The organism is Dickeya sp. MK7 (assembly GCF_000406305.1).
In the GTDB taxonomy this organism is placed as follows: Bacteria; Pseudomonadota; Gammaproteobacteria; order Enterobacterales; family Enterobacteriaceae; genus Dickeya; species Dickeya fangzhongdai.
In genome coordinates this window covers 2829142-3192935 of the sequence record NZ_CM001984.1, presented here as the reverse complement: position 1 = coordinate 3192935, position 363794 = coordinate 2829142, and the positions used below count along the sequence as shown (strand labels likewise).

Sequence of the window (363794 nt, the reverse complement as noted above, 5' to 3'; positions counted from 1 at the left end):
TTCTTCTCATGATGAGTTGAGGCGTAATTCCTGTCACTTCGGTACGTGCTTCACGCGGTGGTGAATTTATATCCATGAATCAATCGGAAGACGAACGGTAGCCCGTGCGAGAGAACAAAATAGTGATAGGTTACAATGTGTTCGCTGATTCCCCTGTCTGCAAAAAAAATAAGATGAACTATTTGACAGATGGCGTTAAGAAGAGAATAATCCGTCCCCGTTGGGTCGTTAGCTCAGTTGGTAGAGCAGTTGACTCTTAATCAATTGGTCATAGGTTCGAGCCCTATACGACCCACCAACACTTCCTTTCATTCGTGCTAATGTATTTATTCCCGCAGAAACATTTTTTCACTATTTAATTTCCAGCTTGATTACTCTGTAGGTCTATTCTGATTAAAGAATACTATTCCCAAATAGATCACAATTACTAAGTTTTTATCTTGTCATTTATCTGGTAATAACCGGATTTGTTGACGAAATATAAATCATAGTGTCAACATTCGCGCATTGTTGCGTTTATTTTTGCTTGTTTATTGTGCGGGGGAAACGGTTCATACCCATCGGACAATAGCGGATTACGCTGATGTCCGATGAGCTTTGATTAGCGGCGATAGACTGTTTTGATTTGCTTAATAGTGGTGCCGAATATTTCCGCCTGTGCAGGGTCTTCCAGTTGGGCAATGTATTTTTCCATGCTGACGATAACCTTGCCTGCATCAGCCTGACCAATGGATTTCAGCATCAACGTCATCAGCACTTTCAGGCAGCTAACTTCATGCGCCAACGTTTCGGGTGTGGAGGCTGTCGGAAAGTCGTTGTTGTTCATAGTGTCTCCTGTAACAAACGGAAGCCGGCGTGGTGGAGCCAGAGACTGGTTCTGTGCAGCACACACGCCGGCGACATAACAAAATTTGGCTTTATTATACCATAGGTGCCAATGCATCTGGTCAGGAAAATAACCACTCAGCCCCATTAAGTTGTATTCTTTTTATCTGTTTATGCCACATTCTGCCTATATTTTGTTAACGTGTTTTTGGCTTTTAAATGCGTTTGATTAGATACATTGCAACTTTTATATGGATATTTTGGGGCAGGTGTATTATTTGTAGTAAACAGTCGGTGCGGCAAAGTGACAAGAGCGTTACAATGATGGAAAAGAAAGCAATCGCGCACCTAATTGCCTGTACTTACAAAACTTGATAATCTATTGATTAAATTTAGAATTTGACATTTTTCAGACAGTGAAGCTGTCTGTTTCTCTAAAAAACCAGGTTGGAAATATGAATACTGTGATGGAAGTGAGTTCCGCGTCTGATGCACAGTCGCTATCATTCAGGAACTTAGAGAATATACCACATGGTAGAATAAAAAAATACATTTTTAATTAAAAAGTGTATTCATTTTTTCTAAACCACGTAGTACCACCTGCAACAAACTCGTCTGTAAGTGTTACTCTTTTTGGAGAATTGTTCTTTGATTAGCGTTTTTCTTGTTGATGACCATGAACTGGTGCGAGCAGGGATACGGCGCATTCTTGACGATATTAAAGGCCTCAAGGTTGTTGGTGAGGCGCAGTGCGGTGAAGATGCGGTCAGATGGTGCCGTAATAACAGTGCGGACGTTGTGCTGATGGATATGAACATGCCAGGAATCGGCGGTCTTGAGGCAACACGCAAAATTGTACGATTTTCCCCTGAAATTAAAGTTATAATGCTAACGATTTACACAGAGAACCCGTTACCTGCTAAAGTGATGCAGGCGGGGGCAGCGGGCTACCTTAGCAAGGGCGCCACGCCGGAAGAGGTGATATGCGCCATCCGCTCTGTGCATGCCGGCAAACGATATATTGCGTCGGATATCGCTCAGCAAATGGCGTTGAGCCAACTGGAGCCGCAGACAGAAACGCCGCTGGAGTGTCTGTCTGAACGCGAATTGCAGATTATGATGATGATCACCAAAGGGCAAAAAGTGACGGAGATCTCCGATCAACTCAACCTTAGCCCGAAAACGGTCAACAGCTATCGTTACCGAATGTTCAGTAAGCTGAACATTAACGGCGATGTGGAGCTGACGCATCTGGCGATTCGCCACGGTTTATTTAGTGCGGAGACATTGATTAGTAGTGACTGAACGTTTTGACGCCCAGGCTTTTCTGAAGACCGTAACCAGTCAGCCTGGGGTTTATCGTATGTACGATGCCAGCGACACGGTGATCTACGTCGGTAAAGCCAAAGATCTGAAAAAACGCCTTTCCAGTTATTTTCGTGCTCATGTCGCCAGCCGTAAAACAGAGGCTTTGGTGAAAAGTATCCGGCAGATCGATGTGACGATCACGCATACTGAAACCGAAGCCCTGTTGCTTGAGCACAACTACATCAAACGCTATCAGCCGCGTTACAATGTGCTGTTGCGTGACGATAAGTCCTACCCAATGATTTTCCTCAGCGGGGATACGCATCCCCGCCTGTCGGTTCATCGCGGCGCCAAGCACGCCAAGGGCGAATACTTCGGCCCGTTTCCCAATGGCAATGCCGTGCGCGAAACCCTGATGCTTTTGCAAAAGCTGTTCCCCATTCGTCAGTGTGAAAACAGCGTCTACCGCAACCGCTCGCGTCCTTGCCTGCAGTATCAGATCGGCCGTTGTCTGGGGCCGTGCGTGAGCGGTCTGGTCAGTGAGGAAGAGTATCAGCGCCAGGTCGAGTATGTGCGTCTCTTTCTGTCCGGCAAAGATCAGCAGGTGTTGACCCGCCTGATCGATCGCATGGAAACGGCAAGCAGGGAATTGCGATTTGAGGAAGCCGCGCGTATTCGCGATCAGATCCAGGCGGTGCGGCGGGTGACCGAAAAGCAGTTTGTCTCCGGCGACGGCGATGATCTTGACGTGATCGGCGTGGCGTTTGAAGCCGGTATGGCATGTGTGCACGTGCTCTTTATCCGTCAGGGAAAAGTGTTGGGCAGTCGCAGCTATTTCCCTAAAGTCCCAGGAGGGACAGAGCTGGCGGAAGTGGTGCAGACGTTTGTCGGCCAGTTCTATTTGCAGGGTAGTGTTTCCCGCACCTTACCGTCTGACATCCTGCTGGACTTCTCGCTGCCGGAACATCAGTTGCTGGCCGAGTCTCTGACCGAACAGGCCGGCCGCAAGATCCAGATTCAAACCCGGCCGCGTGGTGACCGCGCACGCTATCTTAAACTGGCGCGCACCAACGCCCATACGGCATTGACGACGAAGTTGTCGCAGCAATCGACGGTCCAACAGCGCCTGGCTGCGCTGGCGTCTGTTCTTGGGATCGAAAAAATCAACCGTATGGAATGTTTCGATATCAGCCATACCATGGGGGAACAGACCGTGGCTTCCTGTGTCGTGTTCAATGCGGATGGGCCGCTGCGTTCGGAGTATCGCCGCTACAATATCTCCGGTATCACGCCGGGCGATGACTATGCCGCCATGAATCAGGTGCTCCGGCGTCGGTATGGCAAGTCGATTGACGAAGGCAAGATTCCTGATGTTATCGTGATTGACGGCGGCAAAGGGCAACTGGCGCAGGCCAAGGACGTCTTTGCGTCATTACAGGTGCCCTGGGACAAATCACGCCCTTTACTGCTGGGGGTCGCGAAAGGCAGCGATCGCAAGGCCGGGCTGGAGACGCTGTTCTTCGAAGCGACAGGCGAGGGGGTAGCATTGCCTGCCGATTCGCCGGCGTTGCACGTAATTCAGCATATTCGTGACGATTCGCATAACCATGCCATCAGTGGTCACCGCAAACAGCGTGCTAAAGTAAAAAGTACCAGTTCGCTGGAGACCATCGAAGGGGTGGGACCGAAGCGGCGGCAGATGTTATTGAAATACATGGGCGGATTACAGCCGCTGATGAACGCCAGCGTGGAAGACATCGCCAACGTACCGGGAATTTCGCATGCGCTGGCAGAAAAAATCTTTCATGCATTGAAACACTAGAGGCAATGTAGCAACATAACCCTATTATCTTTCGGGCCAGACAGTTACCCAGACGCTATGCGATTTAATATACCAACGTGGCTTACCCTGTTTCGTGTTGTACTAATCCCATTCTTTGTGCTGGCGTTTTACCTGCCATTCAACTGGGCACCAATGGTATGTGCGGGCATCTTTGTCTTTGCGGCGGTGACAGACTGGTTTGACGGTTTTCTTGCCCGCCGGTGGAAACAAACCACGCGTTTTGGCGCCTTTCTGGACCCTGTGGCCGACAAGGTCATGGTGGCGGTTGCGCTGGTGCTGGTGGCTGAGCATTATCATTCCTGGTGGATTACGCTGCCCGCCGCCACGATGATTGCCCGTGAAATCATCATTTCTGCATTGCGCGAATGGATGGCGGAGCTGGGTAAACGCAGCAGCGTGGCGGTGTCCTGGATTGGTAAAATCAAAACCACGGCACAGATGGTCGCGCTGGTCGGTTTGCTGTGGCGGCCTGAACGCATGGTGGAGGCCGCTGGCGTGGCGGCGCTGTATGTGGCCGCGGTGCTAACGTTTTGGTCTATGTTTCAGTATTTGAGCGCTGCCTGGCGCGATTTGCTTGAACATTGATCGCCTCGCCTTAAAAAACAGCAAACGATTCAGGTGGGATGATAATTTTATTGACTCACTGCGTCAGGTAAGTAGAATGCACCGCATCGACAGCGACACAGTTTATTGAAAACGCTTGATAAACAAGATGTTCTGTAGAATGCGGGAATAGCTCAGTTGGTAGAGCACGACCTTGCCAAGGTCGGGGTCGCGAGTTCGAGTCTCGTTTCCCGCTCCAAATCGATTTAGCAGTAGCATCAAGGTAAGGCGCGTTGGCAGAGTGGCCATGCAGCGGATTGCAAATCCGTCCACCTCGGTTCGACTCCGGGACGCGCCTCCAAAATCTGAGCCCAGATGGTGGAATCGGTAGACACAAGGGATTTAAAATCCCTCGGCGTTCGCGCTGTGCGGGTTCAAGTCCCGCTCTGGGCACCATGTGCTAACGCCTTGTAAGATAAGAAAATAATTAAAAGAACATGACCGCCACGAGGCGGTTTTTTTATGCCTGTAATTTGGCAAGTGGCGGTATTGATTTTTCAGGCATAAAAAAGGCGGCCTCCGGTAAGCCGCTATTGCTAACTATGGTTGAATAATTAGCGTCTGCTCAGGTCGTTAGTGCTGCTGTGGTATCTTTCAGTGGATTGTCATGTCTTTGCACCGCTTGTTATTCAGCGCATAATCGCCGACGTTTTTGGCTATATACCCTGCTGCGTCGCCTTTAAAGCGGTGCTTATAGTCAAAACGGTTTTCCATGCGTTCGGTTCAGCGATTGAGCGGGGGAAAGGCATATAAACGCTGAGAATAACAACAGGCATTCACTGGTTACCTGTGATAATGCTTTATTCGGAATAGTCTTAGCGATATGCTGCGTTCATTGACAATAAAAAGGAGTCTTTATGCTTCAGAATTACTTTTATGATCAGCATGATGTCGCAAGAAGTGATGAAGAGAAAAGAGAAATAGTCATTTCAGCTATACTCGAAATCATCAAAGAAGGCGCCAGCGAAAGTGGAGTGCAAGCCGCTCTGGATGCGATCGGTAGTAGAATCACCGAGACTGCCGATATCATTCAGCGTGCGCTAGAGAATGATTAATTACTAAAACGATTGTGGCCGCCCCTCGGGCGGTTTTTTATTGCCGTCACGACAGGTCTATTTAATATGTAGCCACCGGGTCGAAACGTGAACAGCCCGCTACCGCCATCCCTGAAAACCAGACCTGATTTAGGCTGAAAGCTATGAGCGACTGGCTTGAATGGGAATACCTCAATTTCCTGGCTCGGTCGCCCTGACATCCCGGTCTGAAACTTCGTTTTCCAACTTTGCCTTCCTATGATTCATCTTGCCTCAAGGGCGGAGATCATTGCGTTGCCGCTACGGTATCCCTAGTGCCTGATTGATTCCCTGAAGCTACCGTAGCGCTGGGCGTTGCATCGCTTTTTGCCTGACAGGTAATAATGGTATCCACCTGGTCGGCGCAAGTCGCCAGCGCGGCTTCGGTTTCATCCAGCAGGCTGTTCAGCTCACCGTTGGTTTGTGGACTGGCTGCCGGGAACCGGCAGGGCGTCAGTCTGGGACAGCCATTCACGGTAAGCACGGCCACCTGCGAAGGTGGGGCGCTGACGCAGCCGGATAATATCAGCAGGCAGATCAGTGTCAGCCCAGCGTTTAAGCGCTTCGTTCTCATGTTGTAACCTCATCACCACTTTTTGCCGTTCAGAGAGCGCCGCCTGAGTCTCGGCGGCCATGTCGCGCAGTCGTGCCTGTTCACGGTTGTTGCGTTCAGCCTGTTCGGACAACGTTTTCAACTGGCCGGATTTTTCATCCAGCGCTGTCTGTTGTAACGACAGTGTCTGCGCTTGCTGGTCGGTTAACTGACGAGCGTTGTGCAGCCGCCAGGACTGCACGCCGACCCCTGCGCTAAGCGCAATCATGATGACTGCGATGATCATGGCGCTTTTCATGCCAGTTTCCCGCCCGCTTGCTGGTACACGGCGACCAGCCGTTCGGTGTTATGCTCGCGCTGACCGTAGCCTGCTCCCGGCAGTGAGGCCCAGATGTTGTTGCACCGGGTAATGGCGCTGGTAAGCCGGCCTTGCGTAATGTCGTCCAACGCACGCTGTTCCCGAATTAGTTGGATAGCCAGCGTATCCTGCGAATCGGGTCCGAAATCCGGCAACGCCAACTGGGTCTTGTAGGTTGGCCAGTAGCGGTAGAGCTGCTGATAGCGTCCGGCTGCCGTGGAGCGCTGCCCCTGCTTGTTGAAGATTTTTCCCGGACGACCATTGGCGAATGGATGATCCCGGTAGTCGGTGAAAATCTCTGGTTTGCCATCAATCCCGGTGACAATCACGTCGTAACCACGATTACAGGTGAGCGGATGCGTTGCGGTTCCTTCGGAAAAGGCCAGCATGTCCAAAAACGCAATAAGGTTAGGGTTATTGAGCATCGTTATTTTTCTCCGGTGTGCTTTTTTTGCCCAGTTGGCGAACGCGGCGTTGAATAAGCAGTTCGATAGTCTGGTAGCCAGCGATGCCCAGTGCGGCGCCGATACCATTGATAGCGACGGGCGACAGGTCAGGGAACTGTACCAGTGCGATGCCTGCCATCATTGAGACAAAACCTCCCAGCATTACGCGACCAATAAACAGCCGCAGTGTGATGGGCTCACTGCCCGCCAGCACTTTGCCGACGGCAATCAGCGTGCCGATGATAAATAGAGAGACGATGCTTTTATCTGTTTCATTCATGAGTGAGTCCAGTCGTTGGTTTTTCAGGCAGAGTAATAACTGCGGAGATAACAGGATGTTTTCACGCGTTGTCTCGCGTTATATGCCCGTCATTAAACCAGTTGACGTATGGCGGTGGCAGCGATGGGTGATGGCTCAGTTATCAGCAAACACGGGGATGCTGGATGCGGTAATGAGGGGATGAACAGTTGATGTTGTCAGTCATGGTGATAGTAAGGCATTCGTGCGGCAATATCTTTATCTGCTATTAAATATAATGGTTATTCTATTCACATATATAATGATGCTCTCATTTCTGAATTAATACACTAATAATGTGATTTTTATTTAGATAAGCGAGAAATGGCTTTTTTTGTATTTTGCTTGATGCTTTATCACGGTGTATGCGCCATGAATGGCATATGTATCTTTAACAACCGCATACCATTCAGTTGCGGTCGGTATTCATATACCGTAAACGTAGTATACTCACGCTACCTCAATATGCAGGATGCAATGTACTCAGAACAGCTTCTGTTCAAGGAAAACCGAAGGAATGGTACCCTTCCAACGTAATTTTTCACAGTGACAAGCTGATTCATTGGCTATCGATTTTAGATGTAGCGGATCGCAGCCTTTTCCCCGCCTGACGACATTTGCTGGAGTATGCATCTTGAGGCCGATGGATAGATGATTTTTACAACATCATGAGGCAAAGGATGAAATATTTAAATTGTTTTATCAGTACCGGGTTAGCAGCATTTTTTCTGGTAAATAGCACATCAGTTATGGCAGCGGATTGCAGTTCGGATCTCACCAGCGGAATTAGCACCAAGCGTATTTATTATGTTGCGCCGAATGGCAACAGCAGCAATAACGGCAACAGCTTTAATTCTCCGATGAGTTTTTCTGCCGCTATGGCGGCGGTTAACCCCGGCGAGTTGATTCTATTGAAACCGGGAACCTATACCATTCCTTATACTCAGGGTAAAGGGAATACGATTACATTCAATAAATCCGGGAAAGAGGGCGCGCCAATTTATGTGGCCGCCGCCAATTGCGGCCGGGCGGTATTTGACTTCTCATTCCCGGACAGTCAATGGGTACAGGCGTCTTACGGGTTTTATGTGACCGGCGACTACTGGTATTTCAAAGGGGTAGAGGTAACACGAGCCGGCTATCAGGGGGCTTATGTAATTGGTAGCCATAATACCTTTGAGAATACGGCATTCCATCATAACCGTAATACCGGACTTGAAATCAATAACGGCGGTTCATACAACACGGTAATTAATTCGGATGCCTACCGTAACTATGATCCCAAGAAGAACGGCAGTATGGCCGATGGATTTGGACCGAAACAAAAACAAGGTCCGGGTAACCGTTTTGTTGGTTGTCGCGCCTGGGAAAACTCGGATGATGGATTTGACTTGTTTGACAGTCCGCAGAAAGTGGTGATTGAAAACAGTTGGGCTTTCCGTAATGGCATCAATTACTGGAATGACAGCGCGTTCGCCGGCAATGGCAATGGGTTTAAACTGGGCGGAAATCAGGCGGTTGGCAATCATCGTATTACCCGCTCTGTCGCATTTGGCAATGTGAGCAAAGGCTTTGACCAGAACAATAACGCTGGTGGCGTTACGGTGATAAATAACACGTCATATAAAAACGGCATTAATTATGGTTTCGGGAGCAAAGTTCAGTCAGGGCAGAAACATTACTTCCGTAATAACGTGTCGCTGTCTGCTTCTGTAACGGTCAGTAATGCGGATGCGAAGTCCAACTCATGGGATACGGGGCCGGTGGCTTCCGCGTCCGATTTCGTCAGCCTGGACACTTCTCTTGCTACCGTATCTCGTGACAATGACGGCACCTTGCCGGAAACTTCATTATTCCGTTTGTCGGCTAGCTCAAAGCTGATTAATGCGGGGACGAAAGAGAGCGATATCAGCTATTCAGGCAGTGCACCGGATTTAGGCGCTTTTGAACGCAATTAAGTGACGGATGTTATATATCAGGGCTGCAATCGTGCAGCCCTGTTTTTGATGTGAAGCAAATTAATCAATCAGTTACAGCTACCAACCTGCGCCCAGGAGGCGTCGCTGCCCGGAACGGATGAGGTGTACCAGTTTGCGGTGTAAAGGTTGCCTTTATAGACGATCGATTGGCCCGCTTCATTATGGCTGGGCTGCCCGCCCGCCCAGTCTTTGCTGGCCCAGTTGGGGTAAACGTTGACATTGGCGCAATCGGCGGTGGCCGGTGTGTCGGTTGTGGCAGGTTCATCAACGGTGGGGCTGGTGGTGGTATCAGTTGACGGATCGGTCGTTGCGCTGGCGGCGTTACCCACTTTATATGGCCAGCTTTGAATGATCGATTTTACTTTTTTGCCAGACTCGGTCAGGTTTTTAGAGTCCGGATAATAAGTTGATGCTCCTTCGTTTTTATCATTCAACGCCCAGTTTGCGTTGCTGATATTGTTATCTCGCATAAACGTTACCCAGGCGTCGGTCTCCGTCTGGTTCACCCCGCCATTGCCGTCCGCATTAACTGCGCCCCACTCGGTGACGAAAAGTGCAATACCGTTATTTAACGCCTGGCGTGCTTTATTGCGTAATGATTCGCCATGGGTTCCGGCGTAGAAATGCAGCGTATAGGCGATATTCTTGCCGTTGATCGGATCGCGCGAGGCTTCATCAACGTTTTGCGACCAACTGGGCGTGCCGACAATAATCAGGTTATCCGGATCAATGGCGCGAATGGCGGAAATCACGGCTTCGGCATAAGGTTTAATGGTATTGCTCCATGATACCTGAAGCGGTTCGTTGTAGATTTCATAGATGACATTCGGCTTGTTGCCATATTTACGCGCCATTTCCTGGAAGAAGCGGATAGCTTCACTGCGATTGTTTTCTGCAGAATGCGAGTGCCAGTCAATAATGACATACATATCGTTGGCAATTGCGGCATCCACCACTTTTTCAACTTTGGCCTTGTTGCCAGCCGGGTCCTGAAGATAACCACCGCTTTCCTGAACGCCCATGGCGGCGCGAACAATACTGGATTTCCAGTCTTTTTTCAGCGAAGCAACGGTATCGGCCGTGTAGAATTTTTCGCCGCCCCAGCCATTATTACTCCAGAATAAGCTATTGCCGGCAAAACTCTTGGCTTTTTCACCTGCGTAGATTTTATTACCGTTGACGGATAGCGGCTCAACACTCGCCCAGGCATTACTGGAAAGGCAGGCAAGGCTTAATCCTAAACAGGCGCAAGACAGAAACAGCTTTTTACGTGGGGGGTGTTTTTTGCTATCGATAGCGGTATTTTTATCCAAATAAGAGAGAGGCATAAATGAATCTCCATTTCATATGACGATGAGTCAGTGGTAACTGTAAATAGAATATGTGGCTGGTTTTATTCTATTCAGTCGGCGTGTTCATCAATATTGCAATACCTGCATATGATGAAACTCTCTAGGTTATAGTGGATTTTCTACAGTAGATCCAGATGCCCGATTCATTCTCGGAATTTTCAATACGCTCTTTACCGATTATGTGGATTATCATAGCGAATGCGTAATCGTGTTATTTTCCTGATGATGCCCTGTGGTTTCCTAAAATATTCACTGGGAGGAATAAACTGACGATATAAGGCGATGAAAAAGAGTAATTGTGCTGTTTTATTAATGCTTGATGAGGAAGAGGGAAGACCGCAGCAGGGATAATAAGCTCCGCTGCTGCGGTGACTGGTGAATTACACACCCAGTTTTTTGTGATACTCGGCGCGGGTTTTTTTCAGTTCATCCGTAGCGGCTTTGGCTTCCTGCAGTTTGCCTGCATCAACCAGCGCGATAGCCGCGTCGATTTGCTTCAGCAGTTTTTCCAGACCTTCGTTAAACACTGCGCTATTCGGGCTTTTATTGAACTCCGGATCTGCTTTGGCCTTGGTCGCATGGGCTTTCAGATTCAGCAGATCTGCTTTCAGCGTGGCGGCGTCATTAGCGCTGGAAGCGCTTTTGTAGCTTTTCGCCATAGCGCCCATTTCGTCTTTGACGGCGGCCTGGCTGGTGAACGGCAAGGCTACAGTAGACGCCGCGATTGCCAGACCGATAGCCATAATTGTTTTTTTCATTGCTCACTCCTGTTAGTTAGCCAGATGGCGGGGTTTATACCCTTATTAGTTTTCGGCAGTATTCACGACCCAATATGTATGGTCAAATGGATTTTATATTGCAGGATAATGATAATTATTAAAAATAAAGAAAACCGTGACACTTTCTTAGTCAAATGATTAGCCGCTGTGATGATTTTCTTCTTATTGAAATATTGAGCGTCGTATTCCTAAATACGTTTTTGAGGATGCTGATTTTCTTACCTGTCTTGGTTAACCGTAGGTTTGTAGCGCCATAACCATTTACCGCTGACCATACGGTGATAAAACAGCGCGCCACGGACGATCCAGTCAAAAAACATCCCCATCCAAACGCCGATCACCCCAAATCCCAGCATAATGCCCAGAATATAACCGGCTATCACCCGGCACCCCCACATACCAGCCAGCGCGACCCACATAGTATAGCTGGCATCTTTGGCTCCCTTCAGGCCGGCGGGTAGTACCCAGGATGCGGCCCATATAGGCATGAACAACGCATTCAGCCAGATCAACTGTTTAACCACGGTAATCACATCGGGTTCGTTGGTATACATTGAGGCCATCAATCCGGCGGTAGGCACAGAGAGTAATGCCAGTGCGCACAAACCAACATTGGAAAGCCAGAAGATGTACTTCAGCTGCCGTTCCGGTTGCATGCGTTGTCCTTTACCCAGACGTGACCCGACAATGATGGTCGAGGTCGAACCCAGGGCGTTACCTGGCAGGTTGATCAGCGCGACGATTGAAAAGGCAATAAAGTTGCCTGCGATGACCTCGGTCCCCATGCCGGCGACAAAGCGTTGGGTGATCAACTTCCCCACATTAAACATGACCGATTCGATGCTGGCCGGAATACCGATGCTGAGCACCTCATAGAGAATCGTGGTGGTGAACGGCGCGAAGTAACTCTGAAACGGGATGCGCAGCGCGCCGTTGAAGCCTTTGGTCAGCGCGAGCACGACGCATAACGCGCCCAGATAGCGAGAGAGCGTGATCCCCAGTCCCGCGCCAATGAACCCCACGCCTTGCCATGAGGCCACGCCGTAAATCAATACGCCGCTGAGCAGAATATTCAGGATATTCATCCCGATATTGATGATCATCGGCAAGCGGGTGTTGCCGGCGCCGCGTAATGCGCCGCAACCGACCAGCGTGATAGCCAGCGCCGGGTAACCCCATACGGTAAGGCGCAGGAATGTCAGCGCCAGTGATTTCACGGCCGGCTCGGCATTATAGGCAATCAGGTCGATAATGACTTGACCGGCAAATTCCACCAGCACCACCAGCAGCAGGGAGATCAGCACCAATAATGAGATCGATTGCCGTGCGGCTTGCCGGGCCTGTTTACGATTACGCTGACCAAGACTGAACGCCACCACGACGGCAGTCCCCAACGCGACTGCGGTGAAAAACGCAATAATCAACATGTTGAAGCTGTCCGCCAGCCCTACGGCGGCCATGGCTTCTTTGCCCAGCCAGCTAACCAGGAAGGTGCTGAATATCCCCATCAGCACCACACACAGCCCTTCGATAAAAATGGGAACCGCTAATGGCGTAATTTCCCGCCAGAACAGGACTCGATTGGAATGACGTTTTTTGTACCAGGCGGTGTTTCTCAATGTACTCAACAGCTGTTTGGCTGTATTCAAAATCATGTTACCTATCTTCGTATCACAGGCGGAAGGAGGACAAATGCCGCGAGCCTTTTTCATCACGAACTGAGCGTGTTCCGCGTCTAAACCAGAGTGCAGTCGCCTGCAAGCGTAAACCGAGATCAGACAGGCTTGCGTTATACCGTGAACATAGCGGTTGAATTGCATGTTCATAAAACTATTCACCGTGGTGATTATAAAAGTATGTTGGGCAAGGTGGAGTCGGTGACATCAGAAAAACAGCAATTCAGATGAAACAATGTTTTAAAAGTATGCGGCGATATATTCATCTGTCAGTGTCGCGAATGCAGTGCTGATGTGCCGTGCATGCCGATGGACAAAAACTGAGAAATTCCCTATTCGTCCGGCTATTCACGCTATATATATTCCTTATGGTTTCCATTCATTACAAAGGTCGTACCATGTCTAAATCCTCTTTTTCAGCACTGGCGATGGTGCTGGCTACCTCTGTTTTTTCGGCTTCGGTTCCGGTATTGGCAGAACCCGAAGGAAAAGGGCCGGGTAATGGCGGATCCGATTATCAATGGCAACGCGATAACCCTCGCCAACAGGGAGGACACCCAGGGGCTGCCCGTTCATCGATGCCCGACGATGGCGGGCGATCGCCGGATCATAATCGCTTCTCATATAATGATGCGCGGCGTCTTGCCGTCGATCATGGCTTTACCGGTTATCGTAGCCTTCCTCCCGGCGTTGCGAAGAATCTGTCCAGAGGGAAACCGCTGCCGCCGGGGATTGCACGCCGTGCCGTGCCCCCTGAAATGCTGCGTGGGTTGCCGTCTTACCCGGGGTATGAGTGGCGGATTGTCGGTAAGGACCTGGTATTGATTGCGATCAGCACGGCGGTAGTGACCACCATTATCAACGGTGTGTTTGACTGATGGCCGCGTCTGGAGCGTGAAATAGAAATAAAGGAAAAGAGATGTTCAGTCATATCATCCTCGGCGCCCGGGATATCGACCTTATGGTCCGTTTCTATGCTGCTATTTTGGAGGAACTTGGTTTTGTCCCGGTTGAGGAAGAGCCTGGCGGCCCGGCAGGGCAAGGGTGGCATATCCCGGGGCGGCGTTGGCCGCAGTTTTATGTGCAGGTCCCGTTCAATGGTTTGCCGGCGACCTGGGGAAATGGCACGCAGGTCAGCTTCGCTGTCAGCTCGCCGCAGGCTGTACGTCACGTTTGGCAAACCGCGTTATCGCTGGGAGGCGCGGATGAAGGCGCGCCAGGACTTCGCCCGCACTATGCGCCTGACTATTACGGCGCATACTGTCGTGATCCGGAAGGCAACAAGCTGTGTTTTGTCTACACCTCTGAGTTTGACAATACCGTCGGCGGATTGGCATAAATGTTTGCGTATAAGCCGTACGGCAGGGCGGGACGAAAGAAAAAGAGGTGAATGATTGAACGTAAATGATGTAGTGACAGTAAAGACCGATGGCGAATTGCGCAGAGAAGGGGTCATTCTGGCGGTGGAACCGTTTCAGGAAGGAATCATGTACCTGATTGCACTGGAGGACTACCCCGAGGGGATCTGGTTCTTCAACGAACTTAACAGCCCAGAGGGAGTCTTTGTCGAACCGCGTCAACCTGCGGAGAAATAACAGGCCGATACGGTCACCCGCATCGGCCTGTACGCATCAGAAGGTTTCCCAGTTATCGTTGCCGGATTTAGCGCTGGAAGAAGAGCTCAGCGCCGCGGTTGACGTAGCCAATAGCGGTTTTGACGCCAGCGGGGCCGGGGCGTAACCCTTATCCTGACGATGGCCGGTAAGTTTGAAGGCGGATACCGCGCGGGTCAGCACCATCGCCTGTTCTTCGAGCGATGAGGCGGCGGCAGAAGCCTGCTGCACCAGCGCGGCGTTTTGTTGCGTGACGCTGTCCATCTCGGAAATCGCCTGCCCGACCTGAGTGATGCCGCGGCTTTGCTCATCCGAGGCAGAAGCGATTTCATTCATAATGTCGGTCACGCTGCTTACGGCCTGAACGATTTCGTGCATGGTTTGACCCGCCTTGTCTACCTGTTCTGAACCACTATGAACCAGAGATACGGATTCGGAGATCAGGCCTTCAATTTCCTTGGCGGCTTGAGCACTGCGCTGCGCCAGGCTGCGCACTTCTCCCGCCACCACCGCGAATCCCCGGCCTTGTTCGCCCGCGCGGGCCGCTTCTACCGCGGCGTTCAACGCCAGGATGTTGGTCTGGAAGGCGATACTGTTGATCACGTTGGTGATTTCAGAAATTTTCCGTGAGCTGCCGGAAATGCTGTTCATGGTGTTAACCACGTTTTCGACGATTTCACCCCCTTGTTTCGCCTTGCCGGAGGCATTAGAGGCTAGCTGGCTGGCATGGTGCGCGTTGTCGGAGTTCTGTTTTACGGTGGCGGTCAACTGTTCCATGCTGGCGGCGGTCTCTTCAATCGCCGCCGCCTGCTGCTCGGTGCGGGAAGAGAGGTCGCTATTACCGGCCGTAATTTCGGTGGTTCCCTGATAAATGGAGTCTGCGCTGTCGCGCACGGTGGAAACCGTATGCACCAGCGATGCCTGCATCTGCTGGATGTTCTGGCTCAGGATGCCGATTTCATTTTTGCCATAGGTTTCGTTAGGCTGGGTCAGGTCACCCTGAGCAATGCGTTGAATACGCTGTACCAGACGGTTCATCGGCTTGATCAGCGTACCGCGCAGGAACATGAAGGTCAGCAGGGTCATGGCGATGGCGATGGCGAAGCTGACGGCCATCAGCGTGTAACCCATCATGGCCTGATATTGCGCATTGCTATTAAGCGCTTTGGCTCGCTCGGTACGGAAGGCAATCGCCTTCAGTAATGGCTTATTGTAGGCTTCGTCCAGTACACGGACCTCTTCCGATTCGTGCGTCAGTATTTCTTCGAAATAACCATCTTTCGCCGCCTTAAGCATCGGCATGATGCCTTTTTCGACGTAATCGTTATAGGCCTTATTCAGTTCCGGTTCCAACGCCAGATCCGTGTCGGTTTTGACGGTACGGTTCTCATAAACTTTGAAGGCGTCCTTCGACGAAGCAATGCGTTGTTCCGCCTGCTTCAGGTTGTTATTGAATACTTCCGTGTCGCCAACGCGAACGGCGGCGCCAGCCTGGATAATGAGCAGGCGGGCGGTTCTGAGATGGTTGGAACTGTTTGACAGCCCGAGGCGGACGTCAATTTCCTGAGTAACGTAATCCAGGCTCTGATTGGCGCGCACCAAAAAGTAGCTGGCGGTGCCGATAGCCAGGGCGAATAACAGCATGATCCCGCCCAGAATGATGACAAATAACGGCACCAGTCCAAGATTACCCAATATGCCGGTTTTACCCTGTTGTTCAGACTTTGACATCATTTTCATATCCATTCGCTCATTTTCAGGAAAAATATATGTGCATCAACCGTACTACGCGCAGGTGTAGTTTGGGTGTTTTTTTGTTTCTGGAAACAGCTGTGTGGCGATCCGTACTCAAATACCAACATAATCTAACATCGGCATATAATGTGAAACATTCATGAATTTCAATGCGATGTCGATCACGAATCTGGCGGCAGAGGCATATCGGATCCTGTTATTTATATATTTCAATTATTAGGCAATTAATCGGCGTGACGGATGTCTAAAAACGGGAAGGCGCGTACCCGGAAACGGCATACGCGCATGACGCATTGGACTACGGTGTCCGGCTAATCAGGAACGGCGGTTTAATAACTTTGACGCAGAATTCGGTGGGCGGCGGCACGGTCAATATCCTGGTGTTCCCCCTGCGGCAACAAATGAAACTTTTCCAGGTTCGCCAGAATATCGTCAATTGCGGATTCGGGCAGGTTGTAGTCGCGCATTCGGGTTTTCACTCCCATGGTTTCAAAGAACGCCCGTGTTTTCTCGATAGCCAGTGAAATCAGGCTTTCCTCATCCGCAGCGGTAAGATTCCATACTCGCTGGGCGTACTGCACCAGCTTGTCATGCTTCGTACGACGCTGCACATCAAGCAGCGAAGGCAGAAGTACCGCCAGCGTTTGCGCATGGTCCAACCCGAAAAGCGATGTTAACTGGTGACCGATACGGTGCGTTGCCCAGTCCTGAGGCACGCCGGCGCCGATCAGTCCGTTCAGGGCCAACGTGGCGCTCCAGGTGAGCGTCGCGCGAACATCATAGTTTTCCGGTGCCTGTATGGCTTTGGGGCCTTCTTCTATTAATGTCAGCAATAACCCTTCGGCAAATCGATCCTGCACTTTGCCGTAGACCGGATAGGTCAGATACTGCTCCAGCACGTGTACGAATGCATCCACTACGCCATTCGCAACCTGACGCGATGGCAAAGTGTAGGATTTCCGCGGATCGAGAACAGCGAACTTGGGAAACAACAGCGGGTGACTATAGCCGGCTTTGGCGCCGGATTGCTTGTGGGATACCACAGCCGTTGCATTCATTTCCGAACCGGTCGCCGGCAATGTCATCACGCACCCGATCGGCAACGCAGACTGGATTGGCGCCCTGGCAAGCCAGGTATTCCAGATATCAGCCTGTGTGCTCGCGGCCGCGATAAATTTGGTTCCGTCGACCACCGAACCGCCACCTATCGCCAGCAAAAAATCAATCTTGTTCGCCTTTACGACGTCGACTGCGCGCATCAACGTCGCATATTGCGGGTTGGGTTCAATACCGCCGAATTCGAAGCAGGTATAATGGGTCAATAACTGTCGGATTTCATCCAGCGTGCCGTATTTTCTGGCGCTGTCTCCGCCATAAGTTATTAGTATGCGGGCATTTTCCGGAATGTATTTGACAATCTCAGCCAGTTTGCCTGGCCCAAACAGGATTCTCGTCGGGTTGAAATACTCAAAATCCAGCATGAAAATGGCTCCAGTGTTTCGTTATATGGACATAAAATACACTAATGAAATAGTAACTTTGGTGATAAAATTAGAAATATTAATGTAAATCAAAGTGGTTGTAGAATCGGGGTTTAATCTGATAAGCAGCTGTGTCAATTTTTTACTTTTAAAATCAATTAATTGATTTTGTCATACTGAACGAAACTCTATTGCGGGGAGTTTTTTTCTCCTGTTGTGATCATATTGTGTTCAGGAAAATTTCACAGCAGGGTAAAAATCAGTGAAATATTATGTTTTGCCTCTTTCATTTTTGTGATGCAGATCACATAATTATCAAAATGCTGATATGCCTGCGTTGTATGAGTCAGGCCGAAGGCGGTACAGTGGCGGAGGATTAGGATTAATCCTACGTTCTATGTTGGACGCAATACAGAGAAAGGATGAGCCTGGAGTTATGAAGAGATGGAGCCTCAGACGCATCAATGTTGATGCTGTATTTTTCGTCATATTAGAAGATTATAAAGTAGTAGAATTATCTGGCACCGATAGTTTTCATGCCACCTATGGAGAGTGATTGTTTAGCGGGTGAGCAGTCTATCACCTAACTTATGTTTGAAACATAGTCTGTCGGGATGGGAATATGGGTACCTCTGAATTGCTCAAGCACATTTATGACATCAATTTGTCTTATTTGTTACTGGCTCAGCGATTAATAAACGACGAAAAAGCATCAGCGATGTTCCGGTTGGGTATCAATGAAGAAATGGCTGAGGCATTGATGCAGCTGACTTTGCCGCAAATGGTAAAGCTCGCTGAAACCAATCAACTAATATGTCATTTCCGCTTCAGTGATCACAATACGATTAAGTTATTAACACAAGAATCCCGGGTTGATGATCTGCAACAGATCCATACCGGTATTTTATTGTCGAGTCATTTATTACAAGAGCTGTCTTCAAAAGAAGAAGGCTTGCCTAAGAAAAGGGCATAATGATGGCGGAGAAAAGTATTGTTCAGGAAGCTAAGGATATCCAGCTGGCGATGGAACTCATTTCACTGGGTGCGCGCCTGCAGATGCTGGAAAGCGAGACGCAATTAAGTCGCGGTCGCTTAATCAAGCTTTATAAAGAATTACGAGGCAGCCCTCCACCTAAAGGAATGTTGCCGTTTTCTACCGACTGGTTCATGACATGGGAACAGAATATCCATTCTTCCATGTTCTATAACGCCTATCTGTTTTTACTCAAAAATGGACAATGCACCGGTGTCGAGGCAGTAATCAAGGCTTATCGCCTTTACCTCGAACAATGTGCTCCTCAAAGCGATGTGCCTTTGCTGGCGTTGACCCGCGCCTGGACATTGGTTCGTTTTGTGGATAGCGGCATGCTGCAGCTGTCCTCATGTAATTGCTGCAAGGGGATGTTTATTACCCATGCACATCAGCCCAAGAATAGTTTTGTCTGCAGTTTATGCCAGCCACCCTCCAGAGCAGTAAAAAGACGTAAACTTTCGCCGAATGTTGCCGATATGATACCTCAACTGCTGGACGAACAGGTTAAACATGCAGTCTGAGCCTGATGGCGATTTTGTGGTTCTGTCATCGCGCGTTCATTGCCCGATGGCAGTATTCCCTCCAAATAAGTCGTTGGTAAGACTGCATTTATAACTCTCTCCGCCACCCTTTTACTATCTATAAGGAATTCTTGTGCTGGTTATATTGGGTTATCTTGTCACTATAGGCTCCATACTTGGCGGTTATCTTATCGTGGGTGGCGAGTTGGGGGCGTTGTATCAGCCTTCGGAACTGTTGATTATTGGTGGCGCGGCTGCTGGTGCGTTTATTGTTGGTAACAACGGCAAAGCGATAAAGGCGACGCTGAAAGCGCTTCCCACGCTGTTGAAAGGATCCCAATATACGAAAGCCGTATACATGGATCTGATGGCGGTATTGTTCCGGTTGATGGCCAAATCCCGCCAGCAGGGTATGCTTTCGTTGGAGTTTGATATCGACAACCCAAAAGAGAGTGAGATTTTCTCGAATTATCCCCGCATCCTTTCTGATAACTATATCGTAGAGTTCGTCACGGATTATCTGCGACTGATGGTCAGCGGCAACATGAATGCGTTTGAAATCGAAACGCTGATGGATGAAGAGATCGAAACTGTCGAACATGAAGTTGAAGTGCCGGCCACCAGTCTGAACCTGATGGGGGATGGTTTGCCGGCATTCGGTATCGTGGCGGCGGTCATGGGGGTTGTGCATTCATTGGCGTTTGTTGATCGTCCTGCAGCCGAGCTGGGGATGATGATCGCCCATGCGATGGTGGGTACGTTCCTGGGGATTTTGCTGGCATATGGCTTTGTGTCGCCGCTGGCGTCGCTGTTACGTCAGAAGAACTCAGAGAAGCTCAAGGTTCTTCAGTGCATCAAGGTGACACTGTTATCCAGCCTGAATGGTTATGCGCCGCAGATTGCTGTTGAGTTCGGTCGTAAAACTCTTTATTCAACAGTGCGTCCTTCATTTACCGAGATGGAAGAGCATATTCGTAATGTGAAGGCACCGGCACAGCAGGCATCGGAAAATGACGCATGAAACACCAGCATCCCATTATCCGCAAAAAACGTAAATCGGGGCATGCCGCTCATCATGGTGGTTCATGGAAGATTGCTTATGCCGACTTCATGACCGCTATGATGGCTCTCTTCCTGGTCATGTGGCTGATTGCCATTTCCTCACCTTCCCAGTTGGCTCAGATTGCCGAATATTTCCGCACGCCATTGAAAATTGCCATCACGTCCGGTCCGAAGATGAGTGATGCCTCCAACCCCATCCCGGGCGGCGGTTCAGATCCTACTCAGCAAGAAGGCGATGTGAAGCGGCAGATTGACACCATGGATGGCCGTCTTGAGGAAATCAAACTGAACAAACTGCGGGAGCGACTCGATCAGTTGATTGAGGCCGATCCCCGTCTTAAAGCGTTACGCCCGCACCTGTTGATTGAAATGGTGGATGAGGGGCTACGCATTCAAATTATTGACAGTAACAATCGCCCAATGTTTAAAACCGGCAGCGCCCAGGTTGAGCCTTACATGAGCGATATTTTGCGAGCCATCGCGCCGATTTTGAATGATATTCCCAATAAAATCAGTTTATCGGGCCATACTGATGATGCACAGTATGCAATGGGGGAGCGAGGCTACAGCAACTGGGAGTTGTCGGCCGATCGCGCTAATGCTTCCCGGCGCGAACTGATTGTTGGTGGACTGGCTGAGGGCAAGGTTTTACGCGTAGTTGGAATGGCCGACACGATGAATTTAAAGCAGGCGAAGGGAGGCAGCGATGCCATCAACCGGCGAATCAGTCTGGTTGTCCTGAACAAGCAGGCGCAGGAAAACATCGAACGTGAAAATGCTGAAAGCAGCGCAGTAAACATTGATAAAATAGAGAATTTACAGAACATGGGGATGGAAAAGGCCAAACCTGCTACCGCGCCTGCCGATAACGGTAACAGTACGGCTACACCACAACCCGAAACCAATGGGACGCCTGCATCTGGCTCAACTGTGGCTCCAGCCCAAGCACCGGCAACGACGGCGCCGGCATCGGGGGCGAATGGCGCGTCGACGACAGGACGTCGGCAGCCTACTACAGCTTTGCCAGCAGCACCTGATAGCCAGGCGACACCTTCTTCAACAAGCCGCGATTCACAGCAGAGGTGACCCACGTGAGCATGGACATGAGTGCTTTTTATCAAACATTCTTTGATGAAGCAGATGAATTGTTGGCGGACATGGAGCAACATTTATTGCAACTTGATCCGTTAGCGCCCGATACGGAACAGATGAATGCCATATTTCGCGCTGCTCACTCGATTAAAGGGGGCGCGGGAACGTTCGGTTTCACGGTATTGCAGGAAACCACACACATATTAGAAAACCTGTTGGATGGTGCCAGACGCGGTGAAATGCGATTGAGCACTGATATCATCAACCTGTTTTTGGAAACCAAAGATATCATGCAGGATCAGTTGGATGCTTACAAAACCTCGCAAGAGCCCAACGCCGAAAGCTTTGAGTATATCTGTCAGGCTCTGCGCCAGCTTGCTCTGGAGTCCAAAGATGATGGTGCTGCCGGAGCGGCCTCTGTCAAGGTAAATGCTGAACAACCGGTTTCCGCGTCCCCTACGCCGGCTTCCGCCGGTGGTCATTCGGGATTGCGTATTGCCCTTACCAACCTGAAAGAGTCAGATATTCCTCAGTTGCTTGAAGAATTGGGGAATCTGGGTACGGTAAAAGATACGGCGCAGACCAGCAACAGTGTTGAGTTAACGCTGGAAACGTCAGCCAGTGAAGATGACATCAGCGCTGTGCTGTGTTTTGTGCTGGAGCCGGACCAAATCAACTTCAAATCTGCCGCTCAGGCAGCGCCAGCCGACGCTGCTCCGCCTGTTGCTGCGGTGGTCGAGCCGACTGAGCCTGCGCCAGTTGCCCCCGTTCAGCCTGCTGCGCCAGTGGCGGCTGCACCGGCGGCCAAGCCTGCAGGCGGCAATGATGCAGCCAAAGGCAGACAAAAAGCCGGTGACACCAGTATCCGTGTAGCGGTGGAAAAAGTTGACCAGCTCATTAACCTGGTTGGTGAACTGGTGATTACTCAATCCATGCTGGCTCAGCGCTCCAGTGCGCTGGACCCGGTCGCTCATGGCGACCTGCTTAATAGCATGGGGCAGTTGGAAAGAAACGCGCGTGACCTGCAAGAGTCCGTGATGTCGATCCGTATGATGCCGATGGAATATGTATTCAGCCGTTTCCCGCGTCTGGTTCGCGACCTGGCCGCCAAGCTGGGCAAAGAAGTTGAACTGACCCAGTTGGGAAGTTCAACCGAGCTGGATAAGAGCCTGATCGAACGTATTATTGACCCGTTGACGCACCTTGTACGTAACAGTCTGGACCATGGTATCGAGTCACCGGAAAAACGTATTGAAGCGGGCAAATCGGCTGTCGGAAACCTGACGCTGTCTGCGGAACATCAGGGCGGCAATATCTGTATCGAAGTGATTGACGACGGTGCGGGTCTGAATCGTGAACGTATCCTGGCCAAAGCCCTGTCCCAGGGGATGGCGGTGAGCGATAGCATGACTGACGAAGAAGTCGGTATGCTGATTTTTGCTCCCGGTTTTTCTACTGCCGAAAAAGTGACCGATGTGTCGGGTCGTGGCGTGGGCATGGATGTGGTGAAACGAAATATCCAGGAGATGGGCGGGCATGTTGAAATTCATTTCGTGAAAGGTAAGGGAACCACCATCCGCATTCTTCTGCCGTTGACGCTGGCGATCCTGGATGGCATGTCGGTCAAGGTCAATAGTGATGTATTTATCCTGCCGCTTAACGCGGTTATGGAGTCTCTGCAGCCGCAGGCCGAGGATTTGTATCCTCTGGCTGGAGGAGAGCGTGTGCTGCAGGTCCGTGGCGAATATCTGCCACTGGTTGAGCTGTATCAGGTATTCGATGTCGCCGGAGCAAAAACGGATGCCACTCAGGGTATCGTTGTTATCCTGCAAAGTGCCGGCCGTCGTTATGCCTTGCTGGTTGACCAGTTGATTGGTCAGCATCAGGTTGTTGTGAAGAACCTGGAAAGCAATTATCGCAAGGTGCCAGGCGTTTCAGCCGCAACTATTTTGGGTGATGGTAGCGTAGCGCTGATTGTGGATGTTTCTGCGTTGCAGGCGCTTTATCGGGAAAAGCGTGTGGTTGAAACCGCAGCTTAACAGCAAATTACAGCTATAGATTAAAGGTGAGAAACATGACTGGACTTGCAAATGTCACAAAATTAGCAGGCGAGACAGTAGGTCAGGAATTTTTGATTTTCACGCTGGGTGACGAAGAGTACGGCGTGGACATTTTGAAGGTTCAAGAGATTCGCGGTTACGATCAGGTCACTCGTATTGCCAACACGCCGAGCTTTATTAAAGGTGTTACCAACCTTCGCGGCGTCATCGTGCCGATCGTCGATTTGCGCATCAAGTTCATGCAGCAGGAAGTCGACTATGATGACAATACGGTCGTCATTGTTTTGAATCTGGGACAGCGTGTAGTGGGCATCGTGGTTGATGGCGTGTCTGACGTGTTGTCACTGACTGCTGATCAAATTCGTCCGGCGCCGGAGTTCGCGGTGACCCTGTCGACGGAATACCTCACCGGACTGGGTTCTCTGGGCGAGCGTATGCTGATTCTGGTTGATATTGAGAAGCTACTCAGTAGCGAGGAAATGGCGCTGGTTGATAGCGTCATGAAGGTTTAATAAACCAGCCATATTGGGCCACTTCGGTGGCCCATGTCATTTGATACCCTCAATCTCTGGAATTCAAAAGTTATAGAGATGCACAAGCATCAATGATCGTTGTTATTAAGGCTTAATATGCTGAATCGTGTAAAAGTTGTTTCCGGGATCGTTATCGTTCTTGGACTATTCATTGCTCTTCAAATCATTTCTGGTGGGTTATTTTTTAATGCACTGAAGTCGGACAGAGATATCTTCACGACGACACGAATTATTAATCAGCAGAAATCAGAACTGGAATCTACCTGGTCTTATTTATTGCAGACTCGTAACACGTTGAACCGTGCAGGAACACGTTATGCCATGGACGCATCAGGCGGGGCATCTGGCGGCGTATCAGCCAAGGAGCTGATTGAACTAGCGAAAAAACAGCTGGTTATCGCCAACACTCACTTCGCCAACTATGAAAAGATCCCTTATACCAATCAGCAGGATCCGGCTGTAGCTCAAGTGGTGAAAGATAATTACACCACGTTGAACAGCGCGTTAAGCGAACTGATTGTTTTTATCTCTAACGGTAGGCTGAAGGAGTTTTTTGATCAGCCGACTCAAAGTTTTCAGGACAAGTTCGAGAAGGCCTATTATTCTTACAAAGAATCTTACGACAAAGTCTATGCTAATGCCGTAGAGGAAAATAATTCGGCTTATTCAACGGCATTATGGTTGCTGATATCGGTAGCGATACTGGTTGTCGTGATGGCGCTGCTTGTTTGGCTGGGTATCAATCGTTCACTTATTCAGCCATTGACCAATCTTATTGAACATATCCGGCATATGGCGAAAGGCGACCTGACTACCCGGATTGATTTCCATGGTACGAACGAAATGGGGATTCTGGCGGATAGCCTGCGCCATATGCAGACTGAGTTCTTTACGACGGTCAGTGCGGTTCGGCTGGGAGCAGAAGCCATTTATACCGGCGCATCGGAAATCAGCGCTGGCAATAGTGATCTGTCGTCACGAACCGAACAGCAGGCTGCGGCGCTGGAAGAAACTGCGGCCAGCATGGAGCAGTTGACATCCACCGTGAAACAGAACGCCGAGAATGCGCGTCAGGCAAGCCAACTGGCGTTGAGCGCCTCCGAAACAGCGCAGAAAGGCGGCAAGGTTGTCGATAACGTGGTGAAAACCATGCATAACATTGCTGGCAGTTCGCAGAAGATTGCTGATATCACCAGCGTGATCGACGGTATCGCTTTTCAGACCAATATCCTGGCGCTGAACGCTGCTGTTGAAGCGGCCAGAGCCGGAGAGCAGGGAAGAGGCTTTGCTGTTGTGGCAGGCGAGGTGCGTAACCTGGCCCAACGCAGCGCTCAAGCGGCAAAAGAGATTAAATCTCTGATTGAGGATTCGGTAAATCGGGTTGAAGAAGGTTCCGTACTGGTCGAAAGTGCCGGGGAAACCATGGGCGAGATCGTCGGTGCCGTCACGCGCGTTACTGACATCATGGGCGAAATTGCTTCTGCGTCTGAGGAGCAAAGCCGCGGTATCGATCAGGTTGGCCTGGCGGTGACCGAGATGGACCGCGTTACCCAACAGAACGCCTCGCTGGTGGAAGAATCTGCCTCTGCGGCGAATGCGCTTGAAGAGCAGGTTCGGGTACTGAATCAGGCAGTGGCCGTATTCCGTTTGTCGGATGCTACGGTGGCGGCCGGACGCCCCGCTGCGATTGCCTCACGGGCGCCGGTTTCCAAACCGGTTCTCCTGGCAACGCCGGCTTCCGCAGAGAAAGAGAAAAAGGCCAGAGCCAGTAAAACCACCGATAACTGGGAAACCTTTTAATCGCTGAATCGGATGGGCCAGGTTATCGGCCCATCCGATAAATAGACAAGCAATAATGAAAATTTATCCTGAGCAACAATAGCAATGCTGAGTATAGATTTTCATCTGATGATTTTTGCAGCTTTCTTTTTTCTCACTAATGAAAGTTGCATCACGGAACAAAAAAATGGCAGGGAGACGCTATATTGGATGATGTTTACTTAAGATATTTTTAAGGGATTCTGTGCCTTAATGTTACGCAGCCGGTATTGATACGGCTGTGGTTTTGAGACAAAGGTTGCAGTTTTAATTTTTGTTACCGTTATGACGCTTCTTTAGTTAAAGAAAGGTTTAATACGGCCGATTGATATAAGTAATGCCAACTGTATAGGCGTATTTTAACGGCATTCTGGGCGTGATTGTCAGTCAGATGCGGCTGCTCGCACTCAGAAGCGTATGGCGACGATAAGGGTTGCATTATTTTTCGGTGAGCAATCTTCACGATGAACAATGCCGAAAAGGCATCAATGTAAACCATCGCATGATTACCGCCATTAATCCGTCGGAGAAGGGCTGATAAAAGCATGCTTCCCGCTGGTATTCTGGGTGGTATCCGGTTCATCGCATAAGAAGATGCCGGAGATTAAAGCATGAGACCTGTAATAGCTATAATGGGAAGTCTGATTGGAAAACAATAAAATCATCTATCCATTTTCGGGCGGTCAGATATGAAAAATACACCATCGCCAAATCGTTCAGGTTCTACATCTATTTTGAGTCAGATGGTTGAACGGTTGCCGCTGTCTGATGTTCATTTCCGAAGAATCAGCCAGCTTATCTATCAGCGCGCCGGCATCGTGCTGGCCGATCATAAACGTGAGATGGTCTACAACCGTCTGGTCAGACGGCTGCGTTTACTGGGAATCAACGATTTTGGTCAGTACCTTGCTTTGCTGGAATCGGACCCGAACAGTGCCGAATGGCAGGCATTTATTAATGCGTTAACGACCAATCTGACGGCGTTTTTTCGTGAGGCGCACCATTTCCCCATTCTTGCCGAGCACGCCCGTAAACGGCCCGGAGGGTACAGCATCTGGTGTACCGCTGCGTCTACGGGAGAAGAGCCTTACTCATTGGCGATGACTCTGGCTGAAGTCTATGGCGACCGTGCCAGTAACTGTCAGATCATAGCCAGCGATATTGATACACAGGTTTTAGAGAAAGCGTCTGCCGGCATTTACCGGCAGGAAGATCTGCGTTCGCTTTCTCCACAGCAGATGCAGCGTTTCTTTTTGCGGGGAACCGGGCCGCACAGCGGGTTGGTCCGTGTTCGGCCGGACCTGGCGAACATGATACATTTTCAGCAAGTGAATTTGTTGGCTCCCGAGTGGTCTCTGCCAGCGCCTTTTGATGCGATCTTTTGTCGTAACGTAATGATTTATTTTGATAAAGAGACCCAGGATCGCATTTTGCGTCGTTTTGTTCCGCTGCTTAAACCGGGCGGATTATTGTTTGCCGGGCATTCAGAGAACTTCAGTCAGATCAGTCGGGAATTTTACCTGCGCGGGCAGACTGTTTATGGGCTGGCTAAGGAAAGATAATGAGCAAAATAAAAGTATTATGTGTTGATGATTCTGCGCTAATGCGTCAGATCATGACCGAAATCATTAATAGTCATCCCGATATGGAGGTGGTTGCCACTGCACCTGACCCTTTAGTGGCGCGTGATTTAATCAAGAAGTTCAATCCGCAGGTGTTGACGCTCGATGTGGAAATGCCGCGTATGGATGGCCTTGATTTTCTTGAAAAATTAATGCGACTTCGTCCAATGCCGGTGGTGATGGTGTCTTCGCTGACCGGTAAAGGTTCGGAAATTACTTTGCGGGCGCTTGAGCTCGGGGCGATCGATTTTGTTACCAAGCCTCAGTTGGGCATTCGCGAAGGGATGTTGGCATACAGTGAACTGATCGCGGAAAAAATCCGTATGGCTGCCAAGGCGCGTTTGCCCCAGCGCAACGCGGCGCCTGCGCCTACGGTGTTGATCCCCAGTACACCGTTGCTTAGTAGTGAAAAACTGATCGCAATTGGCGCCTCAACCGGCGGCACCGAGGCGATCAGGCATGTCTTACAGCCGTTGCCGCCGACCAGCCCGGCGTTGCTGATTACTCAGCATATGCCGCCGGGATTTACCAAGTCTTTCGCTGAGCGGTTAAATAAACTGTGTCAGATTACAGTGAAAGAGGCCGAAGACGGTGAACGTGTCCTGCCGGGGCATGCGTATATCGCGCCTGGTGCTCGCCATCTTGAGCTGGCGCGTAGCGGTGCGAACTATCAGGTAAAATTGCATGATGGCCCGCCGGTTAATCGTCATCGTCCTTCTGTTGACGTACTGTTCCACTCTGTTGCACAGTACGCCGGGCGAAATGCGGTAGGAGTAATCCTAACTGGCATGGGAAATGATGGGGCCGCGGGAATGCTGGAACTTCATAAAGCGGGGGCGTATACGATCGCGCAAAATGAAGCCAGCTGTGTGGTATTCGGTATGCCGCGAGAGGCTATTGCACTCGGTGGTGTCGATGAGGTGGTGGATTTGCACCAGGTGAGTCAGCGGATGCTGGCACAAGTTTCTGCCGGACAGGCATTACGTATATAGCAGCTCCGGGTGAGCAATAATATTAGGAGTAGGTATGGCTGATAAAGAACTCAGATTTTTAGTAGTGGATGATTTTTCGACGATGCGTCGTATTGTTCGAAATCTACTAAAAGAGCTGGGCTTCAACAATGTGGAAGAAGCGGAAGATGGCGCTGATGCTCTGAACAAGCTCCGTTCAGGCGGTTTCGATTTTGTCATTTCTGACTGGAACATGCCTAATATGGACGGACTTGAGCTGTTGCAGGCTATCCGTGCCGATGGCACGCTTTCCAAGCTTCCCGTTCTGATGGTAACCGCTGAGGCAAAGAAAGAGAATATTATTGCTGCAGCACAGGCTGGTGCCAGTGGTTATGTTGTTAAACCGTTTACTGCCGCTACGCTTGAAGAAAAACTGAGTAAGATTTTCGAAAAGCTTGGTATGTAAGGAGATGCCATGAATCCACATCCGATGCCCATTAACGATCATGCGTCTGCCACAGAGATTATTTCTCGTATCGGGCAACTGACACGCATGCTGCGTGATAGCCTGAAAGAGCTTGGTTTGGATCAGGCGATCACTGAAGCGGCGGAAGCGATTCCAGATGCTCGCGATCGTCTTGATTATGTAGTCCAGATGACCGCACAAGCGGCAGAGCGCGCATTGAGCTGTGTTGAAGCAGCCCAGCCTCGTCAGAATCAACTGGAAGAAGAATCCAAATCCCTGAAGGTTCGCTGGGATCAGTGGTTTGAGAATCCGATTGAATTGTCGGAGGCGCGTGAGTTGGTTACCGATACGCGCAATTACCTTGAATCCGTCCCAGACCATACTGCGTTTACCAATGCTCAGTTGCTGGAGATCATGATGGCTCAGGATTTCCAGGATTTAACCGGGCAAGTGATTAAGCGCATGATGGATGTTGTTCAGGAAATTGAAAAACAACTGTTGATGGTCTTGCTGGAAAACATTCCGGAAAAACCGTCTGAAACCCGTCGTGCGAATGAAGGCCTGCTTAATGGGCCTCAGGTTGATAAAACCGCTGCAGGTATTGTTTCTAACCAGGATCAGGTTGATGACCTGTTGGATAGCCTGGGTTTCTGATTTTTCCCCGACACCCATTGCATCCGTATGAGTGGGCATCGTGGCGTAAGGTATGTGGATGTTTACGATCGGGCGTGTCCCGATCGTAAATTCCTGCGCCCCGTCTTATGCAATAAAATAAATAGCCGCTTATTTTCTCCTTTTTTCTACCCATCATGATTTGCCGGATTTGTCATGCTAGCGGTGTATAACTTTATGTCAGCGGGCATTAACAGGAGCGGCTGTAGTGGCAGACGATAGCGATCTGGAGAAAACAGAAGCTCCCACCCCCCAACGAACGGAAAAAGCCCGAGAAGAAGGTCAGATTCCCCGATCGCGAGAATTGACGTCGGTGCTTATGTTGATCGCCGGCCTGGCGATTTTGTGGGGAAGCGGCTCCGGCATGGCAGCCAGACTGACTGATATGATGGCCAAAGGATTAATATTTGACCATAACTTCATCAGCGACGAGCGGTTAATTATTTCCCATGTCGGTTCGTTGATCGAGCAGGCGGTGATGGCGCTTGTCCCTATCTTATTCGGTCTGGTGCTGGTTGCCCTGGCAGCGCCGATATTGCTGGGGGGACTGATTTTTAGCACCAAGGCGATTAGCTTCGATTTTGGTAAAATGAATCCGCTATCTGGGTTGAAACGTATGTTTTCAACCCATGTACTGGCCGAATTATTTAAAGCCATCCTCAAAGCCGTCATTGTCGGCTGCATTACTTTCTGGTTTCTCAAGCACAACTGGAATAGCATGCTGCACCTTGTGTCTGAGCCATTGGGGATCGCGATAAAAGATGCGCTGAACATTGCCTTCCTGTGCTGCTTCTGGGTGATCCTGGGGCTCTTTCCCATGGTGGCTTTTGACGTGGGCTGGCAGATATGGAGCCATATTAAGCGGTTGCGTATGAGCAAGCAGGAAATCCGCGACGAATACAAAGAACACGAAGGGGATCCGCATATCAAGGGCCGCATTCGCCAGCAGCAGCGGGCGATGGCCCAGCGTCGAATGATGGCGGATGTACCGAAAGCGGATGTGATTGTTACCAACCCGACCCACTATGCCGTGGCACTGAAGTATGATGAGAAGAAAATGCATGCGCCCAAGGTATTGGCCAAAGGCACCAATCAGATAGCGCAGCGCATTCGCGAATTGGGAGCAGAGCATCGTATCCCGATTCTGGAAGCACCGCCGCTGGCACGCGCCCTTTACCGTCATACTGAGATTGGGCATCACATTCCCACCGGATTATACGCCGCAGTCGCTGAAGTGCTTTCCTGGGTCTACCAGCTCAAGCGCTGGAAACGTGAAGGCGGTTTGATACCGCGTAAACCTAAAAACTTACCTGTGCCGGATGCACTGGATTTTGCTAAAGAGAAAACAACCGATGGCTAATCTGGCCTCTTTGCTTCGCCTACCAGGCAATATGAAAGGTTCCCAATGGCAGATCCTGGCAGGACCTGTTCTGATATTGCTCATCTTGTCGATGATGGTTCTGCCGTTGCCACCGTTTGTTCTGGACTTGTTGTTTACGTTTAACATCGCACTGTCCATTATGGTGCTGCTGGTCGCCATGTTTACCCAGCGCACACTCGATTTTGCTGCCTTTCCTACCATTCTGCTGTTTTCCACGCTGTTGCGTCTGTCGCTCAACGTGGCATCGACTCGTGTCATTTTGATGGACGGGCATACCGGCGCCGGCGCCGCCGGGCGTGTGGTTGAAGCCTTCGGCCACTTCCTGGTGGGCGGTAATTTTGCCATCGGTATTGTGGTGTTCATTATCCTGGTGCTGATCAACTTTATGGTTATCACGAAGGGTGCCGGCCGTATCGCTGAAGTTGGCGCGCGCTTTACGTTGGACGGTATGCCAGGTAAGCAAATGGCGATTGACGCCGACCTGAATGCCGGTTTGATTGGTGAGGATGAGGCCAAGAAACGGCGTTCTGAAGTGACCCAGGAGGCGGATTTCTACGGGTCCATGGATGGTGCCAGTAAGTTCGTGCGGGGGGACGCCATCGCCGGGCTGATGATTATGGCCATCAACATCATCGGCGGGTTGCTGGTAGGGGTGGTTCAGCATGATATGGTGCTGGGACAGGCGGTTGAGAACTACACCCTGTTGACTATCGGTGATGGTCTGGTGGCGCAAATACCAGCTCTGGTGATTTCAACCGCGGCCGGTGTGATCGTGACTCGAGTCAGTACCGATCAGGATGTTGGTCAGCAGATGGTGACCCAGCTGTTCAATAACCCGCGTGTCATGGTCTTGAGCGCCGGGGTGTTGGGCTTGGTCGGTTTGGTCCCCGGCATGCCTAACTTCGTTTTCCTACTTTTCACCAGCGCGTTGTTAGGGCTGGCCTGGTGGATGCGGAAAGGGGAAAGCAAAGCGGAGTTTGCAGCGAATGAAGCCGCGGCTGCGGCGCCTGTTACACCGCAGGTGGTGGAGGCCAGTTGGTCTGATGTGCAACTGGAGGACCCGCTCGGTATGGAAGTCGGGTACCGCTTAATTCCGATGGTCGACTTTCAGCAAAATGGCGAGTTGCTCGGGCGTATTCGTAGTATCAGAAAGAAATTTGCTCAGGAAATGGGTTTTCTACCCCCGGTCGTGCACATTAGGGACAATCTGGATCTGCAGCCAGCCAGCTATCGTATTCTGATGAAAGGGGTCGAAATCGGCAGCGGTGAAGCCCATCCGGGACGCTGGATGGCGATCAATCCCGGCAATGCAGTAGGTACCTTGCCAGGTGATTTGACTAAAGATCCCGCTTTTGGCCTGCCGGCGATCTGGATTGAAAGTGCGCTGAAAGAGCAGGCGCAAACACAGGGATATACCGTAGTTGAGGCCAGTACGGTCGTGGCTACGCACCTGAACCATTTACTCAGCCTGCATGCCAGTGAGCTGTTCGGCCGTCAGGAAGCGCAGCAATTGATGGACCGCGTGTCTCAGGAAATGCCGAAGCTGACCGAAGACTTTATTCCGGGCGTAGTGACCTTAACGACGCTGCACAAGGTGCTGCAGAATCTGTTAAGTGAACAGGTTTCGATTCGGGACATGCGCACGGTTATTGAAACACTGGCCGAGCACGCGCCGGTGCAAACCGATCCCTATGAGCTGACTACCGCGGTGCGTATTGCGTTGGGGCGGGCTATCACGCAGCAGTGGTTCCCGGGCGATACGGAGCTGCAGGTTATTGGCTTGGACAGTGCGCTGGAGCGTTTGCTGTTACAGGCGCTTCAGGGCGGCGGTGGTCTGGAACCCGGATTGAGCGACAGACTGCTGGAACAGGCAAAACAGGCATTGCAGCGACAGGAAATGCTGGGAGCACCGCCGGTGTTGCTGGTTAACCACGCACTGCGCGGATTATTGTCACGTTTCCTGCGCCGCAGCCTGCCGCAAATTGCCGTATTGTCGAACCTCGAGATCAGCGATAGCCGGCAGATCAGAATGACGTCGATGATTGGTGAGTCTTCCTGATGAAGAACATGTTGATAGTCGGTCTTTTTAGTTTAGCGACAGGGGCGTTTTCATTTAGCGCCCACGCTCAACAAGGCGGGTGGAATACAAGCCTGACTGGGCCATCATTTCAATACAAGGGCATGCTGGCCTCTTCGCCTGCGTTGCTTCCTCCCCCTGGGTTGGGCGTAACGGCCGCCCAATCCGTGACGGTAATCTACTGGCGATATCAACTGAAATCGCCAGCGCCGATAGATCTTGCCGTCAAGCTCTGCGCCGCTAATCGTTGTATCAATCTGGATGGCGCCAGCGGGCAAACTCGCGGATTGCAGGGCGTACCCGCCAACAGCGAGTTCAGGATGTTGTTCTATGTGCCTGGAAGCGGGCGGATGGCTACGTCGGTGGATGTGGTATCTAATGAAATATCAGTGAACTATAAATAGTGCATTGAAATTATATGTGCTGATATTTCTACGACAAGATGCGCGAGTAAGCCGACTGGTTTAGTCCAAATCAGATACTGATTCGTCGGCCAGAAATAGAATTGCTTCGAGATTGACCGTCCGGTCCGTACAGAGACTGTGCGTGACGAGGTTTCAATACCGCCAGCGCTTTTTCGTTGTGATCGAGATGATAACCAAGCAGTAAGCCGTTATGCTGGTTTTTATCGCGCAAAGATTCACTTAACGCGGTGATCTGTTGCCAGGTTTGTTCCAGGGTCGCATGGCTAGAGTAAGGCGCTTTTACTCGCAACACTGATTCTCCCTGCAGGCGAATTTTATCCAAATGCTGGATAGTCGATAACAGAGAGCCCTTTTTATCGGTAATCACTTGCAGAGCTGGCCCATCAACATGGCCTGCACAAAGCAACAACTGCTCATCAGACAGCACAACTTCGAGTTCACGCATGTTGAACAGCAGTTGCTCCAGCAGCTTTACAAGTTTTTCCATAGGGTTAGTCGCCTGCGATTAAGTCCTGAGCATCTTTAATTAATGCATCAGCAATTTTACCGACGTTCATTTTTAATGAACCGTCACGAATAGCCTGCTTCAGGGTTTCTACGCGCTGCATATCGATGTCCTGCGACGACGGTTGCATCAGCTTGGACTGCGCATCGCTCAGTTTAACCTGAGTACCGGTCACACCGCTTTGCTGCCCGGTTTCTTCCTTCCGCTTCAATTTTGCTACGTCGCCGGTATCCCGGGGTTGAACCTGGCTTACCGGTTTGACTGACTGGGTCCGATCAATGCTCATGGTAGTGTGCTCGTGTCATGAAAAGTATAAATGATGATAATCAATGAGATAGCTAACACCATCTAAAACTGGCATTTATTTAACCAGTATATCATCAGCGACTATGTACATCATATCGGCAGCATTGAGCATTACTTTAGCAAATTATTGTGAGATCAGAATAATCCCATCGTCGGTTGCGATGCCTGATACGACCTGCCCTGAAGCCGTGCGTGCTCTGGCAGATTGGCCCGAAGCCGCATTGTTCATCGCCTTTCCTTCGCTGCGTACGTTAAAACCATCCCCCTGGGCCAGAATCTGCACGTTTTGCCCAGCGCGGATCACCCAGGGTTTTCTAATCATCACCTGGGTGATGGGCTGGCCTGGGGCGATATCCCGCAGCGCCACCGCGCCCTGGGCCTCTTCCGGGGTGAACAAGGCGCGGGGAGGGAGTTGATCGATCCTGCCGCGGATGGTTCGAATATCGCCGGACGTCAGTTCTGTTCCCCGGCTGACCGGAGCCGCAGCGACCACATAGTTTCCAGTAACCTGCACTTCGACCTGAACGAAACGCCGTTCTTGGCTACAGCGAACCGATACTGAAAGATTGCCCCACATTTTGGCATTCCCCGGCAGTGAAATCTGCGGATTTTCACAAACGGGCCATTGGGCTTCAGGCGTCTTTACCACCACATTAATCGTATTGGACGAGCCTTTAAAATTATCCGAAAAAAAGCGGGAAATTTGTGATGCAAGATCGGCAGCATTCACCAGTACCGGGGCAAACAAGATACCCAACATCGATAACTGTATGTATTTTCTGATATCCGGCATCAGTCTTACGCTCTCCAAAAACCGTTTAATTTCACGGTATCAGTGTAACGGTACTTGCTTACAGTTAAGGCAATAAATAGCGCTTCATTTTATGTCTATTCTTGCGATGATTTTTACAGGATGAGAATTATCCTACCAGCACTAAAGTTTAAATTGCGGAGGGAGCATGCTCGATAAATTGGATGCCGCGCTACGGTTTCAGCAAGAAGCATTGAATCTCCGTGCCCAGCGTCAGGAGATTTTGGCTGCCAATATAGCCAACGCGGATACTCCTGGTTATCAGGCGCGTGACATTGATTTTGCCAGCGAACTGAACAAAGTCATGGAGCAAGGGCGTGCCAGCGGCCAGTCAGTATCGCTGAGCCTGACGTCTGCACGACACATTCCCGCTCAGACAGTGCAACCGCCCGAACTTGATCTGCTCTACCGTGTCCCGACTCAGCCGGCTCTTGATGGCAACACGGTTGACATGGATCGCGAACGTACCAACTTCGCGGACAACAGTCTCAAGTATCAGAGCAGCCTGACGCTTATCGGCGGGCAGATTAAAGGGATGATGTCGGTACTTCAGTCCGGGTCATCATAACAGCATTGGCGACAGATATAAGGTTGATGTCTCATGTCGTTACTTAATATTTTCGATATTTCCGGCTCGGCGCTCTCTGCCCAGTCTCAACGCCTTAACGTTAGCGCCAGTAACCTGGCTAACGCCGACAGCGTTACGGGACCCGATGGTCAGCCCTATCGCGCCAAGCAGGTGGTTTTTGAGGTCGATGCTGCTCCGGGGCAGGCGACTGGCGGTGTGAAAGTCGCCAAAGTGGTCGAAGATCCTTCTCCGGAAAAACTGGTCTATCAGCCGGGAAATCCGCTGGCCGATGCCAAAGGCTATGTCCGCATGCCGAATGTGAATCCTGTCAATGAAATGGTTAACACCATTTCGGCGTCCCGAAGCTATCAGGCGAACGTGGAAGTATTGAATACCACAAAATCGATGATGCTGAAGACATTAACCATTGGTCAGTAATCTGGAGAATTCATGGCTACCACATCTTCTGTCAGTGACGTCCAAAGTACTACATCAACGACGTCGACATCGTCTGTCAGCGGAAGTACCAGTGCTGACTTACAGAATAGCTTCCTGACTCTGCTGGTTGCTCAGCTGAAAAATCAGGATCCGACCAACCCGATGGATAACAACCAGTTGGTCTCTCAGCTGGCTCAGTTAAACACGGTGAGCGGCATCGAGAAGCTGAACACCACACTGGGCTCCATTTCCACGCAAATCAACAGCAACCAGTCCATTCAGGCCGCCTCATTGATTGGTCACGGCGTGCTGGTGCCGGGCACCAAAGTGCTAGTCGGCAAGGAAACGACTACGCCGTTCGGCGTTGAGTTGGAAAATGCGGCGGAGAACGTGACCGTCAATATCACCGACAGTTCCGGCAAAGTGGTTCGCAGTATGGAACTGGGTTCATTGAGCGCCGGGGTTCATGCCTATTCCTGGGATGGCAAGGTCTCTGATGGTACGGCCGCACCAGATGGTGCTTATACAATTTCGGTTTCCGCTACCTCAAATGGTACTCAGCAGGTAGTAGAGGCTCTGAACTACGCGTACGTGAATGGCGTGGTCACCAATAGTAGTGGGGCATTACTGGACCTGGGCCTGAGCGGTCAGTCCACGCTGGATAATGTACGTCAGATTTTGTAGCAGTTACGGATATAACGCGCGTCACTTTTTTAGTGAATAACAGTTCATCAATATTCAGGAGAGCACTATGAGCTTTTCTCAGGCGGTCAGTGGCTTAAACGCTGCCTCTAACAATCTGGACGTGATTGGCAACAACATTGCCAACTCCGCTACCGTTGGTTTCAAAGCCAGTAATATCTCTTTTGCCGATATGTATGCCGGCTCCAACGTAGGTCTGGGGACCCGAGTTGCATCCGTACTGCAGGACTTTAGCAACGGTTCTATCACCGGTACGTCTCGTTCGCTGGATGTAGCCATTAACGGGAATGGTTTCTATCGTCTTCTTAACAGTAACGGCAGTGTGGTTTACAGCCGTAACGGTCAGTTCACCTTAGACAGCAGCCGTAATATCGTCAACGCGCAGGGGCTGCAGTTGACCGGTTATCCCGCCACCGGTACTCCGCCGACCATTCAGCAAGGTGCAGACCCGGTGGCGCTGAGCATACCGGAAACCACTATGTCGGCCAACGCGACGACCACGGCATCTATTATCGCCAACCTGAACTCATCGGATAGCACCAATACCTGGGACGCGACCGATCCGACCAATACCTCAAACTACAAGGGTTCCATCACTACCTACGATAGCTTGGGTAACGAGCATAACTTTGCGCTCTATTTTGTGAAAAGCGCCGCCAACAGCTGGAACGTGTACGCTCAGGATACCAGCATTACCGGCGCCGGTTTCCAGGGGCCGACCGCGTTGTCCTTTAATAACAGTGGTGCGCTGACGACGACGACGCCGGCGACGTTAACCATGGCGACGTTGAATGGTTCTGCCGCCAGTACCTTTACGCTTGCGTTTACCGGCACAGTACAGCAGAACAGCGGTTCCAATAGCACCAAGACGCCAACACAGAATGGTTATGCTCCGGGTGAATTGACCGGTTACAGCATCAGTAACGATGGTACGGTTGTCGGCTCTTATTCCAACTCGAAAACCCAGGTACTTGGGCAGATTGCGCTGGCTAACTTCGCTAACCCGGAAGGGTTGTCTCCCCAGGGGGATAACGTTTGGGCGGCAACCAGTAATTCTGGTCAGGCTGTTGTAGGTCTGGCAGGTTCCGGCAACCTGGGCAAACTGGTTGGTAAGGCGACGGAAAGTTCCAACGTCGATATGAGTAAGGAACTGGTTAACATGATCGTTGCCCAGCGTAACTATCAGTCGAATGCGCAGACCATCAAAACGCAGGATCAGATTCTCAATACACTGGTCAACCTGCGTTAATTATCATAACGGGGATATTGCATGGATCACGCTATCTATACAGCGATGGGCGCAGCAAGCCAGACGCTGGAGCAACAGGCCATTACGTCGAACAACATGGCCAACGCCTCGACGCCGGGCTTTCGCGCGCAGCTGGCTGCGATGCGTGCTGTGCCGATCCAGGGGGTGACCAACGAGACGCGCACACTGGTGATATCATCAACTCCTGGGGCGGATACCACCCCGGGTTCGATGGATTATACCGGGCGTTCGATGGATGTTGCCTTGTCGCAGGACGGCTGGCTGGCGGTGCGTGCTGCGGACGGCAGTGAAGCCTATACCCGCAACGGTAATATGGAAATCAACGCCAACGGGCAGTTGACCATTCAGGGCAACCTGGTGATGGGCGACGGCGGCCCGATTGACGTTCCGCCTCAGACTCAGCTTACTATCGGCCCTGACGGTACCATCAATGCGTTAAACCCTAGCGATGCCGCGAACACGGTTACCCAGATCGGGCGCCTGAAGCTGGCCAAGGCGACGGGAACCGAAGTGACCCGTGGCGACGACGGGCTTTTTCGTGTGTCCCCGGCCGCGCAGCAGCAGCGCGGTGCGGTATTACAGAATGACGCAACGGTCAGGGTAATGCCGGGGGTACTGGAAGGCAGTAACGTCAATACGGTTGAATCGATGGTGGAGATGATTTCCAACTCGCGCCGTTTTGAGATGCAGATGAAAGTGATCAGCAGCGTTGATGATAATACGCAACGTGCTAATCAGATACTTGCAATGAATTAAGTGCCCTTGCGCACAGGAGTGACTCGATGATCCGTTCTTTATGGATTGCCAAAACCGGTCTGAACGCCCAGCAAACCAATATGGATGTCATATCCAACAACCTGGCGAACGTCAGCACCAATGGTTTTAAGCGTCAGCGTGCCGTATTTGAGGACCTGATGTACCAGACAGTTCGTCAGCCAGGGGCGCAGTCTTCAGAACAGACCACACTGCCGTCAGGTCTGCAACTGGGGACTGGTGTGCGTCCGGTGGCAACCGAGCGCATTCATACGCAAGGCTCCTTTTCCGAAACCGGTAATGTGAAGGATATGGCGATCAAGGGCGCCGGTTTCTTCCAGGTGCTGATGCCGGATGGAACCACGGCGTATACCCGCGATGGCTCTTTCCAGCAGGACTCCAACGGTCAGCTGGTGACATCCAGCGGCTTTCAGGTCCAGCCGGCGATCACTATCCCGGCAAACTCCAGCAACCTGACGGTTGGCCGCGACGGGGTGGTCACCGTGACTCAGCAGGGGCAGACTGCGCCGGTGCAGATCGGACAGCTGAACCTGGCTATGTTCATCAACGAGGCGGGCCTGGAAAACCTCGGCGAAAACCTGTATGCGGAAACCGCCAGTTCCGGCGCGCCGACTCAGAGCACGCCTGGCCTGAACGGAGCGGGTCTGATTTATCAGAAATTCGTTGAAACATCGAACGTGAACGTCGCCGAAGAGTTGGTGTCGATGATCCAGACTCAACGCGCGTATGAAATCAACAGCAAGGCGATTTCTTCCACCGATCAGATGTTGCAGAAACTGACCCAGCTGTAATCTTTCCTGGGTAATGCTTGTTAAATAGGGTGGCGTTTTACTGATTTGCGGCTGGAATGCAGATGGGTAAAGTGGCCACCTTGATTCAATATGTGGATAGATTACTGAAAGTAAGGCGATATCCGTAGTGATGATGAATACGAAGTCGGTTGCAGCGTTGCAGCCATGTCGGCCCCGTCTGCTGGCATACGTGATGATGTTAACACTGTCCGGTTGCGCCTATATACCTCATGACAAGGTGGTGACCGGGCCAACGACAGCGCAGCCTGCACCGCCTTTACAGGCTATTCCCAACGGTTCTATTTTCCAGACCGGGCAGGCGATGAACTATGGCTATCAACCGATGTTTGAGGATCGTCGCCCAAGGAATGTAGGGGATACGCTTACCATTGTGCTGCAGGAAAACGTCAGCGCGAGCAAGAGTTCGTCGGCGAATGCCAGTCGTGATGCTTCCGGCTCGTTCGGTATGACCACGACGCCGCGTTTGCTGGAAGGCCCACTGGGCAATAACCGGGCCGCATTTAACGCTACCGGCAAAGATGACTTTACCGGGAAAGGCGGCGCCAACGCGAATAACACCTTTACCGGCACTATCACGGTTACCGTGGATCAGGTGCTGACGAATGGCAACCTGCACGTTGTGGGTGAAAAACAGATTGCAGTTAATCAGGGAACCGAATTTATTCGTTTCTCCGGGGTGGTAAACCCAAGAACTATCAGCGGCAGCAATACCGTACCGTCAACACAAGTGGCGGATGCGCGTATGGAATATGTGGGTAATGGCTACATTAATGAAACGCAGACCATGGGCTGGCTGCAACGGTTCTTCCTTAATGTTTCGCCGTTCTAAATTGATGAGGCATACAATGCGGATCACTTCAATCTTTACCGTTCTTCTTGCTTTGCTGATGGTGGTGGCTCCGCCTGCATCGGCCGAGCGTATCCGCGATCTGGTGAGTATTCAGGGCGTGCGTGATAATGCCCTGATTGGCTATGGTCTGGTGGTGGGGCTGGATGGCACCGGTGACCAAACCACGCAGACGCCGTTCACCACTCAAAGTCTGAACAACATGCTGTCTCAGTTGGGGATTACCGTTCCGGCTGGTACCAACATGCAGTTGAAAAACGTGGCTGCCGTTATGGTGACGGCAAAGTTGCCGGCGTTTGCCCGTTCGGGACAACCGGTGGATGTTGTCGTTTCTTCGATGGGTAACGCCAAGAGCCTGCGCGGCGGTACGCTGCTGATGACGCCGCTGAAAGGGGTGGATAATCAGATCTATGCTATCGCGCAGGGGAACGTATTGATCGGCGGCGCTGGCGCATCCGCGGGCGGCAGCAGCGTGCAGGTAAACCAACTGTCGGGCGGGCGTATCAGCGGCGGTGCAATCATCGAGCGTGAACTGCCCAATACTTTTGGCACCGGCAATACCATCATACTGCAGTTAAATCAGGATGATTTCACCATGGCACAGAGCATCAGCGATGCCATCAACCGTTTTGGTCGCGGTGGTTCGGCAGCTCCGCTGGACTCGCGTACTGTTCGGGTTGTGGTGCCTGCCGGCAACAGCGCTCAGGTGAGGTTCCTGGCCGACATGCAGAATATTGAGGTGAATGTCGGCACGCTGGACGCCAAGGTTATCATTAACTCTCGTACTGGCTCGGTGGTCATGAACCGCAATGTCCAACTGGAGAACTGCGCGGTCGCTCAGGGCAACCTGTCCGTTACCATCAACCAGCAAAATGTGGTAAGTCAGCCGAACACGCCGCTGGCAGGCGGGCAAACGGTCGTGACACCGCAAACGGAAATCTCCATGCGTCAGGAAGGCGGCGCGCTGCAACGAGTCAACTCCAGTGCGAATCTTAACAGTGTGGTCAGAGCATTGAACTCGCTTGGCGCCACGCCGATGGATCTGATGTCAATTCTTCAGGCGATGGAAAGTGCTGGTTGCCTGAGAGCGAAGCTGGAAATTATCTGATGAGCGATATGAAGGCGTTTAACAATCCTGCTTATGAGACACAGTCGCTTAACTCGCTGAAGCGGGATGTATCCAGTCATCCCCAGAGCCGGGAAGGGATTCGCGCTGTGGCTAAACAGTTGGAAGGCGTCTTCGTGCAGATGATGATGAAGAGTATGCGTGACGCGTTGCCGAAAGATGGCATTTTCAGCAGCGATCAAACCCGCATGCTCACATCAATGTATGACCAGCAACTGGCCCAGCAAATGTCGTCGGGCAAGGGGCTGGGATTGGCTTCCGTAATTGAAAAACAGATGATGGGCCAGGGCATTGCCGGGAATGAACCCGCATCGACGGCGCCTTTCAAACCCGATGGTCAATTAGCCCGGGCCATGCCTTCGTTTGTGCTGGAACAGATGGTGCGTAAGGCCGTCCCCAAACTACCGGAAAAATCGTCGGCGTTGCCGATGAGCAGCACCGACTTTATCTCCCGGTTGTCCACGCCAGCCATGCTGGTTAGCCAGCAAAGCGGTATCCCACATCATCTGATTATGGCGCAGGCTGCTCTGGAGTCCGGTTGGGGGCAGCGTGAGATTCCTACCGCCGATGGCCGTCGCAGTCACAACATTTTTGGTATTAAAGCCGGCAGTAGTTGGGATGGCCCGGTCACGGAAGTTACCACGACAGAATACGAGCAGGGCATCGCCAAAAAGGTCAAAGCCGCCTTCCGTGTGTACGGTTCTTATCTGGAAGCATTAAACGATTACGCCAAATTACTGACGCAGAATCCCCGTTATGCCGGTGTTTCTGCTGCGGCCACCGCAGAACAGGCTGCGGTGGCGCTGCAACAGGCAGGGTATGCGACTGACCCGGCTTATGCGAAGAAGCTGGTAAGCATGATTCAGCAGATGAAAAACTCGGGTGAAAAGGCGGTTCAGGCCTATACGCACGACCTGAGCGGGATTTTCTAATTTTCCTCAAGTTTTCAGCCCGTCTGCCGATAGCTATACAAGTTAATTTATAACGGCGATATCTTTTTGTGCCCGGTAATAGGTACTGCCCTGTCTGTGCATGAGTAAGAGTAAAAGGAACCCAGCATGTCCAATTTGATTAACACCGGAATGAGTGGTTTGAGTGCTGCCCAGGCGGCGTTGAGTACCGTCAGTAACAACATCAGTAACCAGGCTGTTACAGGGTATAGCCGTCAAAATGCACTGTTGGCACAGAACAACGGCACCAATCTTTCCGCCGGTTATATTGGCAACGGGGTCAGCGTTGTCAGCATCAATCGTGACTACAATGATTTCATTGCCAAACAGTTACGTGCGGCACAGACAACAAGCAGCGCGACCACGTCGTATTACAGCCAGATCTCCAAGATCGATAACCTGTTGTCGAGCAGTTCATCCAGCCTGTCCACCACAATTCAGGACTTCTTTAAGAACCTGCAGAACCTGACCAGCAATTCCAGCGATTCCTCAGTGCGTCAAACCGTGCTGGGCAAAGCCGGAGCCTTGGTCAATCAGTTCAAGATTACCGATCAGTACCTGCGTGATATGGACAGCAATATCAACGGCGAAATTTCCATCACCGTTACGCAAATTAATACTTATGCCAAACAGATTGCTGATATCAACGATCAGATTATTCGTCTGAAAGGCGCCAATAACGGCGCGTCGCCGAATGATCTGCTGGATCAGCGCGATAACCTGGTTAATGACCTGAACAAGCTGGTTGGCGTGGATGTGGCGGTCCAGGATGGCGACATTTACAACGTTGCATTGAAAAATGGCCTGACCCTGGTTCAGGGCAAAAGCTACAATACGCTGGTCGCTACGCCATCCAGCACTGACCCGGCTCGCACAACTGTTTCTTACAACGATGCGATCGCCGGCGTGAGTGAAGTAAAAGAAAGCACCATTACCGGTGGTTCTCTCGGCGGTTTGCTCAATTTCCGTACCAGTACGCTGGATAGCGCCCGCAATCAGTTGGGACAGATGGCGCTGGCGTTTGCCGATGCTTTCAACCAGCAACACAAAGCCGGGTACGACCTGAACAATGATCTGGGCGGGGATTTCTTTGGCGTTGGCTCATCCGTCACGTTAAAGAGCGCCAAAAATACGTCTGCTACCGAATTGACCTCGTCCTATCTGAGCGATACTTACTCAATGCAGTACAACGGAACGTCATGGAGCGTTACCCGCTCTGACGGTACGACAGCAGCCTCAACCCTGTCCGGCTCTGCATTGACCTTTGATGGTTTCACTATCGATATTTCCGGTTCGGCTGCATCAGGCGATACTTTCAGTTTCAAAGTATCACCGGGGCAATCATCCATTTCGCAAACTGCGCCGACCGGCTCAACGTCCGCCGCTTCGTTGACGCGTAACGACACCAACTACATTAAGGCAAGCGACTATAGCGTCAAATTCGTTGGTCCGGCAGCTAATGACTGGTCGATCACGCGTTTGTCGGATGGTGCCGACCTGTCTTCCTCTGCGACGTATACCGCAGCCAGCGGTTCGACGTCGGCCAGTCTGATTTTTGACGGGATGAAACTGGATATCTCCGGTACGCCGGCAGCGAAAGACCTGTTTACGGTCAAAGGTGTTCGCGATGTCGTCGTGGATATGTCGGTGAAAGTAACGGATTCGTCCAAGATTGCGGCGGCCGGTGTTTCGCTGACGTCAGCCGGTGGTGGCGTGAGTGATAACACCAACGCTAAAGCGTTACTGAATTTGCAGACCAGCAAGGTTGTAGAGAATAAATCCAGTATCAGTCAGGCGTATGCCAGTCTGGTCGGGGATATCGGCAACAAAACCAGTACCGCCAAGGTTACCGATACATCACAGAAAAATGTGGTGTCGCAGCTGACTACTGAGCAACAGTCTGTATCCGGCGTCAATCTGGATGAAGAGTATGGCGATCTGGTTCGTTTCCAGCAGTATTACATGGCGAATGCCAAGGTAATCCAGACTGCTTCGACGATCTTTGATGCCCTGTTGGCGATCCGTAGCTAAATTTGTGACGAGAAACAGTAAGGAATAAGTTATGCGACTGAGTACCAGTATTATTTTTCAGCAGAGCATGCAAGGCGTCACAGATGGATTGTCATCCTTCAGCAAAACGGGCCAGCAGCTTGCCAGCAACACTCGCGTGTTAACCCCTTCTGATGACCCGATAGCGGCGTCCAAGGCAGTTATGGTCAACCAGGCGCAGGCACAAAACGAGCAATATACGCTGGCGCGCACCTTTGCTGAAAATGGCATGAATAGCGAATTGTCTGTGCTGACCAACGTGGCGACCGCATTGACCTCGGCCAGCACGACGCTGTTAAGCGCGGACGGTACAAAGAATGATAACGATCGCCAGCTTATTGCAACCTCTCTGCGCGGCCTGAAATCTCAATTGCTCAATCTGGCAAACAGTACGGATGGTAATGGCAGCTATGTTTTCGGTGGCTACAAGACCGACTCTCAGCCGTTTACTACCAATGCGTCCGGCACCGTTAGCTATGTGGGTGGTAATCAGGCTATTTCCCAGCAAGTGGATGCGGACCGTATCATGTCTGTCGGGCATATTGGTTCCGACGTATTTAACAACGCGAGCGGTACCGCGGACATCTTCGGTGCGCTGGATAGCGCGATTAGCGCGCTGGAAACTCCGCTGGAAGGCGCCACTGATGCTGTGAAGAGTGCCAATACTGCATCAATGAGCGCAGCCAGTCAGAGCCTCAAGAACGCGCTGACTAACGTGTCTTCTGCGCAGGCAACGCTGGGTGTTCAACTGCAGGAGATCGACACGCTGGATAGCATTGGTACCGATCGTACTACGGCGAACAAACAGACATTGAGCGACCTGGTTGACATCGATATGGTTGCGACCATCTCCACATATATGATGCAACAACAGTCTCTGCAGGCTTCATATAAAGCCTTTAGCGATATGCAAAGTCTTTCGCTGTTCCAGCTTAATAAATAAAACGGAATAGCGACCCGTATTTGGATACGCTTAAACCGGGCGTATTCTTTTTGGCATGTCATCCTTAATAAGATGACATGCTTTTTTTTGCCGTGTATTTCGCAATGCGAATCAGGCCATTTTGGATAAGCCGCAGGTAAGGTGGAGGAAGATACCGAACGAATGGGCGGGTTACCCGGCAAAGCGGCTTAATAAGTCAGTCAATAAATCGTAGGTTTCGCCGAACAGTTTTTCTGCATAAGGCGAGAGCAGGAAGATCAGAAAACCCACGGTGATGATCCCGGCGAAGAGGGTGATGGGAAAGCCGATGGCAAAGATGGTTAGCTGTGGCGCGAGCCGGCTTAATAAGCCAAGCGCCATGTTGATAGTCAGCAGCAGTGTGATGAGGGGCAGGGCAAGCATCAGCCCGTTAGAAAATATCCTTCCGCCAGCCTCGGCCAGGGTCATAAATACGTTACCGCTGATCGGTTCGGCATTGATGGGGATGGTGTGAAAACTGTCAACCAGCAGCGATATCAACCATAGATGCCCATTCATGCTCAGAAAAAGCAGCAACGCCAGCAAGTTCATGAATCGTGCAACCACCGGCATATTTGGGCCGCCGCTGGGGTCAAAGAAGGTCGCAAACGAAAGCCCCATCTGCAGACCGATAATCTCACCGGCCAGACGGATAGCCGCAAACGCCAGTTGCATAGCAAAGCCCAGCATCGCGCCTATCAACACCTGTTGACATAGCATCCAGACACCGGCCGCGGAAAATATTGGAATCGAGGTATGGGGAATGCTCGGTGTAATGACAATAGTGATCAGCACTCCCAGACCGATCTTTACCCGACGAGTGATAGAGCGTTCGCTAAAGATCGGCGCGGTACTAATAAGCGCGAGGATCCTGACCAGTGGCCAGAAAAACTGGTTGAACCAACCGATCATGTCGATGCTGCTGAGGGTGACCATGTCTATCCAATCATGTTGGGAAATTGGCTGAACATTGTGCGCATATAATCAAGAATGACGCTGAGCATCCAGGGGCCGGCAACCACCAGCGTGAAAAATACCGTCAGCACTTTGGGAATGAATGACAGGGTCATTTCGTTGATTTGTGTGGCTGCCTGGAGCAGGCTGATAATCAAGCCGCTGACCAGTGCGGCGACAAGAGGAGGGCCTGCCAGCATCAGCGCTATTTTCATTGCTTCATAGCCTAAAGCCATGACGGATTCAGGAGTCATACAGGCATTCCTCTGATGTGGTGAACAGCAGTAACCGCATCGACTAAGTATAGAAACTCTGGGCCAGCGACCCCAGCAACAATTGCCACCCGTCAACCAGCACGAAGAGCATCAGCTTGAATGGTAACGAGATGGTGGCCGGGGGAACCATCATCATACCCAGCGCCATCAGTACACTGGCTACAACCAGGTCGATCAGCAGGAAAGGAATGAAAATCGTAAAACCGATCTGAAAGGCGGTTTTTAGCTCGCTGGTAACATAAGCCGGCACCAGTACCCGCATCGGAACCGCTTCCGGGCCTTGCAGTGAGGGAATCTGCGCCAGACGGGTAAATAAAGCCAAATCCGCTTCCCGGGTTTGCCGGAGCATGAATTCACGCAACGGCTGCGAGCCTTTTTCGATAGCCACTTCCATACTGATTTTATCTTCACTGAACGGACGATAGGCTTCGTCATAGATACGGTTCAGTACCGGAGACATCACAAAAAAAGTCAGAAACAGACTCAGTCCCAGCAACACCTGGTTGGGCGGCGCGGTTGGCGTTCCCAATGCGTTGCGCAGCAGGCTCAGGACGATGATGATACGGGTAAAACAGGTCATCATCAGCAATACCGCCGGAATAAAACTCAGCGATGTGATGAAAACCAACGTCTGAATCGGCAATGACCAGCTCTGCCCGCCGTTAGCCAGGGGCTGGCTGATAATACCGGGCAACTGCGCCAGTGCATGGGGGGCGATCATGAACAGAATGGAAGCCGCAGGATAACGTAGCAGGCGCAGCCATGCGGAGAAAGAAGTCGGACGCAGGGTGGTACTCATTCGGTTTTTTCCGGACGCGTGGTCGCTTTCTTGAGAAACTGGAGAAAATCGGCTGGCGCAATTTTTTCTGCCGATGCCGCTGCGTTGCCAACGGGACGCGCGGGCAGGGTATGTAAATGGGTGATCTGCTGGGCGGTTACCCCTAATACGAGCCAGGTATCGTCGACTTCAACAATCACGATACGTTCGCGTTGCCCGACTAGGCAAGACGACACCACTTTCATAACATTGCCGCTTTTGACCTGCGGCGCGATACCCAGTTTGCGTAACAGCCAGGCGACCAGCAAGATCAACAACAGCACACCGCACAAGGCGGTGCCGATTTGCGACAACAGCGCGCCGCCGGAAATAACGGATTCAGCAGCCGCGGGCGGCTGCTGAATGGTAGAGACAGTCTGTTGTGCGGTACCCGTCATTAACGGCCTAACCTGCGCATACGTTCTGACGGCGTAATAATATCGGTGATACGTACGCCATACTTGTCAGAGACGACCACGACTTCACCCTGAGCAATCAGATATCCGTTAATCATAATATCCAGCGGCTCACCGGCCAGGCCGTCCAGCGCTACCACGGAGCCCTGCGACAAACGCAGCAACTCTTTGATGGTCATTTTGGTGCGACCGAGCTCGACCGTCAGTTTGACCGGGATATCCAGAATCAGATCGATATCCTGCATTGAACCCTGCGTGTCCTGCACATCAAAGTTCTTAAAAATACCTTCGGTACTACCCGGCGCGCTTTTTTCTGCCGACTGCTGCTCGCTAAATGCATCAGCCCACAGATCGTCCACGGAATCCGTTTCTTCGGACGGTTTCTTGATGTCACTCATTGAGCGGTTCCTCGTCATTCAGAGAATTTAAAATGGGGTTAATCAAGTGTTCAACACGCAAGGCATATTGACCATCTAACGTACCGTATTGACAGGTCAGCACCGGCACGCCATCAACATGAGCCACCAGGCGTTCAGGTTTATCAATCGGCAAAATATCTCCGGGTTTGAGTTTCAAAACCTTTGACAGTCGAACCGGTATATCGACAAAGTTGGCGACCAGCTCCAGCTCCGAGTGCTGTACCTGCTTTGCCAGTGTTTCACGCCAATGCTGGTCTTCCTGCTGAGAGTTCTCCAGCGGCGGGTTAGCCAGCAATTCGCGTAAAGGCTCAATCATGGAGAACGGAATACAGATACTGAATTCACCGGTCAAGGTCCCGATTTCCAGATGGAAAGGGGTCGTCACCACGATATCGTTCGGCGATGTGGTGATGTTGGTGAATTTTACCTGCATTTCCGAACGCACATATTCCACATCTAACTTATAAATCGCATTCCAGGCATCACTGTAAGCTTCGAGCGCCAGTTTAAGCATCCGGCGCACAACACGCTGCTCGGTATGCGTAAATTCACGACCTTCAACCTTGGTGGGGAAACGACCGTCGCCGCCGAACAGGTTGTCCACGGCAATAAAGACCAGGCTGGGGGAGAACACAAACAGAGCCGTGCCGCGCAGCGGCTTCAGATGTATCAGGTTGAGGTTGGTCGGAACCGGCAGGTTACGCGCAAACTCATGATACGGCTGAATCTTGATAGCACCGACAGTAATATCCGGGCTACGACGAAGCAGGTTGAACAGCCCCATACGGAACTGACGTGCAAAACGTTCGTTGATGATCTCCAGCGCCTGCAGACGTTCACGAATGACGCGCCGTTGTGTATTGGGATCGTAGGGTTTGACATCCCCGTCTTTCTGCGAAGCAGCGTTGCTGGCATCAGCGCTACTATCGCCACTGTCACCGTTTAGCAGAGCGTCAATCTCTGCCTGTGAAAGAATGCTGTCACCCATAGTGATTACCGCAAAATGAAAGCAGTGAACAGGACATCGCTGACTACCTGGTTAGGTTGTCCAGGAACCAGCGGTGGGCTTAATACCTGCTTGATATCTTCAACCAGTTTTTGCTTGCCTTGTTCCGTTGCCAGAACAGACGAGCTCTGACGAGAAAACAGCATAATCAAACGACTGCGAATTTCCGGCAGATAATTGGTCAGGCGCGCACGGGTCGCTTCATCCGGCAGTCGCAGGGTGATCCCCACATACAGCACCCGATCCGGGTTGTTATCCGGAGATAACAGGTTAACGGTGAATGTATCCAAAGGCATGAACACCGGCGCTGGCGGCGGAGGCGGTTCGCTAGCTGCCGTTTCGGCTTTTTTCTGACTCAATAACCACCAGCCGGCACCCGCTGCGGCAGTGGCTGCCAGGGCGATAACAATCAAGAGTATCAGCCAGAGGGACCTCTTATTACCGCCTGACTGGGCTTTCTTATTAGACGTAGCCAATGATATATCCTGTTATTTATCAGTATCTAATGGCAAAGTCAGCCATTAGATAAATGCGTGATATCACGATTATCCCGCCTATTCACCGCTTCAATACAATGAATAAACAATAAAAAAAGCGTTAACTTCTTCATTAGGCAAAGATATCGACGCCATTAATACCTGTTGCCATTGACTGCAGCTGTGCCGGTACCGCCAGCGGTTCAACTTCGGCGGCGGTATGCTCGGATTGGCCGAATTGCTGCTGATAAGACGAGGCGTTGCCGCCGCCGTTACCATTGGCGTTGCTTGCCACTTGCTGCTGTGACTGCTGCCAACTGCTGGCATCCGACCCTACACTGCTCTGCCCCAGGTTGATACCGCTCTCGGCCATCGCGCTGCGCAGGTGGGGGAGGGCGGACTCCAGTGCGGAACGCACCTGGCTGTTACCGGAAACCAGGTGAATTTGCGCCTGATTATCTTCGATTTTCAGCATGATATGCAGTGAGCCCAACTCTTCCGGGTGAAGTTTCAGCTCAGCGGTCTGCTGCCCGTTACGGCTAAACATCACGACCTGCTGACCCAGCGCATCATTCCACTGCTGAGTACCCAGCGGCGCGTTGATCTGGCTGGTTACGTGCTGGGCTGCGGGTTGCGTTGGCGTGGCGTTGCTGGCGAACAGCGACGACAGCGTCTGCAATGACGAGTTGGCGCTGGCATCGGTCGGTGCCGATGCGGCTATCGGATTACTGGCGCTGTCTTCCTTACGGGATGTCAGCAGAGTGCTATCTTTGGACTGGTCAACTGCCTGCAATCCGGTATTTTTGGCCGCGGCAGAGGTGCTCACGGCAGTCAGGGATGATGCTGTCGAGCTATCCGTTGTTGCGGATGCTTTCAGTGCAAAATCGCCTTGTGACGATGAATCGCCGGTTTTTGCCGAACCCAGCAACGAACTCAACACGCTGTTGTCGGTCTTGCCGTTTTTCAACTCACTCAATCCATCGGATAAAGACGGGTTGGACGCCGTGCCTTCAGTTGCCGCTTTTGTCTGCGCCGTAGTTTGTACCGGAATCATGGCAAACAACGCTTGCATAGCCAGCGCATCGGTATCAGTCGCTTTCTCGTCCTTTGCACTGACTTTCTTCTGAGCCTTGGCCAGCAGCGATTCAAGGGAATTGCCTGATTGCAAGTCAGCCAGCGTCAACGTCCCTTTAGTCAAGGCGCCCAGAATGGCATTCAATTCGTCACTGTTTGCTTCAATGCCGCTTTTTGCCAGTGCGTCTTTGAAATCGGCGCTTTCCTGATCGCTGATAATGGTTTTTTTGGCGGACTGTGCCGTTGACAGTTTCTGCGAGAGCAACTGAACAAAATTTTCCGGTAGCTGGTCTTTGCCCAGCAGCGCAAGTAAGGAATTCCCCTGAGGCGCAGTTGTGCTTGCATCAGTCGTTGTGGTGATCGGCATTGCTGGCAAGTTCATAATTATGTTTTCCTCATTGATGCGCGTTGGGCGAATTCATCCATCCGCTTTTGTTCCAGGCGATTTTCGTGCGCCAGCATTTTAGTCTGTTCACGCTGTTGCAATGTACTAAATGCATTCAGTCGCTGCTGCTTTTCCTGCCAGGCTTTCATCGCCTGATTCAAACGAGAAGTCCAATTTAATAACTGATGCTGGTGCTGCTCAATCGCTTTTTCCAGAGTCAAAATAAATTGCTGATAATTTTGCCAGGAGGTATTGGCCATGCCTTCGGTCATTGAGTCATTAAGCCGCTGGCGATAATCATCATGGTAACCTAACAACGCATTAAGTTGCTGTTCAGCCTGCAAATAGGCTTTTTGTACCTGACCCAGATGCGTTGTCGCAGCATCGACCTCTTTTTGGGCCAAATCACGCAGCATGACGAAGGTAGATTGAGTTCTCATTCACCCTCCTACCGATTATACGGGAAAATGTTATCCAGTGCCTGACAGGCTTCCTCAAATGAGCTTCGCTCAAACATTCCCTGCTGCAAAAAATGTTGCATCTGCGGATAAAGCTGTATTGCCCGATCAAGCAGCGGGTCGCTACCGGCGGCATAAGCGCCGACATTAATCAGATCGCGGTTGCGCTGATAACTGGATAACGACTGCTTGAATTGCCTTACCGCAGAATAATGGTTTTCATCTATCAACGCCGTCATCGCACGGCTAATAGACGCTTCGATATCAATAGCCGGATAATGTCCGGACTCTGCCAATTGGCGGGACAGCACGATATGGCCGTCCAGAATGGCGCGAGCCGAGTCGGCGATCGGGTCCTGCTGGTCATCGCCTTCGGTCAGCACCGTATAAAACGCGGTGATTGAACCGCCGCCGGAAATACCGTTGCCCGCACGCTCTACCAGCGCAGGCAATTTGGCGAAAACCGAAGGCGGGTAACCTTTGGTTGCCGGCGGTTCGCCAATCGCCAGTGCGATTTCACGTTGAGCCATCGCATAACGCGTCAGCGAATCCATAATCAACAATACATGATGACCACGGTCGCGGAAATCTTCTGCGATGCGCGTAGCATAAGCTGCGCCCTGCATACGCAGCAGGGGAGAGACATCCGCCGGGGCGGCGATCACCACAGAGCGCGCAAGCCCTTCGGTGCCGAGAATGTTTTCAATGAAGTCTTTAACTTCGCGCCCACGTTCCCCGATCAGGCCGACTACGATCACATCGGCTTGAGTATAGCGCGCCATCATTCCGAGCAGCACACTTTTACCAACACCGGAACCGGCGAAAAGCCCCATACGCTGACCACGGCCCACCGTCAGCAATGCGTTGATGGCACGCACGCCGACATCCAGAACGTGTTCAATCGGCGTACGCTGGAGCGGGTTGAACGGCGCGGTCACCAGTGGCGCGGTGTAGCCGGTATCAGGCGCAGGAAAACCATCCAACGGTTTGGCGCTGCCATCCAGTACGCGGCCCAGCAATGCCGGACCCAGCGGTAGCTGCTTGCCCTGACTGCTGCCGGAAAGACCAACGCGTTCATAGACCCGGGCTCCCGGGATGATCCCTTCGACTTCTTCAAGCGGCATCAGAAATAGTTTCTGGCCGTTAAAACCGACGACTTCGCTTTCCACTTCGTCAACCTGATTGCCGTTCTGACGTTCAATCAGGCAGGTCGAACCCAGCGGCATGTGCAGGCCGGTCGCCTCAAGCACCAATCCCGTCGCACGCGTCAGCCGTCCATAACGGCGTATTGCAGGCGTATTGGCGATACGCTTTTCAAACGTATCAATAGAAGAGAGCCAACGGGAAAGACGCACAGTCATCAGAGTTCTCCCGGTGCTGCCAGTCGGCAAAGTTCATGCCAGCGGGTGGCAATGCTGGCGTCCAGATCCCCTTCTTCGGCGCTGACTTTGCAGCCTCCGGGATGCAATTGGTTATCTGCCAACAACCGCCAGCCGTGAAGGCTGAGGGTAGGGCCGAGGTGTTGTTCCACCCGATCCAGGTCCGATGGGTGCACACGCAATTGCGGCTTACCGCTGAACATGGGTTCCTGCTGGATCAACTGCTGTATTTGCCCCATTAGCGCAGTGCCGTCACAAACCGGCGACTGACCAATTACCTGCTTGGCGGCGGTTAAGGCCAACTGCATCAGGCGTGAGACAATGACGCTGTCCAGAGCGTCCAGCGTTTGCTGGAATTCATTGACCATCTGTTGCATCTGGGCAATAACCGGTTGCTGCTGCTGAGCCGCATCCTGTAAACCCTGCTGTGTGCCGGTCTGGAGTCCGTCCTGATAACCGGCGGCGTAACCCTGTTGCTTGCCTTCGGCAAACCCGTTTTCCCGCGCCTGCTGCAGCACCTGTTCGCGCAGGGTTGCCAGATCATCCTCCGACTGCTGAAAATCAGACATGCCGAAGACGTCGTTGTCTCCCGGTTGCGCCGACGGCGAAGCCGGAGAGGACGATGCCGACGTCCCCACATCCGCGACAGCGGGTGTGGGGGCGGAAAGGTCATCCAGTTTCCACGGCTGCCAGTCAAGATTGCTGGAAGAATTAGACAAACGCGTCATCACCACCACCGATAATCATTTCGCCGCTGTCTGCCAGTCGACGTACAATGAGCAAAATGGCTTTCTGTTCGTTTTCCACCTGGGACATACGTACCGGGCCACGAGTTGCCAGGTCGTCGCGCAGGATTTCCGCCGCACGCTGCGACATGTTACGCAGGAACTTCTCGCGCAGCGGCTGTTCGGCACCTTTCAGCGCGATCAGCAGAGACTCGGATTCCACTTCCTGCAGCAGACGCTGGATACTGCGGTCGTCCACTTCCACCAGGTTTTCGAACAGGAACATTTCGTCGATAATTTTCTGTGCCAACTCGCCATCGAATTCGCGTACGGCATCGATAACCGCTTCTTCGTGCTGCGTTTTCATCAGGTTGATGATCTCTGCCGCAGTACGAACACCACCCATCTTGCTGCGTTTGAGGTTTTGACCGTCCAGCAGCCCGTTAAGTACTTCGGTCAGTTCCGCCAGAGCGGACGGTTGCACCCCGCCGAAGGTGGCGATACGTAGCATAACGTCATTACGCATGCGCTCGTCGAAGTGAGCCAGAATATCCGCCGCCTGTGCGCGTTTGAGGTGCACCAGGATGGTGGCGATAATCTGCGGGTGCTCGTCGCGGATAAGGTCGGCGGCGCTTTGCGGCTCCATAAAGTTGAGCGTTTCCATACCGGTAGAGGTTTCCTTGCTTTCAAGGATATCTTCCAGCAGGCTGGAGGCACGCTCTTCACCCAATGCCTTGACCAGGACAGAACGAAGGTATTCGCCGGCATTCACACCTAACGCCGCATACTGCTCAGCCTCAATATCAAACTCGCGCAACACTTCCAGCAACTCAGACTGAGAGACCTGTTTCATGTTGGCCATCGCAGTACTGAGATGCTGCACCTCGCGGGTTGAGAGGTGCGTAAAAACTTCTGCCGCACGGTCTTCACCGATAGTCATCAATAAGACGGCGCTCTTTTCTGTACCTGTCAGACTCATAGTTCGTTACTCATCCAGTGGCGGATTACCAGCGCGACGACGCGAGGATCATTTTCGGCCAGTTCACGGATACGCTGACTGTGCATTTCTGCATGGGCCCGCTGCTCGGATTTCCGATGCAATTCTTCTTCCATCGTGCTGAGCGTGACGGTGACATCCGCATCCTGACCGCGCAACGAGGCGGCCGCTTCGGCTGCTTCCTGCAACTGCGCACGTCTCTGCAACTGCGGACGCACCAGTTTACGATACAGAATCCAGCCAACAATCAGTACCAGCAGCCAGCGGCCTACTTCGGTCAGCAGATCGAAGAACACCTGTTTCTGCCAGAAGGGCAGTTCGCCGCCAGTGGCGTCTGTAATGGTGAACGGTGTATTAACCACGTTCAGGGTATCACCGCGGTCACCGGAGAATCCCATGGATTCACGAACCAGCGCTTCGATTTTCTTCAGTTGTTCATCATTGAGCGCTGCCGGCTTGCCGTCCTCGCCCTGCGTGTAGTTAACCACGACAGCGACAGACAAACGCTGAATATTGCCGGTGTTTTGTTTGGTGTGCCGAATGGTGCGATCAACTTCATAGTTGATCGTCTGATCGTGGCGGCTGTTGTAGGTTTGATTGGCCGCGTTGCCGGCAGAAGATGTCTGGTTATTGGTTCCCGCCGCGTTAGCATTGGCGTTGTTGGCATTGTTCGCGTTATTAGCGTTATTTGCCGGCGGGGTAGAAATGGGCGCGGTCGGCGCCGGTGTCGGTGTATTCGATAATGCGCCAGGTACGCCGCCTACGTTAGGACCACCGCGCTGATCGCTCTGACTGGTTTGCTGAGAGCGCACCGCAGCCTGATTCGGCGTCTGGTTAGGTTGATACTGTTCATCAGTCTGTTCGCGGCTGGCGAAGTCGATCTGGGCGGTGACTTGCGCATGGACATTGCCTGCGCCGACCACAGGCGTCAGAATTGCTTCAATCCGGCGCTGGTAATTGCTTTCGACTTCATTGGCATACTTCAGTTGCGCGGCATTGAGGTCGCGCCCAGAACTGTCATTTTGCGTCAGCAGTTTACCGGTCTGGTCAACGACGGTGACCTTGTCGGCCGGCAGGCCTGCTACGCTGCTGGAAACCAGGTAGGTAATGGCGCTAATCTGGCTATCGTCAAGCGCCCGGCCCGGTTGCAGAGTAACGGTAACTGCGGCGGAAGGGGATTTCTGTTCGCGCACGAACAGCGACGGCTTGGGAATGGCCAGATGTACGCGTGCATTCTGGATCGGCCCCAGGGTTTCCATGGTTCTCGCCAGTTCGCCTTCCAGCGCGCGTTGATAGTTGATCTGCTCGCTGAACTGGCTGATGCCGAATTTTTCCTGGTCAAGCAGTTCAAAGCCAACAGCACCGCCTTTCGGTAACCCTTGCTGGGCGAGCTTCAGACGGGTTTCATAAACCTTGTCCGACGGGATCATGATGGCCGCGCCGCTTTCGGTGAAGCGGTAAGGGATATTCATTTTGCCCAGTTCGGAGACAACACTACCGCCATCACGTTCATTGAGGTTGGTGTACAGCACCCGATAATCGGGGCCGCGAGCCCACAATGACAGGGCGACAACAATCGCAATAGTTGCAGCGGAAGCAATCAGTAACGGGATTTTAGGGTTGGCACGCAAACGGTTGAGTATCTCGCCAAAGCTTTTCCCACCGGTTGCGGCGCCGGATGTTAAGGCGTTCATACTCTATCTCTGCCTGGTTGCTGAACGATATGGGTAACGTTGTAACGTAACAAAACAGAACTCCCTGATTGCGCAATCATAAAAACTCATCGCCTACATTTACCGGCATGCCATTATTTTCCGTTACGCAAAATTTGATGGGTCGATAAGCTGGCATTTTTAATGTCATTTATACGATTTACTACCTTATGGATATGGTAGCGTATTGAACCTGTAAAGAGATGTATGTGAAATAAACGGCGCTGATGGCGCAGTTCGTTTGCTACATATACATATGTTTATCATTTATTTGGTTTTTATATCATTCTCAATCTTTAGTTGAGGAAACAGGCATGTCTATTCAGGGTATCGACGCGGTATTGCAGCAGATGCAGATTACCGCAACCAAAGCGGCCGGTGGATCGGATTCCAACGTTGCGTCCCAGTCTGGTTTTGCCGGCGAGCTGAAAGCTGCGCTCGAAAAAATCAACGAAACACGGACGCAGGCACAGACGCAGGCTGAAGCATTTACGTTGGGCAAGCCGGGGGTCGCTCTGAATGACGTCATGGTTGACAACCAGAAGGCCTCTATTGCTTTGCAAATGGGGGTTCAGGTGCGCAATAAACTGGTCTCGGCTTACCAGGAAGTCATGAATATGACGATATAATCGGCAAGCAGAACGCTGCCCGGTTATATCTGCTTTTTATTGATTGTGATATCGGATGATTGTTGTATTCGGCAAACATCCCGAGACAAGGGGGAATGACCAACGGTTATTCCCCCTGATTTTTGCCTGATTTTTTTGAAGTAAAAAGAGCCCGTTCTGGGAAGTGTCAGGGCTCGTCTACAGGAACAGTGTTAATCAGGGCTGCGGTTTTCCCGGAAGTATATCGTTGGAGAACTCGGCATAAGTGTTGTTAATCGATTTTTGATTCTGTGACTGCTGGATGAGCACCGCCAGCTCCTGCATTCTGTTCTGCAGCAGCTCTTTCACCTGTGATTCCGTATCCAGTATGTCCTGAAGAAGCTGCCGGAACTGTAATTGCACAGTGCTGGGAATATTGGCAGGAACGGTAATCTGACTGATTCTCTCTATTGACTGGATATAAACTATTTCCTGTTCAACAACATCATCCCATAATCCATTAAGCGCCATGGCCTTGATATTTCGGATGAGTTTGAGTAACCCCTGATACTCAATTAGTAATGGAGAGAGGTTTTCCATTAGCGCGTTTCCGTCGTTGGTTGATAACCAGGTCCAATTTGTTTCCAGGCATCCGCAATATTACCGAGGAGAGCCTCCACTTCTATGATTGCCTGCAAATCGTTATTGATATTGGCATGCAATAACCGACGCACCATGTAATCGTAAAGATCGGAAAGGTTCTCTGCCAGCTCGCCACCTTTTTCCATATCCAGTCCGAGTTTCAACCCATTACTGATAATATCGATGGCTTTGGAAAGGGCATTCCCTTTTCCGACGATGTCATTCTGTTCAAGAAGAATTCTTGCCCGGACAAGCGCGCTCTTGGTACCGTCAAACAGCATAACAATCAGTTGATGCGGACTGGCGCTCATTACCGCGCTTTCCACACCCACTTGAGCATACGCCTGACTGACATTCTTTCTATACATGACCATGCGTTGGATAACCGATTAACAATAAATAAAAAGGTAATAATATTCGTGACTGTATGACGTGCGGTAAATCCCGTCACGTCATACATTCCTGGCTTAGTTAGCTCGAACTACTACTGGTTTTGTTAAACTGCTGCGTCAGGTAAGTACTGGTTGAATTTAGTTTGGCCAGCAAGGTATTGAGCTGAGCAAACTGGGTCTTATAACGCGCCATTGTAGAATCGATGCCATTCTGAATGCTTTCGATTTGCTTAGTTAATGAAGCCTGATTGGTCTTAATGCTGCTTTGGGCGGATTTTATCAGGCCATCGCTAGAGTCCAGCGTCTGAGTCAGGTACTTTCCTGCCTGAGTTGCAAATCCGGTGGTGGTGCCGTTGCCGACAAAGAACTGTGTCACGCTGCTGGAGCTGGTTTTCAGCGTACTTTCCAGCTTGGTGGTATCGACGGTTAGTTTACCGCTATTTGTCGGATCTTGAGTAATCCCCAAATCAGCCATAATGTGCAGAGAACCACTACTGCTTTGGAAGTTACTCAGCAAACCCTGCAACTGCCGCTGGACGGTGCGGATAGTTCCATCACCAACCAGCGCGCCATTGCTTGACGATTGGCTACCACTGGCCTTTTCGGTCGAGCTTGGCGCGGTGTAGTTGGTCTGCGCTTTAATGACATCCAGCACGTTATTATAAGCGCTGACCCATGTCTGAACCGCTTTCTCGGTATTGGTGATATCCGATGATACGGTCAGTGTTTCCGCTGTAGTGCTGGAAGACGTTGATTTAAGATTCAACGTTACGCCGCTGATAGCGCTACTCACGGTGTTGCTCTGACTGGTGACGGACATGCCGTTCAGCGTGAACGTCGCATCTTTAGCTGCGACCTGTTCAGTAAAACTGCCCAACGAGCTGGAAAGCGAACCGCTGACTGAAATGGTCATAGCGGATTGCGTACCGGTATCTTTTGCCGTCAGCATCAAATAATTACTGGTACCGTTATTAATGATACTGGCACTGACGCTGCCGCCGGCATTGTTGATAGCATCACGGATATCATTTAATGATGTTTTGTCATCGGTCAGTGTAATTTTCAGCGGCGTAGTCTGACTGGCCTGAGTAATCGTGATCGTGCTGCTGGTGCTGGAGGTTCCCCCTGATACCAGAGCGGTCGAGGCGCTGCTGAAACCACCAGAAATCTGTGACTGAGCCTGAGCAAGCTGGCTGACGGAAATGCTGTAGGAACCGGCAACCGCACTACTGTTAGTGGTTGCGCTGAATGAAGTGTTGGTGCTGGTCACTGCAGTTGAAGTGATCGTCTTCATGTTCTGCAGCGTCGTTGTGGCGCTCTGCAGGCTCTTCATCGCCGCTTCAACCGCGCTGTAGGCCGTTGCCTGCGCGCTTAACGAAGTTTGTTTGTTGGTGTACGGTGTCAGTTTTTGGCTTTCAGCGGATTGCAGCTTGGTCAGTAATCCGCTCAAGTCCAGTGATCCACCACTTGTTGTTGTAGCCAGGCTCAAACCTACCGATGAAATGTAGTCTGCGGTACTGCTAACCGTCGTAGCCATAGAGATACCCTTCCGTTTAAATTGTGAACTGACAGTCTTATCGGCACTGTATACGAAAAGTTTACAGACGTAATGTAAATTTCAGCGTAATCGTTATCCTCCGTGATTTCCATCGCGCCTGAACCGTCTGCGGGATTCTATCCCGGCACGATACGTATGATGCCGGGATCAACAGCTGTAATCGGGCGTTTTTCGGCTTGCCGAAGGCATTGAGTGTGTCGCCAGTATCCGTTTGGCTGGCGGGATGTTCAGCAGCTTATGGCAGCGTATCCACGCGTTGGATGCCCATGATCTAACCACATGACTGTGTTATCGACCGAGTATGTCGGCTCGCCTGCGATGAAACCTTTATCGCGTCTTGCCAGTAAGCCTGGGCAATGCGCCAGATACCTTATTTTATGAAGTATAGAGAGAGAATGAAGCGGGCGCTTTTCATTCGTCATCCGCCATCGCGCTGCCTATAGCCGACGCATGATGTCTGATAAGCACGGTGTCGAACGCCGCCTTTCCTGCCTCGCTACATTTTATAGCAGGCTGCTGAATATAGAATGACCGGTTCTCACATTTCCTGCAAGTTGCCGCCTTTCCTTATATTCTCCTTGCCGTAAGTGTCGGCCTGACTGGTTTTTTCCGGGGTATACGAAAAATTCAAAAAAAACTAAAGGTTGTTTTACCCCGGCCGATACAGTTAGTGACGGTGATGACACCGGGGGCAACAGCCCATCCCCATTAATAGAGATGAAAGGAATATAATTATGGCAGTCATTAATACTAACAGTATGTCGCTGTTGGCCCAGTCCAACCTGAACAAATCACAATCTTCCCTGCAGACTGCTATCGAACGTCTGTCCTCTGGCCTGGCTATCAACAGCGCCAAAGACAACGCAGCGGGTTCTGGTATCGTTAACGGCATGACCGCTCAGATTCGTGGTCTGACCCAGGCTTCCAAAAACGCCAACGACGGTGTGTCTCTGGTACAGACCGCTGAAGGTAACCTGAACACCATCAACGACAACCTGCAGCGTATCCGTGAGCTGGCCGTACAGGCAGCGAACGACACCAACGGTACTAACGACCGTACTGCTATCCAGACTGAAATCAACCGTCGTGTTGACGAAATCAACCGTGTTGCTGCCAGCGCGAACTTCAACGGCAAAGCGCTGCTGGACGGCACTGTTACTGCTACTGGCTTCAACATTCAGGTTGGTTCTGGCACCACTGCTAACGATGCCATCTCCGTGGGTAGCTCTGCACTGATCAACGCCACCTCTGGCGGCTTGGGTATCACAACTTCCAATACCGACGTATCTACAGCTGCAGGCGCTACTGCGCTGGTTGCTGCGATTGATACTGCTCTGCAGACCATCAACACCGCTAAGGCGAACATCGGTGCGACTCTGAACCGTTTCCAGTCTACCATTGACAACCTGAGCAACACCATCAACAACCTGAGCAGCGCACGTAGCCGTATTCAGGATGCTGACTACGCGACCGAAGTATCCAACATGAGTAAGGCACAGATTCTGCAGCAGGCTGGCACTTCTGTACTGGCTCAGGCTAACCAGGTACCGCAGACTGTTCTGAAACTGCTGCAGTAATCTCTGTTCACGCAGTGATGAATTCAGAAACCAACCCTTCGGGGTTGGTTTTTTTATTTTGTGACACAGCCGGGATAAATAAATTAATCAGAATAAAAATCGGCTTCTTAAGCGACGAAATAGGGAAGTTATAATTTGATGCTCAGGGGATTGGTGAAAAGGGTTTTCTTATATACTACAGACAATTTTATCTCCGCATAAAGTATTGAAGGAAATTCCTTGTGACCATGCCAGATACACAACCTTTAGCGAATAATGACGACCTGGGTGAAGATACTGGTAAAACTCCATTGAGTTCGATGGCCCCTCCCGTTCCTTACACCGCACCTTTCCATCTGCAAGCCACCGCACATCTGTATGGCATCGAATCGGCTGCGCCGGAAAATGCGCGCGTACTTGAGATAGGGTGTAAGGATGGCGGCAATTTGCTGCCTTTTGCGCTGGCGAATCCACAGTCGCAGTCTGTCGGGATCGATCTTGATGCGGAGCAAATTGAAAAAGGCAGTGCGCTGATAAAACAGCTGGAACTGGACAATATCGCGTTATTCGCCCTGGACCTCGAATCTCTGCTGGCTTGCGATCCTGGGAAATTCGATTACATCATTATCCACGGTCTGTTCAGTCTTATTGGTGGTGAGACGCGGGAAGCGCTGCTGCGTTTCTGCAGCGAGCACCTGACCGCGGAAGGTATCGTCTGCTATTGCTACAACACTTATCCAGGGTGGAAGACCGGCGAGATCCTGCGGGACGCCATTCAGCTTCACAGCAGTCTCGCCAATGATGAAAAGACGGCACAATCCAGCGCCCGCGCGATGCTGACCTACCTGTCTTTGGGAACGTCTCCGGATAACCCCCAGAATGCGGCGCTGAAAACCTTTATTGAACAAGCTGAAAAACAGTCCGATGTGGATTTTGCGCTGCATTATCTGCAGGGGCTGAACCAGCCTTGTTACTTCGTTGATTTCTATTCACAGATTACCCAAACCGGCTTTGCCTATGTCGGCGATGTTCGCGCCTACACAGAACTGGCGGGGCACTACGGCGAGCAGGTTTCGCGCTTGCACGAGACGATTTGCCCTGAAAATACCACCTATCTGCGCCAGCAATACCTCGACTTCGCCGTTAACCGTTCTCAGCGATTCAGCATATTGGTCCCGCAGGAAAGGTCCGGGGCGATTCTGCCTGAGCCTGATCTTGCAAAACTAATGGACTTCAATTGGGCAGGTAATTTTCAGCGTGTCAGAGCGGATGACGATAGGACGTTGAATGCCCACACGTCCGGTACCGGTGAAACCATCAGCACGGAAAACCCGGTGGTATTAAGTATTCTGGATGTATTGGGGGAGGCCTGGCCAGCCAGTTTGACCCTGGATCAATTGGTCTTTAATACCCAACTGCCGGAACAAGAGGCGGAGAATCATCGACAGAATGTACTGGACGCGTTAAAGAACTTGTTTGTGAAAGGGATCAGCGGTATCTACACGCGGATAGGAAATTGTACTTACCGAAACAGTCGGCATAAGACGCTGACCGGGTTGCCCGGTATTGCCACGACCGATTTGGCATTCAATTTCTGGCATGAGCCGGTGTCGCTTGATAGTAACGAACGGCAGTTCCTGCAACAGCTGTCATCATCGCCCCTGAATAAGGATAAGGCGTTTTACAGCCAGCTCTGGGCGCTGCGTAATAAAGGCGTGATATGGGGAACGCCACGCGCGTGGCGAGACTATTTGCAGGAAGCGATCGTGACGGCGGATGCCGGACAGGTTGCTGTTTATATTCAGTCGCTGGTGATGTACACCAGTGAAACCAATGCCGGCGGCTTTGTTGAACCGGAAAAATCATCGGCGCATAAAAAGAATAAACCGCAGGATAGAAAACCACTCAACCGGAAAGTGTACGAAGAGATTGATCGGCTAACCGCGCTGGGGCAGTTTGCCGAGGTCAGAAAAAAAGCGGAAGAGATTATCAGTACCTATCCCGATAACCTGTGGGTTTGGTATCCCTTCGTGAATACTTATGTCCGTACCAGTGATTTTGATGGTGCGCTGAGCATCATTACCAGAGCAATCGCCCTGATGCCTTTCAACTGGGATTTTTATGTTGATCTGGCGGTATGCTTCTGGAAAAAGAACGAACTGCATCAAGGCATGGCGCTGACCAGAAAAGTATTGCGTTGTGATAAGCAAAAAGGGCTGGCGTGGGATACGCTGGCCGTTTTGTTGAATATCACCCATAACCTGGATTCAGCGTTTAAATGCATGGAGAAGGCGCTGCAGATTGAACCAGAAAATCCGAATTTTATCAGTCATATGGGAATGGTTTGCCATAATCTGGGGCGAAAGGACGCTATTCAGTACCACCGTAAAACCATTGAGTTGATGCCCCAGGCGTTTCATCTGTACAGTAACCTGTTGCTGGGGTTGTCCCACGATGTCAACGTGACGCCACAGGCGCAGTTTCAAGAGCACCTGGTATTCGGTAAGCGCGTGGAAGAAGCGGCTGAGCGCTATCATTGCCAGTTTACCTATTCCCTTGATAAAGCAGCCCAGCGCCCACTGCGCATTGGTTTTATTTCCGGCGACTTTGGCAACCATCCGGTGACGAATTTTCTGGAGCCGATCTGGAATTCGCTTGATCGAAGCGCGTTCTCGCTTTATGCCTACTCAAGTTTTCAACGTAACGATGAGAAAGCCGAGAGCCTAAAACAGACCGCAGCCGGCTGGCATGATGTCGACAAGATGGGCGACCTGGAACTGGCGAAGCTCATTAATAAAGATGAAATCGACATCCTGATCGATCTATCTGGGCATACGGCTTATAACCGGTTGCCGGCGCTGGCGCTGAAACCCGCACCAATCCAGATGACCTGGATTGGTTACCCAGGAACAACGGGAATGCGTGCCATTGATTATATTTTGTTGGATGAGCATTTCCTTGTGGAGAGTGGTCTGGATGAGTATTTGATAGAAAAGCCTATTAGTATGCCATCGATAAAATTCTTTGAGCCTGATAAAGACAGCCCTGACGTTAATGAATTGCCCGCCTTGAACAATGGTTATCTGACTTTTGCCAGTTTCAATCGCCCACAGAAGATTTCTGACGAAAACCTCACATCGTGGGCAAAAATTCTGGTTGCATTGCCTACTTCCCGATTGATTATGGGATATATGACGGGGCAGGAAACGATAGATTATTTGCGCAATAAGCTGCTTGAGTTAGGTGTCAGGGATGAACAGTTAGCATTCCGCATGCGGACTGGCTTAAAAGAATATCTGAGAATGCATCATGAGGTGGATATTCTTTTAGATACTTATCCGTATACCGGTGGAACGACGATCGGTCATGCTTCCTGGATGGGGGTACCTGTCTTGACGCGTGAGGGAGATTCTATGGCATCAAGGCAAGGTGGTGTAATTATGCGAATTCTGGGACTGGATGAATTCATCGCGCGAGATGACGATGAATTGATAGAAAAAGCTCGGTACTGGAGTCACTCGCTGGATAAGCTGAGCGAAATCCGGGCCGGAATGCGTGGCATTATGACCACCAAAATTAGCTCTGTGGATTCACCATCCATATATTTTGAAAACGCAATGCGCCGGGCATGGCAAATATATTGTGCCGGCGATGCTCCTCAGGCATTCCGTATAAGTTCAGAGAGCAAGTAAAGATTCGAGAGATAACGATTGCTTTATATCGTATTGGATGGCATCTGGGTCTGTCATCTGATTGAGAAAAAGCGAAAATTGTATTTGAAAATACTGCGTAGCGACATAAGCGCAAGGACAGGTGAATGATGAGCAAGAACATCTACGTAACGAGCCCTTTACTGCCTCCGCTTGATGAATTTATGCCCTATCTGGAAAAGATATGGGATAACAAATATCTGACGAACGGCGGGCCTTTTCACCAGCAGCTTGAACAAGCGCTGGCTGAGTATCTGGGCGTCAAGCATCTGTCTTTATTCACCAACGGCACGCTGGCGCTGCTGACGGCGCTACAGGCGCTGCGCATCACCGGCGAAGTTATCACCACGCCTTATTCGTTTGTAGCGACGTCTCACTCGTTATTGTGGAATAACCTCAAGCCTGTCTTTGTCGATATCGATCCGGTTACCTGCAACCTGGATCCCAAAAAGATTGAAGAAGCGATTACGCCGCTCACGTCCGCCATTCTGCCTGTCCACTGTTATGGTATTCCCTGCGATGTTGATCGGATCCAGAACATTGCGGATGTTTATGGCCTGAAGGTGATTTATGACGCCGCACACTCTTTCGGCGTGAAAAAAGATGGCGACAGTATTCTGAATTATGGCGATCTCTCGATTCTAAGTTTCCACGCGACCAAGGTGTTCAACACCATTGAAGGCGGCGCCATTATTTGTCCCGACGTAAAAATGAAGAAACGGATCGATTATCTGAAAAACTTCGGCTTTGCGGATGAAACCACCGTGGTCGCCCCCGGCATTAACGGCAAAATGAACGAAGTGCAGGCGGCGTTTGGTTTGTTGCAACTGAATTATATCGATCAGGCGCTGGAAGACAGAAAACGCATTTATCGCTATTACCGCGACGGACTGGCGCAGATTAATAGCATCAGGACGTTGAGCGTGCCGGATTCAATTGACTGGAATTATGCCTATTTCCCGCTTTTTGTTAATGATTACTCGTTCGATGTGCGCGAGAAACTGTATGACGCCTTGAAAGAGCACGGCATCATGTCGCGCCGGTATTTCTACCCGTTGATCAGCAGCTTCCCGATGTACCGCGGTCTTGGCAGCGCGAGCGCCGAGAATTTGCCGGTGGCGACCGACATCGCCAACGCTGTGTTATGCCTGCCCATTTATCCAGGCCTGGAAACCGGCGATCAGGACCGCATCATTGAGATTATTGGGCGTACGTTGAGTGAAAACGTGCGTTAAGTGACAGGCTTGCTCTCGCCCCAGGGGGGAGTGCGCGTTCCCTGTCGCAGCGGGGAGCCTGAGAAAATATTGGTAACAGAGAATGGATATGTCGACTATAGATGCCTTAATGCTTGATGCGGGTTTTTCTGCGCTGCCGCTGCTGGAAGCGTGCCTGGAACAGGGCGTTGCGATTGGTGTGTGCAGCGGTAAACCCGGCGATCCTGGTCATATCCGGGCAACCCGGTCGATTGTCGAAGATTATTCGGACAAAGAGGCCATTCTCGGCATTGTCAGAAAAGAAAATATTAAGGCTATTTTGCCCGGCGTGACGGATGTTTCTTATGAAACCGGCGCCTGGGTCGCGGAATCGCTGGGCATGCCCGGTTTCGATTCGGTTGAGACAACGGCGATCCTGCTGAAAAAGGATGCGTTCCGTGCTTATGCGCAGCGTAAAGGACTGCCGATTCCTAAAGCGGTGCGTGACATTGAATCGGTGGGGCAACTGTCGTACCCGATTCTGGTCAAGCCAGTCGATGCTTATAGTGGCCGCGGCATTACTCAGGTTCAGCGCGAGCAGGATATTCTGCCGGCTTACCAGTCGGCCGCGTCGGCATCGGTAAGCGGTCAGGTGGTGATAGAAGAGTTCAGGCAAGGCTCGCTGCACAGCCATTCGGCGTTTATTCGTAACGGCGAGATTGTCTGTGAGTTCTTTGTTGATGAATATTGCACGGTCTACCCTTATCAGGTGAACAGCAGTTGTGTTGCTCATCAAATGAGTGAAACGCTGAAAAATGCCGTCAGTGACTGCATCAACAGCATTGTCGCCGACCTGAAGTTATGCGATGGCCTGCTGCATACGCAATTTATCGCCAATGGCGACGATTTTTGGCTGATTGAACTGACCCGGCGTTGCCCGGGCGATTTATATTGCCAGCTGATTCGTTATTCCACCGATATCCCCTATGCGGAATATTTTGTGGCGCCTTTTTTGTCACTGTCGTCGACATTCGCCAATAAGCGGCCGGCAGCCCGCCATTATGTCGCCAGACATACCGTATCGGTGTCTGAAAAAACGATCTTTAACGCGCTGCGTTATCACCAGTTGCCTGGTGAGTTACTGGAGAGTGTCGTGCTGAAAAAAAGCGGCGAAGTGCTAAATCCGGCGCCAGGCGATCGCGCTGCCGTTGTGTTTATGACCTTCGATGAAGAAGCCGCGTTGCTGAAAAGTACCGTGAACCTGAAAAATCACCTGGTGGTGAGCCACTCTTTTCTGGGGAAAGAGAAATGAAAAGCATGACAAACAACGGTGAGGCATTAAAAGTCGGGTTCATCGGCGGAGGCATTAATTCGGCAATCGGTGAAACGCACAAGATTGCTTCGCAGATGGATGGTCACTTCGAACTGGTATCAGGTTTTTTCAGCCGCCATGATGACATCAATCAGCAAACCGCCACCAGTTGGGGAATTCATGAAGACCGCGTGTACCGCGATTTGACCGGATTTTTGCAGGCGGAAGCCAGTAAACTGGATGCGGTTATCATTCTGACGCCGACGCCGACGCATAAAGATATTGTGATTGCCTGCATTGAGCATCAACTGCCGGTTATCTGTGAGAAGTCGCTGGCAACCAGCGTAGAGGAAGTGGCCGAGATTCAGCATGCGCTGGAACAAATGAACGGGACTCTGCTGGTCACTTTCAATTATTCCGGTTACCCGATGGTCAGAGAGCTGAAACAGCGGATCGCCGATGGCGAGCTGGGCCAAATCAGGCAGGTCATGGTTGAAATGCCTCAGGAAGGTTTTCTGCGCCATGTGAAGAGCGGGGCGGTGCCGCGCCCGCAGGACTGGCGTCAGCATGACGGCGTGATCCCTACCGTGTCGCTGGATTTGGGGGTGCATGCCCATCAGATGGTGGATTTCATCATCGGCGAGCAGGCGCAGGATGTGTATGCGGTGCACCATCGGTTCGGTGAGATCCCGGACGTGGTGGATACGGTTCACTGCATCTCTGGCTACACCAATCAGGTAGTGTGCAATTATTGGTACACCAAAGCGGCGCTGGGTTACCGCAACGGGCTGCGTATCCGGGTTTATGGCAGCAAAGGATCGGCTGAATGGTTGCAGATGGACCCTGAGCATTTGAAACTCAGTAATATCAACGGCGTCTCCTATGTGATCGACAGAACGCATCCGGATAACCTGATCGCATCTCAGCCACGGTACAACCGGTTTAAAGCCGGCCACCCCGCCGGATTTATTGAAGCGTTTGCCAATTACTACGAGGACATCGCTTCTTATCTGAAAGAAGGCGCGTGCGAGTATGTGTTTGGCGCCGATGTTGCGATGCGCGGTATTCGTTATCTCCAGGCCGCCGCCGCCAGCGCGTATTCTGGCGAGCGAGTAACACTACCGTAAGAACCACATATTACGTCCATATAGTGCTTTTTACGCCATATGGTTGATAGTCTCAGTACAGAAAAACCTTTTTAGAAGGCTATTTATGAAGAATTACATGCATATGAGATCCGCGCATCAATATTATCGCGATGTGTTTAGTCGAGAAATTATGCTTGGTGATGTTGGCGATCTTCCGAAAGATATGGTGATTGATTTAATTGGCAAAAGAAGCTGTAATTTTTATTTGTTGAACAAGAAGTTGGCTGATAGTCCAAGTAATTTGCCTGAAGCGCAGGATAAAGCACTTAGGTTAATGTTGCAGACCATTGCGTTGTCTAATCTGGCATTCGATGATAAATGGGGCGGACAACAAGTTCAGTTACCTCCCGATTATGTAGAGGGTATCGTCAATTCACTTATTGATGTTATCAATCTGGCTCCGAACCTGGAGTATTTGGTCGCATCGATACAAGTTTTATTCCGTGTGGGCGCGGTAGAGCATGCTATTACTTTGATAGAAAGTAACTTTTCGTTATTGGTTGATGTGCCTGTTGTCTTCAAGATTTTATTACTTACCTGTATTCTCGAAGAGAACTATGAGTACGCATTTCTTCTTGTTAAGAAGATGTCTGAAAATTCGTACTTAATCGGCGAAGATCCACTGGCATTGCTGATGATAGTTACGACCGTATTTAAAAATGGTGGTTATCCAAATAGTTATATTGATTTCACATCTCTCATTTCAGAAAAAATCCAATTACCTTATGAGAGTTATAAATGGCTACTACATAAAGACAACAAGAATGATAAGCCTACGGTTTTGGTTTCCTGTGATGTAAAATATTACCATCAGCATGCCATTTATTTGTTATATTCATTATATGAAACAAATAAAGATAGCTTGAATGTTCACATCCATGTTTATGATATCGATGATGAAACATTTAATGACATTAAGGAGAAAAAACGGCAATTCCCAGAGCTGAATATTTCTTGCTCAATGGAGGTCGTTGGGAATGTCCCTGGGGTAAATGTTCACTATGCATCGAGACGGTTTATTTTTGCCAGCTATTTGTTATCTATAAACGAAGGACCATTATTGATTCTGGATGCGGATTGTCTGGTGAGGAAGAACTGGAGCTTAATCGAGCATTCTATTGATTTATCAGGTGATATACTGATTACGAAAGATGATAACTCCCCATTCTGGGAGAAAGTATTCGCAGGCTTTGTCTATCTTAAAGGTGGGGAGCTGTCAACAGCGTTTATTGATAAAGCTGCACGCTTTATCTGGGATAATCTGAACAAAAATAACGTTGTTTGGTTTTTGGATCAGGTCGCGCTTTCTGCCGCGGTGGATGAGATACCCGCTATGCATGATATTTCAAGGATAGACTCGACCTCGGCATGTGACGTCAATCACAGAGAAAACTCATTCGCCTGGGTGGTGACGACTATCAAGGATGCGCAAAATCGCTATTCGGAATATAAAGATTATCTTGTTGAAAAATATGGCAATAAGCTTAATGGCTAAAATTGACTGAGCAGTAGGAATAAGGTGCCAGTGGGATGGTGCCTTATTCCTCAGCCATATTTTATTATGCTGATTATCCGATACGGCGGTTTATCAGCGTAAGCATCTGCAAACAGGCTGATTCTCTTCCGTCGTCATGACTATTATTGTATTAATAGTTTCTTGCATTATCAGTCAATAACTGTACATCACAAAAATGGCTGACTCTGACCGAGGGAAGGTACCCACCTTACGCTATAGCGGCTACAATATTCAGAAATGGGAATCCGGTTGCATATCTGAAAAAAGCCTTTTTTCTACACCTATTCTGCCGATTGCCATAGTATGCTAAACGCATAATGTTGCTGAGCACCTTAATTTTATAGGTATTTATCACTGTGAGCGAACTGTATACCGCTGAAGGCACAATGGATAAAAATTCATTATGGAAGCGCTATGTTCCCCTGGTGCGCCATGAAGCCTTACGCTTACAGGTTCGTCTTCCGGCAAGCGTCGAGCTCGATGATCTCCTGCAAGCGGGGGGCATTGGGCTGCTCAGTGCCGTAGAACGTTATGATTCGTTGCAGGGCACGGCATTCACCACCTATGCCGTGCAACGTATTCGTGGCGCGATGCTGGATGAGCTGCGCAGCCGGGACTGGGCGCCGCGCAGTGTCAGGCGTAACGCCCGGGAAGTCGCTCAGGCAATGCAACAGGCTGAACAGTCACTCGGCCGGGCTCCTACCGAACAGGAAGTAGCCCAAACCCTGAATATCTCGCTGGAGGAGTATCGCCAGATTCTTCTGGATACCAACAATAGCCAGTTGTTTTCTTACGATGAGTGGCGGGAAGAGCATGGGGATAGCGCTGAGGCGTTACTGGAAGGAAATGAAGAAGCCAATCCGTTAAATCAACTGATGGACGTGAATTTACGCCAGCGAGTGATGGACGCGATTGAGAGCCTACCAGAGCGAGAGAAAATGGTGTTGACCCTCTATTACCAGGAAGAACTTAACCTAAAGGAGATTGGGGCGGTTCTGGAAGTCGGGGAGTCGCGCGTTAGTCAGTTGCATAGCCAGGCGATAAAGCGTCTGCGTGCGAAATTAATGAGTGACGTTTAATTTTGGAGCGCGCAGATATGTAGTTGTACCCACACTACTGTCAGGAATGGACTCATGCCTCAAGCAACCAGGAAGAAGCAGCTTCTGAGCCGTTATTTGAAAGACTTCAAACACAGGCAAACACACTGCGCCAATTGTGCCAAGGAACTGGATCGTGTTTCGCTGGTATTTCGCGATCAGCTCATCAATAAAAAGTCGATAGCCATGATGGATCGGCTGATTGACAACACTATCTGGGAATCTGTGCAGGAAGAACTCATCCCCTTATGTCGTTTCTGCAGTGAAGTTTCCTGCAATACACACGCCAATTATTTCGATATCAAAGCGTTCACGCAGTATCTGATCGAACAGACTGAGGTGCGCCACAGCACGATGCGGGAATATGTCATCCGCTTGCGGCGTCTTGATGAATTGCTGCTGTCGAAGAATTACCCGCAGGAGAGCTTCTCCTCGGATGGCAATATTCAGCAGCGTATTTGCGATTATTTGCCTGATATCGAGCAGAATACATACCGCAGCGCTCTGCGGAAGTACGATCAATATCTGCACTGGCAGAAGCATTACTAACCTTCGCATTCCTCCGCTGGCCGGCGGAGGAAATCCAGCTCATAGTTTTATGTTATGGTGATGTGAAAATACTTGCCATACCGGGGCAAAATATAGCACTGTCATCTTAATGACATCTGTGGGCGGTAATTTCATCCTCAGATGTCAGGTGCCTGATACGGTCAATCATTATTCACCCGAATAGTTATTGTCACAGTGAGGAGCGCGAATGGTAGAGTCCTTCCCTGGACGGAATAGTCAGCAAATTCGCCCGTATTTACCGCTTCATCGATGCGGAGGATCTCCCTCCCGCTTCATTTTCTCACTGTCCCCTGGTTGTTGCGATATGGTCCCTGGAGTGATTCCCGCTCCATTCTTCAAAGCCGATGCCGAACGCGCCGTCATGCCACTAAAGGCGACAGCGCCAACTTCGCATCGGCTTTTTTCATTCCACCTGCGTTACGGCTTAATAAGGAAGCCAAACCTCATTTGTGAACAAAACACCGTCGGCCCTGGGTCGTACGGTCAGTGAAACAAACTGTAAGGTGCCACTATGGGAAGACAAAAAGCAGTGATCAAAGCGCGTCGTGAAGCCAAACGTGTTATCAGACGCGAATCGCGCAGTCATCGTCAGCGTGAAGAAGATTCGGTCACTTCTCTGGTTCAGTTGGGCGGAATTGAAGCTATCGGTATGGCGCGTGAAAGCCGCGACAACTCAGTGATTGAGGCCCGAACCCCAGCTCAGGAACACTACTTGTCTGCAATAGAAAATAAACAGTTAATCTTTGCCACCGGTGAGGCGGGTTGTGGCAAAACGTTTCTCAGTGCGGCCAAAGCGGCCGAAGCACTGCTTCATAAAGAGGTTGAACGTATTATTGTTACGCGGCCGGTATTGCAGGCGGAGGAAGATCTCGGCTTCCTGCCGGGCGACATCGCGGAGAAATTCGCGCCTTATTTTCGGCCGGTGTATGACGTGTTGCAACGTCGGCTCGGCTCTTCCTTCTTGCAGTACTGCCTGCGGCCGGAAATCGCCAAGGTGGAGATCTCGCCATTCGCCTATATGCGCGGACGGACGTTCGAAAACGCAGTGGTGATTCTGGACGAAGCGCAGAACGTTACCGTCAATCAGATGAAGATGTTCCTGACGCGTCTGGGCGAGAATGTCACGGTGATTGTCAATGGCGATATTACGCAATGTGACTTGCCTGCCGGCGTGAAATCGGGCCTGCGCGATGCGCTGGAGCGATTTACGGAAGATGGTATGGTGGGCATTGTCACCTTTGGCAAAGAGGACTGCGTTCGCTCCGAACTGTGCCAGCGTACGCTGGTGGCGTATTCCTGAGCAGTTTTTCCCAAATAGCAACAGGGCTGCTTTCGCAGCCCTGTTTTCAGAGAGAATGATGCTATTTTTGATTATTGACGTATAAGTGGGATAGCATCTCTTGTTTGATATTTTTGTGCGTCGATTAGTTTTTAGGGGTTAAAAGCAAAAAGCGCATCAGGCAAGGTCTCGCCTCAGATGTTAGCAATAAGCGGTTGTCATCAGTAAAATCGCGTAGGATATCCAGATGAACGGTGGGACGTTCGACACGATCCAATACATTGATATTGAAATATTGATCAAGAATATGTAGCAGCTCTCGATACTTACCGAGAAAACCGTCTATCCAGTTGTGAATTTCAATAATAATTGTTGCGCCTTGTATTTTTTCTATGAATGCCTCATTTAACACATCAAATTCAGCACCTTCAATATCAATCAGCATCAGAGCTTTATGGAAATCAACATGTTGAATCAGTGACAAGTTATTTGAATTGGCTTCTCCGAATATCTGCAGTTCTCCGACCGCACCATTCCTGCGCCAATTTTCTGCAATGACTTCTTGCCCATGTTTGTTCTGCTCAAAGCAGATAGCATGGCGTACTTTTTTGCTCAAAAGCATTCCACAGGCATAGTAGCCATCCGCTGCCCCAATATCGATAAATGTATCAAATTGGTTGGATTCGGTATGGCAGATAAAATCCAGGATTTCCTTCTCATAAAGGCCAAGCAGCATTGACCCTAAATCCGATTTTCCCCACCAGGTATCCTGGGTTAGTAATAAATTTTTAAAGGGGCCGAAAGCTACTTTTCCCTGGAGTCGTTGAAAAAGCTCCAGCGAGACGCGTTGACGCCGTTGATGCACATTTTCAGTGCGCCACATCAATTTATCTTCTTCCGTAGCATTTTTTTGTCTTTCCAGCATTGGCGCGAAATAAATCTCTTCATTTTCAATAAAATGCTGAATATTCACTGATTTATGCCTCTTAGGGTTAACATGATCTTTTGTAAAGTGCAGAACTTGGCCCCTATCATACTTGTCTCCGATAGTGACCCAGAATCCTTAAAACTGACGATACCGTCTTTACTCCGGGTATGCTATTAATATTTGAAACTATATATCAATCAGCTAGTTGGAATCATGAGCTGTATAAATATTGGCTCACACAGTACGCTGAATGGTTATTGCATAATAGCGCTGCGCTTGTCTTTGTCTTTTCGCCCCGATACTGATGTTCAGCGTCCTTATGTCTCATTTAGTCATACTATTGATTCATAATATGAGGCTGCTCGCCGTTACAAAAGATATCAACGTCAAGGATATAAGAGTCAGTACGCCCAGTCGCTCGGATACTTCGGCAACGGAATAGCCGCGCTCCGTGATTTGACGGACGGCCTCTTCCTTAAATTCAGGTGTAAATCGTGGTGTGCCCATATGCTCCTCCTATGCTCAAACTATAGGGCAGGTTCGTCTACCGGAGCGGGGTCAGTTCAAACTATAGGGCAGGTTCGTCTACCGGAGCGGGGGCAGTCCAGTATAAGGAATGTGTAAGACAAATGTGGAGCGTCGCACGCATTATGGCTTTGTTAGTGGTGTCATATATTGTTGAAGGTGTTGTGTGATAGCCGCTGTTGGCGATAGCACATAAATTAGAGAAGGTGACGCTTGTCGGTTATTGCTGAGTGACAGAGCTCGTATGATGAGCAGACCCAGAAAATTGGTGAATCATGTTTAACATGGCGGCACGAGCTCTGAAAATGGACGAGAATGGTGCGTTCGCGACCTCCGGTTGTTAATAGCATGGGTCTGTCAATGCACTAAGGGCTGCGAAAGCAGCCCTGTTGTTAGGTGCGAAACCGATCAGTGATGGCCGAGGCGTAATGGCTGTATGTCGTTCATGGCATACGAGTCGGTAAAATGGCCGTTCCCCTGCAGTTTGAAGGCCTCCACCGACTGGCGCAATTTGGTTGCCTGCTCGTTGAGTGAGTCCGCTGCGGATGAGGCTTGCTCCACCATGGCGGCATTCTGCTGTGTAACTGCCTCCATCTGGTTGATGGCGGTGTTAATCTGGGATATGCCGCGACTTTGTTCTTCCGACGCCAGCGACACTTCATTGACCAGGCTGGACACGTTCTGAATTACGCCTTTCACGTTATTGATGGAATCACGGACTTCGTCAGCCTGCACCGCACCATGCTGTACGGCGGCAATCGCACTGTCGATCAGCGTCTTGATCTCTTTGGCGGCGGATGAGGAACGCTGGGACAGCGTGCGGACCTCGCCGGCCACCACCGCGAAACCACGCCCATGTTCACCTGCCCGTGCGGCTTCCACAGCGGCATTCAGCGCCAGGATATTGGTCTGGAAGGCGATACCCTCAATGAGATTGGTGATATCGGCCACTTTTTCTGACCCATGGGCGATCTCTTCCATTGCGCGCATCATACGCTGCACCGCTTCATCGCCATGTTGGACCGCAACGCTCGCTTGCTGACCCAGCCGATTGGCCTGGGCGGTATTGTCGACATTACTTTCGATGGTGGATGAGATTTCATGCATGCTGGCGGCGGTCTGCGCCAGCGAAGAGGCCTGTTCTTCCGTTCTGGCGGAAAGGTCTTCGTTGGCGGCGGCGATTTCACCGGATGCCGTTGAAACGCTTTCACTGGCGGAACGCACGTTAGCCAGAACGGTGGCGAACCGCTGAATCAGGTTGTTAAAGGCGCTGGCGGTCTGGCCGATTTCATCGTTCTTTCTGGTGTCGGCCTGCAGGGTTAAATCCAGATTTTCACTAACGGTGAGCAGCGTCTGACGCAGGGCGTTCAGGCTGGCGCGCACATAGCTGATAATCACCGTGGACAAGGTGCCGGCGGCGAGCAGGGCAACCACAATCAACCCGACCAGCCCGAAGAACGCCTGTTTGAAACTGGTGGTATTTTGCTCCTGCAGTCCGCCGGCCAGACCGACGTTGTAGTTGTACTGATCCTGAAAGCCTTTTACCAGTTTCTCCTGAGCCAGCGTGACATAGCCCTGAGAGGCAAAGGCCTTCTCTGCGGCCTGAGTATCGGTTTGGGACTGCTGAAAAAGCTTATCTTTAGCGGCACGGAAGTCGCTCAGATATTGCAGATTATCATTAGCCATCTGCGCATCTTTGTTGTCAGAGACCAGATCCTTTTTATACGTGGCATTCAGTTTTTCAACGCTGCTCAGCGAGTCATCAAGCGCTCGTTTTAAGGTATTGCGCTGTTGCTCTTCCCGGGTAAGAAAAATAAGCGCCAGATCGCTACGTGCATCGTTTAATGCATTATTCGATTTCACCAAATTATCAAGGCTGGGTAATGTGTTAGTCATCACATATTCCAGACGATCTTTTGACTGGCTAAGTGAATGAAGACCGAAACCACCTACGCTAATCAGCGCCAGGGAAAATATACTGATTGCGATAGCTAATTTTTTCACAATGGTCATGTTGAAATGCTCCGCCAGAAATGAGGATGGAGGTAAAAAAGTATAATTATCTTACCGCGCTGAATTTATTTTATTTAGATTAAGTGAACATTAATGACAATAAAAAATCGATTTTTATTTAGGTTTCCATGGAAAATATAAGCTGGATGATTAATAGTTTGATTTGTTATTTGGTTCTTATATCAACGAGTTGTTTAATGTTGGGATAATATGATTGCAGTATTCTAAAGAGGGCAGTGTCAAAGAGAATGCATGGAACAGATTGTCATGTAAAGGAAAGTTAATATTTTTTGCTTTTAACAAATGGTTTTTCTTTTCGGTGAACATCTACCGTTGCGATGCTGTCTGGCAACGGGCCATCTTGTCGACTTCGGCATGGATTCTCGCCGAGCCCGATCGCGGGTAAAAACTCAGACATGGTTTGGGAAGGGAAGTCGGTTCGGTTGGGATAGACTTGCGCGCAGCGCTCGCCATACTGGTCGTCTACGGCGGTCCAAAACGGCGGGCCGTTTTGTCGAATCCTGTCGCGGGTTCTCATCCGTCCCATCAGCGGTTAAAAAACAAAAACCCCAGACGCAAGTCTGGGGTTTTTGTTTTTAATCTGGCGGTGAGGGAGGGATTCGAACCCTCGATACGTTTTCACGTATACACACTTTCCAGGCGTGCTCCTTCAGCCACTCGGACACCTCACCGGATTGTCGCCGTCAGGGGCAACGGGGCGCTACTATAGGGAGTCACCCTGTTATGGTCAAGCAGTATTTCAGGCTTTTGAAACGTCTGGCTAACTGTTGTTCGACCTGAACGGAAGCACGCCAAATAACCGATAAAAAAAGACCACCGCCGGGGCGGTGGTCAGAATAACGCTACCCGGCGGAATTAGTTCAGCAGGGATTTGATGTAGCTGGTCAGTTCAGCGTTGGTGCTGTTAGCGAAGAAATATTCCTGGAATTTCGGACCGGCAATAGCGCCTTTGACCAGATCCTGATCCAGACCTTTCAGAATGGTGATCAGGTCGCGGTAGGTCACCTCTTTAACGGCATCCAGGATTTTCTTGTTACGCTGCTGCGGAACTACGCGATCGCTCGGGTAGCCGCGGCCGCCTTCTTCTTTGAACAACTGAGTGAACAGGTTTTCCAGGTTCAGCTCGGCGCCCCAGCCAAAGCCTTTGGCGTAAGGCAGAGAAACCGCGTTACCGTTGTTGATCTGGGAGAACAGGTAAGCGTCAGACGGGTCAACAACCAGACCACAGATCACACCCGGGAAAGAGTTACAGGCCAGCATGGCGCCCTGACCAGTACCACAACCCGTGACCACGAAATCAGCGGCACCGGAGTTCAGCAGGATGGCAGCCAGGATACCGTTCTGGATGTAGGTCAGCTGTGCAGCATCTTCAACAGCATATTGACCGTAGTTGTATACGGTGTGACCCTGCGGTTCAACGGCTTTGGACAGGGCTGCGGCGATAATCGCGTTCTTTGCGGCCTGGCTGTTCTCGTTAATCAGTGCAATTTTCATGTTCGTTCCTTTATATGTGCGGACAACTACATTTTTTAAAACACTATTTCATTTCGATGGCCCAGTATACCTTGCTCGCCAGAAACCGCAAACCACCAGAAACCGGAATTGATCGCAAAAACGTGAGCTGATCGATCTCTCGCGGTTGTCGTCGTTCCTGCGATTTGTGGGGTGGATTTATTTTTGATTGATCGTTCAATTAAAAAAAGTTTCAATGAACCCTTGATAACCAGACAACAATTCGGCTGACGCAGCCGTAATACGTCCGCCACAGGAGGTGTTTATGCCCAAAGTCGGGATGCAACCGATCAGGCGACAGCAATTGATCGACGCCACATTGATGGCGATTGACGAAGTGGGACTGCATGAGGCGTCCATTGCGCAGATTGCCCGACGAGCGGGCGTTTCTAACGGCATCATCAGCCACTATTTTCAGGACAAAAATGGCCTGCTTGACGCCACCATGCGTTACCTGTTGCGTCTGTTGGGCACCGCCGTCAGAACGCGTCTGGCCGCGCTGACGTCAGACGACCCCAGGTTACGGTTACAGGCGATGGTGGCAGGGAATTTCGATGCGAGCCAAACCAGCGCCGCAGCGATGAAAACCTGGCTGGCCTTTTGGGCCAGCAGCATGCATTCCCCCAACCTTTACCGACTGCAACGCGTCAGCAGCCGCCGGCTTTATTCCAACCTGTGCGTCGAATTTCGTCGCTGTTTACCGCGTGAAGAGGCGCGCCGTGCGGCAAGAGGTTTGGCGGGGCTAATTGACGGATTGTGGCTGCGCAGCGCGCTGAACGACAAGGAGGGGAACCGGGAGGAGTCTCTGGCGGTTGCCTGCCACTTTATCGACTGTCTGCTGAGGACAGCGCCCTGCGCCACACCTGAACAGGAGAACTGATCATGTCACGTTATGGTTTACAGCCGCTGTTTATCCACGGCGAACGGGTCAACAGCGACGGTAACGACAGCTTTCCTGCCGTTAATCCGGCGACGGGCGAAGTCATCGCCCAGCTACAGGAAGCCACGGTCGGCGATATCGAACGGGCGGTCGCGTCTGCGCAGCATGGGCAACGCGTATGGGCTGCGATGACGGCGATACAACGGGCGCGGGTGTTGCAGCGCGCCGTGGCGATACTTCGCGAACGCAATGACGAGCTGGCATTGATGGAAACCCATGATACCGGCAAACCGTTGGCGGAAACCCGAACGGTGGACATCGCCACCGGGGCTGATGTGCTGGAGTATTACGCCGGGCTGGCGCCATCGCTGGAAGGGCAGCAGATCCCGCTGCGCGATCTGTCCTTTGTCTATACCCGGCGAGAGCCGTTGGGCGTGGCGGCGGCGATTGGCGCCTGGAATTACCCGATTCAGATTGCGCTCTGGAAATCCGCCCCTGCGCTGGCGGCGGGCAACGCCATGATCTTTAAACCCAGCGAACTGACCTCGCTGACAACCTTGCAATTGGCGGAGATCTATCATGAGGCGGGGCTGCCGGCGGGCGTATTCAATGTACTGACCGGTAGCGGCAAGCGCGTTGGTCAGGCGCTGACGCGTCATCCCGGCATCGCCAAAGTGTCTTTTACCGGCAGCGTGGCTAGCGGCAAAACGGTGATGGCGAATGCCGCTGAGTCCAGCCTTAAAGCGGTGACGATGGAACTGGGCGGCAAATCGCCGCTGATTATTTTTGATGACGCCGATTTGGATCGGGCCGCCGATATCGCCATGGCGGCCAACTTTTTCAGTAGCGGCCAGGTGTGTACCAATGGTACGCGGGTATTTATCCCGGCTGCGCTGAAGCGGGCTTTTGAGCACAAAATTCTTGAGCGCGTGGCTCGTATCCGCATGGGCGACCCGACCGACCTAACGGTGAATTTTGGTCCGCTGGTGAGCGTTGCCCACCGGGAGTCAGTGCTGCGTTACATCGAACTCGGCAAGACACAAGGCGCCAGATTGTTGACCGGAGGCGATGTGCCTGAAGGCGACGCATTCGCTCGCGGCGCCTGGGTGGCTCCCACGGTATTCACCGATTGCCGGGATGACATGACCATCGTGCGCGAAGAGATTTTCGGGCCGGTGATGAGCATCCTCACATACGGCGATGAAGAAGAGGTGATTCGGCGCGCCAACGCTACCGATTATGGATTGGCGGCTGGCGTGGTGACGCGCGATATCAGCCGGGCGCATCGGGTTATCCATCAGTTGCAGGCCGGAATCGGCTGGATCAACACCTGGGGCGAATCGCCGGCGCAGATGCCGGTCGGCGGTTACAAGCACTCGGGGATCGGACGTGAAAACGGCATCGTCACGTTGCAAAGCTACACCCAAACCAAATCCATTCAGGTCGAACTGGGAGATTTCAATCCGATTTTTTAATGCTGACGGAGGATGACATGGATTATGACTACATCATTATTGGCGCCGGCTCTGCCGGCAACGTGCTGGCCGCCCGGTTGACGGAAGACCCTGATGTCAGCGTTCTGCTGCTGGAGGCGGGCGGCCCCGATTACCGGCTGGATTTTCGAACTCAGATGCCGGCCGCACTGGCCTGGCCGTTACAGGGGAGGCGCTACAACTGGGCGTATGAAACCGATCCTGAGCCGTACATGGATAACCGGCGGATGGAGTGTGGGCGCGGTAAAGGATTGGGCGGATCGTCGCTGATCAACGGCATGTGCTACATCCGCGGCAACGCTATGGATTTTGAACACTGGGCGAGCTTGCCCGGCCTGGCAGACTGGCGCTATCGCGACTGCCTGCCGTATTTTCGCCTGGCGGAACGGCGCGACAGTGACGCTGATGCATATCACGGCGATCAGGGACCGGTGTGTGTGACGACACCCAAAGCTGGAAACAACGAGCTTTTTCATGCGATGGTCGCCGCAGGCGTGCAGGCGGGTTATCCGCGTACGGATGACCTGAACGGCTATCAGCAGGAAGGGTTTGGCCCCATGGATCGCACGGTAACCCCCGACGGACGCCGGGCCAGCACCGCCCGCGGTTATCTGGACATGGCGCGGGGGCGAGCGAATCTGACCATCGTGACCCATGCGCTGACCGATCGCCTCCTGTTCGACGGCAAGCGGGCGACCGGCGTCAGCTATCTGCGTGGCGACAACAATCAGCCGCAGCAGGTTTTCGCCCGGCGTGAAGTCCTGCTGTGCGCGGGAGCGATTGCATCGCCGCAGATATTGCAGCGCTCCGGCGTCGGCCCGGCGGATTTGTTGCGCAGTCTGGATATTCCGCTGGTGCAGCATTTGCCGGGCGTGGGGCAGAATCTGCAGGACCATCTGGAAATGTATCTGCAGTACCGCTGTAAACAGCCGGTTTCGCTTTATCCGGCGCTGAAGTGGATCAATCAGCCGAAGATTGGCGCCGAATGGTTGTTTTTCGGTACCGGTATCGGCGCCAGCAATCAGTTTGAAGCCGGTGGGTTTATTCGCAGCAGCGAAGCATTTGACTGGCCTAACCTGCAATTCCACTTTTTACCGGTGGCGATCAATTACAACGGCTCTCAGGCCGTGCGTGAACACGGTTTTCAGGCGCATGTCGGATCGATGCGTTCGCCAAGCCGCGGCCGTGTCCATGTGCGATCCGGCGATCCGCGTCAACACCCGAGTATTCTGTTCAACTATATGTCGACTGAACAGGACTGGCAGGAGTTTCGCGCGGCGATTCGCATTACCCGGGAAATCATATCGCAGCCGGCGTTGGATCGTTATCGGGGGGTAGAAATCAGTCCGGGGCCGCAGGCGCAGAGTGACAACGAGCTGGATGCGTTTATTCGCCGGCAGGCGGAAACCGCCTACCATCCTTGCGGTTCCTGCAAGATGGGGCAGGATGCGATGGCGGTGGTGGACGGTCAAGGGCAGGTGCACGGGCTTTCCGGATTGCGGGTGGTGGATGCGTCGATCATGCCGCAGATTATTACCGGTAACCTCAACGCCACCACGATCATGATGGCGGAGAAAATCGCCGATCGGATTCGCGGACGTACGCCGTTACCACCCAGCGAGGCGGATTTTTATGTCGCGAGCTCCGTGTCGGCTCATCCGGAATGAACCCTCAACAGCAATATACGCCATGCGGCACGTTGTCATATGGCGAGTAGCCGTGCAGGGAAATCGCAGATAAAAAACGACGGTAAGAGAGTGTGTTGAAGGGAAGGGATAACCTGTGTCGGCATTGCCCTTCATAGCAAAACGCGGCGTTAGCGCCGCGTTTTATCTGCTGTCAGAAGGTGCTGGTATCTTTGAACAGACCCACTTTCAGGTCGGTTGCGGTGTAGATGAGACGACCGTCGACCAGAACTTCACCATCTGCGATGCCCATGATCAGCTTACGGTTGATAACGCGTTTAAAGTGAATGCGATAAGTCACTTTTTTCGCCTCCGGCAGTACCTGACCGGTGAATTTCACTTCGCCCACGCCCAGTGCGCGGCCTTTTCCTTCGCCGCCCAGCCAGCCGAGATAGAAGCCTACCAACTGCCACATGGCATCCAGACCCAGGCAGCCTGGCATCACCGGATCGCCGATGAAGTGGCAACCGAAGAACCACAGATCCGGACGGATATCCAGTTCTGCTTCCACATAGCCTTTTCCATGCAGACCGCCTTCTTCGGTCATCGAGATGACACGATCCATCATCAGCATGTTGCCGGCCGGCAGTTGTGGTCCCTGCGGACCAAACAGTTCACCGCGTCCGCTGGCGAAAAGGTCTTCTTTGGAATAGGAATCGCGTTTGTCTACCATGTTTCTATAAGCCCTGTTTTTGTGGAGCACGCAGGTTAGCGTACAGATGTACGCTGAGCAAGTCTGTTGCTTCTGGACCAACCAGTTTCCTCAACGGAAAAACCACGGGAAGCGGCGGCGTTCCGGAGGCGCCAACTGCGCGATCCGCTCGCGGATCGCCGCCAGCAGACTGGGCTGCCGATCGTCATCATACGGCATCTGGGTCAACAGCATCAGCGCTTCGGCCACCGAATCCACGATGTAGATATGGAATTGCCCTTCACGCACGGCGTCGACCACTTCCGGCTGCAGACACAGATGACGCTGATTGGTCGCTGGAATAATTACGCCCTGTTTGCCGGTCAGACCACGACGCTGGCATACTTCGAAAAAGCCTTCGATTTTTTCGTTGACGCCGCCGATCGGTTGCACATGCCCAAACTGGTCGACAGAGCCGGTGACGGCCAACTGTTGATTGATGGGGAGCAGCGACAGGGCGCTGACCAGCGCGCTGAGCTCAGCCAGCGAGGCGCTGTCGCCATCGACTTCACTGTAGGACTGTTCAAACACGATCGATGCGGAAAACGGCAACTGCTGTTCCAGTTCCAGTTCGGAAATCAGGAATGCCTGCATAATCATCATGCCTTTGGCGTGCAGGTTGCCGCCCAGCTCAGCCTTGCGCTCGACGTCGGTCAGCTCGCCGTCGCCCGGGTGCACCACGCAGCTGATGCGGGTCGGTTCGCCAAACATCAGCGGATAACCGGGATACTCCAGCACTGATAACCCATTAACCTGACCGATCATGTCGCCTTCGGTTTCGATCAGGATCTGACCAAGCTCGATTTCGTCCTGCATACGTTCGGACAGGTAACCTTCACGCCAGCGGCGCGCGGTAACGGCATCAATAATAGCCTGCCCGGTGATGTCTTCCTGACGGGCATAGAGCGCGGCGTGTTTGAGCTGATGGAGCAGCCACTGCGGGCACAAGGGGACATTACCCTGATCGCCGCTATAGCGCACCGCCAGCGTAAACAGTTCCGGCCAGGCATCGGCGGCCAGCAGCGGCAACTGGTTTTCCAGGCATAACGCATTGATGTAGGAACACCAGTGCACCATGTCTTCGGGTTCGATCAACTGCAACTGTGATTCAAATTCGCCATAAATCGCCAGTTCGCCCAGCTCTGGTTCCATCTCATGGATATCGCCCAGGCTTTCACGATCGCCAAGCACGATCAGACGCAAATCGATCGGCATCGGCGGAATCTCTACCGGCAAGGGCCGCCGTTCGTCGGGAGACAGCCAGTGGTACTGACCGTCAATGATGATCTGCTTGAGCCGCAGCCACATCAGCGGCTGCGCCAGTAATGTTCGGGCGGACAGAATCAGCGTACCGCCGTTGACGCGATGGAGCAGGCCGGGCTGCAGGCTGATATCGTCTTTGTACACTCGCACACAGCCAAACAGCTGTTCCGGCTCGATCCACTCCTGATAGCCGCAGCGCAGGGTGGCCGCAAAATTGTCATCCGGATATTGGGCTGGCTGGATACTGATTTGACGACCGTCGATCTGATAACGGTTACCATGCAGCGTTTCCGATTGTCGGGCCGGTAGATGAGCGATGGCATTGGCAATCAGTGCCAGATAAGCGTTGTTCTCCTGCGCCTTCAATAGCATGAATCGGGAAGGCGAGCGGGGATGGCAGAAAATCGTCAGCGCATCGGCCAGGCGCGGCTGTACCGCTGAGAACTCGGCGGGGGCAAGTTGGGCTGCCTGGGAGAATAATGTCTGATATGGCGTATGATCGGGCAGCAGTTGCTGCCATTCGAGTCGGTTACTGGTCAAAGTATCTGCTGTAATCGTTTAAAGGAAAACCGTAATTATACAAGAATTCTTGGGGCTGCATATGCACTGAGTCCGGAGATGCGAACAAGAGAACATCCACAGGCGAATTTTTGGACGAAAAATAGTCAGCAAGGCATTGCCTGAAACGGGAATATCGGGCAACAATGGGGACAAGTTCAGGCACGTTACACGGTCACTAAAGAATAATGTATGAAATATCAACAACTAAAAAATCTTGAGTGCGGCTGGAAGTGGAAGTACCTGGTCAAAAAACATCGCGAAGGTGAGCCAGTCACGCGCTTTATCGAGCAAAGCGCGGCCGATGAAGCCGTAGATCGATTGCTGAAAATGGAAAGCCAGCCAGTACTGGTGCTGGAGTGGATTGCGCAGTGCATGAATCCGGCGCTGGAAAACCGCATGAAACAGACGATCCGCGCCCGGCGCAAACGGCACTTCAACGCCGAGCACCAGCATACCCGCAAGAAATCCATCGATCTTGAATATCTGGTCTGGCAGCGTCTGGCGGCGCTGGCGCAGCGCCGCGGCGTTACCCTATCGGAGACGATCGTGCAGTTGATCGAAGACGCGGAGCATAAAGAGAAATATGCCAGCCAGATGTCGCTGCTCAGGCAGGATCTGCAAGCGATGCTGAACCAGCCGCCGGAAAACGAATAGCCTGATTAATGTATGCCAGCGATAGAAAACGGTCTGACTGTTAAAACAGAACAGACATCAGCGCTGGCGAATCCTCATTTTCCGTACGACCCGCATTTTGAACCGGGCAGCAAATATCATGTCTGCTAATTCATTAAGTGATAATAATTAAAAAAATGAAAAAACGATCACCACTGGAAAACTTAATGGCCAGGTGACGCCGATTAATATTGAGGCCAGAAAGCGCATGGTCAGAGAATTATCTTTGCTCATAAAAAAAGTAAATAGCATCGAGACCGAAAGGCCCAGGAAATAGAGGGTTCTGATCATTTCCCACAGGTGATGGTGTGACACATTTACTTCCTTATGGTTACAGGGGCGCGTATTCTATGCTGTTAAAACTTTTCGATCAATCGATTAACCTGCCTGATGCCCGGATGCGCCCGCGGATGAACAACCCCCGCTACGCGGCCGCTGGCGGGGCGCTTTGGTTCGCCTCAACGCACCGGTGAGCCGTCATCTGTCGGCTGATGCGTCGGTAAAATGTTAACAACGTGGTATCGCGTTGTTGGCGCCATCGGTCAGTCGTGCATTCGTTGTAATAATATTACGCGCAGTCTCTATTTATTTTTGACGGACGTGTCAAAGAATACAGATCCGGAAGAATCCGAACCTCAATTGATAATTTTTTCAGCGGCTATTTATTTACAGGTGGAACGGATAGCTGAAAATGTTAAATCTATCCGGCGCAGACAGCCGATATGACAAAGATAAAACGCCGGATGAAAAATGTGAGATAAAACTGCGATCTATATCACATCAAAAGTATGCTTGTTTTATATTTTTTTGTGGTTTTCATGACATTTATATTAATTTTTTGTTTCAGTATGGACTTTATCAGGAGACTGGCATAGTTTGAGATTTTCTCCTGCCATAAAGGTAATGAAATGAGTGAGATATCAAGTCTGTCACTGAAAATCCCGTTGGATCTGAAAGAAAAGATCAAAGCGGCTGCGCTGGAAAACGAGGTCTCGATCAGTGCTGAGGTCAGTGCTCGTTTGCTGAAAAGTTTTGATATCGAAGACCATGCCCATGACGCTGATGAGGCAGAGATCGTTGATAGTCAGAATACGGAAGAGATCGTGGAGCAACCGCTGACGGCGAAGGAAATCAAAAAACTTCGTCAGCTGCTGAAAGGCAAAGGCACTTCCAGGAAGAAGTAATTCCGGCTTTCGCATGCTGTATCCATCGCAGGGATACAGCATTCATCCCACCTTCATGCTGTTCTTCCTCATTTCCCCATTTTTTCTTTTGGCTCGCGTATAGCGGACGTCAGGGGCGAACGCGCCTGTGGCAACGTGGATGATATCTGTACGTGACAAGGCGCGGGCGACGATTTCAGATAATCTGGCGGAACTCTTACGGCATTCTACTTACTTAACCTCAAAGGGACGGTAAATGGAGAGAACGTGGCAATTCCCGGTCGATAATCGTTAAAAACCGGGTAAGAATCATCGAGCGTAATAGCGAGGAATAACCATTAAGCAGGTAAGACGAAAGGTATCTGAATGAAATAAGATTCACTTTTCTGTTAGAACATTACTCTGAAAGCGTAAATATTCGGCTGGTTTTACCAAAATCTGTCGAGCATTTTTCTGTTCTATCGTAGACTGACGCCAATTTCAGAAGAAAAATTTTGGGTGTAATGATATTTCTTGTATGGAAAGTCACGTGAGTTATCGCGTGACGAGGTAGAAATTTCTGTAAGATTTTTTTTGTATTAACAACAACGCACTTATCATTCCTTTTATAATGTGAAACAATCCGCTATCAGCGTGGTCTTAGACAAGGTGATTGCGCTGATAATGGGGATGGCAGGATGCCGCATCCGATTATTGTTAATCAATAGCCGGAATAAATAACCGTGCCGCGGTTTAGGTTTTGGCCTGAACCGTGGCATGGTTACTTCACCTGCTGATTCATGGCGGGAATTGATGATCACGGAGGATAAAATGATTCCCAGGACTGGAATAACACGTTGGCGTGTTCATTGCGCCGACTGGATTGGTTCGACTTTCACCCATACCGGGTTCCATCATTCAGACTCTACTGCATGGCGTGCAGGTAAGAGCTCTGTGCTGTTACCTCACCCCGTTTCTCTGCTGTCCGGGCAGCGATGGCTTGCCGATGGTTCATCTTGCAATGGAATGACTTTCTTAAGGTATGGAGCCTGGTAAATATAAATTATTTGCCACTTGATTTTTAATTGGATTGTAACCGAAAGGATTTTATTAAAGGGGCTTGCAATGAATTTTTCTAATTTAAAAATAGGCTATAGACTGGCAATCGGATTTTCATTTCTTATCATCATGCTACTGATCGCAGGGGCGGTGGCATTAAGTAATCTGAGCGATTTTAACCGTAAGATGGATTATACCGTTTCCGAACTTTATCCGATGACGGCAAAAGGAAATAAACTGATCGATGAGCTGAATAATGCCCTATTGGGACAGCAACTCATATTGATGCTGGATTCTAATGAGGATATTAAACGCAAGAATGAAGAAACCAAGGGACATTCTGCGGAGATTACGGCCTTGCTGGCCGATTTAAGCAAAAATGTCAAAGATGCTCGCTCAGCCAGTCTGCTAAGTGATATTCAACAGATTCGTAGTGAATATAGCGTATCGGGAAATAAGCTGATGGATCTGGCCAGCCGCGGCAATAAGCAAGACGCGGTGGCAGAATTGATTAATGTTTCTCTGACGTTGCAACAAAAATATAAGGACAAGGTAGCCGAGTTCATTGACTATCAGGATGATCTGATGATGAACGCGCGGGAAGCGGTGCAAAAGAGCTATACCGATATTCGCATGGTCTTGTGGCTGGTTTTTATTATTAGCATCGTAGCCGGAGGGCTGATCGCCTGGTGGATCACCCGTAGTGTGACGCAGCCGCTGCAGGAGGCGTTAACGCTGGCGGAAAAGGTCGCGAAAGGCGATTTGACTACCGAAGCCTCTGCCTGTGCGCAGGATGAAACCGGCAAGTTGTTGCATGCGCTGTATGAAATGAATGACAGCCTGCGTAACATTGTCAGTCAGGTGCGTGATGGCGCGGAAACCATTTCTTCCGCCGCATCGCAGATTGCCGCCGGCAATCAGGATTTGTCCGCCCGTACCGAAGAACAGGCCAGTTCTCTGGAACAGACCGCTGCATCGATTGAACAACTGACCGCCACCATCAAAAATACGGCGGCAAATACGGAGCATGCGGCTTCGCTGGCGGGGCAGGCTTCCGAGATTGTTCGCCAGAGCGGCGAAATGATGGCGGATGTCACGCGGGAAATGCGCGAAATCCGAAGCGGATCCCAGCGCATGGCGGAAATCATCGGCGTGATTGACAGTATCGCCTTCCAGACCAATATTCTGGCGTTGAATGCCGCGGTGGAAGCCGCCCGCGCCGGTGAGCAGGGAAGGGGATTCGCCGTTGTGGCTAGCGAAGTCCGTGCGCTGGCGCAGCGCAGCGCTAATTCGGCCAAGGAAATCAAGGAACTGATTGATAACTCGGTGCAAAAGGTGCAGGACGGCATGTCGCTGGTGGAAAATACGGAACAGACGATGGGCGCAGTGATTGATAATGCGCACAACGCCGATGGCGTGATCACTGAAATCGCCAAAGCCAGTCTGGAGCAGAGCGAAGGCATCAACCAGATTAACCTAGCGATTGGGCAGATCGATACCACGACGCAGCAGAATGCGGCGCTGGTGGAAGAATCTGCAGCGGCGGCGCTTTCTCTGCAGGAACAGGCACAAACGCTGGCAAAAACCGTCAGTGTGTTCAAACTGAATAGCAACTGGTCCGACAAAGGAACGACGCGGCGGCAGCCGGGAGGAAAGGGGCTGGCGCTGGCCGGTTTGCCGGGCGCGAAAGACGCAACCGGATCTGATGCGCCGGAATGGGCGACCTTCTGATTCGTGATAATGTTGAATGAAAACCGCAGTCGATTATGACTGCGGTTTTTTTTACATCCGCCCGTGCTGACTGAACATGTGCGTTGGCCGATATAACATGCCGGCACGCGTCAGTCATACCGGCCTTCGGTGGTCAGTCGGAATGTTACGCCGTCTGACGTTGTCGCGACCAGCGCCAGATATCGACCAACAGGAACATGACCAGACTGATCCCCATCACCGGCAGGCTGACCGCCAGCGCACCCGCAATAACTAGCACCAGCAACCGAAGGCGGCCGTTCAGTTGCAGGAAGGCGGTCGTCAGTGTCTGCAGTGGGTTATAGGGGGAAGGATGCGCCGGCCGACGGCTCCACCACATCCGGTATCCCCAGACGATCAGAGAACAGAGCCCGAGGCCGAATGCCGACAGCAGCAGTTGATTGGCTAGTCCGAACAGTACCCCCATATGCGCGTCAATCCCCCAGCGTGTCAGTTTGGCTACTAGCGGATAGTCGGCAAAATTGACTTTGTCGATGACGCGGAACGTCATCGGGTCAATCGCTACGGCGTCAACCTGCGTGGGCCATGCCCGATCAATTTCGCTAACGGTCCACGCCCGCTGAGCCCTGGATGCCGGGCGAATCTCTATTTTCCCGGCATCAATTCCCGCGGCTCTGGCGGCAGCCAGTACGCTATCAAACGTTTGCGGCGTGGTCTGGGAGACTGCCGGATGCATTGGCATCGACATCATGTCGTGTTCGGCATGCGCCGAGGGAGGAGAGGGCGGCGCCGTATCAAGGCGGGTATTGACTGACGGCGTTTGCCAGCCCATGACCGCACGAAGCTGGGCGACGTTGTCGCCGGCCCAACGCGACCAGGTCAGGCCGGTCGCTGAAAAGAATAGCAACCCGACCAGCAGTAACAGGCCGGTAACCGCGTGATTGCTGCGTAATCGCTGGCGTTGCCGGGCCGGACTCAGGCGCCCTGCGGCGGGGCGGCGGTGCAGGCGAGGATGATTTTTGCGGGTCGAGATCCAGATATACAGGCCGCCCAGGGCGGCAATCCATAGCCAGGAGGCGGCCAGTTCGCTGTAGTTTCGGCCAATATCGCCCAGCAACAGACTACGGTGCAGATAATCCAGGCTGGTGCGAAACGGCAGAATGCCGCTGGTGCCGTATACCGTGAGCGCGCCGCGGATGTCGAGTGACACCGGATCTACAAATACCGCAAAACTTTCTGATGGACCGAGATCGGGCAGGGAAAACATCACCCGCGTCGTCTGCCCGGCTTCCGGCGCCGGGCGAACCGCGGTTAGCCGGGCGTGCTGGGCCTTATCGCCCAAAGCGTGGGTCGCCGCCGTAATTTGTTGCGACAGCAACGTAGGCGCTCCTGCGGCGTCAGTAAACAACTGGTGAGAATAGAGTTTTGATTCAATCTGCGGCGTCAGCACATACAGCGTGCCGGTCAGCGCCGCGATAAAGATGAACGGGCCGATGAATAACCCGATATAAAAATGCAACCGCATCAGCAATGCCTGCAACGCTGCGCGCTGTGAGCGGACCTGACTGTTGCGAGTCGCGTCGTACGTTAGCGGTGTATCAATGACCGCTCCCGCCTGAATGAAGGATGTCTCGGTTTTTGACTCGGACATAAAACCTCCGCATAGGGTAAGCCAGCAGTCGACAAAGATGAATGTCACTCCTGTCGACAGGCGTGGTTGTTCAGCGGCATCTGGTGATAAAAAACCATCAGCAAGAGTGACCGTAAGCGGTGTCAGACACGGCTTTAATGAACAAATGGTTTTGATGGTAATGGCTTATCCACGAGGAGGGGCGCGGGGTAGCGGTGAAAGGAAACGTGGGTTATGGAACAGGGAATAGACGGGGAGAAGCGCTTGCCAGCGAGGCGACCAGACGGCGACGACAGCTTGAAGCAGGCCTGATAATGCCAGCAGCGGCAGATAAGAAAGCAGCACGCAGTAACCGCAGGCGGCATGATCCATGCCCATGCCCATGCCCATGCCCATGCCCATGCCCATGCCCATGCCCATGCCCATGCCCATCTTATCCATATCTCCTTTGGGCGTCGCAGCAGAAACCATGGCATGGTGGCTGTGATGCTCCGGCATGGAGAGGCTGGCGGAAGGCGAATGGTGATGTGGGCGCGGCGATATCTGAACGTGATGACTGGCCCGCAATGACTGCGAGATGGGCGGGGCCAGAAAGATCATGACAAGGGCCAGTATCCCCAGCCAGGCTGGGGTTCGCCATTGTCTCAGTTCAAACAGAGACATGCGTTACATGTGACGATGAGAAAAAGGCAACATAGCCGACACTGTACCCGATCATGGAATAAGGGTTAAGAAAATGTTCTTTTTTGATCATCCCAGGTGAAAAAGTTGCGTTCCGCTTTCCATAAAACACCGGTTAATGGGCGTCAGACCCAGAAGTTTCTTGCTACTGCGGTCATGTGAGAGGAAAATTTACCCTCGTTTCTCAACGGACTAATCCTAGGCATTTTTAGGGCGATATCCGTTATGGTTTTTCATCCTGAAAAGGCGGTTTGTCATTTAGGCGTGTCGATGTTGTTTAAACGATGACCTATTATGATGAACCATTCTTTTCTCAAGTTGTCGGAAAGCTAACTTATCCATTAATATGGGTTTTAGTTGATTTAGGCACACATACAGGGGGAGATGTGCTGGTTAATAAATTTAGGGTTAAGCAGCGGGTTGCTAATCTTCGCTGGGTTTCAGCTGCGGTCATGCTGTCTCTGACATCATTGCACGCTTGGGCTTTTTCCATTGACGATGTTGCGCAGAAGGCGGAAAAGCTTGCTGAAAAGGGGTATGAAGCGCCAAAGAGTAATCTTCCGGCCCAGTTTCGCGACATGAAATTCGCCGATTATCAGCAGATTCGCTTCAACCAGGACAAATCCTACTGGAATTCGGACCAGACGCCTTTCAAACTGCAGTTCTACCATCAGGGTATGTATTTTGACATTCCGGTCAAAATCAATGAAGTGACTGCCACTGAAGTCAACGAAATCAAATATTCTACCGACTATTTCAATTTTGGTTCCGTCAACCATGATCCGGCGACGGTGAAAGATTTGGGCTTCGCAGGCTTCAAGGTCCTGTACCCGATCAACAAAGCGGATAAGCACGACGAAATCCTCAGTATGCTGGGTGCGAGCTATTTCCGCGTGGTGGGTAAAGGACAAGTGTATGGTCTGTCGGCCCGCGGCCTGGCTATCGACACGGCGTTGCCGTCCGGCGAGGAGTTCCCGCGTTTCCGCGAATTCTGGATTGAGCATCCGAAGCCGGAAGACAAACACCTGGTGATTTACGCGTTGCTGGATTCTCCGCGTTCCGTCGGCGCCTATCGCTTTGTGCTCTATCCGGGCAGCGACAGCATGATGGATGTGGAAGCCAAGGTTTATCTGCGCGACAAAGTGGGCAAACTGGGCGTAGCGCCGCTGACCAGCATGTTCCTGTTTGGGCCGAACCAGCCGTCTCCGACGCTGAACTATCGTCCGGCGCTGCATGACTCCAACGGCTTGTCTATCCATGCCGGCAACGGCGAGTGGATCTGGCGTCCGCTGAATAATCCGAAGCACCTGGCGGTAAGCACCTATACGATTGAGAATCCGAAAGGCTTCGGGTTGCTGCAGCGTGGTCGCGATTTCTCCGGTTATGAAGATCTGGACGATCGTTACGATTTGCGTCCCAGCGGCTGGATTGAAACCAAAGGCGACTGGGGTAAAGGCAAGGTGGAACTGGTAGAGATTCCGACCGCGGATGAAACCAACGATAACATCGTGGCTTTCTGGACGCCGGAAAACCTGCCTGAGAAAGGCAAACCGCTGGAAGTTAAATACCGCCTGCATTTCACCAAGGATGAAGAAGCGCTGCATTCGCCGGAACAGGCCTATGTGATGCAGACCATGCGTTCAACCGGCGATGTGAAACAGTCCAATCTGATTCGTCAGCCGGACGGCACCACTGCATTCCTGGTCGATTTCGCCGGCGGCAAAATGAAGGAGCTGGATCCGAATGCGCCGGTCGCGTCACAAGTCAGTATCGGTGACAACGGCGAAATTGTGGAAAACACTGTTCGCTATAATCCGGTAACCCATGGCTGGCGTCTGACACTGCGTATGAAAGTGAAAGACAACAAGCAGCCGACGGAAATGCGAGCGGCATTGGTCAATGGCGAAACTACATTGACTGAAACCTGGAGCTATCAGCTGCCTGCTAATGAATAAATCAACTTCTACTCTCGAGTATATCGAGAAATTGCCTCTGCCTGCCGAGCAGGCAGAGGCCCTGCGTGAGAGCTTGTCCTCGTCTCAGGATCTGTCTTCCCTGCATCATTCTTTGTCTGATGATTCTGTCGTCACTATGCAATCGCCGGATGATGTTCCGCTGGTTTCCGTACCGCGTCGTCTGGAACTGGCGTGGGAAGACGGGTTGAACGGCGGTAAGCAACTGGGTAAAGACCGTGAAGGGCGTACTGCGCTGCAGGCGATGCCGCGTATCACTCGTGCTTCTATGTTCCCTGATGCCTGGCAGACGAACCCGATGGTGCGCTGGTGGGATATGCTCAACGGGCGTTCCAAACCACTTCGTCATCAGTACAAGACGGCGGAAGAGAACGAAGCGGAAAATCGTTGGCGCAGGGTAGGGACGTTGCGCCGCTATATCCTGTTGTTGCTGACGCTGTTCCAAACCGCTATTGCTACCTGGTATATGAAGACCATTCTTCCTTATCAGGGGTGGGCGCTGATCGATCCTTTCGCGATGGTGCATCAGGACGTATGGCGTACGGTTATGCAACTGCTGCCTTATGTGCTGCAGAGTGGGATTTTGATCCTGTTCGCTATCCTGTTCTGTTGGGTCTCGGCCGGTTTCTGGACCGCGTTGATGGGGTTCCTGCAGCTGCTGATCGGCAAGGACAAATACAGTATCTCGTCGACAACGACCGGCAATGAACCGCTGAATCCGGAACACCGCACGGCACTGATCATGCCGATCTGCAACGAAGATGTGGAACGTGTGTTTGCGGGATTGCGGGCGACTTACGAGTCGGTTGCGGCTACCGGCGAGCTGGATCATTTCGACATTTATGTGCTCAGCGACAGTAACGATCCGGATATTTGCGTCGCCGAACAGAAAGCGTGGATGGATCTGTGTCGTGAAGTTGGCGGTGCGGGTCGAATCTTCTATCGCCGTCGCCGTCGCCGTGTGAAGCGTAAGAGCGGCAATATCGACGATTTCTGCCGTCGCTGGGGCAATCAGTACAGCTATATGGTGGTGCTGGATGCCGATAGCGTCATGAGCGGCGAGTGCCTGACTTCGCTGGTTCGGTTGATGGAAGCCAACCCGAGAGCCGGGATTATCCAGTCTGCACCGCGTGCATCGGGTATGGATACGCTGTATGCCCGCTGCCAACAGTTTGCTACTCGTGTTTATGGCCCGCTGTTCACCGCCGGTTTGCACTTCTGGCAATTGGGTGAATCCCATTACTGGGGTCATAACGCCATTATCCGTGTTAAACCGTTCATTGAGCATTGCGCACTGGCGCCGCTGCCGGGTGAAGGGTCGTTTGCCGGTTCCATCCTGTCGCATGACTTCGTTGAAGCCGCGCTGATGCGTCGTGCCGGGTGGGGCGTGTGGATTGCCTACGATCTACCGGGTAGCTATGAAGAGCTGCCGCCTAACCTGCTGGATGAATTGAAACGCGACCGTCGCTGGTGTCACGGTAACCTGATGAACTTCAGGCTGTTCCTGGTTAAAGGCATGCATCCGGTGCACCGTGCGGTGTTCCTGACCGGGGTCATGTCTTACCTGTCCGCGCCGTTGTGGTTCATGTTCCTGGCGCTCTCCACGGCATTGCAGGTGGTGCATACGCTGATGGAGCCGCAGTACTTCCTGCAACCTCGCCAGCTGTTTCCGGTATGGCCGCAGTGGCGGCCGGAACTGGCGATAGCTTTGTTCTCGACAACATTGGTTCTGTTGTTCCTGCCGAAATTGCTGAGCGTCATTCTGGTATGTGCTAAAGGCGCTAAGTCTTACGGCGGAGTGGCCAAGCTGTTTATCTCACTGCTGATTGAAATGCTGTTTTCCGTGCTGCTGGCGCCGGTACGCATGCTGTTCCACACCGTGTTTGTGGTCAGCGCGTTTCTGGGATGGTCGGTGCAGTGGAAATCACCGCAGCGTGATGATGATGCGACACCCTGGAGCGAAGCCTTCACCCGCCATGGTTCTCAGCTGCTGCTGGGACTGGTTTGGGCGATTGGCATGGCATGGCTGGATTTGCGCTTCCTGTGGTGGCTGGCGCCTATCGTATTCTCGTTGATCCTGTCGCCGCTGGTATCAGTACTGTCCAGCCGTGCCGGCGTGGGGCTGGCCTGCAAACGCGCCAAGCTGCTGCTGATCCCGGAAGAGTTCGAGCCGCCGCGTGAACTGGTGGCGACCGATGAGTATTTCCGTCGCAATCGTGAGCGCAAGCTGGAGCATGGTTTCATGCATGCGATCTTTGATCCGTCAATCAACGCGCTGACCAGCGCAATGGCGACGGCGCGTCACCGCTTCAGCAAGCCGATTGAGGATATGCGCGAGCAACGCGTCAATGATGCACTGAGTCGCAAACCGCAGGATGTTGATGGCAATCTGCGTCTGGCGTTGATTAGCGATCCGGTGACGTTGGCTCGCCTGCACCATCGGGTGTGGAGTCAGCCGGATACTCACAGCGACTGGCGAAGCCATTATCAGGCACTCGCCGCTCCGGTGATTAAAAACGCCCAGTAAGTCAGGGTGATCGACGAAAAAGCAACGGCCAGTCCGTTGCTTTTTTTATGGGCTGATTCTGTCCATTATCAGGATTACGTTCATCCCACACCGGAGAACCGCTTTATTCAGGTTCAGATACCGGTATGCGATTGGGTTTGCGGCGTAGAGAGAACCATGAGTAGAACGCGTTGATCATCACGACGGCAGCGGTAACCAGAAATACGGCTCTGAACCCAAAGCTGGCGGAAATGCTGGCGCCCAGTAGCGGCCCCGTCACGTTGCCGACATCACGGAATGATTGGTTATAACTGAATATCCGGCCGGCGACCTGATGAGAAGAATGGTAGATCAGCAACGTTTGCACGGCGGGTAACAGTGCGCCGTCAGCGGCCCCCAGCAGGAAACGCAGCAACGCCAGTTGCCAGGGCGACTGTACGAACGCCATCGGGATGAGTAGCAGCACCGAGAGTATCAACATGGCGATCAGGATGCGCTCCGGGCCAATCTTGTCGCCGAGTTTTCCCAACCGTGGGGCGCTCAGCAGTGCCGATACGCCCGGAATGGCGGCGATAGCGCCGCTGATAAAGGCCAGATTATCGGTCTGACCCGCCAGTTCACGCACATACAACGTCAGAATTGGCGCGATAGAGCCGGTGGCTATCTGGATAATCATGGTTGTCACAAACAGGCTCATCACCAGATGCGGGTTTTTCAGTGAAATCATCACCTGGCGCCCGCTGAGCATGTCCTTTTTCCGAACGGGCTCAATTCGTTCCCGAATGAGAAAGAGCGTAATTAGAAAACAGATGAACAAGACCACCGCTGTGATGAAGAAGACCGGCCGCAAGCCAAAGGTATCCGCCAGATAGCCGCCTAAGAGCGGCCCGAGCAGCGCACCGCCCACTGCGCCGGTGGACAGGGTTCCCAGCGCCCAGCCGCTACGATTGCGGGGAACCTGGGTGGCGATCAGCGCATTGGCATTCGGCACGAAGCCGCCCAGGATACCCAATGCCGCTCTGAGCAGCAGGAATTGCCAGATATTTTGCACCAGCCCCATCAACGCCATCACTATCGCCATTCCTAACGCAGAGCGCAGTAGCATCAGCTTGCGCCCTTTACGATCGGCAAGACGTCCCCAGAACGGCGAAGCGATAGCTGAAAACAGGAAGGTAATGCTGAAAACCACGCCCGACCACAGATTCAATTCTTCATGGCCCTGTATGCCGAGTTGCTCGACATACAGTGAAAGAAAAGGCATGACCAGGCTGAAAGCGGCCCCGGTAAAGAAACACCCCAACCAGGCGATGTAGAGATTGCGTTTCCAGTCAATCGGGGCGGTGTCATCCATCGTATTTTCCTGACTGGGTTGTCCCAGGGCTTAGTACAGCGAAGGTTCCCCGACAGGGCGTGTTTTGAAGCGTCGATGCAGCCACATATATTGGTCCGGCGCCAACAGGATATTTTCTTCAACCAGTTTGTTCATCCAGGCGGCGGTCGCTTCTTCGCTTTCCAGCGGAATATCCAGCTGTGCCGGCTGAATAATCAATTCATAACCCCTGGCATCCGGCAGGCGGCGGGGAACAAACGGGACGATAGCGGGTTTGGCGGCTCGGGCCAGCATGTAACTGCCGACTGTGGTCGCCGTTTTCTCGACGGCAAATAAGGGAACGAATACGCTACTGCGCGGACCGTAGTCATGGTCGGGAGCGTACCAGATAATTTCGCCCTGTTTCAGGGCGCGAATCATGCCTTTTAAATCCTTGCGATCCAGCATAGATTTGTTGGAACGCATTCTGCCCCAGGTTTGCAGCCAGTCGATCAGCTTATTGTCATTGGGTCGGTAAACGCCGATCCCGGCATTTTGCAGACCGAAGATGCGCGCGCCCAATTCCAGGGTCAGAAAATGCAGACCAATCAACAATACGCCGCGCTTTTGCTCACGCAGAGGCTGCATATTTTCAATACCGATCACCTTGAACCAGCGCTCTACCCGCCAGTCAGGCCAGAACCACGCCATACCGGTTTCCATCACCCCCATGCCGACGGATTCAAAGTTTTTCTTCACCAGTTGTTCCCGTTCTTCTGCGGGCATATCCGGAAAACAGAGTTGCAGATTACGATGGGCGATAGCGACGCGGCGTTTTAGAAAGTGCATGGACAATCTTCCCAGCCCGGTACCGATGCGGTAAATGAAAGGATAAGGCAGCAACACCAGCAGATAGAGAAGAACAATGCCTGACCACGTCGGCCAGTAGCGAGGGTGTAAGAGTGAGCGATGGAAAGAGGGGATTTGTGTCATAGCCTCAGTATCAAAATCAAAAAGCGGCGAACAACACGCCGACGGTTAACATAATGATCAGCGCTTTCCAACAGAATAGCCGAAAGCGGCGTTGTTAAGGAAAGAATACGCTTGTTGCTTTTATCCGCAAATTCAACACGGTATCTATAATAACATTTGAGGGATATGGGTTTTAGCGTTTGGTGACATTGGGCGGAACAGCCCCCGCACTGTACGGCGGGGACATCAACTTATAGCGGGGTGAACAGCCCTTTGGCGTAATGTGGTTCGCAGCGCCAGTACTGGGGAGGCGCGATAACTTTTTCTTTCAGCCGGATCGCCGCGTGCCACGGCCAGCGCGGATTGAACAAAATCGCACGCGCAAGAGCTACCGCATCCGCCTCTTCAGTTGCCAGAATTGCTTCTGCCTGTTCCGGTTCAGTGATCAAGCCGACGGCGATGGTCACCAACCCGGTTGCCTGACGAATTTTTTGTGCGAAAGGCACCTGATAATTGGGGGCGGGATGAATTTGCTGTAAGGGCGACAGACCGCCGCTGGAAACATGAATATAGTCGCACCCCAATTCGCGCAGCAGTTGGCCTAGCTCAATAGATTGCGCCAGATCCCAGCCGCCTTCGACGGCATCAGTGGCGGAAATACGGACGCCCACGGTTTTATGCGGCGGAAACACTTCACGCACAGCCATATAGACCTCGCGCAGCAGGCGCATGCGGTTGGTCAGCGATCCCCCATATTCATCATCGCGCTGGTTGGTCAATGGCGAAAGAAATTGATGCAACAGGTAGCCGTGAGCGGCGTGGAGCTCGATCAAATCGAACCCCAGCCGATCTGCCCGTCTGGCCGAGGCGGCGAAGGCGTCAATCAGGTTCTTGATTTGATCGTGGCTCATGGCGACAGGCGGGGTGTCATCCGGGTGGTAAGGCAAGGCGGAAGGCGCCACTGTCTGCCAGCCGCCTTGCTCTGGGGGCAGGAAGGTTCGATTGGCCCAGGGCGCGCCGGTTGAGGCTTTGCGGCCGGCATGGCCGAGCTGGATGCCCAACGGGATGGCTGAATGTTTGCGGATGCCCCGTACAACCGGCGCCAGTGCACGTTCGGTATCGTCGTCCCACAGGCCGAGGTCCTGTGGCGAGATGCGCCCTTCCGGCAGGACGGCGGTGGCTTCCAGAATCAATAATCCGGCGCCGGAATGCGACAACGTACCCAGATGCATCATGTGCCATTCGGTCGCTTTACCATTTTCAGCTGAGTACTGGCACATCGGCGCGATGATGATGCGGTTTGGCAGCGTCAGGTTTCCCAATGCCAATGGGCTGAACAGTTTGCTCATGAAGATAACCTCCGTCTGAGATATACCCGGGAAACATTGCCAGAGATGTCGCAGCGCCTGAAATAACGATTTCACATTCCGATATGCACGTCATTCACTGACAGTATGCTATCCCTCGTGTATGATGCGGCGGCAATTTATTGTTTGCGCAACATCGCCTTCATAATATTTTAACGCCATTCACCTCAATAAAAACAGGATCGTACACCATGCCAGTGTTACATAACCGTGTTTCCAATGAGGAACTGAAAGCGCGCATGCTCGCTGAAACCGAGCCGCGTACCACAGTGTCCTTTTACAAATATTTCCAACTGGATGACCCGCAAGCCTTCCGCGATGCGCTCTATATCGCCTTTAGCCATGTAAAGGTATTCGGCCGCGTTTATATCGCCAGAGAAGGCATTAACGCGCAGATCAGCGTTCCGGCCAGCCATTTTGAGGACTTTCGCCGCGCCCTGTTCGGCTCGCATCCGGCTTTGGACGGAATTCGGCTGAATGTCGCACTGGAAGATGACGGTAAGTCATTCTGGGTATTACGCATGAAAGTGCGGGATCGCATTGTCGCCGATGGCATTGATGACGCCAGCTTCGATCCGACCCAGGTCGGTCAGTATCTCAAAGCGGAAGAGGTCAACCGGATGGCGGACGATCCTGATACGTTGTTCGTGGATATGCGTAATCATTATGAGTATGAAGTCGGCCATTTTGAAAACGCGATTGAAGTGCCTTCCGATACGTTCCGCGAGCAGTTGCCGATGGCGGTCGATATGCTGGCGGACGCGCGCGACAAGAATATCGTGATGTATTGCACCGGCGGGATTCGCTGTGAAAAAGCCAGTGCCTACATGCTTCATCATGGTTTCAGAAATGTCTATCACGTGGAAGGCGGCATCATCGAATACGTGCGGCAGGCCAAAGCCAATGGGTTGCCCCTCAGGTTTATCGGCAAAAACTTTGTATTTGACGAACGGATGGGGGAACGAGTATCCGGGGATGTGATTGCCCATTGCCATCAATGCGGTGAGCCGTGCGATACCCATGTCAACTGTAAGAATCAGGGATGCCATTTACTGTTTATTCAATGCCCGACGTGCGCGGAAAAATATGAGGGATGCTGTAGCACCGTGTGTCAGGATGAGATCCGGTTACCGCTTGAAGAGCAGCGTCAGCGCCGGAAAAATCGTGAAATCAGCATGAAGATCTTCAATAAGTCTAAAGGATTGCTGAATACCACCCTGGGTATTCCTGCACCGGAAGAGAAAAAATAACGCTGATGGCGAAAAGCGCAGAGTCTATGAAAGACTCTGCGCAAATTATTATTTCTGACGAATACCTTCAACCGAAATGATCAGATCCACTTCCTGAGAAGCCGGGCCAAGATCGGTAGTGATATTAAAATCTTTCAGTTTAAGCTTTCCTTCGGCTTCGAAACCGGCACGATAATTCCCCCACGGGTCGTTACCCTGACCAATTGCTTTCGCTTCCAGCGTCAGCGGTTTAGTTACGCCATTCAATGTCAGATTGCCGGTAATTTTCAATTCATCGCCGTCTTTTTTCACTTCGGTGGATGCGAATGTCGCCTGAGGGTGCTTGGCGACATTCAGAAATTCGGCGCTGCGAATATGTTTATCACGTTCGGCATGATTGGTGTCAACGCTGTTGGTATTGATGGTTACGCTGACTTTGTCTGCGGAAGGATTATTTTCATCAAAGGTAAATGCGCCGTCGAAATCCTTGAAGGTACCGTATAACCAGCTGTATCCCAGATGCTTGATACGGAACTGAACAAACGCATGTTGTCCTTCCTTGTCAATTTTATAATCGGCAGCGGTAGCGGCTCCCGCGAAGCTAAACAGGGAAGCCATAGTCACGCCCAGAATTGCTTTCTTAAACATTGGTCTTTCTCCTTGAACCCAGAATGAATTAATCCGCCTGTCTACCCAACATGCGTTTTAACGTAGCGTCACGATCGATAAAGTGATGTTTAAATGCCGCCAGCGCATGCAAGACGGACAAAATGACGACCGCCCATGCAAGATACAAATGGATGGTACCGGCGGTATCCGCCTGATCCTGAATCCCGCTCAGCGTAGCGGGCACTGAGAACCAGCCAAAGACGGAAATTGGCTGACCTTCGGCGGTAGAAATCAGATAACCGCTAATCAGTATGCTGAATAACAACAGATACAGGAAAATATGCGCCAACGTGGCGCCGATACGGGTCAGTGTGGAATAGCTGGATAGCGGGCGAGGAGGAGGAGAAACCCAGCGCCATATCACCCGGAACAGCAGAGCCAGAAACAGCAATATGCCTATACCTTTATGTATTTCAGGCGCGTTGTGATACCAGGGATCGTAATATCCCAGGGCAACCATCCATAGCCCTAATGCAAACATGCCATACACTGTGGCAGCGGTAATCCAGTGCAGCAGCACGCTAATGTGCCCATAGCGGGTTGACGTATTACGCCAAAGCATTATTGAAATCCTTATCGTAGGTTAACCTTTGTTTCAGGAAATTAAACATCCGTAAACATAAAATCAATATAAAAATGACCTATTCAATATGATATTTTTATATTTCAATAAATTTGAAGGTGGTTCGGATTTATTATTCAGGATGACTGTGTAAGTTTATTAAAACATTTCTTTATTTATTTAAATTCAGGAAGATAAATGCTTTTTTATTAAATTGGGTTACTTGTTTTTCTGATTTTATTCTTTTGGTAATTTATTTTTACAAACAAATCAGATGCTAAATTTGTTGTAATGAAGATATAGACGGTGAGACACCGCTCTGGGGAGCGGTGTCAGGGGAGAGAATGGCATTGGTGAATGGTGATAAATATAAAAAATATTAATGCTTAAGATAGTCGGCAGGTTGATATTCATTCGATTCGATTTTGGCAATCCCAGCCTCAAGGATTGAGATAAGCTGTTTTGCCACGTCCGTGGTTAACCATAATGTCCGGTCAACCTGCGCCTCATCTGGCGCCTGGTCCGCCGTAGAAAGGTAATGCAGGCGGATCATCATTGCGTCATAACTGTCAACGGTACTGATATCCCAGCCTACTAGCGGGTGCGTTTGAATAATCTCATTTTTTCTGTCCATAAATACCCCTTATTGACTAGTTACTACCGTGAGTGACTAAACGAGGTTTAAGACGGCTCTTGTAGCTGAGCAATATCAGTATATCTCTGTCAGATTCATTTATGGAAATTAAATGTAAAAAAAACTCAAGTGGATGTTTCAGTTAATTATCTGGTGAAATGAACGATGATTCTTGAACAAAAATAGTACAACTCGTTAATGTGAACGTGCGATTCAACGCGATATCCGAGGAAAAAATGAAGAGGCCAGACGCAAGAGGACTGGCCATTAGGTAACCTGTGCGGATGGAGAAAGGACTACTCGTTTTGAATAAACCAGTCGTCAGCGCTTTCCCATGTCTCCTGCAGGATCTCCGATATTCTCTCTTTATCGTCCTTGTTACCGCCAAAGACGCTCAGATTATTGGCGGCAGCGTAACGGACGTGTACGGGGGTATCCGGATAAATGCCATGAACCCGGTGACTCAGTTCATCGGTCAGCGCTTCAAGTGCGCCTGCGGGCAGTGGGGTCGTTTTTGCTATGGTAAGTTCAATACGCATGGTTGCCTTCTTATGTGACTGTGTTTTTATACAGTATATCAGGGAAGGCAACAACATGAATAAAAAATGCGTACAAAGTGACTCCCTGGCTGGCAGGGAGTTCGGCGCTATCAGGCGACAGACCAGTTCAGGCTCTGGCCGGCAAGAAACGGAATGATAGTTTCTTCGCCTGCGACAATTTCTTCCGGAAACTGCACCGGCTGGCGGCGTAATTCAAGCGTGCCTTCGTTAACCGGCAACCCGTAAAAGCGTGGGCCATTCAGGGAGCAGAACGCTTCCAGTTTATCCAGAGCGTTCAATTCCTCGAATACGGTGGCGTAGGCGCTCAATGAGGCCTGCGCGTTGAAAACGCCGGCACAGCCACAGGACGATTCTTTACGGTGTTTGGCATGCGGGGCGGAGTCGGTGCCGAGGAAGAATTTCTCGCTACCGCTGGCGACCGCTTCGCGCAGAGCCTGCTGGTGTGTGTTGCGCTTGAGGATCGGCAGGCAGTACAGATGCGGGCGGATGCCGCCCACCAGCATGTGATTGCGATTAAACATCAGATGCTGCGGAGTGATGGTGGCCGCAACGAAACGATCGGCAGACTGCACATACTGGGCGGCTTCGCGAGTGGTAATGTGCTCAAACACCACTTTCAATTCCGGGAACTGCTGGCGCAGCGGCTCCATGATGCGCTCGATGAAACGGGCTTCGCGATCGAAAATGTCGACTTCCGGATCGGTGACTTCGCCGTGAACCAGCAGCGGCATGCCCAGTTTTTGCATTGCTTCCAACACCGGGTAGATGGTTCTGATGTCCGATACGCCGTGGCTGGAATTGGTGGTGGCATGTGCCGGATAAAGCTTGGCGGCGGTAAAGACACCTTGTTGATAGCCCGAGATGATTTCGTTTTTGTCCAGAGACTCTGTCAGGTAACAGGTCATCAACGGCTGGAAGGTCTCGCCGGCTGGAACGGCGGATAAAATCCGCTGCCGATATGCTTCAGCCTGGGCCGCGGTAGTAATGGGCGGCGTCAGATTCGGCATCACGATTGCTCTGGCGAAAAGTCGGCTGGTATAGGGCAAAACAGCCTTGAGCATCTGATCGTCACGCAGATGAAGGTGCCAGTCGTCAGGACGACGAATCTTCAGAACATTCGGCAAGGGGGTCATGAAAAAACTCCGGCGGTCGGTAAATAACGTCCCTGAAACAGGGAGTGATATGGCGGGGGGTAAGCATAAGCGGAAAGTGTAGCGAATGCATCCGTTTGTTGTGAAAAGGTTGAAATTAGCCTGCAGTTGGCGTTTTATGGTTGGATATTCAATCGGTTGTTATATTCATGGAGTATTATGATGGAAATTCGTATCGTCGCCAGCGTTCAGGCTAAGCCGGAGTTCATTAACGATGTTGCGGCCGCTGTCCGGCAGGTTGTTGCGCCGAGCCGTCAGGAAGCCGGCAATCTGCAGTATGAGTTGCATGAAGAGTTGAACAAAACCGGTTCGTTCGTGTTCTTCGAACGCTGGAAAAGCCAGGAGGCTATCAACGAGCACGAGCAGACTGCGCATTTTCGCGCGCTTGTCGCTCAACTGGAAGGCAAGATCGATGGCATGGACATTAAGTTGCTGCAGCCGATTGCCTGAAAAATAATGCCCGTCATGGACGGGCATTAAATGGGAATAAGCACCCGCCGAAGCGAGGTGCTTTTTTTATATTATTCCACCGGCCGTGTCGCTGGCGCGCTGGCCTGATTCTCGGCAGCATGACCACCGGCAGAACCTTTACCGGTGAAGGCAAATGCCGGGCGCTGCCAGTCGCTGACGCGCGGTGCATCCGGAACATATGCCGGCGCAGGTGCGCGAGTCATCGGCGCGGCGGCATGGTGATGGCGGGCCGACACTACGGTCGTGGTCTCAGCTGGCTCCGGCGCGGCAACCGGCTCCTGAGCAACTGGCGTATTCTCAACCTGCACCGGCTCGTGAATAACCTGCGGTTGTTCAGTTACCTGCGTTTCGGCGGATTCGCTGCTGGTTGTCGCGTCGCTATCAGCAACAACAACCTCATCAGCAACAACCGCGGCGGGAGCCTGTTCGACAGCCTCTTCAACACGAGCTGCGGTTTCCACGGGTTGTGGTACCGGCGCCGATGCTACCTGAGGTTGAGGAATCTCTTCCTGTACGCTGGCGCCGAGATCCTGAGTCGCTTCGCTCTGCACGGTTTCTTGCTGCGTCGGAGCGGATACTACGGCTGGCGTTTCCGTTGCCGGGGCGTTTGCCGGAGCCGTATCCAGAACATCTACCGCTTCCGGGAGCGTAGCGACCGTTGCTGCCGCCAGTTCCGGTACGACTGAAAGCGGGGCGTCAATGGACTCGGATACCTGCTCTTCCACCAGCTCTGGTTGCTGCGGCTGGGCTACCGGATAGCGAATCCAGACTTTGCCTGAGGCCATTTCCGGTGAGGCTGAAGCCTGTGCCATCGGCATCGGCGACTGCGCCGGGTAGCGTTCATCGCGGTAACGACGACGACGCTGACCACTGACTCGCAGATGGCGAGGCGAACGGCGAGAGCGACGCGGCAGACCATTTTCGCGGTTGCTTTCAGCCGCGTCATTTTCCGTATCAGTTCCCTCAGCAGCCAATGCGACAGGTTCAGTCACTTCAACCACGGACGGTTCCTGAACGTACGGAACGGCGGGAAGCTGCGCTTCGACATTCTCTTCTGTGGCATCGCTGTCCTGAACCCGCACTTTCTGGGTCAGTTGGCGACGTTGACGACGCTGCATCACCTGTGCCGGTTTTTCCTGCTCGGCACCTGCGTCTTCCGCGTCGACAGCCACGGTGTTCAGCTCTTTAACTTCGCTCTGCGCCTGACGTTTTTCTTCCTGGCGGCGGCGTTGACGCTCGGCGCGCTGCTCACGACGTTGTTCATCACGCGCGGCTTTGTCTTGTGCAGAGACTTCCGCTACCGGCGCAGTTTCGATGTCGGCGTTCTGCGACGGCGTGCGCTTGTTACGGCGCTGTTCGTCACGCTCGCGCGGCTCGCGATTGTCGCGGGTGCGTTCGCGACGACCGGATTGGCGGCGGTTGTTTCGGCGTTCCTGCTTTTGTTCCTGCTCATCGGATGCCGATTCGACAGTTTCAGCCGGTTTGTCTTTGGCGTCGGCCGGCGCGGCAAAGATGCCCTTCAGCGCGCCGACAAAACGACCGAACAGACCGCGTTCGGAAGAGGCCGGTTGTTTTTCCGCTTTCGGAGCGGCAACCGCCGGGGCTGGCTTGGTTTCAGCCGGCGGAATGTCCGACATGGTGAAGGACGCCAGAGCCGGCTGTTCCGGTACCCGACGTTCGGACACCTGCTCTTCCGGCGAGGGCTGTGATTCGACATCCAGCAGCTGAGGCAACATATAGCTCAGGGTCTGCTTTTCTTCGCCTTTGCGGATACGCAGTACGGAGTAGTGCGGGGTTTCCATACCGTCATGCGGTACGATAATGGCGCGAACGCCCCCCTGACGTTTCTCAATCGCGTTGACCGCTTCACGTTTCTCGTTAAGCAGATAAGACGCGATGGGAACGGGTACGATAGCGTGGACTTCTTTGGTGTTCTCTTTCAGCGCCTCTTCTTCAATCAGACGCAGGATCGACAACGACAGCGATTCATTGTCACGGATAGTGCCGGTGCCGCTACAGCGCGGGCAGACATGGTGACTGGATTCGCCCAGTGACGGGCTCAGACGCTGACGGGACATTTCCAGCAGACCAAAGCGGGAGATACGGCCGATCTGGATGCGGGCGCGATCCTGACGCACCGCGTCACGCAGGCGGTTTTCCACTTCGCGCTGATGGCGGACCGGGGTCATGTCGATGAAGTCGATGACGATCAAACCGCCCAGGTCGCGCAAGCGAAGCTGACGGGCAATCTCATCCGCCGCTTCCAGGTTGGTGTTAAAGGCGGTTTCTTCAATGTCGCCGCCGCGGGTTGCGCGAGCGGAGTTGATATCAATGGCGGTGAGCGCTTCGGTGGTGTCGATAACAATCGAGCCGCCGGAAGGCAGACGTACTTCACGCTGGAAAGCGGATTCGATCTGCGATTCGATCTGATAATGACTGAACAGCGGGATCTCGCCGGTATACAGCTTGATTTTACTGCTGAAATCCGGGCGCCCCAACGCAGCGATATGCTCTTTGGCCAGTTCCAGAATTTTCGGGTTGTCGATCAGAATTTCGCCGATGTCCGGACGCAGATAATCGCGGAACGCGCGAACGATAACGTTGCTTTCCTGATGGATCAGGAACGGCGCGGCACGACCTTCCGCCGCTTTCTTGATCGCTTCCCAGTGCTTCAGGCGAAACGCCAGATCCCACTGCAGTGCGTCGGCGGATTTGCCCACACCGGCGGTGCGGACGATCAAGCCCATACCGTCCGGCAGTTCCAGCGAGCCCAGCGCTTCTTTTAATTCGGTACGGTCATCCCCTTCGATACGGCGGGAAATACCGCCTGCCCGCGGGTTGTTCGGCATCAGCACCAGATAGCTGCCGGCCAGACTGATGAACGTGGTCAGCGCAGCGCCTTTGTTACCGCGCTCCTCTTTGTCCACCTGAACGATGACTTCCTGACCTTCACGAAGCACATCTTTGATGTTCGGGCGGCCATGCGCATTGTAGTTGCTGGGGAAGTATTCACGGGCGATTTCTTTGAGAGGGAGGAAGCCATGTCGCTCTGCGCCATAATCAACAAAAGCGGCTTCAAGGCTGGGTTCTATGCGGGTGATCTTGCCTTTGTAAATGTTTGCCTTTTTCTGTTCATGACCGGGGCTTTCAATGTCCAGATCGTAAAGCCGCTGACCATCAACCAAGGCAACACGCAACTCTTCCTGCTGAGTTGCGTTAATCAACATTCTTTTCATCGTACTTAACTCGTTATTTTTACTTGCATTATTGATAGAGCTGCGGATGAACGGAGGCATGACCGGAGGGGACCGATGGCCTCGTGTCTTATCGCAGGGGCGTCAACCTCACGGTTGTCGCCTGCATAGAGGCGCATGTTTCGGTAGCCTGTATTTCCTGATGGAATACAGCGCATTTACTGCGGGAACAGCTTCTGAAAATAGGTTGCCAGATCTGATTCCATATGCCGGCCAAGCTGCAAACCACAGCTCGCTAACTGCCTGATTATTCAATACGTCTTACGCCATTGCTGCGTTTATGAGTAATCCGGCAAAGATAATAATTCCGCAATTTCCCCTGTTTTACCGGAAATCAGCACGGAAAGCCAAAGCATTATTCCATTGCTGATACGTCGATAGCAAGGTGACTTTGCCTGTCAATATAAAGTTTGTTGTGCTGTTTTTAACCAAACTGAAACCAGTTGATGCTGAAATCAGTCGGGATGCGAACAGTAACAATATCTTCATAAGCCAGACTGACAGTTAAGCATAGAAAAAGATGTGGCGCTATCGGTGTGTGCTATTTAGAATCCGCCTCCATGAAAACAGAGAACCCAACCGTACAGTTTCTGACGGTTTCCTCCGAGGAAGCCGGTCAGCGAATCGACAATTTTTTGCGCACCCGGCTTAAAGGCGTGCCGAAAAGCATGATTTATCGCATCCTGCGCAAAGGCGAGGTGCGGGTGAATAAAAAGCGCATCAAGCCGGAATACAAGTTGCTGGATGGCGACGAAGTGCGCATTCCGCCGGTGCGTCAGTCGGAGCGTGAAGAACCGGCGGTTTCCGCCAGCCTGGATAAAGTCTCGGCGCTGGCTGATTGCATCCTTTATGAAGATGATTATCTGTTGCTCCTGAATAAACCGTCGGGCACGGCGGTGCACGGCGGCAGCGGACTCAGCTTCGGCGTGATTGAAGCTCTTAGAGCGTTGCGCCCTGAAGCGCGCTTCCTGGAACTGGTCCACCGTCTGGATCGTGACACTTCCGGCGTGTTGCTGGTGGCTAAAAAGCGCTCGGCGCTGCGTGCGTTGCACGAGCAGCTGCGCAGCAAGGGGATGCAGAAGGATTATCTGGCGCTGGTCCGCGGGCAGTGGCAGTCGCACTGTAAGGCGGTACAGGCGCCGCTATTGAAAAATGTGCTGCAAAGCGGTGAACGTATCGTCCGGGTTAATAGTGAAGGAAAGCCGTCTGAAACGCTGTTCAAGGTAGAAGAACGGTTCGATTGCGCCACGCTGGTGCGCGCCAGCCCGATTACCGGGCGAACCCACCAGATTCGCGTTCACACCCAATATGCCGGGCACCCGATAGCGTTCGACGATCGTTACGGCGATCGTGAATTCGACGTCCAACTGGCGGATACCGGGCTCAAACGCCTGTTCCTGCATGCGCAGGCGTTGCGTTTTGAGCATCCTCACACCGGTGAGACGCTGCGTATTGAAGCGCCGCTTGATGCCGCCTTGCGTCATTGCCTGCAAGCTTTGCGGCAGCGTCAGAAATAAGCGTGCGCCGCGTCCCTGATTACCCGCAGGGACGTGGTTTGCACCTCGCCATCATCACGGTAATAACGGATTCACGCCTTCCTCTCGCAATAATTCCAGCAGCGTAATCAGCGGTAAACCGATCAGGGTATTGGGATCCCGGCCGGATAACCGGTCAAACAGCGCGATGCCAAGCCCTTCGCTTTTAAAGCTGCCGGCGCAGTCAAAGGGATGTTCGCAATCGACATAGCGTTCGATTTCGCATGTGCTGAGCGTACGGAAATGCACCTCGAACGGCTCAACTACGCATTGCAGACGCGCGGTTGCGCTGTTGAATAAGGCCAGTCCGGTATAAAAAGTGATACATCGCCCGCTGGCCTGTTGCAATTGGCGTATGGCGTTTTCCCGGGTGTGAGGTTTGCCGGTGATGACGCCCTCCAGCACACAGACCTGATCGCTGCCGATGATCAGGTTGTCGGGATATCGCCCGGCCAGCGCGCGGGCTTTGCCGGTCGCCAGTCGGCCGACCAGTTCGCCGGCGCTTTCGCCGTCGGCCGGAGTTTCATCGATATCGGGCGCCGCGCAGACAAACGGCAGCCCCAGTTTTTCCAGCAGGGCTTTGCGGTACAGAGAGGTGGAAGCAAGGACAATTCGGGACATAAATGCAAACCAGGTCATAGCGTAATCAGTGAATGCATTTTAAACTGTCTGCCGCTTTAGAAGCGAATTTGGGTGTGCGAAGGCAAATTTGGGTGAAAGCACTGACATCGCCACCTTTTTCTTTGACTCTCCGTCGTTACGACGTTAATATGCGCGCCCTATGCAAAAGGTAAAATTACCCTTAACCCTTGATGCGGTTCGCACTGCTCAAAAGCGTTTAGATTATGTTGGTGTCTATACGGCTGAACAGGTGATGCGTGTTGCCGAATCAGTGGTTAGTGTGGACAGTGATGTGAATGCGACGCTGTCGTTCAGCATTGACAGCCAACGGCTGGCGGTGATTGATGGACAGGCTGATGTGACGGTGACGTTGCTGTGTCAGCGCTGCGGCAAGCCTTTCGAACATCAGGTCCACGCCACGTTCTGTTTTAGCCCGGTCATCAGTGATGAACAGGCCGAAGCCTTGCCGGAAGCGTATGAACCTATCGAAGTCAATGAGTTCGGTGAGGTTGATTTGCTGGCGATGGTTGAAGATGAGCTTATCCTCTCTTTGCCCATTGCGCCGGTGCATGATTCTGAACACTGTGAAGTGTCCGAAACGGATATGGTGTTTGGTCAGTTACCCGCCGAGGCGGAAAAACCGAATCCATTTGCCGTATTAGCCAGTTTAAAGCGTAAGTAATTAAGGAGTAAGGTCCATGGCCGTACAACAGAATAAACCTAGCCGTTCCAAACGTGGTATGCGTCGTGCTCACGATGCGCTGACCACTTCCGCTGTATCCGTAGATAAAGTTTCCGGCGAAACGCATCTGCGTCACCACGTCACTGCGGATGGTTACTACCGCGGTCGCAAGGTTGTTGCCAAGTAATTCCTGCGATTTAGCAAGGAAACACTTTGACGCGCCTAACCTTGGCGTTAGATGCAATGGGCGGGGACTTCGGTCCCTGCATTACAGTGCCTGCAGCGTTGCAGGCACTGGCTTCTAATCCAGACCTCCATCTGCTGCTGGTTGGCGACCCTTCTGCGCTTACTCCATTACTCGCTAAAGTCGATTCCCCTTTATTTTCCCGTTTGGAAATCGTGCCGGCTGAATCGGTAATAGCTGGCGATGCGCGTCCATCCCAGGCTATTCGTGCCAGTCGGGGGACATCTATGCGCATCGCTCTGGAGTTGATCAGGGAAGGGCGAGCGCAGGCCTGCGTTAGCGCAGGCAATACCGGCGCATTGATGGGGCTGGCGACATTATTGATCAAACCCATTGAGGGGATTGATCGTCCGGCATTGGTGACAATGCTGCCCCATCAGCAGCACGGGAAGAGCGTGGTGCTGGATTTGGGCGCGAATGTTGATTGCGATAGCGCAATGTTAGTGCAGTTCGCCGTGATGGGATCGGTCATGGCGGAAGAAGTGCTCGGATTGCAGAATCCGCGCGTGGCGTTGCTGAATATCGGTGAAGAAGAGAGCAAGGGGCTCGCTAGTATCCGGGGCGCAGCGGCGCAACTGAAAACCATGCCTTCGATTAACTATATCGGTTATCTGGAAGGCAACGAATTACTGACCGGCAAAACGGATGTGATGGTCTGTGACGGTTTCGTGGGAAACGTCACGTTGAAAACCATGGAAGGTGTAGTGCGAATGTTTCTGTCTCTCCTGAAGGGCTCGTCCGGCAGGGGAGAAAGTCGGCAAGCACAGCCATGGTGGTTGAAATTTTTAGGGCGCTGGTTGCAACGGCGTCTGGCCAGGCGGTTTGGACACCTGAACCCTGACCACTATAACGGCGCATGTCTGTTAGGATTACGTGGAACTGTCATAAAAAGCCACGGTGCAGCAAACCAGAATGCGTTTGCTGTTGCAATTGAACAGGCGATGCAGACGGTGCAGCGGCAACTCCCGGAGAGGATTGCGTCGCGACTAAAGGCTGTATTACCCAAGAGTGACTGAGCGTACATGTATACAAAGATTCTCGGAACGGGAAGCTATTTGCCCGAACAAATCAGGACGAACGCTGATTTAGAAAAAATGGTGGATACGTCGGACGAATGGATCGTCACACGTACCGGTATTCGCGAACGCCGCATTGCTGCTCCAGATGAAAGCGTTGCCTCCATGGGGTACCGTGCCGCGCAGAACGCGCTCGACATGGCGGGAGTCGACAGTAATCAGGTCGGCTTGCTTATCGTAGCGACCACGTCGTCCAGCCATGCTTTCCCCAGTTCGGCCTGCCAGATCCAGCAGATGCTGGGTATTAAAGACACGATCGCCTTTGATCTTGCCGCCGCCTGCGCGGGATTCGCCTATGCATTGAGCGTGGCCGATCAGTATGTGAAAAGCGGCGCGGTGGATTATGCACTGGTCATCGGTTCCGATGCCTTGTCCAGAACGCTCGACCCGGCCGATCGCGGCACTCTGATTCTGTTCGGCGACGCCGCTGGCGCTGTCTTGCTGGGCCGCTCGGAAGAGCCGGGAATCCTTTCCACGCATCTGCACGCAGATGGTCGCTATGGCGATCTTCTGACATTGCCTTATGCGGATCGCCAGGAACCGCAGCCTGCTTATTTGACGATGGCGGGCAACGAGGTATTTAAAGTCGCCGTAACGGAACTGGCCCACATTGTCGAAGAAACGCTGGATGCGTCCGGCCTGAATAAAAGCGAACTCGACTGGCTGGTCCCTCATCAGGCAAACCTGCGCATTATCAGCGCCACCGCTAAAAAACTAGGCATGGGCATGGATAAAGTGGTGGTGACTCTGGATCGTCACGGTAATACGTCCGCCGCTTCCGTTCCTTCCGCACTGGATGAGGCCGTCCGCGATGGTCGTATCCAGCGCGGTCAGTTGATTTTGCTGGAAGCGTTTGGCGGCGGCTTTACCTGGGGCTCTGCTCTGATTCGTTTTTGATTTATCAGGACGTATGACTATGACGAAATTTGCAATGGTATTTCCCGGTCAGGGTTCCCAGTCGGTGGGTATGCTGGCTGAACTGGCTGAAAAATTCCCGCTGATCAAAGAAACGTTTGACGAAGCCTCCTCGGTTCTGGGATATGATCTGTGGCAGCTTTCCCAGCAAGGGCCGGCGGAAGAACTGAACAAGACCTGGCAGACCCAGCCGGCGCTGTTAACGGCGTCAGTCGCTCTGTGGCGCGTCTGGCGGCAGCAGGGCGGCGCGTTGCCGACGCTGATGTCCGGCCATAGCCTGGGCGAATATTCTGCACTGGTGTGCGCCGGCGTTCTGGATTTCAAGCAGGCGGTCAGCCTGGTTGAACTGCGCGGCAAACTGATGCAGGAAGCGGTACCGGAAGGGACCGGCGCAATGTATGCCATCATCGGTTTGGATAATGATGCGATTGCTGCAGCCTGTGCCGAAGCCGCGCAAGGTCAGGTAGTTTCGCCGGTCAACTTCAACTCGCCGGGGCAGGTGGTTATTGCCGGTAACAAAGAAGCGGTTGAGCGCGCGGGCGCAGCCTGTAAAGCTGCGGGTGCGAAACGCGCGTTGCCGTTGCCGGTCAGCGTACCTTCCCACTGTGCGCTGATGGAGCCGGCGGCCCGTAAGCTGGCGGATGCGCTGGAAGCGATCACCTTTAATGCGCCGGACGTGCCGGTGGTCAATAATGTGGATGTTCGCGCTGAATCCGCACCGGAAGCGATTCGCAGCGCGCTGGTGCGCCAGTTGCATAACCCGGTCCGTTGGACGGAATGTGTCGAATACATGGCCGCGCAGGGTGTGGTTACCCTGGTGGAAACCGGCCCTGGTAAGGTGTTGACCGGGCTGACCAAACGAATCGTTGATAGTCTCACGGCAACGGCGATTAATGATCCTGCTTCCTTATCGGCAGCGCTTGAACAGTAAAAACGGTGAAGATAATGAATTTTGAAGGAAAAATTGCCCTGGTGACGGGCGCAAGTCGTGGCATTGGTCGGGCGATTGCCGAGACGCTGGCTGCCCGCGGCGCCACCGTAATCGGTACGGCCACCAGCGATAAAGGGGCGGCGGATATCAGCGAGTGGCTGGGGCCGAAAGGCAAAGGCTATGCGCTGAACGTTACGGATGGCGCCTCGATTGAAAGCGTTTTAGCCAGCATCAAAGAAGCGTTCGGCGATATTGATATTCTGGTGAATAACGCCGGTATTACGCGTGATGATCTGATGATGCGTATGAAAGACGAAGCCTGGCAGGAAGTGCTGGATACCAACCTGAGCTCCGTTTTCCGGCTGTCCAAGGCGGTGCTGCGCGCCATGATGAAAAAACGTTTTGGCCGCATCATCACTGTAGGGTCTGTCATCGGTTCCCGCGGCAACGCCGGTCAGGCCAACTATGCCGCCGCCAAGGCTGGACTGGTTGGCTTTAGCAAATCGTTGGCGCAGGAAGTCGCGTCTCGCGGCATCACCGTTAACGTGGTGGCGCCGGGCTTTATCGAAACCGATATGACGCGGGCATTGACAGAAGAACAGCGTGTGGGCATTTTGGCGAATGTTCCTGCCAACCGTCTGGGTGATGCGAAAGAAATCGCCAGCGCTGTAGCGTTTTTAGCCTCTGATGAGGCGGGTTACATTACTGGCGAAACATTGCATGTCAATGGTGGCATGTATATGATCTGATAAGCAACACCGTAATTTGCGTTAATTTGCAGCGAAAACTGCAAAAAGCACAAAATCTTGGTTCGACCAGTCTTGATTTTGTTGCATCTTTTTCAACATTTTATACACTACGAAAACCATCGCGAAAGCGAGTTTTGATAGGAAATTTAAGAGTATGAGCACTATCGAAGAACGCGTTAAGAAAATCATCGTTGAACAGCTGGGCGTTAAGCCGGAAGAAGTCGTGAACAATGCCTCTTTCGTTGATGACCTGGGCGCTGATTCTCTTGACACTGTTGAGCTGGTAATGGCATTGGAAGAAGAATTCGATACCGAGATCCCAGACGAAGAAGCTGAAAAAATCACGACTGTTCAGGCAGCCATCGATTTTATTCAGGCTAATCAGCAGTAATCGAACATATCTAGGCGGTCGCTCGACCGCCTAAGTTTTCTTCTACCTCAGTATCTTTTTTTTCCCTCCCTGGAGGATCAGCGTGTCTAAGCGTCGAGTAGTTGTGACTGGTCTGGGCATGTTATCTCCTGTCGGCAATACAGTAGCGTCAACCTGGAATGCTCTGCTTGCCGGTCAGAGTGGCATCAGCCTGATTGATCATTTCGATACTAGTGCCTATGCAACGCGTTTTGCTGGCTTAGTAAAAGACTTTAATAGTGAAGATTTCATCCCGCGCAAAGAAGCGCGCAAGATGGATGCCTTTATTCAATACGGGGTTGCAGCCGGCATTCAGGCCATGCAGGATTCAGGCCTTGAGGTGACGGAAGCTAATGCGAGTCGTATCGGAGCCGCTATCGGGTCAGGTATTGGTGGTCTGGGGCTGATTGAGGAAAACCATGGCGCGCTGGTGCATGGTGGCCCGCGTAAAATCAGTCCGTTCTTTGTGCCATCCACCATTGTCAACATGGTCGCCGGGCACCTGAGCATCATGTTCGGCCTGCGTGGTCCAACCATTTCCATTGCCACCGCATGTACTTCTGGTGTGCATAACATCGGCCACGCTGCGCGCATTATCGCGTATAACGATGCCGATGTTATGTTGGCCGGCGGGGCGGAAAAAGCCAGTACGCCGCTGGGTGTTGGCGGATTCGGCGCAGCGCGCGCCCTGTCGACCCGCAACGATAATCCGCAGGCGGCAAGCCGTCCGTGGGACAAAGATCGCGATGGCTTCGTGCTGGGCGACGGCGCCGGCATTCTGGTGCTGGAAGAATATGAGCATGCCAAAAAGCGCGGAGCGAAAATCTACGCTGAAATCGTCGGTTTTGGCATGAGCAGCGACGCCTACCATATGACGTCTCCGCCGGAGAATGGCGCTGGCGCGGCGCTGGCGATGGAAAATGCCTTGCGTGATGCAGGTATTACCACGGAGCAGGTGGGTTATATCAATGCGCACGGTACGTCCACGTCGGCGGGTGATAAAGCCGAAGCACAAGCGGTGAAATCGGTTTTCGGTGCGGATACTCGCGTACTGGTCAGCTCGACCAAGTCCATGATCGGTCACCTGTTGGGGGCTGCGGGCGCGGTGGAGTCGATCTTCTGTATTATGGCGTTGCGCGATAAGGCTGTTCCGCCGACCATCAACCTGGATAACCCGGATGAAGGCTGCGATCTGGATTTCGTGGCGCACGAAGCTCGCCAGGTGGCCAATATGGAATACACGTTGTGTAACTCCTTTGGTTTCGGCGGCACCAACGGTTCCGTGGTGTTCCGCAAAGTCTGATGCGATGTTTTAATGAAGAGCCCGGTTCTGCCGGGCTTTTTTTTGTCTGACTGAAAATCGGATATTGCCGCTTGCCGGGCGCCCAGACGACTGACAGGCTTGCACCCTGGCCGAGGAGACGAATATGTGGTGGATTGACGGAAAAGCGGAGCAATGCCTGCCGGTATCGGATCGCAGCGTACAGTTTGGCGACGGCTGTTTTACCACGGCCAGGGTTGTGAACGGCCGTATTGTATGGCTGGAGCGACATCTTCGGCGGTTGCAGCAGGCGGCGGAAAAATTGTTGTTGCCCGACCCGGACTGGCAGCGACTGAGCGACGAGATGCAGCAGGCCGCCGAGGGCCGCGTTGACGGCGTGGTGAAAGCCATCATCAGTCGGGGCAACGGCGGCCGCGGCTACAGCTCGGCGGGATGCCACAAACCGGTGCGCATTGTTATGCAGGCGGCGTACCCGCAACACTACGCTCAATGGCGTCAGGACGGCATCCGACTGGCGCTGAGTCCGGTTCCGCTGGCGCAGAGCGCCTGGCTGGCGGGGATAAAGCATCTAAACCGGCTGGAGCAGGTGTTCATCCGCATGCATCTTGAACAGTCCGGCGCTGATGAGGCGCTGGTGCTTGACACCTCTGGGGCGCTGGTGGAATGCTGTGCGGCTAATTTATTCTGGCGCAAGGGAAAGCGGGTTTTCACGCCGGATGTATCGCTTGCCGGCGTTGACGGCGTCGCGCGTCGGCATATTATGGCGCTGTTGTCGGCATCGGCGTTTGAGCTGCATGTGGTGACTGAACCGCTGGAAACGCTGGCGGACGCAGACGAAGTGCTGGTGTGCAATGCGTTGATGCCGGTGATACCCGTAAACCAGGCGCATAGCTGGTGTTATCGCTCACGAGAGTTGTTCGACTTTCTGAGCCCTAACTGTGAGTCATGATGTGTTATGAAGAGAATAAAATGGGGTCTTGGGATTATTGTTCTGCTGGCGCTCGGTGCCTGGTGGGGCTGGAAACAGATACAGCACCTTGCCGATTCACCGTTGGCTATCAGACAGGAAACCATTTTTACTCTCCCGGCCGGCACCAATCGTGAAGCGCTAAAAGAGCTGCTGGTAGAACAACAAATTATTGGCGCCAGCGGCTGGTTCCCCTGGTTGCTGCATCTGGAGCCGGAGCTGGCGGCGTTTAAGGCCGGGACCTATCGGCTGACGCCTGCGATGACGGTGCGCGACATGCTGGCGTTGCTGGCCAGCGGCAAAGAAGCGCAGTTTTCGCTGCGGTTTGTGGAAGGTTCGCGCCTGAAAGACTGGCAGGAAACGCTGAAGTCGGCGCCTTATCTCAAGCACACGTTGGATGATAAAACACCGCAGGAAATCGCCGAAGCGATGGGGTTGAAAGACAAGCCTAACCCCGAAGGCTGGTTTTATCCGGATACGTATCTGCACACTGCGGGTATGAGCGACAAGTCGATCCTGCAGCGCGCGCACCAGCGGATGACGAAAATGCTCAATGACGTCTGGCAGGGGCGAGACGAAGGGTTACCCTATAAAACCCCGGACGACCTGTTGGTGATGGCGTCGCTGATTGAAAAAGAAACCGCTATTAATGAAGAGCGGCCGCTGGTGGCCTCGGTATTTATCAATCGCCTGCGCGCCGGTATGCGGTTGCAGACCGACCCGACGGTGATCTACGGCATGGGGGACAGCTATAACGGCACCATTACCCGCAGTGCGCTGGAGGCTCCCACGCCGTACAATACCTATGTCATCAGCGGGTTGCCGCCCACGCCGATTGCCATGCCGGGCAAGGCGTCCCTCGAAGCAGCCGCGCATCCGGCCAAAACCAGCTATCTCTATTTTGTGGCCGACGGCAAGGGTGGACACAAATTTACCACCAACCTGAACGATCATAACCGCGCCGTGCAGGCGTATCGTTCCGCGCAGGCTGCCGCCGGAAAGGAAAAGAATGAACAGTAAATTTATCGTAATTGAAGGTCTGGAAGGCGCGGGTAAGACCAGCGCTCATGCGGTGGTGGTGGACACGCTGCGGACATTCGGCATTGATGACATTGTGTTTACCCGTGAGCCCGGCGGCACGCCGCTGGCGGAAAAGCTGCGCGAGTTGATCAAACAGGGCGTGGCGGATGAAAAGCTGACGGATAAGGCCGAACTGCTGATGCTGTATGCGGCGCGCGTGCAGCTGGTGGATAACGTGATTCGACCGGCGCTAGCCCGCGGCGCCTGGGTTGTGGGCGATCGGCACGATCTCTCTTCCCAGGCCTATCAGGGCGGCGGCCGGGGTATCGATGCGCGATTGATGACCTCGCTGCGGGATACCGTGCTGGGCGATTTCCGCCCTGACTTAACGTTGTATCTGGATATTTCGCCTGAGCTGGGGCTTAAACGCGCCCGCCAGCGCGGCGCGCTGGATCGCATCGAGCAGGAGTCGCTGGCGTTTTTCGAGCGCACCCGCGCCCGCTATCAGCAACTGGCGGCGGCTGACGCTTCTATCGTGACGATTGATGCATCCCGCGACCTGGCGCTGGTCAATGCCGACATCCGTCAGGTCTTGTCTGACTGGCTGCGGCAACTGAACGAGCGAGGGGAGTGAGCGACTGATGGAGTGGTATCCCTGGCTGAATGCGCCTTACCGCCAGTTGCTGGCGTCGCATCAGGCGGAGCGCGGCCATCATGCGCTGTTGCTGCATGCTATCGACGGTATGGGCGACGCCTCGCTGGCGTACGCATTCAGCCGCTGGCTGCTGTGTCAGCAGCCGGATGGCGCAAAGAGCTGCGGACGCTGCCACTCCTGTGAGTTGATGAACGCCGGCACCCATCCGGACTGGCATACCCTCAGCCCGGAAAAAGGTAAGCACAGTCTGGGCGTTGACGCGGTGCGCGATGCGTTAGAGCAAGTGTACCAGCGCTCGCGGCAGGGTGGTGCGAAGGTGGTTTGGCTGCCGCAAGCGGAAAGCTTGACCGAAGCGGCGGCCAATGCGCTGCTGAAGACGTTGGAAGAGCCGCCGGCGCAAACCTATTTTCTGCTGGGATGCCGCGAACCGGGACGGTTGCTGGCGACGATGCGCAGTCGCTGCCTGCATTTGTACCTGGATGTACCGGCTGAGCCGCAAGGGATGCAATGGCTGCGCGGACGCGGACATCATGATGAGCTGGCGCTGCAGACCGCGTTGCGACTGGCGGCGGGGGCGCCGCTGGCCGCTGAAGCATTGCTGCAGCCGGATAGCTGGAAAGCGCGTCAGGCGGTTTGCCAGCAGCTGGCGCAGAGCCTGCAGTCCGGTGATGCGCTGGCGCTGTTGCCGGCACTCAATCATGATGACGCCGATCGTCGTATTCACTGGGTGAGTACGCTGTTGCTGGATGCGCTGAAATGGCGCCATCAGGCTGCCGATCAGCGGACCAACCTGGATCAGGCGCCGCTGGCGGCGCAATTGGCGTCACAACTGGGCGACGCCCGCCTGCACCACGGCCTGCGGCGCTGGCTGCACTGTCGTCACCAGCTGTTGTCGGTGACAGGCGTTAACCGCGAATTGTTATTGACGGAACTGTTGCTGGCGTGGGAGACCCTGTTGTCGTCTCCGACGCTGCCGGTGTCGTCATCTTTTTCCTGAATACCGGATACCCTTGATTATGTTGTTAGTTGATTCCCACTGCCACCTTGATGGTTTGGATTATCAGTCGCTGCACAAAGACGTGTCTGACGTGCTGAACAAGGCCCGTGAGCGCGAGGTAGGCTTTTTTCTGGCGGTGGCGACCACCTTACCGGGATTCCGCGCCATGACCGAATTGATCGGCGAACGCGACAATGTGGCGTTTTCCTGCGGCGTGCATCCGCTCAGTCAGGAAGAGCCGTACGATTTCGCCGAGCTGCGCACACTGGCGACCTTACCGTCGGTTGTCGCACTGGGGGAAACCGGGCTGGATTACTATTATCAGCAAGACACCATCCCGCAGCAGCAGGCATCGTTTCGCGAACATATTCGCGTTGGCCGGGCGCTGAATAAGCCGGTGATTGTGCATACCCGTTCCGCCCGTGAAGATACGCTTGCCATCCTGCGTGAGGAAAAAGCGGACGAATGCGGCGGCGTGCTGCACTGCTTTACCGAAGATCGGGAAACAGCGGAGAAACTGCTGGATTTGGGGTTCTATATTTCCTTTTCCGGGATTGTGACTTTCCGTAATGCCGACGCATTGCGCGACGTCGCGCGTTACGTGCCGCTGGACCGGCTGCTGATTGAAACCGATTCCCCGTGGCTGGCGCCGGTTCCCTACCGCGGCAAGGAGAATCAGCCCGCCTACGTGCGCGATGTGGCTGAATATCTGGCTGTACTCAAAAATGTCAGTCTTGAACAGCTGGCATCCACCACTACCGAAAATTTTGCTCGGCTATTCCACATTGATGCAGCGCGGTTGACCGTGGCCTGATACTGGTTGAGAATACGCGAGTTTTTTTTGGCTTCGTAATTAATCGCTGATAATCCCTGCCATTTGCAGCTTGCGCTGTACGGTGGCGGGGTTAATTTTTAGCGTTAGATCACAAACCATAAGACTTCTGATAGTAACGTGGGTTTCCCATGAGTTGAAACGTGACTGCTATCAAACATTTGATGCAACATTTATTTTACTCTGCGTAAAAATTAATGAGGATGCATATCACATCCCGACCGCGTGAAGGATGACCTCCCCACCTTCATGCGAACTGTCAGAAGTAGAAGCACTATTACTCAGGAGCACTCTCTATATGTTCAAGAATGCATTTGCAAACCTACAAAAAGTAGGTAAATCGCTGATGCTGCCAGTATCCGTGCTGCCTATCGCCGGTATTCTGCTGGGCGTCGGGTCGGCCAACTTTAGCTGGCTGCCGGCGGTTGTTTCCAGCGTGATGGCGCAGGCGGGCGATTCGGTTTTTGCCAACATGCCGTTGATTTTTGCTATCGGCGTAGCGTTGGGCTTCACCAATAATGACGGCGTGTCCGCGCTGGCTGCGGTGGTGGCTTACGGCATTATGGTGAAAACCATGGCGGTGGTTGCGCCGCTGGTGCTGCATATGTCGCCGGCAGATATCGCTGCTAACCACATGGCCGATACCGGCGTACTGGGGGGGATTATCGCCGGTGCGATTGCCGCCTACATGTTCAACCGCTTTTACCGCATCCGCTTGCCGGAATACCTGGGCTTCTTTGCCGGTAAGCGCTTTGTGCCGATCATCTCCGGCCTGACCGCCATCATTGTCGGTGTGGCGCTGTCGTTCATTTGGCCGCCGGTGGGCAGCGCGATTCAGACTTTCTCTCAATGGGCCGCTTACCAGAACCCGGTGCTGGCGTTCGGTATCTACGGCATCGTTGAGCGCAGTCTGGTGCCGTTCGGTCTGCACCATATCTGGAACGTGCCGTTCCAGATGCAGGTCGGCGAGTTCACCAACGCTGCGGGTCAGGTGTTCCACGGCGATATTCCGCGCTATATGGCGGGCGACCCGACTGCGGGTAAACTGTCTGGCGGTTTCCTGTTCAAAATGTATGGTCTGCCGGCCGCCGCGCTCGCTATCTGGCATTCGGCTAAACCGGAAAATCGCGCCAAAGTGGGCGGCATCATGATCTCCGCTGCGCTGACCGCGTTCCTGACCGGTATTACCGAACCTATCGAGTTCTCCTTCATCTTCGTGGCGCCGATTCTGTATGTCATCCACGCGGTGCTGGCCGGTCTGGCGTTCCCGATCTGTATTCTGCTTGGCATGCGTGACGGCACCAGCTTCTCGCACGGTCTGATCGACTTCGTCGTGCTGAGCGGCAACGGCAGCAAACTGTGGCTGTTCCCGATCGTCGGCCTGTGCTATGCCGCGGTGTACTACACCGTGTTCCGCGTGCTGATCGCCAAGCTGGATCTGAAAACCCCAGGCCGCGAAGAGTCCGCGTCTGAGCAGTCCGCTCAGGGCAACTCTGAAATGGCGGCGTCGCTGGTTTCCGCATTCGGCGGTAAAGAAAACATCACCAACCTGGATGCTTGTATCACTCGTCTGCGCGTCAGCGTGGATGATGTATCCAAAGTTGACCAGGCCGAGCTGAAGAAACTGGGCGCGGCGGGCGTGGTGGTGGCCGGTTCCGGCGTGCAGGCGATCTTCGGCACCAAGTCCGATAACCTGAAAACCGATATGGACGATTACATCCGTAATCACTGAAATATCCGTAACCACTGACGGATTACGGGGAGTTGACGAAAAGGGGCTACGGCCCCTTTTTTACATTCTGCATTTTTACAGCCCGCTTTTTTATATTCTAAAACGCCTCCCGGCAGGACAGAATCGTTTCCCCTCACCGGAAGTTCGGCAGTAGGATAACTGATGCTGCCGTGCGTGATACGCCCGTTGTCAGTCACGACAGTGGATAACCAACGCCGCTCTGCCCATAACAACATCGTCTATCAGCGGCGTACCACAACATCATTCTTTCAGAGGGAACAGTATGCGGATTTCAGCTGAGCGTTTAACGCAGATAGCCTATGAACTGTTGCGTAACACCGGGTGTGACCACGACGAAGCCGAGTGCGTGGCGCTTCATCTGGTTGGCGCGAATCTCAAGGGGCACGACAGCCACGGAGTCGGCATGTTGCCGGAATACGTCAGTTTCATCGCGCAGGGCATCATGCATCCCAACACCCCGGCCCGTTTGCTGCAGGATGGCGGCGCGGTGCTGCAGTTCTCCGGCGATCGGGGGTTCGGGCAGCGCACCGGGCGCGAAGCGATGCAAGCGGCGATTGAACGGGTGAAGACCACCGGTATCTGCCTGATGACGCTGGCGTCGACCTGTCATCTGGGGCGTATCGGCACCTACGGCGAAATGGCGGCGCAGGCCGGTCTGATTTCGATTCACTTCGTAAATGTCGGCGATATCGCGCCGCTGGTGGCGCCGTTTGGCGGCAGCGAGGCGCGTTTTGGCACCAACCCGATCTGTATTGCCTTCCCGGGCAGCGACGACAACCCCGATTTTATTCTGGACTTTGCCACCAGCATTGTGGCGCTGGGTAAAACACGCGTGGCCTGGCTGGCGGGGAAAACCTTTGATGAGCCGGTGATGCTGGACAGCGACGGACGCCCGAGCGCCGATCCGCGGGTGATGTGGGAAAGCGAGGCGACCGGCGCATTGCTGCCTATCGCGCGTCACAAGGGCGGCGGCCTGATTCTGGCGGCGGAACTGCTGGCGGGCATTTTGTCCGGCGGCGGCACCATTCAGCCGGGCAATGCGCGCGAAGGCGCTATCGTCAACAACATGACCACCATTGTGATCGATCCGTCTAAACTGGTGGGGATGGCGTGGCTGAAGCAGGAGTACGATGCCATGTTGGCGTATGTCCGCGCCTCGCGCTCGCCGGATCCGTCCGTGCCGATTCTGATTGCCGGCGAACCGGAACGTCAGGCCCGTCAGCAGCGTCAGGCTGAGGGCATCGCCATTTCCGAGGGAGAGTGGCGGAAAATTACCGACGCCGGGTGTTCTCTGGGGATGCCGGCGGCATTTTTCGCGGCATAACGCCGGTGCTACGCGTGGCGAGCACCGACAAAGAGAGTTGAAAAGTATTGGATTTATCACTCATACTGCAAGCCGCATCGCTGAACAGCGCTCGTTTTTAAAGGAACTGTGTTATGGCTGAAGAAACCATTTTCAGTAAAATCATTCGTCGGGAAATCCCCGCCGATATCGTGTATCAGGATGAACTGGTGACTGCCTTTCGCGACATCGCGCCACGTACCCCCACCCACATTCTGATTGTGCCGAATGTCCTGATCCCCACCGTGAATGACACCGCGCCGGAGCATGAAGCGGCGCTTGGCCGCATGATCACCGTCGCGGGCAGTATTGCCCGTCAGGAAGGAATTGCGGATGACGGCTACCGTCTGATCATCAACTGCAATCGCCACGGCGGTCAGGAGGTGTATCACATCCATATGCATCTGCTGGGCGGTCGCCCGCTGGGGCCGTTGCTGGCCGGTTGATGCGGTCATGCGCGTATTCTCATCAGGCGCATTGGCCGCCTTGCTGCTGGGCATGTCGCTTGTCGGATGCAGCAAGACGGCCAGTCTGACCATTAATTCCAAACAGACGCTGGTGCTGGACGCCTCGGTGATGGCGGCCGGCATTAGCGCCTCTCGTCCGTCGCTGTCGCGCGGCGGCGCGGGTCAGCAGGCGTCGGCCCGTATCAGCAATACGTCGGGGCAGCCGGTGACGCTGCACTACCGTTTTTACTGGTATGATCAGCAGGGGCTGGATGTGCCGCCGCTGGGTGTCAGCCAGACGGCGGTGATCCCTGCCCATACGGATATCTCCCTTGTTGCCACGCATGCTGACCCGGCAGCCAGCCAGGTACGGCTTTATCTTTTTCTCTGATGCGTGATTGAGAGGACAGACATGAAAAAATATCTTGGCATCGTGCTGATGGCGCTGGTGATTGCCGGCTGTACCAGCCGCGCGCCGCAAACGGAACAACCGGCCACTATCGAGCCCGCCGTCCCCACACCGTCGAAACCGCAGTTGCCGCCGGCAGAAAGTCAGCCATTGCCGACGCCGCCGAAGATTCAGGTCCCGGTGTTGGACTGGTCGGCCGCGGCCACGCCGCTGGTGGGGCAGATGGTGAAAACCGACGGCATCGCCAGGGGCAGCATTTTGCTGCTGAACAAGCTTAAAAATAACACCAACGGTTCGCTGCAGACCGCTCAGGCGACCACCGCGCTGTATAACGCGCTGGCGTCTTCCGGGCAGTTTACGATGGTGTCTCGCGAACAATTGGGTGTTGCCCGGCAGTCGCTGGGATTATCAGAAGAAGACAGTCTGGAGTCGCGCAGCAAAGCGGTGGGGTTGGCCCGCTATGTCGGCGCGCAATACGTGCTGTATGCCGACGCCAGCGGGGACGTGAAGTCACCGGATCTGTCGATGCAACTGATGCTGGTGCAGACCGGCGAAATCGTCTGGTCCGGCAATGGCACGGTTCGCCAGCAGTGAGGCGCTGAACGCGCTGTTGCAGCAGGCTCTGCCGGCGGTAGCGACCGCCGGTTTTTATTTACAGCCGGTCAACGGCCTTAGTCACCAGAGCTGGCGCGTTCATTCTCCGGCCGGGCTGTGGCTGGCGCGCGGCGAAACGCCGCAGGGGCGCCAGCTTGGCACCTCCCGACAGCGTGAATTTCATGTGCTGCGGCACCTGGCCGGGCAGTCGCTGGCACCGCATCCGGTGTGCTGGCGCGATGGCTGGTTGCTGGTGCAGTGGCTGGCGGGCGAGCTGGCCGATGAGCGCCAGTTTGCGCAGGCGGAAGGAGAACTGGCGGCGATGCTGGCGCGTCTGCATCATCAGCCGCGTTATGGCTATCCGTTGCCGTTGAAACGCCTGATGGCGCATCACTGGCACCATATGGACCCAGCCCGGCGCTCGCCGCGTCTGAGGCGCGTCTATCAGCAGGTGGTGGATAAGCCGCTGCCGACGCCGTTACTGATCGCGCCGCTGCATCTGGATGTGCATCCCGGCAACCTGCTGCGTACCGAGGCCGGCTGGCGATTGATTGACTGGGAGTACGCGGCGGACGGCGATATCGGGCTGGAGCTGGCGTTGCTGTTCCGGTCCTGCGAGCTGGATGAAGCGCGTCAGCAGGATTTTTTGCAGGCGTATTGTCGGCACTGGCGCCACCTGCGCCCGGCGTCACTGCGGCGGCAGGCGGCGCGCTGGCAATATTGGGTGGATTATCTGGTGCTGATGTGGTTCGAAGTCCGCTGGCGGCAGACCGCTGAGGCGTATTACCGACAGACGGCTGACGCATTGCGGCGGGCCGCGGGATGGCGCGATTGAGTCTTTCTCTCTGGGGGGCGTTTGCGCGGGCCGTTTGATTATCAGGCCGATTTTTCCATCATGCCGATGTGGCAATCATACAGAAGGGGTGTTTGTGGGGCCGTTAATGTTAGATGTGGCCGGCTATGAGCTGGATGCGGAAGATCGCGAAGTGCTGGCGCATCCGCTGGTGGGTGGCGTGATCCTGTTTAGCCGTAACTTTCACGACGCCGACCAGTTGGCGGAACTGGTGCGTCAGATGCGTCGCGCCTCTCGCGAGCGGCTGGTGGTGTCGGTCGATCAGGAAGGCGGGCGCGTGCAGCGGTTTCGCGACGGTTTTACCGCGCTGCCGGCCGCGCAGTCGTTTGCCGCATTGAACCCGTTGCCGCAGGCGCAACTGCTGGCGGAAGAAGCTGGCTGGGTGATGGCGGCGGAGATGATCGCCATGGATATCGATATCAGCTTTGCGCCGGTATTGGATGTCGGGCACCAGAGCGCGGCGATTGGCGACCGTTCCTTCCACGACGACCCGGACACCTTGCTGGCGGTGGTGGAGCGTTTTATTGCCGGCATGCGTGCCGCCGGTATGAAGGCGACCGGCAAGCATTTCCCCGGTCATGGCGCGGTAACGGCGGATTCCCATAAGGAAACGCCGCGGGACGAGCGGCCGCTGGCGCAAATTCGGGAACGGGATATGCGGGTGTTTCGGGAATTGATCGCTCGCCGGCAGTTGGATGCGGTGATGCCGGCGCACGTGATTTACACCGATGCCGATCCCCGTCCGGCCAGCGGGTCGCCCTACTGGCTGAAACAAGTGCTGCGTCAGGAATTGGGATTTGACGGCATCATCTTCTCGGATGACCTGTCGATGGAAGGCGCGGCGGTGATGGGCGGCTACGCCGAACGCGCGCAGGCGGCGCTGGACGCGGGGTGCGACATGATTCTGGTATGTAACCAGCGTCAGGACGCGATCAGCGTGTTGGATAACCTGTCTCCGGTCAAAGTACCGGGGTTGGAGACGCTCTATCATCGGGGGTTGATCACTCGCCGTGAACTGCTGAATTCATCGCGCTGGAAGCAGGCGACGTCGCAGTTGACGGCACTGAGTGAACGCTGGCAGGCGCATAAAGCCGCCGGTTAATCACCTGCTAAATGAGGCTGGAGGGAAGGCACCGATGATCATTTATTTGCACGGTTTTGATTCAAGCAGTCCGGGTAATCATGAGAAAGTGCTGCAGTTGCAGTTCATCGACCCGGATGTCCGGCTGGTGAGCTACAGTACCCTGCATCCGCGCCATGATATGCAGCATCTGCTCAGGGAAGTGGACAAGATGCTGCAATTGAATGCGGATAACCGCCCGCTGATTTGCGGCGTCGGGCTGGGTGGCTTTTGGGCTGAACGCATCGGTTTCCTGTGTGATATCCGCCAGGTGATGTTCAATCCCAACCTGTTCCCGCAGGAAAACATGGAAGGCAAAATCGATCGTCCGGAAGAGTACGCAGACATCGCCACCAAGTGCGTGGAGAATTTCCGCGAGAAAAACCGCGATCGCTGCATGGTGGTGCTGTCGCGCCACGATGAAATGCTGAATAACCAGCGCAGCGCCTGTTTGCTGGGGGAATACTACGAAATCATCTGGAATGAGAGCGAAGGCCATAAATTCCGCGATATCTCGCCACACCTGCAACGCATCAAGGCGTTTAAATCACTGGGGTGATTTTTCCTCTACACTGTCTTTGTGGCTGTCAAACCCGCGTCAGGCTGGGGTGACAGCCGCTTTCCCTCTGCTGACCTGCTGCACTAACTTGTTGGATCTCAACGTCTAATTCTTCGCTCTGACGATCTGTAACTAAAATAAATTGATATAAATCAATTTTGGTATGACCAAATGACCTTACATGCTATTCTCATCGCATATATCCAATTTTCATTATCATAACCATATGTAATATAAGGATATTATTTTTTACCCTTTATTAACTATTGGTTCACAAATTTTCAGGGGGTCATTTTGACATCATTGCCAATCAAGAAAATCGTGATTGTCGGCGGTGGCGCCGGAGGGCTGGAGCTGGCAACCAGTCTGGGGCATAAGCTGGGTCGCAAGAAGAAGGCGGAAATAACACTGGTGGATCGCAACCACAGCCACCTGTGGAAACCGCTGCTGCACGAAGTGGCGACCGGCTCGCTGGATGATGATATGGATGCGCTGAGTTACCTGGCGCATGCCCGCAATCATCACTTCAATTTCCAGTTGGGTATGATGACCGACATCGACCGCGAGCAGCGTACCGTCCAACTGGCCGAAATCCGCGGCGAGCAGGGGGAACTGCTGGTGGCGGCCCGTTCACTGTCGTACGACATTCTGGTGGTGGCGCTGGGCAGCACCTCCAATGACTTCGGTACGCCGGGCGTCAAAGATCACTGCATTTTCCTGGACAACCCGAAACAAGCCCGCCGTTTCCATAACGAAATGCTCAATCTGTTCCTCAAGTTCTCCGCTTCTCAGGGGCAGCAGGAGAAGGTCAATATCGCGATTGTCGGAGGGGGCGCCACCGGGGTGGAGCTGTCCGCCGAACTGCACAACGCGGTGAAACAGCTGCACAGCTACGGTTTTGACAGCCTCAGCAATCAGGCGCTCAACGTCACGCTGGTGGAAGCCGGGGAACGTATTCTGCCGGCGCTGCCGCCGCGTATTTCTGCGGCGGCGCACCATGAACTGACCAAGCTTGGCGTGCGCGTGCTGACCAAAACCATGGTGACCAGCGCCCAGCAGAACGGCCTGAACACCAAGGACGGCGAGTTTATCGACGCCGACCTGATGGTATGGGCGGCGGGTATCAAGGCCGCCGACGCCATGAAGGACATTGCCGGTCTGGAAACCAACCGGATCAACCAGCTGGTGGTGGAGCCGACGCTGCAGACCACGCGCGATCCGGCTATTTTCGCCATCGGCGACTGTGCGTCCTGCCCACAGCCGGGCGGTGGCTTTGTGCCGCCACGCGCGCAGGCTGCGCATCAAATGGCGTCGCGCTGTTACAGCAACATCCTGGCGCTGATGAATAATCAGTCGCTGAAGCCTTACGTCTACAAAGACCACGGTTCGCTGGTGTCATTGTCTAAATTCAGCACCGTCGGTAGCCTGATGGGCAACCTGATGCGCGGTTCGGTGATGGTGGAAGGACGTATTGCCCGCTTCGTTTACATTTCGCTGTATCGCATGCACCAGATTGCGCTGCATGGCTACATCAAGACCGGCCTGATGATGTTGGTCGGCAGCATCAACCGGGTGATCCGCCCGCGTCTCAAACTGCATTAAGGCCGGATAGCTCTGGTCTGGCGTCTCGGTTGCCCGCTATTCGGCGGGCAACCTGTTATTCCCCGCTATATTGTTCACATCACAGAATAAAATATTGCACTAACACCAACTAAAGGTAAGAAAACTCTCAAATGTGACGGTTTTGTTATCTGTGCAACCCTTTTGAGGTAGAAATCCGATTGAGAGTACCTGGTGGATTAGGCAGACTTCATCACGTCAGGCGGCGTAGCGCGCACGCCGCGCCCCGGAAGGTGGGGCTTTCGGGTTAAAAGCCATCAGCCCGTTATGAGCCGTAAGAGCGCTCAACGCAGGGTGGAGTGGAGGATGCGTGGTTATTTATTCAGGAGGTTTCCTGTGAACAAGTCAATGTTAGCGGGTGTGGGTATTGGTATGGCTGCAGCTCTGGGTGTGGCAGCCGTCGCCAGTCTGGATGTGTTTGCGTCCAGACCGCAGTTTGCACAGGTGCTGACAGCAACACCTATCAAAGAAACCGTGAAAACGCCGCGTCAGGAATGCCGTAATGTCACCGTGACGCACCGCCAGCCGGTACAGGATGAAAACCGTATTGCCGGGTCATTGCTGGGCGCCGTGGCTGGCGGCGTGCTGGGGCATCAGTTCGGCAATGGCCGTGGCCGCGATGTGACGACGGTAGTCGGCGCGCTGGCCGGGGGATACGCCGGCAATCAGGTGCAGGGAAAAATGCAGGACGGTGATACCACCACCTCCACGCAACAGCGTTGCCAGACGGTGTATGACAAATCGCAGAAAGTGCTGGGTTATGATGTCACCTATAAAATCGGCGATCAGGAAGGAAAAGTGCGGATGGACCGCGATCCCGGCACCCGTATCCCGCTCGATCGCAACGGTCAGCTGATTCTCAGTCAGTCCAGCTGATGCGGCGGACAGGCAGGCCCGCGTTGTCACGCTGCTGACCGCGGGCCTGATGCCGTCGATACCGCCCGCCTGACTCATGCATCATATAAATCGGTATCCTGCACCGGCGAGTGGCGCTGGCTGGGCCGAATGCGTTTGACCGAATCTCTCACCGCCAGCGTACCGTTAAGCAGAATATTGCCGGTACCTCGTCCCGGCTGCATCAGCTGAAGCTGCAATAATCTCACCGCCTCTCGTCCCAACTCTTCACGCGGGATCAGCACCGATGTCAGCGGAATATCGTGCACCGCCGCCAGATTGGCGCCATCCATGCTCATGACCGATATATCCTGCGGCACGCGCAGCTTCGCTTTATGCAGCGCATTGACGGCGCCCACCGCCATAAAGTCGCCGCCCGCCAGTATGGCGGTAGGGTACTGTTCCCGCGGGCAGGCGGCCAGAAAATCAGTGACGGCCTGTTCCGTTTCCGCGCTGCCGAAGCCACGGGGCGTCAGTAAATGGATGTCGTCAATAAAAGGCAGGTTGTGCTGTTGATAGGCATCACGAATGCCCGCCAGTCGCCACTCCATGGTGTAGCGCCGCAGGCACAGCAGGGTCAGGATCTGACGGTGCCCCTGATCGATCAGATAGTTGGCGGCAAATTCGCCGATAAGCTGGTGCGCAGGCGACACGCCGGACAATTTCATTTTATTGTCGAGACAGTTGACCAGCACGCAGGGTTTGTTCAATTCGGCCGCCAGCGCGTGAATATAAGGATCGTCAATGCCGATCAGAATGGCGCCTTCGGTTTCCGGCGACGACATTTTTTCCAGAAACAGCGCCGCATCGCTGTCGTTTTCCGCCAGCCCGCAGTAGCGCAGGCGTACATCGTGCGAGTCCAGCGAGTCGAGAATCCCTTCCAGTACCTTATGGTAGAAAATATCCGCCCGGCGATTAAAAGCGCGCTCCGGCGCGAACACCGTCAGGCTATTAAGCAGCAAGCGGCCGGTGGCCAGATGATCCATCACGCCGTATTGCCGGGCAGAGGTCAGAATTCGCGTCCGTGCCGCATCGCTGGTATTGGATTTTCCCGCCAGCACCCGGGAAACGGTACTGACGGAGAAGCCGGTCTGCATGGCGATTTCACGAATTTTGAGGTTTTTTTTCATTTTGTGATCCCGTTCAATTTGAATCGTGAAAAAATTTTCATCACCAGAAAAATGGCGGCAGCCGGCGGATGAATGGCCGGAAATAATATATTTCGACGCTACCATGAAAATAGTTGCAAAAAAGTGAGTATCTCCGGCTTTTTAATTTTTCTACGCTGAATCGGTCGTGATTCTTCAGGCGTCATCACGCCGCGGAATACGCCGTCGCGACATAAAAATACTTATAAAAATCTGAAAATTAGAACATCAGGATGGTGTTGCGCCGGGAGGCGTTTCACTGTTGTCTGCCGCAAGGAGATCACCATGAGTCTCGACGTTAATTCCTCGCCCGTCATCAATGAAAAACGAAAGTTCAAACAATTGCGCTGGTGGATACTGGCGTTATTTCTGTTTGGCGTCACCGTTAATTATATTACCCGCAATTCGCTGGGTATTCTGGCGCCCGAATTAAAAACGGTGCTGAATATTACCACCGAGCAATACTCCTGGATTGTCGGCGCTTTTCAATTGGCCTATACGCTATTTCAGCCTTTATGCGGATGGCTGATCGACGTGATTGGATTAAAGCTGGGCTTCATGATCTGCGCCGTGATTTGGGCGCTGATGTGCCTGCTGCATGCCGGCGCCGGGAGCTGGGTGCAGCTTGCCATTTTGCGTTTCATGATGGGTGGAGCTGAAGCGGCGGCCACGCCGGCCAACGCCAAAACCATCGGCGAGTGGTTTCCCCGCCAGGAACGGCCCATCGCCGCCGGTTGGGCCGGCGTGGGCTTTTCCATCGGTGCGATGCTGGCGCCGCCCATTATCGTGGTCGCGCACTCCGCGTTCGGCTGGCAAGGGGCATTCCTGTTTGCCGGGGTGCTGGCGATGTTGTGGGTGGTGTTGTGGTGGCTGTTTTACCATAACCCGGGAGAACACCCGCGCCTGAGCAAGGAGGAACTGGCGTTTATCCGTCAGGACAATGAGCCGGAGCCGGTGAAACAACCGTTTTTTACCGCTATGAAAACGGTGATGAAAAACCGCCGTTTCTACGGCATCGCCATTCCCGCGTTTATGGCGGAACCTGCCTGGGCGGTGCTGAGTTTCTGGGTACCGCTGTACCTGGCCAAAGAGCGTGGCATGGATTTGAAGCAAATCGCCATGTTCGCCTGGCTGCCGTTTCTTGCCGCCGACTTCGGCAGTATCGCCAGCGGTTACCTGACCCGGCTCTACGCCCGGTGGTTTGGCTGTTCACGCATCAACTCGGTGGTGGGCAGTTCGGTAACCGGCGCGTTTCTGATGCTGTCGCTCGCGCTGGTCAGCGTGACCGAAAATCCCTATCTGGCCATCATCCTGATTTCGATTGGCGGATTCGGCCACCAAATCATTTCCTGCATGCTGAGCGCCGTCGTGGTGGATTCGTTCGATAAAGGCCAGATGGCGACGGTCAACGGTATGCGCGGCGCCAGCGCGTGGATTGCCAGCTTCCTGTTTTCACTATTGATTGGCGTTACCGCCGACAGGATTGGCTTCAGTCCGCTGTTTGTCGCCATGGGCTTTTTTGATTTATTCGGCGCGCTGTTCCTGATTGCGTTCATCGCGGAACGTCGCCAGCGCGCGCACTGACAGAACTTCCGAATAGATGAGTGATGCTATGAAGACATTGAAACATTGGGTATTGCACCATCAGGCCGAGGATCGGGTTGAACTGCTGGTGGACGGCGCACACCGCTTTTTGTTGTACGTGCTGGCGCCGGGGCTGATGCGGGTACTGATTAAACAGCATGGGGAACTGCGGTTGAATCGCACCTGGAGCATCACGCCGCAGCAGGACGTACCGTGGCAGGGCAGGGAACGGGAGAGCAGCGAGGGATTTACGCTGCCGGGCTATACGCTAAGTTGGCAAGGCGATGCCTTGCAGATCAGCACCGGGCCATTGCGGGTGACGGTGCATCAGCCGCTGTGGCTGGCATGGGAATACCTTGATGCGCACGGGCAGTGGCAGCCGCTGGCGTCCGATCGGCCGACCGGCGCCTATCTGCTCAATATGCACGGCGACGGCGTGGCGCACTATCAGCGGCGTACCCCGCAGGAACGCTGCTACGGGCTGGGGGAAAAGGCGGGTGATTTAAACCGCGCCGGTCGTCGCTTTGAATTCCGCAATCTGGATGCGATGGGCTATAACGCGCAAAGCACCGATCCGCTCTACAAGCATCTGCCGTTCACCCTGGTCAATCAACCGGGGGCCAGCTACGGCGTGTTTTACGACAATCTCAGCACCACCTGGCTGGACCTGGGCAACGAGATCGATAATTACCACCCGGCCTACCGGCGCTATCAGGCCGACGCCGGGGATCTGGATTATTATTTTCTGCTCGGCCCCGCCATTCTCGATGTAACCAAAGCCTTTGTCCGGCTTACCGGCAAAACCTGTTTCGGCCCCAAATGGAGCCTCGGTTACAGCGGGTCCACCATGCATTACACCGACGCGCCGGACGCTCAGCAACAGCTGTTGTCCTTTATCGAACTGTGTCGCCGGCATGCGATTCCGTGCGATTCGTTCCAGCTCTCGTCCGGCTATACCTCGATTGGCAACAAACGTTACGTGTTCAACTGGAACTACGACAAAGTGCCGCAGCCGGAGCAAATGAGCCGGGCATTCCATGATGCCGGTATGCACCTGGCGGCCAATATCAAGCCTTGCTTGTTACAGGATCACCCCCGCTATCAGGAGGTGGCGGCCAAAGGGCTGTTTGTGCGCGATTCGCAGTCGGACAACCCGGAACGCTCCAGCTTCTGGGACGACGAAGGCTCCCATCTGGATTTCACCAATCCGGATACCGTCGCCTGGTGGCAGGAGAACGTGACCCGGCAACTGCTGGAAAAAGGCATCGACTCCACCTGGAACGATAACAACGAATTTGAGATCTGGGACGGCGAAGCGCGCTGTCATGGCTTTGGTCAGCCGATTGCCATCAAGCATATCCGTCCACTGATGCCGCTGCTGATGATGCGCGCCTCGATGGAGGCGCAGCAGCGGTTTGCGCCGACGCTGCGGCCTTATCTGATTTCGCGCTCCGGCAGCGCCGGCATGCAGCGCTACGTACAGACCTGGAGCGGGGACAACCGCACCAGTTGGCAGACGCTGCGCTACAACACCCGTATGGGGGTCGGCATGAGTCTGTCCGGTCTGTATAACGTGGGCCATGATGTGGGCGGTTTCGCCGGCAATAAGCCCGATGCCGAGCTGTTTGCGCGCTGGGTGCAAAACGGGGTGATGCATCCGCGGTTTACCATTCACTCGTGGAATGACGACGCCACGGTCAACGAACCCTGGATGTACCCGGCGGTGACGCCGATTATCCGTGACGCCATCCAACTGCGTTATCGGCTGTTGCCGTATCTGTATACCCTGCTGTGGCAGGCGCATGCGGATGACGAGCCGATGTTGCGCCCGACCTTTTTGGATCACGAGCATGACCGGCGTACCTTCGGGGAAACCGACGATTTCATGCTGGGACGCGATCTGTTGGTGGCGAGCGTGGTGGAGCCGGGACAACGCCGGCGCGAGGTCTATCTGCCGGATAATGGCGACGGCTGGTATGACTTTTATCGCGGCGGCTGGTTCAGCGGCGGGCAAACCGTGACGCTCGATGCGCCGCTGGAACGGTTGCCGTTGCTGGTTCGGGCCGGAGCGATGCTGCCGCTGTCGGCGCGTACGGATTTCACCTGCCCGGCGGAAGATGACCAGCGCACCCTGTTGCTCTTCCCGCTGACGGGCAATGGCGTGCAGCAAGGGCTATTGTTTGAAGATGACGGAGAAACGCATCGCTGGCGCGACGGACAGGCGTTGTGGCTGCGTTGGGAGGTGTGTTGCAGCGCCCGGCGTATCGATATCACCTTCCGCCCGGAAGGCGCCTTCATTCCGGCGTGGCGGATGGTGACCATACAGCTACCGCCTGACGAACGGCGCGCACTCTATATCAACGGCGAGCGCAGCGCGCAGTATCGGTTGCCAGCCAACGGCTAACCCGACGGGCGGCGCGCGCCCGGTTGGCTGATGCGCCGCCCCGTGACCGATCTCGCCTTATTGCCTGCCGGATGCGGCGTCCCGTTTATCAATAGGCAGCGAAGGGGTATTATCAATCGCACATTGGAGGTTTTATACCGTCATACTTCAAGCTGCGGGTGTATTGGCCTTCCTGCAACCTGAAGTATGACGGGGATAGGCTTTTATTCAGGCACCGGGAAGACATATGCTGGATAATTCAGAAGTTCAACGCTATCTGCAACGTATTGGCGTCAGTTCATTGCCCGCGGAGCCGGCTTTACTGCTGCATCAGCTCCATCTTGCTCATCTTACGCACATTCCGTTTGAAAACCTGGATGTGGTGTTCGGGAAACCGATACGCCTGGACCCTTCCGCCATCTATCGCAAGATCGTTGATGAGCGACGCGGCGGGTTCTGCTACGAACTCAACTACGGATTTTATCTGCTGCTGAAGGCATTGGGGTTTGACGTGCAACTGCTGTCCGGTCAGGTGTGGAACGACGACGGTCATTACGGGCAGCCATTCGATCATCTGTTTCTGAAAGTCGAACTGCCGCAGGCGGCGGTGATCGCCGATATCAGTTTCGGCGATTCGTTCTGTGTGCCGGTGCCGTTGTCTGGCGCGGTGTCCCGCGAAGATCGGGTCAGCTATCGGGTGGCGGCCACGGATGACGGCTACCAGTTGCAGCAACTGACGGCGGGCCACGCATGGAAACCGCAGTACAAGTTTACGCCGCAACCCCGACAGCTGGAGGAGTACGCCGACATGGCGCATTACCACCAGACCTCGCCGTCGTCGCCTTTCACCAGCAAATCACTTTGTACCCGCGTAACGCCGCAAGGGCGAGTGACGTTATCGGACAACCGTCTGATCGTGACCCGACATGGGCAGAAAAGCGAACGAAGGATCGACAGCCATCGTGATTATCTGGACTGCTTGCAACAGCAATTCGGGATTATGCTGACCGACGATTACGACAGCCAGCGCTGGTTTGAACGCCTCACGACAGCCGTGTCCTGAGGCGTTTGACGAACGGAATACCGTTTATCGGCACCGTGTTTTAACGGAACAGTGTCTCGGCCCAGCGAGCCAGCCCGGCGGTGACGGAACCGAAGTCGTCGCCGCTGGCGATCGGCACATCGGGCAGACATTCGCTGATGGCGGCGCGCAGCAACGGCGAGCGGGCGCTGCCGCCGGTCAGGTAAATCACATCCGGTCGGGTCTGACTGTTTTTCTGGGCCTGAATGAGCTGCTGTTTGATGTGTTCCAGCGGCTGGGCGATCGCCTCTTCCAGTTGATTCACGCTGACGCGGGTTTCCAGATCCGGCGCGATAAACGGCAGGCTAGCCTGTGAGGTGTCGGCCTGCGACAAGGCGATTTTCTGCTCTTCCGCCAGCCTAACCAAACGGTAGCTGAGCCGCTGGCGCCATACCGTCAGCAGGCGCTCTACCCGGTCGGGTTCGCGCGCATCGCGGATCAAATCGCGCAGCAGCTTGCCGCAGGCGCTGCTGTAGAATTCCGCCTGCGCCGGCACGTCGTTGATGGCGACGGCGTTCCACCAGGGCAACACCGGCAGCGCGGTGCCTTTCTCGGTGATGCCGTTCATCCCCAGCAGCGGGCAGAACTGCCGAAACGCCAGCATGATGTCCAGATCGTTGCCGCCGACCCGACAGCCGCTGTGACCCAGCAGACTTTCCTCGCGTTCGCGGCGGGCGCGCCAGTCTGGCCCCATCAGCAGCATCGAACAGTCGGTGGTGCCGCCGCCGATATCCACGACCAGCACCCGTTTTTCCTGCTGCAGCGTGGCTTCGAAATCGAGGCCGGCGGCCACCGGTTCAAACTGGAACGCGACCTGCCGGAACCCGGCGCGTTGCGCCGCCCGTTCCAGAATGCCTTGTGCCTGACGGTTGGACTCTTCGCCGCCTATTCCCTGAAAGTTGATCGGCCGGCCAATCACCGCCTGCTCGATCGGCTGGTCGAGCTGTTGCTCGGCCTGCTGGCGAATGTGCAGCATCATGGTGCAGACCAGATCTTCAAACAGCGCTATTTGCTGGGCTTTCAGCCCGGTGGCGCCGAGAAACGATTTGGGCGATTTCACGAACCACACGTCTTGCGGGTCATCCATGTAATGCGCCAGCGCCGCCAGCCCGAACCTGACGCTGTCCGGCTGAACCCGAATATCTTCCTCACGGTTGTGGTTGATGGCGCGTTGCAGCAGTTGGGCGTTTTCACCTTCCGCCGTGACCTGATGATGCCGCCACAGCCATTCGCTGACCGCCTCGCGGCTGGGCGCGCACAGCATCGACTGCAAATAGGGCGACTGTTGCTCCAGCCGCAGCAAGCGCGGCGTTCCGTTTTCCATTACGGCCAGCGAGCAGTTGGCCGTACCATAGTCAAAGCCGACAAACATTGTTTTTTTATCCCCATGCCAGTAGAGAAGGGGCGGGAATTTACCGCTTGTCTCCGAGCTTGTAAAGACGGAGGGACGGATAAACCGTGTTTATCGTCAGACGTCGGTGAAGCGACACGCTGGCTCAGCGTTTGCTGAGCCAGGTTTGCGCCAGTTCGTCAAACGGCAGCGGTCGGGAGAAAAAATATCCCTGCATGAAATTGATCTGTTTGCGAGATAGAAACGCGGCCTGATATTCGGTTTCCACCCCTTCGGCGACGGTCATCAGGTTCATCTGTTGCGCCAGATCGATAACGCAGTTGACCAGCGTGCTGGATTGCGGATCGTCCTCGTCGATCATGCTGACAAACGACTGATCGATCTTGATGACGTTCACATGCAGTTTTCTGAGATAGTCAAAATTGGAATAGCCGGTGCCGAAATCGTCCAGCGCGATCAGCACGCCGGCGTCGCTTAGTTTTTTGAAGAAGGCGATAGTCTCCGGTGTAATTTCGATTTTTTCCCGCTCGGTAATTTCAATGATCAAATGCACTTTTTTCTCGCCAAAAGCGGCGATGAAGTTCTGACAGTCGGTAATAAAATCGTCGGACTGGCAGTGTTGGGCGCTGATATTGATGCCGATATGCAAATGGTCCGGCAGGGTGTCGAGATGGGATGTTAAATCGCGCACTACGCTGCTCATTAACGAGCGGGTCATCGGGATAATCAAACCGCTTTGTTCACACAGCGGAATAAAAATATCGGGGGAAATAAAACCGCTCTTCGGGTGATGCCAGCGCGCCAGCACTTCCACACCGTAAATTTCCTGTGATTCGGTGGCGATAACCGGCTGGTAATAGGGCAGCACTTCCTGATTTTCGATGGCGCGTCGAATGCCGTCGTAAGGAGAGTTGAAACGTGTCGAATATTTATAAGCCAGAAAACCGGAGCCGAGGGCAATCAGGAACACCACCAGCAACGTCATTTTTTCCTGATCCCAAAAGTCGGCAAGAGAATATTTGTCGTCGTGGGGAAAAAGGATGGAAAAGTGGTAGCGGCTGGAAGGGATAATGACAAAATTACGCGAATCGTCGGGGTTAAATGCCGATACCTTATTATCACGCGATATCCAGGTATTGCCGACCAGTAAATACAGGTCCCGCCGCTTGCTGAGTAGATCCAGCACGTTGGTTAAATGCTGGCCATGTATCGCCACGCCGATGCTGCCGTCCGCCGTGGTGCCGAGATACATAATCAGCGTCCTTTCCGGCGTGACGGAGTTGCCGGCCAGCAGCGCCAGTTCCCGCATATGAAAGCGTCCCAGCGACGCCGGGCGATTATCCACGCCATACAGCGACGAACAGTACACCACATCATTTTTTATCAGGCTGACGGTACGCAGATGGCTGGCGATCGCCGCCGTCATATTCAACTGCCGGATGACGTCAGGCGTGCAGGACTGAGCCAGTAGCGGTTTGCTGTCTTCCACCGCATCTTTAGCTTCGTTGAGAATTTCCTCGATATTTCTAACTGCTCTTTCCGCATTGGCGTAAGCGCTCTTACGCTCAGCACGATAGTCCTGGTAGTAAATAGCACATAAGCCCACGGCGAACATCGCTAAAAAGGTCAAAAAAGCGATTAGTTTATTCATTTGTGTGTGGCCCTTTAGCTGACCTTATAGTTTTTCTATACCCGTTACATTTTAAGTTGCAGGTGTGTTGGCTTTATTACTCGGCCCTCCCTGGACCTTGCCTCTGCGGGGCTGCTGCACGCTGCGTTCAACTCTGCTTACTGTTGAGTTGTCGTTCCCCCGTCACTGATTTGAATAAGCGCCTGGGGGTTCGCGCGGTTGCCGCCTTCCTGCAACTCGAATTACTTGGGTATATATCGGCGGTTATTCCTTTGATTTTAGTCGGGCCATCACAAATTAGGGCAGAAAAATAATCAGGCGGCACACGTATGCTGCGCCATCTCCTCCAACAGGGTGGTGATAAACGTCAGCCGTTGCGGATATCCATTCAGATCCTTGATGAATTTCAACCGGCTGGGGCCATCCAGACGATAAACTTTTGGGTCGCGCTGCAGCAGGCCGATCAGATGGGTGGGATCGACGCGATTATGCTGGCTGAATTCGACAAAACCGCCCTTGTCGTTACCTTCGATACGCTTGATGCCCAGTATTTGCGCCTGCTGACGCAAACCGGCTACCTGCAACAGATGGCGGGCGGCGTCCGGCAGTTTGCCGAAACGGTCGATCAGTTCGGCCTTCAGGTCATCCAATTCGTTGTCGTTTTTGGCGCTGGCGATACGTTTGTAAAACGACAAGCGGGTATTGACGTCCGGAATGAAGTCGTCCGGCAACAGGGCCGGCAAACGCAGTTCCACGTCGGTCTGGCTGCTGATCAGGTCTTCCAGCGATGGCTCTCGTCCAACTTTGAGCGACTCCACCGCACTTTCCAGCAGGTCCATGTACAGCGAGAAGCCGACGCTTTCCATCTGGCCGCTCTGGTCTTCGCCGAGCAGTTCGCCCGCGCCGCGAATTTCCAAATCGTGGGTGGCGAGGGCGAAACCCGCCCCCAGATCTTCCAGCGAGGCGATGGCTTCCAGCCGTTTGTGGGCGTCGCTGCTCATCGCCTTGGGATTCGGCGTAAGCAGGTAAGCGTAAGCCTGATGGTGAGATCGCCCGACGCGGCCGCGCAGCTGATGCAACTGCGCCAGACCGAAGTGGTCGGCGCGTTCGATGATGATGGTATTGGCGCTCGGAATATCGATGCCGGTCTCAATGATGGTGGTGCATACCAGCACATTGAAACGCTGGTGATGGAAATCGTTCATCACCCGCTCCAGATCGCGCTCGCGCATCTGGCCGTGGCCGATGGTGATACGGGCTTCCGGCACCAGCTCGTTCAGCCGTTGGGCGGCTTTCTCGATGTTTTCTACGTCGTTGTAGAGGTAGTACACCTGCCCGCCGCGCAGGATTTCACGCAGGATAGCCTCACGCACCACCAAGCTGTCGTACTCGCGCACAAAGGTTTTGACCGCCAGACGGCGCGCCGGCGGCGTGGCGATGATCGACAGATCGCGGATGCCGCTCATCGCCATGTTCAGGGTACGCGGAATCGGCGTCGCGGTGAGCGTCAGGATATCGACGTTGGCGCGCATCGCCTTGATACGCTCTTTGTGGCGCACGCCGAAGCGGTGCTCTTCATCGACGATCAGCAACCCCAAATCCCGCCAGCGCACATCGCTTTGCAGTAATTTGTGGGTACCGATCAAAATATCCACCTTGCCTTCCTGCGTTTGCTCCAGCACCTGGGTTTGTTCTTTCTGGCTACGGAAGCGGGACAGCATTTCAATGCGCACCGGCCAGTTGGCGAAACGATCGCGGAAATTGTCGAAGTGCTGCTGAGCCAGCAGGGTGGTCGGCACCAGCACCGCCACCTGCTTGTGGTTTTCCACCGCCAGAAACGCGGCGCGCATCGCGACTTCGGTTTTGCCGAAGCCGACGTCGCCGCACACCAGACGGTCCATCGCCAGCGGGCGGCACATATCGCTCAGCACGGCGTTGATGGCCTGCGCCTGATCTGGCGTGGTATCAAACGGGAACCCCTGACAGAACAGCTGATACTGTTCCCGGTCGTGTTTGAAGGCGAAGCCGGTGTGAGCGGCGCGCTGGGCATAGACATCCAGCAGTTCGGCGGCCACGTCACGCACTTTTTCCGCCGCTTTCTGCCGCGCCCGCGTCCAGGCGTCGCCGCCCAGCTTGTGCAACGGCGCGCTGTCCTCGGCGCCGCCGGCATAGCGGCTGATAAGATGCAAAGACGACACCGGCACATACAGTTTGTCTTCGCCGGCGTAATGCAGAATCAGGTATTCCGCCTTGATGCCGCCCGCTTCCAGCGTGGTCAGCCCGGCATAACGGCCGACGCCGTGTTCGAGGTGCACCACCGGCTGGCCCGGGCGCAATTCCGCCAGGTTGCGGATCAGGGTATCGGTGTTGATGGTGCGGCGGCTGTCCTGGCGGCGACGGCTGACGCGCTCGCCCAGCAGATCGCTTTCGCAGATCAGGGTGCGCTGGCGCAGGGTATCAATAAAGCCGTGCTCGCTGGCGCCTATCATCAGGTAGCAACCCGGCGACGCCGTCTGCTCCAGGCTCTTCACCGGCGCAGGGGACAACTTGATACGGGATAGCAACTCCTGCAACGTTTCCCGGCGGCCTTCGCTTTCCACGGAAAAGACAATCTGCCCGCCGAACTGCTCCACGAAACGGCGCAGCGCATCCAGCGGCGATTTGTTCTGGTGCTGGACAGCCAGGTCCGGCAACGGCTGGTAACCCAGATTGATATTGGCGGCTTTATCCGGCAGCGTGTCGCTGCGCAGTTGTACGCGCGGCCATTGTTTGAGTTCGCCAAACAGCGAATCAACCGGCAACCACAGCGTATCCGGCGGCAACAGCGGGCGCATTGGGTCGACCCGGCGGCTGTCATGGCGCTGCTGGATATCCTGCCAGAAACGCTCGGCGCCTTGCTGAATATCGCCGGTATTAACCAGCAGCGTATCGGCCGGCAGATAGCTGAACAGCGCCGGCAACGGCTGACTGAAGAACAGCGGCTGCCAGTATTCGATCCCGGCGGGCAGGGTGCCTTTGCTCACCTGCTGATAGACGTGCTCGGCGTCGCGCCTGACCTCAAATTGCTCGCGCCACTGGCTGCGAAACAGCTCAATCGCGGTTTTGTCGGTAGGGAACTCGCGTGCCGGCAACAGATGAATGTGTTCGACTTCATTCAGCGTGCGTTGGGTATCGGCGTCAAACAGGCGCAGGCTGTCGATTTCATCGTCGAAGAAATCGATACGGAACGGCTCTTCGCTGCCCATCGGAAACAGGTCGAGCAGCGCGCCGCGGGTGGCGAACTCGCCATGCTCCATCACCTGATCGACGCTGCGGTAACCGGCCTGTTCCAATTGATTGCGCAGCCTATCGCGCGACAGACGCTGGCCTTTTTTCAGCATCAGCGCATGGCCGTGCAGGAACGCGTGCGGACACACTTTCTGCATCAGGGTATTGACCGGCAGGATCAACACGCCGCGCGTCAGCGAGGGTAACTGGTACAGCGTGGATAAACGGGCGGAGATAATTTCCTGGTGGGGCGAGAAACTGTCGTACGGAAGGGTTTCCCAATCCGGCAGCATCATGACCGGCTGAGCGGTAAACTGCCGAATTTCGTCGCGCAACCGCAGGGCATTCTGCATGTCAGGGGTAATCAGCACCACCAGTCCGGCGTGACGTTCAACGATCTCGGCGCATTCGACGGCGCAGGCTGCGCCGGTAAGCTGACCTAACAGGCGTTGTTCACCCGCTTTGCCAGGCAAGGTATAGCGATATTGTTCAGGCATCATCCGATTATCAGGTCTCGATATCCACTAAGAAAAAGTCGGGAAGAGAGAGGGTTAGGGTTCCATAAAGTGGTACTACCCTTTATTATCCTTGTTCACTTTGCTTTAGCAACCTCATCCAGACGGATTTCATGTATCAACCTGTCGCACTTTTCATCGGCCTGCGCTACATGCGAGGGCGGGCCGCGGACCGCTTCGGGCGGTTTGTTTCCTGGTTGTCCGCTATTGGCATCACCCTCGGCGTGATGGCGCTGGTCACCGTGCTGTCGGTGATGAACGGCTTTGAGCGGGAACTGGAAAACAGCATTCTGGGGCTGATGCCTCAGGCCATCATCACCACGCCGCAAGGCTCCCTTGACCCGCAGACGCTGCCGTCTTCTTCGCTGTCCAGCCTGAAAGGCATCAGCCGTGTCGCGCCGCTGACGACCGGCGACGTGGTGCTGCAAAGCGCCCGCAGCGTGGCGGTGGGCGTGATGCTCGGCGTTAACCCCGACGAGCAGGAGCCGCTGGCGAACTACCTGGTCAATACCCGTTTGCAGCAACTGCAGCCGGGGCAGTATCAGGTGATTCTCGGCGAGCGGTTGGCCAGTCAGCTTGGCGTTAAGCCGGGCGACCAGTTACGGCTGATGGTCACCAGCGCCAGCCAACTGACGCCGATGGGGCGCGTGCCCAGCCAGCGTTTGTTTACCGTGGCCGGCACCTTTTCCGCCCGCAGCGAAGTGGATGGCTATCAGTTGCTGGTCAATCAGCAGGACGCCTCACGCCTGATGCGCTACCCGCTCGGCAACATTACCGGCTGGCGGCTGTGGCTCAATCAGCCGCTGGCGGTGGACACGCTCAGTCAGCAGGCGTTGCCGCCGGGGACGGCGTGGAAAGACTGGCGCGAACGCAAAGGCGAGCTGTTCCAGGCGGTGAGGATGGAGAAAAACATGATGGGGCTGCTGCTAAGCCTGATTGTGGCCGTCGCCGCGTTCAATATCATTACCTCGTTGGGCTTGCTGGTGATGGAAAAACAGGGCGAGGTCGCTATTTTGCAGACGCAGGGGCTGACCCGCCGCCAGATTATGGCGGTATTTATGGTACAGGGCGGCGGTGCCGGTGTGATGGGGGCGCTGGTCGGGGCGATACTGGGCATGGTGCTGGCCAGTCAGCTCAATACACTGATGCCGATGCTCGGGCTGCTGATTGACGGCGGCGCGCTGCCGGTGCAGATCCTGCCGGCGCAGGTGATCGCCATTGCGCTGGTGGCGATGCTGCTGGCGCTGCTTTCCACGCTTTATCCTTCCTGGCGCGCGGCCGCCACCCATCCCGCAGAGGCTTTACGTTATGAGTAATTCACCTTTATTGCAGTGTCGTCAGCTGTGTAAACGCTATCAGGAAGGCAACCTGTCCACCGATGTGCTGCGCGATGTGTCATTCGAGATGCAGACAGGCGAAATGATGGCGATCGTCGGCAGTTCCGGCTCGGGCAAGAGTACGTTGTTGCATTTGCTGGGCGGGTTGGATTCACCGACGTCCGGCGACGTGATATTTCAGGGCCAGACGCTGAACCAGCTGTCGGCCGCCGCCAAAGCGGCGATACGCAACCGCGAGCTGGGTTTCATCTATCAGTTTCATCACCTGCTGCCGGACTTCACCGCGCTGGAAAACGTGGCGATGCCGCTGTTGATAGGCAATGTGGCGCCGAAAGAGGCGAAAGAGAAGGCGCAGGCCATGCTGGCCGCCGTTGGTCTGGCTCAGCGCAGTCAGCACCGCTCTTCAGAACTGTCCGGCGGCGAGCGTCAGCGGGTGGCGATTGCGCGCGCGCTGGTCAATAGCCCGTCGCTGGTGCTGGCGGACGAACCTACCGGCAACCTCGATCAACGCACTACCGACGCCATTTTCGAACTGCTGGGTGAGCTGAATGTGCGTCAGGGCACCGCTTTTCTGGTGGTGACCCATGACCTGCGTTTAGCCAGCCGCCTTGGCCGTCAGCTGGAAATGCGCGACGGTCAGTTGCAGCAGGAGTTGACCCTGATGGGGACGCCGCAATGACCTTTCCTCCGCTTTCGCTGCTGGTTGGATTGCGCTTCAGCCGTGGGCGCCGCCGCAGCGGCATGGTGTCGCTGATTTCGGTGATTTCCACCCTGGGTATTGCGCTCGGCGTGGCGGTGCTGATCGTCGGTCTGAGCGCGATGAACGGCTTCGAGCGCGAGCTAAACAACCGTATTCTGGCCGTGGTGCCGCATGGCGAAATCGAAGCGGCCAACCAGCCGTTCCGGGACTGGCAACCGCTGTTGCCGAAGATTGAACGTGTTCCCGGCGTTGCCGCCGCGGCGCCTTACGTCAGTTTTACCGGTTTGCTGGAAAACGGCGCCAGCCTGAAGGCGATCCAGTTCAAAGGCGTGGATCCCGAACAGGAATTGAAACTTAGCGCGCTGCCGCAGTTCGTGCAGGATAACGCCTGGTCGCGTTTTCATGCCGGCGCGCAGCAAGTCATTATCGGCAAGGGCGTGGCGGATACGCTGGGCGTGAAAAACGGCGACTGGGTAACCGTGATGATTCCCAATAGCGACCCGCAGATGAAACTGCTGCAGCCGAAACGCATTCGGTTGCAGGTGGCCGGTATTTTGCAGCTAAGCGGCCAACTGGATCACAGCCTGGCGCTGGTGCCGCTGGCCGATGCTCAGCAGTATCTGGAACTGGGCGACGGCATCACCGGTATCGCCATCAAGGCGCAGGATGTGTTTGCCGCTCAGAAGCTGGTGCGTGACGCCGGCGAGGCCATCAATGTCTATGTGTATATTCGCAGTTGGATCGGCACTTACGGCTATATGTACCGCGATATTCAAATGGTCCGCACCATCATGTACCTGGCGATGGTGCTGGTCATCGGCGTGGCCTGCTTCAACATCGTTTCCACGCTGGTGATGGCGGTGAAAGACAAAAGCGGAGATATTGCCGTATTACGGACGCTGGGAGCGGGCGACGGGCTGATCCGCGCCATTTTTGTCTGGTACGGTCTGCTGGCCGGACTGCTCGGCAGCGTGGTGGGTACGGTCTTGGGGATTGTCGTCACGCTGCAACTGACCCCGATCATTCGCGGTCTTGAGGCGCTTACCGGCCATCGTTTTCTGTCCGGCGATATTTATTTCATCGATTTTCTGCCGTCGGAGCTGCATATGATGGATGTGATTATCGTGCTGGCCACTTCGCTGGTGCTGAGCCTGATTGCCAGCTGGTATCCGGCCCGCCGCGCCAGCCGCATCGACCCGGCCCGGATATTGAGCGGCCAGTAAACCCGCGCGTCACTGCGCGAGCGCAGTGGCGGCGTCATGCTGTCTGAAGCTGAGGGAGCGTCCATGTATTACGGTTTTGACATCGGAGGCACCAAGATCGAGCTGGCGGTGTTTGACGCCGATCTGCAGCGTATCTGGCAAAAACGGATTCCCACTCCCCGGGACGATTATGATCTCCTGCTGCGCACCCTGCTGACCCTGACTGAAGAAGCCGATGCGTTTGTCGGCGGGCGCGGATTGGTCGGCGTGGGGGTGCCCGGAATGGAGAATGCCGACGATGGTACTCTGTTCGCCGCGAATCTGCCCGCCGCCATGGGGCGGCCGTTGCGCGCCGATCTCAGCCGATTGCTGCAACGCGAGGTTCGGCTCAGCAACGACGCCAACTGTTTTGCGCTTTCGGAAGCCTGGGACGAGGCGTTTCGCTCCTATCCGGTGGTGCTGGGGATTATTCTCGGCACCGGCATGGGCGGCGGTCTGGTGGTCAATGGGCAGGTGGTGGACGGGAAGAATGGCATCGCTGGCGAATTCGGTCATTTTCGTTTGCCGGTTGACGCATTGGATATTCTCGGTGAGACGATCCCGCGCGTAAAATGCGGCTGCGGTCGCGTCGGTTGTGTGGAAAACTACCTCTCCGGGCGTGGGTTCGAATGGTTATATGCGCATTTCAACCCGCGTACGCTGTCGGCGCCGGAAATTATTGCGGCGTTCTACGCCGGCGATCCAGAGGCGCAGGCGCATGTGGATCGCTATCTGGCGTTGCTGGCGGTGTGTCTCGGCAATCTGCTGACGCTGGTTGACCCGCATCTGGTGGTGCTGGGCGGCGGCTTGTCGAATTTTGACGAGATTTATCGCCAGTTGCCGCAGCGATTGCCGGGCAGCCTGTTGCCGGTGGCCCGCGTGCCGCGTATTGAAAAAGCCCGTTATGGCGATGCGGGCGGCGTGCGCGGCGCAGCATTGCTACACTTGATGGGTCAGCCGACGCCGCGTCAGTCCTAATGACGGGCACGACTGACAATCCCGCTGTCAGGGCGGACGCAGAGCGTATTAGTCGATGCGCTCTCAAGACAATCTAAGGAGCAGACATGCACTCGCGTCAGCGATTACACCGTTTTCGGCAGCGAAAGCGTCTCCGTCATCAGCGTTTGTGTGCCCGCATTTTTCATCTTGATTATCTGGTGGTCAAAAACGTGAATAAACCACGTGTTGTTGTCCTTACCGGAGCAGGGATTTCTGCCGAATCCGGTATTCGCACGTTTCGTGCCTCGGATGGACTGTGGGAAGAGCATCGGGTGGAGGATGTCGCCACCCCGGAAGGGTTTCATCGCGATCCGCAAACGGTTCAGAATTTTTACAACCAGCGTCGCCGCCAGTTACAACAGCCGGAGATTGCGCCCAACGCCGCGCATCTGGCGCTGGCGGAACTGGAAGCGGCGCTTGGCGATCATTTTCTGCTGGTAACCCAGAACATTGACAATCTGCATGAGCGCGCCGGCAGCAAGCGCATCATCCACATGCATGGCGAGCTGTTGAAAGTGCGTTGCAGCCAGAGCGGGCAGGTCTTTGAGTGGACGGGCGACGTTTCGGTGGATGAGCGTTGCCACTGCTGCCAGTTTCCGGCGCCGTTGCGTCCGCACGTGGTGTGGTTCGGTGAAATGCCACTGGAGATGGAACGCATTTATCATGCGTTGTCGCAAGCAGACCTGTTTGTTGCCATCGGTACCTCGGGCAACGTCTATCCGGCCGCCGGCTTTGTGCACGAAGCACAGGTACACGGCGCGCATACCGTGGAACTGAACCTGGAGCCCAGCCAGGTGCAGAGCCAGTTCGACGAACACATCTATGGTCCTGCCAGCAAAGTGGTGGCGGAATTCGTTCGCACCTGGCTGGCGCGACACCCGTCAGCCTGAACCTGATGACTTGCCCGCCCAGCGCGGGCGTATGGCGCTGGGCATGGGGTCGTTCAGCGGCGGATGTTCCTGCATCAGCGCATCACGGCGGGCGCGCAGGCACTCTTCAATCTGGTCGAATGGCAGGTTGGCTTCGTGGTTGTAGAAGCTGTATTCGCATTCGACGCAGTTGCCGGATGGCTCGGTCTGCCGGCTTTCGTTTTTTCGCCGGCCGCTATACAGCGTGCGCCAAAGGGATGTCAGCATAATTTACCCCGCAGAATGACTGGTTGATGATGATCTAACAGATGTGTTGATAATGACCTATAGATATAAAGGTAGCCGAGATTGCGGCGATTAAAAAACAATCAATCTGGATAAGATAATCACATCTCATACAATGCGGCGGGGGAATGGGTCATGATCCCTGGCGGCATACTTTGCGAGCCGCTTTCCATTCCCTGGCGAAAATTCACGGCATCAGCTTGATATCACTGCGGATATGCGCATCATGATTGCCATTGTCCGATTTTTCATTGCAGGCGACCCCATGCAGTCAACCCCGGTGCGTTATACCCAACTGAAACAGCAGCAGCGCAGGCGAGATCGCCAACGGCTGTTGGGGTTATGGCTGTTGCTGGCGGTCGGCGTGGCGATAAGCCTGTGCGCCGGCGAGCGCTGGATTGGGCCGGCGCACTGGCTGGATTCGGACTCATCGTTGTTTATCTGGCAGCTCAGATTGCCGCGCACGCTGGCGGTGATGCTGGTCGGAGCGGGGTTGGCGATGGGCGGCGCGGTGATGCAGGCGGTGTTCGATAATCCGCTGGCCGAACCGGGGTTGCTCGGCGTATCCAGCGGCGCGGGCGTGGCGCTGGTGCTGGCGGTGCTGATAGGACAAGGGATGCTGCCGGTCTGGAGCCTCAGCCTGTGCGCCATCGCAGGCGCGCTGCTGGTGACACTGATGTTGCTGCGTTTTTCCCGCGCCGGGGTGTCCAACGCGCGCCTGCTGCTGATCGGGGTGGCGCTGAGCATTATCTGCAACGCGCTGATGACCTGGGTTGTCTATTTCAGCACCAGCCTCGATTTGCGCCAGCTGATGTACTGGATGATGGGGGGATTCAGCGGGGTCGACTGGCGTTACGGCGGATTGATGTTGCTGATGCTGCCGCTGCTGGCCTGGCTGGCGCGTTGCGGCGGGGTGCTCAATCAACTGGCGCTGGGCGAGCTGGCCGCCCGGCAGTTGGGGGTCGCGGTATTTTACTGGCGCAATGTGCTGGTGTTGGCGATGGGCGCGCTGGTGGGCATCAGCGTAGCGCTGGCTGGAGTGATCGGCTTTGTCGGGTTGGTCATCCCGCATATTTTGCGCTTGTGCGGGCTGACCGATCAGCGCTATCTATTAACCGGGTGCGGGCTGGCTGGCGCCGCTGTGCTGATGCTGGCGGATACGCTGGCGCGCACGTTGCTGGCGACGGCGGAGCTGCCGGTTGGCGTAGTCACCGCCACGTTGGGAGCGCCCTGGTTTATCTGGCTGCTGCTGCGCCATCAGGCGTGATCCCCGCAATGATGAACAGGCCGGCGGCAAGCCGGTGTGACGAAAAAGGAACAGACGATGAGCAATACGCTATACGCAATTCCCCTGCAAACTATCGATGGCCGTCAGGCATCGCTGGAAAACTGGCGCAACAACGTGCTGCTGGTGGTCAACGTCGCCTCGCAGTGCGGGCTGACCAAGCAATATGAAGCGCTGGAGAATCTGTATGAAACCTATCGTGACCGCGGGTTTGCGGTACTGGGGTTTCCCTCCAACGAATTTGCCGGGCAGGAGCCGGGCAGCAATGAAGAGATACACGCGTTTTGTCGTGGGACGTTCGGCGTACAGTTCCCGATGTTTGGCAAAATTGACGTCAACGGGAGCGGGCGCCATCCGTTGTATCAGGCGTTGATTCAGGCGCAACCGGAGGCGCTGCGGCCGCAGGGTAGTGAATTTTACGAGCGCCGCGTCAGCAAAGGGCAGGCGCCGGCTCATCCGGGCGATATCCTGTGGAACTTCGAAAAATTTCTGATCAATCGCCGTGGCGAGGTGATAGCGCGTTTCTCGCCGGATATGACGCCGGATGACGGCGCGATTATCAAAGCTATTGAGCAGGCGCTGGCGCAGTAACGGTGTCTGCCCAACCGCTGCTGTACCTGCACAACGTTAGCGTCGCCGGACGTTTGTCATCGGTGGCGGTGCGTTGCCGCCCGGGCGAACTGGTGCACATTATTGGCCCCAATGGCGCGGGTAAGAGCACGCTGCTGGCGTTAATGGCCGGATTACAGCCGGGGGACGGCGAGACGCTGCTGTTGGGGCAGGCGATTGCCGACTGGTCGGCGCGCGATCTGGCGAGGGTACGCGCCTACCTGCCGCAACACCATAGCGCACTGGCGTTGATGCCGGTGTTCCAGTACCTGCAGTTGCACCAGCCGTCGCGTTGCGATGCTGAAAGCGTGGATAAGGTGGTGCAGCAGTTGGCCGAGCGATTGTCGCTGACGGATAAACTACGTCGTCCGCTGGCCCGGCTTTCCGGCGGCGAATGGCAACGGGTCAGATTGGCGGCGGTGCTGCTGCAAGTCTGGCCGACGCTCAATCCTTCAGCCCGGTTATTGTTGCTGGATGAACCGGCCGCCAGTCTGGATATCGCCCAGCGTGTGGCGCTGGATTCATTGCTGGCAGAGCTGTGCCGGGCCGGGATTGCGGTCATTGCGTCGGGCCACGACCTGAACCATACCCTGCATCATGCCGACCGGGTATGGCTGATGTCGCGTGGCGGGCTGATGGCGCAAGGGGCGGTCGCTGATGTGATGCAGCCGGAAACGCTGTCCCCGGTATTTGGGGTGGCGTTTACGCGTTATGCGCTGGACGGCCGCCATTGGATGCTGGCGCAGCAGGAATGACGGCATCGGGGGAAGCCCCGATGCCGGGTCGATATGGTTTCCGGTTGGTTCGCGGGTGACGCCAGGCAAAATGTTCTTCGTAACGCGCTGTCACAACAGAAAAATTCTCTGTTTTCGGCCGATTAATGCCCGGGCGCAAATGATAATATAACGTAATTCGGTTTTTGTGGGTGTTCTTCACCAACAACTGTTCTTCATCAACAACTGTTCTTCGTCAACAGTTATTCCCCGTCAACAGCGAGCACGATGCATGAAGTTCTGGAGATTCTGGTTAATACTGATGGCGCTGTTTCTGGCTGGATGCAGCAGCCACGTTCCGCAGAGTACTCGCCTGGGCGATGCCGGCGAGGTGCGGGCGCAGTTGCACGCCCAACTGGCAAAGTGGCGTGGCACGCCATATCGCTATGGCGGGCTGGATCAGAACGGCATCGATTGTTCCGGTTTTGTTTATCTGACGTTTCGTGACCGGTTCGGCTTGACGCTGCCGCGCTCGACGGAGGAGCAGACTGAAGTCGGCACTCGCGTCGATCGTGACGCATTGCTGCCGGGCGACCTGGTCTTTTTCCGTACCGGCAGCGGCGAAAATGGGCTGCATGTCGGCATCTACGACAACAATGATCAGTTTATTCATGCCTCCACCAGCCGCGGCGTTATGCGATCGTCGCTGAACAACGTTTACTGGAAACGGGCCTATTGGCAGGCCCGTCGCATCTGATTTTCCGACCGCCCAGCGGCGGTCAACCTGCTATTCGGAGTTTCGCCATGCCTGCACTGCGTTTGTTGATTTCCGACTCTGTCGATCCCTGGTTCAATCTGGCGGTGGAGGAGTGCATTTTCCGGCAGATGCCGACCACGCAGCGGGTACTGTTTTTATGGCGCAATGCGGAAACCGTGGTGATCGGTCGGGCGCAGAACCCGTGGAAAGAATGTAATACCCGGCGCATGGAGCAGGATGGCATCAAACTGGCGCGGCGCAGTAGTGGCGGCGGGGCGGTATTCCACGATCTCGGCAATACCTGTTTTACCTTCATGGCGGGCAAACCCGGCTATGACAAGAGCGTTTCCACCGGCATTATCCTGCGGGCGCTGGCAATGTGCGGGGTGACGGCGCAGGCATCAGGGCGCAACGACCTGGTGGTTGAAACTGCGGATGGTGTAAGAAAAATTTCCGGTTCCGCCTATCGGGAAAGCGCCGATCGCGGTTTTCATCATGGGACGTTATTGCTGGCGGCCAACCTTTCCCGTCTGGCCGATTACCTCAATCCGGATGTTAAGAAATTGCAAGCCAAAGGCATTGCATCGGTACGTTCGCGGGTGGCTAATCTGGCGGAGTTGTTGCCGGGGATTAGCCATGAGGCGATTTGCGATGCCGTTACGCAGGCATTTTTCGAACATTATCAAACCCGGTGCCAACCGGAGATTATCTCACCTGACGTTTTACCGGATCTGCCAGGGTTCGCTGAATTGTTCGCGCGCCAGAGCAGTTGGGCGTGGAATTTTGGTCAGGCGCCGGAATTTACCCATATGCTGGATACCCGTTTTGACTGGGGTGGCGTGGAACTGCATTTCGACGTGGAGCGTGGCGTCATCAGCCGTTGTCAGCTCTTTACCGATAGCCTCAATCCCACTCCGCTGGAAGCGCTGGCGGAGCGGCTGGAAGGGGTGTCATACCGTCCGGATGCGCTGGTGGCTGTTGGCGAGCGGCTGGCGGAGGATTTTCCCCAACAGCATAACGAAATAAACGCATTGATTGTCTGGTTATCGGAAAGTATTCGTTAATAATTTGAAATGGGTATTAGGGCTTTGTCTGAAAAATGAAAAACGGATTGTTTTTCGATACCACCGAATTATAGATTAGTGTCGGTTCTGGTAGTAACCAAATGGGTATTCGCGTGAAGAAAAGGATTGAGATTATTTATCATATCTTCTTACGGGTATTTAGGCGTACGATTGTTGAATCGGAATAATAGCTGCTGAATCAGCATAATATTATGTGCCCCGTTTGAGTATCATAGTTAATAATCTTTAATGTTTCTGGAGTGGTAGCAGCGAATAGGATTCAGGTCAGGCATGCATTGTCTGGCTGCCCGTTACGGCGGGTTTAACCTTTTTAATCTGGCTATAACACTATGCGTATCCAGCTTGAAGTTGACTATGTCAGTCAGTATCTTTTCTCTCCGATTTATCATCTGGATTCACGGTTGCTGGCGCTAGAGATGATCGGACGTTTCCAGAGCACGGCAGGAAGTCTGTCCATGCCACAGGAAATCTTACTGGGCATGCTGAACCATCGGCAGAAGCGAACCTTGCTGAGAGAGCAACTGGCAATCCTGAAGGATAAATCAACCTGGTTTATCAATAACCGGGTGACTGTTCTGCTGAAGATCGATCATACATTGACGGAGTTTCTGGTTAATGACGAGTCGCTGGGCCAGGAGTTTCGCGCGCTGCCTTTTTTGCAGCTTGAAATTAATGAGAGTTTTCCTGATATATCCCGTGGGCGGGATAATTCTCAACTGACTAAATTAAGCCAGTCTTTCCATTTATGGCTGGATAATTTCGGTTCCGGAAAAATGAATCTGAAGCCATTTTATGATGGTATGGTTGCCAGTGTGAAAATGGACGCCGCGTTTATCAATAAATTATTAACCCGACCCGCGTCTGTTTCTATTATTAATCCGATGTTGCAGGTGATGAAAAAACATTGCCCCTCGCTGAAAGTCGTGGCGAAAGGGATTGATAATATAGCCAGTTTTGAAAAAATATGTGAGCTTGACGTCAACGCTGTCCAGGGACAATTATGGCCGAGCTTGCCGCCGGAAGCGCTGGATAATGCGCTGATGCCGGTTGCCTGTTACGGTTAGCCAATGCGGGCGTCCGGCTGCGGCTGGCGCCTGCTGCTTGTTGGTCATACGCTATCTATATTATTTGTTAATGTTTCCATACGGCTAATATCCCTGTATTTATTCCGTGTTAATTCTCCTGCCGCGGTTCTACACTGACGGAAAAGGGGGAATTATGTCGCATCACCTTCTGTTTAATAACCATTATCACCAGCAACTACCGGGGTTTTACACCGAGCTGACGCCCACGCCATTGCAGGGGGCGCGTTTGCTATATCATAACGCCACGCTTGCTCAGGAACTGGGGTTATCGGACGACTGGTTTGACGGCGACAACCGCCGAATCTGGACCGGAGAACGGCTGTTGCCGGGCATGGCGCCGCTGGCTCAGGTATACAGCGGTCATCAGTTCGGGGGCTGGGCCGGGCAGTTGGGTGATGGACGCGGCATCCTGCTCGGACAACAGCAACTGGCGGATGGACGTACACAAGACTGGCATCTTAAAGGCGCGGGATTGACCCCCTATTCACGCATGGGCGACGGCCGGGCGGTATTGCGCTCGGTGGTGCGCGAATTTCTGGCGTCGGAAGCGCTACACCATCTCGGCATTCCCACTACGCGTGCGCTGACTATCGTCAGCAGCGACCATCCGGTACAGCGTGAGCAGGAAGAGCGGGGGGCGATGCTATTGCGAGTGGCGGATAGCCATGTCCGTTTCGGTCACTTCGAACATTTCTATTACCGCCGCGAACCGGAAAAGGTGCGTCAGCTGGCGGAGTACGTCATCGCATGCCACTGGCCGCAGTGGCAGCAGGAAACCGATCGCTATTACCTGTGGTTCAGCGATGTTGTGGAACGCACTGCGCGATTGATTGCTCACTGGCAGGCCGTTGGCTTTGCCCACGGTGTGATGAATACCGACAATATGTCCATTCTTGGCCTTACCATCGACTACGGCCCGTACGGTTTTATGGACGATTATCAGCCCGGCTACATCTGTAACCATTCGGACCATCAGGGGCGTTACGCATTCGATAATCAGCCGGCGGTGGCGTTGTGGAACCTGCACCGCCTGGCGCAGTCGCTATCGGGGTTGATGTCCAGCGATATCCTGCAACGGGCGTTGGATCGCTATGAGCCCGCGTTGATGCAACGTTTCGGCGAACTGATGCGCGCCAAACTCGGTTTTGATACGCCGCAGGCGCAGGATAACGAATTGCTGGTGGGGCTGTTGAAGCTGATGCAGCGCGAGCAGGCGGACTATACCCACATTTTTCGACTATTGTCGGAAACAGAACGGCACAGCAGCCACTCACCGTTACAGGACGTGTTTATCGATCGCCCGGTATTTGACGATTGGTTCAGCGCGTACCGTCAGCGGCTGGCGTTGGAAAGCGTTGACGACGCGGAGCGCCAGCGTCGGATGAAGCAGGCCAATCCGCGTTATGTGTTACGCAATTATCTGGCTCAGCAGGCGATAGAACAGGCGGAGCGGGAGGATATCGGCTTACTCGGGCGCTTGCACCGGGCGTTGCGTCAACCCTATGCGGAGCAGCCGGACATGGCCGATCTGGCCGCGTTGCCGCCGACATGGGGCAAGCATCTGGAGATTTCCTGTTCCAGCTAAAATACGTGGCCTCGGTAGGCGAGTCTGATGGGGAACGATAAGATAACTGACTGTATGATGGTCAGAATTAGGGGAGTAACTGGCTTATTATTTCCCATGCCACGCCGTAAAATCAGTATAAACTAGGGAGTACCCCGCCATTATTCGTGACGCGGTTTGCCCGTCAGGGCGAACTATTCCGAGCGCCACGGCGGTTTGTTGCAACGGATATATCGGTTGCGAAAAATAATTGGCTAACAGAAACAGGCCGGTTGCGAAAAACGCAGTGTGATAAAAGCAGTGTCATTTTATGTACAGGGGATAAATGGATGTTGTTAGTCAAACGAAATACACAAAGACTGCTTCTGGGGGTAGCCAGCTCGATTTGGCTGGGTAGTCTGTTGACTTCGTTTTCCGCTCAGGCGGCTTCGCCGATTGCACCGGGCAATGCAGTGTCATCGGCCGCGTCAAAAAGTCATACCTCTGTTACCGCTGGTTTGCCCGCCGGTATTTCACCTCATTATCTTGGCGAATTGACCGCGCTTTATACGCGCCAGCACATGCAACCGATGTGGAGCGACAGCCACGTCGTCAAAGCGTTTCAGCAGCAACTGGCGGAAGTCGCGCTTTCCGGTATTCAACCGCAATTCACTACCTGGGTCACCTGGCTGACCGACCCGAAATTAAACGGTTTTGCCCGTGATGTGGTGCTGTCGGACGCCATGCTCGGGTACATGCAGTTTGTTGCCGGGGTGGAGAAAAACGGCAACAGCTGGTTGTACAGCAGCGTTCCCTATAAGTTGGCTATGCCATCGGCGGAGATGATTGAGCAGTGGCAGCGGGCGGTTGCATCGGGCAACGGGCTGGCGTTTATTGCGTCGCTGGCGCCTCGTCATTCCCAGTATGCAAAAATGCACGACGCGTTGAAAAACATGCTGACGGACAACCGTCCCTGGCCGAAACTTATACTGGCGGACTCATTGCGTCCCGGCGATGAAAGCAACGCGTTACCGGTTTTAAAAGAGATTCTGCTGCGAACCGGCATGTTGAATCAGGATGGTGCCGCGATGCCGCTGTTTAATGAGGCGTCGTCAGGTGATACATCGCCGCTGCGTTATGACGGAGCGGTTGTGGATGCGGTGAAACGCTTCCAGCACTCGCAAGGGCTGCAGGATGACGGCGTGATTGGTAAACGAACCCGCGACTGGCTCAATGTCTCTTCGCAGATGCGTGCTACGTTGCTGGCGTTGAATATCCAGCGCCTGCGGCTGGTGCCGGACAAGGTCAGCAGCGGCATCGTGGTTAATATTCCCAACTACTCGCTCAGTTACTATCAGAATGGCGCGGAGATTTTGTCGTCAAAGGTGATTGTCGGTCAGCCTAAACGCAAGACGCCGCTGATGAACAGTTCGCTGAGCAATGTGGTGATGAATCCGCCGTGGAACGTGCCTACCACGCTTACCCGTCAGGACATCATTCCTAAGGTGATTCAGGACCCGGGGTATCTGCAGCGCCACGGTTATACCGTACTGTCAGACTGGACCGAAAGCGCTCAGCCGATTGATCCTTCGATGATCGATTGGCCGATGGTTTCGGCCAGCAACTTCCCGTACCGCCTGCGTCAGGCGCCGGGGGACAGCAATTCGCTGGGGCGTTATAAGTTCAATATGCCGAATACGGACGCCATCTACCTGCATGATACGCCTAACCACAATTTGTTTCAGAGAGATATCCGGGCGCTGAGTTCGGGATGTGTGCGTGTTAACAAGGCATCGGAATTGGCGGCACTGTTATTGCAGGATGCCGGCTGGAACAATGCCCGTATTTCGTCAACCCTTGAGCAGGGCAACACCACTTATGTGGCGGTGCGCCAAAGAGTACCGGTGAATTTTTACTACCTGACTGCCTGGGTGGCTGACGATGGCAAACCGCAGTTCCGCACAGATATTTACAATTATGATGATACGGTGAAAACCGGCGCGCTGGCTTTGTCTAAGGTTGGATTATTATTACAGTAAGTATCCGTAATGCGGGCAATTCTCGGGTTGCGTCCACGGGCGTTGTCAGGCGAAAAGCGGTGGGACCTCGCGCCAGAGTTGGCGTAAAGCCGGTTGACGCTCCTGCCGCAGGCAGTTAAGGTGCGAAGCGGTGCATTTTTTACGTACCGCTTCACCTGTTGTTCTTCTCTTCGCTTTTTTTAGCCCAGGGTACTCAAGCTTTATGGAACACATTGATAATCATCGACGCAAATGGCTGGCGCTCGGCGGCGCGGCGTTAGGGATAGCACTGCTACCGGGTCAATCGCTGGCTTCGTTATCTACGGCTCGTCCGCGCATTCTTACGCTGAACAATATCAATACCGGTGAGCGCCTCAAAGTCGAATTCTTCGATGGTCGTCGTTATAACAAAGAAGAGTTATCCCGGTTAAACCATTTCTTCCGCGATTATCGGGCGAACAAGGTCAAAACCATCGACCCGGCGCTGTTTGATCAGCTATACCGCCTGCAAGTCATGTTGGGTTCTGCCAAGCCGGTACAGCTGATCTCGGGTTATCGTTCTTACAGCACCAATGAGGATTTACGGTCGCACAGTAAGGGCGTGGCAAAACAGAGCTATCACACCCAGGGAAAAGCCATGGATTTCCATATCGAAGGGGTCCAACTGGCTAATATCCGAAAAGCCGCGATGAAAATGCGTGCCGGCGGCGTTGGCTATTACCCGCAGAGCAATTTTGTGCACATTGATACCGGTGCGGTTCGCACCTGGTAACATGAATCACTGAGTAGGCGAAGTCGGCATTCCCTTGAACAAGGATTGAAGTAAAACGGAGCGGTATGAAGTACCAGATTATTCCAGTCACAGCTTTTAGCCAGAATTGCACGCTGTTATGGTGTGAAAAAACGTTGCAGGCCGCCATTGTTGATCCCGGCGGCGAAGCAGACAAAATCAAGCAGGTTGTGGCGCAGACCGGCGTGACGGTGACGCAGATTCTGTTGACGCATGGTCATCTGGACCATGTGGGCGCCGCCGCGGCGCTGGCTGAACATTTTCAGGTGCCGATCGTTGGCCCGCAACAGGCAGACGCCTTCTGGCTCGACGGGCTACCCGCCCAGAGTCGGATGTTTGGTTTGAATGATTGTCCGCCGCTGGTACCGACCCGCTGGCTGGAGGAAGGCGATACCGTCGCCATTGGCGAATCGGTATTATCGGTTCTGCACTGCCCGGGGCATACGCCGGGTCATGTGGTATTCATTGATGAACAGGCGCGTTTTGCACAGGTTGGCGATGTGATTTTTCGTGGCGGAGTAGGGCGTAGTGATTTCCCGCAAGGGAACCATCAGGCGCTGGTGGATTCCATCCGCAACAAGTTGTTCCCGCTGGGCGATGATATCGCTTTCATTCCGGGTCACGGACCCATGTCCACATTTGGTGAAGAGCGCCGTACTAACCCGTTTGTGCGCGATACTGACTGATTCCCATTGTATTGTGCAATAAAGAGGCCAGCATATTTGCTGGCCTTTTTGTCTGCATGCGCCCTTTAAAAAGGGCGGCAAGTATCATTACAGCACTGCAACGATGGCTTCGCACAGCGGCGCCATATTTTCCGGTGTCATGCCCGCCACGTTGATTCGGCCGGAGTTCACCGCGTAAATCCCAAATTCGTTGCGCAGACGCAGCACCTGATCCTTGCTCAGTCCACTGAAAGAGAACATGCCATTCTGATTGATGATAAAGGAGAAATCCTGATTGGCGCCTTTTTCCTGCAGCGTACTGACGAACAGGTGACGCATGCGCTGAATACGTTCACGCATTGCCGTCAGTTCCTGTTCCCAGATGTTACGCAGCGACTCGTTGGAGAGCACCGTCGCCACAACCGCCGCACCGTGTGACGGTGGGTTGGAATAGTTGGCGCGGATCGCCGCCTTGACCTGGCTGAATGCGGTGTCGACAGTAGCGGTATCTGCCGCCACAATAGTGCAGGCGCCGACACGCTCGTTGTACAAGCCAAAGTTCTTGGAGTAAGAACTGGCGACGATTAATTCTTTGTGTTTGGCGGCAAAAATACGCAACCCTTCGGCGTCTTCATCCAGACCACGGGCAAAACCCTGATAGGCGAAGTCAAACAACGGCAGCCAGCCTTTCTCCAGCGCCAGATCGGCCAACTGCGCCCACTGCGCTTGTGTTGGGTCGATGCCGGTGGGGTTATGACAACAGCCATGGAACAGCACAACATCGCCGGCCTGAGCCGCATTGAGGCTGGTCAGCATACCGTCGAAATCCAGCGCGTGGTTAACCGCATCGTAGTAAGTGTAATCACAGACTTCGAGGCCGACGGCAGTGAAAATATTTTTGTGGTTCGGCCAGCTCGGGTTACTGACCCAGATACGCTTGGCGCTGGTCTGGTTGGCAATGAAGTCTGCGGCGACACGCAGGCCACCGGTGCCGCCCGGCGTTTGTGCGGTGCGTGCTCGTTTATTCGCAATGATCTCGCTCTGCTTACTGAACAACAGTTCCTGAGTGCAACGGGCAAATTCCGGTATGCCATCGATACTCAGGTAGTTTTTGGTGGTTTCTGTTTCCAGCAACAGCTGTTCCGCTTTTTTAACACTGGTGAGTACCGGCGTCTTACCTGTTTCGTCTTTATAGACACCAATCCCCAGATTGATTTTATGAGGACGCTCGTCAGCGCGAAACAGGTCGGCCAGCCCCAGAATCGGGTCGGCAGGTGCGGCAGAGATTTTTTCAAACATTGCGAAGTAATCCATGACAGAGAGTAAACAGAAATAGCAGGTTAACGCCAGCGCCCGGCTTTGCCAACCGTTTGCATCAAAAGAAACGGAAATAATGGCGGGAAGGAATGTGGTGGTATAAATACCCAGTAGAGAAGAAGCAGACGAGATACCGCAGAAATAATAAAGCCAGGAACATGTCCTGGCTTTGCCTCTTTACGTTGAAAACGTAAAAGGGATTAGAACTGGTAGGTCAGGCCGGTGAAGACGCTGTTGTCAGTTTTCACGCCAGGCAGAGTGTTGTTATCTTTGTCAATCAGGTTGATTGCATATTCAACAGATGCAGACATATTTTTGTTGAAAGAATAGGTTGCGCCAACGCTGACGTATTTAACCAGGTCACCACTACGTTGGTTTGTCGTATCATCATAGCCTTTAGCTGATACATATGCCAAAGAAGGTTTCAGACCGAAGTCAAAGTTGTACTGAGCAACCGCTTCGAATACTTTTGTTTTATCGTAAACAAAGTAAGTAGCAGCTGATCCTGAACCAGTTTTAGAGTAGCTCAGGTTGTGGTATTCAGCATAAGACGCTGCAAGGTAGACGTTGTTTGCATCATATTTCAGGCCGGTAGCCCAAACTTCAGCTTTTTTGCCTTGACCAAATGAAGATGAAGTCATCTGGCTATTGGTACGATCGGCTGCAGCATAAGAAGCGACTACACCTACGCCAATCGGAGACGTGTAGGAGGAAGAGATACCCCAGCCATCACCAGTCTGTCTGGACAAATCGCTAGAATCTTCATGTTTGGCTTGGTATTGCACACCGAAGTCCCAACCCTGAACCAAACCGAAGAAGTTTTTGTTGCGATAAGTGGCCAGACCAGAGCTACGGCCAGTAATGTTGTCGGTGTAGCTGCTGTCACCGCCCCATTCCGGCAGAACGTCGGTATAAGAGATACCGTCGTAAGCAATACCGCGGTTACGACCGTAATCAAAAGAACCAAAATCGGCAAATTTCAGACCAGCATACGCATAACGAGTTTTGCTCTTGCTTGCGTTGGTGTCTTCGGCGTTTGATGCGTTGAATTCATATTCAAAACGGCCATAGCCAGTCAGATCGCTATTGATTTTGGTTTCACCGGTGAAACCCAGACGAGCATAGGTTTTATCACCATGAGGAAATAAACTGTCGTTCTGATCACCGAAAATGTAGCCTGCATGAAGTTTGCCGTTAAGATTCAGCTTGTTGCCGTCTTTGTTGTACACTTCAGCTGCATTTGCCGCGCCAGCAGCCAACAGAGCCGGGATTACCACTGCCAGAATATTACGTTTCATCATTATAAGTACCCTCATTGAGTCATATCATCTCAGTCACAAGCAAAAATTTACCTTCAATGGAACTTTTGCGTTGTGCCGATGTCTTTATACCCGTTGGCAGTGTTCCATCCACCCCCTGGTTTATCTACCCCACAAATGCTACTAATTTCCACTTTTTGAAACAAAATGAAATATTGAATTTCAAAATGTAAATGATTGGCGTTTTTATCGATCGGCGTCAAAAAAATGAAATTTATTTGGCAACTTACGCAGGTAACTTTTTATCTGAGAAGAGATGAGTGAGACGAAAAAATGAGGTAACTCATTATTTTATTTAATGAAATTGAAATCCTGTTGTCATCATTTTGTCATTGCAATGGCGAAAAATAAGGTGGCAATTATATCTCAGGCGCTATTAATGGGTAATCAATAAAAACGCCGACCTAAAGGAAGCGTCGGCGTTAAAGTTATCAAATAAGCTGGAAATATGTCAGCTATAGAAGATAACGGATTAGAACTGATAGGTTACGCCAACAGCAACAGCATCATCGGTGGAACCGTTACGCAGGTCGTTGCTATCTTTAACCAGGTTGATTTCATACTCAACCAGAGCAGAGAAGTTCTTGTTGAATGCATAGTTAGCACCGACGCTAACGTATTTATTCAGGTAACCGCTGGTTTTAGCAGCGGTTTTATCCGTGTCATCGTAGCCTTTAGCTGCAACGTAAGAAACTTGTGGAGTCAGACCAAAGTCGAAGGAATACTGAGCAGTAGCTTCAAATACTTTGGTTTTGTCGAATACTCGGCTCCCAACATAGCTCAGGTTATGGTATTCGCCATAAGTAGTAGCCAGATAGATATTGTTTGCATCGTATTTCAGACCGGTAGCCCAAGCTTCAGCTTTCTCCCCTTGACCACCAGTAGCACCCAGACGTTGATTATTGGTACGATCAGCTGCGGCATAAGAAGCAATTACACCAACACCGATCGGAGAGGTGTAAGATGAGGAAACACCCCAGCCATCACCAGTTTGTCGTCTCAGAGTAGTGCCATCTTCATGTTTAGCCTGATATTGAACACCAAAATCCCAACCATTAACTAAACCAAAGAAGTTTTTGTTACGGTAAGTCAGGACACCAGCATTACGGCCAGTGAGGTTGTCGGTATAGCCAGTATCGCCGCCCATTTCAGGCAATACGTCGGTATAAGAGATACCATCATAGGCAATACCCATATTGCGACCATAATCCAGAGAACCCAAGTCGCCAAATCTTAAACCGGCATAGGCATAACGAGTACGGCTGCCATTTGCAGACAAGCCATTAGTATCTTCTGCATGGCTAGCATCGAACTGATATTCAAAACGACCATAACCAGTCAGGTCGCTATTGATTTTGGTTTCGCCTTTAAAACCTAAACGAGCGTAAGTGCCATCGCCATGACCGAAATAATTTTCTTTGCCATTGTCATTACTGCTAATGTAGTTAACCGCGTGAATTTTACCGGTCAGATCCAGCTTGTTACCGTCTTTGTTGTACACTTCAGCCGCGTTAGCTGCACCGGCAGCCAGCAGAGCAGGAATTACCACTGCAAGAACATTGCGCTTCATCATTATTAATTACCCTCATTGGTGTTATTCAGACTTCTGCATCACAATTAAAAACCTTAACGGAACTTTATTGCGAGCACAGTTGTCTTCCTGTGTCTTCACGCAGTTTTCCATTCACGCCCTCGTTTATCTACCGTTTAAATGATACTAATTTCGTAAAAACGTAATAATTGGAAAAAATATATTTCAAAATGTAAAAATAAGGGAACTTTATGACACATTCATTAAGCAAAAAAAGAAGGGCACCCATAAGGTGCCCTTCTTAGTGCAGATATCTGTTTTTCTTATGTTATTTTTTGCTTAGAAGGTGGCGCTGCGCGGTGTGCGGGGGAACGGAATGACATCGCGCACATTTTGTACACCGGTTACATAAGCAATCAAACGTTCAAAACCGAGACCGAAACCAGAATGGGGGATGGTGCCGTAACGACGCAGATCGCGGTACCACCAGTAGTCTTCTTTACTGAGTCCCATTTCCTCCAGACGGGCATCCAGTTGTTCCAGACGCTCTTCACGCTGGGAACCACCGATAATTTCGCCGATGCCCGGCGCCAGTACGTCCATTGCCGCCACGGTTTTGCCGTCGCTGTTCATGCGCATATAAAATGCTTTGATATCTTTCGGGTAGTTTTTGACGACGACAGGCGCCTGGAAGTGTTTTTCTGCCAGATAGCGTTCGTGCTCGGAAGACAGGTCGATGCCCCAGGAAACCGGGTTTTCAAATGTCTGCCCACAGTTTTCCAGGATAGTGATGGCATCGGTGTAATCCACCTGGGCGAAGTCAGAGCTGACAAAACGCTCCAGCCGGCTGATGGCGTCTTTATCCACGCGTTCAGCAAAGAATTTCATGTCATCGGCACGTTCTTCCAGTACGGCCTTGAACACGAACTTCAACAGGTTTTCCGCCAGTGCGGCGACGTCGTCCAGCGTCGCAAACGCCACTTCCGGCTCGATCATCCAGAATTCTGCCAGGTGGCGGCTGGTGTTGGAGTTTTCAGCACGGAAGGTCGGCCCGAAGGTGTAGATTTTAGACAGGGCGCAGGCATAGGTTTCGCCGTTAAGCTGGCCGGATACGGTCAGGAATGCTTCTTTACCGAAGAAATCTTCGCTGAAATCCACTTTTCCCTGATCGTTGCGCGGCAGGTTTTCCAGATCCAGTGTGGATACCCGGAACATTTCGCCGGCGCCTTCGGTATCGGAGGCGGTAATGATCGGGGTGGAAACCCAGTAGAAACCGCTCTGATGGAAGAAGCGATGGATAGCCTGCGCCAGCGTGTGACGCACACGGGCGACGGCGCCGACCAGGTTGGTGCGTGGGCGCAAATGCGCAACTTCACGCAGGTATTCGATGCTGTGGCGTTTGGCCGCCATCGGATAGGTATCGGGATCTTCCACCCAGCCGACTACCTTGATTTCGGTCGCCTGCAGCTCAAAACTTTGGCCTTCGCCGGGAGATTCCACCACCTTGCCGGTGACTTCCACCGAACAACCGGTAGTCAAACGCAGAACATCGCTCTGGTAATTGGCAAGATTATTATTGACGACGGCCTGTAGCGAATCAAAGCAGGAACCGTCATAGACGGCAATAAAGGAAATACCGGCTTTAGAGTCTCTCCGGGTACGTACCCAGCCGCGCACGGTGACGTCACTGTCAACGGCGACACGGCCTTGCAGTACGTCGACTACAGGCACTACGCTCATAACATTCTCTCTATTGGTGAAATTTAATGGGTAACTGTCACTGCCCAGCAACGGGCGTTTCGTTATGTTACTTGTCGTTAGGCAGGACACAAGCAGAAATCACCGGAACGCGCCAAGTTTTACGCGATTCCGGTGCTGCCGGCTTAAAGAGTAGTCAGTCGTACAGGAGGCACGATGCTCAGGAGGCTTTTTTCACTCGCGGCAGATCAAACGCCTTGCGCAGCGCGCTGACGAACGCCTGATCCTGGCAAATGGTTTTTCCCGGGCTGTCTGACAGCTTGGCTACCGGTTTGCCGTTGCACTCCACCAGTTTGATGACGATATTCAACGGTTTGACGCCGGGGATATCGCAGGTCAGGCGGGTGCCGATACCGAAGACCACGTTGATGCGTTGCCCGAAGTGACGGTAAAGGTGCAGCGCTTTTTCCAGATTGAGGTTATCGGAAAACACCAGCGTTTTGCTCATCGGATCGATATCCAGCGCGTGATAATGGGCGATGGCTTTTTCACCCCATTCGATCGGGTCGCCGGAGTCATGCCGTAATCCCTGATAGCGCCGGGCGAATTGCCGGTCGAAGTCGCGCAGGAAAGCGTCCATGGTGATGCAGTCGGTCAGCGCGATACCAAGCTGCTCCGGATATTCCTGCAGCCAGGCGTCCAGCGCGGCCCGTTGACTGTTGGCCAGCGTCGGGCTGATCTGCTGATGGGCCTGGAACCATTCGTGCGCCTGGGTACCGACCGGCGTCAGTTGCAGGCGTCGCGCCAGATCGTAGTTGCTGGTGCCGATCAGATAAGGGAACTCCGCCTTGAGAGTCCGCACGATCTGGTGCTGAACCTCACGAGAGAAACGACGGCGGGTGCCGAAATCCATCAGTCTGAAACGGCTGAGGTCGGTATCGGCGCTGTGCTGGCGAAAACGCGCCAGCGTGTCGTGCAACTGGCTGAGCGCGGCGGCGACGTGCTCGCCGGGCGTGCGGGCGCGGTGCACCACTTCACTGATGACCGCCAGCAGCGGCACTTCCCACAGAATCACTTCACGCCACGGCCCGGTGATACGAATATCCAGCTTGCCCTGATGATTGCTGACGCGGATTTGCGCCGGATTAAAGCGGAAGGTTTTCAGCCAGTCGAGATAATCGGTTTTGAAAAACGGCAGGGAAGCGAGGTAGGCGTACTCATCGTCATGCAGCGACAGTTGGCTCATGGCCTCTACCTGCGCCCGGATCTCATCGGCATAGCACCCTAACAACTCATCGCCGCGGCAGCGAAATTCAGCGGCCACATGCACATCATGATAGTGATGGTAGACCGCTTGCTGCATATGCAGTTTATAGGCGTCGGTATCCAGCAATGAGGTCAGTATCGGGGCAGTGTGTAAAGTCATAATGCGTTACCGCATCCTCGTTTAATACAATTTACAAGCTAATGCAAGTGACTGTCTTGGTCATCGACAGCGAGAGCCAACTGTCTGTTCAATTGGGCTTATCACATCATATTGGGCGGATGAAGGCGAGATTCAATCGTGCGATTGTGACAAAAAAGTATCTGTTTTTACCGCCTATTTAACATGAGTGGTTGAATTATAATGTTTTTTATACTAAACAAAATTACCGGGAAAATCGGCTTGCCGCCACGACAGCATATGAAAAGCAGGAAAGTTTGCATTCCGACAGTCACTCCCCTTTAATAGACGTAACAGCCTGTTGAATAACGGAACTGCGTACAAAGTAGACGGGATCAGGCGCGTAAGCAGGCGATAATGCGGTTTCCCGCTTACCGGCGGATAAATGCCGGCGCAGGGAGGCTGTTTACCCCTGTTTACTGTGTGAATACATAAAAGACGGCGATTATTGCCCGACTGCGCGGGTTCTTCGTAGCCGGTAGCATTCGGTGTGTTAACCGCGTTTTTGTTCTTCTATATATAAGGAAGAACGAATGCGCAGCCAGGGCATCCTGCGCCGTCATCATTACTGCTGTCATTAAGGTAATCAGTCATGAGTCAACAACCACAAGTCAAATACCGGCACGATTACCGCGCGCCGGACTATACCATTACCGACATCGCGCTGGATTTTGACCTGCACCCGGAACAGACCCGGGTGGTAGCCGTCAGTCAGGTAGTGCTGCAAGGAGAGCAGGGCGCAGCGCTGAAACTGGATGGTGAAGGACTGAAATTACTGAGCGTGCAGGTCGATGGTCAGGACTGGCAGGCGCACCGTTTGCTGGAAGGCGGCCTGGAACTGACCGGATTGCCGGAGAAATTCACGCTGCGGATTGAAACGGAAATCAGCCCGGCGACCAACAGCGCGCTGGAAGGGTTGTATCAGTCAGGCGAAGCGCTGTGCACCCAATGCGAAGCGGAAGGATTCCGCCACATCACCTATTATCTGGACCGCCCGGATGTATTGGCGCGTTTCACCACCCGTATTACCGCCGATAAGGCGCGCTACCCGTATCTGCTCTCCAACGGTAACCGTGTGGCGCAGGGTGAACAGGGCGAAGGCCGCCACTGGGTGGAATGGCAAGATCCGTTCCCGAAACCCTGCTACCTGTTTGCACTGGTGGCCGGCGATTTTGATGTGCTGCGTGACAGTTTCATCACTCGTTCCGGTCGTGAAGTGGCGCTGGAGCTGTTCGTGGATCGCGGCAATCTCGACCGCGCCGACTGGGCGATGACCTCGCTGAAGAACGCCATGAAGTGGGATGAAACCCGCTTTGGCCTGGAATACGACCTCGACATTTATATGATCGTGGCGGTGGATTTCTTCAACATGGGGGCGATGGAGAACAAGGGGCTGAACATTTTCAACTCCAAGTTTGTGCTGGCAAAGGCTGAAACCGCCACCGACAAGGATTACCTCGGTATCGAAGCGGTGATCGCCCACGAATATTTCCACAACTGGACCGGTAACCGCGTGACCTGCCGCGACTGGTTCCAACTGAGCCTGAAAGAAGGGCTGACGGTGTTCCGCGACCAGGAATTCAGCTCTGACGTCGGCTCCCGCCCGGCCAATCGTATCGACAACGTGCGCGTCATGCGCGGCGCACAGTTCGCCGAAGACGCCAGCCCGATGTCCCACCCGATTCGTCCGGATCAGGTTATCGAGATGAATAACTTCTATACCCTGACGGTTTACGAAAAAGGGTCGGAAGTGATTCGTATGATGCACACGCTGCTGGGTGAAGAGAAATTCCAGGCGGGGATGCGACTGTATTTTGATCGTCATGACGGCAGCGCCGCCACCTGTGATGACTTTGTGCAGGCGATGGAGGACGCGTCCAGCGTCGATCTGTCCCAGTTCCGCCGCTGGTACAGCCAGTCCGGCACGCCGGTGGTGACGGTACGCGACGATTACGACGCCGCCACCCGTCAGTACCGCCTGCACGTCAGCCAGACGACGCCGGTCGGTGCTGATAAGCAACCCAAGCTGCCGCTGCATATCCCGCTGGATGTGGAATTGTACGATACCGAAGGGCAGGTGATCCCGCTGCGTCAGAAAGGGCAGAAGCTGGGTTCGGTGCTGAACGTGACCGAAGCGGAACAGACGTTCGTGTTTGACGATGTTCCCAGCCAGCCGGTGCCGTCGCTGCTGCGCGAATTCTCCGCGCCGGTAAAACTGAACTACCCCTGGAGCGATGAGCAACTGACGTTCCTGATGCGTCACGCCAGCAATGCGTTTTCCCGCTGGGACGCGGCTCAGAGCCTGCTGGCCAACTACATTCGCCTGAATGTGGCGCGTTATCAGCAGAAACAACCGCTGTCGCTGCCGATGCACGTGGTGGATGCGTTCCGCGGCGTGCTGCTGGATGACCAACTGGATCCGATGCTGGCGTCTCAGATCCTGTCGCTGCCGAGCGAAAACGAAATGGCCGAACTGTTTGACGTCATCGATCCGGACGCTATTGCCGCGGTGCGTCAGTCGCTGGTGCAAACGCTGGCGCAGGAAATGGCGGATGAACTGCTGGCGGTATATCGTGCCAACAAACTGGCGTCCTACCGCGTTGATCAGCAGGACATGGGCAAACGCGCGCTGCGCAATGTGTGCCTGAGCTATCTGGCGTTTGCCGATCGCTCACAGGCGGACGCGCTGGCGGCGGCGCAGTTTACCGATGCCGACAACATGACCGATTCGCTGGCGGCAATGGCGGCGGCTGTTGCGGCGCAACTGCCGTGCCGGGATACGCTGCTGTCGGCCTTTGACGAACGCTGGCATCAGGATGGTCTGGTGATGGACAAATGGTTCGTCCTGCAGGCCAGCAGCCCGGCCAGCGACGTGTTGAACCGGGTGCGTGAATTGCTCAACCACCGTTCCTTCAGCCTGAACAACCCCAATCGCCTGCGTTCGCTGGTCGGCTCGTTCTGTGCGGGCAACCCGTCGGCGTTCCACGCGGTAGACGGCAGCGGCTATCAGTTCCTGACGGAGATGCTCAGCGATCTGAACACCCGCAACCCGCAGGTGGCTTCCCGTCTGATTGAACCGCTGATTCGCCTCAAGCGTTACGACAGCAACCGTCAGGCGCTGATGCGTCAGGCGCTGGAAACGCTGAAAGGGCTGGAAAACCTGTCCGGCGATCTGTTCGAGAAGATCACCAAGGCGCTGGGGGCGTAAGCGCAACCAAAATAATATCAGTGTCTTATTGATATTATGGCCATAATAAAAAACCACCGCTGTCGACAGTCGGTGGTTTTTTTATACCAGGAATGGGGAACATGTATCAGGCATGCGCCTGCGATCGGTGCGGTGCATCGCGGGACACGGTTGGCGTCAAAATCCGCTCCAGCACCTGCGCTTCCAGTTCCGCCAGCCGGGCGGAGCCGCGGCGACGCGGTCGCGGCAGGTCAATCGCCACATCCAGCCCGACCCGGCCTTCTTCGATCAGGATCACCCGGTCGGCCAGCGCGACGGCTTCGCTGACGTCGTGGGTCACCAGCAGTACGGTAAATCCCTGTTGCAGCCATAGGGATTCGATCAGCCCCTGCATTTCGATACGCGTCAGCGCGTCCAGCGCGCCAAGCGGTTCATCCAGCAATAACAGACCGGGACGATGGATCAGCGCGCGCGCCAGCGCCACCCGTTGTTTTTGCCCGCCGGACAGCGCGGCCGGCCAGTCGGCGGCCCGTGATGACAGCCCGACCGCGTCCAGCGCCTGATGCGCGGCCGTGCGCCATTCGCCGCGCAATCCCAGCCCAACGTTGTCGAGCACCCGCTTCCAGGGCAACAACCGTGCTTCCTGAAACATCAGCCGGATATCGTCGCGCGCCTGATGCAGCGGGGCGCGGCCGGCCAGCAATTCCCCGCCGCTGGCGTGCTCCAGACCAGCCAGCAGGCGCAGCAGGGTGCTCTTACCGCAGCCGCTGCGGCCGACTACGGCGACGAACTGACCGGCCGGAATGTGCAGGTGTACGTCATGCAGAATAGTGCGCTGACCATAGCGCTTGGTGACGCCGTTGATCAGCAACGGGGTGCCGGCGTTAAGGCGGGCCGGCGCAGCGGTATTGAGCGAAGTGGTGTCGAGAGTCATGCGTGTTCCTCCGTTAATTGCCAACTGGGGTGCCAACGCAGCCAGATGCGTTCCAGCGTCAGGGCGATGACGTCAGCCAGCTTGCCCAGCAGGGCGTACAGAATGATCGCCACCACCACCACATCGGTTTGCAGAAATTCGCGGGCGTTCATCGCCAGATAGCCGATGCCGGAATTGGCGGAGATGGTTTCCGCTACGATCAGCGTCAGCCACATCAAGCCGAGCGAGAAACGCACGCCGACCATGATCGAGGGCAGCGCGCCGGGCAGCAGCACCTCGCGGAACAGCCGGAAGCCGGACAGGCCGTAACTGCGCGACATTTCCAGCAGGCCGCTGTCGATATTGCGGATGCCGTGATAGGTGTTGAGGTAGACAGGGAACAGGGTGCCGAGCGCCACCAGAAAGATCTTGGCGCTCTCTTCAATGCCGAACCACAGAATCACCAGCGGGATCAATGCCAGATGCGGCACGTTGCGCAGCATCTGCACCGAGGTGTCCAGCAGGCGCTCGCCGGTGCGGGACAGCCCGGTAATAAAGCCAAGCGCCAGCCCCAGCGCACCGCCGATGGCAAACCCGGTCAGCGCACGCCAGGTACTGATACTGAGGTGCTGCCACAGTTCACCGCTGCGGGTCAGCCGCCAGAAGGTCACGGCAATCGCTTCCGGTGAAGGCAGGATCCGGGTGGAGAGCCAGCCGACGCTGGACGCGAGCTGCCAGACCGCCACCAGCAGCAGCGGCAGCAGCCAGGGCGTCAGGCGTTCGGTAATAAGCGTCAGTGTCTTGCGCATGCGGCCGCCCTCAGCTCTGCGCCGCTTTCAGCAGCGGGACAAACTCGTTGCCGACGATTTCGCCTTGCGAACGCAGAGGCTGCGGTTGCGGCACTTCCGGTACCGCCACATCCAGATGTGGAAACAGCAGTTCGCCCACTTTGTAGGCTTCCTCCAGATGCGGATAGCCGGACAGAACAAACGTATCGATGCCCAGATCGGCGTATTCCTGAATGCGTTGCGCCACGGTTTGCGGGTCGCCCACCAGTGCGGTGCCGGCACCGCCGCGCACCAGACCGATGCCGGCCCACAGGTTGGGGCTGATCTCCAGCTTGTCGCGGCGACCGCCGTGCAGCGCCACCATGCGTTGCTGGCCCACCGAGTCAAAACGCTTCAGCGATGCCTGCGCCTGAGCGATGGTGTCGTCGTCCAGCCGGGATATCAGGCGGTTGGCGGCCTGCCAGGCCTCTTCATTGGTTTCGCGCACAATGACGTGCAGGCGGATGCCGAAACGTACGCTGCGTCCTTGTGCGGCGGCTTTGGCCCGTACGCTATCCAGCTTTTCTTTTACCTGCGCCGGCGGCTCGCCCCAGGTGAGGTAGAGTTCTACCTGTTCGGCGGCCAGATCCAGCGCCGCGTCGGATGAACCGCCGAAGTAGAGCGGCGGACGCGGCTGTTGTACCGGCGGGTAGTGCAGCTTGGCGCCTTTCACCTGAATGTGCTTGCCGTCGTAATCGACGGTTTCGCCCTCCAGCACCCGCCGCCAGATACGGGTAAATTCGGCGGACGCTTCATAGCGTGCTTCATGATCGAGAAACAGCCCTTCGGCGGCCAGTTCGTCCGGATCGCCGCCGGTCACCAGATTAAACAGCGCCCGGCCGTTGGACAGCCGATCCAGCGTGGCGGCCTGACGGGCGGCCAGCGTGGGCGAGATGATGCCCGGGCGCAGCGCCACCAGAAAACGCAGACGCTGGGTGACCGGGATCAGCGATGACGCCACCAGCCAGGAGTCTTCGCAGGAACGGCCGGTAGGGATCAGCACGCCGCCGAACCCCAGTCGGTCCGCCGCTTGCGCGATCTGTTGCAGGTAACCGTAATCAACCGGGCGAGCGTTTTCGCCTTTGCCAAAGTAGTGCCCATCGCCGTGAGTGGGCAGGAACCAGAAAATATTCAGACTCATTGTCATCGTCTCCATGAAATCAGGCAGGATTAGTGTGCTGCCGGGGCGCGCCAGATGCGGCTGGCGACATCCAGCCTGGTGGGAATCAGGCGGTTTTCGTAAAACAGGTCGGCGGTGTGCTGCTGCGCTTGCAGCGTGCGTTCATCCACCGGTTTGATCACCGTCACCGGACGATGATCGAAATAGGTGCTGATAACCGCTTCCGGCAACCCCATGGCGTTGGCCAGCAACGTAACGCTTTGCGAACGCTGGCTGATGGTCAGGGCGTCGGCCTGGGTCAGCGTATTGAGTAACTGTTGCAGGAACGCGCCGTGTTGTTCGGCATAACGGCGGGACGCCAGGTAAAACGAACCGGTCAGATTCAGGTCGGTACCGTCGGCCAGTACCCGCACGCCGCCTTGCAGCAGCGCGGCGGAATAGTAGGGATCCCAGATGGTCCAGGCATCGACGTTACCCTGCTGGAATGCGGCGCGAGCGTCGGCCGGCGTCAGGTAGGTCGGCTGAATATCGGCGAATGTCAGCCCTGCTTTCTGCAGATTGCGCAGCAGCAGGTTGTGGGAACTGGATCCTTTCTGGAACGCCACCTTGCGGCCTTTCAGGTCGGCGACGGTTTTGATCGGGCTGTCGCTCTTGACCAGAATCACTTCGGCTTTAGGTTTAGGCGGTTCGACACCGATGTAGACCAGATCGGCGCCGGCGGCCTGTGCGAAGAGCGGCGGGATATCGCCGGTACTGCCGACATCGATGCTGCCGATGTTCAGCGCTTCCAGCATTTGCGGCCCGGCTGGAAATTCAATCCAGCTGATTTTGGTGTGCGGGAACTGTTTTTCCAGCAACTGATGGGTCTTAGCCAGCACCAGGCTGACCGAACCTTTCTGAAAACCGATACGCAACTGTTCAGGGTCGCTGGCCGCGTGGGCGAGAGCGGACACGCCGAGCGCGCCAGAGAACAGCAGTGTCAGGGCGGCTTGTTTAATCCGGGACAACATAGCATTTCTTTCCTTATATAAAGCAGCCGGTCAGGCGCTCTGACGCAAGGGTTCGGGCTGACGGCGAATCAATGCCTGAAAGAAGATATTCAGGGCGTCTTGCAGACGGGCTTCCAGCGCATCGCTGAAGATCGGGGTACGGTCGTAGTGGCTGATCTGGCTGTCATCTGCGAACACGCCCTGCAGAATTTCCTGTGCTTTCAGCGCGTTCAGCACCGGTTTAAGGCTGTAATCCACAGCCAGCATGTGGGCGACGGAGCCGGCGGTGGACAGCGGCAGCACCACTTTGTGTTCCAGCGCTCGCTCCGGCAACACGTCCAGCAGCGCTTTCAGGCCGCCGGAAAACGACGCTTTGTAAATCGGGGTGGCGATCAGCAGGCCGTCGGCGCTGGCGAGTTGTTCATTCAGGGTTTGCAGCGCCGGGCTGTCGAAACGGGCATTGAGCAGGTCTTCCGGCGGAAAGTTGTGCAGGTGCCACGGCAACACCTCGGCGCCTTTGGCTTCCAGCCATTTTCCGGCGTGATGCAATAAAGCGGTTGAACGGGAAGGGTAACGCGGGCTACCTGCCAGTGTTATAACGCGCATGGTGACTCCTTATATACCCGTCATACTTCAAGTTGCCGATGCGTTGGCTTTATTACTCGGCCCATCCCTGGGACTCGCCCCTTGCGGGGCCGCAGCACGCTGCGTTCAACGCCGCCTTTCTGCAACTCGAACTATCTAGGGTATAACCAATAATTATCAATTATCACGATTTAATAACAGTTTGGTCAGTCTGGCAGACGCGGCGGAGGTTCGAAAAATGATTTATTGTGGAATGGAAAGTGAAAAAACGAATAAAAAATCCGCAATGCGCGGCGTATAAAGGAAAACGATTGCGTCGTCGCGGCGTTTTTTGGCCCAGGTCAATTCCCTTTCGCCTGACGATGGACGATAATACGCCCCCGGTTTGTAACCGGGAATCCAGGAGAAGTCATGTATCCCCTCATTCGTAAAGCGTTATTCCAGCTCGACCCTGAACAGGCGCACGAGTTTACCCTGCATCAGCTGCGCCGCATTACCCACACTCCGTTTGAATGGTTGGTTCGCCAGTCGGTTCCCACCAAGCCGGTGACCTGCATGGGGCTGTCGTTCCGCAATCCGCTGGGGCTGGCCGCCGGGCTGGATAAGGACGGCGAGTGCATCGATGCGCTCGGCGCCATGGGGTTCGGCTTTATTGAAGTAGGCACCGTTACGCCGCGCCCGCAGCCGGGCAATGACAAGCCGCGTTTGTTCCGGGTGGTGGAAGCCGAAGGGCTGATCAACCGCATGGGCTTCAACAATCGCGGGGTGGATAATCTGGTGGAGAATGTCAAACAGTCGCGTTTTGGCGGCGTGCTTGGCATCAATATCGGCAAGAATAAAGACACGCCGGTGGAACAGGGAAAAGACGATTACCTGATTTGTATGGATAAGGCCTATTCCCATGCCGGTTATATTGCCATCAATATTTCCTCTCCCAATACGCCGGGATTACGCACGCTGCAATATGGCGATGCGCTGGATGATTTGTTACAGGCTGTAAAAAATAAACAGGCTGAGCTGCACGCCCATTATCAGAAATATGTGCCGGTCGCGGTAAAAATTGCGCCGGATCTTTCTGAAGAAGAATTGATCCAAATTGCCGACAGTTTGGTGCGCCATAATATTGACGGCGTGATCGCCACCAATACGACGTTGGATCGTCAATTGATCCAGGGGCTGAATCATTGCGGGCAAACCGGTGGATTAAGCGGACGTCCGTTGCAGTCGCGCAGCACCGAAGTGATTCGTCGTCTGTCGCAGGAATTGCAGGGGCGGTTGCCGATTATTGGCGTAGGCGGAATTGATTCGGTGGTCGCCGCCAGAGAAAAATTAGCCGCCGGGGCGACGCTGGTTCAGATTTATAGCGGATTTATTTATCGCGGACCGCGCCTGATTAAAGATATTGTTACCCATATCTGATTTTTTCATTCCTGCTATACGGCGTGGGGGTTTATTTCTCCTCCGCGCTGGTCTATATTTTCTTCGTTTGTGCAAAAATACAGCATCATCGTACCTGATGGGTTATTTTTAACGCGGTCGCACCCGACGAATGGCGTAATACCCTAAATAATTCGAGTTGCAGGAAGGCGGCAAGTGAGTGAATCCCGATGAGCTTACTCAGGTAAGTGATTCGGGTGAACGAACGCAGCCAACACACCTGCAACTTGAAGTATGACGGGAATACCCTAAATAATTCGAGTTGCAGGTATGTTGGTTGCGCTAATTCATTCCGGTTGCTTATTGATGTGGTGGCCGATTATTCATCCGGGCCTGTTTTCCGGTACTTTGGCATCAGCAAGGCATAACTGAAGGTAATACGATGAAATTAATCCCTGACGATAGCTGGCGCTGGTATTTCGATACCGAACAGGCGCGCCTGATGCTCGACTTGGCTAACGGCGTGGTATTCCGTTCCCGTTTTTCTTCCTCAATGCTGACGCCGGATGCCTTTATGCCGAGCGTGTTCTGCGTGGAGGATGCCGCGCTGTTTTTCACCTATCAGGAGAAATGCCAGGCGCTGGCGTTGTCCGCCGAAGCCCGGGCTGAGCTGGTGCTGAATGCGCTGGTGGCTAACCGTTTCCTGAAACCGATGATGCCGAAAAGCTGGCACTTTGTGGCTCAGGGCGCGGCCGCATCATTACCGCAAACCGGCGATCAGGTTAGCGTGCAGTTGAATGAACGCCCGGAGGCGGCGAATTTCATGGTAGTGGAAGCTGGGGATAAAGCCAGCCTGTGCGTGCTGGCGCAGGAGCAGTTGGCAATCAGCGGCAAGACCATGCAACTGGGCGACGCCATCAAAATCATGCATGACCGTCTGCGCCCTGTTGCGGATAAGAACGACGAAACATCGCCGCATTACGCTTTCGCCGGCTAAGAACCTATCTCAATCGGGCTTTTTACCGCCACTCATTCATCACATTACTGGCGGCTGTCAGGCTAACTGGATATCTCCTGCCGGAATGCAACTGCACGCCAGAATCGTCCCGTCTTCGCCCAGCGCGCTGGCTTTCAGCGGCGACACTTCGCCATCGGTCAACGTCAGTCGGCAGCAACCGCACAACCCGGCCCGGCAGGAATAGGGCACGCGGATCCCCTGTTGTTCGAGCTGTTCCAGCAGGATTTGCTGATTGTTGCCGGTAAAGCGCTGACCCTGATACGCGATCTGCACCGCTTTGACGGCGCTGGCCTGCGGCGTCAAACTTTCAGTGGCGGCGCCCGCGCCATAAGGCCGCGGCGGTTTGGTGGCGAGGATCTCGACGCTGTCGCCGGCGCGAATGACGCCGCTGTTGCGGGCGATCAGATTCATGCCGAAATCTACGTCGCCGTTTTCCGCCGTACGGTATTGCTGCAGCGTCGTCAGCGGCTCGCCGGACGGATGACGGCGCCCGCGTTCGACGCTCACCGTGGTCAGGACGCAGCGGCTGCAGGGTTTGGTCACATCGAACACTACTTCGCCGACCCGTACGGTCTGCCAGCTGTCTTCGGCGTAAGCCTCGGCGCCGCTGACGATCAGATTAGGGCGGAACTGCTCGATGCGGATGCCTGCGCTGCAACGGCGGCGCAGATCGTCGAATGAGGCGTCGTTGATCAGCAGGAAAGGGTAGCCGTCGGCAAACCCCAGCGGAATATCCGGGCGGCGTTTGACGCGGCGCGACGGTTCCGGTCCTTGCCAGCGCAGTTGCACCGGACGCTGCAGATAATCGCTCAGCCAGCGGTTAACCGCTTCCGGCGCGATGCGGGCCTGAAAATGGTTGCCCCAGACTTCGGTCGGTGCGGTAGCGGGGGCGAAATCGTCAAAGCGCACCAGGCATGTCCGGCCGTCGGGCGCGGACAGGAAAACGCCATCGTGGGTCAGCGCCGGCGTGAACAGCACCAGTTGCGGAAACTGGCGGGCGGTAATGAAGGTGCCATCGGGCTCGGTGATCATGAAGATGCGGTCAAACGCCAGGCCGCTGGCGCTGGCCATCGCCTGCGACAACTGGATACCGCGCATGGATTTGACCGGGTGAACAAAAAGCCGACTTAACACGATCACGGTGAGGATTTCCTTGCTGACGTAAAGCGGCAACTTTATGACAAGCCGCCGGGATTAGCTATAATGCGCCTCAATTTTCTTTAAGGCTCCCGGTTTTCCTGAGGGCGCGTTTTTCCAGGGCGCTTTCTGGTTGGGGAGCGTTCTTTATTAAGCTAGTTCTTCATTAAGGTAATAGTCGCGATATGAACTCTCTGTTTGCCAGCACGGCGCGTGGTCTGGAAGAATTGTTAAAAAGTGAACTTGAAGCGCTGGGCGCGCAGCATTGCACCGTGGTGCAGGGCGGGGTGCACTTTCAGGGAGACGATCGGCTGCTGTACCAAAGCCTGATGTGGAGCCGGCTGGCGTCGCGCATCCTGCTGCCGCTCAACGAGTTTAAAGTCTACAGCGATCTGGACCTGTATCTGGGCGTGCAGGCGGTGGACTGGAGCTCGGTATTCAGCGTCAACCACACTTTTGCGGTGCATTTCACCGGCACCAATGACGAGATTCGCAACAGCCAGTACGGCGCGCTCAAGGTCAAGGACGCGATTGTGGACAGCTTTAGCCGCAAAACCGGCCAGCGCCCGGACGTCGCCCGTCAGCAGCCCGATATCCGTATTAATGTGTTTCTGCAACGCGAGAAAGCCAGCGTGGCGCTGGACCTGAGCGGCGAGAGCCTGCATCTGCGCGGTTATCGCGAAATGGCCGGGCAGGCGCCGCTGAAGGAGAATCTGGCGGCGGCGATCGTGTTGCGATCCGGCTGGGAAGCCGGCACGCCGATGGTGGATCCGATGTGCGGCTCCGGCACGCTGCTGATTGAGGCGGCAATGATGGCGGCGGATCGCGCGCCCGGTTTGCACCGTCAGCACTGGGGTTTCCTGGCCTGGCAGCAACATAACCCGACGCTGTGGAAAAGCATCACCACCGAGGCGCAGGAGCGCGCCCGGGCCGGCCTGCAAGCCACGTCTTCCCGGTTCTTTGGCTCCGATGTTGACCGCCGCATGGTGGACATTGCCAGCGCTAACGCGCGCCGCGCCGGGGTCAGTTCCCTGATTCGGTTTGAATCCGCCGACGCCACGCAACTGAAAAATCCGCTGCCGCAGGGGCCGACAGGTACGGTGGTCAGCAACCCGCCTTACGGCGAGCGTCTGGAGAGCGAGCCGGCGCTGATTGCGTTGCATAACCTGCTCGGCCGCAAAATGAAAAGCGAATTCGGCGGCTGGAAACTGTCGCTGTTTAGCGCCTCGCCGGAACTGCTCAGTTGCCTGCAACTGCGTGCCGATCGCCAGTTCAAGGCCAAAAACGGCCCGCTGGAGTGCGTACAGAAAAATTATCAACTGGCGGAAAAAGAAGACGGCGCTGAGAACACGGCGACGTTCGCCGAGGATTTCGCCAATCGTCTGCGTAAAAATCTGCGCAAGCTGGAGAAATGGGCCGCGCAGCAGGGGATCGAATGTTATCGCCTGTATGACGCCGACCTGCCGGAATATAACGTGGCGGTGGACCGTTACGGCGAGCGGGTGGTGATTCAGGAGTATGCGCCGCCGAAAAGCGTCGATGCCCAGAAAGCCCGCCAGCGGTTGTTTGATGTGATCAACGCCACCCTGAGCGTGCTGGGGTTGCCCGCCAGCCATCTGGTGCTGAAAACCCGTGAACGTCAAAAAGGCAATAGCCAGTACGAAAAACTGGCCGAGAAAGGCGAGTTTCTGCAGGTATCGGAATTCAACGCCAAACTGTGGGTCAACCTGACCGACTATCTGGACACCGGGCTGTTTCTCGATCACCGCATCGCCCGCCGCATGCTGGGCGAGATGAGCAACGGCAAGGATTTCCTCAACCTGTTCGCCTACACCGGCAGCGCCAGCGTGCACGCCGGGCTGGGCGGCGCGCGTTCCACTACCACGGTGGACATGTCGCGCACTTATCTGGAATGGGCGGAGAAAAACCTGCGCCTCAACGGCCTGACCGGTCGCCAGCACCGGCTGCTCCACGCTGATTGTCTGGCGTGGATGCGCGAGACCCGTGAACAGTTTGACCTGATTTTTATCGACCCGCCGACCTTCTCCAACTCCAAGCGGATGGACGAGTCGTTCGATGTGCAGCGTGACCACCTGATGCTGATGACTCAGCTCAAACGTATGCTGCGCCCCCGCGGCACCATTCTATTTTCCAACAACAAACGCGGATTCCAGATGGATCTGGCCGGACTGGCCGCGCTGGGACTGGAGGCGAAGGAAATTACCGGACAAACCTTGTCGCAGGATTTCGCCCGTAACCGTCAGATTCACAACTGCTGGCTGCTGAAACACGCCGGCGAGGAAAAATAACTACTATGTCATTGATCAACTTATCCGGCGCCTGGCTGTCGTTCAGCGATGCGCCGCTGTTGGACAACACCGAACTGCATATTGAAGACAACGAGCGAGTGTGTCTGGTTGGGCGCAACGGCGCCGGCAAATCTACGTTGCTGAAAATTCTGGCGAAGGAAATACCGCTGGATGACGGCCGACTGGTGTACGAGCAGGATCTGATTGTGGCGCGTTTGCAGCAGGACCCGCCGCGCGATGTGGCCGGCACGGTGTTCGATTTCGTGGCCGAAGGCGTGGCGGCGCAGGCCGAGTATCTGAAAGCCTACCATGTCGCGTTGCGGCTGGTGGGGGAAGACCCCAGCGAGAAAAACCTGAACCAACTGGCGAAGATCCAGGAAGTGCTGGACCATCAGGGGTTGTGGAAGCTGGAAGACCGCATCAACGAGGTGCTGGAGCAACTGGGGCTATCGGCGGACACGCCGCTGTCGGCGCTGTCCGGCGGCTGGCTGCGTAAAGCGGCGCTGGGGCGTGCGCTGGTCAGCGCGCCGCGGGTGCTGTTGCTGGATGAACCCACCAACCACCTGGATATCGATACCATCGACTGGCTGGAAGGCTTCCTCAAGACGTTTTCCGGCAGCATCGTGTTCATTTCCCACGACCGTTCGTTTATCCGCAATATGGCGACCCGCATTGTCGATCTGGATCGCGGCAAGATGGTGTCCTGGCCGGGCGATTACGACAATTACCTGCTGGGTAAAGAAGAGGCGCTGCGGGTGGAAGAACTGCAGAATGCCGAATTCGACCGCAAGCTGGCGCAGGAAGAGGTGTGGATCCGTCAGGGCATCAAGGCCCGTCGTACCCGTAATGAAGGCCGCGTGCGGGCGCTCAAGGCGATGCGTCAGGAACGCGCCGAGCGCCGCGAAGTGATGGGCAGCGCCAAAATGCAGGTGGAAGAAGCGGCCCGCTCCGGCAAGATCGTATTTGAACTGGAAGATGTTCATTATCAGGTGGACGGTAAGACGCTGGCGTCCGGTTTTTCCGCTCAGGTGCAGCGCGGCGATAAAATCGCGCTGGTCGGGCCGAACGGCTGCGGCAAGACCACGCTGCTGAAACTGATGCTGGGGCAACAGGCGCCGACGTCGGGACGCATTCACTGCGGCACCAAGCTGGAAGTGGCGTATTTCGATCAGCATCGCGCCGAGTTGGACCCGGAAAGAACGGTGATGGACAACCTCGCCGAAGGCAAGCAAGAGGTGATGGTCAACGGCCGTCCGCGCCATGTGCTGGGTTATCTGCAGGACTTCCTGTTTCACCCGAAACGCGCCATGACGCCGGTTAAAGCGCTGTCCGGCGGGGAACGCAACCGTCTGCTGCTGGCCCGGTTGTTCCTGAAACCCAGCAACCTGCTGATTCTCGACGAACCGACTAACGATCTGGACGTGGAAACGCTGGAACTGCTGGAAGAGTTGCTGGAAAGTTATCAGGGCACGGTGCTGCTGGTGAGCCATGACCGTCAATTCGTCGACAACTCGGTGACCGAGTGCTGGATTTTTGAAGGGAATGGTCTGATTGGCCGCTATGTCGGCGGCTATTATGATGCCCAGCAACAGCGTGCCTCCGCCGCGCCGCTGCGAACGTCAGCATCGGTAAAAAGCGCGCCTCAGAAAGAAAACCGCAGCAGTGAGAACGTGCAGAGCGCGCCGGCCGCACAGCCAGCTAAACGCGGCGGCGGTAAGCTCAGTTATAACCAGCAGCGTGAACTGGAACAGTTGCCGCAACGTATTGAAGTGCTTGAGGCGGAAATCGAAAACCTGCAACAGCAGATGAACGATCCGGCGTTCTTTTCCCGGTCGCACGATGAAACCCAGCCGGTGCTGACGGCGCTGGCTGAAGCGGAGCAGCAACTGGAAACCTGCTTTGAGCGTTGGGAAACGCTCGAAGCCCAGAAGAATGGCTAAGATATCGCCGGCGTTGACGGGGAGTGGGAATTCCCTGACCTAAACGCGACGCTGAGGCGAGCGCCTGTGTCGGTTGAACCGTCAAACGGGCATCATTAACCATGATTTCGAGGCCAGGGCGGGGCGGCGGTTGCGCCTTTTCCTGGCCTGCGATCGTAGTGGTTGCAAGGAAGCGGTGGTTGTGAAGAAACAAGCTGGCTTATCTCGCATGTTATCGTGCCTGTGCCGCCATAAATCCAGTATCGACAACATCGCGATTTTTCGTATCAGCCAGGCCACCGGAGGCGGCGAATGTGTGTTCATCACCATCACTATGACCGGCATATGCTGTGTCCGCACTGTGACTTGCTGGTAGAGCTGCCGACGTTGCATGATGGGCAGCGCGCGGTGTGTCCACGTTGTAAAACCTCGTTGTCCAGCCGTCAGCGTGAGCCGCGGTGGCGGCCGACCAGCTTTGCGTTTAGCGCGCTGATCATGCTGCTGCTGTCCATGCTATTTCCCTTTGTCTCGATGAGCGTCGCCGGTATTCGCAGCGAAATCACCCTGCTGGAAATCCCGCGGGTGATGGTGGCGGAAAACTATGCCAGCATGGCGACGCTGTTTCTGCTGTTTGCTCAACTAGTGCCGGCCTGTTCCATGGCGGTTATTCTGCTGCTGTGCCTGCGCGTGCCGTTGCCTGATACGGTGCGGCGTCTGTTCACCAAGACGCTGTTCCAGCTGAAAAGCTGGGGCATGGCGGAGATCTTTCTGGCGGGCGTGCTGGTCAGTTTTGTAAAACTGATGTCGTATGGCGATATCGGCATCGGCGCCAGTTTCGTTCCCTATATCGTTTTTTGTCTGTTGCAGTTGCTGGCGTTCCAGAGCCTCGATCGCCGCTGGCTGTGGGATGACGTCGCGCCGCCGCCGCCGATGCCGGCGGGACTGGAAACCGGCCGCAGCGGGCTGGATCAAGGCGTGCGCGCCTGCACCTGCTGTAGCGCTATTCTGCCCGCCGATGAGGTTCGCTGTCCGCGCTGCCATACGCACGGCCATGCCCGGCGGCGTCACAGCCTGCAATGGACGCTGGCGCTGCTGCTGACGTCGGTGCTGCTGTACGTACCCGCCAACGTGATGCCGATTATGGTTACCGAAGCGCTGGGTCATAGCATTACCTCGACGATCATGTCCGGCGTGATCCTACTGTGGGATTCCGGTTCGTGGCCGGTGGCGCTGGTGATTTTCATCGCCAGCATCATGGTGCCGACGCTGAAAATGCTGGCGATGGGCTGGCTGTGCTGGTGCGCCTACGGCTCACGCCGTTACGATACTGAGCGGCTGCATCTGGTGTATGAGGTCGTGGAGTTTGTCGGCCGCTGGTCCATGATCGATGTCTTTGTCATCGCCGTGTTGTCGGCGATGGTGCGTATGGGCCGACTGATGAGCATTTATCCGGCCATCGGCGCGGTGTTGTTTGCCACCGTGGTCATACTGACCATGATTGCTGCGATGACCTTTGACCCCCGCCTGTTGTGGGATCGGCATCACGTGCAAGGAGAGGAGCGTTCCGTTGACGAAAACTAATCAAGGCATGGCGCAGATCGAAAGCATCAAACGCTGGTCGCCGGTATGGATTGTACCGATTGTGACCGTGCTGATTGGCGCCTGGATTCTGTTTTATCACGTGAGTCATCAGGGGCCGGAAATCACGCTGACCACCAGTAACGCCGAAGGGATCGAGGCGGGAAAAACGGCGATCAAGAGCCGCAGCGTGAACGTGGGAGTGGTAGAAAGCGTGATGCTGAGCGAAGACCTGCATCAGGTGGAAATCAAGGCGCGTCTTAACGACGGCATGGATAAACTGCTGAGCAAGGATTCGGCGTTCTGGGTGGTGAAACCGCAGATAGGCCGCGAAGGCGTTTCCGGGCTGGGGACGCTGTTGTCCGGTTCCTTCATCGAGCTTCAGCCGGGGTCCAGCAAGGAGGACAGCCGTGCTTTCAAACTGCTGGATTCGCCGCCGCTGGCGTCGCCTGACGCCAAAGGGATTCGCATCGTCCTGAATAGCGATCAGTCCGGGCAGTTGACCGCCGGCGATCCGGTGTTGTTCCGCGGCTACCGGGTCGGCTCGGTGGAAACCAGCCATTTTGATCCTACGGCCAGAAAGATGCAGTACCAGCTGTTTGTCGCCGCGCCCTATGACCAACTGGTAACGGCGAATGTCCGTTTCTGGAAAGACAGCGGCGTGGCGCTGAATTTATCCGCGCAGGGGATGCGGGTGGAAATGGGGTCGCTCAGCACCTTGCTAAGCGGCGGCGTCAGCTTTGATGTGCCCACTGGTTGGGAGAAGGGCAATCAGTCCCATGAGCGCGACGAATTCCAGCTGTTTGACAACCAGAACAGCATTCAGGACTCGCTGTATACCGAGTACAAAGAATACCTGCTGTTTTTCGATGAGTCGGTACGCGGTCTGCAAGCGGGCGCGCCGGTCGAATTCCGCGGCATCCGGCTGGGAACCGTCGCCGAAGTGCCGTTCTTCCCGCGCAGTCTGCCGCAAAGTTTCGACAGCGACTACCGCATCCCGGTGCTGGTGCGCATCGAGCCGGGCCGGCTGAAACAAGGGCTGCGCGACCAGATCAATCTGGAACAGGAACTGAGCAAGGGCGCCGTATCTGGTCTGCGGGCGTCGATGAAAACCGCCAATCTTCTGACCGGTGCGCTGTACGTGGATCTGGATTTTTATCCGCAGCAGAAAGGCCGCGTGACGTCGCTGGCCTCGATGGAGGGGTATCCGGTGTTGCCGACGGTCAACGGCGGCCTGACGCAGATCCAGCAGAAGCTGATGTCGGTGCTGGATAAAATCAATAACCTGCCGCTCAACCCGATGGTGGAGCAGGCGACGAAGACGCTGGCGGAAAGCCAATCCACCCTGCGCGAACTGCAGAAAACGCTGGCGTCGCTCAACAAGCTTACCAACAGCGAGGCGATGCAGCAGTTGCCGGAGGACTTGCAGCGTACGCTGCGCGAACTGAACCGTAGCCTGCAGGGCGTACAGCCCGGTTCGCCGGCGTATAACCGTATGGTGGGCGATATGCAGCGGCTGGATCAGACGCTGCGTGAATTGCAGCCGTTGCTGCGTACCCTGAACGACAAGAGTAATGCTCTGATCTTCGAGGCACCCGGTGCCCGTGATCCACAACCGAAGAAGGCGAAACCATGATGAAACGATGGCCGTTGTGGCTGGTGTTGTTGCTGGGCGCCTGTAGCAGCCCGCAGAAAGTCTATTATCAACTGCCTGCCGCCACGCAGAGCACCAGCCTCTCGGTTGCGTCGACCGAAGCGCGCCAGCTGTGGGTGGCCCCGGTCACTCTGGTGGATTCGCTGGCAGGGAACGGCATCGTGTTCCAGACTTCGGCGGTGCGTTACACCATCGCGACCAATAATCTGTGGGCCAGCCCGCTGGACCAGCAGTTGCAGCAGGCGCTGGTGGCGTCGTTGCGTAACGGCCTGCCGGGCTGGCATGTCGCCGCCACCGGCGCCGCCAGCGATAGCGCCTCCAGTTTGCAGGTCAATGTGACGGCGTTCCAGGGGCGGTTTGACGGCAAGGCGGTGATTCGCGGCGAGTGGGTGCTGCAGGGGAGTAAACGTGTCGTCACCCAGCCGTTCAACATCGAAGTGCCGCAGGCCGAAGACGGTTATGACGCGCTGATCGGCGCGCTTGGCAAGGGCTGGCAGCAGGTGGCGGAGCAGGTGCGCCAGCGCCTGCAGGCTGGCGCCTGATACCCACCCGACGTGGATACCGGGCTGCCTTATATACCGAGATGAATTGAGTTATAGCAAATACCTCTGGATCCCGTTTTTGTGATCGCGATCGGGTTCCAGGGGTTTTGTTTTTGTCTCAGCCTGTTAGGCCAAAATGTGGCTTTGTCTCACAGAAAATTCTTTATTCTGGTTCACAAATATGACAATGGCGTGAATTTTGCGCCTTGATCTTCGCCTCCCGAATGGCTATTCATAGGGTGTGGTTGCACGAAAAGTAACCACTGTTTTCTTTCCACCAGAGTCGAAATGAGGGAAACAAGGCATGAAGAGACAGAAAAGAGATCGTCTGGCACGGGCGCATTCACGGGGCTACCAGGCTGGTATCGTTGGCCGGTCCAAGGAGCTCTGTCCTTATCAATCGATCGATGCCCGGTCTAACTGGTTGGGAGGTTGGCGAGAGGCCATGGAGGACAGGGCGGCGATTGCCTGATCGCACCTTGTCAATCGAAAAGGGAACAACCTCCGCCGCGGCGGAGGTTTTCTTTTTTAGAGCGCAACGATGCTTCATAGCGGAATGATGCGCCGAATGGCTGTTGGTCAGTCCGCAAAACGACTGTCCACCGCATCCGCCAGCATCGCCAGCAGACGTTCGCTGTCCTGCCAGCCGAGGCAGGCGTCGGTAATCGACTGACCGTAGGTGAGTTGATCCGGATGGTGCAGCGGTTGGGTGCCTTCCACCAGAAAACTCTCCGCCATTACGCCGGCGATAGCGCCGGCGCCGCTGCGAATCTGGTCGCATACCGCCTGCGCTACGGTCAACTGGCGCTGAAATTGCTTCTGACTGTTGCCGTGGCTGAAATCCACCACCAGCCGTTCCGGCAGCGCAAATTCCCGCAGCGCGGCACAGGCTTCGGCAATGTGCTGCTCTTCGTAGTTGGGCGTTTTGCCGCCGCGCAGAATGATATGGCCGAACGGGTTGCCGTGGGTCTGGTACACCGTCATGCGGCCGTGTTTATCCGGCGACAGAAACATGTGGCGCGCCCGGGCGGCGCGGATGGCGTCAACCGCGATGCGCACATTGCCGTCGGTACCGTTCTTGAATCCCACCGGACAGGAGAGGGCGGAGGCCATTTCCCGGTGGATCTGACTCTCGGTGGTTCGTGCGCCGATCGCCCCCCAGCTAATGGTGTCGGCGATATATTGCCCGGTGACGATATCCAGAAACTCGGTGGCGGTCGGCAGGCCGAGCGCGTTGATATCCAGCAACAGCTGGCGCGCCTGCGTCAATCCCTCATTGATCAGGAAACTGCCGTTGAGCAGCGGGTCGGCAATCAGCCCTTTCCAGCCCACCACGGTGCGCGGTTTTTCGAAGTAGGTTCGCATCACGATTTCCAGCCGGTGCTGGTAGGTGGTGCGCAATGCCGCCAGCCGCTGGGCGTATTCTCTGGCGCTATCAATATGGTGAATGGAACACGGGCCAATGATCACCAGTAAACGGCGGTCTTGCCCGGAAAGAATGCGTTCTATGCGTGCGCGCGAGGCGATGACGGTGTCGGCGACATCCGGCGTGAGAGGAAGTGCGGTCAACAGTTCATGGGGCGTCATCAGACTGGCAAGTCGCTCACTGCGCAGCTCATCAGTTGGTTGCATGTGTAGTCTCTGAATGTACGTGGCGCCTATCCCGTTAGGTATAGGCTTTTTATGAATAACCATCAGGTCTGGCAGAAAGCGCGGGGAGGTGGCCGTGGGGCCACCGATATTTTTCCGGGTCCGCCTGGCCGCGATGGCGATAGTCTATCACAGCCAACCCCTTACTCCGATGAGTGAAAAACAGCTAATACATACGTCGATTTATGCCCATCAGGTCGATAATGCGGGCGGAAATCTCTTCCACCGAATAATTAGTGGTGTTGATGTAACGGATTTGATGACGGCGGAACAGCGATTCCACCTCGCTCAGTTCCATACGGCATTGCCGCAGCGAAGCATACCGGCTGTTGCCGCGCCGCTCTTCACGAATGGCCGCCAGCCGTTCGGCGTCGATGGTTAGGCCGAACAGCTTTTGCTGATAAGGCTTGAGCGCTTCCGGCAGCAGCAGGTTGTCCATATCGTCGGCGGTGAAAGGATAGTTGGCGGCCCGGATGCCGAACTGCATCGCCAGATAAAGGCTGGTCGGGGTTTTGCCGCAGCGGGAAACCCCCAGCAGGATCACCTGCGCCTGATCGAGGTTGCGCAACGAGATGCCGTCGTCGTGGGCCAGCGTGTAATCGATCGCGGCGATACGCGCGTCGTATTTGATCAGGTTGTTGGCGGTCAGCCCGTGGGTGCGGTTGGCCACCGGCATCGGCGAAACGTTCAGTTCCTGTTGCAACGGCGCTACCAGCGCCTGCACGATGTCCTGGCAGAATCCTTCGCTGCCGACGATGATATCGCGGATAGCCGGCGTGACAATCGAATAGAACACCAGCGGGCGCACGCCATGCTGACGGTACAGGGTGTCAATCTGCTCGCGGACGGCCGCCGCCCGGGCTTCGTTATCGACGAACGGCAGGGTATAACTGACGGTGCTAACCGGAAACTGGGACATCACCGCGTGACCGAGCACTTCCGCCGTGATGGCGGTGCCGTCGGACACATAAAATACGCTTCTTTCCATACAGACTCCTCCAATGCCTTCGCTGGCTATCATAAGACTTTTGTGCCGGAAATCAGGTGTTTCATGACTTTTTTATTAAAACGCCATTTCATTATCTTCATGATTACGATGGTATTATTCTACAATATTGGGATTTTTCTGACTTTTAGCAATCCAAAACCCTGAATTCCTCTTTTTTTCACCAGGTTGATCGATTCACCTTTCCGTCATTTTTGAAACCCTGTGCTACGCTCATAAAGCCGAAACTCATTCATGGCGAAATATTTCACACCCTAATTCTTTACACCGTAACTGTATGCAAAAAGGATTATTTTCGATGTCTAACAACGGCCCTGATATGCGTAATGTCCTGTGGTATAACCAGCTTGGTATGCACGACGTTGAGCGGGTGGGAGGCAAAAATGCCTCTCTGGGGGAAATGATCACCAATCTGTCGGAACTTGGGGTGTCGGTTCCGAATGGTTTTGCGACAACCGCCCAGGCGTTTAATGACTTTCTCAACCAAAGCGGCATCAACCAGCGGATCTATGAACTGCTGGACCGTACCGATGCCGACGATGTCAGCCAGTTAGCCAAAGCCGGCGCGCAGATCCGCCAGTGGGTCATCGACACGCCGTTCCAGCCGGAGCTGGAGCAGGCAATCCGCGACGCGTACCGGCAACTGGCGGACGGCGAGCCGGACGCGTCGTTCGCGGTGCGTTCTTCCGCCACGGCGGAAGATATGCCGGACGCCTCCTTCGCCGGCCAGCAGGAAACCTTCCTTAACGTACAGGGCATTGATGCCGTGATGGTGGCGGTGAAGCATGTGTTTGCTTCGCTGTTCAACGATCGCGCTATTTCCTATCGCGTGCATCAGGGCTATGACCACCGCGGCGTGGCGTTGTCCGCCGGGGTGCAGCGCATGGTGCGCTCCGATCTGGCGTCTTCCGGCGTGATGTTTACGCTGGATACCGAGTCGGGCTTCGATCAGGTGGTGTTTATTACCGCCGCCTGGGGGCTGGGCGAGATGGTGGTGCAGGGCGCGGTCAACCCGGATGAGTTTTATGTGCACAAACCGACGTTGCTCAGTGGCAAACCGTCGATTGTGCGCCGCAATATGGGATCGAAAAAAATCCGCATGGTGTACGCCGCCACGCAGGAGCACGGCAAGCAGGTGCGGGTGGAGGATGTGGAAGAGGCGCAGCGCACCCGTTTCTGTCTGAGCGATGATGAAGTGCAGGCGCTGGCGCATCAGGCGTTGCTGATTGAAAAACACTACGGCCGTCCGATGGACATTGAATGGGCCAAAGACGGCCACACCGGCAAACTGTATATCGTGCAGGCGCGTCCGGAGACCGTACGTTCCAATGGCCAGGTGATGGAGCGTTATCATTTGCCGGCCGGCGGCAAGGTGCTGGTGGAAGGGCGCGCCATCGGCCATCGCATCGGCGCGGGCGAAGTGAAGATCGTCCATGACATTAGCGAAATGCATCGGGTGAATGCCGGCGACGTGCTGGTGACCGACATGACCGACCCGGACTGGGAACCGATCATGAAAAAAGCGGCGGCGATCGTCACCAACCGCGGCGGGCGGACCTGCCATGCGGCGATCATCGCTCGTGAACTGGGTATTCCGGCGGTGGTGGGCTGCGGCGACGCCACCGAGCGGCTGCAAAGCGGCCAGAAAGTGACGGTATCCTGCGCCGAGGGCGACACCGGCTATGTTTATCAGGACCTGCTGGATTTCACCGTAAAAAGCTCGCAGGTGGATGCCATGCCGTCGTTGCCGCTGAAAATTATGATGAACGTCGGCAACCCGGATCGGGCGTTCGATTTCGCCTGCCTGCCCAACGAAGGGGTGGGGCTGGCGCGGCTGGAGTTCATCATCAACCGCATGATCGGGGTGCATCCGCGCGCCTTGCTGGAGTTTGAACAGCAGACGCCGGAATTGCAGCGCGAAATCCGTATCCTGATGCAGGGATACGATGACCCGGTCGAGTTCTACATCGAACGGCTGAAGGAAGGCATCGCGACGCTGGCGGCGGCATTCTGGCCGAAGCGGGTGATCGTGCGTCTGTCCGACTTCAAGTCCAACGAGTACGCCAACCTGCTGGGCGGCGCGCGCTACGAGCCGGAAGAAGAAAACCCGATGCTAGGCTTCCGCGGCGCCGGTCGTTACGTGTCGCCGGACTTCCGCGCCTGCTTTGCGCTGGAGTGCGAGGCGGTGAAACGGGTGCGCAACGACATGGGGTTGAGCAACGTGGAAGTGATGATCCCGTTTGTGCGCACCGTGGCGCAGGCGCAGGCCGTGGTGGCCGAGCTGGCCAGTCAGGGGCTGAAACGTGGCGAGAACGGTCTGAAAATCATCATGATGTGCGAAATTCCGTCCAACGCGCTGCTGGCGGAGGAATTCCTGCAGCATTTCGACGGTTTCTCCATCGGTTCGAATGACATGACCCAACTGGCGTTGGGGCTGGACCGCGACTCCGGCGTGGTGTCTGAACTGTTTGACGAGCGCAACGACGCGGTGAAAGCGCTGCTGGCGATGGCGATCCGCGCCGCGAAAAAACAGGGCAAGTACGTCGGGATCTGTGGTCAGGGGCCGTCCGACCATGAGGATTTTGCCGCCTGGCTGATGGATGAAGGCATCGACAGCCTGTCGCTGAACCCGGACACCGTGGTGCAGACCTGGCTGAGTCTGGCAGAGAAACGCTAAGCCGTTATCCGTCTATTCGACGTTATTGAAGTCATACCCACCGCCCGCCGCACTGCGCCGGGCGGTTTTTTTATGCTCGCGTTTGGTGATGTGAGATAAGGCGAGTGAAGAAGACGGGAGACAAAAACGGAGCTGGTGCCACAGGACGAGAAAGAGGGAAAGCAACAGATAAAAAAAAGCCCACCTCAGGGGATGGGCAAAGACTACACACAGCAATTCGTTACTAGCTCTGACGAGGAGAAACCTCACTGACAAACATTACGTTAACAATAGCTCCGGGTATGAATACTAGGTTTTGGGGCGATCGGAGTCATTAGGAATCATCCTAATGGTTAATTATTTTTGAATAATAGATTTGTCATGCAAGAATTTTTGTCAGAAAAACTGATCTAATAGCAGATTAACTGCCATAAATGATGAAAATCGGCTGAGAGGTTTCCTAAAAATATAAAATTATCTTACATATTAGGAGTAATCCCGATGCGTGATGCACCGGGAAATGGATGTGAAAATCAGGGTTTCTTGTGGTGGTGAGAAATTGCGCGTATCGGCGGCGGTTCCGGCGACTCTTTCATCCAGGCCGACAGCAGGCGATAAGATACCGCCAGCACGACCGGACCGATAAACAACCCGATCATACCGAATGCCAGCAGGCCGCCGATCACGCCGGACAGGATCAGCAACATCGGCAAATCAGCGCCCATACGAATCAGCAACGGGCGGATGATGTTGTCCAGCGTGCCAACCACGCAGCTCCAGATCAGCAGGATGGTGCCCCAGGTGGTATCGCCGCTCCAGTAGAGCCAGATAATGGCGGGAATCAGCACCGTCAGCGGGCCGATTTGCGCCACGCAGGACAGAAACATCAGTACCGTCAGCAACGTGGTGTAGGGAATCCCGGCCAGCGCCAGACCAATGCCGCCCAGCACCGACTGCACAATCGCCGTCACCACCACCCCGAGGGCGACCGCCCGGATGGCTTGCGCCGCCAGAATCACCGCCGAGTCGCCGCCCTGACGCCCGAGGCGAATGGCGAAACGACGTACACCCAGCGCGACCTGGTCCCCCTTGCTGTACAGCAGTACGCTGAACAGCACCATCAGGGCGCAGTGCATCAGGAAACGGCCGATATGCGCCGCCTGTGATACCACCCAGGAAGCGGTCTGGCCGATATAGGGCTGGATTTTGGCCATCAGCGCCGGGCCGCCGCTGTGCGCCAGTGAATACCAACTGCTGTGCAGCTTGGCGCCCACCAGCGGGATGGACTGCAGCCAGTCCAGCTCCGGCGGGGTAATCCGCCCCTGCGCGCCGATCCAGCTAATCAGATTCGACGCGTTGTCAATCACGCTACTGACCAGAATCGAGGTCGGGAACACGAACAGCAGCACCAGCAGCACGGTCATGACCAGCACCGCCAGCGAGCGGGATCCCCAAAGTATTTGTTGCAGACGGATTAACAGCGGCCAGGTGGCGATGACCACCATACTGGCCCAGGCAAAGCCGAGGATAAACGGTTGCACCACCCAGAAACAGGCAATAATCAAAATACCAATAAACAACAAGCTGAACAGGATTCGCGCGAGGTCGAATCGCTGTGACTGAGATTGTTTCATCAAGAGAGGTTACCTCGTTAATTCAGGCGACAGGCCTAATGCAAAATGATGAAAACGGGGCTGGCTGTCGTCCCTGATGGCTGATAATGCAAAGGATTTGAGCCAGAATTTATCATGCGTGATTTCCGCCGGTTTGCACAGTGATTCCTGACCGGGAGGGCGAATCGTCAGCGTTATGCCGCGGGCGCGCCAGCCGCCGCAACCCTAAGTTTTTATTGATCCATTAACGCACAGCCGGGGGAAATGTGATAAAACGAAGGGGCCGCGGATGGCCGACGCGTCGCCTGCCGGCATTTAGTTTATTGGCAAACACCTCTCGCACGGACAGGGTCAACACATAATGATCCCACAGATCACACAAGCGCCGGGAATCGTTCAACCGGTGCTGAGCTTTTTGGAAGCCTTGAAGCAAAACGGTTTTACCGGCGATATCGCCACTCAGTACGCCGACCGCCTGACGATGGCGACGGATAACAGTATTTATCAACTGCTGCCGGACGCGGTGGTTTTTCCCCGTTCTACCGCCGACGTGGCGCTGCTGGCCCGTCTGGCTGATGAGGAGCGCTTTCGCGAGCTGGTCTTCACGCCGCGCGGCGGCGGCACCGGCACCAACGGGCAGGCGCTCAATCACGGGATTGTGGTGGATATGTCCCGCTACATGAACCGTATTCTGGAAATCAACCCGGAGCAGGGCTGGGTACGGGTGGAAGCCGGGGTTATCAAGGATCAACTGAACCAGTACCTCAAGCCGTTCGGCTACTTTTTTGCGCCGGAGCTGTCTACCAGCAACCGCGCCACGCTCGGCGGCATGATCAATACCGACGCCTCGGGGCAGGGCTCGCTGGTGTATGGCAAAACCTCGGATCATGTACTGGGGCTGCGCGCGGTGCTGCCAGGCGGCGAACTGCTGGATACCCAGGCGATGCCGGTGGCGCTGGCGGAACAGCTGGCGCAGGACGATTCGCCGATCGGTCGCATTTATCACACCGTATTGCATCGCTGCCGTGAACGCCGCGAGCTGATTATAGAAAAGTTCCCCAAACTGAACCGCTTCCTGACCGGTTACGACCTGCGTCATGTTTTCAGCGATGACATGCAAACGTTTGACCTGACTCGCATCCTGACCGGCGCCGAGGGGACGCTGGCGTTCATTACCGAAGCGAAGCTGGATATCACGCCGTTGCCCAAGGTGCGGCGGCTGGTCAACGTCAAATATGACTCGTTTGATTCCGCGCTGCGCAACGCGCCGTTTATGGTGGAGGCGCGGGCGCTGTCGGTGGAAACGGTGGACTCGAAGGTGCTGAATCTGGCGCGCGAAGACATCGTGTGGCACTCGGTCAGCGAACTGATTACCGATGTGCCCGGCGAGGAGATGCTGGGGCTGAACATTGTCGAGTTCGCCGGCGACGACGAGCCGCTTATCGACAGTCAGGTGGCGTCGTTGTGCGAACGTCTGGATGGGCTGCTGGCTGCCCGCGAGGCGGGGGTGATCGGTTATCAGATTTGCCGCGATCTGGCGGGTATCGAACGCATTTACGGCATGCGCAAGAAAGCGGTCGGCCTGCTGGGCAACAGCAAAGGGCTGGCGAAACCGATTCCGTTTGCCGAAGACACCTGCGTGCCGCCTCAGCATCTGGCGGATTACATCGCCGAGTTCCGCACGTTGCTGGACAGTCACCATTTGAGTTACGGCATGTTTGGTCACGTGGACGCCGGTGTGCTGCATGTGCGCCCGGCGCTGGATATGTGCGACCCGCAGCAGGAAGTGCTGATGAAGCAGCTGTCCGATCAAATCGTGGCGCTGACCGCCAAATATGGCGGTTTGCTGTGGGGCGAACACGGCAAAGGCTTCCGCGCCGAATACAGCCCGGCATTCTTCGGTCCGGAGCTGTATGAAGAATTGCGCCGGGTCAAGGCGGCATTCGACCCGGACAACCGCCTCAACCCCGGCAAGATCTGTGCGCCGCTGGGAGTGGACGCGCCGATGATGCAGGTGGATGCGGTGAAACGCGGCACCTACGATCGGCAGATTCCGCTGACGGTGCGCACCGCGTACCGCGGCGCGATGGAGTGCAACGGCAACGGCCTGTGCTTTAACTTCGATACCCGCAGCCCGATGTGCCCGTCGATGAAAATCACCGGCAACCGTATTCATTCGCCCAAAGGTCGCGCCACGCTGGTGCGCGAGTGGCTGCGACTGCTGTCGGAGCAGGGGGTGGATCCGCTGGCGCTGGAAAACGCGCTGCCGCATCAGCGCGTCAGTTTCCGCGGGCTGATCGCCAAAACCCGCAACACGCTGGCCGCGCGTCAGGGCGTGTATGACTTCTCGCACGAGGTCAAAGAGGCGATGTCCGGCTGTCTGGCGTGCAAAGCTTGCTCCACCCAGTGCCCGATCAAGATTGACGTTCCCGGTTTTCGCGCGCGTTTCCTGCAACTGTACCACACCCGCTATCTGCGGCCGGCGCGGGATTATCTGGTGGCCGGCGTGGAAAGTTATGCTCCGCTGATGGCGCACAGCCCGAAAACCTTCAACTTTTTCCTGCGCCAGCCGTGGGTGAATGCGGTCAGCCGCAAGTTCATCGGCATGGTGGATTTGCCGTTGCTGTCGACGCCGTCGCTGCGCCAGCAATTTGTCGGCCACCGGGTGATGACCACCACGCTGGAACAGCTGGAGCAGATGTCGCCGCAGGCGCGTGCCGATCATGTGCTGATCGTGCAGGATCCGTTTACCAGCTATTACGACGCGCAGGTGGTGGCGGATTTTGTCCGGCTGGTGGAAAAGCTGGGGTTGCGACCGGTGCTGCTGCCGTTTTCGCCGAACGGCAAGCCGCAGCATATCAAAGGATTTCTGCAGCGCTTTGCCAAAACCGCCGGTAAAACCGCGGAATTCCTCAACCGGGTGGCCCGTCTTGGCCTGCCGATGGTGGGGGTGGATCCGGCGCTGGTGCTATGCTACCGGGATGAGTACCGGGAAGTGCTGGGCGATCGGCGCGGCGATTTTCAGGTGCAACTGGTGCATGAGTGGTTAACGGCGCTACTGACCCGCCGCGACGATCGCGCGCCGGCGCTGCGCGACGAACCGTGGTATCTGTTCGGTCACTGCACCGAAACCACGGCGCTGCCGGCCAGCGGGCAACAGTGGTCGGCCATTTTTGCCCATTTCGGCGCCCGGCTGGAAAACGTCAGCGTCGGTTGTTGCGGCATGGCGGGCACCTATGGTCATGAGAGCCGTAATCTGGCGCACTCTCAGGGGATCTATGCTCTCTCCTGGCAGCCGTCCCTGCAACGGTTGCCGCAGGCGCGCTGTCTGACCACCGGCTACTCCTGCCGCAGTCAGGTTAAGCGTATGGAAGGGCGTGGGTTGAAACATCCGTTGCAGGCGTTGCTGGAGCTGGTGTGATGCTGTGGAAACGTACCGTAGATATTGAGCAGTTGAATCAGATGGCGGTGGACGGCATGGCCGGTCATATCGGCATCCGCATGACGCGCCTGACCGACGATACGCTGGAAGGCGTGATGCCGGTGGATCATCGCACGCGTCAGCCTTTCGGGCTGTTGCATGGCGGTGCATCGGTGGCGCTGGCGGAATCGCTGGGGTCGATCGCCGGTTATCTGTGTTCGGAAGGCGAGCAGCGGGTGGTGGGGGTGGAAATCAACGCCAACCATCTGCGCGCGGTAACGGAAGGTGAGGTGCGCGGCGTTTGCCGCGCGCTGCACACCGGCAAACGGATGCAGGTCTGGCAGATTGATATTTTTGACAGCCGGGATCGGTTGTGTTGCACCTCGCGGTTGACTACGGCGGTGATCACGCCGGACGCCTGACCTCCCGCCAATCGTTACGCTGCTGTCGGGCACCCGGCCCGGCAGCCTCTCTCTTCAGGGTATAAAACTTCAGGGGATAAACGCCACCCGCTGCATAAAATCGGTTTGGAACGCGGTGGCTTTGTCCCAGTTGCCCATTAGGCTGAATTGCGTGCAGATGCGCTGCAACGTCTGGCGTGCAAAGTAGTAACTCTGTACCCGGAACAGGTGGTCGCGCTCGGCATTGTTGATTTCATGAATCAGGCGCTGGTGGATCTTGATCAGGCTGAACAGGTAACTGTTTTCGTCGCCCTGCTGCTGGCTCAGCTCCGCCATTTGAACGCCGGTCAGGTAGTAGTGCCGCAATTCGCCAATCTCGCCGTCATCCCGCTCCAGCGATAACTCCGCCAGATAAAATTCCATCGTGGCATTCCGCAATTGCCGCCGGTAGTCATCAATCTGCGTCTGCAACCAGGCTCTGAACGGGAACATGTTCGGCACCTCATATATTAAATAAGAATCATTATCATATTTTTAAGCGCCTCATCATGCAACGCTCCGGTGTGCATTCACCGGCAAGAGGCGATCGCGATCGCATTTTCTGCATGAAACGTGCTGAATTTATCATCATGTGCTTGCGGCGGAGAATTTTTGGCATGGCAGGGGCGTTCAAAAAATAGACTGATTCAGAGGTGTTATACTGATGATAAGAGAATGTTGATAGCACTAACAGGTAAAACCATAGGTATAAATTATCAATTTTTGCTATATCAATAGTCAGTTATTGGTTTTCGGGGCGGTGAGCGCCGAAACACCGCTTGTGGATGGCGCTTACTGAACCCTGTAACCGGGAAAAGCCCCGCTATCATCAGGAAAAGCCCCCACAATCACCCGGTTGATGTAGTAATAATTATCATTAACATTGTGTGAGTTCTGACAGTATCGATATCCGAATCGATCAAGCCGAAGGAAACGGATGTCATGCGGTCGGTATCACAGCCCGCCGTGCGGGGGGCAATAACAGTAAACGAGGTGATTCCGATGCAAACGCACGATGTAGAAACTTTTTCACTGGACGAACAGGCATGGCAGGGATTGACGCTGACCGATAGCGCCGTGGCCCATATCAGTAACCTGATGCGGCGGGATGAGTCGGTGCAGGGTATCCGGCTGACGGTTAAGCAGTCGGGTTGTGCGGGTTTCGGTTATGTACTGGAACTGGTGCATCAGCCTGATCCCACCGATCTGCTCTATCAGCGCGAAAGCGCGCGATTGTTCATTCCGCTCAAGGCGATGCCGTTTCTCGACGGTACGGAAGTGGATTTTGTTCAGGAAGGCATCAATCAGGTATTCAAATTCAACAATCCCAAAGCCCGACATGCCTGTGGGTGTGGCGAAAGTTTTGGGCTTTAAGCGGCGACACGATTATGGCGCGTAGTAATGTAGACGTATCCGACGATGTCCAGACCTGGCTCGATGACGGCCGTTATAAAGAGGGCTTTTTCACCGAGCTGGCGATGGACCAACTGGCCCACGGCATCAATGAAGACGTGGTGCGGGCGATTTCCGCCAGACGTAATGAACCGGAGTGGATGCTGGAGTTCCGGCTCAGCGCCTACCGGGCCTGGTTGCAGATGGAGGAACCGCACTGGCTGAAAGCGCATTACGAGCGGTTGAACTATCAGGACTACAGCTATTACTCCGCGCCCTCCTGCGGGCAGTGCGACGACAGCTGCGGTTCCCAGCCGGGCGCACAGCAACAGCCGGCCGGCGATGTCGCCCACAGCAATTACCTGACCCGCGAAGTGGAGGACGCTTTCGACAAATTGGGCGTACCGGTACGGGAAGGCAAAGACGTGGCGGTCGACGCCATTTTCGATTCGGTATCCGTCGCCACCACCTATAGGGATGAACTGGCGAAGCAGGGCATCATTTTCTGTTCGTTCAGCGAAGCGATTCAGGAACATCCGCAACTGGTGCGCCAGTATCTGGGCACGGTGGTGCCCGCCAACGACAATTTCTTCGCCGCGCTGAACGCCGCGGTGGCGTCGGACGGCACCTTTGTCTACATCCCGAAAGGGGTACGCTGCCCGATGGAGCTGTCGACCTATTTCCGCATCAACGCCGCCAAGACCGGTCAGTTCGAGCGCACCATTCTGATTGCCGACGACGACAGTTATGTCAGCTATATCGAGGGCTGTTCAGCGCCGGTGCGCGACAGTTACCAACTGCATGCGGCGGTGGTGGAAGTGATCGTCAACAAGAATGCCGAAGTGAAATATTCCACGGTGCAGAACTGGTTCTCCGGCCAGGGCAGCGAAGGCGGCATTCTCAACTTCGTGACCAAACGCGCGCTGTGCGCCGGCGATCATTCGCGTATGTCGTGGACGCAATCGGAAACCGGGTCGGCGATCACCTGGAAATACCCGAGCGTGATCCTGCGCGGCGACTACTCGGTGGGCGAATTCTTCTCGGTGGCGCTGACCAGCGGTCACCAGCAGGCGGATACCGGCACCAAGATGATCCATATCGGCAAGAACACCCGCTCGACCATCATCGCCAAGGGGATTTCCGCCGGACGCAGCGAGAACACCTATCGCGGGCTGGTGAAGATCATGCCCAGCGCCACCAATGCACGCAATTTCACCCAGTGCGATTCGATGCTGATCGGCAGCGACTGCGGCGCGCACACCTTTCCCTACGTGGAGGTGAGGAACAACAGCGCACAGCTGGAACACGAAGCCACCACTTCGCGCATCGGCGAGGATCAACTGTTCTATTGCCTGCAACGCGGTATCAGCGAAGACGACGCTATCTCGATGATAGTCAACGGTTTCTGCAAAGATGTGTTCTCGGAGCTGCCGCTGGAGTTCGCGGTGGAAGCCCAGAAATTGTTGTCCATCAGCCTCGAACACAGTGTGGGTTGATGATGCGCCAACACCACGGCACGCCATGCACCGCGCAGCGGTGTCGATAATCATGAGCGTCGGGTAAGACGCCGGAAGGGTAAGAGTATGTTAACGATTGAAAACTTGAACGTCAGCGTCGAAGACAAACCGATCATCAACGGGTTGAACCTGCAGGTTAACCCGGGCGAGGTCCACGCCATCATGGGGCCGAACGGTTCGGGCAAAAGTACTCTGTCCGCCACGCTGGCCGGGCGCGAGGACTATGAGGTAACCGGCGGGTCGCTGCGTTTCAAGGGCAAAGATCTGCTGGAACTGTCGCCGGAGGAACGGGCCGGCGAAGGGATCTTCATGGCGTTTCAGTACCCGGTGGAAATCCCCGGCGTCAGCAATCGCTTTTTCCTGCAAACCGCGCTGAACGCCGTGCGCGCCTATCGCCAGCAACCGACGCTGGATCGGTTCGATTTCGAGGATTTCATCGACGATAAAATCCGGCTGCTGAACATGCCGGACGACCTGCTGACGCGTTCGGTCAACGTCGGTTTTTCCGGCGGCGAGAAAAAGCGCAACGACATTCTGCAAATGGCGGTGCTGGAACCCGAGCTGTGCATCCTGGATGAAACCGACTCCGGGCTGGACATTGATGCGCTGAAAATCGTCTCCGGCGGCGTCAACGCGCTGCGCGACGGCAAGCGCGCCTTTATCATCGTCACCCATTACCAGCGTATTCTGGACTATATCCGGCCGGATTACGTGCATGTGCTCTATCAGGGGCGAATTGTGAAATCCGGGGATTTCTCGCTGGTGAAACAGTTGGAGGAGCAGGGCTATGGCTGGCTTACCGACCAACAGTAAAGCGCAACAGGCGCTGCAGCAGTGGCAACGCCTGTTTGATACCGCAGCGCCGCGCGCCGATGAGGCGCAGCAGCACTGGCAACAGGTGATGCAACTGGGGATTCCTCACCGCAAGCTGGAGCACTGGAAGTACACCCCGCTGGAGCGGCTGCTTGATCATGAATTCACCACGGTAGCGACCGAAAGCGAGGTCACGCCGGCGCAGCGCGACGCGCTGGCGCTGCCGGTCGACGGCTGGCGATTGGTGTTTGTCGACGGTTGCTTCAGCCGTGCGCTGAGCGACGCCGATACCGGGCCGTATCAGGTGGAGGTGATTCCGTCAGCCCGGCGGCAGCCCGGTTTGCCGCCAATTCAGCCGGAGGTGTTTTTGCACCTGACGGAGAGCCTGGCGGCGGAACAGACGCTGATTCAGGTCGACAACGGCGTGACGGCGGAGAAGCCGCTCTATCTGCTGCATATCAGCAGTGGGCGGCCGGCGTCGCTCAATACGCTGCATTATCGCCATCATGTGCGTATCGGCGCAGGGGCCAACGCCACGCTGATCGAGCATTACGCCAGTCTGGAAGGGGCATCTCACTTTAGCGGCGCGCGCCTGACCATCGATGCGGGTGAAAACAGCCGTACCGAGCACTACAAGCTGGGGTTCGAAGCCGCCGACAGCTATCACTTCGCTCACAATGACTTACGTCTGGCACGAGACGCTCAGCTTCATAGCCATAGTTTTCTGCTGGGCGCCGGGCTGACCCGCCATCACACCAGCGCGCAGATAAACGGCGAAGGCGTGACGTTGTCGATGAACAGCCTGATGGTGCCGACCGGCAACGAGGTGTGCGATACCCGTACCTGGCTGGAACACAATCAGGGGTTTGGCGAAAGCCGCCAGTTGCACAAGGCGATTGTGCGCGATCGGGCGCGCGGCGTGTTCAACGGCTTGATCAAGGTGGCGCCCGGCGCCCTGAAGACCGACGGCAAGATGACCAACAACAACCTGTTGCTGGGGCGACTGGCGGAGGTGGACACCAAACCTCAGTTGGAAATCTATGCCGATGACGTGAAATGCAGCCACGGCGCGACGGTCGGGCGCATCGACGAAGAACAGCTGTTTTATCTGCGTTCACGCGGTATCGGCGAACAGGCGGCGCAGCAGATGATTATCTTCGCGTTTGCCGCCGAACTGACGGAGGCGATCCGCTATGACGCGCTGCGTGACGCGGTGCTGGAGCGAGTGGCCCAGCGCCTGCAGGCACTGGGAGGAGAAACAGCGTGAATTATTCCATCGATCATTACCCTATCGATCGGGTGCGGGCGGATTTCCCGATTTTGCAGCAATCGGTCAACGGACAGCCGCTGGCCTATCTGGACAGCGCCGCCAGCGCGCAGAAACCGCTGGCGGTTATCGACCGTGAGCGGGATTTCTACCTGCACGAGTACGCGGCGGTGCACCGCGGCATTCATACCCTGAGCGCCCACGCCACCAGCGCGATGGAGGAGGTGAGGGCGAAGATCGCCACCTTTATCCATGCCGCTTCGGCGGAGGACATTGTGTTTGTGCGCGGCACCACCGAAGCGATCAATCTGGTGGCCAATAGTTATGGTCGCGTCGTGTTTCAGCCCGGCGACAACGTGGTGATCAGCGAAATGGAGCACCACGCCAACATCGTGCCCTGGCAGATGCTGGCGCAGGCGCGCGGGCTGACGCTGCGTATTTTGCCGATCACCGATGACGGCCAACTGGACATGGCGCAACTGCCGGCATTGCTGGATGAACGTACCCGGCTGGTGGCGGTGACGCAGGTTTCCAACGTGCTGGGCACGGTTAACCCGCTGGCGGAGATTATCCGTCAGGCGCATGCCTGTGGGGCGAAAGTACTGGTGGATGGCGCGCAGGCGGTGATGCACCAGTCAATCGACGTACAGGCGCTGGATTGCGATTTCTACGCGTTTTCCGGCCATAAACTGTACGCGCCGTCAGGCATTGGCGTGCTGTACGGCAAAAGCGAGCTGTTGCAGGCGATGCCGCCGTGGGAAGGCGGCGGCGCCATGATCCGCGAGGTCAGCCTGACGCAGGGCACCACCTATGCCGATCCGCCGTGGCGCTTTGAGGCGGGCTCGCCGCATGTCGCCGGGATTATCGGTTTGGGAGCGGCGCTGGATTATGTCTCCGCGCTGGGGGTTGAGGCGATTCAGGCGCATGAGGACCAACTGATGCGCTATGCGCTGGCGTCGCTGGCCGAGGTGCCGACGCTTCATCTGTACGGTCCGGCGCATCGGCAGGGCGTGATTGCCTTCAATCTGGGACGTCACCATGCGTTTGACGTCGGCAGCTTTCTCGACCAGTACGGCATCGCTATTCGCACCGGCCACCATTGCGCCATGCCGCTGATGAGCCGTTATGGCGTACCCAGTATGTGCCGCGCCTCGCTGGCGCTCTATTCCTGTCAGGATGAGATTGACCGATTAGTGGCGGGTCTGCACCGTATACATCGTCTGTTGGGTGAGTGAGCTGACGGCAGAAAGTCATTGTTTCTGGAGCATTGCTTCTGGAGTATTGTTATGGCGCAAATTGCTAGGGCGCAACTGCCGGAACCGCAGAAACTGCTGCGGAATTTTTCCCGTTGCAGCAACTGGGAAGAGAAGTACCTGTATATCATTGAACTGGGCGCCGGTCTGGCGCCGCTCAGCGACGCACAGCGTCAGGACGGCAACCGGGTGTCCGGCTGCCAGAGCCAGGTGTGGATCGATCTGGCCTGTGACGAACAAGGCAACGTGGTGCTGCACGGCGACAGCGATGCCGCTATCGTCAAGGGATTGATTGCCATCGTGTTCAGCCTGTATCAGGGGCTGCCCGCCCGGGAGATTGTCGAGCTGGATGTGCGCCCCTTTTTCGCGTCGCTGGCGCTGACCCAGCACCTGACGCCATCACGATCGCAAGGGCTGGAAGCCATGCTGCGCGCCGTGCGGGCGCGGGCGGCTGCGCGGGTATAACGCCCGCAGGGCGCGGCTCCCGCGCCCTGATACGTCACATTTCAGAATCCATCCGGTGGATTTCCTGCTAACCTGCTTTTATCCTTGGGAACTTCCAATGATCAAAAGAGATTCAACCTATTGATAAGCAATAAGAAAGAAGGTGTCTGCCAACGGCAATTCACCCGCGCCTTTTTAGGGCGTGACCTCGTGTCGCGCTCTGGCGCTCACCCGATCTTCAGCAGTAAAACAGGAAACCGATAATGAAACGTGCGCTTACCCTGATGGGATTATTGTTTACCTCCTGTCTGGCGGGCATGCAGCCTGCCAGTGCGACGGAATATCCTCTGCCACCCCCTGATAGTCGTCTGATCGGGGAAAATATCACCTATACCGTGCCCAATGACGGGCATCCGCTGGAAACCATCGCTTCCAAATTCAAAATCGGCCTGCTCGGTATGCTGGAAGCCAACCCCGGCACCGACCCCTACCTGCCCAAGCCCGGCTCCAGCCTGACGGTTCCGTTGCAGATGCTGCTGCCGGATACGCCGCGGGAAGGGGTGGTGGTCAATCTGGCGGAACTGCGGCTGTACTATTTCCCGAAAGGGAAAAATACGGTGGTCGTCTATCCGATCGGCATCGGTCAGCTTGGCCGCAATACGCCGGTGATGGTGACCCGCGTTATCGAGCGGCGTCCGAATCCGACCTGGATCCCTACCGCCAACATTCGTCGTCACTATAAAGAGCAGGGGATTACGCTGCCGGCGGTTGTGCCCGGCGGGCCGGACAACCCGATGGGATTGTTCGCGTTACGGCTGGAGAAAAGCGGCGGCGTGTACTCGATTCATGGCACGAATGCCGATTTCGGCATCGGTATGCGGGTGAGTTCCGGTTGTATCCGTCTGCGTCCGGAAGATATTGAAGCGCTGTTTAATGACGTGCCGGTAGGCACCCGGGTACAGATCATCAATGAACCGATCAAGATTGCGGTGGAACCTGACGGGAAACGCTATGTGGAAGTGCATCAGCCGCTGTCGCGCACCGATAAGGATGACCCGCAGACCATGCCGATTGCGCTGAGCCAGAAGGTAAAAGCCTTTATCCACAATGACGATACCGATGCCGAAGCGGCTCAGGACGCGATTGTGCGCCGTTCCGGTATGCCGGTGCTGGTCAATGCCGGGCAGAGCGTTCCTCATCAGCCGCTGCTGCAACAGCAAGGGGCGCCGATATCGGCGGTGGTGACATCCCCGTCGCACTGACTACCATTGCCTTAACTGCTACCACGTTAACACCACACCTTAACCACCACCTGTGTCAGGACGTCATAAACGGGCGTTCTGACACGCCAGACTTGTGTTTGGTAAGGCGATGCCCGGTAACGCGATGTGCAATAAGGCGAGCGGCACGCTCAGGAAGACGGTGTGGTGAGAGCAAAGGGAAGGGCAAAAAAAATGGCGCACAATGTGCGCCATTTTTCATTCAACCAGTTCTTACTTCTTGTAAGTACGAACCTGGTTGTCCAGGCGCTGGTTAGCACGAGCTGCGTCGTCTTTAGCAGCCTGCACGTCGGTAGCCAGAGCGTCAACTTTGCTGGTCAGAGCAGATACTTTTTCGTTCAGAGAAGAAACGTCAGAAGACAGCTGATCCAGTTTAGCATTGCTGGAGCAACCAGCCAGCAGAGTGGAACCCAGGATTACCGCGCCCAGTACCAGTTTAGTACGATTCATTATTAATACCCTCTAAATTGAGTTAATCTCCATGTAGCGTTACAAGTATTACACAAACCGTTTTCTGATGAGAATAAATTTTTGATGGGAACATGCTTAATTTTGATCGTTCGCTCAAAGAATCATCGAGTTTTACAGACAGGTTAAAAAAGTAAGGAAAACAGCGCTATCTTATCAGATTACTCCGACCTTCACGGCCGCGGATATACCTTTTTTGTATAACCGATCGCGCTATTTATCAGCGATAAACATGGCGACAAAATAAAAAGCGCCCCGCAGGGCGCTTTGAAATATTCTCATTATCGAATTACAGGCGGTGTACCGAAGAGGTATTGGTGGTGCCGCTCGACACCAGCGCGCCGGAAACCATCACCACTACGTCGCCTTCCTGAGCGAAGCCGCTCTTCAGCGCCGCTTCCTTGCCGATGCGGTAGAAATCATCGGTAGACGCGATCTCTTTCACCAGCAGCGTTTCCACGCCTTTGCTCAGCAGCAGCTGACGCGCGGTGATTTCGTTGGTGGTCAGCGCCAGAATGCGGGCATTCGGGAAGTACTTACGAATGGATTTGGCGGATTTGCCGCCGTGGGTGGCGACGACGATCAGCGGCGCTTCCAGTTTCTCTGCAGTTTCCACCGCACCGCGGCATACCGCTTCGGTAATGCGCAGTTTGCTGGTGTTTTGCAGTTTATCCAGACGCGATTTCATCACTTTATCGGTGCGTTCGCAGATGGTTGCCATGATGGTGACCGCTTCCAGCGGGTATTTGCCTTTGGCGCTCTCGCCGGACAGCATCACTGCGTCGGTACCGTCGATGATGGCGTTGGCGACGTCACCGGCTTCAGCGCGGGTCGGACGCGGGTTCTTGATCATCGAGTCCAGCATCTGGGTCGCGGTGATCACTACTTTGCGAGCCTGGTTGCATTTTTCGATCATCATCTTCTGAGCGAAGATCACTTCTTCGACCGGGATCTCAACGCCCAGGTCGCCGCGGGCTACCATGATGCCGTCAGAGGCTTCCAGAATGTCGTCGAAGTTGTTCAGACCTTCCTGGTTTTCAATCTTGGAGATAATCTGGATGTGCTCGCCGCCATGCTGTTTCAGGTGGGCGCGGATCTCTTCCACGTCGGAACGTTTACGGATAAAGGACGCCGCTACGAAATCGACGCCTTGCTCGCAGCCGAAAATCAGGTCGCGTTTGTCTTTTTCCGCCAGCGCAGGCAATTGGATGGAAACGCCCGGCAGGTTAACGCCCTTGTTTTCACCCAGATCGCCGTTGTTCAGCACTTTACAGATAACTTCGCCGCCCTTGATCTCGATGACTTCCATACCGATCAGGCCGTCGTCGACCAGTACGGTGTTGCCGACGCTCAGGTCGTTGGCAAAACCGGCATAGGTTACCGCCACGCGTTCCTTATTGCCGATGACGCTCTGGTCGGTTGTGAAGGTGAAAGTCTGACCGGCGGTCAGGGAGGCGTCCGCGCCGTTTTCCAGCTTGATGGTCCGGATTTCCGGGCCTTTGGTATCCAGCAGGATTGCTGCTTTCTGGCCGGTTTTTTCCGTGATGGCGCGCAGGTTCTTGATGCGTTGACCATGCTCGGCGTAGTCACCGTGAGAGAAATTCAGGCGCATTACGTTCATGCCTGCGTTCAGCAGTTTGCCCAGTACTTCCTCTGATTCGGTTTTCGGGCCGATGGTACAAACGATTTTAGTCTTTTTCATAACGGTAGTTTCTACAAGTTGTGATGGATAAAAAAACAGGGTGACCGGCGGTTAACCGAAGCTGAACCTCCGGGGATAATACGTTTGCGACTGCGAGAGAATGATAAGTATAGATGGTGACAGGCGAGGGAGAGTGAAGCTGCACGTGACCGGATATTGCCCATAATCAAGAGTGGGCGAGGCGGCAATATCCCTGAGGATTGTGTTGTTAGTTGTGTTTTTGTCAGTGGCACGTGGATTCGCTGAAACCATTCAATGAAACGACGTTCCGTATTATAGTTATCAGGCAAAGAGATACAAGCCATTGAACGGAAGGATAACGCGTATTTTCGTGCTCTTGCGCAAAAAAATGTGCGATTTATTGTTTTTACACAAACTTGTTGCGCAAATGCACTAAGAATATCTGCCTGTCGGTGCGAAATGAGCCAGGCGCCTGGGGCGCTGCCGGCTGGTCTGGCAATGGTATACGCGGGTGATCCGGCGTTATTCAGGTACTATCGCCTGCTATCAAAAAATCGCCGTAATAATTTGATTCCTCATTACATGATTGCGGCAACTATCAACAGCCTGCACCGCCGACTGACGGCGTTAGCCCGTGCAACGAGTACCAACCGCATTCGGCGTTGAACGATCCCCGCGACTAACTGAACGCTGTATCCGACCCGGTAGCAGGTTACATCGTTAATATTCCCGTTCGAAGGTTCATCTACAGCACCCAAAAGGCGATGAGCTATGTGAGTAAAAAGGTGCTGCCTGACTGATGTACAAAAAATAGCTCTCCCAGCTAGCGGCTTATTGTTAAGCTAATGCGATGAGTAATCGATAATTTGGGGAATATGATTCCCAAATCACGGGAAGGAAGGCACTTCCCTGCAAAGAGCGAGATTATGGAACTGAATCGTATAGGTGACATAGCGGCCTTTGTGGCTGCTGTTGACTTCGGGAGTTACACACGCGCCTCCGGCAGTGTTGGTTTGTCCCGTTCGGCCATCGGAAAAAGCATCACAAGGCTGGAATCTCAGTTGGGCGTCAGGCTGCTCAACCGGACGACGCGCCAGCTCAGCCTTACGGAAGAGGGGCGCATCATGTATGAGCGGTGCAAACAAATTCTTGAGGATCTGGAAGAGGTCGACGCAACCATGGCGCGCCGGCGGGAAAAACCTACCGGAACCCTGCGGTTAACCGCGCCTCTCTCGTTAGGGCAACGGCATGTACTGCCCGTTATCGATCGATTTTTGAAAAAATGGCCGGAGCTGAGAGCCGATATCGTGTTTACCGATCGCTACGTCGACCTTATCGAAGAAGGGTTTGATATCGCTATCCGCATTGGCGAGCCCAAAGACGACTCGCGGATACTCACGCGAACCATCGCGACGCAGCATATGGTGACTTGCGCCTCGCCTGAATACCTGGCAAGGCGTGGCGTTCCTGCGACTCCGGAAGCGTTAAGCAAACACGACACCGTTTTTTTCCGTAGCGCGGAGAAGCGCCGAAACTGGCGTTATATTACTCCGTCCGGGGAGTTTATTTATGACGGACCAAGCCGCATGGATATTGATAGTTCAGAAGCCATGTTATCTTCGGCCATTGCTGGATTTGGTATTATTCAATTACCCGATTATCTGGCCTTTCAGGCGCTTGAGAATGGCGAGTTGGTTGCTATCTTAACGGAATTTAAAATAGCACCTGAGCCGGTACGGATAATCTATCCATGTAAAAGACATCTGTCGCCCAGAGTCCGAGGGTTTGTTGATTTAATCGCCGATGAATGGCGAAACAAAGACGTACCCTGGCGAACAATAAGCTAGGTTAAATTCTTCTCATTTTTGTTTTTTTATGTTATAGCCAAAATAATTCGCGTTGAATGACGGCGGTAACCGAGTGAATCTTCAGTTGTCTGAATAAATCAGTAACTGGGGGGCGCAAGTGCCGCCAGCGCACTTGTGACTTGAAGTATGACGAGGATATGGCATTAATGCGATGTATGGCGTTAATGCCTTCGTTTCACATCCGCTCTCCACGTTCCCCTGTTATGGGACGCACATTCCCTAATCTTTCCTCTAGTATGCGAATAACAGATAAATCTTACCGATGTAGTTATTATCATTCTGGAGCAAAAATGAAGGATTATCGTTTTATTAAACCTATAACACTTCCCAATGGCGTTGTGATTAAAAATCGTGTCGTGCTTCCACCCATGACTGAACAGATGTCTTTCGAGGACGGAACCGTAACGCTGGAAGAAATAAACTATATGCAACAGCGTGCGGGCGGCGTAGGTTTGTTTATTACACCGGTAGCGTACATTAATAAGGAAGGTAAAGGATTTGAAGGGCAACTGGGCGCTGATGACGACAGTAAAATCCCCGGGCTTGCAAAATTGGCTCATGCTATTAAATCACGCGGGGCAAAAGCCATTCTGCAAATTTTCAGCGCAGGGCGAATGACTAATTCATTGATAACCTGCGGATTGCAGCCGGTTAGCGCCAGCGCCGTGGCCGCGCCGCGAAATGGTGCAGAGACGCCACGTGAACTCAGTTCCGCCGAGGTCGTCAGCCTAATCAGCGATTTTGCTCAGGCGACGCGAAGAGCGATTCAGGCCGGCTTTGATGGGATCGAACTGCATGGCGCCAATACGTATTTATTGCAGCAATTTGTTTCGCCTCACTCCAACCGGCGTACCGATGAATGGGGCGGAAGTCTTGATAAAAGATTAAACCTGCCCCTGACCGTAATCGATGAAGTGATGAAGATCAAAAACAAATATGCATCGCCTTCATTTATTGTGGGATATCGGTTATCGCCGGAGGAAATTGAAGAACCCGGCATCACGCTGGATGACACCAAATATTTCGTCGGGAAATTGCAGCAAACCGAACTTGATTATATCCATGTTTCTATGGGGTCGGTATGGCGTTCATCAATACGTGATAAAGACAATACGGCGCCGATTATTACGCAGATTAAGCAAGAAAGTCATAAAAAACCGGTTATTGCGGTAGGTAATGTCAGAACGCCTGAACAGGCCGAAGAAGTGATGCAGAGCGGTATTGATTTTGTTGCGCTGGGTCATCAGCTTATTATTGAACCTAACTGGGTTGAAAAGGTGGTTTCTGGGCATGAAGATACGATTCGTTACCACTTGCATGCCGCCGATTTGGACGATTTAGGCATCAAGCCTCCCTTCCTGGAGTTTATTCGGGATATGCCGGGTTTCGATATACTTGGCCTCAAAAATGACTCTGCCCGACAGATAGATAATGTGACTTATCTTTGATTGATATTCCCGGCAGCCCACTCATGCAGTGGGCTTTTTTTGATTTATGAACGGCAATAACAAATGTAGTGAATAAATACGTCCCTTCACCTGAGAAGCACATTCCCCAGTTATTGTTTTATTGAATTACAATACACTTCAGCGAATTATTTAACCGGTATTTACATGACCCAACTTATATTACCTCCGTACCTCCAGCAACATACCGCATTCAAACGTGTCCTTGCGGTAAATCGGATAAGGCGAGTGATCCATTTTCAGGTATCGCTCGGCTCGGCCATAAACGTAGCGCTGGCCTTATGGCTGAGTATGGCAATCTGGCAGAGTGATGATTCAGGATTTCGCCAAATGATTAAAGTGTGAAATCTGATGCCAATATTGTTGGTTTTTACAACCAATACGCCCGCCAATTTCAACAGCGAAAATTTATAATATTCCTTCCTGAAAGGAGTATTTATGTCCCGCTTTTTTACATTTTCCCATGCCGGAACCTTTGCCCATGAATTCAGCAGGGGGCTGCTGGCCGCTATCCCGGTGATGATTGGGTTCGTGCCGTTCGGCTTATTGCTGGGCGCGCAGGCTGTGCAGAAAGGCTTTTCGGCGCCAGAATTGATGTTGATGACCGGACTGAATTTCGGTGGCGGTTCTGAATTCGCTGCGCTGTCACTCTGGACGTCACCTCCCCATGTTCTGACCATCGTGCTCGTCAGTATGTTGGTTAACAGCCGTCATCTTCTCATGGGGGCATCACTCGCGCCTTTTCTGGCCTATCTTCCGCGTCGTCACGCGTTTCTGGCGCTGTTTTTTATGTGTGATGAGAGCTGGGCAATGAGTGTCGCTGACGCCGCGAAGCGTCGCCGGCAGGGTGTTTCAGGCTTCAGTATGGGGTTTTATGCCGGGGTGGCATCTGCGCTGTGGCTCGCCTGGGTTATTTCAACGGGGGTCGGCGTCATTGTTGGACCGGTTCTCGGTGATGTGACTGCATGGGGCTTCGACATGGCATTCCCCGCCGTTTTTCTGGTGATTTTAAAAGGGATGTGGCGCGGGTTGCCGCCCGCACTGCCGTGGCTGGTCAGCCTTGTTTGCGCGGCGGCGACCTATCATTTTTGGCCCGGCGCGGCCTATGTGCCTGTCGGCGCGACAACGGGGATCCTCGCAATATTGCTGCTGAACGGGAAAACATCATGAGCCTCACATTGCTGACCATCCTGCTGATGGCGATCACGACGTATCTGACACGCATAGCCGGTTATGCGCTGTTGCATGGAAGACGACTGGGGCCGCGTGTAAAAGCCGTGGTGGAGGCCGCTCCCGGCTGCGTGCTGATCACGGTCATCGCACCCCATTTCGTCACCACCGAACCGGCCGACCAACTGGCATTACTTATTTCATTGCTGGCCGCCATGCGATTTTCACTGCTCCCTGTGGTGATCATCAGCGTGCTGACAACGGCATTTTTACGCCATCTGCTTTGACGGAAGGCACCCGGCAACGGCGTTTGCAACCGACGTCATTACAATCGATGTCATTACAAGCGATGTCATTACAAGCGACGTCATTACAACCGAGCTCACGATAATGACGTCGATCCAGAAAGTCGTTCTGTATTCCTGTGTGGTCAGTATGGCGATGGTGATAGCGGGATGTCTGGAAAATCTGGTCTGGCGTCTGGCTGACAGTTATCCGCACGCGCTGTCACAGATACGTTATGTTGAGAAGGCGGAGTTGCTGACGCCGCAGGCGATGCGGCACATCTGCAATCTCCCGTTGACGCCACCGGAGCTGGTACGCAAAGCCAATGGCTTATGCTTGCACTGCGGCACGCCGGGGTTTGAGGGTATGTACAGGATAGAACTCTACGGCAAGTGAAAGAGTGGATAAGCGTGGATGAAAGAATAGCGGGTGTGAGCCCGCGATTCTTCTTATCGGACCGGGAGTTCAGTTGTCTGTTTAATCGTCTGCATCGGGAGCTCGGTTTTGATGCTCTGCACCCCTTTAATCCGCGCCAGATGTTTGATCTGAAATTGCCGATAGGCATTTAAATCAGTTGCAACGACCCGCAAGATAAAATCGCAGTCGCCGACCATCAGATGACACTCAACGACTTCAGGCAGCCTCGCGACCTCGCGGCAGAAGTGCTCAACCGTTTCTTCCCCCTGACTTTGCAGCCAGATACGGACAAAAACGGTCAGGTTAAGCCCAACGGCCTGAGGATTCAGGATAGCCACATAGCGATCGATGGCGCCGCTGTCTTCGAGGTTTTTTACACGCCGAAGGCAAGGGGAGGGTGATAAGCCGACTTTTTCCGCCAAAATATTGTTTGGGATTCGGCCGTCTTTTTGCAATTCACGTAAAATGCGGCTATCAATTTCATCTATTTTTAGCATTACATACCATTGGTAAGTGAGTGTTTGGTTTAGTATGCTACAAAATTCAAAATCATGCATTCCGGAAAGGTAAATGCGTGTTTTATAGCAATGTGATTGCGTTTCTGTCTGTATTTTTTGATTGCAGATTGGTATTTGCAGCCGGTGACACATTCATCGTACACCGCGATAAATTCTCCCGGTACGCCAGTGGATTGCAGTTCGAGAGTGAAGTCCCGGCCCATGTTGCCGTCAGAAGGCAATCGGGTTGTTGACGTCTGTTAATAATAGGCCGCGTTGGGTTTGTGTCGATCCCGGTCACGTTTCCGTCACCGGGAGGTTGAGCCCGCGCGCGCCGGTGGTAAGTTAGCGTCTACAGGTTGTGCCCGGTCAGTAACATTGTTGTGTTGCGGCGGCGCGCAATCCGGGGTTGCTACTGCCATTGGCAGGCAAAACCAGATGTTCGCGTTTGCGGCGAGCGTCTGGTTTTTTTGTTTTCAGGGGTCGGACAATGAAGATCGCCAAAATATTGAATAATAATGTCGTCACGGTCATGGATGAACAGAATAACGAACAGGTCGTGATGGGGCGGGGGCTGGGATTCAAAAAACGGCCGGGGGATACGGTGGACACCGCGCTTATCGAAAAAATCTTCTCGCTGCGCAGCAGCGAGCTGACCGCACGGCTGAGCGACGTGCTGGAACGCATCCCGCTGGAGGTGGTGACCACCGCCGATCGGATCATCGCGCTGGCGAAAGAGAAGCTGAGCGGCAACCTGCAGAATAGCCTCTACATTTCATTGACCGACCATTGCCACTTTGCCATCGAACGCCACCGGCAAGGGGTGGATATCCGCAATGGGCTGCTGTGGGAGGTCAAGCGGCTGTATCAAAAAGAGTTCGCCATCGGGCTGGATGCGCTGGACATTATTCACCGGCGGCTGGGGGTCCGCCTGCCGGAAGATGAAGCGGGCTTTATCGCGTTGCATCTGGTGAACGCCCAGTTGGACAGCCATATGCCGGAAGTGATGCGTATTACCCGCGTGATGCAGGAAATCCTGAATATCGTCAAATACCAGCTGAATCTCGACTATAACGAGCAGGCATTCAGTTATCACCGGTTTGTGACTCACCTGAAGTTCTTTGCTCAGCGATTATTGGGGCACTCGCCGGTATTTAGCGAAGACGAATCGCTGCACGATGTGGTGAAAGCAAAATATACGCTGGCGTATCACTGCGCCGAGAAAATCCAGGATCACATTATGCTGCATTACGACTATAGCCTGACCAAGGAAGAATTGATGTTTCTGGCCATTCATATCGAACGGGTGCGGTCGGAATTACAGGAGCAGGCGGCAGAGTAAATTTCGGGTACGGAAAACCGAAGTTTGCGTGATATCACAAAATAACAGATTGCCCAGGTGAAACGCTTGTCAGAATAAATCGCACTGGTAATCTGTAAAGCAATAAATATGGATTGCGACTGTATACCCCCAGCGGAAAATACAGGCAAAACCTGAACCGTTTTTGCGAGCCTTGCGCCGCGATGAGACGGTTCAGGTTTTTTTTTGTCTTGAAAATGGGGTGTCCTGAAACCGTATATAGCGGTCACTCAGCGGTTTTCTCCGGGCATGGATCGAGCATTAAGGATGTAGCAATGAATTACGAAACATTAGCCAGTGAAATAAGAGATGGCGTAGGCGGTAAGGACAATATCATTAGCGTGATACATTGCGCCACGCGCCTGCGGTTTAAACTCAGGGACAATGCCAACGCCAATGCCGATGCGCTGAAAAATAATCCGGGCATTATCATGGTGGTGGAAAGCGGCGGTCAGTTTCAGGTGGTGGTGGGCAATCAGGTGGCTGATGTTTATCAGGCGCTGCTTTCCCTTGACGGTATGGCCCGCTTTAGCGACTCGGCCGCGCCGGAAGAGGAGAAGAAAAATAGCCTGTTTGCCGGTTTTATCGACATCATTTCCAGCATATTTACGCCATTTGTCGGCGTGATGGCGGCGACGGGGATCCTGAAAGGCTTTCTGGCGCTAGGCGTCGCCACCCATTTTATGTCGGAAAGCAGCGGCACCTATAAAGTGCTGTTCGCCGCCAGCGACGCGCTGTTTTATTTCTTCCCCATTGTGCTGGGTTATACGGCCGGCAAGAAGTTTGGCGGCAACCCGTTTACCACGCTGGTGATTGGCGCCACGCTGGTGCATCCGAGCATGATCGCCGCTTTCAACGCCATGCAGACGCCGGATCACCCAACGCTCCATTTTCTGGGTATCCCGATTACCTTTATCAATTACAGCTCCTCGGTCATTCCGATTCTGTTCGCCAGTTGGGTATCCAGCAAACTGGAAAAACCGCTGAACCGCTGGCTGCATGCCAATATCCGCAATTTCTTTACCCCGTTGCTGTGTATTGTCATTAGCGTTCCGCTGACCTTTCTGCTGATTGGGCCGAGCGCCACCTGGCTGAGCCAGATGCTGGCGGGCGGATACCAGTGGCTGTACGGGCTGAATTCATTGCTGGCCGGCGCCGTGATGGGCGCGTTGTGGCAGGTGTGCGTGATTTTCGGGCTGCACTGGGGCTTTGTGCCGCTGATGCTGAACAATTTCAGTGTGATCGGACACGATACTCTACTGCCGCTGCTGGTGCCGGCGGTGTTGGGGCAGGCCGGCGCTACGCTGGGCGTGCTGCTGCGAACCCGCGACCTGAAGCGCAAGGGGATCGCCGGGTCGGCGTTTTCCGCGGCGATTTTCGGGATTACCGAACCGGCGGTGTACGGTGTGACGCTGCCGCTGCGTCGCCCCTTTATCTTTGGCTGTATCGGCGGGGCGCTGGGCGCGGCGGTGATGGGATATTCCCATACCACCATGTATTCATTCGGTTTTCCCAGCATTTTCTCCTTCACCCAGGTGATTCCGCCGACCGGCGTGGACAGCAGCGTGTGGGCGGCGGTGATCGGCACGCTGGCGGCCTTTACGTTTGCCGCGTTGACCAGTTGGTCGTTTGGCGTGCCGAAAGATGAAACGCAACCGGTGGCAGCGGATAGTCCGGCGGTACCGGTGGAAACGCAGGATAACGCTGGCGCCGTTCGTGACGAGACGCTGTTCAGTCCGCTGGCCGGTGAGGTACTGCCGCTGGAGCAGGTGGCCGATCGGACCTTCGCCAGCGGCGTGATGGGCAAGGGGATCGCCATTCGACCTACGCAGGGACGGCTGTACGCGCCGGTAGACGGCACCGTGGCGTCGCTGTTTAAAACCCACCATGCCATCGGCCTGGCCTCGCGAGGCGGCGCAGAGGTGCTGATGCATGTCGGCATCGACACCGTCCGGCTGGATGGCCGTTATTTTACCCCGCATGTGCGTGTCGGCGATGTGGTGCGCCAGGGCGACCTGCTGCTGGAATTTGATGGCCCGGCCATTGAGGCGGCAGGCTATGACCTCACCACCCCGATTGTGATTACCAACAGCGAAGACTATCGCGGGGTCGAACCCGTCGCCAGCGGCAAGGTGGACGCCAATGCGCCGCTGACGCAACTGGTGTGCTGAATGATTATTGAACAGAAAAAAGGAGACGAGTGATGAGCAACCCTTTCCCGGAGCATTTTTTATGGGGCGGCGCGATTGCCGCCAATCAGGTGGAAGGCGCCTATCTGACGGATGGTAAAGGACTTTCTACGTCGGATTTACAGCCTCAGGGCATCTTCGGCGAGATTGTGACGCGTCAGCCGGGCGACAGCGGTATCAAAGATGTGGCGATTGATTTTTATCACCGTTACCCGCAGGACATCGCGCTGTTTGCCGAAATGGGGTTTACCTGCCTGCGTATATCGATAGCCTGGACGCGTATTTTTCCGCAGGGTGATGAGGCAGAACCGAACGAAGCGGGGTTGGCGTTTTACGATCGGCTGTTTGACGAGCTGGCAAAGTACGGCATCCAGCCATTAGTGACGTTGTCACACTACGAAATGCCGTACGGACTGGTGGCAAAACACGGCGGCTGGGGCAACCGGTTGACCATCGATTGCTTTGAGCGCTACGCCCGCACGGTGTTTACGCGTTATCGTCACAAGGTCAAACGCTGGCTGACGTTCAACGAGATCAATATGTCGCTGCATGCGCCCTTTACCGGCGTGGGATTACCGGCGGGCAGCGACAAAGCGGCGATTTATCAGGCGATCCATCACCAACTGGTGGCCAGCGCCAGAGCAGTGAAGGCCTGCCACGACATCATTCCCGACGCGCAGATCGGCAATATGCTGCTGGGGGCGATGCTCTATCCGCTGACCAGCAAGCCGGAAGATGTGATGGAAAGCCTGCACCAGAACCGGGAATGGCTGTTCTTCGGCGATGTGCAGGTGCGCGGCGCGTATCCGGGGTATATGCATCGTTATTTCCGTGAACAGGGCATTACGCTGAATATCACGGCGCAGGATACGCAGGATCTGCAATCCACCGTCGATTTTATTTCCTTCAGCTATTACATGACCGGCTGCGTCAGCACCGATGAAGCGCAACTCGAAAAAACGCGCGGCAATATTTTGAATATGGTGCCGAACCCGTATCTGGAAAGCTCTGAATGGGGCTGGCAAATTGACCCGCTGGGGCTGCGTTATTTGCTCAATTTCCTGTACGACCGTTATCAAAAACCGCTGTTTATTGTCGAGAACGGTTTGGGTGCGAAAGATAAGCTCGAAGAGAATGGCGAGATTCACGACGATTATCGTATCCGCTACCTGAATGATCATCTGGTACAGGTCGGCGAAGCCATTGCCGACGGCGTTGAGGTGTTGGGGTATACCTGCTGGGGGCCGATCGATCTGGTCAGCGCCTCGAAAGCGGAAATGTCCAAACGTTATGGTTTTATTTATGTTGACCGCGATGATGCCGGCCAGGGTTCGCTGGAACGTCGACGTAAAAAGAGTTTTTACTGGTATCAGTCGGTTATTGCCAGTCACGGAAAAACGCTGACGCGCTAATCTACCTCAATTTATTCGCATTGCAGGAAAGCCAATGTATCTGCAACGTGAATTATAACGCGTATCAATATATCTGAAGTCAACCTGCGGGTAGTGATATCCGCAGGCTGTTGACGCTCGCTGTTAATCGGCAGGCGTGAGTTGTTGTTTTCCTTTATCCGATTATCCGACGGGAATGAGAATATGAAAATAAAAAATAGCTATTTGGTGATAGCCAGTCTGTTATATCCGGCATCGTTTATTTCCACGGCGGCGCCATTAACAGTTGAACAACGACTGGCGGCGCTGGAAAAAGATTTACAGGAAACCAAACAGGAGTTGCAGCGTTATAAAGAACAGGAGAAGAAAAATAAAACCATCACCCTGGTCAGGGATAATTCCGCCGCCAGTACGGGGAATAAAAATAATACCGGCAGCGCAGCGAAAACCGCTACGCCGATCGCAGATAACGCCTTGTCTTCTGTGGCAGTATCATCCGACAGTCGCGCTTCCATGACATTGCATGAACTCAGCCAGTATGTAAAAGAGGATATCGGTTTTACCTATTCCGGTTATTTCCGTTCCGGCTGGGCCACCGGTTCGCAGGGGTCGCCCAAATCCTGGGCCATTGGTTCGCTGGGGCGATTTGGCAATGAGCACACCAGTTGGTATGACCTGATCCTGAAACAACGGGTGTTCAACAAAGACGGCAAATCCGCCTATGGGGTGATAAAACTGGACGGTAACGTCGGTCAGTCCTATTCCGGCGGCTGGTTTGGCGAAGACAGCAGCAATGAAAACAAATTGCAGTTCTCGGATATTTATCTCACCACCACAGGGTTCCTGCCGTTTGCGCCGGAGGCGGATTTCTGGGTCGGCAAGCATGCGTTGCCGGTGTATGAAATTCAGATGCTGGATTGGAAGAGTAATAAAACCGACTCCGCCGCCGGCGTAGGGGTGGAAAATATCAAAGCGGGCGTCGGCTCTATTGACTTGGCGCTGACCCGTGAAGACATCGATGTTTATAACCGCGATCTAACCAAATATCAGCAGATGAATACCAACGCGGTCGAGGCACGCTATAAAGGCATTCCGTTATGGAACGGCGCCAGCCTGATGGTACTGGGGAAATACGCGATGGCTAATAAAAACGATACCCAGAAAAGTAATGAAGCCAACAACAACTATTTTCCGATGAAGGATTCCTGGCTGGGCGGCGTGGTGCTGCGTCAGGCATTGCCGAACAACGGCTTTAATGAGTTTACCGCCCAGATGGCCAATAACTCGATTGCCAGCAGCCTGGCGCGCTATGCCGGATCCAGCCCGTTTGTGGCGGTGAACGGTAAATACTACGGCGACCACAGCGGCGGCACGGCGCTGCGTCTGATTTCGCAGGGGGAGATGTATCTGCGCCCGGATGTGATCATGGCTAACGCGCTGGTGTATACCCGCGGGCAGGATGTCTACAGCTATGACACCGGCGCCCATACCGATTTCGACAGCGTGCGCGCGGTGGTCAGACCGGCCTACATCTGGAGCAATTACAACCAGAGCGGCGTCGAGCTCGGCTATTTCAGCCAGACCAACAAGAATCAGGCCGGGAAGTATTTTACCGAGTCAGGCTATAAAACCACGTTGTTCCACACCATCAAGGTCGACACCAGCATGCTGGCTTCCCGTCCGGAAATCCGCTTCTACGGCACTTATATCCGGGTGCTGGATAACGAACTGGATCAGTTCACCTTTGCCGATAGCAAGAAAAATCAATTTACCGCCGGCGTTCAGGCTGAGGTCTGGTGGTAAGCCCCCGGACACAGCCCGCCCGTTTTTACCCTGTACCAATAAAAAAGAGGTTGAGAATGAAAACCAGGAAAACCAGTCTGTGCCTGTTGCTCTCCGCATTGAGTTTATCCGCGCCGCTGGCGGCGCTGGCCGACGCGGGCGCTATCCCGGCGCTGCCGCGCGCCGACGTGGCGACCCGGCACTACCTGTCGCAGGTCAACACGGATAACAGCATTACTTTCCGGCTGTTTGCGCCGGACGCCAAATCGGTAAGCGTGGTAACCGGCGCGACGCCGGAAACCTGGGTCGCGCACCCGATGACGAAAAACGATCTGGGCGTTTGGTCGTGGCGCAGCGAGCCGCAGCGGCCCAACCTGTACGAATACTTCTTTAATGTGGACGGCTTTCGCAGCATTGATACCGGTTCGGCGTTGCCCAAACCGCAGCGTCAGGTCAACACCAGCATGATTCTGGTGCCGGGCAGCGTGCTGGATACCCGGGCGGTGCCGCATGGCGAGCTGCGCACCGTGACGTATCACTCGGCGTCGCTGAAATCGGAACGGCAGGTCTATGTCTGGACGCCGCCGGGTTACACCGGCACCGGCAAGCCGCTGCCGGTGCTGTATTTCTACCACGGGTTTGGCGATGCCGGTGATTCCGCCGTCACACAGGGCCGCATCCCGCAGATTATGGATAACCTGCTGGCGGAAAAAAAGATTACGCCGATGCTGGTGGTGATCCCGGATACCGAAACCGATGTTTCCGACGCCATTCCGGAGGATTTTCCACCGAAAGAGCGGCGCAAGACGTTTTATCCACGTAACGCGGCGGCAGCCGATCGTGAGCTGATCCACGACATTATTCCGCTGGTCAGCGAACGGTTTAATGTGCGGCGCGATGCCGACGGCCGGGCGCTGGCCGGGCTGTCGCAAGGCGGTTATCAGGCGCTGGTGTCCGGGATGAGTCATCTGGAGCACTTCGGCTGGCTGGCGACCTTCAGCGGCGTGACCACCGAAACGGTGCCGAACGCTCAGGTCACGGCGCAGTTGGGTAACGCCGCCGGCATCAATCAGCAACTGCGCAATTTCACCGTGGCGGTGGGCGAGAAGGATACGGTGACCGGTAAGGATATCGCCGGGTTGAAAGCGCAGTTGGAACAGAAAGGCGTGAAATTCGATTACCGGCAGTATCCCGGTTTAGGGCATGAAATGGACGTCTGGCGGCCGGCGTACATCGAATTTGTGCAGAAAGTCTTCAAATAACCACTGTTGTCAGACTGCTGACAAACCCTATAAGTGCAAAATGACGGGTTTTCAGGCGTTAAAACTGTGCTGAGGTGGGTGACTTCGCCGGATGCGCGGCAGGGAAGCCGCGCAAGCCCGTGACGTGTTGGACAAAAACGTCGGGAACGTTTTTGAACAGCGTTTACGCTGGCCCGAAGGGCGAGCCCCAGGGATGGGGCGAGTAACCGCGTCACGGGCGGTCCGAACAGCGAAGGCAAACGCCGAAGGAACCGCGCAGCGGCACAGTTTAGCCATCAGCTAGTGGTCAAGGAGGGGTGGCGTTTGAGTAACCGTGTTGCCAGTCAAGTGTTTCAACTGGCTACCAACCCATAATTTGTATTAGCTCAGATTTGAACCGACACTTTTGTGACTCAGAACCATACCTAATCTGACGGACAACTTTGTGCCAGAAACGGCCGTTGCTGGCACTATTTCTTCTTATTAAGCATCGACTTTAAGTCGGCAAAGGGATTATAGGTGGCTGCGCCAACATCTTTTTGCGCGTCTTCCCCCGCCACAACGGTTGTACCGTACTGCTCGGCTTCAGTGTACTTCGAGTGTTCGTGGTCATGGCAATACAGACACAACAACTCCCAGTTGCTGCCATCTTCCGGGTTATTGGTATGGTCGTGATCGATATGGTGAACCGTTAATTCGCGTAGGTTTGAATAAACAAACTCCCGTGAGCAGCGCCCACACACCCATGGATAGATTTTTAGTGCTTTCTCACGGTAACCGCTTTCCAGCCGCGAGTAGTTTTTTGGGATCAAAGCCATTGCCGATGCCACCTGTTATAAAGAGATAATTTTACAATATATCCCATATATGGAACAGAAATAGACTGTTCGTCGTAGTCCGCTCCCCCGCTCGTTGCCGACTGTCAGGTTTAATCGTGTTCTAACACAGAACACTGCCAGACCAAGTTTGAGCCAATACACGCACGAAACTATTCACTTTCACTGACAAAATTCACTTTCACTGACAAAATTCACTGACCAAACAACATTCATAAGACAACATGGCTGTTTGTCAACAGCCCCACGGTCACGGGCCCACGGGCAGGGTATCCTGCCCGTTTTTCTATTTAATATTCAAATCTTTATAGCGCCCAAAGATAATATAGGACCGAAGGGTGAAAAACCCGACAACAGCTCCCGAAGAGACGGCTAATAGCAGAATCATGGGAATGCTAAGAACATGATCAACCGCAATTTCCTGACGATAACCAATATAATAACGAAGAGGGAAATAGAGTAAAAAAATTGTAATAATAGAACACGTCCCCGGCACAGTTATTGTGCCTTCCTTACTGCCAGGGCTATAGATTTGAGATGAAAAAATTCGCTTTGCCGCAATCCCGCCGACAATACAGCCCAATAACCATATCAGACTTGAAGTCAGGATGTTGCCTTGTCGTAGTAAAGAGATAATCGAAAAAACCATAAAACAGCCTGGGATAAGTAACAGCAGCTTAATGCTAACCTCTTTTTTAAAACAAAAACTTATACAATAAAATGTAGTTGAAACCAAAAGCACAATTACCCACGCAGGCATCCCTGTTACAATCTCTAACATAATAACTCCATTTAAAATATGCTATTCATCAGTAATAACAACTTGTCATCAATAACGCCATCAATATAGATAAAAGCCGTTTTTATGTTAGCTGACCGTCGTTGGTTGAACAAATAAAATCATTTCGTCCTCAATCCGGTTTTTTGTAATTTTTAGTATAAATAAGATTATTGTATGGCCAGGACGCCGAACGGTAGCCTCTGTCGCCCCTGTTCACAGGACATAGTGTGTTATCAAACGTCGGGTATTGAGCACAATAGATTAACGCTCCCCAGGTGAAAGTTGTTGTTATATTTTTTAACGCGCAGCATTAATCATGGTGATAATGAATTCTTTGTGTGCTAATTAATGTTGGTGGTCTTGATATGACATTTAGATGATGTTTTTATGACAATTTTATGATGCTTAAATATGTATTTAATAATTCGCAAGCGACTTAATTAAGATCTGGTAGATAATGTTGTGAAAAATATTTGCATTCCGTTATCTCATTAGTGAAATTTATTTTTTATGGTTTTTTCATTCTGAATATAGCGTAAGTTGTGTTTTTTTGTTTCAAGTATAACTTGATAAAAATCAGTATCTTATGATTTTTAATCATTCGGATTTTTCTGATTGCATAGCCGTTATTTACATATTGACAAAAAAATTAAGAAAATTGCATTAGGTGGGTGAATGTTTTTGATGCAGTATTCGTTAAAACCATTTATTTAATGAAAATCGGATATCAAACTTGTTGATCTGCTAATGAGTCATACGTCGGAAAGACTATATCAAAAATAATTCGAATTGCAGGAAGGCGCGACGCAGCGAATCCCCAGGAGCTTGAACAAGTAAGTGGCTGGGGTGAGTGAGTAAAGCCAATGCGCCTGCAATTTGAAATATGACGGGTATATTTTGTGGCTCAGGTGATGGCATCAATTCTTGCGGAAAATAATAAACATATGGACATGGGTGATGGGTATGGATATTGCAATTATCGGGATCGCTTGTCGGTTCCCTGATGCCAATGACTACAATGAATTCTGGCAAAATATAATTCATCGGCGCAATTCGGTTGCTGAAGTTTCTGATGCTAACAAAGATACGTTGCCGTATAACCGAAAGTTTTTACAGTGGCCAGACGCCAGTGAAAAACGATGGGCTGCTTTTGTTAATAACGTTGATGGTTTTGATAATCAATTCTTTGGCGTTATTCCTAAAGTTGCCGAAACAATGGATCCACAGCAACGGATTATGTTGGAACTTACCTGGTCTTGTTTGGAAGATGCGGGTATTCCTCCGTCAACACTGCGGGGGCATAAAGTCGGTGTTATTCTTGGTGTTTTCAATAACGATTATAAAGAATTACAGGAAAACACCAATGCGCCAATAGAGGCGCATCATTCTACGGGTACGGCAACATCTATTATTGCTAACCGTATTTCACATTTCTTTGGCTTTCACGGCCCGAGTATTGCCATTGATACCGCCTGTTCGGGTTCATTAAATGCGATTCACAGTGCGATTCAGGCAATCACTAATGGTGACTGCGATGTTGCTATTAGCGGCGGCGTGAATCTTATTTTAACCGCCACCCGGCATCAGTCTTTTGCCAAAATGGGAATGCTGTCGCCTACCGGCGCCTGCCACTCTTTTGATAGCCGTGCTGATGGTTATGTGCGTGGGGAAGGGGCGGGGGTTTTATTACTGAAGCCATTAGATAACGCGCTGGCTGACGGCGACGTTATTCACGGGGTCATCAAAGGCAGCGCCATTAACCATTGCGGCACCACCTATACGCTCACCTACCCAAGTGCCGAAGCGCAGGCGGAGGTGATTATTGCCGCCAATACGCACGCCGGCGTGCCGGTGCGTTCCATTGGCCTCATTGAGGCGCACGGAACCGGGACGCCGAAGGGCGATCCCATTGAGTTTGAAGGGCTTACCAACGCATTCAGCCGGCTCGCTGAGCAACAGGAAACCTCGCTGGATGAAGCTTTCTGCGGTGTGACGTCCGTTAAGAGCAATATTGGTCACCTTGAAGCGGCAGCCGGCGTCGCGGGCATCATCAAAGTATTGCAGGCTTTTAAACACCGCAAACTGCCGCCATTACGAAATTTCTCTGCGCTTAACCCTAAAATTGACACGACTTCCACGCCTTTCTTCTTCGTTGATGACGCCCGCGACTGGCCGCGTATTGATGCTGATACGCCGCGCCGGGCGGGGGTGAGCTCGTTTGGATTCGGCGGAACCAATGCCCATATCGTGCTGGAAGAAGCCCCTGAGCCAGTGAACCCGTCGCATCAGGACAACCAGCCTGCGGCGGATACCCCTTATTTGATTGCGCTGTCTGCCAAAAGTCCGGCGGCGCTGTTGCAACGTCAAAAAGAGTTGATCGACTGGCTGGGTGAGCATCCCGACGTATCGCTGAATGATGTGAGCGCGACCTTGCTGACTTGCCGCGATCACTTCGCTTATCGCTATAGCTGCGTGGGCCGTGATGGCACGGCGATTATTCAGGCACTGACGCAGGCGGCGGAGCAAGGCCCGCTGGCGTTGCAGGAACACGCGACGGATGATACGCAGGCCATGGAAAACGCCTGCGCTGAAGGGGCTGCTGTGCTTGATGCGATGCGCGAGGCGGATGCGACCGTAGCGAACCGGCTGTTGCAGCAACTGGGGGAATGTTATCAGCGTGGCGTGCCGCTTGATTGGTCCCGGTTATTTGACGGCGAGCGTCCAGCGCGCATTGCGTTGCCCGGTTACCCGTTTATTCATACGTCGTTTTGGCTAAGTGATGGTTACCGTACCGATTCCCCTTTCCCGGCGCTGCGTGGCGCGCGTCACCGTGTGGTGAATGTCGGCAGTTCCCGCTATAAGGCTCAGCTTCAAGGCAATGAGTTTTTTATTGCCGGTCATCAGATCGGCGGTCAGACGATACTGCCGGGGGTGGCCTATCTGGAGCTGGTCCGTGCCGCCTTTACTGATGCCATTGATTTAAAAGACATCGACGCGCTACGTTTCTCTCAGGTGGCCTGGTTAAAGCCGCTTGAGTTCCATGATGCCGCGATGGAGCTGTACATTCAGCTTGATCCGCATGAACCCGGCAAACAGTGGCTGTTCCAGGTCCTCGATCACGAGCAAACGCTTTATTGTCGGGGAACTATCGGGTTTTCCAGAACTATCGGGTTTTCCAGGGAAGCGCGCCCGGCGTTGCCGACCGCGATGCCGGCTGACGATGCGCATACACGCGATGCGATGGCCTGCTATCAACTGCTTGATAGTTTGCAGATGTGCTACGGCACGGGGCTGAGGTCTATCCGTCAGATAACTTTCGATGACCGCGCCTGTGTGGCGCATCTGGTTCTGCCGGATGCGCATAGCACTGACACGCATGGTACTGACTCGCATAGCACTGACTTTGTGATTCATCCGTCTTTGGCTGATGGCGCCTTGCAGGCGGCGGTGGTCTGGGCGACCGAGAAACGGCGTGCGTCGCAGCAGGAGAACGAGCAGGGGGCGCTGGTCATTCCCTTCGCGCTGGAAGGGCTGGAGTTATTGCATCCTTGCAGTTCGGCGATGACCGCAACCATGACCTTGTCTGGCGAGCATGCTACCCGCGATGGCGTCTTCAAGGTGGATATTCATGTCAGCGAGGCGAACCATCCTGAACGCGTGGCGCTGATATTCCGTGGCTTAAGCTTGCGCGTTCTCGGTGACAGCCTTGCTGCAACAGATCAGGCGAAATCCGAACATTCACCGCCTGCGCTGCCTGAAACCGTCAACCTCTATCAGCCGTACTGGATTGAAAAACCGGTGTCAGACGCTGATGAACCGATGGAGCAGGTGGTGCTGGTGGGCGGTGAACAGGATGTTGACTGGCTCGCCAACCTCATCGCGCAGTCGGAAAATCCGCCGCAAATGCAGCGGATCCTGTTGGCATCAACGCCTGATGTGAGCCGCGAACCGGATCGCGCGTGGGTTCGTGCGGGCAATCATGACGACTTCATCGCGGCGGTGGATGCGCTGTTGTCGCAGGGGGCTACGTTTGAACGTGTGCTGTGGGCCAGTGCGCCGCAGGCCGGCGCTGATTTTGCAGCTCGCCTGAACAACGGCCCGCATAGCCTTTTTGCCCTGACGAAGGCAATGATGCGTAAGGTTAAGAAGGCCCGGTTTGTCCATTTCCATCTGGCCGACGAGAGCCTGCCGGATGTCGCTGCCATCAGCGGTTTTTATCGGACGCTGCGTGTCGAAAAACCGGCCTACATTGGCCGTGTGGTGCACTGTGATTCGGTTGTGGAGGGCGCGCCGGATACGGGCATCGTCATCCCGGCGTTGATCAAAACCGAATTCAGTGACGTCTCCAAAGATGCGGATGTGCGCTATATCCAGGGCGTGCGTCGGGTGCGTCGCTTTGTCACCGAGGCACCGTTCTCCGTGCCCTCCCGTTCGCCGGTGAGCGCGAAGGTGGCTGATGCGGTTAACCAACCGGTATCCGCCCCGGCGGCCTTGCGCCGACAGGGAACCTACCTGATTACCGGCGGGTTAGGCGCGTTAGGGCTGATTTTTGCCCGTTTCCTGTGCTCGCGCTATGACGCAACCGTTTATCTGAGCGGGCGCTCCGCGCTGGATGAAAAACGACAGCAACAGCTTGATACGCTTCATGCGCAGGGGGGCAATGCCATTTATCTGGCGTGCGATATGAGCGACCCTGATAGCGTTCATGATTTGATCGCAACGATCCGCGCATCGGGCCGCACGCTGAACGGCATCATTCATTCTGCCGGCGTCATCGAAGACAACTTTATTCTGCGTAAAAGCCCTGACGCGTTCGGGCGGGTCATTACCCCGAAGGCCATCGGCACCTGGCTGCTCGATGAGGCAACCAGCGACTTGCCGCTCGACTTTTTTGCGCTGTTCTCTTCGGTAACCGGCGTGCTCGGCAATATGGGCCAATGCGATTATGCCTTTGGCAATGCCTTTGAAGATTACTTCGCTTATCAACGCAATGTCCGGCAACAAGCAGGAGAGCGCAGCGGCAAAACCCTTTCGCTGAACTGGCCTTACTGGCAGGACGGCGGTATGCGACTGACCGAGAAAGAAGCCGATTTCCTGAAGAGCCAGTTCGGGATTGTGCCGCTGCTGACCGACGACGGCATCGCTATTTTCGATTATGCCCTGCAAAGTCAGGCGTCGCAGATAGTGGTGATGCCGGGCGTGCCGGGTGAACGTGCGCGCATTGACGAGGTGCTGGGCGTTGTCGAACCCGCGCCGCAGCCTCTGCTGTCTGACCCGGCGGCGGCTGCCACGACTGATGCCAATGACCCTCACGCATTGCAGGATGTGGTGATCCGCTATTTGTCCGACTTGTTTGCCAAAAAGTTACACATCCCGCCGTATTTCGAGCGTCATGGCTTTTTTCGTGATTATGGCTTCGACTCGGTGGTGGTGATTGAACTGGTCAATGAGTTGAAAAACACCTTCGGCAGCGCGTTGCCGATGACGCTGTTCTTTGAATATCAAACCATGGACGAGCTGAGTCGCTTCCTGCTTGAAAACTGTCAGCAAGCCTGCCGTGGTTTGCCGGGCGGCGCACCGGCGGGCACTGGCGCGCTGCCTGCGTTTCATATCGCCTCGTCGGCGGCGAATGCAGTACATGCAGCGGCGCCAGCGCACCGGACGACGCAACCGAGGGTAAACGATGACGATATCGCCATTATCGGTATCGCCGGGCGTTATCCCGAAGCGGATAGTCTGGAGCAGTTCTGGAGCAACCTTGCTCAGGGGCGCGACTGCATCATCGATATTCCGTCCGATCGCTGGGACGCGCGTTGGTTTCAGGCCGGCGCGGCAACGCCAGGGAAAAGCTACAGTCGTTGGGGCGGGTTCCTTTCTGGCGTCGAACGCTTTGATTTCCGTTATTTCAATATTTCGCCGAAAGAAACGGAAATTATGGACCCGAACGAGTGGCTGTTCCTTGAAACGGCGACGCACGCCATTGAGGATGCGGGATACACCGCGGATCAACTGGCGCCGTTGCAGGCTGGGCGTGAGAACCGCGTCGGCGTCTATGTCGGCATCATGTGGGGGGATTACCAGCTTCATGCCGTCACCAGCCCGGAGAACGAGTGGACCACCTCTCACTCGTCTTACTGGTCGGTGGCAAACCGTGTTTCGCACTTCTTCAACTTCTCCGGCCCCAGCATGGCGCTGGATACGGCCTGTTCATCGTCATTGACGGCGATCCATATTGCGTGCCATGCCATTCGCAGCGGCGATATCCCGGTGGCCATTGTGGGCGGCGTCAACCTGTCGTTGCATCCTTATAAGTATCATCTGTTATCCAATATGCACTTCCTCTCTTCAGACGGTCGCTGCCGCAGCTTTGGCGAAGGCGGCACCGGGTATGTGCCGGGAGAAGGGGTTGGGGCGGTGGTGCTGAAGCCGTTGTCTCAGGCCCGGGAAGATGGCGACCATATCTACGGCATCATTCGCGGTACGGCGGTTAACCACGGCGGAAAAACGTCGGGCTTTACGGTGCCTAACGCGAAACGGCAGGCGGAGTTGATCGCTGAGGCGCTGGAGACGGCCAATGTCAATCCGCGTCATATCAGCTATGTCGAAGCGCATGGCACCGGCACCAAACTTGGCGATCCGATTGAAGTCAGCGGCTTGAATAAGGCCTTTTCGATTGCCGGAGAGAATACCAAATACTGCGCCATCGGCTCGGTCAAGGCCAATATCGGGCATCTGGAAGCCGCCGCCGGCATGTCGGCGCTGACCAAAGTGCTGCTACAGATGAAACACCAGACGCTGGCACCGTCCATCCAGTCAACCGCGATTAACCCGTTTATCGATTTTCAGGGCGGGCCGTTCCGTGTGCAGCAATCGCTGGAACACTGGCAGCGTCCGGTGCTCGACGTGACGCAGGAGGATGGTCAGCGCGTTAGCCGGGAAATTCCGCGTATCGCAGGCATCAGTTCGTTCGGCGCGGGTGGCAGCAATGCGCATCTGATCGTCGAAGAGTATATTGCGCCGCCGCCTTCGGCCGCTGACCCGCGAAAACCGGCGTTAATCGTGCTGTCCGCCCGTCGTGAGGCGGCGTTGCAGACGATGGCCGGACAGCTTGCCGACGCTATTGAACGCCATCCGCAACTGTCGCTACAGGATGTGGCTTATACGCTACAGGTTGGCCGCGTTGCGCACGAATACCGACTGGCGTTGGTGGCAGAAGTCGCGGCGGATGCGGTCAACATGCTGCGAGCGTATAGCCAGCAGCAGTTATCTGGATTGATCACCGGCCATCGTGACAACGCGCGTCAGGCGACCTCGACGCCGCCGTTGGCTGAGTGGATAAAGCAGGGGCGCCTTGGCGCGCTGGGCGAAGCCTGGGCCAATGGGCATGCGGTGGAATGGCGCCAGTTACACGCGGCGCATGCCCGTCGGCGTGTTTCTCTGCCCGGTTATGCGTTCCAGCGTCAGGACTGCTGGGCGCCGACCTTGCCCGCCGCCACGCCGTCAGGCTCCGCCGTGTCGGGTGTTGCTGCGCTGCACCCGCTGATTGACGCCAATATCTCCACGCTGACCTCGCAGGCATTCCGCAAGCGACTGCATGCCGACGAGTTTTTCCTGAACGATCACCGTCTGGGCGATAACCGCATTTTGCCCGGCGCGGCCTATATTGAGATGGCATTGAGCGCCGGCGAGCTGGCGTGGCAAGGCCATGTGTTGCCGCTTACCGGCGGCAGGCCCCTGTTTGCGCAGGTGCAGCATGTTCAATGGCGTCAGCCGATTATGCTCGCCAGTGATGCTATGGAGATAGACATCTCGCTGGCGCCATCGCAGGGGGGGCTTGATTTTGAAATTTACCGGGCGGACGGCGAGCAACGTCATATCTATGGCTGTGGTCGCTTGTGTGATGAGACATCGCCTCAGCCAGAGCCTGCCAACCTGCAAAGGTTGTTGACCAACGGCCAGGTTTATCAGCGTAACGATATCGATGTGGCTTTCAAACAGCGTGGCTTTACTTTCGGCCCGACGTTTCAGGTGCTTGAGTGTTTGTACGCGAATGCCGAAGAGGCGCTGGCGGAGCTGAAGTTTCCTGACGGCTTGCAGATAACGCCGGTTGTGCAGCCGTTTATCCTGCCGCCTTCGCTGCTGGATGGGGCATTCCGCACCGCGCTGGGCATCGGCGGTTTTAGTGCAACGGCGAAGACGCTAGAGGTGCCGGTGGCGCTGGCACGGTTGCAGATATTCAGGCCGATCGACGGCGTTTGCTATGCCTACGCCCGCCGCGACAACGCGCCCGGTTCGGCGACGGCAAGCTACCACATTGATTTGCTGGATAGCATCGGCAATGTGGTGGTCAGGCTCACCCAGTTGCAAACCCAGGCGGTGCCGCATCTGGGCATGAACGCTTCACGCGTCGTGACGCCGACGAAATCCACCGCGCCAATGCGTGCCGGCAATGCCGATGCGCCTCAGCCGGTTGCGACGACGCCGGCGATTTCTGCCTCGCCGCGCCAATCGTCCGGCACCGGTTCTGCGCATGATGCCGTCGTCAATACGTTAATCGCGCATGTCATCGACGTGACCAAGCTGGATGCGGGCGAAGTCACCGCCAGCGGACCGTTAGCGAATTATGGCCTGGACTCCATGATGATTCTGGCGCTGAACGAGAAACTTGCCGCTGCGTTTGATGGCCTGCCGCAAACCCTGTTCTATGAATACCAGGACCTCGCTTCACTGGCTGATTTTCTGCTGGAAAACTACCCTGAGCAGGTGACGGCGCTCGCCGGCATCGCGTCGGCTGCGAGCGTGGCGGCGCCGGTGACAGTAGGTACCCGCCCGGTACGTGACGACGTGTTGGATTATCTGATAGCCAGCATTATTGACGCCACGAAGCTTGATGCGAGCGAAGTGCGACCGGCTACGCAGTTGTCGGATTATGGCCTGGATTCCATGATGATCCTGGCCCTGAACGGTAAACTGGCGGCCACCTTCGGCGAGGTGTCGCAAACCCTGTTCTATGAGTATCAGGACCTCGACTCACTGGCCGATTTCCTCTGTGAGAGCTATCCCGAACAGGCTGCCGCCTTGCAGTCTGCTGCGGCGGGAGCCACGCCAGCGCCGGTGGCGTTGTCGCAGCCCAAAGTCAGTCACGCTGCGGATCCCGTTGCTGAAGCGGATAGCGTGGTTAAACCGGATAGTTCGACAAACCCGGTAGCGGCGATCGGTGATGTGGTGTTTGACAGTTTGACGGCGGCTGTCGGTTCGGCGGCGGCAAACTGCTCTGCACTGACGCCGCTCTGGCAGTGGCCGCTGGATACGATCGATCTCATTCGCTTACAGCATGAGCTGGATGCGCGTGTTGCCGGCGTTGACGCCGCCGCCGTCTACCGTTATCAGACGCAGGCTGAGTGGGCCGACGCGATACAGGCCGCGCAGCAGCCAGCGTCTCGGCACCCCGCCGCGACGCCGGTATCGTCCTCACGCCCGACGTTGGCCAGTCTGTTAAATCATTCTCGTCTTGATGCGTTGCGGCGTCATGCGCCGGGCGAAGCCGGATCGGCTGGTGTGAAAGATGACATTGCCGTTATCGGGCTCAGCGGCCGCTATCCGGGGGCCGGCAATGTGGATGAATTCTGGGCCAATCTTACCGGCGGCGTAGACAGCGTCACCGACATTCCCCTGTCACGCTGGGACTACCACCAACATTATTCGCCGGAGCGGGGGCCGAAGAATAAGGTCTACAGCAAATGGGGCGGGTTTATCGATGGTATTGATCAGTTCGATAGCCAATATTTCAACATATCGCCCCGCGAAGCGGAGCTGTTGGACCCGCAGGAGCGGCTGTTTTTGCAAACCGCGTGGGAGTGTATTTCGGACGCCAGCTATTCCCGTCATGCCCTGAGCAAGGCACAGGTCGGCGTTTATGTCGGGGTGATGTGGGCGCAGTATCAATGTATTGACACGACGGAGAAACAGCATGAATCCGGCTGGGCCATGTCGTTGCACTCATCGGTCGCCAACCGGGTTTCCTTTTACTTCAATCTGAATGGCCCGAGCGTGGCGCTGGATACCATGTGCTCGTCGTCACTCACCGCATTGCATATGGCGTGCCAGGCGATCCAGAACGGCGACTGCAACATGGCGATAGCCGGCGGCATCAATCTGATCGTGCACCCGATGAAGTACTACCAACTGGGGCAAAACCAATTCCTGTCCAGCGATGGGCGCTGCCGTGCCTTTGGCGAAGGTGGCGATGGTTATGTTCCCGGCGAAGGGATGGGGGCGGTGTTGCTCAAACCGTTGCAACAGGCGATCACCGACGGCGACCAGATTTATGGCGTGATCAAGGCAACGGCTATCAACCACGGCGGCAAAACCAGCGGCTTTACCGTGCCGAATCAGGCGGCACAGAGCAACGTTATCAGCACCGCGTTAGCGCGGGCAGGCTGGAACCCCGCCTCAGTGGATTATATTGAGGCGCACGGCACCGGCACCATGCTGGGCGACCCGATTGAAATCTCCGGACTTGCCAAAGCCTTTTCGACTATCAACGCACAACGTAACGTACCACAGGAAATCACCCTGCCGGGGCATTGCCGCATCGGCTCGGTGAAAAGCAATATCGGGCACCTTGAGTCTGCCGCCGGTATCGCCGGGTTGACCAAGATCCTGCTACAGATGCGTCATCGTCAGATCGTGCCGTCGCTGCACTCACAGACGCTGAATACGAAAATCAACTTCGTTGCCTCGCCGTTTCGCGTGGTGCAGTCGCTTGAACCGTGGGAATCGGCGGCTGATCATCCGCGCCGCGCCGGCCTGAGCGCCTTCGGTGCGGGTGGTTCGAACGCCCATGTGTTGATAGAAGAAGCGCCGACATTGGCAGCGGCCGGCCTGCGGAGTGGCGAGCCGCGGTTGTTCGTGCTCTCGGCGGATAGTGAAGCGCGTTTATCGCGGTATGTAGAGCGCATGGTGCGCTTTCTCGGCCAGGCGGTACGTGAACCGCAGACGGCGCCTGATTTTGACTCGCTGGCCTTTTCTTCGCTGGTCGGGCGCGATGCCATGACCGAGCGTCTTGCTGTGGTGGCGAGCAGTCTGGGCGACTTGCTGAGTCAGCTTGAGCAATACCAGCGCGACGGCGCGGCGAAATCGCTGTTCCGTGGGCGGATTGCCGGCGGCAGCGAGCGTCTGGATACCATTCTGGACGGCAAACAGCTTGATGAGCTGGTTACCGGCCTGGTGCAGGAGCGTCAACTGCTGCGTTTAGGGCGGTTGTGGACCACGATGCTGGATGTGAACTGGCCGCAGTTCGCGCCGGCACTCTTCACTGGCAACGGCGCGGCGAGCGCGGTGCGCCGGGTGTCATTCCCGCCGTTGCCGCTGATGACGCGTAGTCACTGGCTGGCTCTGCCTGCTGAACAGGATAGACAAGGCCGCGTTAACTCGCTGCACCCGTTGATCGACGAGAATATTTCAACGCTGTCGCAGCAGAAATTTATCAAACAGTTGACCGGGCAGGAGCGCTATCTGCGCGATCATGTGGTGGGTAGCCGTGACGCACGGATGATCTTACCCGGTTCGGCTTACATCGAAATGATCCATGCGGCGGGCCAGCTGGCGATGGAAAGCGACTGGCGCGTGGCGTCAGTCCGCAACCTGATGTGGATGAACGCCATTCAGGTGGACGGCGAGCCGGTGGCGGTGGAGATCTCTCTGGCGCATGCCGGCGGCGATAACGTACAGGTCGCCATTCGTAACCGCCACACCGATGCGCTTTCGCTGGAAGCCGAACTGGTCTATCGCCCGGACACGGACGCGCCTGAAGAGGAGTGGATCGATCTTGACGCATTGCGTAACAGTGGCAAACACGACAGCGATCAGGCCGCCATCTACGCCGATTTTGCCAAAATGGGCTTTGCCTATGGCCCGAGCTATCAGGTAACGCGCGAGCGTTATCGCTTTGCGGATGCGGCGCTGAGCCACTTGTGCCTGCCGGATGGCCTACCTTCTACCGATGCGTTTTATCTGCATCCGTCACTGTTGGACGGGGCGCTGCGTACCTGTCTGGCGGTGGGGCTGGAGCCGGTGGAATACGCCACGCCTATCGTGCCGTTCTCTCTGGGGGAGCTGGAGTTCCGCCACCCGCTCGGCGCAGAGTGCTATGCCTATGTCACGCCAGCCCAATCGCAGACGGCAGGTCAGCACCTGGGCAGCGCCATTCAAAAGCACGACATTACGCTGGTGGATACCTCCGGCCGGGTACTGGCGCGTCTGAAAGACTTTGCCGCCCGCCGGCTGGAGAGTGATGCCGGCAATAAGGCACCGTCTGTGACGTCACAAGACGTGCAGTACTACGCCTATGAATGGCAGGCATCGCCGCTGCCGGAGCGCGTATCCGGCACGGCGGTGAATTCTGAAGCGGCGCGGGTGCTGGTGCTCAGTGATGACGACACCCTGGCCGAGGCGCTGCGCGCGCGTTACGGCGATGACGCCAGCGTGATTACGGCGATGTCAGCCAAGGCGTTTACCCAGCACGATGCCCATCGATTCAGCGTCGATACGCAATCCCAGGCAAGCGTACAGACATTGTGCGAGCAATTGGCGGCACAGCAGCTGTGGCCTACCCACATTGTGCATGCCATCGGCGCGGATAAGCACTTTGACGACTTGCCCGTCGCAGGCGCGGCGTCGTTATTGCATGCGGGATTGCAGTCGCTACGGCACCTGTTTGTGGCGCTGGAAACGGTAACACCGGGGCAGGCGCTACGCTGCGTTAACGTCTATACCGCCTACGACGAGCAGGTTGAGCCACAACAGGATGCGCTCAGCGGTTATGCTCGCTCGTTGCTGACGATTAACCATCGCTTCGAGCTGTTCACCTTGCGTAGCGATGCGGATAACGCCGCTGCGCTGGCGAATGACGTTTATCAGGAGTTCGTACAACGCCCGATCCCGCTTGCCGGCGTCGAGGTAGCCTATCGGCAGGGTATCCGCTACCAGCGTCAGCCTGGCGAAATCACCCCGCCGGATGCCGACGGTATGGGAAGCCAGCCGCACCTGAATTTTGTTCATCGCGGTCACTATGTGATAACCGGCGGCGCCGGCAAGCTGGGGCTGCTGATGGCGCATTATCTGGCGTCCCGCTATCAGGCTCGCATCGTGTTGAGCGGCCGTTCGGCCCAGCCGGACGAAACGGTGCAGCAGCAATGGGTGGCGATGCGTGAGCACGGTGCCGAAGTGCGCTACATCGCGGCGGATGTGGCGCAGGAAGGGCAGGCGGAAGCCTTGATTGCCCAAGCCAAAGCGGCGTTCGGCGCGGTAGATGGCGTGCTGCACTGCGCGGGCGTCGCCAGCGCAACGCCTATCACGGCACTGTCGGATGCGGAGTTTTATGCGCTGATTGGCCCGAAGGTGGACGGTCTGGTCGCCCTCGACCGTGCCACGGCGCAAGAGCCGCTCTCTGTCTTTATCAACTTCTCTTCCGTTTCAGCGGTACTCGGTGATTTGGGATCTGGCGCTTACGCCGCCGGTAATCGCTTTATGGATAGCCATGCGGTATGGCGCGACAGCATGGTGAAAAAAGGGCTGCGCACCGGCCAGACGCTCTCGGTCAACTGGCCGCTGTGGGCCAGCGGTCAGATGAACATCGAGCAGGAGGATGCCAGCCTGTTTGCGTTCTCCGGTATGGCGGCATTAGGCCAGGATGCGGGCATTATCGCCCTCGAACGCGCCTTGCTCGAACAGCGTTCGGCATTACTGGTGGCGGTCGGCGACCGTAGCAAGGTTGCCCGTTCCCTGCGCATTCAGGCCGAGGCGATGGCGCTTCCCCTCCCGCAAACCGCGGTGAGCGTCGTGACCGAAGCGCCGCGTCATCAGCCGGCAGCGGCGGCAACGCCGCCCGGTGATAGCGCTTATCTGCACAGCGAACGCGCGCTCAAAGAGCGGATTTCCACCATCACCAAACTGCCGGCCAGCGATATCGCGGTGGACGCCACCTTTGAGCAGTTAGGGATGGATTCCGTCATGCTGATGGAACTGCGCGCGGTGCTGGAGAAAGAGTATGACGGGCTGCCGAAAACCGCGCCGTTTGAGTTTAATACCACCGCCAAACTGGCCGGGTATCTGTGTGAGCGTTATGGCGTAACGCCGGTGAATGATGGGGTAGCGGCGACGCGGCCGCATCCTGCTGCCGAAGCGGTAGATAGCCATCACGCCGGCGCGCCGGCTGCGGCGGATATCAAACGGACGATGCCTGCCGCCGCCAGGAATCCCCTGCGTTCACGGACGATGCGTACATCATTGTCGTCAGCCGCCAGTGCCGTCGGTTTTAATGCCGAAAGCGACGCCGTGGCGATTATCGGTGTGGCGGGCGAGTTCCCCGGCGCCGAGAATCTGGCGGATTTCTGGGCGGATATTCAGGCGGGCAAAGAAAATCTGACCACGATTCCGCAGGCGCGTTGGGCTATCACGCCGGACGATAACGGCAATCCGCATTACGTGAATCGCGGTGGTTTCCTCAACAACGTGGATTGCTTTGATCCCGAGATGTTCCGTATGAGCAGCGAGGAAGCCAGTCGCCTCGATCCGCAGGTTCGTGTGTTGCTGCGTAGCGCCTGGCATGCGCTGGAGAACGCGGGTTACACCCCGTCTGCGCTTAACGCGCAACAAGTCGGCGTGTATGTCGGGGCGATGAACGAAGATTTTACCTGGGTGATGGCCGAGATTTACGCCCGCACGGGGCGCTATCCGGGCGCCGGGTCGGTTGTCAGTGAGCTGGCGAATCGCATTTCGTTTTTGATGAATCTGCGCGGGCCTAGCTTCTGCATTGCCACCACCTGCGCCTCATCGCTGACGAGCGTGCATGTCGCGCGCAAAGCCATCCTCGGCGGCGAATGCGATATGGCGCTGGCAGGCGGCATTAATCTGAGCCTGCATCCCAGCAAATATATGTTGCTGCAGGAGATGAAGGTGCTCTCTGCCGACGGCAAGGAGCATACCTTCGATGAGCGCGCCAATGGCCTGATCCCGAGCGAAGGCAGCGGCATGGTGGTGCTCAAACGCCTGAGTCGGGCGCTGGCTGATGGCGACCACATCTATGGCGTGCTGCGGGGTTCCAGCATCGGCCATGCCGGTACCGGGGCGGGGCAATACCTGCCGAACCTGACGGTGATGGAAGACACCGCCGTTCGGGCGATCAACGAGGCGCGTATCGATGTTAACGAACTGAGCTACATCGAAAGCCACGGCGCGGCGACCGAATTGGGCGACCCGATTGAGCTGAAGGCATTGTCCAACGCGCTGCGTCGTCAGACTAACGCGCAGCAGTTCTGCGCGTTGGGCACCAAAGCCAACCTGGGGCACATGGAAGCCGCATCGGGCATCTGTTCGTTGATTAAGGTGCTGTTGAGCATGCAGCACGGGCGTCTGTCGCCGTGCGTCAACCTGCACCGCATTAACACCTCGTTTGAACATGAAACCTCGGCGTTCCTGTTTCCGCGCGAGGCGCAGGAATGGCACGCCAATGCCAGAGGCACGCGTCTGGCCGGGATCAACGCCTATGGTATGGGCGGCTCTACCGCCTTTATGGTGGTGGAATCTGCCGAGGAGGTGGTAAGGCAGCACGCCCGCCACACCTCGACAGGCAGGGATCTCGCGCCAAATAGTCCGCAAATCGTGGTGTTGTCGGCGCTGTCAGCGGAGCGTCTGGCGGCTTATGCCGTCGAGATGCGTGACTTTGTTAAGCAACAGGGCCGTGCGCTGTCGCTCGCTGACCTTGCCTACAGCAGCCAGATTGGGCGCGTCACGCTGGACCATCGGCTGGCGATTGTCGCCACCGGCATGGATGAGCTGGTGGCGAAACTGGACGGCTTTATTGCTCAACCGACCGCTGAACATAGCCTGCGGGAGATGTATAGCGGCAACGTACGCCACAGCAAAGACGTCCCGCAACTGATCGCCGGCGAGGCGGGTAAGAGCTTTATCCGTGCGCTGGTGCAAAACCAGCAGCTCGCCAACGTTGCCACGCTGTGGAGCCGAGGCTGCGACATCGACTGGAGCCTGTTGCACCACGGGGAACCTCGCCGTCGCGTGCCGTTCCCCGGCTATCCCTTTGCGAAAGAACCCTGTGATCTCTACGCCGCGCTGCGCCTTGACGCGCCGCAACGGCAAACACCTCACCGCGACCCCGTGGTGGCGGATGCCGCAGACGCGCTCGCCCCGTTAACCGTGCCGCAGACATGGTTTGCCCGCACGTTGCCTGTGGGGGCGGTAGACGTTCGTAATGATGAGTCATTGCAGGCGTTCTGGGTGGAGCAGTTACACGCCAAAGAGGACGTGGGTTCGTTGACGGCGTCGGTATTGCTCGGCGGCGCCGCTGTGCAGGACGGCGAGGCGACTCAGCCGCTTAGCCTGTCTGTGGAGCAGCTAATCGACCCTGACACGGTGACGGCGATGCAAGTCTGCACTCAGCGTCAGGAAATCGCGCTGGAAACGCTGGTAGCCGCCGGCTGGGCACTGCTGATCAATCGTCATGCGCGGGTCAAACAGGCGCAGTTTGGCCTGATCCGGCATGTTAATGACGACCGTTTCCAGATGATCCCCGCCCGTATTCAGGTGGTTGGCCGCTATAAGACCGCTGCCTGGCTCAACGGCGTTGAAACCCAACTGGAGAAATGCCTTGAGCATGCCGGGGCCACGCTTGAGCAGATAGCGCACTGGGTGGGCGATGCCGGGCAGTTCGATAGCGCGGTGGCGCTCCTGGCCGACGATATCGAGGTGAGCTCGGCTATCCCGACGTTGTTTGCGGCGCACCCGCAGCTGCGTCTGGCGATGTTGGTCCGCACTGAGGAGAACGGCGTGCAGGTGCGTCTGGCGTGCCGGGGCGTGGATACCCAGATAGCACAGCTCAATCAACTGCTTGAGCAGTTCGTGCTGCTGCTGGAGGGGCTGGCCCGTCATCCTGATAAAAATCCGGCGGCGCTGCCGATGCGCAGTAAAGGGGAAGGGCGTAAGGCCTTTTTGAAAACGCTTGAAAAACTTCATCAGCAAGATCAAACACTATGAAAATACTGATTACCGGAGCAAACGGATTTGTTGGGCTCAACGTGGTAAAAGCGCTGGTCGCCGCCAACCATCAGGTAACGGCCTATGTGCGGGCGACATCCAACGTGAGCTTTCTGGAACCTTTCGGCGTCACCCTGGTGCGCGGCGAATTACAGAATAGCCAGCGCCTGCGCGCTGCGATGGCCGGGCACGACGGGGTGATCCATACCGCGGGCAATACCAGCAGCAACCCGCGTGACTGGCCGCGGCTGGCCGCGGTCAATGTGGAAGGGACCCGTTCGGTGATTGAGGCGGCGCTGGCGAGCGGGGTATCACGTCTGGTGTATACCAGCACCAGCTCGACGATAGGGGCGGATAACGACCCGGCCGCCGAGGCGACTGAAAACACGGCGCTTGCCGGGTTTCGTGCCAAAAATCCGTATGCCAAAAGTAAGTTGCAGGCGGAGGAGCTGGTGTACCGCGCCTGCGATCGCGGCTTGTCCGCCGTCATCCTCAACCCGACGGAAGTGCTGGGGGCTTACGACTATTCCATGCAGTGGGGACGCATGGTGCTGGCTGTCGCCTATAACCAGCTGCCGTTCCTGCCCCCCGGCGGCGCCAGTTTCTGTGGCGCGAGCGCGGTGGGTGACGCGCACGTCAGTGCCTTGACCAACGGCAACGCCGGCGAGCGTTACCTGATTGCCGGAGCCAATACCCGTTATAGCGAGCTTATCAACACCATTGAAGCGGTTGTGCCGTGCAAGGCGAACCGGCCTCAAACCCCTTATTCGTCTGTCTATCTGAAAACGTGGCTTCAGGAAAAACTGCCCTGGCTGGTGCGTGGCGAACCGGTGCTGGACGCCTATCGTCTGCGTGTTTTCGGCGGGGTTTATTACTTTAGCAGCGCCAAAGCAGAGCGTGAGCTGGGCTATCAGCCTTCTCCCTTAAGCCAGATGGTGGATGAGTGCGTGTCCTGGTATCGGGGCAACGGTTTTATTGCGTCTTAGCGAGCGGAAGCATTCTCCGAGAGAGAATAAATAACCAAGGAGGTTTTTATAATGGATTTTCATGATCTGGTCGAACTTGAGCGTAAGCCTTTCAAAGAGCGCGTCAAATTACGTTATGGCACCTATTTAAAAGAAGTAGAAAAAGGCTTTATGTTCAGCCGCCAGGGGATGGGGCCTGTCGATGCGCAGATGCAATACAAAGATCTGCATAGCGACGACTTCAGGAACGTGCTGGTGTTTGGCTCCAACAGCTATCTCGGCCTGGCTAACCATCCTTATGTAAAAAGTCAGGTGGTTGAAGCGGTAGAGAAATACGGTATCGGCACCGGCGGGTCGCCGGCATTTTCCGGCTATACCAAGCAACATCGGGATCTTGAGCTGCGTCTGGCGGCGCTGGCCGGCCACGAAGACGCGGTGCTGCTGCCGAGCGGCTATATGGCAAACCTGTGCTGGGTTAACGGATTGATGAATCGTAACGACATCATCATCTATGACCAGAACAGTCATGCCAGCGTGATCAACGCCGTCAAAATGACCAACGTGCCGTTCTTTACCTTTGATCCCGAGCGTCTGGATGAGTTTGAGGCGATGCTGCCTAAAATCCGGGCGCGCTCCAAACCGAATGCCCAGATTTTCTCCACGGTTGAAGGGGTGCGTTCTACCGACGGTTCGATCATCGATCTGAAGCGTTACATCGAGATTTGCCGGGCGCACGACATCATCATCATTCTGGATGACGCCCATGGTTTAGGCACCATGGGGCGCACCGGCAAGGGGACGCTCGAACATTTAGACCTGTTAGGCCAGGTAGATTTGCGGATGTCCACCTGCAGCAAATCGCTGGGCGCGCAGGGCGCTTTTATTTCCGGCAGCCGCGAGCACATCTTTATGCTGCGGAACTTCTCTTACCCTTACCTGTTTACCTCGGGGTTGGCTCAACCGACGATTGCGGCGATTTCCGCGGCATTAGACGTGATGGAGCGTGAGCCGGAGCGCATTGCCCGTTTGCATGACAATGTGCGTTACATGCAAGACCTGCTGGAAGCGAAAGGCTTCAACATTCTTCGCGGCGAATCGGGGATTATCCCGGTCTTTTTCAGCAAGCTTTCTGTCGTAGGCAATATCAATCGCCGTCTTTTCGAACGCGGCGTGTTCGCCAACATCATGGAATACCCGATGGTTCCCCCCGATAAAGAACGCCTGCGTATTTCGGTGATGTCGACCCATACCCGGGAAGAGATCGAGCAGGTCGTTGAGCTTATCACTGAGGTAGCGCGCGAGTTTGACGCACTCTAATGGATTGGATGAAGGAGAGAAGAAATGGATGCTCAGAAAGAGATTCTCGCGGTGGTGCTCGACATTATTAACGGCATCAAAAATACCGGGTTTACGCCTGATGTCGTGGAGTTGGATTCGTTTATCGGCGGCGAGCTTGGCGTGGATTCGGTCGAGATGCTGGAGTCCTGGTACGAGATCGAGAAGCGGCTCCACATCAAGGTCAACGACGGCGATAAGCGCGGTATTTACACGCTTGGCGACCTGATCGGCACGATTGAGGCCCATCTACCGGCAGAGGCTGTCAAGTCCTGACCCCGCGAGCGGCTGGTGGGATAAGCAAGCAACGTTAAGTGACAATCCTAGGGAACAGTAATAGGAGATTTATGTCTTCTTCAATTTGGGTATTTCCTGGTCAGGGATCGCAGCAGAAAGGGATGGGGGATGGGCTGTTTGAGCGTTTCCCCGAACTCGTCAGAGAGGCCGACGACGTGCTCGGTTTCTCGATTCGAGAGCTGTGCCTCAACGATCCACAGGGCGTACTTGGTGAGACGGAATTCACCCAGCCAGCGTTGTTTGTTGTCTCAGCGCTCGGGGTTCTTGCCAATCGAAAAGACGGCGTGGACGCGCCGGACTGCTATGCCGGTCATAGTCTGGGGGAATTCGCCGCGCTGTTTGCGGCAGGGGCGTTTGACTTTGCCACCGGCGTCGCGCTGGTAAAAGAACGCGGTCGGCTGATGTCGACAGCGCCGCGCGGTGCGATGGCCGCCGTTCTGGGCATCGAGCTGAATCAGGTGACGGCGTTACTGGCTGCGTCACCGTTTAGCGGCATTGATATTGCCAACATCAACTGCGCGCAGCAGATCGTCATTTCAGGGCTGTATGATGACATTATTGCCTGTGAAACGCTGTTTACCGCTGCGGGTGCGCGTTATATCAAGCTGAATGTGAGTGCGGCGTTTCACTCGCGCTATATGCGTGATATCGAAGCCCGGTTTGCGCAGTTTGCCCAGCGTTTTACCTTCAATCCGCTCAATGCGCGGGTGATTTCCAACTACACCGCGCATGACTATCCCACATCCGATTACCTTGAGCTGTTGGCGCGCCAGATAAGCCACCCGGTCCGCTGGTACGAAAGTATGTCGCGGCTGTTGGCGTCTGGCGAGGTCAAACAGCACGAAATTGGGCCGGGGCAGGTGCTCACCAGCCTGTTTGCGAAAATCAGCGCGCAACCGATGGCGCTGGCGGATGAGACGGCGCCTACGGCCAAAAACGTTGCCAGTTCCCCCGCCGCGCATGCATCCAACCATGCATCCAACCCCGGCGTGGTGTTTATGTTCGGCGGGCAGGGCTCGCAGTATTACGGTATGGGGCATGAGCTGTATCGTCGGAATGACGCGTTCCGCAGCCAGATGGACATCTGCGATGCCCTGTGTCGCCAACACACCGGCTACAGTTTGCTGGATACGCTGTATGACGACGCTCGCCGCCATCTGCCGCTCTCTGATGTGGCGTTGTCGAATGTGGCGTTACTCAGCGTGGGCGTCAGCCTGAGCCATATGCTGAAAGCCGAGGGCGTCAAACCTGACGCGGTCCTGGGATACAGCCTGGGAGAGTGCATCGCCGCGGTCGTCGCCGGCGTACTGACGCTGGATGACGCCATAAAACTGGTGGTGTCGCAGGCGCACTTACTGCGCGATAAAAGCGCAGGCGGCGGGATGATGAGTGTGCTGGCGCCGGTAGCGCATTTCCATACCCATGCCGCGCTGTATCGGGGAACCGAGTTAGCCAGCATTAATTTCCAGAATAACTTTGTGGTCAGCGGCAATCGGGCGAGCCTGTCGGCGCTCAAAGAACGTCTGACGCAACGGGACGTTATCTCGATGCTGCTGCCGGTTGAGCAACCTTTCCACTCGTCCGGCATCGCCGCCATCGAGACGGATTTCCGGGCGCTGGTCGATACCTTGCCGAAACATCCCCCCGAAATGACGGTTTACTCCGCGCTGCTGGGGACGTCGGTTGAACGATGGGATAGCGAGTATTTCTGGCGCGTCCTGCGTGAACCGGTCGATTTCTACCGCTTAATGCAGGGGTTGGCGGCGAAAGACGAGGCATTTTTTATTGATCTCAGCCCAACAGGCACCCTGTCAACGTTCATCAAATACGGTTTTGCCGCGCGCATTCAGCACGGCGCTGTCATCAATCAATTCGGCAGGAACGCCGAAAGCCTATCCAACTTACTGAATGTTATAAAAAATCATTCCAGGCAAGTTGTCACGGAGGGAGCCTGACCCATGGCTATCACGCAGGAAAATATGCTCTTGTCGCGTAAGGACACTGCCGTGGCGTATTGGCAGCGCTATCTTACCGGGGCGCAAACAACGGCCAACGCCAACCTTGTTAATGCCACGGAGAGCGAGGATGCCAAGGCCGCACTATCCTCCGCTGCGCAAAAGGCCGCACTATCCTCCGCTGCGCAAGAGGTCGGTGTGCTCGTCTCCCACGTGGGGCGGGCGCTGAGTACCGAACTGCTGGCGCTGGTGCAGCGTGAGTCCACTTCGTGGGATGTGTTGATGACGGCGGCATGGGCGCTGCTGTTAAGTAAGCACAGCGGCGAGGAGGAGGTGCTGTTCGGCAAGCGCTTTGCTGCCAGCGACGCAGGGGAAGACTGTTCCTTGCCGTTGCGGTTGACTATTGATGGCGACCGCTCCTTGCAGCACTGGTTTGGCGATATTGCTGCCGTGTTTGAGCAGCATCAGCGCCATGCCGATCTGATGCCGGATGCCTTTGCGCACGGTGTCGGTTCCCCATCCAACCCACCGCTGTTTGAATCACTGATCGGTGTGTATGACGAGCAAGGCCCGGAGCAGGAAAGCCCCGTCGAGCCGGTGCCGCTGCAGCTTATCGTGCAGACCGGGACGACGTTGTCGTTAACGCTGCACTATCGTCAGGGCGAGATGAGCGATGCGGATGCGCATAACATTCTCAATCGGTTGCAGCAGCTGCTGTCCAGCTTTGCGCAAGGCAGCGAGCGGACAGTGGGTGAACAGTCACTGCTCAGTCGCGCCGAAAGTGAACGCGTTATTCACGAATGGAATGCGACCGAACTCGATGTGGCGTTGGATCGCTCGCTCTACGCCCTGTTTGCCGAGCAGGTCGCGGCCAGAAACGACGCCACCGCGCTGGTGGCCGGTGATGAGCGGTTAAGCTATCGGCAGCTTGCCGAACGCGTCGAACGGATTGCCGCAGGGCTACGCCGTGTCGGCGTGACGCAGGGCGATCGCATCGTGCTGAGTATGGATAAAACGCCGAACCTGATCGCGTCCATGCTGGGTATCATCAAGTTAGGGGCCGCTTATGTGCCCGTCGGTCTGGATGCGCCGGCCGAACGTCGCGCCTTTATCATTAACGATGCGAACGTGCGCTGGACGCTGACCAGCCGGGCCGATCGGTCAAATTTCGACGAAGACGCAAGCAGCGCCTTGCTGTGGGTTGAGGATTATCTGCAGCAGGCGCAGCCGGATGGCGGGCAGCGTGAGGATGCGTCCGCTGACACCATCGATCCGCACACCATCGATCCGCACACCATCGATTCGCACGCTATTGCCTATATCATCTATACCTCTGGCACAACGGGCACGCCGAAAGGCGTGGAGATAGCGCATCGCAGCCTGATCAATTTCTGCGCCTGGTGCGAACACATCGGGATTTTTAGCGTCGGACAGCCCATTACCCAGTTCGCGCCTTATACCTTTGATGCGTCTGCGGGCGAAATTTTCGGTACCTTGACCCGCGGCTGTGAACTGCATCTGCTGTCGAATGCGGTGATCCAAAACCCGCCGGCGTTGATGGCGTACATGACCCAAAACGACATTCGTTTCTCGGCGTTCCCGCCGCCGTATCTCACGCACTTAGATCCGGCTCTCGTGCCGCAAGGCATGACCATTTTGACCGCGGGTTCGGCACCGACGATCGGGCTGATTGAACGCTGGAGCGAGCGCTGCCGGTACATCAATGGGTATGGCCCGACGGAAACCACCATTATGTCGTCGGCATGGATGCGTGGCTTTGAGCAGAGCCAGGATACCCGCCTGAGTATCGGGCGGCCGATCGCCAATACCCGTATGTACGTTGTCGATAATCTGGGCCAGCTTTGTGCGCCCGGTATGGCGGGTGAAATCTGGATCGGCGGTGAAGGCGTCGCGGTGGGGTACATGAATCGCCCTGAATTGACCGCCCGGCAGTTTATCGCCGACCCCTGGGTTGCCGGGGGCCGAGTCTACCGCACCGGCGACATCGGGCGCTGGTTTGACGATGGTCGCATCGAGTTTCTTGGCCGCCGCGATCACCAAATCAAACTGAGCGGGTACCGTATTGAGCTGGGTGAAATCGAGTCGCGGATTGCCGCGCTTGAGCACATCAAAGACGCTACCGTTGTCGGTATCACGCCGGGTGGCGGCGAAGCGCGGCTGGTGGCGTATGTGGTGCCCGAGGCGGGTCGCAGCGGCGGTGCGATTGCGCAATGGCGCGAGGCGCTCGTCACGCAACTGCCCAGCTATATGATCCCGGCGGCGTTTGTGGTGATGGAGTCGCTGCCGCTGACCGTCAACGGCAAGATCGATCGCAAAGCCTTGCCGCTACCGGACAACAGCGCTTACGTGCAGCGTGACTTTGAAGCCCCCCACGCCGGTACGGAAGCGACGCTGGCGCAGTTATGGCAGACCATTCTTGGCGTGCATCAGGTCGGACGGCAGGACAACTTCTTCGAACTGGGCGGCCATTCACTGTTGGCGATGCAACTGCAAGCGATGCTGCGCGAGCAGCAGCTCTACACCGATGCGCCAACCATCTTCGCTCATCCGGTGCTGGCCGATCTGGCGGCACAGATTACCCATCAGGATGATGCTTCGCAGGCGTGGGTGGTTCCGGCTAATCGGGTGACGCCGGAAACCACGGCGCTTCATCCGGCGCTGTTCCCGTTGGTGTCGTTATCTCAGCAGCAGATAGACCAGATCGTGGCCCGCACGCCCGGTGGCATCGCCAATATTCAGGATATCTATGCGCTGGCGCCGCTGCAGGAAGGCATCCTCTTCCATCATCTGTTCGATGACGCCGGCGACCCCTATCTTCAGTGTGGCCACCTGTCGTTTACGCACCGACAGACGCTGGACCGATACCTGGAGGCTATTCAACGTGTTATCGATCGCCATGATATCTTGCGTACCGCGTTTATCTGGCAAGGCCTGGAGACGCCGGTGCAGGTTGTGCTGCGCGATGCACGTTTGCAGGTCACAACGCTCAGCGTTGACGCCCGGCATGGCCCGGTGGTGGCGCAGATGAAGGCGCGCTTTGATCCTCAATCCAACCGCATCGATCTCACCCAGCCGCCGCTGCTGCGCATGGTGGTAGCCTACGACGACGAGCGGGCATGCTGGCAAGCGTTGATGTATATCCATCATTTGGTGGATGACATTCCCTCATTGCAGATGTTGCTCGCTGAGATTCAGGCATTCCTCACTGGCAAGGGGGAGAGTTTGCCTGCGCCGGCGCCATTCCGTCATCACGTGGCGCGCCTGCAACAACGTAGCGATACCCAGCAGCAACTGGCCTTTTTCAGCGACATGCTGGCAGATATCACCGAACCGTCGGCGCCGTTTAATCTCAAGAGCGGCCATCTTAACGGCCAGCGCATCAGTGAAACACGGCGTCCGCTTGAGGCTGCGCTTGCGCAGCGGCTACGCGCTCAGGCCCGCCGCCTTGGCGTCAGCGTGAGTAGTCTGTGCCATTTGAGCTGGGGACGGGTGCTGAGCGCCGCCTGCGGCAGCGATAGCGTGGTGTTCGGCACGGTACTGTCGGGGCGTATGCACGGCGAGAACAGCGATAAAATCATGGGACCGTGCATCAATACGCTGCCGTTGCGTCTTGACGTGGGGGAGGTGTATGCGGTTGATGCTGTGCGTCAGACGCATCAGCGTCTCTCCGCGCTGATAAAACATGAGCACACTACCTTATCGCTGGCGCAACAGGGCAGCGGCATTGTGGCGCCGACGCCGATGTTCAGTACGGTGTTCAACTACCGTCGTAACCGCCCGACAGACGTGGACGTGTTAGGGGGGATTGAGTTTGACGGCGTGGCCTGGCACGGCTTTGACGAGCGCACCAATTATCCTATCTCGATTTCTGTGGATGACGCCGACGTCGGCTTTGATATCGGCGTTCAGGCGATTGAGTCGCTGTCTGGCGAGCGCATTTGGGGTTACTTCCAGCAGAGTATGCTTAGCCTGGTGGAGGCGCTTGAAGTCGAGGCCATCGCGTCTGCCGCGCCGGTGCCGCTGTATGAACTGACGGTGCTTCCGCCAGAAGAGCGCCGGCATCTGCTGAAAAGCTGGAATGATACGGCGCTGCCGTTCCCGGCGATGACGATGATTCATCAGTTGTTCGAGCAACAGGTCGCGCAACACCCCCAGGCGCCGGCGCTGCAAATGGGCAACGTCCGCCTCAGTTATGCCGAGCTTAACCAGCGCGCCAACCGGCTGGCACACTACCTGATAGCGCAGGGCGTGGCCCCGGATACGCGCGTGGCGGTGTGTACGGAACGCACCGAAACCATGCTCATCGCCTTATTGGCGATCCTCAAAGCCGGGGGTGCCTACGTGCCGCTCGACCCTGAATATCCCGCCACCCGGCTGGCCTATATTCTTGAGGATGCCACACCGAAGGTACTGGTGGTTGACCGGCGTGGGCGCGACCTCTTTGGGTCTGCGACCGGCGGTGATGTTACGGTGGTCGATCTGGAGCGTGACGGCGCACGTTGGGAAGAACTGCCTGGCGGCAACCCGGATGCGGCAATGCTCAACGCCAGACATCTGGCGTATGTGATTTACACCTCGGGGTCGACCGGCAAGCCGAAAGGCGTGATGGTTGAGCATCGTCAGGTGGTCAACTTCCTCACCGGGATGCAGGCGTTATTCCACCTCAGCGCTGAAGATTGCCTGCTCTCCGTCACCAGCATTTCATTCGATATTGCCGGGCTGGAGCTGTATTTGCCGTTGATGACGGGCGCGTCGATTGTGCTGGCGAGCCGTACTCAGGCGATGGATCCTTACGCGCTGCTTAATCTGTTGCAAACCCTGAATATCACTATCATGCAAGCCACGCCGACCACCTGGCGCTTGCTGGTGGATACCGACCCAACGCCACACCCGCAGTTGAAGATTCTCTGCGGCGGCGAAGCGCTGCCCAGTGATTTGGCCCGGCGTCTGCATGCCTTCGGCGAGTCACTGTGGAACCTCTACGGACCGACGGAAACCACGGTGTGGTCAACCTGCAATCGCGTCAACGCAGAGGACGTCACGCAATACAACCAGTCGATTGGCCGTCCGATTGCCAACACGCAGGTCTACCTGCTGGACAGACACGGCAAACCGGTGCCGATGGGCGCTATCGGAGAGCTGTATATCGGCGGTGACGGCGTTACCCGTGGTTATCACCAGCGCCCGGAGCTGACCGCTGAGCGTTTTATCCCCGATCCGTTCTCAACCGATCCGACCGCGCGTCTCTATCGTACCGGGGATTTCGCGCAATTTATGGACGATGGACGGCTGATTTTCCTCGGACGTACCGATCATCAGCTGAAGTTACGCGGGCATCGTATCGAACTGGGCGAAATCGAAGCGCGGCTGTTAAGCCATTCCTCGGTGCGTGAAGCGGTGGTGGTTGCCAGAGAAGATATTTCCGGGGAGACGCGGTTGGTGGCGTATGTGGTTCCCGGTGCGACCGAAGAGCGTGCAGCAGAGCCATCGCCCGACAGTAATCACCTCGATTTTAGCCTGTTCTTCTTCGGCGCGCATACTGATGCCCGACAGGGATATCACCATTGCGCCGAGGTGACGGAGTTCGGCGATCGGCACGGTTTCACCGCCGTGTGGACGCCGGAACGTCACTTCCACAGTGTCGGCGCGCTGTTCGCTAATCCGGCGCTGTTAAGCGCCTCGCTGGCGGCCAGAACGCGCCATATCCAGCTGCGCTCCGGCAGCGTGGTGTTGCCCTTGCACGACACGCTCTGCGTAGCTGAAGACTGGTCGATACTGGACAACCTGTCGAACGGCCGTGTCGGTATCGGCATCGCTTCCGGCTGGAATCAGCGGGATTTTGCGCTGGCGCCGCAGAACTACGATGCGCGTTGGGATGTGATGTATCAAGGCATTGAGGAACTGAAAACGCTGTGGCAGGGCGGTAGCGTTTCTCGCCGGGATCATCATGGGAATGACATCTCGGTACGGATTTACCCCACGCCGGTGCAAAAGGAGCTGCCGATATGGATAACCGCTGCCGGCGCGCCGGAAACCTTTGAGTATGCAGGCCGCAGTGGGGCGAATTTGCTGACCCACTTGCTGACGCAGAATATCGACAAGCTGACTCACCATATCGGGATATACCGCACGGCGCGTGAAAACGCGGGGTTCGACCCCCGCACCGGCACGGTGACGGTGATGATCCATACCTATCTGGGGGAGAACCTTGACGAGGCATTAACGCAGGCCAAAGGACCGTTCCTTGATTATCTGGAAGGGCATCTCAGCTTGCTCTCGGGCTGGCTGAAAGAGCAAAACATTCACCTCGATACGCTCCCCAGCGCGGATAAACAGAGCATGCTGGAGTTTGCGTTCAGGCGTTATACCCGTGAGCTGTCATTTATTGGTACGCCGGAATCCGCGCTGTCTGTGGCAGAGAGTCTGCAGGAAGCGGGGGTGAATGAGGTGGCGTGTCTGATCGATTGGATCGTGCCTGAGAATGCGTTATCGGCGCTGGAACACCTGGTGACGCTCAAAGGCATGGTTCAGAGCCTGTTTAGCCGTAAGGCATTGCGTAAACACCTGCAGGATGGGTTGCCGGATTATATGGTGCCGGCCGCCTTCGTGACGCTCAAAGCGTTACCACTGACGCCGAACGGCAAGATAGACCGTAACGCCTTAGTGCCGCCGGATGAGATGTCTTTCGCCCGGCGCGCGTATGTTCCGCCACAGGGGAACATGGAAATCACGATGGCGTCTATCTGGGAAGAACTGCTCGGTGTCGAGCGGGTCGGCCGTCATGATCACTTTTTTGAACTCGGCGGATATTCGCTGTTAGCCGTGCGGTTGATTGAACAGTTGCGCCGCAGGGGACTCAGTATCGAGATTCGCACACTTTTTGACACGCCTATTCTGGCAGACATTGCGGCCAGAACCATTGAGCTTGCGGAGACCCGACTGTGAGCAGGCTATTTCCCACATTTTTGCCAGACGGCCCTGACGGTTTCGTCGCATTGCATTACGTCAATCACTATCGACTACACGTTAGTATCACGGAGGATAAAGAATGAGCGATTTCGAACAATTACTGCTGACGTTGGAACAGGCAAAGATCTCGATATCGCTGGATAACGAGGATTTGGTTATTACTTCAGCCAAAGGCGCGCTAACCAGCGAGATTAAAAGTGCGCTACGCGAGCACAAAGCGACTATGGTGAACGCTCTGCGTAATGGGAAACGCCTGTCAAACGCGTTTGAGGTGGTGGTGCCCGAGAACAAGATTACGCCAGAGACGACGGTGATTACCCCTGAGCTGTTGCCCCTTATCGACTTCACGCAGAAAGATATTGATCACGTGGTCGAACAGGTGCCCGGCGGCGTGAGCAATATTCAGGATATCTACTCGCTGGCGCCGCTTCAGGAAGGGATTCTGTTCCATCACATGCTGGCCAGCAACGGCGACCCGTACCTGCAAACAGGGCAGATGACGTTTGATAGTCGCGAAAAGGTAGACAATTACCTTGCCGCGGTACAACAGGTTATCGATCGTCACGACATCATGCGCACCGGTTTTTACTGGGAAGGGGTATCGACCCCGTGCCAGGTGGTGCAGCGTCAGGCGACACTGCATGTGCTGGAGGTGGACTTGGATCCGGCCGACGGCCCGATCGCCGCACAACTGGCCGAGCGTTTCGACCCGTCACATTACCGCATCGACCTGGCTAAGCCGCCGTTACTGCACGCGTTTGTCGCTTATGACAAGCACAGCGAACGTTGGGAGATGTTCCGCGTGCTGCACCACCTGATCGATGACATTACCTCGGTGCTGATCCTGTCGGCCGAGATCCATACCTTTTTGGCCGGGCGCGGCCACACGCTGCCCCCGGCACAACCGTTCCGTCGCCTGATTGCGCAGGTTCGTCTTGGTAAGAGCCCGCAAGAGCATGAACGGTATTTCCGCTCGACGCTGGCGGATATCGATGAGCCCACCGCGCCTTATGGCCTGGTCAATATGCTGGATGACTTCGAGATAATCGAAGTCACGCGCAAGGTTCCCCAGCGTTTGAACGACACCCTGCGTGCGCATGCGCGTCGTCTGGGGGTGAGCCTCGGCAGTATTTGCCATCTGGCCTGGGGCCAGGTACTGGCCTGTATCAGCGGTCAGGATGCGGTGGTGTTCGGTACCATTTTGTTTGGCCGTATGCATGCCGGCGACGGCGCCGACCAGATCATGGGGCCATTCATTAATACGCTGCCGATCCGTCTTGATATGTCCGGCGTAAGCGTGGAGGACAGCGTACGCAACACCCACAAACGGCTGGCGGAACTGCTGAGTCATGAGCATGCCTCACTGGCATTAGCGCTGCGTTGCAGCGGCGTGAGCAGCTCCACACCGTTATTCAACACCCTGTTTAACTATCGCCATAACCGCGAGTCGGAAAGTAAGTCGCTGGATTTTGTGGTGCCGGAAGCCGATCAGTGGGATGGCTTTGAAGAGCGCACCACCTACCCGATCACGCTGTCGGTGGACGACTACGGCAGCGCGCTGGGTCTGAATATTCAGGTGGTGGACTCGCTGGATCCCGAACTGCTGTTCGCCTATACGCAACAGGCGCTTGAGAATATCGCCAGGGCGCTGGATCACGCGCCCAATACGCCGATGCAGCAGATCGCGATTCTGCCCGAGGCCGAGCGCCATTTACTGCTGAATGAATGGAATAATACCGACAAGGTTTACCCTGATGTGACCTATACGCATCAGATGTTCGAAGCGCAGGTGAAACTGACGCCAGCGGCAACGGCGCTGCGCTTTGGCGATCGTGAGCTGAGCTACGCAGAGCTGAATGCCTTGTCCAACCAGCTGGCGCACCATTTGCACCAGCAGGGCGTCAAACCCGATGATCGCGTCGCCATCTGTCTGGATCGCAGTATCGAGATGGTGGTGGGATTGATGGGGATCATCAAAGCGGGCGGGGCCTACGTGCCGCTTGACCCCGATTACCCGCAGGAGCGCCTGTCCTACATTCTGCAAGACTCGGCGCCGAAGCTGTTGTTGCTCGACAAACGCGGTCGTGAGGTGACCGCTGCACTCGATACCGCCGGTATCGTTACGCTTGAGCTGGATGCGGCGTCTCTGGCGCGCTCATCGTTGTCGACAGCATCGTTATCGCCCGCTGAGTTGGGGCTGACGTCGCGCCATCTTGCCTATGTTATTTACACCTCTGGCTCGACCGGCAAACCCAAAGGCGTGGAAAACGAACATCGCGGGCTGATCAACCGCTTGCAGTGGATGCAGGATGCTTATCAGCTCGACGGCAACGATGCCGTATTGCAAAAAACCACCTTCAGCTTTGACGTGTCGGTGTGGGAGTTCTTCTGGCCGCTCTCCGTCGGCGCGACGCTGGTGGTTGCCCCTCCGGGCGCGCATAAAGATACGCAGGCGCTCGCCGAGGTGATTCAGGCCAACAACATCACCACCCTGCACTTTGTCCCCTCGATGCTGAACCTGTTTCTGGCCAACGACAGCGTGGCGGCCTGCCGTTCACTGCGCCGCATTGTGTGTAGCGGCGAGGCGCTGAGTTCCGCCAGCGTGGCCCGTTGTCACAAATTGCTGCCGGACACGGCGGTACACAACCTGTATGGACCGACGGAAGCGGCCATCGACGTGACGTCATGGACCTGCCCGAAAGATTTGCCTGAAACCGCTACCGTGCCGATTGGCCGCCCCATCGCCAACCTGCGTATCTATTTGCTCGATCAGCACCTGCGCCCGGTGCCGCGCGGCGTGGTCGGCGAGTTGTACATCGGCGGGGTGGGGGTGGCGCGCGGATACCTCAACCGGCCTGACCTGACGGCGGAGCGCTTCGTTAACGACCCGTTTGTCGCCGATGCCGACGCCCGGATGTACCGCACCGGCGACGTGGCGCGCTATCTGGCGGACGGCGATATCGAGTACCTCGGACGTAACGATAACCAGGTCAAAATCCGCGGTTTCCGTATCGAATTGGGTGAGATCGACGCAGAGTTATTAAAACAGCCGTCGATTGGTGATGCCGTGGTGGTGGCCCGCGCAGATGCGCAGGGTGATTTGCGTCTGGTGGCGTATGTGGTTCCTGATGCGCAAGCGCAGGCCGACGGCCTGAGCATCTCTGACCAGATCGCGCAGTGGCGCAGCAGCCTGGCGGCGCAGTTGCCGGAATACATGGTGCCTGCGGCATTCGTCAAACTGGATCAACTGCCGCTGACGGCCAATGGCAAGCTGGATCGCAAAGCGTTGCCGCAGCCCGATGATTCGTCGTTCTCTCGTCGTGCCTATGAAGCGCCGCAAGGCGATGTTGAAATCGCGATGGCGGAGCTGTGGCAGGAGTTGCTGGGCGTTGAACGTATCGGACGCCACGACAATTTCTTCGAACTGGGCGGCCATTCGCTGTTGGCGGTGCAATTAATGGAGCACCTGCGCCAGCGCGATTTAAGTACGGAGATCCGCGCCTTATTCGATAGCCCGACGTTGGCTGAGCTGTCCGCTCGCACCATTGAACTCGACGAGATGAGATTATGATCGATTTTGATGACCTTTTGCAGACACTGGATGAGGCCAACATCGCCCTATCGCTTGATGGTGAGGCGCTGGTCATCAAGGCAGCAAAGGGGTCGTTGACCCCTGATATCAAGGCGGCGTTGCGGGAGCACAAACCGGCTCTCGTTGACGCCCTGCGCCAGGGAAGAACGTTGTCCTCGCAAGGCGGGAATCAGGGTTCAAACGCGCCGGTGAATCCGATCACGCCGGCGACTACCCACCTGACGCCAGATATGCTGCCGCTGATCGATCTGACTCAGGCCGATATCGCGCATATTGTCGCCAATGTGCCGGGCGGTGTGGTGAATGTGCAGGATATCTACGCATTGACGCCGTTGCAGGAAGGGATCCTCTTTTTGCATCAGTTGAGCGACAAGGGCGACCCTTACCTGCAGTTTGCCAGGATCTCGCTGGCGAACCGCGAGGTGATGACGCAATACGTGCAGGCGGTTCAGCAAACCGTAAATCGGCACGACATTCTGCGCACGGCATTTTTTTCGCGCGGGTTGTCGCGCTCGGCACAGGTGGTGCTGCGTCAGGCACGCGTGCAGCTCACTGAAATTGAACTGGATCCGGCCAAGGGTCCGATTATGGCGCAATTGGTCGAACGCTATCATCCATCGCATTACCGTATTGACCTGACTCAGGCGCCGCTGCTGAGTTTGTATACCGCGCAGGACCCGCAAAGCGGGCGCTTTGACATGCTGATGTTGCTGCATCATCTGATCGATGACATCGCGTCATTGCAGATCATGATTCAGGACATTACCGCGTTTCTGCTGGGCCGTGGTCAGCAATTGCCCGCGCCGCAACCCTTCCGCCGCCTGATTGCCAGCGTGCGTAACGGAACGACGGAGGCGGAGCACGAGCAATTTTTCCGTCAGATGCTGGGTGACATTGATGCCCCGACCCTTGCTCTCGGCATGTCGACGGGAACGGCAAACAACGCCAGCGTGGTGGAGCTGCGCCAGAATGTCGAACCGGCTGTTGTCGCGCGTTTGCGCGCGCATGCGCGTCGCCTCGGCGTCAGTATGGGAAGCCTGTGTCATCTGGTGTGGGGGCAGGTGATGGCGCGCGCCAGCGACAGCGATACGGTGGTGTTCGGCACCATCCTGCTGGGCCGTTTGCAGGCCGGGGAGGGAGCCGATCAGATCATGGGGCCGTTCATTAATACGCTACCGCTCCGCCTTGATCTGGGGAATGTGGGCGTGGAAGCGAGTGTGCGCTTAACGCACAAGCGGCTGGCGGCATTACTGAGTCATGAACACGCTTCACTCAGTCTGGCCCAGCGTTGCAGCGGGATTGCACCGCCAACGGCGTTGTTTAACGTGCTGTTCAACTACCGCCACAACCAGCAGGCTGAAGACGAAAGCGTGGATGTGTCCGGTGAACGTGATGACGTTGAATGGCACGGCTTTGAAGAGCGTACCGATTACCCGCTGACCGTGTCGGTGGATGACTTTGGTGAGACGTTGCGTTTGAACGTGCTCGCAGCGGCGCCGTTATCAGCGCAGCGGATTATTGGCTATCTCCAGCAGACCATGAAAAGCCTGGCCGAGGCGCTGGACAGCAATCCCGCGACGCCGATGCATGAACTGGAGATTCTCCCGGTCAGCGAACGCACCCAACTGCTGGTTGACTGGAACGCGACGGCGGCGTCTTATCCCGCGCAGGAACCCGTCCACCGCGTGTTCGAACAGCAGGTGTTACGTACACCGCAAGCGGTGGCGGTGATTGAGGGTGAAGAGCAGATTAGCTATTGCAGCCTGAATCAGCGTGCCAACCGTCTGGCGCAGACGCTGATTGCCCGTGGCGTCCGGCCGGGGGACGCGGTGGCGCTGCTGCTGCCGCGTAGCGGCGCATTGCTGGCGGCGACGCTGGCGATACTCAAGGCGGGCGCGGCTTACGTGCCGCTGGACCCGCTGGCGCCGCCAGAGCGCTTAACGTGGATTATTGAGGATTGCTCTGCTCGCTTTCTGATAAGCGATGCCCACCAAGAGCCGGCGGCGGCCATCAACCTGCCGGTGATTGATGTCAATAGCCCCGAGGCGGCGCAGGCGAGCGACGGCGCGGTAAGTGACGACGCGGTAAGTGACGACAAGGTAGAGGTGCGGGTTTCCGCCAGCGCGCCGGCCTATATCATCTACACCTCCGGTTCGACCGGCGTACCGAAAGGCGTCGTGGTGCCGCATTACGCCATTAACCGATTGGTGATAAACAGCGGCGTCGGTGTTTTTGCGCCCGGCGATCGCATGGCGCTGGCGGCCAACACCGCCTTTGACGCCAGCACGTTGGAAATTTGGGCGCCGTTGCTCAATGGCGGCAGTTGCGTGGTGATTGATCAGGATACCTTGCTCACGCCGGCACGGCTGGTGCGCACCCTGCAGCATCAGCGTGTGAACCAGATGTGGCTGACTGTGGGCTTGTTCAATCAGCTTTATAACGAGCTGACCCCGGTTCTCGCCCAGTTCACGTCGCTGTTTATCGGCGGTGATGCGCTCGATCCGAACATTATTGCTCAGGTGCTGCGCACGGTGCCGTCGGCGAAGCTGGTGAATGGCTATGGCCCCACTGAAACCACCACCTTTGCCACCACCTATCCGATCCATGACGTGGCGACCCATGCCGCCGGCATTCCTATCGGGCGCCCCATCGGTAATACCCAGCTCTACGTGCTGGATAAGCATCGGCATCCGGTGCCATTAGGCGCCATTGGCGAGCTGTATATCGGCGGGGACGGCGTCGCGCTGGGTTATCTGAATCGTGATGACCTGACTGCCGAGCGTTTCGTGACCAATCCGTTTGTGGCCGACTCGCCTGCCCGCCTGTATCGCACCGGCGATCTGGTGCGCTATCAGGACGATGGCAACCTGATCTTTGTGGGGCGTAACGATCAACAGGTCAAGCTGCGCGGTTTTCGTATCGAGCTGGGTGAGATTGAGGCGCGTCTGACCGAACATCCACAGGTCGATAACGCGCTGGTGCTGGCGGTGGATAACGGCAGCGGCAAGCGTCTGGCGGCCTACGTCGTCGGCGCGGACTTGCAGGCTTCTGCGCCGGCATTCGCTGAGGAGGTATCCCTTGAGGAAATGCTGCGGGATTACCTCAGCGAGCGCTTGCCTGACTACATGGTGCCCGCGCGTATCGTCGTGCTGGCGCAATTCCCGCTTACCGCTAACGGCAAAGTGGATCGCAAGGCGCTGCCAGCGGTTGAGTTCAGTGATGCCTCCACCTATCGGGCGCCACGCAATGCGCGCGAAGCGGTGCTTTGCGAGCTGTATGCCGAATTGCTTCAGCAGCCGCAAGTCGGCATTGACGATGACTTCTTTGCGCTGGGCGGACACTCGATTCTGGCTACCGGATTGATCGGGCGTATTCGCGCCAGGCTGGGTATTGAGCTTCCGGTGCGCGTGCTATTTGAAAACCCGACGGTGGCGAGCCTGGCGAAACAGCTTGATGATCACGCCAACGTGCGCCCGCCGTTAAGGAAAGTTGAGCCGCGTCCAGAACCGGTGCCGGTGTCCTACGGCCAGCAGTTGATGTGGGTTGGGCAGAATACGCGTGGTGATAACTCATCGCTCAATACGCCGATTGTCGTCTCGCTTGAAGGCGAGTTGGATCAGGCGGCGTTAACCGCCGCGCTGTACGATCTGGTGGAACGCCATGAGCCACTGCGCACCCGTTTTGCCGTGGTGGACGGGCAACCGGTGCAGGTGATCGAGCCCTTTGCCGCCGTACATTTGGATATCCCGTATACGGAAGTGAGCGCAGAGCAGACTCAGCAGGCGGTGTTTGCGGCGATTACCTCGGTGTTCGATCTGTCGGTTGATCTGCCGTTTCGCCCTGCAATACTCCGGGTGGGGCCGCAGACGCACATTCTGGTGATGCTATTCCACCATATTGCCTGTGATGCGTTTTCACTGGCGCCGCTGACTCGGGATCTCACGCAGGCTTATCAGGCGCGTCTCGCCGGTCACGCGCCGCAGTTCACCCCGCTGCCCGTTCAATATGCCGACTACGCGGTGTGGCACCGTGAACTGCTCGGCTCTCCTGATGACCCGAACAGCGTATTTGCCGAGCAGTTGGCGTACTGGAAGGCAACGCTCGCGGGCTTACCCGCGACGCTGGCGTTGCCGGAAGATTACCCGCGGCCGGAAAAACCCAGCTATCGCGGTGAGATGCTGCCTTTGCAGATCACTGCCCGTTTGCACCAGCGGCTGAGTACCCTGGCGCGTGAGCGCAACATGACGCTGTCGATGGTATTGCAGGCGGCGCTCGGCATCTATTACACCCAGATTGGCGCAGGCGAGGATATCCCGCTGGGGGCCGTTTCAGCAGGGCGCAGCGACGAAGCGTTGAACGATCTGGTGGGATGCTTCCTGACGCAGTGGGTGATGCGTGTTGATACCTCTGGAACGCCCCGGGTTAATGAGGTGCTCGAACGGGTACGCACGCAGGCGTTAAGTTCGTATGGTCATCAGGATATTCCTTACCTGAAACTGGTCGGTGAGTTATTGCCGGTGCGCTCGCCGTCGCATTACCCGCTGTTCCAGACCATGATGATCCTGCAAAACGCCCCATCGGAAACCTTTGCGGTCCCCGGTCTGGCGGCGCAGGTCTACCCCGCCCACAGCGGGAATGCCAAGTGGGATCTCTATGTCATGCTGTATGAAAAATATAGCGAGGAAGGGGAGCCGCTGGGAATGGAGGGCATTCTGGAATATGCCGTCGATCTGTTTCGCCGGGAAACGGCCGAGCGTATGGCGGCCGGCTACCTCGCAACGCTTGAAGCGATGGTCGCCAACCCTGATGCGCCGATAAACCAGCTCAACGCGCTCACTCACTCGATCGACGCCGGTGAGCCGCAACGCCCGGCAGCAGGCCAGACTTTCGCCGCGACGGCTGATTTCAAGCCGCTCATCACGTTGCAAAAAGGTACCGCCGATAGCACACCGCTGTTTTGTGTGCCCGGAGCCGGCGCGAGCGTCACGGACTTCCTGCCGTTCGTGCAGGCGTTGCCCGGCGGGCAGCCGGTTTATGGCCTGCTGCCGAAAGGGATCGACGGGGTTGGCGAACCGGATCCGTCGGTTGAGGCGGCGGCGATACGTAACCTTGCGGCGATGCGTCAGGCGGGTATCGGCGAGAAGACGCCCGTTCACCTGCTTGGTCACTCTTTTGGCGGGCAGGTGGCCTTCGAGATGGCGAGCCGATTGGCGGCTCAAGGCTACCGGGTGGCGTCGTTGACGCTGATCGATTCCGAAGCCCCGTCTGGCGGCAAGGAGGCGGCCGTCACGCCGAGCCTGGCTGAGTGCATGCGCGAGTACGTTGAGAGCATCGGCTTCACCTTAGAGATGACGCTGGAGATGGATGAATCCCTTTACGCCGGTCACGACATTGAAACGATGCTGTCGGCTGTGCACCGGCATCTTCATCGCGTGGGGAAAATACCGGCCCATTCCTCTTCACGATTACTGCAAGGTCCGTGGCAAACCTTTTATGCCGCGAGACAAACGCATTATCTACCGGCGGCGCACTACCACGGACAGGTCAACCTGATACAGGTGCGCGATCCGTGGATGAATACCGAAGCGGATCTTCAGCGCCGACATGACGATGCGGCGGCATGGGCCCGCTGGGCCAACGAGCTTGAAACCATCGCGGGGCCAGGGCAGCACTTTACGGTGTTGAAAGCCCCCCATGTGACCGAGCTGGTGCGATGGTGGCGTCAGTATGTTCATGCAGGCGCGGATCAATAAAGGTTTGCGCTTGCGTACCAGGGAAGGTGCCGGGGCAGGGTTCGCCAGGTGGCTCCTTCTGCAGTTACGTGCTGTAGCGCTATCGAGGCACGCTATCGGCAGTGCTATAGCACATTCTCTAGAAACACAATGAGTGGATGAAAATGACGAAACAATTACAGGATGTTGTTGAGGATGTTAATGCTATCCCGTTAGAGAAAATTAACCCTGCGCGTCGGGATCGGTTTGTGAATGCGACTGAATTGCCGGTGTTTGAGCGTCTCAGACGTGAAGACCCGGTGCATTTCACGCCGGAAAGTGAGTTCGGGCCTTACTGGTCAGTAACATTGTGGGACGATATTCGCACGGTTGGCAATAATTACCACGATTTCACCTCCACCCAGAATATCGATCTGAAATCGCTTGAAGAGAAGGAGAAACTCGAAGCGGCGATGCAGGCTCTGGGTCATGAGCGGCGGAAAAATGTGGGTTTCATTACCATGGATCCCCCCGAGCATACTAAACACCGCAAGGCGGCGGCACCGTCGGTGGCTCCCTCCAACCTGGCTCAAATGGCGCCGATAATGCGTGAACGTGCGGGCATTATTCTCGACGGCTTGCCGATTGGCGAACCCTTTGACTGGGTGGATCGAGTCTCCAAGGAGATGACGGCGACGGTGCTGGCAACGCTGCTCGATTTTCCTTTTGAAGAGCGCCGTAAGCTGACGTATTGGTCTGACCTACTGATGTTTGAGCCGGGACATGGTCTGGTGAAAAGCTGGGAGCAAAAGGCGGAAGAAACCGTTAAATGCTATCAAGTTTTTGAGGAAATGTGGGAAAAACGCCGTAATGCACCGCCAAGCTATGACCTTATCTCAATGTTGGCCCAGCATCCCGACACGCGCGATATGACGTTAGAGCAGTACCGTGGCACCATTGTTCTGCTGATTATCGGTGGTAACGACACGACGCGTAACACGATTTCAGGCAGCCTTTACTTGCTGGATAAATATCCCGCCGAGTTTGCCAAGCTCAAGGCCAATCCTAAGCTGGTGATGCCAATGATATCGGAAACGCTGCGTTTTCACCCGCCAGTCAATTTTATGAGCCGTGTTGCCACCCGCGATGTTGAAATTCGTGGCAAAAACATCCAGAAAGGCGACCGTGTCGTGATGTGGTATGCGTCTGGCAACCGCGATGCCTCGGCGATTGAAGAACCTGATACCTTCAGCATCGACCGTGAGCGCGCCCGTCGGCATCTCTCCTTTGGTGTGGGTATACACGCCTGTATTGGCAGTCGGCTGGCTGAAATGCAACTGACGATTATCTGGGAAGAAATTCTCAAGCGTTTTTCCAGAATAGAGGTATTGGAAGAGCCAGAACGTAATTATTCTAATTTTTTACATGGTTTTGAAAATCTGAAAGTCATTATTCATAAAGAGTAACTTTCTTCTCCGGAGTCTGGTGACAACACCAGTGGAATATAGTCTGGAATACAGTGTAAATAACCAGAAATGGGACGGCGATATCCGTACATCCTTATCGGTATCGCCGTGACTGGAATTATTCATTATTTTAAAATTTTCGTATGTGGCGAGAGCGGGATAATACCGACTGGATTGTTTTTGTATAGATGTTTTATATCTTTAATTCTAACCAATGGTTGCGTATGGAAAACACAGTTGATTGGAATGCTTAACTGTTGGCATCCGGCGGATCTGTTCATGTTGGTAAGGGAGACTCGTGGATATGCGAGATGAAAATTATTTAAACGGCTATGTGAATAGTGCTAACGAGTACTTTATCGGAAGCGACGTAAGGGATGAAAGACCACCAAAACTGTATTTTGATGATCTTAAAGTCGGTCAGGTTTTTCATAGTTCCGAGTATTATGTCAGTGCGGAAGAAATAGCTGAGTTTTCGATAAAATATGACCCGCAGCCCTTTCATATAGACGATGACCTGGCAAAGGATTCCATCTTCAGAGGCCTGGCGGCGAGTGGCTGGCACACCGTAAGTATTACCATGAATCTACTGGTTAAAAGCTTGCCTCTGGCACATGGCATCATTGGTAAAGGGGTGGAGAAGATCAACTGGCTTCGCCCTACGCGGCCCGGTGATATATTACGAATAAGGGCAAAAATTACTGAAATAGATATCTCCCCAGCCAAACCGGATAGAGCGTTGATGACGATTCATATTTCTACCATCGGCCAGGATAATAAAATCCGTCAGGAGCTGCTTGGTAAGCTTCTTATATTTCAGGGGAGTGGTACGGCCAAGGCGCCTTAACCATGACCCTGTAATGAGGCTGCATGGTGTGAATGAATTTTTCATGCTTGCTGTTTGTTTATAACGGTAAGTTTTCCATAACGATTGACATTAAGGGATTAATTATTGTCTTCTGAACTCATTGATGAAAAACCAAACGCCTTATTGCAAGGTTCAATATTACGCTCACTGATAAAAATAGGCGTCCCTGTTATTTTGGCTAATCTTTTACAGTCAGGATACATCATGATTGATGCGTTCTGGGTAGGGCGTTTGGGTGATAAATCCGTGGCGGCGATATCGGTAAGTCAGCCCATCATTTTTCTTGCTTTTGCTTTGGGTATTGGCTTGAGTGTAGCGGGCACTACGCTGGTCGCACAGTGCATCGGCGCCCGTTTGCATCAGGATGCAAACGATATTGCGGCGCAGGTATTTATGCTGTCGTTGCTGTTTGCAATACCTATCTCGGCGGCAGGGTATTTTCTTGCCCCCTGGATGTTGCATTCGCTCGGCACTCAGGAAGAGGTCTTTCCGTTCGCACTCAGCTTTTTGCGCGTTATCATCAGTGGCTTAATATTTACCTTTGGTTTTGCCATGCTGCAATCCTTGATGAGGGGCTCAGGCGAAGTCCGTATCCCATTATTGATTACGCTGGGTACACTGATTCTTAACGCCATCATGTGCCCGCTATTTATCTTTGGTTATGGGATTATTCCCGCATTTGGCGTAACGGGGGCAGGTATTGCCACTCTCATTAATCAAGGCATTGCGATGTCGGCTGGATTGCTGGTGTTACGGTTTGGTCATACTGGCCTTAAGATCTATTTTCGTGCGATGAAACCCAGATGGGATATGGTTAAATCCGTCGTTCGGCTGGGAATGCCATCGTCAATTGAACTGTGTGCTCATGCATTGGGCGCGAGTGGGATGATGTCCCTGGTAACAGGGCTGGGAACGGCGGTTACGGCGGCTTACGGTGTCGTTAATAATATTAATGCACTGGTTATTGTGCCCGCCATTGGTATGTCAATTGCTACAGCAACGCTTGTTGGACAAAATGTTGGCGCTGGACAATTTAAGCGTGCGCATGCCATTGGCCGTTTGAGCGCAACGATCTCATTTCTAACCCTGACCACTATTGGCCTGATAGGGTTCGTTTTTGCACCTTACATTATTGGGCAATTCGCCCCCGATCAGATCCAGGTTATTTATTACGGGACGAATTTCTTTCATATTATCGCGCCATGTTATGGATTAATTGGGCTACAGATGGCGCTAAATGGCGCCTTTCGCGCCACCGGGCGCACCATGACGACCATGACACTGGCGTTGGTGTCTCAATGGCTGATTCAGATCCCGCTGGCATGGGGATTATCCCACTATACCTCGCTAGGTATCTCTGGCCTGTGGTGGGCATTTCCGATGACTAACCTATTAATGGCGGCGATGACGATTATTTTGTTTGAACGGATTGATTGGGAACGCTCAAGGCTGAGCCATTCAATGACATCATCTGCTCAGTAACAAGCTGGAATCGAATTCACCCGTATTCGGGATGGACTTGAACCTGTACTTAAAATCATTGGGTACGGAAGAATTGCGATAGGTATTACTGGAAGGGGAGAAGATGAAAACTTTCTTTTTTTCAAGGTACTATAGACATCAGTGCACGCCTATAGAACATGAAATGGTGCGACCGAGTGGACTCGAACCACCGACCCCCACCATGTCAAGGTGGTGCTCTAACCAACTGAGCTACGGTCGCAAATTGAAGCGTTCATTTATCGGTATTTAAGGTAAGTACATGATAAATCATGCTGTTTCCTTTCCCGTTTTGAACGGGCGCTATTATGGCCTTGCACTGATGCAATGACAAGTATTTTGTTGCCATCCCCGTATCGAGTGCTGAATGTTTGGCCGGATTGAAAATCATTGCCGAAAGTGAGCAGGACAATCGCCGGTATGTGCTTGTCCTGCTTGCTTATGGTGCGTTCAGCGACGGCTTACAACAGCATGTCGTTGCCGTTAATCAGAACACAGAGTCATTGTGTGCAGCGGGCACCGCTGCAAGGCTTGAGTCGGCTAGCGGCGGGATAGCCAGGCGCTGGCCGGACGTTCAACAAATCGATAGAGCAACCATCCGCCCAAAATGCTCATTATACCGCCTAACACAATCAGGAGTGTGGCGTGAACGAGATCGTGGCTGGCTGTTCCCATTGTCCGTTTCAGCAATAGCAGAATCGCATAGTGGATCATGTAAAATCCAAACGAAATAGTGCCAAGCCATTGCATCAAAGCTGAACTCAAGAAATTAGGTTGGTTATTAATATCCCCCACGACCAGTGAACCCAGAAATAATACGAACGGTATCAACGTCACCAGATTAAAACTAAACTGAAAAGGCATGAAGAGATCGACCATATAGGCCAAAATGCTTAGTGCCACGCACGTTGTAATTGAAATTCGAATCCATTTTCCCTCTTGAATAATTCGCGCTGTGACCATGCCGATGAGGAACTCGTAAAGCCGCAATAGCGGAAAGGTATAGGCAAGGCACATCTGAGTATTGCCGATTGGCACGGGCCATCCATGAACGGGGAGGCCGGATGAGGTGAGTTCATATACCACTATCTGGCTGATAATCATACCCGCGTAACAAATCCAGATGGTCGGCCAAAGAAATGTCACCGGTATGCGTTTTACCAATTTAATTAACCAGGGGAAGGTCAAATAAAAAAATATGATGGCACTCAGGAACCAACTGGGTGTATTCGCACCAAAAAAAATATCAATATCAGGAATCCATGCCTGTATCAGTAACAGATTGGGTAGCCATATATCAGGTCGGTTAAAGCTGACGGCGCCGCATGCCATCAAAATAAGCAAGGTGACGACATGGCTGGGGTATATTTTCGCCAGTCTTTTCTTGTAAAAGCGAATCGGATCGTCAATGGGGCGTGCCGACCAGGTCATGACGAACCCGCTGAGTATAAAGAAAAAAGAGACGCCTACCCATCCTGACTTGCTGAAGAAAAAGGCGTAACTATCGCTAATCTCAGCATCGGAGAATGGATTCCACATTCTTGGTATCGATACGTGAAATAAATAAACACCGATGGCAAGAATAAAGCGAATACCATTCAATGAAGGGAGTGTAGACGCAGTGCTTTTAACCTTTCTGTTTTCATGGGTAATAGCATGCGAAAATGTAGACGAGCTATGACTATAATCAACCATATTATTTACCACCTCCGTGAAGATTTATGAAAATAAAAAACGACCTGCCAGCCTGTTGGCCGGATAGGTTTTTGCTATAAAATCAAAACATTGCTTTTTGCAGGGTTTGGTTCTACTGGGTTCGATATTGTTGTCGATTGACGTGACAATATTTAAATTAAGGCCGTCTTATTGTGTAATGAGTAGGGTGCCTTGTTCTGTTATCAATAAATTCACATCTCATAAACAATAATTTAAACTTCGATGGCAATATAGGCAAGCGGTGAGATGGGTTTATTTCATCATCAATGTGGAATGCAATGAATTTATTGGGAAATTAGTGAGAAATTAATTAATGAGGCTATGCGGACACGAGGCCATTGGATAATATATTTTAGCTTGTTTATTATTTCTCTAATGTCTGGTTTTTATTTATGACGCATGACTATTCGGTATAAATAAATTAGTTAATGAATCGAGGTGTGTTTAATTTTTCTTTACGGATAACATAAGCCATCAAACCATGTCGCATGGCAATATTATCTGGATATGCCGCCGTCAAGCCACACAAGCCATATCCATATAAAGCCATATGTGGAATGCCTTATTTTTCCGTAAACTCGGTATCTTCGGCCCGAATGCCACCTCGGAACTCAACCGCTTCGTCGTGTATCTTGCGCTTCCCGCACTGCTTTTCGACATTATTGCGCATGCGCGCTGGTCTGATGTATGGCAGCCCGGTTTAATCATGGCGTTTGGTCTTGGCGCGGTGCTGGTATTCGCGGTTACTCTCATTTTCCAAATTTCCCGTTCGCGACATCTGGCCGATGCCGCGCTGGACGCATTGAATTCAAGCTATGCGAACACGGGTTTTATGGGGTTCCCGCTGGCGCTGGCGTTTCTGGGACCGACGGCGATGGCGCCGACTCTAATCGCGACGATTATCACGGTCTGCGTGCTCTTTGCATTTGCGATCGTGATTGTTGAAACGGGGATCCAGACCGAGAGGCGGCGTGCGCAACTGGTGGCGAAAGTCGTCGGGGCATTGGTGCGCAATCCGCTACTATACCGCCGTTCTGTTGGCTGCGCTGCCGACGGGAACTGGGCCTTTCATGTTGGCGGAGTTTTACCGCCGGGAAGCGCGCATTACTTCGCGAACCGTACTGTTTTCCACCATTATCTCGATTCTGACGATAACGCTTTATCTTTCCTGGATTCATCCGGAAGCCTGACTGGCGAAGGTATTTATCAACGGTCGGCATATTAACTTGCTTCATTTTTCAAGACTGGCGAGCATGAAGCGCAGCGATTAGGTTTTTCGACAGTCGGGTTGTTGGGAACGCGCGTCACGATGGAAGCGGATTTTTTCAAAAAACCGTTCCGTGAGGCGGGTATTAACGTGGTCATTCCCGACCGTGAAGCGATAACGTTTATTGCGGAAAAAATCCTGACGGAACTGGAACGGGGGATCGTCAGGCCGCAAACACAGGCGGTGTTTCTGAATATTGTGCAGCGCATGAAAGATGAACAGGGCATCGACGCGGTTATTCTGGGTTGTACCGAACTGCCGCTGTTGTTCAATGGGGTGACATTACCTGTGGCAAGCCTAGACACCATGCAAACTCATATCAATGCCTTACTTGACGTGATGCTGGCGGACAGGTCGATAGACTGATGGGGAAACCGTGCTGTGCCGGTTTTGTCGTCACGCCCGCATTTACACGCGGGCGTGCAACCGGCTATTACGGCGTACTAAATTAATAATTAATACGTACTAAATTAATACGTACTGAATTAATGCGTACTGAATTTCAGGCCGATAATTCCCGCTACAATCAGTGTCAAACTGATAATGCGCGGCGGGCTGACGGATTCGCCAAACAGGATAATCCCTGCCAGCGCAGTACCCACGGCGCCGATTCCCGTCCAGATGGCGTAAGCCGTACCGGTCGGTAAATTTTTTAGCGCTAAGGAAAGTAGCCCGATACTGGTGAACAGCGCGACAACGGTAATGACGCTGGGGACCAGACGGCTAAAGCCGTGGGTATATTTCAGGCCGATAGCCCAGACGACTTCTAATAATCCGGCAAGAAAAAGAATTAACCAGGACATGTTCACTCCATTATGAATAATGGGGTCGTCCCCACCGCAAAAAAAAAGCGCTTGCAGGTCGTCCAGCAAGGCGGAAAAGCCGAATGGCTTTTCTGACAGGATTAACGCTTACGGTTTATCCGGCGTGGTATTTTATTGCGCTGAGGTTTATTCCCGGCAGTCAGAACCGACAAGGGTCATCTCAATGCTGATCCCAGGCATCATGCGTTGCAGACCATCGCTCAGCCGTTCACCCGCGTCATATAATGCCGTCAACGGCATCACCGGCAAGCTTTCCAGAATAAACCACATTTGGCGGGTTTCTGAATTCAGCCGCGTTCTGACTCCCTGACGCCAGTTCCAGCGACGACAGGTTGCGCCTTCATCATCCCGCCAGATAACTTCTCCCGGTTCGGGGGACTCCTGAGCCGGCAGCCCGTCCTTCATGGTGTCGAACCGCTCGGTGCCATCTGCCATCGTTAATCTGGGCGTACCGACATAGGCCGCGAGGTTTTCACCACCCACGGGGATTGCATATTGAAGGCTAACGGCGTTGTAGAGATCCACCACCGGATCAATGCCCGGCATGCTGCCATCGCGCAGCACACGTTTACGCAGCGCCTCGGCTGAGCACGGGGTACGTTGCGGTTTAGCGCCGAACTTCCTGAAAACATCAGCCCAGGCGGCAAGGTGCGCATCAGCCCAGCGTGCTTCTCCCGCAATAACCGATTTGCAGGCAGCGGTCAGCGCTTCATCAGCGATACCTGGATCAGTGATCGGCGTTGCTGCGGCGGTGATGCTCAGCGCCCTGAAACCCGGTGCCAGTATAGCAACACTGGCGTCGATTGACGGTAAAACGGAAAGCATTAGATAATCCTAAAATGACTAATTTATTTCACATTATCGACCTATGACCAAAAAAGTCAATATATCGACCGAATCGGGCGCGGATATCCAGACGGTGAGCGAAGCCGTTTCCCGCAGAATCAAAGCGCACCGGAAAAAGCAGAAACTCTCGCTGGATGAGCTTTCACGACGCGCTGGCGTCAGCAAAGGTATGCTGGTGGAGATAGAGAAATGCACGGCCAATCCCAGCATCGCCATCTTGTGTAAGATCGCGGCGGCGCTTGGTTTGTCCGTTGCCGATATCGTCAACGTGACGGACGCTCCGGCGGTATACCTGATCGAACAGGGAAATATTCCAACGTTATGGAACGGCCCTCACGGCGGTACGGCGCGTCTGCTGGCGGGGACCAGCGGCCCCAACATGATAGAACTGTGGCGCTGGGAGATGTTCCCCGGTGAAGTATTTGAGTCGTCAGGCCACCCCCAGGGGACGCTTGAGCTGTTCCATGTTGAGACCGGGGTGTTGAGCATGAAGGTGGATAACACCGAGCTCGTCATTCCTGCCGGGTGTTCAGCAGTGGCAAGAACCGATGTGCCGCATCGTTACGCAAACGTAGACGACGGCAAACTTATTTTTACGATGACGGTGGCTGAACTGCATCAATAGCCGGGAATAGTGGCGTTACTGGCGTCACCGGGTTTCCCGCTGGCGCCGGTTTGCTGTGATCATCAGGAAGAAAACAAACCGGAAAGCGGTAGCGCCAATGAATTGTGGGAAAGCGTATCGGTACAACAGGGGAGTCAGCGTTTTTACGTCGTTATAAACACGGGCTGAATGTTTATATTTGAAGGAATGGTGCGTTCAATTGGACTCGAACCAACGACCCCCACCATGTCAAGGTGGTGCTCTAACCAACTGAGCTATGAACGCATCGTGTTACTGAAACTGTCAGGGCGACAGCGGGGACGAATATTAACGGGCTATAGGGGCGCTGGCAAGGGAAAAAACGCAAAATTCCCGTTAGATCACACTGAGTGACGAGCTTGTAAGCAGAGCGCCGTTTTTTTCGGCGCTCTGCCGCCATCAACGAATCAACGTGCCGCCCGCGCCAGAATACGCGCCGGCGATTGGCGTTGCACCCAACGGATCCGCAGCACCATCATGGTGGCGGAGGAGGTCAGGCCGATGATGAACCCCCACCAGAACCCGGCCGGCCCCATCCGCGGCACCAGTATGTCGGTCAGCGCCAGCGTATAGCCGCTGGGCAGCCCCAGTATCCAGTAGGCGATGAAGGTGATAAAGAAAATGGAGCGGGTATCCTTGTAACCGCGCAGCACGCCGCTGCCAATGGTCTGCACCGCGTCGGAAATCTGATAGACCGCCGCCAGCAGCATCAGATGCGAGGCCATCGCCACCACATCCGGGTTTTTGTTGTAAAGCATGGCGATGGGTTCACGCAGCGTGATGGTGAAGATAGCCGTGCACATCGCCAGCAACACGCCGGTAGCGATACCGGTACGCGCCGCTACCCGGGCAGCCTCCGCCGAACCTTCGCCCAGCCGGTGGCCGACGCGAATGGTGGCGGCGACGCCGACAGACAGCGGCAGCACGAACATCAGCGAGCTGAAGTTGAGCGCGATCTGGTGGCCCGCCACATCAACCACCCCGAGCGGCAATACCAGCAGCGCGACAATCGCAAACAACGTCACTTCGAACAGCAACGCCAGCGCGATGGGCAGCCCCATGCCGGACATCCGCTTGAGTACGGCCCAATCCGGCTTCAACTGGGTTTTGAACTGACGAATGTCTTTCAGCCAATAGGCGTGGCGGGAATAGGCCGCCATCATCAACATCATCATCCAGTATACCGAGGCGGTCGCCACCCCGCAGCCGACGCCGCCCAACTCCGGCATGCCCAGCTTACCGTGGATGAAAACGTAGTTGATGGGAATGTTGATCAGCAGGCCGATAAATCCGATCACCATCCCCGGCTTGGTCTTGGACAAACCTTCGCATTGGCTGCGAAACACCTGATAGAACAGGTAACCGGGCGCGCCCCACAACAAGGCATGCAGGTATTTCACCGCTTTGTCGGCCAGTTCCGGCGCGCCGTCATGCATCAGGTTAATGGCGTATTTTCCCTGATAGAGCACGAACATGGTCAGGATGGAGATAGCCGCGGCCAGCAAAAACGCCTGCTGAGTCTGATGAGCGATGCGATCCCGGCGTCCGGAGCCGTTGAGGTTGGCCACGACCGGCGTCAGCGCCATCAGCAAACCGTGACCGAACAGGATGACCGGCAGCCAGATGGAGGTGCCCACCGCCACCGCCGCCATATCGGTGGCGCTGTAGGAGCCCGCCATGATGGTATCCACCACACCCATTGAGGTTTGCGAGACTTGCGCGATGATGACCGGAATAGCCAACGCCAGCAAATGGCGGGCTTCTGATAAGTACTTCTGCACGAAAACACCTTCCTAAAGCAGGATGGAGAGAGATCTCTAATGGGGAGAGAAAGGCAATCATCCTTTATTTATAAAAAAAGATGAAGCATTGTAACGATTTGCCAACAGTAAACCAATGACTGACTGAACGGGAGTGATCCCGTTTGGTTTTCCTGAGGATATGGTGCAAACTGCCAGACATTAGTGAACGTTGTCTCTCCCGAGCGCAGGCTCGCCGCGCCATATCACTGTAGCGTCGCGTTCACGCTTATTACTGACCAGGAGGCAAGACCAGCACCATGTTTACCGGTATTGTTCAGGGCACGGCGACCGTCGTGTCGATTGATGAAAAACCCAATTTCCGCACTCATGTCGTTCAACTGCCCCCCGAACTGCTGCCGGGGCTGGAAACCGGGGCTTCCGTAGCGCACAACGGTTGTTGCCTGACCGTCACCAAAATCGATGGCGATCGGATCAGTTTCGACCTGATCAAAGAGACGCTACGGCTGACCAACCTGGGCGAAGTCAAAGCCGGCGATCGGGTTAATGTGGAGCGCGCCGCCAAATATGGCGACGAAATCGGCGGGCATGTGATGTCCGGCCATATTATGTGTACGGCGGAGATCGTGAAAATCCTGACGTCGGAAAATAATCACCAGATCTGGTTCCGGTTGGCTGATGAATCGCAGATGAAATATGTGCTGCACAAAGGATTCATCGGCATTGACGGTATCAGCCTGACGGTAGGGGAAGTGACCCGCAGCCGTTTCTGCGTGCATCTGATTCCGGAAACGCTCCAGCGCACGACGCTGGGTCAGAAACGACTGGGCGACCGCATCAATATCGAAATCGACCCGCAAACCCAGGCCATCATCGACACGGTCGAACGCGTCCTGGCTCGTCAGGCGCAGCAGCAACAGGAGCAGGCCGCGGCGCAGGTGGAGCAGGGCGAATAAGCCATTCCTTCCCTGACGCTTTCTCCCCTATGAAAACCGGCAGCCAGGCTGCCGGTTTTTTGCTATTTAGGTGGCGGATGCGCCGGATGGCGGTGATTATCTGGGGACTCGCAAGCCGCCTTCCACGCCGTCCACGCTGAACAACACCTGCCAGAGTTGAATGTTGCGGGCGCGGAATGAACCCGCGAAGCTGTTGAGATAATAGGTGAACATGCGCTGGAAACGTTCGGAGTAACGCTCGGACAATGCTGGCCAGTGCTGCTGGAAGCGGTGATACCAGGCCATCAACGTGCTGTCGTAGTCAGCACCGAAGTTATGCCAGTCTTCCATCACCAGATACGGCTCGCTGGTTACGGCGATTTGCTCTATCGACGGCAGGCTGCCGTTGGGGAAGATGTACTTGCTGGTCCACTTATCTCCCGTTGGCGTGGGGGTGTGAGTGCCGATCGTGTGCAGCAGGAACAACCCATCAGGTTTAAGATTGCGCTTTACTATCTGGAAGTAGGTATCGTAGTTCTTGGCGCCGACATGCTCGAACATGCCGACGGAAACGATGCGGTCAAACTGCCGGTTCAGGTCGCGGTAGTCCTGCAGCAGGATGTTCACGTCCAGATCATGGCAGCGCTGTTGCGCCAGTTTTTGTTGCTCGCGGGAGATGGTCACGCCGGTGACGGAAACGCCGTAGTGACGCGCGGCGAATTCTGCCAGCCCGCCCCAGCCGCAGCCGATATCCAGCAGGGTCATGCCGCGGCGCAGCTGCAGTTTTTCGCAGATCAAGCGCAGCTTGTCCTGCTGTGCCTGCTCCAGGGTTTCGGCCTGTTTCCAGTAGCCGCAGGAGTACTGCATATAAGGGTCAAGCATCAGGGTGAAAAGATCATTACCGAGGTCGTAATGCTCCTTGCCCACGATCCAGGCCCGACGGCGGGACTGCAGGTTGGTCAGCCGCGCCATCAGGATCCGCAGCGTATCGCGCCAGCGGTGAGGGAGCTGGTTTTCCAACCCGGCGCGCAGCACGCGGTGGAAAAACATGTCCAGCCGCTCACACTCCCACCAGCCATCCATATAACTTTCGCCCAATCCCAACGAGCCTTCGCGCAGCACGCGCTTATACATGTCGGGATTTTTTACCTGAATATCAAACGGGCGTGAACCGTTAATGACGATGTCGGCGGCCGACAGCATTTCATTAACAATCTGGAACCAGGATAGGTTAGGGGTACCCAGTTCCTCCACATAAGATGAACTCATAACTTCTCCCTACCTTGCCGGAAAAATGCCTTTGCAAGGAAAAACATTAGACAAATGTACCCACGGAGGGCATTCGGTGGACCCAATCCATCGTCTACCCCTGAACGTCTCAGAGGAAAATAAGAGAAAAGCCGGTACGAAAGGCGTCTATCCCTGGCCGTAACAAAAAGGTGCAGCGGTCAACAGGCAGGATAGAAAAAGTAAGGCGATGCATGAGGCCGAAAGCATCGTCTGATCATGATTATTGTCGTCAACGACAGTGACAAGTGTATGACTGCTTTAACCCGACGACAAGATTCATTGGGTTAAAGCAGCACGTTAAGTCATGAGCTCAACAGCGATAGCATGCGCCGGCACCATGTGTGGTGCGGCCTGCCGCTTGATTGAATAGCCAGACAGAGATAACGGAATCGTCTGAATTTTAACGGCGGTAATCGAGGAACGGGCCGTCGGCGACGGAGCGGCGTTCGATCAGCGTCGGATGCACTTCAATGGTCTGGGCTTCCTCGCGTTTGCTGGTAATGCGGTCGAGCAACATGGAGAAGGCCGCCTGTCCCAGTCGCTCCTTGGGCTGGTGGATGGTGGTCAGCGCCGGGGTAAAATACCGGGAGTGGCGGACATTGTCATAACCGATCACCGAAATATCCTGCGGTACGCGCAGCCCCAGTTCGTCGGCGGCGCAAATGGCGCCCATCGCCATGATATCGCCGCCGCAGAACACCGCGGTCGGACGCTGTTTCTGGGCCAGAATCTGGTGCATCGCCTTGTAGCCGGATTCCGGCTCGAAGTCGCCCTGAACCACCCATTCTTCCCGTAGCGGAATGTCGGCCTCTTTCAGCGCTTTCAGGAAACCCAGATAACGCCCACTGCCGGTATTGCGCCCGAGAGAACCGGGAATGGCGCCGATGTCGCGGTGGCCGCGCTCAATCAGGTAACGTCCGGCCATGTAGCCGCCGGCAAACGCGTTATCGATAATGGTATCGGTAAAATCGCTGTGGGCTTCGCCCCAGTCCATCACCACCATCGGGATATGGCGGTAATCCGCCAGCATCGATAGCAGTTCCGGCGGGTACTCGGCGCACATCACCAGCAGGCCGTCGACCCGTTTTTGCGCCAGCATGGACAGGTAGGCGCGCTGTTTGTCCTGATTATTATGGGAGTTGCACAGGATCAGCGTATAGCCTCTGGCGTAGCAGCTGTTTTCCACCGCCTCGATGATTTCGGCGAAATAGGGCGCCTCGCTGGATGTCGCCAGCAGGCCGATGGATTTGGTGTGGTTGACTTTCAGGCTGCGGGCCACCGCACTCGGCGAATAATGCAATTCATCGATGGCCGCACGCACCGCAGCCTTGGTCTCTTCGGCGACGAAACGTGTTTTATTGATCACGTGTGATACGGTTGTGGTCGAAACGCCCGCGCGTTTTGCCACATCTTTGATCGTTGCCATCTAAAGTGACTCCTGAACTCATCTGTTACAGTAGCTTGTCTGTTACAGCAGTAAATATGTTGTTAATCGTTTGCCTGCGTGAATTCTTCTCCTGCCAGACAACAAGGCAACATTTCAGGAGGAGACATGCCGAGGTGTGTAGCTTGAAGGGAGGGCTGACGCTTCGACCAACGCAGTGTATACAGTAAACTGCGGATTTTGGCCGATTTAGAGCAAAAGTGGAAGAGGCAATTCGTTTTATCTCTGTGACGCAGAAACCGGTTTTTTGACGCTCGCCGGGTGATAATAGACCTATGCTTTATAATGTTTCCCCCGTCTGCCGGATAGGGGATTGATTCAGACATGACAGGATGACGGCGATCATCAGTCACATACAGGAGAATACTATGGATACCAACTTGAAAATGTCGCTGTTCACCACTGTGGCTTCACTGGCGATGATCATCATCTTTAGTCTGAGCGCGGTATTGAACTGACGGCGTGGCGCTAGCGGCGCCTGGAACGTCAGCGGCGTATTCGTTGCCGTCAAAGACAGGAAAACAAAAAGGGGCGCGATGCCCCTTTTGTCGTATTGAGAACGGCCATTCCAGCGGAAGTTGTTTAGCGAATGGTTTTCGGCGTGACCACGCGACGGGCGCCGACGTAGTGATCCTGCCAGTAGTCCTCGCTCAGTTTGCTGATTTTAATGTCAGAGCCGGAACGCGGCGACTGAATGAAGCGACCATTGCCGAGATAGACGCCGACATGGTCGGCGGCGCCGCGGTTGGTTATCCGAAAGAACACCAGGTCGCCGCTTTCCAGCTCGCTTTTCTTGATAGGCGCGGCGTCACGTAAGTGGTACATCTCATTGGCGGTTCGCGGAATCGGGATTTTCACCACATCTTTATACGCGTAATACACCAGTCCGCTGCAATCGAAACCGGAGTAGGGGGTCGCGCCGCCCCAGTGGTAGGGTTTGCCGATTTGGCTCATCAGCTTGTTCATGGCGGTCAGTTTGGCATGCTGGTAGCGCTTTTGGTGAGCGGCGCTGATGGTCAGCGCGGCTTTATCCTGCCGGCCTTTTTTACTCTTGCCGTGTGATGATGCGCTGGCGCTTTCTTCTCCGACGACGGCAGACTTGCTTTTTTTGCTTGCCGTTTTAGCAATCACGGTTTCGTGCGCCTTATGACTGCTTTTCGCCGGTGCCGGGGTGTCTTTTTTCGCGGTTTTGCCGGCGGGCGCTTTAGCCTGAACGCTTTTTTCCTGCTTCTGCGGCTTGCTGGTTGTGTGGGCTGCGGCCGCAGTGGTCACCGGTTTTTTATCATTGTGCGGTTTGACGTTTTTATCGTGAGCGGCGGTCGTTTTGGCAGGCGCGGTTTTGGTGGTTTTTTCCGGTTTTTTGTCATGAGTGGGTGCCGCACCCTTTTTGGTATTTTTGGCAACCTTGCTTTTTTTGGATTCCTCAATAGCTTTATTCGCCGTTTCTACGCCGGTTTTGCGCGGTAATACCGCAGCGCTATGTGGATTAGCCTGTGCCAGGTTAAAAAACAGATTACTGAAAAATAATACGAAAAGCGTAATAAATAAACGCATGATAATTCTGACCGAATGTTGTCCTCAATCGTTCAATCTTTACAGTATTCCCGAAAATGACCTGATAAAAAAGTGGGGAATAAGGCATTGTTACTACAAAATAGTGAGAAAACGTTAACAACGGAGCTCGCTGCTTAATTATCAGTCGATTCGGCGTTGTTTTGTGCTGGCGCGCGACCAGTCAGACAAAACCCTACAAAAGATAGCGTTTTTTTGTGGCCGTCGCTATCGTTAGAATACAAAACAACAGAAGCGGCACGGCACGGTATGCCGCGAGTCACATGAACAGCCGTTGATGGGCTGGTCATCACGCCCTTGAGGAAGCAATAGAATGACGACAACGACACTTGAAAAGATTCAGCGTCAGATCGCTGAAAACCCGATTCTGCTGTATATGAAAGGTTCTCCCAAACTGCCGAGCTGTGGTTTTTCTGCCCAGGCGGTACAGGCGTTGTCGGCGTGCGGCGAGCGTTTTGCCTATGTGGATATTCTGCAGAACCCGGATATCCGCGCTGAATTGCCCAAATACGCTAACTGGCCGACGTTCCCGCAGCTGTGGGTGGATGGTGAATTGGTTGGCGGCTGCGACATCGTGATTGAGATGTATCAGCGCGGCGAATTGCAGCAACTGATTAAAGAAACCGCCGACAAGTACCGATCCCAGCAGGCGGATCAGCAGTAATCCCCTTCTGTATCAGGCAGCCCGGCGCTGCCTGATGTCGTTTTACTCGTTACGATTATGATGCTTTGATAGCGCAAGGTGTTTGCACGGACACACGCGTCCGCGCAGTCTTACTCTTCACTGCCGACAGCCAACGACGCTTCGGTATCGGTTCCCGATGCCAGCGGCCAGCCGCCCATACGCTTCCAGCGATTGACCAGTTCACAAAACAGTTGCGCTGTCCGTTCGGTGTCATAGAGCGCCGAGTGCGCCTGGCTGGCGTCGAATGGGATCTCCGCCGCAATGCAGGCTTTAGCCAGCACCGTCTGCCCCAGCACCAGCCCGCTGAGCGCGGCGGTGTCAAAGGTGGCGAAAGGGTGGAATGGGTTGCGCTTCAGGCCGCAGCGTTCTGCCGCCGCCATCAGAAAGCTGTGATCGAAGGTCGCGTTATGAGCCACGATGATGCCGCGATTACAGTTCTGATCTTTGATTCCCTTACGCACGGCCTTGAAGATTTCATGCAGCGCTTCATATTCGCTCACCGCGCCACGCAATGGGTTGGCAGGGTCGATGCCGTTGAAGGCCAGCGCTTCGGGCCGCAGGATAGCGCCTTCAAACGGTTCGATGTGAAAATGCAAGGTTTCGTCCGGCTGTAACCAACCGCTTTCATCCATTTTCAGCGTTACGGCTGCAATTTCCAGCAGCGCATCGGTTTTCGCGTTGAACCCGGCGGTTTCCACATCGATAACAACAGGGTAAAAGCCACGAAAACGCGCGTTCAGGGCGTTCAGGTTATTTTTCTCAGCCATTCGTTTCTTATTTCTTCAGTAACATGCAGTGCGCATTATGGCAAATTCCGGCGGGGGATGCAGCAGCCGTGCATGACGGCGAATAACCGTTCCCCCGAAAGACAGGCGCCTGTCGGCACCTGGACAGCAAAGGCGGGATGATCAGTTGCCCAGTCCCTGACCGGCCTGTGAACGTTCGATCAGCTCGATCTTGTAACCGTCGGGGTCTTCAACGAAGGCGATAACAGTGGTGCCGCCTTTGACCGGGCCTGCTTCACGGGTAACCTTGCCGCCGGCCTGACGGATACGTTCGCAGGCGCCCGCTACGTCATCCACGCCCAAGGCAATGTGACCGAAGGCGGTGCCCAGGTCATAGCTTTCCACGCCCCAGTTGTAGGTCAGTTCGATCACTGCGCCTTCGCTTTCCTCGGTATAGCCGACGAATGCCAGAGAATATTTGTATTCCGGATTGTCGCTGGTGCGCAGCAGGCGCATGCCCAGTACCTTGGTGTAAAAATCGATAGCGCGCTGCAGGTCGCCAACGCGTAGCATGGTATGAAGTAAACGCATAATGACCCCTATTTTGATCAGTGGGTTAACCGTCATGGGCGATATCGGTTGTGTTCCGTTACCGCCTGAAATAACAGGGCCTGAGTATAACGTCGTTGCCGGGGGGAGTCCAAACCTGTGGCCGGGCGCCGCTTTTCAGGCGCGGTTGCTGAAAAAAAGACGTGATAAGCGGGAAAATAGTAGTTAATTGCGCGCTAACGTTACGGAAAGCTTGCCAGTGACGGCAATCAAGGTTTCAATAAAGACGTCAGATGAGGAGGTCCTGTGGCTGAGCAGCTCGAACTTTTTCCTGTTCCCAACCCTTGCCGGGGTATCTGCCAGGCGGATGACCGGGGCTTCTGTCGTGGTTGTTTTCGAAGCCGCAGCGAGCGCTTTAATTGGGGAACGATGAGCGATGCGCAAAAACAGGATGTGCTGCGTTTGTGTCGGCAAAGGATGAAACGTTCGCAGCGAAGTGAAAAGAATTCAGCGCCCTCCGAGCCGGATCAACCAGCCTTGTTTTAACCGGCACGGTGATATTTAATGATATAAATTAAGTTCAAGATCATTTTTAATTAATTATTATTTGCTAGAATAGATTGATAACAATAAGACATTTTTTATTAGACTTTCGTTTTAAATCAGAGTTGATTGCAATCCAGGGAAGTTGCTTAGTATGCTAACTATAAGGAGAAGTGATGGAATTGCCGTTAGGTTCTGATTTAGCCCGGTTGGTTCGTGTATGGCGCGCTTTGATTGATCATCGATTAAAGCCTCTGGAACTCACGCAGACGCACTGGGTCACGCTGCATAATATTCACCAACTGCCTCCGGGGCAGTCCCAAATTCAGCTAGCCAAAGCGATAGGAATAGAACAGCCTTCGCTGGTGCGTACGTTGGATCAGCTTGAAGACAAGGGGTTAATTACCCGGCACATTTGTGCCCACGACCGACGCGCCAAGCGTATTCTGCTAACAGATATGGCGGATCCTATCATTCAGGCTGTTAATGACGTTATTGATCAGACACGCAGCGAAATATTAAATGGTATTACCCCGGAAGAAGTGGATGAGTTGGCCACTATTATCTCCCGGCTGGAAAAAAACATTTTGGCATTACATGAGAGTCAGTCTTAATTAATAGAAAAAGTAAATGTTTTGGCGGGCGAATTCGAATTCCAGGCAACATATACTTTAAATAATTCGCATTGCAGGATAAAACGCTCTCGTTTTGAACAATACAAAGCGTTGGCCCTTCAGGGTAAGGCACATTATGAGCCTTGCAACGCGACGATCGGTCAAATTCTCAGGAACTTGCATAAGTAAATGACTGGGATGAACGGCAACGTCGCCGGAAGCAGGGTTGAATGTGGCTTGTCGCGGCCCCTAAGGGCGAGGCCCACGGATGGGCTGAGTAATAAAGTCGGCGTACCTGCAACTCGAAATATGACAAGTATATGGCGTGAATGATGGTTATCTGGATATATCGAGCCGAATTGATGACATTAGACAATCACCACCCGGCGGGTGGTGATTGATAATCGAATCTTAGCGCGGAGAGACGGTGATGGAACGGCCGTTGCTGGCCATTGCCACACGTTGTCCAGCGTGGAATTTGGTATCGCCCTGTTTTTGCACCACCATGATGGTGCTGCCGTCGTCTTTACGGATTTCCAGCTCTACACCCTGAACGCGGTTGACCGCGCCTTCAATGCTATTACCGGCAACGCCACCGGCAACCGCGCCTGCGGCTGTCGCCAGATTACGGCCAGTACCGCGACCAACGGTATTACCGACCAGCCCGCCCAGTACGGCGCCGCCGAGGGTGCCGATGACGTTACTGTCTTCACCGGCCTGAATCTGTACCGGACGAGTGGAGACAACGGTGCCGTAGGTTACAGTCTGAACCTGCTTGGCTTCGGATGCACTGTAAACGTCTCCTGACAGGGTGCTGGTATTGGCGCAGCCAGCCAGTGTGATACCTGCTAAAGTGATCACGAGAAAACGTTTCATCATAGAAAGACTCCTGTTATAGCTGTGTCTGTGTCGGGGGCGCAGCCTAAGCCGACGAATTATCTATTGTCACATCATGGTGTGGTCGAACGCACCATTCTACTGTTTCAATTGATGTTAAGGATAGAATAGCGCGCCTAAATTGATAATAAACGCGCTATAAAGTTCCCTGTGAATCCCGCTTTTTCTGAAAAACCGTGTCAAATGGCGATTTTTTACCTACGCTGGCATCAGTCTGACAAAAAAGACAAAATCTAAAGCCAATATACCGACAACGCGCCTGAATCGCCTGGTCATTTGAGGCCATTTCGTGACAGACGGTCATTTTACAAAACAAAGGTAATCCGATGAGGTCTGGAAGATATATCGGTGTGATGTCCGGCACCAGTCTGGATGGTGTCGACGTGGTGCTGGCCGCCATCGATGAGCACACCGTCGCACAGCAAGCCAGTTATTGCCACCCGATTCCGCCGGCGATTCGCCAGACGATACTGAGCATGAACCAGGGGCAGGCCGTGACGCTCTCCGAATTAGGGCGACTGGATACCCGGCTCGGGGCGTTGTTTGCCGAAGCAGTACAGGCACTGCTGCGCCAGACCGGGTTGAGCGCGAGCGAGATTACCGCGATTGGCTGTCATGGACAGACGGTCTGGCATGAGCCGGACGGCGACGCGCCTTGCACCATGCAAATTGGCGATTGCAACCGTATCGCCGCGGTGACCGGCATCACTACGGTCGGCGATTTTCGCCGCCGCGACATGGCGTTGGGCGGGCAGGGTGCGCCGCTGGTGCCGGTGTTCCATCACGCGCTGTTGCAGCATCCGGTGGAGCGGCGAATTGTGCTGAATATCGGCGGGATCGCCAATATTTCGGTGTTGGTGCCGGGGCGCCCGGTAAAAGGCTATGACACCGGACCGGGCAATATGCTGCTGGATGCCTGGGTGTGGCGCAACCGGGCGCAGCCGTACGATAAAGACGCCGCCTGGGCGTTAACCGGCCAGGTGGATAACGCGTTGCTGAGCCACATGCTGTCCGATCCCTATTTCGGCTTACCGGCGCCCAAGAGCACCGGACGCGAGTATTTCAATCTGACGTGGCTGGAAAGACAACTGGCGGCTTTTCCTCGTCTGCGGCCGGAAGATGTGCAGGCCACGCTGGTGGCGCTGAGCGCGGAAACCATCGCCGGGCAAGTGTTGCTGACCGGCGGCTGCGAACGTGTGCTGGTATGCGGCGGCGGAGCGCGCAATCCGCTGCTGATGAGTCAGCTGTCGGCGCGTCTGCCGGGCATTGAGGTCAGCGCGACCGACAATTTCGGCATTCGTGGCGATGATATGGAGGCGCTGGCGTTCGCCTGGCTGGCGTTCCGCACCCTGTCGGGGTTGCCGGGCAACTTGCCGTCCGTAACCGGCGCCAGCCGAGAAACCGTACTGGGCGCCATTTATCCGGCGATGATCGTGTAATCGGATTTTGCCGAGAGGTCCGTCAGCGGTCTGTTGATAGACTGCTCCGTTATTGGATTTATCTGGATGGGATGCCGGGATCCGCTAATAACAGGAGAAAAATAGAATGAAACCACTGCTGATTGCCGGTGTAGTGCTGTTAAGCGGCTGCGCTTACTTAATGCCGGCCGCGAAGCCGCAGACCTTGCACTACCAGTGCGGCACCATGCCGCTCACCGTCACCCTGAACCCCGGCCCGCAGGGCGACAGCGTGACCTTCCTGCTGGATGGCGAATCTCACACGCTGCCTCAGGTGCCCGCCGCGTCGGGCACGCGTTACAGCGATGACCGATACGCTTTCTGGAGTAAGGGAAATCAGGCGTTTATCGTGCGGGGCGATAGAATCATCGTCAATGATTGTGTGTTGAAGTAATCCGTGTCCATGCCGTTGCGGGCGTTGAGATTTTGGCGACGCGAGCGCAGAATGAGTCCTCTCTATTTCTCGCCCGGTTAGGCAACGGCAGGACCTCATGACCACAGAACACGATGACGCGCACACCCCTGACACCCGAAACCGCGTTGCGATCGCGCCCGGTGAAAATATTGCTTCCGGTGAAAACATTACTTCCGGTGAAAACATCGCCGCTATCGATATCGCCGATTTACGGCGCGAATATACCCGTGGCGGGCTACGTCGCCACGATCTGACCGACAACCCGCTCGACCTGTTTGAACGCTGGCTAAAGCAGGCTTGCGAAGCGCAACTGGCGGATCCTACCGCGATGTGTGTGGCGACGGTCGACGAGCAGGGCCAGCCTTATCAGCGCATCGTGCTGCTGAAACACTATGATGAAAAAGGCATGGTGTTCTATACCAATATGGGCAGCCGCAAGGCGCAGCAACTGGCGGTGAATTCCCGTATCAGCCTGCTGTTTCCCTGGCACATGCTGGAGCGTCAGGTCATCGTGCTGGGCAAGGCGGAAAAACTGCCGATGCTGGACGTGATGAAGTATTTCCACAGCCGGCCGCGCGACAGCCAGATCGGCGCCTGGGTTTCAAAACAGTCAAGCCGCATTTCCGCCCGCAGCATGCTGGAAAGCAAGTTCTTCGAGATGAAGCAAAAGTTCCAGCAGGGCGAGATTCCGTTGCCGAGTTTCTGGGGCGGATTCCGCGTCACTATCGAGTCGATGGAATTCTGGCAGGGCGGCGAGCACCGCCTGCACGATCGTTTTCTGTACCAGCGCGAGGGCGATGGCTGGACAATCGACCGGCTGGCGCCCTAAATCACCGGAATTTGTTGCGCTAAGCGCTGGCACTCCCGGTGTCGGCGCTTTATTCTATGTCACCCTGAATTTTTCTTTCGCCAAAGAGGCGAAAAGTCGTGTACCGGCAAAGGTGCAGTCGTTTATACATGGAGACTTTGATGGCAAGCAATCTGATTCAACAATTGCAAGAGCGGGGCCTGGTGGCCCAGGTAACGGACGAGGGCGCGTTAGCAGAGCGACTGGCGCAGGGGCCAATTGCACTGTATTGCGGCTTTGATCCGACTGCCGACAGCTTGCATTTGGGACATCTGGTGCCACTGCTGTGCCTGAAACGCTTTCAGATGGCCGGTCACAAACCGGTGGCGCTGGTGGGCGGCGCGACGGGGCTTATCGGCGATCCGAGTTTCAAAGCCGCCGAGCGTAAGCTGAATACCGAAGATACGGTGCAGGAGTGGGTGGAAAAGATCCGCCGTCAGGCGGCGCCGTTCCTGGATTTCGACTGCGGCGACAACAGCGCCGTGGCGGCCAACAACTATGACTGGTTCGGCTCCATGAACGTGCTGACGTTTCTGCGCGATATCGGCAAGCACTTCTCCGTCAACCAGATGATCAACAAAGAAGCGGTCAAACAGCGCCTGAACCGGGACGATGTGGGTATTTCGTTCACCGAGTTCTCCTACAACCTGCTGCAGGGCTATGACTTCGCCTCGCTGAACGCGCTGCACGGCGTGGAGTTGCAGATTGGCGGTTCCGACCAGTGGGGCAACATCACCTCCGGGATCGACCTGACCCGCCGTCTGCATCAGAAACAGGTATTCGGCCTGACCGTTCCGTTGATCACCAAGTCTGACGGCACCAAGTTCGGCAAAACCGAAAGCGGCGCGGTATGGCTGGATCCGAAGAAAACCAGTCCGTACAAGTTCTACCAGTTCTGGATCAACACCGCTGACGCTGACGTATACCGGTTCCTGAAATTCTTCACCTTCCTCGACATTGAAACGATTAATGCGCTGGAAGAGGAAGACAAGAACAGCGGCGTGGCGCCGCGCGCTCAGTATGTGCTGGCGGAAGAAGTGACCCGTCTGGTGCACGGCGAAGAGGGATTGACCGCGGCCAAGCGCATCACCCAGAGTCTGTTTAATGGCAACCTGAGCGACCTGACCGAAGCGGATTTCGCGCAGCTGGCGCAGGACGGCGTGCCGATGGTTGAGCTGGCGACAGGCGCTGACCTGCAGCAGGCGCTGGTGGATTCCGAATTGCAGCCTTCCCGTGGACAGGCGCGCAAGACCATCGCCTCCAACGCCATTACTATCAACGGCGAGAAGCAGTCGGATCCGGAATACGCCTTCACGGGCGCCGACCGTCTGTTCGGCCGTTACACCCTGCTGCGCCGGGGCAAGAAAAACTATTGTCTGGTCTGCTGGAAAGACTGATTGATCCATCAAAGGGAGCGAAATGCTCCCTTTGTTTTTAGGTGCGTTCCCCACCATGATGGGCGACGGGCCGACAACACCGGATAGTGCCGTATCGGTTACGCGCCGAGCGGCGCAACAAAAGCAACACGCGGTTTTATAGCAAGCTGCTTTATAAAAACAAGCACATCGCATTTGAGCAGGCAAGGGTAGTCACTTTCATGAAAAACATACTGTCGATTCAGTCTCACGTGGTTTTCGGTCATGCCGGCAACAGCGCGGCGGAGTTTCCCATGCGCCGGATGGGCGTGAATGTCTGGCCGTTGAATACCGTGCAATTTTCCAACCATACCCAATATGGTCAGTGGACCGGTTGCGTGATGCCGGCCGATCATCTGACCGAGATTGCTCAGGGCATCAGTAATATCGATCATCTGAAGGACTGCGATGCAGTATTGAGCGGGTATATCGGTTCGCCGGAGCAGGGCGGGCATATTCTGGAAGTGGTACGCCGGGTGAAAGCCGCCAATCCGCGCGCCATCTACTTCTGCGACCCGGTAATGGGGACGCCGGAAAAAGGTTGTATCGTACCGGCGGGCGTGACCGATTTTCATTGTAATCAGTCACTGCTGGCGAGCGATATGATTGCCCCCAACCTGCCGGAGCTGGAACTGCTGAGCGGCCGCAGCGTGCATACGGTGGATGAGGCGGTGCAGGCCAGCCGCGAGCTGTGCCGGCGCGGGCCGAAGCTGGTGCTGGTCAAGCATCTGAGCCGCGCTGCCGCCAGTAAGGACAGTTTTGAGATGCTGCTGGTGACGCCGGAAGATGCCTGGCATATCCAGCGTCCGCTGGTGGATTTCGGGCCGCGCCAGCCGGTTGGCGTGGGCGACCTGACCAGCGGTCTGCTGCTGGTGAATCTGCTGAAAGGCGTTGCGCCGGAAAAAGCGCTGGAACATACCACCGCGGCGGTCTATGAAGTGATGCTGGTGACGAAAGAAATGGAGCAGTACGAACTGCAACTGGTGGCGGCACAGGATGGCATTGTGCAGCCACGCCATCATTTCCAGGCCGTTCGTCTCTAAACGACCATCAGCTCAACAACGGGGCGTGGCGTCCCGTTGTGTTCCTCTGTCTTGTACCCTGCTATCAGGGGGCGTCAGTATTTGACGTCAAGCCCTTCCGCCGTCAGCGCTTTTTCCACCGCCGGCCGCCCGGATACTCGTTCCAGATAAGCCGTCAGCGCCGGGAACTGAATCAGGTCGAATTTCAGATCGTGCGCCCAGCGACAGATGGTGAACAGGTAGGCGTCGGCGACGCCAAAGCGGTTGCCCACCAGATAGTCGTGTTCGCTCAATACCTGGTTCAGATAGCGGAAACGTTGCTCCAGATAGCTTTTCAGCAAATCTTTGTACAGCTCCGGCGTGCCGGGGCGGAACAGCGGCGTGAAGGACTTGTGCAGTTCAGTGGAGATGTAAGCCAGCCACTCGATGGCGCGGTAATGATGAATCGTGCTGGACGGCGCGATCAGATTGTATTGCGGTGCTTTGTCCGCCAGATACAGGGCGATGGCAATGGTTTCCGTCAGAATGGTGCCGTCATCCAACGCCAGCGCCGGCACCAGGCCTTTCGGGTTGATCAGCAGGTAATCATCTCCCTGCTCGGTTTTTTTGGTGCGCAGGTCGACTTTCACCAGCGTGAACTTGGTCCGGGTCTCGTGCAGAATAATGTGAGGAAACAGTGAGCAACTTCCCGGTTTGTAATAGAGTTTCATTCGCCATTCCTTCAGTAAACGTCTTTGCGGTGAGTCGCAGTGTCAGGTAAAGGTGTTAACAACGGTAAACGTTTTCACACGATCGTGTAAATCATATTGCAATAAATCAGTAGGGCTGGCTGTGCGCGGCATCGCAAGATAAGAGTGCTGTGAAATCAACGTACTGCCGGGCCATCGCTTTCTCCCGACATCCTTGTCCAGGGATAAACTGTCTCCTTTCTGTTGTTATCGGTTGCATCGCGGGAATATTCACTCTCGCGTGTGGCTTATCTTGCTATCCAATATGTTGCAAATGCGTTAATCACAGTTTGTGTTATCTTTAAATAAGCGATACCTATCGCCGTAAGGCGATGCAACACCGATGGTTTTTAGCCATCTGATCATTTTGCAGCCATATCTGTGTGGCGTTCGCTGACGTGTGTCCGCCGTGCAGGTTGCCTGTCGGGGAGAAATCATGTCATCTCAATCTTATCGTGATGCTTGTCTCGCTACCCTTACGGTCCACAAGCAAACTTACCAATACTGGCGTTTACCGCTGGCGGCGCAACGGCTGGGGAACCTTGATCGGCTACCCAAGTCGTTGAAGATTCTGCTGGAGAATCTGCTGCGCCATCTGGACGGCGACACGGTGCAGGAAGCCGATCTGCAGGCGCTGGCGGACTGGCAGCGCGACGGTCATGCGGACCGCGAAATCACCTTTCATCCCGCCAGAGTGCTGATGCAGGATTTTACCGGCGTGCCGGCGGTGGTGGATCTGGCGGCGATGCGCGACGCGGTGCAGCGGCTGGGCGGGCAGGTCAGCCGGGTGAATCCGTTGACGCCGGTGGATCTGGTCATCGACCATTCGGTCACGGTGGATCATTTCGGCGATGAACACGCGCTGGTGGAAAACACTCGTCTGGAGATGACCCGCAACCACGAGCGTTACGCTTTTCTGCGCTGGGGACAAAAAGCCTTCCGGCATTTTCGCGTAGTACCGCCGGGCACCGGTATCTGCCATCAGGTCAATCTGGAGTATCTGGCGAAGGCGGTCTGGAGTCGGCAGCAGGACGATGTGCTGCTGGCTTACCCGGATACGCTGGTCGGCACCGATTCGCACACCACCATGATCAATGGGCTTGGCGTGCTGGGCTGGGGCGTCGGCGGTATCGAGGCGGAAGCGGCGATGCTGGGTCAGCCGGTTTCGATGTTGATCCCCGATGTGGTCGGGGTGCGGTTGAGCGGCAAATTGCGCGAAGGCATCACCGCCACCGATTTGGTGCTGACGGTGACCCAGATGCTGCGCCAGCACGGCGTGGTGGGGAAATTTGTCGAATTTTTCGGTGACGGTCTGGACCATCTGCCGCTGGCGGATCGCGCCACGTTGGCTAACATGGCGCCGGAGTACGGCGCTACCTGCGGTTTTTTTCCGATCGACGACATCACGCTGGATTACCTGCGGCTGACCAACCGCGGCGACGAGCAGGTCGCGCTGGTGGAGGCGTATTGCCGCGAGCAGGGCCTGTGGCGCCATCCAGGGGATGAGCCACGTTTCAGCAGTGTGCTGGAACTGGACATGGCGAGCGTTGAAACCAGTCTGGCCGGCCCCAAACGGCCGCAGGATCGGGTGACGCTGGCCGAGGCGCCGCGTGCGTTCAACGCCAGCCGGGAACTGGAGCTGACGACGGAAAACCAGGCGGCAGGCACATCGTCAACGCAGGAAAAGGACGAGCCAACGCGGCTGGCGCATGGCGCGGTGGTGATCGCCGCCATCACCTCTTGTACCAACACCTCGAACCCCAGCGTACTGATTGCGGCGGGATTGCTGGCGCGTAATGCCGTTATGCGCGGGCTGAAGGTTAAACCCTGGGTGAAAACCTCGCTGGCGCCCGGCTCCCGGGTGGTGTCAGACTATCTGGAACTGGCCAGGTTGACCGAACCGCTGGCGCAATTGGGTTTTCATCTGGTGGGATATGGTTGTACCACCTGCATCGGCAATTCCGGGCCGTTGCCGGAAGCCATCGAAAGCGCCATTCGTGAGGATGACCTGACCGTGGCGGCGGTGTTGTCCGGTAACCGTAACTTTGAAGGGCGCATTCATCCGCTGGTCAAAACCAACTGGCTGGCCTCGCCGCCGTTGGTGGTGGCCTACGCGCTGGCCGGGAACATGTCCCTGGACCTGACCCGCGATCCGCTGGGTGAGGACGCGCAGGGGCAGCCGGTTTATCTGCGCGATATCTGGCCGTCTGCCGACGCGGTGGCGGATACGGTACAGACGGTCAGCGCCGGGCTGTTCAGTAAAGCCTATGCGTCGGTGTTTGATGGCACGCCCGAATGGCAGGCAATCGAGGTGGGCGAGGAGCAGACCTACCACTGGCCGGCGGACTCCACCTACATTCGGCGTACGCCGTTCTTCGACGATATGCAGAAAACACCCGCGCCGGTGCAGGATATTCGCGGCGCGCACATTCTGGCGATGCTGGGCGATTCGGTCACCACCGATCATATCTCGCCCGCAGGCAGCATCCGGCCTGACAGCCCGGCCGGGCGTTATCTGCAAGATCAGGGCGTCGCGCCGTCGGCGTTTAACGCTTACGGCGCGCGACGCGGCAACCATGAGGTGATGATGCGCGGCACCTTTGCCAATGTGCGCATCCGCAACGATATGGTGCCGGGCAAAGAGGGCGGTTTCACCCGGCATGTGCCGTCGCAGGAGGTGACAACGATCTATGACGCGGCGGTACGCTACCGCGAGCAGCACATACCACTGGCGGTGATCGCCGGGAAGGAGTATGGCTCGGGTTCCAGCCGCGACTGGGCAGCCAAAGGCCCGCGCCTGCTGGGCGTGCGGGTGGTGATTGCCGAGTCGTTTGAGCGTATTCACCGCTCTAACCTGATTGGAATGGGGATTTTGCCGCTGGAGTTTTTGAATGGCGAAAGCCGCAAAACGCTACACCTGACCGGCGACGAGCGGATTGAGGTCCTTGATCTGTCAGACCTGACGCCGGGGGCGACGGTTGCGGTGACGATCACCCGACCGGATGGCGAGTCCCAGATGATTCAGACCCGCTGTCGTATCGATACCGCCACCGAACTGACCTATTTCCGCCATGACGGCATTTTGCACTACGTTATTCGCCGTATGCTTGGTGATTCGCCGCATACCTGATGCCTGAAAGGCCCCAGTCTTCTGTCTGCCATCAGCCTCCATCCGGGGGCTGATTTTTTTGCCATTGTGGCGGTGCCGCGGGAATTGTGCATTGCGCACTTGTACTGACCACTCGGATGCAGTATTAGTGTTTCATGGCTTAATGCCATGATTCATAACATAAAATTATCACACCCCAAATAGTTCGAGTTGTAGGATAAAACGCTCGCGTTTTGAGCAGCATATGCGTTGGTCCTTCAGGGCAAGGCGCATTACAAGCTTTGTAACGCGGCGACGCAGCGAATCCCCCGTGAGTTGGCGACAGACGTGAGTGGGGGACGCAGCGTTGAACGCGGACCTGATAAGGCGAGTCACCAAGCCAACGCACCTGTAACCTGAAGTATGGCGGGATAGAGGAGCAAGGAATGACGATAGACAAGGGTTGGCTGGCATCAATACTGGGTGTATTGAGCCTTACTGCGGTTTCGGTACAGGCGGCTGTGGTGCCTGCCAGCGTACAACTGGCGGATAAACAGGAACTGGTGCGCGCCAACGGTTCTGAACCCGCGTCGCTGGACCCGCATAAAGTGGAAAGCGACGTAGAAGGTAACCTGATCCACGATTTTTTCGAAAAACTGGTGTCGGTGCGCGATGACGGCACCGTGATGCCGGGCCTGGCGGATCGCTGGGAAAATAAAGATAACCAGGTCTGGACTTTCCATCTGCGCCCGGGGTTGAAATGGTCGGACGGCAGCCCGATCACCGCCGATGACGTGGTGTTCAGCTGGCAGCGTCTGGTGGATCCCAAAACATTGTCGCCGTACCAAACATATGTCAGCAGTATGCATGTGCTGAACGCCGCCGACATCATCGACGGCAAAAAGAGCCCGCAGGAACTGGGCATCAAGGCGCTGGACAAACAGACCGTACAGGTAACGCTGGATCAGCCGCTGTCCTATTTTCTGCCGATGGTGGATCACTATGTGATGATCACCGTCCCTAAAGCGGCGATTGAGAAATTCGGCGACAAGTGGACCCAGACCGCCAATTTTGTCGGCAGCGGCCCGTTTATTCCCTCCGAGTGGGTGGTTAACGAACGCATCACCGCCAAGCGTAACCCCAACTATTGGGATAATGCCCACACCGTGCTGAACAAGGTGACGTATCTGGTGATTGTTTCCAATACCGCCGAAGTGAACCGCTATAAAGCCGGGGAAGTGGACGCGACTTACACTATGCCCAATCAGTTGTTTAAATCGCTGAAAGAAGAATTGCCGAATGAAGTGAAAGTCACGCCTTATCTCTCAACTTACCTCTACCGCTTCAATACTCAGAAACCGCCGTTTAATGACGCACGAGTCAGACGCGCGCTGGATCTGGCGCTGGATAAGAGCGTGATTGCCGACAAGGTGCTGGGGCAAGGCCAGGTGCCGGCTTATAACTATGTGCCGCGCGGTATGGCCGGCTATACCAGCAATCAGCCGGAATGGGCCGCTTGGACGCAGCAGCAGCGCAATGCCGAAGCGAAAAAGCTGCTGAAGGAAGCGGGCTACGACGAAAGCCATCCGCTGAAATTCCAGTTGCTGTACAACACCTCCGAATCGCACCAGAAGATCGCCATCGCCGCCGCGTCAATGTGGAAGCAGAATCTCGGCGCGGAAGCCACCTTGTTGAATCAGGAATGGAAAACGCTGCTGGATACCTCTCGTACCGGCAACTTCGAGGTGGTGAGAAGCTCCTGGGGCGCCGACTATAACGAGCCGACGACCTATTTCGATACCCTGCGCGCCAACGACAGCAACAACACCGGCAAATTCAATGATAAAGCCTATGATGAGGTGCTGGATAAAGCGGTGAAAGCGTCGTCGCTGGATGACCGCAGCAAACTCTATCATCAGGCAGAGGCTATCCTGCAACAGCAGATGCCGCTGATCCCGATTTACTACTACGTGCGCAGCCAGATGGTGAAGCCGTATGTGGGCGGGTTCCAACCCGATTTGAAAGGGGATTACTACAGTAAGGATATTTACATTATCAAGCATTGATGATGACACGCCAGGCGGGCGACCGCCTGGCGAGATGGCACGTATTTGGTGATGATACTTATTCGGTGTCCAGCAGGTGGCCCATCTTGGCCGCTTTGGTCGCCAGATAATGCTCGTTTTTCGGGTTGCGGCCGACAATCAGCGGCACGCGCTCCACGATGTTGATGCCCGCTTCGCTCAGGATCGTCACCTTTTTCGGGTTGTTGGTGAGCAGACGTACCGCTTCCACGTTCAACAGTTTGAACATGTCGGCGCACAGCGTGAAGTCACGCTCGTCAGCGGCAAAGCCCAGTTGATGGTTGGCTTCCACCGTGTCGGCGCCCTGATCCTGCAAGGCATAAGCCCGGATCTTGTTCAACAGCCCGATGTTGCGCCCTTCCTGACGGTGATACAGCAGTACGCCGCGTCCTTCTTCGGCAATGTGATTCAGGGCAGCTTCCAGTTGAAAACCGCAATCACAACGCAGGCTAAACAGTGCATCACCGGTCAAACATTCAGAGTGTACTCTGGCCAGTACTGGCTCGGGACTGGAAATATCGCCATAAACCAACGCCAGGTGATCGCGCCCGGTCGCCGTTTCCTCGAATCCTACCATCAGGAAATCGCCCCACGGGGTGGGTAGTTTGGCTTCCGCCACCCGTTTTAGCTGCATGTTAATCTCCAACGCATAAATGATGAATTCCCGTTCCTCACAGGAAGAGAATTACGTATCGACGTCACCGGGCTATAACCCCGGCAGCGGGGTGGTCAGCCGTTCGCTGACCGGTGGCTGAATGATTCGGGATAATCGTGGTGTCGTTGACATAACTGACAAGTATTTTACGTCATACTGACAACTGATGTCCCCTTTTTTGATAAAATTGTGAAAATTTTGTTCTAATATCCTGCTGAATTATAGGGAGAAATAATGCACGACCTGGTCAGACGCATTCTGATTGGCACAATATCATTGATGGTGTTGCCCGTGTTGGTCTGGACGACGGGATGGCAGTGGCAGCCGACCGTGTCGGGGTGGTGGCTTAAGCCCTTGTTCTGGATGACGGAAACCGTGTCGGCGCCCTGGGGAATACTGACCAGCGTGGTGTTGTCGGCCTGGTTTTTATGGTTGCTGCGGGTGCGTATTCGCCCGGCGTTGGTGTTGGTAGCGATACTGCTCGCCTGCGTGGCGCTGGGGCAGGGCGTTAAATCGGTCATGAAAAACTGGGCGCAGGAAGCCCGGCCGTTCGTAGTCTGGCTGGAACAGGCGCACCAGGTGGATGACCGCTATTTTTATTCACTGCCGGCCAGCGCGCGCGCCAGCCTGTTGGAACAGCAACTGCAGCAGGAATCACAACTGCCGCCGTGGCAGCGTCAGCATTGGCAGGAACAGGCTGATTATTCTTTCCCGTCCGGTCATGCCATGTTTGCCGCCACCTGGGCGTTGCTGGCGGTAGGATTGCTGTGGACCCGACGTCATTATGTGACGGTATTGTTAACCATTTTGTGGGCGAACAGTGTTATCGGCAGTCGACTGGCGCTGGGGATGCACTGGCCGCAGGATTTGGCGACCGCCACCCTGATTAGCGCCGGGTTGGCGGTGGTTGCCGTGTGGCTGGCGCAGCGTTGGTGTGGTCCGTTGTTCGCCGCCGCTGTGCCGCAGGCCGCAACCTATCACAAGCCTGCACGCCCGGACGCCTGAGCGGTCACGTTCGTCGAACAGAAGGATGCCGGCGTTGGTCCGACATCCTTCTGCACATCGCTCGCTGTGCGCCGTCATCCGTTTTTCCCTCCGCTATTCCCGTTAGCGTTTCCCCTCCGATGAGGAAATGTTAAGTTAATAGGGTTCACTGCCGAAATTTGGCATAATTCATCCGTTTAAGGCGATATCACAGGAAGCGAACGTGAAATATATGCTGATTTTTTTTCTGGTGCTGGCGGTATTCATCGTATCGATTACGCTGGGAGCGCATAACGATCAGGTTATTACCTTCAACTATCTGCTGGCGCAGGGGGAATACCGGTTGTCGACGTTGCTGGCGACGCTATTTGCCGCCGGTTTTGCGCTCGGCTGGGTGATCTGCGGCCTGTTTTATCTGCGTCTGCGCATTGCGCTGGGGCGCGAACAACGTAAAATCAAACGTCTTGAGCAGCAACTGCCTGCCCCGGAGAACGCCAGCAGCGCCCCCTCCGCTGAGTCAGCTACCCACTAAGGATCGCTTCCATGCTAGAACTGCTGTTTCTGTTGCTGCCGGTTGCCGCCGCCTATGGCTGGTATATGGGGCGCAGGAGTGCACAGCAGGACAAACAGGACGAAACCAACCGCCTGTCGCGCGAATACGTCACCGGGGTTAACTTTCTGTTGTCCAACCAGCAGGATAAGGCCGTCGAGCTGTTCCTCGACATGCTCAAGGATGACAGCAACACCTTCGAAGCTCACCTGACCCTCGGCAATCTGTTCCGCTCGCGCGGCGAGGTGGATCGCGCCATCCGCATTCATCAGGCGCTGACCGAAAGCGCTTCCCTCAGTTTTGAACAGCGACTGCTGGCGGTGCAGCAACTGGGGCGCGATTACATGGTTGCCGGGCTGTACGACCGCGCCGAAGAAATCTTCAAACAACTGGTAGACGAAGAAGACTTTCGCGTCAGTGCGTTACAGCAACTGCTGCAGATTCACCAGTCCACCAGCGACTGGCCGAACGCCATCGATACCGCCGAAAAACTGGTCAAACTGGGCAAAACGCAGTTGCGCAGCGAAATCGCCCATTTCTATTGCGAGCAGTCGCTACAGGCGATGGGCAGCGATGATCTCGACAAGGCGATGGCGATGCTGAAAAAGGCCTCCGCTGCGGATAACCAGTGCGCCCGCGTGTCTATCATGCTGGGGCGTATCTATATGGCGCAGCAAAATTATGCCCAGGCTGTCGCCGTGCTGCAGCAGGTTCTGGAGCAGGATACGGAGTTGGTCAGTGAAACGCTGCCAATGCTGCAGGAGTGCTATCGTCACTTACAGCAGCCGGAAAACTGGGCGGCGTTTCTGCGTCGCTGCGTTGAAGAGAAAAGCGGTTCCACCGCGGACCTGATGATGGCTGATGTGCTCGAACAGTACGAAAGTAGCGAATCGGCCCAGACTTACGTCACCCGCCAGTTGCAGCGCCATCCCACCATGCGGGTGTTCCATCGGTTGATCGATTACCACCAGCGTGAAGCGGAAGATGGCCGCGCTAAGGAAAGCCTGCTGGTGCTGCGCAACATGGTTGGCGAGCAGATTCAGTCCAAGCCGCGCTATCGCTGTCACAAATGCGGCTTCACGTCGCAGTCGCTCTACTGGCATTGCCCTTCCTGTCGCACCTGGGCCAGCGTGAAACCTATCCGGGGGCTGGACGGGGAATAGACTCCCCGTCGTGCATCGTGGTTTGTCGTCCGTTCTATTAGTTACAACATACTAATGAACCTGCCACCCGGCGCGTCGGTCAGGCTATCGCGCGGTTTGGCATTTACCGGCAGGGGCGGGTAGAATGCGCGGCGGAAATGATTTAACTCACTCATGCTTAACGACGGGATCATACCAGTGAACGGCTCAAACACCTCTTCGAATACCACGGTTACAGGTTCTCCGATTATTGTTGCGCTGGATTACGCCGATCAGCGTGCGGCCTATGACTTTGTCGATCGCATCGACCCGAAAGACTGCCGGTTGAAGGTCGGCAAAGAGATGTTCACGCTGTTTGGGCCGCAGTTGGTCAAAGACCTGCAACAACGCGGCTTTGAGGTGTTTCTCGATCTCAAGTTTCACGATATTCCCAATACCACGGCCAGAGCCGTAGCCGCCGCTGCGGAGCTGGGAGTGTGGATGGTCAATGTGCACGCCAGCGGCGGCGCACGTATGATGACGGCGGCGCGTGAAGCGCTGACGCCGTTTGGCAGCGATGCGCCGCTGCTGATTGCGGTGACGGTGCTGACCAGCATGGATGACGCGGATCTGCAGGGGCTGGGGATTACCCTGTCACCCGCGGAGCAGGCGGAGAAACTGGCGCGGCTGACGCAACAATGCGGTCTGGATGGCGTGGTGTGTTCCGCCCATGAGGCCGTGCGGTTGAAGCAGGCCTGCGGCGCGGATTTCCGACTGGTGACGCCGGGGATTCGCCCGGCGGGCAGCGATGCGGGCGATCAGCGCCGCATTATGACGCCGCAGCAGGCGCAGCAGGCCGGGGTGGATTACATGGTGATTGGTCGTCCGATTACGCAGTCTGCCGAGCCAGCCCAGACGCTGAAAACTATTCTGGCTTCGCTGGGAGGCCAATAATGCGTGACGACAACAGCCGTCTGGTGTATTCCACCGCAACCGGGCGTATTGATGAGCCCGCAGCAAAAACGGCCCGTCCGAAAGGGGACGGTATTGTTCGGATTCAGCGTCAGACCAGCGGACGCAAGGGTAAGGGCGTGTGCCTGATTACCGGTATCGATCTGGATGACGCGGCGCTGGAAACGTTGGCGGCGGAATTGAAAAAGAAGTGTGGCTGCGGCGGCGCGCTGAAGGATGGCGTGATCGAAATCCAGGGCGACAAGCGCGATCAACTCAAACTGCTGCTAGAAGCCAAAGGCATGAAGGTCAAGCTGGCCGGGGGTTAAGTCATGCTGCGCCGCGATATGCTGGCTGAAGAGTGAAAACAGTACAGGCTCCCGCGGGAGCCTGTTTGATTTTGTGGCGCGAGTTATTTGGTGGTCTGGTGACCGATGACGCCGCCCACCGCTGCGCCGCCAACGGTGCCGAGCGCGCTGCCGTTGGTCAGCACCGCGCCGCCGAGTGCGCCGATGCCGGCGCCGATGGCGGTATTACGCTGACGCTTGTTCATGCCCGCGCAGCCCGCCAGCGTGCTGACTATCACCATAGCCAGTACGGCTGCTGTAAATTTTTTATTGATTTGCATGGTTATTCTCCTGTTGTTCTCGTTCCATGATCTGCATAACCGCAGGCATGGAAAATCTTGTCGTAACCCGAAGTCAGCTTATGACATCGCGGTTACCTGCTGTGTGTTACCTGGCTGCCAGTATAATTACCGGCTGGGGCCGTAACAGGTGAAAAACTCTTAATTCACAGTGCCCTGACGGCGTTTGCCCATCTTTTGTCAAAAGCCCGTGTCGGCTCGATCCCTTTCCTGTGGTCCCAGCAGAACGCAGCCTGCTTTTCAGCCATTCAGCCCATACCTGCGCCGGTAGCCGGAAGTGAGAATAAAGCAAATCACACAGGAGGGCGGATGATGTTGGAAGAACTGAAAATTCAGGTGCTTGAAGCCAATCTGGCTTTGCCCCGGCATCAGTTGGTGACCTTCACCTGGGGGAATGTCAGCGCGGTGGACCGCGAGCGTGGTCTGATGGTGATCAAGCCCTCGGGCGTGGAGTACGACGTCATGACTGCGCAGGATATGGTGGTGGTGGAGCTGGAAACCGGCCGGGTGGTGGAAGGCCAGCGCAAACCCTCGTCCGATACCGACACCCACCGCGTGTTGTATCTGGCTTTTGCATCGCTGGGCGGTATTGTCCATACCCATTCCCGGCATGCCACCATCTGGGCGCAGGCCGGGAAAGATTTGCCGCCGTGGGGCACCACCCACGCCGATTATTTTTACGGCCCGATTCCCTGTACCCGGTTGATGACCGAAGCGGAAATCAACGGTCGCTACGAATGGGAAACCGGACAGGTCATTGTAGACACTTTCCGCGAGCGCGGCCTGTCGCCGCAGGATATCCCGGCGGTGCTGGTCAATGCGCACGGTCCGTTCGCCTGGGGAACCGACGCGCATAACGCGGTACATAACGCGGTGGTGCTGGAAGAGATCGCTTATATGGGCATTTTCTCGCGCCAGTTAACCCCGGCGCTGGAGCCGATGCAGGCGGCGTTGCTGGATAAACACTATCTGCGCAAGCACGGCAAAAACGCGTACTACGGGCAGTGAGAATCTGAGCGTTCGTCGGTGCGTGGCGTGGCTGACGAACGTAACGATATTTTCACCTCGTTTGATGAGGTTTGGTCTATTTCGTCCTCTTCACTGTGATATAAATGAAATAATGATCTGTAAAAATAGAAACGTTGTTTTATTTATTTGCAGGCGATCACTTTTATCCCCTGACTAAACGACTACCTTCAGCAGTGAGAAGTGTATGGGCTGTGTCCCCCAGGAGTCGTTTTCTTCGTCGTCGCGCTGACGATGCATGTGCATGGATGTGGCGCAGCCCGGCCTTCGGGTGGGCTGAACGGGCGGTATCCGTCATGATGAGGATCATGACGGGTGGCGTCTGTATTGCTCATGGTTTCTGTCCCTTTTTCAGGCAATGAATCCTATGCATATCAAGCGTTCTATCGAAAAGATTCCGGGTGGCATGATGCTGGTGCCGTTGTTCCTCGGCGCGCTGTGCCATACCTTTGCGCCGGGGGCCGGCAAGTATTTCGGGTCCTTTACCAACGGGTTGATCAGCGGTACGGTGCCGATTCTGGCGGTGTGGTTCTTCTGTATGGGGGCGTCGATTCGACTGAGCGCCACCGGCACGGTGCTGCGTAAATCCGGCACGCTGGTCGTAACGAAAATTGCCGTGGCCTGGGTCGTCGCGGCGGTAGCTTCGCGCATTCTGCCGGAACACGGGGTGGAAGCGGGATTTTTTGCCGGGTTGTCCACGCTGGCCTTGGTGGCGGCGATGGACATGACCAACGGCGGGTTGTACGCCTCGATCATGCAGCAGTACGGCACCAAAGAGGAGTCGGGCGCGTTCGTGCTGATGTCGCTGGAGTCCGGCCCGCTGATGACGATGGTGATCCTGGGCACCGCCGGCATTGCCTCGTTTGAACCGCATGTGTTTGTCGGCGCGGTGCTGCCGTTTCTGGTGGGGTTTGCGCTGGGGAATCTGGATCCGGAATTACGTGACTTTTTCAGCCGTGCGGTACAGACATTGATCCCGTTCTTTGCCTTCGCGCTCGGTAATACCATCGATCTGAGCGTCATTGCTCAAACCGGGCTGCTGGGGGTATTGCTGGGAATTTCGGTGATTATTATCACCGGCATTCCGCTGATAGTGGCGGACAAAGTGCTGGGCGGCGGTGACGGTACCGCGGGCATTGCCGCATCCAGCTCGGCGGGCGCGGCGGTGGCGACGCCGGTGCTGATTGCAGAAATGGTTCCGGCGTTTAAGCCGGTGGCGCCGGCCGCCACCACGCTGGTGGCGACGTCGGTGATTGTCACCTCCGTTCTGGTGCCGATCATCACCGCGATGTGGTCAAAACGTGTTAAAGGCGGCGATGGCACGGTGCCGCAGGAAGACGCGGCGGAAGAGAAGGCGGAGCAACAGCAGGCGGCGCATCGTTAAATGCCGGTCACGCCTCCTCCGTAAAAGAGGAGGCGTGCTCCGCCAGCGGAAACGCCCGGTGGGCATCAACGTTGGCGGGTACGGCTATCAGCCGTTATGCGCTTCCTGACGCCATGCCGCCGTTGTTTCGTGCGTTGTGGGTTTGTCGCTGCGCAGCGCCCGACGGATGGCGAAGAACGCGGCGACCAGCATGGTGACGGCGACCAGCATGAAGAAACCGCACAGGACGGCGTTAATCTGGTTGCTGAACACAATGGTCGCCATATCCTGCATGTTTTTCGCCGGGGCGATCAGCGTGCCGGATTCGATGCCGGTGGAGAAACGTTTGGCCTGCGCCAGAAAACCGATGCTGGGTTTTTCGTGGAAAATCTTCTGCCAGCCGGCGGTCATCGACGTGATGAACAGCCAGGCGGTAGGCAGCATCGTCACCCAGGCGTAGCGCTGTTTCTTCATTTTAAACAGCACCACGGTGCCGAGGATCAGCGCCATGGAAGCCAGCATCTGGTTACCGATGCCGAACAGCGGCCACAGCGTGTTGATGCCGCCCAGCGGGTCGATCACGCCCTGATAGACGAAGAATCCCCAGCCGGCCACCGCCACGGTGGTCCCGGACATATTGCCCAGCCAGGAGTGGCTCTTGCCCATATTCGGCACCACCAACCCGGCCAAATCCTGCACCATGAACCGGCAGGCGCGGGTACCGGCATCCACGGCGGTAAGAATAAACAGCGCTTCGAACAGAATGGCAAAGTGGTACCAAAACGCCATCATGGCCCGGCTGTTGAAGATCTCCGTGATGATATGCGCCATGCCGACGGCAAAGGTCGGCGCGCCGCCGGCGCGGGACAGAATCGACGCTTCGCCCACGTCTTTGGCGATGTTGGTCAAATCATTCGGCGTGATGACGAAACCCCACCCGCTGATCACCTGCGCGGCGTTTTCCACGGTGGTGCCAATCAGCGCAGCCGGCGCATTCATGGCGAAGTAGACGCCGGGGTCGATCACCGAGGCGCAAATCAGCGCCATGATCGCTACGAAAGATTCCATCAGCATCGCGCCGTAACCGATAAAACGGATATGGCTTTCACGCTCAACCAGCTTGGGCGTGGTGCCGCTGGAGACCAGCGCATGGAAGCCGGAGATGGCGCCGCAGGCGATGGTGATGAACAGGAACGGGAACAGGCTGCCGGAGAACACCGGTCCGCTGCCGTCGATAAAGCGCGAAACCGCAGGCATTTTCAGCTCCGGCATCGCAAACAGAATGCCAATCGCCAGCCCGACGATCACGCCGATCTTCAGGAACGTGGACAGATAGTCACGCGGCGCCAGCAGCAGCCACACCGGCAGTACCGACGCGACAAACCCGTAAATCACCAGCACCCAGGTCAGCGTTGTGCCTTTGAGGGTGAAGAACGGTCCCCAATAGGGATGCGCGGCGATGTCGCCGCCGTAGACAATCGCCATCATCATCAGCACAAAGCCGATCAGCGACACTTCGGCAATCTTGCCCGGCCGCAGGAATCGCATATAGACGCCCATGAACAGCGCAATCGGGATGGTGGCGGCGATCGTGAACATCCCCCACGGGCTGTTGGCCAACGCTTTGACCACTACCAGCGCCAGCGCCGACAGGATGATGATCATGACGCCCAGCGCGCCCAGCATGGTGACTACCCCAGCGAAGGAGCCCAGTTCCTGACGCGCCATTTCACCCAATGAGCGGCCGTCGCGCCGGGTGGAGATAAACAACACCAGAAAATCCTGCACCGCGCCGGCCAGCATGACGCCAATCAAAATCCACAACGTCCCCGGCAGAAAGCCCATCTGTGCGGCCAGAATCGGCCCCACCAGCGGCCCGGCGCCGGCGATGGCGGCAAAATGGTGACCGAACAACACCCATTTGTTGGTCGGAACATAATCCAGCCCGTCGTTGCGGCGCTCGGCCGGGGTCAGACGGCGGTCATCCAGTTCAAACACCCGGCGCGCAATAAACAGACTGTAGAAGCGGTAAGCAATGCTGTAACAGGCGACAGCCGCAATCACCAGCCAGACGGCGTTCACATGCTCACCCCGGTTCAGGGCCAGCATGGCGAACGCCACGGCGCCCGCTATGGCTACGGCAATCCAGATCGATATGTTTTTAATGGTTTTCATCTCACTGACTCCTGACTGGTTGTCATTCCCGGCCGCCGGCGATGCCTGACAGCCTGTCAAGGCGTCGCCTTACGGCGAAACGGATAACGCGAGACATCATAAACACCGGGTCATCGCAGACGCCGGGATATCGATAAACACAGTGATATCAATAAATACCGTGTATCAATAAATAACATAGTGCAGCAGTTAGCCGGCGTAGCCAGAACAAGACAAAAATGTGAACAAAGCTATATTTTTGTTATGAAAACGGTTTTTCGCCGGTTTCCACAGCAGGAAGGGCAGTCGGTGCGCGGTGATGAAATGTGATGTCGGTACAGGCTGAATAACCTGCTGTCAGGGCAAAAGCGCGTAAGCGCGTGGGGATGATACGCCCGGCGAGCGCCGGGCGGAGATTTCAGGGCAGTTTGTTGCCGGCGGCACGGTAGATTTCGTACCACTCCTCGCGGCTGATGCGCAGTTCGGAAGCGGTGGCGATATCTTGCAGACGATGCGGGTCCATACTGCCGACAATCACCTGCATGCTGGCCGGATGGCGCAGAATCCAGGCCGCGGCGAGGGCGGTGGTGGACACGCCGTGCTGCCCGGCGATGTGGCTCAGGGCGGCGTTCAGTTGCGGAAACTTATCATTATCTACGAACACGCCGTCAAAAAAGCCGTACTGGAACGGCGACCACGCCTGAATCGTCATCCCCTGCAACCGGCTGTATTCCAGCACCATGCCGTCGTGGTGGAGTGACGGCGCATGGGTCATATTGACGTTGAGGCCGGCGTCGATCATCGGCGTGTGCATAATGCTGAGCTGCAACTGGTTGGCAATCAGCGGCTGGCGCACCGCGGTTTTCAGCAATTCAACCTGCAACGGATGCTGGTTGCTAACGCCAAAATGGCGCACCTTGCCGCTGGCTTCCAGTTGGTCAAATGCGGCGGCGACTTCGTCCGGCTCGCACAGCGTGTCCGGGCGGTGCAGCAGTAAGGCATCAAGGTAATCGGTATTCAGGCGTTTCAGGCTGCCTTCGACGGCGGCGATGATGTGCGCTTTGGAGAAATCAAAAAAGCCGGGGCGGATACCGCATTTGCTTTGTATCAGCAGTTGGTCGCGGGCGATGCCGGCCTGACGCACTGCGGCGGCGAACACCTCTTCGGAACGCCCGCCGCCGTAGATATCGGCATGGTCAAAGAAATTGATCCCGGCGTCGAGCGCCGTCTGCAACAACGTCACCGCGTCCTGCTGCGTCTTGCCCGCCAGCCGCATGCAGCCCAGCGCAATGTTCGGGACCGACAGGGTACTTTTTCCCAGTGTGATGCTTTTCATGTTCACATCTCCGTTATGTCGCTATGTCTTGTAGGGGGAGGGGCGGCGGTCGATCCGACGATAAAAAAAACGCCACCCGAATGGATGGCGTAGGACTGGCGTGAATCAGGCCGCCGGTTTGGCGATGATGCTGCGGGTTTCGAGCCGCACCTCGGTCAGCATCACCGTCAGGGTGTCGCTCTGACGGTAGACCGGTTCGCCTTTCACCGTGACGATGCCGGTGTCCTGACTGCACACCAGCTCATCGCGCACCGCGTGAATGAACGAGGCCGGAATAAAGGCGGTGGCGCCATTGTCCAGCAACCGCACGCGCAGACCGCCGCGATTCACGTCGATAATCTCGGCGCTAAAACGAGCGTCGGTGCCGGCTTTGCCTTTCAGGAAACGGGCGTACAGCCAGTCGCTGACGTCGCGTTCCGCCATTCGGTTGAGACGGCGGCGCTCGGCCAGTTGCAGCGTCACTTCATCCTGCGGTTTTTCCGCCGGAGTATGCGTGATGATCGCTTTCAGCAACCGGTGGTTGACCATATCGCCGTATTTACGGATCGGCGAGGTCCAGGTGGCGTAAGCCTCCAGCCCCAGACCGAAGTGCGGGCCGGGCGCGGTGCTGATTTCCGCAAATGTCTGGAAGCGGCGAATACGGCTGTCGAGGAACTGGGTCGGCTGGGCGTCCAGTTCGCGGCGTAAAATGCAGAAGCCGTCCAGCGTCAGCAGTTGCTGAGCATCGGCCTGAATACCGTTGCTTTCCAGTACCGCTACCGCCTGATCGATGCTGATCGGGTCGAAACCGTTGTGGACGTTGTAGATGCCAAAGCCCAGTTCGTCGCGCAATACCTGTGCCGCGCAGACGTTGGCGGCGATCATCGCTTCTTCCACGATGCGGTTGGCGATACGACGCGGTTCGGTGACGATATCCAGCACCTCGCCGTTTTCACCCAGCAGGAAACGGTAGTCCGGACGGTCGCGGAAAACCAGTGCGTGGGTGGTTCGCCAGGCGCTCCGGGCCTGACACACGCGATGCAGCAGGCGGATCTGGCCGGCGATATTATCGCTTTCCGGCTGCCAGTCGCCCTGTTGCTCCAGCCAGTCGGACACCTCGTCGTACACCAGTTTGGCGCGCGACTCGATCCAGGCGGCAAAGAAGCGAATCTGGCTCAGCGCGCCGTCGGCGGCGATCGTCATACGGCAGGCCAGCACCGGGCGACGTTCGTTCGGGCGCAGCGAGCAGATGTCGTCCGACAGGTGACGCGGCAGCATCGGAATATTGAAGCCGGGCAGGTAGTTGGTGAACGCGCGCTGACGGGCGATGGCGTCCAGCTCGCTGTCGGCGCGCACGTAGGCGGTCGGATCGGCGATTGCCACGGTCATGTCCAGCGTGCCGTCGCCGTTGTCCTGCACATACAGCGCGTCATCCATATCTTCGGTACTGGCGCTGTCGATGGTGACGAAGTCCAGCCCGGTCAGGTCTTCACGTTCAAGCTGGCCGTCGTCGAGATCGGCCGCGTCTGCGTCCGGCGCAACGCGTTCCAGATTATGGCGCGACAGCGTCACCCACCAGGGCGCCAGCGGGTCGTCGCCGGTGGTAATGTACTGCGTCAGATCGGCAAAAAATCCACGGTCGCCTTTCAGCGGATGGCGGCGCATTTCCGCTACCGCCCAGTCGCCTTCTTTAAAGTCCTGCTCAACCCCGCGCGCAGGGCGGCAGGGAATGGCGTCTTTCAGCAGCGGATGGTCCGGCACGATGGACAGACGGTCGTCTTTTTTCTGCACCCGACCGACAAAACGGGTCAGGAACGGTTCCACCAGCGTTTCCGGCTCGGCGATTTCACGTTCTTTCTCGGTATGCAGCGTGGCGATGATGCGGTCGCCGTGCATCACTTTCTTCATGTGCGGCGGCGGGATGAAATAGCTCTTCTGCGCGTCGGCTTCAAGAAAACCGAATCCTTTGTCGGTGGCTTTGACGATGCCTTCCGCTCGTGGCGTCTGAGAGTGGAGTTGCTGTTTAAGCTGCGCAAGCAGCGGATTGTCTTGAAACATAGCGTCCAGAATTGCGGTTAATAGTGGCTTTAGCGGCAGACAGTTTTACGCGAATCGGCCGCTGGCGGCAAGCGTTGCTGCACATGAATAGCCTGCGCAAGGCAGGTATGGTCGGGCCAAGTCTTGGGGTGTGCTGGTGGGTTACTCGCTGTTATTGGAAGGACGATATCTTCCAATAACAAACACTGAAGCCAGTCCGATTAAATCAAGGGTGATTAACGTCCCGGCAAATACCATTTCGCCCTTCCAGGCAAAAAGAGTTGCGATCACCAAGATAGTCATAGTAATGGCAAACGCCATCCATTGACCACGTTTGTCTCTGCTCATCTCACCGTCAAGACTCTTTTCAGTAATACGATGGCGATGAGCTTGCTCCCGCTCGCTTTTTGCCATGATCCTTTCAGCACCGTCTGGTACGATGTCGTTGTATTCCCTCAACATTTCTGGAGGGGGAAGAGGTCCACGGAAGAATGTGGAAGAAACCATGGCCTTGATCTGCGGCCGATCAAGCAGACGTTCAAGAAATATCGGGTTTTCAATCAGAGTGGACTCGACTTTTTCGGCAAGTGCTCGGGCTTCTTCATTTTCGCTATTATGCGTATCAGCGTTTTGCAATGCCTGATTCGATTCCTTTTTTTCTTCCGTATGCATTCATTGCTACTCTTAGGTCGTCGCCTATGGCCTGAAAATCACTGGCCATTCTTTCAGCATCGTTTTTCTTACCGATGTCTGCCAAATAGTCTGTCGCTGGCATCAGATCTAAAATGCTGCCGGCGGCGCGAAGATACCTGCGGGTTGCCTTCAACATGTTTTATCTCCTTGGGACCACAATTATTAAACCCTTCTTTTTAATCTTACTTGAGTATGGCGTGGTTGCAAATAACGACGAAACAATCCGTTGTCGTTGGTTGCTGGCAACCAGTCATGGATGGGGGATGTATCAGCCGGGTATGAAAGAAACCACCCGGCCCGATGCATCAGGCAATGCGTTGCAGCGCTACGGCCTCACTGGGCGTAATGCGTACCGGCACCGATTTGGAGGTCGGCGTAAAGGTGTCTTCGCCGTAGCTGGACAGCGGCACCAGTGGATTGGTTTCCGGGTAGTAGGCCGCCAGATTACCGCGCGGGATATCGTAGCTGACCAGCCGGAAACCGAGGACTTTGCGTTCGACATGGTCATGCCACAGGGTTTCGATATCCACCCGGTCGCCGTCCTGCAACCCAAGAGCGGCAATATCCTCCGGGTGCATGAACAGCACGTCGCGCTGGCCGTACACGCCGCGGTAACGGTCGTCCAGTCCATAAATGGTGGTGTTGTACTGGTCGTGGGAGCGCAAGGTTTGCAGCGTGAACGGCGCGGGCGCGTCGCCGGAAACGGGCACCACGCTGTCCGGCAGCGGCGCCGCGCCGAAACGGGCGTTGCCGGTGGCGGTGTTGAAACGGTATGCCGCCGCCGCGTTGCCGAGCCAGAAGCCGCCCGGTTCGGCGCAGCGTTGATTGAAGTCGGCGAAACCCGGCAGGGTGGCGGCGATGTGATCGCGGATCAGGTTATAGTCGGCGGCCAGCGCCGGCCAGTCGAGCCGGTCACGCCCCAAAACCGCGTGGGCGATGCCGGCGACGATGGCGGTTTCCGAGCGCTGCTGATCCGACAGCGGCGGGCTGATGCCTTCCGAGGCATGCACCATGCTGAACGAGTCTTCGACGGTAACAAACTGCGGGCCGCTGGCCTGCATGTCCCGTTCGGTGCGGCCCAGCGTCGGCAGAATCAGCGTATCCTGCCGCGCGGTAATCAGGTGGCTGCGGTTGAGCTTGGTGCTGATGTGCACTGTCAGGCCGCAACGGCTTAGCGCCTGTGCGGTGCGGTCGGTATCCGGCGCGGCGGCGGCCAGGTTGCCGCCCAGCGCGATCAGGACCCGAATCTCATCACGCAGCATCGCTTCCAGCGCCTGTACGGTGTTGTGGCCGTGGCCGCGCGGCGGGGTAAAGTTGAAATGACGCGCCAGACTGTCGAGCAGCGCATCAGCGGGTTTTTCATCGATCCCCATCGTGCGGTTGCCCTGTACGTTGCTGTGACCACGCACCGGGCACAAGCCGGCGCCCGGCTTGCCGAGCTGGCTGAACAACAGTTGCAGATTGACGATTTCCCGCACCGTCGCTACCGAATGCCGGTGCTGGGTGATGCCCATCGCCCAGGTGCAGATCACCCGTTCAGACTGCTGATAAATGCCGGCGACGTAGCGGATCTGCGCTTCGCTCAACCCGGACTGCTGTACGATTTTGTCCCACGAGGTGGCGTCCACCTGTTGCAGATACGCCGCCACGCCGTCGGTGTGCTGGTCGATAAAGGCCTGATCGAACAGTCCCGCTTCGCCCGCGGCCAGCCGCTGGCGGTGGGTTTCCAGCAGCGCTTTCACCATGCCGCGTACCGCCGCCATGTCGCCGCCCAGATGGGGTTGCAGATAGGTTTCGCTGATGGTGCCGGACAACGGCGTCAGCAGTTCCAGCGGGTTCTGCGGGTTGGCGAAACGTTCCAGACCGCGCTCGCGCAAGGTGTTAAACGCCACGATATGTGCGCCGCGATCGGCGGCATGACGCAGGCTGTGCAGCATACGCGGGTGGTTGGTGCCGGGGTTCTGGCCGAAGACGAAAATGGCGTCGGCGTGTTCGAAATCCTGTAGTCGCACCGTGCCCTTACCGACGCCGATGCTCTGTTTCAGCCCGGTGCCGCTGGCTTCATGGCACATGTTGGAGCAGTCGGGGAAATTGTTGGTGCCGACCATACGGCCGAACAACTGATACAGATAAGAGGCTTCATTACTGGCGCGGCCGGAGGTATAGAGTTCCATCTGGTCCGGGTGGTCCAGTTCACGGATATGGCGGGCGATCAGCGCGAACGCGTCATCCCAGTCGATCGGCACGTAGTGGTCGTGTTCACGGTCATAGCGCAGCGGATGGGTCAACCGGCCCTGATACTCAAGAAAATAGTCGCTCTGGCGGCGCAACGTGCTGACGCTGTGTTCGGCGAAGAACTCTGGCCCGGCGGCTTTGCGGGTGGCTTCCCAACTGACCGCTTTAGCGCCGTTTTCACAGAAGCTAAAGGTGCTGCTGTTGTCGTCGCCCCAGGCACAGCCGGGACAGTCGAATCCTTTGCTTTTATTGACCCGCATCAAATTGCGGATATTTTTCAGGGCCTGTTTGCTGTCCAGGACAAAACGGGTGGTGGCTTCGAGAGAGCCCCAGCCGCCCGCAGCGGCGCGGTATGGCTTGATGGAGGATTTGAATTTCATGATTCGCTACGCAGGTGATGATGTTTTAAGTATGTAAAAAAATCTTTAAATCTTTGCTTGCTAACCAAGAGTGTAGGCGGCGGTCGGTATGGCGTCTAATCAAAGGGAGTGATAGTGGGATAGAGGCGGTTTATCGCGGCGTCGACCCCTGACGCAGATGGCGCGGTGGTATACTGACCCGGCCCGCAATGTTGGAGAACCTGATGGACATCAAGCAACTTATCTACTTGTGCAATCTGGAAAAAGAGCGCCATTTTGGTCGAGCGGCCGAAGCCAGCTTCGTCAGCCAGCCGACGCTGTCGATGCGGTTGAAGAATCTGGAACGGGAACTGGGGCTGTCGCTCATCAATCGGGGCAACAATTTCGAGGGGTTTACCGCCGAAGGCGAGCGGGTATTGGCCTGGGCGCGGGAAATGGTGTCGGTGTATCAGGGACTGCGGCTGGAGGTGGCGTCGCTCACGCGCGGCACCAGCGGGTTGCTGCGTATTGGCGTGGTGCCGCAATGCAGCATGGCGCTGCCCGAATTGCTGGCGGCGGTCAGCCGTGCCTACCCGGAGATGGACTATCAGGTATCGCTGTTCAGCGCCGATCGGTTGCTGGAGGCGCTGACCGCCCACACGGTGGATGTCGGGATCGGTTTTTTCGAATTGACCACGCTGCGCGAGCTGCATTTTCAGGCGTCGTCGCTGGCGGAGCAGGGCGCGTCGCTGCTGTATCATCCGCGCCATTTTCCTGAGCTGCACAGCGACAGTCCGCTGACGCTGTCGGATCTCGCCAATGTTCCGCTGTGTCTGGCTGAACCCAGTCGTTATTTCCGCCGCTATCTGGACAGTCAGTTCCGTGAAGCGGCAATCACGCCGCGAGTGCGGGTGGAAAGCGCCTCGGTGCTGCAATTGATTCAAAGCGTGTTTGTCGGGCTGGGGTGCGGCATTGTGCCCAATGGCAGCCTGTTGCCGGCGATGACGCCGGCGCTGGCCTGGCGAGCGTTGACGCTGGCGCCGATGCCGCGTCATGGCGCGGTGGTGATCGCCGAAGCCGGGCGCGCCACTATGCTGGCGCAGCATTTCTTTGAGGCGGCGCAGCAATGGCTGCTGGACCGCTAACGTAACGGCGGCGATTGGCGATTTTACTGAGAAAGAAAAGACGAGAAACAGCGGAGAGTACAGCAAACCGACAGAGAGCCGCGGAACTCACCACGCGGCAATCCTATGCCGGACCGCTGTCCGGCATAGGGCGACGAGATTAATCGTTCAGTTCCAGCTCGTTCATCGCGGCGATGCTGAAGCCGCCGTCAACGTGCAGAACTTCGCCGGAGATACCGGCGGCCAGGTCGGAGCACATGAAAGCCGCGGCGTTGCCTACGTCTTCAATGGTGACCACGCGACGGATCGGGGTGACCGCTTCGCAGTGAGACAGCATTTTCTTGAAGTTCTTGATGCCGGACGCCGCCAGCGTGCGGATCGGACCGGCGGAAACCGCATTGACGCGCACGCCGTCGCGGCCCATGGCGTTGGCCATGTAGCGCACGTTGGCTTCCAGCGACGCTTTCGCCAGGCCCATCACGTTGTAGTTCGGAATGGCGCGCTCGGCACCCAGGTAGGACAGGGTCATCAGCGCGGAATTCGGGTTCAGCATGCTGCGGCAGGCTTTCGCCATCGCCACAAAGCTGTAAGCGCTGATGTCGTGAGCGACGGCGAAACCTTCGCGGGTGACGGCGTTCACGTAGTCGCCGTCCAACTGGTCGCCCGGTGCATAGGCGATGGAGTGCACGAAGCCGTCAAATTTCGGCCAGACTTTCGCCAGTTCGGCAAACAGGGCGTCAATGCTGGCATCTTCCGCAACATCACACGGTAAAACGATGCTCGAACCAAACTCTTTGGCAAACTCTTCCACACGCGGTTTCAGCTTGTCGTTCTGGTAGGTGAACGCCAGTTCGGCGCCTTCGCGGTGCATCGCCTGGGCGATACCGTATGCAATGGAGCGGTTGCTGGCAACGCCTGTTACCAGAATGCGCTTACCGTTAAGAAAACCCATGGCAGTATCCTTTGTGATCATTGTTGCTGCGATCATCGTCAATAAAAATAATTATTTACCATGATCGGTGTGAATAAACCGGGCGATTCTAGCATGTGTGTCGGCTAAAGAAGTACTCCAACCACTTATCCTGCTGTCTCCGCCCGGCTAGTCAGACGTGGCTGCTGTCGCGGCGCCAGGCGTCGGCGCTTAGTGCTTCGCCAAAGTGACTGGTGATCAAACGCTTGGTCAGGTCGTGCAGCGGCGAGGCCAGCACATCGGCGGTGCTGCCGCGCTCTACCACTTCGCCGGCCTGCATCACCAGAATCTGGTCGCTGATGTGTTTCATCATGCCCAGATGCTGGGTGACATAAATATAGGAAATGCCGTGTTTTTCCTGCAGCTCCAGCATCAGGTTGATGATCTGGGAACGCACCGACATATCCAGCGACGCCAGCACTTCATCCGCCACGATGACCTTGGGCTGCAGGATCAATGCCCGCGCCAGCCCGATACGTTGTTTCTGACCGGGCGCCAGCGCGTGCGGGTAATAGGTGGCGTGATCGGCGCGCAGGCCGACCTGTCGCAGCGCCAGGTTAATGGCTTTTTCACGCTCCTGCGGCGTCAGGTCGGTATTGAGCCGCAGCGGCAATTCCAGTAACTGGCCGATGCGCTGACGCGGGTTGAGCGAGTTGGCCGAATCCTGAAAGATCATGCGAATACGCTGGCTACGGTAGTTATAGTCGCCATATTGCAGCGGATGATCGTCGATCACCAATTCGCCGGAGGTCGGCGGGATCACGCCGGTCAGCATCTTGGCCAGCGTAGATTTACCCGAGCCGTTTTCGCCGATGATCGCCAGCGTTTGCCGCTCCCGCAGCGTAAAACTCACCGATTTCACCGCTTCGACGTGCTGACGCCGGAACCAGCCGGTGCGGTAGCGGAAGGTCTTGGTGAGGTTACGGGCTTCCAGCAGGGTTTCCACCATCAGGATTCCTCCATGTTGAGCGGGAAGTGGCAGGCGTACCAGTGAGTTTTCACCGGGATGAGCGGCGGCGCCGTCATGCACTCTTTTTGTGAATAAGGGCAGCGCGGCCCCAGACGGCAACCCACCGGCAGGTGCGCCAGCGATGGGATCGCCCCCGGCAGCGCGTTAAGGCGGCTTTTGTGCGGCAGCGAGCAGCCGAAGTCCGGCATGGCGCGAATCAGCGCCTGGGTGTAGGGATGATGCGGCGCGCTGATCAGCTCATCGCTGACCGCGCTTTCCACCGTCTGGCCGCAGTACAACACGTTGATGCGGTCCGCCCATTTGCTCATGGTCTGCAAATCGTGACTGATCAGCAAAATGGTGGTGTTGTTGTTCTGATTGAGCCGGGCGAGCAGGCGGAAAATCTGCGCCTGCGTGGTGGCTTCCATCGCGTTGGTCGGTTCGTCGGCGATCAGCAATCTGGGCTGATTGGCGAGCGCGATGGCGATCATCACCTTCTGGCATTCCCCTTCGGTCAGTTCGTAGGGGAAGCTGCGCATGATGTCTTTGTGATCCTTGATGCCGACGCGGTGCAGCAGCTCGATGGCGCGGCGCTTGCGCCAGTTGAAACGCTGCCACCAGCGGCCTTTGTAAGTCCAGCCGGGGATCGATTGAATCAACTGACGGCCGACGCGGGCGGAAGGATCCAGACAGGACTGCGGCTCCTGAAAGATCATCGACATGTTGTGCCGCACCAGTTTGCGTCGCTGATGGGGCGTGAGTTGCAGCATGTCCACGTCATCGAAACGAAAACGGTCGGCGGTGATACGCCAGTTTTCCTTGTTGATGCCGCAGATAGCCTTGGCGATCAGGCTCTTGCCGGAGCCGGATTCGCCCACCAGTCCGCGAATTTCTCCCTCGTTGAGGCTGATGCTGACGCGATCCACCGCTTTCACCGGGCCGTCCGGCGTGAGGAATTCAATGGTCAGATTACGAATTTCCAGTAATGCCATGGTGTTGTTCCGTCACTATTCGGTTTGAGCAAGCAGGGCGCGGCGAATGCCATCCCCCAGCAGGTTGACGATCAGCACGCTGAGCGTGATGGCCGCGCCGGGCAGCATCACCGTCCAGGGCGCGGCGTAGACCAGTTCCAGCGAATTACCCAGCAAGACGCCCCATTCGGTGGTGGGTAACTGCGCGCCCAGATTGAGAAATCCGAGCGCGGCGATATCCAGAATGGCGATGGAAAGCGCGCGGGTCACTTCGCTGACCAGCAGCGGCAGGATATTGGGCAGCACCGCGTACCAGATAATGTAGCGCGTGGAGGCGCCGTCCAGCCGGGCGGCGGTCACATACTCTTTTTCCAGTTCGTCATGCACCGCGGTATAAATCGTGCGCACCATACGCGGCAGCAGCGCCATCCACACCGCCAACATGGCGTGCGTTAACTGCGGGCCGATAAAGGCGATCACTATCATCGCCAGCAGCAGCGAAGGAATCGACAACAGCGGGTCGAGAATGTGGTTCAGCACCGCGGAACGCAGGCCGTGGGTCACCCCGGCCAGCAGGCCGATCAGAATGCCGGCCAGCATAACGGCCAGCGTGACCAGCAATGCCGAACCAAACGTCGGCGCCGTGCCGCTCAACAGTCGGCTCAGCAGGTCGCGCCCCAGATCGTCGGTGCCGAGAAAAAACGACACTTCGCCATAGCGCGACCAGGAGGGCGGCAGCAACTGGTAACCGAGAAACTGCTGATCCAGCGCGTAGGGCGCCAGCGTATCGCCGAACAGGCACAGCCCCAGCAGCAACAGAAACCCGTAGAAACCGACCATCGCCATCCGGTCCTGGCGGAACACAGTCCAGGTGTCGCGCCAGCGGCTGGGAAGCTCTTTCTCGCCGTAGATGTTATCGGAGTGCATACCATTCCTTATGTTTCAGCGGGTTTGTCATGGCGCCCCAGATATCGGACAGCACGTTGATGGTGATCACCAGCGCGCCGACCACCATCACCCCGGCGGCGATCGCCGCAAAGTCCTGCTGGCGGATGGCGTTGACCAGCCAGCGGCCGATGCCCGGCCAGTTAAAAACCACTTCGGTGATCATCTCCAGCGTCAGCATGGTGGAGAATTGCAAACCCAGTTGCGGAATGATCGGCGGCAGCGCGTTGTGCAGCAGGTGGCGGCGAATCACGGTGGAACGCGGTAGCCCGCGGATAACCGCCGCTTTGATGTAGTTCTGGGTGCCGACCTCGGTGGTGCTGATGCGCATCAGTCGGATAACTTCGGTGGTGGGGCCGACCGACAGCACCAGCACCGGCAAAATCAGGTGCTGTATGGCGCTGGCGATCATCTCTTCCCGGTAGGGCGAATTGGACAGCCAGGCGTCGATCAGCGCGAAGCCGGTCACCTGCGGCACCGGGTAGAGCAGGTCGAAACGGCCGGACACCGGCAGCCAGCCCAGATGCAGCGAAAAGAACAACGTCATCAGCAGCGCCAGCCAGAACACCGGCAGCGAAAAGCCCAGCAACGCCAGCGCGCTGATAATCCGATCGGCGGCCTTGTGCTGGAGTACGCCGGTGGTGATGCCAAGCGGAATACCCACCAGCAGCGACAGCGAAAACGCCAGCAGACAGAGCTCGATAGTCGCGGGCAGCACATCGCGCAGCTGTTCGCTAATCGGCTGTCCGTTGGTGCTGGAAACGCCGAAATCCCACTGCAGCAGGCTGGCGAAATAAAAGCGGTAGGCGTCGAGCAGCGCCGCGCCGCTGAGCGGCGCATGCGGGGTGTAATACATCAGACTGAAGCCGATCAGCGACAGCAGAAATAGCGTGACCAGCAACAACAACAGGCGACGAAGCGTAAAGATAATCACGGTTGTTCTCCCTGGATCGGCGCGCTGGAGGAGGGATCCACGGCGGAGCCATCCGGTTTTTCCTCATTTTTTTCTTCACTGCCGTCATCGCGATAGACGCCGGCGAAGGAGGCGTTGCCGAACGGGCTGAGCACCAGTCCTTTCATGTCGTAGCGATAGGCCTGCATCCGCAACGACGACGCCAGCGGCAGCACCGGCAACTGCTCGGCCAGAATGTGGTGCGCCACCCGATAGTACTCCATGCGCCGGGATAGTTGCTGGGAAGAGAGCGCGTCCTGCAGCACCTGATCAAAGCCGGGGTCGCACCAGTGGGCGTAATTGGTCTGGGAGCGGATGGCGGCGCAGCTCAGCAGCGGCCGGAATACGCTGTCCGGGTCGTTGCTGTCGGTGGCCCAGCCCGCCAGCGTCAGGTCATGGTTCATCTCCATCAGGCGCGCTTCCTGAAAACGCCCTTCCACCGGAATGATGGTCACCCGGATTCCCACCTGCGCCAGATCGGCCTGAATCAGTTCGGCGGTTTTCACCGGACTGGGGTTGTAGGACTGCGAGGCGCTCGGCACCCACAGTTGCAGTTGCAGGTTGGCGATCCCCAGCTCTTTCAACTGCTGGCGCGCTTTCTCCGGATTGTATTCGGTGACCTGCGCTTCGTTATCGTAAGCCCAGGAGGCGCGCGGCAGGATCGAGGCGGCGGTTTCCGCGGTGCCGTAGTAGATCGACTGCATCAAACGGTCGTTGTTGATCGCCAGCGCGATGGCGTGGCGTACGCGGGAGTCGTTCAGCGGTGGTTTACGCACGTTGAACGCCAGATAAGCGACGTTCATCCCCGGTCGCAGCGACAGCCGCAGGCGCGGGTCGTTGCGCAGAATAGTCAGCTGGCTGGCGGCCGGGTAGGCCAGCACGTCGCACTCGCCGGTCAACAGTTTGGACAGGCGGCCGGTGCCGCCGGAGCCGAGGTCGACCAGCACTTGTTCCATACGCGGCAGGCCGCGCCAGTAATCGTCGTTGCGTTTTAGCCGCACGTACTGCCCGTAACGGTACTCATCCAGCCGGTAAGGGCCGGTGCCCACCGGCTGACGGTCAAGCAGTTCGCGCCGGTCCTGCTGGGTTAACTGTTGGGCGTACTCCGCCGACAGGATGGGCGCATAGTGGGTAGCCAGATGCCACAGGAACGAGGCATCGGGGCTGTGCAGACGGATCTCGATGCTGTAATCGCCCAGCTTGCGGATGCTCTGTACGTTGTCCGCCAGTTGCAGACTGTCGAAATAGGGGTAGTCGCCGCCGTTGACGTCGTGGAACGGGTGTTTTTTGTCCAGCATGCGCTGGAAGCTAAACAGCACGTCATCGGCGTTCATCGTGCGGCTGGGGGTAAACCAACTGGTGCGCTGGAACGGGACATCGCGGCGCAGGGTGAACCGGTAAGTGGAGCCATTGTCGGTGACGTCCCAGTGCTGCGCCAGTTCCGGCATCAGCCGGTAGGTGTACGGATCGACGCCCAGCAGGCGGTCATAGAGCTGGGCGGCCAGCGTATCCACCATCAGCCCGCTGCGGGCCATCTGGGGGTTGAACGTGCTGAGCACGTCATTGACGCAATAAACAAAACCGCTGTGGCGGATGGCTTGCGCCGGCGTCGGAGCGGCGGGCGGCGTTTGTGCCAGAACCGGCAGCGCCAGCCAGGCCAGCGCCAGTGCGAGAGTGTGTTTTCCGGACATACGGTGTTTTTTCAGGCAATCGGCAATATACAGAGTGTACCGCACTCTGCCATTCCGCCCAATTTCTTACGTTTATCTGCCGGTTTTTTCAGCAAACTGATGGGGTTGTCAGCAGGATTGACAACGATTCACTCACGGTACGTATTCGCTCACGGCGCGGTCGGCTTCGTGAATGCTGTAATTGTTATGTTATAACATATCAATTATGATAATGTGCGTGCCCGAGTAGCGGTCATCCCGTTTCGGGCCGTAGATCAATCATTTCTGAGCAGGAGCACGCGTATGCAACCTTTACCCGTCACGGTATTGTCCGGTTTTCTTGGCGCCGGCAAGACCACGGTGCTGAATCATATTCTGAATAATCGCCAGGGGCGTCGGGTGGCGGTGATCGTCAATGACATGAGCGAAGTGAATATCGATGCCGATTTGGTCAGCCAGGAGGTGACGCTCGATCACCGCCAGGAAAAACTGGTGTCGATGAGCAACGGCTGCATTTGCTGCACCCTGCGGGAAGATTTGCTGGTGGCGGTGCGCGAACTGGCCCGCACCGGCCGTTACGATTATCTGCTGATCGAGTCCAGCGGTATTTCCGAACCGTTGCCGGTGGCGGAGACATTTACCTTTGAAGACGAGCAGGGGCAGTGCCTGTCGGATTTCGCCCGGCTGGATACGATGGTGACGGTGGTGGATGGCGCCGGTTTCCTGTCGCAGTATCAGGCGGCGGAAAGTCTGCAATCGGTGGGGCAGAGCCTCGGCGAGGATGATATCCGCAGCGTGACCGACCTGCTGATTGAACAGATTGAGTTTTGCGATGTGCTGCTGGTGAGCAAAACCGATGAAATGACCGATAGCCAGCGTGATGAAGTGGTGGCGATTCTGCATACCCTGAATCCGTCGGCGCGTATTCTGCCGATCGCGCACGGCCAGGTGCCGCTGGACGAGGTGCTCAATACCGGGCGTTTCGATATGCAAACCGCGGCCACGGCGCCGGGCTGGCTGCAGGAGTTGCGCGGCACCCATACGCCGGAAACCGAACATTACGGCATCGGCAACTTTGTGTATCAGGCGCGGCGGCCGTTTCATCCGCAGCGTTTCCATGACTTCCTGAGCAAGGATGAATGGGGACCGGGCCGTCTGCTGCGTTCCAAAGGGTTCTTCTGGCTGGCGACCCGCCCGTTTCAGGCCGGTTCCTGGCATCAGGCCGGGGGCATTTTGCGCTACGGGCTGGCGGGCATGTTCTGGAAGGCGATTGCGCCGGAACGCTGGCCGCAGGATGAAGAAACGCGAGCGGCTATCAGGAATAAGTGGCAGGAACCGTTTGGCGATATGCGTCAGGAGATTGTGTTTATCGGTCAGCATCTGGATCAGGCGTGGATCGCCGCGCAGTTGGATGGCTGCCTGCTAACGGATGATGAATTGCTGGACGGCGTAGACAGCTGGCTGGAATTAGACGATCCGTTTGAGGCGTGGTGACCGCGCGGCGTTGTCCTGCCGAGCGCGATTATCGCAGGCGTCTGACCGTGCGCGCCTGCGATCAGATAGGTTTGGCTTACGGGCTATTTCTGCGGTCGGTTGCCCGGGGCGCCGATAAGCGGAAGCGCCGCCAGCATGTTTTTCATCGCCAGCGCATCCCACGGCAAATGCTCCGTAATGCCTAGCCCGACGATGTCGGCTATTTGCGCCACCTCGCCAAGCAGGCGAACAACCTGTTCGATGGTCATTGCGCCCTGCGAGACGCCGTCAAACGTCCCGGCGGGTGTGTCGGGATTGGCAAACAGCAGGGCGCGAAACACCGCGGGGTCCAGCACGTCAAGGTCCAGGTGGACGGCAAGATGTTTTGCGCCGGTGGCGGCGAACCAGTCCATAACGGGCTGGCTGCTCTCCGCCAGCTGTGCCGGACCGGCATGTTTTAGCCCCAAACGCGTGATAAACGCCGTTTCCACATCCAGCGTTGGCTGAAGACCGGCGAACATGACGTTTTCAGGTTTAAGCGGCCGCTTAACCGCGTGGACAAAATCCTTGTCGCCTTCACCGAGCAGGTTGCCGAGCACCATGGCGTGGGCGTGTTCGAACGCTTTCGGGGTCATGACATCAGGGTGCGCGTCAAGCCACAGCACCGCCAGATCGCCGTCATAGCGTTCGTTGAGATAGGCGAATGGCGCCAGATCCACCAGACAATCGCCGCCCAACACCACGATGCGATCGGGACGGTGTTGGTCGATGGTTTTCCTCGCCCGGCGCAGTTGCTCAAGCAATATGCCGCGCCCGCGGATGCCGTCTTCCAGCGCCAGCGGGGTATCATGCGGTGGCGCGACGTCTACTGTTTCAACCGGTCCCGTAGGATCAGGCGCCAGCCATGACAGCAACTGTGCGCCGAAGTAATAGGGCGGATTGTTGCCGCCCTGCCATTGGGGGAAGAGTAAGCGAAGCGTATTTGCATGGTTGATAGGCATGGCGTGGTTGACAGACAGGGTGTAGTTGACAGACATGGTGTGGTGACTCCGATTAGCACGCCAGTATTGAACGGCGCGGGAGAAGGGAGCGGTGGCATTGACGCATGCCCGCCGCGGTTGATGGCGCTGATTATCGCCATCGATCACGTCCGGCGCTTTGCTGTGCCGGCCAAACGCTGTGCCGGGGGCGTCAGATTGTCCGCATCCGGCGCGGTTTATGTCCGTTTAAGCACGTCCTGCGCGGACACGCCGAAAGCGCGCCGGAAGGCGCGGCTGAAGTGGGACAGATTGCTAAAGCCAAAACTCAGGGCGGCATCGCTGACGGTACGGAATTGACGGTGCCGGAGGGCGTCATGGCAGGCGGCGAGCCGTTGTTGCCACAGCCAGCGCATCACCGTGGTGCCTTCTTTGGCGAAAAGGCGGTTCAGCGTACGCGGCGAGACGTGCACCGCCTGCGCGATAACCTCGGGCGTGAGTGCGCGATTATCGAGATTGGCCAGCAAAAACGTCTGCGCCCGCCTCAACAGCTCGGTTTGATGCGAGTCGTGCGGTTCCCTGCCGCGGCCGTGCGCGGCTTCGAACGCGGTGTCCAGCACATCCAGTATGGAACCGATTAGCCTATCGCCGATCACGCCGGACAACGGCGCCGCCTGCCAGGCTTCTTTGACCAGCGAACCGGCGAGCTTTCCCAGCGGCGAGTGGCCGTCCAGCGTCATGTTCAGCAGCCGATCCGGGTTCTGAATATGCGATAGCACCAATCCGCGGGGAAGGGAAAAGACGATCTGGTCATCACCCTGAGGATACTGGCAGACATACGGTCTGGCGCCGTCGAACAGCACGATATCTCCGGGGCGCTGCCGTGATTGCCTCGCATGTTGGGTCACGTAGGCTTCAGCACACAATGAAAAGGCGATAAAAAAATCGTCGGTGTTTTCCTTTCCACGCTTTCCCTCGTACGCAATCGGCTGGGAGCAGATTCGGGTGACCGCTGCGCCGCCCAGCGGTTTGACGCCGAGCCGGCCGTCAAAACTCGCGTTGGTCAACTGCTGGTTGCAGGTGGGGCCAAACACCGAAGACGTCACTTCCCGCCAATAGGCAAAGCGATCCTTCTCTTGCAGGTGGTGTGTAGAAAATAGCCTTTCCATGTCATTCACTGTCATTGATGGCATGTTTCTTTAACAAGCCGCGAAACTGGTGGTAGGTCACCCCCAATAGTTCGGCCGCCTTGCGCTGGTTAAAGCGAGCCTGCGCCAGCGCCTGCTGCACCAGTTGCCGTTCCTGATCATGCTGCCAGCCGCGCAGGTCCAGCGGCAGCGCCGGGAGAGACGCCGATGCGGCGGTTTCCTTTTCGGGTATGAATGCCGCCAGCGGCTTGAACGGGTTGAGGATGATGCGATCCACCGGATCGCGGCTGTCGCCGTGCCGGTACAGCGAGCGCTCCACCACATTTTTCAGCTCGCGGATGTTGCCCGGCCAGGCGTAATCCAGCAGCGAGCGCTCCGCCTGCGGGCTGAAACCCGGAAACAGCGGCAGCCCCAATTCCCGGCACATCTGTACCGCGAAATGCTGCGCCAGCAGCATGATGTCCTGCTGGCGCTGGCGCAGCGGCGGCAGATGAACCACGTCGAACGCCAGCCGGTCCAGCAGGTCGGCGCGGAATTTCCCCTGTGCGGCCAGCGCGGGCAGGTCTTCGTTGGTGGCGCACACTAGCCGCACGTCCACCTGCAGCGACTGTCCGCCGCCCACGCGCTCCAGCACGCCGTATTCGATCACCCGCAACAGCTTTTCCTGCACCAGCATCGGCGCGGTGGCCAGTTCATCCAGAAACAGCGTGCCGCCGTCGGCGCGCTCAAAACGGCCCAGATGTCGCTTTTGCGCGCCGGTAAAGGCGCCGGCTTCATGGCCGAACAGTTCGGAGTCCAGCAGGTTTTCGTTCAGCGCCGCGCAGTTGAGCGAAATGAACGGCCCCTGCCAGCGGGGCGATAGGTAATGCAGGCGGCTGGCGATCAGTTCCTTACCGGTCCCCCGTTCGCCAATCACCAGCACCGGTTTGCTGAGCTGCGCCAGTTGCGACACCTGCTCCAGCACTTCCAGAAAACTGTTGGCTTCGCCCAGTAACGACTCTTGCTCATGCGCCATGACATTGCCTTGTATTTTTCACCACTTGTTAGTTAATTTGACCATAGCAAAGATAGCGCACGCTGTATACGCCGGTCGTTAATACGTTATTTATCAATGAATTATTTGATAAAGAAAAGTTGGCACGGCATTTGATTATGTCAGTGTGTCATCAGGCAACGGCTGATGGAGATAACGAACCGGGCGTCGCAGACGCCGGAAATCACTGAGGAGTAGAGTATGGGTATTTTTTCCCGTTTTGCCGACATCGTGAACGCCAATATCAATGCCTTGCTGGATAAAGCCGAGGACCCGCAGAAGCTGGTGCGGCTGATGATTCAGGAAATGGAAGATACACTGGTTGAAGTGCGTTCCACCTCCGCCCGGGCGCTGGCGGAAAAGAAACAGCTGGCCCGCCGCATTGAGCAGGCTCGTGGTCAGCAGGACGAGTGGCAGGAAAAAGCGGAACTGGCGCTGCGCCGCGAGCGTGAGGAACTGGCGCGCGCCGCGCTGGTGGAAAAACAGAAATTGACGGAACTGGTAGCGGTACTGGAACAGGAAGCGGCGGCGGTGGACGAAACGCTGGAACGCCTGAAACGGGAAATCGGCGAGCTGGAGAATAAGCTGACCGAAACCCGCGCTCGCCAGCAGGCGCTAACGCTGCGTCATCAGGCCGCCAGTTCATCCCGCGATATCCGTCGCCAGCTCGACAGCGGTAAACTGGATGAAGCGATGGCTCGCTTTGAACAGTTCGAACGCCGTATCGATACGCTGGAAGCCGAAGCGGAAAGCGTGGGTCTGGGCAAACAAAAATCGCTGGATCAGCAGTTTGCCGATTTGAAGGTCAGCGATGAGATCGATGCGCAACTGGCGGCGCTGAAAGCCAAAGTAAAACCGGCGGAGTAATCGCCACCGGCTGCCGCTGCGGCGGCAGCCTTGCCGCATTACCATAATAATTAAGGAGAAAAAATGGGTGCTCTGGTAATGACAATGATTCCGCTGACGGTGTTTCTGCTGTTTGTGGCGCCGCTGTGGCTGTGGCTGCACTACAGCCAGCGCCGCAACCGTGCGCCGCAATGGGATCCGGCTGAACAGCAGCGGCTGACCCGGTTAACGGAAGATGCACAGCGTATGCGCGAGCGGATTGACGCGCTGGAACAGATTCTGGATGCGGAGCATCCCAACTGGAGGCAATCCTGATGAACACCCGTTTTGAGCGAAAACTCTATCGTTTGCCGGAAGAGGGCATGATCAAAGGCGTATGCGCCGGGCTGGCTCGTTATTTTGATGTGCCGGTAAAGCTGGTGCGCCTCATCGCCGTGCTGTCGATTTTCTTCGGTCTGTTTCTGATTACCGTGGTGGCCTACATTATTCTCAGCTTCGTGCTGGACCCGGCGCCGCCGGAGGAATATCAGCCCGCCGACGCCGGCGTTTCGCCGAACGCGCTGCTGGATCAGGCGGATGCGATACTGAGCGCCAGCGAGCAGCGGTTGCGTAACATTGAACGCTATATCACGTCGGACACGTACGGCCTGCGCAGCAAGTTCCGTCAGCTATAATCGCCACGCCGGCCGACGGCTGGCCTATCTCTTCTGCGGGATTCGGCGCCCATCGAATCCCGTACATGATGTTGTCGTTTTTCATGTTGTCGTTTTTCGTTTTTTTGCGGCGGTCGCACCATAATGCGGTTATCGTCTGGCAGGACAATGAACAGGAGCGTCATGGCTTATTCCCTTCCTTTCAACCGGTTACAGAACGAATTCAACGCGCTGGTCAATCGCAGCGCCGATCGCCATCTGCGGCTGGCGGTCACCGGCCTGAGCCGCAGCGGCAAAACGGCGTTTATTACGTCGCTGGTCAATCAATTGCTCAACGCCCAGCATGGCGCGCGGTTGCCGTTGTTTTCGGTAGCGCGCGAAAACCGGCTGCTGGGCGCCAGGCGCATTCCACAACGGGATCTGGGCATTCCCCGATTTGCGTATGACGAAGGCATGGCGTCGCTGTACGGCGTGCCGCCCGCCTGGCCGACGCCGACCCGCGGCGTCAGCGAAATCAGGCTGGCGCTGCGTTACCGTTCCCGCGACAGCCTGCTGCGCCACTTCCGCGATACCGCCACGCTCTATCTGGAAATCGTCGATTATCCCGGCGAATGGCTGCTGGATCTGCCGCTGCTGGAGCAGAGTTACGCCGACTGGTCGCGCCAGATGTCCACTATGTTGCAGGGCGATCGGCTCAATTGGGCGCAACCCTGGCTGGCGATGTGCGAAGGGCTTGACCTGCTGGCGCCGGCGGATGAGAACCGACTGGCTGCGATCGCCCGGGCATACACCGACTACCTGCTGCGCTGCAAACAGGAAGGGCTGCATTTCATTCAGCCGGGGCGCTTTGTGCTGCCGGGCGATCTGGCCGGCGCGCCGGTATTGCAGTTCTTTCCCTGGCCGTGGCCTGACGACCGGCTGGACGCCACGCTGACGCAGGCGGGCGATCACACCCTGATCGGCATGCTGCGTCAGCGGTTTGATTACTACTGCCAGCATGTGGTGCGCGAATTCTACCGCCAGCACTTTGTGCGCTTCGACCGGCAAATCGTGCTGGTGGACTGCCTGCAACCGCTCAACCACGGCGTACAGTCGTTTAACGATATGCGGCTGGCGCTGACCCAACTGATGCAGAGCTTTCACTACGGTAAGCGCACGTTATTGCGTCGGCTGTTTTCGCCCTGCATCGACCGGCTGATGTTCGCCGCCAGCCAGTCCGACCATATCACCGCCGATCAGCACGCCAATTTGGTGTCGTTGCTACAGCAACTGGTGCAGGAAGCCTGGCGTAATGCGGCGTTCGAGGGGATTGAGATCGACTGTGCGGGGATTGCTTCGGTGCAGGCGACGCAAAGCGGCGTGGTGTCGCATCAGGGGCAGTCGTTGCCGGCTCTGCGCGGCAACCGGCTGGCGGACGGCGAGCCGGTCACCGTGTATCCCGGCGATGTACCGTCACGGCTGCCGGAACCGTCCTTCTGGCGCGAGCAGGGATTCCACTTTGAACCGTTTCGGCCGCTGGAAATGCAGACGGACGCGCCGTTGCCGCATATCCGCCTGGATACGGTGATGGAATTTTTACTGGGAGACAAATTGCGATGAATGAACCGTTGAAACCCCACATCACCTTCGACAATACGCCGGTGGCGCCGGCCGATGCGCCGCTGCGGCCGTCGGTCGCCTTTGCTGACGGCGAGGCGCAACGTTTTATTCCGGCGGCAACGGCCGACGACGACGAACCGGATGACGGCGAGAGCGCCGAGCAGGTGGTCAGCGACGCGTTGCGCCCGCGCCGAAGCCTGTGGCGGAGGATGCTGGGTCTGGGCGTGGCGCTGTTTGGCCTTAGCGCGCTGGCGCAGGGCGGGCGTTCGCTGTATCAGGCCTGGATGAGTCAGGACTGGATTGCGCTCGGCGGCGTGGCGGCGGGCACCCTGATTGTCGGCGCCGGCGTCGGAGCGCTGGCGGTCGAGTGGCGCCGGTTGTATCGGTTGCGCCAGCGGGCGGAAACGCGCGATCGGGCGCGGGAATTGCTCAACAGCCACGGTACGGGCAGCGCCCGCGTCTTTTGTGAGAATCTGGCCCGTCAGGCCGGGTTGGATGTCGGACATCCGGCGCTGCAACGCTGGCAGGCGTCGCTGCACGATACTCACAACGATCGTGAAGTCACCGAGTTGTACGCTCATATGGTGCAACCGGTGCTGGACGCCCGGGCGCGCCGCGAGATCAGCCGCTCCGCCGCCGAGTCGGCGCTGATGATTGCCGTCAGCCCGCTGGCGCTGGTAGACATGGCGTTCATCGCCTGGCGCAATCTGCGGCTGGTCAATCGCATTGCGCGGTTGTACGGCATCGAACTGGGCTATTTCAGCCGTATTCGCCTGTTCCGGCTGGTGCTGCTGAATGTGGCGTTTGCCGGCGCCAGCGAGCTGGTGCGGGAAATCGGTATGGACTGGATGTCTCAGGATTTGGCGGCGCGGCTGTCGGCGCGCGCGGCGCAAGGGCTGGGCGCCGGTCTACTGACCGCGCGGCTGGGTATTCGCGCTATGGAGCTGTGTCGCCCGCTGCCGTGGCTGGATGACAAGCCCCGGCTGGGGGATTTCCGGCGTGAGCTGATTGGCCGGATTCGGGTGAAAACGCCGTCATCGTCGTCTGGGGAGTAATGCCCGGCGCTTGGCATAAAAGCACCTCCACAGGTTGTGCGTTATGTAACCAGTCATATCGCCCGTCGATCGCCATCACACTGCGGATGGCGATAACATCTGGATAACATTCGTAAAGCCCCGATGCAGGATATTGCCGCCCGGTTGCACTTTAATATCCTGCAAATAATGTTATCGACAAACAATAACAAATGATAATTATTGCCGCTATGGTTTGCCAGAACGTTTACCAACGACAACCGACCATCAATCAGGGGCAATACCATGGACTCGACTTTCAGTGCGCGCAACGCGCCGACGGTTTACGACGTCAATCATCCTCTTCCTCTTCACTCGCTGGCGACGCGTATTGATGCCTTACCCTCATCGTGGGGATTGTGGCGTTTCATCATCCTGCTGTCGCTGGGCGGCTTCTTTGAACTTTACGACCTGTTTCAGACGGCTTACATCAGCACCGGGCTGATTGGGGAGAAGATTTTCCACACCGGAAAGGAGGGATTGTTCGGCGTGTCGGATCAGGCTACGTTTGCGTCCGCCACCTTTTTCGGCCTGTTTATCGGCGCCAGCCTGCTAGCGCCGCAGGCGGATCGACTCGGGCGTCGCGCCGCTTTCATGTTTGCGCTGGCGTGGTATGGCGCGTTCTCGCTGTTGATGGCGTTCCAGACGCAGGCGGAATGGGTGATCCTCTGCCGCTTTCTGGTGGGGATTGGTTTGGGGGTAGAGCTGGTGACCATCGATACCTATCTATCCGAATGGGCGCCGACCCACCTGCGTAGCCAGGCGTTTGCGCTGGCATTCTTCATGCAGTTCCTGTCGGTGCCGACGGTGGCGCTGATGTCCTGGTGGCTGGTGCCGCAGACGTTCTGGGGGCTATCCGGCTGGCGTTATGTGGTGATCATCGGCGCGGTATGCTCGCTGGTGGTGTGGCTGCTGCGCCGTAATCTGGTGGAGTCGGCGCGTTGGCTGGCATCGCGTGGACGCTACCGGGAAGCGGAAAAGGTGATGACCGCGATGGAGCACCGCTGCGGCGTACCGCCGGGTAAGGCGCTGGAGCCGCAGACGAAGATTACGCTGCCGTCGCGCGGTCGATTTCTTGATATCTGGTCAGTGCGCTATCGCCGCCGCACCCTGATGCTGGTGGTCATGAATATCTTTCAGGCTATCGGGTTCTTCGGTTTTGGCAACTGGCTGCCGGCGCTGCTGGCGGGACGGGGCGCGACCGTGACTCACAGCCTGCTGTACGCGTTTTTCATTACGCTGGCCTACCCGCTGGGGTCGCTGCTGTGCAGTTGGTACGCCGGCAAACTCGAAAACAAGTGGCAAATCGTGTTGTCGTCGCTGATGACGGTGGTGTGCGGCACGCTGTTTGCCTTTCAGACGCAACCGCTGTGGTTGATTGTCTGTGGTTTTCTGATCACCTATTCCAACGCCTGGCTGACCATCAGCTATCACGCCTATCAGACCGAGGTTTTCCCCACGGCGATCCGCGCCCGCGGCGTGGGTTTCTGTTACTCCTTCAGCCGCCTGTCCACGGCGCTCAGCAGTATCGTCATCGGTTTGATTCTGCAACATTACGACACCAGTGGCGTGCTGGCGTTCATCATCATCAGCATGTTGACCGTGGTGGTGACGGTCGGCGTGTTCGGTCCGCGGACCCGCGGCGTCCGGCTGGAAAATATCTGATATCGGGGGAAAATGCTGTTCCTGCAGCCATAAAATGAATGGGTTGCGGCTTAAAAACAGCGGGGGTTTTGATATAGCCCGCATTCCGCTGCCACGAAGCATGCTTATCTATAAGTAGGTATAAAACCTAAGTAGGGATAAACCCTAAGCAGGGATAAACCTAAGCAGGGATAACCCGGTGGGTGAATCGCGGCCAGATCGCTCAGGCGATGACCGATACTGCCGATAACCAGAAGATGGATGTTCTTTTTTTCCTCTGGCTGGAAGGATACTTATGATGCTTCGTGGCAACAAACTCCTGTTGGCTGGCGCGCTCGGTGCGCTGGTGACGGCAGGTTCCGCTCAGGCGCAGTGGATCATGACGCCGACTGACGCCCAGCGCTTCGCTCAGGCCAGCTTTCCTGAATACCTCGACGGCTTGACGCTCAGCAACGATACCGACGTGGCGGCGGATATTCAGCGCAACCTCAACTGGCTGGACAAGGCTTTTCAGAAGCGGGGATTTACCACCCAGCAACTGGCCAATGGCGCGCACCCGATGCTGTATGCCGAGCTGGGGCCGATGCAACCCAACCGCCCGACCGTGCTGTTCCTGATGCACTTTGATGGTCAGTCGGCCAGCGCGTCCGAATGGAGTACCGACCCCTGGAAACCGACGCTGAAAATCAAGGATTCACGCGGTATCTGGGTGCCGCAACCCAACGAACGGCTGATGCAGCCGGGGCTGGATCCGGAATGGCGCGTGTTCGGGCGCTCGGCCTCGGACGGCAAAGGGGTCATCTCCCTGTTCCTGACCGCGGTGGATGCGCTGAAAAGCGCCAATACCGCCACCACGGTGAATATCAAGGTGCTGCTCGATTCGGAAGAGGAGCGCGGTTCGCCGCACCTGGCCGCGGTGGTCAATCAGAACGCCGCCCGGCTGAAAAATGACGGCGTGGTGATTTTTAACGGCGCAGTGAACACCAATAATGTGCCGGTGCTCACGTTTGGCTATCGCGGGTCGATACAGGTGGACATGACGGTGTTCGGTCCCGACCCGGCGGCCCACAGCGGCGCGTTCGGCAATGTGATCGTCAATCCGGTGCAACAGCTGGCGAGCCTGCTGGCTGGAATCAAAGACGCCAATGGTCGGGTGACGTTGCCGGGGTTTTATGACCGAGTCAAAATCTCCGATGACGAACGCAAACAGCTGGCCGCGCAGGCGCCGCAGCCGGGCACCATCGAAAGCCGTTATGGGGTGACCCAACTGGAAAAAATGGCGCCCAACCCGGTGGAAGCGGTGCAGTATCCGTCGCTGGACGTCATCGGTCTGAAGGCGGGCGATACCGGCCGCAAAGCCATCTACGCCATTCCGTCGACCGCGACCGCCAGCATCAACATTCGTACGGTGCCGGAAACCTCGCCCGATTACCTGTATGACCTGCTGAAAAGGTATGTAACCGCCAACGGTTTCTATATCGTGCGTTCCGACTCGCCCTCGCTGCAGGAGCGTAATCACAACCCCAAACTGATTTCGATGAGCATGATGACGTCGTCCGGTAGTTCGTTTGCCGTGCGTACGCAACTGGCGTCGCCGTTGGCGAAATGGGCGCAGGCCGGCGTGAAAGCGCCGCTTAAAGGCGATCCGGAGAAGAATCGTATGCTGGGGGTGTCGCCGCCGATCAACGGTGCGCTGGCCGCGCTGAAAAGCGCCTTTACCGTGGTGTCGCTGGTAAATGCGGACAATAACGCCTACAGCAGCGACGAAAATATGCGCATCGGCAACTACATCGACGGTATCCGCATTATGGTGTCGATGATGACCACGCCGTTCCCGGAAGAGGAAAAAACCAAGTAAATTCGCTTTTCGGTTGCCGGGGTGTCAACTTTTGCTGACACCCCACTTCATCCGGTGGCGGTGAAAGGGTATGATGCAGCTCTCGTCCCTGCCGCACCTGATGAAGAAGGTTTTATTGATGCGTCTGGAAGTATTTTGTGAAGACCGGATTGGTCTGACTCGTGAGCTGCTCGATCTGCTGGTGCTGCGACATATCGACCTGCGCGGTATCGAAATTGATCCGACGGGTCGGATCTACCTCAATTTTACCACCCTCGGTTTTGATGCGTTCCGTGAGCTGATGACGGAGATTCGCCGCATTCCGGGCGTCAGCGATGTACGCACCGTGGCGTTTATGCCGTCCGAGCGGGAGCATCGGGCGCTGAACGCGCTGCTGGAATCGATGCCGGAGCCGGTGTTGTCGTTCGATCTCAAAGGCAAAGTGGAATTGGTCAACGCCGCCGCGCTCAGCCTGTTTGAGCTGACGCAGGAAAAAGCCCGCGCCCTTAACGTCAGCCAGTTGCTGAACGATTACCACTTTTCCCGTTGGCAGGAGCAGGGCGGCCAGCCGGAAACCACCCGCGTGGTGATCCGCGGGCAGGATTTTCTGCAGGAAGTGACGCCGGTTCATCTGGAAGACGATAAAGGCAAATCTACCGTCGCCGGCGCGCTGGTGACATTGAAGTCGGCAGCGCGCATGGGCCGTCAGTTACAGGACACGCCAGTCAACGACGAACGGGAATTCGACCATATTGTGGCGGTCAGTCCGCGTATGCGTCAGGTGGTGGAGCAGGCGCGCAAGCTGGCGATGCTGGACGCGCCGTTGCTGCTGGTGGGGGAAACCGGCACCGGCAAGGACATGCTGGCCCGCGCCTGTCATTTGCGCAGCCGCCGCGGCAAGCAGCCGTTTCTGGCGCTCAACTGCGCCGCACTGCCGGATGACGTGATGGAAAGCGAGCTTTACGGCCACGCGCCGGGCGCCTATCCCAACGCGCTGGAAGGCAAGAAAGGCTTTTTCGAGCAGGCTAACGGCGGTTCGGTGCTGTTGGACGAAGTCGGCGAAATGTCGCCGCAGATGCAAACCAAACTGCTGCGTTTTCTCAATGACGGCACGTTCCGCCGGGTGGGTGAAGAACACGAGGTGCACGTGGATGTGCGCGTGATCTGCGCCACGCAGAAAAACATGCAGGATCTGGTGCAGCGCGGTCTGTTTCGGGAAGATCTCTATTACCGCCTGAACGTGCTGACGTTGCAACTGCCGCCGCTGCGCGAGTGCCCGGCGGATGTAATGCCGCTGGTGGAGCTGTTTGTGGCCCGTTTTGCCGATGAGCAGGGGATCGCGCGTCCCCACATCGCGCAGGAAGTGCGTAATCTGTTGCCCCAATACGGTTGGCCGGGCAACGTGCGTCAGCTGAAAAACACCATCTATCGGGCGCTGGCGCAACTGGAAGGGGACGAACTACGCCTGCGCGATATCGACCTGCCTGCCTTCCAGCCGGAAATCGTCCACAACGACGATTTGCTGGAAGGGTCGCTGGATGACATCAGCAAACGGTTTGAACGTTCAGTATTAACCCGCCTTTATCAGACCTACCCCAGCACCCGCAAGCTGGCCAAACGGCTCGGCGTGTCTCATACCGCCATCGCCAATAAATTGCGGGAATATGGCCTGAGCAGCCGCAAGGGTGGGGATGAGGACGAGTAATTCTGATGAAAGTGAAAAAGCGGATGGTGTGCCATCCGTTTTTTACTACTGTATTAGTTCATACTTGGGCTGGCAGTGTTATGAGGTGAATAATGGTAAAAATTGGCCGTTTGGTTTGAGCTGTGAGTTCAACCGATGGACGCAACACACTTATTGAACCGCTCTGCGGGTGATTCATAGTCTAGCGTTTTTCTCGGCCTTTCGTTGAGCTGTCTGGCAACACTGTTAAGTCTTTGCTGACTGTGAACCGATAAGTCAGTTCCTTTTGGAAAATATTGTCTGAGCAATCTATTCGTATTTTCATTTGAGCCACGTTGCCAGGGGGATTGAGGATCACAGAAATAAATCTGAATGTCTGTCGCTACAGTAAATCGAGTGTGGCTGGTCATTTCAGCGCCACGATCCCATGTTAATGTTTTATAAAGCTCAACAGGCAATTCCCGTGCTTGTTTGATGAGCGCTGATATAACCGTTATGGTCTTGTTGTCCCTGATTTTGGCCAGCATAACAAAGCGGGAATGGCGCTCTACCAGGGTGACGATATAGGAGTTTTTCGAGCCCTGGAGCAGGTCACCTTCCCAGTGACCCGGTATGGCTCTGTCTGCGGCTTCAGGTGGTCTTTCACTGATAGGTATCGCATCCGGGATTGACCCTAATCCTTTCCCTTTAAGCGATGAGGTTCTGGATCTACGCACTGCTCTTCCACTTCTGAGGCATTGCTGCAGCTCTTTTTTTAATGCTCCCCGGGTTTGTATAAAAAGCGTTTTATAAATTGTTTCGTGTGACACATGCATTTCCTGATTATCGGGATAACAGCGTTTTAGCCAACCGGCGATTTGTTCCGGCGACCAGTCCTGATGCATCTTCTCTGCAATGATTTTACACAATGTGGGGCTTTCAATTAGCTTGCAAGGTTTTGGTCTCAGGGCACTTTCCCATGCAGTAGCATCCGCTTTTGCTGCACGATATTGTTTTGCACCTCCGTGCCTCTTGATCTCGCGGCTAATCGTTGAGGGAGCTCTTGATAATTTGGCAGCGATGTCCCTGATGCTGCGTTTTGCTACCAGCCCTCTGGATATCTCCTCTCTTTCATCAAGCGAAAGCGCTAACCGGTGTCGCTTTCGGACAGGGGGACGGTATCCACCAGTCTGGTGGATAGTGGGCATGATAGAAGAATGAAATCTGTCGAACATTCTGGCGATATCATGCAGGGAATCACCTTGCTTATATCTGTCCCAGATAACCGCCTTCTGCTCTGGCGTGTAGTTAATCCGAGTTCTTCGTTTCATGGCAACGTCCCCCTTCTTTAAGGATAGCGTTGCATCGACCCGTTGAACTCGCGGCGAAAAGCGGAAGTTCGCCCTAAAGGTAAACAAAACCAGTTGTCAGAAGAGTTCTAAAAGAGAATGGTCCACTTTGCCGGGATACTTACACTTACACGAGGAGCGGAAAAAAAGACTTCTTTAATTTGCGAATACCTTATCGATAATGGGGTTCGTTCAAAAATAGGCGTGCGCTCTCTTATGAATAGGTGTCTTATTAATTGATTCTGATCATATAGACACCTTTGCTTTTTTTTGTAATAAGTCCTTTCTGATAGCAGGTGCTAAAAGCATTGGCTACGATAGATTTCCATTGAGGCAAAGAAATCGACTGTTGAATATCATCATATCTGTCATATAAATCCGTGGCTAATTCGGGAGCAACGATATCAGCACCTTTGGGTAGATAAATAATTCTTGATTGTACAAATGCCAATGCCGCACGATATAAAAACCTTCCATGGGGTAATTCGAAATCCCTTTGAGTTTCAGGATTTTTTATTTCAGCATATCGTCTGGCTCCAAATGCGGCTAAGGAATATGGGAGGCGACCAATCGGAACCGAGCTTTTCTCCATTAAAATTGTCTTATCATACTTCATTATACCCTCAATTGTACCCAGAGTAATATCTTTGTAGAAATCAGACGTGTTTTTATTACAAAGCATACATTCTGACTTTAAGCCAAGCATAAATGGAGAAACTACATTACATTTATTGCATTTTTTTAATTCGATGAGGGTTATATATTCAGAGTTATCCTGCACATTGTCGTTAAAATTATAACAGTAAAAATTAAACCGAGATTTTTTATCCCAGTAAAAAATCGGATGTTTGAAATTAGAAACGAGATAATCAAGCCATAAGGATTCGTAACTATTCAAGTCATTCAACTCAACAAGCCATACGCCCCAAGCTTTATGCCATCCCAGGTTGATGCATTTTATATCGAAGGGTTTGAAACCAAGATGAACACGCATAATATTGCTCACCAGTGAGGCAATATGATACGCTTCAATCTTTTCATTGTTCCCCTCTATGGTCAGTAATTGCTCTTGAAATTTTCCTGCTGATTTACCACCCATTAAACTTGGATTATAAAGTGCAATAGCTAATGTTGTAGAACGTGAATATGCGCAAAAAAGCTCAGCATCTACCATGCTTTCGGCATCCAATATAATAACAATGGGCGACTCCAAGCCGCGATAGCGTGATATTGATTCCGTTCTGATGTCGAATTCTAAAAGAATTATTTCATAGGTTAGTGGCAAAGAAAATTTATATAAAGCGACAATGTCTTCTTTCCTTACACCTTCAGTGATGAGGTTTTCAATCAGATCTTTTAAGGACCACTCTGGGCCCGGAATAATCTCTCTTAAGGTTCCTGGCTCTTTATCCCTAATAGAGTGTAGCTGATAAGAAATTTTCCTTACTGATAACAACCTTTCGGTTACTGCCTTAGGCATACGAAGAGCTATAGTTAGCAAAAACGGAAACTCTACTTCTAATAACCTACAAAGTTGCTGCAAATTAATACCAGACTCAAATGGAAATTTTTGAGTTTCATCACAAAAGGCAATAATCTTTTTCTCTGAAAACCACTCCACAAGACATTTACACCATTCTGGATGCAGGGCCTGACACTCATCTATAACAAGGACATCATAATTTTCACTCATACCTTGCTTGATAGCCATTTTGATATCGTCTAAACATCCTGTTTTATACCAATCTTCACTCGCTTGTTCATTGTTTGTATCTAATTGTCGACGAGCTATTGCACATAAACGATGCCATGTTGAAACAGTACATGCAGTTTGGTCAAAATCCAATTGTCTTGTTAAGTACTCAGCCAACAAATTATTAAAGGTCAAAACAAGAACTCTCATCCCGCGCTTTACCATTTCTCGCGCAATCGTAATGCCAATTAACGTTTTTCCCGTACCTGGCCAACCGGTAATAACCATTCGTGGATTATTGCATGCTGTTATGACCACTTCATTCTGCTCATTTGTTAAGGGCAACCAAATCTTATTGTCAAAAAATACTCTAGTCCCCCATTTTGGAGTGCCATCATACTTTGGGCAAAGTGTACTTATTAACTTTTGTTTTTTTGCATCTGACATTGCTGGTATACTAAGAGCTTCCTTCCAATAATTCATAATTTCAACAATTCTCTTACCAAGAGAAGGAAGTTGCCCCATATCAATTGCTATCGATTTGTGTGGGGTCGTACTGATATCAACCAATGCTGCATTAATAATCTGATCAGCAAAATCACTATCTGGGAAGATCAAACCATACCCGATTCGTAACCGTAGTTCTTGATTTCCCCCTAACCACCTTGCTAGCCCGTGGACATTATGACGAGTCTGTTGAATTGGAGAGGTTTTCTTACCCGTTGATAAATGTAAAAATGTTACTCCATCCACCCTGTATCTGCCGCTCTTGACTTCAAGAGCAAGAACCCCTAATTCTTTATGAATTATTAAGAAGTCAATTTCACCAGTAGGTGCGAATTGAGGGTCGATTTCTTTTACTGCTGAGCACAGCCAAGGCAAGCTGTGAATCACTGTAAAGTCATCAGAAAGTTGAGTCTCAATTAACCTGTAAAGTATCACCTCTCCATAACTTTCAGTTACCTGAGGCCCGAAGGAAGGGATCATTTTTGCCACTTAGCTGGTTTCCTTTACATTCACTATCTTGGCTGTCATATCTTGTTCCATTTTATAAAAAATCTATAGTGTCTTCATCAGTGATCTGCATCCCATGAGTTAACACAAACTGGTGTCAGTAATGTCCGTTCGTGGCACACAGCGGACCTCTAATTAGGCATAGCTCAGAGCAGTAAAAATGTCAGGTCAGGTATGCGTCAATACCGATAAAGTCAATGAACCAGCACATCCCCCGGAATCAGCGAATACAAGGCCGCCGTTACCGGCTGGTCGCGAATAATAATCCGGTTGCGCAGCAATCCTTCGAAATGCGCGCCCACTTTTTCCGCCACCCGGCGGCTGGCGTGGTTTTCTTCCGCCGCGACGATTTCCAGCCGGGTCAGCCCCAGCGTGCCGAAACCGAACGGCACGATTTCCCGCACTGCTTCGGGGATCAATCCTTGTCCCTGCGCCGACTGGCGTACCCAGTAGCCGACATTACCGAGGCGATAGGCTTTGTTGATGCTGTTGATGGCGATGGTGCCGAGCAGGCGCCCGGCGGTGCGGTCTATGATAACCAGATCAAACGCCTCGCCCTCGTGGCGTTGCTGTTCACAACAGGCTATCCAGTCCTGCGCCATCGGCAGATCGTAATCGGACATGCACCAGGGCAGCCAGCGCCCTACGGTTTCCTGCGATTCATGTATGGCGTCAAGCAGCGCGGCGGCATCGGAGGGGACAAACGGGCGCAGGCACAGGCGGGCGGTCAGTAACGGAAACATATCTCCTCCAAAAGCGACAATGGCAGATACAGGATGATACAAATGATAATGCAACAGTTTTCCGCCTCACGCTATTGTCATGATGGCTCGCCTGAATAACGAGGGAGGACAGGGTGGTGCGTTTGAACAACTGGCTACGGATAACGGTTGGCGGGCTGGCGCTGTGCGCCGTACTGGCGGCGGCGATCGCCATCGCCGTGTGGATGCTGTTGCGTCAGAGTTTGCCCCAGTTGGATGGCGAGCTGGGCGTGCCGGGGCTACATACGCCGGTGACGGTGGAGCGAGACGACGCCGGCGTGCCGATCATCCGGGCTGGCGACCGTCTGTCCGCCGCGTTCGCGCTAGGGTTTGTCCATGCGCAGGATCGCTTTTTCCAGATGGATTTGCTCCGGCGCAGCGCGTCAGGGGAACTGGCGGCGTTAGTCGGCGCGGCGGCGTTGCCGCTGGACCGCCAGCACCGGCTGTTTTTGCTGCGTCGGCAGGTTTCCGGACGCTGGCAGCAACTGCCCGTCGATCAGCAGCAGATCCTGCGTAGCTATGCCGACGGCGTGAATGCCGGGTTGCATAGCCTGAAAACACGGCCGTTCGAATACTGGCTGCTGCGTGTTGAACCGCAAGTCTGGCTGCCGGAAGACACCCTGCTGACGATTGCCGCGATGTATTTTGATCTGCAGGATAATCAGTTCGGCCGCGAATACGCCCGCGGCTGGATTGCCAGCCAGAGCACGCCGGAGCAGGCCGACTTTCTGTTGCCGGACGCCAGCGTGTGGGATGCGCCGTTGGTGGGGCAATTGCCGCCGGCGCCGGCGTTGCCTGCCGCGCCGCCTGAGTGGTGGGGGCAGCAGAACAGTGCGGCGTTTGCTCCCGGCGGCGCCGACGAACAAGCCAAAGGCAGCAACGGTTGGCTGGTGCGTACGCCGGAGCGAGCGATACTGGCGAACGACATGCATCTTGGGTTGCGTTTGCCAACGGTGTGGTATCGCGCACAGCTTATCTATCCGACGGAAGACGGAACGCTGCGCCTGACCGGGCTCTCTCTGCCCGGCGCGCCCGCCATCGTCAGCGGCAGCAATGAGCATATCGCCTGGGGTTTTACCAATAGTTACGCCGATACCTTCGACTGGGTGAAACTGAATAGCGCCGAGGGCAATCCGCATCTGGTGCAGGAAACGCTGGCGGTCAGTCATGGCGAGTCGCAGTCAATGACGGTGCAAACCAGCGACTGGGGACCGATTGTCGATACCGGGCAAGGGCGCATGGCGATGCACTGGGTGTTGCAGTTGCCGGGCTCGCTGGATCTGTCGTTGATGGCGCTGGCGGAAACCCGCACGGTGCCGGAGGCGCTGACTACCGGGCAACGAACCGGCCTGCCGGTGCAAAATCTGCTGGTGGCCGACAGTCACGGGCACATCGGCTGGACGCTGGCCGGAGTGCTGCCGGACCGGCTGATGCCCGGCGTACAGAACAGTTTTCCGCTGACGAGCGTGCTGCAGGCGCGCTGGCGTGACACGGCGCTGCCGCCCGCATCCCATCCTCAACTGGTCGACCCGCCGCAAGGGGTGATTGTGACCGCCAACAACCGCTTGCTGTTTGATGAGCAAGGGGACATCGTCGGGGATGGCGGCGCCGACCCTGGCGTACGCGCGTCGGCGATTCATCAGGCGCTGGGCGACGTCAGGCAGCCGGATATCGCCGCGATGCATCGCATCCAGTTGGACAACCGTGCGCTGCTGGCGGCGAGCTGGCGCGACCGGCTGCTCGATTGCCTGAATGCCTCCGGCCCGGACGTTATCGCGGGTCAGTCGACAATCAACCTGTTATTGCAACAATGGAACGGGCAGGCGGCGGCCGACTCAACGGCTTATCTGCTGCTGAGCCGCTGGCGCGAGACGCTGTACCAGCGGTTGTTCGGCACGCTGGATCAGCAACTGGCGCAGGCGTGGCCGGAGGCCAGCTACCGTGCCGCTAATCCACGCTGGGATGTGACGGTGCAACAACTGATGCATGATGAAGCACGCCAGTGGGTGCCCGCGCCCGCTAAAGACTGGTGCCAGTTCTCGTTGCAACAGCTGGCGACGGTATGGCGGGAGAACGGGGAGGGCAGCCGTAAATGGGGGGACGTTAACCAGAGCCGCATCGCTCACCCGCTGGCCTCGTCGCTGCCGCTGCTGGGCCATCTGCTGCGGGTGCCGGCGGAACCGCTCTCCGGAGACAATCATGTACCGCATGTTAATCGCCCAACGTTCGGCGCTTCGGAACGGCTGGTGATTTCGCCGGGCGATGAAGCCAACGCGACCCTAAGCCTGCCGGGCGGGCAGAGCGGTAATCCGCTCAGTCGCTGGTGGCTGGATGGGTATCGCCGCTGGATGAGCGAGGCGCTGACGCCGCTGCTGCCGGGCGTCGGCTCCAGCCGGCTGGAACTAAAACCGGCCTCCGCCCAGCCTTAAGGCGGCATCATAAGAGCCTATCCCATACGGCTATTTCACTTGCCATTTTGGCTCTGGGCAGTGCTCGAAATCCTCACGTACTACGTGTACGCTCCGGGTTCTGCGCGCTGCCCGTGTCTAAACTGGCTGCGCCAATAACGCCTACTGGGATAGGCTCTAAATCGCGGGGCGCAATCTGGCTTGTCTGAGGCTGTTCGCCGGGCGGCGGCAACTGCGCGAGTTGCGCCAGCCGCGCATTGTCCTGCTCGCTGGCAGGCATGTAAACCAGCATCCGGTCACCGTTGCGGGATGCGCTCCACCAGTTGATCTGACGCAGGGTGAAAATGCCCAGCGTCGGATGACGAAAGCGTTTGATCTTGTCATCCACGCCTTGAATCTCGTAGCGCTGGTACCACAACTGGCGAAACTCTTCAGACGCGCTCAGGTAGCGCTGCAATTGTGCCTCCCACAGCGGTTCGTCCGCGTGTTCCGTCATCTGCGCCCGAAACATCGCCACCAGATTGGGTAACAGCTCGTGCTGATCCACCAGCCGTTCCCGCCAGTTCGGGTGGGTGAGCGCCAGCCAGATACAGTTGCGATCTTCCGGCGCCATCTGATGCAGGTCGATATCCAGCAACCGACACCAGGCGAGGTTAAACCCCAGAACGGTAAAGCGGGCGTTGACGATCACCGCCGGGAACGGGTTGAGCTGATCGAGGATACGCTGGCTATCGGCGCTGATTTTCTCGCAACTGGCCTGTGCGGCCGGGGAGAACGGCAGCCCCGCCAGCATAAACAGATGCCGGGTTTCCGCTTCGTTGAACTGCAGGGCTTTGGCAATGGCGGTCAGCGTTTTGGCGGAGGCGCGGATTTCCCGCCCTTGTTCCAGCCAGGTGTACCAGGTAATGCCCACGTCCGCCAGCAGCGCCACATCTTCGCGGCGTAGCCCCGGCGTACGCCGTTTACGAGGTAGCGACAGGCCCAGACGCAGTGGATCGAGGCTTTCACGTCGTGCGCGCAAAAACGCGCCCAGCCGTTTGCGGTTATCCGGTTGCAACGGTGTAACACGGGTGTCGGCCTGTGGGGTGGGTATCGTCATGACCATAGCGCGAGCCTCCGGATAACGCGGTGAATCGTTACAGACAGGTAGTTTTTATACCAGGATAAACAGGAACTGGTACCCGTTTAAATTATCGATAATGCTAACTGCCTCACAGAATTAGCACAATGGGTACATCGATGAAACAGGTTTCACTTTCACAGGGGCTCACCGGCATCGGCCTGATGGTGTTGCTGACCGGCCAACTGCTGCCGATGATCGATTTTTCGATCGTTAACGTGGCGCTGGAAGCGATCGCCCATTCACTTTCCGCCAGCCCGGCTGAACTGGAACTGGTGGTGTCGGTTTATGGCGTGGCATTTGCCGTATCGCTGGCGATGGGCGGCCGGCTGGGCGATAACCTGGGTCGCCGCCAGGTGTTCATTGCCGGCGTGGCGCTGTTCGGCGTGGCTTCGCTGTTGTGCGGCATCGCTCAGGCGGTATGGGTGTTGCTGGCGGCTCGAGCGTTGCAGGGGATTGGCGCCGCGCTGGTGGTGCCGCAGATTCTGGCGACCATTCATGTCTGCCTGCGCGGGCGCGAGCATGCCCGGGCGCTGGGTTTTTATAGCGCCATCGGCGGACTGGCCTTCGTGGTCGGGCAGGTACTGGGCGGCTTTCTGATTCAGTTGGACATCGCTGGTTATGGCTGGCGCAGTGTGTTTCTGGTCAATCTGCCGGTCTGCCTGCTGGTGCTGCTGTTGGCGCCGTCGCGTCTGCCGGACACCCGCGGCGAAAAACCGGTGGCGCTGGATATGCCCGGTACGGTGCTGCTGTCGCTAATGCTGGCTAGCCTGCTGTTCCCGCTGGCCTTGGGTCCAATCTGGCACTGGCCGTGGTCCTGCGTTGCGGTACTGCTGAGCAGTCTGGTGTGGTTTGCGCTGCTGTGGCGGGTGGAGCGTCGTCAGCCGGCGCCGTTGCTGCCGCCTGCGCTGTTTCGGCTGCCGGGGATCCGCTTCGGTTTGTTGCTGGCGCTGCTGTTTTTCTCCAGTTGGAGCGGCTTTATGTTTGCCGTTGCCTACACCCTGCAATCCGGCGCCGGTTTTACCCCGCTGCAGTCGGGCAACAGCTTTATCGGACTGGGGCTGTCCTATTTTGTTGCGTCGCTGTTCAGCGGCCGTCTCACCACCCGTATTGGCAATATAGGGGCGTTGCTGACCGGATGCGCCATCCAGATGAGCGGACTGGCGCTGCTGATGGCGTCGCTGGCGTGGCGCTGGCCGGTCTCGGTGCTGCAATTGCTGCCCGCGACCATGATGATTGGCTTTGGTCAGGCGTTTATCGTCAGCAGCTTTTATCGCATTGGGCTGTCTGATGTGCAGACGCATCAGGCCGGCGCGGGCAGCGCGCTGCTTTCCACCATGCAACAGGCGTCGCTGGGGCTGGGGCCCATTGTGCTGGGTACGGTGCTGGTGCAGGTGCTGCATACCAGCGGCGGGAATTTTGCCAGCGCGCTGATTGCCACGCTGATGGCGGAATGGGGGCTGATGCTGGTATTGGTGTTGTGCGCGTTACGCAACCGGCTGACGCTGGCGCACCCACGATCAGTGGCATGAGGGCGATAACGGCGGCAAGGCGGTTTGGATAAAAAAATGCCAGTCGGTCGACTGGCATGGTTAACGCGGATATTGAGGACCGAACTTATTTCAGTACGGCGATAGCTGCGTCGTAGTCCGGTTCGGTGGTGATTTCGTTCACCAGTTCGCTGTGCAGCACGTTGTCGTTTTCGTCCAGCACCACGACGGCGCGTGCAGTCAGACCTTTCAGCGCGCCTTCGGCAATCGCCACACCGTAGTTTTCCTTGAATTCGGCGCCGCGCAGGGTGGACAGCACCACCACATTGTTCAGGCCTTCAGCGCCGCAGAAGCGGGACTGGGCGAACGGCAGGTCGGCGGAGATGCAAAGTACAACGGTATTATCCAGGCTGGATGCCAGCTGATTGAATTTACGCACGGACGCGGCGCACACGCCGGTATCGATGCTCGGGAAAATGTTCAGGACTTTGCGCTTGCCTGCGTAGTGGCTCAGCGCCACGTCAGAGAGGTCTTTGGCAACCAGTGAAAACGCCGGTGCTTTACCGCCGGCCGCCGGGAAAGATCCTGCTACCGGCACCGGGTTACCCTGGAAATGTACATTTGTTGACATGCTTACGTCCTTCATTACAGGTGATTAACATGTCGATCAGTGTAGGGCAACATGATCAACATTGGTATAAAAAATTATGGGTCAGCAGCCGGGTCAAGGCGGTCAGATAGCGGTGATTGGCGCTGTCGGCGGCAATCACCGGCAACTCGGCGGTGATGCAGTGCAAGTGGCGCTCGGCACACCAACTGCCAAATGAACCCGGCGTTGGGTATCCCACGCTGTCGACCAGCGGCAGCGCGAATTCACGCGCCAGCCAGCCGCCCAGCTCGGAACGTTGGGGATCGTCGATGCAGGCCAGCGGTTCATGAAAGGACACCACCCACGGCGGCGCCATCTGGTCGATCAGGCGGCACAACGCCTGGGTTTCCGGTTCGGAGCCGGGGCTATCGCCGGTGGAGAGCTGTACGTCGCGCACCGGGGTGTCTTCGCTCCAGCGATAGAGGGTACCGTTCGGCTGCCAGTTGGTCGCCGGGAAATTACGGTTGAGATCAACGCCGCCGGCATTGGCGCGCAGGCCCAACTGACAGCCATCCGGGTTGACCGCCAGCACCACATGATGAGCCCGGCTGCCCGGCGGTAGCGTACGCAACGCGCAGGAGAGCGCCACCACCGATGCGGTTTCATCGCCGTGCGTGCCGGCGAGGATCAATCCGCTGTGTTTCCCTTCCACTTCCGCCGGGAACCACAGCAGCGGCGCCCCCAGTCGTGAACGGCCATATTCCCGGCCCGGCGCAGCAAAGAACCCGCGTTCGGTACGGGGTCGGTGAAGAAACTCGGCGTCTGTCATGGCGGCATCCTGAACAATAGTCGGCGGTGTTTTGCCTGATGATAACAAAAAATCCATGTTGGTCGCGGCAGCACGCCTGAAATCGCGGGACGCTCCGCAAACCGGTGTCGCGCCGCTGGCTGGAAGGCCGGGTTTGAGACTATGATAACTTCCAGCCTGATAACGATTTTTTCAGTAGATATGCCTTAAATGCTCTGGTGCGCCGGGCAGCTCACGCGCCTGCAACCTGAAGTATGCCGGGTATAGATGGATTCTTTTTTGGACCGGTGATGATCGCGTACCGCCTTCCGGGCGCAGAGATGACTCCCGGTCGTCCTGAATCCCTCCCGCGGCGTCGATTTGATGCGGCGGGCTGGCGAAGGCAGGGCCTCTTTGGTTTAAGGACACAACATGCAATTTCGTTATTCCGCAGTTTCCGTGGGCGTGGTTTCCGCCGTGCTGATGACAGCCTTGATAACCCCGGCGGGCGCGGCGCAGGTTCCTCCCGGCGCCGTTCTGGCGGACCGACAGGAGATCGTCCGTCATATCAAGGATGAACCGGCTTCGCTGGACCCGATTAAAGCGGTTGGTTTGCCGGAGATTCAGGTGATTCGCGACCTGTTCGAAGGGCTGGTGAATCAGGACGCGCAGGGTAACCCGATTCCCGGCGTCGCCCAGCGCTGGCAGACTAACGATAACCGCACCTTCATTTTTACTCTGCGCCCTGATGCGCGCTGGTCGAACGGCGATCCGGTCACCGCTAAAGATTTTGTCTATAGCTGGCGGCGACTGGCGACGCCGCAAAATACCTCGCCGTTTAGCTGGTTCATCCGGCTGGCGGGGATCGTCAATGCTGATGATATCCTGTCCGGCAAGCTGCCCGCCGACAAGCTGGGCGTCATTGCGGTTGACGATCACACGTTAAAGGTGCAACTGAGTAAGCCGGTGCCTTATTTCATCAGCCTGATGGCTAATTTCAGCCTTTATCCGGTGCATCAGGCCACGGTGGAAAAATACGGCAATGAGTGGATCAAACCGGGCAATCTGGTGGGTAACGGCGCCTTCGTGCTCAAAGATCGGGTGGTCAATGAAAAACTGGTGCTGGTGCCGAATAGCCATTACTGGGATCACGCCAATACCCGGCTGACGCAGGTCACCTTTGTGCCGATCAATCAGGAATCCAACGCCACCAAGCGCTATCAGGCCGGTGATATCGACATCACCGAGTCGTTTCCCAAGAATCAGTACCAGAAACTGCTGAAGGATCTGCCGGGGCAGATCTTTACCCCGGACCAGCTCGGTACTTACTACTATGCGTTCAACACGCAGCGCGCGCCGACCAACGACGTGCGGGTACGCAAGGCGCTGTCTTATGCCATCGACCGTAAGATTATCGCCGGGAAAGTGTTGGGAACCGGCGAGAAACCGGCCTATCGCTTTACGCCGGATGTCACCGCCGGGTTCAAACCGCAGCCGGGGCAACTGCAGCAGTATTCGCAGGCCGAACTGGATATGCAGGCCAAAGCGTTGATGGCGGCGGCCGGGTATGGTCCGTCAAAACCGCTGAAACTGACGCTGCTGTACAATACGCAGGAAGTGCATCAAAAAATCGCCATCGCCGTCGCGTCGATGTGGAAAACCAAGCTCGGCGTAGACGTGAAACTGGTGAATCAGGAATGGAAAACCTACATCGACAGCCGCAATACGGGGAATTTTGATGTCATACGCGCCTCCTGGGTCGGCGATTACAACGAGCCGTCTACCTTCCTGTCGCTGCTGACCGCCAGTCATAGCGGCAATATCGCCCGTTTCAACAACGCCGATTATGATCGACTGATGGCGGATACCACCGGGCAGACTGACCGAAAGATACTGAACGAGGATTACAACCGCGCTGAGCAGATTTTGGCGGAGCAGGCGCCAATTGCGCCGATTTACCAGTACACCAACGGGCGGTTGATTAAACCCTGGGTGAAAGGGTATCCCATCACTAACCCTGAGGATGTTGCCTACAGCCAGACGCTCTATATTTTGAAACACTGACTGGCGGGCTTTCATACCGTTTGTTGCACACGGTGTTGCGCCCGCCACTCCGCCCAGGCACGGTGCAGCGGAGGATGCATCCCTTTCCGATTGCAGTCATTGATGCAGGCAGTAAGATGGACGCCGTGTGCATAGAGGGAGATAACGTGTGGAAGTGACTGAAAATAAAGCTATCCGACACACCGGCGCCGTCTTTACCTGTCAGTTGGACGGCAAGGGAGGCATTCTGCCGCTGGTGGAGAGCGCTCTGGGCGAGGAAGCGGAGCTGCCTGCCTGGCTGCATCTTGACTCGACGCAACCGGCTAGCGTGCGCTGGCTGCATGAAACCACCCTGTTGCCGGATAGCGTACGTAACGCGCTGGCGGGGGAGAGTGCGCGTCCTCGCGTAGTACGGCTTGGCGAAGGCACGCTGGTGACCCTGCGCAGCATCAATTACAACCCTAATGCCCGGCCGGATGAGCTGGTGGCGATTCGGGTGTTTATCTCCGACCGCCTGATTGTTTCCACCCGGCGCCGTAAAGTGGCGGCGATTGATGAGGTGATGAGCGATCTGAAAGAGGGCAACGGCCCTGCCAACAGCGGCGACTGGATAGTGTCTATCGCCGAGGCGTTAACGGATCACACCAGTGAGTTCATTGATGAGCTGCACGAAAAAATCATCGATCTGGAAGATGCGTTGCTGGAACAGCGTATTCCGCCGCGCGGCGAACTGGCGCTGATTCGCAAACAACTGATTGTGTTACGTCGCTACATGACGCCGCAGCGTGATATTTTCTCGCGCTTGTCCGGCGAGAAGTTTGGCTGGATGCAGGATGACGACCGCCGCCGCATGCAGGAGATTGCCGAACGTCTCGGCCGCGGTCTGGAAGATCTGGACGCCAGTATCGCCCGTACGACAGTGATTGCCGATGAAATCACCACGCTGATGACCGACGCCATGAACCGGCGCACGTATACCATGTCGTTGCTGGCGATGGTTTTCCTGCCTACTACTTTTTTGACCGGGTTGTTTGGCGTCAATCTGGGCGGGATTCCGGGAGCCAACAGCGGCATCGGATTTGGCGTATTCTGCCTGATGTTGGTGTTGTTGGTCAGCGGCGTTGCCTGGTGGTTAAAACGCAGTAAATGGTTGTGAGTGGCATGGCGAAATTATTGCGTGGGATATCACACAACCGCCGGCGGCGATAAAAACCATTGTTAATATTGAGCAATATCAACATTTTTGGTCTATGTCTGCGGCACTATCCCTCTCGCAGGTGAATGCAACGTCAAGCGATGGGCGTTGCGCTCCATATTGTCTTACTTCCTTTTTTGAATTACTGCATAGCACAATTAATTCACACCATGCCGACGTTTTGTCGGCTTTTTTTTTGCCCGCGATTCCGGCGCGCCATGCTTGAACGAGTGCCTATAGCGAGTCTGTGAATGCGGGAGTCTCGTCTGAACAGCCGTTTTTATCTGGAAAGACAGCATGACGGAGAGAGGGGACGTTGGCGGCCGTGAAGCCGCCGGTGAATTAACGAATCTCCAGTACGTTCAGTCGCTCCAGCGGGCGGGCGTTGTCTTCTTCATCCTCATCCGGCTGCCAGCCTACCGGCTGTGATGGCATGTCTTCACGGTCGAACGCCAGATCGCCGCCGTCCACCACCTCGCTGCCCTGACGAATCGATTTGAAATCGAACAGGTTGGTGTCGCACAGATGCGACGGCACCGCATTCTGCATGGCGCTGAACATGGTTTCGATTCGGCCGGGGTAACGTTTGTCCCAGTCACGCAGCATGTCCTTGATCACCTGGCGTTGCAGGTTGGGCTGCGAGCCGCACAGATTACACGGGATGATCGGGAACTGGCGTGCGTCGGCAAAACGTTCAATGTCTTTTTCACGGCAGTACGCCAGCGGGCGGATCACCACATGTTTACCGTCGTCGCTCACCAGTTTCGGCGGCATGCCTTTCAGTTTGCCGCCGTAGAACATATTCAGAAACAGCGTTTGCAGGATATCGTCACGGTGGTGGCCGAGCGCAATCTTGGTGGCGCCCAGTTCGGTGGCGGTGCGGTACAGAATGCCGCGGCGCAGGCGCGAGCAAAGCGAACAGGTGGTCTTGCCTTCCGGAATCTTCTCTTTGACGATGCCGTAGGTATTCTCTTCCACAATCTTGTACTCAACGCCGATGCTGTCCAGATACTGCGGCAGCACATGCTCCGGGAACCCCGGCTGCTTCTGGTCCAGGTTCACCGCCACCAGCGAGAAATTCACCGGCGCGCTTTGCTGCAGATTGCGCAGGATCTCCAGCATGGTATAGCTGTCTTTGCCGCCGGACAGGCACACCATGATCCGATCGCCGTCTTCGATCATATTGAAATCGGCGATCGCTTCACCTACGTTGCGACGCAGGCGCTTTTGCAATTTGTTGAGGTTGTACTGCTGCTTGGGTGTAACTGATTGATTTTCTGACATTTAACGGTAACTCGTGTTCATGGGGCCGGTGCTCCAGCATTGCTGGGGGCTAAGTGTACCATTAAGTGCGTGGTAGGGGAGTCTGGCGGCACATAAACACGAGGGTGACAAAAATGGCTTACGGCATTCCAGGTTCGCTGTCTAGCGTTTCTATCCGACGATAGTTTTCTGCCGCCTGACAGGTAGCCAGCCAATCATAGTATACTCTGCTTTCTGGAATGACGTGTAGGCCACGAAAACGGCATCGTGTCGCCCGGTATTTTTCCCATTCTGCCTGTTCTTCTGCCAGCAATGCGAGACGTTTGGTATCTCCTGCGGTTTTCAGGGCGTTATTTAATAGGTCCAGTTGTTGTTTAAGTTTTTGCTCCGAGTCTTCTTGTAACCGGTATGAGCATTGTGTCATTTCAAGATAAATGCCGTGTTCATAAAGGTCTTTGCATAATCCTTGTTCAGCTTGATCTCTTAACGCATTGTAGGGATTCATTTCCTGAGCGTCATTCGCTATGACTGTCAGCGGGAGCAGGAGAAGTAAAAGAAGAGCGCTGTTTCGTTTCATTGTATTTGTCCTTTTGTCGCAAAGTGAATAAGGCGGCAATATTAATTCATCACGAGGTCAGGGCCGGTCAGGTTCATCAATCAGCACTTCTATCCTGCGGTAACTTTCTACGGCCTGACACAAGAATGTTTCAGATATATATTGTGGAGAGTCTTGTTCTAAATTTGCCACCCGCAATTTGCAACGCTTATTGCGGTAACGCTCCCATTGCAACTGATCTTCCTTGAAGGATTTTATAAACTCTTTATCATCATCATCGCTTAACTGACTGAGTTCCTGGTTAATCTCGTTGATACGTGCGGTGAGTTTTGCGTCGGCATCTTTTTTCATTAATGTCGCACACTGATAGATTCCCATCTCGCTGTCTTTGTTGGTGAGATTGTTGCAAACATTGCCTACCATTTTGGCATAATACTGCTGATAGATATCGGAGTGATTTTTATCAATGGCGGCTGTCATTCCCGTCAGTGGAAATAAAAGTAGTAATAGTGAGAGTTTTTTCTTCATTAAAGGTCCTCCTTGGTTTGAAGAGGATGATAACTTTTTTATTATGTGGTGTAAATTGTTTAAAGTGACAATTGGTTTGATGACTTTCTCTGATTAACGTGACTATGCCCACCAATTCGATGGTGGGCAGCTAAGTTGTTAACGATTTTAATTTCTGTTGATTCGATTTTTTTCCTTCTGAAGATAGGCGACCCTATGTCGGCCTTTTTCATACCGCTGATATTCTTCGTTATTATTTAGGAAGGTTATGAACTGGTCAATGTTATTCTGTGATGCAGCTGGCATTGCTTGCTTACCTTGAAATCCTTGATAAACAATATCTACTAAAATATCTCGAATGGCGGGGTTAAGGTCTTCCCACTTTGTTACATTCCTCATGCCTTTGGTTTTTTCTTTATAACGCAACTGAGCTCTACTTTCATAAGCGGGATAGATATTATTGAATAGCTTAATTTGTTGTTCTGTAGTAATCTCTCCGATATCTTTATTATTATTAACAAATATTTTTGCGTTTATTCCTTTTTTACCCGCGGCAGCAGATATCCTTGATGCCTGAGAGGCTGGGATTCCTGCCGCTATTAAGTCATTATAAACTTGTGCCTGCGTTCTTTCCCCCATATCATATCCTCGACCGATTGTAACACCGGTCTTTGCTGCAACACTGGGGTCCTTTGATTCAGGATAGTGAATCTGTCGACTAAAATACTGCCCTCTCTCTTCACGTCCTTCAGCATCATATGTCACCTTCCCTTTGAGTACAGTCGGTATCTGGCGACTATTTCCCTGTGCTGAGACACTTTCTGTCGGTTCGGACTGAGAATTGCTCCCACCCGATGCCGTGGGCAGCGATTCGGCGATCGCAGGGCGCGATGCCGGTACAGATGGCCGTACTGCCTGCGGCGCGGGGCGCGATGCCGGTACCGATGGTTGTACTACTTGCGGTGCAGGGCGCGATGCTGGCACAGATGGTTGTACTGCCTGCGGCGCAGGGCGCGATGCTAGCGCAGATGGTCGCACTGCTTGCGGCGCAGGGCGAGATACCGGTACAGATGGCTGGGCCGGGCGCGTTGCCGGTACAGAAGGCATTGCTACCGGTGTTTGGGGTGCCGACTCGCCGCTCTGAGAAGCGTTGATGGCATTAATCTGAGCCTGCGTGGCAACCATTCGGTAAATGGTGTAGCCGGGCAGTGCCTTTCGGTAATCATCGCCGGGATAGAATCCGGGTTGATGGAAGTCGGAAATCCATTTGCTGCCGTCGTACATGGCGGCATGACCATAAGGATGGTCTTTTTTGATCCCTTTACGCTCGTCTTGATTAAAACCTTCTAATACAACTACATCTCCAGGCAAGAGGTTGCTGCGGTCGTATTCGCTGGATGGTCTTGGCATGGAAAATATGTCGGTAAAACCTGCGGCAATTAGTTTTGGACCGAGATCCTTTGCGTTAGCACCTTCGATTCGTGTTCCGCCTGCTCTAATTGCATCTACAACGGCTCTTGCACAATATTTTGTGGATGCATTACCTGCATTGCGCCGTAGTGAACTTATTGTAGTCGCAGGATTCCAGGTTACCGTTGCGATAGGTTTGGGTGACGATGCTGTTGAATTACCGGCTAATGGCATGGCAGCAGGCGTTGATGCAGCAGACGAAGAAGCCGGTGTAACCGCGTTGACTTTAACATCAACCTCGATCGGCTTAACCTCAATGGGCTTGGCTTCCGCGGTGTTAACTGTTGGCACTGTGGCTTTGGATTCAACCGGAGTCGGCTTGGATGTGGCTACGCTTGGCTTGTCTTTGGCTGCCTGCGCTATGGATTTAGACGCGGAAGAGAGCAATCCTGGAACTGTGCCCGCCAGCCGCGACAACGGTGCTGCCATCCCGGACATCAACTTGCTCAGCTGATTTCCAACTGCTGCATAGTCAGGAGCAAACGGTGGGGTAGTCGGTTCCTGTGCAGCCTCAGGTTCCGCGGTAGAAGCCGCGGCAACAGGCGCTGGCGCAGGAGACGGCAGGCTGGGTTGCGGCGCGCTGGCGGTTGATGGCTGTGCCGGTGGTGCGGACGGCGCTGCGGCCGCTTCAGCGTGCGGCTTGTTAAATTTGGGCAGCGGCGGAACGGTTGCCGCCGGCGGTGCGGCTGGAGGCGTAGGCTGGCTGGCTTGCGGTGCGGGCAAGCGAATATTGTCCAATCCGGCTGACGGGGCGTTGGGATAGCTCGATGCCGTGCCGTTGGCCGTAGCGGTATTTTGCCGGGAATGGGTCGTTATTTCTGTTTTCTTCGCAAAAGAGCGCGTTTTTTTTATCACGACGAAGAGTTGTTTCCGGGTGGTGTTATTTTTTTCATAGGCGTTTAATAACAATATTATTTGACGTCAATCATGAAAATTAACGCCAATTGGATAAATGGGAGGCCGCTTCAGCGTTATTACGATCTGAAGTCGGGTATATTTCAGCGTCATGCAGAAGAACGATGGCGTTATATTATCGTTTGTGAGCGATTAAACTATTCAGGCGTGTTGGCTGGCGGCTCAGCAAACAGGTTGATGGATTTCAGGCGCAGGCTGGTGGGTGTCGATACGGATAAATATCCCCCGACTTGCCCCTTTTTCACTCCATCAACCCGCAGAATCGCTGCTATTCTGTGGACGCGACCCGTTGCCTGCGTGTGTGTTGTCTGGCAGGTCATGACAGAAAAACTGGCCCGGCCCCTGTTCGGGGTGAAACTGTTGGCAAAAAGAGAAAAATACCCATGAAGAGACTGTTCCTGGCCGTGGCGGCCACGGTGATGCTGTCAGGATGTTCTATATTCAGTACGAAAACAACGAGCCTGAACAGTACGTTTATCTCGCCGTATTACTTTTCCTACACCACCGCCCATGTGCTGCAGGACAATACCAACTGGGTCGATTCCGTTTACCTGACGGGTAACCCGGCGCGTTGGGATGAGATCCGCGGCACCTATAAGGCGGCGTTGCCGAAAATTACCCTCAACTATCGGGTTGAGTCGTCCGGCGGCGATTATCGGATTACCTATAACGGCATGGTGAATTATCTGCTGTCGGCGCGGCATGGCGTTGAAAACGGCAAGGATATGATTGAGGGTGAGAGTGTACGCCAGTTCATCATTCCGCAGCGTACTGCGGTGGTAAGCCGGGATAAGAAGGCGATGCTGACCCTGACGGATGACATTAAGGTTGACGTGTCGCTGACGGAGAAAGTCGAGACGCATTCGATCGAGGATCGCTAACCGGGCAACCGCGGCAATGGCATAAAGTCCGTGGCGATTTACCTGGCTTCTTGTCAGAAAACCGGCATCCCTGCCGGTTTTTTTACTGCTGATGACAGCGGAAGGTTGTTCAGAAGCTTTCCCAGTCCTGCTGGCTCTGGCGGTTTTTACCGTTGAGGGTTAGCCTGGCCTGGCTCAAAGCGGGAGCAGGGGGACGGCTGGCGGGCAGCGCCGTGTGCCGGGGTAATAACGGTTGATTATCCTGCGTCAACCGGAAATGACTCACCAGCGCCTCCAGTTGTATCGACTGCTCTTCCAGCGAACTGGCGGACGACGCGGACGCCGTCACCAGCGACGCGTTTTGCTGGGTGGTGGAGTCCAGTTCGCCGACTGCGCTGGCGATCTGCTCGATGCCGCGGCGCTGTTCATCGGACGCCGAGGCGATTTCACCGATGATGTCATTGACGCGGGAGACCGAGAGCAGGATTTTTTGCATGGCGTCGCCGGCTTCCGCCGCCAGCACCGAGCCGGTATCAATGCGGGTAACGGATTCGGCGATCAGGCTGGCGATTTCACGGGCGGCCTGGGCGCTGCGCTGCGCCAGATTGCGCACCTCGCCGGCGACCACCGCGAAACCACGCCCTTGTTCGCCGGCGCGCGCCGCTTCCACCGCGGCATTAAGCGCCAGAATGTTGGTCTGAAAGGCGATGCTGTTGATGACGTCGGTGATATCGGAGATTTTTTTCGAACTGACGGCGATGTCATTCATGGTATTGACCACATTTTGCACCACGCCGCCGCCCGTGTGCGCGTCTCTGGATGCCTCCGCCGCGATTTGGCTGGCATGGCGGGCGTTGTCGGCGTTGTTTTTCACCGTTGAGGTCAGCTGTTCCATACTGGCGGCGGTCTGCACGACGGCGGCGGATTGCTGTTCGGTGCGGGACGACAGCTCGTGGTTACCGTGGGCGATTTGCGCCGCGGATGCCGCCACGCTGCCCACGCTGTCGCGGATATTGCCGATCATCTGACGCAACCGTTCGTTCATACCCGCCATCGCTGCGGTTAACTGGCCCAGTTCATCGTGACGGTCGGTTTCGATGTTGGCGGTCAGGTCGCCGCTGGCGATGCGTTCCGCCAACGCCAGATTGTGGGACACCGGCGCTGTAATCTGGCGGATGATATAGCGCGATATCAGCAGGCCGAACAGCAGCGCCAGCAAGGCGAATGCGGAGGCGCCGGTGATGGCGTCGCTGGTGAGCGTGGTGTTGATCTCGCTCAGGCGGCTGATGACCTCTTTGGCGATATTGCTGACATTATCGCCGTCGGTCTTCACCGCCGCTTCTGCGCCCGACAACGCCTGGTAAGCGCTCAGGTAGCCTTCTGCGCCTGTTTTCAGGTTGACGATGTTGCCCCAGAATTCATCCAGCGCCGTTTTTTGATCGGCCGGGAGCTGCGCGGACAGGTCGCGGTAACTTTTCTCGATATCGCTGAAACGGCTTTGCAGGGTGCTAAACGCGGCGGGAGTGCGCTCAATCACCACGGCATCGGCTGTCGCTTTATAAGACGCCAGCGCCAGAGCCAGTGCGGTCGCTTTTTCCCGGTCGCTGTCGGATGCAAAAGCGGGGGTCGCCAGGCTGCTGCGAAAGCGGGAGATAGCGCCGTCGACCGGAATGCGGCTGAACCGGGTGCCGGCGTCGGTCAGCGCCTGTTTGGCGCGGGCCATTTCGCTGATGGATTGCTGTAGTGCGGCCTGGTGTTTCTGCATGCGGGCCAGCGGATCCCTGAATTCGCTTTCGGTATATAACTGGCTGCCTTGCGCCAGATTTTTAGCCAGGTCATTGCTGTAGCTGAGCATGGTGTCGTAAGGCTCATTGTCATTGCTGGCGAAATATTTTGTTCTGGCGATTTTGACCTGAAAAATATCCATGATGACGGTGTGCATCAGGTCGGTCTTGCCGTAGTACGCCTTGATGGTGGAAAAACGGTGGATGCTCAGTGCTGAGGAAAGAACCACTAAAAACAAAATCATTGCAAAACCCAGGTACAGCTTGGTTGCGACATGCATGTCAAAAAAGCGTTTTCTTGCAGGTGCCATTATCTACTCCCGTTGGCGATGGCGCTGATTGCTTATCAGCCTAACCATTAATCGACCAACGATCTGCTGCCTTTAGTGGCTGAAAAATAAGATCATATAATTTATCCCCCTGAAAATAATTGTATTTGTTACTTACCGTGAGTAAAAACATGAGAGGTGAAAACCGGTGTCGAACCGTTGCTGCTCACACCGCAAAAATGTGGTAAAGAAGTGGGGCAAAGAAGTAGGGTAAATAGGATTAGGCCGAGTTCTGCTGCGTGGCGGCAAAATTGGCTGATTACCTTTCATATTTACGACATTTCATATTCACGACACAGGAATCGACAAAACATGACTATGCCGCAATGGCTGGTGGCGGGCGCCACCCTGATGCTGGTGGCTTGCAGTGGCGGACAAACGGAATCGGCGCAGGTGCCGGAATCGGTAGCGCCGCAGCGCGCGATGTGGCAGGGGCAGGGCACGCCGGCGGAGGTGAACTGTACGCTGGCGGGCGGGCGCATGGGGGTTTCGCGTCAACTGAGCGGAGCGAGCATCGGCACCTGTCTGCTGGCTAATGGCAAGCGCTGCGACGAAGCGGCGTTGATGAACGGTAGCTGTCCGGCGGGGTAAACCGCGTTAGCTGATAACCGGCGGCATGGCGCCACCGGTTGAACGATCAGGGATTGACCAGATTCGGGCAGGTTGTGCCTTCGTTAAGCTGCTTGATGTTGTGCAACGTGGTTTCGGAGATGCTGGTCAGCGCCTCTTCCGTCAAAAAGGCCTGATGGCCGGTGAACAACACGTTATGGCAGGCGGAGAGCCGGCGGAACACATCGTCCTGAATCACGTCGTTGGATTTGTCGGCAAAGAACAGATCGCGTTCGTTTTCATAAACGTCCATGCCCAGCGAACCGATTTTCTGCTGTTTCAGCGCGTCGATCGCCGCCTGAGAGTCAATCAGCCCGCCGCGGCTGGTGTTGATGATCATCACCCCGTTTTTCATGCGCGCAAACGCATCGCGGTCGAGCAGGTGGTGATTCTCCGGCGTCAGCGGGCAGTGCAGCGAAATGACGTCCGACCGGGCGTACAGGGTATCGAGATCGACATACTCCGCGCCCAGTTCCAGCGCCTGTGGATTCGGGTAAGGGTCGTGCGCCAGCAGCGTCATGCCGAACCCTTTGAGGATGCGCAGGGTGGCGATGCCGATTTTGCCGGTGCCTATCACCCCGGCGGTACGCTGATACATGTTGAAGCCAATCAGCCCTTCCAGCGAGAAATTGGCGTCGCGGGTGCGCTGATAGGCGCGGTGAATGCGGCGGTTCAGGCTCATCATCATGCCTACCGCGTGTTCCGCCACCGCCTCCGGCGAGTAGGCCGGCACGCGCACTACCTGGATCCCCAGCTCGCGGGCGGCGTCCAGATCGACGTTGTTAAAACCGGCGCAGCGCAGTGCCAGTATTTTGATGCCGGTGTTCGCCAGTTCCGTCAGCACCTCACGTCCGGCTTCGTCGTTGACGAAGATGCAGACGGCATCGCAGCCGGCGGCCATTTTGACGGTGCGCGGGCTAAGCATGAAATCGAAAAACTCCAGCTCATACCCGAACTGCTGATTCACCTGCTCAAGGTATTTGCGGTCATACTGTTTGGTACTGTAAATCGCCAGCTTCATGATTGTTTCTCCACAGGGTATTGTCAGCCGCGCCGTCATACGTGGTGACGGAGGCAGCCAGAGTAAGCTAGCAGAAAACCATGAACAGACAAACTGTTACCCTTGTCATGATAACAACTTGAAAAGGTTGTGACGGGTGAGCCTGCGGGAGCAATGCGGGAGAAATAAAGGAGGAGGAGTCCCCCTCCTGAATGGATGACGTCGCTTATTTTGACGCGCCGAATACCGAAACCGCCTGCGCCATGCTGGCGATTTGCTGCTGTAGGTGCCCGGTGGCGGAGTTGGACTGGCTGGCCAGCGCCGTATTCTGATGGGTCAGTTCATCGATACGGTTGACCGCGTCGTTGATCTGCTGCAATCCCTGCGACTGTTCCTTGGTGGCCTGGCTGATATCGTTCATCAGATGGGTGACGTCCTGCACTTTGACCAGAATGTTGTTCATCGAGCGGTTGGTATGCGCAACCTGCTGGTCGCCGGCGCGGATGCTGGACAAGGTGTTGTCGATAAGCGCGGCGATGTCTTTGGCGGAAGCGGCGCTGCGCTGCGCCAGCGAGCGTACTTCGCTGGCTACCACCGCGAAGCTCTTGCCCTGTTCTCCGGCATGAGCGGCTTCCACCGCGGCGTTGACCGCCAGAATGTTGGTCTGGAACGCCAGATTGTCCAGCACGCTGATGATATCGGTGATACGTTCGCTGGCGCTGGTGATTGCCTCCATGGTATTGGCGACCTCCGATACCGCCTGTTCGCCCACATTCACCACCTGATTGACGTCTTCCGCGTACTGCGATGCACGCAGCGAGGCGTCGGCATTGCTCTTGATCGTGGCGGTTAACTGCTCCACCGACGCGGCGGTTTGCTGCAGGCTTTCTTCGGTTTTTTCGCAACACTCCGCCAGAATGTGATTGCCCTGCGCGATTTCGCTGCAGGCGATTTTTAGCTCCTGCAGGTTGGCGTTGACGTCATCGACAAAGGTGCGGAAGTTCATGCCGGATTGGTTGACGGCGCGCATCAGCATACCGATTTCATCGGCGCGATTGAGTTGGGCCAGGCTATTGGCCTGGCCGGCCGCGGAGCGCATCGCCTGTTCCAGAATCTGTTCCACCGGCCTGGCGACGTGTTGTACCAGCAGTTCGCAGAACAGGCAGGCGAACGCAATTAATGCCGGAAACAGCCCCCAGACCAGCGCCGTTTTGGGCAGCAGCGCGAACGCGACGGCCAGCGGCAGCAGCCCCAGCAAGCCAAAGTAGCTGCGGATGCGCCAGCGCAGCGGCATGGTTTTGAACAGGCTCAGCCATTTCAGCGGGCCGGTGTAAACCAGCAGGCCGTGATGGAAGGCACGGTTTTTCAACATGCCCTGATTTACCTGGGCGTAGAGCGCTTCGGCCTGGCTGATTTCCTCCGCCGTCGCCGCGGTGCGTACCGACATGTAGCCCATCAGCTTGCCGTCTCGTTTCAGGGGCGTTGTGCTGGAGCGTACCCAGTAGTGGTCACCGTTCTTGCGACGGTTCTTGACCACGCCGGTCCAGATTTTTCCGGCTTTTAGGGTATTCCACATGTCCGCGAAGGCGGAAGGTGGCATATCAGGATGGCGGATAATATTATGCGGCTGATTCATCAGTTCTTCCGGCTCGTAGCCGCTGACTTTGATGAAATCGGCGTTGGCGTAGGTAATGTGGCTATCAGGGGTGGTCACCGACATCAGTTTGATCTTGGCATCCAGCGGATACTGACGTTGACTGACTGGATAATTTTTACGCATGGAGCATCCCTTTTTGCGATATTGAAGGGTAAAGCAGGTCCGTATTGTTTTAATAAGCAACAATATTGATGAATGTATAATCCGGGCAGGATTGACGCTCGCGCCACGGCGTCACAGAGCCTGTAACCGGCGCGTGGTGTAGTCAGATACTGCGCTTATGTAAAAATTTTATCACAATCAGGTAATTGACATGTACGGATTTTGCGGGGGAATGTGAACTGAATGGTGACTTTTAGTTCATAAACCGTAACTATTCGCACTGAATGACAAAGTGATGACGACCGGAATAAACCTGAAACATAACCCATGCTGAAGTTAATGCGCTATGCAGGCTGGCTGGTTGCGCTGGCGTTCGTGCTGGCGCTGGGCGTAGCGACCGCCTGCTGGACCATGCCGCGCTGGCTGCCGGTATTGCTGCGGCCCTATTTGCCCGTCGGGGTCAGCCTCGCGCTGCACGCGTCGCCGGGTTGGCGGCAAGGCGGATTCTGGCTGCCTGAGGTGCAACTGCGTCTGGCGCAGTGCCAGCCGGCCACGCTGTCGGGCCTGCTGGTTCGCTATCGGGAAGGACGCTGGCGGCTGGAGGCGGAGTCGCTGACGTTGGATGCCTCCTGTCTGCAACAATGGCCGGTTTCTTCCGGCATGACTACCCCACTGTTGGCCCAGTGGCAACAGCGGCTGCCGGAAGCCGAGCTTATACTACATCGTTTCGCCATTACCCCCTGGCTGGCGCAGGCCGGCAGCCTGCAACTCTCTACTGACGCATTGCGTCAGCAACTCCGCATTCAAAGCGACCAGCTCCAGGTGCAGGCTGAACTGCACGGCACCGAGCTGACGCTGCAACAAGGTCAGATGCGCGCCACGACGGAGCGCCCGCCGTTGCAGATCAACGGCGCGATGCAACTGGCGCCGGCGCTCAACCGCCTGCCGGAACAGGGCGAAGTGCGGGGGCAGCAACTGCCGCTGTGGTTACCGGAACCGGCCAGCGCCACACTGCGCTGGCATGGCAATCAGGGCGAGCTGACGGTCAGCGTGGCGTCGATGACGGAACCCTTGCTGACGCTGCCGTGGCAGGTGACCGACGGCAACCTTCGCATTCACGACGGTCGTTGGCGCTGGCCGTACGCCAGCCAGCCGCTGACAGGCGGCATCGCGTTGACGTTGTATGACGTGCTGAATTTGCACGATCCGTTACGGCTGGAGGCGCGGCTTAATGTTCTGACGCAAGGGCACAACGGTCGCGCCAACGCGGTGTTGTCGCTGGGGCCCGGCAATCTGGGCCTGACCGACAGCGATATCCGCTTTCAGCTGACCGGGCAGGCTAATCTGCCCGATCTATCGATTTTCGCGTCGTTGCCGGGAACGGTGAAAGGCGCCGTGCTGGATCCAACCGTAGCGCTGTTGCCCGGGTCGTTATTACGGGCCTGGGGTTCGCCGCGCCCGACGGTAACGCTGGAAGAAGCGCGCTGGCCGCTGGCCGGCATCCAGCTCACCCGGCAGGGCGTCAGCGGCCGGTTGCAGGCGATTGTGAAAGTGCGCGATAGCTATTGGGGGCGTTTCCGGCTGCATCTGGATGGCAAGGCGCAACAGTTCTGGCCCGATAGCGGCGACTGGCGCTGGCGTTACTGGGGCGAAGGAGATTTGCCGCCGTTGCAGGGGCGCTGGGACATCGCCGGGCATGGCCGCTGGCAGGATGAACTGATAGAGATAGCGTCCTTATCCAGCGGTCTTAACCAGCTACGTTACGGCGTGGTGACGGTTGACCAGCCGCGGCTGACGCTGACCGAACCGTTGCGCTGGCGACGCGACCCGGCGGCGGCCTCGCTGCAAGGGGCATTACGACTGGCGGCGGAACAGGTGACTTTTCAGGGCGCCGGCATGCTGCCCGCCACCGAACTGACCGTTGATATCCGCGGGCGCAATCCGCAAGACTTCCAGTGGCGCGGTCAGTTGCAGGCGGACCCGGTCGGCCCGATCCAACTCAACGGCCGCTGGGACGGAAAACGCCTGCGCGGCAACGGTTGGTGGGCACCTCAGCCGTTACGGGTGTTCCAGACGTTACTGCCGACGGCCTGGGAACTGGCGATGCGTACCGGTCAGTTTTACGCGCAGACCGCGTTTTCCGCTGCTCGCGGCCAGGGATTCCGCGCCGGCGGCCATTGGGTGGTGAAAAATGGCGGCGCCTGGCTACAGGATGGCGAGGTCAGCGGCGTCAATTTTGTGCTGCCGTACCGGTTTGAAAACCACCGCTGGCAACTGGGAATTTCCCGGCCGGTGACATTGCGCATCAACCGGCTGGATAGCGTGTTCCCGATACGGAATATCGACGTGCAGGTGTACGGCGCCTATCCCTACAGCGAACGCCACCCGCTGACGCTGGCGCAGTTGGATATGGACGTGCTGGACGGTCATCTGTCGTTGTCGCCGCTGCGTCTGCCCGTGCGTGACGCCGCGGTGTTGCGGCTGCAGGGTATCGATCTCGGCGAACTGGTTACCGGGCTGCGGGCGAAAAAATTGTCGATGTCCGGCCGGGTAAGCGGGGTGTTGCCATTGAATTTTAATCATCCTTCGATGCTGGTGCAGGACGGTAAACTCACTAATGACACCCCGCTGACCGTAAAACTGGACCCGCAACTGGCGGACAAGCTGGCGCAAAACAGCGTAGCCAACGCTGCGGCGGTGGCCTGGCTGCGCTATATGGAGATCGGGCGTTCCTGGGTAACGCTGGATCTTAGCCAGCGCGGCGAATTGACGCTGGTGTCGCGTATTAGCGGCCACAGCGTGATGGATGACCAGTCGCGGCGCGACATTGTGCTGAATTACCGCCAGCAGGAGAACATTTTCCAGCTGTGGCACAGCCTGCGCTTTGGCGATAACCTGAAGGCATCGCTGGAACAGCAGGCCGCCGAGTAACTAACGATGCGGTGGAATAACTCACTATGCCGCAAAGTAATTAACGATGAGGAAGGGGGATGAGATGAAAACAGCCTGTGCCGCGATGGCCGCCGTGTTGCTGGTCGGCTGCACCCCGCGCATTGAGGTGGCGGCGCCGAAAGAACCGATCACCATCAACATGAATGTACACATTGAGCACGACATTCGCATCCGCACGGATAAAGAGACGGTGCAACTGCTGGAGAAGTCGGATAACCGACTTGGCGATCAAATAAAGAAAAGCGCGCCGACAGACGCGCAAGACAAAGCCAGAATGCAAGATAAAAAACAGGAAGATTGAAATCCGCCGTGTACCGCGACACGGGGAGCTGCTGTCAAGGCAACACGGCGGCGAGTATGAGGGGAGTTAACGCGTAACTGTTACGCGGACGCCAGCTGGGACAGCTCTTCTTTAGCACCCTGCAGCGCTTTCTGCGCCATATCCGGGCCGTAACCGAAACCTTCCGCAAACACGAATTCCACGTCGCTGATGCCGATGAAGCCCAGGAACAGACGCAGGTACGGGGTCAGCAGATCGCTCGGCGCGTCTTTGTGGATGCCGCCGCGGCTGGTCAGCACCAGTGCGCGTTTACCTTTCACCAGACCTTCCGGACCCTGCTCGGTGTAGCGGAATGTCACGCCGGCGCGGGCGATAAAGTCGAAATAGTTCTTCAACTGGGTCGGGATGTTGAAGTTGTACATCGGTGCGGCCAGCACGATGACATCGTGCGCCTGCAGTTCGGCAATCAGCTCGTCGGACAGGGCCAGCGCGTCCTGCTGACGCGGCGTCAGCGGTTTGTCGGAAGGACGCAGCGCGCCAACCAGTTCGCCATCCAACACCGGTACCGGTTTAGCAGCCAGGTCGCGCACGGTGATGGTGTCGGCGGGGTGGGCTGCCTGCCAGGAGGCGGTAAAGTGATCGGCCAGCTGGTTAGACTGGGAGAAGTCAGCCAGAATACTTGATTTCAGAACGAGTACTTTGCTCATTGCCAATTCCTTGTTATGTGTGCCAGGGCGACAACCGTCGCCGAATGAATGCATCATAGGCGCGTTGCCGGCAGTGGGATAGCGTAATATTTCGAGACCTTTGTTCGATTTTATTGAACGATGCCCCCGAAACCGCGATGCGGTGCGGCGGAATCCCGCCTGATGGCGTATAGCCTGCGCGGTCAATGTGATACCATGCCCGCCGCACTATTTATGCCTGCAATACAATCAGGTTATGCCCGCAGTACCAGCAGGGCGCCGGAGCGTTGAGCGACCTTGTTCAACCGTACCCGGAATCAGACAGTAAGGAATTGCACCGTGACATCACCTCTCCATGCGTTAGAACCTCAGCTTAATGCGCTAATGCTGCGCGACCGGCAACGCCTGCGCCGCCGTTTGCAAGGCGCGATGAAAGTGGGAAATCCGCAGGCTCAGGTTTCGATTGCGCAGGACATCAGCCAGGAAATCGACGCCGCGCGGCTGCGGGTGGAGCAGCGCAGGGCGTCGTTGCCGGCGATACGTTACCCGGAAGCCTTGCCGGTTAGCCAGAAGCGCGAGGCGATCCTCAGCGCTATCCGCGACCATCAGGTGGTGATCGTCGCCGGGGAAACCGGTTCCGGCAAAACCACCCAGTTGCCGAAGATGTGTCTGGAGTTGGGACGCGGCGTTACCGGGCTGATCGGTCATACTCAGCCGCGCCGGCTGGCGGCCCGCAGCGTGGCGGACCGCATCGCGGCGGAGCTGGAGACGCCGCTTGGCAGCACGGTGGGCTACAAGGTGCGATTCAACGATCAGGTCGGCGACAACACGCTGGTCAAACTGATGACGGACGGTATCCTGCTGGCGGAGATTCAGCAGGATCGGCTGCTGATGCAGTACGACACGCTGATCATCGATGAAGCGCACGAACGCAGCCTCAACATTGACTTTATTCTCGGTTACCTCAAGCAACTGCTGCCCAGACGGCCGGACCTCAAGGTGATCATCACCTCCGCCACCATCGATCCGCAGCGTTTTTCACGTCACTTCGGCAATGCGCCGATTATTGAGGTGTCCGGAAGGACGTATCCGGTGGATGTCCGCTACCGGCCGGTGGTGGAAGAGGCGCAGGACAGCGATCGCGACCAGTTGCAGGCGATTCTGGATGCGGTGGATGAACTGTGTCGTGAAGGACCGGGCGATATTCTGGTGTTCATGAGCGGCGAGCGGGAAATCCGCGATACCGCCGACGCGCTGAGCAAGCAGGACCTGCCGCATACCGAGATTTTGCCGCTGTACGCGCGGCTTTCCAATCAGGAACAGAACCGGGTGTTCCAGTCTCACCACGGACGGCGCATCGTGCTGGCGACCAACGTGGCGGAAACCTCGCTGACGGTGCCGGGCATTCGTTACGTGATCGACCCCGGCACCGCACGCATCAGCCGCTACAGCTATCGTACCAAGGTGCAACGGCTGCCGATCGAGCCGGTGTCGCAGGCTTCCGCCAACCAGCGTAAAGGGCGTTGCGGCCGTGTGGCGGCGGGCATCTGTATCCGACTCTATTCCGAGCAGGATTTTCTCTCCCGGCCGGCGTTTACCGACCCGGAGATTTTGCGCACCAACCTGGCGTCGGTCATTTTGCAGATGACGGCGTTGGGGCTGGGCGATATCGCGGCGTTTCCATTTGTCGAAGCGCCGGATAAGCGCAACATTCAGGATGGGGTGCGGTTGCTGGAAGAACTGAGCGCGCTTCAGAGCAGCGACGACGGCCATTACCGCTTGACGCCGCAGGGGCGCCAGCTGGCGCAGTTGCCCATCGACCCGCGGCTGGCGCGCATGGTGCTGGAAGCGCGCCAGACCAGCTGCGTGCGCGAGGTGATGATCATCACCGCCGCGTTGTCGATTCAGGACCCGCGCGAGCGTCCGATAGAGAAAAAGCAGGCGGCGGAGGAGAAACACCGTCGTTTCGCCGACAAAGAGTCCGATTTTCTGGCCTTCGTCAAACTGTGGGATTACCTGCAAGAGCAGCAGAAAGCGCTGTCGTCCAGCCAGTTTCGCAAACTGTGCCGCAGCGATTACCTCAACTACCTGCGGGTGCGGGAATGGCAGGATATCTACACCCAATTGCGTCAGGTGGTAAAAGAACTGGGCTTCCCGGTCAACAGCGAACCGGCGGATTACCGTAGCCTGCACGGCGCGTTGCTGACCGGGCTGCTGTCCCACATCGGACAAAAAGACGTTGAAAAGCAGGAATTCAGCGGTGCGCGCAACACCCGTTTCGCCATTTTCCCCGGTTCCGGTCTGTTCAAAAAGCCGCCGAAGTGGACCATCGTGGCGGAACTGGTGGAAACCAGCCGCCTGTGGGGGCGCATCGCCGCGCGGATCGAACCGGAATGGGTTGAACCGCTGGCGCAGCACCTGATCAAACGCAGCTACAGCGAGCCGCACTGGGAGAAAGCGCAGGGCGCGGTGATGGCGCAGGAAAAGGTCACTCTGTACGGTCTGCCGCTGGTGGCGGCCCGCAAGGTCAATTACGGCGCCATCGACCCGGTGGTGTCGCGCGAGCTGTTCATTCGCCATGCGCTGGTGGAAGGCGACTGGCAGACCCAGCATGCGTTTTTCCGCGCCAATCAGAAACTGCGTTTGGAAGTGGAAGAACTGGAGAACAAGTCCCGCCGCCGCGACATTCTGGTGGATGACGAGACGCTGTTTGCGTTCTACGACCAGCGCCTTCCTCATGACGTGGTGTCGAGCCGTCATTTCGACAACTGGTGGAAGCAGGCGTCGAAAACCGACCCGGATCAGCTGAATTTCGAGAAGGCCATGCTGATCAAAGACGGGGCGGAGCGCGTCAGCGCGCTGGACTACCCTAACCACTGGCAGCAGGGCGAGCTGCGTTTGCGGCTCACCTATCAGTTCGAGCCGGGAGCGGACGCCGACGGCGTCACCGTGCATATCCCGCTGCCGGTACTGAATCAGGTCAAAGAGGACGGATTCGAATGGCAGATCCCGGGGCTGCGCCGTGACGTGGTGGTGGCGCTGATCAAATCGCTGCCAAAACCGATACGGCGTAACTTCGTGCCGGCGCCCAACTATGCCGAAGCGTTTCTGGCGCGGGTGACGCCGCTGGAGAAAGGGCTGCTGGAGGCGCTGGAGCGCGAGCTGCGGCTGATGACCGGCGTGACGGTCGATCGTGAGGCCTGGCAGTGGGATCAGGTGGACGAACACCTGAAAATGACCTTCCGGGTGATAGACGAGAAAAGCCGAACGCTGCGGGAAGGCAAGAATCTGCGGGCGCTGAAAGATCAGTTGCAGGAGAAGGTGCAGCAAACGCTGTCGGCGGTGGCGGATGACGGCATCGAACAGCGCGATCTGCATATCTGGAGTTTTGGCGATTTGCCGGAGCGTTACGAGCAGAAACGCGGCGGCTACGCGGTAAAAGCCTATCCGGCGCTGGTGGACGAGAAAGACAGCGTGGCGATTCGTCTGTTTGATTCGCCGCACCAGCAGCAACAGATGATGTGGCGCGGTCAGCGCCGCCTGCTGTTGCTCAACATTCCTTCTCCCATCAAGTATCTGCATGAAAAGCTGCCTAACAAGGCCAAGCTGGGGCTGTATTTCAACCCGTACGGCAAGGTACTGGAGCTGATCGACGATTGCATCGCCTGCGGCGTGGACAAGTTGATGGCGGTAGCGGGCGGCCCGGTGTGGCAGGAAGACGCGTTCCACCAGTTGCATGAGCGGGTGCGTGCGGAACTGAATGACACGGTGGTGGACATCGCCCAGCAGGTGGAGCAGATTCTGACCACGGTCTTCTCGATCAACAAACGGCTCAAAGGCCGGGTGGATATGGCGCTGGCGCTGGCCTTGAGCGACATCAAGGCGCAGATGAGCGGGCTGGTGTTCCGCGGCTTCGTCACTGACAACGGCTGGAAGCGGCTGCCGGATGTGCTGCGCTATCTGCAGGCCATCGAGCGTCGGTTGGATAAACTGGCGCAGGACGTACACCGCGACCGCGCGCAAATGCTAAAAGTGGAGCAGGTGCAGCAGGCCTGGCAGCAGTGGCTGAACAAGCTGCCGCCGGAACGGCGTGAAGATGACGACGTGAAAGCCATTCGCTGGATGATCGAAGAACTGCGCGTCAGCTACTTCGCTCAGCAACTGGGCACGCCTTATCCTGTTTCCGATAAACGTATTTTGCAGGCGATGGGGCAGATCGAGGGGTAAGCCGCCAACGGTAGGCGGTGCTTGCGAACGTGGCGGCACCGCCTGTGCTGCGGTGGTTTATGCTGAAAAGAGATCGTTACCGGCGGATCGTTATCGGTGGATAGTTATCGGTGGATAGTTATTGGTGGATAGTTATCGGCGTCCAATCAAAGGGCAAAGGAACCGGTTTGAAACCGGTAGCGCCATGCTTATCTGTCGCTGATGTTAATGGCGGGAAGGATCAGGCGCTGAATAGCCGGTATTTCAGGCAGAAATACCGGCGAAGGCGGATTAACGATCTTTTTTGGACAACGCTTCCAACTGCTGGCGGATGGCGGTGACCGCCACGGCGCGGTTATCGGCAAGTTGGCGGTTGCTGGCGTCCGGCGCGGAGCTTTGAATACCCATCAGCACCCAACTGCCGGCGGTTTTCAGCATCAGCGGCGAGCCGCTGTCGCCCGGTAGCGTATCGCAACGGTGCGCCATCACCGCTTTATGGACCCAACCGGTAATCAGACAGTCCTGATGGCGGTACAGCGTATCCTGATGGTCTTCCGGGTAACCGGCCTGGGTGACCTTCTGTTGTGCGGCTTCCAGCGCCGCTTTCAATTCTTCCTGCGTTCCCTGCCAGATCGGCAACGGGCGGATGCCCGGCGGCGTCTGCTTGAGCCTAATCAGCGCGAAATCCCACGGTGCGGCGGAAGGCGGGACGATCCAGCCGTCGCCGTCTGCTTTCAGCATTCTGGCCAGTTTTTTATTGGTCAGCGCTTCAATTTTATCGGTTTCATAACGCCAGCCGTTTTCTGTTGCCAGAAAACGCAACGCCACCGGTTTGTCCGGCACGCGCGGGCGG

The 363794-nt window shown here is 55.3% G+C and carries 291 protein-coding genes, 7 tRNA genes, 1 other RNA gene and 4 pseudogenes; 182 read left to right on the top strand and 121 right to left on the bottom strand.

The features are described from left to right. The first annotated feature begins 222 nt into the window (after positions 1 to 222). Positions 223 to 298 (top strand) — tRNA-Lys (locus DXXMK7_RS13775). 303 nt (positions 299 to 601) lie between these two features. Here DXXMK7_RS13775 and DXXMK7_RS13770 read toward each other — a convergent pair. Beyond that, positions 602 to 826 (bottom strand): DUF2594 family protein, encoded by a 225-nt coding sequence (locus DXXMK7_RS13770; protein WP_022634132.1) that lies wholly within the window; start codon positions 824 to 826, stop codon positions 602 to 604. 647 nt (positions 827 to 1473) lie between these two features. Here DXXMK7_RS13770 and uvrY point away from each other — a divergent pair. The 7 genes from uvrY (at position 1474) to DXXMK7_RS13735 (ending at position 5634) form a co-directional block, all read left to right on the top strand. Then, positions 1474 to 2130, top strand: a complete 657-nt coding sequence (gene uvrY / locus DXXMK7_RS13765; protein ID WP_022634131.1) for a UvrY/SirA/GacA family response regulator transcription factor — start codon at positions 1474 to 1476, stop codon at positions 2128 to 2130. Further along, positions 2123 to 3955: an excinuclease ABC subunit UvrC gene (gene uvrC, locus DXXMK7_RS13760; protein WP_038919596.1), complete on the top strand. Its 1833-nt coding sequence runs from the start codon at positions 2123 to 2125 to the stop codon at positions 3953 to 3955. The genes uvrY and uvrC overlap by 8 nt, the downstream gene beginning before the upstream one ends. Before the next feature lie 57 nt (positions 3956 to 4012). Next, positions 4013 to 4561, top strand: coding sequence for a CDP-diacylglycerol--glycerol-3-phosphate 3-phosphatidyltransferase (gene pgsA / locus DXXMK7_RS13755; RefSeq protein ID WP_022634129.1), 549 nt, complete (start codon positions 4013 to 4015; stop codon positions 4559 to 4561). Between the two features lie 141 nt (positions 4562 to 4702). Continuing rightward, positions 4703 to 4778: transfer RNA gene (locus DXXMK7_RS13750), tRNA-Gly, on the top strand. A gap of 28 nt (positions 4779 to 4806) precedes the next feature. Next, positions 4807 to 4880, top strand: a tRNA-Cys gene (locus tag DXXMK7_RS13745). An 8-nt stretch (positions 4881 to 4888) separates the two neighbouring features. Further along, positions 4889 to 4975 (top strand) — tRNA-Leu (locus DXXMK7_RS13740). Positions 4976 to 5436: 461 nt separating this feature from the next. Further along, positions 5437 to 5634, top strand: coding sequence for a hypothetical protein (locus tag DXXMK7_RS13735; RefSeq protein ID WP_038919595.1), 198 nt, complete (start codon positions 5437 to 5439; stop codon positions 5632 to 5634). A gap of 265 nt (positions 5635 to 5899) precedes the next feature. Here the strand turns inward: DXXMK7_RS13735 and lysC are convergent, their stop codons facing one another. The 4 genes from lysC to DXXMK7_RS13720 are packed head-to-tail and all read right to left on the bottom strand — an operon-like array spanning position 5900 to position 7289. Next, entirely contained in the window at positions 5900 to 6178 is a 279-nt protein-coding gene (gene lysC, locus DXXMK7_RS23110) for an Rz1-like lysis system protein LysC (RefSeq protein WP_231348877.1), read from the bottom strand. Beyond that, complete coding sequence (gene lysB, locus DXXMK7_RS13730) at positions 6063 to 6503, bottom strand: Rz-like lysis system protein LysB (protein ID WP_038919594.1); 441 nt, start codon at positions 6501 to 6503, stop codon at positions 6063 to 6065. Before lysB ends, lysC begins: the two co-directional genes overlap by 116 nt. Beyond that, on the bottom strand, positions 6500 to 6988 hold the full coding sequence (locus DXXMK7_RS13725) for a glycoside hydrolase family protein (protein ID WP_038919593.1): 489 nt from the start codon (positions 6986 to 6988) through the stop codon (positions 6500 to 6502). Before DXXMK7_RS13725 ends, lysB begins: the two co-directional genes overlap by 4 nt. After that, on the bottom strand, positions 6978 to 7289 hold the full coding sequence (locus DXXMK7_RS13720) for a phage holin family protein (protein ID WP_038667845.1): 312 nt from the start codon (positions 7287 to 7289) through the stop codon (positions 6978 to 6980). The genes DXXMK7_RS13725 and DXXMK7_RS13720 overlap by 11 nt, the downstream gene beginning before the upstream one ends. Positions 7290 to 7987: 698 nt before the next feature. On the opposite strand from DXXMK7_RS13720, the gene pelL reads away from it, so the two are divergent. Next, positions 7988 to 9265, top strand: a complete 1278-nt coding sequence (gene pelL / locus DXXMK7_RS13715; protein ID WP_038919592.1) for a pectate lyase PelL — start codon at positions 7988 to 7990, stop codon at positions 9263 to 9265. 68 nt (positions 9266 to 9333) lie between these two features. Here pelL and DXXMK7_RS13710 read toward each other — a convergent pair whose 3' ends face one another. From DXXMK7_RS13710 to DXXMK7_RS13700, 3 genes are all read right to left on the bottom strand, one after another. Then, a complete protein-coding gene (locus DXXMK7_RS13710) occupies positions 9334 to 10614 on the bottom strand; it encodes a cellulase family glycosylhydrolase (RefSeq protein ID WP_038919591.1) in 1281 nt (426 codons plus the stop codon). A 404-nt stretch (positions 10615 to 11018) separates the two neighbouring features. Continuing rightward, complete coding sequence (locus DXXMK7_RS13705) at positions 11019 to 11396, bottom strand: cytochrome b562 (RefSeq protein WP_038919590.1); 378 nt, start codon at positions 11394 to 11396, stop codon at positions 11019 to 11021. Positions 11397 to 11635: 239 nt separating this feature from the next. Beyond that, a complete protein-coding gene (locus tag DXXMK7_RS13700; RefSeq protein ID WP_038919589.1) occupies positions 11636 to 13072 on the bottom strand; it encodes an EmmdR/YeeO family multidrug/toxin efflux MATE transporter in 1437 nt (478 codons plus the stop codon). Between the two features lie 419 nt (positions 13073 to 13491). Here DXXMK7_RS13700 and DXXMK7_RS13695 point away from each other — a divergent pair, with 419 nt between their 5' ends. The 3 genes from DXXMK7_RS13695 to dsrB are packed head-to-tail and all read left to right on the top strand — an operon-like array spanning position 13492 to position 14688. Next, positions 13492 to 13971, top strand: a complete 480-nt coding sequence (locus DXXMK7_RS13695) for an anti-virulence regulator CigR family protein (RefSeq protein ID WP_049842408.1) — start codon at positions 13492 to 13494, stop codon at positions 13969 to 13971. 41 nt (positions 13972 to 14012) lie between these two features. Then, a complete protein-coding gene (locus tag DXXMK7_RS13690) occupies positions 14013 to 14432 on the top strand; it encodes a VOC family protein (protein ID WP_038919586.1) in 420 nt (139 codons plus the stop codon). Positions 14433 to 14487: 55 nt separating this feature from the next. Next, on the top strand, positions 14488 to 14688 hold the full coding sequence (dsrB, locus tag DXXMK7_RS13685; protein ID WP_038919585.1) for a protein DsrB: 201 nt from the start codon (positions 14488 to 14490) through the stop codon (positions 14686 to 14688). 36 nt (positions 14689 to 14724) lie between these two features. Here dsrB and DXXMK7_RS13680 read toward each other — a convergent pair whose 3' ends face one another. Together DXXMK7_RS13680 and DXXMK7_RS13675 are read right to left on the bottom strand one after the other, a co-directional pair. Further along, positions 14725 to 16452: a methyl-accepting chemotaxis protein gene (locus DXXMK7_RS13680; RefSeq protein ID WP_038919584.1), complete on the bottom strand. Its 1728-nt coding sequence runs from the start codon at positions 16450 to 16452 to the stop codon at positions 14725 to 14727. 338 nt (positions 16453 to 16790) lie between these two features. Then, the gene (locus DXXMK7_RS13675) at positions 16791 to 17942 is read right to left on the bottom strand and encodes an iron-containing alcohol dehydrogenase (protein WP_038919583.1); all 1152 of its coding nucleotides are present in this window, start codon (positions 17940 to 17942) and stop codon (positions 16791 to 16793) included. Positions 17943 to 18564: 622 nt separating this feature from the next. Between DXXMK7_RS13675 and flhD the strand changes: the two genes are divergently transcribed. The 14 genes from flhD (at position 18565) to DXXMK7_RS13605 (ending at position 33633) form a co-directional block, all read left to right on the top strand. After that, complete coding sequence (gene flhD / locus DXXMK7_RS13670) at positions 18565 to 18915, top strand: flagellar transcriptional regulator FlhD (RefSeq protein WP_038667870.1); 351 nt, start codon at positions 18565 to 18567, stop codon at positions 18913 to 18915. A 2-nt stretch (positions 18916 to 18917) separates the two neighbouring features. After that, positions 18918 to 19496 (top strand): flagellar transcriptional regulator FlhC, encoded by a 579-nt coding sequence (gene flhC, locus DXXMK7_RS13665; RefSeq protein ID WP_038669508.1) that lies wholly within the window; start codon positions 18918 to 18920, stop codon positions 19494 to 19496. Positions 19497 to 19629: 133 nt separating this feature from the next. Further along, positions 19630 to 20517 (top strand): flagellar motor stator protein MotA, encoded by an 888-nt coding sequence (gene motA / locus DXXMK7_RS13660; protein WP_038667872.1) that lies wholly within the window; start codon positions 19630 to 19632, stop codon positions 20515 to 20517. Then, positions 20514 to 21644, top strand: a complete 1131-nt coding sequence (gene motB / locus DXXMK7_RS13655; RefSeq protein WP_038919582.1) for a flagellar motor protein MotB — start codon at positions 20514 to 20516, stop codon at positions 21642 to 21644. The genes motA and motB overlap by 4 nt, the downstream gene beginning before the upstream one ends. Positions 21645 to 21661: 17 nt before the next feature. Beyond that, entirely contained in the window at positions 21662 to 23689 is a 2028-nt protein-coding gene (gene cheA / locus DXXMK7_RS13650; protein WP_193745956.1) for a chemotaxis protein CheA, read from the top strand. Positions 23690 to 23724: 35 nt separating this feature from the next. Further along, complete coding sequence (gene cheW, locus DXXMK7_RS13645; RefSeq protein ID WP_013318523.1) at positions 23725 to 24222, top strand: chemotaxis protein CheW; 498 nt, start codon at positions 23725 to 23727, stop codon at positions 24220 to 24222. Positions 24223 to 24339: 117 nt separating this feature from the next. Further along, positions 24340 to 26043, top strand: a complete 1704-nt coding sequence (locus tag DXXMK7_RS13640) for a methyl-accepting chemotaxis protein (RefSeq protein ID WP_038919579.1) — start codon at positions 24340 to 24342, stop codon at positions 26041 to 26043. 707 nt (positions 26044 to 26750) lie between these two features. Beyond that, positions 26751 to 27623 (top strand): protein-glutamate O-methyltransferase CheR, encoded by an 873-nt coding sequence (cheR, locus tag DXXMK7_RS13635; RefSeq protein WP_038919578.1) that lies wholly within the window; start codon positions 26751 to 26753, stop codon positions 27621 to 27623. Beyond that, a complete protein-coding gene (locus DXXMK7_RS13630) occupies positions 27623 to 28675 on the top strand; it encodes a chemotaxis response regulator protein-glutamate methylesterase (protein WP_013318520.1) in 1053 nt (350 codons plus the stop codon). Before cheR ends, DXXMK7_RS13630 begins: the two co-directional genes overlap by 1 nt. 34 nt (positions 28676 to 28709) lie before the next feature. After that, complete coding sequence (gene cheY, locus DXXMK7_RS13625) at positions 28710 to 29099, top strand: chemotaxis response regulator CheY (protein WP_013318519.1); 390 nt, start codon at positions 28710 to 28712, stop codon at positions 29097 to 29099. A gap of 9 nt (positions 29100 to 29108) precedes the next feature. Further along, a complete protein-coding gene (gene cheZ, locus DXXMK7_RS13620) occupies positions 29109 to 29753 on the top strand; it encodes a protein phosphatase CheZ (RefSeq protein WP_013318518.1) in 645 nt (214 codons plus the stop codon). A gap of 226 nt (positions 29754 to 29979) precedes the next feature. Beyond that, positions 29980 to 31131, top strand: coding sequence for a flagellar biosynthesis protein FlhB (flhB, locus tag DXXMK7_RS13615; RefSeq protein ID WP_038919577.1), 1152 nt, complete (start codon positions 29980 to 29982; stop codon positions 31129 to 31131). Then, positions 31124 to 33211 (top strand): flagellar biosynthesis protein FlhA, encoded by a 2088-nt coding sequence (flhA, locus tag DXXMK7_RS13610; protein WP_038919576.1) that lies wholly within the window; start codon positions 31124 to 31126, stop codon positions 33209 to 33211. The genes flhB and flhA overlap by 8 nt, the downstream gene beginning before the upstream one ends. After that, positions 33211 to 33633 carry a flagellar protein FlhE gene (locus DXXMK7_RS13605; protein WP_038919574.1) on the top strand — a complete coding sequence of 141 codons (423 nt, stop codon included), beginning with the start codon at positions 33211 to 33213 and terminating at the stop codon, positions 33631 to 33633. The genes flhA and DXXMK7_RS13605 overlap by 1 nt, the downstream gene beginning before the upstream one ends. Positions 33634 to 33703: 70 nt before the next feature. Here the strand turns inward: DXXMK7_RS13605 and DXXMK7_RS13600 are convergent, their stop codons facing one another. The 3 genes from DXXMK7_RS13600 to flgA form a co-directional block, all read right to left on the bottom strand. After that, positions 33704 to 34141 carry a flagella synthesis protein FlgN gene (locus DXXMK7_RS13600; protein WP_038919573.1) on the bottom strand — a complete coding sequence of 146 codons (438 nt, stop codon included), beginning with the start codon at positions 34139 to 34141 and terminating at the stop codon, positions 33704 to 33706. Positions 34142 to 34145: 4 nt separating this feature from the next. Continuing rightward, positions 34146 to 34445: a flagellar biosynthesis anti-sigma factor FlgM gene (gene flgM, locus DXXMK7_RS13595; protein WP_038667902.1), complete on the bottom strand. Its 300-nt coding sequence runs from the start codon at positions 34443 to 34445 to the stop codon at positions 34146 to 34148. Between the two features lie 144 nt (positions 34446 to 34589). After that, positions 34590 to 35258 carry a flagellar basal body P-ring formation chaperone FlgA gene (gene flgA / locus DXXMK7_RS13590; RefSeq protein WP_038919572.1) on the bottom strand — a complete coding sequence of 223 codons (669 nt, stop codon included), beginning with the start codon at positions 35256 to 35258 and terminating at the stop codon, positions 34590 to 34592. A gap of 166 nt (positions 35259 to 35424) precedes the next feature. Here flgA and flgB point away from each other — a divergent pair, with 166 nt between their 5' ends. The 11 genes from flgB (at position 35425) to flgL (ending at position 45755) form a co-directional block, all read left to right on the top strand. After that, on the top strand, positions 35425 to 35844 hold the full coding sequence (gene flgB / locus DXXMK7_RS13585) for a flagellar basal body rod protein FlgB (RefSeq protein WP_033567706.1): 420 nt from the start codon (positions 35425 to 35427) through the stop codon (positions 35842 to 35844). A gap of 33 nt (positions 35845 to 35877) precedes the next feature. Next, on the top strand, positions 35878 to 36282 hold the full coding sequence (gene flgC, locus DXXMK7_RS13580) for a flagellar basal body rod protein FlgC (RefSeq protein ID WP_038919571.1): 405 nt from the start codon (positions 35878 to 35880) through the stop codon (positions 36280 to 36282). 12 nt (positions 36283 to 36294) lie between these two features. Beyond that, the gene (flgD, locus tag DXXMK7_RS13575) at positions 36295 to 36966 is read left to right on the top strand and encodes a flagellar hook assembly protein FlgD (protein WP_038919570.1); all 672 of its coding nucleotides are present in this window, start codon (positions 36295 to 36297) and stop codon (positions 36964 to 36966) included. Positions 36967 to 37033: 67 nt separating this feature from the next. Beyond that, on the top strand, positions 37034 to 38233 hold the full coding sequence (gene flgE, locus DXXMK7_RS13570) for a flagellar hook protein FlgE (protein WP_038919569.1): 1200 nt from the start codon (positions 37034 to 37036) through the stop codon (positions 38231 to 38233). 21 nt (positions 38234 to 38254) lie between these two features. Further along, positions 38255 to 39010 carry a flagellar basal body rod protein FlgF gene (locus tag DXXMK7_RS13565; RefSeq protein ID WP_038919568.1) on the top strand — a complete coding sequence of 252 codons (756 nt, stop codon included), beginning with the start codon at positions 38255 to 38257 and terminating at the stop codon, positions 39008 to 39010. Positions 39011 to 39036: 26 nt separating this feature from the next. After that, positions 39037 to 39819: a flagellar basal-body rod protein FlgG gene (gene flgG, locus DXXMK7_RS13560; RefSeq protein WP_038919566.1), complete on the top strand. Its 783-nt coding sequence runs from the start codon at positions 39037 to 39039 to the stop codon at positions 39817 to 39819. A gap of 133 nt (positions 39820 to 39952) precedes the next feature. Then, positions 39953 to 40669 carry a flagellar basal body L-ring protein FlgH gene (locus DXXMK7_RS13555; protein ID WP_033112348.1) on the top strand — a complete coding sequence of 239 codons (717 nt, stop codon included), beginning with the start codon at positions 39953 to 39955 and terminating at the stop codon, positions 40667 to 40669. A 16-nt stretch (positions 40670 to 40685) separates the two neighbouring features. Next, positions 40686 to 41795 carry a flagellar basal body P-ring protein FlgI gene (locus tag DXXMK7_RS13550; protein WP_038919565.1) on the top strand — a complete coding sequence of 370 codons (1110 nt, stop codon included), beginning with the start codon at positions 40686 to 40688 and terminating at the stop codon, positions 41793 to 41795. Next, the gene (gene flgJ / locus DXXMK7_RS13545) at positions 41795 to 42745 is read left to right on the top strand and encodes a flagellar assembly peptidoglycan hydrolase FlgJ (RefSeq protein ID WP_038919564.1); all 951 of its coding nucleotides are present in this window, start codon (positions 41795 to 41797) and stop codon (positions 42743 to 42745) included. The genes DXXMK7_RS13550 and flgJ overlap by 1 nt, the downstream gene beginning before the upstream one ends. A 126-nt stretch (positions 42746 to 42871) precedes the next feature. After that, positions 42872 to 44794: a flagellar hook-associated protein FlgK gene (gene flgK / locus DXXMK7_RS13540; RefSeq protein ID WP_038919563.1), complete on the top strand. Its 1923-nt coding sequence runs from the start codon at positions 42872 to 42874 to the stop codon at positions 44792 to 44794. Positions 44795 to 44825: 31 nt separating this feature from the next. Then, entirely contained in the window at positions 44826 to 45755 is a 930-nt protein-coding gene (gene flgL, locus DXXMK7_RS13535) for a flagellar hook-associated protein FlgL (RefSeq protein WP_038919562.1), read from the top strand. A gap of 171 nt (positions 45756 to 45926) precedes the next feature. Here the strand turns inward: flgL and fliR are convergent, their stop codons facing one another. The 13 genes from fliR to fliF all read right to left on the bottom strand — a co-directional run bounded on the left by fliR (position 45927) and on the right by fliF (position 56848). Next, complete coding sequence (gene fliR / locus DXXMK7_RS13530; protein ID WP_038919560.1) at positions 45927 to 46709, bottom strand: flagellar biosynthetic protein FliR; 783 nt, start codon at positions 46707 to 46709, stop codon at positions 45927 to 45929. Between the two features lie 2 nt (positions 46710 to 46711). Continuing rightward, positions 46712 to 46981: a flagellar biosynthesis protein FliQ gene (gene fliQ / locus DXXMK7_RS13525; protein WP_013318499.1), complete on the bottom strand. Its 270-nt coding sequence runs from the start codon at positions 46979 to 46981 to the stop codon at positions 46712 to 46714. Between the two features lie 43 nt (positions 46982 to 47024). Continuing rightward, positions 47025 to 47723 (bottom strand): flagellar type III secretion system pore protein FliP, encoded by a 699-nt coding sequence (gene fliP / locus DXXMK7_RS13520; protein ID WP_369831436.1) that lies wholly within the window; start codon positions 47721 to 47723, stop codon positions 47025 to 47027. Positions 47724 to 47797: 74 nt separating this feature from the next. Continuing rightward, positions 47798 to 48217: a flagellar biosynthetic protein FliO gene (gene fliO, locus DXXMK7_RS13515; RefSeq protein ID WP_038919557.1), complete on the bottom strand. Its 420-nt coding sequence runs from the start codon at positions 48215 to 48217 to the stop codon at positions 47798 to 47800. Then, a complete protein-coding gene (fliN, locus tag DXXMK7_RS13510) occupies positions 48217 to 48633 on the bottom strand; it encodes a flagellar motor switch protein FliN (protein WP_038919556.1) in 417 nt (138 codons plus the stop codon). Before fliN ends, fliO begins: the two co-directional genes overlap by 1 nt. Continuing rightward, positions 48626 to 49642: a flagellar motor switch protein FliM gene (fliM, locus tag DXXMK7_RS13505; RefSeq protein ID WP_038667932.1), complete on the bottom strand. Its 1017-nt coding sequence runs from the start codon at positions 49640 to 49642 to the stop codon at positions 48626 to 48628. Before fliM ends, fliN begins: the two co-directional genes overlap by 8 nt. A 5-nt stretch (positions 49643 to 49647) precedes the next feature. Further along, complete coding sequence (gene fliL, locus DXXMK7_RS13500; RefSeq protein WP_038919555.1) at positions 49648 to 50136, bottom strand: flagellar basal body-associated protein FliL; 489 nt, start codon at positions 50134 to 50136, stop codon at positions 49648 to 49650. Positions 50137 to 50269: 133 nt separating this feature from the next. Then, entirely contained in the window at positions 50270 to 51592 is a 1323-nt protein-coding gene (locus DXXMK7_RS13495; protein ID WP_038919554.1) for a flagellar hook-length control protein FliK, read from the bottom strand. A gap of 2 nt (positions 51593 to 51594) precedes the next feature. Further along, on the bottom strand, positions 51595 to 52035 hold the full coding sequence (gene fliJ / locus DXXMK7_RS13490; protein WP_038919553.1) for a flagellar export protein FliJ: 441 nt from the start codon (positions 52033 to 52035) through the stop codon (positions 51595 to 51597). Between the two features lie 8 nt (positions 52036 to 52043). Continuing rightward, positions 52044 to 53414: a flagellar protein export ATPase FliI gene (fliI, locus tag DXXMK7_RS13485; RefSeq protein ID WP_038919552.1), complete on the bottom strand. Its 1371-nt coding sequence runs from the start codon at positions 53412 to 53414 to the stop codon at positions 52044 to 52046. Continuing rightward, the gene (gene fliH / locus DXXMK7_RS13480; RefSeq protein WP_123130512.1) at positions 53414 to 54169 is read right to left on the bottom strand and encodes a flagellar assembly protein FliH; all 756 of its coding nucleotides are present in this window, start codon (positions 54167 to 54169) and stop codon (positions 53414 to 53416) included. The genes fliI and fliH overlap by 1 nt, the downstream gene beginning before the upstream one ends. Then, entirely contained in the window at positions 54144 to 55136 is a 993-nt protein-coding gene (gene fliG, locus DXXMK7_RS13475; RefSeq protein WP_013318489.1) for a flagellar motor switch protein FliG, read from the bottom strand. The genes fliH and fliG overlap by 26 nt, the downstream gene beginning before the upstream one ends. Further along, positions 55133 to 56848, bottom strand: coding sequence for a flagellar basal-body MS-ring/collar protein FliF (gene fliF / locus DXXMK7_RS13470; protein ID WP_038919551.1), 1716 nt, complete (start codon positions 56846 to 56848; stop codon positions 55133 to 55135). The genes fliG and fliF overlap by 4 nt, the downstream gene beginning before the upstream one ends. Before the next feature lie 332 nt (positions 56849 to 57180). Here fliF and fliE point away from each other — a divergent pair, with 332 nt between their 5' ends. Beyond that, positions 57181 to 57495: a flagellar hook-basal body complex protein FliE gene (gene fliE / locus DXXMK7_RS13465; RefSeq protein WP_038667944.1), complete on the top strand. Its 315-nt coding sequence runs from the start codon at positions 57181 to 57183 to the stop codon at positions 57493 to 57495. A gap of 195 nt (positions 57496 to 57690) precedes the next feature. Here fliE and fliT read toward each other — a convergent pair whose 3' ends face one another. The 3 genes from fliT to fliD form a co-directional block, all read right to left on the bottom strand. After that, positions 57691 to 58053 (bottom strand): flagellar protein FliT, encoded by a 363-nt coding sequence (fliT, locus tag DXXMK7_RS13460; protein ID WP_038667946.1) that lies wholly within the window; start codon positions 58051 to 58053, stop codon positions 57691 to 57693. Further along, on the bottom strand, positions 58053 to 58463 hold the full coding sequence (fliS, locus tag DXXMK7_RS13455; RefSeq protein WP_038919550.1) for a flagellar export chaperone FliS: 411 nt from the start codon (positions 58461 to 58463) through the stop codon (positions 58053 to 58055). The genes fliT and fliS overlap by 1 nt, the downstream gene beginning before the upstream one ends. 103 nt (positions 58464 to 58566) lie before the next feature. After that, entirely contained in the window at positions 58567 to 60024 is a 1458-nt protein-coding gene (gene fliD, locus DXXMK7_RS13450; RefSeq protein ID WP_049842389.1) for a flagellar filament capping protein FliD, read from the bottom strand. Positions 60025 to 60779: 755 nt separating this feature from the next. Between fliD and DXXMK7_RS13445 the strand changes: the two genes are divergently transcribed. From DXXMK7_RS13445 to phoH, 9 genes are all read left to right on the top strand, one after another. After that, on the top strand, positions 60780 to 61622 hold the full coding sequence (locus tag DXXMK7_RS13445) for a flagellin (RefSeq protein ID WP_038667952.1): 843 nt from the start codon (positions 60780 to 60782) through the stop codon (positions 61620 to 61622). 227 nt (positions 61623 to 61849) lie between these two features. After that, entirely contained in the window at positions 61850 to 65293 is a 3444-nt protein-coding gene (locus tag DXXMK7_RS13440; RefSeq protein ID WP_050570001.1) for a methyltransferase regulatory domain-containing protein, read from the top strand. A 128-nt stretch (positions 65294 to 65421) separates the two neighbouring features. Next, positions 65422 to 66546: a DegT/DnrJ/EryC1/StrS aminotransferase family protein gene (locus DXXMK7_RS13435; protein ID WP_038921034.1), complete on the top strand. Its 1125-nt coding sequence runs from the start codon at positions 65422 to 65424 to the stop codon at positions 66544 to 66546. Positions 66547 to 66634: 88 nt separating this feature from the next. Beyond that, positions 66635 to 67816: an acetyl-CoA carboxylase biotin carboxylase subunit family protein gene (locus tag DXXMK7_RS13430; protein WP_049842390.1), complete on the top strand. Its 1182-nt coding sequence runs from the start codon at positions 66635 to 66637 to the stop codon at positions 67814 to 67816. Continuing rightward, a complete protein-coding gene (locus tag DXXMK7_RS13425; RefSeq protein WP_038919548.1) occupies positions 67813 to 68943 on the top strand; it encodes a Gfo/Idh/MocA family protein in 1131 nt (376 codons plus the stop codon). Before DXXMK7_RS13430 ends, DXXMK7_RS13425 begins: the two co-directional genes overlap by 4 nt. A gap of 85 nt (positions 68944 to 69028) precedes the next feature. Beyond that, a complete protein-coding gene (locus DXXMK7_RS13420) occupies positions 69029 to 70459 on the top strand; it encodes a hypothetical protein (RefSeq protein WP_038919547.1) in 1431 nt (476 codons plus the stop codon). A gap of 377 nt (positions 70460 to 70836) precedes the next feature. Then, on the top strand, positions 70837 to 71559 hold the full coding sequence (locus DXXMK7_RS13415; RefSeq protein WP_013318476.1) for an RNA polymerase sigma factor FliA: 723 nt from the start codon (positions 70837 to 70839) through the stop codon (positions 71557 to 71559). Between the two features lie 54 nt (positions 71560 to 71613). Beyond that, positions 71614 to 72126 carry a flagella biosynthesis regulatory protein FliZ gene (fliZ, locus tag DXXMK7_RS13410; RefSeq protein WP_038667959.1) on the top strand — a complete coding sequence of 171 codons (513 nt, stop codon included), beginning with the start codon at positions 71614 to 71616 and terminating at the stop codon, positions 72124 to 72126. A gap of 532 nt (positions 72127 to 72658) precedes the next feature. Continuing rightward, positions 72659 to 73447 (top strand): phosphate starvation-inducible protein PhoH, encoded by a 789-nt coding sequence (gene phoH, locus DXXMK7_RS13405; RefSeq protein ID WP_038919546.1) that lies wholly within the window; start codon positions 72659 to 72661, stop codon positions 73445 to 73447. Between the two features lie 124 nt (positions 73448 to 73571). On the opposite strand, the gene DXXMK7_RS13400 is transcribed toward phoH, so the two are convergent. The 5 genes and pseudogenes from DXXMK7_RS13400 to DXXMK7_RS13385 all read right to left on the bottom strand — a co-directional run bounded on the left by DXXMK7_RS13400 (position 73572) and on the right by DXXMK7_RS13385 (position 78407). After that, a complete protein-coding gene (locus DXXMK7_RS13400) occupies positions 73572 to 74399 on the bottom strand; it encodes an FkbM family methyltransferase (protein ID WP_033567679.1) in 828 nt (275 codons plus the stop codon). 360 nt (positions 74400 to 74759) lie between these two features. Beyond that, positions 74760 to 74861 (bottom strand): annotated as a pseudogene (locus DXXMK7_RS21965) (transposase); the annotation flags it as partial. 426 nt (positions 74862 to 75287) lie between these two features. Continuing rightward, positions 75288 to 76892: a methyl-accepting chemotaxis protein gene (locus DXXMK7_RS13395; protein ID WP_038919544.1), complete on the bottom strand. Its 1605-nt coding sequence runs from the start codon at positions 76890 to 76892 to the stop codon at positions 75288 to 75290. A gap of 602 nt (positions 76893 to 77494) precedes the next feature. Continuing rightward, positions 77495 to 77584 (bottom strand) — tRNA-Ser (locus DXXMK7_RS13390). Between the two features lie 184 nt (positions 77585 to 77768). Then, entirely contained in the window at positions 77769 to 78407 is a 639-nt protein-coding gene (locus DXXMK7_RS13385; RefSeq protein WP_038667967.1) for an RpiB/LacA/LacB family sugar-phosphate isomerase, read from the bottom strand. 283 nt (positions 78408 to 78690) lie between these two features. Here DXXMK7_RS13385 and betI point away from each other — a divergent pair, with 283 nt between their 5' ends. The 3 genes from betI to betA are packed head-to-tail and all read left to right on the top strand — an operon-like array spanning position 78691 to position 82465. Then, on the top strand, positions 78691 to 79305 hold the full coding sequence (betI, locus tag DXXMK7_RS13380; RefSeq protein WP_038919543.1) for a transcriptional regulator BetI: 615 nt from the start codon (positions 78691 to 78693) through the stop codon (positions 79303 to 79305). A 2-nt stretch (positions 79306 to 79307) separates the two neighbouring features. After that, positions 79308 to 80780, top strand: coding sequence for a betaine-aldehyde dehydrogenase (gene betB / locus DXXMK7_RS13375; protein WP_038919542.1), 1473 nt, complete (start codon positions 79308 to 79310; stop codon positions 80778 to 80780). A gap of 17 nt (positions 80781 to 80797) precedes the next feature. Then, positions 80798 to 82465, top strand: a complete 1668-nt coding sequence (betA, locus tag DXXMK7_RS13370) for a choline dehydrogenase (protein WP_038921032.1) — start codon at positions 80798 to 80800, stop codon at positions 82463 to 82465. A gap of 172 nt (positions 82466 to 82637) precedes the next feature. Here the strand turns inward: betA and fabA are convergent, their stop codons facing one another. Continuing rightward, positions 82638 to 83156: a bifunctional 3-hydroxydecanoyl-ACP dehydratase/trans-2-decenoyl-ACP isomerase gene (fabA, locus tag DXXMK7_RS13365; protein WP_033567674.1), complete on the bottom strand. Its 519-nt coding sequence runs from the start codon at positions 83154 to 83156 to the stop codon at positions 82638 to 82640. Between the two features lie 90 nt (positions 83157 to 83246). Then, positions 83247 to 84977 carry a Lon protease family protein gene (locus DXXMK7_RS13360; protein WP_038919539.1) on the bottom strand — a complete coding sequence of 577 codons (1731 nt, stop codon included), beginning with the start codon at positions 84975 to 84977 and terminating at the stop codon, positions 83247 to 83249. 210 nt (positions 84978 to 85187) lie between these two features. Between DXXMK7_RS13360 and matP the strand changes: the two genes are divergently transcribed. Then, complete coding sequence (gene matP, locus DXXMK7_RS13355; RefSeq protein WP_022634045.1) at positions 85188 to 85652, top strand: macrodomain Ter protein MatP; 465 nt, start codon at positions 85188 to 85190, stop codon at positions 85650 to 85652. A gap of 147 nt (positions 85653 to 85799) precedes the next feature. Here matP and DXXMK7_RS13350 read toward each other — a convergent pair whose 3' ends face one another. Continuing rightward, positions 85800 to 85985 carry a GhoT/OrtT family toxin gene (locus DXXMK7_RS13350; RefSeq protein ID WP_023637881.1) on the bottom strand — a complete coding sequence of 62 codons (186 nt, stop codon included), beginning with the start codon at positions 85983 to 85985 and terminating at the stop codon, positions 85800 to 85802. A gap of 593 nt (positions 85986 to 86578) precedes the next feature. Here DXXMK7_RS13350 and DXXMK7_RS13345 point away from each other — a divergent pair. Both DXXMK7_RS13345 and DXXMK7_RS13340 read left to right on the top strand, forming a co-directional pair. Next, complete coding sequence (locus DXXMK7_RS13345) at positions 86579 to 86854, top strand: hypothetical protein (RefSeq protein WP_038667978.1); 276 nt, start codon at positions 86579 to 86581, stop codon at positions 86852 to 86854. Between the two features lie 1083 nt (positions 86855 to 87937). Further along, positions 87938 to 89602: a methyl-accepting chemotaxis protein gene (locus DXXMK7_RS13340; protein WP_038919537.1), complete on the top strand. Its 1665-nt coding sequence runs from the start codon at positions 87938 to 87940 to the stop codon at positions 89600 to 89602. A gap of 145 nt (positions 89603 to 89747) precedes the next feature. Here DXXMK7_RS13340 and DXXMK7_RS13335 read toward each other — a convergent pair whose 3' ends face one another. Together DXXMK7_RS13335 and DXXMK7_RS21960 are read right to left on the bottom strand one after the other, a co-directional pair. Beyond that, positions 89748 to 91232 carry a PepSY domain-containing protein gene (locus DXXMK7_RS13335; protein WP_038919536.1) on the bottom strand — a complete coding sequence of 495 codons (1485 nt, stop codon included), beginning with the start codon at positions 91230 to 91232 and terminating at the stop codon, positions 89748 to 89750. A 165-nt stretch (positions 91233 to 91397) separates the two neighbouring features. After that, positions 91398 to 91874 carry a DUF2946 family protein gene (locus tag DXXMK7_RS21960; RefSeq protein ID WP_071605214.1) on the bottom strand — a complete coding sequence of 159 codons (477 nt, stop codon included), beginning with the start codon at positions 91872 to 91874 and terminating at the stop codon, positions 91398 to 91400. Positions 91875 to 92344: 470 nt separating this feature from the next. On the opposite strand from DXXMK7_RS21960, the gene DXXMK7_RS13325 reads away from it, so the two are divergent. Together DXXMK7_RS13325 and mdoH are read left to right on the top strand one after the other, a co-directional pair. After that, positions 92345 to 93847, top strand: coding sequence for a glucan biosynthesis protein G (locus DXXMK7_RS13325; protein ID WP_107759778.1), 1503 nt, complete (start codon positions 92345 to 92347; stop codon positions 93845 to 93847). Beyond that, positions 93840 to 96392 (top strand): glucans biosynthesis glucosyltransferase MdoH, encoded by a 2553-nt coding sequence (gene mdoH / locus DXXMK7_RS13320; protein ID WP_038919533.1) that lies wholly within the window; start codon positions 93840 to 93842, stop codon positions 96390 to 96392. Before DXXMK7_RS13325 ends, mdoH begins: the two co-directional genes overlap by 8 nt. Before the next feature lie 103 nt (positions 96393 to 96495). Here the strand turns inward: mdoH and mdtG are convergent, their stop codons facing one another. The 3 genes from mdtG to DXXMK7_RS13305 all read right to left on the bottom strand — a co-directional run bounded on the left by mdtG (position 96496) and on the right by DXXMK7_RS13305 (position 100001). Then, positions 96496 to 97722 (bottom strand): multidrug efflux MFS transporter MdtG, encoded by a 1227-nt coding sequence (gene mdtG / locus DXXMK7_RS13315; RefSeq protein ID WP_038919532.1) that lies wholly within the window; start codon positions 97720 to 97722, stop codon positions 96496 to 96498. Between the two features lie 30 nt (positions 97723 to 97752). Continuing rightward, a complete protein-coding gene (locus DXXMK7_RS13310; protein WP_038919531.1) occupies positions 97753 to 98673 on the bottom strand; it encodes a Kdo(2)-lipid IV(A) acyltransferase in 921 nt (306 codons plus the stop codon). A gap of 230 nt (positions 98674 to 98903) precedes the next feature. After that, positions 98904 to 100001 (bottom strand): NADH:flavin oxidoreductase/NADH oxidase, encoded by a 1098-nt coding sequence (locus tag DXXMK7_RS13305; protein WP_038919530.1) that lies wholly within the window; start codon positions 99999 to 100001, stop codon positions 98904 to 98906. A gap of 209 nt (positions 100002 to 100210) precedes the next feature. Between DXXMK7_RS13305 and DXXMK7_RS13300 the strand changes: the two genes are divergently transcribed. Next, positions 100211 to 101269, top strand: a complete 1059-nt coding sequence (locus DXXMK7_RS13300) for a rhodanese-related sulfurtransferase (RefSeq protein WP_038919529.1) — start codon at positions 100211 to 100213, stop codon at positions 101267 to 101269. Positions 101270 to 101317: 48 nt separating this feature from the next. Here DXXMK7_RS13300 and DXXMK7_RS13295 read toward each other — a convergent pair whose 3' ends face one another. The 5 genes from DXXMK7_RS13295 to pyrC all read right to left on the bottom strand — a co-directional run bounded on the left by DXXMK7_RS13295 (position 101318) and on the right by pyrC (position 104806). Beyond that, on the bottom strand, positions 101318 to 101896 hold the full coding sequence (locus DXXMK7_RS13295; protein WP_038667996.1) for a YceI family protein: 579 nt from the start codon (positions 101894 to 101896) through the stop codon (positions 101318 to 101320). Positions 101897 to 101924: 28 nt separating this feature from the next. Next, positions 101925 to 102479: a cytochrome b gene (locus tag DXXMK7_RS13290; RefSeq protein ID WP_038667998.1), complete on the bottom strand. Its 555-nt coding sequence runs from the start codon at positions 102477 to 102479 to the stop codon at positions 101925 to 101927. A 379-nt stretch (positions 102480 to 102858) separates the two neighbouring features. After that, the gene (bssS, locus tag DXXMK7_RS13285) at positions 102859 to 103113 is read right to left on the bottom strand and encodes a biofilm formation regulator BssS (RefSeq protein WP_013318447.1); all 255 of its coding nucleotides are present in this window, start codon (positions 103111 to 103113) and stop codon (positions 102859 to 102861) included. A gap of 296 nt (positions 103114 to 103409) precedes the next feature. After that, a complete protein-coding gene (dinI, locus tag DXXMK7_RS13280; protein ID WP_038919528.1) occupies positions 103410 to 103652 on the bottom strand; it encodes a DNA damage-inducible protein I in 243 nt (80 codons plus the stop codon). 110 nt (positions 103653 to 103762) lie between these two features. After that, positions 103763 to 104806, bottom strand: a complete 1044-nt coding sequence (gene pyrC, locus DXXMK7_RS13275) for a dihydroorotase (protein ID WP_038919526.1) — start codon at positions 104804 to 104806, stop codon at positions 103763 to 103765. 180 nt (positions 104807 to 104986) lie between these two features. Between pyrC and DXXMK7_RS13270 the strand changes: the two genes are divergently transcribed. Further along, positions 104987 to 105274, top strand: coding sequence for a putative quinol monooxygenase (locus DXXMK7_RS13270; RefSeq protein ID WP_038919524.1), 288 nt, complete (start codon positions 104987 to 104989; stop codon positions 105272 to 105274). Between the two features lie 71 nt (positions 105275 to 105345). Here DXXMK7_RS13270 and rne read toward each other — a convergent pair whose 3' ends face one another. Continuing rightward, complete coding sequence (rne, locus tag DXXMK7_RS13265; protein WP_038919523.1) at positions 105346 to 108531, bottom strand: ribonuclease E; 3186 nt, start codon at positions 108529 to 108531, stop codon at positions 105346 to 105348. A 578-nt stretch (positions 108532 to 109109) separates the two neighbouring features. Between rne and rluC the strand changes: the two genes are divergently transcribed. Beyond that, on the top strand, positions 109110 to 110066 hold the full coding sequence (rluC, locus tag DXXMK7_RS13260) for a 23S rRNA pseudouridine(955/2504/2580) synthase RluC (protein ID WP_038919522.1): 957 nt from the start codon (positions 109110 to 109112) through the stop codon (positions 110064 to 110066). A 54-nt stretch (positions 110067 to 110120) separates the two neighbouring features. On the opposite strand, the gene DXXMK7_RS13255 is transcribed toward rluC, so the two are convergent. Beyond that, a complete protein-coding gene (locus DXXMK7_RS13255) occupies positions 110121 to 110705 on the bottom strand; it encodes a nucleoside triphosphate pyrophosphatase (protein WP_038921030.1) in 585 nt (194 codons plus the stop codon). Positions 110706 to 110865: 160 nt separating this feature from the next. Between DXXMK7_RS13255 and yceD the strand changes: the two genes are divergently transcribed. The 23 genes from yceD (at position 110866) to DXXMK7_RS13140 (ending at position 131036) form a co-directional block, all read left to right on the top strand. Continuing rightward, positions 110866 to 111387 carry a 23S rRNA accumulation protein YceD gene (gene yceD / locus DXXMK7_RS13250; protein WP_038668008.1) on the top strand — a complete coding sequence of 174 codons (522 nt, stop codon included), beginning with the start codon at positions 110866 to 110868 and terminating at the stop codon, positions 111385 to 111387. 16 nt (positions 111388 to 111403) lie between these two features. Next, positions 111404 to 111574 carry a 50S ribosomal protein L32 gene (gene rpmF, locus DXXMK7_RS13245; protein WP_012769343.1) on the top strand — a complete coding sequence of 57 codons (171 nt, stop codon included), beginning with the start codon at positions 111404 to 111406 and terminating at the stop codon, positions 111572 to 111574. A 26-nt stretch (positions 111575 to 111600) separates the two neighbouring features. After that, positions 111601 to 112647: a phosphate acyltransferase PlsX gene (plsX, locus tag DXXMK7_RS13240; protein ID WP_038919521.1), complete on the top strand. Its 1047-nt coding sequence runs from the start codon at positions 111601 to 111603 to the stop codon at positions 112645 to 112647. A 6-nt stretch (positions 112648 to 112653) separates the two neighbouring features. Beyond that, on the top strand, positions 112654 to 113604 hold the full coding sequence (locus tag DXXMK7_RS13235) for a beta-ketoacyl-ACP synthase III (protein ID WP_038919520.1): 951 nt from the start codon (positions 112654 to 112656) through the stop codon (positions 113602 to 113604). 19 nt (positions 113605 to 113623) lie between these two features. Then, positions 113624 to 114553 carry an ACP S-malonyltransferase gene (gene fabD / locus DXXMK7_RS13230; protein ID WP_038919519.1) on the top strand — a complete coding sequence of 310 codons (930 nt, stop codon included), beginning with the start codon at positions 113624 to 113626 and terminating at the stop codon, positions 114551 to 114553. Positions 114554 to 114567: 14 nt separating this feature from the next. Next, positions 114568 to 115302, top strand: coding sequence for a 3-oxoacyl-ACP reductase FabG (gene fabG, locus DXXMK7_RS13225; RefSeq protein ID WP_038919518.1), 735 nt, complete (start codon positions 114568 to 114570; stop codon positions 115300 to 115302). Between the two features lie 154 nt (positions 115303 to 115456). Further along, on the top strand, positions 115457 to 115693 hold the full coding sequence (acpP, locus tag DXXMK7_RS13220; protein ID WP_012765204.1) for an acyl carrier protein: 237 nt from the start codon (positions 115457 to 115459) through the stop codon (positions 115691 to 115693). Between the two features lie 82 nt (positions 115694 to 115775). Further along, positions 115776 to 117014 (top strand): beta-ketoacyl-ACP synthase II, encoded by a 1239-nt coding sequence (fabF, locus tag DXXMK7_RS13215; RefSeq protein WP_038919517.1) that lies wholly within the window; start codon positions 115776 to 115778, stop codon positions 117012 to 117014. 124 nt (positions 117015 to 117138) lie between these two features. Further along, positions 117139 to 117942, top strand: a complete 804-nt coding sequence (gene pabC / locus DXXMK7_RS13210; RefSeq protein WP_038919516.1) for an aminodeoxychorismate lyase — start codon at positions 117139 to 117141, stop codon at positions 117940 to 117942. Between the two features lie 6 nt (positions 117943 to 117948). Continuing rightward, a complete protein-coding gene (gene mltG, locus DXXMK7_RS13205; protein ID WP_038919515.1) occupies positions 117949 to 118980 on the top strand; it encodes an endolytic transglycosylase MltG in 1032 nt (343 codons plus the stop codon). Then, positions 118970 to 119614, top strand: coding sequence for a dTMP kinase (gene tmk / locus DXXMK7_RS13200; RefSeq protein ID WP_038919514.1), 645 nt, complete (start codon positions 118970 to 118972; stop codon positions 119612 to 119614). Before mltG ends, tmk begins: the two co-directional genes overlap by 11 nt. Positions 119615 to 119621: 7 nt before the next feature. Further along, positions 119622 to 120632, top strand: a complete 1011-nt coding sequence (gene holB / locus DXXMK7_RS13195; protein ID WP_038919513.1) for a DNA polymerase III subunit delta' — start codon at positions 119622 to 119624, stop codon at positions 120630 to 120632. Positions 120633 to 120651: 19 nt separating this feature from the next. Further along, positions 120652 to 121446, top strand: a complete 795-nt coding sequence (locus DXXMK7_RS13190) for a metal-dependent hydrolase (RefSeq protein WP_038919512.1) — start codon at positions 120652 to 120654, stop codon at positions 121444 to 121446. Positions 121447 to 121762: 316 nt separating this feature from the next. Continuing rightward, the gene (gene ptsG / locus DXXMK7_RS13185; RefSeq protein ID WP_038919511.1) at positions 121763 to 123196 is read left to right on the top strand and encodes a PTS glucose transporter subunit IIBC; all 1434 of its coding nucleotides are present in this window, start codon (positions 121763 to 121765) and stop codon (positions 123194 to 123196) included. A gap of 283 nt (positions 123197 to 123479) precedes the next feature. Continuing rightward, positions 123480 to 124541 carry a malate/lactate/ureidoglycolate dehydrogenase gene (locus DXXMK7_RS13180; RefSeq protein ID WP_038919510.1) on the top strand — a complete coding sequence of 354 codons (1062 nt, stop codon included), beginning with the start codon at positions 123480 to 123482 and terminating at the stop codon, positions 124539 to 124541. Between the two features lie 113 nt (positions 124542 to 124654). Continuing rightward, positions 124655 to 125005: a purine nucleoside phosphoramidase gene (hinT, locus tag DXXMK7_RS13175; protein WP_013318426.1), complete on the top strand. Its 351-nt coding sequence runs from the start codon at positions 124655 to 124657 to the stop codon at positions 125003 to 125005. A gap of 7 nt (positions 125006 to 125012) precedes the next feature. Beyond that, a complete protein-coding gene (locus tag DXXMK7_RS13170; RefSeq protein WP_038919509.1) occupies positions 125013 to 125396 on the top strand; it encodes a YcfL family protein in 384 nt (127 codons plus the stop codon). Between the two features lie 21 nt (positions 125397 to 125417). Next, complete coding sequence (lpoB, locus tag DXXMK7_RS13165) at positions 125418 to 126008, top strand: penicillin-binding protein activator LpoB (RefSeq protein WP_038919508.1); 591 nt, start codon at positions 125418 to 125420, stop codon at positions 126006 to 126008. Beyond that, on the top strand, positions 125986 to 126843 hold the full coding sequence (locus DXXMK7_RS13160) for a phosphotransferase (RefSeq protein ID WP_038919506.1): 858 nt from the start codon (positions 125986 to 125988) through the stop codon (positions 126841 to 126843). Before lpoB ends, DXXMK7_RS13160 begins: the two co-directional genes overlap by 23 nt. A 94-nt stretch (positions 126844 to 126937) precedes the next feature. Next, positions 126938 to 127963, top strand: a complete 1026-nt coding sequence (nagZ, locus tag DXXMK7_RS13155; RefSeq protein WP_038919505.1) for a beta-N-acetylhexosaminidase — start codon at positions 126938 to 126940, stop codon at positions 127961 to 127963. 34 nt (positions 127964 to 127997) lie between these two features. Beyond that, positions 127998 to 128540 (top strand): alpha/beta hydrolase YcfP, encoded by a 543-nt coding sequence (gene ycfP / locus DXXMK7_RS13150; RefSeq protein WP_038668043.1) that lies wholly within the window; start codon positions 127998 to 128000, stop codon positions 128538 to 128540. 294 nt (positions 128541 to 128834) lie between these two features. Then, a complete protein-coding gene (locus DXXMK7_RS13145) occupies positions 128835 to 130142 on the top strand; it encodes an NAD(P)/FAD-dependent oxidoreductase (protein ID WP_038919504.1) in 1308 nt (435 codons plus the stop codon). 354 nt (positions 130143 to 130496) lie between these two features. Further along, positions 130497 to 131036 (top strand): glycine zipper 2TM domain-containing protein, encoded by a 540-nt coding sequence (locus tag DXXMK7_RS13140; RefSeq protein WP_038919503.1) that lies wholly within the window; start codon positions 130497 to 130499, stop codon positions 131034 to 131036. Between the two features lie 74 nt (positions 131037 to 131110). Here the strand turns inward: DXXMK7_RS13140 and DXXMK7_RS13135 are convergent, their stop codons facing one another. Then, a complete protein-coding gene (locus tag DXXMK7_RS13135) occupies positions 131111 to 132184 on the bottom strand; it encodes a LacI family DNA-binding transcriptional regulator (protein ID WP_038921029.1) in 1074 nt (357 codons plus the stop codon). A gap of 303 nt (positions 132185 to 132487) precedes the next feature. Here DXXMK7_RS13135 and DXXMK7_RS13130 point away from each other — a divergent pair, with 303 nt between their 5' ends. The 3 genes from DXXMK7_RS13130 to DXXMK7_RS13120 all read left to right on the top strand — a co-directional run bounded on the left by DXXMK7_RS13130 (position 132488) and on the right by DXXMK7_RS13120 (position 137232). Next, positions 132488 to 133786 (top strand): MFS transporter, encoded by a 1299-nt coding sequence (locus tag DXXMK7_RS13130; protein ID WP_038919501.1) that lies wholly within the window; start codon positions 132488 to 132490, stop codon positions 133784 to 133786. Positions 133787 to 133814: 28 nt separating this feature from the next. After that, positions 133815 to 136190 carry a TIM-barrel domain-containing protein gene (locus DXXMK7_RS13125; RefSeq protein ID WP_038919500.1) on the top strand — a complete coding sequence of 792 codons (2376 nt, stop codon included), beginning with the start codon at positions 133815 to 133817 and terminating at the stop codon, positions 136188 to 136190. Between the two features lie 226 nt (positions 136191 to 136416). Next, a complete protein-coding gene (locus DXXMK7_RS13120; protein ID WP_038919499.1) occupies positions 136417 to 137232 on the top strand; it encodes an arylamine N-acetyltransferase in 816 nt (271 codons plus the stop codon). Between the two features lie 40 nt (positions 137233 to 137272). Here DXXMK7_RS13120 and yegD read toward each other — a convergent pair whose 3' ends face one another. The 3 genes from yegD to mfd all read right to left on the bottom strand — a co-directional run bounded on the left by yegD (position 137273) and on the right by mfd (position 143998). Beyond that, a complete protein-coding gene (gene yegD, locus DXXMK7_RS13115) occupies positions 137273 to 138622 on the bottom strand; it encodes a molecular chaperone (protein ID WP_038919498.1) in 1350 nt (449 codons plus the stop codon). A gap of 124 nt (positions 138623 to 138746) precedes the next feature. After that, positions 138747 to 140252 (bottom strand): EAL domain-containing protein, encoded by a 1506-nt coding sequence (locus DXXMK7_RS13110; protein WP_038919497.1) that lies wholly within the window; start codon positions 140250 to 140252, stop codon positions 138747 to 138749. 293 nt (positions 140253 to 140545) lie between these two features. Continuing rightward, a complete protein-coding gene (gene mfd / locus DXXMK7_RS13105; protein ID WP_193745924.1) occupies positions 140546 to 143998 on the bottom strand; it encodes a transcription-repair coupling factor in 3453 nt (1150 codons plus the stop codon). A gap of 128 nt (positions 143999 to 144126) precedes the next feature. Between mfd and lolC the strand changes: the two genes are divergently transcribed. The 5 genes from lolC to cobB all read left to right on the top strand — a co-directional run bounded on the left by lolC (position 144127) and on the right by cobB (position 149180). After that, positions 144127 to 145329, top strand: coding sequence for a lipoprotein-releasing ABC transporter permease subunit LolC (gene lolC / locus DXXMK7_RS13100; protein ID WP_038668061.1), 1203 nt, complete (start codon positions 144127 to 144129; stop codon positions 145327 to 145329). Then, positions 145322 to 146029, top strand: coding sequence for a lipoprotein-releasing ABC transporter ATP-binding protein LolD (gene lolD, locus DXXMK7_RS13095; protein ID WP_038919496.1), 708 nt, complete (start codon positions 145322 to 145324; stop codon positions 146027 to 146029). The genes lolC and lolD overlap by 8 nt, the downstream gene beginning before the upstream one ends. Then, on the top strand, positions 146026 to 147273 hold the full coding sequence (lolE, locus tag DXXMK7_RS13090; protein WP_038919495.1) for a lipoprotein-releasing ABC transporter permease subunit LolE: 1248 nt from the start codon (positions 146026 to 146028) through the stop codon (positions 147271 to 147273). Before lolD ends, lolE begins: the two co-directional genes overlap by 4 nt. 63 nt (positions 147274 to 147336) lie before the next feature. Then, a complete protein-coding gene (nagK, locus tag DXXMK7_RS13085) occupies positions 147337 to 148269 on the top strand; it encodes an N-acetylglucosamine kinase (protein ID WP_038919494.1) in 933 nt (310 codons plus the stop codon). 86 nt (positions 148270 to 148355) lie between these two features. Further along, entirely contained in the window at positions 148356 to 149180 is an 825-nt protein-coding gene (gene cobB, locus DXXMK7_RS13080; RefSeq protein ID WP_038919492.1) for a Sir2 family NAD+-dependent deacetylase, read from the top strand. On the opposite strand, the gene DXXMK7_RS13075 is transcribed toward cobB, so the two are convergent. Further along, positions 149172 to 149426, bottom strand: coding sequence for a hypothetical protein (locus DXXMK7_RS13075; RefSeq protein ID WP_038919491.1), 255 nt, complete (start codon positions 149424 to 149426; stop codon positions 149172 to 149174). The genes cobB and DXXMK7_RS13075 overlap by 9 nt on opposite strands. 283 nt (positions 149427 to 149709) lie before the next feature. On the opposite strand from DXXMK7_RS13075, the gene btuC reads away from it, so the two are divergent. The 10 genes from btuC to DXXMK7_RS13025 all read left to right on the top strand — a co-directional run bounded on the left by btuC (position 149710) and on the right by DXXMK7_RS13025 (position 160015). Next, positions 149710 to 150711, top strand: coding sequence for a vitamin B12 ABC transporter permease BtuC (gene btuC / locus DXXMK7_RS13070; RefSeq protein WP_038921027.1), 1002 nt, complete (start codon positions 149710 to 149712; stop codon positions 150709 to 150711). Between the two features lie 57 nt (positions 150712 to 150768). After that, positions 150769 to 151320: a glutathione peroxidase gene (locus DXXMK7_RS13065; protein WP_038919490.1), complete on the top strand. Its 552-nt coding sequence runs from the start codon at positions 150769 to 150771 to the stop codon at positions 151318 to 151320. 2 nt (positions 151321 to 151322) lie between these two features. Further along, complete coding sequence (btuD, locus tag DXXMK7_RS13060) at positions 151323 to 152093, top strand: vitamin B12 ABC transporter ATP-binding protein BtuD (RefSeq protein WP_038919489.1); 771 nt, start codon at positions 151323 to 151325, stop codon at positions 152091 to 152093. A 250-nt stretch (positions 152094 to 152343) separates the two neighbouring features. Continuing rightward, positions 152344 to 152808, top strand: a complete 465-nt coding sequence (locus DXXMK7_RS13055) for an NlpC/P60 family protein (RefSeq protein ID WP_038668077.1) — start codon at positions 152344 to 152346, stop codon at positions 152806 to 152808. Positions 152809 to 152855: 47 nt separating this feature from the next. Continuing rightward, entirely contained in the window at positions 152856 to 153872 is a 1017-nt protein-coding gene (locus tag DXXMK7_RS13050) for a lipoate--protein ligase A (protein ID WP_038921026.1), read from the top strand. Between the two features lie 350 nt (positions 153873 to 154222). Next, positions 154223 to 154957: an EAL domain-containing protein gene (locus DXXMK7_RS13045; RefSeq protein WP_038919488.1), complete on the top strand. Its 735-nt coding sequence runs from the start codon at positions 154223 to 154225 to the stop codon at positions 154955 to 154957. Positions 154958 to 155111: 154 nt separating this feature from the next. After that, positions 155112 to 156563 carry a protein adenylyltransferase SelO gene (locus DXXMK7_RS13040; protein WP_038919487.1) on the top strand — a complete coding sequence of 484 codons (1452 nt, stop codon included), beginning with the start codon at positions 155112 to 155114 and terminating at the stop codon, positions 156561 to 156563. Between the two features lie 308 nt (positions 156564 to 156871). Beyond that, a complete protein-coding gene (gene ldtD, locus DXXMK7_RS13035; RefSeq protein WP_038919486.1) occupies positions 156872 to 158560 on the top strand; it encodes a L,D-transpeptidase in 1689 nt (562 codons plus the stop codon). A 202-nt stretch (positions 158561 to 158762) separates the two neighbouring features. Next, positions 158763 to 159311 carry a YcbK family protein gene (locus DXXMK7_RS13030; RefSeq protein ID WP_038919485.1) on the top strand — a complete coding sequence of 183 codons (549 nt, stop codon included), beginning with the start codon at positions 158763 to 158765 and terminating at the stop codon, positions 159309 to 159311. 65 nt (positions 159312 to 159376) lie between these two features. Next, positions 159377 to 160015: an MBL fold metallo-hydrolase gene (locus DXXMK7_RS13025; protein WP_038919484.1), complete on the top strand. Its 639-nt coding sequence runs from the start codon at positions 159377 to 159379 to the stop codon at positions 160013 to 160015. Between the two features lie 87 nt (positions 160016 to 160102). Here DXXMK7_RS13025 and DXXMK7_RS13020 read toward each other — a convergent pair whose 3' ends face one another. The 5 genes from DXXMK7_RS13020 to pncB all read right to left on the bottom strand — a co-directional run bounded on the left by DXXMK7_RS13020 (position 160103) and on the right by pncB (position 167285). Further along, positions 160103 to 161293, bottom strand: coding sequence for an amino acid aminotransferase (locus tag DXXMK7_RS13020; protein ID WP_038919482.1), 1191 nt, complete (start codon positions 161291 to 161293; stop codon positions 160103 to 160105). A gap of 218 nt (positions 161294 to 161511) precedes the next feature. After that, positions 161512 to 162612 (bottom strand): porin, encoded by a 1101-nt coding sequence (locus DXXMK7_RS13015; protein WP_038919481.1) that lies wholly within the window; start codon positions 162610 to 162612, stop codon positions 161512 to 161514. Between the two features lie 490 nt (positions 162613 to 163102). Next, positions 163103 to 164203 (bottom strand): porin, encoded by a 1101-nt coding sequence (locus DXXMK7_RS13010; RefSeq protein WP_038919480.1) that lies wholly within the window; start codon positions 164201 to 164203, stop codon positions 163103 to 163105. 297 nt (positions 164204 to 164500) lie between these two features. Beyond that, positions 164501 to 165901 carry an asparagine--tRNA ligase gene (asnS, locus tag DXXMK7_RS13005; RefSeq protein ID WP_038919478.1) on the bottom strand — a complete coding sequence of 467 codons (1401 nt, stop codon included), beginning with the start codon at positions 165899 to 165901 and terminating at the stop codon, positions 164501 to 164503. A gap of 178 nt (positions 165902 to 166079) precedes the next feature. Further along, positions 166080 to 167285 carry a nicotinate phosphoribosyltransferase gene (gene pncB, locus DXXMK7_RS13000; RefSeq protein WP_038668102.1) on the bottom strand — a complete coding sequence of 402 codons (1206 nt, stop codon included), beginning with the start codon at positions 167283 to 167285 and terminating at the stop codon, positions 166080 to 166082. 610 nt (positions 167286 to 167895) lie between these two features. Between pncB and pepN the strand changes: the two genes are divergently transcribed. After that, a complete protein-coding gene (gene pepN / locus DXXMK7_RS12995; RefSeq protein WP_038919477.1) occupies positions 167896 to 170511 on the top strand; it encodes an aminopeptidase N in 2616 nt (871 codons plus the stop codon). Positions 170512 to 170617: 106 nt separating this feature from the next. On the opposite strand, the gene ssuB is transcribed toward pepN, so the two are convergent. The 5 genes from ssuB to ssuE are packed head-to-tail and all read right to left on the bottom strand — an operon-like array spanning position 170618 to position 174945. After that, positions 170618 to 171424, bottom strand: coding sequence for an aliphatic sulfonates ABC transporter ATP-binding protein (gene ssuB, locus DXXMK7_RS12990; RefSeq protein WP_038919476.1), 807 nt, complete (start codon positions 171422 to 171424; stop codon positions 170618 to 170620). Next, a complete protein-coding gene (ssuC, locus tag DXXMK7_RS12985) occupies positions 171421 to 172212 on the bottom strand; it encodes an aliphatic sulfonate ABC transporter permease SsuC (RefSeq protein WP_038919474.1) in 792 nt (263 codons plus the stop codon). The genes ssuB and ssuC overlap by 4 nt, the downstream gene beginning before the upstream one ends. Before the next feature lie 10 nt (positions 172213 to 172222). After that, entirely contained in the window at positions 172223 to 173371 is a 1149-nt protein-coding gene (gene ssuD / locus DXXMK7_RS12980) for an FMNH2-dependent alkanesulfonate monooxygenase (protein WP_038668112.1), read from the bottom strand. Between the two features lie 29 nt (positions 173372 to 173400). Further along, positions 173401 to 174360 carry a sulfonate ABC transporter substrate-binding protein gene (locus DXXMK7_RS12975; protein ID WP_038919472.1) on the bottom strand — a complete coding sequence of 320 codons (960 nt, stop codon included), beginning with the start codon at positions 174358 to 174360 and terminating at the stop codon, positions 173401 to 173403. 30 nt (positions 174361 to 174390) lie between these two features. Then, positions 174391 to 174945 (bottom strand): NADPH-dependent FMN reductase, encoded by a 555-nt coding sequence (gene ssuE / locus DXXMK7_RS12970; protein WP_038919471.1) that lies wholly within the window; start codon positions 174943 to 174945, stop codon positions 174391 to 174393. 390 nt (positions 174946 to 175335) lie between these two features. On the opposite strand from ssuE, the gene pyrD reads away from it, so the two are divergent. Continuing rightward, entirely contained in the window at positions 175336 to 176343 is a 1008-nt protein-coding gene (gene pyrD / locus DXXMK7_RS12965) for a quinone-dependent dihydroorotate dehydrogenase (RefSeq protein WP_038919469.1), read from the top strand. A 400-nt stretch (positions 176344 to 176743) separates the two neighbouring features. Further along, positions 176744 to 177298, top strand: coding sequence for a cell division protein ZapC (locus tag DXXMK7_RS12960; RefSeq protein WP_038919468.1), 555 nt, complete (start codon positions 176744 to 176746; stop codon positions 177296 to 177298). Between the two features lie 57 nt (positions 177299 to 177355). Here DXXMK7_RS12960 and DXXMK7_RS12955 read toward each other — a convergent pair whose 3' ends face one another. Beyond that, the gene (locus tag DXXMK7_RS12955; RefSeq protein WP_038919467.1) at positions 177356 to 178459 is read right to left on the bottom strand and encodes a YcbX family protein; all 1104 of its coding nucleotides are present in this window, start codon (positions 178457 to 178459) and stop codon (positions 177356 to 177358) included. A 182-nt stretch (positions 178460 to 178641) separates the two neighbouring features. On the opposite strand from DXXMK7_RS12955, the gene rlmKL reads away from it, so the two are divergent. From rlmKL to rmf, 6 genes are all read left to right on the top strand, one after another. Further along, on the top strand, positions 178642 to 180765 hold the full coding sequence (gene rlmKL / locus DXXMK7_RS12950; RefSeq protein WP_038919466.1) for a bifunctional 23S rRNA (guanine(2069)-N(7))-methyltransferase RlmK/23S rRNA (guanine(2445)-N(2))-methyltransferase RlmL: 2124 nt from the start codon (positions 178642 to 178644) through the stop codon (positions 180763 to 180765). Between the two features lie 5 nt (positions 180766 to 180770). Next, positions 180771 to 182705, top strand: coding sequence for an ABC transporter ATP-binding protein (locus tag DXXMK7_RS12945; protein WP_038919464.1), 1935 nt, complete (start codon positions 180771 to 180773; stop codon positions 182703 to 182705). Between the two features lie 291 nt (positions 182706 to 182996). After that, on the top strand, positions 182997 to 184265 hold the full coding sequence (gene pqiA, locus DXXMK7_RS12940; protein ID WP_071605212.1) for a membrane integrity-associated transporter subunit PqiA: 1269 nt from the start codon (positions 182997 to 182999) through the stop codon (positions 184263 to 184265). Next, positions 184252 to 185898 carry an intermembrane transport protein PqiB gene (gene pqiB / locus DXXMK7_RS12935; RefSeq protein WP_038919463.1) on the top strand — a complete coding sequence of 549 codons (1647 nt, stop codon included), beginning with the start codon at positions 184252 to 184254 and terminating at the stop codon, positions 185896 to 185898. Before pqiA ends, pqiB begins: the two co-directional genes overlap by 14 nt. Continuing rightward, positions 185895 to 186458 carry a membrane integrity-associated transporter subunit PqiC gene (gene pqiC / locus DXXMK7_RS12930; RefSeq protein WP_038919462.1) on the top strand — a complete coding sequence of 188 codons (564 nt, stop codon included), beginning with the start codon at positions 185895 to 185897 and terminating at the stop codon, positions 186456 to 186458. Before pqiB ends, pqiC begins: the two co-directional genes overlap by 4 nt. A 304-nt stretch (positions 186459 to 186762) precedes the next feature. Beyond that, positions 186763 to 186930, top strand: a complete 168-nt coding sequence (gene rmf, locus DXXMK7_RS21950; protein ID WP_012769408.1) for a ribosome modulation factor — start codon at positions 186763 to 186765, stop codon at positions 186928 to 186930. A 107-nt stretch (positions 186931 to 187037) separates the two neighbouring features. On the opposite strand, the gene DXXMK7_RS12925 is transcribed toward rmf, so the two are convergent. Both DXXMK7_RS12925 and DXXMK7_RS12920 read right to left on the bottom strand, forming a co-directional pair. Further along, positions 187038 to 188090, bottom strand: a complete 1053-nt coding sequence (locus DXXMK7_RS12925; RefSeq protein ID WP_038919460.1) for a 3-deoxy-7-phosphoheptulonate synthase — start codon at positions 188088 to 188090, stop codon at positions 187038 to 187040. A 184-nt stretch (positions 188091 to 188274) separates the two neighbouring features. Beyond that, positions 188275 to 189096, bottom strand: a complete 822-nt coding sequence (locus tag DXXMK7_RS12920; RefSeq protein ID WP_038668134.1) for a pyruvate, water dikinase regulatory protein — start codon at positions 189094 to 189096, stop codon at positions 188275 to 188277. Positions 189097 to 189412: 316 nt separating this feature from the next. On the opposite strand from DXXMK7_RS12920, the gene ppsA reads away from it, so the two are divergent. Further along, positions 189413 to 191791, top strand: a complete 2379-nt coding sequence (gene ppsA, locus DXXMK7_RS12915) for a phosphoenolpyruvate synthase (RefSeq protein ID WP_038919459.1) — start codon at positions 189413 to 189415, stop codon at positions 191789 to 191791. A gap of 168 nt (positions 191792 to 191959) precedes the next feature. Here ppsA and rprA read toward each other — a convergent pair. Together rprA and ydiK are read right to left on the bottom strand one after the other, a co-directional pair. Next, an RNA gene (gene rprA / locus DXXMK7_RS21945) (antisense sRNA RprA) lies at positions 191960 to 192070 on the bottom strand. 233 nt (positions 192071 to 192303) lie between these two features. Next, positions 192304 to 193407, bottom strand: a complete 1104-nt coding sequence (ydiK, locus tag DXXMK7_RS12910) for an AI-2E family transporter YdiK (protein WP_038668139.1) — start codon at positions 193405 to 193407, stop codon at positions 192304 to 192306. A 337-nt stretch (positions 193408 to 193744) separates the two neighbouring features. On the opposite strand from ydiK, the gene DXXMK7_RS12905 reads away from it, so the two are divergent. Continuing rightward, entirely contained in the window at positions 193745 to 196804 is a 3060-nt protein-coding gene (locus DXXMK7_RS12905) for an FAD-binding and (Fe-S)-binding domain-containing protein (RefSeq protein WP_038919457.1), read from the top strand. Continuing rightward, the gene (locus DXXMK7_RS12900) at positions 196804 to 197226 is read left to right on the top strand and encodes a hotdog fold thioesterase (protein WP_038919456.1); all 423 of its coding nucleotides are present in this window, start codon (positions 196804 to 196806) and stop codon (positions 197224 to 197226) included. Before DXXMK7_RS12905 ends, DXXMK7_RS12900 begins: the two co-directional genes overlap by 1 nt. A gap of 69 nt (positions 197227 to 197295) precedes the next feature. On the opposite strand, the gene DXXMK7_RS12895 is transcribed toward DXXMK7_RS12900, so the two are convergent. Continuing rightward, positions 197296 to 197697, bottom strand: a complete 402-nt coding sequence (locus DXXMK7_RS12895; protein ID WP_038919455.1) for a hypothetical protein — start codon at positions 197695 to 197697, stop codon at positions 197296 to 197298. Between the two features lie 549 nt (positions 197698 to 198246). Here DXXMK7_RS12895 and sufA point away from each other — a divergent pair. The 7 genes from sufA to DXXMK7_RS12860 all read left to right on the top strand — a co-directional run bounded on the left by sufA (position 198247) and on the right by DXXMK7_RS12860 (position 205192). Beyond that, positions 198247 to 198618: a Fe-S cluster assembly scaffold SufA gene (gene sufA, locus DXXMK7_RS12890; RefSeq protein ID WP_038919454.1), complete on the top strand. Its 372-nt coding sequence runs from the start codon at positions 198247 to 198249 to the stop codon at positions 198616 to 198618. Positions 198619 to 198632: 14 nt separating this feature from the next. After that, positions 198633 to 200132 (top strand): Fe-S cluster assembly protein SufB, encoded by a 1500-nt coding sequence (gene sufB / locus DXXMK7_RS12885; RefSeq protein WP_038919453.1) that lies wholly within the window; start codon positions 198633 to 198635, stop codon positions 200130 to 200132. A gap of 87 nt (positions 200133 to 200219) precedes the next feature. Further along, a complete protein-coding gene (gene sufC / locus DXXMK7_RS12880) occupies positions 200220 to 200966 on the top strand; it encodes a Fe-S cluster assembly ATPase SufC (protein ID WP_022633952.1) in 747 nt (248 codons plus the stop codon). After that, positions 200941 to 202233, top strand: coding sequence for a Fe-S cluster assembly protein SufD (gene sufD / locus DXXMK7_RS12875; protein ID WP_038919452.1), 1293 nt, complete (start codon positions 200941 to 200943; stop codon positions 202231 to 202233). Before sufC ends, sufD begins: the two co-directional genes overlap by 26 nt. Then, positions 202230 to 203468 carry a cysteine desulfurase SufS gene (gene sufS / locus DXXMK7_RS12870; RefSeq protein WP_082202621.1) on the top strand — a complete coding sequence of 413 codons (1239 nt, stop codon included), beginning with the start codon at positions 202230 to 202232 and terminating at the stop codon, positions 203466 to 203468. The genes sufD and sufS overlap by 4 nt, the downstream gene beginning before the upstream one ends. A gap of 51 nt (positions 203469 to 203519) precedes the next feature. Next, entirely contained in the window at positions 203520 to 203951 is a 432-nt protein-coding gene (gene sufE / locus DXXMK7_RS12865; RefSeq protein ID WP_038919451.1) for a cysteine desulfuration protein SufE, read from the top strand. 242 nt (positions 203952 to 204193) lie between these two features. Continuing rightward, positions 204194 to 205192 carry a L,D-transpeptidase family protein gene (locus DXXMK7_RS12860; protein WP_038919450.1) on the top strand — a complete coding sequence of 333 codons (999 nt, stop codon included), beginning with the start codon at positions 204194 to 204196 and terminating at the stop codon, positions 205190 to 205192. Positions 205193 to 205423: 231 nt separating this feature from the next. Here DXXMK7_RS12860 and DXXMK7_RS12855 read toward each other — a convergent pair whose 3' ends face one another. Further along, positions 205424 to 205660: a major outer membrane lipoprotein gene (locus DXXMK7_RS12855; RefSeq protein WP_012769424.1), complete on the bottom strand. Its 237-nt coding sequence runs from the start codon at positions 205658 to 205660 to the stop codon at positions 205424 to 205426. A gap of 307 nt (positions 205661 to 205967) precedes the next feature. Continuing rightward, a complete protein-coding gene (pykF, locus tag DXXMK7_RS12850) occupies positions 205968 to 207380 on the bottom strand; it encodes a pyruvate kinase PykF (protein ID WP_038668161.1) in 1413 nt (470 codons plus the stop codon). Positions 207381 to 208267: 887 nt separating this feature from the next. Between pykF and DXXMK7_RS12845 the strand changes: the two genes are divergently transcribed. The 5 genes from DXXMK7_RS12845 to DXXMK7_RS12825 all read left to right on the top strand — a co-directional run bounded on the left by DXXMK7_RS12845 (position 208268) and on the right by DXXMK7_RS12825 (position 212526). After that, positions 208268 to 209188, top strand: a complete 921-nt coding sequence (locus DXXMK7_RS12845) for a LysR family transcriptional regulator (protein ID WP_038919448.1) — start codon at positions 208268 to 208270, stop codon at positions 209186 to 209188. A gap of 311 nt (positions 209189 to 209499) precedes the next feature. After that, positions 209500 to 210657, top strand: coding sequence for an NADH-dependent flavin oxidoreductase (locus DXXMK7_RS12840; protein ID WP_038919447.1), 1158 nt, complete (start codon positions 209500 to 209502; stop codon positions 210655 to 210657). A 456-nt stretch (positions 210658 to 211113) separates the two neighbouring features. Next, entirely contained in the window at positions 211114 to 211845 is a 732-nt protein-coding gene (locus DXXMK7_RS12835) for an AzlC family ABC transporter permease (RefSeq protein ID WP_038919446.1), read from the top strand. Next, a complete protein-coding gene (locus DXXMK7_RS12830; RefSeq protein WP_038668178.1) occupies positions 211842 to 212132 on the top strand; it encodes an AzlD family protein in 291 nt (96 codons plus the stop codon). The genes DXXMK7_RS12835 and DXXMK7_RS12830 overlap by 4 nt, the downstream gene beginning before the upstream one ends. A gap of 103 nt (positions 212133 to 212235) precedes the next feature. Beyond that, positions 212236 to 212526, top strand: a complete 291-nt coding sequence (locus DXXMK7_RS12825; RefSeq protein WP_038919444.1) for a hypothetical protein — start codon at positions 212236 to 212238, stop codon at positions 212524 to 212526. Positions 212527 to 212579: 53 nt separating this feature from the next. On the opposite strand, the gene DXXMK7_RS12820 is transcribed toward DXXMK7_RS12825, so the two are convergent. Further along, the gene (locus DXXMK7_RS12820) at positions 212580 to 213044 is read right to left on the bottom strand and encodes an Lrp/AsnC family transcriptional regulator (RefSeq protein WP_038919443.1); all 465 of its coding nucleotides are present in this window, start codon (positions 213042 to 213044) and stop codon (positions 212580 to 212582) included. Positions 213045 to 213534: 490 nt separating this feature from the next. Here DXXMK7_RS12820 and licT point away from each other — a divergent pair, with 490 nt between their 5' ends. The 5 genes from licT to DXXMK7_RS12795 all read left to right on the top strand — a co-directional run bounded on the left by licT (position 213535) and on the right by DXXMK7_RS12795 (position 221028). After that, on the top strand, positions 213535 to 214386 hold the full coding sequence (licT, locus tag DXXMK7_RS12815; protein WP_038919442.1) for a BglG family transcription antiterminator LicT: 852 nt from the start codon (positions 213535 to 213537) through the stop codon (positions 214384 to 214386). 293 nt (positions 214387 to 214679) lie between these two features. Further along, on the top strand, positions 214680 to 216575 hold the full coding sequence (gene bglF, locus DXXMK7_RS12810) for a PTS beta-glucoside transporter subunit IIABC (protein WP_038919441.1): 1896 nt from the start codon (positions 214680 to 214682) through the stop codon (positions 216573 to 216575). A 32-nt stretch (positions 216576 to 216607) separates the two neighbouring features. Continuing rightward, positions 216608 to 218005 carry a glycoside hydrolase family 1 protein gene (locus DXXMK7_RS12805; RefSeq protein ID WP_038919440.1) on the top strand — a complete coding sequence of 466 codons (1398 nt, stop codon included), beginning with the start codon at positions 216608 to 216610 and terminating at the stop codon, positions 218003 to 218005. A 183-nt stretch (positions 218006 to 218188) separates the two neighbouring features. Next, the gene (locus DXXMK7_RS12800; RefSeq protein ID WP_038919438.1) at positions 218189 to 219787 is read left to right on the top strand and encodes a carbohydrate porin; all 1599 of its coding nucleotides are present in this window, start codon (positions 218189 to 218191) and stop codon (positions 219785 to 219787) included. 98 nt (positions 219788 to 219885) lie between these two features. Beyond that, entirely contained in the window at positions 219886 to 221028 is a 1143-nt protein-coding gene (locus DXXMK7_RS12795) for an alpha/beta hydrolase (protein ID WP_371206766.1), read from the top strand. A gap of 449 nt (positions 221029 to 221477) precedes the next feature. Here DXXMK7_RS12795 and yajD read toward each other — a convergent pair whose 3' ends face one another. From yajD to DXXMK7_RS22835, 3 genes are all read right to left on the bottom strand, one after another. Beyond that, on the bottom strand, positions 221478 to 221825 hold the full coding sequence (gene yajD, locus DXXMK7_RS12790) for an HNH nuclease YajD (protein WP_038919436.1): 348 nt from the start codon (positions 221823 to 221825) through the stop codon (positions 221478 to 221480). Between the two features lie 304 nt (positions 221826 to 222129). Further along, positions 222130 to 222624, bottom strand: a complete 495-nt coding sequence (locus tag DXXMK7_RS12785; RefSeq protein ID WP_038919435.1) for a hypothetical protein — start codon at positions 222622 to 222624, stop codon at positions 222130 to 222132. A gap of 768 nt (positions 222625 to 223392) precedes the next feature. Continuing rightward, positions 223393 to 223668, bottom strand: a complete 276-nt coding sequence (locus DXXMK7_RS22835; protein WP_193745959.1) for a hypothetical protein — start codon at positions 223666 to 223668, stop codon at positions 223393 to 223395. Here DXXMK7_RS22835 and DXXMK7_RS12780 point away from each other — a divergent pair. The 11 genes from DXXMK7_RS12780 (at position 223582) to solL (ending at position 264337) form a co-directional block, all read left to right on the top strand. Then, positions 223582 to 239676, top strand: a complete 16095-nt coding sequence (locus tag DXXMK7_RS12780; protein WP_038919434.1) for an SDR family NAD(P)-dependent oxidoreductase — start codon at positions 223582 to 223584, stop codon at positions 239674 to 239676. The genes DXXMK7_RS22835 and DXXMK7_RS12780 overlap by 87 nt on opposite strands. Further along, on the top strand, positions 239673 to 240662 hold the full coding sequence (locus DXXMK7_RS12775) for an NAD-dependent epimerase/dehydratase family protein (RefSeq protein WP_038919432.1): 990 nt from the start codon (positions 239673 to 239675) through the stop codon (positions 240660 to 240662). The genes DXXMK7_RS12780 and DXXMK7_RS12775 overlap by 4 nt, the downstream gene beginning before the upstream one ends. Before the next feature lie 51 nt (positions 240663 to 240713). Next, positions 240714 to 241958, top strand: coding sequence for an aminotransferase class I/II-fold pyridoxal phosphate-dependent enzyme (locus tag DXXMK7_RS12770; protein ID WP_038919431.1), 1245 nt, complete (start codon positions 240714 to 240716; stop codon positions 241956 to 241958). Positions 241959 to 241982: 24 nt separating this feature from the next. After that, on the top strand, positions 241983 to 242252 hold the full coding sequence (locus DXXMK7_RS12765) for an acyl carrier protein (RefSeq protein WP_038919430.1): 270 nt from the start codon (positions 241983 to 241985) through the stop codon (positions 242250 to 242252). Positions 242253 to 242323: 71 nt separating this feature from the next. Continuing rightward, complete coding sequence (fabD, locus tag DXXMK7_RS12760) at positions 242324 to 244228, top strand: ACP S-malonyltransferase (RefSeq protein ID WP_071605210.1); 1905 nt, start codon at positions 242324 to 242326, stop codon at positions 244226 to 244228. 3 nt (positions 244229 to 244231) lie between these two features. After that, positions 244232 to 251194: a non-ribosomal peptide synthetase gene (locus tag DXXMK7_RS12755; protein ID WP_038919427.1), complete on the top strand. Its 6963-nt coding sequence runs from the start codon at positions 244232 to 244234 to the stop codon at positions 251192 to 251194. Between the two features lie 103 nt (positions 251195 to 251297). Further along, complete coding sequence (gene solG, locus DXXMK7_RS12750) at positions 251298 to 254789, top strand: solanimycin non-ribosomal peptide synthetase SolG (protein WP_038919426.1); 3492 nt, start codon at positions 251298 to 251300, stop codon at positions 254787 to 254789. Further along, a complete protein-coding gene (locus tag DXXMK7_RS12745; protein ID WP_038919425.1) occupies positions 254786 to 260563 on the top strand; it encodes a non-ribosomal peptide synthetase in 5778 nt (1925 codons plus the stop codon). The genes solG and DXXMK7_RS12745 overlap by 4 nt, the downstream gene beginning before the upstream one ends. Positions 260564 to 260706: 143 nt before the next feature. Next, positions 260707 to 261987 (top strand): solanimycin biosynthesis cytochrome P450 SolI, encoded by a 1281-nt coding sequence (gene solI, locus DXXMK7_RS12740; RefSeq protein ID WP_038921024.1) that lies wholly within the window; start codon positions 260707 to 260709, stop codon positions 261985 to 261987. A 304-nt stretch (positions 261988 to 262291) separates the two neighbouring features. Then, a complete protein-coding gene (locus tag DXXMK7_RS12735; protein WP_050569998.1) occupies positions 262292 to 262834 on the top strand; it encodes a MaoC family dehydratase in 543 nt (180 codons plus the stop codon). A gap of 105 nt (positions 262835 to 262939) precedes the next feature. Next, on the top strand, positions 262940 to 264337 hold the full coding sequence (solL, locus tag DXXMK7_RS12730; RefSeq protein WP_038919423.1) for a solanimycin export family MATE transporter SolL: 1398 nt from the start codon (positions 262940 to 262942) through the stop codon (positions 264335 to 264337). 164 nt (positions 264338 to 264501) lie between these two features. Here solL and DXXMK7_RS12725 read toward each other — a convergent pair. Together DXXMK7_RS12725 and DXXMK7_RS12720 are read right to left on the bottom strand one after the other, a co-directional pair. After that, positions 264502 to 264578: transfer RNA gene (locus DXXMK7_RS12725), tRNA-Val, on the bottom strand. Positions 264579 to 264895: 317 nt separating this feature from the next. Next, positions 264896 to 266050, bottom strand: a complete 1155-nt coding sequence (locus tag DXXMK7_RS12720) for an acyltransferase (protein WP_082171003.1) — start codon at positions 266048 to 266050, stop codon at positions 264896 to 264898. 571 nt (positions 266051 to 266621) lie between these two features. On the opposite strand from DXXMK7_RS12720, the pseudogene DXXMK7_RS23280 reads away from it, so the two are divergent. The 3 genes and pseudogenes from DXXMK7_RS23280 to DXXMK7_RS12710 form a co-directional block, all read left to right on the top strand. Continuing rightward, a pseudogene (locus DXXMK7_RS23280) lies at positions 266622 to 266957 on the top strand (AEC family transporter); the annotation flags it as partial. Positions 266958 to 267141: 184 nt separating this feature from the next. Next, entirely contained in the window at positions 267142 to 267261 is a 120-nt protein-coding gene (locus DXXMK7_RS23275) for a hypothetical protein (RefSeq protein ID WP_225622691.1), read from the top strand. A gap of 74 nt (positions 267262 to 267335) precedes the next feature. Beyond that, positions 267336 to 267704: pseudogene (locus DXXMK7_RS12710) on the top strand (aspartate/glutamate racemase family protein); the annotation flags it as partial. A 119-nt stretch (positions 267705 to 267823) separates the two neighbouring features. Here the strand turns inward: DXXMK7_RS12710 and sugE are convergent. Together sugE and DXXMK7_RS12700 are read right to left on the bottom strand one after the other, a co-directional pair. Continuing rightward, positions 267824 to 268141 (bottom strand): quaternary ammonium compound efflux SMR transporter SugE, encoded by a 318-nt coding sequence (gene sugE, locus DXXMK7_RS12705; protein WP_038668235.1) that lies wholly within the window; start codon positions 268139 to 268141, stop codon positions 267824 to 267826. A gap of 147 nt (positions 268142 to 268288) precedes the next feature. After that, positions 268289 to 268987 carry a B3/4 domain-containing protein gene (locus DXXMK7_RS12700; protein WP_038919421.1) on the bottom strand — a complete coding sequence of 233 codons (699 nt, stop codon included), beginning with the start codon at positions 268985 to 268987 and terminating at the stop codon, positions 268289 to 268291. 43 nt (positions 268988 to 269030) lie between these two features. Here DXXMK7_RS12700 and DXXMK7_RS12695 point away from each other — a divergent pair, with 43 nt between their 5' ends. Beyond that, complete coding sequence (locus tag DXXMK7_RS12695; RefSeq protein WP_038919420.1) at positions 269031 to 269633, top strand: helix-turn-helix domain-containing protein; 603 nt, start codon at positions 269031 to 269033, stop codon at positions 269631 to 269633. A gap of 187 nt (positions 269634 to 269820) precedes the next feature. Here the strand turns inward: DXXMK7_RS12695 and DXXMK7_RS12690 are convergent. After that, positions 269821 to 269897, bottom strand: a tRNA-Val gene (locus DXXMK7_RS12690). A 161-nt stretch (positions 269898 to 270058) separates the two neighbouring features. Next, the gene (locus DXXMK7_RS12685; protein WP_038668241.1) at positions 270059 to 271432 is read right to left on the bottom strand and encodes an MATE family efflux transporter; all 1374 of its coding nucleotides are present in this window, start codon (positions 271430 to 271432) and stop codon (positions 270059 to 270061) included. 278 nt (positions 271433 to 271710) lie between these two features. Here DXXMK7_RS12685 and DXXMK7_RS12680 point away from each other — a divergent pair, with 278 nt between their 5' ends. Further along, positions 271711 to 272367: a riboflavin synthase gene (locus DXXMK7_RS12680; RefSeq protein ID WP_038919418.1), complete on the top strand. Its 657-nt coding sequence runs from the start codon at positions 271711 to 271713 to the stop codon at positions 272365 to 272367. Positions 272368 to 272463: 96 nt separating this feature from the next. On the opposite strand, the gene cfa is transcribed toward DXXMK7_RS12680, so the two are convergent. Continuing rightward, a complete protein-coding gene (gene cfa, locus DXXMK7_RS12675; protein ID WP_038919417.1) occupies positions 272464 to 273615 on the bottom strand; it encodes a cyclopropane fatty acyl phospholipid synthase in 1152 nt (383 codons plus the stop codon). A gap of 421 nt (positions 273616 to 274036) precedes the next feature. Then, on the bottom strand, positions 274037 to 275062 hold the full coding sequence (gene purR, locus DXXMK7_RS12670) for an HTH-type transcriptional repressor PurR (protein WP_038668247.1): 1026 nt from the start codon (positions 275060 to 275062) through the stop codon (positions 274037 to 274039). 386 nt (positions 275063 to 275448) lie between these two features. On the opposite strand from purR, the gene DXXMK7_RS22680 reads away from it, so the two are divergent. After that, complete coding sequence (locus DXXMK7_RS22680; protein WP_157987323.1) at positions 275449 to 275538, top strand: YnhF family membrane protein; 90 nt, start codon at positions 275449 to 275451, stop codon at positions 275536 to 275538. A gap of 124 nt (positions 275539 to 275662) precedes the next feature. Here the strand turns inward: DXXMK7_RS22680 and DXXMK7_RS12665 are convergent, their stop codons facing one another. Next, positions 275663 to 276634 (bottom strand): C40 family peptidase, encoded by a 972-nt coding sequence (locus DXXMK7_RS12665; RefSeq protein ID WP_038919416.1) that lies wholly within the window; start codon positions 276632 to 276634, stop codon positions 275663 to 275665. A 331-nt stretch (positions 276635 to 276965) separates the two neighbouring features. Here DXXMK7_RS12665 and DXXMK7_RS12660 point away from each other — a divergent pair, with 331 nt between their 5' ends. Continuing rightward, entirely contained in the window at positions 276966 to 277316 is a 351-nt protein-coding gene (locus tag DXXMK7_RS12660; protein WP_038668251.1) for a Grx4 family monothiol glutaredoxin, read from the top strand. Positions 277317 to 277426: 110 nt separating this feature from the next. On the opposite strand, the gene rnt is transcribed toward DXXMK7_RS12660, so the two are convergent. Together rnt and gloA are read right to left on the bottom strand one after the other, a co-directional pair. Beyond that, positions 277427 to 278104 (bottom strand): ribonuclease T, encoded by a 678-nt coding sequence (gene rnt, locus DXXMK7_RS12655; protein WP_038919415.1) that lies wholly within the window; start codon positions 278102 to 278104, stop codon positions 277427 to 277429. Between the two features lie 141 nt (positions 278105 to 278245). Continuing rightward, positions 278246 to 278653 carry a lactoylglutathione lyase gene (gloA, locus tag DXXMK7_RS12650; RefSeq protein WP_038921020.1) on the bottom strand — a complete coding sequence of 136 codons (408 nt, stop codon included), beginning with the start codon at positions 278651 to 278653 and terminating at the stop codon, positions 278246 to 278248. 264 nt (positions 278654 to 278917) lie between these two features. Here gloA and DXXMK7_RS21935 point away from each other — a divergent pair, with 264 nt between their 5' ends. Beyond that, positions 278918 to 279157, top strand: a complete 240-nt coding sequence (locus DXXMK7_RS21935; RefSeq protein WP_071605209.1) for a DUF1289 domain-containing protein — start codon at positions 278918 to 278920, stop codon at positions 279155 to 279157. A 173-nt stretch (positions 279158 to 279330) separates the two neighbouring features. Then, on the top strand, positions 279331 to 279768 hold the full coding sequence (slyA, locus tag DXXMK7_RS12645; RefSeq protein ID WP_038919414.1) for a transcriptional regulator SlyA: 438 nt from the start codon (positions 279331 to 279333) through the stop codon (positions 279766 to 279768). A gap of 411 nt (positions 279769 to 280179) precedes the next feature. Here the strand turns inward: slyA and DXXMK7_RS12640 are convergent, their stop codons facing one another. Beyond that, on the bottom strand, positions 280180 to 280647 hold the full coding sequence (locus tag DXXMK7_RS12640) for a glycine zipper 2TM domain-containing protein (RefSeq protein ID WP_013318322.1): 468 nt from the start codon (positions 280645 to 280647) through the stop codon (positions 280180 to 280182). Positions 280648 to 280991: 344 nt separating this feature from the next. On the opposite strand from DXXMK7_RS12640, the gene anmK reads away from it, so the two are divergent. The 5 genes from anmK (at position 280992) to pdxY (ending at position 285842) form a co-directional block, all read left to right on the top strand. Then, on the top strand, positions 280992 to 282104 hold the full coding sequence (anmK, locus tag DXXMK7_RS12635; RefSeq protein WP_038919413.1) for an anhydro-N-acetylmuramic acid kinase: 1113 nt from the start codon (positions 280992 to 280994) through the stop codon (positions 282102 to 282104). A gap of 106 nt (positions 282105 to 282210) precedes the next feature. Beyond that, positions 282211 to 282516 (top strand): MliC family protein, encoded by a 306-nt coding sequence (locus tag DXXMK7_RS12630; RefSeq protein ID WP_038919412.1) that lies wholly within the window; start codon positions 282211 to 282213, stop codon positions 282514 to 282516. A gap of 97 nt (positions 282517 to 282613) precedes the next feature. After that, positions 282614 to 283366: a pyridoxamine 5'-phosphate oxidase gene (gene pdxH, locus DXXMK7_RS12625; protein WP_202438185.1), complete on the top strand. Its 753-nt coding sequence runs from the start codon at positions 282614 to 282616 to the stop codon at positions 283364 to 283366. Positions 283367 to 283503: 137 nt separating this feature from the next. Continuing rightward, positions 283504 to 284781 carry a tyrosine--tRNA ligase gene (gene tyrS, locus DXXMK7_RS12620; protein WP_038669566.1) on the top strand — a complete coding sequence of 426 codons (1278 nt, stop codon included), beginning with the start codon at positions 283504 to 283506 and terminating at the stop codon, positions 284779 to 284781. Positions 284782 to 284981: 200 nt separating this feature from the next. Continuing rightward, positions 284982 to 285842, top strand: coding sequence for a pyridoxal kinase PdxY (pdxY, locus tag DXXMK7_RS12615; protein ID WP_038921018.1), 861 nt, complete (start codon positions 284982 to 284984; stop codon positions 285840 to 285842). Between the two features lie 74 nt (positions 285843 to 285916). On the opposite strand, the gene gstA is transcribed toward pdxY, so the two are convergent. Beyond that, entirely contained in the window at positions 285917 to 286531 is a 615-nt protein-coding gene (gene gstA / locus DXXMK7_RS12610) for a glutathione transferase GstA (RefSeq protein WP_038919410.1), read from the bottom strand. 454 nt (positions 286532 to 286985) lie between these two features. Between gstA and acnA the strand changes: the two genes are divergently transcribed. Both acnA and DXXMK7_RS12600 read left to right on the top strand, forming a co-directional pair. After that, complete coding sequence (acnA, locus tag DXXMK7_RS12605; protein WP_038919409.1) at positions 286986 to 289679, top strand: aconitate hydratase AcnA; 2694 nt, start codon at positions 286986 to 286988, stop codon at positions 289677 to 289679. Positions 289680 to 290083: 404 nt separating this feature from the next. Then, positions 290084 to 291703, top strand: coding sequence for an ABC transporter substrate-binding protein (locus DXXMK7_RS12600; protein ID WP_038919407.1), 1620 nt, complete (start codon positions 290084 to 290086; stop codon positions 291701 to 291703). 58 nt (positions 291704 to 291761) lie between these two features. Here the strand turns inward: DXXMK7_RS12600 and ribA are convergent, their stop codons facing one another. Beyond that, positions 291762 to 292355, bottom strand: coding sequence for a GTP cyclohydrolase II (ribA, locus tag DXXMK7_RS12595; RefSeq protein WP_038919406.1), 594 nt, complete (start codon positions 292353 to 292355; stop codon positions 291762 to 291764). Between the two features lie 255 nt (positions 292356 to 292610). Between ribA and pgpB the strand changes: the two genes are divergently transcribed. From pgpB to yciH, 5 genes are all read left to right on the top strand, one after another. Then, entirely contained in the window at positions 292611 to 293381 is a 771-nt protein-coding gene (gene pgpB, locus DXXMK7_RS12590) for a phosphatidylglycerophosphatase B (RefSeq protein WP_038919405.1), read from the top strand. Between the two features lie 202 nt (positions 293382 to 293583). Next, a complete protein-coding gene (locus DXXMK7_RS12585) occupies positions 293584 to 293892 on the top strand; it encodes a LapA family protein (protein ID WP_038919404.1) in 309 nt (102 codons plus the stop codon). 11 nt (positions 293893 to 293903) lie between these two features. After that, positions 293904 to 295073, top strand: a complete 1170-nt coding sequence (gene lapB / locus DXXMK7_RS12580) for a lipopolysaccharide assembly protein LapB (protein WP_038919401.1) — start codon at positions 293904 to 293906, stop codon at positions 295071 to 295073. Between the two features lie 153 nt (positions 295074 to 295226). Further along, positions 295227 to 295985, top strand: a complete 759-nt coding sequence (gene pyrF, locus DXXMK7_RS12575; protein WP_049842399.1) for an orotidine-5'-phosphate decarboxylase — start codon at positions 295227 to 295229, stop codon at positions 295983 to 295985. Next, positions 295985 to 296311, top strand: coding sequence for a stress response translation initiation inhibitor YciH (gene yciH / locus DXXMK7_RS12570; RefSeq protein ID WP_038919399.1), 327 nt, complete (start codon positions 295985 to 295987; stop codon positions 296309 to 296311). The genes pyrF and yciH overlap by 1 nt, the downstream gene beginning before the upstream one ends. Positions 296312 to 296394: 83 nt before the next feature. Here the strand turns inward: yciH and osmB are convergent, their stop codons facing one another. Beyond that, positions 296395 to 296610, bottom strand: a complete 216-nt coding sequence (osmB, locus tag DXXMK7_RS12565; protein ID WP_038668285.1) for an osmotically-inducible lipoprotein OsmB — start codon at positions 296608 to 296610, stop codon at positions 296395 to 296397. 330 nt (positions 296611 to 296940) lie between these two features. Between osmB and araD the strand changes: the two genes are divergently transcribed. Next, the gene (araD, locus tag DXXMK7_RS12560; RefSeq protein WP_038921017.1) at positions 296941 to 297636 is read left to right on the top strand and encodes an L-ribulose-5-phosphate 4-epimerase; all 696 of its coding nucleotides are present in this window, start codon (positions 296941 to 296943) and stop codon (positions 297634 to 297636) included. A gap of 385 nt (positions 297637 to 298021) precedes the next feature. Beyond that, positions 298022 to 299038: a 2-keto-3-deoxygluconate transporter gene (gene kdgT, locus DXXMK7_RS12555; protein WP_038919397.1), complete on the top strand. Its 1017-nt coding sequence runs from the start codon at positions 298022 to 298024 to the stop codon at positions 299036 to 299038. An 87-nt stretch (positions 299039 to 299125) separates the two neighbouring features. Here kdgT and DXXMK7_RS12550 read toward each other — a convergent pair whose 3' ends face one another. The 6 genes from DXXMK7_RS12550 to DXXMK7_RS12525 all read right to left on the bottom strand — a co-directional run bounded on the left by DXXMK7_RS12550 (position 299126) and on the right by DXXMK7_RS12525 (position 307831). Continuing rightward, positions 299126 to 301192, bottom strand: a complete 2067-nt coding sequence (locus DXXMK7_RS12550; RefSeq protein WP_038919396.1) for a carbon starvation CstA family protein — start codon at positions 301190 to 301192, stop codon at positions 299126 to 299128. 397 nt (positions 301193 to 301589) lie between these two features. Then, entirely contained in the window at positions 301590 to 302507 is a 918-nt protein-coding gene (locus tag DXXMK7_RS12545; RefSeq protein WP_038919395.1) for an aldo/keto reductase family oxidoreductase, read from the bottom strand. A 105-nt stretch (positions 302508 to 302612) separates the two neighbouring features. Beyond that, a complete protein-coding gene (locus tag DXXMK7_RS12540; RefSeq protein WP_038919394.1) occupies positions 302613 to 304544 on the bottom strand; it encodes an exoribonuclease II in 1932 nt (643 codons plus the stop codon). A 141-nt stretch (positions 304545 to 304685) separates the two neighbouring features. Beyond that, a complete protein-coding gene (locus DXXMK7_RS12535) occupies positions 304686 to 305159 on the bottom strand; it encodes a DUF2335 domain-containing protein (RefSeq protein ID WP_038919391.1) in 474 nt (157 codons plus the stop codon). Next, positions 305146 to 305352 (bottom strand): hypothetical protein, encoded by a 207-nt coding sequence (locus tag DXXMK7_RS12530; protein WP_038919390.1) that lies wholly within the window; start codon positions 305350 to 305352, stop codon positions 305146 to 305148. Before DXXMK7_RS12530 ends, DXXMK7_RS12535 begins: the two co-directional genes overlap by 14 nt. Before the next feature lie 169 nt (positions 305353 to 305521). Further along, on the bottom strand, positions 305522 to 307831 hold the full coding sequence (locus DXXMK7_RS12525) for an FdhF/YdeP family oxidoreductase (RefSeq protein ID WP_038919389.1): 2310 nt from the start codon (positions 307829 to 307831) through the stop codon (positions 305522 to 305524). 203 nt (positions 307832 to 308034) lie between these two features. Between DXXMK7_RS12525 and DXXMK7_RS12520 the strand changes: the two genes are divergently transcribed. After that, positions 308035 to 308934, top strand: coding sequence for a LysR family transcriptional regulator (locus tag DXXMK7_RS12520; RefSeq protein ID WP_038921016.1), 900 nt, complete (start codon positions 308035 to 308037; stop codon positions 308932 to 308934). A 139-nt stretch (positions 308935 to 309073) separates the two neighbouring features. On the opposite strand, the gene fabI is transcribed toward DXXMK7_RS12520, so the two are convergent. From fabI to sapA, 6 genes are all read right to left on the bottom strand, one after another. Next, on the bottom strand, positions 309074 to 309865 hold the full coding sequence (gene fabI, locus DXXMK7_RS12515) for an enoyl-ACP reductase FabI (protein ID WP_038668297.1): 792 nt from the start codon (positions 309863 to 309865) through the stop codon (positions 309074 to 309076). Positions 309866 to 310016: 151 nt separating this feature from the next. Continuing rightward, positions 310017 to 310832, bottom strand: coding sequence for a putrescine export ABC transporter ATP-binding protein SapF (gene sapF, locus DXXMK7_RS12510; protein WP_038668299.1), 816 nt, complete (start codon positions 310830 to 310832; stop codon positions 310017 to 310019). Further along, complete coding sequence (gene sapD / locus DXXMK7_RS12505) at positions 310832 to 311824, bottom strand: putrescine export ABC transporter ATP-binding protein SapD (RefSeq protein WP_038668301.1); 993 nt, start codon at positions 311822 to 311824, stop codon at positions 310832 to 310834. The genes sapF and sapD overlap by 1 nt, the downstream gene beginning before the upstream one ends. Before the next feature lie 15 nt (positions 311825 to 311839). After that, positions 311840 to 312730 (bottom strand): putrescine export ABC transporter permease SapC, encoded by an 891-nt coding sequence (sapC, locus tag DXXMK7_RS12500; protein WP_038919388.1) that lies wholly within the window; start codon positions 312728 to 312730, stop codon positions 311840 to 311842. Beyond that, complete coding sequence (sapB, locus tag DXXMK7_RS12495; protein ID WP_038919387.1) at positions 312717 to 313682, bottom strand: putrescine export ABC transporter permease SapB; 966 nt, start codon at positions 313680 to 313682, stop codon at positions 312717 to 312719. The genes sapC and sapB overlap by 14 nt, the downstream gene beginning before the upstream one ends. Then, complete coding sequence (gene sapA, locus DXXMK7_RS12490; protein WP_038921014.1) at positions 313679 to 315391, bottom strand: ABC transporter substrate-binding protein SapA; 1713 nt, start codon at positions 315389 to 315391, stop codon at positions 313679 to 313681. Before sapA ends, sapB begins: the two co-directional genes overlap by 4 nt. A 282-nt stretch (positions 315392 to 315673) precedes the next feature. Between sapA and zigA the strand changes: the two genes are divergently transcribed. Then, positions 315674 to 316864 (top strand): zinc metallochaperone GTPase ZigA, encoded by a 1191-nt coding sequence (zigA, locus tag DXXMK7_RS12485; protein WP_038919385.1) that lies wholly within the window; start codon positions 315674 to 315676, stop codon positions 316862 to 316864. A gap of 83 nt (positions 316865 to 316947) precedes the next feature. Here zigA and DXXMK7_RS12480 read toward each other — a convergent pair whose 3' ends face one another. The 3 genes from DXXMK7_RS12480 to pspF form a co-directional block, all read right to left on the bottom strand. Continuing rightward, positions 316948 to 317880 (bottom strand): arginase family protein, encoded by a 933-nt coding sequence (locus DXXMK7_RS12480; RefSeq protein WP_231348801.1) that lies wholly within the window; start codon positions 317878 to 317880, stop codon positions 316948 to 316950. Between the two features lie 179 nt (positions 317881 to 318059). Beyond that, the gene (locus DXXMK7_RS12475; RefSeq protein WP_198677310.1) at positions 318060 to 319004 is read right to left on the bottom strand and encodes a helix-turn-helix domain-containing protein; all 945 of its coding nucleotides are present in this window, start codon (positions 319002 to 319004) and stop codon (positions 318060 to 318062) included. Further along, positions 318991 to 319983: a phage shock protein operon transcriptional activator gene (gene pspF, locus DXXMK7_RS12470; RefSeq protein ID WP_038919382.1), complete on the bottom strand. Its 993-nt coding sequence runs from the start codon at positions 319981 to 319983 to the stop codon at positions 318991 to 318993. Before pspF ends, DXXMK7_RS12475 begins: the two co-directional genes overlap by 14 nt. Positions 319984 to 320202: 219 nt before the next feature. Here pspF and pspA point away from each other — a divergent pair, with 219 nt between their 5' ends. From pspA to tyrR, 8 genes are all read left to right on the top strand, one after another. Further along, entirely contained in the window at positions 320203 to 320868 is a 666-nt protein-coding gene (gene pspA / locus DXXMK7_RS12465) for a phage shock protein PspA (protein WP_038919381.1), read from the top strand. Between the two features lie 63 nt (positions 320869 to 320931). Then, entirely contained in the window at positions 320932 to 321162 is a 231-nt protein-coding gene (gene pspB, locus DXXMK7_RS12460) for an envelope stress response membrane protein PspB (RefSeq protein ID WP_038668316.1), read from the top strand. Continuing rightward, positions 321162 to 321521, top strand: coding sequence for an envelope stress response membrane protein PspC (gene pspC, locus DXXMK7_RS12455; RefSeq protein ID WP_038919379.1), 360 nt, complete (start codon positions 321162 to 321164; stop codon positions 321519 to 321521). The genes pspB and pspC overlap by 1 nt, the downstream gene beginning before the upstream one ends. Positions 321522 to 321683: 162 nt before the next feature. Beyond that, positions 321684 to 323099, top strand: a complete 1416-nt coding sequence (locus tag DXXMK7_RS12450; RefSeq protein WP_038919377.1) for a YcjX family protein — start codon at positions 321684 to 321686, stop codon at positions 323097 to 323099. Continuing rightward, entirely contained in the window at positions 323096 to 324154 is a 1059-nt protein-coding gene (locus DXXMK7_RS12445) for a YcjF family protein (RefSeq protein WP_038919376.1), read from the top strand. The genes DXXMK7_RS12450 and DXXMK7_RS12445 overlap by 4 nt, the downstream gene beginning before the upstream one ends. A gap of 264 nt (positions 324155 to 324418) precedes the next feature. Continuing rightward, on the top strand, positions 324419 to 325837 hold the full coding sequence (locus DXXMK7_RS12440; RefSeq protein ID WP_038919375.1) for an MFS transporter: 1419 nt from the start codon (positions 324419 to 324421) through the stop codon (positions 325835 to 325837). 277 nt (positions 325838 to 326114) lie between these two features. Beyond that, positions 326115 to 327674: a M20/M25/M40 family metallo-hydrolase gene (locus tag DXXMK7_RS12435; protein WP_038921012.1), complete on the top strand. Its 1560-nt coding sequence runs from the start codon at positions 326115 to 326117 to the stop codon at positions 327672 to 327674. 118 nt (positions 327675 to 327792) lie between these two features. Further along, entirely contained in the window at positions 327793 to 329358 is a 1566-nt protein-coding gene (gene tyrR, locus DXXMK7_RS12430; RefSeq protein ID WP_038669589.1) for a transcriptional regulator TyrR, read from the top strand. A gap of 128 nt (positions 329359 to 329486) precedes the next feature. Here tyrR and DXXMK7_RS12425 read toward each other — a convergent pair whose 3' ends face one another. From DXXMK7_RS12425 to DXXMK7_RS12415, 3 genes are all read right to left on the bottom strand, one after another. Next, a complete protein-coding gene (locus DXXMK7_RS12425) occupies positions 329487 to 330647 on the bottom strand; it encodes an IS30 family transposase (protein ID WP_038919373.1) in 1161 nt (386 codons plus the stop codon). Positions 330648 to 330897: 250 nt separating this feature from the next. Further along, complete coding sequence (locus tag DXXMK7_RS12420; RefSeq protein ID WP_049842400.1) at positions 330898 to 333345, bottom strand: nuclease-related domain-containing DEAD/DEAH box helicase; 2448 nt, start codon at positions 333343 to 333345, stop codon at positions 330898 to 330900. A gap of 221 nt (positions 333346 to 333566) precedes the next feature. Then, the gene (locus tag DXXMK7_RS12415; RefSeq protein WP_038919369.1) at positions 333567 to 334115 is read right to left on the bottom strand and encodes a GNAT family N-acetyltransferase; all 549 of its coding nucleotides are present in this window, start codon (positions 334113 to 334115) and stop codon (positions 333567 to 333569) included. Positions 334116 to 334231: 116 nt separating this feature from the next. Here DXXMK7_RS12415 and DXXMK7_RS12410 point away from each other — a divergent pair, with 116 nt between their 5' ends. Continuing rightward, positions 334232 to 336562: a penicillin acylase family protein gene (locus tag DXXMK7_RS12410; RefSeq protein ID WP_038921011.1), complete on the top strand. Its 2331-nt coding sequence runs from the start codon at positions 334232 to 334234 to the stop codon at positions 336560 to 336562. A gap of 73 nt (positions 336563 to 336635) precedes the next feature. Here the strand turns inward: DXXMK7_RS12410 and DXXMK7_RS12405 are convergent, their stop codons facing one another. Continuing rightward, positions 336636 to 337646 (bottom strand): helix-turn-helix transcriptional regulator, encoded by a 1011-nt coding sequence (locus tag DXXMK7_RS12405; RefSeq protein ID WP_225622590.1) that lies wholly within the window; start codon positions 337644 to 337646, stop codon positions 336636 to 336638. 134 nt (positions 337647 to 337780) lie between these two features. On the opposite strand from DXXMK7_RS12405, the gene DXXMK7_RS12400 reads away from it, so the two are divergent. Then, a complete protein-coding gene (locus DXXMK7_RS12400; RefSeq protein WP_038919367.1) occupies positions 337781 to 339193 on the top strand; it encodes an MFS transporter in 1413 nt (470 codons plus the stop codon). An 85-nt stretch (positions 339194 to 339278) separates the two neighbouring features. Here DXXMK7_RS12400 and tpx read toward each other — a convergent pair whose 3' ends face one another. Both tpx and mpaA read right to left on the bottom strand, forming a co-directional pair. Beyond that, the gene (tpx, locus tag DXXMK7_RS12395; RefSeq protein ID WP_038668336.1) at positions 339279 to 339782 is read right to left on the bottom strand and encodes a thiol peroxidase; all 504 of its coding nucleotides are present in this window, start codon (positions 339780 to 339782) and stop codon (positions 339279 to 339281) included. Positions 339783 to 339837: 55 nt separating this feature from the next. Next, a complete protein-coding gene (mpaA, locus tag DXXMK7_RS12390) occupies positions 339838 to 340569 on the bottom strand; it encodes a murein tripeptide amidase MpaA (RefSeq protein WP_038919366.1) in 732 nt (243 codons plus the stop codon). 441 nt (positions 340570 to 341010) lie between these two features. Here mpaA and DXXMK7_RS12385 point away from each other — a divergent pair, with 441 nt between their 5' ends. Both DXXMK7_RS12385 and zntB read left to right on the top strand, forming a co-directional pair. Next, positions 341011 to 342591: an ABC transporter substrate-binding protein gene (locus tag DXXMK7_RS12385; RefSeq protein ID WP_371206765.1), complete on the top strand. Its 1581-nt coding sequence runs from the start codon at positions 341011 to 341013 to the stop codon at positions 342589 to 342591. Positions 342592 to 342739: 148 nt separating this feature from the next. Then, a complete protein-coding gene (gene zntB / locus DXXMK7_RS12380) occupies positions 342740 to 343726 on the top strand; it encodes a zinc transporter ZntB (RefSeq protein WP_038919364.1) in 987 nt (328 codons plus the stop codon). Between the two features lie 381 nt (positions 343727 to 344107). Here the strand turns inward: zntB and ttcA are convergent, their stop codons facing one another. From ttcA to DXXMK7_RS22675, 4 genes are all read right to left on the bottom strand, one after another. After that, entirely contained in the window at positions 344108 to 345049 is a 942-nt protein-coding gene (gene ttcA / locus DXXMK7_RS12375; RefSeq protein ID WP_038919363.1) for a tRNA 2-thiocytidine(32) synthetase TtcA, read from the bottom strand. Positions 345050 to 345167: 118 nt separating this feature from the next. After that, a complete protein-coding gene (locus tag DXXMK7_RS12370) occupies positions 345168 to 345605 on the bottom strand; it encodes a lysozyme inhibitor LprI family protein (RefSeq protein ID WP_038919362.1) in 438 nt (145 codons plus the stop codon). A 57-nt stretch (positions 345606 to 345662) separates the two neighbouring features. Next, on the bottom strand, positions 345663 to 346112 hold the full coding sequence (locus DXXMK7_RS12365) for a lysozyme inhibitor LprI family protein (protein WP_038668351.1): 450 nt from the start codon (positions 346110 to 346112) through the stop codon (positions 345663 to 345665). A 147-nt stretch (positions 346113 to 346259) separates the two neighbouring features. Then, entirely contained in the window at positions 346260 to 348470 is a 2211-nt protein-coding gene (locus DXXMK7_RS22675) for a pesticin C-terminus-like muramidase (protein ID WP_152490647.1), read from the bottom strand. An 18-nt stretch (positions 348471 to 348488) separates the two neighbouring features. Between DXXMK7_RS22675 and DXXMK7_RS22670 the strand changes: the two genes are divergently transcribed. Continuing rightward, entirely contained in the window at positions 348489 to 348863 is a 375-nt protein-coding gene (locus DXXMK7_RS22670; protein WP_127353476.1) for a hypothetical protein, read from the top strand. Continuing rightward, positions 348860 to 349357: a hypothetical protein gene (locus tag DXXMK7_RS12345; protein ID WP_038919357.1), complete on the top strand. Its 498-nt coding sequence runs from the start codon at positions 348860 to 348862 to the stop codon at positions 349355 to 349357. Before DXXMK7_RS22670 ends, DXXMK7_RS12345 begins: the two co-directional genes overlap by 4 nt. A gap of 109 nt (positions 349358 to 349466) precedes the next feature. Here the strand turns inward: DXXMK7_RS12345 and DXXMK7_RS12340 are convergent, their stop codons facing one another. Beyond that, positions 349467 to 351431, bottom strand: coding sequence for a methyl-accepting chemotaxis protein (locus tag DXXMK7_RS12340; protein WP_038919356.1), 1965 nt, complete (start codon positions 351429 to 351431; stop codon positions 349467 to 349469). A 330-nt stretch (positions 351432 to 351761) separates the two neighbouring features. Here DXXMK7_RS12340 and DXXMK7_RS12335 point away from each other — a divergent pair, with 330 nt between their 5' ends. After that, positions 351762 to 352040, top strand: coding sequence for a DUF333 domain-containing protein (locus DXXMK7_RS12335; protein WP_038919355.1), 279 nt, complete (start codon positions 351762 to 351764; stop codon positions 352038 to 352040). Positions 352041 to 352086: 46 nt separating this feature from the next. On the opposite strand, the gene DXXMK7_RS12330 is transcribed toward DXXMK7_RS12335, so the two are convergent. Continuing rightward, positions 352087 to 353079 carry a 2-hydroxyacid dehydrogenase gene (locus DXXMK7_RS12330; protein WP_038919354.1) on the bottom strand — a complete coding sequence of 331 codons (993 nt, stop codon included), beginning with the start codon at positions 353077 to 353079 and terminating at the stop codon, positions 352087 to 352089. Positions 353080 to 353284: 205 nt separating this feature from the next. Further along, on the bottom strand, positions 353285 to 354838 hold the full coding sequence (locus DXXMK7_RS12325) for a PAS domain-containing methyl-accepting chemotaxis protein (RefSeq protein ID WP_038919353.1): 1554 nt from the start codon (positions 354836 to 354838) through the stop codon (positions 353285 to 353287). A gap of 306 nt (positions 354839 to 355144) precedes the next feature. Between DXXMK7_RS12325 and DXXMK7_RS12320 the strand changes: the two genes are divergently transcribed. Beyond that, complete coding sequence (locus DXXMK7_RS12320; protein WP_038919351.1) at positions 355145 to 357748, top strand: YdbH family protein; 2604 nt, start codon at positions 355145 to 355147, stop codon at positions 357746 to 357748. Positions 357749 to 357812: 64 nt separating this feature from the next. Then, positions 357813 to 358070 carry a YnbE family lipoprotein gene (locus DXXMK7_RS12315; RefSeq protein WP_123130513.1) on the top strand — a complete coding sequence of 86 codons (258 nt, stop codon included), beginning with the start codon at positions 357813 to 357815 and terminating at the stop codon, positions 358068 to 358070. A gap of 80 nt (positions 358071 to 358150) precedes the next feature. Here the strand turns inward: DXXMK7_RS12315 and DXXMK7_RS12310 are convergent, their stop codons facing one another. Continuing rightward, positions 358151 to 358756 (bottom strand): FMN-dependent NADH-azoreductase, encoded by a 606-nt coding sequence (locus tag DXXMK7_RS12310; RefSeq protein WP_038668371.1) that lies wholly within the window; start codon positions 358754 to 358756, stop codon positions 358151 to 358153. 318 nt (positions 358757 to 359074) lie between these two features. Here DXXMK7_RS12310 and hrpA point away from each other — a divergent pair, with 318 nt between their 5' ends. Continuing rightward, the gene (gene hrpA / locus DXXMK7_RS12305) at positions 359075 to 362962 is read left to right on the top strand and encodes an ATP-dependent RNA helicase HrpA (protein WP_071605207.1); all 3888 of its coding nucleotides are present in this window, start codon (positions 359075 to 359077) and stop codon (positions 362960 to 362962) included. Between the two features lie 270 nt (positions 362963 to 363232). Here hrpA and DXXMK7_RS12300 read toward each other — a convergent pair. Further along, a pseudogene (locus tag DXXMK7_RS12300) lies at positions 363233 to 363794 on the bottom strand (serine protease); the annotation flags it as partial.

What these genes read in the sequence shown, in the direction of transcription:
- DXXMK7_RS13770 (WP_022634132.1), bottom strand. Translation starts at nt 826, where the DNA reads ATGAACAACAACGACTTTCCGACAGCCTCCACACCCGAAACGTTGGCG.
- pgsA (WP_022634129.1), top strand. Translation starts at nt 4,013, where the DNA reads ATGCGATTTAATATACCAACGTGGCTTACCCTGTTTCGTGTTGTACTA.
- DXXMK7_RS13735 (WP_038919595.1), top strand. Translation starts at nt 5,437, where the DNA reads ATGCTTCAGAATTACTTTTATGATCAGCATGATGTCGCAAGAAGTGAT.
- lysB (WP_038919594.1), bottom strand. Translation starts at nt 6,503, where the DNA reads ATGAAAAGCGCCATGATCATCGCAGTCATCATGATTGCGCTTAGCGCA.
- DXXMK7_RS13725 (WP_038919593.1), bottom strand. Translation starts at nt 6,988, where the DNA reads ATGCTCAATAACCCTAACCTTATTGCGTTTTTGGACATGCTGGCCTTT.
- DXXMK7_RS13720 (WP_038667845.1), bottom strand. Translation starts at nt 7,289, where the DNA reads ATGAATGAAACAGATAAAAGCATCGTCTCTCTATTTATCATCGGCACG.
- pelL (WP_038919592.1), top strand. Translation starts at nt 7,988, where the DNA reads ATGAAATATTTAAATTGTTTTATCAGTACCGGGTTAGCAGCATTTTTT.
- DXXMK7_RS13710 (WP_038919591.1), bottom strand. Translation starts at nt 10,614, where the DNA reads ATGCCTCTCTCTTATTTGGATAAAAATACCGCTATCGATAGCAAAAAA.
- DXXMK7_RS13705 (WP_038919590.1), bottom strand. Translation starts at nt 11,396, where the DNA reads ATGAAAAAAACAATTATGGCTATCGGTCTGGCAATCGCGGCGTCTACT.
- DXXMK7_RS13700 (WP_038919589.1), bottom strand. Translation starts at nt 13,072, where the DNA reads ATGATTTTGAATACAGCCAAACAGCTGTTGAGTACATTGAGAAACACC.
- DXXMK7_RS13695 (WP_049842408.1), top strand. Translation starts at nt 13,492, where the DNA reads ATGTCTAAATCCTCTTTTTCAGCACTGGCGATGGTGCTGGCTACCTCT.
- DXXMK7_RS13690 (WP_038919586.1), top strand. Translation starts at nt 14,013, where the DNA reads ATGTTCAGTCATATCATCCTCGGCGCCCGGGATATCGACCTTATGGTC.
- DXXMK7_RS13680 (WP_038919584.1), bottom strand. Translation starts at nt 16,452, where the DNA reads ATGGATATGAAAATGATGTCAAAGTCTGAACAACAGGGTAAAACCGGC.
- DXXMK7_RS13675 (WP_038919583.1), bottom strand. Translation starts at nt 17,942, where the DNA reads ATGCTGGATTTTGAGTATTTCAACCCGACGAGAATCCTGTTTGGGCCA.
- flhD (WP_038667870.1), top strand. Translation starts at nt 18,565, where the DNA reads ATGGGTACCTCTGAATTGCTCAAGCACATTTATGACATCAATTTGTCT.
- flhC (WP_038669508.1), top strand. Translation starts at nt 18,918, where the DNA reads ATGGCGGAGAAAAGTATTGTTCAGGAAGCTAAGGATATCCAGCTGGCG.
- motB (WP_038919582.1), top strand. Translation starts at nt 20,514, where the DNA reads ATGAAACACCAGCATCCCATTATCCGCAAAAAACGTAAATCGGGGCAT.
- cheA (WP_193745956.1), top strand. Translation starts at nt 21,662, where the DNA reads ATGAGTGCTTTTTATCAAACATTCTTTGATGAAGCAGATGAATTGTTG.
- cheW (WP_013318523.1), top strand. Translation starts at nt 23,725, where the DNA reads ATGACTGGACTTGCAAATGTCACAAAATTAGCAGGCGAGACAGTAGGT.
- DXXMK7_RS13640 (WP_038919579.1), top strand. Translation starts at nt 24,340, where the DNA reads ATGCTGAATCGTGTAAAAGTTGTTTCCGGGATCGTTATCGTTCTTGGA.
- cheR (WP_038919578.1), top strand. Translation starts at nt 26,751, where the DNA reads ATGAAAAATACACCATCGCCAAATCGTTCAGGTTCTACATCTATTTTG.
- DXXMK7_RS13630 (WP_013318520.1), top strand. Translation starts at nt 27,623, where the DNA reads ATGAGCAAAATAAAAGTATTATGTGTTGATGATTCTGCGCTAATGCGT.
- cheY (WP_013318519.1), top strand. Translation starts at nt 28,710, where the DNA reads ATGGCTGATAAAGAACTCAGATTTTTAGTAGTGGATGATTTTTCGACG.
- cheZ (WP_013318518.1), top strand. Translation starts at nt 29,109, where the DNA reads ATGAATCCACATCCGATGCCCATTAACGATCATGCGTCTGCCACAGAG.
- flhA (WP_038919576.1), top strand. Translation starts at nt 31,124, where the DNA reads ATGGCTAATCTGGCCTCTTTGCTTCGCCTACCAGGCAATATGAAAGGT.
- DXXMK7_RS13605 (WP_038919574.1), top strand. Translation starts at nt 33,211, where the DNA reads ATGAAGAACATGTTGATAGTCGGTCTTTTTAGTTTAGCGACAGGGGCG.
- DXXMK7_RS13600 (WP_038919573.1), bottom strand. Translation starts at nt 34,141, where the DNA reads ATGGAAAAACTTGTAAAGCTGCTGGAGCAACTGCTGTTCAACATGCGT.
- flgM (WP_038667902.1), bottom strand. Translation starts at nt 34,445, where the DNA reads ATGAGCATTGATCGGACCCAGTCAGTCAAACCGGTAAGCCAGGTTCAA.
- flgA (WP_038919572.1), bottom strand. Translation starts at nt 35,258, where the DNA reads ATGCCGGATATCAGAAAATACATACAGTTATCGATGTTGGGTATCTTG.
- flgB (WP_033567706.1), top strand. Translation starts at nt 35,425, where the DNA reads ATGCTCGATAAATTGGATGCCGCGCTACGGTTTCAGCAAGAAGCATTG.
- flgC (WP_038919571.1), top strand. Translation starts at nt 35,878, where the DNA reads ATGTCGTTACTTAATATTTTCGATATTTCCGGCTCGGCGCTCTCTGCC.
- flgD (WP_038919570.1), top strand. Translation starts at nt 36,295, where the DNA reads ATGGCTACCACATCTTCTGTCAGTGACGTCCAAAGTACTACATCAACG.
- flgE (WP_038919569.1), top strand. Translation starts at nt 37,034, where the DNA reads ATGAGCTTTTCTCAGGCGGTCAGTGGCTTAAACGCTGCCTCTAACAAT.
- DXXMK7_RS13565 (WP_038919568.1), top strand. Translation starts at nt 38,255, where the DNA reads ATGGATCACGCTATCTATACAGCGATGGGCGCAGCAAGCCAGACGCTG.
- flgG (WP_038919566.1), top strand. Translation starts at nt 39,037, where the DNA reads ATGATCCGTTCTTTATGGATTGCCAAAACCGGTCTGAACGCCCAGCAA.
- DXXMK7_RS13555 (WP_033112348.1), top strand. Translation starts at nt 39,953, where the DNA reads ATGAATACGAAGTCGGTTGCAGCGTTGCAGCCATGTCGGCCCCGTCTG.
- DXXMK7_RS13550 (WP_038919565.1), top strand. Translation starts at nt 40,686, where the DNA reads ATGCGGATCACTTCAATCTTTACCGTTCTTCTTGCTTTGCTGATGGTG.
- flgJ (WP_038919564.1), top strand. Translation starts at nt 41,795, where the DNA reads ATGAGCGATATGAAGGCGTTTAACAATCCTGCTTATGAGACACAGTCG.
- flgK (WP_038919563.1), top strand. Translation starts at nt 42,872, where the DNA reads ATGTCCAATTTGATTAACACCGGAATGAGTGGTTTGAGTGCTGCCCAG.
- flgL (WP_038919562.1), top strand. Translation starts at nt 44,826, where the DNA reads ATGCGACTGAGTACCAGTATTATTTTTCAGCAGAGCATGCAAGGCGTC.
- fliR (WP_038919560.1), bottom strand. Translation starts at nt 46,709, where the DNA reads ATGGTCACCCTCAGCAGCATCGACATGATCGGTTGGTTCAACCAGTTT.
- fliQ (WP_013318499.1), bottom strand. Translation starts at nt 46,981, where the DNA reads ATGACTCCTGAATCCGTCATGGCTTTAGGCTATGAAGCAATGAAAATA.
- fliP (WP_369831436.1), bottom strand. Translation starts at nt 47,723, where the DNA reads ATGATCGCCCCCCATGCACTGGCGCAGTTGCCCGGTATTATCAGCCAG.
- fliO (WP_038919557.1), bottom strand. Translation starts at nt 48,217, where the DNA reads ATGACGGGTACCGCACAACAGACTGTCTCTACCATTCAGCAGCCGCCC.
- fliN (WP_038919556.1), bottom strand. Translation starts at nt 48,633, where the DNA reads ATGAGTGACATCAAGAAACCGTCCGAAGAAACGGATTCCGTGGACGAT.
- fliM (WP_038667932.1), bottom strand. Translation starts at nt 49,642, where the DNA reads ATGGGTGACAGCATTCTTTCACAGGCAGAGATTGACGCTCTGCTAAAC.
- DXXMK7_RS13495 (WP_038919554.1), bottom strand. Translation starts at nt 51,592, where the DNA reads ATGAACTTGCCAGCAATGCCGATCACCACAACGACTGATGCAAGCACA.
- fliJ (WP_038919553.1), bottom strand. Translation starts at nt 52,035, where the DNA reads ATGAGAACTCAATCTACCTTCGTCATGCTGCGTGATTTGGCCCAAAAA.
- fliI (WP_038919552.1), bottom strand. Translation starts at nt 53,414, where the DNA reads ATGACTGTGCGTCTTTCCCGTTGGCTCTCTTCTATTGATACGTTTGAA.
- fliG (WP_013318489.1), bottom strand. Translation starts at nt 55,136, where the DNA reads ATGAGTCTGACAGGTACAGAAAAGAGCGCCGTCTTATTGATGACTATC.
- fliF (WP_038919551.1), bottom strand. Translation starts at nt 56,848, where the DNA reads ATGAACGCCTTAACATCCGGCGCCGCAACCGGTGGGAAAAGCTTTGGC.
- fliE (WP_038667944.1), top strand. Translation starts at nt 57,181, where the DNA reads ATGTCTATTCAGGGTATCGACGCGGTATTGCAGCAGATGCAGATTACC.
- fliT (WP_038667946.1), bottom strand. Translation starts at nt 58,053, where the DNA reads ATGGAAAACCTCTCTCCATTACTAATTGAGTATCAGGGGTTACTCAAA.
- fliS (WP_038919550.1), bottom strand. Translation starts at nt 58,463, where the DNA reads ATGTATAGAAAGAATGTCAGTCAGGCGTATGCTCAAGTGGGTGTGGAA.
- fliD (WP_049842389.1), bottom strand. Translation starts at nt 60,024, where the DNA reads ATGGCTACGACGGTTAGCAGTACCGCAGACTACATTTCATCGGTAGGT.
- DXXMK7_RS13445 (WP_038667952.1), top strand. Translation starts at nt 60,780, where the DNA reads ATGGCAGTCATTAATACTAACAGTATGTCGCTGTTGGCCCAGTCCAAC.
- DXXMK7_RS13440 (WP_050570001.1), top strand. Translation starts at nt 61,850, where the DNA reads ATGCCAGATACACAACCTTTAGCGAATAATGACGACCTGGGTGAAGAT.
- DXXMK7_RS13435 (WP_038921034.1), top strand. Translation starts at nt 65,422, where the DNA reads ATGAGCAAGAACATCTACGTAACGAGCCCTTTACTGCCTCCGCTTGAT.
- DXXMK7_RS13430 (WP_049842390.1), top strand. Translation starts at nt 66,635, where the DNA reads ATGTCGACTATAGATGCCTTAATGCTTGATGCGGGTTTTTCTGCGCTG.
- DXXMK7_RS13425 (WP_038919548.1), top strand. Translation starts at nt 67,813, where the DNA reads ATGAAAAGCATGACAAACAACGGTGAGGCATTAAAAGTCGGGTTCATC.
- DXXMK7_RS13420 (WP_038919547.1), top strand. Translation starts at nt 69,029, where the DNA reads ATGAAGAATTACATGCATATGAGATCCGCGCATCAATATTATCGCGAT.
- fliZ (WP_038667959.1), top strand. Translation starts at nt 71,614, where the DNA reads ATGCCTCAAGCAACCAGGAAGAAGCAGCTTCTGAGCCGTTATTTGAAA.
- phoH (WP_038919546.1), top strand. Translation starts at nt 72,659, where the DNA reads ATGGGAAGACAAAAAGCAGTGATCAAAGCGCGTCGTGAAGCCAAACGT.
- DXXMK7_RS13395 (WP_038919544.1), bottom strand. Translation starts at nt 76,892, where the DNA reads ATGACCATTGTGAAAAAATTAGCTATCGCAATCAGTATATTTTCCCTG.
- DXXMK7_RS13385 (WP_038667967.1), bottom strand. Translation starts at nt 78,407, where the DNA reads ATGAAAATTGCACTGATTAACGAGAACAGCCAGGCCGCAAAGAACGCG.
- betI (WP_038919543.1), top strand. Translation starts at nt 78,691, where the DNA reads ATGCCCAAAGTCGGGATGCAACCGATCAGGCGACAGCAATTGATCGAC.
- betB (WP_038919542.1), top strand. Translation starts at nt 79,308, where the DNA reads ATGTCACGTTATGGTTTACAGCCGCTGTTTATCCACGGCGAACGGGTC.
- betA (WP_038921032.1), top strand. Translation starts at nt 80,798, where the DNA reads ATGGATTATGACTACATCATTATTGGCGCCGGCTCTGCCGGCAACGTG.
- fabA (WP_033567674.1), bottom strand. Translation starts at nt 83,156, where the DNA reads ATGGTAGACAAACGCGATTCCTATTCCAAAGAAGACCTTTTCGCCAGC.
- matP (WP_022634045.1), top strand. Translation starts at nt 85,188, where the DNA reads ATGAAATATCAACAACTAAAAAATCTTGAGTGCGGCTGGAAGTGGAAG.
- DXXMK7_RS13345 (WP_038667978.1), top strand. Translation starts at nt 86,579, where the DNA reads ATGAGTGAGATATCAAGTCTGTCACTGAAAATCCCGTTGGATCTGAAA.
- DXXMK7_RS13340 (WP_038919537.1), top strand. Translation starts at nt 87,938, where the DNA reads ATGAATTTTTCTAATTTAAAAATAGGCTATAGACTGGCAATCGGATTT.
- DXXMK7_RS13335 (WP_038919536.1), bottom strand. Translation starts at nt 91,232, where the DNA reads ATGTCCGAGTCAAAAACCGAGACATCCTTCATTCAGGCGGGAGCGGTC.
- DXXMK7_RS21960 (WP_071605214.1), bottom strand. Translation starts at nt 91,874, where the DNA reads ATGTCTCTGTTTGAACTGAGACAATGGCGAACCCCAGCCTGGCTGGGG.
- DXXMK7_RS13325 (WP_107759778.1), top strand. Translation starts at nt 92,345, where the DNA reads ATGCTGTCTCTGACATCATTGCACGCTTGGGCTTTTTCCATTGACGAT.
- mdoH (WP_038919533.1), top strand. Translation starts at nt 93,840, where the DNA reads ATGAATAAATCAACTTCTACTCTCGAGTATATCGAGAAATTGCCTCTG.
- mdtG (WP_038919532.1), bottom strand. Translation starts at nt 97,722, where the DNA reads ATGGATGACACCGCCCCGATTGACTGGAAACGCAATCTCTACATCGCC.
- DXXMK7_RS13310 (WP_038919531.1), bottom strand. Translation starts at nt 98,673, where the DNA reads ATGACACAAATCCCCTCTTTCCATCGCTCACTCTTACACCCTCGCTAC.
- DXXMK7_RS13305 (WP_038919530.1), bottom strand. Translation starts at nt 100,001, where the DNA reads ATGAGCAAACTGTTCAGCCCATTGGCATTGGGAAACCTGACGCTGCCA.
- DXXMK7_RS13300 (WP_038919529.1), top strand. Translation starts at nt 100,211, where the DNA reads ATGCCAGTGTTACATAACCGTGTTTCCAATGAGGAACTGAAAGCGCGC.
- DXXMK7_RS13295 (WP_038667996.1), bottom strand. Translation starts at nt 101,896, where the DNA reads ATGTTTAAGAAAGCAATTCTGGGCGTGACTATGGCTTCCCTGTTTAGC.
- DXXMK7_RS13290 (WP_038667998.1), bottom strand. Translation starts at nt 102,479, where the DNA reads ATGCTTTGGCGTAATACGTCAACCCGCTATGGGCACATTAGCGTGCTG.
- bssS (WP_013318447.1), bottom strand. Translation starts at nt 103,113, where the DNA reads ATGGACAGAAAAAATGAGATTATTCAAACGCACCCGCTAGTAGGCTGG.
- dinI (WP_038919528.1), bottom strand. Translation starts at nt 103,652, where the DNA reads ATGCGTATTGAACTTACCATAGCAAAAACGACCCCACTGCCCGCAGGC.
- pyrC (WP_038919526.1), bottom strand. Translation starts at nt 104,806, where the DNA reads ATGACCCCCTTGCCGAATGTTCTGAAGATTCGTCGTCCTGACGACTGG.
- DXXMK7_RS13270 (WP_038919524.1), top strand. Translation starts at nt 104,987, where the DNA reads ATGGAAATTCGTATCGTCGCCAGCGTTCAGGCTAAGCCGGAGTTCATT.
- rne (WP_038919523.1), bottom strand. Translation starts at nt 108,531, where the DNA reads ATGAAAAGAATGTTGATTAACGCAACTCAGCAGGAAGAGTTGCGTGTT.
- rluC (WP_038919522.1), top strand. Translation starts at nt 109,110, where the DNA reads ATGAAAACAGAGAACCCAACCGTACAGTTTCTGACGGTTTCCTCCGAG.
- DXXMK7_RS13255 (WP_038921030.1), bottom strand. Translation starts at nt 110,705, where the DNA reads ATGTCCCGAATTGTCCTTGCTTCCACCTCTCTGTACCGCAAAGCCCTG.
- yceD (WP_038668008.1), top strand. Translation starts at nt 110,866, where the DNA reads ATGCAAAAGGTAAAATTACCCTTAACCCTTGATGCGGTTCGCACTGCT.
- rpmF (WP_012769343.1), top strand. Translation starts at nt 111,404, where the DNA reads ATGGCCGTACAACAGAATAAACCTAGCCGTTCCAAACGTGGTATGCGT.
- DXXMK7_RS13235 (WP_038919520.1), top strand. Translation starts at nt 112,654, where the DNA reads ATGTATACAAAGATTCTCGGAACGGGAAGCTATTTGCCCGAACAAATC.
- fabD (WP_038919519.1), top strand. Translation starts at nt 113,624, where the DNA reads ATGACGAAATTTGCAATGGTATTTCCCGGTCAGGGTTCCCAGTCGGTG.
- fabG (WP_038919518.1), top strand. Translation starts at nt 114,568, where the DNA reads ATGAATTTTGAAGGAAAAATTGCCCTGGTGACGGGCGCAAGTCGTGGC.
- acpP (WP_012765204.1), top strand. Translation starts at nt 115,457, where the DNA reads ATGAGCACTATCGAAGAACGCGTTAAGAAAATCATCGTTGAACAGCTG.
- pabC (WP_038919516.1), top strand. Translation starts at nt 117,139, where the DNA reads ATGTGGTGGATTGACGGAAAAGCGGAGCAATGCCTGCCGGTATCGGAT.
- mltG (WP_038919515.1), top strand. Translation starts at nt 117,949, where the DNA reads ATGAAGAGAATAAAATGGGGTCTTGGGATTATTGTTCTGCTGGCGCTC.
- tmk (WP_038919514.1), top strand. Translation starts at nt 118,970, where the DNA reads ATGAACAGTAAATTTATCGTAATTGAAGGTCTGGAAGGCGCGGGTAAG.
- holB (WP_038919513.1), top strand. Translation starts at nt 119,622, where the DNA reads ATGGAGTGGTATCCCTGGCTGAATGCGCCTTACCGCCAGTTGCTGGCG.
- DXXMK7_RS13190 (WP_038919512.1), top strand. Translation starts at nt 120,652, where the DNA reads ATGTTGTTAGTTGATTCCCACTGCCACCTTGATGGTTTGGATTATCAG.
- ptsG (WP_038919511.1), top strand. Translation starts at nt 121,763, where the DNA reads ATGTTCAAGAATGCATTTGCAAACCTACAAAAAGTAGGTAAATCGCTG.
- DXXMK7_RS13180 (WP_038919510.1), top strand. Translation starts at nt 123,480, where the DNA reads ATGCGGATTTCAGCTGAGCGTTTAACGCAGATAGCCTATGAACTGTTG.
- hinT (WP_013318426.1), top strand. Translation starts at nt 124,655, where the DNA reads ATGGCTGAAGAAACCATTTTCAGTAAAATCATTCGTCGGGAAATCCCC.
- DXXMK7_RS13170 (WP_038919509.1), top strand. Translation starts at nt 125,013, where the DNA reads ATGCGCGTATTCTCATCAGGCGCATTGGCCGCCTTGCTGCTGGGCATG.
- lpoB (WP_038919508.1), top strand. Translation starts at nt 125,418, where the DNA reads ATGAAAAAATATCTTGGCATCGTGCTGATGGCGCTGGTGATTGCCGGC.
- DXXMK7_RS13160 (WP_038919506.1), top strand. Translation starts at nt 125,986, where the DNA reads ATGGCACGGTTCGCCAGCAGTGAGGCGCTGAACGCGCTGTTGCAGCAG.
- ycfP (WP_038668043.1), top strand. Translation starts at nt 127,998, where the DNA reads ATGATCATTTATTTGCACGGTTTTGATTCAAGCAGTCCGGGTAATCAT.
- DXXMK7_RS13135 (WP_038921029.1), bottom strand. Translation starts at nt 132,184, where the DNA reads ATGAAAAAAAACCTCAAAATTCGTGAAATCGCCATGCAGACCGGCTTC.
- DXXMK7_RS13130 (WP_038919501.1), top strand. Translation starts at nt 132,488, where the DNA reads ATGAGTCTCGACGTTAATTCCTCGCCCGTCATCAATGAAAAACGAAAG.
- DXXMK7_RS13125 (WP_038919500.1), top strand. Translation starts at nt 133,815, where the DNA reads ATGAAGACATTGAAACATTGGGTATTGCACCATCAGGCCGAGGATCGG.
- DXXMK7_RS13120 (WP_038919499.1), top strand. Translation starts at nt 136,417, where the DNA reads ATGCTGGATAATTCAGAAGTTCAACGCTATCTGCAACGTATTGGCGTC.
- yegD (WP_038919498.1), bottom strand. Translation starts at nt 138,622, where the DNA reads ATGTTTGTCGGCTTTGACTATGGTACGGCCAACTGCTCGCTGGCCGTA.
- DXXMK7_RS13110 (WP_038919497.1), bottom strand. Translation starts at nt 140,252, where the DNA reads ATGAATAAACTAATCGCTTTTTTGACCTTTTTAGCGATGTTCGCCGTG.
- mfd (WP_193745924.1), bottom strand. Translation starts at nt 143,998, where the DNA reads ATGATGCCTGAACAATATCGCTATACCTTGCCTGGCAAAGCGGGTGAA.
- lolC (WP_038668061.1), top strand. Translation starts at nt 144,127, where the DNA reads ATGTATCAACCTGTCGCACTTTTCATCGGCCTGCGCTACATGCGAGGG.
- lolD (WP_038919496.1), top strand. Translation starts at nt 145,322, where the DNA reads ATGAGTAATTCACCTTTATTGCAGTGTCGTCAGCTGTGTAAACGCTAT.
- lolE (WP_038919495.1), top strand. Translation starts at nt 146,026, where the DNA reads ATGACCTTTCCTCCGCTTTCGCTGCTGGTTGGATTGCGCTTCAGCCGT.
- nagK (WP_038919494.1), top strand. Translation starts at nt 147,337, where the DNA reads ATGTATTACGGTTTTGACATCGGAGGCACCAAGATCGAGCTGGCGGTG.
- cobB (WP_038919492.1), top strand. Translation starts at nt 148,356, where the DNA reads ATGCACTCGCGTCAGCGATTACACCGTTTTCGGCAGCGAAAGCGTCTC.
- DXXMK7_RS13075 (WP_038919491.1), bottom strand. Translation starts at nt 149,426, where the DNA reads ATGCTGACATCCCTTTGGCGCACGCTGTATAGCGGCCGGCGAAAAAAC.
- btuC (WP_038921027.1), top strand. Translation starts at nt 149,710, where the DNA reads ATGCAGTCAACCCCGGTGCGTTATACCCAACTGAAACAGCAGCAGCGC.
- DXXMK7_RS13065 (WP_038919490.1), top strand. Translation starts at nt 150,769, where the DNA reads ATGAGCAATACGCTATACGCAATTCCCCTGCAAACTATCGATGGCCGT.
- DXXMK7_RS13055 (WP_038668077.1), top strand. Translation starts at nt 152,344, where the DNA reads ATGAAGTTCTGGAGATTCTGGTTAATACTGATGGCGCTGTTTCTGGCT.
- DXXMK7_RS13050 (WP_038921026.1), top strand. Translation starts at nt 152,856, where the DNA reads ATGCCTGCACTGCGTTTGTTGATTTCCGACTCTGTCGATCCCTGGTTC.
- DXXMK7_RS13045 (WP_038919488.1), top strand. Translation starts at nt 154,223, where the DNA reads ATGCGTATCCAGCTTGAAGTTGACTATGTCAGTCAGTATCTTTTCTCT.
- DXXMK7_RS13040 (WP_038919487.1), top strand. Translation starts at nt 155,112, where the DNA reads ATGTCGCATCACCTTCTGTTTAATAACCATTATCACCAGCAACTACCG.
- ldtD (WP_038919486.1), top strand. Translation starts at nt 156,872, where the DNA reads ATGTTGTTAGTCAAACGAAATACACAAAGACTGCTTCTGGGGGTAGCC.
- DXXMK7_RS13030 (WP_038919485.1), top strand. Translation starts at nt 158,763, where the DNA reads ATGGAACACATTGATAATCATCGACGCAAATGGCTGGCGCTCGGCGGC.
- DXXMK7_RS13025 (WP_038919484.1), top strand. Translation starts at nt 159,377, where the DNA reads ATGAAGTACCAGATTATTCCAGTCACAGCTTTTAGCCAGAATTGCACG.
- DXXMK7_RS13020 (WP_038919482.1), bottom strand. Translation starts at nt 161,293, where the DNA reads ATGTTTGAAAAAATCTCTGCCGCACCTGCCGACCCGATTCTGGGGCTG.
- DXXMK7_RS13015 (WP_038919481.1), bottom strand. Translation starts at nt 162,612, where the DNA reads ATGATGAAACGTAATATTCTGGCAGTGGTAATCCCGGCTCTGTTGGCT.
- DXXMK7_RS13010 (WP_038919480.1), bottom strand. Translation starts at nt 164,203, where the DNA reads ATGATGAAGCGCAATGTTCTTGCAGTGGTAATTCCTGCTCTGCTGGCT.
- asnS (WP_038919478.1), bottom strand. Translation starts at nt 165,901, where the DNA reads ATGAGCGTAGTGCCTGTAGTCGACGTACTGCAAGGCCGTGTCGCCGTT.
- pncB (WP_038668102.1), bottom strand. Translation starts at nt 167,285, where the DNA reads ATGACTTTACACACTGCCCCGATACTGACCTCATTGCTGGATACCGAC.
- pepN (WP_038919477.1), top strand. Translation starts at nt 167,896, where the DNA reads ATGAGTCAACAACCACAAGTCAAATACCGGCACGATTACCGCGCGCCG.
- ssuB (WP_038919476.1), bottom strand. Translation starts at nt 171,424, where the DNA reads ATGACTCTCGACACCACTTCGCTCAATACCGCTGCGCCGGCCCGCCTT.
- ssuC (WP_038919474.1), bottom strand. Translation starts at nt 172,212, where the DNA reads ATGCGCAAGACACTGACGCTTATTACCGAACGCCTGACGCCCTGGCTG.
- ssuD (WP_038668112.1), bottom strand. Translation starts at nt 173,371, where the DNA reads ATGAGTCTGAATATTTTCTGGTTCCTGCCCACTCACGGCGATGGGCAC.
- DXXMK7_RS12975 (WP_038919472.1), bottom strand. Translation starts at nt 174,360, where the DNA reads ATGTTGTCCCGGATTAAACAAGCCGCCCTGACACTGCTGTTCTCTGGC.
- ssuE (WP_038919471.1), bottom strand. Translation starts at nt 174,945, where the DNA reads ATGCGCGTTATAACACTGGCAGGTAGCCCGCGTTACCCTTCCCGTTCA.
- pyrD (WP_038919469.1), top strand. Translation starts at nt 175,336, where the DNA reads ATGTATCCCCTCATTCGTAAAGCGTTATTCCAGCTCGACCCTGAACAG.
- DXXMK7_RS12960 (WP_038919468.1), top strand. Translation starts at nt 176,744, where the DNA reads ATGAAATTAATCCCTGACGATAGCTGGCGCTGGTATTTCGATACCGAA.
- rlmKL (WP_038919466.1), top strand. Translation starts at nt 178,642, where the DNA reads ATGAACTCTCTGTTTGCCAGCACGGCGCGTGGTCTGGAAGAATTGTTA.
- DXXMK7_RS12945 (WP_038919464.1), top strand. Translation starts at nt 180,771, where the DNA reads ATGTCATTGATCAACTTATCCGGCGCCTGGCTGTCGTTCAGCGATGCG.
- pqiA (WP_071605212.1), top strand. Translation starts at nt 182,997, where the DNA reads ATGTGTGTTCATCACCATCACTATGACCGGCATATGCTGTGTCCGCAC.
- pqiC (WP_038919462.1), top strand. Translation starts at nt 185,895, where the DNA reads ATGATGAAACGATGGCCGTTGTGGCTGGTGTTGTTGCTGGGCGCCTGT.
- rmf (WP_012769408.1), top strand. Translation starts at nt 186,763, where the DNA reads ATGAAGAGACAGAAAAGAGATCGTCTGGCACGGGCGCATTCACGGGGC.
- DXXMK7_RS12925 (WP_038919460.1), bottom strand. Translation starts at nt 188,090, where the DNA reads ATGCAACCAACTGATGAGCTGCGCAGTGAGCGACTTGCCAGTCTGATG.
- DXXMK7_RS12920 (WP_038668134.1), bottom strand. Translation starts at nt 189,096, where the DNA reads ATGGAAAGAAGCGTATTTTATGTGTCCGACGGCACCGCCATCACGGCG.
- ppsA (WP_038919459.1), top strand. Translation starts at nt 189,413, where the DNA reads ATGTCTAACAACGGCCCTGATATGCGTAATGTCCTGTGGTATAACCAG.
- DXXMK7_RS12905 (WP_038919457.1), top strand. Translation starts at nt 193,745, where the DNA reads ATGATCCCACAGATCACACAAGCGCCGGGAATCGTTCAACCGGTGCTG.
- DXXMK7_RS12900 (WP_038919456.1), top strand. Translation starts at nt 196,804, where the DNA reads ATGCTGTGGAAACGTACCGTAGATATTGAGCAGTTGAATCAGATGGCG.
- DXXMK7_RS12895 (WP_038919455.1), bottom strand. Translation starts at nt 197,697, where the DNA reads ATGTTCCCGTTCAGAGCCTGGTTGCAGACGCAGATTGATGACTACCGG.
- sufA (WP_038919454.1), top strand. Translation starts at nt 198,247, where the DNA reads ATGCAAACGCACGATGTAGAAACTTTTTCACTGGACGAACAGGCATGG.
- sufB (WP_038919453.1), top strand. Translation starts at nt 198,633, where the DNA reads ATGGCGCGTAGTAATGTAGACGTATCCGACGATGTCCAGACCTGGCTC.
- sufC (WP_022633952.1), top strand. Translation starts at nt 200,220, where the DNA reads ATGTTAACGATTGAAAACTTGAACGTCAGCGTCGAAGACAAACCGATC.
- sufD (WP_038919452.1), top strand. Translation starts at nt 200,941, where the DNA reads ATGGCTGGCTTACCGACCAACAGTAAAGCGCAACAGGCGCTGCAGCAG.
- sufE (WP_038919451.1), top strand. Translation starts at nt 203,520, where the DNA reads ATGGCGCAAATTGCTAGGGCGCAACTGCCGGAACCGCAGAAACTGCTG.
- DXXMK7_RS12860 (WP_038919450.1), top strand. Translation starts at nt 204,194, where the DNA reads ATGAAACGTGCGCTTACCCTGATGGGATTATTGTTTACCTCCTGTCTG.
- DXXMK7_RS12855 (WP_012769424.1), bottom strand. Translation starts at nt 205,660, where the DNA reads ATGAATCGTACTAAACTGGTACTGGGCGCGGTAATCCTGGGTTCCACT.
- pykF (WP_038668161.1), bottom strand. Translation starts at nt 207,380, where the DNA reads ATGAAAAAGACTAAAATCGTTTGTACCATCGGCCCGAAAACCGAATCA.
- DXXMK7_RS12845 (WP_038919448.1), top strand. Translation starts at nt 208,268, where the DNA reads ATGGAACTGAATCGTATAGGTGACATAGCGGCCTTTGTGGCTGCTGTT.
- DXXMK7_RS12840 (WP_038919447.1), top strand. Translation starts at nt 209,500, where the DNA reads ATGAAGGATTATCGTTTTATTAAACCTATAACACTTCCCAATGGCGTT.
- DXXMK7_RS12835 (WP_038919446.1), top strand. Translation starts at nt 211,114, where the DNA reads ATGTCCCGCTTTTTTACATTTTCCCATGCCGGAACCTTTGCCCATGAA.
- DXXMK7_RS12830 (WP_038668178.1), top strand. Translation starts at nt 211,842, where the DNA reads ATGAGCCTCACATTGCTGACCATCCTGCTGATGGCGATCACGACGTAT.
- DXXMK7_RS12825 (WP_038919444.1), top strand. Translation starts at nt 212,236, where the DNA reads ATGACGTCGATCCAGAAAGTCGTTCTGTATTCCTGTGTGGTCAGTATG.
- DXXMK7_RS12820 (WP_038919443.1), bottom strand. Translation starts at nt 213,044, where the DNA reads ATGCTAAAAATAGATGAAATTGATAGCCGCATTTTACGTGAATTGCAA.
- licT (WP_038919442.1), top strand. Translation starts at nt 213,535, where the DNA reads ATGAAGATCGCCAAAATATTGAATAATAATGTCGTCACGGTCATGGAT.
- bglF (WP_038919441.1), top strand. Translation starts at nt 214,680, where the DNA reads ATGAATTACGAAACATTAGCCAGTGAAATAAGAGATGGCGTAGGCGGT.
- DXXMK7_RS12805 (WP_038919440.1), top strand. Translation starts at nt 216,608, where the DNA reads ATGAGCAACCCTTTCCCGGAGCATTTTTTATGGGGCGGCGCGATTGCC.
- DXXMK7_RS12800 (WP_038919438.1), top strand. Translation starts at nt 218,189, where the DNA reads ATGAAAATAAAAAATAGCTATTTGGTGATAGCCAGTCTGTTATATCCG.
- yajD (WP_038919436.1), bottom strand. Translation starts at nt 221,825, where the DNA reads ATGGCTTTGATCCCAAAAAACTACTCGCGGCTGGAAAGCGGTTACCGT.
- DXXMK7_RS12785 (WP_038919435.1), bottom strand. Translation starts at nt 222,624, where the DNA reads ATGTTAGAGATTGTAACAGGGATGCCTGCGTGGGTAATTGTGCTTTTG.
- DXXMK7_RS12780 (WP_038919434.1), top strand. Translation starts at nt 223,582, where the DNA reads ATGGGTATGGATATTGCAATTATCGGGATCGCTTGTCGGTTCCCTGAT.
- DXXMK7_RS22835 (WP_193745959.1), bottom strand. Translation starts at nt 223,668, where the DNA reads ATGAATTATATTTTGCCAGAATTCATTGTAGTCATTGGCATCAGGGAA.
- DXXMK7_RS12775 (WP_038919432.1), top strand. Translation starts at nt 239,673, where the DNA reads ATGAAAATACTGATTACCGGAGCAAACGGATTTGTTGGGCTCAACGTG.
- DXXMK7_RS12770 (WP_038919431.1), top strand. Translation starts at nt 240,714, where the DNA reads ATGGATTTTCATGATCTGGTCGAACTTGAGCGTAAGCCTTTCAAAGAG.
- DXXMK7_RS12765 (WP_038919430.1), top strand. Translation starts at nt 241,983, where the DNA reads ATGGATGCTCAGAAAGAGATTCTCGCGGTGGTGCTCGACATTATTAAC.
- fabD (WP_071605210.1), top strand. Translation starts at nt 242,324, where the DNA reads ATGTCTTCTTCAATTTGGGTATTTCCTGGTCAGGGATCGCAGCAGAAA.
- DXXMK7_RS12755 (WP_038919427.1), top strand. Translation starts at nt 244,232, where the DNA reads ATGGCTATCACGCAGGAAAATATGCTCTTGTCGCGTAAGGACACTGCC.
- solG (WP_038919426.1), top strand. Translation starts at nt 251,298, where the DNA reads ATGAGCGATTTCGAACAATTACTGCTGACGTTGGAACAGGCAAAGATC.
- DXXMK7_RS12745 (WP_038919425.1), top strand. Translation starts at nt 254,786, where the DNA reads ATGATCGATTTTGATGACCTTTTGCAGACACTGGATGAGGCCAACATC.
- solI (WP_038921024.1), top strand. Translation starts at nt 260,707, where the DNA reads ATGACGAAACAATTACAGGATGTTGTTGAGGATGTTAATGCTATCCCG.
- DXXMK7_RS12735 (WP_050569998.1), top strand. Translation starts at nt 262,292, where the DNA reads ATGCGAGATGAAAATTATTTAAACGGCTATGTGAATAGTGCTAACGAG.
- DXXMK7_RS12720 (WP_082171003.1), bottom strand. Translation starts at nt 266,050, where the DNA reads ATGGTTGATTATAGTCATAGCTCGTCTACATTTTCGCATGCTATTACC.
- DXXMK7_RS23275 (WP_225622691.1), top strand. Translation starts at nt 267,142, where the DNA reads ATGTTGGCGGAGTTTTACCGCCGGGAAGCGCGCATTACTTCGCGAACC.
- sugE (WP_038668235.1), bottom strand. Translation starts at nt 268,141, where the DNA reads ATGTCCTGGTTAATTCTTTTTCTTGCCGGATTATTAGAAGTCGTCTGG.
- DXXMK7_RS12700 (WP_038919421.1), bottom strand. Translation starts at nt 268,987, where the DNA reads ATGCTTTCCGTTTTACCGTCAATCGACGCCAGTGTTGCTATACTGGCA.
- DXXMK7_RS12695 (WP_038919420.1), top strand. Translation starts at nt 269,031, where the DNA reads ATGACCAAAAAAGTCAATATATCGACCGAATCGGGCGCGGATATCCAG.
- DXXMK7_RS12680 (WP_038919418.1), top strand. Translation starts at nt 271,711, where the DNA reads ATGTTTACCGGTATTGTTCAGGGCACGGCGACCGTCGTGTCGATTGAT.
- cfa (WP_038919417.1), bottom strand. Translation starts at nt 273,615, where the DNA reads ATGAGTTCATCTTATGTGGAGGAACTGGGTACCCCTAACCTATCCTGG.
- purR (WP_038668247.1), bottom strand. Translation starts at nt 275,062, where the DNA reads ATGGCAACGATCAAAGATGTGGCAAAACGCGCGGGCGTTTCGACCACA.
- DXXMK7_RS22680 (WP_157987323.1), top strand. Translation starts at nt 275,449, where the DNA reads ATGGATACCAACTTGAAAATGTCGCTGTTCACCACTGTGGCTTCACTG.
- DXXMK7_RS12665 (WP_038919416.1), bottom strand. Translation starts at nt 276,634, where the DNA reads ATGCGTTTATTTATTACGCTTTTCGTATTATTTTTCAGTAATCTGTTT.
- DXXMK7_RS12660 (WP_038668251.1), top strand. Translation starts at nt 276,966, where the DNA reads ATGACGACAACGACACTTGAAAAGATTCAGCGTCAGATCGCTGAAAAC.
- rnt (WP_038919415.1), bottom strand. Translation starts at nt 278,104, where the DNA reads ATGGCTGAGAAAAATAACCTGAACGCCCTGAACGCGCGTTTTCGTGGC.
- gloA (WP_038921020.1), bottom strand. Translation starts at nt 278,653, where the DNA reads ATGCGTTTACTTCATACCATGCTACGCGTTGGCGACCTGCAGCGCGCT.
- slyA (WP_038919414.1), top strand. Translation starts at nt 279,331, where the DNA reads ATGGAATTGCCGTTAGGTTCTGATTTAGCCCGGTTGGTTCGTGTATGG.
- DXXMK7_RS12640 (WP_013318322.1), bottom strand. Translation starts at nt 280,647, where the DNA reads ATGATGAAACGTTTTCTCGTGATCACTTTAGCAGGTATCACACTGGCT.
- anmK (WP_038919413.1), top strand. Translation starts at nt 280,992, where the DNA reads ATGAGGTCTGGAAGATATATCGGTGTGATGTCCGGCACCAGTCTGGAT.
- DXXMK7_RS12630 (WP_038919412.1), top strand. Translation starts at nt 282,211, where the DNA reads ATGAAACCACTGCTGATTGCCGGTGTAGTGCTGTTAAGCGGCTGCGCT.
- pdxH (WP_202438185.1), top strand. Translation starts at nt 282,614, where the DNA reads ATGACCACAGAACACGATGACGCGCACACCCCTGACACCCGAAACCGC.
- pdxY (WP_038921018.1), top strand. Translation starts at nt 284,982, where the DNA reads ATGAAAAACATACTGTCGATTCAGTCTCACGTGGTTTTCGGTCATGCC.
- gstA (WP_038919410.1), bottom strand. Translation starts at nt 286,531, where the DNA reads ATGAAACTCTATTACAAACCGGGAAGTTGCTCACTGTTTCCTCACATT.
- acnA (WP_038919409.1), top strand. Translation starts at nt 286,986, where the DNA reads ATGTCATCTCAATCTTATCGTGATGCTTGTCTCGCTACCCTTACGGTC.
- DXXMK7_RS12600 (WP_038919407.1), top strand. Translation starts at nt 290,084, where the DNA reads ATGACGATAGACAAGGGTTGGCTGGCATCAATACTGGGTGTATTGAGC.
- ribA (WP_038919406.1), bottom strand. Translation starts at nt 292,355, where the DNA reads ATGCAGCTAAAACGGGTGGCGGAAGCCAAACTACCCACCCCGTGGGGC.
- pgpB (WP_038919405.1), top strand. Translation starts at nt 292,611, where the DNA reads ATGCACGACCTGGTCAGACGCATTCTGATTGGCACAATATCATTGATG.
- lapB (WP_038919401.1), top strand. Translation starts at nt 293,904, where the DNA reads ATGCTAGAACTGCTGTTTCTGTTGCTGCCGGTTGCCGCCGCCTATGGC.
- pyrF (WP_049842399.1), top strand. Translation starts at nt 295,227, where the DNA reads ATGCTTAACGACGGGATCATACCAGTGAACGGCTCAAACACCTCTTCG.
- yciH (WP_038919399.1), top strand. Translation starts at nt 295,985, where the DNA reads ATGCGTGACGACAACAGCCGTCTGGTGTATTCCACCGCAACCGGGCGT.
- osmB (WP_038668285.1), bottom strand. Translation starts at nt 296,610, where the DNA reads ATGCAAATCAATAAAAAATTTACAGCAGCCGTACTGGCTATGGTGATA.
- araD (WP_038921017.1), top strand. Translation starts at nt 296,941, where the DNA reads ATGTTGGAAGAACTGAAAATTCAGGTGCTTGAAGCCAATCTGGCTTTG.
- kdgT (WP_038919397.1), top strand. Translation starts at nt 298,022, where the DNA reads ATGCATATCAAGCGTTCTATCGAAAAGATTCCGGGTGGCATGATGCTG.
- DXXMK7_RS12550 (WP_038919396.1), bottom strand. Translation starts at nt 301,192, where the DNA reads ATGAAAACCATTAAAAACATATCGATCTGGATTGCCGTAGCCATAGCG.
- DXXMK7_RS12545 (WP_038919395.1), bottom strand. Translation starts at nt 302,507, where the DNA reads ATGAAAAGCATCACACTGGGAAAAAGTACCCTGTCGGTCCCGAACATT.
- DXXMK7_RS12540 (WP_038919394.1), bottom strand. Translation starts at nt 304,544, where the DNA reads ATGTTTCAAGACAATCCGCTGCTTGCGCAGCTTAAACAGCAACTCCAC.
- DXXMK7_RS12530 (WP_038919390.1), bottom strand. Translation starts at nt 305,352, where the DNA reads ATGTTGAAGGCAACCCGCAGGTATCTTCGCGCCGCCGGCAGCATTTTA.
- DXXMK7_RS12525 (WP_038919389.1), bottom strand. Translation starts at nt 307,831, where the DNA reads ATGAAATTCAAATCCTCCATCAAGCCATACCGCGCCGCTGCGGGCGGC.
- DXXMK7_RS12520 (WP_038921016.1), top strand. Translation starts at nt 308,035, where the DNA reads ATGGACATCAAGCAACTTATCTACTTGTGCAATCTGGAAAAAGAGCGC.
- fabI (WP_038668297.1), bottom strand. Translation starts at nt 309,865, where the DNA reads ATGGGTTTTCTTAACGGTAAGCGCATTCTGGTAACAGGCGTTGCCAGC.
- sapF (WP_038668299.1), bottom strand. Translation starts at nt 310,832, where the DNA reads ATGGTGGAAACCCTGCTGGAAGCCCGTAACCTCACCAAGACCTTCCGC.
- sapD (WP_038668301.1), bottom strand. Translation starts at nt 311,824, where the DNA reads ATGGCATTACTGGAAATTCGTAATCTGACCATTGAATTCCTCACGCCG.
- sapC (WP_038919388.1), bottom strand. Translation starts at nt 312,730, where the DNA reads ATGCACTCCGATAACATCTACGGCGAGAAAGAGCTTCCCAGCCGCTGG.
- sapA (WP_038921014.1), bottom strand. Translation starts at nt 315,391, where the DNA reads ATGTCCGGAAAACACACTCTCGCACTGGCGCTGGCCTGGCTGGCGCTG.
- zigA (WP_038919385.1), top strand. Translation starts at nt 315,674, where the DNA reads ATGCAACCTTTACCCGTCACGGTATTGTCCGGTTTTCTTGGCGCCGGC.
- DXXMK7_RS12480 (WP_231348801.1), bottom strand. Translation starts at nt 317,880, where the DNA reads ATGTCTGTCAACTACACCCTGTCTGTCAACCACGCCATGCCTATCAAC.
- DXXMK7_RS12475 (WP_198677310.1), bottom strand. Translation starts at nt 319,004, where the DNA reads ATGACAGTGAATGACATGGAAAGGCTATTTTCTACACACCACCTGCAA.
- pspF (WP_038919382.1), bottom strand. Translation starts at nt 319,983, where the DNA reads ATGGCGCATGAGCAAGAGTCGTTACTGGGCGAAGCCAACAGTTTTCTG.
- pspA (WP_038919381.1), top strand. Translation starts at nt 320,203, where the DNA reads ATGGGTATTTTTTCCCGTTTTGCCGACATCGTGAACGCCAATATCAAT.
- pspB (WP_038668316.1), top strand. Translation starts at nt 320,932, where the DNA reads ATGGGTGCTCTGGTAATGACAATGATTCCGCTGACGGTGTTTCTGCTG.
- pspC (WP_038919379.1), top strand. Translation starts at nt 321,162, where the DNA reads ATGAACACCCGTTTTGAGCGAAAACTCTATCGTTTGCCGGAAGAGGGC.
- DXXMK7_RS12450 (WP_038919377.1), top strand. Translation starts at nt 321,684, where the DNA reads ATGGCTTATTCCCTTCCTTTCAACCGGTTACAGAACGAATTCAACGCG.
- DXXMK7_RS12445 (WP_038919376.1), top strand. Translation starts at nt 323,096, where the DNA reads ATGAATGAACCGTTGAAACCCCACATCACCTTCGACAATACGCCGGTG.
- DXXMK7_RS12440 (WP_038919375.1), top strand. Translation starts at nt 324,419, where the DNA reads ATGGACTCGACTTTCAGTGCGCGCAACGCGCCGACGGTTTACGACGTC.
- DXXMK7_RS12435 (WP_038921012.1), top strand. Translation starts at nt 326,115, where the DNA reads ATGCTTCGTGGCAACAAACTCCTGTTGGCTGGCGCGCTCGGTGCGCTG.
- tyrR (WP_038669589.1), top strand. Translation starts at nt 327,793, where the DNA reads ATGCGTCTGGAAGTATTTTGTGAAGACCGGATTGGTCTGACTCGTGAG.
- DXXMK7_RS12425 (WP_038919373.1), bottom strand. Translation starts at nt 330,647, where the DNA reads ATGAAACGAAGAACTCGGATTAACTACACGCCAGAGCAGAAGGCGGTT.
- DXXMK7_RS12420 (WP_049842400.1), bottom strand. Translation starts at nt 333,345, where the DNA reads ATGATCCCTTCCTTCGGGCCTCAGGTAACTGAAAGTTATGGAGAGGTG.
- DXXMK7_RS12415 (WP_038919369.1), bottom strand. Translation starts at nt 334,115, where the DNA reads ATGTTTCCGTTACTGACCGCCCGCCTGTGCCTGCGCCCGTTTGTCCCC.
- DXXMK7_RS12405 (WP_225622590.1), bottom strand. Translation starts at nt 337,646, where the DNA reads ATGGTCATGACGATACCCACCCCACAGGCCGACACCCGTGTTACACCG.
- DXXMK7_RS12400 (WP_038919367.1), top strand. Translation starts at nt 337,781, where the DNA reads ATGAAACAGGTTTCACTTTCACAGGGGCTCACCGGCATCGGCCTGATG.
- tpx (WP_038668336.1), bottom strand. Translation starts at nt 339,782, where the DNA reads ATGTCAACAAATGTACATTTCCAGGGTAACCCGGTGCCGGTAGCAGGA.
- mpaA (WP_038919366.1), bottom strand. Translation starts at nt 340,569, where the DNA reads ATGACAGACGCCGAGTTTCTTCACCGACCCCGTACCGAACGCGGGTTC.
- DXXMK7_RS12385 (WP_371206765.1), top strand. Translation starts at nt 341,011, where the DNA reads ATGACAGCCTTGATAACCCCGGCGGGCGCGGCGCAGGTTCCTCCCGGC.
- ttcA (WP_038919363.1), bottom strand. Translation starts at nt 345,049, where the DNA reads ATGTCAGAAAATCAATCAGTTACACCCAAGCAGCAGTACAACCTCAAC.
- DXXMK7_RS12370 (WP_038919362.1), bottom strand. Translation starts at nt 345,605, where the DNA reads ATGAAACGAAACAGCGCTCTTCTTTTACTTCTCCTGCTCCCGCTGACA.
- DXXMK7_RS12365 (WP_038668351.1), bottom strand. Translation starts at nt 346,112, where the DNA reads ATGAAGAAAAAACTCTCACTATTACTACTTTTATTTCCACTGACGGGA.
- DXXMK7_RS22670 (WP_127353476.1), top strand. Translation starts at nt 348,489, where the DNA reads ATGAAAATTAACGCCAATTGGATAAATGGGAGGCCGCTTCAGCGTTAT.
- DXXMK7_RS12345 (WP_038919357.1), top strand. Translation starts at nt 348,860, where the DNA reads ATGAAGAGACTGTTCCTGGCCGTGGCGGCCACGGTGATGCTGTCAGGA.
- DXXMK7_RS12340 (WP_038919356.1), bottom strand. Translation starts at nt 351,431, where the DNA reads ATGGCACCTGCAAGAAAACGCTTTTTTGACATGCATGTCGCAACCAAG.
- DXXMK7_RS12335 (WP_038919355.1), top strand. Translation starts at nt 351,762, where the DNA reads ATGACTATGCCGCAATGGCTGGTGGCGGGCGCCACCCTGATGCTGGTG.
- DXXMK7_RS12330 (WP_038919354.1), bottom strand. Translation starts at nt 353,079, where the DNA reads ATGAAGCTGGCGATTTACAGTACCAAACAGTATGACCGCAAATACCTT.
- DXXMK7_RS12325 (WP_038919353.1), bottom strand. Translation starts at nt 354,838, where the DNA reads ATGCGTAAAAATTATCCAGTCAGTCAACGTCAGTATCCGCTGGATGCC.
- DXXMK7_RS12320 (WP_038919351.1), top strand. Translation starts at nt 355,145, where the DNA reads ATGCTGAAGTTAATGCGCTATGCAGGCTGGCTGGTTGCGCTGGCGTTC.
- DXXMK7_RS12315 (WP_123130513.1), top strand. Translation starts at nt 357,813, where the DNA reads ATGAAAACAGCCTGTGCCGCGATGGCCGCCGTGTTGCTGGTCGGCTGC.
- DXXMK7_RS12310 (WP_038668371.1), bottom strand. Translation starts at nt 358,756, where the DNA reads ATGAGCAAAGTACTCGTTCTGAAATCAAGTATTCTGGCTGACTTCTCC.